Source organism: Chromobacterium sp. Beijing (assembly GCF_021496765.1).
Lineage (GTDB): Bacteria > Pseudomonadota > Gammaproteobacteria > Burkholderiales > Chromobacteriaceae > Chromobacterium.
This window is the reverse complement of record NZ_CP053750.1, coordinates 4,289,962-4,738,027: the sequence shown is the minus strand read 5'-3', so window position 1 is coordinate 4,738,027 and position 448,066 is coordinate 4,289,962. Positions and strand designations below refer to the sequence as shown.

The following is a 448,066-nucleotide window of genomic DNA, read 5'->3' as shown; positions in this document are numbered from 1 at the left end:
CAAAGAATCAACAAATACTACTTCAGATACCCTTTCAAAATTTATCATATACTCACCGGAAAATTCATCCTTAAAAACTTTTGAGAAAGAAGGACAAATTGAACCATTAGGAATAAATGGTGAAGGGCTTCTTAGACTATTGCAAGTAATTTCACTGGATGAGAGCCAACGAGATATTTTAAATGAAATAACCAAATCATTAAAAGTCCTTGGCTGGTTTAAAGCATTCGAAGTTAAGTCAGAAAGCACAGGTAGCCGTATTGAAATCGAAGACAAATACATTGACAACAGCAAAAAGTACTTTAACCAACTAAGTGTCAACGAAGGATTTTTATTTCTTTTATTCTACTTTACGTTATTCTCCTCTAATTTGACACCTAAATTCTTCGCCATTGATAACATTGATGCTTCTTTAAACCCTAAACTTTGTCAAAAATTAATGCAAATCATCACGAAACTGGCTGAAAAGTATGACAAACAAGTAATACTAACTACACACAATCCTGCAATTTTAGATGGTTTAAATCTGGACGATGACAATCAGAGACTATTTGTGATTTCACGAAACAGACTTGGCTTTACACGAGCAGAACGAAAAGAGAAACCTATCCAATCATCTGATGAAAAACCGATTAGACTTTCAGAAGCGTTTCTTCGTGGCTCGCTAGGTGGTCTTCCAAGTGGATTTTGAAAATGACAAGCTTCGCCTTAATATGTGAAGGAATAACAGACCAAGTCGCACTAGAATCCATTCTTTACGGTCACTATCAAGATCCCAACTTGGATATTCATCCATTACAACCTATCCGAGACGAAACTGATGAATCACGGCAAGGAAATTTCGGGGGATGGGAAAAAGTATTAGAATATTGTTCCGACAATGAAAAAGTATCAGAAGCTCTCCACCTTAATGATTTCTTAATAATTCAAATTGATGCCGATATAATAGAACATGAGAAATTTGACGTAAGGAAAACAGATCAAAATGGGAATGAAAAATCTGTAGCGGCATTAATAAATGACATAGTTGAAAAAATAAATAACATTTTAGGGGACATTATTTTAGAAAAATTTCCTAACAGAGTTTTATACGCAATATGCGTATACTCATTAGAATGCTGGATTCTCCCTATAAAAACAACAAGTCATCATAGAAACAAGACTAAATCATGCGAAATAGCGCTCGATACAATTATTAAAAAATCAAACGGAACATATGAAAAAACTTACGATTGCTACCAAACTTTAACCAAAGGATTTGAAAAAAATAAAAACCTCACACTTGCTATTAACCACAATGAAAGTCTTAGAAAATTCATTGAGTCCTTACCAGAAATATAATAAAACTCCAGATGAATAATAATAAAGTTGCCATTCAAAGATGGCAAGGATGCAGCGCTGGGGGCATCGACGGGGGCATTTAAAAAATCAACAAACAAGAAATTCATTAAATATCAATAATTTGAAATTCCAATTCTACGTCTGTCGGGGCGCCACCTCTGCCTGCAAAGCAGCAAGCGCCGCAGATCAAACAAGCCGCGACCGGCCAACGGCGCGGTTTTTTTACGCCATGTCCTCCCCCTCAGCGCCGTCCGGCGCGATCCGGCCGCCCGCGCACAGCCCGGCCAGTTCGGTCCTCACGAATTGATGCACCGGATCGTCGTTCACCCTGGGATGCCATAACAACTCCACATCGATCCGCAAGCTCGGCTCGTCTATCTGCGCCCGCGCCATGCCCGTCTGATGCCGGCCGACGATGGCGCAAACCACGGAGGGCAGCACCGCCACCGCCGGCACCGCCGCCAGTATCGGCGGAATGGCCAGCAGGCTGGCGGCGCGCGCCAAGACGCGGCGCTGCAAGCCGCGCAGTTGCAGGTAATGGTCTATCAGGCTGAGCGCTTCGCCGATGTAAGAGGTGTAGACATGCGGCCAGGCAGCCACTTCCTCCGCGCCCACCACGGCCGGCAATTGCAGCTGTCCGCGGTGATAGAGGCAGGCGAAGCCGCTGCGCAGCAGGGTCTGGCGTTCCAGCCGGGGCGTGGGGAAGGGAAAGTAGCCAACGGCGTAATCAATCTGCGCCGATTCCAGCGCCGCCAGCGCCTGAGCGGCGGACAAGGCCGCCACATCCACGCTCAGGCCCGGCGCCCGCTCGCGGCAGGCCCCGAGCAAGCCGGGCAGCAAGGCGGCCTCCAGCGCGTCCGGCAAGGCCAGCCGCACCGTTCTTTCCACTGTTTCCAGGTCCACGGGCCGTTGCCGGAACAGGCGCTCGCCGGCGCCCAGCCAGGCTTCCAATTCAGGCAGCAAGGCCTCGGCGAACGGGGTGGGCATCATGCGCTGGCCGTGCCGGTACAACAAGGCGTCCTGCAACTGCTCCCGCAGCTGCTTGAGCAGATGGCTGACCGCCGGCTGCCCCAGGCACAGCAGCCGCGCGCTCTGGCTGACGTTGCGCGTGCTCAGCAGCGTGTGCAAGGCCACCATATTGTTGAGATCCAGGCGGCGCAGCCAGACCGCGTCTATATCAGTCATTTCGATAGATGCCATGTAAACAATCGATTTCATTGAATTATAGCCGGCTCCGATAATGGGGACACCCTCCCGAGTCCCGAGCCCATGAACGACGAACGCACGCAAGCCACGCCCTGGTATCTGATTTCCATCATGCTGATCGCCTGTCTGGAGTTTTTCCAGAACGGCCTGCTCAACTTCGCCTCCAGCCAGGTGATGGGCGGCGTGGGCGCCGCGCCGGAGGAGTTCAGCTATGCGGCCATGGCTTACGCCAGCGCCGCCGTTCTGGTGCTGTTGCAGCACGAATGGCTGAGCCGCCGCCTGGGCATGCGGCGTTATATCCGCCTGTCCATCATCGTGTTCGGCGTCGGCGCGCTGACCTGCGGTTTCGCCAATAGCCCCAGCCAGCTGATACTGGGCCGGGCGCTGCAAGGCCTGGGCGGGGCGGCTTTCTTCACCGCGGCGCGGGTGGAAGTGAACGCGCTGACGGACAAGAGCAAGATGCTGGGCCTGCTCTGTTTCGGCTATGCGCTGATGCTGGGCTCCGCCTGCGGCCCGCTGCTGGGCGCGGAATTGATCAGCCGCCAGGACTGGCGCTGGATTTTCTTCGCCGTGCTGCCGGCGCTGGCGCTGGCCTGGCCGGCCACCCGGCTGCTGAGCCAGCGGGCGGAACCGGCCCATCCTCACACCCAGGGCTCGCGCGCCTTCCTGTGCATGATTGTCGGCGTGCTGGCGCTGCAATGGCTGATTCAACAGCTGCCCTACGATTTCTTCTCCCGGCCCGAATGGCTGCTGGCCATCCTCTCGCTGGCCTTGCTGGCCGGCTGGGGCTGGCAATACCACCGCCGGCGGCGCCCGCTGCGCAAGAAAGCCCTGCTCCAGCTGCGCTACCTGGCCGGCCTGGGCTTTTACAGCTGCTGCTATCTGCTGGTTTCCGCCAACAGCTACATCCTGCCGGTGATGGCGCAGCAGGCGCTGGGCTTTGACCTGCCGACAACCGGGCGCTTGCTGTCGGTGAGCTTTGTCGCCGGCATCCTGTTTTCCACGTTCTACGCCTTTTTATTGCTCAAGCGCCGGGCGCGCGGCGTGCGCGCCATGATGGCGGCGGCCTGCTGCCTGCTGCTGCTCTACGGCGTGTTGATGTCCGGCCTCAATCAAAACGCGCCGGCCAGCCTGATCGTAAGCATCCTGATCTGCAACGGCGGCTTCATGTCCCTGTTCATCATGGCGGTGGCGCAGGCCACCTTCAGCCATATCGATCAGCCCGACTTCGCCCGCGCCTACCAGACCAAGAACATCGTCCGTCAGCTGTCGCTGTCCATGGGGGTGGCCGCCAGTACAGTGTTTCTGCAAGCGCGCAACGCCTTGCACTACCAGCGCCTGTCCGAGGGTTTCAGCGTGCTCAACCCGGCGTTCAACGCCGCGCTGGACCAATTGCAGCAAGCCTTGCCGGAGCTGAGCGCCAAACAAAGAATGGCCGTGCTGGCGGGGCAGCTGACGCAGCAATCGCAATTGCTGTCCTGCCTGGACTTCTTCCGGCTGGAATGCGTGATGGCCATAGGTCTTATAGTGATAGTGCTGTGGCAGCAAAGCCTGGGCCGGCAAGACTCCGGCCCGGCCGCATCCAAGCCTTTATGAGCAAGGAGATCCAAATGCTATATGGACTCACCCCGCTGGGGGTCTTTCATACCGCCGTCAGCCTGCTGGCGGTCGCTTTCGGCGCTATCGCGCTGTGGCGCGACGGCAGGATCAGCCCGCGCAATCGACTGGGCCAGGCTTATGTGATCGGCACCGTGATCAGCTGCGTCACCGCCCTGGGCATTTTTCAGCACGGCGGCTTCGGCAAGCCGCACGCCTTGGCCCTCATCACGCTGGTCGTCCTGCTGCTGGCGCTGCTGGCGGAGTTCAAGGGCCTTTTCGGCGGCAAGGCCGCCCATGCGTCCGCCGTCGGCTTGTCCGCCACCTTCCTGTTCCATTGGATTCCGGCCGTCACGGAAACCTCCACCCGGCTGCCCTTGGGCCATCCCCTCTTGTCCAGCCCCGACGCGCCCGCCCTCCAGATCGCCACCGGCGTCCTGCTGCTGCTCTTCATCGCCGGCGCCGCCCGGCAGTGGAAAACCATCAACGCGGCCTTGAAAGCGGGCGCGGGATGACCACATGCAAGCCATGCTCAAACTGGATATCAAGATACGAGCCGCGCAAGCGGCGGACCTGCCGGCCCTGATCGGCGTCGACGCCATCGCGCAGCGGGACCCCGCCCGACGCAGGATGCTGGGCGAGGCCATCGCCGCGCAAAGCTGCTGGCTGGCCGAGGCCGAGGAGGCGCTGGGCTACGGCATTCTGGACCGCTCCTTCTTTCAACAACGCTTCATCCCGCTGCTGATGGTGGCGGAAGCCGCCAGAGGCCGCGGCGTGGCCAGCGCCTTGATGGCGGAGTTTGAACGGCGATGCGCGGGCGACAAGCTGTTCACCTCCGCCAATGAATCCAATCTGCCGATGCGGCGCTTGCTGGACAAGCTGGGCTTCCGGGAAAGCGGACGCATCGACAATCTGGACGACGGCGACCCGGAGCTTGTGTTCATGAAGCGGGCTGCGCGCCCAGCCGGTTAAGACGCCGGCTGCGGCCAGCTCAGCTCAAAGCGGCTGCCGCCGCCCACGCGGCTGCAACGGGCCTCGCCGCCGTGAGCCAGCGCGATGGCGGCCACCACCGCCAGCCCCAGGCCGCTGCCGCCCTTGCCGCTTTGCCGCGCCGCGTCCGCGCGGCGGAAGGCCTCGAAGGCGTGCGGCGCGAAATCGTCTGGAATGCCCGGCCCCTCGTCCTCCACCCGCAAGCTGCACAGGCCGTCCTCCATGCGCAGCCGCACCCGCACCAGGCCGGGCTGGGCGTAGCGGCGCGCATTGTCCAGCAAGGCCAGCAGCGCCTGGCGGATGCGCACCGGATCGCAATGCGCCGGGCGCTCGTCCAGATCCAGCACCGCCTGCAAGCCGGCCGCCAACAAGGCGTCCTCGAACACCTCCACCACCGCGCGCACTTCGGCCGCCAGATCGGTGTCTCGCATCTCTATGTCCAGATGCCCGCTTTCCGCCAGGCTGATCACGCGCAAGTCCTCGATCAGATGCGCCAGGCTCTCCACCTGGGCCAGCAGCCGGCGGAACTGGTTCTCGTCCGGGGTGAACACCCCTTCCGCCAGCCCTTGCAGCCGTCCGCGCAGCACCGTGACCGGGGTGCGCAGCTCATGGGCGATGGCGGCGTTCCAGAACGCCTGCTCCTTGGTCATGCGCTGCAACTGGTCCGCCAGCGCGTTGAAGTCGTCGGCCAGCGCCGCCGCCTCGCGCAGCGAACGGTCCCCGGCCGCCGCGCGCGCGTCCAGATCGCCCTGGGCCACGCGGCGTATGCCCTCCGCCACGGAGTTGAGCGGCACCAGGATGCGGCGCGCCAGACGCAGGCCCATCACCACCGACAGCGCCAGGCCCGCCACGGTGCTGGACAGCAGCCACACCCATTCCGGCATCGTCATCTTCCAGCCCGGCGTCTCGAAATGCACCGGCCAGTAGGTCATCGCCACATAGTAGAAAGTGAAGCCGGTCACCACCACCAGCACGGTCACGCAGAAGGCCATCGTCGCCATCGACAGCGCGATCTGCCGGCTCAGCCCCTCCAGCCTCATTCCGCGCCCCACAGCTTGTAACCCACGCCGCGCACGCCCACCGGCACGCCGTCCACGCCGCACTCCTCCAGCTTCTTGCGCAGCTTGCTGATGTGGCTGTCCACGGTGCGCTCCAAGGCGTCGCCTTCCGGCAGGCAGGCGGCCAGCAGCTCGGCGCGGCTGAACACCCGCCGCGGCGCGCGCGCCAGTTGCGCCAGCAGTTTGAATTCGGTCAGGGTCAGCGTCAGCACATGGCGCTGCTTGCCGGCCTGCACCGCCACTTCGTGGTTTTCCAGATCGATCTCGAACGGCTCCGCGCGCAGCACGCGCGGCTCCGCCTGACGCGCGCCGGACATGGAGCGGCGCAGCACCGCCTGCGTGCGCGCCACCACCTCGGCGGGATTGAAGGGTTTGACCACGTAGTCGTCCGCGCCGATGCGCAAGCCCATCAGCTTGTCGATGTCCTGGTCCAGCGCCGTCAGCATGATCACCGGCGTGTCGCCGCGGTGGCGGATTTCCGCCAACACCTGCCAGCCGTCGGCGCGCGGCATCTGCACGTCCAGCAAGACCAGATCCGGCTTCAGCGACAGGTGCAGCTCCAGCGCCTGCCGGCCGTCCGCCGCGTGCGCGCAACGCATGCCGCTGCGGGTCAGATAGGCGGTGAGAATCTCCGCGATCTCGGGTTCGTCTTCAGCGACGAGGATCAAGGCCTGACGGTCTTGAGCCCCGCCGGACGGTCGCATTGTCTGAGTCATGGCGCCGATTTCGCATCCTGTTTGCATCTCCATCGAATCTCCATGCTACCACACGAAAAACCCCATCCGACCCCGGCATACTGCCGCATATTTTTTACGGGCGGCCCGCCGCCCAAGCCTGATTGGAGTGGAAATGAAGAGTAAACGAGCCAGCCTCTACGGCGGCGGCTGCCTGCTGGCGGCGGCGCTGCTGAGCGCCTGCGGACAAGCCGAGACCCAAGCGCCGCCGCCGGCGATCCCGGTGCGCACCCTCAGCGCGGCCCCGGCCCCGCTCAAGCTGAGCGAAGACCTGCCCGGCCGCGTGGCCGCGGTGCGGGTGGCGGAAATCCGCCCCCAGGTCAGCGGCATCGTGCTGCGCCGGCAATTTGAGCAAGGCACCGAGGTGCGCGCCGGCCAGCCGCTGTTCCAGATCAACCCGGCGCCGTTCAAGGCGGAAGTGGACACCGCCGCCGCCGCGCTGCAACGCGCCGAGGCCGCGCTGACGCGCGCGCGGGTGCAAACCGCCCGCCTCAAGCCGCTGGTGGAAACCGACGCCGTCAGCCGCCAGGTTTACGACGACGCCGCGTCCCAGCGCGATCAGGCCGCCGCGGACGTGGCCCAGGCGCGCGCCGCGCTGGCCCGCCGCCAGCTGGACCTGAAATTCTCCCGCGTGGAAGCGCCCATCTCCGGCCGCATCGACCAGGCCCTGGTCACCGAGGGCGCGCTGGTGGGCGGCGCCGACGGCGCCCCGATGGCCCGCATCCAACAGATAGACCAGGTGTACGTGGACGTGCGCCAGCCGGCGGCGGCGCTGGAAGCCGTGCGCCAAAGCCTGGCCGCCCAGCCGGACAGCGCCGGCGGCGGCCTGCCGGTGTCCATCCTGCGCGACGACGGCGCGCCCTACGGCCTCAACGGCCGCATCCTGTTCTCCGGCGTCAACGTGGACGCCGGCACCGGCGACGTGCTCTTGCGCGTGCTGGTGGACAACCCCGAGCGGCGGCTGCTCCCCGGCATGTTCGTCCGCGCCCGCGTGCCGCGCGCCAGCTACGCGGCGGCGCTGACCGTGCCGCAGCAGGCCGTGGTGCGCATCGGCGGCAAGACCCAACTGTGGACCGTGGACGCCAAGAACCAGGCGCGGCTGAACGTGGTGGAGCTGGGCGAACTGGCCAACCGCCAATACCGCATCCGCTCCGGCCTGCGCGCCGGGCAGAAGGTCGTGGTCGAGGGCATGGAACGCCTCGCCGACGGCGCCGTGGTGGCCGCCAGCGAAGCCGCGCCCGCGGCCAAGCGCTGATCGAAGGAAGCCGTCATGTCTCAATTCTTCATCCGCCGCCCGGTGTTCGCCTGGGTGATCGCCCTGTTCATCATTCTGCTGGGGGTGATCGCCATCCCGCAGCTGCCGATCGCGCGTTACCCCTCGGTGGCGCCGCCCTCGGTCACCATCACCGCCAGCTACCCCGGCGCCACGCCGCAGACCATGAGCGACGGCGTGCTCAGCCTGATCGAGCGCGAGCTGTCCGGCGTCAAGAACCTGCTGTATTTCGAATCCTCGGCCGATACCTCCGGCACCGCCCAGATCACCGTCACCTTCAAGCCGGGCACGGACCCGGAGCTGGCCCAGGTGGACGTGCAGAACAAACTCAAGGCGGTGGAGCCGCGGCTGCCCGCCCCGGTACGCCAGAACGGCGTGATGGTGGAATCCGCCTCCTCCGGCTTCCTGATGCTGATCGGCCTGCGCTCGGACAGCGGCCGCTTCGACGAAGGCGCGCTCAGCGACTACCTGTCGCGCAATATCGCCGAAGAACTGCGCCGCATCGAAGGCGTGGGCCGCGTCCAACAATTTGGCACGGAACAAGCGATGCGCGTCTGGGTGGACCCGGCCAAGCTGATCACCTACGGCCTGTCCATGAGCGAGCTCACCGCCGCCATCGCCCAGCAAAACGTCCAGATCGCCCCCGGCAGCCTGGGCGCCGCGCCCGCCCTGCCCGGCCAGCGCGTCACCGTGCCGCTCACCGTGCAAGGCCAGCTGACCGCGCCGGAAGAGTTCGCCGCCATCGTGCTGCGCGCCAACGCCAACGGCTCCAAAGTGGTGCTGGGCGACGTGGCGCGGGTGGAGATAGGCTCCCAGGGCTATAGCTTCGTCAGCCGCGAAAACGGCAAGCCCGCCTCCTTCGCCGGCGTGCAACTGGCGCCGGGCGCCAACGCGGTCAAAACCGCGGAAGCGGTGCGGGCGCGGCTGGCCGAGCTGAGCACCTCCATGCCGGCCGGCATCAGCTACTCCGTGCCCTTCGACACCGCGCCCTTCGTCAAGATCTCCATCGAAAAAGTGATCCACACCCTGCTGGAAGCCATGGTGCTGGTCTTCCTGGTGATGTATCTGTTCCTGCAAAACGCGCGTTACACCCTGATCCCAGCCATCGTCGCCCCGGTGGCCATGCTGGGCACCTTCGCCGTGATGCTGGCCACCGGCTTCTCCATCAATGTGCTGACCATGTTCGGCATGGTGCTGGCCATCGGCATCATCGTAGACGACGCCATCGTGGTGGTGGAAAACGTGGAACGGCTGATGGCGGAAGAAGGCCTGTCCCCGCAGGACGCCACCTCCAAGGCCATGAAGGAAATCACCGGCGCCATCGTCGGCATCACCCTGGTGCTCACCGCCGTCTTCATCCCCATGGCCCTGTCCAGCGGCTCCGTGGGCGTGATCTACCAACAGTTTTCCCTGTCCATGGCCGTGGCCATCCTGTTCTCCGCGCTGCTGGCGCTGACACTGACCCCGGCGCTGTGCGCCACCATGCTCAAGCCCATCCCGCAGGGACACCATGAAAAGCGCGGCTTTTTCGGCTGGTTCAACCGCCGCTTCGCCCAGCTCACCGCCTGGTACGAAACCCGCGTAGGCCGGCTGATAGGCCGCGCCGGCCGCGTGATGCTGCTGTTCCTGGCCATCTCCGGCGCGCTGGCCGCCGGCTTCAAGGCGCTGCCCTCCTCCTTCCTGCCGGAAGAAGACCAGGGCTATTTCATGACCAGCTTTCTCTTGCCCGCGGACGCCACCGTCGAGCGCACCCGCGACGTGGTTAAAACGCTCGATGACCATCTGGCGACGCGCCCTGCGCTCCAGTCCAGCATCTCCATCATCGGCTACGGCTTCTCCGGCTCCGGCCCCAACGCGGCGCTGAACTTCGCCGTGCTCAAAGACTGGAAACAACGCGGCGACAGCAGCACCGTGGAAGAAGCCATGCGCGCCCAACATCGCCTGTCCGCCGTCACGGAAGGCGCGGCGATGAGCCTGCTGCCGCCGGCCATCGACGAACTGGGCACCAGCTCCGGCTTCAGCCTGCGGCTGCAAGACCGCGCCAACCAAGGCCACGCCGCGCTCAAAGCGGCCGAAGCCCAATTGCTGGAACTGGCCTCCCGCAGCAAGATCGTCCAGGGCGTCTACCCGGACAGCCTGCCGGCCGGCACCAGCGTGCGCCTGGACATAGACCGGCAAAAGGCCGAGGCGCTGGGCGTGTCCTTCAACAGCGTCAGCGACACCCTGTCCACCGCCATGGGCTCCACCTACGTCAACGACTTCCCGCACGCCGGCCGCATGCAGCAAGTCATCATCCAGGCCGACGCGCCGGCGCGCATGCAGCTGGACAATGTGCTCAAGCTCTACGTGCGCAACGCCAGCGGCGGCATGGTGCCGCTGTCCGAAGTGGTGCGCCCGGCCTGGTCCGAAACCCCGCTGCAACTGGTGCGCTTCCAGGGCTACCCGTCCGCCCGCCTGTCCGGCGGCGCCGCGCCCGGCTACTCCAGCGGCGCGGCCATGGCCGAGATGGAACGGCTGGCCACGCAACTGCCGCCCGGCTTCGCCCTGGCCTGGACCGGCCAATCGCTGCAGGAACGCCAATCCGCGGCCCAGGCCCCCATGCTGATGGCGCTGTCCATGATCGTGGTGTTCCTGGTGCTGGCCGCGCTGTACGAAAGCTGGGCCATCCCGCTGTCCGTGATGCTGGTGGTGCCGCTGGGCCTGATCGGCGCCATCGGCGCGGTGATGCTGCGCGGCATGCCCAACGACGTGTTCTTCAAAGTGGGCCTGATCACCGTAATTGGCCTGTCCGCCAAGAACGCCATCCTGATCATCGAGTTCGCCAAACAACTGCATGAAGAAGGCAAGAGCCTGGTGGACGCCGCGGTGCAAGCCTCCCGGCTGCGGCTGCGCCCCATCCTGATGACCTCGCTGGCCTTCGGCCTGGGCGTGCTGCCGCTGATGCTGGCCACCGGCGCCAGCGCCGAAACCCAGAACGCCATCGGCACCGGCGTGTTCGGCGGCATGGTCACCGCCACCGTGCTGGCCATCTTCTTCGTACCCGTATTCTTCGTGGTCGTGATGAGCGCGCAAGCGCGCATCGCCAACTGGCGCAAGCCGCGTCCGGCCGCGGAACAGAAAGTTGAATCATGAAAGCGCTCCTCCCCCTGGCCCTGGCCCTAAGCGTCTCCGCCTGCTCGCTGACCCAGCCGCTGCGCAAGCCGGAGCCGCCGGTGCCGGCCCGCTACGCCACGGCGGCCGCGGACGATGCCAACGCCAACGCCGCCGACCTGGGCTGGCGCGCCATGTTCGGCGACCGCCGGCTGCAAAGCCTGATAGAGCTGGCGCTGCGCAATAACCGCGACCTGCGCCTGGCCGCTCTCAACGTGGAAGCCGCCGAAGCCCAATACGGCATCCAGCGCGCCGCGCGGCTGCCGTCCGTGGACGCCGGCGCCGGCCTCAACCGCCAGCGCAGCCCGGCCAACCGCGAAACCGATCCGTTCACCCCGGCCGCCGTGCAAAACCAGTACGGCGTCAACGTGGGCGTCAGCGCGTTTGAGATTGACCTGTTCGGCCGCGTGCGCGCGCTGTCCGACGCCGCCTTCGCCCGCTACCTGGCCACCGACCACGGCCGCCGCGCCGCCCAGATCGCCCTGGTGGGCGCGGTGGCGGACGCCTACTTCGCGGAACGGCTGGCGCGCGAACAACTGGCGCTGGCGGAACGCACCCAGGCGGACTGGCGGCAATCGCTGGCGCTGGCGCGCCGGCTCAAGGACGCGCAACAGGCCGGCGGCCTGGACGTGGCCCAGGCCGAAGGCCAAGTGGCCAGCGCCGACGCCGACCTGGAAGCCCGCGCCCGCGCCGCGGACCAGGCGCGCAACGCGCTGCGCCTGCTGCTGGGCGCGGAACCGCCGGAAGACCTGCCCGAGCCGCTGCCGCTGGACCGCCAGCCGGTGGTGACCCGGCTGGCCGCCGGCCTGCCCTCCGAGCTGCTGTTCCGCCGCCCGGACATCCTGCAAGCCGAACAACAACTGGAAGCCGCCAACGCCGACATCGGCGCCGCGCGCGCCGCCTTCTTCCCCCGGCTGTCGCTGAGCACCTCCGCCGGCTTCCTCAGCCCCGGCCTGCGCAATCTGTTCGACGGCGGCCAACACGTATGGAGCTTTGCGCCGCAAATCAACATCCCGCTGTTCCAGGGCGGCCGGCTGCGCGCCGAACTGCGGCTGGCGGAAGTGCGCAAATCCAGCGCCGTGGCCGAATACGAACGCGCCATCCAGATTGCCTTCCGCGAAGTGGCCGACGGCCTGGCCGGCCGCGAAACCTTCAGCCGCCAGATAGACGCCCAGGCGCGCGCGGTGGCCAGCGCCGAGCGCCGCGCCGACCTCTCCGGCCAGCGCTACCGCGCCGGCGTGGACGGCCGGCTGGAACTGCTGGACGCCCAGCGCCAACTCTACGCCGCCCAACAAGGGCTGCTGGACCTGCGCCGCGGCGAACTGAGCAACGCCATTGCGCTGTACAAGGCGCTGGGCGGCGGCCTCACCGAAAAGTAAGAACGGCGAAAAACCCCTGATGCTGCGTCGGCGCGCCTTGCCTCAAAGATTTTGTTGGCCGCTCTAAGAACGTGTTTGCGATCTCGCGAGCTAGGCGAAAACCGCTGAGAAAGCGGAATGTACGCGGGGTACATCAGCATTTAGAAGGTGTACTCACCGTGTAACGCTCCACGACGCGCAGCAGATCGTAAACAGGTTCTCAGCGCCGTTTACCGCACACCCCCATCCCCTCCTTTCGCGCGGCCCACGCTGGCCGCGCTCTTTTTACCCCGCCTCCCGCCTTGCAATCCCGCGCCCGTGGATACAAACATAAAGCTGTACCACCCCATTGGCCGCACCAAGATGAAGCTTCTCTCCCAGCTCTCGCCACGCAGTTTCCGGCTGCGGCTCAGCCTGCTGTTCGGCGGCCTGTTCCTGCTCGCCTCCCTGCTGGACACCGCGCTGGAACCGCAACTGAACCAGGGCCTGCTGCAAGACAAGGGCGAAGCCTTGCAGGCCACCGCGCGCGGCATCGCCAAATCCCTGGCCGCCGGCCTCAGCCAACGGCGGCGAGAACTCGCCCTGCACACCCAAACCCCCGTCTTCCTCAGCGCCCCGCTGGACAGCCCGGCGCTGCGCGGCGGCCTGGAACACATCAGGCTGCACAACCCGGACTACGCCTGGCTGGGCGTGATCGCGCCGGACGGCCGCATCGTCTCCGCCAGCGGCAAAGCGCCGTCTCCCCGCATTGAATTCGCCGCCCCGCTGCATGACGAGGCCGGCAAGCTGCGCGGCGCGCTGGCCGCCCAAAGCGCCTGGGCCTGGGTGGCGACGCTGATCGCCGAACGCCTGCCGCGCGGCAGCGCCGGGGACGCGCCGCAAGTCTTCATCGTCAACCAGAACAACACCCCGCTGTTCCCGCCCGGCGCGCCGGACCAGGCGGACATGCCCGCGCCGCTGAGCGGCCCCGGCTACCAACAAGGCGACTGGGCGGATGGCGAAACCTACCTCTACGCCGACGCCGCAATAGACGACGCCCCCGGCCCCGGCTGGCGCGTCATCGTCCGCCAGCCGCCGCCGCAAGCCTTCGCCGCCCTCAGCCGGCTGCGCTCCGCGCTGACCCTGCCCGGCTTGATCATCACCCTGCTGCTGATGATCGTGGTCTACCGGCTGGCCGCCGCCTTCAGCCGCCCGCTGGAAACCCTGGCCCGCACCGCCCAGCGCGTCAGCGCCGGCGACGAAGAAGCGGACTGGAGCTTGCGCAGCGGCGCCCGCGAACTGCAACAACTGGCCCAGGCCATGCGACAGATGACTGCCGCCCTGCTGGCGCGCCGCGGCGAGCTGGCCGCCGCCAACGCCGGCCTGGAACAAAAAGTGGAAGAACGCACGGAAGCGCTGAGCCAAGCCAAACGCCAATTGGAGGAAAGAGCGGCGCAACTGGAACAAATGGCGCGCCACGACGCGCTGACCGGCCTGGGCAACCGCATGGCCGCCACGGAATGGCTGACGGCGGAATACCAGCGCTATCACCGCAGCCGCGCGCCCTACTCCGTGCTGCTGCTGGACGCCGACCACTTCAAACGCGTCAACGACAACCACGGCCACGCGGTGGGCGACCAAGTGCTGCAACAAATCGCCGCCGCCCTGAACGGCGCGGCCCGCGCCACGGACCTCACCGCCCGCTACGGCGGCGAGGAGTTCCTGCTCCTGCTGCCGGACACCGACGCCGAAGGCGCGCTGGTGCTGGCCGAACGGGTGCGCGCCGCGGTGTCCGCCGCCTCCGACACCGTGGCCGGCGTCGTCACCGTCAGCATAGGCGCGGCCACCGCGCGCGACGACGACGCCACCCACGAAACCATTGTCCAGCGTGCGGACGAGGCTTTGTATCGGGCCAAGGCGAATGGGCGGAATCGGGTGGAGGGGGCGGGGTGAGGGGCTTTCATTACCCATGAGGATGATTTGGGCCCTACTCAAGTTTGACTGAACAAAGATCTAACAACACTAGAACATCCAATTGATGGAAATTTCGTACCCTACGTAATTCTCCATATTTAAAAATCAAGTTGAGCAAGCTAGAAATCGATAGATCATTCCCATTCAGACTATCGTAAACCGTTTAAGGCTAGCATCCTCACTATGCAAAATCTCAAACTGTCTCTCATTAATTGCTATGGCATTCGCCAGTTAAATGCATCCCTAGACTACAGCCAGTCATCTGTTGTTGCCATCTACGCGCCAAATGGTGCAATGAAAAGCTCATTAGCAAACACCTTTCAAGACATTGCCGATGGACTAAATTCAAAAGACCGTATATTTCAGAGTAGGACAACACATCGAGAGGTCAGAGACGAAACAGACTCAGAAATAGATGCCAGCAGCATTTTAGTTCTTCGACCCTTCGAAGACCCTATTCAACAGAATGGGGACACCGCCACATTATTGGTAAATCAAGCATTACGTGAAGAATATTCCACATTGCACACGGATATTAATACAGCCAAAACTTTACTACTCAAAGCATTAAAATCTCAAACAAACACCAAACAAGATATAGAACAGGAAATATCTATAACATTCACAGCATCCAACAACCAATTCGATCTTGCACTCAAAAAAATCAATGATGAATTAGCCAAACAAACAGATGCACCTTTCTCTACAGTACCATACGACGTGGTCATGGATGAAAAAGTACAAAATTTTCTCGAAACTAGTGAATTCAGAGACGCAATCAACGATTATGTTAAAAAATATGGAGAACTACTTGAAAAATCAAAATATTTCAAAAAAGGTACATTCAATTATTACAATGCCACCAATGTAGCAAAACAGCTAAAAGACAATGGGTTCTTTAAAGCAAAGCATACTGTCAATCTAAATGCGGATGAAAAAATAGAAATAACTTCTGAATCCCAACTAGAAAACCTAATAAATCAAGAGAAGGACAACATTACAAACGATGTAGAACTAAGAAAAAAATACTACACCCTAGAAAAACAAATACAGAAAAATGTAACACTCAGAGAATTTGAAACATTTTTGCAAAACAACGAAAGCATATTGCCTGAGCTATCGAACATAGCACATTTCAAAGAGAAACTCTGGAAATCATATATCAAAGCTAACTACGAGCTATTTCAAACGCTAGTCGAAAAAATGCAGCACGCGGCCTCCCGCATCCAAGAAATTGAAGAACAAGCCTTCCGAGAAGAAACTACATGGCAAAACGTTATTAACATTTTCAACGATCGATTCGTAGTCCCATTCCGATTAGAAGTAGAAAACAAATTGCAAGTAATCCTAGGAAAAGAAACTGCTCCACGCCTCCACTTTGTCTTTAAAGATGGAGAAGATGAGCATCCAGTTGATCGAGATTCCCTACTTCAAACACTCAGCACTGGTGAAAAGAAGGCATTCTACATTTTAAATATGCTTTTCGATATCGAAGTACGACGTCAACAGAACAGAGAAACGTTAGTGATCGTTGACGATATTGCCGACTCTTTTGACTACAAAAACAAATATGCCATTGTGCAATACCTCAGCGACCTTTCAGAAGACCCGTGCTTTAAGCTACTTATTCTTACACATAATTTTGATTTCTACAGAACAATAGAAAGCCGCAAGCTTGTTCAACGCAACAACTGTTTTATGGTTTCAAAAACGGAGCAGGGAGTCACTTTTCAAGAGGCTGTTGGAGTAAAAAATATATTTTTAAATCTATGGAAAAAAGAGTTTTTTAAAAACAGAAAAATGAAAATATGCTGCATTCCATTTATGAGAAACCTCATAGAATATCTTAAAGAAGACAATGCCACAGATTTTATAAAACTTACATCACTCCTACACTGGAAGGCTGACTCCGACAAAATCACCGTCGCTACACTAGACGAAATTTACTCTAGACTATTCTCGACGACAGGTGAGTCTCCCAACAAAACAGATCTAGTTATCGACCTTATTAACACAGAGGCCAATTCGTGCATCCATGCCGCGGATGGCATCAACTTTGAGAACAAAGTGATACTTGCAATTGCAACTCGCTTACATGCCGAAAAATTCATGACAGAAAAAATAAATGACCCAGAGTGGCAAAAAACCATTCACAGCAACCAAACCCCTGCTTTATTAAAACGCTACCGCACCCAATTTGGCGATGCCAAAAGTATAAAAGTACTTCAACGCGTCACTCTTATGACCCCTGAAAACATCCATCTTAATTCATTCATGTACGAGCCTATCCTGGATATGTCCGATGTCCACCTCAGACGACTTTATGAAGATGTGCTTTCTCTACGTTAGGATTGCCTATCTAATGTAAGCATCACAAAAACTGCCACTACTTAACTTTCCTCCAACAACAAGATAGCACCCACCCTTGACGCCCCCTCCCTGCCTGTTTAGGCTTGGTCCCGCGTCGTGCTCAATCACACGGCGCAGGGCTGGTAAACCCAAAAACTGACTTTCCCGCAGACACGACAGTCCGCTTTGGCACTGTTACGTCTGTTGCCACGCCGTACCCATTCGGGGCGGGCCGTGGCAGGGAGTCCTCTGGACTGCCGGTCACTGGAAAGTCAGCCGGTTTTACCACCTTGTCATGTGCCTGCCCTAGCCTCGCCTGGGCAGGTTTCCAAAGATGACATGGAGACCGTGATGACCTTCTCTACCTTTCCCCCCGCAATGCCCCCTCCCGCCTACCCCCATGGCGCAGGAGAACGCCCCGAACCCGCCGCCGCGCCGGTAATGGAGCAACTGCGTTCCTGTGCTCAGCGCTTGCCCGCCGCCGCCGGCAATGTGCTGCTGCTGGGCGATCTGGGCCGCCAATTGAACGATTGCTATATCCAGCTGGACTCCGCCCTGCTGAGCGGGGTGATGGACATCCGCGCCGCCCACACCGGGCTGTTGGCGCTGCTGACCTTGCTGGAACGCCGCGACGAGCCCTTGCTGTTCAGCAGCGAGGAGGCGCTGGCCTTGCTGGAACCGATACAGCAGCGTTTGCAACGCGGTCTGGAGCACGTCAACGGAGTGTTGTGATGGCGGCCAAGGAGAGCATTGTCATGATGAGGCTGCTGATCCAGCACCACGACGTCCTCAAACACGCCGCCAGTTTGATCTCCGCCTATGAAGAGCGCATCGGGGCCATTGCGTTGACGGACGAGCACCCGGACCATCCGGCCGACACCGCCAGCATTCATCTGGAGATCAGGCGGGCGCAGGTGGGTTTTGAGCTTTGGGACCAATGGCGCGGCGAGCACGAGCCAGCCCGTACCGCCTTGTTGCGGATGTGGGCGTCCGGCAAGTGGACCAACCGCGACACCTGTGTGCGGCAGTGTTATCGGCTGGCGGGCTTCAGCAATATGGTCACCGCCCGCCAGGCCTTGGTGGGCGCGCCAATGCCGGAGCCTTTGGCCGTCCAAAGGCAACGCACCATGTGGGGGACGCCGTAGCCGGCTGTCCGGCGGTATGGCGTCGAACTCGTTTCCGCGTGGGTATCGCTACGCTCCTCCCACCCTACGGTTGAGGCCGTGTTTGGAGCCGCGTTTGGGTAGGGTGGGTGGAGCCGTCAGGCGATACCCACCAAACAGGCGGCTGTCCGGCGGCCTGTGGCGTTGAATCCGTTTCCGCGTGGGTATCGCTGCGCTCCTCCCACCCTACGGTGGAGCCGTGTTTGGAGCCGCGTTTGGGTAGGGTGGGTGGAGCCGTCAGGCGATACCCACCAAACAGGCGGCTGTCCGGCGGCCTGTGGCGTCGCACCCGTTGCCGCGTGGGTATCGCTGCGCTCCTCCCACCCTACGGTTGGGGACGTGTTTGGAGCCGCGTCTGGGTAGGGTGGGTGGAGCCGTCAGGCGATACCCACCAAATAGGCGGTTGTCCGGCGGCTTATAGCGTCAAACCGTTTCCGTGTGGGTATCGCTGCGCTCCTCCCACCCTACGGTTGGAGCCGTGTTGGGGCCGCGTTGGGTAGGGTGGGTGGAGCCCTCAGGCGATACCCACCAAATCGGCGGCTGTCCGGCAGCCTGTGGCGTTGAATCCGTTTCCGCGTGGGTATCGCTGCGCTCCACCCACCCTACGGTTAAAGCCGCGTTGGGGCCGCGCTTGGGTAGGCAGGGTGGAACCGTCAGGCGATACCCACCAAACAGGCGGCTGTCCGGCGGCTTATGGCGTCGCACCCGTTGCCGCGTGGGTATCGCTGCGCTCCTCCCACCCTACGGTTGGAACCGCGTTGGGGCCGCGTTTGGGTAGGGTGGGTGGAGCCGTCAGGCGATACCCACCAAATCGGCGGCTATCCGGCGGCCTGTGGCGTCGCACCCGTTGCCGCGTGGGTATCGCTGCGCTCCTCCCACCCTACGGTTGGAGCCGCGTTGGGGCCACGTTTGGGCAGGGTGTGTGGAGCCGTCAGGCGATACCCACCAATAGGCGGCTATCCGGCGGCTTATGGCGTTGAATCCGTTTCCGCGTGGGTATCGCTTCGCTCCTCCCACCCTACGGTTGGAGCCGCGTTTGGGGCCGCGTTTGGGTAGGGTGGGTGGAGCCGTCAGGCGATACCCACCAAACAGGCGGCTGTCCGGCGGCTTATGGCGTTGAATCCGTTTCCGCGTGGGTATCGCTGCGCTCCTCCCACCCTACGGTTAGAGCCGCGTTGGGGCCGCGTTGGGTAGGGTGGGTGGAGCCGTCAGGCGATACCCACCAAACAGGCGGCTGTCCGGCGGCCTGTGGCGTTGCACCCGTTTCCGCGTGGGTATCGCTGCGCTCCTCCCACCCTACGGTTGGAACCATGTTGGGGCCGCGCTTGGAGCCGCGCTTGGAGCCGCGTTTGGGTAGGGTGGGTGGAGCCGTCAGGCGATACCCACCAAACAGGCGGCTGTCCGGCGGCTTATGGCGTTGCACCCGTTTCCGCGTGGGTATCGCTGCGCGCCCCCACTCTACGGTTGGGGGCGTGGGGCGTTTTAGGCGCAGCTGCCAAAGGCCTTCAGCTTGTCCACATCCACCAGCGTGATGTCGCGTCCGTCCACCTTGATCAGCTCCGCCTCGATCAACTGGTGCAGCATGCGCGAGAAGGTTTCCGGGGTCAGGTTCAGCCGGGAGGCGATCAGGCTTTTATTCACCGGCAGCGAGACCTGCGGCGTGAGGCTGCCGCCGTCTTCCGGGAGGTGTTGCAGCAGATAGCCAATCACCCGCTGCAAAGAGCTTTCTATGGAGTAGCGCTCCACGTCCCGCACCAGACCGTGCAGGCGCAGCGACAGGCCGGCCAGCAAGCGCCGGGCGAAGGCCGGGTCGTGGTCTATCGCTTGCAGGATGCCGGCCGCTTCCACCTTGAGCAGCATGCCGTCTTCCAGGAACTGGGCCATCACCGGGCAGGGCCGGCCCAGGAACATCACCGCCTCGGCAAAGCTTTGGCCGGGGTGGATGATTTCCATCACTTTTTCACTGCCCTGCGCCGAGGACAACGCCAGCTTCACCCGGCCGTACACCACCAGGAACATGCCGTCGCAGGGGTCGCCCTTCTGGAAAATCACCTGGCCCTTGAGGCCGCGCAGTTCTTGGGTGTGCGGCACCAGCGCCTGGATCTGTTCCGGGGACAATTGCTGGAACAGCGGCTGGTGGCGCAGGAAGGATGGAATGTCCAGATGGCTCATGACGGTGTGGCTCGATAATGGCGGAGGCTTACACTATAAAAGCGCGCTCCGCCAAGGGCCATGGGCCATTGGCAGCAGCGGCCTAGTTCGATGTGATTAGAACCTGTTTACGATCTGCTGCGCGTCGTGGAGCGTTACACGGTGAGTACGCCCTCAAAATGCTCATGTACCACTCGTACATTCCGCTTTTTCGATCGTTTTCGCCTTGTCTCGCACTTGCTCGCGAGATCGTAAACACGTTCTTAGAAAAATCTCGCCGGCAGCTTCAATATGTTGAAGCGTTGCATGGATAGGTGGGAAACCGCGTATTCGACGCTTTGAACCATCATCCCTCTCAAAGAGATCGTAAACAGGCTCTACGGCGCTCGCCTCAATGTTGGGCCGCCCGGCTCCACGGCGTCAGCTCCGGCCGCGCGTGGCGGCCCGGCTCCACGCCGATTTCCGCATCGCTCAGATAACAGGCCGGGTCCGCCGCCCAGAAGTCTCCGCTCAGTTCCCAGGCGCGCACCCGGGTGTTGCCGTTGCAGATGTCCAGGTGGCCGCAAGCGCCGCAACGGCCGGCCACCGGGCGCGGGGATTGGCGCAGGCCGCTCATCAGCGGATGTTGCGGCTGTTGCCATATCGCGGAAAACGGCCGTTCCCGCACATTGCCCAGCGTCACTTTCCACCACATGGTGTCCGGGTGGACGTTGCCCAGGTTGTCGATATTGGCGATGTGGACGCCGCTGGCGTTGCCGCCCCAGCGCCGCAGCGCCCGCAGCAGGGTGTCGGCGCGCTCCGGATAATGCCGGCGCGCCCAGTGCAGCAGGTAGACGCCGTCCGCGTCGTTGTTGCCGGTGACGAAGTCCCGCGGCCGGCCGGCGTCCAGCTGGGCCAGCGCTTGCTGGATCAGCAGCTCCAGCGCCCAGCGGCTGCGGGCGTGGCGGGCGTCGTCCGCGCGGTGCTTGTTGCCGCGTCCGGCGTAGTTGAGGTGGGAGAAGTAGAACTTGTCGATGTCTTCGTCCGCCATCAGTTGCAGCAGCGCAGGCAGGTCCGCGGCGTTGTCTTCGGTCATGGTGTAGCGGATGCCCACTTTGAGGCCGGCGTCGCGCGCCAGCCGCAGGCCGCGCAGCGCCAGTTCAAAACCGCCGTCCAGCCGCCGGAAGCGGTCGTGGGTGGCGCCGATGCCGTCCAGGCTGACGCCCACATAATCAAAACCGATGTCGGCCAAGACGGCGACCTGGTCTGGGTCCATCAGGGTGCCGTTGCTGGACAGGCCGATATAGAAGCCCAGCGCCTTGGCGCGCCGGGCGATGGCCGGCAGGTCCGGCCGCAGCAGCGGTTCGCCGCCGGACAGGATCAGCACGCGCACGCCGTAGGCGTGGAGATCGTCCAGCACCGCATAGGCTTCGTCGGTGCTCAGTTCGCCGGCGAAGTCGCGGTTGGCGGAGGTGGAGTAGCAGTGCTGGCAGGTGAGGTTGCAGCGGCGGATCAGGTTCCAGATCACCACCGGGGCTTGCGGTCCGGCGGGCATGGCGCGCCCTGGCGGCGGAACCGCCGCCGGTTCGCGCAGCAGGCGCAGGTATTGGGTCAGTCGCAACATGGCCGGCTCCGTCGCGGGAAGATGGCTCAGTGTGCGGCCGGGGGCGGCGGCGGCTCCTTGATGCGGGTCAATGGAATCCGCAGCGCCTCAGAACCTGTTTACGATCTGCTACGCGTCGGCGATACAGCGTTGAAAACGGCTTCGAAATGCTCATGTACCACGCGTACATTCCGCTTTCTCAGCCGTTTTGCCTTGTCTCGCCCTAGCTCGCGAGATCGTAAATACGTTCTCAAAGCCTCAAGCCCGTTTTCTTCAAAATCCGGCTGGAAAACAGCACCTCGTGGCCGCGGCAGGCTTCGCCCAGCAAGGTGCGCGCGTCGTCCACCGCGGCCAGCACCGCCGGCCGCTCGCTGCCGTGCAGCATGGCGAACAGGTTGTATGGCCAGCCCGGCCGGCGCGGACGGCGGTAGCAATGGCTGACCGCGTCCAGGCCGCCCAGTTGCGCGCCCAGCGCGTCCACTTGCTCGTCGGCCACGTCGAACACCGCCATGCCGTTGGCCCGGTAGCCAATGGCGTAATGGTTGGGCACCGCGCCGATGCGGCGCACCACGCCCTGCTCCAGCCAGCGCGCCAGCCGCGCCGTCACTTCGGCCTCCGCCCAGCCCAGCCGCCGCGCAATGTCGCGGTAGGGCTGCCGGCACAGCGGCAGGCCGGCCTGGGTGGCGCGGATCAGCTTACGGTCGTCTTCGCTCAGCGCGACCGGTTCCCCCGTGCGCCGCGCGCCGGCGGCCGCGCCCACCGGGGCCGCGCCGCCCACCTGAAAACGCATGCCCACAAAGTATTCCCGCTCTTTGGGAAACAGGTTCACTTCCAGGCCGGTCACCAGTTCGATGCCGCGCCGGGCGGCGTCGATGGCGGCGGCGCTGTCCGCGGCCAACACGAACCACATATTGAGCCGGTGTTCGCGGCGGTAGTTGTGCGCCACCGCCGGCAGCGCGTTGACGGCGGCGGCCACTTCGTCGAAGCGCGCTTCCGGCGCGGCCAAGGCGGCCAGCACAAAGCGGCCGCCCAGGCGTTCTATCTGGTACATCGGCCCAAAGCGGCTGAGCACGCCGGCGTGCAACAGTTGGCGCAAGCGCCGGATCAGGCCGTCTTCGCCCAGCCCCAGGCTGCGCCCGGCCGCCGCGTAGGGGCGCGACACCAGCGGGAAACCGCCTTGCAGCCGGTCTATCAGCCGCGCGTCCAAGGCGTCCAGCGTGTCCAGCATTGCCAGCGCTTCAGGCGTATCCATAACAGGCTCCGGTTTGTTTGTAGCGCCGGGTGGAGCGCAGCACCGCCTGCGGCAGCCGTTCCAGGCCGTGCCGGCGGCGGATGTCCGCCAGCGCGGCGTCCAGGCTCTGCGCGTCGCGGGCGTGGACCATGGTGAACAGTTGGTAGGGCCAGTCCGGCGGACGCGGCGGACGTTCGTAGCACAGGGTGACGGCCGGCTCCGCCGCCAGCGCCAGCGCCACGCGCTCGCGTTCGGCGTCGTCGTCTATCCGCCACACCCACATGGCGTTGGCGCGGTAGCCCAGTTCCTGGTGGCGCACCACCATGCCGAAGCGGCGGATGACGCCTTGCTGCCGCCAGTGGGCGATTTGCGCCAGGGTCTGGGCCTCGCTCAGCGCGCATTGCGCGCCCAGCGCTTGATAAGGCCGCGGGGTCAGCGGCAGGCCCGGCGACAACGCCGCCAGCAGCCGCTGGCGCTGGCCGGCGGACAGGCCGGGGTCCTCCGCCGCCGCCGGCGCTTCCGCCGCCGCGGCGGACTCCGCCAGGAAGGAAAAGCCCAGGTCGATGTGGTATTCCCGCAGCAGCGGCAGGTCCAGCGGCGGGATGCCGGTGGCCAGGCGGATGCGGCTCAGCGCCGCGGCCACGCCGGCCGATGAGGCGGCGGCGACGACGAACCACAGATTGTAATGATGGTCCCGCCGGTAGTTGTGGTTGACCTCGCGCTGGCGGCTGACGAAGGCGGCCACTTCTTCCAGCCGCTCCGCCGGCGCCGCCATCGCGGCCAGGGTGCTGTTGCCCACAGTGTTGGGCGCGAACACCGCGCCGACGCGGGCCAGCAGGCCGGCCGCCTGGGCGTCTTGCAGCGCGGCCAGCAGCCGGGCTTCGCTCCAGCCCTCCTCCATGCCGGCGGCGAGCGCGGCGAAGGGGCGCGGCAGCAGCGGAAAGCCGCGCTGGCTGCCGTTGATCAGCCGCAGCAGGGCCGGATCGGCGTCTGAAATAAGCATGGCTACATCCCGATGCGGCTGGCGCGCCAGCTGAAGAAGATGCCGGACGGGCTCTGCGCCGGCAGTTCGCGCAGCACTTTGAGGCTGGCGGTGTCCACCACCACCAGCTTGTCCTCGTCGCGGCTGGACAACCACACCGCGTCGCCGCGCGGGGTGAACTCCATGTGCAGGATGGCCTTGCCCGGCTTCAGGGTAGCGATCACGCTGCGCGTGGGCACGTCGATGACTTGCACCTTGTCATTGTCCGGGAAGGCGAAATTGACCCAGACCCGCCGGCCGGACGGTTCCGCCATCACGAACACCGGCTGGCCCAGCACCGGGACGGCGGCCTGTTGCGCCCAGCTGCGGTTGTCCGCCAGCAGCACTTCGTGGCGGCCGATGGCGGGCAGGAAGGCGTAATCGCCGGCCAGCGCCCAGCCGCGCAGATGCGGCATCTTGTACACCGGCAGCGGCTGTTGGCCGCGGCCGTAGCCGGCCAGGATGCGGCGCACGCCTTGCTCCGGCCGCCAGGTGTCCAGCAGGGACAGGCCGTCTTCGCCGTACAGCCCGGCCACAAAGTAGCGGCCGTCCATGCTGGCCAGGCCGTCGTAGGGGCGCTTGCCGGCGTCGCGGTAGCGGGTCAGTTTCGGCTGAGCCGGGTCCGCGGCGTCCAGCACATTGATTTCGTCGGCGTCGAACAGCGCGTAAACAAAGCGCCGGCCCGGCAGGTCCGCCAGACCCACCACGCGCGAGGGCTTGCCGTCCGCGCCCGGCGCGGCGGGCACCGAGGCCAGCGGCGCCAGCGTGGCGGCGTCGAACAGGCGCACGCCGCCCGGCTGGTAGTTTTGCGCGGCCAGCACGCGGCCGTCCGAGGAGATGGCGCCGCCTATGCTGTTGCCGGCCTGCACCACCCGTCGTTCCAGCCGCCGGCGCAGCAGATCCACCTTGCTGATGGCGCCGTCGCGGCCAAACACGTAGGCGTAACGCGCGTCGCGCGAGAACACCACCGAGGCGTGGGACAGATCGCCCAGCCCTTCCACCCGGCCCAGGCTTTCCGCGCGGGTATTGTCCACCACTTGCACGCTGCCGCTGGCGCGTTCTATCACCACGCCCAGATCGCCGGTGCCGCGCGGCGCGGCGCAGCCGCCCAGCAGCGCGGCCAAGGCCGGGATCAGGGCGGCGCGCCCTGCTTTAACCAGTAAACCAGCCATATCGCTTCTTCTTCCGTCAGAAAAGGCCGCCAAGGCGGCATCGGGGTGCCGGGCCGGCCGGCCAGGATCACGGCGGCCAGGCCGGCGTCCGGTTTGTCCTTGAGCGCCTCCGGCGTCAGCGGGCTGCCCAGGCCGCCGCGCAGGCTCAGGCCGTGGCAGGCGCCGCAGTCCTGACGCGCCAGGTGGCGCAGCTGGGCCGCCCGCTCCGGCGCGGGGGCCGCCGGCGCGGCGACGGCGGCGCCGCAGAGCAGCAGCAAGACCGCCGCCGCGCCGCGGATCAGCGGTTCAGGATCCATTGCACCATGGCCTTGAGTTCGGCGTCCGGCACTTGCGGGTTGGGCGACATCGGCACCGGGCCGAAGCTGCCGGAGCCGCCCTTTTTCACCTTGTCCATCAGCTTGAGGGCGGCGTCCTGCCCCTTGTACTTGGCGGCCACCTGTTGGTAGGACGGCCCCACCAGCTTGGCGTCCAGCGCATGGCAGGCCAGGCAGTTGTGCTGCTTGAGCAGCGTTTCCGGCGCGGCGGCCGCGGCCGGCAGCGCATGCAGCGCCAGGGCGGCGCAGGCCAGGATCAGGCTTGTTTTCATTGCGTTCTCCTCCGCCCGCCGGGGCTGGCCCGGCAGGCGTGCTGGCGGGGTCAGTAGATGTCGTGCTGGGTGTTGTAGACGTTGAATTTGCCGGTGGGGGTGACCAGGCGCGGGTCCTTGATCACGGCCTTGAGCTTGCGGGTTTTGTCGTCCACCACCACGATGGCGGATTGCTTGTCCTTGGCGCTCCAGACCGAGAACCAGACTTCATCACCGGCCTTGTTGAATTCCGGCTGCAACACGCGTTTGGCGCCGTCGCTCAGGCCAGACCATTCGCCGATCGGCAGCATGGAGAAGCCCTTGTCCAGGTGCTTGATGTCGAACACCGCCACGCTCTGGCTGAGCTTGGCGTCCGGGTTGAACACGGTGTCCACCCACAGATTGGCGGATTGCGGATGGGTCTTGATGAAGAGCGAGCCGCCGCCCTGCCCTTTGAGCGTGCGTACCACTTTCCAGGCCTGGGCCTTGTGTTTTTCCGGATCGGTGCCCACCAGGCTGATGCTGTCGTCTCCCAGGTGGCTGGTGGCCCAGACCGGCCCGTATTGCGGATCGGTGAAGTTGGCGCCGCGGCCGGGGTGCGGGGTTTTGCCCACGTCCACCAGCGCCGCCAGCTTGTCCAGCTTGGTGTCCACCACCGCCACTTTATTGGAAGCGTTGGCGGCTACCATGAAGTAGCGGCCGCTGGCGTCGAAGCCGCCGTCGTGCAGGAATTTGGCGGCGTCTATGGTGGTGGTCTTGAGGTTGGCCAGGTCCGAGTAGTCCACCATCATGATCTTGCCGGTTTCCTTGGCGTTGACCACGAACTCCGGTTTGTAATGGCTGGCCACGATGGAGGCCACGCGCGGTTCCGGGTGGTATTCGTTGTCCACCGTCATGCCGCGGGTGCCGACGATTTTCAGCGGCTTGAGGCTGGCCCCGTCCATGATCACGTATTGCGGCGGCCAGTAAGCGCCGGCCACGGCCAGCTTGTCGTCGTAGCCGCGGTATTTGGAGGTTTCCACCGAGCGCGCTTCCAGGCCGATGCGGATTTCCGCCACGCTGTCCGGCTTGGCCATCCACAGATCCACCAGATTGATCTTGCCGTCGCGGCCGATCACGTACAGGTAGCGGCCGGATTTGGACAGCCGGGAGATGTGCACGGCGTAGCCGGTCTTGATCACGCTGACGATCTGTTTGCTGTGGCCGTCGATCAGCGCGATTTCGCCGGCGTCGCGCAGGGTGACGGAGAACAGGTTGGAGATGTCCAGCTGGTTCTCCTTGCGCCGCGGACGCTTGTCCACCGGCACTTGCACTTTCCAGGTGGCCAGCATGTCCTGCATGCCGAACTCCGGCGGGGTGGGCGGCTCTTGCTGCACGTAGCGCGCCATCAGGTCCACTTGCTGATCGTTGAATTCGCCGGAGGTGCCCCAGTTGGGCATGCCGGCCGGGGAGCCGTATTTGATGAAGGTTTTCAGGTATTCGGTGCCGCGCGCCAGGGTGATGTCCGGCGTCAGCGCCTTGCCGGTGGCGCCTTTGCGCAGCACGCCGTGACAGCCGGCGCAGCGTTCGAAGTAGATTTGCTTGCCGCGGGTGAATTCCGCCTCGGTCATCGGCGGGGCTTTGGCGTTGGCGTTCTGGTGCATCGCCTCGCCGGCGGGCGGGGCGGCGGTGTCCGCCCAGACGGGGGCCGCGGCCAGCGGCAACAGGGCGAGCAAGACGCTCTTGGTGAACAGGGACTGCTTCGGAGACTTCATGGTAGCGCTCCAGCGTTAGGAATAACCCTTTTGCGAGCATGATCATCCCGGACGCATATGGACAGCCTTGATTCGAATCAACGCTTGCCGGAGCCGTCCTGTCCCGTGACCGGGGAATCCTCCAGGCCCCAGTCGCCGTATTGATACCAGTCGTCGCCCAGCACTTCCGCCGGATGTTGGGTGCGGCTGGAGCCGTTGCCGCATTGCAGGGAGTTGGCGGGGCAATAGAGGTCGCAGCCCCAGCAGATGCGTTCGGGGTGGGCGGGGTGCAGCGGGAATTTTTTGGCCATGGAACTCCTTGATTACTTGCTCAACTATGCCAGTTCGCCACTTTTAGGACTTTGCGTGTCATCAACGAAGCAAGCAGGTATGCGACGCTACCCCCGCTCCCTTCAAGCCTGCCGTCGGGTGGCAGGCCCGAGGTCTTAAGCGGCTGCCCTGTTTGAGCGATTTGACGTTAGCAAATCGCGAGTTCAGCCGCGCCTCGGGCCTGACGGGAACCGGCGGGAAGCCGTAGGCCAGGCTTGCAGGGCGGCCTTTGGGGTGTCTACGTGCGAATCTTTGATTCGCTCAGTGATAGGGAATTTGGCCGCGCAAATTCCCCTTCCTGCCCGCCGGGCAGCCCCGGCAATGAAAATCATCATCCGCGCAGCGGATACAAAAAGTTGATTCGCCCCAATCTCACGTCGTCAGACTGGCATACAGCCTGGTCAACGCCTGCGGCAACCTCTCCGCCTGCCTCACCAGCGCATAACCATTGCGGCCGAACAAATGCGGCAGGTAGTCGCCCGCCTCCCGGTCTATGGTCACGCAGAACGGCGTCAGGCCGGCGCGGCGGGCTTCCAGCACCGCCTGGCGCGTGTCCTCTATGCCGTAGCGGCCTTCGTAGTGGTCCAGATCGTTGGGCTTGCCGTCCGAGATCAGCAACAACAAACGGCGCTGCGCCGGCCGCTCGCTCAGGATGCGGGTGCACTGGCGGATGGCCGCGCCCATGCGGGTGTAGTAGCCGGGCCGGATGGCGAGGATGCGGCCGCGAGCGGCGTCGTCGTAACGGTCGGCAAAGTCTTTGAGGATCTGCAAGCGCACTTCCTGCCGCCGCAGCGAGGAAAAGCCGTACAGGCCGAAGTCGTCGCCGCTGGCGCTCAAAGCCTCGGCGAACAGCAGCAGGCTGTCGCGGATCACGTCGATCACCCGGCCGGTTTCGCCCAGCCAGCTTTCGGTGGACAGCGACAGGTCGGCCAGGGTCAGGCAGGCCAGGCTGCGCTCGCCCGGCGGCCAGTCTTGGTACAGCGCCGGTTCGCTCAGCGCCGCGCCGCCGCGCCGTTCCGCAAGGAAGCGGATCAGCCGGTCTAGATCTATGTCCGGCCCGGCGGTTTCGCCGCTGCGCCGGCGGCGCTCCGGCGCCAGCGCCTGGAATTGCCGCCGCAGCCGGCGCGCCAGCGGCTGCAAGCGTTCCGGCAACGGCGCCGGCGCGGCGTCGCGCGGCAGCATCGGCCGCAATAGGCAGTGGTCCTCCACCAGGCATTGCCGCTTCCAGTGCCATTCCGGCAGCTTGATGCCCGGCCCCAGCGGGGTGTCGTCGTAGGCGGCGGCCGGCAGGTCCAGATCGAAGCGCAGCCGGCTGCCGCGGGTATGGGCGTCCTGGCCCAGGGTCAGCCGGTTCATGTCTTCGGCGGCGATTTCACCGTTGCCGTCATCGTCGTCGTCGTTGTGGCGGTTGACTTTGACGTATTCGTCCCAGGTGAACAGGCTTTCCGCGCGGAACACCATCAGCATGCCGTTCTTGCGCTGGTCCTGTTCCATGCGCCGGGCGCGGTAGCGGCGGCGCTGGCGCTGGGCGTCCTTGCCGCCGCCGCGTTCGCCGTCGGCGTGGCGGCTGCCCTGCCCTTCGGCCTCCGTCAGCGGCGGTTCCGGATGCAGCCACAGCGGCACCGGCTGCGGCGGCCGGCTCAACGGCGGCAGCGTCACCGCCTGCTCCGGCCGGCTCAGCGCCGCCTGGATCGCGCGCTCCACCGCGGCTTCCGCCGGCGGCAGGCCGGAGGGCTTCGGCCGCTGCGCCAGCGCGGCCGCCGCCAGCCGGCGGTAAACGGCGGCCAGGCCCGGCATGTCCGCCAAGGCGCGCGCCGCGGCCAAGCGGTTGCGGCTCAGCCAGTCGCCGTCGTTGTCGGCGGCGTAGGCGGCCTGGGCCAGCAGCCAAAAGTAGCAGTCGCGGTTGAGGTCAGTGCTGGGAAAACAATCGATGCGCTCGGGCAGATAGAGCGCCTGGCTGTCCCGCCAGGCCAGCTCCATCCGCGCGCCGGTGCCGGCCAGCCGTTGCAGCCAGCCGCGGCGCGCGCCGTGCTCGGTGCCCACGGTGGTGCGCAGCGCCAGCGCCGGGTCGCCGCCCATCGCGCGGAAGAACAGCGGCGCTTGCGCCGTCACCTGCGCCAGCTCCGCCGCGTATTCCGGAAAGCCGCGCCGCGCCGCGCGCCGCGCCAGTTTGTCCCACCAGCCGCCGACAATGTCTTCCATGCCGCTCAGCCGGGGAATTGGGTCTGGATCACCGCCAGCAGCGCCGCCACGGTGTCGGCGTCGTCGCTCAGCGGTTCCGCCAGCGCGGTGCGGCAGGCTTGCCAGGGCGGCAGGCCCGCCTGGATCAGTTTGGCGGCGTACACCAGTAGCCGCGTGCTGGCGGCTTCTTCCAGGTCGTAGCCGGACAAGCGCCGCAGCTGGCCGGCCAGCGTCACCAGTTGGCGCGCCAGCGCTTCGCCTATCCCGCTTTCCAGCATCAGCACGCCGATTTCCACTTCCGGCGGCGGAAAATCGAAGCTCATGGCGACAAAACGCTGGCGGGTGCTGGGCTTCAGCGTTTTCAGCACGTGTTGGTAGCCGGGGTTGTAGGACACCACCAGCATGAAGCCCGGCGGCGCTTGCAGCACTTCCCCGGTGCGTTCCACCGGCAGGATGCGGCGGTCGTCGGTCAGCGGGTGCAGCACCACGGTGGTGTCTTTGCGCGCTTCCACCACTTCGTCCAGGTAGCAGATGCCGCCTATCCGCACCGCGCGGGTCAGCGGGCCGTCGCACCAGACGGTGGCGCCGTCGGCGATCAGGTGGCGGCCCACCAGATCGGCGGCGCTCAGGTCGTCGTGGCAGGAGACGGTGATCAGCGGCAGGCCGAGCCGCGCCGCCATATGGGCGACGAAGCGGGTCTTGCCGCAGCCGGTGGGCCCCTTGATCAGCACCGGCAATTGCTGACGCCAGGCGGCTTCAAACAGCTCGCACTCGGCGCCTTGCGGCTGATAGAAGGGGACGGGGATAGTCAGGAGTTCAGGCGCGTTCATCGGCGTTCCTTCAGATAAAGCTGAGCAGCAGCGCGGCCGACACCAGCGCCAGCCAGCCCTGCACCAGCGCGCGCAGCCAGCGAGGCGAGGCGCGCAAGCCCATATAGCGCTCCACCAGCAACACGCCCTTGAGCCAGGCCAGGCCCAGCGCGATCAGCGCCAGATGCGGCGGCCGGCCGCCTTCGGCCAGCCAGGCGGCCAGCAGGGTCAGCCCGGACAACAACAGCCACAGACCGGTTTGCGCGAGAGGAGTGGGATGAGTCATGAGGGCATGATGCCGATGCGGCGCGGCGGCCGCCTTGATGCGAAATAAGGCTTTGCGCGGGCGTCTATCTCGCCACGTAGACCAGGGCGAACAACAGCAACCACACCAGATCCACCATATGCCAGTAGGCGGCGGCGGTTTCCACCTCGTCCATCGATCCCGGCTTGTAACGGCCGTCGCGGGCCAGCCGCCACACCGCCGCCACGATCACCATGCCCAACACCACATGCAGGAAGTGAAACACCGTCAACGACAGGTAGAACATCCAGAAGTCGTTGCTGGACATGGTAATCCCTTGCAAGGCCTTGCCCACCAGCTCATAGCCTTTCAAACCGAGAAAGCCGCCGCCGGCCAGCAAGGTCAGCGCCAGCCAGCGCCGCCCGGCGCGCTGCCGGTCGGCGGAGAAGGCGCTGAGCGCGGCCAGGACGGCGGCGCTGCCGGCCAGCAGCAACAGGGTATTGAGCGTGGGCAGGCCCAGCTCCAGTTCGCCCTGCCCTGCCGCGAACAACGCCGGCTGTTGCCGGCGGGCCCAGGCGTAAGCCAGGAAGAACACGCCGAACACCGCCAGCTCGGCCAGGATGAAACACCACATCGCCAGATCGCCCGGCACGCGGCGCTCCGACGGCGCGCTCAGCTCCATGCCAAGGCCTCCCGTGTCGCCGTCCTTGCTTGCGCCACCGTCAATCCTCGCGCTTGCCGGTAACGAAGAAGCTGATCACGTACAACACCAGCCCGCAGAAGAAGCTGATGCCGAACACCCAGCGCCCCCAGTAGATGGGCATGATCCGTTCCTGCGTCTCCATGAAGGACAGCGGCGTGGCGGACATGCGCTGCAACCACACCTGGACCGCGCCGGCGGCGGTCAGGCACAAGGTGATGGCCACGATGGACAGGGTCATCACCCAGAACGCGGTTTTTTCCACCTTCTGCGCCTGCGCGCAATTGGCCTCGCGGCCGCGCAGCAGCGGCATGGTGTAGGAGATCATGGTCAGCACCACCATCACGTAAGCGCCGTAGAAGGCCATGTGGCCGTGGGAGGCGGTCACCTGGGTGCCGTGGGTGTAGTAGTTGACCACCGACAGCGTGCCGATGAAGCCCCACACCCCGGCGCCGAGGAAGGACATCACTCCGGTGCCCAGCGCCCACAAGGTGGCGGCCTGGTTGGGGTGTTCGCGGCGGCGGCGTTTGACCATATTGAAGGCGAACAGGGTCATCATGAAGAAGGGCACCGGCTCCAGCGCGGAGAAGATGGAGCCCCACAGCTGCCAGTAGGCCGGCACGCCTATCCAGAAATAATGGTGGCCGGTGCCGATGATGCCGGTGATCAGGGTCATGGCGATGATCAGGTACAGCCATTTTTCGATCACCTCGCGGTCCACCCCGGTCACTTTCACCAGCACGAAGGCCAGCATCGCGCCCATGATCAGTTCCCACACGCCTTCCACCCACAGGTGCACCACCCACCACCAGTAGTACTTGTCCAGCACCAGGTTGTCCGGGTTGACGAAGGAGAACAGGAAGAACACGGCCAGGCCCCACAGGCCCAGCATCATCACGATGCTGATGCTGGTCTTGCGGCCGGCCAGCAGGGTCATGGACAGGTTGTAGAGGAAGGACAGCGCCACCAGCACGATGCCCACCTTGGTGATCAGCGGCTGTTCCAGATAACCGCGGCCCATGGTGGGCAGCAGATCGTTGCCGGTGAGCCGGGCCAGTTCATGGTAGGGCAGGCCCAGGTAGCCGAGTATGGTCAGCGCGCCGGCCACCAGGAACACCCAGAAGGTGATGATGGCCAGCCGCGGGCTGTGCAGTTCGCGCTCGCTCTCCTCCGGGATCAGGTAATAGCCGGCGCCCATGAAGCCGAACAGCAGCCAGACGATCAGCAGGTTGGTGTGCACCATGCGGGCGGTGCCGAAGGGCACGGCGGGAAACAGGAAATCGCCGATCACGTATTGCAGGCCGATGATCAGGCCAAACACGATCTGGCCGATGAACAGGCCGATGGCGGCGATGAAATAGGGTTTGGCCACGGCCTGCGAGCGGTAGCGCACCTGCGCGACGGCTGCGGTCGCGCCGCGCGGCGGCGTGGCCACGGTAGCGTTGCTCATTGTGTTCTCCAAAGATAAAGGGATGGGACGGGATCAGCCCTCGATATTGGGCGGCCAGTTATTGGTGTTGATCTGCGACGCGTACTTCAGGAAGGCCACCAGGTCGTCCAGCTCGGCCGGGTTCAGATGGAACTGCGGCATCTGGCGGCGGCCCGGCGCGTTGGTCGGCATCGCCTGCATCCAGCCCTTGATGAATTCCGGGCCGCGGCGCACGTAGACGTTGCCCAGCTCCGGCCCAAAGTAAGCGCCCTCGCCCAGCAAGGTGTGGCAGCCGCCGCAACTGCGCGTCTCCCAGATCTTCTTGCCGCGCACCGCCTGCTCGGTGAGCTGGGCCTTGGCGTTATGGCTGGGCAGGGCCAGGGTGGTGTCCAGGGTCAGCCCCAGGAACAACAGGAAAAAGAAAACCGAGCCGCCGTAAAAAATATTGCGGGCGGTCGATTTGGTGAAGCTCGCGCTCATCATGTCCTCCTCGAATGCTTGCACCGCCGGCGCGGTACTCGGGCCGAACTGTACGGATTCGGGCATCCCGGGAGCATTGATTCGAATCAACGATTTCCGGCCGTCCGCCTTCCTACACTGGCGCCATCCGTCATCGCCAACCGCAAGGAGGCCGCCATGATCCGCCCCGTCACCCCTCTTCCCCGCGCCGGACTGAGCGCCTCCGCCCCGCCCTTTCCGCCCGGCAGCGTCGCGCTCTTGGGCGCCGGCCCCGGCTGCGCCGATCTGCTCACCGTGCGCGCCGCGCAGCGCCTGGCCCAGGCCGACGCGGTGCTGTACGACCACCTGATAGACGCCGAGATCCTGCAATTGGCGCCGCCCTCCGCCCGGCGCGTCTGCGTCGGCAAGCGCGCCAGCCGCCACACCTTGCCGCAGGCCGAAATCAACCAGTTGATGATCGCGCTGGCGCGCCAGGGCCTGCGCGTGGCGCGGCTGAAGGGCGGCGATCCCTTCATGTTCGGCCGCGGCGGCGAGGAGATGCGCGCGCTGCTGGCGGCCGGCATCCGCTGCGAGGCGGTGCCGGGCGTCAGCGCGGCGCTGGGCGCGGCGGCCAGCCTGGCGCTGCCGCTGACCCACCGCGACTACGCCCAGGGCTGCCGCTTCGTCACCGGTCACCGCCGCGAAGGCGCGTCGGCGCTGGCCTGGACCGCGGACAGCGGGCCGGACGAAACCGTGGTGGTCTATATGGGCTTGGGCGAGGCCGCCCATATCGCCGAGCAGTTGCTGAACCACGGCCGCGCGCCGGACACGCCGGTGGCCATCGTCGAGCAGGCCTGTATGCCGGGCGAGCGCTGCGTCTGCGGCCGCTTGTCCGAGCTGGGCCGGCTGGCGGAGCAATACCGGCTGCGCGCGCCGGCGCTGTTGATCATAGGCGGCGTGGTGCGTCTGCATCAGGAGCTGGCGGCGCTGCGCGCGGCGCTGGGCCATGGTTTGGGATTCCTTGATCCCGGTCATTCTGCCGCCCCCGCCGCCGCGGCCATACTGCGCGCTCCATCCCACGAGTACACGCCATGAGCGCCATCGACACCCTTGTTGAGCAACACCGCGCCTGCGACGCGCGCTTCGCCGATTGCGAAACCGCGGCCCGCGCGCAGGACTGGGCCTTGGCCCTGAGCCATTTCCAGGCTTTCCGCCGGGAGATGGAAGCGCATTTCGCCGTTGAAGAAGACGCGCTGTTCCCGGCTTTCGAAGCCGCCAGCGGCAGCAGCATGGGGCCGACCCGCATCATGCGCATGGAGCATCAGGACATGCGGGATTTGCTGGAGGACATGGACGAGGCGCTGGCCGCGCAGCATCTGCAAGCTTTCCTGGGCCTGAACGACACCCTGCTCATCCTGATGCAGCAACACAATATGAAGGAAGAAAACGTGCTCTACCCCATGTGCGCGCAAGCGCTGCCGGAAATGGCGGAGTTGATTGCGGAGGGCGCGCAGCCATGACCCCGCAAGACCTGCGCCACCTGGCGCCGCCCGAGCCGATGGAGATCATTCTGGACGCCGCCGAACAAATGCGGCCCGGCGACAGCCGCGCCTGGGTGCTGCCCCACCATCCCACTCCGCTGCTGCCCATGCTGGAAAAAGCCGGCCTGCTGTATCGCTTTGAACTGTCGGGAGACGGCGGCGTCGTGCTGATTCTGAGCCGGCCATGAGCCAGGCCTGGCTGGACTACCAACAGGCGCCGCCGCTGTGGCTGCCGCTGGCCCATATGCTGGCCGCGCCCTGCTGGCTGCTGGCGACGGCGACCTTGTTGGCGGCGCTGCCGGACGGCGCGCCCTCGCGCTTTCTGCCCGAGGTGCTGGCGCTGACCCACGCGCTGGCGCTGGGCGTGCTGGGCAATGCGATGCTGGGGTCCCTGTGGCAGTTGTTGGCGGTGACGGCGGGGGTGCCGATTCCGCATCCGCGCCGGCTGCTGCTGGCTTGTTTTCTGCCCTTGCAGGCCGGCTGCGCGCTTCTGGTGGCCGGTTTCCAGCTGGGTCTGTCGCCGCTGTGGCTGCAGGCGGGCGCCGCGCTGCTGACGCCGGCCTTGCTGACGCCGGCGCTGTTCGGCCTGCGCGGCTTGCTGCGCAGCCCGGCGCGGGACGCCGGCAGCCGGGGCCTGCGGCTGGCGCTGTGCGCGCTGGCCGTCGCCGCCTGTCTTGGCGCGGCCCTGGTCTTGTTGCTGGGCGGCCGCGTCGCGCTGCCCTTGGGTCCCTTGCTGGACAACCATGTGCTGTGGGCGGCGCTGGGTTGGCTGTGGCTACTAGTGCTGTCGGTGGCGCGCACGGTGATCCCGATGTTTCTGGTCACGCCGCCGTCGGCGACGGGGCGGCTGCCGCGGGAGACGTTGTTGTTCGGCCTGCTATGCCTGAGCGGCGTCGCGCTGATCTGGGACGCGCCCGCCGTCGTCTCCGGCCTGCTGGCCTCCTTGGCGCTGTTCGTGCTGTGGCAGGGCCTGCGGCAATTGGACGCGCTGCGGCGCAGCCAGCGCCGCGCCGACCCCCTGCGCCGCGGCTGGCGGGCCAGCCTGATCTGGATGACGGCGGCCGCGCCCTGCGCGCTCGCCGCGCGCCTGCTGCCGCTGTCGGAAGCGCCGCCCATGCTGGCCGGCTGGCTCTGGCTGGGCGGCTTCGGCCTGGGGGCCGTATTGAGCATGCAGGGCAAGATCCTGCCCTTCCTCGCCTGGCTGGACCTGAAACAGCGCGGCCTGCCCAGGCGGCAATTGCCGGCCACCCATGAATTGCTGGGCGAGGCCTCCCACCGCCGGCTGCTGGGCCTGCACGGCGTCTGGGTCGGCTGCGGCCTGGCCTGGATCGTCGGCGGCTATCGCCTGCCGCTGTTCGCCGCCGCGCTGGGACTGGGGCTGTACTGGGCCGGGCTGGCGGCGGCCTTGTTGCGTCGCTATCTCGCCGGCCGGCGCGCCTTGGCCTGAGAACCTGTTTACGATCTGCTGCGCGTCGGCGATACGGCGTTGAACAGGTTCCGGAGCCGCGCCCCAAAAACAAACCCGAGCCGGCAAAGCGGGCGCGGGTGAGGGCGATGGCTCAGCCTATCGTCAGTCCCACTGCAAAGCGCCCTTCTTCCATTCATAGATGAAGCCGACGACCAGCACGCCCAGGAACACCGCCATCGCGCCCAGGCCGAAGCCGCCCAGCTCCTTCAGCGTCACCGCCCAGGGAATCATGAAAGCGACTTCCAGATCGAAGAGGATGAACAGGATGGCCACCAGGTAGTAGCGGACGTCGAAGCGCATGCGCGCGTCTTCGAAGGCCTCGAAGCCGCACTCGTACGGCGACAGCTTTTCCGGATCCGGCCGGTTTGGCCCCAGCAACTTGCCCATCAGCAGCGGCACCACGCCCACCAGCAGTCCGACGACGATGAATAACAGGATGGGAAAGTAATTCTGCAGCATGGGGCCTACTCCTCCGGATGGTTTGGAAAATGAGATAGACCTCCGCCAAGCGCCAAGTTTGCACCTTGAGGGAAATATACCGTTGGAAAGCGGGCTGTCATGACGACCAGGCGCGGGAGGCGCTTGCACGGATATCGGTTACACTGGCCTTTCCCGCCCGCCCGGCCACCCCGAACGGCGCGGCTCCCGGCCCCGCCTCCGATCGGACGCTCCCGCCTTCGCCGCCATGCGGCAACCTGCCCGCTACCCGCGGCCAGGCAAACATACCACCGCTTCGCCGGACACCTCGCTCACAACTCATATCAAGCTTCGGCGCTGCGGACCGCTCTTTACCCGACCCATGACAACACAGGGCCGCCGACGCCTGCGCGGCCCGCCAGACCAAAGGTCTTGTCCATGCATCATGCTCTGCAAACTTTATTGGACCGGGTCCGCCTGCGCGACCCGGAACAGTTCGAATTCCATCAGGCGGCGGCGGAAGTGCTGCACAGCCTGGACGATTTCCTCAGCCGTCATCCGCACCACTTCGACCATGGCCTGCTGGAACGGCTGCTGGAGCCGGAGCGCGTCATTCTGTTCCGCGTGTCCTGGGTGGACGATCACGGCCGCGTCCAGGTCAACCGCGGCTACCGGGTGCAGATGAACAGCGCGCTGGGGCCGTACAAGGGCGGTCTGCGCTTTCATCCCTCGGTGACGCTGGGCACGCTGAAATTCCTGGCTTTCGAACAAACCTTCAAGAACGCCTTGACCGGCCTGCCGCTGGGCGGCGCCAAGGGCGGCGCGGACTTCGACCCCAAGGGCAAGAGCGAGGGCGAGGTGATGCGTTTTTGCCAGGCTTTCGCCAGCGAGCTGTTCCGCCACATCGGCGCCGAGACCGATGTGCCGGCCGGCGACATCGGCGTCGGCGCGCGCGAGATCGGCTATCTGTTCGGGCAGCACAAGCGGCTGAGCAATCAGTTTTCCGGCGTTTTCACCGGCAAAGGCCCCAGCTACGGCGGCAGCCTGATGCGGCCGGAGGCCACCGGCTACGGCTTGGCGTATTTCGTTGAACGCATGCTGGCCACGCGCGGGCAGGCGCTGGCCGGCAAACGCGCAGCCTTGTCCGGCTCCGGCAACGTCGCGCTGTACGCGGCGGAAAAGCTGCTGGCGCTCGGCGTCCGGGTGGTCAGCTTGTCGGATTCGGAAGGCGCGCTCAGCCTGCCGGACGGCCTGAGCCCAGACTTGCTGGCGGCCTTGATCGAGCATAAGCATCAGCGCCGCGGCCGGCTGGCCGCCTTCGCCGCCGACCACGGCCTGGACTTTCTCGTTGGGCAGCGGCCATGGGGTCTGCGCTGCGACATCGCCCTGCCCTGCGCCACGCAAAACGAGCTGGACGCCGACGACGCGGAGGCCTTGCTGGCCAACGGCTGCTGCTGCGTGGCGGAAGGCGCCAATATGCCTTGCACCGCCCAGGCGGCGCAGCGCTTCCAGCGGGCCGGCGCGCTGTACGCGCCCGGCAAGGCGTCCAACGCCGGCGGCGTGGCGGTGTCCGGCCTGGAAATGAGCCAGAACGCCACCCACCTGCCCTGGAGCGCTCAGGAGGTGGACGCCCGGCTGCGCCGGATCATGGAGGAGATTCACGAGGCCTGCGTGCGGCATGGCGGCCAGCCGGACGGCGCGGTCGACTACGCCCGCGGTGCCAATGTGGCGGCCTTCGGCAAGGTGGCCGCGGCGATGCTGGCGCAAGGCGTGATCTGAGCTAGCCGCCCATGCAAAAGCCCGCCGGAAGGCGGGGCTATGCAGCGTTGAATGGAACACGTTTTTAGAACCTGTTTACGATCTGCTGCGCGTCGGCGATGCTGCGTTGAAAACTGCTTCGAAATGCTCATGTACCGTATGTACATTCCGCTTCCTCAGCCGTTTTCGCCTTGTCTCGCCTTAGCTCGCGAGATCGTAAACACGTTCTTAGAACAGCTGGTCTTTGACGTTCTCCACCGCATCCTGAGCGGCCGGCTTGTCCGGCGTCTCGCTGGCGCCGCCGCTGGCGTCGCCGCCTGCGCCCGGCACCGCGCCGTGGTTGTCCACTTTCAGCTCCGGATTGGTCTTCTGGAACTCTTCGTAGTAGTACTCGTCGCCGCCGCGCTGGCCGGCGCCGGCCTTGACCACGAGGCCTTCCGGCACCGGCATGTCTACTTCCGGCTGGCCCTTGAGCGCGTTGGCCATGTAGTTGATCCATACCGGCAGCGCCGCGGTGCCGCCGTAACCGTAACGGCCCAGCGAGCGCGGCTGATCGAAGCCCACCCAGGCCGCGGCCACCAGATTGGGGTTGTAGCCGACGAACCAGGCGTCCTTCCAATCCGAGGTGGTGCCGGTCTTGCCGGCCAGATCGGTGCGGCCCAGGCTCATCGCGCGGTAGCCGGTGCCGTAGCGCACCACGTCCTTGAGCATGGAGCTCATGATGAAGGCGTTGCGCGGGTCTATCGCCTGCGGCGCGTTCTGACCGGCGACGGTGGGCACGGTCTTGGCCAGCACGCGGCCGGACTGGTCTTCGATGCGGTCGATGAAATAGCCTTTGCTGCGGTAACCGCCGTTGGCGAACACCGAGTAGCCCTCCACCATTTGCAGCGGCGTCACCGCGCCGGCGCCCAGCGCCATGGTCAGATAGGCCGGATGCTGCTTGGCGGCGAAGCCGAAACGCTGGATGTACTGCTGGGCGTAATCGGTGCCGGTGGCCATCAGCACCCGCACCGACACCAGGTTCTTGGACTGGGTCAGGCCGGTGCGCATGGTGATCATGCCGGCGAATTTGCCGTTGTCGTTCTTGGGCTCCCAGCGCTGACCGTCCGCGCCCACCACCGACAGCGGCGCGTCGTTGATCATCGTAGACGGCGTCAGGCCGCGCTCGATGCCGGCGGAGTAGATGAAGGGCTTGAAGGTGGAACCGGGCTGACGCCAGGCCTGGGTCACATGGTTGAAGCTGCGACGGTTGAAGTCGAAGCCGCCCACCAGCGCGCGGATCGCGCCGCTGCGGGTGTCCATGGACACGAAGGCGCCTTCCACTTCCGGCATCTGCACGATTTCCCAATAGCCTTTTTCATGCGCGCGGATGCGGATCACCGAACCGCGGCGGATCTGCTGCGCGGCGCTGACCTTGCCGCCCAGCGCGCGGCGCGCGAAGTCCAGGCCGTTGCCCTTGATCACCGCCACCTTGCCGCCGCGCATATAGGCGCGCACTTCCGACGGACTGGCGGACAACACGATGGCCGGCAGCATGTCGCCGCTGTCGCGCAGTTCGCTGATGGCGTCGTCCAGCGCTTCGGTCTGCTGCTCGCCTTCGACGCCGGACAGTTCCACCGTGCTTTCCGGGCCGCGATAGCCCATTTTGCGGTCGTAATCCACCAGGCCGGCGCGCAGGGCGTCGTACGCCCATTTCTGATGGCGGCTGTCCAGAGTGGTGTAGACCTTGAAGCCTTCGGTGTACGCCGATTCGCGGTAGCGCTCGTACATCGCCTGGCGCACCATTTCCGCCACATACTGCGCCGGCTGGCTGCTGCTGTCGGCGCTCTGACTGGCCAGCTTCATCGGCTCGGCCAAGGCGGCGTCGTATTGCTCCTGGGTGATGAAATTAAGCTCGCGCATCCGGCGCAACACGTATTGCTGACGCAGACGGGCGCGGTCCGGATTGACGATGGGGTTGTAGGCGGACGGGGCCTTGGGCAGGCCGGCCAGCATCGCCATTTCCGCCACGGACAGATCCGCCAGCGGCTTGCCGTAATAGGCCTGCGCCGCGGCGGAGAAGCCGTAGGCGCGCTGGCCCAGATAGATCTGGTTGAAGTACAGCTCCAGGATCTGGTCCTTGCTCAGCGTGTGTTCGATCTTGAAGGCCAGCAGCGCTTCATTGAACTTGCGGGTAAAGGTTTTCTCGCTGGACAGGAAGAAGTTCTTGGCCACCTGCATGGTGATGGTGCTGGCGCCGGAACGGGCGTGTCCGGACACCAGATTGCCGACCGCGGCGCGCACCACGCCGACGTAATCGACACCGCTGTGCTGGTAGAAACGCTCGTCTTCGGCCGCCATCACCGCCTGTTTCATCAGCTGCGGCACTTCGTGGATGCGGGAGAAGGAACGACGCTCTTCGCCGAATTCGCCTATCAGTTGATTGTCGGCGGAATATACGCGAAGGGGAATTTTCGGACGATAGTCCGTCAGTACATCAAGACTCGGCAAGCGCGGGTAGGTTATGATGATTGCAATGGCGCCTGCGCCAGCAACCAATACGGCTCCACCTAGAAACAGACCTGCAAGTATTGCAAGGATTCGTCTTAGCATATTTACAATGGGCTTTCACTGGAAACCGGATTATAACGTCTTGTGAAAGCACGCAAGACAAACAATGGCAGCGACAGGCCAAAAAACTGTCGCATAGGACCAATCGAGGCACCTGATGCTCATCGACAAACTCAAAGCCGCCCCTCCCTGGCTAGAACAACTTGGATTGGCTAAGGCTAAAAATGTTCCAATGTTGGGACTGGATATCAGCAGCACCGCCGTCAAACTGGTGGAGCTTTCACGCTCGGGGAAAAACTGCCAGGTCGAACGCTATGTGATCGAAGCCTTGCCCAAGGACGCGATCAGCGACGGCAATCTGGTGGATATCGAGGGCATCGCGGAAACCCTGCGCCGCGCCTGGAAACGGCTGGGCAGCCCCACCCGCCACGTCGCCATCGCCATCCCCACGGCGATGGCGATTTACAAGAAGCTGCTGGTGCCGGTCAGCCAGACCGACAACCTGGCGGAATTGATCGAATCCGAAGCCAATCAGAGCATTCCCTTCCCGCTGGAAGAGGTGAATCTGGACCATCAGGTGCTGGGGCCGGCGCCGTCCAGCATCGACGATCTGGAAGTGCTGCTCTGCGCCGCCCGCAAAGAGAAGGTGGAGGAGCGCGTGGCGGTGGTGGAGATGGCCGGCCTGCGCGCCCAGGTGGTGGACGTCGAATCCTTCGCCATGATGACGGCCTTCGAGCAGGTCGAACAGCAATTGCCGGAACAGGGCATGAACCAGACCTTCGCCCTGTTCGACATCGGCGCCACCCGCATCCACTGCAACGTCATCCGCAACAACCAGCAAGTCTATTATCGCGAACAAGTGTTCGGCGGCCAGCAACTGACGCGCGACATCCAGCGCCGCTACGGCATCAGCTATGAAGAGGCGGAAAGCGGCAAACGCGGGATGAGCCTGCCGGACGGCTATGAATCCGAACTGATGCATCCCTTCGTCGATTCTCTGGCCCAGGAGATACAGCGCGCGCTGCAGTTCTTCTACACCACGGTCAGCGTGTCGCAATACCTGCGCGTCGACTACATCCTGCTGGCCGGCGGCTGCAGCATGCTGCCGGGCCTGGACGACGCGGTGGCCGGCCGCACCCAGATCAGCACCATGATCGCCAATCCGTTCAGCACCATGGTGCAGTCCAGCCACATCCGCCTCAAGGAATTGCTGATGGACGCGCCGGCCTTGCTGGTGGCCTGCGGCCTGGCCATGCGGAGGTTCGACTGATGATACGCATCAACCTCCTCCCCCACCGCGAACAGAAAAAAGCCGCGCACCGGCTGCGCTTCCAGGTGATGCTGGGCCTGACGCTGGTGGCTTCGCTGGCCCTGGTGGTGCTCAGCTATCTGATCATCGGCGGCCGCCTGTCCCACCAGCAGCAGCGCAATGATTTCCTGCAGGGCGAAATCGCCAAACTGGACAACCAGATCAAGAATATCGGCACCTTGAAGAAGCAGCGTGACGATCTGCTGTCGCGCAAACAGCTGGTGGAACGGCTGGAACAGGGCCGCAACGAAGGCGTGCACGTCTTCGACCAACTGGTGCGCCAAACCCCGGACGGCGTCTATCTGAGAAGCTTCAAGCAGGCCGGCAACCAGTTCTCGCTGTCCGGCTACGCCTTGTCCGGCGCGCGGGTCTCCAACTATATGCGCAGCCTGGCCCAATCCAACGTCTTTGACGCGCCGGTGCTGGTCGAAGTGAAGGCCTCCAACATCAACGGCCAGCGCGCCAACGAATTCACCCTGAACTGCAGCCTGCGCGAAGCCGCCCCGCCCAAAGCCGGCAAGCCCGCCTCACCCGGAGCCAAGCCATGACGCTGGACGAATTGCGCACGCTGGACCCCAAGGACATCACCAACTGGCCGTTGCAAGGCCAGGCCATCGCGCTGGCGCTGCTGGTCGCCTGTTTCGTCGGCCTCGGTTATTTCTTCGTGCTCAGCGAGGAACTGGACCGCCTCAACGCCGCCAAGCAACAGGAAGAGCAGCTCAAGCAGACTTATGTCGACAAGAAGCGCCAGGCGGTCAACCTGGACGCGCTGCAACAGCAGTTGAAGGAAATCGACGCCTCCTTCGGCGCCCTGCTCAAGCAGCTGCCGACCAAGTCGAACATGGACACGCTGTTGACCGAGATCAACCAGGCCGGCATCGGCCGCGGGCTACAGTTCGAGCTGTTCCGGCCCAACCCGGAAATCAAGACGGCCGAGATGGCGGAAGTGCCGATCACCATTCGCCTGACCGGCAGCTATAACGACCTGGCCGCCTTCGTCAGCGATGTGGCGCAGCTGTCCCGCATCGTCACCATAGCCGACATCAGCCTGACGCCGGATCCCAAAGGCGCGCGCCTGACCATGGACGCCACCGCCAAGACTTTCCGCGCGCTGGAGCCCGAGGAGCGGACCGCGCAGGCGGCCCCTCCCAACAAGTGAGCCGCACAGCCCATGACAAGAACTCTCGCTTGCTTACTGCCCTTGCTGCTTGCCGCCTGCGGCAGCGGCGACACCGACGATCTGCGCCAGTGGATGCAAACCAGCACCCAGGGCCTGCGCGGCCAGATCGAGCCGCTGCCCCAGGCGCAGTCCTACCAGCCGTTCGCCTACCAGGCCTTCGACTTGCTCGACCCCTTCAACGCGCAGAAGCTCGCCGCGGCCAAGAATCAGAACCTGGCGAACGCGCCGGATATGAAACGGCCGCGCGAGGCGCTGGAAAACTACGATCTGGACAAGTTGAAGATTGTCGGCGTCATCCGCCGCGGCGGCGCCAACTACGGCCTGGTGCGCACGCCCGAAGGCTCGATTTACCGCGTTCAGGCCGGCAATTTCGTCGGCCCCAATTTCGGCCAGATCAAGAAAGTCGGCGACACGGACATCCAGTTGACTGAGACCGTGGAAGATTTGAACGGAGAATGGGTGCAGCGCAACAGCAGCATGTACCTGGACGAACAAGGGCAAAACAAATGAGCAAGCACTCCATCAAACTGTTGTCGGGGCTGGGCCTGTCCCTGCTGTTCGGTTTCGCCTACGCCGGTCCGGCGATCACCGCGATCCAGCTGGCCAACGGCGACGGCGACCAGCAGGTGCTGCAGGTCAGCTTTGACGGCCCCGCCGTCCAGCCCAACAGCTTCGCCATCGCCAACCCACCGCGCATCGCCTTCGACTTCGCCGGCGCCAGCGTCAAGCTGGCCAAGCCGCAGCAGGACTTCGGCGGCCCGCTGGTCAAATCCGCGGTGGCGGTGGAGGCCAACGGCCGCTCCCGGCTGGTGCTGAGCCTGAGCCGCAACGCGCTGTACAGCAGCAGCGTGTCCGGCAACACGCTGCGGATTACGCTGAACCCGAATCTCGGCAGCGCCGCCCAGGCCGCCACGCCGGTGGAGCGCCCCGCCGCCAGCCCGCAAAGCGCCACGCGCCCAAGCCCGGTCCAGATCGCCGGCGCCCAGCCGCTGGCACTGGACTTCCGCCGCGGCAAGAACGGCGAAGGCAGGGTGGAGATCAAACTGCCGTCCGCCAACACCCCGGTCGACATCCGCCGCGAAGGCAAGCAATTGCTGGTGGACGTGCTGGGCACTCAGCTGGACAGGCAGAACCAGCGCCGGCTGGACGTTGCCGACTTCGGCACCCCGGTATCCAAGATCGACGCCCGCAACCAGGGCGGCAACAGCCGCATCCAGATTCAGCCGCAGGGAGACTGGGACTTCTCCTCCTACCAGACCGACGGGCAGCTGGTCGTTGAAATCCGCCGGCCGGCGCCGGAGTCCGCGGCCAGCGCCGACGCCAACCAGAAACCGCAGTACAAGGGCGACAAGCTGTCGCTGAACTTCCAGAACATCGAAGTGCGCACCGTCCTGCAGGTGATCGCCGAATTCACCGGCCTCAACATCGTCACCAGCGATTCCGTCAACGGCAATATCACGCTGCGGCTGAAAGACGTGCCCTGGGACCAGGCGCTGGACCTGATCCTGCAGACCAAGGGCCTGGACCAGCGCCGCGCCGGCAACATCATCCAGATCGCGCCGCGCGAAGAACTGCTGGCGCGCGACAAGCAGGTGCAGGAGGCCAGGCAGCAACTGGCCACGCTGGAGCCGGTGCGCTCGGAAACCTTCGTGCTGCGCTACCGCTCGGCGGAGGACTTCAAGAAGGTGCTGGATGGCACGAACACCACCGGCAAGAAGGAAAGCATCCTGACCGAGCGCGGCAGCGCGCTGATCGACCCCAAGACCAATACCCTGATCATCAACGACACCGGCAGCACCATAGACAAGATCCGCGACATCATCGGCAAGACCGATGTGCCGGTGAAACAGGTGCTGATCGAGGCGCGCATCGTCGAGGCCACCGACAACTGGAGCCGCAACCTGGGCGTCAAGCTGGCCTTCGACCGCGTCGGCGGCACCGGCATCATTTCCGGCGGCGGGTTGGGTAATGCAATTAACAATGCCAATGGCCGCCTAGGTATCGTGGGTAATGCCGCCCAAGCCCCCTATGTCATTTCCCCCGGCGTCAACCTGCCAATCACCAACCCGGCAGGCTCGCTGACCGCGCTCTATAGCGTGGGCAAATCCGCCATCATCGGCCTGGAACTGCAGGCGCTGCAGACCGAGAACAAAGGCCGAGTGATTTCCAGCCCGCGCATCATGACCGCGGACCGGCAGGAAGCCACCATCGAGCAGGGCACCGAGATTCCCTACCAGGAAGCCTCGTCCAGCGGCGCCACCTCCACCTCGTTCAAGAAGGCAGTGCTCAGCCTGAACGTCAAGCCGCAGATCACGCCGGACAATCACGTGATGCTGGACATCAAGGTGAACAAGGACAGCGTCAGCCCCACCTTAAGCGTGGGCGGCACCCCGGCCTTGGACACCAAGAAGGTCAACACCCAGGTGCTGGTGGAGAACGGCGGCACGGTGGTGATCGGCGGCATCTACCAGCAGCAGATCAGCGATGTCGTCAATAAAGTGCCGCTGCTCGGCGACATTCCCATCTTGGGCGCGCTGTTCCGCAGCTCGCAAAAGTACGATAACCGCACTGAATTGCTGGTCTTCATCACGCCGCGCGTGGTGGAAGACCTGAGCGGCAATAATCAATAAAAACCCCGGCTGCGCAGCGCCCCCGGCGCTGCTGCAACGCCGAAAGACAGCGCGGCCAAGCTCGGCTACAATGCCTGCCATGGAGAAACCGGCAGGCAATTTTTTTCTGGTCGGCTTGATGGGCGCGGGCAAGACCACGGTAGGCCGAGCTTTGGCGCGGCGCACCGACAAAACCTTTTACGACTCTGACCACGAGATCGAGGCCAGGACCGGCGTACGCGTCGCGACCATCTTCGATATCGAGGGCGAGTTGCGCTTCCGCGACCGGGAAACCTCGGTCATCGCCGACCTCGCCCGCCTGGACAACATCGTGCTGGCCACCGGCGGCGGCGCCATCATCCGTCCGCAAAACCGCGCCTGCCTGGCGGCGCACGGCACCGTCATCTATCTGCGCGCCACGATAGACGATTTGCTGGCCCGCACTCTGCACGACAAGAACCGTCCCCTGCTGCAGATCGCCGACCCCAGGGCCAAGCTGGAAAGCCTGTTCCAGGAGCGAGACCCCTTATATCGCGAGGTGGCCGACATCGTCGTCGACACCACGCAGCAGAATGTCAGCCTGCTGGTTGCCCGCCTGATGGAGCAATTGGCCGGCCTCCCCCCAAACACCGTCCCGAACAAGGAAGCTGATTGTGATTACCCTCGACCTGATCCTGCCCGACACCCGTTACCCGATTCACATTGGCCGGGACTTGCTGGAACAGGTCGAGTTGCTGCTTCCCCATCTGCCCCTGCCCAAGGTCGCCATCGTCAGCAACGAGACGGTGGCGCCGCTGTATCTGGTCCGGCTGCAACAGGCGCTGGCCAAACACCGGATTGACTCCTTCAGCGTCGTCTTGCCGGATGGCGAGCGGCACAAGGACTGGAACACGCTCAACCTGATTTTCGACGCGCTGCTGTCGCGCAACGCCGAACGCAAGACCACCCTGATCGCGCTGGGTGGCGGCGTCATCGGCGACATGACCGGCTTCGCCGCCGCCTGCTATCAACGCGGCGCGCCCTTCATCCAGATCCCCACCACCTTGCTGGCGCAGGTCGACTCCTCGGTCGGCGGCAAGACCGCGATCAACCATCCGCAGGGCAAGAACATGATAGGCGCGTTCTACCAGCCCAAGGCGGTGATCGCCGATATGTCGCTGCTGGATACGCTGCCGGAACGCGAGCTGTCCGCCGGCCTCGCCGAGGTGATCAAGTACGGCCTGCTGGGCGACGCCGCCTTCCTCGGCTGGCTGGAGGACAATATGCCGCGCCTGCGCGCGCGCGATCCCGACGCGCTGCAACACGCGGTCAAGCGCAGCTGCGAGATGAAGGCGGACATCGTCGGCCAGGATGAAAAAGAGCACGGCGTGCGCGCGCTGCTCAACCTGGGCCACACCTTCGGCCACGCCATCGAGGCCGGCCTGGGCTACGGCGTCTGGCTGCATGGCGAAGCCATAGGCGCCGGCATGGTGCTGGCCGCCGCCGCGTCCGCCGAATTGGGCTGGCTGTCCGCCGCCGACGTCGAACGCGTGCGCAGCCTGGTGGCCGCCGCCGGCCTGCCGGTCAAGAGCCCGCAGATGCCGCTGGCGCGCTGGCTGGAGCTGATGAGCCACGACAAGAAGGTGGAAGCCGGCACCATCCGGTTCGTACTATTGCAACAACTGGGCCAAGCCGCTATTCAGGCCGGCCTGCCCTCTGCGATACTCGAGAAAATACTGAACAATAATAGTTAGCGTTCAAACGGCATCGGTACAGATTCAATAAGGATTTCTACGGATTGCCGCTTGCGCCGCTTCATCAGAATAATGAATCTACTGGAGATGGAGAAGGCCGGCAGGGACACCCCGCGCAAAGCTTGAAGCCAGAGCGCACAATGTCGGGGAGCCGCCGGCGAGGCCAAGTCGTTGCAAAGCGGAAGGGGAGAAGCCACATGGTAGCGTTGAGCGCGTTTGCCGCCAGTTTTGGACTGATGGCGGGATATTACGCCCTGCGATTCTTATGGAAGAAAGTACGTTACACCAAGCCGTGTCAACGCGGCATCGATCCGGTGGGCGAGGCGGAGGTTTTTCTCGCCTACGGCCGCACCCGCGACGCGGTGCGGGTGCTGAAAGATTCGCTGCGAGACAATCCGGACGATCTGCCGGCCAAGGTCACCTTGTTGCGGGCCTATTCCAGCGAATGCAATCGCGAAGCCTATTGCTCGCTGGCGCGCGACGTTCAATCCCAAGTGCAAGGCCAGCCGGTCTGGCACACCATTCAGGAAAACGGTCGTCGGCTGGCGCCGCAAGATCCGCTGTTCGAAATCAAACTCTGACGTCTTAGCTTGCGAGTCGTAAACGCGTTCTGAGTCCTCGATGCAGTCAAGCCGGCCATGGCTCCCGCCCTGGCCGGCTTGATTTCGTCGCAGCGCCCGCTCAATCCGCGGCGGCGTCCTCGTCCTTGAACTGCAGGCTGTGCAGCTTGGCGTAGAGCCCGTCGCGCGCGAGCAACTGCGCGTGCGAGCCCTCTTCGGCGATCTCGCCCTGATGCATCACCACGATGCGGTCGGCGTTCTCTATCGTCGACAGCCGATGGGCGATCACAATGGTGGTGCGGTTCTTCATCAGATTTTCCAGCGCGCTCTGCACCAGCCGCTCGGACTGGGTGTCCAGCGCCGAAGTCGCCTCGTCCAGAATCAGCAAGGGCGCGTTCTTCAACAAAGCGCGGGCAATCGCCAGCCGCTGACGCTGTCCGCCGGACAGACGCACGCCGTTTTCGCCAATCAGGGTATCGAACCCTTCCGGCATCGCCTCGATGAACTCCAGCGCATTGGCCGCGCGCGCGGCCTCCACCACCGCCTCGCGACTGAACGAGGCTTCGCCGTAGGCGATATTGGCCGCCACGCTGTCGTTGAACAGCACCACGTCCTGGCTGACCATGGCGATATGCCGGCGTAGATCGCTCAAGGGCATGTCCTGCAGGCGCACATCGTCCAGACGGATCTCGCCGCCGTCCGGATCGTAAAACCGCGGAATCAAGCTGACCAAGGTGGTTTTGCCGCTGCCGGACGAGCCCACCAGGGCGACGGTCTCGCCGGGATGGACCTGCAAATTGATGTCGCGCAGCACCTGCCGCTCCGCCGTCGGATAGCGGAAGTTCACTCCCGAGAGCTGCAGCTTGCCGCGCGTGCGCGGCAAGGCGGTGCGGCCGTGATCGGGCTCTTCCGGCAGATCGAGAAAATCGAAGACCGACTCCGCCGCCGCCAAGCCGCGTTGCATCGCCTGGGCAATGCCGGTGATGCGCTTGACCGGCGCGAACAACAACATCATCGCGGTCAAAAAGGACATGAAGTCCCCGGCGGTGAAAGCGCCGCCCTGGGCACGCAGCGTGGCGAAATACAGGATGGCGGCCAGCGCGCAGGCAATCATCAACTGCGTGATGCCGGTGTTGGCGGACGTGGCCGCGCTCTGCTTGACCGCATTGCGGCGGATGGCCGCCGCCGCCTGCTGAAAACGCTCGCTCTCGCGCGCTTCGCCGCCATAGACCTTGATCACGCGCTGGCAGCTGATGCCCTCGCCCAGCACCTGGGTCAACATGGCCATATTCTGCTGGTTCTCGCGCGATAGATTGCGCAGGCGCTTGCCCACCACCCGCATGCACAGGGAGACAATCGGCAGCACCAGCAAGCAGATCAAGGTCAGTTGCCAGTCTATATACAGCAGCCAGGCCAGCAGGCTGACCGCGGTGACGCCGTCCTTGACCGTGACCGTGATCACGCTGAAGCCGGCTTCGGTCACCTGGTTGACGTCGTAGGAAATCCGCGACACCAGACGGCCGGACTGGTTGTCGGCATAGTATTGCACCGGCAGACGCAGCATCTTGGCGAACATCTGTTCGCGCAGCGTCTGCACCAAGTGGCCGGTCAGCCAGCTGGAGGTGTATTCATTGATAAAGCTGGTGACGCCGCGCACCGCGAACACGCCAATGATGGCCAAGGGCACCCAGGCGATCGCATGCGGATCGCGGTTGACGAAACCGCTGTCGATCAAGGGCTTCATCAGGCGGGCGAAGGCCGGCTCGGTCAAGGCCGCCACCGTCATCGACACCAGCGAGATCAGGAAGACCTTCCAGTAACGGCCCAAATATCCCAGCAAACGGCGATAAATTGCCCAGTTGCTTTGCAAAGAATTCTTCATTCGTTCCTATCATCCAACGCCCGCGTCCGCGGGCGGTCATCAAGCCAGTCGTCAAATCCCCGGCGCATCCAGGCCGCTGAGTTCCAGGATCCGCCGCACGTTCCGCTCCGGCGCGAAGCGGGCGCGCACATCGACGCGCCCGGCTTGCGCCCAGGCTTTCATCATCTCCGGCCGGCTCAGCGCCTGGTCGATCGCCGCGGCCCAGGCGGCGCTATCCTCCGGCGGCGCCAACACGCCGGTTTCGCCATTGCGCATGGTCTCGGGAATGCCGCCGGTGTCGCTGGCGATCACCGGCACGCCCAGGCCCAGCGCCTCGATCTGCGACATGCCCAGCGGCTCGTAGCTGGACGGCATCAACACCAGGTCGGCGCGCGCCAACAAGGCGGCCACCGGGCTCACCACCCCGGCCAACAACACTCTATCCTGCAAACCCAACTGCCGCGCCAGCCCGGCGATCGCCTGCTGCTCCGGCCCTTCTCCGGCAATCAGATAACGCGCATCCGGCCACTTGTCTCTCAGCAAGTCCAAGGCCGCCAACACCGTCCTGTGCCCCTTCTCGCCGCGCAACATCGCCGCCTGCACCAGCAGAGGGCCGGAAGAACGGGACAGCCATTGCTCCAGCTCCGCCGGCAAGGGCTGCGCGGCGGCCTGATCCAAGGCGGAGAAATCAATGCCGGGATAGACCACATGCAGCTTTTCAGGGCGGATGGCCGGGTTCTCCAGCAAACAACGCTTCAGATAGGCGCTGGGCAACATGGTCGCGTCCATCAGCTGGTTATAGCTCCAGGCCGACGCCTGACCCGGCTGATAAGTGCGCGAGCGCAGCAGAAAGGGCCGGCCGCACCCCATTAGCCGCGCGGCAATGGCCAGATTATTGCTGTCGTGGCCGCTGTGGCAAATGGCCAGCCGCGGACGATGACGGCGCATCCAAGCGCTCAAGGCCAAGATGGACGGCATGTGGAGGCTGTTGCGAAAGCGCAGCGGCAGCACCTCCAGCCCGCGTTGACAAGCCACCTCCATCACTCGCGTCTGCGGCCGGCAGGCCAGCACCGTACGAAAACCGCGCTCTCCCAGCAGGCGCATCTGCTGCATCAACTGCAACTCCTGCCCGCCGACATTGGGGGAAGACTCGGTGAACAGCACCCAATCACGCATGCGCGGCGCCTTTCTCCCGCTGTCTCAACTCCGCCAGCAAGGCGGCGGCGGTGAACAAGAAGAGATGCAGCATATGATCCTTGTTCACGCTTTCCAGCAACATGCGTCCGAGAAAGCCGCAGGTCACCAACATCAAGACCAGACCCAAGGTGTCGCGGCGCAGACGGAAGGCCCGATAGCCGGTCCAGATCAGCACGCCGCAAAACGCCAGCCACAGCGCGACGCCGATCACGCCCAGGCCCACGCCAAGGTCGATGAAACCGCTGTGGCTGTGGCCCACCTGATTGGGGTGCCCCGTCGCCGTCAGCGCATTGGTGAAGGCGTTGCGGCTATAGCCATAACCCATGGGCTTGGCCGCGATGAGGTCCAGGCCGCTGTGAATCCAGGCCACTCGCTCATAAGCAGAATCATCTACCGGCATGCCATTTGACAACTTAGGATAGGGCTCCATCCGCAGCCAGGCCTTGGTGTCGGCATAGTGCCATCCGGCAGTCGCCGACTCCACAAACACCTGATTCCGGCTATCCTGCTTGATCGTATACGCGGCGATGCTGCCCGCCGCGGCCAGGACCACGCCGGCAATGAGCAAAGTCTTGCCCCAGCCTATCTTCAGCCCTTCAAACACGGAATACACCAGCAGCATGGACAGCATCAGGTAGACAAGACCGATCATGCCGTTGCGCGCGCCCGCCTTGAGGCTGACAAACAGAATCAAAGCCGCAGCCAAGCATAGCGACCAGCGGGGAAAGCGCGTGAGCGGATGGGTCCCGCGTTGTCCAAAGCAAAACGCGGCCACGACGAAGGCCAATACAAAGTTCATGAAGAAGGTGAATTCCAGCTTGGTGGCGGTGGTGTACACCTCGTTATACGGCCACAAGCCCGTAGTCAGATAGACATAAGCGCCATGGCTAAACTCGGTCAAGGCCAAGACGCAACCGGCGAGGATGACCAAGTCCGAAATCGTCCAGCGCCGAGGGGGCGGAACAAAGCCAGGCCCGCCACAAACCACAAGCCTCCCATCAATAGCTGGCTGCGGAACTCGCCGGCGGAGGCTTCCGGCCACATCGAGAGCGACACGCTATGCAGCCAGGCGAACAACAGGAACGCGCCGATGGCCGCGACAGGCCCGCGCTGCTCGCGCCAGTGGCGTTTGAGTTCGGGATAGTCTTTCGCCACCAGGACCAGCATCAACAACAGGATCACATAACGCAGCGCAATCGTATGAGACACGCTGGCCAAGGTCAGAAACAACAAGGACAGGCCGATGGCCAAACGGCTATGCCAGCGCGGCTCTATGCTCAGATGATCATTCATGCAGAAGTTTTTCCAAAGTTTCGGCCACCTGCCCGGCAGGCAGCGCCGCCATACACTGCGCCTGGCGGCATTCGCCGGCCTGATCGCCAAATTTTCTGAAACAACGCAAGGCCCAATCGACATCGCGATAATGCACGCTGCGCTGATTGCGGCAAGGAAACCACGCCGGGCCGACGCCGACGCAGGCGAAGCCGGCGAAAAACCGGCTCGCGCCGAACAAGGTCTCGCTGCCCGGCCCGAACAACATCAGCAAGGGCGCGCCCGCCACTTTGGCCAGATGCGCGATGCCGGTGTCCGGACACACGCAGGCGCGGGCGCGGCTCAAGACGGCGCGCAATTGCGCCAGGCTCAGCGTGCCGGCCATGACGATATCGTCCGGCCCCAGCTCGACGGCCGATAGCAGATGCTGCTCCCCTGGCCCGCACGACCACAACACCACGCAACGGCAAGCCCGAGCCGTGGCCGCGACCCGGTTCCAACTGGCCGCGGGCCAGAAGCGGGTCGCCGAACTCGCGCCCACGTGCAGTACGACGAAACGCGGCGGCAAGGGCGGCAGCCCTTCAGCCGCTACCGGCCAATCCCGCAAACGAAACGGCTGGGGCTCGGGTCCGTCGATCAAGCGCGCGGCGGTATCGGTCCAGGCTTCCGGCTGCCCGGCGTACGCCACCGCCTCGTCCAGCAGCCAGTTTTTATAGCGCGGCGTTTCGCCGGCAAAGCCCACGATCCAGCGGGCGCCTATCGCGCGGGCGAGAAAGCTGAGCCGGTTTTCGCCCATCAGGTAGGCGATATCGAAACGCGCCTCGGCGAACAAGCGCCGAATCGAGGCGAAGTCGCGCGGCTGCCAGGGCAGCGGCCGAATGCCGTACGGCCGCGACGCATACAGCGGCGCTTGTCCCGGCGGACAGGCCAGCACGATCTCCGCCTTGGGAAAACGCTCGCGCGCCTTGGCCAACAGACTGGTCGCCATCAAGGCGTCGCCCAGCAGAAACTGATGCAGGATCAATACCCGACGCGTGCGCTCGGGATCCGGCTTGCGGCGCAGCCATTGCCAGGGCAGCCTCAGCAACAGCGCCGTGAAAATCAGCAAACGCCCGGGGAAACGTCCCGGCCTCATTCTCCGGCCCCGCCTTCGCCGTCGCCAAGCGACAGCTCCCGGTACAAGGCCAGCATCTGCGCCACCATAGCGCCCTCGCTCAACCCCGCCACCCGCGCGCGCGCAAGCTCGCCGCTGCGCGGCCAGTCCGCGCGCGCGGCCAGCCAGGCAGCCACATTGTCTTGCCAAGCGGCGGCGTCTCCCGCCGCGGCCAACCAGCCGGTGACGCCCGGCTCCAGCAGCTCCGCGCCACCGCAACGCATGCTGGTCAGCACCGGCAAACCGCAGGCCATCGCCTCGATCACCACCGACCCAAACGGCTCGTACAGCGTCGGCAGGATGAAGCCGTCCGCCAGCCCGTAATGGCTGCGCACATCGCGCTGCGGACCGGTGAAGTGCGCGCGCTCGGACAAACCCAGCCGGGCCGCCAGCCGCTGATAGCGCGCCAGCTTCTTGTCTCCGCCCACCACCACCAGATGCACGGCGGCGTGCGGCGCGACGGCGCGTAGCGCCTGCGCCACGCCCTTGCGCTCGAAACCGGACCCCACGTAGACCAGCGTCGGCGCCTCCGGCGGAATGCCGTAACGCTCGCGCAGCGCCGCCCTCTGCTCGCGCGCCGCCGCCGGATTGAAAAACCCGCTGTCCACGCCGTTGTGGATCACCGCGCAGCGCTTCGGATCCACGCCGAAACGGCCGACCACGTCGTCGCGCACCAAGGCCGAATTGCAAATCACCGCGCGCAAGGCCGGATGCCGGAACATCGCGCGCTCAGTGCGCAGCATGAAATGGTGGTAAGGATTGCAAAAGGTGCTCAGCCGCCGCCACCAGGGCCGGCCTTCCAGCCGCGCGTCCAGCCAGGCCGCGTGCACGCCGTCGCCGGCGCGGAACACATGGCAGCCGGGAATGCGCTCGTGCGACTGAACCAGATCGGCGCCGGCCTGCGTCCATGCGGCGCGCGCGGCGCGGGCGAAGCTCCAGTCGCGCCAGACGCTGCCCAGATAAAACGGCTTGACCCGCAGCGTTTCCACGCCCGGCAGGCTCTCCCAATTGCGGCTGATCAATAGCGGACGGAACTCCCCGCCGGTCTGCAATTGCTTGACGATGGCGCTGACGATACGTTCCGCGCCGCCCGCCGGATTGTACTTCTGCCGGATAATCGCCAGCCGCTTCATGCGCTTTCCTTCAAGACCGCATCCACCGCCGCAAGCACCGTGTCCACATCGATGCGCTGCAGGCATTCGCTTTGCCAGCCTCCGCCGCAACCGGCGTTGCCGCAGGGGCGACAGGGCATGGGCTCGGACACCACGCGGTGCGGCACCTGCCACGGCCCCCATTCGATATCTCCAGATGGCCCGAACAAGGCCACGCACGGCGTTTTCATCGCCGAGGCGATATGCATGGGCACCGAATCCACGCCTATGTACAAACGCGCCTGGTCTATCGCCGCCGCCAACTCCTTCAAGCTCAGCGCGCCGGCCAGGCTGGCCACCGGCCGTTCCAGCCGCGCTTCGATGTCGGCGATCATCGCCATTTCTTCCGCGCCCGGCGCGGCCGACAAGACCAGTTGTTCGCCGCGCGCGCTCAAGGCATCGATCAAGGCGCTCATTTTCTCCGCCGGCCAGCTCTTGAACGACCAGCGCGAGGTCGGATGCACCAGGATGTAAGCGCCGGGCCGCAGACCGCGCTCGGCCAGCTTGGCCGCCAGCGTGGCCTCGGCGTTGTGCCCCGGCACCAGAACCAGCTCGCGCTGGCTTGCGTCCGGATACACGCCGATGCGCCGCAAGGCGTCCAGATGAATTTCAATCGTGTGGCGGCGATTGCCCGGCACCTGCAAATAACGGTGGGTGAAGCTCTTTTTGAAGAAGCGGCCGTAAGGGCCCTGCGGGCCTACGGACCAGCGCGGCGCAAGCAGACGCGCCAGCCAGGCGCCTCGATTATGCTCGGTCAGCGTGATCACCAGATCGTAGCCGCGGGCGCGCAACTGGCTCAGCAGGGCCAGTTCGGCCCGGGCCTGGCCCAGCGGCCCCCGTTTTTTCCAGCCGCGATCTATGGTGTGCAGTTGCGCGATAGCCGGATGCAGACTCAGCATTTCCCGGGTGTCGTGGTAAACCAGCGCGTCGATCTCCAGATGCGGCGCCTGCTGTTGCAGCGCGGAAAACAGTGGAGAAGTCAGCAGCACGTCGCCGTGGTGGCGCAGCTTGATGACCAGCACCCGCCGCACGGCGTTCAGGTCGATGGGATCGTTCAGCATAAGAAAGGAAAAAGCCGGATCAGACACCCGGCTCGGCATTCAATTGTTGCAAAAGATCGGCGATTTTATCAGGGTCTTCGCTTCTAAGCATGCGCGCCGTAATCGGCGCGATCTGATCCAGGTGGGTATTGAGCACCTGTTGCTTGACCGCCAGCAGGTTGGCCGGATGCATGGAGAACTTGCGCAGGCCCATGCCCAGCAGCAAACGCGTCAGCCGGGCATCGCCGGCCATCTCGCCGCACACCGACACCGGCACCCCGCCCTTGATGCCGGCCTTGATGGTGTGCAGGATCAGTTTCAGCACCGCCGGATGGATGGGGTCGTACAAATGGCTGACCGAGTCGTCGTTGCGGTCGATCGCCAGCGTGTACTGGATCAAATCGTTGGTGCCCACCGAGAGAAAATCGATGTGCTTGAGAAAGCTGCCCACCACCAGCGCCGCCGACGGGATTTCAATCATCGCGCCCACTTCGATGTCCTCGGCGTAGGCGATGTTTTCCTCGCGCAGCTCCTGCTTCGCGTATTCGAACTGCGCCAGCGCCTGCTTCAGCTCCGGCAAGGAATTGACCATGGGGAACAGAACCTTGATCTTGCCGTGCACCGAGGCGCGCAGCAGCGCCCGCAGCTGCGCGCGGAACATCAGCGGCTCGGCCAAGCATAGACGGATGCCGGTCAGGCCCAGCGCCGGATTGTCCGCCACCGCGTGGTTCAGCCATTTCGGATTCTTGTCCGCGCCCAGATCCATGGTGCGTATGGTCACCGGCAAACCCTTCAGGGTTTCCGCCACGTGCCGGTAGGCCTCGTACTGCTCGTCCTCGTCCGGCAAGGTGTCGCGCCCCAGAAACAGGAATTCGCTGCGGAACAGGCCCACGCCCACCGCGCCGGACTTGCGCACGTCTTCCACGTCCTGCGGCAGCTCGATATTGGCCAGCAGTTCGATCGCGGTGCCGTCCTGGGTCTTGGCGTTGGATTTGCGGATGGACGACAGCTTGCGCCTTGCGTCGCGCCAGGCGCGCAGCCGGCGTCGATACTCCGCCAGCACCAAATCGTCCGGATTGATGATCACCACGCCTTGCAAACCGTCGACGACGATCAGTTCGTCTTCGCGGATCAGTTCGCGCGAATGATGCAGGGCGATCACCGACGGCAGGTCCAGGCTGCGCCCCAGAATCGCGGTATGCGAAGTGGCGCCGCCCACGTCGGTGATGAAGGCGGCGAAGTTGGAATCCTTGAAATAAACCATGTCGGCCGGCGACAGATCGTGCGCCACCAGAATGTGGTCGTCGACCAGATCCTCCGGCGCCGGCAGCTGCGGCACGTCGCCGTCCAGGTTCTTGAAGATGCGCTCCACCACTTGCAGCACATCGTTCTTGCGTTCGCGCAGATAGTCTTCCTCAATCGCGTCGAATTGCTCGACCAAGGACTCGCATTGCAGCTTCAACGCCCACTCGGCGTTGCAGCGCTGTTTCTCTATGATTTCGCGCGGCTCGCGCGAGATGGTGACGTCGCCCAACAGCATGATGTGCAAAGACAGGAAGGCGCCCAACTCCGCCGGCGCGTTCTCAGGAATGCTGCCCCACAGCATTTCCAGCTCTTTGCGGGTGTCGCGAATCGCTTCGTCGAAACGCGCCAATTCCGCCGGGACTTCCTCGTCGTCCAGCAGATAATGCGCGACATCGTCCATGCTGCGCGAAATCAAATGGGCGCGGCCAATGGCAATGCCGCCGCCTATGGCCACCCCGTGCAGGATGATGCTCATCGTCCCATCCTCAGACTCCGGCTTATTCGGCCTCGTCGAACCGGTTGTTGATCAGGGCCACCAGGGCGTCCAACGCCACTTGCTCATCCTCCCCGCTCACTTCCAGTTCCACGGTCGCGCCCTTGGCCGCCGCCAGCATCATCACGCCCATGATGCTCTTGCCGTTGACCCGGCGATTGTTGCGCGCGATGAAGATATCGCTTTTATAGCGGCTGGCCAATTGGGTGAACTTGCTGGAAGCGCGTGCATGCAGGCCGAGCTTGTTGATGATTTCGACTTCAATTCGCAGCATTGCCTTCCCCCGGAATAATATAAAGCACGCCCTCCAGGCCGCCGGTAATCGCCTTGCTGACGACGATCTCCAACGGCTGGCTGCTATAGCACAAGGCTCGGACCACCATGGGCAGGCTCGCCCCGGCCACCGCCTCCACCCGCCCCGGCCGGATCAGCCGGCTGGCGATATTGGACGGCGTGCCGCCATACATATCGGTCAGGATCACCACCCCGTCGCCCGCGTCCAGCCTGTCCACCAACAACTGGGCTTCGGCTTGCTTGCTTTCCGGGTCATCGGTCTTGTCGACCGCCATCACCGCCAGATTTTCCGGCTCTCGGCCCAGGATATGCCTGGCGCAATCCGCCAGACTGCGCCCCAGGTCGCCATGCGCGATTATCAATACACCTACCATGCCTGATTCTTCATGTTGGCAGCGTCGTCGGCGCAGAGCCGGGACGCTGAAGCAAAAAGGTTGATCAACACGTCAGTCCGCCATTGTATCAGCAGTATTCCGCCAGAGGCGGCCGGCGTCAGCTTTAAACCGCGGCCCTCCGCCTTGTATAGCGCGCTTTTCTCGGCCAGCGCAACGGCAAAAAAAACGTCAGCACACCCGGCTCCGGTACCAGCCCAGCTTATCCGCCAAGCCCACCACCTCGCCGACGATGATCAGGGCGGGCGACGCGATATGATGTTTGGACATCAGTTCCGGCAGGTCTTCCAGCGTGCCCGCCACCGTGCGCTGACGCTCGGTGGTGGCCCACTCCACCGCGGCGGCCGGCGTCGTCGCCGGCTTGCCGTGTTCGATGAAGGCCCGGCACAACTCCTGGGCGGTGGAAACCCCATGTAGACTACTACGGTCTGGGCCGGCCGAGTCAACGCCGGCCAGTCAAGGTGAATGCTGCCATCCTGCTTGTGGCCGGTGACGAAGGTCACCGACTGCGCGTAGTCGCGATGAGTCAGCGGGATGCCGGCGTACGCCGCCGCCCCGCTGGCGGAGGTGATGCCGGGCACCACTTCGAAGGCGACGCCGTGCGCCGCCAGCGTCTCGATCTCCTCGCCGCCGCGGCCGAAGGTGAACGGATCGCCGCCCTTGAGCCGCAGCACCCGCTTGCCTTGTTGCGCCAGTTCTACCATCAAAAGATTGATGTCGCCTTGCGGCAACGCATGGTTGGCCCTGGCCTTGCCCACGTAAATGCGCTCGGCGTCGCGCCGCACCAGTTCCAGCAGTTCCGGCGCCACCAGATTGTCGTGCAAGACCACGTCGGCCTGCTGCATCAAGCGCAACGCGCGGAAGGTCAGCAAATCCGGATTGCCCGGCCCCGCGCCCACCAGATAGACCGCACCCTGCGCCGTCTGCGCGTCGGCGTTCTCCAAGCGTCGCTCCATCGCCTGCTCGGCGGCGGCTTCGTCGCCGTTGATCACCGCCTCGGCCAGCGGCCCTTCCAGCACCGACTCCCAAAACACCCGCCGCCGCTCGACGTCGGGAATGCCGGCCTTGACCCGGTCGCGAAACCCGGCGGCAAAGCGCGCCAGACGGCCGAAGCCGCTGGGAATCAGGCTTTCCAGCCGGCCGCGAATCAAGCGCGCCAACACTGGCACGCCGCCGCCGGAGGAGACGGCGATCAGCAGGGGGAACGATCCACGATGGCCGGGGTGATGTAGCTGGACAATTCCGGGTCGTCCACCACATTGACCGGTATATTCAAGGCCTGGCAGGACATCGACACTTGGCGGTTGATCTCGCGGTCGTTAGTGGCGGCCACCACCAGGCGCCGGCCCCGTACTTGGGCCGGCTCGAAACAGGCGCTCAAATGCGTCAACTGCCCCTGCCGCGCCATCTCGGCCAGCTCCGGCGTCAACTCCGGCGCCGCCACCGTCAGCTCCGCGCCGGCGGACAGCAAAAGCCTCGCCTTGCGCAGCGCCACCTCGCCGCCGCCCACCAGCAAACAGGAAGCGCCTTGCAGTTTAAGGAAGATCGGGAAGTAATCCATATGGCCAGCTCCGCAACAATGTTTGCAGCATACTGCATTTGTTGCATAAAAACGACGCTGGCGAATGCTATCAATATTACGAAAAGCGCCCTGTTTTGCGCCTGGTGCCATCATGGCAGCTTTGCGCGCCATCGCGCCTCCGGAGATCTGTTTGAACCCAGCCTTACGCCGCCGGGCCAGCCCGCGTCGCCGCCTGTTCGCCACCGCGGGCTCGCTATGCCTGTTCGGGGCCGACTACGCGCACGCCGCGGCCTCGGACTGGCTCGCCGGCTGGCCTTTGCTCATTCCCATGCTGGCGTTGCTCGGCCTGCCTCTCTGGCGGCGCCGGCGACAGCTGAGCGCGCTCCGCCGCCAGGTCAGGGACAGCCGGCAAGCGCTGGCGCTGTGCGACGCCGCCGGCCGCCTGCTCGCCGTCTCCGGCCATGCGCCCGCGCCCGCGCGCCAAGACGGCGGCCTGAGCGGCTACGGCTTCAGCCCGCACGATCTCGCTTTGCTGCTGGACCCGGCTCATCCCGGCCATCGCGACGGCCTGCTGGCGGCCCACGCCGATTTGCTCGCTTTTCCGCTGCCCTGCCCGCTCCCCGGCCATCTCTTGCTGCGCCTGCAGCCGCCGCCCGCCATTCACGGCCCCGGTGGCGATTGGGGCGGCTGGCGGCTGGCGCTGCAGGACGCGCGGCTGGGCTTGCTGGAATTCGACCTGGCCGGCCAAGCGGTGCGCGGCGCGCCGCAAACCCTGCACGCCCTGCTGGGCCTGCCGGCCGACGCCGAACGCCTGGCGTTCTCGCGCTGGCTGGAACTGTTGCACCCGGAGGACCGTTCGCTGTTCACCGCCCTGCTCAGCCATCCGGAGCAAAGGCAGGAAAGCGCCAGCGGCATGGAGTTCCGCGTACGTCATGCCCACGGCCACTGGGAATGGCTGGAGCAGCGCACCCAGTTCCACAAGGACGAGACGGGCCGCATCAGCCATATCCACGCGCTGTGCCAGATCGTCACCGCGCGCAAGCTGGCCGAGTCCGCGATGCTGCGGCGCGAACAGGAATTCCGCACCTTAGTGGAGAACTCGGAAGACGTCATCGCCCGCTACGACCTGGAGCTGCGCTGCCAATTCATCAACCGCAGCGTCAGCCGCTATTCGACGCTGACGCGCGAGGAACACCTCGGCCGCAGCGTCCACGACAAAGCCTGGCCAGAAGCCGCGCGCGCGCGCTTCGCCGAGGAGTGCGAACAACTGATCGCCGGCGGCGAGGCGCGCCGCTTCGAGCTGGAGCTGAGCCTTGGCCCTCGGCGCTGCATTTTCGAAGTGAGGCTGTTTCCCGAATTCGGACTGGGCGGCGAACTCCGCAGCATTTTGGCGGTGGAGCGGGAAATCACTCACAGCCGCCAGAGCGAACGTTTGCTGGCGGAGGAAAACGCGGTGATGGAGATGATCGCCGGCAATGCGCCGCTGCAAGACACCTTGAATCAGATCTGTCGGATGATGGAGTCGCAGCTGAATCGCGGCGTCTGCTCCATCATGCTGCTGGACCCCGCGGGGGAAACGCTGAGGCTGGCCGCCGGCCAAAGCCTGCCGACCGGTTATCGCAAGCTGCTGGAACAGGTGCCGGTGGGCCCGGAGGCCGGCTCCTGCGGCACCGCCGTCCACCGTAAAAGCCTGGTCATCGTCGAAGACATCGCCAGCAGCCCGCTGTGGGCCGGCTACCGCGAGCGGGTGGCGCCCTTCGGCCTCAGCGCCTGCTGGTCCACCCCCATCTTCTCCAGCGACCGCCGCCTGCTCGGCGCCTTCGCCATCTACCATCCTGAGCCGCGCCAGCCCGAGCCGGAAGAACTGCAGCTGGCGCAGCGCAGCACCCACCTGATCGCCATCGCGCTGCAACGCGACGCCCACGAGAAAAAGCTCTATCAGCTCGCCACCCTGGACGAGCTGACCGGCCTGTGCAACCGCCGCCAGTTCATCGCGCTGTCCAGCCGCGAGATCGAGCGCAACCGGCGTTACCAATTGTCCTTGACCGTGTTGATGATGGACCTGGACCACTTCAAGAACATCAACGACCGTTACGGCCACGCCAAGGGCGACGAGGTGATCGTCCACTTTGCCCAAAGCTGCCGCAATGTGTTGCGCAGCACCGACATCTGCGGCCGCCTGGGCGGCGAGGAGTTCGCCGCGGTGCTGCCTGACACGCGGATGGAAGACGCGCTGCTGGCGGCGGAACGCCTGCGCCGCGTCGTGGCGGAGGCCCGCCTGCCGGGCGGCGAGGCCGGCCCTCTGCAATACACGGTCAGCATCGGCGTCGCCGTGCTGCGCGCCGACGAGACCGACATCGACGAAGTATTGGGCCGCGCGGACAAACAGCTGTACCAGGCCAAACACAACGGCCGCAACTGCATCAGCGGCGAGGAATTACTGCTATTGCGCTAAAATGCCGGCTTGAATCTCTCTCCCAAGATGTCCACCGTGAGCGCCTGGCAAACCGATTACCTCTCCCATCCGCTGTATCTGCCCGTCCGCGACGCCGCCGCGCTGATCGCCCCCGCTTCCTGGCCGGAGCAGGCGGATTACGACCAGTTGCTGCGGCGCTATCGCCGGCAGCGCCCGGACGCGCTGCCGCCCGAGCTGCGCTTCGCCTGCGATCTGGAGCCGGAAGCCTATTACGAGATGCATATCGGCCATACCGGCGAGATTCCCACGCGCACCGGCAATTGGCACGACTGGTTCAACGCGCTGGCCTGGCTGGCCTGGCCGCTGAGCAAGCTGGCGCTGAACCGCCGCCACCTGCGCGCCATCGCCCGCGGCGAAACCAAGCGCGGACCGCTGCGCGACGCCGCCACGCTATTGGACGAATGCGGCATCGTCGTCGCCATCTCCGATCCCGACTTCAGCCGGATGCTGGACGATATGGAGTGGCCGCGCCTGTTTCTGAAACACCGCCAGGACTGGGGCCGGCGCATCGGCGTCCACGCCATCGGCCACGCGCTGTTCGAAGTCGGCCTGCGGCCGCATATCGGCTGGTGCGGCAAGGCCTTGCCACTGCAGGTGCCGGCGGAATTCTTTGCTTGGGAAGAGGCGCGCCGTCTGGCGCACTTGGACGAGGCGCTGGCGCGCCGGCTGGACGACGACGCCTTCATGCCGGCGCCGCGCGCGCTGTGGCCGCTGCCGCTGCTGGGCATTCCCGGCTGGTGGCCGGACAACGAAGACCCGGCCTTTTACGATAATCGCGATTATTTCCGGCCGACGCGGCGGGCGAAGTCCTCCAGCGTCACCGACTGAAGCTCGGCCGTCATCGGCCCCAGCAGCCTTTCCACCCCGGCGCCGACATCGTCGTCGCGGTAGTTGTCGCTGCGATAGACGAATAGTTCGAACAGCTCCACCATGCAGATGGCCGACAACTTCTTGCCCAGCACCCAGCCGTCGCGCTGGCTTTTCTGCACAAAGCCGCGGGAGCTCAACATGTCCAGCACCCAGCCCAGCTCGTCGTAACCCACCTTCACCTGGCTGCGCAACTTCACCGGGCTCAACAATTCGCCGCGGTTCTGCGCCTCGTCCAGCAACAGCAGCACTTCCACCGCGTCGAGAAAACGCCGCCTGGGCTCGAAGCGCCGCCGCCAGGCGTCGCCTTCCCAATAGGACAGCGAGGCGGTGAACACCGCGCCGCTGAGCACCACCATCCACAAGCAATACACCCACAGCAGAAAGATGGGGATGCTGGCGAAAGCGCCGTAGACCAGCTGATAATTGGCCACCTGACCAATGTAAAAGCCGAACAAGGCGCGGGTGGCCTCCAGCAGGATCGCGGTCAGCAAGGCGCCGACGCTGGCGTGCTTGATCGGCACGAAGCGATTGGGCACGATGCGGTACAACAGCGACAGCACCAAAGCGGTCAGCAGGATGGAGCCGCCGGCCTCGACCACATTGGCCAGCACCGGCAGCGCGTGGTCGAACTTGCTGATCTTGAACAGGCTGCGCCAGGCCAGCAAGCTGCCGCCCAACACCAGCGGCCCCAGGGTCAGCACCGTCCAGTACACCATGCTCTGCTGCAACAGCGGCCGCCCGCGGCGCACGCCCCAGATGGCGTTGAAAGTCCGGTCTATGGTGGACATCAGCATTAACGCGGTCACGCCCAGCATCACGATGCCGGCGGCGGTCAGCTTTTCCGCATTGTCGGCGAACTGGCGCATGTAGACGGTGATCACCTTGCCGGCGAACTCCGGCACCAGCGTGGACAGCAGCATGATCTTGAAACGGGTGCTCAGATCGGAGAACACCGGAAACGCGGAAATCACCGTCAAAGCGATGGTGAACAAGGGCACCAGCGCCAGCAGCGTGGTGAAGGTCAGGCTGCCGGACACTTGCGCGACGCGATGGCTGCCCATGCGCCGGGCCAGAAAGCGGGCGAAGCCCAGATACGGTTCGATTCGACTCATTTGCATCCCGGCAAAATAATGGCAAAGCGCGGATCAGGCAAGCCGCGAAGACTTGCTTTATCATGCACCGGCTCGCGCAACGGCGCGCGCCTTATCGTTTTTTTGACCTCAGACGGAAGATCCCAAACCCATGCAAGACCTCCTGGTGCTCTATTACAGCCAGCACGGCGCCACCCGCGAGCTGGCCCGCCTGATCGCCCGCGGCATAGAGAGCGTGCCCGGCTGCCAGGCCCGGCTGCGCACCGTGCCCAAGGTGTCCGCGGTCTGCGAGGCCACCGAGGCCGCCGTCCCCGAGTCCGGCGCGCCCTATGTCGAAGCCGCGGACCTCGCCGAGTGCATCGGTCTGGCGCTGGGCAGCCCCACCCGCTTCGGCAATATGGCGGCGGCGGTGAAATATTTCCTGGACGGCACCAGCCCGGAATGGATGCAGGGCGCGCTGGCCGGCAAGCCCGCCTGCGTGTTCACCAGCAGCGCCTCGCTGCACGGCGGCCAGGAATCCACGCTGCTGACCATGATGGTGCCCTTGCTGCACCACGGCATGGTGATGGTGGGTCTGCCCTATACCGAAACCGCGCTGACCCAGACCCGCAGCGGCGGCACCCCCTACGGCGTCAGCCATGTCGCCGGCGTGCGCAATGAGCAGCCGATCAGCGACGATGAAAAACAACTGGCGCTGGCCCAGGGCCGCCGGCTGGCGGAGATGGCGCTGAAGCTGGCCGCTCCGATTTAAATCTCCGGCGCATCGAAGAAAGCGCTGGGCGACGCGCCCAGCTCGCGCTTGAACATTGTCGCGAAGGCGCTGGGGCTGGCGTAGCCCAGGTCCAGCGCCACCTCCAGCACGCTGGCGCCGCGCGCCAGACGTTCCAAGGCCGCGATCAGCCGCGCCTGCCGCCGCCACTGTCCGAAGCTGAGCCCGGTCTCGCGCTGAAAACGGCGCTGCAAAGTGCGCGGGTCCATCGCCGCCTGCGCCGCCCACTCGGCGACGCCGCGCGCGTCGCCGGGCTGACCGAGCAGTTGCCGGCACAGCTGGTCCAGCGCCGGCGACGCCGGCTGCGGCAGGGACAAAGCCAGGCTGGGCAGACTGCGGATTTCATCCAGAATCAAGCCCATCACCCGCTCCGCGCGGCTATCCGGCGGATAAGGCACGGCAATGCCGGTCGCCGCCTGGATCAGCTCGCGCAACAAGGGCGACACCGCCAGCACGCAGCACGTCTCAGGCAAGCCGTTCAAGGCGTCGCCGCGCACGTACACCGTGCGCATCCGCACCCGGCTCAGCATGTTCACCTGATGCCAGGTGGCGATGGGCAGCCAGATGCCGCGCGTCGGCGGCACGATCCAGCGCCCCTGATCGGTGGTGACCATCATCACGCCCTCCACCGCGTACAACAGCTGGGCGGTGGGATGGGCGTGCCGCGGCGATACGCCGCCGGCCGCGTAATCGCGCGCCTTGCCCACCACCGGCGCCGCGCCGCCGTCGTAGTCATGCAAATGATCAAAATCCGTCATAACGCCTCTTTTGCAAAGATGCCTGCCCTATTTTCGCAGGACGGGCGTTGCTTTGCTCGCTAGTATGACTTCACCCACTAGCTGAATGATTCTCAAGCCCATGACTACCGCCGCCGCCTCCGCGCCAGATCAAGACAGCACCCGTTTCCGCGTGCTGGGCGCCATCAGTTTTTCCCATTTTCTCAACGACATGCTGCAATCGCTGCTGCTGGCGATCTACCCGCTGCTCAAGGGCAATTACCAGCTCAGCTTCGCCGAGATCGGCCTGATGACCTTGACCTATCAGTGCACCGCCTCGCTGCTGCAGCCGCTGGTCGGGCTCTATACCGACAAGAAGCCGATGCCGTATTCGCTGGTGCTGGGCATGGGCGCCACCCTGTGCGGCCTGCTGCTGCTGTCCAGCGCCGGCAGCTTCCCGCTATTGCTGCTGGCCGCGGCGCTGGTGGGCACCGGCTCCTCGGTGTTCCATCCGGAATCGTCGCGGGTGGCGCGCATGGCCTCCGGCGGCCGTCCCGGTCTGGCGCAATCCATCTTTCAGGTGGGCGGCAACGCCGGCAGCGCCAGCGGGCCGCTGCTGGCGGCCTTGATCGTCATTCCCCTGGGCCAGGGCAGCATCGCCTGGTTCGGTCTCGCCGCCTTGCTGGCGATGGCGGTCTTGTTCAAGATCGGCCAGTGGTACAGCCATCAGCAGCGCAAGGCCAAAGCCGCCGCCGCCGTTACGCCGCCGCCGCTGTCGCCGGCGCGCGTGAAGCTGACGCTGTTCGCCTTACTGGTGCTGCTGTTCTCCAAATACTTCTACACCGCCAGCATCACCAGCTACTTCACCTTCTATCTGATTCAGCATTTCGGCCTGGGCGTGCAAGCCGCGCAGCTGCATTTATTCCTGTTCCTGCTCGCGGTCGCGCTGGGCACCATCTTCGGCGGGCCGATAGGCGACGCCATCGGCCGCAAGCGGGTGATCTGGTTCTCCATCCTCGGCATCGCGCCGCTGACCCTGATGCTGCCCTACGTCAATCTGTTCTGGACCAGCGTGCTGTCGCTGGGTATAGGCTTTGTGCTGGCCTCCGCCTTTCCCGCCATCATCATTTACGCACAGGAACTGTTGCCGGGCCGGGTGGGCATGGTGTCCGGCATGTTCTACGGCTTCGCCTTCGGCATCGGCGGCATAGGGGCCGCGGTGCTGGGCCAGCTGGCCGACAGCCACGGCATCGAATTCGTCTATCGCTTGTGCGCCTTCCTGCCGCTGCTGGGCCTGGTGGCCGCCCTATTGCCGGATCTGCGCGGCGACAAGGTTTGACACTGGCGCCGCCCTGCCCGGATACTTCCGCCATTCAATTTTTCCAACGCGCCTGCGGCGCCGTCCGAGCGCTCGGCGGCTTACCGGGCGCGTTGCCCATTCGGACAGAAAATCATGTGTGGAATCGCCGGCTTCTTCTCTCAACGCCCCGCCGCCGCGGCCACCGCCCAGGCCATGTTGACGGAGCTGGGCCGGCGCGGACCCGACGCCGCCAATCAATTATTGCTGAACGCGGACTGGCAGCCGACGACGGACGGCGACATCCACAACGCGCTGCTGCACGCGCGGCTGTCCATCATCGACCCGCGGCCCATCGCCAATCAGCCCATGGCCAGCGACGACGGCCAGGTCTGGATCTGCTACAACGGCGAAGTCTACGACTGGGCCGCCGACAAGGCCGAACTGGAAGCCGGCGGCGCGCGCTTCGCCACCCACTCCGATACCGAGTTCATCCTGCGCGGCTACCAGGCCTGGGGCATTGAGGCCCTGCTGCAACGGCTGCGCGGCATGTTCGCCTTCGCCATCCTGGATCTGAAGCAGCGCAAGGTGCACCTGGCGCGCGACCGCATGGGCGAGAAGCCGCTGGTCTATTCGCTGCTGGACGGCGATTTCGCCTTCGGCTCGCTGGTGCGCTCGGTGCTGCCCTTCTTGCCGCCGCAGCGGCGAGGCTTCTCCGCCGACGCCATCGACGCCTATCTGGCTCACCGCTACATTCCGTCGCCCGCCACCCTGTTCAGCCATATCCAGCGTCTGGAGAACGGCCACCGGCTGGAGTTCGATCTGGATACCCGTTCCTTGCGCAAGCTGCGCTACTGGCAGCCGGCCAAGGACGGTGGCGACTGGCTTCAGGAACTGGACCGCGCGGTGGCGATGCGCACCGTCGCCGACCGCCCGCTGGGCGTGCTCTTGTCCGGCGGCATAGACTCCACCGTGATCGCCAGCCGGCTGGCCACGCAGCAACTGACGCAATTCAGCAGCTTCACCGCCGCCTTCCCCGGCTCCAAGCTGGACGAGGCCGCCGACGCCGCCGACTCCGCGCGCAGAATGGGCCTCGCCAACCTGGCGGTGCAGATGCCAGACAATCTGGCGGCAGATTTCGAACGCATTGTCGCCGACCTCGACCAACCCTTCGCCGATCCGTCCAGCTTCCCCACCTGGTATCTGTCGCGCGAAGTCAGCCGCCACGTCAAAGTGGTGCTGGTGGGCGACGGCGGCGATGAACTGCTGGCCGGCTACAAGCGGATCAACAAGCATTTGCGCACTCGCTGGCGCAGCCTGATCAAGCTGCCGCTGGCGATCAAACCGTCGCTGGACGGCAAAGGCGCCGGCAAGCTGGCCACCGAGCTGGCGATGAGCTGGCAAGACGCCTATTCGCTGCGCTTCTCCGGTTTCACCCCCGGCCAACGCCTGTTCCTGCAAAGCAATCGGCCGCTGTCGCGGCTCTGCCACTGGCGCGCGCCGGACGACATCGGCCCGCCGCCGGCCAATGCGCCGGCCGGTCTGCATCATTTGCTGGCGATAGACTTCGCCAACTATCTGCCGGACTACATTCTGCAAAAGTCCGACCTGTGCACCATGGCCCACGGCCTGGAGGGCCGCGCCCCGCTGGTGGATCACCGCTTCTATCAGACTTTGCTGGCGGTGGACGGCAAACAGCGCTTCACCCAGCCTGCCAAGCTGATCTTCCGCCGCGCAATCCACCCGGCGCTGCCGGCGGACTTCTTCCAGCGCAAGAAGCGCGGCTTCAATCCGCCGCTGTCCGGCTGGCTGAAAACCAGCCTGGCCCCGCGCATGGACGGCCTGGGCGAGCGCCTGGCCCGCTTGAGCGGCGGCCAGCTGGACGCCGCCGCGGTGGACGCCTTCGCCGCCGCCTACCGCGACGGCGCGGAGCATCTGGCCGAGCAGATGCTGCAATTGCTGATCCTGGACGAAAGCCTGGCGCAGCTCAGCCGGCTGGCGGCGCAGGACTGAGAGTCGCCCGGAATCCAAGCCGGCGGAGGAAGCCGAATGCTCATGGAGTTGACGACGCTTTCAAAGCCGCCTCGTCAACGCGCGCCAACACTACGGACGGGCGCTGAGCGACGCCGCGACGCATGCCATACCTATGGCCAGCGCCGCCCGGCGTCGCATCTGCTACATTCGACAACACATTTTCGTTTGAAAACGATAATGATTAGCATTAGTATTTTTAGGCAAGCCAAGCAAACAAAAATAAAGCGCTTACCCGCCAGGCTGGCGCCTTCAAGCGCCAAGCGGCCCGCTCGGGCCAAGCAGTGCCCTACTCAATTGAAACCAAAAGGAAACACTATGCGTCGCTTTGTTCAACTGGCTATCGCCACCGCAGCACTGACCGCGGCCTCCGCCGCCATGGCCAAGGAATACCCGATCGGCAAGCCGGCCCTGAAAAACGGCATGGAGATCGGCGCGGTCTACCTGCAGCCGACCAAGATGGAACCGGAAGGCATGATGCGCAAGGCCGAGGAATCCGACATCCACCTGGAAGCCGACATCCACGCCACCAAGAACAATCCGAACGGCTTCGAAGAAGGCGCATGGATGCCCTATCTGGTGGTCAAGTACGAGTTGAGCAAAATCGGCGGCAAGGAAGTGCTCAAGGGCGATCTGATGCCGATGGTGGCCAACGACGGCCCGCACTACGGCGACAACATCAAGCTGCAAGGCCCGGGCAAATACAAGCTGAAATACACCATCCTGCCGCCGTCGGCCAATCAGCACGCCCACTTCGGCCGTCACATCGACAAGGAAACCGGCGTGGGCCCGTGGTTCAAGCCTTTCGAACTGAACTATGAGTTCACTTATGCCGGCATCGGCAAAAAAGGCGGCTATTAATCCCGTTGTTCTTGTAAAAACAGGATTAATGCGAATGAGAATGTAAACGCCAGTCATTCTCATGCGTTAAAATAAGACAGCGCATGCCCTCGCCTGCGCTGTTTTCAATCCGGAGACCCTTTCCGATGAAGTTCGCGCGCATGCTCCTGGCCGCCCTCGCGGCCTGCCTAGTGTCAATGTCCGTCCTCGCCGACGAGATGCCTGTGTTCAAGCTGGTGATGAAGGACGGCGTGTTCACGCCCGCCCGCCTGGTGGTGCCGGCCGGCAAGAAGTTCAAGGTTGAAGTGATCAACGCCGGCAAAACGCCGGCCGAATTCGAAAGCACGCCGCTGCGCAAGGAAAAGGTGCTGGGCCCCGGCGCGGAATCCTTCCTGGTGTTCCAGCCGCTGTCCCCGGCGAGTACAAGTTTTTTGACGAATTTCACATGAAGACCGGCCAAGGCGTCATCGTCGCCAAGTAAACGCGGCCCGTCCGCCGTTTAAGGCCGTATTCAGGAGTGCACCTCATGGGACAAGTCCTATTCATTGTTTGGCGTGAAAGCGTCGAAGCCTTGCTGGTCGTCGGCATCCTGAATGCCTGGATGAACCAGAACCCGGCCGGCGCCGCCGGCAAACGTTATCTGTGGGCCGGCGTGGCGCTGGGCCTGTTCGCCGCCGTCGGCCTGGCCGTGGCCCTGTTCGCCGCCAGCAGCCTGATGGCCGGCGCGCAAGACGTGTTCCAGACGGTGATGGTGTTCACCGCCGCCGCGCTGATCGTGCATATGGTGCTGTGGATGCGCGAGCATGGCCGCACGCTGAAGAAAGAACTGGAGGCCGGCCTCCGCGAGAACGCCAGCAGCGCCAACTGGTGGGGCGTCACCTTGCTGGCCGCCATCGCCATCGCCCGAGAAGGCAGCGAAACCGTGGTCTTCCTCTACGGCATGCTGGCCGAGGCCGACGGCTCCACGCTGGCCAGCATGAGCTTCGCCGCCTTGATCGGCCTGGGCTTGGCCTTCCTGACCTTCTATCTCTTGCAACTGGGCGGCAAATACCTGTCCTGGCGCTTGTTCTTCCGCATCACCGAAATCATGCTGCTGCTGCTCGGCGCCTCGCTCTTCCTCAGCGGCGTGGAAAAGCTGATCTCGATGGACATTCTGCCGGCGCTGATCGATCCGCTGTGGGACAGTTCCGCGCTGCTTGACGATATGAGCCCCGCCGGCGGCGTCGTCGCCTCGCTCACCGGCTATCGCGCCCACCCCGCCCTGATGAGCCTGATCGCCTACGCGCTGTTCTGGGCGACAATCTGGGCGCTGTTCCAGTGGCGCAACCGCAAACACGCGCTGGCAGTATGAAATCCGCCCGCCCGCCCTTCCCCATTCCGCCGACGCTTGCGCCGGCGCTTCCTGTAGTCAGCCGACGGCCCCGGTTTCATGGCCGCCGTCGGCTTGTGGCTGCGCGATCACGCCGGCCTGCTGCGCGCGCTGCAATGGGGGTGGTGCTGGTCTACGCCGCGCTGCTGATCGTGCCGGCCTGCCTGGACCTGCCCGGAGACACCGCCCGGATCTGGAACAATCTGACCATCTTCGCCCAATTCGTGTTCTGGGGCATCTGGTGGCCCTTCGTGCTCTTGTCCATGGTGCTCTTCGGCCGGCTGTGGTGCGGCGTGTTGTGCCCGGAAGGCGCGCTGTCCGAATGGGCGGCCAAGAAAGGCCTGGGCCGGCCCATCCCGCGCTGGATGCGCTGGGGCGGCTGGCCCTTCGTCGCCTTCGCGCTGACCACCATCTACGGCCAATTGGTCAGCGTTTACCAATACCCCAAGGCCGCGCTGCTGGTGCTGGGCGGCTCCACCGTGGCCGCGGTGATCGTCGGCTTCATCTACACCCGCGGCAAGCGCGCCTGGTGCCGCCACCTGTGCCCGGTCAACGGCGTGTTCGGCCTGCTGTCCAAGCTGGCGCCGATGTATTACCGCGTGGACGAGGCCGCCTGGAAGGCCTCGCAGCAAGGCAAAACCATCCCGATACAGGCGGTGGACTGCGCGCCGCTGCAACCGCTGCGCCATATGCAAGGCGGCAGCGGCTGCCATATGTGCGGCCGCTGCAGCGGCCATCGCGACGCCATCGAACTGAGCCTGCGCTCGCCCACTGAAGAAGTGGTCAAAGTCGCCGCCAAGGAAGCCGACGGCTGGCAAACCGCGCTGATCGTCTACGGCCTTCTGGGCGTGGCGATGGGCGCCTTCCACTGGACCATGAGCCCCTGGTTCGTGGCCATGAAGCAGGCGGCGGCGGAATGGCTGGTGGACCGCGACATCCTGTGGCCGCTGGACACCGAGGCGCCGTGGTGGCTGCTGACCCACTACCCGCAGCATAACGACGTGTTCTCCTGGCTGGACGGCGCGGCGCTGATCAGCTATGTGCTGATCACCGCGCTGGCGCTGGGCAGCGGCCTGCTGCTGTGCCTGGCGGCCGGCGTGCGCATCGCCGGCCCCTGGCGGCTGCAACGCCTGCACCACCTGGCGCAGAGCCTGATCCCGCTGGCCGGCTGCGGCGTGTTCCTGGGTCTGTCCGCGCTGACGGTGACGCTGTTGAAAGCCGAAGGGGTGCCGATGTTCTGGGCCAACGACGCGCGGCTGGCCTTGCTGGCCGGCGCCAATCTGTGGTCGCTGTGGCTGGGACGCGCCATCCTCGCGCGTTGGAGTTCCGGCTGGCGTCAGGCGCTGGCCTTGCTTCCCTTGCTGGCGGCGCTGGCCCTGGTGGACGCCGCCTGGGGCTTCATGTTCTGGTGGTGGTAGCCGTCCCGCTGGCGACGGGGTGGGCGCTGTGCGATAACAAAGCATGCTCCCACCCTGATCCTGGAGTCGCGCCATGTGGCGTCCGCTGCTGCTTGCCCTCTATTGCCTGGCCGCGACCGCGCGCGCCGAAACGCCGGCGATAGACTTCGCCACCGGCGAGTGGCCGCCCTATGTGTCGCGCAGCTTCACCGCCGACGGCGTGTTCGCCGACATGGTGCGGCAAATCTGCCGACGCGCCGGCTATACCGCGCGTTTTCACTATATGAGCTGGCCCCGCGCGGAAGCCGAAGTCAAGGCGGGCCGCGCCGCGGCGGCCTTTCCCTACCGGCCGACGCCGGAACGCGCGCTCAGTTTCGATTTCTCCCCGCCGCTGATCCACAGCAGCAGCTACTTCTTCTACTACAAGCCCCGGCTCGCCAATCCCCCTACGACTTTCACAGCCTGGCCGACTTGCGCGCCTACCGCATCGGCGTGCAGCTGGGCTATTGGTACCAGCCGTTGTTCAAGCAATACCGCCTGAACACGCTGAACACCAACGACGAGGAAAACGCGATCAGGCTGCTGCGCGCCGGCCACCTGGACCTGGCGCCGCTGACGCTGGAACGCGGCCTGTTCCTGATCCGCACCCAGGCCGCCGGTCAGGAGCGCGACTTCGCCTACATTCCCACGCCGCTGGACAAGGCCACCTCGCTGTCGCTGATGTACTCGCGCACTTATCCGAACATCGTCAAACTACGGCGCGCAATCGATCAGACCCTGCAAGCGATGCAGGCCGACGGCAGCCTGCAAGCCATTTACCAGCGCAACTTTCCCGAACTCAAGCCGCGGCGCTGACCAGAACCGGCTGCAGCACCCGCTGCGCGTCCTTGGGCGACATCCCGATCAGAAAACCGCGCTTGCCGCCGTTGATGTAGATGCGCTCCAGTTCGACGATGCTGGCCTCCATATACACCGGCATCGGATGGCGGGCGCCGAAAGGACTGGTGCCGCCCACCTGGTAGCCGCTGTGCTTGTCCGCGGTCTTGGGATCGCAGGGATGGACCTTCTTGACGCCGATCTGCTTGGCCAGCATGCCGGTGCCCACTTCGCGGTCCCCGTGCATCAGCACGATCAAGGGCCGCTTGTTCTCGTCCTCCATGATCAAGGTCTTGATCACGCAGTTACGGGTTAGGTAGACCCTGTTGACTCCTAGAGTGCATGAACTATGGTGTTGACATGGGGGGCTTGGCTTTCCATCTCTGCCTACCAAAGTTTCGTGAGCAGGAACGCACCAGTGTGGGCGGCCCTGTGAAGCACGGGCCCGGTCACAACAGTCTTGTCGCACTGATGGCTAGCGGGGAGGGTATTGAGCCCCATTGACGCCACTTAATCAGCCTTAGTTTGCTTGCAAATTTAAGGGGAGAGGGCGATGGCGCGACTTGTACATATCCGTTATGTCCCGCACCGGGCTGAGGCAATCGAGAATTGCTTACGGTGGTCCCCGGTAAGTAACGGCCATGTTATCGAAGATTTGCCTCAGCTGATGTGGCAAAACTTTTCTCCATGGCGTGAAGCAAACCTGTGGGCGTTGGAGCGTGCAAGTACAAGGGGAGTGAGTATTAAGACTGTGCAGTCTCATTTTACCGCCTTGCACGCCTATGCCAACTGGCTTGAGGAGGCCAACGTTAACTGGTGGGATTTCCCATTGAGGAAGGCAGATCGCTGCCTAGTCAGGTATAGAGGCGCGCTCATTGAAGCAAGAGATCGAGGAGTGATTGCTCCGTCTACCACTTCGCAGCGTATGGCAAGTGTGGTGCTGTTTTACAAATGGCTATACGAAAAGGGTTTTCTCTCTACTGAAAGTCATCTATGGGCGGAGAAGTCAGTTGTTATTCATTTTGCGGATAAGGTCGGTTTTGAACGGACAATATTAGTCAAAAGTACAGATTTAGCAATACCAAACAGGTCCGCGCCCGGTGAAAGATTGGAAGATGGCCTCCTGCCCGTAGCAGTTAAGGATCGAGATGTAATTCTTACATTCGCTAAGAAAAATGCAAGTGAGGAACTGTTTCTTATGCTCTCTCTGGGGTTTTTCACAGGCATGCGCATAGGTACTCTTACCGACCTCAAAGTTCAGACTTTAGAACGTGCAGTGCCAGATCCTGCAACTTCAAACCTATTTCGGCTTGCCGTAGGGCCGGGGGCTGACCCACCAGTTCGTACAAAATTTGGTGTGACAGGACAGGTTTGGATTACTAAGGTACAACTGGATGAATTGTTGACCTATGTCTATAGTGTTCGGCGTTTACTACGTGAAGCAAAGTCAAATCCGGAAAATCGAGATCTGGTGTTCCTTACTAGATTTGGAAACCCCTATATCAAGCACGGGTTAGACAAGAGCACCGCAATCAACGTAGAAATGCATAGTTTGCGACAGTCTGGGCTTAAAAATGGAGTGACTGTTCTTCGTAATTTTCATTTTCACCAGACTCGTTGTACCTTTGCAACTGAACTTGCTCGGCTTGCGATTCATGTAGGTGGATCAATTAATGCCCTTGCTATCGTGAAAGAGGCTCTTTTACACAAGCATGAGGCAACTTCACTCAAGTATATTCGATTTGTAGAAAAAACTCCTCTCAAAATTGAAATGGGCAATGCATTTACTCGGGAATTCTTGGGGGTCCTGCGAACTTGTCGGGATGCAACCGATGAGTGATTATAATATCCCAGATTTGACGTTCCCAGTGGTTAAGTATGGGGAATTAGAAACACCATGGGATCTGCGCCCGCTTCTGTATTGCGGTGGTGCAGGTTCAAAGGTGAACTTGGTTGCGCAGCAAATTGCGAAAGATTTACTAGGGGTTGCTATTAATGATCGAATTCCATTGGTACAAAAACTGCATGAATATATCAATGGAAAATTAGTTTCGGGTGGAAGCCGAGGGAGCGCTAGCACCTCTATTCGGCGATTAAGGGAGTTTTTTTCCTGGGCCGATATGACTGGAAAGCTGATGTCACTGGAGTCGGTGGAGGGTACGTACATTGACTGGACAGATCACCTCCTCCACCGGCAGCGTGTAGACGGGGATATCTCGGAAATTCATGCGTATCAGAGTGCTGTTGCAGTAGCTAAGATTCTTGATTCAGTACTCGAGTTGAAAACTGGGCTGCTAGTTAAAACACGTATTCGATGCCCGAGTCACATAAAATCTATAATTTCGCCCAAGGCAGATAAGCAAAATATTGAGGCGACGTTTTCTTTTGGCCATGCTCTGCTAGATATTACCGAAGCCCTTAGCACTGAGGTAATTCGCGGAGCACTGCCTGTTACAATAAAATTTCGAACCGGACATGTAATTGAGGAATGGCTAAAGCTGAAGCCTACTGATAAAGTTCAAACTCTTGGCAATGCAGTAAAACCAAGCGTGAGGCGGGTGGCAATTAAGAAGCGTACTCGCTGGGAGTCCGACACATCAGTCCGTACTCGACATCCGTTGATTAATCTCAGAATTGAATCTGAAATGCTAATATTTATCGCTCAAACAGGGATAAATTTTGAGCAAGCACATGCACTCAAGATGAGCAAATTCAGGTATCAAAGCTACTTGGATGGCTATCAGATTTTTCGAGTATACAAAGGCCGACGAAGTGGGGAGGTTGCGTTTGAAATATTCAGTCAATATCGAGAACATTTCGAACGATACCTTAAGTGGCGAGCAACTATGTTTTCAGATGGTGATGCAGATCTACTATTTCCATTGGTGAGAGCGGGGAGAGCCGATAGATTGCCGTCATTTGGGATGGTTAATAAATTTTGCAAAAAATTAGATATCCGTTTCATTCCGCCTCGGGAGCTACGGAAGACAAGGATAAACTGGCTGTTGCGTCGCTCTCAAGATATTGAGATGACGGCAGAAATGCATGCCCACTCACAGCAGACGTTAATTCGTATATACGAACAACCGAGCTTACAAGTGGCAATGGTAGAAATTAGTCGCTTCCATGCCCGCACAGATCCTGCAATCGCATCACCAGGGCCAGGAGTGTGTGTGCAGGCTGTACCTCATATTTTGCTTGATGCTCCGCCAGAAGCGACAAATCCTGATTGTATCAGCCCCGCCGGATGTCTCTTTTGCGTACATCAACGCGACATCGATAGTGAAGATTATATATGGTCATTGGCGAGCTATCGTTATCTTAAGGTTTTAGAAGTTACACATTACCGGGTGCCCCTCAATAATCACACACCACATCCAGCTGAGGCAGTTATAAATCGCATTACTGCTAAGTTAAAGTACTTTGAACAAAGCAGTGAAGTACGAGCACTTTGGGTGCGGGAGGCGGTTACGCGCGTTGAAGAGGATAATCACCATCCGCGTTGGGAGGGTTTTATCCGGCTAATGGAGATGCGGAGATGTCTTTGAGTTTGGCATACCTTGGACTTGCTATTGAATCGCCATTGACAATGCCGAGTGCACTGAACTTCCGACCACCTACCTGGCCACCTCCATGCGATTTTCCAATCGTTATTGATGCAAATGGGCAAGTAGTCAGCCGATATGGCGATGATGTGTGGAATTTTAGACCTTGGGCCAAGAAGCCTGTAATTATAAATTTTAATCAAGGGTGGCCGCGGAAAGGAACACCTAATATTAATCATGAAAATACGGATTTATTGAGGCAGGTTGTTGCATGGTGGCTGTATGGTCCATCCGCGGTACGTAGCCCCATTACTTTAAGACAAAGATTTTACGATATTCGACCTTTATTCAGTTTGTGCTCAAGTCAAAGTATTCTTGCATCAGAGCTGAAACGATTTCCGGCAGTCGTTGATATGTTTCTCAGTCGGTTTCCATCTGCGGCTGCGATAAATATCCTGTCGCTGCTGCATGCTTTGTATGAGCAGCGTGACCAGATAGGATTTACTTTGTTGGACAAAAAGGGGCTGATCAGACTTGAGGCGATGATTCCAGATCGTGAAGCTCGGCAGACTCCATATATTCCGCCGCGTATCTGGGTATACCAGGTTAACAGACTACGCGCTTTTCTTGATGATTTCCATTTACATCGCAAGAGGATCGAGTCTTGTTATCATTTTTGCCTAGAAGCATATGCCAAAAATGCGGGCTCGCTGGGAGAAGCTTGTCGAGTAGGTCGGAATAGGACGTCAGGCCCTTTTTGGTCTCACAACGAATATACTGGGGCACGCACAGGTTATATATACTATGGCCCTTTTGTTCAGACTGCACATCGATTCGGTATAGCTGAGCTACTGGAGCGCTGGACTAGAAGCAAAAAAGAATCAGGCGTATCAACAGAAATATCAGTTCGTTCTCTATCAATGTACTTCTCAATGGTCGGGTACGTGGGCATGGCGTACTTGTTAAATTTCTCCCTGATGAGAATAGCTGAAGGCTGGTCCCTCCGGGCAGACTGTTTAGAGATAGAAAACGATGAGCGTTTTGGTGTCTTCTACCTTTTGCGGGGACGTACTACTAAGACAGTAAAAGATGATGATGCAAGATGGCCAACCTCACCATCAGTACAAATAGCTATTGACGCAATGAGCTGTATCGCCAGGCTTCGTATGATCTGTGCCGAAGCTAATCCTGATGTGCCATCCACCTTTGAAGAAATTTATAATCCATACCTTGTTGTACGCCCATATGAGCCATGGGGGCCTTGCGGTGCTGATGAATTAAAAGAGTCTCTGTCAGTTAGAGCGCAACCGCTCACTTATTTGCAGATGTTTAATAAGTCATTTCCTTGTATTTTTGATGAAAAAGAATTGCGGATCACACCGGATGACTTGAAAACCGCTAGATTAGTCAACCCTAGCTTGAATAGTGAAAAATTTGAAGCTGGAAATATATGGCCCCTAGCATGGCATCAATTACGCCGCACAGGGGCCGTTAATATGCAAGCTTCAGGGTTGGTTTCGGATTCCTCACTTCAATATTTGTTGAAGCATGCTTCTCGCTCCATGGCGCTCTATTATGGACAGGGTTACTCGAGGGTGCGTCTTGATAACAATGCACTAACCGTTTATATCCGCACTATGTATGAGCTGCTGGGGAAGGATATTGAGCATCTCTTGAGCGATCGATTTGTAAGCCCTCATGGCGAGATGCGCAAGGCTGAAATTCTGAAAATTGTTGATCAGAAAGAAAACCGTAAGCTCTTGGAGTTAGCCAAGTTGGGGAAGATCTCCTGGCGTGAGACGTTGCTTGGCGGCTGCACTAAACGTGGTCCCTGCCCCTACGGTGGTGTGGATAATGTTGCCCGTTGCGGTGGAGGAGATGGACGCCCCCCTTGTTCTGATGTGCTATATGATCGAGATAGAGAGTCTGAACTCTATCAATTCAGCAGTGTTCTCGTATCGCGTCTCACAGATGCTCCGGTGGACTCTCCCTACCGGCAAGCCCTGGAGGCACAGCTGCGAGCCGTGGAGAATGCCCTAGATGCCATCAAATCCAGTTAAGTGGTCACCTGGGGAGGGGGCTGAGTGCTCATTCAGGGAAGCTTTCGAACGGTTAAAGATAGGTGTGCCTAACCTATTGCCGAAGGGAGCGCGCGTCTCTCAGAACAATGTTGCTAAAGAAGCGGGATGTAGCCCCTCTGCTCTTAGAAAGTCTCGTTATCCCAGTTTGATCGCTGAGATTCAGCGGTGGATAAAAGATAATGTATCAAATATTCCCGCATCTTCCCGTCAGGCCAAGCTGTTGCAACGTGACCGAAACCGCTCGTTGAGGGAAAAGATCGAAGCATTAAAGGCTGAGCGTGATCATGCCCTCTCGTTGTTGATTGAAGCAGATCAAAAAATATTGGAACTACTGTTGGAAAATGCGGCCCTCCAAGAGAAGTTGCCAGAATTGAATGTTACACCAATACGTGTCAAAAAATAGGAATATAATTTCTAGTCGTACTGTGTGCGCAAATGAAATTAGAACAATGATGCCAAAATATTTGTTTGGTAATATCGATTCGGAAGTTAATGGGAAAACTATTTTAGCGCAACCTCAACTATATTAGGGCTCAGTACTCGAATTATTTCACTGGGAGCCATGCTGACTAAATACCCCCTTCTGCCACCGTTAATGTAAATAAGCGATAAATCTATAATAGTTTTTTCGATATAAACAGGCATGGCTTTTTTTGTTCCAAATGGGCTGGTGCCTCCAACAAGAAATCCTGTATGTCGATTGGCTACTTCAGGCAGACAAGGCTCTATCTTCTTGCAGCCAATCTGGCGAGCCAGCTCCTTCGTCGATACTTTACAGTCGCCATGCATTAGAACAATTAATGGCTTTTTTGTCTCATCTTCCATAATCAATGTTTTTACGACCCAGTGTTCATCAACGCCTAGTTCTTGTGATGATACTTTAGTGCCACCATGCTCTACGTAGGCATAGAGGTGGCTGTTAAAGCTCACCTTGTGCTGTTTCAGAAATTTTGTCGCTTGTGTTTCTGGTGGGTTGCCTAATTTCATTTTTCAGTATGTCCTATATCTTATTCACTTGGAGCTCAGTGTTCGCCCAGGATGGGGAGAAAGAATCTATGTTTTTCTTCCGGTTGAACATAATCTGAGTATAGGTATCCATAGTCTGCAGGCGACTCAGCCGTTATATATATTTCACTAAATTTATTTCTTAATAGTAGCAGGTGTGATTCAGAGCCATCCTTAGGAAAGTTGCGACTTTGAACGTTTTTCTCGGGTAGGAATAAGGAGATTAGCGATTTTTCCAGTATGTCAATGATTTGTGTATAGCTAAGGAGAGAACTCGAATTATTGAGGTCGTCTGTAAGTTGACCTGGTTTAAATAAAACTGCATAAGCATCTAGATTGGTTTTTTTGTGTAAAAATTCATTCAAAATGCGTGCTTCTGTACTATGCCCATTGCCTAATCTGTCTGAAACTTCTCTCGTTCCATCTTTTCCAATGGCTTTACCTATATATTCAATTTTTAACTGAAAAAGGTCCATGCCTGATTCTCTCTCATTTTCATGAATGAATGGAATGAGATTGTTTGAGAATTTAAATTTGGCAGATGAACTGGCAAAGTGGAATTTAAGAGCGTCTGGTGTGCCGGGAGAAAAATGTTCAAGTGTGATTTGGACAGGGTACTGCACACCAATGTGTGATTTTTCACATAATGGTGCTTGGCAATTCATCAAATTTAAAATTTTTGTTTTGCCGTCATTTAAGGTTACTTCGATTGATACTGAATATTTTCCGTTATCCTTGTCATAATAGATAATTGAATCAGGGATAATGCGTTTTTTAAATGTTGAAACAATTAGATAGATGTGATAGCCAGAAAAATCTCCATAAAAGTGACACAAATCACCAAGTGAATCCTCAACAACTTTGTACTCTCCTTCTTTTCTTGGGGCTTCTTTTAGTAAGGGGATGTGAACTAGGGGGACGAGTGTAGCTGGACCAGTTTCTAGAAAAAGTTTTCTGGATATCATATTTTTTAGCAACACAATTATTTATTTTTGGTGAAAAGATGTTAGCGCATCAACAACATCGCAAGTGAAAAATACACGGCCCTCTATGCCTAGCTGTGGTGGGGTAGCGATTGAGAGCTTTCGTTCATAGAGCCAAACTTTAAACTTGCTTTGTAATTCACTAGGCAATGATTCAAGTATGACTACGGGAGGGCAGTATGGCTTTCCGGAGCTTAGAGATGGCAAAAATGTATGTATTTCATATCCCTCCAGGGTAATCGGAGGAAGTGGCAATAGCTTTATCGGTGGCGCCATTAAATAATTCACCAAGCGAACAGGTGGGCAGCGGACAGTACGTGGGGTGTGCTAATAGCACACCCCTGGTATGGAGTAGCCGCTACGGGTATATGCTTATACAAATCTTAAAGATTTGTTAATAATGCCATTTGCATGATTGGCGTGACGGAAATTATTCTTCGTGTTTTTTTGTGGTTTTTATATATGATTTTTCTCCAAACCAGAATGACATATCTTCGAAGAAGATTTTTGCAGTTTTCTTATTTTTTATTATTTGAGAAAAATCATCTGTTGAAATTAATGATTTCTCACACAGCCTTAGAATGGCCTTTCTAAGCCGCTTACAATTGTCTTCCAGATAAAATATTCCCTGTCTAGGAAGCTGTGGTTCTAAAAGACTCCAAGCTGCAGCAGGAAGACTGTCTGTAGCCAAAGCATCATGGACAGAGTGAAATGCCATCGCAACTAATTTTCCCCGGTGAATAGAGTCAGTTGAAAGTCCTCTAGAAAGAATAAAAGCATCAAAATATAGTGACTTACTGTAATTTATAGCTTTATTGCATCGAGTGATTGCAACAAACCAAGGATCTGAATTGTTGATAGTTTTGACAAAATTTGGGGGACGTAGTGAGATATCTCTTCAAGAAATTCAGGGTTGATTTTTTCGGAAGAAATAAAAAATTTGGAAATCTCTATAGAATTGCTTACTGCGGCAGTTATCCAAATTTCTCTATGTAAATTAATGCTCGAGTTTATTGTATGCGATTTTTCAGAAATTATCTGTAAAGCTAGTGCATGGCCACACTTTTCGCATGCAGTTGATGATAAGTCTGGTCGATTGGCTTCTGTAATAGCATGGAAGGCTTGCTGATGTAAGTCAGGTCGTGCAGAAATAACTTGAAAGCCTGGCTTTTCAGAAATTCCATATAATTTCCAGAATAATGGCTGAGTAACGAGGTCAGGGCGATAGGCTAATACCGATGTGACAGTTTTATTGTCACGCTCAATGCCGTCAATTAATGTTGCAGATGGAAGTTTTTCCAAGCCTTTTTCCGCAATATTAATGCCGGCTGAATTTTTATTCAATAAGTCCGTTAACATTGATGGGGAGCTTTCCCAGATTTTTTGCGCTAGTGGGTAGCTGTGCTCATCCAAAAAGCTAGGATCGATTAAATTGATGTGATCCAGTACGAAATTAATGGCACCTTCTTGCATTTCGGTGATGCGTTCTAGCGCAGTTTTTGCAATCATTAAACGAGCGTTAACTGCATGGCCTTGCCCAAATAACTGGTCGATGGCTTCAACTGCCAAATTAATTCCACCTGGTTGTTCAATGTGAGTTATCAGGTGGTGTATTGCTGCCAATGGGCGAAATGCTTCACGGGTGCTATTTAATGTGGCGCCTTCTGATTTTAGAAAGTCTCGGAAAAAAGATGTGTTCGGACTTATAATGTCTTCGGTTGTGTGTTCAAGCCATGGGATGGATTTTGTTTCCTGGCTGATTGGGTCTACTAGGAGTATTTCAGGTATGCGGGCGATGCTTCTCTGTAAACTTGGTGGAATGAACTGAAGGTCGAAGCGCATGTTTTCCATGCTTCGATCGCCGAATGAGAGAGTGCAAAAACGGAATGACCTTCTGAGTTTTGGCCACTGCTGTCCCCAGATTGCCATAACTACGAGCTCATACTCTGCGCTAGCTGTAGTTGGCGCAACAATTGCATATTTTGACTTGCTATAAAGAGCGGCGATTATCTCGCGAGATAATTCTCCAATTCGATGTCCGCATGGCACGTTTGCAATCGAACTTATATCTGTAACAATAGGTGTGTCGTAGCGATCAAATCGAAATCCACTCGGGCGGGCATGTAGCATGGAGAGTCCCCCCGGATTTGGTAATGTTGCTAGATCACTGAAATCGACTAGCAGCGTATGAGTCCAGACTGATCCAGGCCTTGGTAGTTCGTCAGCAGGCCAAGTCCGTGCAATAGCATACATTCCTAGCCCAGTTAAGGGATAACCAGTCAAGTAGCCCTCTTCTGGAATTATTGCATTTGGACCTGATACATCGCTCATTGTCAGCAGTGCTCTAGCATCGCCAGCATTGAGTGGGAGGGATGCGCGTAGAAGGCGATGTCCGTCCGCATAGCCATGGAGGACTTGATGAACCTTAATCATACTTCAATCCGTGGCTGCATTAGCCATGCAATTGGTGATGTGAGATCGTACGTCGATCCTTCACCACCAATGATTTCAATTCTATCTGATAAATATATATAGCTAGTGCCTAGTTCTACCTCAGCCGGGGTCTTATTAGATACTTCATCTTGATCCGAAAATATTCCACCTTGCGCACTGACACCATATATTTTTGTTTCCCATTGATCAGCGTTGGATTGTAAATATTGATCTAACAAAGGAAGGTTTGTATGAAGAAATTTACAGGGTGTTATATTGGAGCTTTTTACGATATCCCACGCCGATATTATTATTGCTAGTTTACGTGGCCCAATATCAAGTGGAGCCCTTCTTAATAGTTGCAGTAAGTCTACTATTTTTACTTGAGTCGAGGCATTGCTTGGACGCCACTCATTGGTTGGGCTGCTTTGCAATTGATTTGGCTGTGGGCCAATTGCTTCTGCCCTGCGACCTTGTGTTTCTGAGTGATTTATTTTTTCGGAATGTATAAATAATAAAACGCATGGAGTAGTAAGAAGTGTGATCGTTTCAATGTCACAGTCGCGTTGTTCCCATATGTCACGGTATGTTTCTCCAGGCAGATCAGGTAAGGTAATAGAAAATCTATTTCCATTACCATCGCAAAGTTGCATCGATACTGTCTTTAACCCATAGGTATTTGTTCGTTCTTGAACTTTTCCTTGGGACCAGCGCTTTTGAATTGCATTCAGATATGCGCGATCATCGGTACCTAGAGAGGCGAGCGAGAGTTGTAATTCATCTCTATCGTCGTTAAGAAGATGCCAAAGAGCCGCTAGATAAGTTGTCTTTCCCGACTCTGGCAGTCCCATAATGACTACATCTGGAGATGTCATTCTTCAGGTCTCTCATAAGAAATTTTATGAACTATCCAAAATGCACGCTGCTTTATATTTTCTTCTGTGAATTGCGTATCTTCAAAAGAGTTATATTTTCTTGGTGTTAGCCAGTGATACAGGATGTCATCCATTCCTGCCCCTGGGGCCCCTCTGTCTGGATGAGCTGCAATGATGAATTTATTTACCGATCCGGCCGAGTTGCTAAATATTTTTCTTGTATACTGGACAAAATTTTCAAAAAGAGCGTGAATATGATTACTGGATGTTGTTGACTGTATCAAGTCATTTTTTGTGAGGACGCATGTGACATGTACCGCGTGAGGAAATTCCTCATTTTCTACCAATGAGCGAATTATCATTTTAAGCTCACTGAGGTGTCCGTGTTGTTCTTCTTTATCTATTAATCGCTCTCCATCAACCAAAATAGTAACATGGTCAGCATTATTTACTTCCCACGGATTCGTTATTGCATCTGAATTGTTTGCGAGGGTTGCATAATCCTCCCCGGTTCTATCCGCAATAAGAAATGCAGTACGCTCTTTTATTCCTGAGTGATGTAGTTCAAGGTGGTAGTAGTGAGTTGCGCCATGCCTCGTACGTTCTATTTCGGGTGTGTTACCGCCTGATGTTGTGCGCCCACCATGGCAGATGCGCTCAAAGGCGACAAGTGTTTTCGATCTAGAAAAATTCAATTCTCGACGAGCGCCACCTTGAAATAATTCAAGTAGGCATGCAATCATACTTGTCTTCCCTGACCCCGGTACTCCGATCAAGACAATAAGACGAGTTGGAACTGCTCTGAAGATGGTGCTTAGCTCGTTTTGCTTCAGGGCCTCACCATCAGGTAAAACTTCTCGGGGAATCTCTTGGAGTTGAGGCTCTTCATCTAAGCTATCATCAAGAAGTATCTCAGGCTCGCCAGATTGTCCTTTGCCAAAATTCTGACACAACTCTGTTGATAGCCCCTCTAAGCATTTTCCTGTCTCAGCAACTCTGCATTGGGGATTGCTGCAGGTGATAGTTGTGTCTACAGCTGTCACAGCAATTCGCCTCGTTTCGCACGAGAAATCAAGCATTCTCGGTAGAATTGAAGGGCAAGCTTAGCCAAGGGGAACTGAGTTTTTTCGTCAATTCCAGTTTGCTTCGCCCAATATGGCAGTCCGTTATCTGTATCAGTTAAATAATGTGAAAGTGCATTATGGAGAGGCAGTGTTAAGTCCGAAGTTGTTTTTCCTTGTATCATAAGGTCTATCCAGCCTTGGTTAAGACTGCGAATTACTTCAGGAATGCTCATCTCTTGTTCAAGGGCAACTCCTGCTCGGCTGAACAATGATAGAATTGATTCTGGACCTGGTAGATTTGTCGTTGTATTCGCAAGTTCAAAAGCCACTAGAAATGAGTTTGCGCCAAGAGGAATATCAGTAAAATTTAAATTGAATTCATGCGAGCGCCCACCAATAAGCAACCAAAGCATATCAACTTCCTCATCTTGAACTTTGAGGTAGCGGTTCATTTTCTCCATTGACGTGTTAACGTTCTGAGTTAATTGAGTGATTGCACTAAAAGTCATGTCAGCCAATTTCTCAATCGCATTTGCAGATGCGTCTGGTGTAGACCCTTCTGCACTCTCAGAGGTATCTTCGGAATCTTGAAGTGCCTCGTCGTATGCATCCATAACGTCTGAAGAGGAGAGTTTTGGAATTTCTATTCCAATTAGAGTTGGTCTTGTTCGATGCGTGAGTGAAAGCCGCTTGACTATTTTGTCTGCTTGTTCGGAAAGATTAATCGCTCCTATTAGAGGTTTTGCACCGGCGAGAGTTGAGGCTGATACCATTAATGCTGTAAGTGCTGAGCTGTCGGTATCTCCATCCATCAACGTAGCAAGGCAACATGCAGCTAGCACACGTAGCTCATGATCATTGTCTTCGCTGGAGTCAAATAGCGTATCGTATTTCTGTATAGCAGTAATTAGGCCTGTAACAATTCTCTTTACCGGCTTTCCCTGTTGTTGAGAAACGGCCTGGATGAGTGTCTCTATTACTTCGTGAGTGGCCACTTGAATAATCTCGTTAACAGCCAGCCAACGCTGTTCGAGGGTGTTTGCTTCTGGTGCAGCGTTGTACCGAAGTTCGTTGCACCATCCTGCAAATTTTGGATGTTGAGTTTTCTTGTAAGTCATGCCCCCTCCTGATGATCTTGAATAGCACTAATGAGTTTTGAGGTCATGCCTCGGTCTCGTGCTCGCTCCCAAACACGCCGGCATTGATCCAAGGAGGAGAGCAAGAAATCGTCTGCTCCACGTAAGTCGAGCGCGGAAGCGATTTCTATTGATTGTTTTACTGGCATTGTCATGTAAATATCGTAAGCATCTTCGGCTGATAGGGCGTCGCGAATTGCTTCGTTATTTGATTTACTTGCAAATGGGATTGACCCCAAAAGCGGTACATCCAATACTCCATTTTGAGGAGATTGCTCTCTTATAGTTTTCTCATCTGCTTCAGATGGAGAGGGCCCTTGGCCTCGTACGAGGAAAGTCCTTGTGAATGCTGATTCATCATCATCCATTGGATTAAGTATGAATTTGCGTGGGCTGGGCTGTAATCGATAAGACCACATTGACACCTTTAACCACCTAGTGGTGCCTGTAGTTTCAACATCTAGCCCAATCAGCGAAAATCCTGGATCATATCCAGCTTCTCTTCTTGACGGGTTTAGAGAGCCCGCACAAAGCCTAATAGACTGTGGATAAGACTCCGGTTTCAGCCAGTGCTCATGCCCGAATAGTTGAATATGGGCACCGTTTCTTATCTCTTCCTCAACCGTGCGCTCATCTGAGAACCAGCTAGGTGGATGGTGACACATTGACATGTAGATAACATTGTCTATCGGGTCAAAGACCAATTGATTGGGGCTAACGAAAAGCTGCCCCTTTTGGTCATTGTCACCATTGCATTGAGATAAAAATGTGGATGTTAGCCCATATACACAGAGTTCAACACTATCTCCAAGCTCCCATCTTCTTTTCCAACGCTGCGCCATTGGAAGACTTATCTCGCATTGAAAATTGGCTGCAAACTGATTATATGCTGCCAATGGTCGCATAAGAAATGCTGCAGATTCTGTATCCTTAGCCTTCCTCTTGAACTCATCAGCAATGGCGGAGCCAGTTGACTTCAACGAATTGTGAACAGAGCGAACGCTCTCACTTTTGCATGCAGAACGGCTGATGTCATGGTTACCGGGTACAACCATGACGTCACTTCTACTTAGGCCAAACTGGTTGATCATTTCGTCTAACCAAGTAAGTGCAGCAGCGTATTCGTCTGGGTCTGCGCTGTTAGCAATATCACCAGTGATCGCGATCGCATCTATTTTACGATTCAGCAACCCTGCCTGCCTAAGTGCACTATTGATCAATAGCCTACGAATTGGTGTTTCAGGGTCATCCTCAGGCGACTTACAGTCCGGTGCGGAGAAATGAATGTCCGAGAGATGAAGAATCAGCATAGTGAGTAGTTGCCTGTGCGTTGGGCTTGAGTCTCGACAGGTAAGAATTATTGCAGATTGGAATGAAAACAACGAGGAAAAATGCTTTTTACATCATATTTGTATGAGGTGGCGAGCATTGCCTAGACATTGTGTATTGTATTCAATATACGTACATTGTAGGCGTGCATCCGTGTACTGAGCCAAGTGTGGTGGTTGAGTTGTCAGGCGGTAGTGCTTTTCTGTCTTAAGATCGGACTCATAGTGTGGACATAAGACTAACGTCTTCTCAACAAGCAGTTCGTTGTCTGTGGACATTCTGAGGTCCAGTGAGAGCCTTTTAGAATAAGCCCTCGCGGGTTGTCTATAGCTGTTTACCTAACCCGTAAACAATGCTCGTCCACGCCCAACTCCCACGCCGACACCGTGGTGCCGCCCTTTTCCTCGTACTTGTACAGATGCTCGCTATAAGCGACCTGATGCTCACGCAATACCCGGACCGCCTGAGTGACCGGGGCTTTCTCCTTGGACATGATCTTCACGGTGAAAAACAAAACGCCACTGTAGAAGTTTGAGCGCCGGCTGGCAAACCCCAAGCCGCCGCTTAGCCGCTCCAGTGCGGGGGATTTGTCCCAGCTCAAGCGCCGCCGGGCCGGCGCAGCCGCCACCACAGCCGCAGCCCCAGCAGCACAGCCAACACCACCGCGTAGATCAAGGGCTGGCTCAGGTCCTTCTTCACCAACCACCAGTAATGGATGACCGCCAGCAAGGCCGTCGGATAGACCAGCCGATGCAGCCGGCCCCAGTTGCGCTTGAGCCGGCGCATCCAACCCTGGGTGGAGGTCAGCGCCAACGGCGTCATCAGCAAGAGCGCGGCGAAACCGACGGTGATGAAGGGCCGCTTGTAGATGTCCCTGACGACGCCGGCCCAATCGAAAGACTGGTCCAGCCACAAATAGGTCAGGAAATGCAGGCTCAGGTAGAAAAAGGCGAACAAGCCCAGCATGCGCCGGCACTTGAGCGGCCAGCCGCCAGCCCCCAAACGCCGCAAGGGCGTCATCGCCAGCGTCGCCAGCAGCCACACCAAGGTCCAAGTGCCGGTGGAACGAGTGATGAACTCCACCGGGTTCACCGCCTCGCCGGACAGCACAATCCAGGCGGCACGCGCCAGCGGCAACAGACAGACCGCGAACAGCAGGCATTTGAACCAGGCCAAGGCGCGGTCTGCCGGACGAGCGGTAACGGATTTAAGGTGCAAAGTCGTCATCCCCGCTCCATCAATAATTCTTGCGCAGATCCAGGCCGCGGTACAAACCCGCCACCTGATCGGCGTAGCCGTTGAACATCAGCGTCTTGCGCTTGAAGAACTCGCCGATGCGGCGCTCGCTGGCCTGGCTCCAGCGCGGGTGATCCACCTCCGGGTTCACATTGGAATAGAAACCGTACTCGCGCGCATTGGCCCTATTCCAACTGGTGGCCGGCATGGTTTCCTGCAGATGGATGCGCACGATGGACTTGATGCTCTTGAAACCGTATTTCCACGGCACCACCAGGCGGATGGGCGCGCCGTTCTGATTGGGCAACACATCGTTGTACAGGCCGACGGCCAGAATGGTCAGCGGATGCATCGCTTCGTCCATGCGCAGGCCCTCGCGGTAGGGCCAGTCCAGCACCCGGCCGCGCTGGCCGGGCATTTCCGCCGGCCGCTGCAGGGTTTCGAAGGCCACGTACTTGGCGCGCGAGGTCGGGTTCATCTGCTTGAGCAGACTGGCCAGCGGAAAGCCCACCCATGGAATCACCATGCTCCAGCCCTCGACGCAGCGCAGCCGGTAAACGCGCTCCTCCAGCGGCATTTTCAGCAATTGCTCGATGCCGAAGCTGCGCGGCTTGGCCACCTCGCCGTCCACCAGCACGTTCCAGGGACGGGTTTTCAGGCTGCCGGCATTCGCCGCCGGGTCCGACTTGTCGGTGCCGAACTCGTAGAAATTGTTATAGCCGGCAATCTCTTTCAGGCTATTGGCCTTGTCGTTGCCGGCCAGCGTCGACAAGGGGCTTTTCTTGGCGGCCAGCGCCGCCAGCGTCTCGGCGGACAGCAGCAAGCCGGCGCTGCCCAGCATGAAGTGGCGGCGGTTCAAATACACGCCTTCCGGCGTGATGTCCGACGAGGGAATATCGGCGGGCTTCTTGATCAGCATGGCGGTGTCTCCAGTCTTTACCCCCATGAGTCGGGAGCGGCTCCTGAATCTGACAATCGACCACGCCGATAATTTACGCAAGCGGCTCCGCATCCGCCCGCCAGGCCTGACCCAAGGCGCTGCCCTGGCCGCCGTCGCGCGCCAGGCGCCGGCCTATGGCCTGCAAGGCGGTCCAGCGCGGCCCGCACCAGTCCGGCGCGATCAAGGTGGGCGCTTGCGCGGTGGCCGACACCCGATGGTAGACCACCTGCGGCGGCGTGCGGCGGATCAGGCTGGCCGCCAGCTCGGCGTAGTCGTCCAGGCTCCACGGCGTCACTTCGCCGCGCCGGTATTGCGCCGCCATCCGCGATCCGCGCACCACCATCAGCGGATGCAGCTTCAGCCCTTCCACGCCGATATCCAATACCGTGTCCAGCGAGGCGTGGACGGCGGCGGCGTCCTCGCCGGGCAGTCCGGCGATCAGATGGGTGCAAATCTTGAGCCCGTGCCGGCGCGCGCGTCGCACCGCGTCGCGATATTCGGCCAGGCCGTGGCCGCGCCGGATCAAGACCTGGGTCTGGTCATGCGCGGTCTGCAAGCCCAGTTCCAGCCACACCTCGCCGCCTTGGTCCTGATATTCCGCCAGCAGGGCCAGCGCGGCGTCCGGCACGCAATCCGGCCGGGTGCCGACGCACAGGCCCACCACATCGGCGCCTGCCAGCGCCTCGTCGTACAGCCGGCGCAGCAGCTCGGCTTCGGCATAAGTGCTGGTATAAGCCTGGAAATAGGCGAGGTAGCGCCGCGCGCGGTCGGTCTTCTCCTTCTCCCGCGCCAACTGCTCGCTGATAGACAAGGCGGCCGGGTCGCGGCCGAAACTGCGCACATTGCAAAAGGTGCAGCCGCCGCGCCCCAGCGTGCCGTCGCGGTTGGGACAGGTGAAATCGCCGGCGAGCGACAATTTATGCACCGGCTCGCCGAAGCGGCGTTTCAGATAATAGCCAAAGGTATGCAGATGCCGGGTCAGATCCATCGCCAAACAAAGCCCAAAGCCGGGCAGTCTAGCAAGCAGGCCGCCCGGAAGCGCTGAGCGGGATCAAGGATGGACGCGGCGGCACCGCTCTTAAAGACGATGCCAGCCCAATAGATACAGCAGCGAAAACAGCCCGGCGCTGAGCAGCAGCGCCAACGCCAAGGTGCTGAACAGCTCGTGCAGGCTCTGCCGCTGGCGCCGGTTGAGCAGCCAGCGCGCCAGCATCAGCAAAACGCCGCACAATACGAAAAACTTGAAGAGACGACCGAACATGGCGGGCCAGCGGAAGAAAGTCGCCCGATTATCCGGCGCGCCGCCCCGGCTGGCAAGACGGCTGTCGCCGGCGGCGAAAGACATGCTAAAGTCCTGGCTGTAGCCTACAGGAGGCTCCGCGACAGAGAATGGCCGGCATGGACCGGCCGCCGGCGGAGCGACAGCATGCGCGCAGCCGGCCCCGGCTCGCCGCGCATGCCGAAAATAGCAAAAGAGGCACTCAAGTCACCATGTCCGACCTCCACGACTCCGTCGGCATCGTCACGGCCCAAACCGCCGTGTTCGATACCCCCTTGCCGCTGAACAGCGGCGCCGTCCTGCCCGGCTATCAGCTGCGCTTCGAAACCTACGGCGAACTCAACGCCGCCAAAAGCAACGCCATCCTGATCTGTCACGCCTTGTCCGGCCATCATCACGTGGCCGGCCGGCACCAGGCGGACGACAAGGCCGCCGGCTGGTGGGACAATATGGTGGGCCCCGGCAAGCCCATAGACACCCGCCGCTTCTTCGTGGTGGGCGTCAACAATCTGGGCGGCTGCCACGGCAGCACCGGCCCGTCCAGCGTCAATCCGGCCACCGGCCGGCCCTGGGGTTCCGGCTTTCCCGTCGTCACCGTGTCAGACTGGGTCACCAGCCAGGCGCGGCTGGCGGACCGGCTGGGCGTGGAACGCTGGGCGGCGGTGATAGGCGGCAGCCTGGGCGGCATGCAGGCCATGCAATGGAGCATCGACTACCCGGAGCGCATCGCCCACGCGTTGCTGATCGCCTCCGCGCCCAAATTGTCGGCGCAGAACATCGCCTTCAACGATGTGGCGCGCCAGGCCATCCTCACCGATCCCGAATTCCACGGCGGCGATTTCTACGCCCACGACGCGCTGCCGCGGCGCGGCCTGCGGCTGGCGCGCATGCTCGGCCACATCACCTATCTGTCCGACGACGGCATGGGCGAGAAATTCGGCCGCATGCTGCGCTCCGGCGAGTACCGCTTCGGCTACGACGTGGAGTTCGAGATCGAATCCTATCTGCGCTATCAGGGCGACAAGTTCTCCGACGCCTTCGACGCCAACACCTACCTGCTGATGACCAAGGCGCTGGACTACTTCGATCCGGCCAAGGACTTCGGCGGCGATCTCGTCGCCGCGCTGAAAAAGGCCAGCGCCCGCTTTCTGGTGGCCAGCTTCACCAGCGACTGGCGCTTCTCCCCTGAGCGCTCGCGCGAAACCGTCAAGGCGCTGGTGGCCGCCAACCGGCCTGTGTCCTACGCCGAGATCGAATCCGTCCACGGCCACGACGCCTTCTTGATGACCGACGAGCCCTATGTCCAATTGATGCGCGCCTACCTCGACCGCGTGGCGCGGGAGGTGCAAGCATGAACGCTCCGCAAACCACGGCGCCCTTGCGCGCCGACCTGCGCCTGATCGCCGACTGGATCGCGCCCGACAGCCGCGTGCTGGACCTGGGCTGCGGCGACGGCGCGCTGCTGTCCTGGCTGGGCCGCAACAAACAGGTGGTCGGCTACGGCGTGGACCTGGATGTCGGCAATGTCGTCAAATGCGTAAACGCCGGCGTCAACGCGCTGCAAGGCGATCTGGAAACCGGCCTGGCCGAATTCGACAGCGACGCCTTCGACCACGTGGTGCTGTCGCAAACCATACAGGCGATGCGCGAAACCGAGCAGATCCTGAACGAGATGCTGCGCGTCGGCCGCGAAGCCATCGTCACGTTTCCCAACTTCGGCTACTGGGAAAACCGCTGGCAGATCCTGCAAGGCCACATGCCGGTCTCCGACACCATTCCCTACCAGTGGTACGATACGCCCAACATTCACTGGTGCATGCTCGGCGACTTCGAAGCGCTGTGCGCCAAGAATCGGCTGCGCGTGGTGGAACGCGTGGTGATGAACGGGGTCAAACGGGTGACTTTCATGCCCAATCTGCGCGGCAGCCTGGCCTTCTACCGGGTGGCGCGCCAATAACAACAAGCGGCGGGCTCGTCTCGCCGCGCGATCCGTAGAAACTGGCCTGCCCATGAGCAACACAACCATAGACTGGCGGCGCGACGTCTTTTCGCGCACGATGCTGATCTGCGTCTTCACCGGCTTCGCCTCCGGTCTTCCGCTGTACACCCTGATCAATCTGCTTCCCGCCTGGCTGCGCAGCGAAGGCGTCGACCTCAAGGCCATCGGTCTGTTCGCGCTGATCGGCCTGCCCTATACCTGGAAATTCCTGTGGTCCCCCTTGATGGACCGCTACGTGCCGCCGCTGCTGGGCCGCCGTCGCGGCTGGATGCTGCTGACCCAGCTGGCGCTGATCGTCACCATGGCCGGCTTCGGCCTGTTCAATCCGGCCCAGCACATCTGGAGCATCGCCGCGCTGGCGGTGGGCGTGGCCTTCTTCTCCGCCAGCCAGGACATCGTGCTGGACGCCTATCGCCGCGAGATCCTCAGCGACAACGAACTGGGCCTCGGCAATACCGTGCACATCAACGCCTACCGCTTGGCCGGCCTGGTTCCGGGTTCGCTGTCGCTGATCCTGGCCGATCACATCTCCTGGGATCAGGTCTTCCTGATCACCGCGCTGTTCATGATCCCCGGCCTACTGATGACGCTGCGAGTCAGCGAGCCCAAGCTCGCCGGTCAAGCGCCCAAGACCCTGCGCGAAGCCGTGGTCGAACCCTTCCATGAATTCATCACCCGCCAGGGCTGGCAGGGCGCGGCCTGGATTCTGGGCTTCATCTTCCTGTACAAGCTGGGCGACAGCATGGCCACCTCGCTGGCCACCCCCTTCTACATGGACATGGGTTACGCCAAATCCCAGATCGGCCTGGTGGCCAAGCACGCGGCGCTGTGGCCGGCGGTGATAGGCGGCCTGCTCGGCGGCCTGTGGATGATCAAGCTGGGCATCAACCGGGCGCTGTGGGCCTTCGGCGTGGTGCAGGTGCTGTCCATCCTGGGCTTCGCCTGGCTGGCCAGCTACGGCCGCTTCGCCTCCATCGGCGCGCATGAACTGAGCATGCTGGCCGTGGTCATCGGCTTCGAGGCGCTGGGCGTGGGTCTTGGCACCGCGGCCTTCGTCGCCTTCATCGCCAAGAGCACTCACCCGGCCTACACCGCCACCCAGTTCGCCTTGTTCACCAGTCTGGCGGCGGTGCCGCGCACCCTGGCCAACGCCTCCACCGGCTACATCATCGACGCCATAGGCTGGACCAGTTTTTTCCTGTTGTGCACCGCGCTGGCGCTGCCCGGCATGGTGTTGTTGCTGAAAGTCGCCCCATGGAGGGAAAAGGAGGGAGCATGAAGGCATGGAAACCAGCGTTGCTCTGCGCAACGCTGCTGAGCGCGTCCTGCGCCGCGTCGGCCTCCGCCGACACGGCCATGCAAACCATCAAATACCGCTGCAACGGCAGCAAAATGGTGGTGGTGGAGTATCCGCAGCAGCAAAGCGGCGCCGCCATCCAGCTGAACTGGAACCATCACCGCTACCGGCTGACGCCGGCCAAGGTCGCTCAGGGCGAGCGTTACGTCAGCCAACAACTGATCTGGTCGCTGCTGGACGAGCAAGCGCGCCTGACCACTCGCGGCGGCCGCGTGCTGGCGCAAGGCTGCCGCAAGATCCAGCTGCCGGCAACGGCCGACGGCGCTTAATCTCCCCAGGCCCGGCACGACTGCGGGCCGGACTCCTCCGGCCCGCATTGCGCCAGATTGCCGTCCTGATCCAGGCTCAGCTGCAAGCGGCCGGCCAAACGGTGGCCGGCCCTGGGCTTGGCCAGCAAACGGAAACTGGCTTGTCCGGCGCTGTCCGAGCCCAGGCTGACGCTGCCCAGCCGAATGTCGAAATCGCGGGTGGCGGGTCGCGGCAGAGGCGGCCATGCAGTGGATCCCGAGCGGTTTTCCAGATGCCAGCGCTGGATGAAATGCAGATTCTCCAATAGCGCCGCGCGCGCCTCCGCCAACTGCCCGCGCAATATCTGCTGCTGATAGGCCGGCCAGGCCATCGCGGCCAGAATGGCCGCCACCGCCATCGCCGTCAGCAATTCCAGCAAGCTCATGCCCGCTTGCGTCCTCATTGCGCCTCCTCCGGCAAACGCCAATTCAAACGCCCGCCGCGGCCGGCCTGCGCGCCCGCCCCGGCCCAGAACCAACTCTGCACGGTCAGCATGTCGCGCTCGCTCTCGCCCCAGACCCTCACGCTGACTCGATACAAACGGCCGCCCACGCCGGCGATCCGGAATGCCGGATTGAGCAATTCCAGCACATAACGCGGCGAACTCCAGCGCTGCCCTGCGCGCGGCCGCGCCGGCAAGCAGGACGCCGGCGGACGGCCGGGCGTCGCCTCCAAGCCGCGGCTGGGGCCGCAAGGATGCAAGAGCGGCCATCTCGCCCCGTTGATCTGGACGCTGCGCCTCCATACATCGGGCTCGGTCGCGCACAAGCCGTATCCGACGCCGGCGACAGCGGATAGGCAATCCGGCATGAACCAGCCCAGGCCGCGGGCGTCTCCTTGCCAGGGAATGCCGGCTTCGCTCGTCAGAGCGTCCTCGAAACGGAGGTTCAAATCCAAGGTCCGCCGTTCCGCCGCCCGCAACGCCTGCAAGGCCGCCAGCCTCAATGCGCGCTCCTCCGCCAGGTTGCGCGTAGCGCGCTGCTCCACCGCCACCGAGCGCGCGCTGCCCATGGCCAACACCGTCAGCAGACTGAGCAGCGGCAGAATCAGCCACAACACCGCTCCGCGCCGCCGGGCCCTCATCCGCCCGGCTCCAGCGCGCACGGCAGGGCCGGCGTCAGCGCCACCACCGTAGTCCAGCTCCGCCGGCGGCCGCCCGCTTGCAACTCAAGCGCCAGTTCCACCCGCGACAGCCGCTTCCAATCCTCCGCGCCCAATTGCTCCGGCCCCTCCCTCCAGGCCAGCGCCAATGGTCGACACCCGCTGCGAACGCCAAGGCGCTGCCTCAACGCCGCCACGCCCGTCGCCAGCAATTGCGGCGGCTCCGCCGCTCTGCCGGGCAGGCTTTCCTCCAACCACAGCGCGTCGCCATCGTCACCCTCGCGACGCAGAACGTAACGCTGCGAGGCGATGGCCAAGACCTCCAAGGAGGCGATGTCCGCGCCGCTCAAGAGCCCGGCCTTCGCCGCCCCCGGCCAGGTCAGCACATGCGCGCCGGCCTCCCGTCGCCATTCCAGCCCCGGCTCGCCCCGCTTCAACAGCCTCAGGCTGGAACAACTGGCCAGCGCCGCCTCTTCCCAATCCTCCTCGCCTTGCCAACTCAGCGTGGTCCGCGTCGCGTCCTCCGCCAGCAAGACCGCCGCCGCGCCAACCCCGTAGCGAAAGCGCATGCCTTCCGGCGCCTCGAACCCTCGCCCCGGCGACTCCATCGCCTGCGCGCAAGCGAAACGTCCATGCTTGCGCCAGCTTTCCGCCAATTGCGCCAGCGCGAACTGTCCATCCTGATGTTGACGCAAACCGTTCTCCAACACGCGCAAGCTGCCCTGCATCGTCAACGCCCCCTGCAAGGCCAGCGCCAACACCAGCAGCCCCATGCTCGTCGCCACCATCATTTCCACCAGGGAGAAGCCCTGGACGCGCGCGCGGGCCGCCACGGTCAAGGTTCGTCCAAGGCCAGCGCGTAACGACGCTCAAAACGACCGGCGCCGTCTCCTGCCGACATGCCGGTCCAAGTCAGCCTCACATAGGCAACGGCGCCCCGCTGCTCGCAAAGCGCCGTCATCGCGTCCAGCGCGCCGCGGCATGAGCTCGCCTCAATCGCCCCTTCCAAGCCTTCCAGCCGCTGCCGCAAACGCGCCCAATCCGCCTGAGCTTGCGCCGACGCTTGCTCCGCCGCCGTCTCCGGCCACAACAGCGCCGCCTCCCCCAGTTCGAGCGCCGCCGCGATCGCCTCCGCCCGCAACAAGGCGTCGCGGCCATGCAGCAGAGCGCGCAATTGCACCGAGGACAGCGCCAGCATCGATACCATGACCAAGAACAAGGCCAGCATGGTTTCCAGCAAGGCGCCACCGCGCACGGCGGACTCAGGCCGGGCAGTCATGATCCGCCCTGCCGACTTCCGCTCGGCCATGAGCGCTGACCGTCAGCGTCAAGCACACGCCGGCGCGCGGGCTTTCCAACAACAGGCGCGCGCTCTGGCCGCGGGCCAGCCGTCCGTTCGGCATGAATTGCAGCTGATCCCGTTCCGCGCGCATCCTGACCTTGCCCACGGCGAACACCAGCAGATGCAAACGCTCCTGGCTGTCGTAGCCGGCCTGGGCGCCGCTCCCTTTATCCGCATACACCAACGCGCCGCGGTCCCACACCTGCCGCTGCTTGGCGCAGCCTTGCAATTGCAGATTGCGCTTCAGATTGGCCGCGCACACGTATACCGGCCGCTTGCTCCTCAGCGCCTCGCTACGGGCAAAGTGCAATAGATTGGCCATTGCCTGGGCATGGCTGCGCAATTGCTGCGTCGACAATAAACGGCCCAGTCCCGGCGCGGCGATCGCCAGACAGAGCAGCATGATCGCCAGAACCGTCATGGCCTCAATCAGGGTGAAACCGGACTGAGTTCGCATCGCAGGCTCCCCGTCTCATTGGGTACCTGGCTAATATATTAAGCAAAGCGAGGCGGACGGAACCGATCTTGTTCCCGCCGACGCCCGTCTGGCCAAGCATTTAGACCAGGACCAGGAAAACGACACAGGCATGAAAAAAGCCAGCCTGAGCGGCTGGCTTTCAGATGGCGACGCAAAGCTGGCTCAGTGCGCGCTTTCCCAGCTTTCCCCCGCGCCCACTTCCGCCAGCAAGGGCACCTTGAGCTTGGCCACGCCGGCCATGATCTCGGGCAAGCGGCGTTTGACCAACTCCAGCTCGGCGTCCGGCACTTCCAGCACCAGTTCGTCATGCACCTGCATGATCAGCTTGCTGCCCAGGCCCTCGCCTTGCAGCCAGTCCTGCGTCGCAATCATCGCCAGCTTGATCAGATCCGCCGCCGTGCCCTGCATCGGCGCGTTGATCGCCGCGCGCTCGGCGCCGGCGCGGCGCGCCGGATTGGACAACTTGATTTCCGGCAGATACAGGCGACGGCCGAACACGGTTTCGACATAGCCTTGCTCGCGCGCGGTCTCGCGCGTGGTCTGCATATACTCGGCCACGCCCGGGTAGCGCATGAAGTAACGGTCGATGTATTGCTGGGCGGCGCTGCGCTCGATGTCCAGCTGCGCGGCCAGACCGAAGGCGCTCATGCCGTAGATCAGGCCGAAGTTGATCGCCTTGGCGGCGCGGCGCTGATCGGCGCTGACCTGGGACAGCTCAACGCCGAACACCTCGGCGGCGGTGGCGCGATGGATGTCCTCGCCGCTGGCGAAGGCCCGCAGCATGCCGGCGTCGTCGGACAGATGCGCCATGATGCGCAGCTCGATCTGCGAATAATCGGCGCTGACGATCACATGCCCCGGCGGCGCGATGAAGGCCTCGCGCACGCGACGCCCTTCCGAGGTGCGCACCGGAATGTTCTGCAGATTGGGATCCGAGCTGGCCAAGCGTCCGGTGATCGCCACCGCCTGCGCGTAATTGGTGTGCACGCGGCCGGTGGCCGCATTGATCAGCTGCGGCAATTTGTCGGTGTAGGTGGACTTGAGCTTGGCCAGGCCGCGGTACGCCAGAATGCATTTGGGCAGCGGGTGCTCCAGCGCCAGCGTCTCCAGCACCGATTCATCGGTGGAGTAGCCGCCGGACGGGGTCTTCTTCACCCCCTTGGTGGGAATGCCCAGCTTGCCGAACAGGATTTCCTGCAACTGCTTGGGCGAATTCAGATTGAAAGGCTGGCGGGCCAGATCGTAGGCCTGGTTTTCCAGCTTCAGCATTTCGGTGCCCAACTGATGGCTCTGCGTCGCCAGACGTTCGCGGTCTATCAGCACCCCGTGGCGCTCCATCGCGAACAGCACCTCGGCCACCGGCAGCTCGATGTCCCGGTAGACCTCGCGCAAGCGGCCGTTCAGCAGGCCGGAGAAATATTGATTCAAGCGCAGCGTGATATCGGCGTCCTCCGCCGCGTAATTGGCGGCGGTGTCGATGTCCACCTCGCCGAAGCCGATCTGCTTGGCGCCCTTGCCGCAGATCTCCTCGTAGCTGACCGTGGATTCGCCCAGATGGCGGCGCGCCAGATCGTCCATATTGTGGCGTTCATGGCTTTCCACCACATAGGACGCCAGCAGGGAATCGTCGACCACGCCGGCCAAGCGGATGCCGTGGTTGGCGAACACATGGCGGTCGTACTTCAGGTTCTGACCGCACTTTTTCTTGCCGGCGTCTTCCAGCCAAGGCTTGAGTTTGGCCAGGCTACGCTCCAGGTCCAACTGCTCGGGCGCGCCGGCGTAATGATGGCCCAGCGGCAGATAGGCGGCTTCGCCGGAGCGCACCGAGAAGCTGACGCCGATGATGCGCGCCTGCATCTGGTCCAGGCTGGTGGTTTCCGTGTCCAGCGACACCACATCCGCCGCGGCCAGCTTGGCCAGCCAGGCGTCCAGCTGCGCGGCCTCCAGAATGGTTTCATAGCGCCGCTCCGCCGCCGTTTCCGGCAGAGCCGGGCTGTCCTGCGCGGCCTCGATGGCGAACAGATCGTCGCCCTGGGTTCCGCCCGCGGTCTGCGCCACCGCCGGCATCTCCTCGCCCTCGGTCACCTCGCGGTAAAAGGTGCGGAAGCCCAGGCCCTGATACAGCTCGGCCAGACGCGGCTTGTCCTTGAGGCCGTGCTGCAGACTGTCTAGGCCATAGGGCATGTCCGCGTTCAGATCCACATCGCACTTGATGGTGATCAGCTCGCGGCCCTTGGGCAGCCAATCCAGCGCCGCGCGCAGGTTCTCGCCCACCTTGCCGCCCACTTCCGCCGCCTGGGCGATGACGGCGTCCAGGCTGCCGTACTGCTCCAGCCACTTGACCGCGGTCTTGGGCCCGCACTTGTCCACGCCCGGCACATTGTCCACCTTGTCGCCGATCAGGGTCAGATAGTCGACGATCAATTCCGGCGGCACGCCGAACTTGTCCTTGACCCCGTCGCGGTCGAAGGTTTCATTGGTCATGGTGTTGACGATGGACACCTGTCCGTCCACCAACTGCGCCATATCCTTGTCGCCGGTGGAGATGACCACCCGCATGCCGGCGGCCGCGCCGGCGCGCGCCAGCGTGCCGATCACATCGTCAGCCTCCACGCCCGGCACCACCAGCATCGGCCAGCCCGAGGCTTGCACCACCTCATGGACCGCCGTAATCTGGGAGGCGAGTTCCTCCGGCATCGACGGGCGATTGGCCTTGTACTCGGGGTAAAGGTCGTCGCGAAATGTCTTGCCTTTGGCGTCGAAAACGCAGGCGCTATAATCGAACTGCACTTCCTTCTCCAGCCGCCTGAGCATGTTCACCATGCCATAGACAGCCCCCACCGGGCGGCCATCCGGAGAACGCAAATCGGGCATCGCGTGAAAGGCGCGGTACAAATAAGAAGAGCCGTCGATCAATAACAGTGTTTTCATAAAAAGAGGCAGAATATGAGCTTGTCCGATAAATTACCGCAAACCAGCGATCGTCACGCGATGATGCAGCGTTTCCGTTCCCGCGAAGCCTGGCATGTGATGAAGATCATGTCGGAGTTTGTCGATTCGGCGGAAGCCTTGCAAGGCATCATGCCGGCGGTGAGCATCTTTGGCAGCGCGCGCACGCCGCGCGACCACAAGTATTACAAATTGACCGAAGAAGTCGCGCGTCTGCTGTCGGACTCCGGCTTCTCCGTTGTTTCCGGGGGCGGCCCCGGCATCATGGAGGCCGCCAATAAAGGGGCATTCTACGGCAGAAGCCCGTCGGTGGCGCTGAATATCGTGCTGCCGCACGAACAAAAACCCAATGAATACCAAGACCTGAGCATCAAGTTCAACCACTTCTTCAGCCGCAAGGTCATGTTCGTCAAACACGCTATCGCCTACGTGGTGATGCCGGGCGGCTTCGGCACCCTGGACGAAATGTTCGAGGCCCTGACGCTGATACAGACCGGCAAGAGCCGCAAGATCCCCATCATCCTGTGCTGCCGCGAGTTCTGGGAGGGCCTGCTGGACTGGGTCAAGGACAGGCTGATCAGCGAAGGCATGATCAATCCCGAAGACATGAATCTGATCCAACTGATCGACGATCCGCGGCAAATCGTCGAAACTATCTTCAAACATTACGAAACCCGCGGTTTTGAAGCGCTGCCGGAAGAGCGCGAACAACTGCTGCACCTTTAAAACTGATGACAATCAAGGACCACGCCATGCGCCGCCTGCTCGCCGCCCTCGCCCTGCTGCCATTGACAGCCGCCTGGGCCGATACGCCCCCTCCCGCCAAGACCCCGGTGCCGCCGCCGCCGACGATCAGCGAACAAAACGCCGCCACCGCGGAACCGGAGGTGCGCATCATCCAGAAGGGCGAGGAGAAGATCGAAGAATACCGGCTCAACGGCCACCTCTATATGGTCAAGGTGACGCCGTCGCACGGCGTGCCCTATTACCTGATGGACGACAACGGCTCCGGCACCATGAAGCAGATCGACCCCGCCAACCGCATCATCATCCCGCGCTGGGTGCTGATCCGGTTCTGAGAGGGCCACTATGTCGGTTTACACCACGGTCAGCCATGACCAGATGCAGGAATGGCTCAAGCGCTACACCTTGGGCCAGTTGCTGGACTTGAAGGGCATTGCCTCCGGCATCACCAATACCAATTACTTCCTCACCACCACGCACGGCCGCTATGTGCTGACGCTGTTCGAAGCGCTGAAGCTGCAGGAACTGCCTTATTACCTGACGCTGATGAGCCACCTGGCGCGCCACGGCGTGGCCTGCCCGGCGCCGGTGGCCGACAACACCGACCAGTTCGCCTCGATGCTGGCCGGCAAGCCGGCCTGCCTGGTCAGTTGCCTGGACGGCGCCGACGTCGCGCAGCCCACCCCGGCGCAATGTCGCGCCGTAGGAGAAATGCTGGCGCAAATGCATATCGCCGGCGCCACCTTCCCCGGCAAGATGGCCAATCCGCGCGGTCCGCGCTGGTGGAGCGAAACCGCGCGCCAGGTCTACCCCCGCATGGACGAAGACGCCGCCGCCTTGCTGCGCGAAGAAGTGCAACTCCAGGACAGCCACCGCTTCGATCACCTGCCCTCCGGCGTGATCCATGCGGATCTATTCCGCGACAATGTGCTGCTGGACGGCGACCGCATCGCCGGCTTTATCGACTTTTACTACGCCTGCAACGACGTGCTGCTCTACGACCTGGCCATCGCCGTCAACGACTGGGCCCGCAGGGCGGACCACGGCATAGACGACGAGCGCGCCGCCGTGCTGCTCTCCGGTTATCAATCGGAACGCGAACTCACCACGGAAGAGAAAAAAGCCTGGCCGCTGATGCTGCGCGCCGCCGCGCTGCGCTTCTGGGTGTCGCGGTTGCAGGATCTGCATTTCCCGACAGCGGGCGAGATGACCTACACCAAGGATCCCAAAGTCTTCCAAACCGTGCTGGAGGCGCATCGCTCGCGCAGCGACTGCTGGCTGCGACATTAATGGCACACTCATTCCCGTCGCGTTGACAAAACCCCAGTTGTCACTTTGCAGACTTACAGTCTTGCACTATGCTGATGGCAAGTAGTATTGGTTTTATGAAGTTGATAGTTTTCCTGTTTTAAATGTTGCACTTAGATTAACTTCGAAGCACAAATACACAAGGGCACACTATCATGTTGAAGAAAGTCTTTATTCTTGCCTTGGCTGGCCTGCTCTCTGCTCCGGTGTTCGCCGCAGAGGAAGCCGCAGCGACCTCGGCCGCGGGCAGCAGCGCCGCCGGCACCACCTCCGCGGCAGCCGCTGGCGCCGCCGGCACCACCGCCGGCATTGCCGGCCTGAGCGTAGGCACCATCGCCGCCATCGGCGCAGCGGTTGCCGCAGCGGTTGCGGTTTCCAGCAACAGCGACTCCTCTACCTCCCACTCCGCCACCACCCACCATTAAGCCGCCGTGCCTATGCACTGCGGCTTGACCGGACACTGGCCTTCGTCCCAAACAGGCAGCCTGCCTGCTCCCGCAACAGGCTGCCTGTGTTTCTGCCTGCGTCTGACACAGGCGCTGCGTAAGCTTGACGTTCTTTATTGATATTCATTTGTTGTTTGCAAGACCAAATCAATAACTCTAAATAAAGCAATCCATGCGTGGCATTCTGATAAAAGGGATCGTTTTCGGGGTAGTTGCGGCCTGCTGTTGCCGGTTTACGCGCAACCGTCGCTCAATGGCCAATCCGGCTACATCAATATGCCATCGGCGGATCCTGGCCGCGATGGCTCCTTAAGCTTTGGATTCAGCTTCGACAAGCCATACAACACCTTATGGGTCTCGGCGACGGCGCTTCCCTTTCTGCAGATTTCGGGGCGTTATATCTCTATTTCCGGCATTGCCGGCTTTGACGATCAGCAATACGGCGGCGGCTACGGCAGTTATAAAGACAAAGCCATCGACACCAAATGGCGTCTGCTCGAAGAATCCGACTTTTGGCCCGCGCTCTCCTATGGCCGAACGGATATTTTCGGCACCGCCCTGTGGCGCGGCAATTATCTGGTGGCCAGCAAACAGCTCCGGCCGAATCTGGAAGTTTCGGCGGGCGTCGGCTCCGGCCGGATCGAGGGCCCTTTCGGCGGCCTGCGCTGGACGCCGGAACGCTTCCCCCGCTGGTCGCTGGTCGCGGAATACGACGCCAATCACTACACATCGGATTTCCGCGCCAAAGACACTTCCGCCGCGCAAAGGGAAAAAGGGCCTGCGGCCGGCCTTGAATATCGATGGGGCTGGCTGGGCCTGCAATTGGCCAAGCAAAAAAACCATGCCAGCCTGAACGCCTCTATCGAAATCCCCTTGAATGAGCGCGAATTCGTTCCCAAAATCAGCGAGCCCGCTTATTTCAGCGGCGGCCCCGAAGTACCGCTCCGTCCCACCTTGCGACAATGGCATGCCGATAGCGCCTATGGCCACGGCCTGGTCAGCGCACTGAGCAAACAGGATTTCAAAAACATCCGCATCAGCATGCGTGGCGACGAGTTCGTGCTGGAACTGAGCAATAGCCGAATTTCCAATGTGGGCCGCGCGGTGGGCCGCGCGGTTCGCACCGCGCTGTACTTTACCCCGATTGAAACGCGCAGCATCCGCGTGGTCTACACCAAGCTGGAACAGCCGATCGCGACCTATAGCTTTTTCAAGCTACCCACCTTGAACGACTACCTGCTGGGCAAGATCGATCGCCAACGCTTTCTGGAAAGCGTCAGCATCACGCCGGGCAAGAATTTGGAGTTGGAGGAAGTCGACGCGCAGCAGCTTAGCGCCAGCATCAAAGACAGCGTCAACCTGGAGATTTTGGCGGGCAAGGACGGCGACATCGTCCAGCTTAACGCCGAGGACAACGAGGCCAATCGTTTCCGGCTGGTGCCCAAGACCGGGGTTTACTTCAATGACCCCAGCGGCGCCTTCCGCTATGAAATCGCCGCCGCCGCCACCTATACGCGGCGAGTGGGAACCGGCTTGTTTCTGAATAGCGCGCTCAGCGCCAATCTCTACAACACGGTCTCCGGTGTCAAACAGACGTCCAACAGCCTGCTGCCTCATGTTCGCTCCGACGTGGCCGAATACAAGAAAACCAATTCTCCCAAGCTGGACCGCCTGCTGCTGAACCAGTATCTGACCCTGGGGCCGAATACCTATGCCCGCGCCTCCGCCGGCATTTACGAGGAAATGTTCCGCGGCGCCGGCGGCCAGGTCATCTATTACCCCGAAACCCGCCACTGGGCGATAGACCTCGCCGTGGACGCCTTGCAGCAGCGCGACTTCAAGGGCTGGCTCGGCAAGCGCGATTACCAGACCGTCACCGCGCTGGCCTCGCTGCACTATAAATTGCCGATGAACGTCACCGCCACGGTGCGGGCGGGCCGCTTTCTCGCCAAAGACAGCGGCGCCCGTCTGGAGCTGAAACGCCGCTTTCGTTCCGGCATCGAGATCGGCGCCTGGTACACCAGCACCAACGGCAACGACATCACCTCGCCCGGCACGCCCAGCTCGCCCTATAAGGACAAGGGTCTGTTCATTTCCATCCCGCTGAACAGCATGTTGACGCTGGACACCCAGGCGGTGGGCAATTTCGCCCTGTCCCCATGGACGCGAGATGTCGGCCAAATGGTGTTGTCGCCCGGAGATCTCTACGACCAGCTCAACGACCCGCGCAGCGATGTGAACGCCTACGACGGCCTAGGCAATTTCGCCGAACGGCCGGATGAGCAAGACCTGCCTCAAGTCAACCCGCCCGCTCCGTCTTTCCATCCCTGGCCATCGGTGCGGCTGCGGCTGAGCGACTCCTCCAAGCAATTCGCATCCACGGAGGACAAGCCAGGCGCCGTGGCCATTGCCGCCGGCATGACCCTGGCGGCGATAGCCCTGGACAAGCCGGTGAACCAGGCGGTGGGCCGGCATCAGGACAACCGCCTGCTCAAGGGCTGGAAGCAAATTGGCAAGACCCTCCCTGTTGCCGCACTAGGTCTGGCGGGCGGCGCTTTCGCGCTGGGCGACGACAGGCTGAGCAACACCGGCTTGATCGCGCTGGAATCCTCGGCGCTGTCCGCCGCCGGCAGCATCGCGCTGAAAGGCTTGGGCAACCGAGCACGGCCAAACGCCAGCGATAACCCTTGGCAACAGCAGCCGGCGGGCAGCTCCCGCTTCCAAAGCAGCTTCACCTCCAATCACGCCGCAGTGCTGTTCGGCGCGCTGACGCCGTTTGCCAAGGAGTACGATCAGCCCTGGCTGTATGGTCTGGCCGCTGTCGGCGCGCTCGGCCGCGTCGCCGGCAAGGATCACTGGTTGTCCGACATCGCCGCCGGCAGCCTGCTCGGCTACGCCTCCGGCTCCTGGCTCTGGCATGCCCAGCGGGACGAGTCCCGTTACCGCACCTCGCTGATGCTGGGCCCCAAGCAGGCCGGCATCCAAGTTTCGAAATCACTGGATTGAGACGACCGCCCATGACCCATTCGCTCGCGACCATGACTGCTTATCCAAGCCTCCGCCGCCAGATGATCCCGCTGCTTATCACCCTGTGCGTCGCCAGTCCCGTCTACGCGGCCGCAAACGCCGCCGGCAATTTCTCCAGCACCATGATGCCCAGCTATGAGCCGGACCCCATGATGTACGGACAACCCAGTATCAACAATCAGGCCCCGCTTGCCCAACCGCAAGCGTGGCCGCCGCAAACACCGCAACCGCAATGGCAGCAGCAGCGCAGATTGCCGACGCCTACCAGCACGAAACCAGGCAAACGCGACCCGTTGCAGAATGAGTTGCAGGAAGAAAAGTTGCCGCCCTTCGTCGAATACGTGAAAGTCGCCACCGGCAACATCCTGCCAGTCTTTGGCGCGGACCTGTTCGACAACCCTCCGTCAACCTTTGCCCCCAGCGGCGCCGCCCAGGTCAATCCGGATTATGTGATCGGCGCCGGCGACCAGATCCAGGTCAAGGGCTGGGGCATGGTCGATATCGACCTGACCCTGACCGTGGAACGCAACGGCACGGTCTATCTGCCCAGAGTCGGCACCATCGCAGTGGCCGGCGTGAAATTCAGGGATTTGCAAGACACGCTGAAAAAAAGCGTCTCGCGCGTATTCCACAACTTCGATCTGAGCGCCAGCCTGCTGCAAACCCGCGCCGTGCAGGTATACGTCGTCGGCAATGCGCGCGCGCCCGGCAGCTATACCCTGGGCGGGATGAGCACCTTGCTGAACGCGCTGTTTGCCGCCGGCGGCCCCAACGACAATGGATCGATGCGTCATATCCAATTGATGCGCGACGGCAAGGCTGTCGGTCAGCTGGATCTCTACAAGATTCTGGTGGATGGGGACAAATCCAGCGATCTGACCCTGCGCGACGGCGATGTGATTCAAATCCGACCGACGGGCAAACGAGTCGCCCTGCAGGGCGATGTCAAACATCCCGCCATCTATGAGTTTACCGACGGCGACAGCGTCGCTGACCTATTGCACTGGGCCGGCGGACTGGAGTCGGCGGCGGAAGGCAAGGCCTGGCAATTGGAGAAAAGCGTAGACAATCGCTTCGAACCGCAATGGCAAACGCCAAACGAAAAAAACGGTCTTGATAACGTCGCCCTAAGACAACTCAAACTGGCGGCTAGCGATATTTTCCGGGTGTTCGCGCCCAATGCCCTACCGGTAAATATCCAGCAAGACGCCGAATACGTCCGCGTCAGCGGAGAAGTCAAGCAAACCGGCACCTTCCTGCTGCAAAAAGGCGAGACCTTGCGCGATTTGGTCATGCGCCTGGGCGGCTCCACGGAAAATGGCTATGTCTTCGCCACCAATTTACAGCGCGAGAACATCAAGAAAGAACAGCAGGCCAAGCTGGATGAGGTGGCCAATCGCTTTGAAAAGGAACTGGAGCAAGCCTCCGCCGCGCGCCTGTCCAAACAGACCGATAAAGACAATGTCGCGGCCATTACCGCGGAAGTCGAGCGTCAGCGCAAACTGGCGGAAAAAATGCGCACCATCAAAGCGGAAGGGCGCGTCGTGCTGGAACTGAGCGGCAGCGGCGCCCAGGTCAAGGACCTGCCCGATCTGCCCCTGCAGAACGGCGACTCCATCACCATCCCGCGCCGGCCCGGCACCGTCAATGTCCTGGGATCGGTTTACCAAAGCAATGCCTTCATCTACAGGCCGCAACGCTCGGTGAAAGACTATCTGGACCTGGCCGGCGGCATCAGCCAGACCGGCGACAAGTCCGCGACCTACGTGATCCGCGCCGATGGCACTGTGGCCAGCAATAATAATGCAGGCTGGTTCAACAGCCTGGGCGGCAAACGCATCAATCCGGGCGACACCATCGTCGTTCCCGACGAGCTCGTCGTCAGCAGCTGGACCCAGTCGCTGAAGGAATGGACCTCGATTCTCTATCAATTCGGGCTGGGCGCCGCCGGCTTGAAGGTCTTGAAATAAGACAAGGCTTCATCACTTAACTCGGGATTCAGACATGTCCACACACGACAGGGCAGAAGCTCAAACCGTACCTTCCGAAAGTTCGAGCATGAATATGCTGCTGGGCCAACTGGGCGGACTGGCCGGCGCGGCCGGAGGCATCGCCGGCCTGAAAAATCCGGGCGAACTCTATATCGGCCTGCTGCAAAGCCGCACGGTGGCGGACAATTTAATTCAACAGTTCAAATTGAAACAGCGCTACGCCACGGAAACGATGGACGAAACCAGAAAGGCATTACAGAGCGCCAGCGCCTTCAACAGCGGCAAGGACGGCTTGATCAGCATCAACGTGGAAGACAAGGATCCCCAATTCGCCGCGGCTCTGGCCAACGGCTATATCGCCCAATTGATCCGGCTCAATCAATCCCTAGCGGTCACCGACGCGGCCAAACGCCGGCTGTTTTTCGAGACCCAGCTAAAACAGACCAAGGAGCAATTGGCCTCCGCGGAAACCGCGCTGCGCCAGACCCAGGAGCGCACCGGCATGATCCAGCCGGATGGTCAGGTCCAGGCCATTATGAACACCGTTACCCAGCTGAAAGCCAACATCGCCGCCAAGGAAGTGCAACTAGAGGCCCTGCGCAGCTACGCCACCGAGCAGAACCCGCTCTATCAACGCAGCCGGCAAGAACTGGCCGGTTTGAAAACGCAATTGGCCAAACTGGAAAACGGCGCTGAAATCGCCGGCGACGTGATGGTGCCCACCGGCAAAATGCCACAATCCGGCTTGGAATACCTGAGACGGCTGCGCGAGGTAAAGTACCAAGAGACGATTTTCGAGCTGCTGGCCAAACAATATGAACTGGCCAGAATCGATGAAGCCAAGGATTCGTCCCAAATCCAGATACTGGACAGCGCGGCAATACCCGAGCTCAAGAGCAAGCCCGTCCGTTCTTTGATCACCGCCGCAGGACTATTCAGCGGCTTGGTGCTCGGCATCGCGCTGGCCCTGCTGCGCGAACGTTTCCAGATCGCGCAACAGTCCGGCCGCTTGCATGAGTTGAACTGGGCGCTGAAAGAGCGCTAGCGCGTCACCCGCCGCCTATACCCCATCCGGAACACGAAGCCCAGGACCAGCATCACCATCATGCTGGCCGCCAGACTCAGCGGGCTGGACCAGACCAGCGGCGCGATCAGGCCGGCCACCACGCTAGACATCATGGTCTGGAAGAAGCCCTGCAGCGAGGAAGCGGTGCCGCGCAGCGATGGAAACTGGTCCATCAGGTTTAGGGTGATGGACGGCGCGGCGATCGACATGCCGGTGGTGTACAGCGCCAACGGCAATACCGCCCACGGCATCGCGGCTTCCGATGCCAGCAGGTTGTACAGCAGATTCCAGCCTGCGGCGACGAACATCACCGCGTAGCCGCGCGACACGATGTCCTTCTGCGCCACCCGTCCGGCCATCTTGCCGGACAGATAGGCGCCCAGCATGATGCCGGACACGGCCGGGCCGAACATCCATAGAAACTGTTCCGGCCCCAGGTGCAGATGCTGCATCAGGAAGACCGGCGCCGACGGTATGTAAAGGAAGAAGCCGGCGAAATTGAAGGACACCGCCGCGGTCAGCAACTGGAACTCGCGCTTGCGCCCCACCTGCCAGTAATTGGCCAACAGGTATTTGACCTTCAAGGGCTGCCGCGCGGACTCGTGATGGGTTTCCGGCAAGGCGAACCAGCTCATCAGGAACAGCGCCAGGCCGATCAGCGCCATGAAGACGAAGATGGAATGCCAGCCGAAGGCGCCGAACAGCCAGCCGCCCACCACCGGCGCAATCGCCGGCGACAGCGAGAACAACATGGTCACCTGCGACATCAGCCGCTGAGCGTCGGCGCCGTCCAGCTTGTCGCGGATGATGGCCCGCCCCACCACCAGGCCGGCGCCGCCGCAAAAGCCCTGCAGCGCGCGGAACAACAGCAATTGCCCCAGGCTGTCCGACAGCGCGCAGCCTATCGACGCCAGGCTGAACAGCAAGGTGGTGACCAGCACCACCGGACGGCGGCCCACCGCGTCCGAGATGGAACCGTGCCACAACATCATCACCGCGTAAGACAATAGATATACCGTCAACGCCTGCTGCATCTGCAAGGGCGAGACCGCCAGGCTTTGCCCGATCGCGCTCATCGCCGGCAAGAAGGTGTCGATCGAAAACGGCCCCAGCGTGGACAGGGCCGCCAACAGGATTGCCAGCCCGAAGTGGCTGCGTGTGGTGGGATGCATGGCGGATAAATAACAATGAGAGTCAATGCATGGTAACGGTTGGGCCGGAACTTGCCAAACCGGACTGATGTAAATAAAACGTCATAGCCGGATATCGCTACGCTCAGGCGCGCGCCGCTGGCGCCGGCTTCGATTTCGTGCCACGATCAATCCACTCCACGCCGGCCATAACAAGGAGAGACCAGCATGATTCGCCTGTACCACAACCCGCGCTGTTCCAAATCCAGGGAGGCGCTGAGCCTGCTGGAGAACGCCGGCGCGGAAATCGAAATCGTCGAGTATTTGAAGCACCCGCCCAGCTATGAAGAGCTGGAGCGCCTGTTGACGCTGCTGAATATGGAACCGCGCGATCTGATCCGCCAGAAAGAGGAGGAGTACGCCGAACTCTATCTGGACGACATCACGCTGGAACCCAAGCACCTGATTACCGCCATGATAGACAATCCCAAGCTGATTGAACGTCCTATCGCCGTTTGCGGCGATCGCGCCGTGGTGGGACGTCCGCCGGAGCGGGTGCTGCAGCTGCTGGGCTAGCCTTAGCCGGCATCGCCCATCAGCGCCCAGGGCTTTGGCCTTGGGCGTTTTTGCATGCGCCCGCCCCTGTCCAGCCCATTGCCTTCAAAATTATCACTTGCGGAATAGTAACTTCCGTTACTAAAATAACGGCTATGAATCCAACCAAGTCATTTCAAACGCTTGAGCAGGCCGTCAACCGGATCGAAGCGCGTTTTCCCGGCGTGCCGCGCCAGGAAGTCATTCTGGCGCGCTTGCTGTACCACATCCTGCCGCGGCTGTCCGCCCACCTGTGCGACAAGCTGAAGCATCACGGTCTCAACGAGACGGTGTGGATGGCCTTGCTGGCGCTGTACGCCTGTCCGCAACAGGCGCTCTACCCGTCTGAAATCAGCGACACGCTGGATTCATCGCGCACCAACGCCACGCGCATCGCCGACGAACTGGTCAAAAACGGCTGGGCGGCCCGCTCGCCCAGCGCGGAAGACCGACGCAAGATCCTGCTGGAGTTGACGCCGGGGGGCGTGCAACTCGTCGAATCGCTGCTACCCGTCTCCCGCGAATGTCACCGGGAGCTGTGGTCGGATTTCGACGCCGCGGAAAAGCAGGAGTTCGAACGCTTATTGCGCAAACTGCTCTGCAGCCTGGGCGGCTGAAGCTGGGGAACCGGCTTTTTTTCGTCCTTATAATAACTTGCGTGACTATCACATCATTAATCACTTCATCAATTGCTAATACAGCAAGTGAACACGGGGAGTCCCACAAGGTGAAAAAGACTCAATGGCAGCACGGCGTCAGCGCCCTGCTGCTCAGCGCCCTGTTGGGCGGCTGCGCGAGCTTCGGCCCGGACAGCGCGCCGGCCACGCAGCTCGATGCCGGGCAATTGCGGCTGAGCGACGGCCAGGGCGGGCAGATCGCCAGCGACTGGTGGACCCAGCTGAACGACGCGACGCTGAACCAGTTGGTGGCGCGCGCCCTGCAAGAAGCGCCGTCCTTGAAGCTGGCCGAAGCCCGGCTGCGCCAGGCGCGCGCCGCCGTCGGCATCGTCGAAGGCAATAGCGGCCCCAAACTCGATTTCAGCGCCAATATGACCCAGCTGAACTACGAGTTTCCGGCGCCGATCTCGCGCGACTACGTCAACGCCTACACCGCCATGCTGATGGGCAGCTGGGAGTTCGACTTCTGGGGCAAGCACCGCGGCCAGATCGACGAAGCCGTCGGCCAACAGCAAGCCATCGCCTTCGAAGGCGCTCAGACCCGGCTGACGCTGACTCAGGCCGTCATCGCCCAATACACCCAGTTGCAGCGGCTGCAGGCGCAAAGCGCGGTGCTGGCCAAGCGCATCCAGCTGGCGGAAAGCCGTCAAACGCTGACTCAGGCCCGCATCAACGCCGGCCTGCTGCCGGGCGACAACCAGCGCGGCAACGAAGTCTCGCTGCACCGCCTGCGCCAACAACAAAGCGCCTTGGCCCAGGACAGCGACCGCGCCCGCCACGCGCTGGCGGCGCTGACCGGCCAGGGACCGGACGCCTTGAACGCGCTGCAAGCCGCCAAGAGCGCGGCGCTGCCGCCGCTGGACGCGGACAGCCTGCACGCGGAACTGCTGGGCAAACGCCCGGACATCGCCGCCCAACGCGCGCGGGTGGAAGCCATGGCCGGCGCGGTCAAAGCCGCGCGCGCCGAGTTCTACCCCAATATCAAGCTGACCGCCTTCGCCGGCCAAACCTCGCTGGAACTGAACAAGCTGATGAACGGCAACTCCACCTTCTGGGGCTTCATGCCGGCGATCAGCCTGCCCATTTTCCACTCCGGCGCGATCCAGGCCAATCTGGGCAAGCAAAAGGCCGGCTACGACCTGGCTGTGCACAGCTACAACCAGACCGTGTTGGACGCGATGCGCGACGCCGCCGACGCCGTCAGCGGCTGGCAGCAAAGCGGCAAGCAACTGGAACAGGCGCGCCAGGCGCAGGACAGCAGCGGCCGCGCCGCCGACTCCGCCGCCGCCCGCTTCAAGGCCGGCATCATCAACAAGCTGAACCTGCTGGATGCCCAGGACAGCGCGCTGGCGCAACAGTCGGCGCGCATCGACGCCGAAGCCGGCCGCAAACTGGCTTGGGTCTCCCTGAACACCGCATTGGGCGGCGGCTTCAACGCTGCGCCCGCCACCCACTGAGAACGCATCCATGGACAAGAAAACCAAAACCGCGCAAGGGCGCAAACGCAATCTGATCGTCGCCACCACCCTGTTCGCCGCCATCGCCATCGGCTACGGCGCCTACTGGGCGCTGGTGCTCAGTCATCAGGAAAGCACCGACGACGCCTATGTCAGCGGCCACCTGGTGCAAGTCACCCCGGAAGTGGGCGGCACCGTCGCCAAGGTGCTGGTGGACGACACCCAGCACGTCAAGGCCGGTCAATTGCTGGTCAGCCTGGACAAGAACGACGCGCAGCTGAACTTCGACCGCGCCCGCAATGAATTCGCCCAAGCCGTGCGTCAGACCCGCCAATTGATGAGCAACACCCAGCAGCTGGCGGCCCAGGTCACCCTGCGCGAAACCGAGCTGGCCCGCGCCGACGCCGACCTGAAACGCCGCAAACAGTTGGCCGGCACCGACGCGCTGTCGGCGGAAGAACTGGGCCACGCCAACGACGCCGTCGCCGCCGCCAAGGCCGCGCTGGACGCCGCGCGCGAACAGCAAAAAGCCAGCGCCGCGCTGCTGGGCAAGGACGCGCTGGCGCAGCAGCCTGCGGTCAAGGCCGCCGCCAGCCGGCTGAAGGAAGCCTGGCTCGCGCTGCAGCGCACCGAGATCAAGGCCCCGCTGGACGGCGCCGTCGCCCGCCGCAATGTGCAGGTTGGCCAGCGCCTGGCCGCCGGCACCCCGCTGATGTCGGTGATCCCGCTGCAAAACCTGTGGGTGGACGCCAACTTCAAGGAAGGTCAGTTGGCCAAGATCCGCATCGGCCAGCCGGTGGAACTGAAGTCCGATCTCTACGGCGGCAAGATCGTCTATCACGGCAAAGTGGTCGGCCTGTCCGCCGGCACCGGCAGCGCCTTCTCGCTGCTGCCGGCGCAGAACGCCACCGGCAACTGGATCAAGGTGGTGCAACGCGTGCCGGTGCGCATCCAGCTGGATCCGAAAGACCTGCAATCGCACCCGCTGCGCGTCGGCCTGTCCATGGACGCCGTGGTGGACACCTCCAGCACGGACGGCAAGGCCGTGGCCGAAGCCCAGCCCTTCGTCGCCCACCAGGACGTCTCCGGCCAGCTGCCGGACCTGAAACAGGCCGACGAACTAGTGCGGACGCTACTGGCGGCCAACGCGGGTGAAGGCAAGGCCGAATAAGGGGTCCGGACCATGAATCATCCACCACTGACCGGCTCCAAGCTGGTCTGGATCACGCTGGCGCTGTCGATGTCGGTGTTCATGCAAGTGCTGGACACCACCATCGCCAACGTGGCCTTGCCCACCATCTCGGGCAACCTCGGCGCGGCCACCAGCCAGGGCACCTGGGTGATCACCTCCTTCGGGGTGGCCAACGCCATCGCGGTGCCGCTGACCGGCTGGCTGGCCAAGCGCCTGGGCGAAGTGAAGCTGTTCACCGCCTCCACCCTGCTCTTCGTGCTCACCTCCTGGCTGTGCGGCATGTCCAGCAGCCTGGAAATGCTGATTTTCTTCCGCGTGCTGCAAGGCGCGGTGGCCGGCCCGATGATTCCGCTGTCGCAGAGCCTGCTCTTGTCCTGCTACCCGCCGGAGAAGAAAGGCATGGCGCTGGCGCTATGGGCGATGACGGTGATCGTCGCGCCGGTGTTCGGCCCGATTCTGGGCGGCGTGATCAGCGACAACTGGCACTGGGGCTGGATCTTCTTCATCAACGTGCCGGTGGGACTGGCGGCGGCCTTCATTTCCTGGCGCATCCTCAAGCCGCGTGAAACCGAAACCGTCGATCTGCCTATCGACCGCATCGGCCTCGCCTTGCTGGTGATCGGCGTAGGCGCGCTGCAAATGGTGCTGGACCGCGGCAAAGAGCTGGACTGGTTCAACTCCACCGAGGTGGTCACCCTGGCGGTGATCGCGGTGCTGGCGCTGGTCTATCTGGTGATCTGGGAGCTGGGCGAGAAACATCCCATCGTCGACCTGAGCCTGTTCAAGCAGCGCAACTTCACCGTCGGCACCGTCGCCATCAGCCTGGGCTTCATGCTCTACTTCGGCACCGTGGTGCTGCTGCCCCTGATGCTGCAGACCCAGATGGGCTACACCGCCACCTGGGCCGGCCTGGCCGCGGCCCCCATCGGGCTGATCCCGGTGGTGCTGTCGCCCATCATCGGCAAGTACGCGCAGCGGCTGGACATGCGCTGGGTGGTGACGGTGAGCTTCAGCGTGTACGCGATCTGCTTCTTCTGGCGCAGCACTTTCAACCCGCAGATGGACTTCGCCTACGTGGTGTGGCCGCAGGTGGTGCAGGGCATAGGCGTGGCCTGCTTCTTCATGCCGCTGACCACGATCACCCTGTCCGGCCTGCATCCCAGCCAGATCGCCAGCGCGTCCAGCCTGTCCAACTTCCTGCGGATTCTGGCCGGCAGCATCGGCACCTCGATCACCACCACGATGTGGGACCGTCGCGAGGCGATGCACCACGCGCGCCTGACCGAGCATGTCAGCCTCTACGATCAGGCGTCCAACGCCTGGTTCCGGCTGCTGGACATGGCCGGCCTGTCCTCCGGACAGCAGGCGGCGCTGACCTCGCTGCAAATCACCAAGCAGGGCTACATCATGGCGGCCAATGAGATTTTCTGGCTGTCCGGCGTGCTGTTCGTGCTGTTGATCGGCCTGGTGTGGTTCGCCAAGCCGCCGTTCACCGCTGCTGGCGGCGACAGCGGCGCGCATTGAGAACCTGTTTACGATCTGCATCGTAAACAGGGTCTAAGCAAGTCCAGTGGACCGGGCGGCGATGGTATCGTCGCCCGGTTTTTCTATTCTCCCCGAAACACCGCCGCGCGCTTGTCCAGGAAAGCCCGCATGCCCTCCTTCTGATCCCGCGACGCGAACAAGAGCTGGTACGCCTTGCGCTCCAGCATCAGCGCCGTCGCCAACGGCGCGTCGGCGCCGGCCAGCACCACTTCCTTGATCTGCTCCACCGCCAGCGGCGGCAGCGCGGCGATCTGCGTCGCCAGCTCCAGCGCGCGCGTTTCCAGCGCCTCGTCCGCCGTCACCTCGCTGACCAGGCCCATCGCCAGCGCCTCCGCCGCGCCGATGCGCTCGCCGGTCAACAGCAGCTTCATCGCGCGGAACTTGCCCACCGCCCGCAGCAGCCGCTGGGTGCCGCCGGCGCCCGGCATCACCCCCACCTTGACTTCCGGCTGGCCGAACTGGGCGGATTCGGCGGCGACGATGATGTCGGCGTGCATCGCCAGCTCGCAGCCGCCGCCCAAGGCATAGCCGGCCACCGCCGCGATCACCGGCCTGGGACAGTCGGCAATCGCCTGCCATAGCTTGTGCAGCTGGCGCTGCATCAGCTCTATGCTGCCGCAGCCGGCCATCTCGGTCAGGTCCGCGCCGGCGGCGAAAGCGCGATGGTCGCCGCACAGCAGAATCGCCCTGACGTCGGCCGCGGCGGCCAGCTCCTGGAAACGCCGCGCCAACTCCCGCCGCAGCGCCGTATTCAAGGCATTGAGCGCCTGCGGGCGGTTCAGGCGCAGCCGCGCCACGCCGGCGGCCGGATAATCCAGCAAGATCAGTTCGTCCATCACGCCTCCTCCACCCGCTCCAGCACCAGGGCCACGCCCTGGCCGACGCCGACGCACATCGCGCACAGCGCCAGCCTATCTCCGCTGGCCTCCAGCTGGCGCAGCGCGGTCAGCGCCAGCCTGGCGCCGGAAGCTCCCAGCGGATGGCCCAGCGCGATCGCGCCGCCGTTGGGGTTGACCCGGGCGTCGTCGTCGGCCAAGCCCAGTTGGCGCATCACCGCCAGCGATTGCGAGGCGAATGCCTCGTTCAGCTCGATCACGTCCATATCCGCCACGCTCAGGCCCAGCCGCCGCAACAGCTTTTCCGCCGCCGGCGCCGGCCCCATACCCATGATGCGCGGCTCCAGCCCCACCGAGCACATGCCCAGAATCCGCGCCCGCGGACGCAGGCCGTGGCGCTTGAGCCCGGCGCCGCTGGCCAGCAACAGCGCCGCCGCGCCGTCGTTGACGCCGGAGGCGTTGCCGGCGGTGACCGAGCCGTCCGCCACCACGCCCTTGAGCCGCGCCAGCTCCGCCAGCGTGGTGGCCGGCCGCGGGTGTTCGTCCCGGATCACCCGCAGCGGCTCGCCCTTGCGCTGCGGCAGCTCCAAGGCCAGGATCTCCGCGTCGAAGAAACCGCGCTCGCGCGCCGCGGCGTAACGCTGCTGGCTGCGCAGCGCGAAGGCGTCCTGATCGGCGCGGGAAATCTTGAACTGGCGCGCGACGTTTTCCGCGGTTTCCGGCATGGAGTCGATGCCGAACTGACGCTGAAACGCCGGGTTGACGAAGCGCCAGCCTATGGTGCTGTCCTCTATCCGCGCATTGCGCGCGAACGGGCTCTCGGCCTTGCCCAGCACGAAGGGCGCGCGCGACATGCTCTCTACGCCGCCGGCCAGCACCAGTTCGGCTTCGCCTGCGGCGATCGCCCGCGCGGCCAGACCCACCGCGTCCAGTCCGGACGCGCACAGGCGGTTGACCGTGATCGCCGGCGCGGACTGCGGCAGGCCGGCCAGCAAGGCCGCCATCCGCGCCACATTGCGGTTGTCCTCGCCAGCCTGATTGGCGCAGCCCAGAATCACCTCGTCCAGGCAGGACCAGTCCAGCGGATGGCGCCGCATCAGCGCGGCGAGCGGCAGCGCCGCCAGATCGTCGGCGCGCACGCCGGAAAGCGCGCCGCCGTAACGGCCGAACGGGGTGCGAATGCCGTCACAGATATAGGCATGGGGCATGGGAAACCTCCTGGATCAACGGTGTTGGAACTGCGGCGGCCGCTTGTCGAGAAAGGCCTGCATGCCTTCCTTCTGATCGGCCAGCGAGAAACTGGCGTGAAAGGCGCGCCGTTCGAACAGCAGGCCTTCGGCCAGGCTGGATTCGAAAGCGCGGTTCAAGGACTCCTTGATCAGCATCAGCGCCGGCAGCGAGTAGCCCGCCATCCGCGCGGCCAGCGCCTGCGCCGTCGCCAGCACGTCGGCGTCCGCCACCACCCGCGACACCAGGCCGGCGCGCTCGGCTTCGTCGGCGCTATAGAGCTGGCCGCTCAAGCACCATTCCATCGCCTTGGCCTTGCCGATGGCGCGCGGCAGCCGCTGGGTGCCGCCCATGCCGGGCAGGGTGCCCAGCTTGACTTCCGGCTGGCCGAAGCGGGCGGACTCGCCGGCGATGATCACATCGCACATCATCGCCAGCTCGCAGCCGCCGCCTATCGCCAGGCCGCGCACCGCGGCGATCAGCGGCTTGCGCACGCCGCGCGCGCGCTCCCAGTGCCGGCTTACGTAATCGTCGAGAAAGACTTGCTGATAATCCCATTCGGCCATGCGGCCGATGTCGGCGCCGGCGGCGAAGGCCTGCTCGGTGCCGGACAGCAGAATGACGCTGATGTCGGGATCGCCGTCCGCCGCGTCCAGCGCGGACTCCAGCTCCCGCATCAGCTCGGGGCTCAGCGCATTGAGCTGCGCCGGCCGGTGAATTTCCAGGTGGCAGATCCGCTCAGCGCGGCGCTCCCTCAGATGCTCGCTCATGGTCAGTTCCCTCTCCACATCCATACACCCCGTGAAGAAACAACTGGCTGACTATCCGCGCCATGCCCTGCCGGTCCACCGCGCCGTCCGCGCGGAACCAGGTGAAGGTCCAGTTCATCATGCCGAACAAGGTCATCGTCACCGGTTTGACCTCCGTCGCCGGCAGCTCCGGCCGCAAACGGGCGATCAGTTCGGCAAAGGCGGACACCACGCCGGCCTGCTTGGCCTTCACCTTCAGCCGGTCCGCCTCGCCCAGGAATTTGACGTCCTGCACCAAGACCATGTGGTAATGGCGCGAGAACGCGTACTCCTCCATGAAGCGCTCGATCAGCAGCCGCAGATGCGCGTCCGCCGGCAGCGCTTGCCGCGCCGCCTCGTCGACGATGCCCACCAACCTATCCACATAGGTGTCGGCAATGTCGAACAGCAGATGCGATTTGTCGCGGTAGTAGTGATACAGCAGCGGCTTGGACATGCCGCACAGCTCAGCCAGTTGGGCTATCGAAGCACTGGGAAAACTCTGCTCGGCAAACAGGCGGGCAGCGTTCTCCAGTATGTTTTGTTGCTGCGCCTCGTAATTGGGAGATTTTGTTCTGGCCATATCCGCATATCGGTTGAATGAAAAGACCAGACGCGGCACCAGCGAACCTCCCCGATGACTACGAGCCGCCAGGCAAACCCCGGTTAAACCGGGGCTTGCCAGCGGTTCTAGACAAGCAACCGTCAACGCTCATCAAAACTGAGCACCACTTGCTGGGTCCGTGGACGCGCCTGACAGGCGAGCACGAAGCCTTGTTCCACCTCGGCCGCTTCCAGGGCGAAATTCTTGTCCATGGACACGCGGCCGGACAGCACCTTGGCTCGGCAGGTGCAGCATACCCCACCTTGGCAAGAGTAAGGTAGGTCGACCCCGGCCGCGGTGGCCGCTTCCAGGATGCGTTCGCCGGCGCTCAGTTCCAGTTGGCGCTGCTGTCCGTCGATGATGAGGGTGACGCTGGCCGCCGGATTGTCCTCGGCCGCCGCAGCCGGTTTGGCCGCGCCGCGCCCCGGTACGCCGAAACGTTCGTAATGGATGCGTCCGGCGGCCAGCCCGACGCGCTCCAGGCAGGCGCAGGCCTGATCAATCATATCGTTGGGGCCGCAAACGAAGGCTTCGTCCACCGCGCCGTCCGGCAGCAGCGCGGCCAGCGCCCTGTGCAGCCGTTCGCCGTCGAGACGGCCGTGAAACAGCTCCGGCTGCTGCGCTTCGCGGCTGAGGAAGTGATACACCGCCAGGCGCGCCGGATAGCGCGACTTCAGCGCCGCCAGCTCATCGGCGAACAGAATGCCGCCGCGCCGCCGATTACCGTACAGCAAGGTGAAACGGCTGTGCGGCTCTCGCCGCAAGGTGGTTTTCAAAGTGGACAGCAAGGGGGTGATGCCGCTGCCGGCGACGATGCCCAGATAGTGCTTGCGCTGCTCCGCCGCCAGCGGCGTGAAAAAGCGCCCCTCCGGCGGCATCGCTTCCACCTCCTGCCCAAGCTGCCAATGCCGGTGAACGTGGCTGGAGAATACGCCGCCCTCCACCCGCTTCACCGCCACCCGTAAAATGCCTTCGTCCGCGCCGCAGCACAGCGAATAAGTGCGCCGCTGCTCCACGCCGTCGATATGTTCGCGAAACACCAGGTGCTGGCCCTGGGTGAAGCGGAAGCGCTCCTTAAATTCCGCCGGCGGCTCCAAGGTCAGCGAAATGGCGTCGTCGGTTTCCTGGCGGCGTTCGACGACGCGCAGGCGATGGAAAGCTAGTCTCATCCCGGTCTCCTTACTCCGGTCCCTCAGTGGACTCAGATCGGCTTGAAATACTCGAATGGCTCCAGACAGGCCTCGCAGCGGTAGAGCGCCTTGCAGGCGGTGGAGCCGAACTGGCTCAGCCGCCGGCTGCGGACGGAGCCGCATTGCGGACAGGCCGGCAGCGCCGTTTGGAAGCGCAGCGGCTGCCAGTCGTCCTCGGCCGCCCTTGCGCAGGCCGGCGGCGCAATGCCGTAACGGCGCAGCTTTTCGCGGCCGTCGGCGCTGATCCAGTCGCTGCTCCAGGCCGGACTCAGCTGGGTGCGCAACACCACCCGCTCTTCGCCCGCCTGACCCAAGGCCTGCCGCACCGAGGCGGCGATGGCCTCGGTCGCCGGGCAGCCGGAATAAGTGGGGGTCAGCGTGACCTCCAGATCCTCCCCCACCCGCGCCACCTTGCGCACGATGCCCAGATCGCACAGCGACACCGCCGGCACCTCGGGATCCGGCACCTGGTCCAGCACCCGCCAGGCTTGCGCCACGCTCAGCCGCGCGGCGCGCATCACCAGCGCCCTCCGGGATAGGCGCGCTGCAGGAACTGCATCTCCGCCAGCACATGGCCCAAGGATTCGCTGTGTTCGCCGCGCTTGCCGCCGGAACGATATTCGGTATCCGCCGGGGGCCGCAGCGTGGCCTCCGCCAGCACCGGCAGCATCAACTCCTCCCATTCCTTCCGCAGAAGAGCCGCTTGCGGCGCGACGCCGTCCAGGCGCCGTTCCAGCGCGTCGTCGTCGAACATCTCGGCCAGATACGGCCACCAATGCGTCAGCGCCCGCTGCATGCGCCGCCGCGATTCGTCGGTGCCGTCGCCCAGCCGCACCACCCATTCCGCCGCGTAGCGCAGGTGGTAGCGGCTTTCCTCCAGCGCCTTGCCGGCGATCGCCGCCAGCCGCGCTTCGCCGCCGCCGCGCAAGGCCCGCCACACAGCCACTTGGTAGGCGCTGAACAGGGCGATGCGCAACACGGTCTGGCCGAAGTCGCCGTTCGGCAGCTCCAGCAAGGTCAGATTGCGGAACGCCGGCGCGTCGCGCAGATAGGCCAGCGCGTCCTCGTCCCGGCCCCGTCCCTCCCATTCGCCGGCCAGACTCAGCAGCAAGCGCGACTGGCCTATCAGATCCAGCGCGATATTGCTCAGCGCGATATCGTCCTCCAGCTCCGGCGCGTGGCCGCACCATTCGCCCAGGCGCTGGCCCAGCAACAAGGTGTTGTCGCCCAGCCGCAGCGCGTATTCGATCAGGTCCGCCGTCGCCGGCGACTGCGTTTGCACAGCTATCTGCACAGACATCGCGCACTCCTCACATATGGTTCACGGCTTCCGGCAACTGGAAGAAGGTGGGCAAGCGATAAGTCTTGCTGGCCATCGGTTCGAACAGCATCTCGCGTTCGTCCGGCTCGCTGCAGCTCAGCGCCGCGCTGGGCAGCGCCCAGACCGCGCCGGGCGGGAACTCGCCGAAGGCCCGCTCCGCCCGCTCCAAGGCCTGCGATGCCGACGCTGCCAGCAGGCTGGCGACGTGCAGATGATCCAGCCCCGGCTTGAGCTGCAAAAACACTTCGTACTGTTGCGGCGCCTCGGCCTCTGTCGCAGACGGCGGCTCGCCGTTCTCGCTTAGGCGGGCGCTGGGCGCCACCCACAGGCTGATGCCCTCTTGGCGGCGGAAATAGATGTCTCTGGCCAGCAGCAGCGCATGGCGCGCATCGGCGGCATGCAGGCTGCTGGAGTGCTTGTATTGCAAGGCGTTGCGGCCAAGGACAAAAACCTCGAAACGCGGCCAGGCGTTAGGCTCGGACATGATGGCTCCTGATCAGGCGGCGGCGCGCGCCGCCTGTTTGTCGGCATAGGCTCGGGCTGCGGCGCGCACCCAGGCCCCCTCTTCATGCGCGCGGACGCGCGCGGTCATGCGTTCGCGGTTGCAGGGGCCGTCGCCCGCCAGCACCCGCTTGAACTCCGTCCAATCCGGCTCGCCGAAGTCGTAATGACCGCGCGCCTCGTTCCAGACCAGCGCCGGGTCCGGCAGCGTGATGCCCAGCACTTCGGCCTGGGGCACGATGGCGTCGACGAACTTCTGCCGCAAATCGTCATTGGAAATGCGCTTGATGCCCCATTGCATGCTGCTGGCGCTGTGCACCGAATCCCGGTCCGGCGGGCCGAACATCATCAGCACCGGCCACCACCAGCGGTTCACCGACTCCTGCACCATGGCCCGCTGCTCCGCGCTGCCGCCCATCATCGTCAGCAACAGCTCGTAGCCCTGGCGCTGGTGAAAGCTTTCTTCCTTGCAGATGCGCACCATGGCGCGGGCGTACGGGCCGTAGGAACAGCGGCACAGCGGAATCTGGTTCATGATCGCCGCGCCGTCCACCAGCCAGCCTATGGTGCCGATGTCGGCCCAGGACAAAGTGGGGTAATTGAAGATGCTGGAGTACTTGGCGCGGCCGGACAGCAAGGTCGCCACCATTTCGTCGCGCGGGCTGCCCAGGGTTTCCGCCGCCGCGTACAGATAAAGGCCGTGACCGCCCTCGTCCTGCACCTTGGCCAGCAGAATGGCCTTGCGCTTGAGCGTGGGCGCGCGGCCGATCCAGTTGCCTTCCGGCAGCATGCCCACCACTTCGGAATGCGCATGCTGGGAGATCTGCCGCAACAAGGTTTTGCGGTAGGCGAGCGGCATCCAGTCGCGCGCTTCTATCTTGTCCTCCGCCTGCAGCTTGGCGTCGAAGGCCTGCTGCTGAAGCGACGGCTCAGCCGCCGCCGCGGCGATGTCCGGCTGATCCAGGGCTTGGGTGTACATGGCGCATCCTCCTAGGTGAGCATCGCCGGAAGCGGATGTCCGGCGCGCTGAAACAGCATATTAATTAATTTACCGGTCGTTCAATTAAAATACAAGCATTAACGCAACCTGCCCCTCGTCGCCTAGTCGCGCGGCCGCTTGTCCACCACCCGCCGCGCCTTGCCCACCGAGCGTTCTATGGTCATCGGCTCCACCACCTGCACTGTGGTCGTTACGCCGACATGGCTCTTGATGCTGTGCTGCAACTGCCGCGCCGCCAGCTGTTTGGCGTCGTCGCGCGCCGGCCCGCTGGGCTCGCGCTCGACGAAGACCGCCAGGCTGTCCAGGTGACCGTCTTTGTCGACCTCCAGATAGAAGTGCGGCGCCAGCCCCGTTTGCCGCAGAATCACTTCCTCGATCTGGGTGGGAAACACATTGACGCCGCGGATGATCAACATATCGTCGGACCGGCCGACGATCTTGCCGATGCGCCGCATCGAACGGCTGCTGGGCGGCAGCAGCCGGGTCAGGTCGCGGGTACGGTAGCGGATCACCGGCATCGCTTCCTTGGTCAGCGAGGTCAGCACCAATTCGCCCTCCTCCCCGTCCGGCAGCACTTCGCCGCTGTGCGGATCGATGATTTCCGGGTAGAAGAAATCCTCCCAGATCACCGGGCCGTCCTTGCTTTCCACGCACTCGCTGGCCACGCCCGGCCCCATCACCTCAGACAGGCCGTAAATGTCCACCGCGTCTATGCCGGCGCGGCGCTCGATCTCCTGCCGCATCTGCCCGGTCCACGGCTCGGCGCCGAAGATGCCCACCTGCAAGGAGCAGGCCGCCGCATCCATGCCCCGGCGCTCCATTTCATCAAGGATGTTCAACATATAGGACGGCGTGACCATGATGATGTCCGGGCGGAAATCCTGGATCAGCTGCACCTGGCGCTCGGTCTGACCGCCGGACATCGGCACCACGGTGCACCCCAGGCGTTCCGCGCCGTAGTGCGCGCCCAGTCCGCCGGTGAATAGGCCGTAACCGTAAGCGATGTGTACCATGCTGCCGCGCCGGCCGCCGGCGGCGCGGATGGAGCGCGCCACCACCGTGGCCCAGGCCTCGATATCGTTGCGGGTGTATCCCACCACCGTGGGCTGGCCGGTGGTGCCGCTGCTGGCGTGGATGCGCGACACCTGGTCTCGCGGCACCGCGAACAGGCCGAACGGGTAGTTGTCGCGCAAATCCGCCTTGCTGGTGAACGGGAAGCGGCTCAGATCCTCCAGCCGCCGCAATTGCCGGGGATGGACATCGGCTTGCTCGCACTTGGCGCGAAAGGGCGCGACATTGTCGTAAGTGTGTTGCAGCGTCCATTGCAGACGCTGCAGCTGCAAGGCGGACAGTTCGTCGCGGCTGGCGGTTTCCATCGCGTCCAGCTCGCTGGACATAGGGCGGGTGACGGGCATGGTGCTTCTCCTGTGTGGGTTCGGGGCTGGCTCTGCGGCCAATTGCTGCTGGCTGGACAAGACGGCGGGCTTGCACTCCTTGGACGGGCATTGAGAAACAAAAAACGGCATGCGGCCTTTTACTCGGCCCGCTCTCCGCTCCGGTGCGAGCGGCCGCGCAGCAGGGCCAGGGTTTCGCCGCGCTGATTGCTGATCCGCACATCGTAAAGACCTTGCCGAGCCCCCTGATGCAGGCACTCGGCCTCCGCCAGCAGACAGTCCCCGCCGCGGGCCGGCAGCAGATACTCCACGCTGACGGCCGCGCCGACCGTCCTCGGGCCCCAGCTATTGCAGGCAACGGCGAAGGCGGTGTCCGCCAGCGCGCACAGCAGGCCGCCGTGACATAGCTGGAAACCGTTGAGCATGTCGTCGCGCACTCGCATGCGTAGCCGGGCCCGGCCCGGCGCCACGTCCAGCAGCTCCATGCCCAGGCTGGCCGACGCCCGATCCTGGCTCAGCATCGCCAGCGCGCTGTTCTCGGCAAGTTGCCGAGCGGCTTCTGTCTCAGTCATGGAAGCGTCCTCCGGACAAGGCCAGCCGCCGCAGCAGCGGCGAGACGCGATAACGATCGTCGCCGTAGTGCACGTGCAAAGCGTCCAATGTCTGCGCCAGATAGTCCGTGCCGAGCTTATCGGCCCAGGCCAGCGGACCGCGGGGATAAGCGGCGCCCAGGCACATCGCCTGATCCACGCTGTCCGCCGCGGCCACGCCCTGCCCCACCGCGTCGGCCGCCTCGTTGGCCAGCATCGCCACGGTGCGCAACACCGCCATGCCGGCGGCGTCGTCCATCCGCGACACCAGCAGGCCGGCCGCCTGCAACACGCCCTCCGCCCGCGCCGCCGCCTCCGGCGCGGCCTGGTCCGCCATGGCCAGCGCCAGCCGCGGCGCGCTGGCGTAATCCAGAGCCAGATCGAACACCGCCCAGCCGGCGTGGCCGCTGTCCGCGGCGCGGCGGGTGGCGCTGCGACCGTCGGACAGGGCCAGCCGCAAACCGTCCCAGTCCAGCCAGCCCTGCGCCGGCCCCGGCTCGCGTTCCACACGCACGCCGCCGGCCCGCAAGCGCGCCAACAAGGGTTCGGCCGCGCCCAAGCCGCCATGCACGCGCAGCGCCGCGGGCGCCGCTTGCGGCGGCGCGGCGTCCGGCGCCGGCAAGGCCTGGCCGTAATCGTAAAAGCCGCGACCGCTCTTGCGGCCCAGGCGGCCGGCCGTGACCAACTCCTGCTGCAGCGGCGACGGCCGGAAACGCGGGTCCTGCTGCATCGCCTGATATACCGACTGCGTCACCGCGAAATTCACGTCATGGCCGATCAGGTCCATCAATTCCAAAGGTCCCATCGCGAAGCCGCCAGCTTCGCGCAGCAAGGCGTCCAATGTGGATGGCGCGCAAGCGCCTTCTTGCAGCAGCCGCAAGGCCTCGGCGTAGAAAGGCCGCGCCACCCGGTTGACGATGAAGCCGGGAGTGGACGCGGCCGGCGCCGGCGTCTTGCCCCAAGCGCGCATCCACTGGCACAGACGCTCCGACAAAGCCGGCGCGGTCTCCAGCCCGCTCACCACTTCCACCAGCTTCATCCGCGTGGCCGGATTGAAGAAATGCAGACCGATCACCCGCTCGGGATGACGCAGACCCGCCGCCAGCGCGGTAATGGACAGAGAGGAGGTGTTGCTGGCCAGGATGGCGGAGGCCGGCAACAGGGCGTCCAACTGACGCAGCAGCGCCTGCTTGGCGTCCAGACGTTCGACGATGGCCTCTATCGCCAAGGCGGCGTCGGCCAGCTCCTCCTGACAGGAGGCCGGCCGCAGCCGGCGGCGCGCGGCGTCCAGTTGCGACTGGCTCCATTTGCCGCGCCGGACCAGGCCGGACCAGTCCGCGGCGATCGCATCCGGCGCCGCAGCAGCAGCAGCCGCGTCCTGATCGTAGAGATAGACCTCATGCCCCGCCGCAGCGGCTACCGCGGCGATGCCGCGCCCCATCGCGCCGGCGCCTATCACCGCCACGCGCTGTTCCTTGTCCAGTTTCATGGTCATCGTCCTCCAAAGCGCGGCGGCCGCTTGCCCAGAAAAGCCGCCACGCCTTCGCGGTAATCGGCGCTGAAGCCCAGCTCCCGCTGCGTATCGCGCTCCAATTGCAGTTGCCGCTCCAGACTGTTGCCCTCGGCCGCCTGCAGCGCCTGCTTGATCCTCGCGTAGGCCAGCGTCGGCCCGCTGGCCAGTTGCTCGGCAAGCTGCCGCACCGCGGCGGGAAAATCCTCGTCGTCTACGCAGCGCCAGATCAAGCCCCATTGCTCGGCCCGCTCGGCCGGCAAGGGCTCGGCCAGCAGCGCCAGCCCCATCGCCCGCGCCTGGCCCAGCAAACGCGGCAGCCAGTAACTGCCGCCGGCGTCCGGCAGCAGACCGATCTTGCTGAAGGCCTGGATGAAACTCGCCGAGCGGGCGGCGATCACCAGATCGCAAGCCAGGGCGATATTCGCTCCGGCCCCGGCCGCCACGCCGTTGACCGCGGCGATCACCGGCTTGGGCATATCGCGCAGCCGCCGCACCAGCGGCGCGTAGTAAGCCTCGATGGACAATCCCAGATCCGCCGGCGGCTGCCCCGGCTCCGGCGCCCGGTCGCTCAGATCCTGGCCGGCGCAGAAGGCGCGGCCGGCGCCGGTCAGCACCAGCGCCCGAACCTCGGCGTCGTCGCGCAGGCGGTCCAAGGCCGCCGCCAAGGCCTGGTGCATGGCGGGGTTGAAGCTGTTCAGCCTTTGCGGCCGGTTCAGCGTCACGGTCGCCACTCCGGCCTCCAGATTCACCTCAATACTCGTTTCCGCTGCCTGCATGCTCGCCTCCCCTTTGGGCGCGGCCTTGGCTCACTGGCCAAACCGCCACTTCGGCAAACGCTATCATTGACCGACCGGAAAATCAATTATAAGCTGACCCACATCAATGACAGTGCGCTGAAACTGTTGTTACCGTGCCCGGCTTGCCGCTGACATGACGCAGGCCGGCCTCTCATCCCTCCGCCCGAGGAGAACGTCCATGTCTCACCCTCTGTTCCAGCAGCATCAAGCCACCTTGGACCAGGCCCTGCAGGCCTTGAGCGAGCGCCAGTACTGGTCCCCGCACCCGGAAATGCCCAGCCCCAGAACTTATGGCGAAACCGCCGCCGCGGACGGCCAGGCCGCGTTTGAGGCTTTATTGCAACAAGACTTCCAGCTGGACGGCCTGCCGGCCGGCCAGGGCTGGGTGGGCAGCGAACGCTCTCCCTATCGCGGCGCTTTGCGCATCCGCTATCCGCGCCATGACGCCGACGCCTTGCTGAACGCCTCCACCGCGGCGCTGCAATCGTGGCGGCAAGCCGGCCCGCAGGCCTGGGTGGGCGTCTGCCTGGAAATCATTCAGCGGCTGAACCGCCGCAGCTTCGAAATCGCCCACGCGGTGATGCACACCACCGGCCAGGCCTTCATGATGGCCTTCCAGGCCGGCGGCCCGCATGCGCAGGACCGCGCCTTGGAGGCCGTGACCTACGCCTGGCGCGAGATGTCGGCCATTCCCGGACACTGCCGCTGGAGCAAGCCGCAGGGCAAACATGAGCCGCTGGTGCTGGAGAAAAGCTGGAAGGTGATCCCGCGCGGCGTCGGCCTGGTGATAGGCTGCAGCACCTTTCCCACCTGGAACGGCTATCCGGGGCTGTTCGCCAGCCTGGCCACCGGCAACAGCGTCATCGTCAAGCCGCATCCCGGCGCGGTGCTGCCGCTGGCCCTGACAGTGCGCATCGCCCGCGAAGTGCTGGCCGAGGCCGGTTTCGATCCCAATACCGCGCTGCTGGCGGCGAACCAGCACGGCGAGCCGCTGGCCAGCCTGTTGGCTCAGCGGCCGGAGGTGAAGCTGATCGACTTCACCGGCAGCAGCGCTCACGGCGAGTGGCTGGAGAGCCAGTGCCGCCACGCTCAGGTCTACACCGAAAAAGCCGGCGTCAACTGCGTGGTGCTGGACTCCACCGCCGATTTCCCCGGCCTGTGCCGCAACCTCGCGCTGTCGCTGGCGCTGTACAGCGGCCAGATGTGCACCGCGCCGCAGAATATTTTCATCCCGGCCGACGGCATCCACACGCCCGAAGGCAAGCTGTCCTATCAGCAAACGGTGGAAGGCCTGTGCGCGGCGCTGGAAGCGCTGTGCGCGGAACCGGCCAAGGCGGTGGAACTGCTGGGCGCGCTTCAGAACCCCGGCGTGGTCCAAAGGCTGGAGGCGGCGCGCGCGCTGGGCCGGCCGGCGCTGGACAGCCGGAGGCTGAGCCACCCGCAATACCCGGAAGCCGAGGTGCGCACCCCGCTGTTGCGCCAGTTGACGATGGAGGACCGCGCCGTTTACGAGCAGGAACACTTCGGGCCGATCAGCTTCCTGATTCAGACGCCGGACAGCGCCGCCGCGCTGCGCCAGGCGGAAGACAGCATGCGCCGCCACGGCGCCCTGAGCTTCTCGGTCTACAGCACGGACCAGCTGGTGCAGGCGCAGGCCCGGCAGGCGGCGGAAAACGCCTGCGTGTCGCTGGCGCTCAATTTCACCGGCGCGGTGATGGTCAATCAGTCCGCCGCCTTCAGCGACTTCCACGGCAGCGGCGGCAATCCGGCGGCCAACGCCAGCTTGTCCGACAGCGCCTTCGTCGCCAACCGCTTCCGCGTGGCGCAAACCCGCAGCTTCGTCTGAGCCCCGGCCCCGGTCTCGGCCGGGGCGCCACCCGCCATCGTCAAAAGCGCGTTTACGATCCGGCAAGCCGGAGCGAGACAAGGCCTTGCCGCGGAAGAACAGGAATGTGCCGGCGATACGCCGGCGTTCTTGCGCGGCGCTCGCCGGCTAACGCTCCACGCCGCGCAGTTGATCGTAAGCCGCTGGTTAAGGAGCCGCGCCATGAGCCCGCAACAACAGCAAGCGATTCTGAATCATCCCGCCTTTCAACAACTGGCCCGCGGCAAAGCGCGGCTGGGCTGGAGCCTGACCGCCGTCATGCTGCTGCTCTATTACGGCTTCATCCTGGTGCTGGCCTTCGCACCGCAGTGGCTGGCCCGGCCCATAGGCGCCGGCGTCACCACCGTGGGCATGCCGGTGGGCGTCGCCATCATCCTGGCCGCCTTCGCGCTGACCGGGATCTACGTGCGCCAGGCCAACAAGCGGCTGGACCCGCTGAACGAACAAGTGCTGAAGGAGTGCCGGCCATGAGAATCCCTGTCGCCATGCTGGCGCTGACGCTGGCCGGCCCCGCCTGGGCCCAGTCCGGCGCGCAACGGCCCTTGAACTGGAACGCCATCCTGATGTTCCTGCTGTTTGTGGCGCTGACCCTGTTCATCACCGCTTGGGCCGCCCGTCGCACCCGTTCCGCCTCGGACTTCTATACCGCCGGCGGCGGCGTCACTCCCCTGCAAAACGGCCTGGCCATCGCCGGCGACATGATCTCCGCCGCCTCCTTCCTTGGCATCTCCGCGATGATGTTCAGCAAGGGCTACGACGGCCTGATCTATGCGCTGGGCGTGTTGGCCGGCTGGCCCATCATCATGTTCCTGATCGCCGAGCGGCTGCGCAATCTGGGCCGCTTCACCTTCGCCGACGTGGTGTCCTACCGCTTGAGCCAGACCCCGGTGCGCATCACCGCCGCCTGCGGCACGCTGACGGTGGCGCTACTCTATCTGGTGGCGCAGATGGTGGGCGCCGGCAAGCTGATCGAACTGCTGTTCGGCGCCAGCTACCTGAGCGCCGTGATCATCGTCGGCGCGCTGATGGTCTTGTACGTGATGTTCGGCGGCATGCTGGCCACCACCTGGGTGCAGATCGTCAAGGCGGTGCTGCTGCTGTCCGCCACCAGCTTCATGGCCTTCATGGTCTGGCGACGCTTCGGCTATAGCAGCGAGGCCGTGTTCGCCGCCGCCGCCGAGCTCCGCGGCCAGGCCATCCTGGCGCCGGGCGGCCTGGTGTCCAATCCGGTGGACGCCGTCTCCCTGGGGCTGGGCATGATGTTCGGCACCGCCGGCCTGCCGCATGTGCTGATGCGCTTCTTCACCGTGGCCGACGCCCGCGCCGCGCGCCAATCCGTGTTCTACGCCACCGGCTTCATCGGCTATTTCTATCTGCTGCTGATCCTGGTGGGCTTTGGCGCCATCCTCATCGTCGGCGGCGACGCCGGCTTTCGCGACGCAGACGGCGGCATTGTCGGCGGCGCCAATATGGTGGCGGTGCACCTGGCCCAGGCGGTGGGCGGCAATCTGTTCCTCGGCCTGGTGTCGGCGGTGGCCTTCGCCACCATTCTCGCCGTGGTGGCCGGCCTGGCCCTGTCGGCCGCGTCGGCGGTGTCCCACGACCTGTACGCGGTGGCGCTGCGCAAAGGCAAGGTGAGCAGCGCCGAGGAAATGCGAGTGTCGCGGCTGGCCACGCTGGTCATCGGACTGCTGGCCATTCTGCTGGGCTTGTTGTTCGAGAAGCAGAACATCGCCTTCCTGTCCGGCCTGGTGCTGGCGATTGCCGCCTCGGTGAATTTCCCGGTGCTGTTCCTGGCGATGTTCTGGCCCCGGCTCACCACCCGCGGCGCGGTGGGCGGCAGCCTGGCCGGCCTGGCGTCCGCCATCGCGCTCTTGGCGCTGGGGCCCATGGTGTGGGTGGATATCCTGGGCCATCCGCGGCCGATCTTCCCCTACGCCAACCCGGCGCTGTTTTCCATGAGCGCGGCCTTCGCCTGCGCCTGGTTATTGTCGATCTGCGATCGTTCGTCCCAGGGCCAATTGGAACGCAGCCGCTTCCCGGCGCAATACATCCGCGCGCTGACCGGACTGGGGACCGGCGCCAAGCCCTGATGGGGTTCAGGCCAGCAGCGCCGCCATCGTCATGTTCTGGAACGCGGCCATGCCGCGGGTCAGCGTCTTGTCGCGGTGCTGCACCTGGTACAAGGTGCGCGTCAGCACCGGCAGGCCGGCGTTCAGCTCCACCACCGCGCCGGTCTGCAACAGATCGGCCACCACCCGCCGCGACAGGCAGCTGACCCCCAGGCCGGCGGCCACCGCGTGCTTGATCGCTTCGGAATGGCCCAGCTCCATGCTGACGTTGAGCATGGCCAGGTGCGGCAGCAATAGACGATCCACCTCCTCGCGCGTGCCGGAGCCGGCTTCGCGCAGAATCCATTCCGCTTGCGCCAGGTCCTGGCGCGCCGCCTCGCCCGCGCCAGCGGGTGATCCGCGGCGGCGAACACCACCAGCTCATCCTGTCTCCAGGGCTGGGCGACCAGATCCGGGTGATGGCAAGGCCCTTCGATGAAACCGAAGTCCACCCGCAAGGCCGCCACCGCGTCGACGATGTCGCGGGTATTGGCCACGTCCAGCTCCAAGCGCGCCAGCGGCCAGGCGGCGCGGAAGGCCGCCAGCTGCTGCGGCAGCAGATAGTTGGCCACCGTGCTGCTGGCGCCTATCTTCAAGGACATCGCCCCGGCGTTGAACAGACTCTGCATGTCCTGGGCCGCGTCCAGCATGGCCCGCGCCTTGGGCCACAGCAGCCGGCCATGCTCGTTCAGGCTCAGCCGTTTGCCGATGCGGTCGAACAAGCGCACGTCTAGGCCGGTTTCCAGCTTGTCCAGCGCCTGGCTGGCGGCGGACTGGGTCAGCGCCACCTGTTGGGCCGCCTGAGTGACGGTGCCGTATTCGGCCACCGCGACGAAGACCTCCAGCTCGCGCAAGGTCAGCTTCAAGGCCATACCCCCTCCTTATATTGATTTTGCTACTGACATATATCCATTTTATCCGTTTCTCTACTGAAAACGAGGGCGTATCGTTAGCCTCATCCGCCATAGACCAAACAGGCATTTACTTATGACAAACCTTCGCCAAATCATGCCGGGCCTGGCGTTGGCCATCGCCCTCGCCGTCGCCGCGCTCTACGCCGCGGATTTGCCGGCGATGAAACATCTGGGCTTCTCCGCCCTCACCCTCGCCATCCTGGGCGGCATGCTGATAGGCAACACCGTCTACCGCTACTTCGCCGGCGCCAGCCACCATGGCATCCAGTTCTCCAAACAGAAGCTGCTGCGCCTGGGCATCATCCTCTTCGGCTTCAAGCTGACCTTCCAGGACATCGCCGCCGTCGGCTTCGCCGGCGTGCTGATCGACACCCTGGTGCTGTGCACCACCTTCCTGCTGGCCTTCCGCATCGGCCGCAAGTATTTGGGCATGGACGAGCAAAGCGTGATCCTGATCGGCGCCGGCAGCTCCATCTGCGGCGCGGCCGCGATCCTGGCCACCGAACCGGTGCTCAAGGCCCACGCGGAAAAAGTGGCGGTGGCCGTCGCCACCGTGGTGGTGTTCGGCACCGTGGCGATGTTCCTGTGGCCGATGCTGTATCAGTGGACCAGCCATCTGGGCATTTCCGAGTTCAGCTACGGCGTGTTCGCCGGCTCCACCATCCATGAAGTGGCGCAGGCGGTTGCCGCCGGCAAATCGGTCAGCGAGGCGGCGATGACCACCGCGGTGATCACCAAGATGATACGGGTGATGATGTTGGCGCCCTTCCTGATCGCCCTGTCCAGCTGGCTGGCCGCCAAGCCGCACGGCAGCCGTCAGCAGAAGGGCCGCATCGCCATCCCCTGGTTCGCCGTCGCCTTCCTGGGCGTGGCCGCCTTCAACTCCTTCAATCTGCTGCCGGCCGCATGGGTCAACGCCATCGTCTCCCTGGACAATCTGCTGCTGGCCGCCGCGATGGGCGCGTTGGGCATCACCACCCATTTCTCCGCCATCCGTCAGGCCGGCGCCAAACCGATGTTGCTGGCGTCCATCCTGTTTGGCTGGCTGATCGTCGGCGGCGGCCTGATCAACTTCGGCGTCAGCCATCTGCTGCACTAAACGCCGCTCGCGCAAAATCAAAACCGCCCGGTTTGCGCCGGGCGGTTTTTTTTCACTGAGCAGCCATCATGGTTTAGAACAAGCCACGGAAAGGGTTCCACCCCTTATAGCCTTTGACCTTCTTTTGGTAATACAGATAATTCACCGACATGCCGGCCAGCGCGCTAAAGCCGAAACCAAGCCCGCGGGTGATCGACTCAGGCACATCCAGCAAGACGAGGACCAGGTTGATCAGCAGCGCCACGCCCAGCAAGGACAGCATGTTCTTCCACAAGCCCAGCACCAGGTAATAGATTGGCCAGAAGAAAAAAGCGATGAAATTCATCTGCACCTTAAGGCGGTCGCCAAACGACAAGGCTTTGAACGCCTCCTTGTAACTGGCGCTATTCGGCGCGCCGTGCTGATCGAAGAAGGCAAAGCGCATCTGCCATTTGTCGCTGTAAGCGGTGTAAGCGGAAGGTTCTGACATGGCTTTTCCACATGTGGTTAATAATGACACTATTTTGCGACATGCCAAAGAATAGGACAATGAAATCGCGGTCGGAGCCCATCCCAAGCCAAAACAAAACCGCCCGGCTTGCGCGCGGGCGGTGGCAGTGGTTTTACATCCTGGGTGGGCATGCAACCGCCTCGCTCCCGCTCAACCGCCTGATGAATCCATTGTCACTCCCGATACTTGCTCACGCGACAAGCCCTTCATCAACATCAGCCGGCTTTGCACCAAGGCGGTGGCGAACTGCTTCTTGAAGTTGTCAGCCGGACGCCAGTCCTTCCCGTCCTGAACAAAGCCAAACTCCCCTTCCAGCAGCAAGCGGTCCTCCTTGCCGATCGCCACCATGAACGGGTCGCGATATTGCACCATCAGCTTGCAGCTCCAGACACCCCCGCTCCTTGTGCGCAATCGTTCAAAGGCAGCACTTCGCCGAGGGCGGATTCCGGCTGACCAGCCGCTCCTTGCATACGGGCCAAAGCATCGGCGACGGATCCGCCCAGCTTGCTATAATCCAACACGCCTTTTTGCAGCGCCTGCCTCACGCCCTCCCGCCCCAAAGGCTTGCCCAGTTCCGGTAATACGCCATCCGAATTCAACTGAGCGTAACGTGCGCGCAGCAAACGCTCGTCGCCCCCCATCACGAAAATATCCTCGCCCTTCCCCTTCACCTCGTACGCGATGGGCGCGCGCTCTTCATCCACAACCAACATGGCCACGCAACCGCGGGTCCGCTCCGTTTTGATGTAACCCAGCTCCTTGACCTGTTCCAACTTGAGGTTCCGCAAATTGCCCGCTACCGGCGCGCTCGAGCTGGGCTTTCTCGCCATCAAGTGCGCCTGCGCCGACCACAAAGACTCATGTATGCTTTTCTTCACCACGGACGCTTCGCATCTCGGCACCAGCGGCGGTGTCAGAAAGTACCAGCCGGCCGCGCCGAGCAAGGCCGCGCTCCCCAAGCCCCAAGCCAGCTTCCCGCGCCATGTCGTCGCCTTTTGTCTCTGGAGCAGCGCCAATTCGAGCTCCAGATCCTGGTTGTATTCATCCACCGCCTGCCTGCGCACCGCATTGGACGTGAAACCTTCGTCCGCATCCGCCTTGGCTTCGATTTCAATCATTTGCTCAAAGCTCAGCACTTCCTCCTCTTCCAACCAGTCCAGGCCTCCGCCCAAGGTGGAGAAGGGCTCCGCGCCCTGCTCGCGCAGTTTGTCGCGCGCGGCTTCGTAAATCGCCTGGTCAATCACTCCGCCCGCCAGCAGACGGTCAAGAATCGGGCTTGCAAACGTGGAATCGCTCATATCGTCCATCAACGGCGCGCATTTCGCATACGCAGCCGGGCTAGTGGAAAGGGCGTTCAGCATAACCCACGCCTAAAACTCAAGCCAATTTGGATTTAAAATCCACAAAGAAATGCCAAAAAAATAGAAACACAATTTCCACGGAGCGCGCCCGCGCATGCAATGAAAAACGCCCGGCCAAGCCGGGCGCTATCAAGTATGACTAACCGTTAGAACTCAGCACGGACACTTCTTCATGCTCTTGCCGCCATAGCGTTCGTCCTGACAACGGCGGAAGAAAGCCTCGCGGCTCATCACCTCCGCCTTGGGATCGAAGCGGCGGCGGCTGGCGACGTAAGCGTCGTAATCCTTGACCCCCACCATCAGCCGGGCGGTTTTCGCCCATTGTTGCCATAGCTTGCCCATCACGCGCCCTCCTCCCGGAACATGGCCGGCACCTCCTTGGCGGTGGACCATTTCACCGCCAGGGACTTGCGCATCACGTTCAGCGCAAACGCCAGCATGGCGATCACCACCGCCATGAACAGCGCCGTCAAGGTGGCGTCCACATAGTCATTGAAGATGATCTGATGCATTTGCGCCATATTCTTGGCCGGCGCCAGCACCTCGCCCTTGGCCGCGGCGGCGGAGAATTTGTCCGCGTGGGCCAGGAAGCTGATCTTGGGGCTAGCATGGAACAGCTTCTGCCAGCCGGCGGTCAGCGTCACCACCAACAGCCACAAGGTGGGCACGGCGGTGACCCAGATATAGCGGGTTTTCTGCATTTTGATCAGCACCGCGGTGGCCAGAATCAGCGCGATGCCGGCCAGCATCTGGTTGGCGATGCCGAACAGCGGCCACAAGGTGTTGATGCCGCCCAGCGGATCCACCACGCCCTGGTAGAGGAAGTAGCCCCAGCCGGTCACCGCCAGGCCGGTGGCGATCAGGTTGGCCGCCCAGGATTCCGTGTTGGCCATAGGCTTGACCACCAGGCCCAGCAGATCCTGGATCATGAAGCGCAGCACACGGGTGCCGGCGTCGATGGTGGTGAGGATGAACAGGGCTTCGAACAGAATGGCGAAGTGATACCAGAAGGCCATCATCGCCGGCCCGCCTATCACATTGGACAGAATGTGCGCCATGCCCACCGCCAAGGTCGGCGCGCCGCCGGCGCGGGACAGGATGGTGCTCTCGCCCACGTCCTTGGCCATCTGGGTCAACATGTCCGGCGTGATGAGGAAGCCCCAGCTGGAAATCACCTGGGCGGCTTCTTCCGCGGTCTTGCCTATCACCGCCGCCGGGCTGTTCATCGCGAAGTACACGCCCGGATCCAGCACGCAGGCGGCGATCAACGCCATGATGGCGACGAAGCTTTCCATCAGCATGGAGCCGTAGCCTATCATGCGGGCGTGGGTTTCGTTCTCCAGCATCTTGGGCGTGGTGCCCGAAGCCACCAGCGCGTGGAAACCGGACACCGCGCCGCAGGCGATGGTGATGAACAGGAAGGGGAACAGATTGCCGGCGAACACCGGGCCGCTGCCGTCGATGAATTTGGTCACCGCAGGCATGTGCATATTGGGCGCCACGATCATGATGCCGATGGCCAGGCCGACAATGGTGCCGATTTTCAGGAAGGTGGACAGGTAGTCCCTCGGCGCCAGCAACAGCCATACCGGCAGCACCGAGGCGACGAAGCCGTAGCCGATCAGCGTCCAGGCCAGCGTGGTGCCGCTCAGGGTGAACAAGGGCGCCAGGGTTTCGTTCTTGGCGATGTCGCCGCCGTAAACAATGGCCAGCATCAGCAGGATGAAGCCGATGACGGAGATCTCGCCGATCTTGCCCGGCCGGATGTAGCGGGTGTAAACGCCCATGAACAGCGCGATCGGTATCGTGGCGGCAATGGTGAAGGTGCCCCACGGGCTGCCGGTCAGCGCCTTGACCACTACCAGCGCCAGTACCGCCAGCAGGATGACCATGATCATCAGGATGCCGATGGAGGCGATGACGCCGGGGATGGCGCCCAGTTCGGTGCGGATGATCTCGCCCAGCGATTTGCCGTCGCGGCGCACCGACAGGAACAGGATCAGGAAATCCTGCACCGCGCCGGCCAGCATCACGCCGACCAGAATCCACAGCGTGCCCGGCAGATAACCCATCTGCGCGGCCAGCACCGGTCCCACCAGCGGCCCGGCGCCGGCGATGGCGGCGAAGTGGTGGCCGAACAACACCCATTTATTGGTGGGCACGTAGTCCAGGCCGTCATTGTATTTTTCCGCCGGGGTCAGCCGGCGAGCGTCCAGTTCCAGCACTTTGTGGGCGATGAAGCGGCCGTAAAAGCGATAGGCGATGGAGTAGACAGACACCGCCGCCACGATCAGCCAGACCGCGTTGACCGGCTCGCCGCGATTGAGGGCCACCACGGCGAAGGCCGCCGCGCCCGCCAGGGCGACGGCCAGCCACACGGCCCATTCTTTTATCTGTTGCATATGGCAAGTTCCTATTCTCTTTATCCCGTTTTAATTTATCGGTCCCTGGCGGCAACGGCGGCCACGGCCGGCTTTTTGTGCCTGACCGATTCTGGATTGATAGCGCCGGAAAATCAAGCAGGCCAAACCATTTGTAAAAACTATCGATAGTTTATGACGAATAGCAGTCACGATAATGCTAAAGTCGCCGGCAAACCTCGCGTGCTAATATTTTGATTTGAACCACCGAAATCCCGTCGACGGACATGAACAGCGATACCCCCATATTCTCATCGTCGAAGACGACGTGAGACTAGCCGAATTGATAGGCGCTTATCTGAGCAAGCACGGCTATCGCATCTCCCAGCACGGCCGCGGCGACACCGCGCCGGCCATCATCCTGGAAGAAAAGCCGGACCTGGTGATCCTGGACATCATGCTGCCGGGCAAGGAAGGCTTCGACGTCTGCCGTGAAATCCGCCCGCGCTATAACGGCCGGGTACTGATCATGACGGCGCGCGACGAGGACGTGGACGAAATCCTGGGGCTGGAACTGGGCGCCGACGACTACCTGGCCAAGCCGGTGGAGCCGCGCCGCTTGCTGGCGCGGGTGCGCGCGCTGCTGCGCCGCGGCGGGCCGGGGGCGCAAGCCGACGGCGAGGCCGGCGACGAAGACAGCTTCACCTTTGGCCAGTTCTGCATCAGCCAGGCCACGCGCGAGGCCACGCTGAACGGAGAACTGATCGATCTGACCACCGCCGAATTCGACCTGCTGTGGCTGTTGTCCTCCCACGCCGGCCAGGTGCTGTCCCGCGACGACATCATGAGCGAGCTGCGCGGCATCGGCTTCGACGGCTTGGACCGCTCCATCGACGCGCGCATTTCGCGGCTGCGCCGCAAGCTAGGCGACAATCCCGACGCGCCGGCCCGAATCAAGACCGTGCGCGGCAAAGGCTATCTGTTCTCGCGCAGCGACTGGGAATAAGGCATGAGCACTCGTCGTTTGCGCGGCTGGCTCAAGCCGTCGCTGGGCACTCTGTTCGCCCGTTATTTCTTCGCCACCATGCTGGTGGAGCTGATCATCATCATCGGCTTCGGCTTCCTGGTCACCAAGCTGTACGAGAACAGCGACCGCGACGGCAAGCTGCAATTCATGAACGGCACCGTGAGCCTGATCCGCGAGCAGCTGGCTCAGACGCCGCATCGGGACTGGGACCGCAAGCTCGCCGACATCGCCCGCGCCTTCAGCTATCCGGTCAAACTGATCGCCCATCCTCCCGACGATTTCGAACCGGAAGGCCATGCCGCGCTGCAAGGCGGCCGCCCCTATCTGGATTTCGACAGCCAGTTGCTCTACGTGCCGCTGCCCCATGATCCGCGTCTCTTGCTGCTGGGCCCGCTGGAAGCCCCGGCCAGCAACAGCAGCTGGATCAGCGAAGACATGGAAATCCTGCTGTTGTGGATTCTGCTGACCGGCTCCACGCTGGGCACCCTGATCTACTTCAGCCTGCGCCCGCTGTGGAAGGACTTGCTGGAAGTGCGCCGCAAGGCGGAGGTGTTCGCCGACGGCGACTTCAGCGCCCGCGCCCAACCGTCCAAAAGCCGGCTGCTGGCCCCCCTGTCCCTGGCCTTCAACAGCATGGCCGCGCGGCTGGAGCGGCAGATGGAAACCCGCCAGGCCTTGTCCCACGCCATCGCCCACGAGATCCGCACCCCGATCGCGCGGCTGCGCTTCGGTCTGACCATGCTGGAGGAAGAAGAGGACGAACAGGAATGGCGGCGCTACCGCGAAGGCATGGAGCGCGATATGCAGGAGCTGGAGGAGCTGTTCAACACCAGCATGGAGTTCGCCAAGCTCAACCGCAACGAAGTGCCGCTGCACTGGGAAACCGTGGACCTCTACGACTGGTTCGACGATCTGGTCGACCTGGTGACGCCGCTGAAACCGCCGGGCATCGCGCTGGAGCTGGACTGCGCGCTGGGCAACGGCGCGTTCGACCGCAAGCTGATGTATGTGGCCAGCCGCAACCTGCTGCTCAACGCCTTCAAATACGCCAACGCTCAGGTCCGGCTGACCGTGTGTCACAACGCTTCCGGCCAGCTGCTGATTCATGTCGACGACGACGGCTGCGGCATTCCCGAGGCTGAACGCGACAAGGTGTTCGAACCCTTCCTGCGGCTGGACCGCAGCCGCGACCGCGCCACCGGCGGCTATGGTCTGGGGCTGTCCTTCGTCAAGCTGATCACCGAACACCACGGCGGCCAGGCCAGCGTGAGCGCCAGCGAACTGGGCGGCGCGCGCTTTACTCTGCGCATCATGCAACCACAGCAATAAGACCCGCTAAACCAACCCCTGATCCTGCGCTGCGCGGTTTAGTTAGCGGCTCTATGAGCGGCTCAGCGCCCGCTTGCGACCCGTGGGGCCTCACGCGGCGAACACGGCTTCAGAATACGCATCGACCGCTTCTCCGCTTCTTCCTTGTCCCGCTCTTGCCCGCGAGACTTTGAAGAGGCGGCCAAGAACGCCGGCGCCGTCGAAAAGTAAAGCCGCAGTTTGTTAAGCAATCTGAATGGGGTCACGCGCCGTCACAAAGCGGGGACAGGAAGCCAACAGACCCCAAGCCGCCGCGTCGGGATAATGCCAGCATCTCAACTTGGATTCGGGTATTTCCCATGGTTTCTTCACGACCGGCCGCCCTGCTGGTACACGGTCTGGGCGGCAGCGCATACGACCTTGGCGCGCTTGGACGCACGCTGGAGGAGGCGGACATCGTCACGCACACCCCGCTGTTGCCGGGACATGGCGGCGAGCCGGAAGATCTGCTGTCCGTCCGCTGGCAGGACTGGGTGGAAACCATACGCAAGGAATACCTGGAACTGAAGACGCGCCACAAGGTGGTGCATCTGGCCGGCGTTTGCCTGGGCGGCCTGGTGGCGCTGGAAGTGGCGCGGCTGGAAAACCATCAGGACGGCCTCGCCTTGTACGCGCCGCCGCTGTTCCTGGACGGCTGGAGCCTGCCCAAGCTGACCTGGGCGCGCCACATCGTCTACCGCATTCCCGGCCTGGCCAAGAAGATGCGCGTGCCGGAAGTCGAACCCTTCGGCATCAAGAACGCCCGCATCCGCAAGGCCATCCAGCAGCGCTTCGAACGCGGCGAACGCTTCCACTACGCCTACATCCCGCTGGCCTGCATCCGCCAAGTGGATGGGCTGCGCCGCCAGCTGATGTCGCGGCTGGAAGAGATCACCTGCCCGACGCTGATCGTGCATGCCGACGAGGACGACATCACCAGCCCGCGCTCGGCCCGCTATCTGCAGCGCTATCTGGGCGGCAAGGTCGACTTCATGCCCTTGTCCAATAGCTACCACATGGTGATGGTGGACAATGAACGCGGCGAGGTGCTCAAGCGCAGCCTGAAGTTTTTCAACCAGCGCGCCCAAGCCCGGGCCGCCGCCGCTGAACACGCCGACTGGGCCGTCTTCGCCGCCGCCTGAGCGCCGCGTCGCCGCCATCAGGGCAAGCCTCAGGCTTGCCTTTTTTCTTGCCTGCGCCAGCCGCGCCCGCCCCTTCTTCAACTAAAGTTGCAAGCAATCACAACTAAACATTGAATTTAACAGCTGCGCAAACTTCCCGGCCGCCCCGTCATCAACCGTCATCAAGCCAGAACACAGCGACAATGGAAGACGAGGACCGGCTGAAGCAAACTGTTTGCACGAGCCGGATCGGCCCCCCGCCGGTCTTGCAACGGTTCCGTTCTCTTTTCCCTTTGTGTGACTTTGCGTGCCCGCCGGCTCCGGCGGGCATCTTTTCTTTTCCCTGCCCGTCCCGCTTTGTTACAGATAGTTACACAAGCCCTCCATCGATCACACAAAGAGCGTTTACAAGCTCAACAGACTGACTTGGTTCCTGTTCGCACAATATCGCAGTTATCAACAAAGCAAACAGTCGCAAAAATGAAAAAACTGATTACTGCTTCCGTGCTGAGCCTGGCAGCTCTGACCGCACACGCCGCCGACCCGGGCTTCTACGTCTTCGGCAACACCGGTTACAACTTCTCCAAGCCGGAGTCCGGCAACCGCAACATCGTCCTGAAAGACGCCAAGGCCGCCGGCACGGTATGGGAACTGGGCGCCGGTTACCGCTTCAACCAATACCTGGCCACCGAGCTGTCCTACGCTGACTTCGGCAAATCCACGGCCAACGGCTCCTTCAGCGGCCGCACCGGCAACGGCTCCGTCGCCACCAAGGCCGAGCGCATCGCCGTGCTGGGCATCCTGCCGGTGACCCAGGATTTGGAAGTTTTCGGCAAGGCCAGCCTGAACAACGTGCACACCAAGCTCAAGATCGACCGAGTTGCCAACAAAACTTTCAACGACACCCGCTTGGGTCTTGGTTTCGGCGCGCAGTATCAGCTGCACAAAAACCTGTCCTTGCGTGGCGAATACGAATACATCGCCGGCACTGACTTCCAGATGGCGGGCCAAAGCGTGGTCAAGACTTCCGGCACCAGCGTGCTGAAGGCCGGCATCAGCTACCACTTCTAATCTCAGCCTTGCCACGCCCTTCCATCGCCAGCCGCGGCCCCTGTGTCCGCGGCTGGTTTTGCGTTTCAGGCCGCCGGCACCGCCATGCCGCGCCGCACCGCCGGCCGCTCGCCGACGCGTTGGAACCAATCGCTTACCCGCGGAAACGCCGCCAGATCCACCTGATGCCAATCATGACGCGCCGCCCATGGGTAGAGCGCGATGTCGGCGACGCCGTACTCGCCGGCGACGTAATCCCGCCCGGCCAACTGCCGGTCCAGCACGCCGTACAGGCGCAAGGCCTCGTCGTGGTAGCGCTTCTGCGCGTAGGGAAGCTTTTCCGGCGCATAGCGCAGGAAATGATGGGCCTGCCCCAGCATGGGCCCGAAGCCGCCCATCTGGAACATCAGCCATTGCAGCGCCTCGTAGCGCGCCGCGCCCGCCGCCGGCAGCAGACGGCCGAGCTTTTCCGCCAGGTATTGCAGAATGGCGCCGGACTCGAACATCGCCAGCGGCCGACCATCCGGCCCCTCGCTGTCGACGATGGCCGGAATCTTGTTATTGGGACTGATGGCCAGAAAGGACTCGGCGAACTGCTCGCCCTTGCCGATATCCACGGTGTGCACGGCGTATGGCAGCTCCAGTTCTTCCAGCATGATGGAAATCTTGCGCCCATTGGGCGTGCCCCAGGTATACAGATCAATCACGATGCGCGTCTCCCATGTTCAAAGCCCGGGCGGCGCGCCTGCGCGCGCCGCCCCGTCTGCTACAATGCAGCCCATTTCAAGCCTTCAGGATACTGCGATGAGCCAGCCGCGCGTCAATGATGTCAAAGCCTTTCTCTTGGACCTGCAAGACCGCATTTGCGCGGCGCTGGAGCAGGCCGACGGCGGCGCTCAATTCGTCGAGGACGCCTGGCAGCGTCCGGGCGGCGGCGGCGGACGCAGCCGGGTCCTGACCAAGGGCACGCTGTTCGAGCAGGCCGGCGTCAATTTCTCCCATGTCCACGGCGACGCGCTGCCCGCCTCCGCCACCGCCCACCGGCCGGAGCTGGCCGGCCGCGGCTTCCAGGCCATGGGCGTGTCGCTGGTGATCCATCCGGAAAACCCGCACATTCCCACCAGCCACGCCAATGTCCGCTTCTTCATCGCGGAAAAAGAAGGGGAAACGCCGGTATGGTGGTTCGGCGGCGGTTTCGACCTGACCCCGTTCTACCCGGTGGAGGCCGACGTGGTGCACTGGCACCGCGTGGCCCGCGATGTGTGCCGGCCCTTCGGCGAACAGGTCTACCCGGACTACAAGCGCTGGTGCGACGAGTATTTCTTCCTGAAGCACCGCCAAGAGGCGCGCGGCGTCGGCGGCCTGTTCTTCGACGATCTGAACGCCTGGGGCTTCGACTCCTGTTTCCGCTTCATGCAGGCGGTGGGCAAGGGCTTCACCGACGCCTACCTGCCCATCGTCGAGCGCCGCAAAGGCAATAGCTGGGGCCACCGCGAACGTCAGTTCCAGCTTTATCGCCGCGGCCGCTATGTTGAATTCAATCTGGTTTGGGACCGCGGCACCCTGTTCGGCCTGCAGTCCGGGGGACGCACCGAATCCATCCTGATGTCGATGCCGCCGCTGGCGCGCTGGGAGTACGATTATCAGCCGGAGCCGGGCAGCCCGGAAGCAGCGCTGACCGAGCGCTTTCTGGCCCCGCGCGACTGGCTGGCCTAAGCGCCGCGGCCAAGCCGGATGCCGCCGCTTTCTCCAGCCCGCACATGAGTTTAGCCAATCACAAGGGCGGCGAAATCGGGTATCCTTGCGCAGCTGTCCATAATAATCCAATGACTATCCGTTCCGCATGAATCAACCCCATTTTTCGGCCGGGCTCTCCGGCCCCGCCGCCCGTCCCTGGCTGGAGCCGGCGCTGTGGCTGCTGTTCGCCGTCGTCTGGTTCGGCTCCCTCGGCTACCGCGGGCTGATTCACGCCGACGAGGGCCGCTACGCCACGCTGTCGCTGTTCATGTTGCACAGCGGCGACTGGATCACGCCGCGGCTGAACGGCCTGCTGTATTTCGAAAAGCCGGCGCTGCAATATTGGATGGGCGCGCTGAGTTTCGCCGCCTTCGGCGTCAACGAGTTCGCCGCCCGCTTCTGGCCCGGCCTGACCGGCTTTCTGACGGTGGCGATGTGCGGCTTCACCGCGCGCCGGCTGTGGGGCGTCGACGCCGGCCGCTACGCGGCGCTGGCCGCCGGCAGCTGCGCCTGGATCGTGGCCAACAGTCATTTCCTGTCTCTGGACATGGGCGTCAGCTTTTTCCTGACCGTGGCGCTGTGCGGCTTCCTGCTGGCCCAGCGCGACGACGCCGGCCCGCGCGAAACGCGCCACTGGATGTGGCTGACCTGGGCGGCGATGGCCGCCGCCACGCTGAGCAAGGGCTTGATCGGCCTGCTGATCCCCGGCGCCACCCTGGTCTTGTACAGCCTGCTCAACTGGCAATGGGGCTTCTGGAAACGCATGCACTGGCTGAGCGGCCTGGCGCTGTTCCTGCTCCTGACCGCGCCCTGGTTCATCCTGGTGTCCCAGCGCAATCCCGACTTCGCGCATTTCTTCTTCATCCGCGAGCACCTGGAGCGCTTCCTCACCACCGAGCACAAGCGCACCGGCGCGCCGTGGTATTTCGTGCCCTATCTGCTGCTGGGCCTGCTGCCCTGGACCAGCCTGCTGCCGGCCTTGTGCCGGGACGGCTGGCGCGAGCCGGGCGCGCGGCTGCGCGTCGGCCGCCTGCTGCTGATCTGGTCGGTCTTCATCTTCGCCTTCTTCAGCAAGTCCAGCTCCAAGCTGCCGTCCTACATCCTGCCGCTGTTCCCGGCGCTGGCGCTGCTGCTGGCGCCCACGCTGCAGCGCATGCCGGCCGCCGCGCTGAAGAAGCACCTGCTGCCGGCGCTGCTGCTGTGGCTGGCGGCGCTTGGTCTTTACCCCTTCGTCGACCGTTTCGCATCCGAGGACATCCCCCTCGACGTGCTGCACGGCTTCGCCCATTTCGTCGTCGCCGCCGCGCTGCTGTTCCTGATCTGCGCCGTCGTCGCCTGGCGTTTGCTGGGCCGCGAGCGCAAGCTGGCCGCGCTATGCTGGCTGGCCTTCGGCAGCCTGCTCGCCGTCAGCGTCGCCGCCGCCGGCCACGACAGCTACGGCCGGCTGAAGGGCAGCAAGGAAATCGTGCGCCAGATTCAGCCCTATCTGGGGCAGGACACCCCGGTGTTCTCGGTGCGCTATTACGATCAGACCTTCCCCTTCTACCTGGGCCGCCCGGTCACCCTGGTGCAGTTCGTCGACGAGTTCGAGTTCGGCGAGGGTCAGGAGCCGCAGCGCTGGATGCCGCGGCTGGAACAATTCGTCGCCGCCTGGAAGGCCGCGCCGCGCGCGCTGGCGATGACCGACCCCGCCACCTATCAGGAACTGCAAGCCCAGGGCCTGCCGATGCGGGTGGTCTACCAAGATCCGCGCCGCCTCGTCGTGGCCAAGCCGTGAAACCGCCAACCTTTGGACCCCTTCTAATATGAAGTTGATCGAATTCGGCCTGATTCTGCTCGGCGTGCTGCTCAACGCCGCCGCCCAGCTATGCTTGAAGGCCGGCGTGCGCCAAATCGGCCACTTTGACTTTTCCGCCGCCAACGTGTTGCCGATAGGCTGGTCGCTGGCCACCAATCTGCCCATCGTCGGCGGCCTGTCCTGCTACGTGGTCAGCGTGGTGGTCTGGATCATGGCGCTATCGCGGGTAGAGGTCAGCATCGCTTATCCCATGCTGTCCATCGGCTACGTGGTCAACGCGCTGCTGGCCTATTGGCTGTTCGGCGAGGCCTTGAGCGCGCAGAAACTGATCGGCATCGGCGTCATCATCATCGGCGTGGTGCTGGTGGCACGTAGTTAAGGCTTATATTTGCCACGGAAACACACGGAATGACACGGAAAATAAAACGCCCGCTCAGCAGCCGACAAGATTCAATGGCGCAAAACGAATTTGAATGACTGTTTTTGTCCGTGCATCTCCGTGTGCTTCCGTGGCTAATTTTCAGGGTTTGAATATGGATTTTCTACCGTTTACCCGCCCGGACATCGACGAAGCCACCATCGCCGCCGTCGGCGAGGTGCTGCGCTCCGGCTGGATCACCACCGGTCCCAAGTCCCGCCAGCTGGAAGCCGAGTTGTCCGCCCATGTCGGCGGCCGCCCGGTGCGGGTGGTGGCCTCCGCCACCGCCGCGCTGGAAATGGCCTTGCAGGTGGCCGGCGTCGGCCCCGGCGACGAGGTGATCACCTGCCCGCTGAGCTGGGTGGCCACCGCCAACGTCATTCTCAAGGTGGGCGCCAAGCCGGTGTTCGTCGACGCCGACCGCGCCAGCCGCAATATCGATCTGGACCTGGCGGAACGGGCGATCACGCCGCGCACCCGCGCCATCATCCCGGTGGACTTGGCCGGCCTGCCGGTGGATCGCGACCGCCTGTACGACATCGCCAAGCGCCACCGTCTGCGCGTGGTGGAGGACGCCGCCCAGTCCATGGGCGCCAACTGGCGCGGCCGCCGCATCGGCAGCGACGGCGATCTGGTGTCCTTCAGCTTCCACGCCAACAAGAACATGACCAGCGGCGAAGGCGGCTGCCTGGTGCTGAACGACGAGAACGAGGCGCGCCTGTTCGAGAAGCTGCGCCTGCAGGGCGTGACCCGCCACGCCGACGGCGGCATGGACGTGGACGTGCTGGGCGGCAAGTCCAATATGACCGACATCGCCGCCGCCATCGGCCTGGGCCAACTGCCGCGGCTGGAAGGCTTCAACGCCCGCCGCCGCGAACTGGCCGCGCTGTATTTCCGCCATTTCGACCGCGAGCTGGGCTGCGAGCTGCCGCTGGAGGACATGGCCCAGAGCAACTGGCATATGTTCCAGCCGCTGCTGCCGCTGGATCGGATGAGCATGGACCGCGGCGAATTCATCGCCCGGATGAAAGACCTGGGCATAGGCGTGGGCGTGCACTACCCCGCCATGCATTTGTTCACCCTGTTCCGCGAGATGGGCTTCCAGCCGGGCGACTTCCCGGTGGCGGAAGACATCGGCCGCCGCACCGTCACCCTGCCGCTGTTCCCGGCCATGGCCGACGAGGACGTGGAACGCGTGTGCGCCGCCGTGAGCGGCGTGCTGAAGCCCGTGCGGAGCGTATAAAACATTATGAAAAGCGTAATCGATCTTTCCGTCGTCATCCCGGTATACAACGAGCAGGACGTGCTGCCGGCGCTGTTCGACCGCCTCTACCCGGCGCTGGACGCGCTGGGAGTACGTTATGAAGTCGTCTTCGTCAACGACGGCAGCCGCGACAAGAGCCCGGCCATGCTCGCCGCGCAGTTCGACCTGCGCCCGGACGTGACCCGGGTAGTGCTGTTCAACGGCAATTTCGGCCAGCATCGCGCCATCCTGGCCGGCTTCGAATACAGCCGAGGCGAGCGGGTGGTGACGCTGGACGCCGACTTGCAGAACCCGCCGGAGGACATCAAGCTGCTGCTGGCGGAAATGGACAAGGGACACGACTACGTCGGCTCCATCCGCCGCCAGCGCAACGACAGTCTGTGGCGCCATCTGGCCAGCCGCGCGATGAACCGCCTGCGCGAGAAGCTGACCCGCATCAAGATGACCGACCAGGGCTGCATGATGCGCGCCTACAGCCGCCGCATCATCGACACCATCAATCAGTGCAACGAACTGCACACCTTCATCCCGGCGCTGGCCTATCAGTTCGCGCAGAACCCGACCGAAGTCACCGTCGGCCATGAAGAGCGCTTCGCCGGCGAATCCAAGTATTCGCTGTACAGCCTGATCCGCCTGAACTTCGACCTGATGACCGGCTTCTCCATCGTGCCGCTACAGCTGTTCTCGCTGCTGGGCATGCTGGTTTCCGCCGGCTCCGGCGTGCTGGTGGTCTATCTGGTGCTGCGCCGCCTCATCGTTGGACCGGAAGTGGGCGGCCTGTTCACCCTGTTCGCCATCGCCTTCTTGCTGATCGGCATCGCGCTGTTCGGCATCGGCCTGCTTGGCGAATACATCGGCCGCATCTACCAGGAAGTGCGGGATAGACCGCGCTATGTGATCGGCGCGGTGCTGGAGCAAAAGGACAAGCCATGAAAGCCGTGGTCTTCGCTTATCACAATGTCGGCGTGCGCTGCCTGAAGGCGCTGATCGGCGGCGGCGTGGAAGTGGCGCTGGTGGTCACCCACCGCGACAATCCCAAGGAAAACATCTGGTTCGCCAGCGTGGAGCAAGTCGCCCGCGACTACGGCATTCCGGTGATCACCCCGGACGACCCGAACACGCCGGAAACGCTGGCCCAAGTGCAAGCCGCGCGGCCGGACTTCCTGTTCTCTTTTTATTACCGCCACATGCTGAAGGCCCCGCTGCTGGAATCCGCGGCGCGCGGCGCCTTCAATATGCACGGCTCGCTGCTGCCCAAATACCGCGGCCGGGTGCCGATCAACTGGGCCATCATCCACGGCGAAACCGAAACCGGCGCCAGCTTGCACGTGATGAACGTCAAACCGGACAACGGCCCCGTCGTCGACCAGATGGCGGTGCCCATTCTGCCGGACGACAACGCCGACGAAGTGTTCGCCAAGGTCACCGTGGCCGCGGAAATGGTGCTGGCCCGCAGCCTGCCGGCCCTGCTCGCCGGTCAGACCGAGTTCCGCCGGCAGGACTTGAGCCAGGGCGGCTATTTCGGTGGCCGCAAGCCGGAAGACGGCCGCATCGATCCGCGGGCCGGCGCCGCCCAGCTGCACAACTTCGTGCGCGCGCTGACCCACCCGTTCCCGGGCGCCTTCGCCGACACCGAAGGCGGACGGCTGGTGATCTGGAAAACCCTGCGCGCCGGCGGCCACGGCCAGCAATTGCAAGCGGCCCGGCTACACTCAGAACACGGCGCGCTGTGGCTGGACGCCGTGGACGGCGGCCGCCTGAAGGTTCTGTCCGCCACGCTGGACGGCGCGGCGCTGGAGCCGGCGACGGCGGTGGCGCTGACGCTGGCCTGAGGCGGCGGACTCACGGAATACACATGCAAATCACAGCTCCCTTCCGGGGGCGATGAAGGAAATCTCAATGAAAAAAGTACTGATCCTCGGCGTCAACGGCTTCATCGGCCACCACCTGACCAAGCGCATCATCGAAACCACCGACTGGCACATCTACGGCATGGACATGCACGATGACCGCGTGGCCGAGTGGAAAGACCATCCGCGCTTCCACTTCTTCGAAGGCGACATCACCATCAACAAAGAGTGGATCGAGTACCACGTGAAGAAGTGCGACGTGGTGCTGCCGCTGGTGGCCATCGCCACCCCGTCCACCTATGTGAACAATCCGCTGCGCGTGTTCGAGCTGGACTTCGAAGCCAACCTGCCCATCGTGCGCCAGTGCGTGCAGTACAAGAAACATCTGGTGTTCCCGTCCACCTCGGAAGTCTACGGCATGTGCCATGACGAAGAGTTCGACCCGGAAAACTCCGAGCTGATCTGCGGCCCGATCAACAAGCCGCGCTGGATTTACTCCTGCTCCAAACAGCTGATGGACCGCGTGATCCACGCCTACGGCATGCAGGAAGGCCTGAACTACACCCTGTTCCGTCCGTTCAACTGGATCGGCGGCGGCCTGGACAACATCAACACGCCGAAGGAAGGCTCCAGCCGCGTGATCACCCAGTTCCTGGGCCACATCGTGCGCGGCGAGACCATCAAGCTGGTGGACGGCGGCCATCAAAAGCGCGCCTTCACCTATGTGGACGACGGCATCAGCGCGCTGATGAAGATCATCGAAAACCAGGACGGCAAGGCTTCCGGTCAGATCTACAATATCGGCAACCCGGCCAACAACTACTCCATCCGCGAACTGTCCGCGATGATGCTGGACCTGGCCCGCGTCTACCCGGAATACCAGTTGAACGCCGACAAGGTGAAGATCGAGGAAACCACCTCCGGCGCTTACTACGGCAAAGGCTATCAGGACGTGCAGAACCGCGTACCCAAGATCGCCAACACCATGGCGGACCTGGACTGGAAACCGAGCGTGACCATGGCCGACGCGCTGCGCGGCATCTACGACTACTACCGCGACCAAGTAGCAGCCAGCCGCGACCTGTCCGAGTAAGCGGCTCCCGGCGCCAGGCGAGATAGAAAGCCCGGCGCCGGTTTCAGAGATACCCCATGAAAAAACTCGCCCTTAAAATCGACGTCGACACCTGGCGCGGCACCCGCGACGGCGTGCCGCGGCTGATGCATATGCTGCAGCAGCATCACGCCAAGGCCACGTTTTTGTTCAGCCTGGGCCCGGACCATACCGGCCGCGCGATCAAGCGGGTGTTCCGTCCCGGCTTCCTGTCCAAGGTGTCGCGCACCTCGGTGGTGGAGCACTACGGCATCCGCACCCTGCTCTACGGCACCGTGCTGCCCGGCCCGGACATCGGCAAGCGCGAGGCGGAACTGATGCGCGAAGTGCGCGCACAGGGCTTCGAGGTCGGCATTCACACCTGGGACCACATCAAGTGGCAGGATTACGTCGCCGGCAAGGACGCCGCCTGGACCCGCGCCGAAATGCGCAAGGCGGCCGAGCGCTTCGAACAGATCTTCGGCGAACCGGCGCGCACCCACGGCGCGGCCGGCTGGCAGATCAACGACGCGGCGCTGGCCTATGAGCGCGAACTGGGCATGCTTTACGCGTCCGACGGCCGCGGCAGCCACCCCTTCCAGCCGGTGGACGCCGCCGGCCAGCCCCTGGGCGTGCCGCAGCTGCCCACCACGCTGCCGACGCTGGACGAATTGATAGGCCTGGACGGCCTCACCGCCGACAACGTCCATCATCATATCCTGGCGCTGACCGAAGAAGCGCCGGCCACCGGCCATGTGTACACCCTGCACGCCGAGCTGGAAGGCCTGCGTCTGGGCTATACCTTCGAGCATCTGCTGGTGGGCTGGCAAGCCCAGGGCTATCAGCTGTGCAGCTGCATCGAGCTGTTCAGCAGCCTGGACACGGCCGCGCTGCCCACCGGTCGCGTGGTGATGGGAGAGATTCCCGGCCGCAGCGGCACGCTGGCGCTGCAAGCCTAAGAACCAGTGCTCTATCTTTTAGGGCTGAAACGACAGCCCACCCAGCCGCCGCCCGGTTTCATTTCCCGGCCGGCGGCGTCTGCGCGGCCAGTTGGTCCAGCATCGCGCGCAACGCGTCCATGCGCTCCTCCAAGCCTTCCGCGCCGCCCTGCAACAGCATGCTCTCCAGTTCCCGCGCCAATTCCGCCAGCTCGCGCTGCTCCATGGTCAAGGCCGCGCCGGAGATCCGGTGCAGATGCTGGCTGGCCGTGGACCAGTGAGCGTGCTGGACCGCCCGCACCGCCTGGCGGTAATCGCGCTCGTTATGCTCGATGAACATCTGCCATAGACCGCTGACCTGGGGCGGAGATTCGACGGCCTCGGAGACCGGCGCCGCGTCCGGCAGCCACATGAGCAAGATATGCTGCAAATCCCTGAGCCGCAGGGGCTTGACCAGCACGCCGTTCATGCCGCTGTCCATGCACCGTTCCCGGTGCAGATCGTCATTGGCCGCGGAAATCGCCACGATGGGCAGCAAGGCGCCGCCCTCCTCGCGCTCCCATGCGCGGATGCGCCGCGTCGCCTCGTAACCGCTGATGTCCGGCAGGCTGCAGTCCATCAGGATCAAGCGCACCTCCGGGTGTTCCTTCAGGATGGACAAGCTGCTCATGCCGGTGCTGGCCACCGTGGCGCGGCAGCCCAATTGGCGCAGCTGCTCGCAAATCATCAGCTGATTGGCCGGATGGTCTTCCACCACCAGCACCAGCTGTCCCTGCCCCACCGCCTGCGGCGGGCCGGAGGCTTCTTCCTCCGCCGCCTCCTTGACCAGCGCCGGCCCCAAACGCACCGGCAGCTTGATAGTGAGAATGGTCCCGGACGCGCCGTCGCTGTCCAGCGTGATGCGCCCCTGCATCAACTCCACCAAGCGCTTGCAGATGCTCAGCCCCAGCCCCGAACCGCCGAACTTGCGGGTGGCGACGGAGTCCGCCTGCACGAAAGCGTCGAAAATATTCTTCTGCGCCGCCAGCGGCACGCCTATGCCGGTGTCTATCACCTGGCACACCAGCACGCCGCGCTTGCGGCTTGATTTTCCGCGGCGCAAGTCCGCCTTCAGCGTGACCGTGCCCTTGTCGGTGAACTTGATCGCGTTGGACATCAGATTGTGCAGCACCCGCTGCAAATGCGAAGCGTCCAGCCAGAAGGCGCGCTCCGGCAGTGCATGGACGTAGCGCAGCTCCAGTCCCTTCATCTTGGCCGCCAAGGCGTACAGCCGGACCTGGTCTTCCAGAATGGAGCCGACGTTGACGAAGGACGGGTCCAGGCTTTCCTGGCCCGCGTCCAGCCGCGAGGCGTTGAGAATATTGTTGAGCAGTTGCAGCAGGCTGCTGGCCGCCAGATTGGATTGCAGCACCAGCTCCCGCTGTTTCTCGCCCAAGGACATGGTCTGCAGCAGTTCGCCGGCGGCGATGATGGCGTTCATCGGCGTGCGGATTTCATGACTGACCACCGCCAGAAACTCGCTCTTGGCCGCTTCGCCCGTCCTCGCCTTGCGCAGCAGCAAGGTGGTGGTGCGTATCACCAGCAGCAGGACGAAGAACAGCAGCACCAGCAGGGTGCCTTCGCCGGCGTAACTCCTGAACACGCTGGAGACGGACGGCCGCGGCGCCACTTGCTCCTCCCAGGCGGAGCGGGCGGCGTCGACGTCGTCGGCCGACATCGTGTCCAGGCTGCGCCGCAGGATGGCGTAGAGCAAGGGCTGGTGCTTGCTGACCCCCATCCGGTAAATGGCGTAATAGCCGGGCAGCGCGCCGGAGCTGCTCAGATCGGGGAAACGGTAATTCAGCAGGAAGCGCGCATAGCTTTCCGGCACCAGGCCGATGTCCGCCCTCCGGTCCTGGATCGCCAGCAAGGCCTGAGTGGGCGTCTCCGCCGCCACCAGGTCCGGGTTGGCGTGATCGCCCAGCAGCCAGGAGCGCGAGTTGTCGTTGAAGATGAAGGCGAGCTTGCGCCCGTGCAGATTGTCGTGGTCGAACACCACCGGGTAGTCGCGGCGCGTGATCGCCATCAAGGGCTGCGAGGAATATGGCTGGGTGAAGTAGTAATTCTTGTTCAGGTTCAGTTCGCCGATCGCGTCCTGATTGATGCTGGCCAGCATCATCGCCCGCCCATTGCCGCTGGCCTCGATCAGGGCCTGCGCCGAATGCACTTGCACGATATTGAAGCGCAAACCGCTTTTCTCGCTGACGTATTGCAGGAAAAAAGCCTCGACCCCCTTGTAATGGACGTTGCTGTTCTTGCGCTTGGCCGCCGGTTTGGACCTGAGCACGTACACGTCCACCACCGGATTCCGGCTGACCCAGGCCTCTTCCTCCCGGCTCAGCGGGATCTTGCTGCCCTGGTCGGCGCAAGCGGACAAAACGCCGCACAGGACGAGCAGGCCGCTCAAATGTTGAAATCGCACCGCTACTCCAATTTGGAGTTCAATAAAAACAACTCCCTGTCCGTATTGATGCCCAGTTTCTGGAAAGCCGCTTTTTTCTGAGTGCTGACCGTCTTGATGCTGCGCGAGAACTTCTCCGCGATCTGGCTGGTGCTCATGCCGTCCAGACAGCAGCGCACCACCTCGCGCTCCCGCGGCGACAAACGCGCATACGGGTCCAGCGTCCGCCCCTCCTCCAGCTTGATGTCGCCCGACAGCAAGAGATTCATCTCGCTCATCATCTTGACGGTCAGGTACACCCGCCCGGCATAAACGCTGTGGATGGCGCCCGCCAGCGCGTCCACCGGCTGCGACTTGCTGAAAAAACCCCTGGCGCCCGCGCGCAGCATCAGATTGACCGTTCCCACCAGGTCCACCGACGACAGCACCAGGACCTTGCACTCCGGATAACGGACATTGATGGACTGAATCAGGTTCAGCCCGTCCACCTCGTTGCTGCCCAGGGAGAAATCCATCAACAAGACATCCGGCAGCCGCTTGCGGAAAACCGCCAGCAACTGGGTGCTCTGCGCGAAACTGCCGACAATCTCGAACTCCGGGTATTGCTTGAGCTTGGCCTCCAGCCCCACCCTGACCACGTCATGGTCATCCAGAATCATCAGCGATATTCTTTTTCTCATGCCGTTCTCGTTAAAGTTGACCAATTCGCTTCCCGCCGCATCCCCTGTCCCGGCGGAACGCCTTGGGGCCGCGCCTAATCGCCCGCGCCGCGCGCGCTCCACTCCTCCGGCGCCTGCCGCGCCAGCTCTATATAGCGCGACGGCGCCATCGGGCGGTACAGGCCGAAGCCCTGGCCGGTCTCGCAGCCCATCTCCCGCAAGGCCTTGACGTGGCGCGTGCTCTCCACGCCCTCGGCCACCACCTGCAGATTCAACTCCTTGCCCAGCAGGATGGAGGAGCGGACGATTTCATAATGCCGCGAGCTCTCCAGCATCGAGGCGACGAATAATTGATCAAGCTTCAAGGATGAAAACGGCATGGCGGACAACATCTTCAGCGAGGAGATGCCTATGCCGTAATCGTCGCAGGCAATGTCGAAACCATTGGCGCGCAGCTGGTTCAGCGCCACCATCAAATCGAGTCCGATTTCCGGCTCCAGGTTTTCCGTCAGCTCGATCACCAGCAGCGAGCGTTCCAGCTTGGTCTTGTCCCAGCGCATGGTGATCTCGCGCACGAGATTGGGCGACGCCAGGGTGGCCGCCGACGCGTTGATGGAAATCGGCAAGCGCACGCCCTTCGCGTTCAGCGCCTGCTGGGTGGAGATCACCCCGCTGAGCACATGGAAGAACAGCAACAGATCCAGCCCCAGCTTGCTCACCACCGGCAGAAACACCGATGGCCGGATATTGCCCCGCGTCGGATGCATGCAGCGCGCCAGCGCCTCGGCGCCGACCACCACCCGTCGCTCAAGCGCACCTGCGGTTGCAGGTCTATCGAGATATTGCCTTTGGAGCACAAGGCCTCGATCACCTCCTGCTCGCTGAAAGGCCGGGTTCCCAAGCGCCCCGGCACGCCGTTGACTCTGGCCGCCTCGGCCATGGCCGCGCGCGCCAGTTCAACCTGGCGCAAAAACTGCGCGCATTCGCCGTCGTCCATGGTCGGATGCGCCGCCCAGACGTAGTTGAAGCCGGCCTCGCGCGCCAGCCTGACGTGCGACTCCTGCAACAGCTTGCCCGCGGCGCTGTGCCACAACAGCATGGGCGCGTCGGCCAGTTCGCCGCGACGCACGCCGGCATGCACCTTGGCGATCAATTCGGCGCCGCCGCCGTCCGGCATCTGAATATCGCACACCAGCAAATCCACCGGCTCGCGCAGCAATTGCTGTTCCGCCTCGCGAATATGGCCGCAATGGCGAATATTGCGAATGCCGGCCTGCGACAGCATGCGCTGAAGGCGCTCATTGTCCCGCGATGATCCGGACACCACCATGACATTAAGATTTTCCATGGATTCCCTACCATTTGGAATACCGACAGCTGAATATCCGCCACGCCCGCGTTGGCGCGCTGTCACGTTTCAACATCCCAAAAAGCATACGATTGATCAGCTTAATTTCCGGACTTGCTTTAGCTAATTCGATAATGACAATGTGGCGGCACATTGCCGGAAGGACGCGGCCAAGGTCAATGAATCTAAAAAAATCATTCAAGGCCGAAAACCCGGTCCGGCAAGCTTCTCCGTCCTCGCCCGGCAGCGGCGGGAAACCACGCTGCCGCTGCCCGCTTAATTGACATCGCCAAGCAAGAGCCGTCATTCAATGAGCCGGCCATATCGGTTCAATTCACAGCGCGCAGCACACCCGCGCGTCCTATGGTCATCGTTCCGGAGACGCCTGCTCGGGTGTGGAATCAAACTGAATCACGCCGTTCTATTTAGGGCTTGTAGACGCCATGATAAGAAAATCCGCTGAAATCAAATATAGGATTTATCTTAAAAACAAATCCAATTGTCATTTTTGTTTTTTAAATATATTTACAATATAAAAACAGGAATCAATTAAACATTAAAAACCGGCATCATCACGAATGGAAAGCGTCAAACGCGCACGCGGACTCCAAGCGGCATGGTCAAACGCGGCCGGCAATGGATTGGGAAAGGGAAACAATAAGCGCCTGCGAGCAAGCGCAAGACCAGGCCTTATGGCGCAGCAAGCGGAATCACAAGGAGGGAATGGGCATGGCTAAGCTGAACTCGCCGTGCAAGGCTTTATCCGCGCAGCGGACTTTGAACAGCTTAGCGCAGGACCAGGCGGCAACGCCCCCTGGCCTGAAATCTGGCGGACGGTTTCGCGCCGGGCCTCTAGCCCGGCGCGGCAAAACTCCGCGGGCGGTCAGCCGCGCTTGTTCAGGCGCAGGGTCAGGGTCAACTCGCCCTCGCCGTCGTTCTGCGACTGAATATTCTTCAACGTGATGCCCGTGGGCAGCAGCACGCTGATGCCGTGGCCGACACCGTACTTAGACAGGGTTTTTTCCAGCTGCCGCGCCATGCCCTTGGCCGGCAGCTTCGCCTCCTCGTCCAGCGCGAAGCCGTAGGATTCGGCGGCGGAGCCCATGGCCTGGTCCACCTGCTCGCGCGGCACGAACTTCTCGGCGGCGCTGGCCAGTTGGCGGGCCGACACGTCTTCCTCGCTGCTCACCAGATTGAGGAATTCATCCTTGAAACGCGCCTGTTGCAGCGGGTCCTCTATCTCCTCCGACAGCTGCTCCACCACGCTGGCCATCATCTTGCTGCTGGACGCCTTGTCCGGCACCCGCATCGCTTTCAGGAAATCGTCCAGCCAGAACTTGGCCTCGCGGCTGAGCCGGTCCACCGCGTAGACAGTGGGGCCGTGCTCCAGGATCAGCGCGCCCTTGTCGATCAAGCGCGGATTGATGCCCGAGGCGTGGCTGATGTCGAACACGTCGCCGGACTCCACCACGGTGAGGAAGTCGTCGCGGATCTCGGACTTGAACACCCCCAGCGCGCGCAGCTCGCGGTCGCCGTCGTTGAGACCGGAAAACAGGATCACCAGCAGATCGCCGGCGTTGATGTTGGGATGCTGCGAACGCGCGTACAAATGCTTGGCGATGCGCTGGGACACCGCCAGGAAATCCAGCTCGCCGCGGAAGAACTGCCGGGTGTAATGGTAGATTTCGTTCAGATTCAGGTCGGACTCATGGAAAAACTGATGCTGGCGCTTGTCCGACACAATGTTCTTCAGATAACCGCCCAGCAACAGCGATGACACTTCCTCGTCCACGGAGCTGGCCCGCTCGGACAGGCGCGCGCCCTCGCCGCGCGCGGCATTGCCCACCCGGTGCACCACCAGCCGCTCCACCCTGCATTCGCCAATCGCCAACATTTCCGCGCTCCCGCCTAAAAATCGAATGCGCGATTATTGCCACTGCGCCCGGGCTTGGCAACCGCGAAAGCGGCCGGCTATTCCGGCAAGGCCAGCGGATCGTCGGTCAGGGAGTCCGCCAGAAAGTCCATCAGCAGCCGAACCTTGGGCGACAGCTGACGGTTATGCGGCGTCAAGGCCCAGATGCCCTCTTCCGGCTCGCGGTAATCGGCCAGCACCTCGATCAGCTCGCCGCTGCTCAAATAGGCGGCGACGTAGTAATCCGGCAATTGCGCCAGCCCCAGGCCCAGCCGCGCCGCGTGCGCCAGCGCGTGGCCGCTGTTGCAGCGCAGGCTGCCCTTGATCCGCACCTGCCGCCTGCGGCCGCCGTCCAGCAGATGCCAGTGTTCGCCGCTCAAAGACAGGCAGTTGTGGCGCTCCAGGTCCGCCGGCTCCAAGGGCGCGCCGCAGCGCTCCAAATAGGCCGGCGCCGCGCAGACATGGTGCCGGCGCGAGGCCAGCCGCCGCGCCATCAGCGTGGAGTCGCTCAGATGGCCGATGCGGATCGCCAGATCGTAACCGTCCTGCACCAGGTCCAGCACCTCGTTGGACAGGTTCAAGCTCGCCTCCAGCTGCGGATGGCGTTGCAGGAAACGGGTCAACAGCGGCGCGATATGGCTTTGGCCGTAAGCCAGCGGCGCGGTCAGCTTGAGCTTGCCCTGCGGCTGCGCCTGATGGCGCGAGATCGCCTGTTCCGCCTCCTCCAGCGAATCCAGCAGCTGCCGGCAGTGGCGCAGATACAACGCGCCGATCTCGGTCAGCGCCTGATGGCGGGTGGTCCGGTACAGCAATTTGGCGCCCAAGCGCTGCTCCAGCTGCGTGACCTGGCGGCTGACCTGGGCGACGGAAATGCCCAGCGCCAGGGCCGCCTTGGTGAAACTGCCCTGTTCCGCCACGCTGACGAATTCGCAGATGCCTTCCCAACCCAACATTATTCCACCTCGGAAAAAATCATTTACCAATTGCCACGATTATCTATTCAAACCCGAGAAATACAATCAAAGTTTTGCTGTCGCCCGGCCTATGGCCCGCGGCGGCTATCCAACACCAAGGAGGGCTCATGAGCCAGGACATCATCAAGTGCAAGGCCGCCGTGGCCTGGGCCGCCGGCCAGCCGCTGAGCATAGAAGAAGTGGAAGTGCAGCCGCCGCGCGCCGGCGAGGTGCGGGTGAAGATGGTGGCCACCGGCGTCTGCCACACCGACGCCTTCACCCTGTCCGGCGAAGACCCGGAAGGCGTGTTCCCCTGCATCCTGGGCCATGAAGGCGGCGGCATCGTCGAATCCGTCGGCCCCGGCGTCAGCAGCGTGGCGGTGGGCGATCACGTGATCCCGCTGTACACCCCGGAATGCCGCGAGTGCAAATTCTGTCTGTCCGGCAAGACCAATCTGTGCCAGAAGATCCGCGCCACCCAGGGCAAGGGCCTGATGCCGGACGGCAGCACCCGCTTCTCCAAGGACGGCAAGCCCATCTATCACTATATGGGCACGTCCACCTTCGCCGAATACACGGTGCTGCCGGAAATCTCGCTGGCCAAGGTCAATCCGGCCGCGCCGCTGGAAGAGGTCTGCCTGCTGGGCTGCGGCGTCACCACCGGCATGGGCGCGGTGATCAACACCGCCAAGGTCAAGGCCGGCGACAGCGTGGCCATCTTCGGCCTGGGCGGTATCGGCCTGTCCGCCATCATCGGCGCGCGCATGGCCGGCGCCGGCCGCATCATCGGCATCGACATCAACGAGAGCAAGTTCGAGCTGGCGAAAAAGCTGGGCGCCAGCGATTGCGTCAACCCCAACGATTTCGACAAGCCCATCCAGGACGTGATCGTGGACATGACCGACGGCGGCGTCGACTTTTCCTTCGAATGCATAGGCAACGTCAAGGTGATGCGCGCGGCGCTGGAGTGCTGCCACAAGGGCTGGGGCGAATCGGTGATCATAGGCGTGGCCGGCGCCGGGCAGGAAATCTCCACCCGCCCGTTCCAGCTGGTCACCGGCCGGGTATGGCGCGGCTCCGCCTTTGGCGGCGTGCGCGGCCGCAGCGAGCTGCCGGACTACGTGGAGCGTTATCTGAAGGGCGAATTCCGCCTGGACGACTTCATCACCCACACCATGCCGCTGGAGCGCGTCAACGAAGCCTTCGATCTGATGCACGAGGGCAAGAGCATCCGTTCCGTGATCCATTACTGAGCCGGAGAGCCGCGTGAACCTGGAAAACATCAGCGCCAACAAATCGTTTGGCGGCTGGCATCGGCAGTATCTGCATGATTCGACGACGCTGGGCTGCCGGATGCGCTTCGCCGTCTACCTGCCGCCGCAGGCCGGCGCCAACCGGCGCGTGCCGGTGCTGTACTGGCTGTCCGGCCTGACCTGCACCGACGAGAACTTCATGCAAAAGGCCGGCGCGCAACGCGTCGCCGCGGAACTGGGAATGGCCATCGTCGCGCCGGACACCAGCCCGCGCGGCGCGGAGGCGGCGGACGACGAAGCTTTCGATCTGGGCCAGGGCGCCAGCTTTTACCTGAACGCCACCCAGGCGCCGTGGGACCGTCACTACCGGATGTACGACTACGTCAGCCAGGAACTGCCGGCGCTGATCGAGGCCAACTTCCCCGTCACCGGGCTGCGCGCGGTGGCCGGCCACTCCATGGGCGGCCACGGCGCGCTGATCTGCGCGCTGAAGCGGCCGCAGGACTATGTCTCGGCATCGGCGTTCAGCCCCATCTGCCACCCGGTCAACGCGCCCTGGGGGCAGAAGGCCTTCGCCGCCTATCTGGGCGAAGACCGCGCCGCCTGGGAAGCCTGGGACGCCAGCCTGCTGCTCAAGCACGCGCCGCGGCAACTGCCCCTGCGCGTGGACATTGGTCTGGCCGACAGCTTTCTGGACGTGCAATTGCAACCTGAGGCGCTGGAGAAGGCGGCGCGGGCCTGCGGCTACCCGCTGGAACTGCACCGCCACGCCGAGTACGACCACAGCTATTACTTCGTCGCCAGCCTGATCGAGGAGCAGTTGCGCTTCCACGCGCGCCACCTCGGCTTGTGAGACGGCGGAACGCAAAAAAGCCAGGCAGAGCCTGGCTTTTTTGTTGAATCTGGTGGAGGGAGAAGGATTCGAACCTTCGAAGGCAGAGCCGTCAGATTTACAGTCTGATCCCTTTGACCGCTCGGGAACCCCTCCAGAGAGAGGCGGATAATATAGCTCCGCGGCGACGGCGTCAATCATCTGCGCGCAATCCCCTCCGCCGACGCGCCGTCTCCAGCCGCGGATTTGGCAAATCTGCGCGCGCGGACGCTCAAGCGCGCCAAGAAAGCGCGCCGTGCCATTGGCATGATCTCGCCATCGGGGACACGCCCCGACATACGGAGACAAGCCATGCAGACCCTTTCTCTCGCCGCCCTGTGCCTGAGCCTGGCCGCCGCCTTGCTGGCGCAGCCGGCGCTGGCCGCGCCCAAGCTGCAAAAAGCACCGCACCAGGCGCAAGCCCGGCCGAAACAAGCGCCGCCGCCGCGACAATGGCAACAGCGTCCGCCAAGCGACGCTCAATCCCGCTACCAGTTGCCGGACGACCGCACGGTGATCGGCAAGCCCAAAAGCAAGCTGATCCGACGCGCCGCCGTCGCGCAATGCCCGGATGTCGGCGCCATGGCCGGCTACAGCGGCGCGGCCTTGGCCAACTACCTGGCCGGCCTGCCCGACTACACCTGCACCTACGGCCTGTTCTCGCTGGACAGCAAGCTGGCCGCCACGCTTTACAGCGCGGCCAATCTCAACGCCGTCGCCGGCCGCTTCGCTCAGGAGGCCGCCGCCTACAACGCCGGCTCCATGGCCCTGGTCAACCTCACCCTCTATCTGCGCGCCGGCTACTACCTGGCCAGCGGCGGCGCCTTGCCGGCGCTGGACCCCAATCTGCTCGCCGTGCTGCGTCCCGGCATCAAGCAACTGGCCGACGGCAACGCGCTGTTCTCCGCCAACGCCCAGGCCTCCACCACCGCCGGCGAGGTGATGAAGCTGATCACCAATATGGCGGACGAGGCCTATTATCTGCCCAGCATGCGCGCCATCGTGCAGCGCTACACCAATAGCGCCAACCAGCCCAACGCCGCCCAGTCCCTGCGCGAAACCACCGCCAACCAGGGCTTCACCGGCGCGCTGACCGTGTTCTTCTACGCCCACGGCCGCGCCAACGCCGCGCCGCTGCTGCAGAACGACGGCAGCTATTCGGCGGCGCTGACCCGCTTCACCCTGGCCAACAAGAGCAGCCTGCTCGGCACCGAAAGCGCCTTCCAGCTGGGCGACGCCACCCGCGAAGGGCTGCGCTTCATGCAATACCCGGCGCTGAAGCCGGCGATCAAGCCGCAAGCCCAGGCCATACTGTCCGGCAGCAGCATGAGCGGCAACGACAACGAGCTGTGGCTGGCCGCCGCCGAAGCGGTGAAGTATTACGACGCCGCCAACTGCGCCGACTACGGCACCTGCAATTTCGAAACCCGGCTCGCCGACGCCATCCTGGTCAACCGCTACACCTGCAGCGCCAGCATCCGCATCCGCGCCCAGGAAATGAGCGCCGAGCAACTGCAGTCCTCCTGCGCGCTGCTGCAAAAAGAAGAGTCCTATTTCCATCAGATGCTGCAGACCCGCAAGCAGCCGGTGGCCAACGACAACAACAGCTCGCTGGAAGTGGTGGTGTTCGACGACTACAACAACTACGCCAAATACGCCTCCATCATCTACGGCATCAGCACCGACAACGGCGGCATGTATCTGGAAGGCGACCCGGCCGCGGCCGGCAACCAGGCGCGCTTCATCGCCCACGAAGCCTCCTGGCTGCGCCCCGCCTTCAAGGTCTGGAACCTGGAGCACGAATACATCCACTACCTGGACGGCCGCTTCGACATGTACGGCGACTTCGGCGCCAGCACCCGTCTGCCCACGGTCTGGTGGATTGAAGGGCTGGCCGAATACCTGTCGCTGGGCAACGGCAACCAGCCGGCCATCGACGCCGCCCGCAGCGGCAACTACACCTTGAGCCAGATCTTCGGCAACACCTACGACATGACGGACTACGTGACCCGCGCCTATCGCTGGGGTTATATGGCCACCCGCTTCATGATGGAGCGCCACCGCGGCGACGTGGACGGCTTCCTCGCCCGCTTCCGCAGCGGCGATTACAACGGCTACCGCAGCCAGATCCAGCTGATAGGCAGCCGCTACGACGCCGAGTTCGCCAGCTGGGCGCAAAGCGCCACCACCGCCGGCCAGCCGCCCTTGCCGTCCGAGCCCGGCCTGCCGCCGTGCAAGGAGGCCTCGCCCAGCTATCTGGGCAAGAACTGCTCCATCGGCGGCCTTTCCGCCTCCGCGTCCGGCGCGGCCTACGCCACCATCCTGCTGCCGGCCGGCGCGCGCAACCTCAAGCTGTGGACCAGCGGCGGCAGCGGCGACGTCGATCTCTACGTGGCGCTGGACCGCTACCCGACGCCCGGCAATTACGACTACGCGTCCGCCGTCGCCGGCAACGAGGAAAGCGTGGCCATCGCCGCGCCGCAAACCGGCCGCTGGTACTACCTGACGCTGCAGGCGCGTCAGCCCTTCGCCAACGTCACGGTCAGCGCCAGCTACGACTAAGAGTCCGTTTACGATCTGCGGCGCGGGGCCTTACGCGGTGAGTACGGCTTTGAAACGCTCATGTGCCGTTTGCACATCCCGCTTTCTCGGCGGTTCTCGCCTTGCCCCGCCCTCGCTCGCGAGACCGTGAGCAGGCTCCCAGGCCGGTTCAAAGCCCGGCGTCCGCCTCGCCAAACCAAGCCGCCGCGGCCCGTCCGCGGCGGACTTGCAAAATGGGTTGAATTAATGCATTTTGTTTTCAAACAATGCTTAATGAATGACATCAAGATTGGATAGCCCGGTCCGCCTCAGGCGGCCGGCTGTTTCCTTGGAGCGCAACACGCCGTAAACCGCTTAAAAGGCCGCCCGCCATGTCCATGCCGCCGCAACGCCCCTACATCGTCAGCGATCTGAACGCCATGCAGGCGATGGCGGCCTTGTTCGATCAGTTGCCCGACGTGGTGTTCGCGGTCAAGGACCTGGACAGCCGCTACCTGGCCTTGAGCGAGGGCTGCGTCGGCCGTTGCGCGCTGCGCAACAAATGGCAGGCGGAAGGCAAGACCGCGCACGAACTGTTTCCCAGCGCCATGGCCAACCGCTACCGCAGCCAGGATTTGCAGGTGTTCTCTGAACGGCGGCCGGTGCGCAACCGGCTGGACCTCACCGTCTACCACGACCGCGCGCCCGGCTGGTGCCTGACCAACAAGCAATCTCTGCACGACCCGGACGGCCGCCTGCTCGGACTCGTCTGCATCTCCAAAGACCTGACCGAACTGACCCGCGAAAAACTGCTGGACGAGCGCTTCGCCGCCTGCGTCGATCACATCCAGACCCATTTCGACCGCCCTTGCACCTGGAGGAGCTGTGCGATCTGTCCGGCCTCAGCGTCGGCCAGATGGACCGCCGCATGAAGCGGGTGTTCCAGGCCAGCGTCGGCGAATTCATCCGCCGCACACGGATGGAAGCCGCCTGCCACGCCATCCAGCACAGCGGCCGGCCGCTGGCCGACATCGCCGCCAGCTGCGGCTTTTCCGATCAAAGCGCGCTGACCCGGCTGTGCCGGCAAATGTTCGGCCTCAGTCCGCGCCAATTGCGGCTGCGGACGCCGCCCGCCGCGGCGGCCATGGGCGCGGCCGCCTGGGCCGCCAGCCCCTGACCAGGCCGTAGCGCGACGGACCTCGCACGGATTTCCGGAACGTATTCACGGTCTCGCGAGCTAAGGCGGGACAAGGCGAAAACCGCTGAAGGAGTGGAGTGCGCATACGGCGCGTAAGCATTTCGTAGCCGGTTTCAACGCCCTTTATTTATCCATTCTGCCGACGCGCAGCAGACATCGAACGGCTTCTCAGGCCCCGCCAGGCCGCCACCGTCGCCACGCTCTGCCAGGCCGCGCGCAGAATGCGCTCGCAGGCCGCAAACGGCGCCTTGCCGCCGTCCAGCATCCCGTACATGCCCTCGAACAAGCGCACCAGGAACTCCGCGGCGATGCCCACCTCGATATCCCGCGGCAGCTCGCCCTGGGCGATGGCGCGCCGCAGCTGGCGGCGCACATAGTGCATGGTGGCGCGGTCCATCAGTTCGCGGCGGCGCAGGATGCCGCGGTTCTCCCGGTTGCGCTCGCACTTGTGGTACAGAAACTCCGTCACCCGCTGCGCCGGCCCCGGTTCGTGGAACTGGCGCAGGTAATACATGCCCACCGCCACCAGCGTCTCGCCCGCCGACGCCCGCTCCGCCGGGAAACGCAGCGCGTCCAGTTCGAACACGCGGTCCACCATGGCCCGGCACACTTCCATCTTGTTGTCGTAATGCCCGTAGACCGCGCCGCGCGACACCCCCGCCTCGTCGGCGATTTGCGCCATGGTGGCGTTGGCCACGCCCTGCCGCAGAAACACCCGCTCCGCGCCGTCCAGGATCGCGTCCCGGGTTTTTTGCGATTCTTCCTTGGTTTTCCTGGCCATATCCGCCTCTGAACTTTTCCCCGAATGCTACCTCAAAGGATTAATTAATCAAGCGTGATTGATTAATTAAACGGACGACACTCGACGCGCTCAAGGCAAGGCGCGCCGGCCTGGCGTCCCTCGATCTTTTGAAACTCTTCTTAGGCACTACCCATGTCACACACAACGACAAACCACCGCGATCTGGACACGTTGCCGGTGTCCAAACTGTTCTGGCAATACACCATTCCCTCCCTTGCCGGCATGCTGGCCACCGGCCTTTACGTGGTCATAGACGGCATCTTCGTCGGCCACTTCGTCGGCAGCCACGGCCTGGCGGCCATCTCGCTGGCCTACCCGCTGGTGATGATGCAAGTGGGCCTGGGCGCCATGCTGAGCATGGGCGCGGCCACTCGCATCGCCATTTTGCAAGGCGGCGGCGACTATGATCGCGCGCGCTCCACCCTGCTGGCGGCGCTGGCGCTGCTGGCCCTGATCAGCCTGGCCATCCCGCTGCTGGGCCTTACTTATCTGGACACCCTGCTGCAATGGCTGCAAGCCGACAAGCAGCCTATCGTGATGGCGGAAGCGCGCAACTATCTGCAATGGATGCTGGGCGGCGCGCTGTTCACCATGGGCCAGATGGTGGCCACTTATCTGCTGCGCAACGACGGCCGCCCGCGGCTGGCCACCCTGCTGATGGTGATAGGCTCGCTGTTGAACGTGGTGTTCAATTACCTGTTCGTCGGCGTGTTCAAGCTGGGCCTGGCCGGCTCGGCCCAGGCCACCTTGCTGTCCGAATCAGTGGTAATGCTGGGCGGCCTCGGCTATTTCTTCACCCGCCACGCGCGGCTGCGCCTGCGCTTGACGCACCTGCGGCTGGACTGGCGCTGCTGCGGCCCCGTCCTGGCGCTGGGCCTGTCCAGCCTGCTGATGGAGTTCAATCTGGCCTTGCTGATGTTCGCCCACAACTTCCAGCTGCTGCGCTGGGGCACGGACCTGAGCGTGGCCGCCTACGCCACCGCCGGCTACAGCGAGGCCTTGTTCACCCTGGTGGTGCACGGGCTGGCGGTGGGCCTGCAGCCGCTGCTCAGCCACTCCACCGGCGCCGGCCGGCCGGAACGCACCCGCGAAGCGCTGCGCTACGGCCTGCGCGTCACCCTGCTGCTGGGCTTCACCGCTCTGGCGGCGGTGCAGCTGTTCCCCACCTTGATCGTGCGGATGTACAACAGCGAAGACCTGGCGCTGATCGCCGCCGGCAGCCATGCGCTGCGCCTGCACTTGCTGGCCATGCCCTTCGACGGCCTGGTGATCATCGGCATTCTCGCGCTGCAGGCGATGGCGATGACGCGGGCGGCGCTGCTGCTGACCATAGGCAAGACCCTGTTGCTGCTGCCGGCCTTGTGGCTGTTGCCGCTGTGGCTGGCGCTGGACGGCGTCTGGCTGGCGATGCCGCTGGTCAATCTGCTGCTGGGCACGGCCGCCGCACTGGCCTTGTGGAGCGCCTTGCGCCGGCTGAAACACGAAGAGAAGCCGGCGACCGCGGCCTGATCGCTTCCGTTCTCAACCAATGGCCGGATTTCCGGCCATTTTTTTTAGACATTGGCGAACCGGTTCCAATTGCCATTGTCTATATCCTTCGCGCGCACGTCGCGCCTCCTTGCTCTTGCCCCCGCTTCGGCCCCCGGCCGCGCCCCGCCGCGCTTAAAGCCTGCTCCACGTCTCAGACAAGGCGTTGAACAGCGTCTTAAGGCATGTTTACGATCCCGCGAGCTAAGGCGGGACCAGACCTTGCGGCTGAGAAAGCGGAATGTACAGGGGGCACACGAGCATTTCGAAGGCGCACTCGCCGTGTGACGTCTCACGACGCTCAGCAGATCGTAAACAGGTTCTTAGGGGTCGCGGGATCCCGGGCCGATTCGTATAGTGATAGCACCCGTCTGTCGGCGCCCGCGCCGCGGCTTGACTCCAACCCGTCAATAACAAGGAAAACAATGTCTCTGACCACCATTCCCCGCTGGACCGTCGCCGCCCCGCTTGTCGCCTGGGCCGCAATCGTGGCAGCGCCCACCTTTGCCGCCTCCGCGCTGTTCACCGCCTTGCTGGCCGTCTTGCTGGCCGGCACCGTCTTCGCCGCCGTCCATCACGCAGAAGTGGTGGCGCACAAGGTGGGCGAACCGTTCGGCACGCTGATCCTGGCGCTGGCGGTGACGGTGATCGAAGTGGCGCTGATCGTCTCCTTCATGCTGGCCGGCGGCGAAAGCAAGCTGGCGCTGGCGCGCGACACCATTTTTTCCGCCATCATGATCACCTGCAACGGCATCGTCGGCATCTGCCTGCTGCTGGGCGGCCTGCGCCATCGCGAACAGAACTTCCAGCTCAGCGGCGCCAAGGTGGCGCTGACCGTGCTGGCCGCCATCTCCGTGCTGGCGCTGGTCTTGCCCAATTACGGCACCAGCGAGCCCGGCCCGCTGCTGTCCTCCTCGCAACTGGCCTTCACCGGCGTGGTGTCGCTGGTGCTGTACGGCGCCTTCGTCTTTGTGCAGACCATACGCCACCGCGACTACTTCCTGCTGGAAGGCAGCCGCAGCGAGGACGAACACGCGCCGCCGCCGTCCGTCAAAGTCACGCTGACCAGCCTGGCGCTGCTGCTGGTCTGCCTGGTGGGCGTGGTCAGCCTGGCCAAGCTGCTGTCGCCGTCGATCGAAGGCTTCGTGGCCGCCGCCGGCGCGCCGGCCGCCGTGGTGGGCATCATCATCGCCGCCCTGGTGCTGCTGCCGGAAGGCTTGGCCGCCGCCAACGCCGCGCGCGCGGACCGGGTGCAGACCAGCCTCAACCTGGCGCTGGGCTCGGCGCTGGCCTCCATCGGCCTGACCATTCCCACCGTGGCGATGATCTTCGTGGCGATGGGCGAGCCGCTGATCCTGGGCCTGGAAAACAAGGAAACCATCTTCCTGGTGCTGACCCTGCTGGTCAGCTCGATGTCGCTGGCGGTGGGCCGCACCACCATTTTGCAGGGCATCGTCCACCTGGTGATCTTCGCGTCCTTCGTGTTCTTCGCCATCAGCCCCTGAGCGCCTGCTGTACGCAAAACAAAACCGCCAACCGTTGCCGGCTGGCGGTTTTTTCATTGGCGGACCTGGTTCTCAGAACCGGTTCATGATCTCGCGAGCTAAGGCGAGACAAGGCGAAAACGGCTGAGAAAGCGGAGTGTACACACGGTACATGAGCATTTCGAAGCCGGTACTCACCGTGTGACGCCTCACGACGCGCAGCAGATCGTGAACCGGTTCTCAGACCGACATCGCTTCCAGCACCTTGGCGCTGTCCACAATCTGCACGAACTTGACGATCTTGCCGTCCCGCAGCGTGTAAATGTGGGCGAAAGAGGCGACGAAGCCCTTGCCGGTGGCGCGGTAAACGCCGTGGTAGAAGCCCTGGGCGATCACATGCTCGCCGGCGTCGTAGAAGCTGTCCACCGCCGCGCGGTAACCTTCCCACTCGCGGCCCAGCCGCTCGTGCACGTTCTTGACGATGGACTCCGCGCCGACATAGGTGCCGGCGTAAGGGAAGCCGGCGGCTTCGGTCCATTCCGCGTCCGGCGCCAGCGCGGCCAAGAGATTGCGGCCGTTGGCCTCGGAATCGCCTTCATAGGTGGCGCGGACGATGTCCACATTGCTCAGGTGGCCCTGGCCCGGGGTTTGATTAGCGTTCATGGTGTTCCATCCAAAAATCGGTTTGCTCATGCCCTTCCTTCATTGCGGCAACACACAGCTGTCCGGCCCGCAAGCCAGCGTCTCCGCCGCGGCCGGCGCCGCGCTGGACGCGGCCTGGCTCAGGCGGGCGCGCCAAGCGTCCGGCCGGCCCAGATAAGCGCCCAGGTCCAGCACCGTCAGCCGGCCGTTTTCCTCCAGCGCCAGCGTGGGGAAGCCCTGGCCGCCCACTTGGGCCAACAGCCGGCGGCTTTCCTGGAAGTGGGCGTCGGTGGCCGAGCCTTCCAGGCGATGGTAAGCCGCGGCGAAAGCCTCCGCGTCCAGGCCGATGTCGGCGGCCAGTTCGGCCAGCACCGGGAATTCCGCGATACGACGGCCTTCCACGAAGTGGGCGCGCTGGATGCGATGCAGCAGTGCCAGCCCGCCGCCGGCCGCTTCCTCCGCCGCCAGCACGGCGGTGGTGGGCGGCGCGGAATCCATCACCGCGCCGTGGTCCTTGAGCAGGCCGTCAAAATACGCTTCGCCGAAAGGCTGGCCGGAGACTTCCGCGATGCGGCGGTCGTGCGGCAGCACGAATTGGCGCCACTCAGGGCTGACCCGGCGGCGATTGGCGCCCACCATCATGCCGCCGCCGTGCAGCGCCACCGTCAGGCCCGGCACGCCGCGCGCGGCTTCCAGCAAGGGCGCGGCGCCGTAGCACCAGCCGCAGAGCGGATCGAAAATAGTGTGCAAAATAATGCCGGACATGGCGGTTTCCTTTCTTGCGCCGCCCGCGACGCGGGCGGCCATACATTCAAATCATCAGACGTAGAAAGCATCAAGGGCGGCAAACGAATCCTGAGGCAAGGCGCGCCGACGCCGGCAGTACATGGAGTACGGAAGTCGGCGCCGCGCAGCATCAGGACTTTCGCTGGCTGCCCTCAGAGCCTTATTGCGGCCACTTCATCTCGCCCTTGAGCACCTTGGCGCTCAGTTCCAGATCCGCCACGCCGTCCAGCTTCGGATAACGCTGCTTCATCGCCGTCACCAGCTCGGCCGAGTTCTTGGCCTTGGGCAGTTCCGCTTCCAGCGTTTTCAGGTAGTCGCTGGTGAACTTCACCGAAGCCAGGGTATGCGGCGCGTTGTTCAGGAAATGACCGGGCACCACGACCTTGGGCTTCAGCGCCTGCAGGTTTTTCAGCGACTTCTGCCAGTCGGCGCGGTCTTTCGGGGTTTGGGTGTCCGCGGTCCAGACATGCATATTGCCGTAGGTCAGCACGCCGCCCATCGCGGTCTTGATCGACGGCGCCCAGATATAGGTGCGGTCCGGGGTCGGGCCTTTCAGACCCATGACCTGCAGTTTCTGGCCGTCCACTTTCAGGGTGTCGCCCTGGATGGGTTCCGGCACGATCACGGTCTTGGGCGCGTTGTCCTTCAGGATCGGGCCCCAGTAGGCCATCTTGCCGTCCTTGGAAGCCTTGATCGCTTCAATGGTGGCGGCGGTGGCCAGCACCTTGGCGTCCGGGAAAGCGGCCTTGATCACATCCAGGCCAAAGTAGAAGTCCGGGTCCGGATGGGAAATGAACACCGTGGTCAGCTTCTTGCCGCTGGCCTTGACCTTGGCCACCAGGGCCTCGGCGTCGTTGCGCTGGAACTGGGCGTCGATCAGCACGGCCTCGCTCTTGCCGGTGACCAATTCCGAGGACACCGGGAACAGGCTCTTGGCGCCGGGGTTGTAGACATCCACTTTCAAAGCGTCGGCTTGGGCGAAGGCGGCGGACATCAACAGGGCGCCTGCTACAAAGCTGCCGGAAATGCGGTGTTGGATCATGATGGTTTCCATTTGGTGAATTTGAGATCGGTCGGCTTGGTAGCAAGCCTGATGTGAATCATAGATTGCTATTTTCGAATCAAAAACCGGATAATAAGCAATGGTTAGTTGCATGAATCGAGCGAATCATGGATAGGATCACCGCGGCGCAAGTGTTTGTGACCATTACCGAACGCGGCAGCCTGGTGGCCGCGGCGGATACGCTGGACATGTCGCGGGCGATGATCACCCGCTATCTGGCGGAAATGGAGGAATGGGCCGGCACCCGGCTGCTGCACCGCACCACCCGGCGGCTGAGCCTGACTCCGGCCGGTGAGGAGACGCTGGCGCGTTGCCGGCAGATGTTGGAAATCGCCGGGCAGATGCCGGCGGCCAACAGCGCGGACCCCGGTCAGCCGCAGGGCCTGCTGCGCATCAGCTGCGCGCAGTCTCTGGCTCAGGACGCGCTGGCGGCGGCGGTGACCGAGTTTCTGCGCCGCTATCCGCAAACCGCCATCGATCTGCAGATCAGCAACCGCGCGGTCAATCTGGTGGAAGAAAGAATCGATCTGGCCATCCGCATCACCAATGCGCTGGACCCCAGTCTGATCGCGCGGCCGCTGGCCAGTTGCGCGTCGGTGATCTGCGCCTCTCCCGCCTATCTGGCCGCCCACGGCGCGCCCAAGCGGCTGGAGGATTTGTCTCTGCACAACTGTCTGACCTATTCCTATTTCGGCAAGAGCTTGTGGCGTTTCCAGCGTCACGGCGAGCAGTTGGCGGTGCCGGTCAGCGGCAATCTGAGCGCCAACGAGTCCATGGTCTTGTTGTCCGCCACCGCGGCCGGCGCGGGCATCGCCTTGCAGCCCTTGTATTCCGCCGCGCCGCTGATCGCCAGCGGTCAGTTGGTGGCTTTGTTGCCGGAGTATCAGCCGCAGGAGTTGGGCATTTACGGTATTTATGCTTCGCGCCGGCAGATGCCGGCCACCTTGCGGGCGATGCTGGATTTTCTGGTGGAGCGTTTCGCCAGTGATCCGGCCTGGCAGGCGCGTACCGCCGGCGGCTGAGGTCGGGTGGGGGTCAAGGTGGGGTGGTTGGGGTGGCTAGGTGTGTGGGTTTTGAATCCGCTACGCGGATGATGATTTTCATTGCCGGGGCTGCCCGGCAGGCAGGAAGGGGAACAACTCGGCCAAATTCCCTATCACTGAGCGAATCAAAGATTCGCACGTAGACACCCCAAAGGCCGCCCTGCAAGCCTGGCCTGCGGCTTCCCGCCGGTTCCCCCCAGGCCCGAGGCGCGGCTGAACTCTCTACGTGCGAATCTCTGATTCGCTCAGTGATGGCGCGCTACCGTCGCGGTGCTCGAACAAGCAGCCGCTTAAAACCTCGGGCCTGCCACCCGACGGCAGGCTTGAAGGGACCAGGGGCGCGTCGGATACATGCTTTCTTTTAGGAAACAAGACTTATCCACAGACAAGAGCAATGGGCCAAGTTACCCACAAGAATGGCCCACTTCGCTAAACCACCCCTCATAATTCAAAAAAGACCATCTCGTGTAGTGCCCAGGTGTCCCCTCGGGGCGCGCTCTGGGTTTCGCGTCCTGGGGACGAGGGGGGCTGGAAGGGGCGGCGGCCCGCCCCCTCCCCGTCTTATTCCCTCGCGACGCTGCGCTTGCCTCGCTCGGTCAGCGCGGAAAGCGGCACCTAAATCATCATCCGCGCAGCGGATTCAAAACCAACCATCCCGCCTTGACCCAAGACCCACCCTCGGCAACAATCCCCCCGTTGCCGCCAAAACAAGCGGCACACGGGATTGGCGTCCCGTCGCTAGCATTAACCCCCGACCCGCGCAGCAATTGCGTGGCCGGCTTTACCATCCATGACTACGCCATTCGGCAGACGCATGGTGGACTATGAATCGGCACAGACAACGATTTGATTTATTTAGACGCCAATCCTGTTCCCTCTTTAATGGGCTCAGGTGCTTCATCTTGTGTTATTCGCTAGGAGAAACACCATGCAACACGCTCAAACCTTTCCCCCCCGCCGCCGCTACAAATTGAACGCCCTGGAACAACAGAGCGCACTGCTCCCCTTCGTCCGCTTCTGCCCCGGCCGCACCTACCCGCATTACTGGCAAATGCCCACGCCCAGCAAGGATCTCCTCGCCGACCACGCCTATGGCCGCGAATGCGCGGCTCACCTGTTGCAATGGCTGAAGGACAACCGTGAATACGTCGGCAAAGGCCTGCTCAGCCGCGTGGCGCGCGACATCGATTTTGACGACCGCGCCGGTCGCGGCCAGTGGATGGGCTTTTTCAACTATCTGGAAATCATGATGCTGCTGGGGGCCGACCGGGTCCGGGTTTACCGCCATGTGGACAGCCAGCACCAGATCTACCTGGCGCTGGGACAGCGCTTCAGCCTGGAAGCGCGCTTCCGCCGCATCCGCCTGCGAAACCGCTAAGCGCCTTGCGGTGGGTATCGCTGCGCTCCACCCACCCTACGGCGGATGGTTTGCTCGGGGTATTTGTAGGGTGGGTGGAGCCTATAGGCGATACCCACCAAACCCCGCCGCCAAGACCCAAGCATCAATCCCATCACGTTTCCGCGTGGGTATCGCTACGCTCCACCCACCCTACGGTGGACGGTCTTGTAGGGTGGGTGGAGCCGATAGGCGATACCCACCAAAGCCCGCCGCCAAGATCCAAGCATCAATCCCATCGCGTTTCCGCGTGGGTATCGCTGCGCTCCACCCACCCTACGGTGGATGGTCTTGTAGGGTGGGTGGAGCCGCAGGCGATACCCACCACACTCCCCCACCGAAAACCAACACTCAAGGCGCGGCCAGGTAATCCTGCAGGCATGTCTGCAAATGCTCGCGCAGCGCCGCCACCGCCGGCGACAGCATCAGACGATGCGGGATCACCAGACACAGCGGCGTCGCCTCGGTCTGCCAATCTTCCAACAGCGGCAGCAAACGGCCGGCGCGCAGATCGTCCAGCGCGTCCAAACGCGATTTATAGGCGATGCCCAAACCCTCCAGCGCCCAGCGCCGCACCACCTCGCCGTCGTCGCTCTGGCGGCGGCCGTCCACCGTCACCTGCTCCCGCAGCGGACCCTGGCTGAAACTCCAGCGCTCGTGCAAGGCCGCGCCCAACACCAGCCGCAGGCATTGATGGCGGCGCAGTTCCTGCGGCGATTGCGGCCGGCCGTGGCGCGCCAGATAGTCCGGCGACGCGCACAGCACCCGCCGGTTGTCCGGCGCCAGCGGCAGGGCCACCAGGCTGGAGTCTTCCGGCACGCCGTAGCGCAGAGCCACGTCCACCGGCTGCCGGTACAGATCCGCCACCCGGTCGCTGATCCGCAATTGCAGGCGCAGACCGGCGTGCCGCTCCAGAAAGGCGTCCAGCCAGCCGCGCAGCCGGCTGCGCCCCAGGTCCGACGGCATGGACAGCGACAGCTCCCCGCTCAAAGCCTGCCCCTGCAAGGCCAGCGCCTGGCCGCCGGCCTCCACCGCCTCCAGCGCGGCGCGCGCATGGGCCAGGTAGCGCTCTCCGGCCAGGGTCAGCCGCAGGCTGCGGGTGGAGCGCGCCAGCAATTGCGCGCCCACGGTTTTTTCCAGCCGCTTCAGCGCCGCGCTGGCCACCGCCGGGCTCAGATCCAGCTGACGCGCGGCGGCGGACAGGCTGCCGTTGTCGGCGGCGCGGACGAATACCTGCAAATCTTCGAAACGGACCATGATCGTCAAAATTTTTTTGAAACTGAATCGAATTTTAGCCGGCTTTTCGTTGGGTCGAATAGGAATAGCATAAGCACCATCAAGACCGGGCCTTAGAACCTGTTCAAAGTCTGCTGCGCTTCGGCGATACGGCGTTGAAAACAAGCTCAAAATGCTCATGTACCACGTGTACATTCCGCTTTTTCGCTCGTTTTCGCCTTGTCTCGCTCTTGCTCGCGAGACTTTGAACAGGCTCTTATCGGCCCACACGCTATGGAGCATGCCAAGATGAAAGCCGTCGCCTATTACCAGAATCTGCCGATCGACCACCCGGAATCGCTGCAGGACGTGCAGCTGCCCGAGCCCGCCATCGGCGAGCACGACCTGTTGGTGGAGGTCAAAGCCGTTTCAGTGAACCCGGTGGACACCAAGGTGCGCGCCGGCGCGGCGCCGGAAGCCGGCCAGCCCAAGGTGCTGGGCTGGGACGCCGCCGGCGTGGTGCGCGCGGTGGGCGACAAGGTCAGCCTGTTCCAACCCGGCGACAAGGTGTGGTACGCCGGCGCGCTGCACCGCCCCGGCGCCAATAGCGAATTGCACGCGGTGGACGAGCGCATCGTCGGCCGCATGCCGCACAGCCTGGACTTCGAACAGGCCGCCGCCCTGCCGCTGACCGCCATCACCGCCTGGGAACTGTTGTTCGACCGGCTGCAAGTGCTGGACAACCGCGCGCCCAGCGGCCGGAGCCTGCTGGTGGTGGGCGCGGCCGGCGGCGTCGGCTCCATCCTGTTGCAGCTGGCGCGCCAGCTGACCGGGCTGACCGTGATCGCCACCGCCTCGCGGCCGGAAACCCAGGCCTGGGTCAAGGAGCTGGGCGCTCACCATGTGATCGACCACCGCCTCCCGCTCAGCGAGGAGCTCAAGCGCATCGGCTACCCCAGCGTCGATTACGTGGCCAGCCTGAACCAGACCGACGCCCACTTCAAGGAGATCGCCGCCGCCATCGCGCCGCAGGGCAAACTGGCGCTGATCGACGACCCGGCGGCCCTGGACGTGCGCGAGCTGAAGCGCAAGAGCGTGTCGCTGCACTGGGAGTTCATGTACACCCGTTCGCTGTTCGGCACCGATGATCAGATTGAGCAGCACCGCCTGCTGAACCGGCTGGCCGAGCTGGTGGACGCCGGCCTGATCCGCAGCACGGTGGCCGAGCGCTTCGGCCGCGTCGACGCCGCCAATCTGAAACGCGCCCACGCCTTGCTGGAGAGCAACCGGGCCAAGGGCAAGATCGTGCTCTCGGGTTTCTAAGAACCGGTTTGCGATCCGCTGCGCGTCGTGAAGCGTTGCACGGTGAGGACGAGCTCAAAATGCCCATGTACCACAAGTACATTCCGCTTTTTCGCTCGTTTTCGCCTTGCCTCGCTCTCGCTCGCGAGAGCGTAAACGCCTTCTAAGAACCGATACACGCCATCGCGCCGGCGGCGGCGCCTCGCCGCCGGCCTCATGCCAGCGCGCTAAGCGTCGCCGTCCGTCGCCGAAATCGCTTCACAAGGCGCAGCCAGCGCGGAATAATGGCCTGCTGGCTGTCTTTAACAATCCGGGGAACGAGATCACGAATGCGCACGCTTTCGCCTCCGGCCCCGCCGCAGGCGACGCCGGCCGCGCCGCAGCGCCTGGCCCGTCCCGCCATTCCACCCTCCGTTCCCTCAGCCGGCCAGACCGGCGGCGCAAGCGCTCCCTGCCGCCAAACCTTTGCGTAATGGCCTATACCAAGCCTGAGGCCGAAGCGAAACCGGAGCCGCCGCCCGCGCAACAGAATACACAGGTTCAGAGACATAACCATGGCGCAAGGCGCAGCCGCGCCGCCATCTGTTGGGATACTCATATGCCTGATGCCAAATCATTGCGGAGCCAGCCGATACAGATCACCTTGCTGGACGATCACCTGATGGTGCTGAACAGCCTGGCCGGCCTCCTGGCCGATGAAACCGACTTGAACGTAACCGGACAGTTCACCAGCAGCGCGCCGCTGATTCAGCATCTGAAGCAGCACGACGGCGTCGACGTCGTGGTCACCGACTACGCGCTCAGCCCCGGCGACATCGACGGCTTCAGCCTGATCCGCGGCCTGCGCCGGCGCTTCGCCCGCGTGCGCATCCTGGTGATGTCGGCCTATTACACCCCGGCCACGGTGGCGCTGGCGCTGCGCTGCGGCGCTCACGGCTTCATCGGCAAGGAGCAGAGCCTGGACGAACTGGTGGCCGCCATCCGCCTGCTGGCCGACGGCCACAGCTATCTGAGCCCGGACATGAGCGCCGCGCTGAACGAAAGCTGCGCCAACCTGCCGGCACCGCAAAAAGCCATGTTGCGCAGCTTGCTGGACCATCCGGAGCTGTCCCCGCGCGAACGCGAGGTGCTGCGCTGCTGCCTGGACGGCATGACGGTCAGCGATATCGCCGTCAAGTTCTCGCGCAGCATCAAGACCATCAGCAATCAGAAGCAGTCCGCGCTGAAAAAGCTGGGTCTGCGCAGCGACAACGAGCTGTTCCAGCTGCAAAGCCGGCTGGCCAGCCACTGACGCCATGCGCGCGCGCTCCTTTCTGCTCTCCTGTCTGCTGCCGGCCTTCTGCCTGTCCGGTCTGAGCCACGCCGGCTTCAAGCCGGCGGAACGCGCCTGGCTGGCCAAGCACCCGGTGGTGCGCTACGCGATAGACCCCCACGGCTGGCCTATCGAATACATGGAGGACGGCGAGCACCGCGGCCTGACCCAGGCTTATCTGAACCGCATTTCCGAGATCAGCGGCCTGCGCTTCGAGCTGGTGCCGGTGGCCAACCGCCAGCAGGCGGTGGACATGATGCTGAGCGGCCGCATCGATCTGCTCACCGCGCTGTCCTCCGGCCTGATTCCGCCGGAGGTGGGCCGGCGCATCCGCTTCAGCGACCCCTATTTTTCCGGCAGCACCGTGCTGGTCACCCAGCCGGACAAGCCCATCGTGTTCAACACCTCCAAGCTGGCCAACAAGACCATCGCGGTGGAAAGCGGCGACCCTTACGAATACTTCCTACGCGAAAACTTTCCCGCAGTGGACATCGTAGCCACGCCCACGCCGCTGGCGGCGCTGGACGCGGTGGCGGACGGCAAGGCCTACGCCGCGGTGGGGCTGGACGCGGTAATGCAATCCGTGATCCGCCGCCGTTATTACGGCTCGCTGCGCATCGCCGGCAGCGTCAGCGAAATGCCCAGACTGGTGTCGATGGCGGTGAACAAGGACCAGCCGCAACTGCTGTCCATCATCAACGACTCGCTGGCGCGGCTGACCGCGGACGACACCCAGCACATGCTGGAAGACTGGTTGCAGACCACCGACTACGGCGCGCCGTCCTGGCGCTCCATCGCCCGTTATTACGCGCTGGAGCTGTCCGGCGTCGGCCTGGTCCTGCTCTTGCTGCTGCTGTTCGCCCAGCGCGCCCACGCCGCGCGCCGCGCCGCCCAGCGCAGCGAGGCGGAGAAATCCACCTTTCTGGCGGTGATGAGCCATGAAATCCGCACGCCGATGAACGCGGTGCTGGCCTCGGTGGAGCTACTGCGCCAGGCCGAGCTGCCGCCGCGCGAACGCGAGCTGGCGGCGCTGGCCAACGCCTCGGCAGTGAATTTGCTGGAGCTGCTGGACAATGTGCTGGACGTGTCCAAGCTCAACGCCAGGCGGCTGCGGCTGGAGCCGCTGGCCACCGACGCGGCGGCGCTGTCCAGCGGCGTGGCGGCGATCTACCGCGCCTGCGCGGAAAAGAAAGGGCTGGAACTGCGGCTGGAGCTGCTTGGCCTGTGCGGCCGCCTGCTGGTGCTGGACCCGGTGCGCCTGCGCCAGATCCTGAGCAATCTGCTCAGCAACGCGGTCAAGTTCACCCGCCAGGGCGAGGTGTGCCTGCGATTGGAACTACAGGAAATAGAGGAAGAGCGGGCGCTGCTCTGCGTCCAGGTCAGCGACACCGGCATCGGCATCGCGCCGGAACAGCAGGCCCGCTTGTTTCACGAATACGCGCAGGCGGACCATACCCAGCAACGCTACGGCGGCACCGGGCTGGGCTTGTTGATCTGCCGGCAACTGGTGGAGCTGATGTCCGGCCGCATCGCGCTGGACAGCCAGCCGGAACAAGGCACCACGGTGACCTTGTGGCTGCCGGTGCGCCATGCGCCGGCCGAGCCGGCAGCGGCCGCCGAGCCGGACGTCGCCAGCCCGCCGGCCGCCCTCAAGGAAGCCTGCGATCCCATCCTAGTGGTGGAGGACCAGCCGGCCAATCGCTTCATCATCGCCCAGCAGCTGCTGCAACTGGGCTACCGCGCGGTGACGGCGGACAACGGCGCCGCCGCGCTGGGCTTGCTGGATCAGGGCCAGCGCTTCGCCATGGCGCTGCTGGACTGCAATCTGCCCGGCATCAGCGGCTATCAACTGGCGCTGCGGCTGCGCCGCCACCCGGCCTTGCAGTGGCAGCCCTATCTGCCCATCATCGCCATCTCGGCCACCACCGGCATAGAACACCAGCAGCGTTGCCTGGACAGCGGCATAGACAGCTGCCTGACCAAGCCCTTGCGGCTGGCCCAGCTGGAACAGATCATGACGCTGTGGCTGGATCACCGCCCCGGCCCGGTGCCGGCAGCGCCGGTCCCGCCCGACGGCGAGCTGACGCAGTTGCTAAGCCACAGCTGCGACGCCGACGCCGCCGCCTTGCGCCAGGCCTTGCTGGCGCGGGACTGGCCGCAGGCGGAACACTACGCGCACCGCCTGCACGGCGTGGCGCTCAGCGCCGGCCTGCCGCGCCTGCCGGCGCTGGCGGCGGACATGCAGACCGCGCTGCGCCAGCCGCAGCCGGACGCCGCCCGGCTGCAAGACCTGCTTCAGGCGCTGGAGGCGGCGCTGCCGCAAGCGGAGCCGAGCGGCGACTGAGCGAGGCGCCCCGCCAGCTGCCGCTCCACCACCTGGCAGACATGGGCCACGGTCTTGATGTCGACGATGTCGTCGACGCCGATCTCGATGCCGAACTCATCGTTCAGCAAGAGCACCATGTCCAGCAGCTCCATCGAGTCCGCGTACAACTCGTCCACCAGCCGCGCCTGCGGCTGCAGCTTGGACTCCTCCACCGATAAACAGCAGGCCATCACCGCCACCACTTGTTGCTCAAGACTGATTGCCACGGTTGCGCTCCCGGATGCGGTTGGGATCGAGATGCAGGCCGTCGGTGGTCAGGGTGACCCCCGAAGACGAGCTCAAGGCTTCGCCGCGCCGCGCCTCCGCGGCCGCGTCTATGCTCAGCCCGCTGAGCAACGCCGTGACCAGCGGGTTGGCCGGCTTGCCGCGCGGCAATAGATTGGCCTCGCGGATCAAGGTGCGCGCGAAGCTGCTCAGCGCCTGGCGCTGTCGCTCCAAACCCGGATGCTCGGCCAGCACTTGCCGCAACTGCGCGGCATCGTCGCCCAGCGTGCCCGCCTTGCCGTCGGCGAAGTCCTTCAGCACGCCGCTCTGCTGGGTGCTGTTGCCCGGCAACACGCGGTTGCGCAACGCTTCAAACTCGCGTCGTTGCGCGAAGGGCTGCGTCGCGTCGGGCTCCAAGGCGCCGCGCACCGCGCGGATCAGCTCGCTGCCGGCGTCCAGCGCGAAAGCGCGGCTACGCAGATAAGCCTGGGTCGGCAGCGTGTACAGATTGCCGTCGCGGAACTTGAGCCCGCCAAAGCCGCCTCCGGCCCCTTCAGCCGCCTGAGCCGCGTCCGCCGTCGGCGCTCGGCCAAGCTGAGACGCTGGTCCATTGGCCTCCGGTTCGCCGGCCGCGCTCTGGCCGGCGGCGGCGTTCAAGACTTGGGATAAGCCATCCGCCACCTGTCGCGCGGCCTGATGCAGACTCGAGCCGGCATCGGCGACCGGCGCGTCTCCGGCCGACAAGCGAACCGCTTGGTCCAACGGCGTGCTGGCCGCTTGCTGGATATCGACGCGTTCGGCCCGCAACTCGCCTTCCACGCGCCGGCCGGCCGCGGTGTCCAGCACCTGGGACAAGCCGTCGGCCACCGTGCGCGCGGCCTGATGCAGGCGAGCGCCGGCATCCACCGCCGGCGTGTTGCGCGGCTGAAGACCCAAGCCGCTCAGAAACTCGCCCAACAAGGGATTGGCGCGTCCGCCCGGCGGCAGCAAATTGGTTTCCCGGATCAGGGTTTGCGCAAAACCGCCCAGCGCCTGACGCTGCCGCTCCAGGCCGGGATGTTCGGCCAACACGCCGCCCAGCCGGCGCGCGTCGGCGGCCAGCGTTTCCGGCGCGCCGTCGGCGAATTGCCGCAGCAAATCGTCTTGCTGCATGCGGCCGCTGGGCAACATCCGGTTGCGCAAGGCTTCGAACTCGCGCCGTTGCGCGAAGGGCTGCGCCGCGTCGGGCTCCAGCGCGTCGCGCAGCGCCTTGATCAGTTCCCGGCCGGCGGCATGGCCGTCCAAGGTCGAATGAAAAATCTGGCTACGCAGATAGGCCTGGCTGGGCAGATTGCGCAGCGGGCCGCCACGGAAGGACAGCCCGGCGAACTCCCCGCCTAGGCTGGCGGTTTGCGGCTGGGCTGCCGCGTCGAGCCGCGCCTGACGCGCCGTCGCCTCCAGCTTGCCCGCTTGCGCCGCGCCGGGAATGGGGGTCGCCAGCGTTTCCTCGTCCAAGGCCGTGTTCATCAGCTCGGACATGGCCGTCGACACCTGGCTGGCCGCGTCGCGCAAAGCTTGGCCGGCATCGGTCTGCGTGCCCTGTTCCACGCCGGACGGCACGCCGCCGAGAGTCTCGGACTGCGGCGTGGCCGGCTGGCTGAGCCGCGCCTGACGCGCCGTCGCCTCCAGCTTGCCCGCCTGCGCCGCGCCGGGCGTGGGCGCCGTCAGCGTTTCCTCGCCCAGCGCCGTGCCCATCAGCTCGGACATCGCCTCCATCACCTGGCTGGCCGCGTGATGCAAAGTCTGGCCGCCATCGGTCTGCGTGCCCTGCTCCACGCCGGACGGCGCGCCTCCCAGGATTGCGGATTGCGGTGCGGCCGGCTGGCTGACCCGCGCCTGACGCGCGGTCGCTTCCAGTTTGCCCGCCTGCGCCGAACCGGCCGTGGGCGCCGGCAGCGTTTCTTCGCCCAGCGCCGTGTTCATCAGCTCGGACAAGGCGCCCGCTACCTGGCTGGCCGCGTCCAGCAAGGGATGGCGCGTTTCCGACAAGGTAGCCTGCTGCGGCTTGGGCAAGTCCTGGCTGCGGGCGACTTGCGGCGCCGGCATGCGCAAGGACGTCACCAGGCGCGAGGGCGCTCCGCCATGATGGCGGTTGCCCTTGTTCACATCGCCCAGATACATGTCGCCGCGCTTGTCCCAACGCCGGTTGTCCTGACGATTGTCCTGACGATTATCGTTATTGGTGGTGTAGTAGTTATTCACCACCATCGGCTGCTGCGCGCCCCCGGCTCGGTCGGGCCTGGTTGAGGGCCCGGGCCGGGATCGGGCTGACCATCGCGGGCGGGGTCCGGTTGTTGCGGGCCTTTCGGGTCTTGCCCCAGCCCTCCAGCACGCTGCGCAGCAATTGCGGCAGGATGGCGACGGTGTCGAGGTCGCGCGCCAGCGTGCCCACGCTGACGCCGCGCTGCTCTATCAACTCGCCGCGCCGCTGCCGCAGTTCTTCAAAAGCCTTCATCGCCGCGCTGTCCACCAGTTCGGTCAAACGCTGGCAGGTGCTCTCGTCCAGCTGACGCCCCAAGTGGGACTCGACGCGGGACAGGATGAAAGGCACCACCTCGCGACGCATGAAGTCATTGCCCAGCTGCAACACGCCGCCCGGACATTGCCGCTCCATCATGGCGGCCAGCTTGTGCTCCAGCTTGCTGCGCTGCTGATAGTGCTTGTCGGTTCTCGGCGTCCACGGGCCAAAAGCGGATTTTTCGCCCAGGCCGTCCTTCAATATCTTGTCGGTGTACTGCTGCGCCAGCCCGTCCAGCGTTTGGCGCGCCTGTTCGCTCAGGCCCTCCTGCCGGCTCAACTGGCTGTAGACCTTGGCGAATTCGGCGATTTCCAGCTTGGCGTAGCGGTTGGGCGACTCCTGATACAGCTCGCCCAGACGCTGAGACTGCGACGAGGCGGCGAACAAGGCCGCCACGCTGTCGCGGCTGTAGTCCGCCTTGTAGCTGGCCAGATCGGCCAGCGAGTGGCGACGCGGCGGCGCGGCGTCGCTGCTGCGCGCCTCGCTCAGCCGTCGCGCCAAGGCGCTGGCCGGCCGCGCCGGTCCATTCAGCAGCGCGGACAGGTCCGGGCAGGAATGGGCGCGTGATAATCCGGAAAGTCCCGGCATATTGCTCTCCTAAGAGCCTGTTCACGATCTTGCGAGCAAGAGCGAGACAAGGCGAAAACGAGCGAAAAAGCGGAATGTACTCGTGTACATGAGCATTTTGAGCTTGTTTTTAACGCCGTATCGCCACAGCGCAGCAGTTCATGAACAGGTTCTAAAATGTTGATGACGGTTAACGACAAGCTGAGGACAGGGGCGTCGGCGCGCCCGGCCTCAAGCGTCAAACCGCTGCTTAGCCTTGCAGGAAGGACTTGGCGGTTTCCGTGCAGCTGCTGATGGTACTGCTGAGCACCTTGACCAGGTTGTCGTACAGCGAATTGGCGTTGCTATATTTCTGGGTCAGCGTCTGCAGGGTGTTTTTCAGGTTTTCTTCCTGCGCCTTGAAACCGGACTGCCAGGCCTGGAATTTGGCGTTATCCATTTCTACCGCCGAGCCACTGCCCAAGGCGCCAACGTCGCGGATCATGGTGTCGACCGGCGTCATGTCGATCACCACCACCCATTTGCCGTCCGCCGACTTCTGGACGCAGGAATCCGGCAAACCCATCTCCTTGGCCCACTTCCTGGCGTCCTCTTCGCTGCCGCCCTTGATCGGATCCGCCGATTTATCCTGCGAGGGGAAAAGCACCGCCGCTTTCTTGGGCAGGGAGAAATCCGATTTCAGCTTCTGCAGCGCGGCCTTGAGCGCATCGACGTCCAGCTTGACCTTGTTGCCGTCGCCGCCGGGTTTGATCCAGTTCGCCATCTGCGACAGGATGTCGCTGAACGCCTTGTAGAACTCGGTGTACTGGGCCACCACGTTTTCGTACACGCCCAGATAGCCGTCCTTGATGTCGCCGATGGCCTTGCTGATCATTTCCCACAGTTCGCGGTCGGAAATCATGTCCTTGGCCGCGCCCGGCGCCGTGTACAACATCGGCGCGGCAAATTCCCGCGCTGTGGGCGGAGCGTCGGCGAACACGTCGGCGATATCCGCCTGCAGCGTCGACTTTTGCTCGGCGGACATCACATAGCCGCTTTGCGCCAAAGCGCCCAGACTGCTTTTGAGTTGCTGAGTATTCAGCGTCTGCATGTCGCGGGCCTGGTCCTGCGCCCGCGTCAACGCGCCGCGCTGGAAATTAAGCCGCTCGGCCGCCGGCTGCTCGCCGCCGGCAATCGCCGCCTGCCAGCGCTGGTCCACCAGCTTGCTTTCATAGGTGGTCTGCCCTTCGACGGTGCGGCGGGCGGCCTCGTTGGCCTGGCGTAACGCGTCGGCCTTGTTCTGAGCGGTATTGAGCGCGGACAGCTCCGGCCCTTGCGGCGCGGCGGCGCGGGTTTCAACGGCGACGCCGCCGGTATCGGCTCGCGGCGCGGCGGCCGGGGTTTCCGTCGTTTGCGGCAGCGTCAGCGGCAAGGAGGATGTGGTTTGAATGCCGTTCATGGGAATTCCCCTGCATGGCCAGCGCCGAGGCAGGCGCCAAGGCGCTGGCGGAATGAATGGTGTGGAAGGCCGGCCCGACCGGGATGGCCGGGCCGGCGGGCGGCGCCAGGGACGGCGCCGCCCGGTTCCGGGCTAGCGGATCAGGCGCGGATGTTGCCGGCCACAGCCCCCATGGCCGCGCTCTTGGATTGGCTGATGCTGTCCAAGGTGCGCAGCAGCTCCTGGATGAAGCTGTCGGACTTGCGGCTGCTCTCGCGGGTTTCCTCGGAGGCGGTATTGGCCACGCGGCTGGAAGCCTGGCTGATCTGCTGCTCGGACTGCTCCAGCGTGGAGGCGTAGCGGCCAGAGCCGCCGGCGATATTGCTGGCCGCGGACGAGCTATCCATGATGGCCCGACCGGTGGTTTGCTTGGCCTGAGCCTTGAGCTTGGTGTCGTCCATCGTTTGCTGCTCGATCGAGCTCTTCACCGACAAGTCCTCGCTGGCACTGCCCAAGGCGGTTTCATGCGGCTTGCCCAGGTTCTGGTTGCTGGACTTCAAACCGATCTTGTCACCGGCCATGCCGTCCGCCACGCTGCCTGCGGCGTTGGACTGCGTGCCCGGCTCGCCTGCGCCCAACTTGGCCGCGCCCGGCTGCGACTTCAGGCCCACATGCTTCAGGCTGTCGGGCTCCGTGCCCAGCTTGACCGTGTTCTGACGGTTCAGCGTGGTTTGGATATTGCGACTCTCGTCACCGGCCTTGGCCAGCTTGGGCGCGTTGTTCTTCAATGCACCGCGTTCGGCGTTGAGGCCGTTCAAGCTCTTCTTGGCTCCGACGCCGGTAATGGCCATCTGGCCCACGCCCTGAGCAATACTGCTGGACAGGTTGGCGATGCCTTCGCGCACCATGGAGGCGGCGGTGGCCTTGGTGGCGTCGAAGCTGACCAGCGACAACTTGGTGCTTAAAGCGTTGTCGGCGGTGCGCAGCGCCGACATCAAGACGATGGCGGCCACCAGCAGCGCCACCCCGCTGGGCGCCATGCCGCTGATGTCGAAGGATTTACCCTGTTCTGCCTGTTCCTTGACCTTGTCGTTCATCAGCTTGTTCACGCCGGATTCGACCTTCTGGTACAAGGCCCCCAGATCCTGAACAAACTCCGGGTCCTTGGCTTTTTCGCTCAGATAGGCCTTCAGGCCGTCGGTCACCTGCTTGCTCACTTCGGCGGACGGCGGACGCAGTTCCGGCCCGCTCATCACCTCGGCCAGCGCCTTGCCGTCGCGGCCGGCGCTGTTCAGGATGGGCAGGATGTCCTTGATGTCCACCAGCGACTTGGCCGCCAGCGATTTATCGGCCGCGCCGGATTCCGCCGTAGCGGGGAAAAGAGTATGGACGGACGTGGTGTTGATAGTGTTCAGCATGCTATTTTCTCCTGACTCAAGCGTGGCTCTGACGCAGTACGAAGCGGCCGGCTTCAGCGTTCTGCTGCAGCGCGGAAGACATCATCGTGGTCAGTTCCTGAGTAATTTTCTGAGTGTTGGCGAAGGCTTCCACCGCCTGCTTCAGCCATTGCTCGATCTGATCCATCGCGGCGCGCGCCAGGGTGAAGTCGGCCAGCGCGTCGCTGGCGTTCTTCATGAACACGCCCTGCGCCACATTGCCGCCGGCCTGGGTGGTGGCTTGCGCCACTTCCCCGCCCACCACCACGCGGTTGAGGGTGTTGGCCATCAGCTGTTTGGAGGCGGCGTCGGTGCGCAGACCCAGGCTGTTGGCCAGGCGCTGGAAGCCCTGGGTCAACATCTTGCTGCCGTTCTTGGCCAGTTCCTTCAGCACATTGGGCACCATCTTCTTGATGGCGTCGCCCATCAGCTTGCTGAGCGCGCCGCCCAGCTTGCTGGCGGCGCCCTTGCCCACCACGGCCACCACCACCATCACCGCGACCATGGCCACCGCGGCCAGCACCGCGCCGATGATGGAGCCGGCCAGCTCGGCGGTCTTCTTGTCCACCCCCATGCTTTCCAGCGCCTTGGTAATGGCTTTGCCTATCAGGTCCATCAAGGGTTTGAGCACCTTGTCCATCAAGGGCTTCAACGCCTCTTCCATGAAAGACACCCCGGTGGTGGCCTTGACCACCTCGTCCGCCACCATCAGCGCGACGCCCACCGCGGCCAGCGCCAGGCTGGCGCCGCCGGTGAATGCTGCGGCCACGACGCTGACCACGGTCAGCAACGCGCCTAGAATCTTGCCAATGCACCCCATGGTGCGATTGAGTTCTTCCGCCTTGCGCACTTCTTCCTGGTACTCGGCGGATTTTTTGTCCATTTCCTTCTGGCGGCCTTCCTGCAAGGCCTGGAACAATGCCAGATCGTTTTTCAGACTTTCTTCGCTGTTCTTGCCTACCAGCTCGACGAACATCGCCATCAACATGGTCAGCTTGGCCACATTGGACAGGTTGTCCTCGCCGGTTTTGCGCGCGACATCGCCGCCCACATTGGCGCCTTGCACCTTGCCGGCCAGATCATCGGCGATCTTGCCCTTTTCCACCGCCACCACGCGGGCCTTTTCCGCCACCTCGAACGCCTTGTCGGCTTTCTGCTTGGCTTGCGCGGCTTCGCCGGAGGCTTGCTGGCTGGCGGCCTGGGCGTCGGCGTAACCCGGATCGTCCGGCGACATGCCGTTCAGCTTGGCCAGGGCCGCATCGGCTTTCTTCTGGGCGGCGTCCGCGGCCTGTTTGGCGCTGTCGTAGTTGCCCACCGCGTCTTTCAACGCCTCGGTGGCTTCGCTCGCCGCCTTGAACGCGTCCTGGAACTCTTTGGACAGTTTCTCGCCCATCGCCACTTGCGCTTCCATCATCGCGCGCCAGGTGGCGATGCGGCTTTCCAGCTGCGACAGCGAGACATTGCCCAGCAAGGACATCAACTGCCCCAGCAGCAGCGTCAGCTTGCCCGCGCCGTCCAGCTCTTCCTTGGCCTTGGCCGTGGGCTGGGTCAGCGGCGGCGTGTTCAAGTCACTGCGCGGCTTGGCGGCGCCGGCGTCGTCGCTGACGCGCATCGTGAACAGCGCTTGCGCCGACTTCTGCGCGGCGTCGACGAATTTCTCGCTCGCCTGGGTGTTACCCGATAGCGCTTTCGCCAGCTTGGCACTGTCAAGATTGAAGCTTTGACCGATAGTGTTACCGCTCATGCTTGCTCCTTTTCCTGCTGACGGGATTGCTCGGCCTCCGTCTCCTGCAAACTGTCCAGATACACTTGGGCCTTGGCGCGCAGCGACTCGTCGTCGCTTTGTTCGCACACCAGCTCGAAACACTGCCTGGCCTTGGCCGCCTTGCGCATGAACAGCTGGCACTGCCCGGTGAAGAACACCGGCCGGTAGTCGTTCTTGCTCAGGGCGAAGGCCACCGCGTACAGATCGGCGGCCTTCTGGAACTGTTTCTTGAGCTGGCACACGGCGGCCAGCCCCATGATGTAGTCGGGGTTGTAGAAGTCGTAGATGCACAGAAAGCGGAAGAAGGTTTCCGCCTCGTCGAGCCTTCCCTTGTTGTAAAAATCGTAAGCGTGGGCGTACAGGCCTTCCATCATGTCCGGCGGAATGCCGTGCACGTCTTTCAGGGTGGCGCCCGCGCTTACCGCTTCCCAGACCATCTCTGCCAGGCGGTCGTCGCTGACACTGTCTTCAGGGTTCATCAAACTTCTCCTAGTCGCTGTCACCAACCCGGCAGAGCTGGCTAGAGACGACGGTTGTCTTGGGTGTGAAATGACCGTCGTCGCTGTCATTTAACAGCGGTCGGCGGGGGGAAACATTCAGGAATCGCTCATGGCGACGGCGCATCGGCTATCCGGGCGTGTTCAATATGGCCTTGCGGGTTTTGAGGCCGCCGCCGCGCGGGGGAAGATTGGCGTTGCCGGGCTGGATGGGTCTGAGAACCTGTGTACGATCTTTCGTCCGTGCTTTGAAACACGGTTTGATACACAGGAAGCCGCGTATCCGACGCGCCCCTGGTCCCTTCAAGCCTGCCGTCGGGTGGCAGGCCCGAGGTCTTAAGCGGCTGCCCTGTTTGAGCGATTTGACGTTAGCAAATCGCGAGTTCAGCCGCGCCTCGGGCCTGACGGGAACCGGCGGGGAGCCGTAGGCCAGGCTTGCAGGGCGGCCTTTGGGGTGAAGGGGAATTTGGCCGAGCAAATTCCCCTTCCTGCCCGCCGGGCAGCCCCGGCAATCAAAATCATCATCCGCGCAGCGGATTCAATGCCTTGGGTCATGATCCCTCTCGAAAAGATCGTGAACAGGCTCTTAGCGGCGCGTCTATGCGCTCAGCCTTCCTGGTCGTTTTGTTTATCCACAGAGGCGGGCTTGGTAGCGTTCGCGTCCTTCCCCTGTTGCTCCGCCGCTAGCCTCGATGGCTCCGGCTCCGGCTCCGACGCCTGCGCTCCGGCGTTTTCCACCTGCTCCAGCCACATCAGCAAGCGCAGCACTTCCTCCACCTCGTCCAGGCTGACCAGGGAATAACGGCGGTGGCTGGCGAAAATGCGCCGCGCCAGCGGGATGTCGCGCACCACCGGCACGCCCACTTTTTCCGCATAGGCCCGCACCGCCAGCGCGCGCTGATTGGTCTCCATCACCGAGATGAAGGGGATGGGCAGCAGCTCGGGCTTGAAATAGATGCCGACGGCGATATGGGTAGGGTTGGCCACGATCAGGCGCGAGTTTTCGATGTCGGACTTCACCTGCTCGGACAGGATCTCCATATGCGCCTCGCGGCGGCGAGACTTGATCTCCGGATTGCCCTCCTGCTCCTTCATCTCGCGTTTGACCTCCTGCTTGTCCATCTTCATATCTTTCATGAACAGGAAGTACTCGGCGATGGCATCCAGCACCAGCACCGCCACGATGCAGCCCAGGCAGGTCAACACCAGCGCCAGCAGCAGTTCGCGCCAGATCGCCGCCATGCCTATGGGGTCGCCGTTGAGCTGGGCGAACAGCAGGGCCTTGTGCTTGTGCCACAGCACCAGCACCGCCACCACGAAACTGGCCAGGTAAAGCAAGGCCTTCACCGCCTCCTTCACCGTGCGCAGGCTGAACAGCTTCTTGAAGCCGTTGACCGGGTTCAAGGCCTCCAGATTGAGCTTCAAGGCCTCGCTGGCCAGCACGAAGCCGCTTTGCAGCAGGGAGGGCAAGGCGGAGGCGACGATGCACAGCAGAAAGATGGGCAGCAAGAGCTTGATGCCCAGCCAGGCCACCGCCTGGGCGTAGCCCTGCATGTCCTGCTGGAAGCCGCCGGCGATCACCTGGCGGAAAGCGCCCATCAGCTCCACAAGCGAGCCGAAGGACACCAGATAGGCGACGCCGCACAGGGTCAGGCAGGCCACCACCAGGTCGCGGCTCTTGAAGGACTGGCCTTTCTTGGCCGCGTCCTGCAAGCGCTTGCGCGTGGGTTGTTCGGTCTTGTTCGACATCTCAGCGCACCGGCGCGCTCAGCCAGCCGGGCAGCGCCGTCGGCGGGAAGGCCAGCCGCATCACCGTGTCGGGCAACACCGGGCCGAAATACATCAACATGATCAGCAAGGCCGCCGCGCTCTTCACCGTCAGCGACACCGCGAAGGCGTTCATCTGCGGCGCGAAACGCGACAGCAGGCCCAGCACCACCTCGGACAGCAGCAAGGCCGCCACCACCGGGCTGGCCAGCACCACCGCCTTGCTGATCACCTGATTGAGCAGGCTCAGCGTCGGCTGCAAGGCCGGCGCGCACACGCCCAGCGGGTCGCACAGCTGATAGCTCTGACGGAACAGGTCCAGCATCAGGCTCATGCCGCCACCTTGCAGATAGACCGCGGCGGCGAACAGATTGAACATATTGGCCAATTCCGAAGTGTCCACGCCGTTGGCCGGGTCTATGCTGCTGCTCAGCGTCGCGCCGCGCTGGTTGTCTATGATGCTGCCCAGCGCGTGAAACACCCAGAACGGCCAGGCCAGCAGGCAGCCCAACAACAGGCCCACCGCAGCCTCGCGCGCGATCAGCGCGATAAAGGGCAGCGCCTGAAAGGCCGGCAGCGCCTCCACCGGATGCGGCCACAGCCCCAGCGCCACCAGCATGGTGGCCGAGGTGCGCACCACGCCGCTGAGCACATTGCTGTTCAGGAAGGGCAGGATGAAGAACACCGGCGCCACGCGGGCGAAGCCGAGCGCGGCCGAGGCCACCCAGCCGTGGATTTCGAAGAACAGGCCGAACTGCATCCGCCTCAGCCCCGGGCCAGCGCCATGCGCATCACCTCCCGGCCAAAGCCGAGCAGGGTTTCGCCGTACCAGCCGGACAACAGGAACAGGCACAGGCTGACGCCGAACAGCTTGATGCCGAAGGGCAGCGTCTGTTCCTGCAACTGGGTCACGGTCTGGAACAGGCCCACCAGCAGGCCGATGGCGGTGGCGACGATGATGGGCCAGGCCGACATCAGCAGCACCAGGTACAAGGCCTTGTTGCCGGCGAACACCAGATCATTCATAGCAAAACTCCAAAGTTGAGGCGGGCGGCATGGACAGCGCGGTACTCCGCCCGCTCCATGAAAGCCATTCGCTCCGAGACGCGGAAAGCAAAACCAAACGCAGCGCCATGCCGTGGCGGGACGGTTTGCTCCGCCCGGCTAGGTCGCCAAATCCAGGTACTGCAACACCAAGCCCTTCGACAACAAAGTCCAGCCGTCCAGCGCCACGAACAGCACCAGCTTGATCGGCACCGAAATCGTCACCGGGCTCATCATCATCATCCCCAGCGCCAGCAAGATGCTGGAGATCACCAAATCCACCACCACGAAGGGCAGGTAGAGATAAAAGCCGATCTTGAACGCGCTCTTGATCTCGCTGAGCGCATAGGCCGGCAGCAAGGCGAAGAGGGACGGCTGTTCGTCCTCGGCCGCGTTGCCGGTTTCGCGCTCGGTGCGCTGCGCCTGGGCTTTTTCAAAGAAACTCACCAGTTCCGGATCGGAATACTTCTGCAAATAGCCGCGATAACCGTCCAGGCCGTTTTCGACGAAGTTGCTCACCGATTCCACGCTGTTGAAGCTGACCTGTTCTTCCTGGTAGTGGCTGTAGGCCTGCTGCGCGATCGGCAGCATCACGAACATCGACAGCATCAGCGCGATGCCGTTGAGCGTCATATTGGACGGCACCTGCTGCAGGCCCAGCGCGTTGCGCACCATCACGAACACGATGGAGAACTTGATGAAGCAAGTGCCGGAAGCGATCAGGAAAGGCAGCAGCGTGGCGAAGGCCAGCAGCGCGATCAGCGAAATATCATTCGACATCGGCGGCTCCGCCCAGCCACTCCGTCACTTCCACCCCCAGATGGCCGGCCAGCTGCACCAGTTCGCCGCGTCCCAGCAGCGCGCCGTTGGCGCGCACTTCCACCCGCCGCTCCACGTCCGCCGGCAGGTTCAACAACTGGCCCCGGCACAAGTCCTGCAACTCCGCCAGCGTCACCCGCCCGCGATGCAGCACGAACTCCAGCTCCACCGGCAGCTGTCCCATGTCGCGCGCCGGCGCTTCCTGCTCCGCCGCCTGTTGCGATTCATCCCATTCCATGACGATTCCTTCCTCATACGTTTGATAAGTGCCCAGCGCGCGGTCGTGGCAGCGCACCGCCGCCGCCGGCTCGCGGATCAGCAGCACGTCGCCGCGCGTCACGCCGCGCAACAAGCCCAGGCTGATGCGGCTGTCGCCGATGACGAAGCGCAGCGGCCAGCTCAACAAGGGCGCCGGGTCCGGCGCGTCTCCGGCCTCGAACGCCGGCGCGCGCTCCAGCCACAGCGGCCCCTCGGCGCACATCACCCGCAGCAGCGGCTGGCGCGGCAAGGCGTCGCCCGGCCCCGCCTCGCCCAGGCTCAAGCGCTGGTAGGCCAGCTCCGGCATCGGCGGCGTCAGCGGCCGTTCCGCCGCCGCCAGCCATTGCGCCGCCTGCGCCTCCACCCCGGCGGACAAGGCCAGCCGCGCCAGTTCCGGCGCGGCGCTCTCCAGCCAGGCGCGCGCTTGCAGCCAGCCCTGCCAACGCTGGTCCGCGTCGGCCACCGACAACCACAAGCCGCCGCGCGGCGGCGTTTCCAGCGTCGCGTCCCAGCCCTGGCGCCGCCAGGCGGCGGCGGCGAGGCTCAAGGCGCGTTCACGCGCGTCGATTTGTCTGAGCGCCAGCATCAGGCGTCCTCCTCCTCATCCCGCTGCGGCTGCTGCCGGCCCTGCTCGCGGCCGTCGTCGCGGGCCATCTGCCATTGCTGCGGGTTGCCGGACGGCCATTGCTCGCCCAAACGCTGTTGCACCAGGCTGTCCGAGGGCTGCAGGCTGAGCACGCCGCCGGGCTGGCTTTGCACGTTCACCGCGTGTTCGCCGCCCCAGCGCTGAAAGCGGTAGGTCAGGCCCGGCTGGGCCGGCTCCGGCGCGCTGGGCGCGGACGGCGTCGGCTGGCTCAAGGCCGGGTCCTGCCGCGGCCGCGCCTGCGGAGCGGCTTCGCGCGGCGGCGGCGTCGCCGGCGCGGACGGTTGGGCCGGCGGAGGCGTCAGCGCCGCCGCGGCCGCCGGAGCGGATTCGGTCTTGCGCGTCTCTCCGCCTTCGCGCGCGGCGGCCGGCGTCGGGACCGGCGCGGCGGCTTCGGCTTTCGACACGGTCCGTCCGGGCGGCGTCGGCGCGGCGGCGGCCGTCTGCGGCGCGGCGGCGGGAAGCGAGGCTTCGCCCTTGGCCGAGGCGTGCTCGGCTTTGCGCAGCGCCGGCTCAGCCTTGGACTGCGCCCCCAGCGTCTGCGCCACGACTTTGACCGGCGCGTCGGCCGTCGGCGCCAGGCTGGCGGCATGCTGGGCCGCCAGCGCCGCGGCGGCTGCCTGCGCGCCTTGCGGCCGGGCCGCGGTCTTGCCGCGCGCGCCGGCGTCCGGTCCTTCGCCCTCGCCCAGCGGCGTCCGGCCGCGCTTGCCCGGCGCGGACAGCGCGGCTTCCGCCGCATGGCGGCCGCCGGCGCTCAGCCGCGCCGCGTTCCAGTGCGGCGGCAGCGGCGGCTGCCACAGCGCCCCGGCCGGCAGACGGGAGCGGTCCCGCTCGCGCTCGCCGGCCTCGTCCTCGCCGTCGCGCTCCGGATCGGCGGCGTCCTGCCGCTGCCTTTGGGCTTCGCGGGCAAAGGCTTCGGCGGCGCCGTCGGCTTCGGCCGCCGGCCGGGCGTCCATGCTCGGCGCGGGAATAGGCGTCATCGCTTCCATATCGTCCTCTCTTCCTGCTCGGCCTCGTCCAGCCGCAAACGCCGCATGCGTTCCTGGCGGCGCTGCAGCTTGGCCCAGCGTTGATACTTGTCTTCCTTGCGCAGCCATTGCCGACGCAAGACCTGTTGTTCCTCGCGCCGGCCGGCCAGGCCCTGGCGCTGTTCTTCTAGCTGTCCGCTTTGCAGGTCCAGGTTCTGCAACTGGCGTCGCAGCACCGCCTGCTTGCGCTGCAAGGCGAACAGCTGGCCGCGGCTCATCGCCCCGGCCGGCCGTTGCGCCAGCAGCAATTGGCGCAGGCCCTGGCCCTGCGAGGCCAGCGCTTCTTGCTCCGCCGCCAGCGCGCCGTCCTGGCGCGCCAGCTGAGCCAGCTCGGCCTCGCAACGCGATTGCGCCGCCTGACAACGGCGCAGCAGCGCGCCCAGCTTAGGCAACAAGCTCATGCAGGCTGCGCAGGGTGTCGGCGAAACCCGCGCCTTCGTCCACCGGCTGGCGCAGCCAGCGCCGCAGCGCCTCGCGCGCGTTCATCGCCCGGTCGTTGTCGGGGTTCTCGCCGGGGCGGTATTCGCCCAGGTCGATGAAGACTTGCAACTCTTCCAACCGCGCCATCAAGGCGCGCAGCGCCGAGGCCGCCTGCAGATGGCCGCCGTCGCAGACCTGACCCGCCACGCGGCTGGCGCTCTTGAGCACGTCGATGGCCGGATAATGGCCCTGACCGGCCAGCTTGCGGCTCAGATAGATGTGGCCGTCCAGGATGGAGCGGATCTCGTCCGCCATCGGGTCCGGCTCGTCGTCGCTCTCCAGCAGCACGGTGTAGAAGGCGGTAATGCTGCCGCCGCGGGTGGCGCCGGGGCGCTCCAGCAGCCGCGGCAGGCTGTCGAACACCGAGGCCGGGTAGCCGCGCCGCGCCGGCGGTTCGCCGGCGGCCAGCGCCACGTCGCGCAGCGCGCGGGCGTAGCGGGTCATGGAGTCGACGAAGAGCACCACTTTCTTGCCCTGGTCGCGGAAGTACTCGGCCACCGTGGTGGCCAGCAGCGCCGCGTTGCAGCGGTCCACCGAGGAGAAGTCCGAGGTGGCGAACACCAGCGCGCAGCGCTCGCGCTTGGGCGAGGCGCGCAGCGATTCGGCGAATTCGGTCACTTCGCGGCCGCGCTCGCCGATCAGGCCGATAACGAAGACGTCGGCGTCGCTCTGCTCGATCAGCATGTGCATCAGCACGGTCTTGCCGCAGCCGGCGGAGGCGAAGATGCCGACGCGCTGACCGACGCCGCAGGTCAGCAGGCCGTCGATGGCGCGCACGCCGGTGGCCAGCGGCTCGCGTATGCCCACGCGCCGCGAGTACGGCGGCGGATCGGCGTCGATGCCGCGCTCCTCGCCGCCGACGCCGGCCTCGGGCGCGAAGCGCTCGACGATGCGGCCGGTGGGGTCCAGCACCGCGCCCAGCGCCGACTCGCCTATCCAGGCCGCCAAGGCGCGGCCGGTGGGCTGCAGCACCGCCTCGCGCGACAGGCCGCGCGCGTTGCCGATCAGGCTGAGCACGGCGCGCGGGCCTTGAAAGCCCACCACCTGGGCGCGGGCCACCACCTCGCGGTCCTGCCAGCTGCGGCGGATGTCGCACAGCTCGCCTATCGCCACCTCGGGCAGCGCGGCTTCCAGAATGGGGCCGGACAGGCGTTGCGGATACGCCAGCCGGCGCAGCAGGCGCGGCGCTTTCATCGCAGCAGCGACTCGCTGAAGCGTTCCAGCGCGTCGAAGAAGCCGTTCAGCGCCTCGGAGAAGCGCTTGCCGTCGGCCAGATAATCCGGGTGGGCCATCGCCTTCAGCTCCAGATAGCCGTCGTTGGCGGCCAGTTGCAGCTGGCCGCCGCGGGCGAAGTGGCAGCCCTGCATCAGGTCCTGCAGCAATTGGCCGGCGCGCTGGGCCAGCACCGCCTCGTTGTGCTCGCCCAGCCGCGACCACAGCCACACCTCGCCGTCCTGGGCGCTGACGTGGATGCTGGGCAGATCGTGCAGATCCAGCGCGATGGTGGAATGGCTGTCCAGCTCGCCCAGCAGGGCGGGATCGCAGCCGCTCTCTTCCAAGGCGGAGCGGACCAGTTGGGCGATATCCATGGCGAACATAGGCGGAATCCTTTTTTAAATGGTTTTGATCACGTTCACCGACACGCTGTCGGCGATTTCGCCGAAGGACACCACTTCCAGGTCGCGGAAGCGGGTTTCGACCAGTTTCTTGATGAAGCGCCGCACGTCCACCGAGGCCAGCAGCACCAGGTCCTTGTGCGCGATGCCCATGCCGTCCAGGCCGAGCGCGAACAGGTCCATCAGCTCGTCCGAAGCCGCCGGCTCCAGATTGAGGAAGGCGCCGGCCGAGGTCTGGCGTATGCCCTTGCGCACCATGTCCTCCACCTCGGCGGACATCATCACCGCGCGCAGTTCGCCGCCGCTGGCGAACTTGTGGCAGATGTAGCGCGCCAGCGCGCCGCGCACATGCTCGACCAGATTGATCACGTCTTTCTCGCGCGGCGCCCACAGCGCCAGCGCCTCCATGATCAGCTTCATATTGCGCACCGAGATGCGCTCGGCCAGCAGCCGTTGCAGCACTTCGGCGATGCGCTGCACCGTGGCGTGGCGCAGCACTTCCTTGAGCAGGTCCGGGTATTTGGCCTCCAGCTGATCCAGCATGTGCTTGGTTTCCTGGACGCCGAAGTATTCGTTGACGTGGCGCGCCAGCAGCGCGGCCAGGCAGTGATAGAGCTCGTCCAGCGCCGGGCGCAGCTGGTAGCCCAGCTTGGCCAGCTTGTCGCCGTCGGCCGGGCGCACCCAGGCGCACTGGCTGGCGCCCTGGGCGCTGAACACCGGCTGCACCAGCGCGGCGGCCTCGTCCGAATAATTGATCACCCGCAGCAGATCGAAATGCAGTTCGAACTCGTCGGCGCGGATTTCGTTGATCAGCACCGCCACCCGGTTGTCCGGCAGGCCTTCGCCGTCGCGCAGCAGCATGTCCGGCAGCCTCACCCCGTAGTCGATGAAGAACTGGCTGCGCAGGCGCTCGGCCAGCTGCGCCTGCTCCAGCGCGGCGCGGCGCGCCTTGGGCACCAGCAGGATCAGCGGCACGGTTTCCGCCGCCACCTTGTCCAGATTGCCGATCAGGCCCAGGGAGCTGTCCTTGCCGCTCGCCGGCGCCCCGCCGGCCGCCGCCGCCGCCGCCGGAGACTGGGCCGCGCCCGGCGCGCCTTTGCCGGCCATGCGGCGCTTGTAATAGAACAGGCCGCCCAGCGCCGCGGCCAGGATCAGGAACACGATCAGCGGGAAGCCGGGCAGCATGCCCACCGCCAAAGCCAGCACCGCGGTCACCACCAGCACGAACGGGTTGCCCAGCAACTGGCTCATGATGTTGCGGCCCATATTGTCGCTGTCGCCGTTGACGCGGGTGACGATGAAGCCGGCGCTGATGGCGATCAGCAGCGCGGGGATCTGCGCCACCAGGCCGTCGCCGATGGTGAGCATGGTGTAGGTGGACAGCGCGGTGGACAGGTCCATGCCGTGCTGAGTCATGCCCACGGCGATGCCGCCGATGAAGTTGACGAAGATGATGATGATGCCGGCGATGGCGTCGCCCTTGATGAACTTCATCGCGCCGTCGAAGGAGCCGTAAAGCTGGCTTTCGCGCTCCAGCACGCTGCGGCGTTCGCGCGCGCCGTCGGCGTCCACGATGCCGGCCTTGAGGTCGGCGTCGATGCTCATCTGCTTGCCGGGCATGCCGTCCAGCGAGAAGCGCGCCGCCACCTCGGCTACCCGCTCCGAGCCCTTGGTGATGACGATGAACTGCACCACGGTGACGATGGAGAACACCACGAAGCCCACCGCCAGGCTGTCGCCGATCACGAACTGGCCGAAGGTGTTGATGATCTCGCCCGCGTCCGCCTCGATAAGGATCAGGCGGCTGGTGCTGATGGACAGCGCCAGCCGGAACAGGGTGGTGATCAGCAGCACCGAGGGAAAGGTGGAAAAGCTGAGGATGCGGTCGATGTAGAAGGAGCCCATGAACACCAGCACGGCGATCACGATGTTGAGGCCGATCAGGAAGTCCACCAGATAGGTGGGCAGCGGGATGATCAGCATCGCGATGATCATCACCATCAACAGCAGGATCAGCAATTCCGGCCGCGAGCGCGCACCGTTGAGCAGGGAATTAAACACCGTTAGTCATCCAAAGCGATTCGATATTGGCGACGGGCCGCGGCCCGCCGGGAAAAACAGCCAGGCAAGACGGGACGTGTCCCCCGCCTTGCCTGGCGGCTCTCGTTTACTCCGCGCCGCCGCCCTCGGCCTCGCGCCGGCGCTCGGCCAGCTCGTGGCGGTAAGCGATGGCGGCCAGGCGGCGGAATTCCTCCTGCAAGGCGTCCAGCCAGCGTTCGTCGACGAAGAGCTGCGGCGGCAGCGCCTTGCAGGCCTGGTACAGCGCCTGCAGCAAGGTGGAATGCTCGCTGTGGCGGCTGAGCAAGGCGGTGTCGCCCACCGTCTCCGCCAGCAGGCCGTCCAGCTGCTGCGGCTGTTGCAACAGCGACAGCAGGAACAACAGCCAGTCCGCCTCGCTGGGGTTGAAGGCGCATACCTGCGGGTTGGCCAGCATGCGGCCGACGAAGAGCGCGTCGGCCGAACGCAGCAGCTTGAGCTGGCTCAGCCGGCCCAGCAGGTTGCCGAACTCCAGCCGCGAACAGCTGGCGTCCAGCGAATCGATGTCGGCCAGCAACGCGCCTTCGATGAAATCCAGCACCACCGCCCGGCGCTGGTAGCCGTAGCTGCCCACCCAGTCGGCGTAAATCTCCACTTCCGCCGCCTCGCTCTCCAGAAACTGGCGGTAGCTGGCGCGCAGCAGGCCGGGGCTCAGGGACAAAGCCTTGCCGAACAGCCTCGCCTTCAGCGCGCAATTGATGCCGGCCTTCAAAGGCTTGGCCTCGGCTTGCTCCTCCACCTGCTTGAGCAGGGCCTGCAGGCGTTTGCGCACCACCTCGTCCAGCTGACGGCGGCGCAGCAGTTCGCGCAGCACCAGCACCAGATCGCTGTCGTCCGGGAACAAGGAACGCGCCTGGCGCAGCAAGTCCTCGGCGCTGATCCCGTGGGACTTGGCCACGTTCACGATCTGCTGCGCCTTGGGCTGGGCTTCCTCGTCCAGTACCCGTTCGAAACTGTCGGCCAGATGGCCCAGCTTCTTGTCGTAATCGCGGCGGTTGCGGAACTGGGTCAGCGCCGCCGACATTTCATCGGTGGACTGGACGAAGCGCTGCACCTCGGCCGCCGGGCTGGCGTCCTCCACCTGCTGCGCGTCCGCCTGCCGGGCCTCGCCCTGGCGCTGGGCGTCGCGCTGGGCGTCCAGCTTGCCCTGATGCTTGGGCGAGCGGACGCCGAAGACCGGCGGCGGACGGCCGCTAATGTCCACGCGTCGCGCCCTTGGCCGCGCCCTCGGCGCGCTGTTCGCGGTCCAGATAATCCCGCACCCATTGCTGCAGCGGATCGCTGGAGATGCCGCCCTCCTTGGCCACCGCCGCCGACAGATCGCTGGCGTCCGGCGTCAGCGGATCGTCGATCTCGCGCGGTTGAATCAGGAACACGCGCACGGTATTGCTCTGGTTCTGGCTGCGGTAGCGGAACAGGCCGCCCACCAGCGGCAAGCTGCCCAAGAACGGCACCTTGTTGTTCTGTTCGATATTGGCGTCGCGGGTGTAACCGCCTATCAACAGGCTCTTGCCCTGCGGCACCCGGGCCACGGTGCTGATGCGGGTGCGGCCCACCTCGGGCAAGGCGTCCTGCGGGTCCTTGTCGTAATCCGGGCTCTTGGCCTCGCGGCCGTCCTCGATATTCAGCGACATCTCGATCTGGCCGTCGGCGGAGAAGCGCGGCAGCACGCTGACCAGGGTGCCGTAGGTCACGTGCTGCAGGCTGGCATTGCGCTCGCCCACCAGCTTGGCGTAGAAGGTGCGGTTATTGTCGAAGATGGCCGGCACGTTTTCCTGGGTCAGCACCACCGGGCGCGACACCACATTGGCCTTGTTCTTCTGCGACAGCGCCATCACCGAGGCGATGAAGCGGGTGCCGTCCAGCGTGCTGATCGAATTGCTGGGGTTCAGCGCCACGCCCAGCTTGTTGCCCACGGTGACGCTGCCGCTCCAGTTGACGCCCAGCTGATCCAGGTCGCCCTTGTCCAGATCGATGATCCACAGCGACAGCTCCACATGGCGCTTGGCCACGTCCAGCGCCAGCGCCAGGTTTTCGATGAAGCGCACCTGTTCGGTGGTGCCCTTGATCAGCAGGCTGTTGGTGTCCGGATAGGCGATCACCTTGATGTCGCCGGCCGCCGCGTCCTGCTTCAGCGCGTCGGGCAGGCTGAGGCCGGCCTGGTAGGCCGGCGCCTTGAGCTCCCCGCCGGCGGGAAAGTCCGGCATCGCCGGAATGTCGCTGCCCCGCGCCGGCGGCCGCGCCGGATTGGCGGCGGTCTGCAAGGGCTTGTCCTCGCCCTGCAACAGCTTCTCTATCACCGTGGCCATGCCGGGGATGACGATTTTCTGGTCGCGCAACTCATAGCTGCGGTCGCTGACGAAGGTGTTGTTGAGCCGCACCACGCCGATCTTCTGCCGACCCAGCTCGATGCCGTCGCTCTGCTTGTCCATGAAGCCGGCGGCGTTGACCACCAGATCCACGAAGACCGGCGGCCCGGACACGTAGAAAGTGCCGCTGCGGTTGTCTCCGCGCAGCGGATAGCGCTTGTCGTAGAGGCCGGACTTGCGCAGGAAGTCGTTGAAGGCGGAGAGCGAGACATTGCGCAGCGACACCACCGCGTTGCGGGTTTCGCTGGCGTCGTAGACGTAGATGGCCTGGCCGTCGTGATACCAGATCAGGCCCAGCTGCTGGGTCATCTTGTCCAGCAGCGCCTGCGGATTGGCCAGGTCGAAATCGCCGCTGATCTGCTTGCGCGCCGCCTGCTTGCTGACGATCACCGGCTTTTTCAGCCGTGAGGAAATCGCGTCGAAGAAAGAACGCAGGCCCTCCTTCTTGGCGACGTAGCCGGCGGAGTCGGCGGCGCGCGCCGGTTCCGGCGCGGCGGCGGCCGGCAGGGCCGCGAGCAGCGTCGCGGCCAGCAGCGCGGCGGATAAAAAGCTTCGATTCATTTGGTGGCCAGTTGAATGATATTGGACAGACCGCGCGGCGACACGCCGATCAGTCCTTTGATTTCGTTGGAAAAATGCGACGACGAGGCGTAGCCGTGCTTGAGCGCCACCTGGGTCAGGTTTTCCCGTCCCTCCGCCACGTCCAGCAGCGAGCGGGCCATGCGCCAGTCGCGCAGCTCGGTCTTGGCCGCGTTGCCCAAGGCGTGGCGGCACAAGCGGCGGAAGTGGGAGTAGGACACGCCGTAGCGTTCGCCCAGCGCCTGCAGCTTGTCGCCGCAGGTGGACTGGGCCAGCAGGAAGCGCACCAGCCAATAGCTCTCGCTGCGGCGCAATAGCGACAGCAGCGCGGCGAAGGCCGGCGACGGCGTCAACACTTGCAGCAAGAACCAGTATTCGCAGCGCTTGCGGTCCTGCCAGGCGCTCAGATCGGCCAGCGGCAATTGCGCGCAACGCGCCTCGCCAGCCGGCGCGTCCGCGTCGCGGGCCTCGTCGGTCTTGGCTTCGTCGACAAAAGCCAGCAGCTTGCTCAAGGGCTCCAGCCGGACCGGCTGGAAGGTCAGCGCGCCGGCGGCCACGCTCACATCCACGCGGTCCAGCAGCAGCAGGCCCTGCCAATCCGCCGCCAGGGTCAGCGTTTCCGCGCCCTCTTCCCAGCTCAATTCCAGCCGCGCCTCTTCCCGGCGCGGCGGCAGCAGCCAGACGTCCTGGGCCGGCGCGCAGCGCTTGGCGGCGGCCTCCAAAGTCTCCAGCGGGAGCAACACATCGTTATCGGTCATCGGTCAAACGCCCTGCGGGGCTCGTGCTTGGACCGGGAAAGTGTCCCCCAGCGCCGCGGGCGAATCCTGATGCAAATCTGATGGGATCCCGAGTTTTCGCTCCAGCGCCCGCCAGATAGAAAGAACAGGCCCGCCGCGACGGCCCTCGCGCGGCGCAGGCCGCAGCGAGCGCGCAGGCGCGCCCCGCTTGAGCCGGGATCAGCGCCGCGATTATCCCTTTCCCCGCCGCGGGCAACTTTCAACTATCGACCATGGCGCCGGCTTTTCGCCATCCGTAAGAACGCTCAGCAAAACTACGCGGGCGCGGCCGCGCCGCCGCCGTGCTATAGGCAGAGATAGGCCCGACATGCCAAATAAATGATCGAACCAAAATCAAAAACCGCCGTGCTGCCGATGGAGAGAATGCGATGGCCCAGTTGACCCCTACCCTGCGCCGGGGAGCGGCGTTGCTCTTGCTGTTGAGCCTGGCCGGCTGCCGGGACGGCGAGCCCAAGCCCGGCACCGTGCTGGACGAAGCCAAGCAGGCCCAACGCACGGTGGAATCCTTCCCCGCCGCCGACGAGGACTACTTCAAGGACATGGACAGCGCGGTGGCGCTGGACGCCGCCGAAGTCAAAGGCCGCAACACCTGGCTGGTGTGGACCGGCGGCAACGACAGGCTGTGGGATAAGCTCGCCACCGTCAGCGTGGGCAATCTGGACCTGCTCAAGACCCTGTCCTCCCACCCCGGCCTCAAGTTCAGCCGCGACAACCGCTGGAACTATCTGGGCCTGGTCAACGAGCCCTGTTTCGACAAGGCGGGCGGCCCGGACGACAAGCGCTTCGGCCTGTGGCTGGACCAACGCCGCGCCGATTGCCCGAAAGACCCATTCGAGAACGAGCAGAAATATCCGGGCGTGGCCATAGGCGCGCGCGGCAAGAACCTGCCCGCCGGCTCCTTCTACGGCTACGCCACCGGCGTGGTGGGCCTGCGCCTGTTCCCCAACCCGGCCTTCGACGAAGCCGCGGCCAAGAAATGGGACGCCAAGCGCTATTACGAAGACCCGACGTATTACAACGACAAGGACCTGATCCGCCCCTACCGCGTGGGCATGTCCTGTGCGTTCTGCCACGTCGGCCCCAATCCGGTGAAACCGCCGGCGGACCCGGAACATCCGAAGTGGGAAAACCTGAGCTCCAACGTCGGCGCCCAGTATTTCTGGGTGGACCGCATCTTCTCCTGGCAGGCCGACCCCAGCAGCTTCCCCTTCCAGCTGTTCCACACCTCGCGCCCCGGCGCGCTGGACACCTCGCTGATCTCCACCGACTCCATCAACAACCCGCGCACCATGAACGCGGTGTACGGCCTGGGGCCGCGGCTGGACATCGCCAAGCGCTGGGGCAAGGAAACCCTGGCCGGCGGCGGGCTCAACAACAAGCAGTTCAACGACTTCGTCAAAGACGGCCCGCTGACCCAGTTCTTCCAGCCGCCCAAGACCGTATGGACGCCGCGGGTGCTGAAAGATGGCTCGGACTCGGTGGGCGCGCTGGGCGCGCTGAACCGCGTGTATCTGAACATCGGCCTGTTCAGCGAGGAATGGCTGCTGCATTTCAACCCGCTGGTGGGCGGCAAGACCATCACCCCGATCCAGATCGCGGACGCGCGCAAGAACTCGGTGTACTGGCAATCCACCGAGCAGCAGACCGTGAACATGGCGCTGTTCTTCCTGAAAAGCACGGACCCGCACAAGCTGAAGGACGCCCCCGGCGGCGAGCAATACCTGAGCCGCGACGCCGCCCAGCTCAGCCGCGGCAAGGTGGTGTTCGCGGAAAACTGCGCGCGCTGCCACTCCAGCAAGCTGCCGCCCAAAGTGCCGCCGCTGGACCCCACCGCCGGCTGCGCCGGCCCGGACTACCTGGGCTGCTTCAACAAATACTGGGACTGGACCAAGACCGAAGACTTCAAATCGCAAATGCGCCAGATCGTCCAGGCCGACGACTTCCTGAAGGACAACTACCTGTCCACCGAGCTGCGGGTGCCGGTGACCTTGCTGCAGACCAATGCCTGCAGCCCGCTGGCCACCAATGCGCTCAAGGGCAATATCTGGGACAACTTCTCGTCCAAAACCTATAAAGACCTGCCCTCGGTCGGCGAGATCACCGTGCACAACCCCTTCACCGGCGCGCCCTCGCAATACAAGATGCCGGCCGGCGGCCGCGGCTACACCCGTCCCGCCTCCTTGATCAGCGTCTGGTCCACCGCGCCCTTCCTGCTCAACAACAGCCTGGGCAAATTCAATCCCAGCCCGTCGGTGGCCGCGCGCATGGAGTCCTTCAACGACTCCATCCAGAAACTGCTGTGGCCGGAAAAACGCGAGAAGGACACGATGCTGGGCGCCAAAATCCCCGGCCTGATAGACCGCACCACCGCCCGCAGCTATCTGCGCGTGCCCACCGGCTACCTGCCGGACGCGCTGCAAGAACTGCAAGGCCCGCTGCAACGCTATCTGCCCTGGCTGTTCGGCAAGGACGGCGTGGAACTGGGCCCGATTCCGGCCGGCACCCCGGTCAACCTGATCTCCAACCTGCAGGTGACGCTGGACAACCCCTCGCTGGGCGAACGGCTCAAGCACGACAAGAAGCTGCTGGACCTGCTGCTCAAGATCAAGCACGACCTCAAGGCGCTGCCGCCGGGCGCCAGCGACGAAGAGGCGCGCAAGGTGTTCGCCAACCTGGCGCAGCCGATGCTTGAGCTGAGCACCTGCCCGGACTTCGAGGTCAACCGCGGCCATTACTTCGGCACCGGCTACCAAAGCAAGGAACCCGGCCTCAGCGACAGCGACAAGTACGCGCTGATCGAATTCCTGAAAACCTTCTAAAGGCGCACCATGGACGAATACGAATACATCGTGGTGGGTTCCGGCGCCGGCGGCGGCACGCTGGCGGCGCGGCTGGCCGAGGCCGGGCACCGGGTCATGCTGCTGGAGGCCGGCGGCGACCCGCGCGCGCTCAAGGGCGGCGACGCCTGGCAGCCCCAGGCGGAACGGCTGCCCGACGATTACGATGTGCCGGTGTTCCACGCGCTGGCCTCGGAAAACGAAGCAATGAAGCTGGACTACTTCGTCCGCCACTACGCCGACGACGCCCAGCAAAAACGCGACCCCAAATACCGCGCGCAATGGAACGGCCAGAACGTGGACGGCGTGCTCTATCCGCGCGCCGGCGCGCTGGGCGGCTGCACCGCCCACAACGCCATGATCACCGTCTACCCGCACAACGCGGACTGGGACGGCATCGCCCAGCTCACCGGCGACCCCAGCTGGCGCGCGGACCACATGCGCGGCTATTTCGAACGGCTGGAGAACTGCCACCACCGCCCGCTCTACCGCTGGCTGGGCCTGCTCGGCGTCAACCCCACCCGCCACGGCTGGCGCGGCTGGCTGCAAACCGAGAAGGCGATCCCGGAATCCGCGCTGGGCGACGCCGGCCTGGTGGACACCCTGCTGGTATCGGTGGACAAGGTCTTCCAGGAGGTGGACGTGCCGCACCGCAGCTGGCGCTGGCTGCTGCAAGGCCAGGCCGATCCCAACGACTGGCGGCTGGTGCGCGACAACGCCGTCGGCGTCTGCTACCCGCCGCTGGCCACCCGCAATCATCAACGCAACGGCAGCCGCGAACGGGTGCTGGACGCGGCGGCCCGCCACCCGGAACGGCTGCGCGTCGAGCTGGACGCGCTGGCCACCCGGGTGCTGTTCGACGAAGGGCAGCGCGCGGTCGGCGTGGAATACCTGAAGGGCGCCGGCCTTTACCGCGCCAGCGGCCGGGTCAGCGAAGCCGCCGGCGAGCGCCGCGAAGTCCGCTGCAGCCGCGAAGTCATCCTGGCCGGCGGCGCCTTCAACAGCCCTCAGCTGCTGATGCTGTCCGGCATCGGTCCGGCCGCCCATTTGCAAGAGCACGGCATCGCGCCGCGGGTGGACCTGCCCGGCGTCGGCCAGAACCTGCAGGACCGCTACGAAGTGGGCGTGGTCAACCGGATGAACTTCAAGCACTGGGAAGTGCTGAAAGACGCGGAATTCGCGCCCGGCGACCCGCAATACAAGCAATGGACGGAAGGCCGCAAGGGCGTTTACACCACCAATGGCGCGGTGCTGGCGGTGATCCGCCGCTCGGCGCAGGAACGGCCGCTGCCGGACCTGTTCTGCTTCGCGCTGCTGGGCCTGTTCAAAGGCTATTTCCCCGGCTACTCGCGCCTGTTCCCCGAACACCTGAACTACCTGACCTGGGCCATTCTCAAGGCGCACACCAATAACCGCGCCGGCACGGTGAAGCTGCGCTCCGCCGACCCGCGCGACCCGCCGGACATCAACTTCCACTACTTCGAGGAAGGCAGCGCCGGCGGCGATCAGGATCTGGACTCGGTGGTGGAAGGCATCAAGTTCGTGCGCAGCCTGACCGCCGATCTGAAAAAGCAGAACCTGATCGCGGAGGAGGAACTGCCCGGCGAGGCGCTGCAAAGCGATGACGAACTGCGTCAGTTCGTCCGCGACAACGCCTGGGGCCACCATGCCTCCTGCAGCTGCGCGATCGGCGCGCGCGAAGCCGGCGGCGTGCTGGACAGCCGCTTCCGCGTCCACGGCGTCAGCGGCCTGCGCGTGGTGGACGCCTCGGTGTTTCCGCGCATTCCCGGCTTCTTCATCGTCTCCGCGGTCTACATGATCGCGGAGAAGGCGGCGGAGGCGATTTTGGAAGACGCCAAGCGCTCATAAGCGCTGCGGGATGGCGCCCAGGCGCGAACCGGCCTTGCCGAGTGGCCTTTAGGCGTGGAGAGGATAGGGAAGCAAACCCATATCATCTCCCCGCCCCACCCGCGCCGCCACCTCGACCCATTCCGTCGGAAAGGACCCGATGAGCACCCCGACCCAGCCCTTCTCCCAAGTCCACGCCGACGAACGCGCCGGCCTCGCCGCCGCGCGGGCGGAAGAAGGCGTGGAACGTCCAGGCGGCGACGAAGCGCCGCAAGCCGGCCTCGCCTTCTCCGGCGGCGGCATCCGCAGCGCCACCTTCAACCTGGGCGTGCTGCAGGCGCTGGCCAGCAGCCGCTGGCTGCGCGAGTTCGACTATCTGTCCACCGTGTCCGGCGGCGGCTACCTCGGCGGCTGGCTGTCCGCGCTCAAGCGCCGCGCCGGCAACGCCGGCATGGAACAGACGCTGCGCGACCATCAGGGCCGCCAGCCGGCCATCCAGTTCCTGCGCGACTACAGCAACTACCTGACGCCCAAGACCGGCCTGTTCAGCCTGGACACTCTGTCTGCCGTCATCACCTACTGGCGCAACTTCATCCTCAACCAGATCGTGCTGCAAAGCCTGCTGCTGGCGCTGCTGCTGGGCCCCCATTTCCTGGTGGGCCTGGCGCGCAGCCTCGCCGCCTGGCCCTACGCGGGCACCGCCGCGCTGGCCGTGGCCGCCGCCTCCGCCGTGCTGTCCGCCCTGTTGGCGCGCGCCACCACCCGCGACGGCAAAACCGCCGCCTCGCCCAATGCCCCGGCCTGCAGCATAGGGCTATTGCTGCTTTTCTGTTACGCGATGGCGGTGTTCACCCTCCAGCAACTGGAAAACCGCGCCGATTTCTGGCACCAGCTGCCGCTGTGGCGGGTGGCCCTGGTCTCCAGTCTGGCCTACGCCGGCTACTGGGCTTTGCTCGCGCGCGGCTTCAGCCAGCTGCGCGGCAACGGCTATCTGCGCAGCGTGCTGTGGGCGCTGCTGGCCGGCCTGGCCGGCGGCGGCAAGCTGTGGCTCTTGCTGCAGGCGCTGGATTACGGCCTGGGCATCCGCGCGCCGCTGGCCCAGGCCTGGTATGTGGTGGCCGGCGCCTTCGCCGTGCTGCCGCCGGTGTTCGCCCTCAGCGCCGCGCTGCACATCGGCCTGGTCAAACGCAGCTTCTCCGATCTGCAGCGCGAATGGTGGTCGCGCCTGGGCGGCCTGCTGCTGGCGCTGGATCTGGCGCTGGTGCTGCTGTTCCTCGTGGTGGCGCTATCGCTGCCGCTGCTGGCGGTGACCGCCGACTGGCTGCGCGCGCTGACCCTGCCCGCCTGGCTGCTGACCACCTTGGCCGCGGTCTGGCAAGGCCAGTCCGCCAAAACCGGCTGCGGCCAGTCCGCCGGCTGGCGCGACCTGGTCGCCCGCATCGGGCCTTACGTCTTCGTCGCCGGCTTGCTGATCCTGCTCAGCGCCGGCCTCAGCTGGCTGCTGGCGGCGCTGGAGATCCACGCCGACGGCTGGCAGCTGCGCCAGCAGTTGTGCGGCTTTCAGCGCTGCGGCCTCAGCGATTGGACCGCGCTGCATTTCGCCGCCTCGGAACAACAGGGCATGGGCGGCGGGCTGTACGCGGCGCTGATCCTGGCCTTCGTCGGACTGGCCGTGTTCGCCTCCTCCCGCTTCGACATCAATCTGTTCTCGCTGCACAACTTCTACCGCAACCGGCTGACGCGCGGTTATCTGGGCGCCAGCGCGCCGCAACGGGCGGACACGGTCAACCGCTTCACCGGCTTCAACGCCGGCGACGACCTGCCGCTGGCCGAGCTGGCCGGCTCGCCTTCCGGCCCGCCGCAGCGGCCCTACCACCTGATCAACACCGCCCTCAATCTGGTGGCCGGCGACGACCTGGCCTGGCAGCAGCGCAAGGCCGCCTCCTTCACCTTCACCCCGCTGTACTGCGGCTACAAATTTCCCGACAGCGCGCCGGAAGTCATCGACGCCTTTGTGCCCACCCGCGCCTATATGCACGACGACGCCACCGGGGCCGAGCAGGGACCGATGCTAGGCTCGCTGATGGCGGTGTCCGGCGCCGCGGTCAGCCCCAACCAGGGTTATCACAGCTCTCCGGCGGTGACTTTTCTGCTGACGGTGTTCAATGTGCGGCTGGGCCGCTGGTGCCCCAATCCGGGCAAGCCCGGCGCCGCGCTGCAGGCGATGTCCCCGCCGCAGGGCTGGGTCTATCTATTGAATGAATTGCTGGGCCGGACCAACGCCCGTTCGGACTTCGTCTATCTCAGCGACGGCGGCCACTTCGAAAACCTGGGCCTGTATGAATTGCTGCGGCGGGAATGCCGGCTGATCGTGATCAGCGACGCCGGTCAGGACGAACAAATGACTTTCGAGGACCTGGGCAACGCCATCCGCAAATGCCGGATAGACCTGGGCGCGGAAATCCACATCGACGTGGACGCCATCCGCCGCGATCCGGCCACCGGCCTCAGCCGGTCCGCCTTCGCCGTCGGCTACATCCGCTACGCCTCCGGCGCCAACGGCCACCTGCTCTACCTGAAGCCCTGCCTGCAAGGCCAGGGCATGGAGCCGGTGGACGTGCTGCAATACCGGGCCGAGCATCCGGCCTTCCCGCACCAGTCCACGCTCAATCAGTGGTTCGACGAATCCCAGTTCGAGAGCTACCGCAAACTGGGGCTGTGCATAGGCGAACAGGCGGTGCGGGAACTGGACCGCAACGGCGCGGGCTGGCTGGCCGCGGACGGGGGAGCCTAAACGGAAGCAGGCCGGACCTTCCCGAGCCGCCGGACAGCAGCGAGTTGGCGGGTATCGCCTGACGGCTCCACCCTCCCTACCCAAACGCAGCCCAAACGCGGCTCCAACCGTAGGGTGGGTGGAGCGCAGCGATACCCACGCGGAAACGGGTGCGACGCCACACCGCCGGACAGCCGGCTACGGCGTCCCCCACATGGTGTGTTGCCTTTGGACGGCCAAAGGCTCCGGCATTGGCGCGCCTACCAAGGCCTGGCGGGCGGTGACCATATTGCTGAAGCCCGCCAGCCGATAACACTGCCGCACACAGGTGTCGCGGTTGGTCCACTTCCCGGACGCCCACATCCGCAACAAGGCGGTACGGGCTGGCTCGTGCTCACCGCGCCATTGGTCCCAAAGCTCAAAACCCACCTGCGCCCGCCTGATCTCCAGATGAATGCTGGCGGTGTCGGCCGGATGGTCCGGGTGCTCGTCCGTCAACGCAATGGCCCCGATGCGCTCTTCATAGGCGGAGATCAAACTGGCGGCGCGTTTGAGGACGTCGTGGTGCTGGATCAGCAGCCTCATCATGACAATGCTCTCCTTGGCCGCCATCACAACACTCCGTTGACGTGCTCCAGACCGCGTTGCAAACGCTGCTGTATCGGCTCCAGCAAGGCCAGCGCCTCCTCGCTGCTGAACAGCAAGGGCTCGTCGCGGCGTTCCAGCAAGGTCAGCAGCGCCAACAGCCCGGTGTGGGCGGCGCGGATGTCCATCACCCCGCTCAGCAGGGCGGAGTCCAGTTGGATATAGCAATCGTTCAATTGCCGGCCCAATTCGCCCAGTTTCGTCACATCGCCGGCGGCGGCGGGCAAACGCTGGGAACATGAATACAACTGCTCCATCACCGGCACAGTGGCGGGCGTGGGGTGTTGGCCTGCGCAGTGAGGACAGGCGGGCGGCGGCATGGCGGGGGGAAAAGTAGAGAAGGTCATCACGGTCTCCATGTCATCTTTGGAAACCTGCCCAGGCGAGGCTGGGACAGGCACATGACAAGGTTGCAAAACCGGCTCGTTTAACCAATAGACCGGCAGTCCATAGGACTCCCTGCCACGGCCCATCCCGAATGGGTACTGCGTGGCAGCAGACGTAGCAGTGCCAAAGGCGGACGGCTCGTCTGCGGTTAAACGACTTTGGGTTTGCAAGCCCTGCGCTGTGTGATTGAGCACGGCGCGGAACCAAGCCTAAACAGGCTGGCGAAGGGCGTCAAGAACGCGGGATGGGGCCGCCCCCGCCCGCAGCGTGAAAAAGCCGCGGCGTGGAGGCCGCGGCCTTTCGGTGGCTGGAGTCGCCAATCAGGCGCGCCACTGCTCGATCTGCGCCGGTGTGCCGTGAAACTCGGCATCATGCGCACGCGGGCTCAAGTCCAGATCGGGATGCTGGCTCAGTAGCGGCGCCAGCGTGCCCACATGCGCACCCAAGAAACGCCCCATCTGCTCGCTGCCCTCCGGGCAATGCGTTTCCGCCGTCGCCTGCATGCGCTGGTACAACTCCGGCTGATTCACCGCGGCCAGATTGGTCGGCACATAGGGGCGGTTGGCGGCGGCGGCCTCGGCGATGGGGAAGGTTTCGGCAAAGGTATGATAGCCGCCAAAATTCATGAAGGCGGCAATCCCCAGGCCCGCCGGCAGCGCCAGTTCGGGCTTGCCGTAAATCCGTTCCTCGCCCAGGGTGTTGAGCGCCAGCAAAATATCGCAGGTGCCTCCGGATTGGGCACCGGCGGAAGGCAGACCCTGCTCATTGCTCTCCATCGCAAACGCGCCGAAGGGCTGCCAACGGTTGATGCCGGTGCCGTGCGTCATCGCGTGCTGTTCCAGCATCTGGCCGATGCCCAGCTGTGCGTAGGCCTCCGGCACCGCGCCCATATCCGCCTCCGACATGGTGAACGGACGGCTCAGGTCGGCGATCGGCGCGCCTTCGCGCGCAATCGCGTTGATGTTCTGGTTGCGGTCGCCCAAAGCCTGGCGCAAAGCCGCGTCGTCCGCGCCGTCAACGGTGCGCTGCACCACCTGGCCGAAACCCAGCCCGTATTTGGCGGCGTCTTCGTACACCCCATTCACCGCGCGCGCGCCGCCTTCGTCAGTGGCCACCATGGGCATGCGCTCGCTGCGCGCACGGCTCAATGGATTGTCGAAGCCTGGCGTGCGGGTCTTGCCGGCGAACTCCTTGAAACGAGCGGCGAAGTCATCCGCCTGCGCGGACAGCCCGGCCTCTCGCAGCAAGGCGCCGCAGGCGTCGGCGTTGGCCTGCTTGTGCTGGGAGAACAGCTCCGGCTTGGCCTGATTTTCCACCGGGTTCATCAATTGCCACACCGTGGTACCGAACGCGCTCAAGGTACGGATCTTGGTCAGCAGTTCGGCATGCCCTTGCTTGCCGGAACCATCGGCGCGGCCTTGCAACGGCGTGCTCAGGGTATCCAGCAACCAGGGCTGGAAGTCCTGGCCGCCGCCCATCTGCCGGCCGATCTGGTCGGACTCCGCCGACAGCGGCTTGATCGCCGCCTGCAGCACCGCGCCCAGCGTCTGCTCGCGGCCCTGGAAGTACACGGTGCGGCCGGCGGCTTCTCCCTGCCCATCCAGCGTGTGGCGCAACAGACCCGCCAATTGCCGCGCATGCTGATCGAACACATCGCCCATCTTGCCCGGCCGGTCCAGCAAGGACATGCTGGCGCCCGCTTCGAAAAACTTGCTGTTGCTGACCGCCTGCTGCTGGGCAGCCGACAAGGCCACGCCCTGGGGCCCGCTCTTGGCCGTCGCCTCCGGCTTGCCTTGGGCGTCCATGCCGAACACCGCGTTCAAGGTACCGCCTGATCTGGATACAAACATGGGGAGCTTCCTTTCAAGGTTGAATTCAGCCTCCAATCTCCCACCAAGCGCCAATGCAAACTTTCAGAAAAAGACCACTGCGACAAGAAGGCCAACCGCAGAACGGAATGCCGGCGCAATAAAACGGCGCGCCGATTGAGCGCGCCGCATTCTTCTTGCTTGTCCGCCACCGCCGCTAGCGCGCCAGCGGCAGTTCTTCCCAACCGGCGAAACTCTGCTTGTCCGCCTGCCATAAGGGAAGCTGGCGCTCCATCATCGCGTCCAGTTCCTTCAGCGCTGCGTCCCCGGCGGGCCTGGAGCCGCCGACAGCGTAAGCTTCCATCGCGGCGAAGAAATCCGCGCCGTCCGCGCCCTGGCGCCGCAGGTAGTAATCGGCCTCCCGCCGCACCGCCGAGCCCGGCTCGGCCAGCTTGCGGCACAAGGCTTCCAGCGCCGGGCGCTGCGCCTCTCTCATCGCGGGCCAACGCTCGCTCTCGTCCACCGCCTTCAGGTGCAGATAATGCATCAGCGGCGCGCTCAGGCTGTTGTCTCCCCAGCGCTCGCCCAGCACCGCGGTGGCGGAGGCGCCGGCGTTAAGGCCCAGCTCCAGGGACACGCCCGGCTGCAGCGGCACGCCGCCGGAGGCGGACAGGCCAAGGTTGCCGCTGGCGCTGACCCGGCTCAGTTGCAGCCGGAAGCCGGCGGCTTCGGCCGGGAAATCGGCCTGGGTCTGGTATTGCGGCCGATAAAAGCGCAGCAGCAGGGTCAGCGCGCCGCCGCCTTGCAGCCCCGCGGAACTTTGCAGGCCGGCCAGCGCCGCCGGCACTTCGGCGGCCAGGCCGTGCGGCGCCAGCTGCGCGCTCAGAGCGTCGCGCAAGGCGTCCAGCGGCCAAGAGCCGCTCAGATTGCCGGACAGGCTGATCCTCACGTCCTTGTAATCCCCGGCTCGCACCGGATTGTGATGCACCCGGGTGCGTTCGGTCAGCGAGGCTTCCGCTTTCAGGCCCAGCGGTCCCAGCGCGCCGCCCAGATCCAGCGCGATGCTGCGGTCGCGGATCTGCAGGCGCAGCACATCGTGGAAGCTGGTGCGCTTGGCCAGCGCCGCCGCGTCGTGACGGACGGGCGGCGCGTACAGCCGAGGCGCCAGCTCGTCCAGGCTCTGCAACAAGGCCTCGTCGCCCTTGCCCGCCGCGCTCAGGGTCAGCGCGGCGTGGGCCAGCGCCATATTGGCCAGCGTTTCCTCGCGGCTTCCCGCGCGCCAGGCGGCCTGGATGGAGCGTTCCACCGCCGCGCCGCCCTGACGCTTGCCGATGCCGGCGTCCAATTGCTGGGCGACGGCGCAGAAATGTTCGAATTCGGCGCGCAGGCCGTCCGCGGCGTCGCGCAGCCGCTCCGGCGTCTGTTCGCGCAGCGCCGCCATGCTCTGCGCGCCGCTGAGCCAGCTCAGCGGATGATTGCGCGCGTCCGCGCCCATCAGCGCGGCGGCTTTTTGTTCGATGCCGGCCAGCCGCTGTTGCGCGATCGTCGCGTTGCGCGCCGCGCCCTGCTCCTGGCGCAGGCCTTGCCAGATCGGGGTCAGCGCGTCGGCCTGGATGTCGATGCGCTCCACCGCCGCGCCGACGCCGACGCCAACGCCCGCGGCTTCGGCGCGCGCCGAGGCGCTGCCCTTGACGCTATCCACCGTGCTGGGCGGCAGATAGGGCGTCTGCGCGCCGGGCAGGGACGCGGCGCTGTCGCGCTGCCCCAGCCAGCCCAGCAATACGCCCAGCCGCTGCTGCTGATCCGCCGCCTGCTGTTGCAATTGCTGATACTGACGCAATTCATTGCCGTGGCCGGGACGGAACAAGCGGATCAAGGCGCCCACCGCGGTGCGGGCGCTGACGCCCAGGGTGTCTCGGCGCGAACCGTGAGCTAGTTGGTCCGCCTTCAGTTTGACGAAGGCGGTGGCGCTGGCGTATTCGGTCGCCACGGTGCGTTGGCGGCGCCCCTCCACCGCGCCGGACAAGGAGGCGACGCCGACGCCGCCCTGAATCCCGGCGCGTGCGGACACCGCCTTGCCCTGGTTCTGGAACACGAAGCCTTCGTCGTCGTTGTCCATGCCGCGGCTCCAGGCCAGGCCCACGCTGAAGGTGGCCTTGGCGCCGGCGCCGGCCTCGCCCAGTCCCAGGCCGACCCCGACCGAAGCGCCGACATTGCGCTCCTGGCTGGCGCCCGGCTGATCAAAGCGCTGGAATTGCGGCAGCAGTTGCGCTTCCGCCTCCGTCCGCGCCAACTGCGCCCAGGCCGCCTGGCCCAACAGGGCCAGCCGCTGGCCCAGTTCCGCCAGCGGGCTGCCCGGCGTCGCCGCGCGCGCCAGCGCTTCCATGTCCAACGACAGCCGCGCACATTCTTTAATGTCCAGCGGCGTCTGCGCGTCGCCGGCCGCCAACTTCTGCCGCAAGCTTTCCACGATGGCCACCGTCTTGGGCGCCACCGCGTGGCTGCGCGGCAGGATGTTCAGCGCCTGCACCCAGCGCGGCCAGCGCGAGCGTTCCGGCTCCGCCTGGCGATACGCTTCGCGTTTCATCGCCAGCAGGGTCTGGCCCAGGTCTTCGCGCCGCAAGCGCAGCTTGTCGTCGCTGAGGACCACCTGGCTGCCGCGCGCCGGCGGCGCGTCTTCCACGCGGCGTTCCGCCGCGCCGCGCGCGCCGCTCAAGGCGGCGGCCAGGCCCTGCGCCGGCCGCGGCGCCGAAGATTCCGATAAGCGGCGGAAGCCCTGCAACCGCACCGTACCCGCCCCGCTTGCAACTGTGTCCAACATGGATGCCTCCTCGCGCCGCATCGCGGCTCAAACGCCGGGCCGGGCCCGGAGCGACTGCCTAGTTTTCGCCGTTGCCGGCTTTCAAGTTCGCGGCCAACGCCAAGGGCGACGGCCTTTCCGCTTGCAATTCCCGCCCCATCTCCGTCCAGCCCAGCAGCAGCCCCTGCAATTGCCCGCGCGCCTCGGGACTGACTGTCCCGTCTTTCACGCCCTGGGCCGCCAAATCGCAATATTTAGCGCAGTCCCGAGCCAGCTCGGCTATCACGGCCTGCCAGGCGTCGGCCTGCTTGGACGCCGGCTTCTGTTCGACAGCCGGCGCCTGCGCCGTCATGCCGCCGCCGCGCAGCGCGGCCGCGAACGGGCTCTGCGCCGGCGCGGACGGCGCGCCTGGCTGCGGCTCGGACAGCGTCGCCAAACGGGGGGAATTGGCGGTCGGCTTCGACGAAACATTAAAAGACATTTCAAACGCTCCTGATTTGGCGGCGAGGCCAGAACAACGGTGATGAGGGGCCGCCGGCGCATGCTCGGCGACAGCGTCAAACTACCCCAACGCCGGTAACCGAACTTGCATAAATCGGCCGCGGCCTCGTCCGAGCCGCCCCCTCGTTTTTGAGAGTTTTCCCATTTGTAGCAAGCACTCCCTCACGTAGTATTCCTACATACATCAATTTATGCGAAGGAAATCAAAAACCTCCCTAACAACCCGATGACATAACAACAGGACAAACAAGACCATGTCATTCGCTGAACATTTTTTGCAAGCTGGCCCTCGGCGGCAAAAGTACCATCCACTCTCTCTGTTTTTATGACCGGATAAAGGCTTTGAGCGCCAGTTGACGACACTGGCAATTCCAGGCGACAGCGGGCGGGAAGCGGCGGACACACGCCGCGCGATGCGAATCCGCAGCCGGCCCCAAGAACCAGCGCAAATCACCCAACAGATCCACCGAACAAAAAACACGCCGACATGCCGCGATGCTACGGGGAATAGCACACAAGTCGCAGCATTGGTCGACTCGATCCGCATGGTCCGCCATGCGCTATTGCGCCGTGCGCGCAAGAGGAACTAGAAGATGGCGTTACATAAAGATGGCTTCATGAACAGGCAATTTGTTTTTGGCGACTTCGTCCTTCACTTCGACGGCATGCTGCTGCACCGCGAGCAGCAGATCAGCATTCCGCCCAAGGAACTGGCTGTGCTGACCACCCTGCTGGAAGCGGCGGGAGAGCTGGTCAGCAAGGACGCGCTGCTGGACCGCGTCTGGCCGGACGGCGAAGTCAACGAAGAGTCGCTGACCCGCTGTATCTACGCGCTGCGGCGCATCCTGCTGGAAACCAAGGATTGCCGTTATATCGACACGGTGTACGGCAAGGGCTATCGCTTCAGCCGCCCGGTGGCCATGGTGTCCAAACCCACGCTGCTGGCGGCGCAATGCTCGGTGGCCGTGCTGCCCTTCCGCACCCATCCGCAGCTGGACGCGGTCAGCCTGCACAACGCTCTGGTGCAATGCCTGTCGCGCTACTCGCCGTTCGGCCTGATCGTGCTGCCGGCCACCATCACCCAAAACTGCCGCGACGTCACCGACATCGTGGCGATGATCGATCAGCTGCGCCCGGACTACTACCTGGCCGGCCAGACCCTGCAGCAAGGCGGCGTCTGGAAGCTGCGGGTGGAATTGGTGCGCGCCGCCGGCCATCAGCTGATCCACCATGAAAGCATAGAGCTGAGCCCGGAACAGCCGATCACCGCGCTGCAAACCCGGCTCGCCAGCCTGTTGCCGCAACGCATTCCCGGCCTGCGCTGGAACCAGGGCCAGAACAACGAGCTGGGCTCGCTGGACATGGCCATCACCTATCTGAACGGCCGCCACGAACTGCAGCAACACACCCCGTCCAGCCTGCGTCGCGCGCTGATGCTGCTGCGCCAATGCGTCAACGCCGGCCCCAGCCACGCGCTGCCTTACTGCAGCCTGGCCGAGTGCTATCTGACCCTGGCCCAGCTGGGCCTGTTCGACCAGGCCCAGGCGCTGATCCAGGCGCAACAGGCGGTGAACAAGGCGGTGGAACTGGACGCGGCCAATCCGCAGGCGCTGGGACTGCTGGCCTTGCTCAGCAGCATGCGCTCGGAGCAGGCGGTGGCCGAGGCGCTGTTCGAACAGGCGCGGCTGCTGGCGCCGGATGCCGTCGACATCCATTACTACCACGCCTGGCATTTATTCCTGTCCGGCAAACTGGCCCAGGCGCAGCAGGCGCTGGACGCCTGCCTGGAACGCGACCCCTCGCGCATCTCCGCCAGCATTCTGAAGCTGTGGCTGACCTATTACGAACACCGCATCGACGACGCGGTGTCGCTGGGCAAGCGCCAGCTCTGCCAATACGGCCAGAACCACCCGGTGCTGCAAAGCGTGCTGGCGCTGCTGCTGGGGCTGCAAGGCCAGCACGCGCAAGCCGACGAGCTGGTGCAGGCGGTGCGCGACTCCGGCGAGGAAGCCGGCCTGCTCGCCCTCAATCACAGCTACGTGGACTATTGCCGTCGCGGCGACGCCGCGGTGCCCGCCTTGCGCGCCTTCCTCGCCAAGGTGGACAGCCGCCAGGTGCGCTCCAGCCTGCTGCCGCTGATCCTGGCCGCGCAGGGCCCGGAGGCCGCGGTCCAGCATTGGCGCCAATTGCAGGCCGAAGGCTATCTGTGGATCAAGGCCTGGCGCCACGATCCGCGACTGAGCGAGCTGGCGGAACACGCTCAGCCCTGCCAGCCGGAGGCGGCGTGATCCGCGTCTGTCTGTTGTCCGCCCTCTTCTTGTGCGCCGGCGCGGCGCGGGCGGACTGCTGGGATCGCGCCGGCCGCATGTTCAATATCGCGCCGGACTTGCTCTACGCCATCGCCCAGCAGGAGTCCGGGCTCAAGCCGGACGCGGTGGGCCGCAACCGCGACGGCAGCCGGGACCTGGGCCTGATGCAGATCAACAGCACCCATCTGCCGCGGCTGCGCCAGCTGGGCGTCACCGAACCGCAGCTGATGGGCGACGCCTGTCTGTCCGTGGTCGTCGGCGCCTCCATCCTGGCCGAGATGATGAAACGTTACGGTTATTCCTGGGAGGCGGTGGGCGCTTACAACGCCGGCACCGCGCCCAGCCGCCGCGCCTTGCGCATGCGTTACGCCGAGCAAGTGTGGCGGCGCTACCAGAAGCTGCGCCAAGCCGCCCCACCCCCAAGCAAGGAGCTCTCATGATTCGCTCGCTTTCTCCCGCCCCGCGCGCGCTGTCCGCGACGCCGCCGCCCACCGCCCCCAAGCCCAGTCCCTCCTCGGCCTGGACCGCCCAGTTGCGCGGCGTCAGCCAGGGCGCCGCGCCCCAGCCCGCGCCGCGCACGGCGCAGCCCGGCCGCTCGGTAGGCCTGCTGCGGCAAGCTTTCCAGCAAGCCGCGCCCCAGGCCCGCGCGGAAACGTCGGCTCGGCCCATGGCCAAACTGCGGCAGCCCGCGCCCCTGGCGGACGTCGGCCCGGCCCGCGCCGACACCGCGCCGACGCCCAAACGCGACCCGATGGCATTGCTGCGCCAACGCATGACGCCCGAGGCGCTCAAGGATTTCGAGCAGAAACTGGCGGACACCGCCGGCAAGCGCGCCCCGGCCAAGGCGCCTCAAGCGCCGGCCGCCGTCGTGCAAGCCGCGCCGGCCGCGGCAGCCCCGCCAGCAGCCCCGGTCCTGGCCGCCGCGCCGCAGCCGACGCAGCCCGGTCAGATTCCACCGCCGCCTCCGCCTCCCCCACCGCCGCCGCCGCCCGTCAACGCGGCGGCCCCGGCGGCCGGCCCGGCGCGCGCCTGGAACAAGATCGCGGCGGCCAGCGCGGCCGATATCCAGCAACTGCGTGACGAACAAAGCCAGAAACTGCGCAAGGAGCCGGGTTCCAAGCCCACTGCCGCCTCGCCGGCGGGAGCGGAGCTCATCAACGAATTGAAAGAGCGACAGCAAAAAATGGCGGCGCGGGCCGCCAGCGCTCAGCTGCGGTAATTCCGCAACTCTCCCGATCCCCCTTTACATGGCGGCCGCCGCTTCCGCGGCACGCCGCCATGCTTTTTCCCTCCTCCCCGAATCTGATTCCCCTCCCGAGATTTCATCGGTTTTCCATCAGGAATCCGTCCCCGCATGTCCGTAAAGTGGATGCCAACATCGCAGAACCTTGCGCACTCACCGACAGACACCATGGCAGCTGAAGACATCACTCTCTCCGCGCCGGCGCCCATCGTGGTCCGCCTGCTCAACAGCCCGCTGCGCGGCTGCGAATTCCTGCTGCAGCCGGGCAAGACCCTGTTCCTGGTCGGTCCCGCCGCCGCCCTGACCGAGGCCGGCCAGTTGCCGGAATTGCCGGCAGACGCCCTGTTCATTCCTCTGGAGCAAGGCGGGGTCAATTTCGAAGTGCTGATCGACCGCGCCGAACCCGACCGGGTGACGCTGCGCGAACTGCGCGACGCCGGCGTGGACGAGCGTCCGGCCGAATTCAACCGCCCGCTGCGCATCGGCGCGCTGGAACTGGCCTTGCGGCCGGAGCACCTGTCCTGGTCGCCGGAAGTGCTGGGCCACGGCCAGGACGCGCCGCCGCCGGAACAAAAACCGGCGCGCCGCCACGCCGCCGCCGCGGTGGCGCTGGCGGTGATCGCCGCGCTATTGCTGGCCGGCGGCGGCTACTGGCTGTGGAACACCCCGCAACGCCAGGCCTCGGAATTGAACGCGCTGCTGGGACGCGACAGCCAGCGCTTCCAGGTGCTGCCCGGCCGCGACGGCGTGTTCTACGTCTCCGCCGCCAATGAGCGCGACAGCGCCTGGGCGCGGCAAGTGCTGGCGCGCGGCGACTACAACCGCCCGGCGCAGGTGCTCAGCCCTCAGCAGGAAAACGAACGCATGGGCCGCTGGCTGGCGGATAACTACCCCCACCTGCCCTATTACCGCTTGCAGCTGGACAACCCTCGCCGGCCGCAGCTGTGGGTCAGCCAACAGCGCGCCGCGCTGGGCGGGCCGGCCAGCCAGGCGCTGTCGCAGCGGCTGGCCGAGCAGATGCCCTACGCCGACGCGGTGGACATCGTGCCGGTGGACGACGCCGCCGCCGCGAGCCAGGCCGAAACCGGCCTGTCGCGCCAGGCGCTGCCCTTCACCCGCAGCGAGCAGCCCAACGGCGTCACCTTCGTGATCCAGGGCGCGCTGGACGACGGCGAACTATTGCGCGCGCGCCGCTTCGTCGACGACTACTACCGCCAGTGGGGCGGCCGCTACGTGCAATTCGCCATTGAATTGAAGGACGACTGGCTCAAGGGCAAGTCCTTCAAGTACGGCAACCAGGGTTACGTCAAGATGGCGACCGGCCACTGGTACTTCCCCAAACCCCTGTAAATAAAAGGAAAACCACCATGCCAATTATCTCTAATCCGGACTGGACCCTCAGCGACATGTCCAAGGAGTTCGACACCGGCACCAGCAAGCTCCAAACCGAACTGACCGACGCGCTGAAAAAGTTGAACGGCAACCCGTCCAACCCCCAGTTGCTGGCCGACTACCAAAGCAAGCTGTCCGAGTACAACCTGTACCGCAACGCGCAGTCCAACACCGTCAAAGTGTTCAAGGACATCGACGCGGCCATCATCCAGAACTTCCGCTAAACCCCGACGCCGGCCACGCGCCGGCGCTTCAGGAGTCCGCCCATGACCCCATCGCCGCCCTCTCTCTGGATTCGCTGACCGCCCAGGTCAGCGACATCACCCGCTCCGAGCACAATCTCGTGTCGCTGGACGACCGCCTGATCCAGGCCTTCTCGCAAAACGCCGTCGGCGTAGGCATGGAGAAGGACGCCATTCTGCAACGGCTGGAACAGCCGGGCCTGTTGAGCAATCCGGCCGTGCTGATGGAGCTGCAGCAGCGCACCTCCAATTACAACCTGGAGGTGTCCATGATCAGCACCCTCACCCGCAAGACCGTGGGCGCGGTAGAAAGCCTGCTGCGCTCATGATCCGCCATGGTTTCAAAGCCGTATTGCTGGCCTTGCTGCTGACCGGCTGCCAGCAGAAGGACTTGCTCAAAGGCCTGGATCAGCAGCAGGCCAATGAAGTGATCGCCGTCTTGCAGCGCCACAATATCGAGGCCGACAAGACCGACCGCGGCAAGACCGGCTTCAGCATCGCCGTGGCGCAGCCGGACTTCGCCGCCGCCGTGGACTGGCTGAAGGCCTACAACCTGCCGTCGCGGCCGCGGATGGAAGTGGCGCAGATGTTCCCGGCGGATTCGCTGGTGTCCTCGCCGCGCGCGGAAAAGGCGCGGCTGTACTCCGCCATCGAGCAGCGGCTGGAGCAGTCGCTGCAAACCATGGACGGCGTGCTGTCCGCGCGCGTGCACGTCAGCTACGACCTGGACTCCGGCGAAGGCGGCCGCGCCGCCAAACCCATCCACCTGTCCGCGCTGGCGGTGTACGACCGCGACGTGGACCCAGAGCAAATGGTCAACGATATCAAGCGTTTCCTGAAGAACAGTTTCGCCGACATCGATTACGACAATATCTCGGTGGTGCTGTCGCGGCGCAGCGAGGCGCAGCAGCAGGCGCCCACCGCGCCGGCGGAAGAGCGCGGCTCCGGCCTGAGCTGGCTGATGGCCGGCGTGGCGCTGATCGCCCTCCTGGGCGCGGCGGCGGCCTGGCTGTGGCAGCGCCGCGCGCCCAAACCCGTCGCCGAGCCGCCGGCCGCCGAGCCGCAGGCCGGACATGAGTAGCCGGCCCGCGGCCCGCTCGCCGGCGCTGCAAGCGCTGCTGTACGACCCGCTGGCCTATCTGCACCCGCGGCGCTTGGTTCTGCCGCCGGCGCTGACCGCCTCCGCCGCCGCGCGCGCGGCGGCCAATGAGCTGCTGATCTCCGCCTATCGGCTGGACAGCGACTGCGCCGACGCCCAGTTGGACCCGCTGGCGCGGCAATGGCTGCGCCACTGGCGGCGCTTGCCGCAAACCGCCTATTTGCTGGGTTGCCACGCGCTGCGCGCCGGCCTGGGCTGGCAGGCGGGCCTGCTGCGGCTGCCGGACTGGGCGCAGGACTTCGCCGCCGTGGCGCTGCCGCCGGACGCCGCCGCCGCGCAGCGGCCGGCGCTCAGCCACGGCGCGCTGCTGCTGACCGGCTACGGCCGCCTGCAGGCCTGGCGCGAGCGTCTGCCGCGCCCCTTGGCGCAACGCTTGCCGCTGCAGTTCCCGCCGGAGGCCGACGCCGCGCCGCCGCAGCCGCCCGCCGACGCCCTGATTCTGACCTTGGCCCTACAACATGCCCAGAGACATCCCCACATCCCGCCCTCCGACCGCCGCTGAAGGCGTGCTGGTGCGCCGCGGCCAGCTGCGCCGAGCCGAACGCGCCGATCAGCTGGAACGCGAGGCGCGACAACAGGCGCAGCGCGTGCTGCGCGACGCCGAGCGCCAGGCCGAAGCCCTGCGCCGGCAAGCCTGCCAGGACGGCTATCAGCAAGGCATGCTCGCCGCGCTGGAACACGCGGCCGCCCATCTGGCCGCCGGCCAGGCCATGGCCTGGAACTGGCGGGAGCGGCTGGAGCAAGAGGCCCGCGCCATGCTGAGCGCCGCGGTGGACCATCCGGACACCCTGCTGCTGCTGCTGGACGAATGGCTGCGCGGCCTGGATCAGCCGGACGCCACCCTCTATCTGCAGCTGCCCAAGCGCGCCCGCGCGCTGCAGCCGCAGTTGATGACGCTGCTGACGGAAAACTGGCCCGGCGCCATCCAGATCGACTATCACGCCGACACGCGCTTCATGATGCGCTGCGCGGACCAGGCGGCGGAATTCTCGCCGGAACAATACGTGGAGCCGGCCAGCCGCCAGTTGCTGCAATGCCTGGAGCCCTTGCCTCAGGACTGCCGCCGTTTGTCGGAGCAGGCGCTGCGCGGCTTGATCGCGCAACTGGAACAAGACCTGGCGGCCTTGACCGCCGCAGACAGGAGCCCGGAATGATCCCCTCGCTGACCCCTTCCGCCATCGGCCGCGCCGCCGCGGCCGGCGACGACATCGTCCCGCTGCAGCAACGGCTGCTGGCCGCGGCGCAAAACGCCGACGGCGCCGCGCCGCCGACGGAAACCCCGGCGACCGACGACGCCAAGCCAGTGGAGCCGCCGCCGCACAAATGGCCGGACTTCCAGTCCGACCCGTTGGCGGTGGCCTTCCTCGCGGCGCTGCGCCAGCTGTCGCCGCCGGCGTCCGACTCGCAAGAAGACAAACAGCGCTACGCCGACGCCGTCGGCAAGCTGCTGGGCGAATTCAAAGACCCGGCCACCGGCGAACTGGCCTTCACCACCTTGAAGCAGAAAAACGACATGATCCAGCGCACGCTGGAACAGATCGACGCCGCCTCGCCGCTGCACACCGCGCTGATGACCTCGCTGGTGGGCAATATCGGCGTTGCCGGCATGATGCAGCAATGGATGCAGGACGCCATCATGTCCGGCGGCGTGCCCAAGGAGATGGAGGACTGGTGATTCACACCGCGTCCCACAAGGCCCGCGCCGCCGCCGCGTGGTAGAAGACATCGCCGCTGCGCTGGAACTCGCGATGGCAGGCGTACACCAGCTTGATCACATGCTCGTTGCGCACGTTCAGCACGCGTTGCAGCAATAAGGGCCAGGCCGGCTGCGCGTCCGGCAGTTCCTCCGCCTCCAGCGCCGGCGCGCCGATGGACACATAGGCGACGCAGAAGGTCTGCCACAAAGCCGGGTACCAATCCTCCGCCGGCAAGCCGGGCAGATGCTCCAGCACGTCGCGCAGCGCCAGCGTCGCCGTCACCATGTGCAGCGCGGTGAAATTGTCGGTCTGCCAGTACACCCGCAGCGCCGCCCGCGCCAGCGCGTCCAGCCAGTCCGGCGTTTGCGGCGCACTGGGCAAGGCGGCGGCGAAGCGCGGATCGGCCAACACCGCGTCGAAGCGATCGTGTATCCAGTAATCCGGGCTGTTCCAGCCGGCCAGCGCCCGCGACAGCCGCGCCAGCCCGTCCTCCGCCGAAGCCGCCGGCGCTTGCGCGTCCAGGCCGGCGGGCAGGCGCAGATAGCCGCTCAGATAATAGGCCAGCCCCGCCGCCGCTTCGCCGGCGTGGCCGGCGCGCAGGGCGAAGGCCAGGCGGATCAGCGGATGGAAGGCGCCCCCGCCCGGCGAGAACGGCAGGCTGGCCAACACTTGCCGCGCGGTGTCCTCCACCCCGCGCGCCGCCACCCGCTCCTCCATCACCCGGAGCAGCGCCGGGAAGGCGTCCAGCCGCCCCAAGGCCGCGTCCCAGCGGCCCCAGCCGATATCGTATTCCACCGGTTCCGCCGGCTCGGCGCGCTCGCTCTCCCAGAAGTCGAAGAATGCCCGCAGCTGATGCGGCTCCGCTCCCATTTCCGCCAGCGCGGTCAGCGCCATCGGGCAATGGTTGGTGGTGTCGCTGTGCATCAGCGAAAACTCATGGTTGGCGTCCAACAAGGCATGCAGTTCAGTGTGACGGCTTGGCGCGTTCATGGCGTCCTCCTTGAAAAATCCATGCGCTTACGATAAAAGTTAAAGTCAACTTTAAGTCAAGCGAGTCCGCGCATGCCCGCAGCCCCCATGGCCAAACCTTCTCCCTGGCTCAGCATAGGCGAGCTGGCGAGCCGTTCCGGCGTCGCCGCCAGCGCCCTGCGCTACTACGAAACCCAGGGCCTGCTGCACAGCGCCCGCTCCGCCGGCGGCCAACGCCGCTACCCGCGCGACGCGCTGCGCCGCGTCGCCTTCATCCGCGCGGCCCAGATCGTCGGCATCAGCCTGGACGACATCCGCGGTTCGCTGGCCGCGCTGCCCAGCCAGCGCACGCCGACCCCGCGCGACTGGGAGGCCTTGTCCGCGGACTGGCTGCCGCGTTTGCAGCAGCGCATAGACGAGCTGACCCGGCTGCGAGACCGGCTGGGCAACTGCATAGGCTGCGGCTGCCTGTCGCTGAGCCAGTGCGCGCTGTACAACCCCGGCGACTGCGCGGCCAGCCTGGGCGACGGACCGCGTTACCTGATAGGCGAACCGCCGGCGGAAGCGCCGGGCCAACCACCAGGCTGAGAGTCTGTTCTAAAGTCTCGCGAGCAAGAGCGAGACAAGGCGTTGCGGCTGAGAACACGTGGTACATGAGCATTTTGAGCTTGGTTTCAACGCCCATTTCTATCCATCCCGCCGACGCGCAGCAGATCGTAAACAGGTTCTGAGCGCTTCCTGAAAGCCGCTGTCGCAACGGCACGGTGTAATAGCGCCCATTTCAACGCCACTGGAGCGCCACCATGCTATTGCCTCTCGGCTTTCCCTCCGTCCGGCCCAACGCCAGCCTCTCGCACGCCCCTGCCCAGGCCCCGGAGACCCCCGTCGCCCAGACCGGCAGCCTCAAGGGCAAGCCGGTGCGCATAGACGACAGCGCCGAAAGCCGCGGCAAAGCCCATGCGGTCTTGAGCGAATGTCTGTCCGACGTGCGCCGCTTCTTCCAGCCGCTGAGCGGCCGGGTCGCCCGCTTCTTCGGCGCGATCCCGGACTGGGTGCGCAAGCTGACAGGCCAGGCCAAGCCGGCCGCGGCCAGCGCGCAGCAAGCGCCCGTGTCTCCTCTCACCGCGTCGTTCGCCGCCAATTTCTGCCGCCTGTGCGACACGTTCCAGGCCAGCCTGGCGGATAAGCGCAATATGGACGGCGCCTTCCGCGTGCCGGCATCGCACGAGAAATTGCAGAACGTGAAACAACAGATGGCGAATGGAGAGATGGCGCCGGACTCGCTCAGCCACATCGAGATTGCCGCGCTCATCAAGGACACCCTGAAACAATTGCCGCTGCCCAGCGATCAAGACCTGCACGCGCTGCACGCCAGCGGCGCAGACGTCACCCGCCTGCACCGCGAGATGTTGTCGCAATTGCCGGAAGGGCCGCTCAAACAGTGCGGAAGCGCGGCGATGCGCACCCTGGCCTTGAGCCATCGCCATGCCGACGCCGGCACCGGCAGCGCGTTCAGCAAAACCTCCATCGAGGTTTCCGCGCCGCTGTGGCATATGACCGAGCTCCAACTGGCCAAGACCATGCCCGCGATTGGCGGAGCGCTGCTGCAAGGCTGGCAGGATGAGCCATCCGCCCCGGCGGACCCGCAAGCCGCGCTGATGCAGGAGTTGCGCGCCAAGCTGAACGCCGGACGGTAAGCACCATGCCGCCGGCCGCCGCTCGCGGCCGGCTTCCCTTCCCTCATCCAAAAAAGAAAAACCATGTCCACGCCTTTCCAACACGCCGTCGCCCAGCTTTGCCAGTCTCTGTCCCTGCAGCCGCCGGAACGGATGGACGACAGTCTGTTCACCTTGCAAGTGGGCGAACACGCGGTGCACCTGAGCGAACAGCCGGCGCGCCAGTTGCTGATGTTCTGCTGCCTGTCGCCGCAACAGGCGCAAACGGACGCGCCGCCGCTGCGGCAGAATCTGTTCAGCGACGATCCGCTCAAGCCGGTGATCGGCCAATCCGAGCACAGCCAGGACTGGGTGCTGTGGAACCGTCAGCCGCTGGCCGATTGCGACGCCGCCGCGCTGCAGCGGCAGTTGGAGCGCATCAGCGATTGCGCCGAACAGTGCTGCCGCGCGCCGGAACCGGCGGCGTCGACCTTCGCGCCGCAGGCGCTGCGTCAGCGCCACGCCCGGCTGCATTGCTGAGCAGGACAAAACCCGCACGAAAACGGCCGAGGCCGCCGGCATACCCCAGTACGCCGGTCAAGCCTCGGCCGCGCTCAATCAACGGCAAGCGCCGCCTACAAGTCCACCACCGGGAAATCGATCTCGGTGCCGGCGATCAGATTGGCGTAATTGGTCAGCGTGTTCAGCGCCACCGCGGCGATCACCTCCACCAGCAGGCCGTCGTCGACGCCGGCGGCGCGCGCCGCGGCCAGCTCCTGATCGGACAACACGCCGCGCTGGCTGACGATTTGCGCGGTCAGCCTGGCGATCGCGGCGGTCTGCGCGTCGGCGGCCTGGCCGGCCCGCGCCGCCTGGATGTCGGCCTCGCTCAGGCCCGCGCCCTTGCTCATCAGGGTATGGGCGGACAGGCAGTACTGGCAGGCGTTGGCCTGAGCGGCCGCCAAAGCGATCACTTCGCGCTGGCGCGCGCTGAGCTTGCCCTTGGCCAGGGCTTCGGAAAAGCCCAGATAAGCGTTCAACACCGCCGGAGACTGGGCGAAGGTGGCGAACAGATTGGGCACCTTGCCCAGCTTGGCCTTGACGGCCTCCAGGGTGGCGCTCAGTTCCGGGCTGGCTTGATGGCGGTCTACGGTGGGGATGCGGGGCATGATGGGCTCCTGACTCTCGAGTTGAACGACGATGGGGACTGTACAGAAGTCATCTTGCAATACAATCAGAAACCTATCGTCTCGAAAACTTTGCAGATCGTATCGAAATGGACCTGTTGACGCCCTTGCTGCAGCAAAGCGCCTTCTCCGCGCGCGTATTCCATCATGGCAATCTATGCCATCTGGCGGACTTCGACCCTGGCGCAATGGCCGGTCATCTGCATCTGCTCAAGGGCGGCCGCCTGCGCTGCACCTTGCGCGACGTCCTGGTGCTGGACACCGACCGCCCCTGCGCCTTGCTGTTTCCCCGCCCCAGCGCCCACATCCTGCTGCCGGAGGGCGAGCGCGGCGCCGACTTGGTCTGCGCCAAGCTGGACCTGGGCTTCCAGACCGGCGGGCCGCTGGCGCTGGCGCTGCCGGAATGCCTGGTGCTGTATCTGGACGATACGCCCAGCCTGCTGCCCACGCTGCGGCTGCTGTTCGACGAGGCCTTCTCCGAACGCTTCGCCCGCCAGGCGGCGCTGGATCGTTTGATGGAGTATTTCTTGATCCAGGCGATACGCGTGGTGATAGACGGCGGCCAGATCCACAGCGGCATCTTCGCCGCCATGTCCGACCCCAAATTGGCGCGCGCCGTCAACGCCATCCACGCGCGGCCGGAGCGCGGCTGGACCGTGGAACTGCTGGCGGAGCAGGCCGGCATGTCGCGCGCGCGTTTCGCCGCCCGCTTCCGGCAACAAGTCGGCCTCGCCCCGCTGGATTATCTGACCGACTGGCGGCTGGCCGTCGTCCGTCATCAGCTGCGCCAGGGCCAGCCGATCAAACGCATCGCCGCGCAAGTGGGCTACGCCAGCCCCGCCGCGCTCAGCCGGGTGTTTGCCCAGAGGCTGGGGCTGCCGCCCAGCGATTGGCTGAAGCGGCAAGCGGCCTCCTGAGCGGCCCGCGCGTGGAACTTTGGAATCCGGCGCCCCATCTGACTTCAGACCGCGCGGTCCAATGGGATGCCGCGCTGAATCCATCAAGGGAAACTTCATGAACACACCACGCCTCGCCGGCGCCGCGCTGCTCTGCGCCGGCCTATTCAGTCTGCCCGTCCACGCCGCCACGCTATGCACGCTGCTGGCCGACGCCAAGAGCGGCGACATCCTGCTGCGACAAGGCAGCTGCGAACAACGCTACACCCCGGCCTCCACGTTCAAGATTCCGCTCAGCGTGATGGGCTTCGATTCCGGCTTCCTCAAGAGCGAACACCAGCCGGCCCTGCCCTACCGGGACGGCTATGTGGACTGGGGCGGCGACAACTGGAAACAGCCCACCGATCCGGTGCGCTGGCTGAAGTATTCGGTGGTGTGGTATTCGCAGCAGATCGCCCAGTCGCTGGGCGAGGAGAAGCTAGGACGCTACGCCGACGCCTTCGGCTACGGCAACGCCGACTTCAGCGGCGACCCGGGCAAGCACAATGGACTGGAACGCGCCTGGATCGCCTCCTCGCTGCAGGTGTCGCCGCTGGAGCAGCTGGCCTTCCTGCGCAAGCTGGTCAATCTTGAACTGCCGGTGTCCAAACACGCGCAGGAACTGACGATGAAGATCGTGGAAACCAGCGCGGCGGCGGACGGCTGGCAGGCGCACGGCAAGACCGGCATGGCTTATCCGCGCAAGGCGGACGGCGAGTTCGACGAGGAACATCCGTACGGCTGGTACGTGGGCTGGGCCAATAAGGGCGAACGCTCGCTGGTCTTCGTGCGCCTGATCCAGGACGACAAGAAAGAGCCGGGCACCGCCGGCGTGCGCTCGCGCGCGGCCTTCCTGGAGGAATTGCCGGCGCTCGCCGCAGCGTCCGCCCCCGCTCAATCCATCAGCCGCTGATACAGATAGACCAGCACCCGCGCCAACTCCTGCGCGGTCTGCTCCTGGCCGGCGTTGCCGCTATGGCCGCCGGCCTCGGTTTCCAGCAGCAGCGCGTCGTGGCCCAGCTCCCGCATCCGCGCCACCATCTTGCGCGCATGCGCCGGGTGCACGCGGTCGTCCTTGGCGCTGGTGGTGAACAGGGCCAGCGGATAGGCCAGATCGCCGCGTAGCCGGTGGTAGGGCGAATACGCCTCCAGCGCCGGCCGCTGCGCCGGATCCTCCGGATCGCCGTATTCGTCTATCCAGCTGGCGCCGGCCAGCAGCTCGGTGTAGCGCAGCATGTCCAGCAGCGGCACTTCGCACACCACCGCGCCGAATAATTCCGGCCGCTGCGTCATGCAGGCGCCCACCAGCAGGCCGCCGTTGCTGCCGCCCTCTATGCCCAGCTTGGCCGGCGCGGTCAGGCCGCGCGCCACCATGTCTTCCGCCACCGCGATGAAGTCGTCGAAGCCCACTTGGCGGTTCACGCCCTGCGCCGCCTGGTGCCAGCCGGGGCCGAACTCGCCGCCGCCGCGGATGCAGGCCAGCGCGAAGGCGCCGCCGCGTTGCAGCCAGTGCGGGCCGAAGTTCTCCACGTAGTAAGGCATCATCGGCACTTCGAAGCCGCCGTAGCCGTACAGCAAGGTGGGCGTGGCGCCGTCCAGCGGCGCGTCGCGGCGGCGCACCACGAAATAGGGAATGCTTTCGCCGTCCGGCGCGCGTGCCTGCCATTGCTCGGCGACGAAGTCGGCCGGATCGAAAGCCTCCGGCTGACGACGCAGGCATTCCTGCTGGCCGCTGGCCACGTCCAGCCGGTACAGGCCGGTGGGGGTCAGGAAATCGCTGAAGCTGTAGCACAGGATATCGCTGTCCCAGGGCTGGTCGGCGAACTCGATCACCCCGCCGCTGGGCGTGGGCAGCGCGCGCTCGCACCAGACGCCGTCGATCTTGTCGAAGGCCAGCAGCCGGCTCTTGACCTGGTCCAGCAGATTGACCACCACGCTGGCGCGGGTGGTCTCCACCGACTCCACCGCCAGCCGAGGCTGCGGCGCCACCAGCAATTGCGCGTCTATCCGTCCCTGCCGCAGCGGCTCCAGCGCCACCGCCAGCAAGGCGCCGGCCGGATAGCGGGTCCCGGCGGCGTCCCAGTCCTCGGCCAGCTTGACGATCAGATCGCCGTGCAGATAGGCCTCCAGCTCCGCCTTGGGCGGCAAGGGCAGCGCGTGGGTTTCCAGCGCTTCGTCGATCAGATGGTAGGTCTTGCTGTAGAAGCTGTCCGAGCACTCGATCAGGTCCAGCGTCGCGCCGTCGGCGTCGAGGAAACGCCAGGCGGCCACCATCATCGCGTCTTCGCCGGCGGAGAACACCTGGCTCCAGGCATGCCGCCCTTCCTCGCCGCGCTCCACCAGCCACACTTCGCGCGGATAGCCGGAACGGGTCAGCGGCGCGCCCGGCCAGCCGGGGCAGGCCCAGGCGCTGTCCGGATCGCGCCAGGCCACATGGCTCTTGCCTTCCGGAAAACTGAAACCGTCCGGCCGCCACGCGCCGGCGGCCAGATCGTATTCGCGCGCGATGCCGGCGTCGCCGCCGCCCGCGGCCAGGTGCACCATGGCTTGCAGCGGCGCCAGCGTGCAGTGGGACACCCCGTCCAGATACCAGTCCTCGCCGGCCTCGTCGGCCAGCGCGTCGATGTCCAGCACCGTCTGCCAGTCCTGCTCGGCGGCGCGGTAGGCCGCCAGCGTGCTGCGGCGGTAAATGCCGCGCGGATGGGCTTCGTCCTGGTGGAAGTTGTACAGCCAGCCCTCATGCTCGGCGCAGAACGGGATCTGGCGGGTATCGCGCAGATGGGCGAGGATTTCGTCGCGCAGGCCGGCGAAACGCGGGTCGGCGTCCAGCCGCGCCTGCGCGCGCGCGTTCTGCTCGGCCACCCATTCGGCGGCGGCGGGATCGTCCAGGTTTTCCAGCCAGGCGTGGGAATCGAGGGCGTTATAGTCGGACATCGGCGTCATCACAATTGCGGATCAATGGCCGCGAGGTTAGCACCCCGCGCCGCCAACGCCAAATGCGCCATGCCCGCTGCGCCCGAAGTTCAGACCGCGCTGATCTCCACCCCCTCCCCCGCAGCTGGCGGCAGGCGTGCTCGGGGTCCAGCAACGCTTCCCCCAGATAGACGCCGGCGGGCGGCGCGTCCGCCCCCAATAGATGCTCGATCTGCAAAACAGCGCCCAAGGCCGTCAGATGCGCTTGTCCCAAAGGGTCCGCCAGTTGCACGGTTTTTCCGCACGGCCTGCCGGCGGCGTCCTTGCCCTCGACGGCAATGCGGATGCGGTGAGCCGCGCCCGGCCCGGGGTTGTAGAGCAGCGCCTGCCGCGCGCTGTTGAACATCGGCCGCGACAGCAGCCGCCATACGCCGCTGCGCACCAGCACATGCAGCAAGGCAGTGGCTTTGCCGTCGTCGAAGCCGATGCGCGCATCCACCTGCGCGGCGCCGACGATGGCGGGCAGATTCGCTTGATCCGGGGTATCGAAACGGTAAACCCGGTGACGGCCGGCGGCGCCGAAGTCCGCGACGCGGCCATCGAGAAAACCGCCGCGCTTGACCCACTTCCCCCCTTCCATGGTGTGGAACGGTTCGGATAGGCGGTCCATGTATGCGGTCGAATTCGGCCCCGCCTGATCCGCCATCGCGAACAGGATGTCGATGCCGACGCGCTCGACCTCGGCGACGGCCCTCGCCGCGTCGCGCGCCGCCAGGCTGGCCGCGCCGGCCATCCAGGCCGATGACAAGACCACCGGCGCGCGGGGAGGCCCGTAGGCGGCCGTCGTCAGCAAGGCCTGCTTCAGCCGCTCCGTCCAGCGGGTGACGTCAAGGTAGGCGTGACCTTGGGCCAGGGCCAGGCGCAACAGCCGGTCATGCGCATCGTTGACCAAGCCCACGATGAGCGCGCCCTTGTGAGCCTCCGGCAGCGCCGGCGCGTCCACGTCCATCGCCATCGCCTCGGCGCCATATCGCTGCGCCACCGCCCGAGCCGCGTCTAGACGACGGCCGGCGATGACGAGCTTGAGATCCGGCCTGCGCCGCGCCAGTAAAGACGCCACTTGCGCGCCCACCACGCCGCTGCCGCCGACAAGAACAACGCTGGAAGAAGTCATGCCCACCTCAGTTTTGGTCAATTGACCAATATTAAAACATGAACTTGGTCGTTTGAACAATTAAACTGGCGCTTCAGCCATGCCGGACGATCACGAAGGAGGAAAGATGTCGGCCAAAGGAGAGGAAAGACGGGAAGCGATTCTGCGCGCGGCGATGCGGGTGCTGACCCGCGACGGCGGGCAGGGCTTCCGCATGCGCGCCATCGCGGCGGAAGCCGGGGTGGGCATCAGCCATGTCCAGTACTACTTCAAGAATATCGACGCGGTGATGGAAGGCGTCATGGTTCGTTACCTGGAAGACTGGGATGAACTGATGCTGGACGCGCCCGCCAGCCTGGCCGGCGCGCTGGACTTTGTGCTGGCGACCCAGCTTCAACACGGCGGCTGCGCCTTGCTCTGGGAGCTGTGGGCGCTGTCCAGCCGCAACGAGGCCGCCGATGCGGCGCTCAAGACCTTCTACGCCGGCTATACCGACCGGGTTTGCGCGCTGCTGCGCCGCGAGGCTCAGACGGACGCGCCCAACAGTGTCGTCAGGGAGCGCGCGGCGCTCATCGTCGCCTTGATCGAAGGCCTCTCCATTCTGCGCGGCAACGGCCGGGAGCAAACGCTGGCGCCGCAAGCCCAGCGCCATGCCGTAGACGCCGCGCTGGCCTTGGCGGCCTTGCCGCTGCCGCCTGCCAAGGCCTAATCCGCGCTCCGCGCGGCGGCCTTGAAACGGGCGATCACCGCCGGCGCGGTGCCGCGGTTGAAGGCGGCGTACAGCGCGCTGTCCAGCTGCGCCAGCTTCATGCCGCGTCGCACCAGCGACGCGTCCAGCCCCAGGGACTTGAGCTTGCTGCGCATGCCGATCTCGGTGGCGGGCAGCAGATCGCAGCGGCCGGACACCAGCTTTTTGACGTTGATGCTGGAGTCCGAGGTCGGGTCCAGTCTTGGAAAACCTTCTTCCTTCAGGTACTCCTGCCGGTAATCCCCCAGCACCACGCACACCGAATAGCGCTTGGCCGCCGCCAGCGTCGGCGCCTGGATGTCGCGTCGCGACGCCAGCTGATAAAAATACACGTCGGAATCCAGCAGCTTGACGGCGAAGTTCAGATGTTTGAGCCGCTCCCGGGTCTTGGCGATGGGAAAGATCGCCGCGCCCGGCCGAGTCTTGGCCTCCTCGTAGGCGCGCGCCCACGGCACCGTTTCAATCCGCGACGGCGGCAGGCCGAGCTTGCCCAGGATCGCCAGGACCGGCGCCACCGCCAGCCCGCCGCTGATCCGGCCGTCCGGCCCCAGTTCCACATAGGGCGGATCGCCGCTGCTGAACAAGCGCACTTCGTCCAGAGCCCCCGCCGGGGCCCCGCCGCAGGCCAGCGCGGCGCAGCAGGCGCCCAGCCATTGTTTCATTCCGCCTCCCTTTTCCACGCCGCAGCTGCTTATTTATAGCCGCCGGGCCTCGGTTCAGTCGGACAGCACCCGTTGCAGCGTCTCCACCAGCCGGTCCAGGTCCTCGCGTCTCACCTGCCAATGGGTGACGATGCGCATCAGGCCGCCTTCGGGCGGATTGGCCTTGACCCCGGCCTGGCGCAGCGCGGCCATCAGTTCGGCCACATCGATGTCGGCGGTGAAACGGAACCACACCATATTGATGTGCACGTCCTCCAGCCTCACCTCGACGCAGGGCAGCGCCGCCAGCCGCTCGGCCAGATAGCGGGCGTTGGCGTGGTCGTCCTTGAGCCGGTCCACCATCTCGTTCAGCGCCACGATGCCGGGCGCGGCGATCACCCCGGCCTGGCGCATGCCGCCGCCCAGCAGCTTGCGGTTCCGGCGCGCGCGGGCGATGAAATCGGCGCTGCCGGCCAGAATGGAGCCCACCGGCGCGGCCAGGCCCTTGGACAGACAGAACATCACCGTGTCGGCGTATTGGGCGATCTCGCGCGCCTCGCAGCCCAGATGGGCGGCGGCGTTGAAGATGCGCGCGCCGTCCAGATGCACCGGCACCTGGTGGCGGCGCGCCACTTCCGCGCTGGCGGCCATCGCCGCCAAGGGAATCACGCGGCCGTTGCAGTGCGCGTTTTCCAGACAGATCAAGCCGGTGCGCGGCCAGTGGATGTCCTCGCCGACGCGGATGCGCTGCTCTATCGCCTCCGGCGCCATCACCCCGTCCACGCCGGCGACGGCGCGCAACTGCACGCCGCCTATCACCGCCGCGCCGCCGGTTTCGTGCCAGACGATGTGGCAGCTCTCTTCCAGAATCACCTCGTCGCCGCGCTGGCAGTGGGTGAAGATGGCCAGTTGGTTGCCGAAATTGCCGGTGGGCACGAACAGCGCCGCCTCCTTGCCCAGCTTCTCCGCGGCCAGCTGTTCCAGCGCTTGCACCGTGGGATCGTCGCCGTAGACGTCGTCGCCCACCTCGGCGTTGAACATCGCCTCGCGCATCGCCGGCGTCGGCTGGGTCACGGTATCGCTGCGCACATCAATCCATTGCATGGTCAACTCCTTCTCTTAAGGGGAAATCTCGGGGTCTTGCCGCGGCAAGGTCAGATAGGCGGCCAAGGCCGCCGCGACGCAGCGCGTCAGTTCCGCCTCGTCCGGCGCGTCTTCCAACGCCAAGCCGTGAATCAGGCTGTCCGCCATCCGCAGCAGGCGCGGCGCGCGCTCGGCGGGCAGGCCGCGGGCGGCCAGCCACTCGGCCACGCAGTCCAGCAGCGCCGCGTCCAAGGGATTGTCCGCCGGCGGCGGGTCGAACTGCGGCCACTCCCGTTCCAATACCCGATGCAGCCCGGGCGCGGCCAGATGCAGGCGCAGGCAGGCGGACACCAGGCTCTCCAGCTGCGCCGGCCACGGCAGGCCGGCGCTCAGCCGCAAGGCCTCCCGCACCGTGGCCAGGGTTTCCTCACCGTGGCGGCGGTGCAAGGCCGCCACCAGCGCCTGCTTGTTGGGGAAGTACTGGTACAAGGAGCCGATGCCGACGCCGGCCAGCTCCGCCGCCTTGTTGGTGCTCAGCCCGGCGTAGCCGTCGCGCTCCAGAATGCGAGCCGCCGCCTCCAGAATGGCGGCCACCACATGGCGGGAGCGGGCTTGGCTGGGCTGTTTGCGGGCTTGCGGAATCATGGGCATGCGGCGGTCCGTAAGGGAGGAAGGCTTGCGCCGCGGTCATGGGGCCGACAGCAAAAAGACGGCGGCAAACGCTTAGCAAAACACGAGTTTTACCCGCTGACAAGGGCGGATACATTGAAAGCGTCGTCCATCCTCAATGAAAGCGGAACCATGAGCCAAAGCTACGCCTTCTTCGCGCTGCTGCGCGTCCACCCCAACTGGCTGCGCCTGAGCCGGCCGGAACGCCGCCGGTTCGAAGCGGAAACCCTGAAGCCGATCTACGCGCGCTATCCGGCGGTGCGCATGCGCTGGTTCGACGCCGAGGCCTTCACCGCCCGTTGCAGCGATATCGCGCTGTTCGAAACCGAATCGATCAAGGATTTCTATTATCTGATCGACGCGCTGCGCGACAGCCCGCTCCTCACCGAGCCCTATTTCGAATTCGTCGATATCCTGCCGGCGGTGGAGGACGGTTTCCGCGACTACGACGCGCAGTTGTCCACAGGTGGATCATAGGCCGCTTAGCCTGCCGGCCAATACAAACGGCGACCTTGCGGTCGCCGTGTCGCTGCTGCGGGAGGCCGGGTTATGCCCGGCGAGTCAGGCCCGAAACGGCCGGCGGGGATACTCTCAGATTGTCAGCAGTGGCTTAATGGATTCGATAAGATTGCTTGATCTCGCTTACGCGGCGCTCGGCCTGTTGAACGGTCAGCGGGCTCATGGCCATATGGGCGCCGCAATGGCAGCGCAACACGCTGTCGGGATGCAGGGACTTGAGATGATGGCGGATTTCATGGCCGCATTCCTCGCAGGCGACCACGACGGTGGCGTTGTAATGCTTGTCCAGATCAATATCGAATCTTTGCTGCTTCATGGGAATCTCCCTTGCTGTGACAAAGGCCGGCCAGCCAGAGGAAGAGCAGGAAGCCCTTCATGACAGACCTGAAGAGAAGGATAGCTCCGCCGGCGAAAGGTTCCCAGCAATCAGCCACTTAACTGTAGTTTTTTTGACCGCGGGCAAGCCTCGCGCCCACGGCCGCCGCACTGGTCAGCAAGCGGGGCTTGCAGTATCCTTCGCCGATTTGATTGTTGACGATTGCAGCCATGGACACCCACAACGCAGATCTGGAACGCCGCTTCGGCGGCATCGCCCGTCTCTACGGGCCGGAGGCGCTGGCCCGCTTTCAGGCCTCCCACGTTTGCGTGGTCGGCGTCGGCGGCGTCGGCTCCTGGGCGGTGGAAGCGCTGGCGCGCAGCGCCGTCGGCAAGCTGACCCTGATAGACCTGGACAATGTGGCCGAGTCCAACACCAACCGCCAGTTGCCGGCGCTGGACCCCAATTACGGCATGGCCAAGGTCAGCGCGCTGGCCGAACGCGTGCGCGCGATCAATCCGGCCTGCGAGGTGATCGAGATCGAAGACTTCGTCACCGAAGACAATCTGGAACAGCTGCTGGGCCGGGACTACGACTTCATCATCGACTGCATAGACAGCCTGCGCATCAAGACCGCGATGGCGGCCTGGTGCGCGCGCCGCCGCCAGCCCTTCATCGTGTCCGGCGGCGCCGGCGGCCAGACCGATCCCACGCTGATCCGGGTGGCGGACCTGGGCGAGGTCACTTACGACCCGCTGCTGTCCAAGCTGCGCTACAACCTGCGCCGTCACCACCAGTTCAGCCGCGAAGCCGGCAAGAAGCTGCACGTTCCCTGCGTGTTCTCCACCGAACAACTGATCTATCCGGACACGGAGCAGCAGGCTTGCGACGCCGCGGAGCCGCGCGGCCCGCAGGGCCTGTCCTGCGCCGGCTTCGGCGCGGCGATGACGGTGACCGCCAGCTTCGGCCTGGTGGCGGTGGCGCAAGCGCTGAAGCAGCTGGCCAAGCCGCCCAAGGTCAAGCGCGGCTAACGCGGCGTAAACCCGGACAGAGAGCTCAAGACAACGACAATTCGATGGCCGCTTGCACGATAGGCCTGGCCCAGACGGGAGTGGCGGCCAAGGCGGCAAAATCGTCCACCCCTGGCGACACCATCCGGCCATTGACGGCTTCCAACACCAGCACCGGGTCCGGAATCTCCTGTCCCGGCACCGCTTCAGCGCTATTGTCGAATACTTGCAGCCGGGCCAGTCTCGGCAATAAGCGGATCAGATTAAGACGCGAGCTGACCCAGCGCTCGTGAATCTTGTGCTCCGGGATGTCGTGGCCCCCATGGGCGACACGCAAGCCTACCCGCGCAATGTGTCGTTCCAGCGAGTCCAGGCCGCAAAACAACATCATGACATTGTGACTGCCCGCCGCTGCGGCGAGCATGTCCGCCATCGTCCGGCCTCCCAGCGTGGTTTCGAACGCAAAGTTGCGGCCCTCGCGGATGGCGGCCTCCAGCCGGGAGCGGCCGTATTCCCACGCCTGCCCATTGGCCTTGTCCAGGTCCAAACCCAGTTGTCTGACCAGTTCGCGCGCATAACTGTCCGGGTTGTACCAGGACAAGCCGTGCTCGGCCAGCAGGCTGCCGCCCACCGAGCTCTTGCCTGCGCCGTTCACGCCGGCAAGCACTAGGATGAAGGGACGCGCGGCGGCGGCGATCAAAACGCGTCGCCGGCCTTGGGCCGCGAGCCTAACTTGCCCTGGGCCTTGAACAGACTATCGACGTTTTGTGCCGTGCCCGCTTGTTGCAATTGGGCCAGCCGAGCATCGAAGCGCTGATTCAGCGCGTCCAACGCCGCTTGCTCGCGCTGCTTCAGCGCCTGAATGGCATCCTCCAGCCGCCGGTAGGTGGCGGCGTCCAGCAACACCATCTCCACGGTCGAATGGTTGGTGACAGCCACGCTGCCCTGTTGATGAACCAGGCGCACGACCTCCCCCCATTTATTTTTGACCTGAGAGGCGTTTTGACGCGGCAAGGCGTCCAAGCTGGGCAATTCCGTAATCATCGCAGCCCACCGGGAAAATAATGACGATAAGGCAATAATAGCCCCAATCTAAAAAAATGTCTTTTTTAGCCATTTTTACCGGCCATATGCGGCTGAGAAAGCGCAGGATGCACACGCAACAAGTCGCACTCACCGTGCGACGGCTCGCGACGCGCGGCGCGTTTTGAACAGCGGCTGACGCGGCCATGAAAAAAGCACCGCCTAGGCGGTGCTTTTTCATGTGCGGGCGGATGCCGCTTACATGCTCTGGATCTGTTTTTCCAGTTTCACCGCGCGGTCGCCCGGCGCCGGGTGGCTGGACAGCAGGCTGCTGTCGTTGCCGTACAGATCGGCCAGCTTGCGCAGCGCGGCCGGACCGCCTTGAACGTTGTAGTTGTGACGCTTGAGGAAGCCCACCGAGTAGCCGTCGGCGTCGCTTTCCTGAGACTGGGAGAACTGCGCGTTCACCACGGCTTCGGCGAAGCCGCCGAGCTCGGATTCGGACAAGCTGCTGGCGACGCTGTTGCCGCTGCCGGCCGCGCCCTTGCGCGCCGCGGAAGTGGCGTAGGCCAGTTGCATGGCTTTCTTGGTGTGGCCCAGTTTCACATGGCCGATTTCATGACCGATGACGAAGCGCACTTCGTCGTCGTTCATCTTGTCCATCAGGCCGCTGTACACGCGTACGGTGCCGTCGGCCATGGCGAAGGCGTTGACTTCCTTGGTCAGATAAACCTTGAAGTTCAGCTTGGTGCCGTCTTCGCTGTCCAGGCCCTTAACCATCTTGGCCAGGCGCTTGGAATAGGCGTTGGAGGCCGGAGCCACCTTGTTTTTCTTGTCCATCACCACGCTGGATTCGGCGGCCATGGCTTTGACGTCGGCGTCGCTGAGGGTGGCGGACTTCACCAGGTCGGAGCCGGCGCTGATCATGGAGCCCAGATCGAAAGCGTGCACCGGGGCGGAAAGGCAAGCAGCAGCCAGAACGGTCAGAGCGAATTTTTTCATTGTGTCAGTCTCATTTAATTTACAAATTCAATTTACAAATAAAGCAGACGGATGCTATCCGCTTTGCCTCCTCTTGAAAAGCGATTGGCATAACTCCCACCCATTGCCGATTCACGCCCCCTCAGACCTTACCGCCGGCAAGCCCTTGCCAACGCAAAGGTTTTTCCGGAACCGCTCTAGACCGGCGGCGAAGCGGGCTGCGAATGGTTGTCGCGGCGACGCAACGCATCCGAACCATTGGCGGACGCGCCCCGCAGCGCCGGACACGCGTGATCTTGCAATTCCTCGACCGAGGCGCGGTTGGCGCCGATCAGGCTGGCGCGGCTGCTCAGCAGAATGAAGCCGTCGCGGCCGTCGGCCAGCCGCGTCGCCACCAGCGCCAGGCCGTAGCGGCCCATGTCCAGGCCGGCTTCCGGCTGTCCGGCCGCCAGCGCCTTGAACGGGTCCACCTCCGGGCCGCCGTCGGCCTTGGCCGCCACCGCGCGCGCCCAGTAGGCGTGGCCCTGCAGCTCCACCGGCAACTCGCGCCACTCCTCGCTCAGGCTGTCCTTCAGGTCCTCCAGCTGCTGGCGCACGGTGGCGTCGGTGCAGGAGATGTGGATGTGCAACTGATTCTGGGTGCGTCCGTACTGGGAATTGATGGTCAGCGACAGCAGTTCGCGCGGAATCGGCCGGCCGTAGCGCTGCTCCAGAAAGCCGCGCGCGCGCCAGGCCGCCCCCAGTAATCCGGCGCGCGCTCGCTCAGCAGCTCCGGGCTTTCGATGCCGCTGACGCGGGCGGTGGGAATCAGCAGGTATTGCAGCCAGCCGTTGCGGTCTTTCAGCACCGCGTAGCCGCCGGCCTCGCCGCTGCCCGGCTCCACCGCGGCGCAGGGCGCCGGCTGGCCGCTCGCCTGTTGATTGGGCAGGCATTGCCGGCTGACGATGTTCCACAAGGCGTCGGAATCGGCCCACAACAGCGCCGAGTACCCCAAGGCCAGCGCGGCCAACAGGCCGGTGGCGATTTTGAGCGTGGTTTTCATGTTTGGATTTTTGCTTGATGCCACTCCGCCACTATAGCGAAGGCCGGGCCCGGACATGAAAAAACCGCCCCTAGGGGCGGTTTGGCGCGGGACAGGGTCCGGCTCAGGCCAGCAGGCAGGAAGACTGACTCTGCTCGCTGACGCGGCGCAGCGGCGTGGCCTGCTGAGCGCAGCGCGTCTCCGCCTGCGGGCAACGGGTGCGGAACACGCAGCCGGACGGCGGATTGATCGGGCTGGGCAGGTCGCCTTGCAGGATCTGGATCACCTTGTTCTTTTCCAGCTTCGGGTCCGGGATGGGAATCGCCGACAGCAAGGCGCGGGTGTACGGGTGCGAAGGCGCGTCGTACAAGGCGGACTTTTCCGCCAGCTCCATTTCGCGGCCCAGATACATCACTAGGATGCGGTCGGAGATGTGCTTGACCACGGCCAGATCGTGGGCGATGAAGATCAGCGCCAGCCCCATCTCACGCTGCAACTCCTTGAGCAGGTTGATGATCTGCGCCTGGATGGACACGTCCAGCGCCGACACCGGCTCGTCGCAGATGATGAGCTTGGGCTCCAGGATCAGCGCGCGGGCAATGCCGATGCGCTGGCACTGGCCGCCGGAGAACTCGTGCGGATAGCGGTTGATCATCTGCTCGCGCAGACCCACCTTGGCCATCATCGCCTTGACCCGGCGCATCACTTCCTCCGGACCCAGCTCCGGCTTGTGCACGCGCAGCGGCTCGCCGATGATGTGGGCCACCGTCATCCGCGGATTAAGCGAGGCCAGCGGATCCTGGAAGATCATCTGGATGTCCTTGCGCACCGCCAGCCAGTCCTTGTCGCTGCCCTTGCGCAAATCCTTGCCCATCCAGACGATTTCGCCGTCGGTGGCGGGAATCAGATTCAGGATGGCGCGGCTGAGCGTGGACTTGCCGCAGCCGGATTCGCCCACCACGCCCAGGGTTTCCCCGGCGTAGAGGTCAAAACTGACGCCGTCCACCGCTTTCAGGGTTTTCTTGGGGCTCCACGGCCAACTGTCGTTGCCCTTGACCTGGAAGTGCACTTTGACGTCGCGCACCGAAAGAATGGCCTGTTTGGCTTGTTCAGACATGGGCCACCTCCTGGGCTGCTTGCGCCAGCTCGACGGCCGGCTTGTGACAGGCGCGGATCACCTGCGGATTGTGGCTGCTGGCCTGCAGCAGCGGCAGTTCGTCGGCGCAGCGCTCGGTGCTGTGCTGGCAACGTTCGGAGAACGGGCAGCCCTTGGGCATGTGCGCCATATTGGGCGGATTGCCGGGAATGCTGACCAGCTCGCTGCCGTCGTGGTCCAGCCGCGGCAGCGCGCCCAGCAGGCCGATGGTGTAAGGATGGCTGGGGTGGTAGAAGATGCTGTCGGCGTCGCCGTATTCCATCACCCGGCCACCGTACATCACCATCACTTTTTCGCACAGGCCGGCCACCACGCCCAAGTCGTGGGTGATCATGATGATGGAGGTGCCGAAGTCCCGCTGCAGGTCTTTCAACAGGGTCAGGATCTGCGCCTGCACCGTCACGTCCAGCGCGGTGGTGGGTTCGTCGGCGATCAAGACCTCCGGCTCGCACAGCAGCGCCATCGCGATCATCACGCGCTGGCGCATACCGCCGGAGAATTCATGCGGATACATGTCCACGCGGCGCGCCGCTTCCGGAATGCGCACCGCTTCCAACAGCTCGATCGCGCGCTTCTTGGCCGCGCGCCGGCTCATGCCCTTGTGCAGCTCCAGCACCTCGGTCATCTGCCGCTCCACCGTCAGGTAGGGGTTCAGCGAGGTCATCGGGTCCTGGAAGATCATGGACACGCGGTCGCCGCGGATGGCGTTCAGTTCCGGCGCGCCCATCTTCAGCAGGTCTTTGCCATGGAACAGCACTTCGCCGCTGGTGGAGCCGTTGCGGGCCAGCAGGCCCATGATGGACAGCACGGTCTGGCTCTTGCCGGAGCCGGACTCGCCGACGATGCCCAGGGTCTGCCCCTTGTCCAGTTCGAAGCTGACGCCGTTGACGGCGTTGACCATGCCGTCGTTGGTCTGGAACTGGACCCCGAGATTACTGACTTTCAAAATGCTCATAGTGGTTCTACCTCGGGCTCATCGATCTTTCGGGTCCAGCGCGTCGCGCAGGCCGTCGCCGATATAGTTGGCGCAGTACAAGGTCAGCGACAACATGCCGGCGGGGAACAACAGCTGCCAGGGCTGGGTTTCCATGGTCTTGGTGCCGTCGCCGATCAACACGCCCCAGCTGGTCATCGGCTCTTGCACGCCCAGGCCCAGGAAGGACAACACGGATTCGGTCAGAATCACGCCCGGCACCGTTACCGTAGTGTAGATCACCACGATGCCCAGCAGATTGGGCACGATGTGGCGGGCGATGATGGTGGCGGTGGACACCCCGATGGCGCGCGCGGCCTCCACATACTCCTTGGACTTGATCGACAGCGTCTGGCCGCGCACCACGCGCGCCATGTCCATCCAGCCCAGGATGGTGATGGTCAGCACCACCAGATAGAACTCGCGGCCCAGCAGGGTCACCATCAGGATGGCGATCAGCAGATAGGGCACCGCGTACATCATGTCCACGATGCGCATCATCAGATTGTCTATCTTGCCGCCGAGGAAGCCGGCGCTGGCCCCCCAGAGCACGCCGATGATCACCGCGGCGACGGTGGCCAGCGCGCCCACCATCAGCGAGATGCGGCCGCCGATCAGGGTGCGCACCAGCAGGTCGCGGCCCAGGTCGTCGGTGCCGAACCAGTGCATGCCCTGCCAGGTGGGCGCCAGGCTGATGGCGTCCCAGTCGGTGTCGTCATAGGTATGGGGCAGGAACATTGGCCCGAAAATACAGGCCAGCACGATCAGCGACAGGATGATCAGGCTGACCACGGCCGCGCGGTTGCGGAAAAAGCGGATGCGGGCGTCGCGCCACGGGCTGCGGCCCTCTACGGCGGCGTCGTCCAGACGGGTCTCCAGCGCGATCGCCGCTTGCTTCTGTTTGCTTCTCAACATGGGAAATCCTTCGCGGTCACGCGCGTCAATAGCGAATCTTGGGATCGAGGAAGGCGTAAGCCAGGTCGACCAGCAGATTGAGCAGCACGGCAATCACCGTCACCAGCACCACCAGGCCCAGCACCAGCGTGTAGTCGCGGTTGGCCGCGCCGTTGACAATGAGCTTGCCCAGGCCGGGCAGGGAGAAGATCGACTCGGTGACCACGGCGGAGGTGATGGAGGAGATGGTCAACGGCCCCAGCAGCGTCACCACCGGCATCAGCGCCGGCTTCAAAGCGTGGCGGACGATGATGGTGCGCATCGGCAAGCCCTTGGCGCGCGCGGTGCGGATGAAGTTGCTGCCCAGCACCTCGATCAGGCTGCCGCGCATCACCCGGCCTATGGTGGCCACGTTGATGAAGGTCAGCAACGCCACCGGCAGGATCATGAAGCGCGGATCGAAATCGTTCCAGCCGCCGGACGGCAGCCATTGCAGGGTGACGGCGAAGATCAGCACCAGCACCGGGCCGATGATGAAGGACGGGAAAGCGCTGCCCATATTGCTGATCAGCATCACCAGGTAATCCACCGCGCTGTTTTGACGCAACGCGGCGACGATGCCCAGCGCCACGCCTATCACCAGCGAAATCAGGATGGCGCTGCCGCCTATCGCCGCCGACACCGGCAGCGCCTTGGCCACCAGATCGTTGACGCTCCAGTCCGAATAACGGAAGGAGGCGCCCAGATCGCCTTGCAGCAGGCTCTTCAGGTAATACAGGTATTGCTGCCACAGGGGCAGGTCGAGATGGTATTTGGCCTGCAGATTGGCCAATACCGCCTCGGAAACTTTGCGCTCCCCGTCAAAGGGGCCGCCAGGGGTCATGTGCAGCAGCAGATAACAGACGGTGATGACGGCCAACACGGTGGGGATCGTCAACAGCACGCGTCGTAAGGTGTAGGACCACATTGCAAATTACTCCGACTCGCCGCGCCCGCCGCGCCGGCGCGATGCGCGGGCTGCGGACGGACCAACGGCGATTGACACCGACAGTCACGGGCGGGCGGCGCCGTCAGCGACGGCCGCCCGCTCAACACACCGGGGTTGCCCCCGTTTCCAGATCAGGGCCGAACGCGCGTCCGCCCGCGCGCCTCCGGTCCCCTGCGGGACGGGAGGCGTTCAGGGCGTCGGCACGAGGCCGGCGATCAATGCTGGATGATGTAGAGTTCCTTGCTGCGGTAGCGATCCACCGGGTTCTTCAGCGAGTAGCCGCCCACATACGGTTTCACCAGGCGCGGCAGCGTGTACTGCAGCACCGGGATCATCGGGTAGTCGTCCATCGCCAGCTTGGTGGCCTGAGTCAGCAATTGGGTGCGCTTGGCTTGATCGGTGCTTTCATTGCCCTGCTTGATCAACTCTTCCGCTTTCTTGTTGCAGTTGAAGTTGTCGTTCTGGGTATTGCCGCACTGGACCAGCGCCAGGAAGGTGGTGGCGTCGTTATAGTCGGCCAGCCAGCCGTTGCGCGCCACCTGGTAGTCGCCGTCGTGGCGTTTCTTCAGGAAGACCTTGAACTCCATGTTTTCCATGGAGGTGTTGAAGCCCAGCTTGCTCTTCCACTCGGAGGCCACGAAGATGGCCATCTTCTTGTGGTAGTCGCTGGTGTTGTAGGACAGCTTGAGCGTGGTGCCCGGCTTGACGCCGGCCTGGGCCAGCAGCTTCTTGGCCTCGTCCACGCGCTTGGCCATCGGCCATTGCGCCCAGTCGTAGCTGGTCGGCAGGCCGCCGTGCACGCCTTTGACCATCACGCTATAGGACGGCAGCTGGCCGTCGCCGGTGATTTTCTTGGCCATCAGGTCGCGGTCCACCACCATGGACAGCGCCTTGCGCACGCGCACGTCCTTCAGCAGCGGATCCTTGTTGTTCAGGCTGTAATAGCGCAGGCCCAGGATGGTGGAGGTTTTCAGATCCTTGGGCATGGCGCTCTTGAGCTTGTCGAAGCTACCCGGCGGGATCTCGTAAGTCATGTCGGTCTGACCAGACTGGTACAGCTTCTGGTCGGCGTTCTGATCTTCGATGGGCAGGAAGCTGACGCGGGTCAGCTGCACGCTCTTGGCGTTCCAGTACTGCGCGTTCTTCTCGATCACCACCTTGCTGTTGACTTGCCAGTCTTTCAGCACGAAGGGGCCGTTGCTGACCATCTTGCCCGGCTTGACCCAGTCCTTGCCGAACTTGTCGATCACCGCCTTGGGCGCCGGGCCCAGCTGGGCGTTGGACATCAGCTCCGGCAGGTAGGACACCGGGAAGGCGGTGTCCACTTGCACGGTGTATTTGTCCAGCGCCTTGACGCCGATGGCAGTCACCGGCTTCTTGCCGGCCACGATGGCCTCGCCGTTCAGGAAGAAGATGCCGAAGGTGCCGGCGTAGGGAGCGGCCAGCTTGGGATCCACCAGGCGGCGGATGCCGTAGACGAAGTCGTCGGCGGTGACGCCGCTGCCGTCGGACCATTTGGCGTTCTTGCGCAGCTTGAACACCCAGGTGGTGGGCGCGGTCTGTTTCCAGGACTCGGCCACGCCGGGCTGCAGCCTGCCTTCGTTGTCGGTGGCGGTCAGGCCTTCGAACAAGTCGTGGGTGATGATGTTGGCGGGCACGCCCTCCACCACCATGGGATCCAGCGATTCCGGTTCGGAGCCGTTGGAGCGCACCAGTTCCTGCTTGGCGGCCAGCTTGGTGCCCGGCGGCACAATGGCGGCCAGGGCCGCGCCGGAAGTCAGGGCCAGCGCCACGGCGGCCGTGATTGTCTGTAGCGATTTTTTATCAGCCATCTCGCCTACTCTCCTAAGTATTGCCGCTCCCGTCGACTATCGCGGGGCGATCAGAATCTTCACTCGATTGTATCCAGAGTGGTTGGCGGCCATTATGCGCTGAGGATTTTGAATACTTCAAGTGCTAAGCACGGCGCGACGGCGGGCGATTTAACGTTTTTGTCGCAAATTGACTATCCTTGCCCGCATTAGCTGTCACAGCTTGCTGATTTCACATTGTTTTTCCACCATTATTTCGTTTCTCATTCTAAAAATTAATGCCTCTCATACACATTGCTCATGACATTGAAAATAAGCCTATACAATTACCCCGTTCAAATATTACAAAACGCTTATTTTTAATTTACCGACTTTTCCCAAAATCATTAACGCTTTTGCGCTTGGCGAAAACGGAAGGGCTTGAGTAAGCTCGATCCGACGCATGCCGCGCGCCAGCCCCGCCCCCGGCCCCACGCTCATGAGCCCAGGCCGCGCCGCCAACGCATCTTCCTGATCCGCAAGCCTTATTCGGCCCTATCATTCCAATATGCGGACAGAATCCGGCCCGGTTTTCCGGGCCGCGCGACCAGCGGCGGAGGGACGCCCTGGAAACGCGGCCCGCCGCCGGATGGATGTCCGCGGCAAGCGGCGACGCCGGCATGCGCCAGCAGGTATCGATGGGACGACGCCTGGCATCCACACGGCGGGCTAGGCGCCCGCCCCAAGAGCGAGAAGAAAAGATGAAGAAACGAGTCGTTGCAAGCGCTGCCGCGCTTGCTCTGGCTGCGGCCGGCCTGGCCGGCTGGTATGGCTCCAGGACGAGCGCCGCCGCGTCCAAAACCGCGGCGCGCCCGCCGATTGCCGTTGGCATCGCCAAAGTGGCGGCGGAGGATCTGCCGATAGAACTGAGCGCCACCGGCAATGTCACCGCCATTGAAAAGGTGGAGGTCAAGCCGCAAGTGTCCGGCGTGGTGGCTAAGGTCCACGTCAAGGAAGGCCAGAGCGTAAGCCCGGGCCAATTGCTGTTCACGCTGGACGCGGCGGCGGAAACCGCGCAGCTGAAAAAGGCTCAGGCGCAGACGCTCAGCGATCAGGCCCAGCTGAAAAACGCCGAACGCGACCTGGCGCGCAGCCGCGACCTGCTGGCGAAAAACTTCGTCTCGCAAAGCGTGGTGGACGCCAACCAGTCCAAGGCCGACGCGCTCAGCGCCACCGTGGCCGCGGACCGCGCTCAAGTGGAGGCGGCCCGCGTGGCGCTGGACTACAAAACGCTGCGCGCCTCCATCGGCGGACGCATCGGCGTGATCGGCGTCTATCCGGGCACCCTGGTGCAGCCGGGCATGGCCGCGGCGATGCTGACCATCACCCGCATTCATCCGATCAACGCCACCTTCACCCTGCCCGAGCGCGAACTGGGCGCGGTGCGCGCCGCCGAGGCCGCCGGCAAGCTGCTGGTGCGCGCCACGCTGCCGGACAGCGGCGACAGCGTGGACGGCAAACTGGTCTTCATCGATAGCGCGGTGGACAGCGCCAACGGCACGCTGACGCTGAAAGCCGAGTTTTCCAATCCGGACGGCAAGCTGTGGCCGGGCCAATTCGTCACCGTCTCGCTTAACGCCGGCCGCTACCGGCAGGCCACCACCATTCCGGTGGCGGCGCTGCTGACCGGGCCGGAAGGCAAATTCAGCTACGCGGTGCAGGCCGACGGCAGCGTCAAGCGCGTGCCGGTGGAACTGCTGGCCATCCATAAGGAAAAAGCCGTCGTCAAAGGGCTGAGCGTAGGCGAGGCCGTGGTGTCCAACGGCGGCCTCAACCTGCGCCCAGGCGACAAGGTGCGCGCGGCCGCGGCCGGCGGAGGCCAGTGATGCAAATCTCCGAGCTCTGCATCCGCCGTCCGGTGATGACGGTGCTGCTGTGCCTATCCCTGGTGGTGGCCGGCCTGATCGCCTATCAGAAACTGCCCATCGCCGCGCTGCCCAGCTTCGACACCCCCACCATCAACGTTTCCGCCAGCCTGCCCGGCGCCAGCCCGGACAGCATGGCCTCCTCGGTGGCCGCGCCGCTGGAAAAGCAGTTTTCCACCATTCCCGGCATCGCGGTGATCAGTTCGTCCAGCACCCTGGGCAGCACCTCGATCACGCTGGAGTTCGACAACGACCGCAATATCGATCTGGCGGCGGTGGACGTGCAGGCGGCGCTGCTGCGCGCGCAGCGTTCTCTGCCGACGGAAATGACCTCGACGCCGTCCTACCGCAAGGTCAACCCGGCGGATTCGCCGGTGCTGCTGCTGGCGCTCAATTCGCCGGCGATGTCGCTGTCCGACCTCAACGACTACGCCGAAAACTGGATATCGCCCAATATCTCCACCCTCAAGGGCGTGGCCCAGGTCAACATCTTCGGCCAGAAGCGCTACGCGGTGCGGATCAAGGCCGATCCGGGCAAGCTGGCCTCGCGCAATCTGACGCTGGACGATGTGGCCGCCAGCATCCGCGCCGCCAACGTCAACACCCCGGTGGGCACGCTGGAGGGCAAATCGCAGCTGATGACGGTGGAAGCCAACCGCCAGCTGCAAAACGCCGCCCAGTTCGCCAACTTGGTGATCGCCAGCCGCAACGGCCTGCCGGTGAGGCTGTCCGACGTGGCCGCGGTGGAGGACAGCGTGGAAAACCTCAAAAGCGGCAGCTGGGTCAACGGCGAGCGCTCCATCGTGCTGGCGGTGATGCGGCAGAGCGACGCCAACACCGTGGCGGTGGTGGACGCCATCCGCAAGGAACTGCCGCAATTGCAGGCGCAGTTGCCCGGCTCGGTGCGGCTGAACCTGCTGAACGACCGCTCGCAGTCCATCCGCGAAGCCATCCACGACGTCAAGCTGACCCTGCTGCTCACCATCGCGCTGGTGATCATGGTGATCTTCATGTTCCTGCAGCGCATGGCGGCCACGGTGATCCCGGCGCTGTCGCTGCCGATCTCGCTGATCGGCACCATCGCCCTGATGTACTGGCTGGGCTACAGCCTGGACAATATCTCGCTGCTGGGCATCACGCTGGCGGTGGGCCTGGTGGTGGACGACGCCATCGTGATGCTGGAAAACATCGTCCGCTACATCGAGGAAGGACTGTCGCCAATGGAGGCGGCGCTGAGGGGCTCGCGCGAGATCGCCTTCACCATCGTGTCGATCTCCTTGTCGCTGGTGGCCATCTTCATTCCCATCTTCTTCATGCAGGGCGTGATCGGCCTGCTGTTCCATGAGTTCGCCGTGGTGGTGTCGCTGGCGGTGCTGGTGTCGGCGGCGGTGTCGCTGACCCTGATCCCGCTGCTGTCCTCGCGCTTTCTCAGCGCCGACTCGATCGGACACCAGGCCCGGCGCGGCCGGCTGGCCGCCGCGCTGGAAGGCGGCTTCGACGCGGTGCTGGCCGGCTATCGCCGCACGCTGGACCTGGCGCTCAAGCATCGCCGCCTGACCCTGGCCGGCGCGCTGTCCACCTTCGTCCTGACCGCGCTGATGTTCAACGGCATTCCCAAGGGCTTCTTCCCCACCGAGGACACCGGCCAGATCATGGCCAGCACCGAGGCGGCGCAGGACATCTCCTACGAGGCCATGCTCAAGCTGCAGCAACGCGCCGCGGCCATCACCCAGGCCAATCCCAACGTCGCCTTCGCCACCTCCTCGCTGTCCGGCGGCAACACCGGCCGCATGTTCATCCAGCTCAAACCGCGCGGCGAGCGCGCCAAGCTGGACCCGACCATGGAAAGCCTGCGTCGCGACCTGCGCGCAGTGCCGGGGCTCAGCGTCTATCTGAACCCGACGCAGAACCTGCGCCTGGGCGGGCGCCAGAGCAAGAGCCGCTACCAGTACACCTTGCAGGGCATACAGGCGGAAAGCCTGAACACCTGGTCCGACAAGCTCTTGCAGCAGATGCAGGCCGATCCCATCTTCCGCGACGTCACCAGCGATTCCCAGCTCAAGGGCCTGCAAGCCAAGCTGAACATAGACCGCGACAAGGCCAATCTGCTGGGCGTGGACATCCAGAGCATACGCAGCGCGCTGTACAGCGCCTTCGGCGAACGGCAGATTTCCACCATCTACACCGCCAGCGACAACTATCAGGTCATCCTGCAGGCGGACGACCCGTTCAAGGTCAACGAGTTCGACTTCTCGCGGCTGCGCGTGCGCGCCGCCGACGGCCAGCTGGTGCCGCTGTCCAGCATCGCCTCGGTGGAGCGCACCGTCGGCCCGATCTCGGTCAACCACCAGGGCCAGTTGCAGGCGGTGACGCTGTCCTTCAACCTGGCGCCCGGCATCCCGCTGAGCCAGGCCGATCAACACCTGCGCCAGCTCAAGGACCGCATCTCGCTGCCGCCCTCCATCGCCACCAGCTATAGCGGCGACGCCGCCGCCTTCGAGGAAACCCAGGGCAGCCAGATCCTGTTGCTGGGCATCGCGGTGGCGGTGATCTACGTGCTGCTGGGGGTGCTGTACGAAAGCTATATCCACCCGCTGACCATTCTGTCCGGCCTGCCCTCCGCCGCCATCGGCGCGCTGGGCACGCTGATGCTGTTCGGCCAGGAACTGACCGTGATCGCCAGCATCGGCATCCTGATGCTGATCGGCATCGTCAAGAAAAACGCCATCATGATGATCGATTTCGCGCTGGAGGCGCAGCGCAAACAGGGCATGTCGCCGGAGCAGGCCATCCACGCCGCCTGTCTGCTACGCTTCCGGCCCATCATGATGACCACGTTGGCGGCGCTGATGGGCGCTTTGCCCATCGCGCTGGGTCTGGGCGCCGGCGCCGAGCTGCGCCAGCCGCTGGGCCTGGCGGTGGTGGGCGGCCTAGTGTTCTCCCAGGTGGTCACGCTCTACATCACCCCGGTGCTCTATCTGTACTTCGACGCGCTGGCGCAACGCCACGCAGCCTGGCGGGAAAAACGGCGCGCGCTGCGCGCCTGACGCAACAAGGCCCGCGCCGGACTCCGGCGCGGGCCTTGCTCTAAAAGTCTCACGAGCAAAAACGAGACAAGGCGAATAAGCCGCGCCCTCCTTGCAATCCCCCTCTAGCCGGGCATAATGCAATCATTGCTATCAAGTACGGGGAGGCAGACCATGGCCAATCTGATCGTGCGCAATATCGACGATGAAGTCGCCGCGGAGCTCAAACGTCGCGCGGCGGCCCACGGCGTCAGCGCCGAAGCCGAGCATCGCCGCATTCTGCGCAGCGCCTTGCTCGCTCAACCCAAACGCCGCAGCTTTGCCGAAGTCCTGGCCAATATGCCCGACGTGGGCGAAGACGCCGACTTCGAACGCAGCCGGGAATAGGCCGTGTATCTGGTGGACACCAATATCGTCAGCGAAGCTCGCAAAGGCGGCAAAGCCAATGCAGGCGTGCTCGCCTTCTGGCGATCGGCGGACACGGACAGCCTCTATCTGTCCGCCATCAGCGTGGGGGACATTCGCCGCGGCATCGAGAATCTCAAGCACCGCGGCGACCTCAAGCAGGCCGGCCTGCTGGAACAATGGCTGGACACCATCACCCAGGAATTTTCCCAACGCATTCTGAACTTCGATGCCGATTGCGCCCAGGTATGGGGCAAGTTGATGTCCCCTCATCCCCAGAACGCCGTCGACAAGCAAATCGCCGCCATCGCGCTGATCCACGACCTGACGATCGTGACCCGCAATAGCGGCGATTTTGCCGGCACCGGCGTCAAACTATTGAACCCGTTCGCTCCGATCTAAAAAGCTCAGCCCTGACGCAAGCGCTTCAACGCCTCCTCGGCGTCGCGCGGCGCGCGCTTGTCCGGGCAGGCCAGATCGCGCAGCGAACGGCGCAGCTTGTCGTCGCGCTCTATCTTGCGCCATACCGCCTTGTTGGAACGGATCCAGTTTTTATCGATGCTGTTGCCGAAGGCGTAGGCGCGGTAGCTGCCCTCATTGCACAGCAGGCCCTCGAAACTCAGGTTCTCGCCGCCGGCCGGGCTTTTCACCCGCACGATCATCCGCACCACGCCGTCCTCGCCCGCGCTCAGGGTCTTGGCGTCGACGAAATACTGATTGACCTGCAGATTGTCGGTGCTGACCGCGATCCAGTCCGGCTGCGCCGGATACGGCGGCAACTGGTAATCGCCCTCCTGCCACGGCACCTCCGGCGCAAAATCTATATTCTTCTTGATCTTGTTGTCGGCCAGCGCCGGCTGCGCGGCGCAGAGGGCCAGCACGATGATGGCGGCAAAGGTCTTCAAATCACTACTCCTCGTCAACGCGCCGGGGCCGCGCTTGGCTGGCCCGGACGCAAGGTGAAACGGCGGCGGCCGGTTTCCCTGCCGGCCAGGCCCCAACTCAATTCCGAAAACTGCATATCGCCGCGCGCCGACACCGTCAGCAGCATGGACGCGCGGGTGCCGTAGTCGCGGCCCTTGATGAAGATGGGCGACAGCACCCGCTCCAGCGCGGAACCGATGCGGGTGTTCGGCAACTGTCCCGGCGGCGCCGGCGTGCCGTCGGACAGGGCGATGAAAGCCTGATCCTCGGTGGGCACGCGCTGAAACTCGCGCAAATACTCCGCCAGCCGCTCGCTCTTGAACCACGGCGTGTCCAGCGTGGCGTTGGACAAAGTGTGAATGCCCGGCGTCACCCGGGCGATCTGGCCGCCGCGGCTGTGGAAATGAAACAGGTCCGAGGTATAGCCGAACAAGAGGTTAAACGGCGCATAGCGGCCTTGCTCGGCGCGCAGCCAGTCCGCGAAGGCGAACGGGTCCTCGTCGCCGGCGACGAAGCGCTCCACCAGTTCGCCGCGCGAGCGCTCCGCCTTGACCGGATGGCCGTCGCGGATATTGGTCACCGCGGCGATGCGGCCGCGGCCGTCCACCATCAGCCAGCCGCCGCCGGATTCGGCGTCGCGGCCGCCCAGCGTATTCTGATATTGCGGCCACCAATCCAGCGGTTCGGTCGGACGCGCATAGTATTCGTCCCGGTTGGCCAGCAACACCAGCTGGCCCAGTCCGGGGGTCTTGTAGGCAAAAGCGATCACGCACATGATGAAGACCGATTTGAGGATGGCTTGGCGACTCGCGTAAACTTAGGGTTTAGGGAGCCGCCGCGGACAGTTCCGATCAGGCCTGTATTCCGCTCGATGTCCGCCTCGCGTCGGCGATGCGGCCTTGAACGGGTTCCAAGCGGCCGGGCTTCCCTCCATTGTAACTGATAAGGCTGAGGAAGCCGGACCATGAATTTCGACAAGACCATAGACCTCTCCGGCCTCAACTGCCCGCTGCCTATCCTGCGCGCCAAGAAGGCGCTGGCGGAAATGGACAGCGGCGCAATGCTGGAGGTGATCGCCACCGATCCCGGCGCGCCCAAGGACTTCGAAGCCTTCTGCCGTCAGACCGGCAATGCGCTGTTGACCTCGGACACCACGGCGGAAGGCAAATTCCGCATGGTGCTGAAACGGAAATAATTTCGATGGCTCGGAGCCTGTTTACCCGCTCGCCAGCAAAGGCGAGACCAGGCGAAAGCGGCTGAAGAAGCGGAATGCACATAGCGTACATGAGCATTCTGAAGAGACTTTCAACGCCGTATCGCCGACGCGCAGCCGCTTGTAAACAGGTTCTTTTTGGCCGCCGCCTTTTTCACCGCTACCCGCAGGCAAGACCATGACGCAAACCCTGACCCTGATCCGCCCCGATGACTGGCATCTGCACGTGCGCGACGGCGCGGCGCTGGCCGCCGTATTGCCCGACACCTGTCGCCAGATGGGCCGCGCCATCATCATGCCCAATCTCAAGCCGCCGGTGACCACCGTGGACGCCGCCGCCGCCTACCGAGAGCGCATCCTGGCCGCGCGCCCGGCCGGCAGCCGCTTCGAGCCGCTGATGACGCTCTACCTGACCGACAACACCTCGCCGGCGGAAATCCGCAAGGCCAAGGCCAGCGGTTTCGTCCACGCGGTCAAGCTCTACCCGGCCGGCGCCACCACCAATTCCGATTTCGGCGTGTCCGACGTCAACAAAGCCATGCCGGCGCTGGAGGCCATGGCCGAGGCCGGGCTGCCGCTGCTGGTGCACGGCGAAGTCACTGATCCGGCCATCGACGTGTTCGACCGCGAAGCGGTGTTCATCGAGCAAGTGTTCCAACCGCTGCTGGCCAAGCTGCCCGCGCTGCGCGTGGTGTTCGAGCACATCACCACCCGCGACGCCGCCGAATACGTGGCCGCCGCGCCGGACAACGTCGCCGCCACCATCACCGCCCACCACCTGCTGATGAACCGCAACGCGCTGTTCGTCGGCGGCATCCGCCCGCATCATTACTGCCTGCCCGTGCTCAAGCGCGAGCTGCACCGCCAGGCGCTGCTCAAGGCCGCCACCAGCGGCTCCGCCAAGTTCTTCCTCGGCACCGACAGCGCGCCGCACGCGCGCCACGCCAAGGAGAGCAGCTGCGGCTGCGCCGGCATGTACACCGCCAACGCCGCCATCGAGCTGTACGCGGAGGCCTTCGAGGCCGCCGGCGCGCTGGACCAGCTGGAAGCCTTCGCCAGCCTCAACGGCCCGGCCTTCTACCGCCTGCCGGTCAACGAGGAGCGCGTGACCCTGGCCAAGCAGGCGTGGACCGTGCCGGACACGCTGCCCTACGACGGCGACGCGCTGGTGCCGCTGCGCGCCGGCGAGAGCATTGCCTGGAAGCTGCTGGACTAAGAAGCTGTTTACGATCTGCTGCGCGTCAGCGATACGGCGTTGAAAACAGACTCTTAAAGAGCAATGGCGAACAACACCCGGCCCCAGCGCCGGTCTGTTGTCCGCCGCGCCGCCTCAATCGTCGCGGGTCAGCACTTCCAGCAGCTCGATCTCGAACAAGAGATTGGAATTGGGCTGGATGCGGGCGCCGATCTGGCGCTCGCCGTAGGCCAGATGCGCCGGCACGTACAGCCGGCGCTTGCCGCCCGCCTTCATGCCCATCAAGCCCTGATCCCAGCCCTTGATCACGCGGCCGGTGCCGATCACGCACTGGAACGGCCGTCCCTTCGCGTAGGACGAATCGAACTCGGTGCCGTCCTCCAGCCAGCCGGTGTACTGCGTGGTGATCAAGGCGCCCTTGACCACCTCCTTGCCCGTGCCCTCCACCAGATCGGTGATGTGCAGTTCATCGCTCATATGGCTTCCTCGTCTTCAATCTGCCGCGGATGATAGCGGACTCGTCCCGCCGCGGCGAGCCCGGCTCGCCGGCCGGCGCGGTAGTCGCGCGTAAAACTTTTTCTACAAATATATTAATCATTAAATGCAATTCAAATACTACAAGGACAAACTTTCCCATTTGACATACATCATGACAAATCAGTAGGATGCAAACACTTGAGAACGGCTGATCCCATACAAAATAGCCGTCGGAGAAATAGCAGGAGCCGTCAGGCCAACGCCCTGGAAAGTATTCCAAGCGTGGCAGGCAGGCCAGGAGAACCCCTATGTTGCTGGATTTGCCATGGCAGGACCTGAGCGCCATCTTTGCGGCGGTCACCATTGCGTACGTGATTTTCGGCGTGGCCGGTTTCGGCACCGCCCTGGTCGCCAGCCCGGTGCTGGCCATTTTCATCCCGGTGGCCAAGATCGTGCCGCTGCTGGCGCTGATGGATATGTTCGCCGCCTTCAGCAACATCCTGCGCGACGGCAGCAAGGCGGACCTGGGCGAACTGAAGCGGCTGATCCCGCTGATGGTGGCCGGCAGCCTGATCGGCGCCGCCATCCTGCTGAAAACCCGGCCTGACGCGCTGCTGCTGGCCTTGGGCGTGTTCGTGGTGGCCTACTCGCTGTATTCGCTCAGCGGCCTCAGCCCCAAGCGGCAATTCCAGCCCCGCGCGGCGGTGCCCTTCGGCCTGGTGGGCGGCGTGTTCAGCGCGCTGTTCGGCAGCGGCGGCTTCATCTACGCCATTTATCTGTCCGGCCGCATCGAGCAGAAAGAACATCTGCGCATCACCCAGACCACGCTGATCGGCCTGAGCACCCTGACCCGGGTGGTGCTATTCGCGCTGGCCGGCGTTTATATGGACGCCTCCCTGCTGCTGCTGGCGCTGATCCTGGCGCCGGCCATGTTGTGCGGGGTGTTCGCCGGCCGACACATCACCCTGCGGCTGACCCGCGAACAATTCATCCGGGTGATCAATACCGTCGTCCTGTTTTCCGGCATCGTCCTGCTGGGCCGTTACTTCAGCCACTGAGCGGCCCCACTACTCAATACCCGCCGTAGCCATCCGCCGGCCGCGACCACGCGCGGCCGCGCCCATGGCGTCGATTCTCTCATCCCTGACGGGAGGGCGTCGTGTCGCCCGCAGTCCGGGAATGTGTTTGCTGCTCTTAAATGACGATGAGGAGTGCCAAGTGAATCATGCTGCATTGAACGAAATGATGACGCCGGAGGAGTACCTGGCCAGTCTCAACGATGGCCGTGAAGTCTACATCTACGGCCAGAAGGTGGCGGACGTCAGCCGGCACCCGGCTTTCCGCAACAGCGCTTACTCGATGTCGCGGCTGTACGAGGCGCTGCACCATCCGGACAGCCAGGAGCTGATGACCGACATCGATCCGGAAGGCTATCGCACCCACCGCTATTTCATGCCCAGCCGCTCCTGTGAGGACTTGCTCAAGGCCCGCGACGCCATCGCCCACTGGTCGCGGCTGACTTACGGCTTCATGGGCCGCACCCCGGACTACAAGGCCGGCTTCACCGCCACGCTGAAATCCGACCCCCATCTGTACGCGCCCTTCCACGACAACGCGCTGAACTGGTATCGCCAGAGCGCGCGCAAAGTGCTGTTCCTCAACCACGTGCTGGTGAACCCGCCGGCGGGCCGCGCCCGCGCCGCCTCGGAGATGCGCGATCTTTACCTGCACGTGGAGAGGGAAACCGACGCCGGCATCATCGTGCGCGGCGCCAAGATGGTGGCCACCAGCGCGGCCATCTCCAACGCCACCTTCGTCGCCCAGAACAGCGCCGCCCAATACCAGGCCGGCGGCGAGGAGGACTTCGCGCTGTGCTTCATCCTGCCGATGAACGCGCCCAATCTCAAGATCATCTGCCGCCGCTCTTACGAGGCCGCGGCGCTCAGCCCCTTCGACAACCCGCTGTCCAGCCGCTTCGACGAAAACGACTCGGTGCTGATCTTCGACGGCGTGTTCGTGCCCTGGGAAAACGTGCTGATCTACCGCGACATCGAGCGCGCGCGCAGCTTCTATTCCGCCTCCGGCTTCCTCAACCGCTATCCGCTGCAATCCGGCACCCGGCTGGCGGTGAAGATGGATTTCATCTGCGGCCTGCTGGCCAAGGTGCTGGAATCCAACGGCAGCGACGGCTTCCGCGGCGTGCGCGCCCGGCTGGCCGACATCGTGGCGCTGCGCAATCTGATGTGGTCGCTGACCGAATCGCTGTGTCACAACCCGGAACCGCGCCGCGACGGCTCGGTGGTGCCGCGGCTGGAAGCCGCCGCCACGGTGCGCTATTTCGGCACCCAGATGATGTCCCAGCTCAAACCGGTGTTCAACACCATACTCGGCGGCTCGCCCATCATGCAGGTGTCCAGCTGGCTGGACCTGGCCAATCCGGAACTCAAGGACCTGATCGGCTGCTACTTCCAGGGCACCGATCAAGAGGCGGTGGACCGGCTCAAGCTGATCAAGCTGCTGTGGGACGCGCTGGGCAGCGAGTTCGGCGGACGCCACGAACTGTACGAGCACAACTACGCCGGCAACAACGAGCAGGTGCGGCTGGACATGCTGCGCCACTGCGAGAGCAGCGGCGTGCTGGAGCAATGCCGCGCGCTGGTGGACGACTGCATGGCCGACTACACGCCGGACGGCTGGGCGCGTCCGGGCTGGCAGTTCGACGGCGCTTGCCGCGACCGCGCGTGAACCGGACCGGAAAGGAGGCAAGCATGCTGTACGCAGGCAAATGGGACCGCGCCGGTCTGGACTACCAGGCCTTGAAAAACCAATGGCACGTGGTGGCGCGCGCCGACGAAGTCAGCGCAGAACGCCCCAAGGCGGTGCGGCTGCTGGGCGAGGAACTGGTGCTGTGGCGCGACGGCGCCGGCCAGATCCACGCCTGGAAAGATTATTGCGGCCACCGCGGCGCCAAGCTGTCGCTGGGCTGCGTCAAAAAGGGCGAGATCGAATGCCCGTACCACGGCTGGCGCTTTGACGCCGGAGGCCAGTGCACGCGGGTGCCCGCCCACCCGGACCAGGCCACGCCCTCGTCGGCGCGGCTGATCTTCCGCCACCACGCGGCCGAACGCTACGGCCTGATCTGGGCCAGCCTGGACGCGCCGCAGCGGCCGCTGCCGGTGTTCCCGGAATGGGAGGACGACAGCTTCCGCAAGGTCTTCGCCGGCCCCTATCGCTATATGGGCAACGCCTTGCGCTCGGTGGAAAACTTTCTCGACGCCTCGCACTTCCCCTTCGTCCACGCCAATCTCAACGGCGACCCGGATGCGCCGGAGCCCTTGCCGGACTACCAGGTGTTCAAGGACGAACACGGGCTGCGCACCTCGGAAATTTCGGTGTTCCAGCCCTATGGCGACCACCGCGGCATCCCGGTCACCGCACGCTACACCTACTCGGTGTTCAACCCCACCACCGCCTACTTCGTCAAGAAGACCGGCGACACCGAGCGCTTCTGCACCTTCCTCAACGCCACCCCGGTGGACGAGGCCGAGTGCGTGATCTGGCTGATCGTCGCCATCAACTTCGGCGCCGACTTGAGCGAGGAAAAAATCCTCTATCGCCAGGACATGGTGTTCGAGCAGGACCGGCTGATCGTGGAATCGCAGCGCCCGGCGCGGCTGCCGCTGGACCTCCAGCAGGAAATGCATGTGCGCAGCGACCGCTTGGGCATCGAATACCGGCGCTGGATCAAGGAACTGGGTCAGCGCGCCGACGCGCAGGACCACGCCGAGCCGCGCGCCGCGGCCTTGCTGAACTGACAGGGAGCAAACGATGGACGCCTTTGAACCCCGCCGCCTGCAACTGGCCGAGCGCGAATCCAACGCCCGCACCTACGCGCGCGGCATAGACCGCGTGATCAGCCGCGGCGAACTGGCCCGAGTCTACGACAGCGAGGGCCGCGAATACCTGGACTGCCTGGCCTGCGCCGGCGCGCTGCCGCTGGGCCACAACCACCCTTTCGTCCAACAGCGGGTGGCCGATTTTCTGCAGTCCGGCCAGCTGCAGCAGGCGCTGGACATCGCCACCCCGGCCAAGCTCGCCTTCGTGGAACAGCTGTACCAGGCCCTGCCGGCCGCCTTCGCCGAACACGCCAAGGTGCAGTTCTGCGGCCCGTCCGGCTCCGACGCGGTGGAAGCCGCGCTCAAATTGTTCAAGACCGCCACCGGCCGCCGTCCGGTGCTGGCCTTCCAGGGCGCCTACCACGGCATGACCATGGGCGCGCTGGGCATGATGGGCAATCTGGGGCCGAAACAGGCGGTCAGCGGCTACCCGGCGGAAATCCAGTTCCTGCCGTTTCCCTACGCCTACCGCAGCCCCTTCGGCGCCGACGCCGCCGACACCGAACGTCTGTCGCTGGCCTATCTGGAAAACCTGCTGTCCGACCCGGAAAGCGGCGTAGGCAAGCCGGCCATGCTGCTGGTGGAACCCATCCAGGGCGAAGGCGGCTGCATTCCGGCCAGCGCGGAATGGCTGCGCGGCCTGCGCGAGATCACCGCGCGCCACGATGTGCCGCTGGTGATGGACGAGGTGCAGACCGGCTTCGGCCGCAGCGGCGACATGTTCGCCCATGAGTGGGCCGGCATCGTGCCGGACGCCGTCATCCTGTCCAAGGCGGTGGGCGGCGGCTACCCGCTGGCCCTGGTGGCCTACCACCGGAAATACGACCGCTGGGCGCCCGGCGCTCACGCCGGCACCTTCCGCGGCAACCAGATCGCCCTGGTCAGCGGCGCGGCCACGCTGGAATACCTGCGCCGGCCCGGCGTGCTGGAGCAGGTGCGGGAAGTGGGCCAGCTGCTGCGTCGGCGCTTGCAGGCGCTGCAAACGCGCTTCTCCTGCATCGGCGAGGTGCGCGGCCGCGGCCTGATGCTGGGCGTGGAACTGATAGACCCCAACGGCGCGCCGGACGCGCTGGGCCACCCGCCGGCCAACGGCCTGCTGGCCAAGGCGCTGAAACGCGCCTGTCTGGAACACGGCCTGATCCTGGAGAGCGGCGGCCGCCACGGCGCGGTGATGCGGCTGCTGCCGCCGCTGATCATCAGCGCCGACGACGCGGAGGACATCGTCCGCCGTTTTGAAACCGCGCTGGCCAGCCTGTGGCCCGCCGCCCCGGCCGCCGCGCACGCCCCGGCCGCAATGGCATTCTGAACCCTGGAGCGACAGCATGACGCACACCGTACACGACATCATCGGCATCGGCTTCGGCCCCGCCAATATCGCGCTGGCCATCGCGCTGGAAGAACTGGCGCCGCAGCTGTCCGTGCGCTTCCTCGAGCGGCGGCCCTCCGCCGCCTGGCAGCCCGGCATGCTGCTGGAAGGCTCGGACATCCAGAACCACCCGCTGCGCGACCTGGTCACCCCGCGCAACCCGCGCAGCCGCTACACCTTCACCAACTTCCTGCACGAGCACAACCGGCTCTACGAGCACCTGAACCTGCCGCTGCACTACCCGCTGCGGCTGGAGTACGCGCAATACGTCAGCTGGGCCGCCGGCTGCTTCCAGCACCTGGTGGAATACCAGCGCGAAGTCATCGACATCCTGCCGGTCAGCGACAGCGACGGCGCGCTCAGCCATTACCGCGTGCTCTGCGCCGACGGCCGCGAATACCTGGCGCTCAGCGTGGTGCTGGCGCCGGGCCGCACCCCCAACATCCCGGAACCGTTCCAGCGCGCGCCGGACCCGCGCGTGGTCCACCTCAACCACTACCTGCCGGCGCTGGAACGGCTCAAGGCCAAGGGCGGCGGCCGGGTGGCGGTGATAGGCGGCAGCCAGAGCGCGGTGGAAATCCTGCTGCACGCCAGCGCCGAGCCGGCGCTGACGCGGGTAGTCGGCGTCACCCGCAACTTCGGCTACCGTCAGAAAGACACCAGCCCCTTCTCCGACGAGGTGTATTTCCCCGCCTTCGTCGACGCCTTCTTCGCCGCCAGCCCGGAACACAAGACCCGGCTGCGCCAGGAACTGGTGTTCACCAATTATTCGGCCGCCGACATCGACGTGCTCAACCAGCTCTACGTCAAGCAATACGCCAACCGGCTGCAAGACAAGGACAGCCTGGCCCTGCTCACCTGCATGGACACCGAGGCCTGCGAACCCGGCGCCGACGGCGTCACCCTGCGGCTGCGCCACTTCCTGGGCGGAGAAATCGTCAGCGAAACCGTGGACCTGGTGATCTTGGCCACCGGCTTCCTGGACCTGGGGCGCGGCCCCAAGCGCGAACCCTGGCCGCGCGTATTGGAAACGCTGGCGCCGCAGCTGTGCGCCGAGCGCGACACCGTGGACATCGCGCTGGACTACCGCGTGCGCCTGCAGGGCGAGGCCGACCGCGGCGCGCCGCTCTACCTGAACGGCCTGTGCGAATCCTCCCACGGCATGGGCGACGCCGGCTCCTTCAGCCTGCTGGCGCTGCGCTCGCAGGCCATCGTGCAATCGCTGACGGCGCGGCTGGAACAAGGATCGCGGCATGACGGCGCCCGCGCTTGAGGCCTTGCTGAGCGCCGCCAGCGGCTGGCAGGCGCGCGCGCCGCGGCTGCTGGCGGCCAAGGCCGACGCGCTGCCGGTCAGTTGCGAACTGGCGGTGATAGGCGCCGGCCTCACCGGGCTGTCGGCGGCGCTGGCCGCCGCCGAGGCCGGCTGCTCGGTGGTGGTGCTGGAGGCCGACGCCGTCGGCGGCGGCGCCACCGGCCGCAACTCCGGCTTCGTGGTGCCGGTGCCCGCGCGCTGCGGCCCGCCGGAACTGCGCGCCTGGCTGGGGCCGCAGGCCGACGGCTATCTGGCCGGCCTGAGCGAGGCCGCGGCCGAACTGCTGGCGCTGCCCGAAGCCAGCCCGGTGCGCAAAGGCTGGATGCAATTGTTCGCTGCCCCCGGCTCCGCGCCGGCCGCCGCCCTGGCCTGGCGCAGGCTAGGCGTGCGCGCCCGCGCGCTGGACGCCGAGCAGGCGCAAGCCCTGACCGCCGCCGCCGGCTACCACGGCGGCCTGCTGTTCGAAGACGGCGGCCAGATCGACCCGCTGGCGCTGGCGCGCGGCCTGGCCGAACGCTGCCGCCGGCGCGGCGTGGTGCTGCTGGAGCGCTGCCCGGCCAAGCTGGTGGAAGCCCGCCCGCGCGACGGCATGCACGTGATCCGCACCCCGCGCGGCAGCCTGCGCGCCGGCCGCGTACTGATGGCGGGCAACGCCTACAGCCGCGACGGCGTCGCCGAAGTCGCCCGCCACAGCGTGCCGCTGACGCTGGCGCTCGGACAGTTCGAACTGAGCCCGGAACAACAGGCGCGGGTGCTGCCCGCCGACATCCCCTTCTCCGACAACCGCCGCGACATGTGGTTTTTCCGCAAAATGCCGGAAGGCCAATTGCTGACCGGCCTGTTCGCGCTGCGCGCCGACGCCGAAGCGGAGCAATACGCCGCCGCCTTGCGCCGGCGCGTCCGCGCCGTCTTCGGGCTGGAGCTCGACGCCGCGCCGCGGCTATGGGCCGGTCAGGTCGGCCTCACCCCGTCCGGCCTGCCCAGCCTGCGCCGCGTCGGCGACGGCGTCCTGGCCTGGACCGGCTGCAACGGCCGCGGCCTGGCGCTGTCCTTCATGCTGGGCCGAACCCTGGCGCGCCAGCTGATAGGCGCCGGCCCGGCCCTCTTGCCCTTCAACTCGCGACCGCTGCGCGGCCGCGCGCTGCTAAAGTGGATGGCCGAAACAGCCATCGCCCACGACCGCCGCCGGCGCGCCCGGCTCGCGCAGACCGAAGCGCCTACGCAAAAGGACACCCTCCAGTGAGTTCATGCGCCTTCCATTACCAGAAATACTGCTGTAGCCGCCCCGAGCTGATAGACCGGATGATCGCCCGCTACCCGCTGGCGCTGATCAGCAGCGAACACCAGGGCCGGCTGCACGCCAGCCACATCCCGCTGTTCCGCGTCGCGGACCGCAGCCTGTTCGGCCACGTCGACCGCCGCAACCCCCAATTCCAGGGCCGCGGCCGCTTTCCCGCGCATCTGGTGTTCATGGGCCCGCAAAGCTATATCCCGCCGGAAGCCTACCGCAGCCGGCTGCTGCCCACCTGGAACTACGTCGCCGTGCATATGGACGTCGAAATCGAAGTGCTGGACGACCTGGAATCCGCCCGCCGCGCGCTGAGCGACACCTGCGAGCGGCTGCAGCCGCCGCAAGCGCCGTTCCAGTACGAGGCGGCCGATCCCCGGGTGATCGCCAACGCGCCGCACATCCTCGGCCTGCGCGTCCATGTGCTGCGCGAGGAAGGCCGCTTCAAACTGTCGCAGGATAAAAAACCGGAAGACCAGCAAGCGGCGCTGGACCATCTGCTGCGCCGCGACGAAGCCGGCGAGCGCGCGCTGCTGGACGCCTTGCTGCGCTTCGCCGAAACCGCGGAGCCGGCGCATGGCTGAACCCTCCGCCCTGAGCCGGCGCTTCATCGATCAGGGCGTCGTGCTGGACCCCGGCCAGCGCCGCGCCGCCGACGCGCTGGACGCGCTGCGCCTCCAGGCGCGGCCCGGCCCTGCCTGGCCGCTGCGCCGGCCGTCGCCGCAAACCGGCGCCTATCTGTGGGGCGAGCCCGGCCGCGGCAAGACCATGCTGATGGACGGCCTGTTCGCCTTGTCCGCCGAGCCGGCGCAGCGCATCCATTACCACCAGTTCCTGCGTGATCTGCACCGCGGCCTGGGCCAGGCCGGCGGCGAACAAGCCAACTACCTGCCGGCGCTGGCGCGGCGCGTCGCCGCGCAAAGCCGTTTGTTCTGCCTGGACGAATTCCATCTGCACGACATCGCCGACGCCATCCTGATGGAGCGTTTTCTGACCGTGCTGCTGGAAGAGCGGGTGCGGGTGATCCTGACCTCCAACTACGCGCCGGAACAACTGCTGCCGGACCCGCAGCTGCACCGTTACGCGCTGCGGGTGATCGCGCTGATCCAGCGCCATATGCAAGTGCTGCACCTGGACGGCGAGCGCGACTACCGCTACCGCGAAGCCGCCGCCGGCGAACACTATCTGCACCCCTGCGGCGCGGACACGGAACAACACCTGCGCCGGCTGCTGCAAGAACAGGGCCGGACCGTCGGCCCCGCCGCCGCCGTCTCCCTGTCCGGCCGGCCGCTGCCCGCGCGGGCGCATAGCCCGGACTGCGTCTGGTTCGATTTCGAAACCCTCTGCCTGGGCCCGCGCTCGCATCTGGATTACCTGGAAATGTCGGAACGCTGGCACACCGTGGTCGTCTCCGACATCGTCCAGGCGCAGTTGAACAAGGCGGACGGCCTGCGCCGCTTCATCTGGCTGGTGGACGTGCTCTACGACCGCCGCCAGCGCCTGCTGCTGATCTCGGAACGCCCGATCGAAACCATGTTGCGCGAAATCACGCTGTCGGCGGACACCCACCGCACGCTGAGCCGGCTCGCCGAAATGCAATCCGCCTCCTTCGCCGCCGCCACCGCCATCGAAATGAGCCCCCTATGCCAATAGTCAGAATCGAAGACGCCGCCGCGCGCACGCCGGCCCAGCGCCAAGCCATCGTCCACTGCGTCTACGACGCGCTGCGCGCCGTGTTCGGCGTCAGCGACGAAGAGCTGCAAGCGCGCTACCAGCGCTACGCGCCGGAAGACCTGCTGCCGCCGGGCGGCGATCCGGACTACCTGCACATCGAAATCACCGTCTTCGCCGGCCGCAAGCCGGAAACCAAGAAAAAGCTCTACGCCAGGCTGGCCGCGGATCTGGCCGCGCTGCTGAACATCGCGCCCGCCTCGGTGCTGATCCTGCTGCGCGAAGAAGCCGCCGACAACTGGGGCATGCGCGGCGGCCAGGCCGCCAGCGAAATCGATTTCGGCTACGCCATCGCCGTCTGACGATGGGCCAAGACCAGCAGGCCCTGCGCCAAACCCTGGGCAGCTTCGCCACCGGCGTCGCCGTCGCCTCCGTCCTGGACCCCGAGCGCGGCCCGCTGGGGCTGACCATCAACGCCTTCAGCGCGCTATCCCTGGAGCCGCCGCTGATCCTGTGGTGCCTGCGCCGGCAATCGCGCGCCGCCGCCAGCTTTCTCTCCGCCGATCGCTTCGGCATCCAGGTGCTGAGCCGGCAACAACTGGACCTGTGCCGGCTGTTCGCCGGCCCCGATCTCGACGAGCGCAAGCGCGCCCAGTTCACGCTGCGGCGCCACGGCGCGCCGCTGATCGACGGCGCCGCCGCCTGGCTGGCCTGCCGCCGCAAAAGCCATTATGAAGAAGGCGACCACCTGATCTTCATCGGCGAGGTGCTGGAAACCCATCACGACCCCGCGCGCCAGCCGCTGGTCTACTGGCGCGGCCGCTACCATCAAACCCATCCCCTAGCTCCTCTGGAACCGCAAACATGACGCAAAACAGCAAACACGTCCTGCGCAGCCTGATAGCAAGCCGCTCCGGCCTGCTGGTGCCCGGCGCCTACAACGCCCTCAGCGCGCGCCTCGTCGAAGACCTCGGCTTCGGCGCCCTCTATCTGACCGGCGCCGGACTGACCAATATGCAGCTGGGTCTGCCCGACCTGGGCTTCGTCGGCCTGAAGGAAGTGGCGGACCAGACCGCCGCCATCCGCGACGCGGTGTCCATCCCCATCATCGTCGACGCCGACACCGGCTTCGGCAACGCGCTCAACGTGCGCCGCACCGTGCGCGTGCTGGAACGCGCCGGCGCCGACGCCATCCAGCTGGAAGACCAGGTCCTGCCCAAGAAATGCGGCCATTTCGCCGGCCAGAGCCTGATCAGCGCCGCCGAAATGTGCGGCAAGCTTCAGGCGGCGGCGGACGCGCGCCAGGATGAGAACCTGCTGATCATCGCCCGCACCGACGCCTGCGCGGTGGACGGCATAGACGCCGCCATCGAACGCGCCGGCCGCTACGCCGAGGCCGGCGCCGACGTGCTGTTCATCGAAGCGGTGCGCGAGCTGGACGACATCCGCCGGCTGCCGGCGCTGTTCGACCGCCCCTTGCTGATGAATATCGTCATCGGCGGCAAGACCCCGGCGCTCAGCGCCGCCGATCTGAAAGAATTGGGCTACGGTCTGGTGCTGTACGCCAACGCCGCGCTGCAAGGCGCGGTGCTCGGCATGCAGCGGGCGCTGGGCGCGCTGTCCCGCGACGGCATTCTGCAAGAAGACCCGCAACTGGTGGCCCCGTTCGCCGAACGTCAGCGCCTGGTCAACAAGCCGCTCTACGACGAACTGGACGCGCGCTACGGCGCGGCCGGGCGGGAGTGAGCGCGGCCGGGCCGCGACGAAGGGCGGGCGCCCAGCCCGCCCGTCTATTGGATTTCGTCCTTGATGAAATACAGCTCGTGGTCCGACTTCAGACCCAGCTTCTTGATCGCGGCCTGTTTCTGGCCGCTGATGGTCTTGATGCTCTTGGAGAACTTGTCCGCGATTTCGCTGACCGTCATGCCTTCCAGAAAACAGCGCAGCACCTCCAGCTCCCGCGGCGACAAGGCGGACAGGCGGACCACCCGGTCCATCGCGTCCGGCGCATGCGTGGAACTGTCGGCGGGCACGCTGTCCGCCTGCTGGGCCTGCGCCAATTCCAGCGCCATTTCCGCGGTCAGATACACGCGCCCTGACGCCGCCACCCGGACCGCCCGCACCAGTTCGTCCAGGTCCTGCTGTTTGCCGACGAAGCCGCGCGCGCCGGCCCTCAAAGCCAGAGACACCGTGGCCGTGTTGTAATAAGAGGACATGATCAGGATCACCACCTCGGGAAAACGCGCGCGGATGGCGCGGATCAGGTTCAAACCGTCCATGTCCTGAGGCTGCAGCGCGTAATCCAGCACCAGCACGTCCGGCCGCTCATGATTCAAGGCCGCCAGAAAAGAGCGGCTGTCGCCGAAGCTGCCCGCCAAGACGATATCGCCCTCCTGCGACAATCTAAAGCCCAAGCCCTGTCTGACCACCTCGTGGTCGTCCAATAACATCACTTTGATTTTTCTTTTCTTCATTCCTCCTCCATGGCGATAAAAATCACTTCAGCATCAATTCAAACTCCCGCTCTTTGAAAAGCACGTCCCAATATAGCATGCGCCGTCAGCGCGACGCAGCCGGCCCCTCTCTCTTTCAAAATCCGCCGCAATATTTCAAGCGCCAACTTTGACCCATGATAAAACAAGGCAAAACAATAAGACGCCGAACACCAATATCATGCAATAAAATCAAGCAAAATAAATATTTCTCAAAAGATCAAAATACAAAAACATACTCTGCGCGCGCAAACGCGCTTGCGCGCCGGATTGATAAAAAATGCTAAATGCCCGGACAAATCGGCGTCAACAAGACCATTCTCAAAGCCGGGCATTCGCTAAGCGCTTATTTCCCAGGTAAAATAAGCCGCATGCAATTAACCGCCTTCCAGAACGCCGCATCGCCAAAACGGCCGGACCGACTATAATGCCCAAGAAAACACAGCAAAGACGGCGGCCGCATGGCAAACAATACAGCTAAGCAATCTATTCTCCCCTTTGCCGCCCCGCCCCTGCGCCCGCTCCTTAATACCGCGTTTCACGCCCTGCTCTGGTCCGCGCTGTTTATTATCTGGCTGGGCGCGTCCAGCGCGGCCAGCCAGGCGGAGCCGCCGTCCTATACCGCGGAAGAAATCGCCTGGATCAAACAGCACCCCACCATCTACTATTCCATCGATCCCTACTGGCCGCTGGAATATATTGAAAACGGCAGCCACAAGGGGCTGAGCTGCGCCTACCTGAAAGCCATTGCCCAAAAGAGCGGCCTGCGGTTTCAATTAGTCGCCGCGGCGAACACCCAGGACATGATAGGCAAGTTGAAAAGCGGGCAGATCTATCTGGCCACCATGGGCGCGACGCAGCTGATTCCCAAGGAATATGGCATACCGCTGCTGAATAGCCAGCCCTACGCCTCCACCGCCACCATCATCATCACCAAGGCCGGCGCCGAAGGCTTGTTCAACCCATCCCAACTGGAACGCAAGGCCGTCGCGGTCAAGGGCGGGGCGGTTATGAGCAGTATCTGCGCGCGCACTACCCTTATCTGCAACTGGTGCTGATCAACGACCCGGTGGCGGCCTTGAAGGCCGTCGCCGACGGCAAGGTGTTCGCCGCCATCGGCGCGGAAATCGTGTTCCGCCCGGTGTTGCAGGGACGCTTCCCCAAAACCCTGCAAATCTCCGGCACCATGCCGGAAATGTTCACCGGCCTGAACATCAAGGTGGCGCAGCAATATCCGGAGCTGCGCTCCATCATCGACAAGTCCCTGCTCCAGCTCAGCCCGTCCGAGACCGACGAGATTTTTGACGATTGGGTCGCCGACATCGACTTCGGCAAACCGTCCATGCATCAGATCAGCCGCTACTACCTGCCGGAAATCCTGCTGGTGATCTGCGTGCTGTCGGTGATGGTCTTCCTGTTCACGCAGGCCCGCTGGGCCAAACGCCGGGCGGTGGCCAGCGAGGAGGCGAAGTCGAAATTCATCGCCATGATGAGCCACGAAATCAGAACGCCGATGAATGCGATACTCGCCGCCATCGAACTCCTGCAGCAAACCCGGCAAAGCAAGCAGCAGCAGGAACTCGCCGCGCTGGCCGGCTCCTCCGCCCTCAATCTGCTGGAGCTGCTGGACGATGTGCTGGACACCGCCAAGCTGGAAGCGCGGCATCTGGCGCTGGAAACACTTCCCACCGATCTGCTGGAACTGGCCAGAGGGATCAGCGACAGCCAGCGCCTGAGCGCCAGCCGCAAAGGACTGGAACTGACCCTGGCCGCGGACGGGCTGGAAAACCGCCTGTTGATCCTGGACCCGTTGCGCATGCGTCAGATCATGACCAATCTGCTGTCCAACGCCATCAAATTCACCGATCGCGGCGAGGTGGCGCTCTTGATGCAGTTCAATCTGCAAAGCGCCAAATCCGGGAAGCTTCTGGTCACGGTGCGCGACACCGGCGTCGGCATCGCCAAGGCCCAACAGGAAAAACTCTTCCGCGCCTACAGCCAGGCGGAACGCTCCACCAGCCGCCGCTACGGCGGCAGCGGCCTGGGCCTGAGCATCTGCAAGCAATTGATCGAGCTGATGGGCGGCAGCATTCTGCTGGAGAGCGCCGAGGGCAAGGGCACCGCCGTCAGCTTTGTCCTGCATGTCGATGTCGCCGAGCCCTCCGCCGCCGACGCGCAGGCCCCCGCCTCCGGACCCGCGCCCGACGCCCTGCCGCCGCAACGCCTGCTGGTGGTGGAAGACATGGAGGTGAACCAGCAGGCCATCCGCCGGCAGCTCGCGCAGCTGGGCTGCGACGCCGTCATCGCGGAAGACGGCCAGACCGCCTTGCGGCTGCTGCGGCAAGGCGAAGCCTTCGCGATGATCCTGATGGACTGCAATCTGCCCGGCATCGACGGCTACGAAACCGCCAGGCGCATCCGCCAGTTGGAGGCGGAACGGAATCTGACCTTCACCCCCGTCATCGCCATCTCCGCGATCACCGATCTGGCGCACAAGAACCGCTGCATCGCCAGCGGCATGGACGGCATGCTGTCCAAGCCGCTCAGCCTGCGGGATATCGAGGACATATTGCGTTTGTGGTTGACGACGGAAGGCGCCGCGCCGCCGCCGCTCGCCCTGCCCGCCTCGGCGCTGGACCTGGCCCGGCTGTACAGCCGCAGCGCGCGGCAGGACCTGCTCCAGTTCCGGCAAGCCGCCGCCGACCAGCTGCCGGACATCATGCTCCACCATGTTCACCGGCTCAAAGGCGGCGCGCTGACGATGGGCGCGGAGCCCCTGGCGCGGCTGGCCGCCCGGATGGAGCACGCGCTGCGGACGGAAGGCGAGCGCCCGGAGGAGGAAGCGCTGCTGGCCTGGCATCGGGAGTTCGAGCAGGCCTTGGCGCAATGGCGGCGGCAAGAAGCGCCCGAGGACGACGCCTAAAGCCGTTCAGCGCCTCGCAAGCAAGGACGAGACAAGGCCTTGCGGCGGAAGAAGCGGAATGGCCGGACGGCGCATGGGCGTTTCGAAGCGGTTTTCAACGCCGTATCGCCGACGCGCGGCAAATCGTAAACAGGCTCTTAGCCCTGCTCGCCCGCGCACTGATCCACCACCACCCGGATCTCGTCACCCAGGCCCACCCGCACCAGCGAGCGCCCCGTCAGCGGCGCCAATCGCGCCGCGCTGCCGGGCGCCTGCATCTTGGTGCTGCCGGTTTTGCCGCCGCAGGCCTCGTCCTGCAGCAGCCAGAAGGCCGCGTTGCCGGTATTGCGCAAAACACCGTGATCCAGATGGAAGTCCAGATAGGCCGCGCGCGGCCGGACAATCAACACGCTGCCCAGCGCCAGCGGATAATCCGCCCAAGCCCCGGCCCGGCGCGCGCCCTGCCCGCCGGCCGCCGCCTCCTCCACCACTTGCAAACGATAGTAGCGCTCCCGCCCCTCCATCGCCGCGCCGCGGTAATGCAGCTTGATCGCACCGCTGGCGCCGGCCTTCAAGCTCAAACGCGTCGGCGCCGCGTCCACCGTGGCCGGTTCGGCGTCCTCGCCCGCGCCGGCCTCCAGGCCGGCCAAGGGCCGCAGAACGATGCGGTAGCTGTGCGGCTGCCGGGAATCGTTTTTCAACTCCACCCGCATCTCGTTCCGGTCGGCGTCCAACTCGATCACCGGGGCCATCTGCAAGGACCAGGCCGACATCGCCGGCAAGGCGCACAGCAGCGCCGGCAAGGCCTTTCGCATATTCATGAACATCTTCGTTTCCTTCCGCCGACGCGCGGGCCGAGACGGCCGCGCGCATCCGCCTGCTTATTGGGCGAGCTCCAGGCTCATGTCCACCCGCACCGCGCCCGAGCCCAGCGCGCGGCCATACCACGGCGCGCCCTCGGTGGTCAGCAGCGACACCGGATCGTCCAGCTGGAACCACAGGCTGAACGGCAGCTTTCGTTTCTCCAGCCCTTGGGCGGGATCGCTGCCCTCGTCCAGCCAGGCGCCGGCGCTCAAATCGTGGCTTACCGTACCGGAACAATTGTCCGGCTCGCGCCGGCCGCCGCCGTCGGCGTCGAAGGTGAGCCAGGCCGGGAACAGCACCCCTTGCCGCGCATCGCTTTGCAGCGCGAAGCGGCACATGCCCTCCCGCTGGCTCGCGCCGTACTTGCCGTCCAGCGACAAGCTCGCCTTGACCGCGCCCAGGCCGCGCTGACTCAGGTAGCGCCGCGTCGCGCCGCGCTCCGGCCCGCCCGCCGGCGGCAGATTGGCCATTTGCGCGCGGATCAGATAATCCAGCCGAATCCGGCCGTCCGGCGCGCCCACCCAGCCGCTGCCGCGATTCGAACCCTCGCTGGCCGGCAATACCGAAACACTGGGCTTGGGCTGATAAATCCGCCCGATGGCGTATTTGGCGGCGGGCGGCTCCGCCTCCGGCTTGTCTTCGCTCAAGACCGCGCCCAGCTCAAGCGCGCGCGTGTTGCGGACGCCATCGTCAAAGCTTCGCGTCGGCACCTCCACCACCATGCTCTCGCTGCCCTGCGGCAAAGTCACCGCGCCCCAATCGCCGGTGTTCAGCGCGGCGGCCAGCACCTTGTCCCCGTCCTTCACCGTCACCCGGCCGCCCTCGTAGCCATCGTCCACGGCCTGGCCGTCCTGGGGCCGGGTCCGCAGCCACAGGGTTAGCGCCTGGGGCGCCGGCGCGTTCAAACGCAGCCGGTAACGCAGCGGCGCGCCGGCCGCCACATCGCCGCCGGACACCAGCGACTCCAGCGCCCAGTTCGGCACAATGGAGAAATCCTTGTCCAAGGTCTTGTCCCCCTCCAGGCTGACCGCGATATGGTAGGCGTCGCGGCGGCCGCTGACCGATTTGCCCTTGATGCCCAGCTGAAGCGTCCCCTTATTGCCCTTGGCGGGCTTGAACGTGAATACGCAATCCTTGCCGCATTGCGGCTTGATCTCGGTCTCGCCGAAATGGAGCGTGGGGATGCCCAGCCCCCAGGGCACGTCCTTGCCCGCCACGGTAACGGTCAGATTGCGCTTTCCAAGGGAGACCCCGTCGGTGAAGATCCGGTATTCCAAATCCTCCCCAACCCGGCCCTCGGCCGGCCCCTCGATCGAGGCCAGACTCAGGTCTTCCTCAACGGCCTTCACCGAGGGATAGGACCAGCCGGAATAGTTGTACTCGCAAGACAATCTAACAAGGCCTGGTTTTTCCCCAGCGTGGGCATGCAAGGAGAACTTCACCGGGAACAAATATTGGCTGGGCGAAACTGGCAGTGTTTGGCGGCCCGTCAAGGGCAGCCTGCCGATAAACGTTCCTTTGCTATCCTTGAGCTCGACAAAGTCGGGATCGCCAAACAACTTATTGGCAGTGCCCAGATCGCACTCCAGCTTGTGGTCATTCGTCCCCGCGCCAGGCCCATCGGCGATATCGATGGCGAACTCGACGTCGGTCTCCAAAGCGGTGTTGACCCTATCCGGGCTGACGCTAACCTTATTGATTCTCGCCGCGGGCTTCTCAAACCAGCGGAACCATGGCGGTTGAGCAACTTCCCGGCCGTTGAAGATCACCCCGACCTTCTTGGTCTCGGAACCCTTATCGATTGTGCACTCCTCCTTTGCAAAGCAGGCATGCTTAAAGTCGAAACTCAGCGCCTCGGTGCCTACCGGCAGTTTCAGCGTCTCGAGCAGATCAATGTCTTTCTCGCCGAGCATGGCCGGCAAAAACTTCACATGCGCTTTTTTCTCCAATACCGAGTCGCTGACGCCGGCAAACCGGATCTCGTTCGGCCCGCCCGCCACCACCGACTCATTCAGCATCAGAGTGATGGAAGCCGGCACCGTTTTCATCATGCCCTCGTGACTGGAGCCGAAGACGAAGTCCACCTCGCCGCCCGCCGCCTCTGGCTTGGGCGCGTCTAGCGGCAAGACCAGAACATCGTCGCGCTCCCCGGAATAAAACACGGCCTCCATCCCCTGCGCCTGGCGGCCGCGTCCGGCCGGCGGCAGAAACAGCTCCACCGCCTTGGCGCCGGCGAACGCCGCCGCTTCCACGCTCTCGCCCAGCCGGCGCCAAGGCTGCGTTCCCACCCGGAAACGCGCCTTGGCCGCGATCTGCGGGCCGCGGACGCTGAAGCGGACGCCGCCGCCGCTCTGCGCCTGAGACTCGCCTGCGACCGAGCGCAGCGCGCAGACCCGTCCCGCCATCCCGTCCACCGTCTCCGGACGGCAAGCGGCCTGCGGCGGGCCCAGGCGCAACATCGCGCTTTTTTCCGCCTGCGCCCGCACCGTCACCGGCTGGCCGCCGCGCTCCGCCTCCAGCGTCAGCAACTGGCGGCCGCCCAGGGGCAGACGCAGCCATTCCGCAAAGGCGCGCTCATTGAACACCGGATGGATTTGCCCCGGCTGCCGCATGGCGCGGCCAACGCTGACCCGCCCTTGGCGGTCGGAGAAACCGGCGATCAAGGCCGCGGGCAACGCCTGTCTGGCTTGCAGCTCGCCGCTTCGCCCGCTGGCCGTCTCCGCCTCCACATACCAGGTGGCGGCGCGCTGGCCCGCCCGCGGTCGCCGCGCGCCGTACAGGCTTTGCCCCGGCTCGGCTTGCAAGGTGGTGATGTAGTGTTGCTGGCTGGGTTCGTCCTCTATCGTCAGCAGCTTGAGCGCGCCGGCCTTGGCCTGCGGCGCCGGCAAATAGCCGTCCCTCAAGCTCAGCGCGAAGCGGTCCCCCTGGTGCTGGCGGCCGCTGGAATAGAAATAGGCCTCCACCAGCGAGGACAGCGCCTGCCCGCCCGCCAGCGCCGACGGCCCGCGCAGCAAACCGGACGCGGCCGGCAGGAACAGCTCCAGCTCACGGGCGCCGCTCAATTCGGCAACGGCCGCGCTCTCGCCCAGCCGCCGCCACTCCCGGCCCGCGCGGAAGCGCCCTCCGGGCAAGGGGCGCTTGGCGCGGACCAAGAGGCGGATGTCGCCGCCCGCGCGGCTCTCCGCCGCCAGCCGCCGCAACACGCAGCGCTGGCCGGCCACGCCGTCCACCGTGTCCGGCCGGCAAGCCGGCCCCTCCGGCGCGGCCAGGGTCAGCCTGGCCTGCTGGCTGGCGTTCAATTGGTAGCTGACCGCCTCCCCTCCGCTGCGCAAGCCCTCCACCGTCAAGCGCTGTTGCCCGCCCAGCGGCTGGTGCAGTAGCGCGGCGAACGCGGCCTCGCTGAACACCGGATTGAGATAGGGCGCGGCGGCGCTGAGGCCGCCCCGCACCTGGCCCTGAGCGTCGGCAAAACCGGCGAAACCGCCGGCGGGGCTGGCGCGGCCCAGCTGCTGCAGCGCGAACAAGGGCGGTCTCGCGCCGGCTTCCAGATACCAGGCGGCGGCGCGGCTGCCGTCTTGCGGATGGCGCTCGCCGTAAATGGCCTGGTCCCGGCTGCCGCTGACCGTGGTCACGTACTGGCGGCCGCTGGACTGATCGTCGATCAACAACAGGCCCAGCCGCGAATAGCGCCGCTGGACCGGCGGCTTGCCCCCGCCCATGGCGGGCAATTGCAGATTGAAGCGGTCGCCGCGGAACAAGCGCGAGCGCGAGTAAAAACCGGCCTCCACCAAGCTATCCAGCCGGATCTTGGGATGGGCGGTCATAAAGGCTTGCAACTGCTCCGCCGGCGGCGGCACAAAGAAGACCTCCACCGCCCTGGCGCGGGCGAAGACGGCGATGGGCACGCTATCGTTGATATGCCGCCATTCCCCGCCCACCCGGAAACGGGCCTTGGGCGTTGCCAGCATCTTGGCGCACACCGTGAACATCAGATCGCCGCCGCTGCCGGCATTGCTTTGGCCGGCAATGGTTCGCAACACGCACAGCTTGCCGGCGACGCCGTCCACCGTTTCATTGCGGCAGCTATTGGCCGGCGCGGGATTGAGGATCAGATGGGCGCGTTTGCTGAGCTGGGTCACAAAGCGGCGTTCGCCGCCGCCGGCCAGGGTTTCCACGAAGGACAGCTCGCGCGACGCGCCCGGCGCCGCTTTGGCGATGGTGTCGAAAGCCAGTTCGCTCAACACCGGGTTGACCTGGCGGCCCTGCGCCGGCCTGAAGCCGTCGCCGCTCAGGCCCATGGCCGCGCCGTGCGCGTCCGCCATGCCGCGGAAAGCCTGCAGCGGCTGCAACTGGCGGATCTCCCGCACCTGGGCGTCCGGCTGATGGGTATACCAGATGGCCACTTTCTTGGCGCCGCCGCGCGGCGCGCGCGCGCCGAAAACGGCCTGGGCCTGGCTGCCGGGCAGGATGCCGCCGCTGCTGCCCAGGGTGCTCAGATACTGAGTGCCGGCCAGCCGGTCTTCAATCAGGATCAAGTCCTGCTGGCTGCGCCACTCCTGCCGGTCCAAGGGTTCCGGCGGCTTGGCCGGCGCCGGAAGGGGCCGCACCGGGAGAAATCCCGCGCCGGGCGCGGCCTGCGAAACGCCGGCCGGCACCGCTTGCGCCAGCCCCGCGCCGAGGCCGGCCATGAAGATCAGAGTTGAGATCCAGTATTTCATTTCAGTCCGTCTGTCCTGCTGGGATGGGGTGATGAGGGGATTGCGCACGCCGGCTCAGCCTTCGTCTTCGCGCAAGGGCGCGTAAATCCGGTCCGCGTCCCGGCCATAGACGATCTTGCCCAGCCAGGCCGTGGCGCCGGCGTCCTTCAAATCCAGATTGACCCGGAAGCGTTCCGCCGCGCCGGGTTCGACGCTGACCTCCGGATAACGCTGATCCACGTCGATGGCGAAGTTGCCCTGCTCGTCGGTCCGGGCCTGGCCGATATGGTTGCGCACCATGACATGCCGCAGCGGCGCGCCGTCAACGCCGGTCAGCTGACCGAACACCGTCACCATCCGTTTGATCTTGGGCGTCACCCGCACCACATTGCCCGGATACAGCGTGTACTCATGGTCGGTGTCGGACACCTCGTAGCTGGCCTGCCCGCTTTCCGCGTCGCGCACATAGAAGTGATAAGTGTTGTAGGCCGGCGCCGCGATCCAATTGCGCCCCTGGCGCAAGCTGTGGCTTTGCTCGTTCAGCACCGCCTCCAGCGCGCCGTCCGGCGCTCCCGGCACATCGACGACGATGCCGGCCTCGTCCTGCCCGCCGCCGGCGGCGACCGCGCCGCCGCCCCAGGCCAGGCCGCCCTGCATATTGACGCTGGCGCTGCGGCTGTCCCGCTCCGCGTCCACCGACACATTGCCCTGGCCGTAGCGGCCGTTGAAGCCGACGTAAGCGCCGAAGCTGGAAGACTGGCCGCCTGCGCCTTCGCGGCTGATGCTGGCATTGGCGCCCACATCGTCGATCACGCTGTTTTCAAACGACTTGCTGGCCGACAGGTCCAGCGTGTCGCCGCCGTCTCGATGCGACATGCCCACGCTGAAATTGCCGTCCATGGCCAGGTTGAAAGTCAGCATCGCGTAATACTGCTGATCCACCGAGCCGCCGTTGAGATTGCGGCTGCTGCCGAGCTGCAACTGAGCACCGCCCCATTTGCCGTTGTACATCTGCCGCGAATAATCGGCGCGCATATAGCGATAACCGCTGCTCCGGTCCCGGTCGTAACTGAGGTTGATCGACCCGGCGTCCACGCCCCAGCCGTGCAAATTGAAATTGGCGCCCAGCGAATCGTAATCCCGGGCGTAGAAATTCAGACGCCGGCCCTTCGCGCCGCGCTCCCCGGTCAGCCACAGGCTGCCGATGCCGCGAGGCAGCGCCAGATTGAGCGTGCCTACCCGGCGCCGGGCGCCGTCGCTGGCCAACAGGTTTTGCACGCTGGCGCGCAGCGCGCTGGACAGCTGCCAAGAGGCGAAACCTTCCTGCACCGTGGTCTTGTCGTTTTGATACAGGGTCAGATTCCAGTCCACCTCATGCCACAGCGCCCCCACCGACACACCGAACAAGGGCCGGTAAGCCCCGCCCTCGTCCTCCGGCGCGCCCTGATCGCCGTAGCGGGCCATCGCCTCCCCGGCGCCGCCCCACAGCTGCCAGTTCAAGCCATCGCGCAGACTGGAGCCGCCCACCGGCTTGTTGATCCGGTACACGCGGCGGCTCTGCACCTGGCCGGCCACCAGTATCTCCACCTCCACGTCGTAGACGCCGGCCTGCAAGGCCGAGGTGTCCAGCCGGTGATTGCCCATGCCCAGCCGTTGCGTGCTCAACAAGCGGCCTTCGCGCTTGACGCGCACCTCCCCGGTGGCCGGCAGATAGACATCGATGGGATTCAAGGACTGGCCGGGGTCCAGCTTCAGAGTCTGGCTGACGTTGCCGTAGGAGAACCCGTACATCCGGCTGCCGTTCAAGGTGGACACATTGCCCAGGCTTTGCAGGTTCCAGCCGTCCACCATGCCCAGCGCCAGCCGCTTGCCGTCGATATCGCGCTCATACATGACGCGGTCCAGCGTTACGGACTGATCCTCCGCCGAATCGTCCAGATAGGCGGAGCCCATCACATTGACGTGGTCCACGCCCAAGGACGTGGTGTCGTCGAAAGTGAGATAGCCGGAAGAATGGCCGCGCCCCTGATTGCGCGAGCTATAGCCGTTGAACGCGTACTTGAGCACGCTGGACAGCCCGCCCGAGGACGGCGCCTGCAACACGGACTCCCGCAGATGCGCGTCGTCGGCGGCGAAACCGGCCGGCTCCAGAAACAGGTCCACCCGCATCGCCATCATGTCCAGCTGCAAGCGCTCAGCGTCGCCCAGACTCAAGGCCCCGCCCGGCGAAAACGTCCGCCCCGTCGCCTGCCGCAAAGCCTGGACCGCGGACGGGCTCAACACGCTCTTGTTGTTGGCCAGCAGCGGTTTGACCTTGTCCAGCCGCATCGAACCGTCGGCCTGCAGCCTCACCGTCAGCGTGGCCGACACCACGCCCTCGTCCGAGGCTTGCCGCGCCGAACGCGCCACCAGCGGCATGGACACACCTTCGCGCAGCAAATCCTTGATCTCCGCCGACAAGGCAAGCTTGTTTAACTGCACTTGCTGCGCCAAGGGCCGCCGCTCGGCATCCGCCGCCGCCGCCAGCGCCGTCTCCGCCAACAGCAGCGCACTTAAAAAAGCCATCCCGTTTTTAAGAACGATATCCCGCGCACGCTTCATCTCGCCTCACCCACCGTCGTCGCCGTCATGCGTCGTCAAGCGGCGCATCTTTCTCCGCGTCCAAGAATTTTCCATCCCGCTGCAACATCACTTTGTCCTGGCCCTGGCTGCTGTCTATCGTCTTGAAATTCACCGCGTAGCCCGGCCCAATCCAGTAGCGCTCCTTGCAGACCTCGCCCAGCCGCTTTTGCTTGCACGGCCCGTAGGCAATCGCCTGAAACGACACATTGCCCCGGTTTTCCAGATGGCCGCGCCGATAGGCGTAGTCAAAACGCGGCTGCTTCGGCAGCACCAGCAGATTGGTTCTGATGCCGGTCAAAAACTCGACGTCGCCGCTTTTCTCGGAATCCGCGCCCTCGTCCGCCAAGCCCAGCAAGGCGTTCTTCCAGGTCACCTTGTAATAGCGCTCCCTGTCGTCCTTGGGGCCGCTGTAAATGAAACGGACCGCCTGATCCTGCCCCCCGCCAGCAACACCCGCGCCGGCGTGAATTGCAGGCTGGCGCCGTCCGTATTCAGCTCGCGCGCGCCCTCGTAAGGCGAATCCACCTGCGTCACGCTCACCGACAGCAAAGACGCCCGCTGTTCGGTGTTTCTGGCGTGGATCGTGACGGCCTCTTTATTGGACGGCATCGCCGCCGTCATATCGGAAACCTGAATCGCCCCGGCCCATGCCGGCAGCAGCAAACAGGCCAAAGCGTGAAATCTGAAGCCCCATGGCATAAACGGAAACTCCTAAAAATAAAAAGGGAGCTAGGCTCCCTTTTTTGGCGCTACCCTTTGAAATCAGCGAACGGAGAATTGAGTATTCTCTTCTTCGGTTTTGACTGTTTTCTGCCAGGAGGCGTCCAGAATCAAATCGAATTTGCCCACATATTGGCCATCGCTCAATTTAGACGCTTCGGTCACCATGACGCCGCTGGAATCCTTGCCGCCGGCAAACTCCGCCTTCAGCTGAGAAGTGCCTTTATTCTCTCCGGCGATGGAAGCCACTTTCGCGAATTCGCCAAAACCGGACAGGCCGTCCAGATCCTTCGGTTCGGCCGACAGTTTCACCTGCTTGCCGGCATGGTCCGTCACGCTGAGGTCAAAATCCATTTCCCCGATGGACGCGGTATGGCTCAGCTGATGCTGGACCGAGGAGGCTTTTACCTTATAGCCGCTGATGGTGTATTCATCCGAATTCAGCATGCGGATATCGAAATCCAGGTTTTTGGATTCAATGGTTTTGGAAATCGGACTGTACACGAAATGCACATTCGGCTTTTTAGCCGTGATTTCGATAGCGTGCGAGCTATCCTTATCCGCGGTCACATCCCATTCGGCGGAAGCGCGAGTGGAACCAGGAATGGGGTCGGCGGCATGGGCGCCGACGCTGAATACCGCAGCCAGCAATGCAGGCAGCACGACTTTATTCATCATTTCGCTTTCAAGAGAGGTCTATAAAATAAAACCTGCAAATACGGCCTTAAGCTGTACTTGGCACGTCATTATCGAAAAGCCGCCGATCAAACTCTATAAGAGCACTCTCAAAACACCCGGCGGACGAGAACGCGCGGATGCCATCCGCCCCTCTCGACTCAGAGCGAATTGACCCGCCGGGGCGCAAAACTAAGGGGAAAAACACGAAGAAAGCCGGATGAAAGCGGAATGAAAATAGGATGAAAGCGGAATGCGGGAGCGGGATAAAAGCCTGTCCAAGAGGGCACTCACAGCCAGTCCCGCAGGGCCGGCAGCGCCCTCCCCGGCTTAGCGCCTCTTCTTCCGCCCCAGCTTGCGCGGCAAGGCGTCCAACTCGTCCAGGCTCAGGTAGAGCTGCTGCACCGCCGCCACATGCCGCGGCAGATCAATCTGCGCCACACCCAGGCTCAACAACATCTCCAGATAATTGAAGAAGCTCTTGCACATGCTGCGGCGGTGGCTGTGGTCGCGGAAATCCATATCGCAAGCGATGCGGAACAACAGCCCGCGCGCGGCGTGCTGGCGGTTGAGTTTCAGCAGCTGCGCCAGATGGGCCGCGTATTGACGGCCCAAGGCGCTGGCCTCGAACGCATTCTCCGCCTCGGCCGGCTGCCAGTAATGCGGATAAGTGCGGCCTTTGACGCGGCGGACAAAGGGCAGGCTGAGGTCTTTGGCTTCGCTGCCGACAAAACGGTAGCGCGAGCGCGGCCCTAGCGGCGGGAGTGGGGATGCGGCGTCCTGACGGATGTCTTGAGTTTCAGCAGGGGACGAAGAGAGATCGATGCCAAGCACCGGACGGACAAGCTTTACCATTTGCAACCTCCTGAGCAGAAGGGCCATGCCGCAAGGCGGCAGGGCGGGCACATGACAAGAGTTAGTCTACCGGTGGACTTCTACTAAAACCGGCGCGCCCGCGAGGGCGCCACTTGCCACGGCCCGCCCGAATAGGCAAAGCAATGGCAACGGATACGCTGTGGAAACAGCGCATCCGCGGTAGAAGTCCAAGTCGGGAGACTAAACCCGAGCGCCGCGATTGCTGCGGCGCGGGGGCTATTGTTGAGGAGGAGCGGGAGAGCGTCAAGCCGGCGGCACCCGGCAGCACAAGAAAGCCGAGCCTGGCGCGCCGCGCGCGGCGGAGGCAAGCCATCGCTGGGGCGCTGAAGCCGATCTGAAATAACGTTAAGAGCCGCTCACAAAACTCAGTTTTACGGCTAAGAACCTGTTTACGATCTCGCAAGCAAGGGCGAGGCAAGGCGTTGCGGCTGAAAAAGCGGAGTGTACATCCGGTATATGAGCATTTTGAAGATGTTTTCAACGCTGTATCGCCGACGCGCAGCGGATCGTAAACAGGTTCGCGCAACACAGCATCAGGGGTTTGGTTAGCGACCCTAAACAGACTGCTTCGCAAAATGCCGGCGCACCCACTGCTCGCACAACAGCCAAAGCTGCGGCGCGCCTTTTTGGATCACCGGGCCGTAACGGGACAGCACCTGCTCCAGCGAAACATCGTTCTGCGTCCAGGTCCCGCCGCCGGTAAAGACATTGATCAGCAAAGGCTGGAAACGGTCCAGCGCCTTGGCGAAACAGGCATCGGCGCTTTCCGCGCGCTCAAACTCGCGCCACAGCGCCAGCAGCTCAGCGCCCTGCTCCGGCGGCAGCAAGCCAAACAAACGCTCCGCCGCCCTCGCCTCCGCTTCCGCCTGCGCCCCAGGCACGGCCTGGCCGTGGATAGGGAAATCGCCGGCATCCACCTCCACCACATCGTGCAGCAGCAGCATCTTGATCACCCGCTCGGTGTTGACCGGGCCGCTGGCGTAATCGCCCAGCAGCAAGGCGTACATCGCCAAATGCCAGGAGTGCTCGGCCGAGTTCTCCCGGCGGCTCTGGTCCAGCAACGGCGATTGCCGCAGCACCGACTTCAAGCGGTCTATCTCTCTCAGAAAATTCAGTTGCCGTTCCAAGGCCGATACTTGCATTGCTTATCCCGCATTCAGATCTGTTTCGCCACGGAGGGGATTATAGCTGTGGTCTGGATCTGCACCACCATGGGATGAGGGAGAGCAGCCGCGTCTCATTACGCAGGTTGGGATGGGTGGGAAGGCAGTTCTGGCCAAGGAGCCAAGATTGATCTCTCTGTGCCCTCCTCATCCAGAGTGGCCGTCCATGGCGGCTTATCGTCGGCCAAGGCAGACGACCGTGCCGGCGATGAAAATGGCCGCTTTCCAATAGGAAGCAGCCAAAAATGTATTTAGTAAACGAGAGGCGACCCAGTAACACAGCGCTCACAACTCCTATCCCCATTGTTTCGCTGCCATCCCAGAGTATGATTCCTAATGCATCTGGACAGCACAGCAGGAAGATTCGAGGGAGCGATGAGTCAATACACTTTCGAGGTTGGTAAGCCCTACAAGCGCAGCCAAGTTTTAGAATCCATAGGACTAGACCCTGAAACCAAGGGAGGGCCTTGGTACACCGGGTATGCCGAACGCAATAGTGTTGATTTCATCTTCTGCAACGTAGGAACTCCTGGGCGTACAGGCCATGACTACGACAACCACTTCGATGGAAATGATTTGGTCTGGCGAGGTAAGACAACGAGCCATAAAGACCAGCCAACGATAAAGCGGATGACCAGCCCCGATGCGGAGGTACACATATTTTGGAGAGCCAACGAGCGCGACCCATTCACCTATGCTGGACAGGGCAAGGCTGTCGAGGTATCTGACGAATCCCCCGTGAAGGTCCGATGGCGGTTTCCCGATAACCATAAAGCACAAACCAAGAATACTCGCAGCCAGGAACGCCTACCCGCCGAGGTTCTTGATCGTGTATTGCCCGAGCATGTCTGGAACGCTGTGCAGATGCTACTGGGAGGATACGCAAACCATCAGTTCGCCGCCTCTACCGACTATGATCTTCTAGCCGATGGGGGCGTCAGGCTTCCCCCAAAGGCAGTTTTTGGCGTCGCAGCCAAACTAGGACTTGGATTCGAGGTCTTGCCAAAACACTTCACCGCCGGAGAAGACTCAGTCTGTTTCAGAATACTGCGAGATGCAGGGTACTGCATCGTCAAGAAGGGGGAAGAACTCCCGACCGTACCCGCTGAGTTATCTGCCGACGATCAAGATTGGGCTGAGGGTAATTCACGACTGGTCACTCACCTTGTCAAGGAGCGAGCAAAAGGACTGACACAGGCTAAAAAGAGCCATTTCAAAGGACTCCATGGCAAGCTTTACTGTGAGCGGTGTGGCCTGGACCCCGTGACACAATATGGCACTGTTCATGCCGAGTCTTGTATTGAGGTCCATCATCATGAGGTCCATGTGCGGGACATGCCAGAGCAACACCGCACAAAGTTGGATGGTCTCCAATGCCTATGCGCTAACTGCCACCGCCTTGTTCACAAGTTACTACGTGAGCAGGAGATTGGAGCCCGTTAGTCTGGGATGGGGCACGGGAAGATTGAATGCGTGCTATCGGCCAAGAGCAGACGTAGGGGGGGATTACCCCAAAACTGCCGTAGGCAAGAGACACTCATAGGATGACAGCCGAGAGTGTGGCTGGCACAATCCCTACGTCATTGGGCGATGCCACGTATGACTGCAATATATTCTTGTAGATATCGCCTGGAATCTTCCGCTCACCTGTATTGGCAAGACCTCCTGGCTGCCGTGCTGTCTAGCATATACGGCCCCATGCCATAACCATGCCGCTGTAATGCCATCAATTTTACTATGCAGCTTGCGAGGAAGATCGTTCCTCATTGCCCCAATGGTGTTCCGTCAGACCTGTCGGAAATCGCGGCACAATTCATTGCAGGCGGAGTCAAGCTCATTGGAGTCGTTGGCACGGAGTGCGAAGAGGCCGAAAATATCGTCGATGAAGTGTCAGTCAAAGCTGGATCTCCCAAGAGGAACTTCATCCTTACTTCGTCTCATCCGGCGGAATCCTTGCAAGATGCAATCGAGTTCGCAGAATTCCTTGATCGCGAATATGAAAGGTGCCGTCCAGGTTGTAGAGCTTCCATGAAAACCCGCATTGCTCGTAGTAATGTTAAGCGCCCTAACCAGTCGCTCGAACCGACGTCCCTCAGCAAGCCTCTGCACGCGGCTCAGCTTCAACGTTAGGTGTAGACTAATGCCCGTTCCGACGACCTCATTGCCAGGCATCAAAAAACTCTATTGTTATCCCCATGCTCCCAACGATTGGATTGCGCACATTGGGAACGTTGATTACGTCATTCCCAAGGTGCGCTTAAACCAAGATTCCGATGTGCAACGCAAAGTTGCCGATGGATACATTCACTGGAACGATTTGTTTAATATCGCGAGTCATTTTCTGACCGCCGATGGACAATGGAAGATGCTGGGTATTCGTGCACCAGATTGGACGCCACTCTGGCTAAAAGTAATCGGCGCCGGCAGCATCGTCGATTTTGAGGTTGGTTTGGAGCTTGTGGGCGATGACTATGGCGATTGGATTGTGACTATTAAAAACGGAGCCGCAGTTCATGCTATACGCGTCAACGCCTAACCCCTCGCTCAAGCCGGCGGCCAAAAGTGGCGCTTTTGGCTTCGCTACGGCGCGGCTTAGCTCAAACATTAGGCCCAAGATGAGAAACACAGCGATAGCCGCCTCACTTACGTTGCTCCTAAGTGCTTGCGGTCACATACCTGTGCCGCATCAAAGTTACGAGGGCCCACCGAGGCCACAGACTGAAATTGCCACCATCTACGCTGATTGGTTGGCGGGTGCCCAGGCGGGTTATGTTCTTGCTATTCAGTCCGTAGATGGGAAGAGCGTCGGCATGACGTTGAACCCGCTCGATCCGAGGAACATGCTTGTCAGCGTGACGCCCGGCACCCATAACCTTGGTATATCGCTAAGCAAAGCTCGCGGTATCGGCGGAGGTCTGCTTGAGGTGGAGGAATGGAAGATTTCACTCCCGATTGACGCCCGTCCAGATGGGCTGTACTCGATTTGCATGCGTGGCACAGGTCGGCCGGAAGTTGAACTTCGCGAGATGGGGGCAACGAGCACAAAGACAACTTCGCAGGAAGAGTGGCAAAAATATTTCACTAAGCCCTGCTCATAGCTTTGGGCCTCGTGGGTGCCGCCTGAACCTGACCCCTCCGCCAAGGGGCACTCACAAGCGGGCTTCGCCCACTCGCGGTCGCCCCCATGTCAAACGGTAAGCATCCACTTTCCAAAGTGCCGACTGGCGGCTAAGGGTCGCTTCCAGCCTTTGCCAATAGATAAAACAGGACATTCGCCCAACAAGGGGGATGTCCGGCTTTTGTTTCTTAAGAGGACGTCCGAACTGTCCGCGCGAGTGGCAGCAAAAACCAAAAGCAGGCATCTGAAAATTTGCTAAAACATAACAAAGAAGAAGGGGCCAACGGCCCCTTCTCTCTTGTCAAACTCGGACCATCTTTATTCGGACCCGCCGGACTTTATTCGCTCTGGTCACGAGCCAAGCTCCGCCTCACTCCACCGTCACGCTTTTGGCCAGGTTGCGCGGCTTGTCGACATCGGTGCCGCGCGCCAGCGCCACATGGTAGGCCAGCATCTGCACCGGGATGGCATGCACCACCGGGCTGAGCACGCCGACATGGCGCGGGGTGCGGATCACGTGCACGCCGTCGGATTCGCTGAAATGGCTGTCCAGATCGGCGAACACGAACAGCTCGCCGCCGCGCGCGCGCACTTCCTGCATATTGGATTTCACCTTTTCCAGCAGCGCGTCGTTGGGGGCGATTACCACCACCGGCATATCCTCGTCCACCAGCGCCAGCGGGCCGTGCTTGAGCTCGCCGGCCGGGTAAGCTTCGGCGTGGATGTAGGAGATTTCCTTCAGCTTGAGCGCGCCTTCCAGCGCGATGGGGAAATGCAGGCCGCGGCCCAGGAACAGCGCGTTGTCCTTGGCTGCGAACTTGTCGGCCCAAGCCTTGATCTGCGGTTCCAGGTTCAGCGCGTGCTGCACGCTGCCCGGCAGGTGGCGCAGTTCGTCCAGGTAGCGCGCCTCGTCGGCCGCGCTGACCTTGCCGCGCATCTTGCCCAGGGTCACCGCCAGCGCGAACAGGCCCACCAATTGGGTGGTGAAGGCCTTGGTGGAAGCCACGCCGATCTCGGCGCCGGCGCGGGTGAAGAACACCAGTTCGCTGGCGCGCGGAATCGCGGATTCGCGCACATTGCAGATAGACAACGCGTAGCGGTGGCCCAGTTCCTTGGCGTATTTCAGCGCTTCCATGGTGTCCAGCGTCTCGCCGGATTGGGAGATGGTGGTCACCAGGTAATTGGGGTTGGCCCAGGCGCTGCGGTAGCGGTATTCGCTGGCGATTTCCACGTCGCACTGCACGCCGGCGATGGTTTCGATCCAGTATTTGGCGGTCAGGCCGGCGTAGTAGCTGGTGCCGCAGGCCAGGATCTTGACGCCTTCCAGCTGCGGCAGCACTTCGCCGGCGCGCTCGCCGAACAGCTCAGGATTGAAGCCGTAGTCCTGCACCGCGTCTATGGTGTCGGACAGCGCCTTCGGCTGTTCGTGGATTTCCTTCTGCATGAAGTGGCTGTACGGGCCCAGTTCCAGCGAGGCCAGCGACACGTCGGACATATGCACCGGGCGCTGCGCCGGCTGGTCGTCCTTGTCCAGCAGTTCCACGCCGTCGCGGGTCAGCCGGCCGATATCGCCCTCTTCCAGGAAGATCACGCGGCGGGTGGCGGACACGATGGCGGAAACGTCGGAGGCGATGAAGTTTTCGCCGTCGCCCAGGCCCACCAGCAGCGGGCAGCCCATGCGCGCGCACACCAGTTCGTCCGGGCGGTCCACCGCGATCACGCCGATGGCGTAAGCGCCGGTCAGCTCGCGGCTGGCGCGCTTGACCGCGTCGAACAGGCTGTCGCCGGCCTGGTAGTAGTGATGCACCAGGTGGGCGATGACTTCGGTGTCGGTCTGGGATTCAAAGGCGTAGCCCAGGCCTTTCAGGCGTTCGCGCTGCTCTTCGTGGTTTTCGATGATGCCGTTGTGCACCACGGCGATCTTGCCGAAGGATACGTGCGGGTGGGCGTTGGGTTCGGTGACGCCGCCATGGGTGGCCCAGCGGGTGTGGCCGATGCCCACCTGACCTTGCAGGCTTTCTTCCGCCGCGGCGTTTTCCATCTCCGCGACACGGCCGACGCGGCGCACGCGACGGATGGCGTCGCCGGCCAAGACCGCCACGCCGGCGGAGTCGTAGCCGCGGTATTCCAGCCGCTTCAGGCCGTCCACCAATACCGGAACCACATTACGCGCCGCGATGGCGCCGACAATGCCGCACATTACTTTCTCCTTGGACTATCAGCGGGCGAGGACGCGCAGATCAGCGCAATGCCCTTCGCCTGAATTTGGGTTCTGGCCTCCTCCGACAAGGCGTCGTCGGTCACCAGGGTATGAATGCGCTCCCACGGCAATTCCAGATTGGGGATGCGCCGGCCTATCTTTTCCGACTCCACCATCACGATGACTTCGCGCGCCACTTCGGCCATTACGCGCGACAAGCCCACCAGTTCATTGAAGGTGGTGGTGCCGCGCTCCAGGTCGATGCCGTCCGCGCCGATGAACAGCTGATCAAAATCATAGGAACGCAGCACCTGTTCCGCCACCTGGCCCTGGAAGGATTCGGAATGCGGGTCCCAGGTGCCGCCGGTCATCAGCAGCGTGGGTTCGTTCTCCAGCTCGCGCAGCGCGCCGGCCACGTTCAGGGAGTTGGTCATCACCACCAGGCCGCGCTTATTGCCCAGCAGCGGGATCATCGCGCTGGTGGTGGTGCCGCTGTCTATGATCACGCGGTTGTGGTCGCGCAGCCGCTCGGCGGCGGCGCGGGCGATGGCGATCTTTCGTTTTGAAACCTGCTCCGCGTCTTCTTCGACCACCATCTCCGACGGCAAGGACACCGCGCCGCCGTAGCGGCGCAGCAGCAGGCCGCCGGTTTCCAGCAGGGCCAGGTCTTTGCGTATGGTCACTTCGGAGGTGGAGAAGCGCTTGGTCAGCTCGTCCACGCTGACCTCGCCGCGTTCCTGCACCAGGGCGGCGATGGCGTGACGGCGTTGCTGAGTGTTTCGCTTGGTCATTTTATGTTTCGTTTCGAAAGTTTCGCGATCATAGCAGCGCCGCTTCGGCTTTGACAAGAGCCAGCCGCGGAAGCGTCGCGCCGCGGCAAGGGGCGGTCGCAAGAATGCCGCCATGAAAAACGGCGCCCATCCTCCAAATCAGGAGAATGGGCGCCGCTTAGCCGGGAAATGGAGTCAGTCGGTCTTTTTCTGCGGCCGCTTCCAGCCCGGCACCGTGACCTGGCGCGCGCGCGCCACCGTCAGTTCGCCGGCCGGCGCGGTCCGGCTGATCACCGAGCCGGCGCCTATGGTGCTGTAGGATTCCAGCGTCACCGGCGCCACCATCAGGGTGCCGGAGCCGACGAAGACGTTGTCGCCGATCACGGTCTTGAATTTGTTGATGCCGTCGTAATTGCAGGTCACCGAGCCGGCGCCCACATTCACCTTGTCGCCGATCTCGGCGTCGCCGATATAGCTCAGATGGTTGACCTTGGAGCCCTCGCCTATCGTGCTCTTCTTCACTTCGACGAAGTTGCCGATATGCACGTGGCCGGCCAGTTGCGCGCCGGGGCGCAGCCGGGCGTAAGGCCCGATCCGGCATCCCTCGCCCACCACCGCGTCTTCCAGATGCGAGAACGGGGCGATCTTGGTGCCGGCGGCCACTTTGACGTTTTTCAGCACGCAGTGCGCGCCGATGTCCACTTGCTCGCCCAGCTCCACCACGCCTTCGAACACGCAGCCCACGTCTATGCTCACGTCCATGCCGTGGCTAAGTTCGCCGCGGATGTCGATGCGCGCCGGGTCCGCCAGCGTGACGCCGGCTTCCAGCAAGGCTTGCGCCTGGTTGCGCTGCAGGATGCGCTCCAGCTCGGCCAGCTGCACCTTGTTGTTGACGCCGGCGGCTTCCCAGCTGGCGTCCACGCTGGCGCTGTCCACGCTCACGCCGTCCGCCACCGCCAGGGCCAGCACGTCGGTCAGATAGTATTCGCCCTGGGCGTTGCCGTTATTGAGCGCGGCAAGCCAGCCGGCCAGCCGCGCATTGGGCAGGGCCATCATGCCGGTATTGATTTCACGGATCGCCAGTTGCGCCGGCGTACAGTCCTTGTGCTCGACGATGGCCTGGAGCTTGCCGTCCGCGCCGCGCACCATGCGGCCGTAGCCGCTGGCGTCGTCCAGCACGTCGGTCAGCACCGCCATGCCCGCGCCGGCGGCGCCGGACAAGCGATGCAGCGTGTCCGCCTTGGTCAGCGGCACATCGCCGTACAACACCATGGTCTTGCCGTCCTTCGGCAGGTGCGGCAGGGCCATCTTCAGCGCGTGGCCGGTGCCCAGCTGCTCGGCCTGCTCGGCCCAGATCAGGTCCGCGTCCGGGATGGCCGCTCGCACCTGTTCGCCGCCGTGGCCGTACACCACGATCAGACGCGCAGGCTTCAAGGCGCGCGCGGTGCGGATCACCCGCGCCAGCATCGGCTCGCCGCCTATGGGGTGCAATACCTTGGGTTTGGAGGAGTACATGCGCTTGCCCTTGCCGGCAGCGAGAATGACGATGCTGAGACTGTCCATGGTTTTTTCACGACTCGAAAACGGAAAAAGGCTGCCACTTGCGTGGCAGCCTACTATACACGATTACATCTCTTATCAGTGGGCGCGCTTCTTGAGGAAATCCAGCGCCTTCAACTCCGCGATGGCCACTGCCAGAGCAGCGTGCGCCTTCGCGGTGGAGAGGTCGTCGGTGGCGCGCTTGAGAGAATCCTCCGCAGCGCGTTTTGCCTCATTGGCGCGGGCCTCGTCGAGATCCTCGCCGCGAATCGCCGTATCGGCCAGCACGGTGATCAGGCTGGGCTGCACTTCCATCATGCCGCCAGACACTGCCACCAGTACTTCTTCGCTGCTGCCCGGCACTTTCAGACGCAGCACGCCGGGCTTGATACGGGTCAGGAGCGGCACGTGTTGGGGATACACACCGATCTCGCCTTCGGTAGCCGGCGCAACCACGAACTCAGCTTCGCCGGAGAAGATCATTTGCTCGGTGCTGACCACTTCCACACGCATCTTGGACATCAGCCCTCTCCTTAGTTAAGGGTCTTGGCTTTCTCGGCAGCTTCTTCAATGGAGCCAACCATGTAGAACGCTTGTTCCGGCAGATGGTCGTACTCGCCAGCGAGAATGGCCTTGAAACCCTTGATGGTTTCGCGCAGCGGCACGTATTTGCCCGGCGAGCCGGTAAATACTTCAGCCACGTGGAACGGCTGGGACAGGAAGCGCTGGATCTTACGGGCGCGAGCCACGACCAGTTTGTCTTCCTCGGACAGTTCGTCCATACCCAGAATCGCGATGATGTCGCGCAGTTCCTTGTAACGCTGCAGCGTGGACTGCACGCCACGGGCTACCGTGTAGTGCTCGTCGCCTACCACCAGCGGATCCAGCTGACGCGAGGTGGAGTCAAGCGGATCCACCGCCGGGTAGATACCCAGCGAAGCGATGTCGCGCGACAGAACCACGGTGGCGTCCAAGTGGGCGAAGGTGGTCGCCGGAGACGGGTCGGTCAAGTCATCCGCAGGCACGTATACGGCCTGGATGGAGGTGATCGAGCCATCGCGGGTCGAGGTAATGCGCTCTTGCAGACGGCCCATTTCTTCCGCCAGCGTCGGCTGATAGCCCACGGCGGAAGGCATACGGCCCAGCAGAGCGGATACTTCAGTACCGGCCAGGGTGTAGCGATAGATGTTGTCCACGAAGAACAGCACGTCGCGGCCTTTGCCGCTTTCGTCCTTCTCGTCGCGGAAGTGCTCGGCCATGGTCAGACCAGTCAGGGCCACGCGCAGACGGTTGCCCGGCGGCTCGTTCATCTGGCCGTACACCATCGCCACTTTGTCCAGTACGTTGGAGTCCTTCATCTCGTGATAGAAGTCGTTGCCTTCACGAGTGCGCTCACCAACGCCGGCAAACACGGACAAACCGGAGTGTGCCTTGGCGATGTTGTTGATCAGTTCCATCATGTTCACGGTCTTGCCCACGCCGGCGCCGCCGAACAGGCCCACTTTGCCGCCTTTGGCGAACGGGCACAGCAGGTCGATCACCTTGATGCCGGTTTCCAGCAGGTCGGTGGCGGGGGACAGTTCGTCGAACTTCGGAGCGGGCTGGTGGATGGCGCGGCGAACATCGGTCGCTACCGCGCCGGCTTCGTCCACCGGGTTGCCCAAGACATCCATGATGCGGCCCAGGGTGGCGCTGCCCACCGGCACCGAGATCGGTGCGCCGGTGTTGACTACGCTCATGCCACGCTTCAGGCCGTCAGAGCTGCCCATGGCGATGGTGCGCGCTACGCCGTCGCCCAGCTGCTGCTGGACTTCGAGCGTCAGGTCGGCATCAACCAGCTTCAGGGCATCATAAACCTTTGGCATGGCGTCGCGCGGAAACTCCACGTCGATCACCGCGCCAATGATTTGTACGATTTTACCTTGGCTCATTATCGGTTCCTAAACATTAAACTTTTTCAGTCTGCGACGGCTTACACCGCTGCGGCGCCTGCCACGATTTCAGACAATTCGGTAGTGATCGCCGCCTGACGAGCCTTGTTGTACACAAGTCGCAGTTGCTTGATCGTGTTACCGGCGTTGTCCGTGGCGGATTTCATCGCCACCATGCGGGCAGCTTGCTCGGAGGCCATGTTCTCGGCCATCGCCTCGAACACAACCGACTCGATATAGCGTTTGACCAGGAACTCCATCACGGCAAGGGCGCTCGGCTCGTACAGGTAATCCCACGAGTGCGAGTGCTCCACCACCATGTGTTCCGAGGTCAACGGCAGCAGCTGCTCAGTCGCCGGCTCCTGCTTCATCGTGTTGATGAAACGGGAGTAAACGATGTAGAGCGCGTCCAGTTCGCCTTCGGCGTACTGCTTGAACAGCACCGTAAGCGGGCCAATCAGTTTTTCCATCTTCGGCACATCGCCGAGCTGGGTTGCGCTGGCCACAACGTTGAGGCGCGCGCGCTGGCATGCCGCCAGGCCTTTTTGGCCCAGGCAGCAGACATCCACTTCGATGCCCTGGTCCTGCAGATCCTTGACTTGGGCGAAGAAGCGCTTGAGCGTGTTCACGTTCAAGCCGCCGCACAGGCCCTTGTCGGAGGTCATCAGGATGATGCCGGCGCGTTTGACTACGTCGCGGCTTTGCAACAGCGGGTGCTCAAGATCCGTGTTCGCCTGAGCAAGGTGCGCCATGACTGTGCGCACCTTCTCGGCGTAAGGACGGGCAGCGCGCATACGCTCTTGCGTTTTGCGCATCTTGGAGGTCGCCACCATTTGCATTGCGCGAGTGATCTTCTGCGTGTTTTGCACGCTTCGGATCTTGGTGAGAATCTCTTTGCCGACTGCCATTCCTGAACCTTTCCTAGTAACTGTTTGCGTTAACCGAAAAGACTCAGTTGTAGCTGAAGCCAGCCTTGAACGATTCCATCGCCTTGGCCAGGATTTTCTCGTTGTCGCCGGACAGATCGCCGGAAGCGTTCACCGCGGCCAACACGTCGTGGTGGTTCGCGCGCACATAGGCGAGGAACGCCGCTTCGAAAGCCAGGGCTTTCTTCACCGGAACGTCTTCGTAGCTGCCCTTGTTCACCGCCCACAGGGTCAACGCCATTTCGGCGGTGGCCAGCGGCAGGAACTGCTTCTGCTTCATCAGCTCGGTTACCACTTCGCCGTGTTGCAGTTGCTTGCGGGTAGCCTCGTCCAGATCGGAAGCGAACTGCGAGAACGCAGCCAATTCACGGTACTGGGCCAGGGCCAGACGGATACCGCCGCCCAGCTTCTTGATCACCTTGGTCTGCGCGGCGCCGCCAACGCGGGATACCGAGATACCGGCGTTGATGGCCGGGCGGATGCCTGCGTTGAAGAGGTCGGTTTCCAGGAAGATCTGACCGTCGGTGATCGAGATCACGTTGGTCGGCACGAAGGCGGAAACGTCGCCGGCCTGGGTTTCGATGATAGGCAGCGCGGTCAGGGAACCGGTCTTGCCTTTCACTTCGCCGTTGGTCAGCTTGGCCACTTCGTCTTCATTGATGCGGGAAGCGCGTTCCAGCAGACGGGAGTGCAGATAGAACACGTCGCCGGGGTAGGCTTCGCGGCCCGGCGGACGGCGCAGCAGCAGCGAAATCTGACGGTAGGCGACGGCTTGCTTGGACAAGTCGTCGTACACGATCAGCGCGTCTTCGCCGATGTCGCGGAAGTATTCGCCCATCGCGCAGCCGGAATACGGGGCGATGAACTGCAGCGCGGCGGCTTCGGAAGCGGTCGCGGCCACCACGATGGTGTGGCCCAGCGCGCCGTGTTCTTCCAGCTTGCGCACCACGTTGGCGATGGAGGAGGCCTTTTGGCCAATCGCCACGTAGATGCACACTACGCCGGTGCCTTTTTGGTTGATGATCGCATCCAGCGCCACCGCGGTCTTGCCGGTCTGGCGGTCGCCGATGATCAGCTCACGCTGACCGCGGCCAACCGGAACCATCGAGTCGATGGCCTTCAGGCCGGTCTGCATCGGCTGGGATACCGATTGACGCGCAATCACGCCCGGCGCGATCTTTTCGATCGGGCTGGACAGCTTGGCGTTAACCGGGCCCTTGCCGTCGATCGGCTGACCCAGGGCGTTGACCACGCGGCCAACCAGTTCCGGACCTACCGGAACTTCCAGAATGCGACCGGTACAAGTAACTTCGTCGCCTTCCGAGATGTGCTCGTACTCGCCCAGAACCACGGCGCCGACAGAGTCGCGCTCCAGGTTCATCGCGAGGCCGAAGGTGTTGCCCGGGAATTCGAGCATTTCACCCTGCATCACGTCTGCCAGGCCATGGATACGAACGATGCCGTCGGTCACGGAAATCACGGTACCTTTGGTACGGGTTTCTGCGCCTTCGGCCAGGTTCTGAATCTTCGCCTTGATCAGATCGCTGATTTCAGAGGGGTTCAACTGCATGATCTCTCCTAATTCTTGAGGCTTACTGCCATGGCTTGCAGTTTGCCGCGCACGGAAGCGTCGATGACATCGTCGCCTACCAACACACGAACCCCGCCGATCAGGTCAGGGTTGTCACGCACATCAATCCGTACGGATTTGCCGTACTTCTTGGAAAGCGTGTCGGTCAGTTCGGCTTGCTGTGCATCGTTCATTGCAAACGCCGTTTCCACCACGGCATCCACAACGCCTTCCGCTTGCGCCTTGAACACTTCAAACTGTTCGGCGATTTGCGGCAGCAGCGTCAAACGGTTGTTCTCGATCAGCGCGGCCAGAAAACGTTTTACGTCTTCGTTGCCGCGCGCGCCCAGAACATCCAGCATCAGCGCCTCAAGCTCTTGTGCGGTATGTTTCGGATTGGTGATGACGGCTTCCAAATCCGGGTTCTTCACCATGGCAGCCAGCCACGACAGCGATTCCGACCATTGCTGGGTGGCGTGCTGCTCGGTGGCGAGGCTGTATACCGCTTCGGCATAGGGCCTAGCTACGGTAATGAGTTCTGCCATGAGTTAATTAAAACTCCGCTTTGATGGAGGCAAGCAGATCAGCGTGCTTGGCCGAGTCGATCTCTTTGCGCAGGATCTTCTCTGCGCCCGCAACCGCCAGGTCGGCCACTTGCGCGCGCAGGGTTTCCTTGGCGCGCAGGACTTCCTGATCGATCTCAGACTTGGCGTCGGCCACAATGCGCGCGCCTTCAACGCGTGCGGCATCCTTGGCTTCGTCCACGATCTGGCTGGCGCGCTTTTCAGCGGCCATCACGATTTCGGTCGCTTGCTGTTTGGCCTTGCGGAGTTCGTCCGCAACGCGCTTTTCAGCGGCTTCCAGATCTTGCTTGCCACGCTCGCCGGCGGCCAGGCCGTCTGCGATGCGCTTGGCGCGCTCATCCATCATGTTGGTAAGCGGAGGCCAAACAAACTTCATGGTGAACCATACCAGGATGGCGAACGTGATCGCCTGGCCCAGTAGTGTTACGTTGAATTCCACGCTTGTTTTCCTCCAGTAGTATTACTGCAACAACCAATTCCGCTTAAAAATTAAGCGCCGGCTTTCAGAGCGGCCAGAGCGGCGGACAGGAACGGGTTATTGAAGGTGTACAGCATGGCGATACCAACACCGATCATGGAGATGGCGTCCAGCAGACCGGCCAGAATGAACAGTTTGGTTTGCAGAACCGGGATCATTTCCGGTTGACGGGCGGAGGACTCGAGGAATTTGCCACCCAGGATGGCAAAACCCAGAGCAGTACCGATGGCGCCCAGGCCAATGATCAGGGCAGCGGCCAGTACGGTCATGGACTGGATCTGAGAAACGAGTGCTTCCATTGTGTATCTCCTAAGACTTAATCAAGGATGGTTGGTAAAAAAGCTAAAAAACAAAGGTAAAACAAAGAAAACGGTATTAGTGCGCTTCCACCGCCAGGCTCAGGTACACGATGGTCAGCATCATGAACACGAAGGCCTGCAGGGTGATGATCAGGATATGGAAGATCGCCCACGGCGCGCCCAGCAGCCATTGCAGGCCCCAAGGCAGCAGCGCGATCAGGATGAAGATCATTTCGCCGGCGTACATATTGCCGAACAAACGCAGGGACAGCGAAATCGGCTTGGCCAGCAGTTCCACCATCTGCAACAGGAAGTTGGCCGGAGCCAGCAGGATCTTGCCCACGGTGCCTTCCGCGTGGAAAGGCGCGGTGAACAGTTCTTTGGTGTAACCGCCCACGCCCTTGGCGCTGATGGAGAAGCCGATGATGCAGAACATCACGGACAAGGACATCGCGAAGGTGGCGTTGACGTCGGCGGACGGCACGACGCGGAAGTAAACATGATGCGGCTCGGCGCCGAAGAAGGTGTAACCCACCCACTGGGCCAGCGTCGGCAGCAGATCCACCGGCAGCAGGTCCATGAAGTTCATCAGGAAGATCCAGCAGAAAATGGTCAGCGCCAGCGGAGCGATCACCTTGCTCTGGCCGTGGAATACGTCGCGCACCTGCTTGTCCACCATCTCCACGATGCTTTCCACAAACAGCTGCAGCCGGCCCGGATTCTCCAGCTTGGCCTTGCGCGCCACGACGGCGAACACGCCGGCGAAGATGAAGGCGAGAACCAGCGAAATGGAGAAGGTATCAAGGTGCAGGCTCCAGAAGCCGGCGGAAGGATCCGAATTCCAGAAGGTGAGGTGGTGCTTGATGTAGTCAGTTGCGTTGCTTGCCATCGCTCATTTTCTCAATTTTTGATTAAAAGCCCGAACCAGTAGCCGGATACGGCGGCAAAAAATCCGCCAAAAAGACCGACTATCGATAAATCCTTGAAAAATACCAAAGTCGCACCAAATATCAGGATGGTGAGGACGTATTTGACGGCCTCTGCCCTGAAATGCGCTTTCATCAGTTCCGCGGGAGCGACATGGCGCTTGGCGTAGGCGATTCTGGCGTACACCAGAGCCGGCACCAAGGCCGACAATCCGCCAAGCAAGACAGAAACCGGAACGGCCAGGTTTCCTCCCCCTGCAACCATTCCGATCAGCAGCGCGACCCCCACCAGGGTGCACTGCAGGCGCAGTATACGCTTAACTTCTGGATTAACCATGTTTACCCAGCAAAAAAACCGCCGAATTATAGGCTTCACGCTTGATTTGCGTCAACTTGCCTGTCATTGACATGCTGCGTTGCAACAGTCTCATTTGCTTGAAGTTTTCTGCAGCTTTTCCAACAAGCCTTCCAGCTCGTCCAGTGTTGCATATTCTATGACCAGCCTGCCGTTGCCGCGGTTTGCGTGACGGATGCTGACGCGCGCGCCTATGCGTTCCGACACCTGTTCCGCCAGCCGGCTCACGTCCGGGTCTGTCTGTTTTTGCTGCGGTGCAACTGTGGTTTTTTCCACAGCTTTCTGCTGTACCCTGCGCTCCACCTCGCGCACGGACAGGCCTTTCTCGCCCACCTCCTGCGCCAGACCCAGCTGCTCAACCACCGGCAGCGCCAGCAAGGCGCGCGCATGGCCCATCTCCAGCCGCCCCTGATGCAGCATGGTCTGCACCGGCTCCGGCAGCGCCAGCAGACGCAATAGATTGCTGACCGCGCTGCGCGAACGGCCCACCGCGTCGGCGGCGGCCTCGTGGGTCAGGCCGAATTCGTCGATCAGGCGCTTGAGGCCCTGGGCCTCCTCGATGGGGTCCAGTTCCTGGCGCTGAATGTTTTCGATCAGCGCCATCGCCAGCGCCGCTTCGTCCGGCACGCTCTTGATCACCGCGGGCACTTCGGACAAGCCGGCCTTGCGCGAGGCGCGCCAGCGCCGCTCGCCGGCGATCAGTTCGTAATCGCCAAAGCCGATTTCGCGCACCACCAGCGGCTGAATCACGCCCTGGGAGCGAATGGACGCGGCCAGTTCGTCCAGCGCGCCCTCGTCCATGAAGCTGCGCGGCTGGTATTTGCCGGGACGGATGCTGTCGATGGGAAGGGAAGTCAATCTGTCGTCCACTGTCTCGGCAGTGGACAGGAGCGCGTCCAGACCGCGCCCCAATCCTTTTAATTTGGCCATATCGCTTAGACGGAGGGGTTGTGGTTGCGGGCTCTAGCCTGTCCGCCAGCTCTTGCGCCAGCGCAAGATAGGCTTGCGCGCCGCGCGAGGCGCGATCGTAGACCAGGCCGGGCAAGCCGTGGCTGGGCGCTTCCGCCAGCCGCACATTGCGCGGTATCACGGTGTCGAACACCTTGGCGCCGAAATGGCGGGCCAGTTGCTCGGACACCTGCTGCGACAAATTATTGCGCGCGTCGAACATGGTGCGCAGCAGGCCCATGATCTCGATCTTGGGATTCACCGCCACCCGCACCTTGCGCAAGGTCGCCACCAGATCGGACAGGCCTTCCAGCGCATAGTATTCGCACACCATCGGGATCAGCACGCTGTGCGCCGCCACCAGCCCGTTCAGGGTCAGCAGGTTCAGCGAGGGTGGGCAGTCTATCAGCACGTAGTCGTACTGCTCCTCCACCGCCTGCAGCGCGTTCTTCAGCCGCGCCTCGCGCGCCAGCTCGTTGACCAGCTCCAGCTCCGCGCCGCCCAGATCGCGGTTGGCGGGCAGCACGTCGTAACCGCCCTCCTTCGCCGGCTGGCGCGCGTCTTCGATCGAAGCCTCGCCCAGCAGCACGTCGTAGCCGGACAGTTTCAGGGATTGCTTGGCGATGCCGCTACCCATGGTGGCATTGCCCTGCGGGTCGAGATCGACAATCAGCACGCGCCGGCCCAAGTCGGCCAGGCCCGCCGCCAGATTCACCACAGTCGTGGTCTTGCCGACCCCGCCCTTCTGGTTGGCGACCGCGATCACCCTTGAATTCATTGCGCACCCACCCCTTCCAGGCGCATTCTCACCAGGTGCCGTTCGGCATCCAGGCCCGGCACTGTCACCGGCAATACTTCGGAAACCACCGTACCCTGCGGCAACAAGGCGATTTCCTCGTAAGGATAGACACCCTTCATTGCTACATATTGACCGTGATCCGCCAGCAGGTGGCGGGTCAGCTTGACGAACTCGGCCAGCTCGGAAAACGCCCGGCTGGTGATGCGGTCGAACTTCTGTTCCGGCTGGTAGGCCTCCACCCGCTCGGTCATCACCTGCACATTGGGCAGGCCCAGTTCCACCACCACCTGACGCAGGAAAGTGGTTTTCTTATGGTTGGAATCCAGCAGCACCACTTGCAGATCCGGGCGGGCGATCGCCGCCGGAATGCCGGGCATGCCGCCGCCGGAGCCGACGTCCAGCAGACGGCTGCCGCCGTCCAGATGCGGCACCAGGCTCAGGCTGTCCAGCAGATGGTAGCTGACCATGCGCTTTTCCTCGCGCACCGCGGTCAGGTTATAGGTCTGGTTCCACTTGGCCAGCAGCGCCAGATAGCGGTCCAGCAAATCGATTTGCGCGTCGCTCAGTTCCAGTTTCAGCTGCGACAGGCCTTGTTGTAGTTCTGCGTTATGTGTCATGCGGTTTTCGTTGCGTCGGCAAAGCCGCGTTTCAGGTGGACCATCAAAAGAGCAACCGCCGCCGGGGTAATGCCCTGGATGCGCGAAGCCTGCCCCAGGGTTTCCGGGCGTTGCTGGTTCAGTTTCTGCTGCACTTCCTTGGACAGGCCCTTGACCAGACCGTAGTCGATGTCGGCCGGCAGGCGCACGTCTTCAAGGTTGTCGCGGCGCGCCAGTTCTTCGTTCTGGCGGTTGATATAGCCTTGGTATTTGACCTGAATTTCCACCTGCTCGGCAACCGCCTCGTCCGCCACCGCGCCGCCGGCCTCCGGCAGCGTCATCAAATCGGCGTAGGCGACATTGGGCCGCTTCAGCAAATCGTACAGGCTGTATTCGCGCTCTATCGCCTTGCCCAGCAACGCTTGCAGCGCGGCGGCGTCGCTCAGCCGCGCCGGATGCAGCCAGGTGGCCTTCAGGCGAGCCTTCTCCGCCTCCACCGCGTCGCGTTTGCGGCAGAAGCTGTCCCATTGGGCATCGCCGATCAGGCCGTGTTGGCGGGCGATCTCGGTCAGGCGCAGGTCGGCGTTGTCTTCGCGCAACTGCAGGCGGAATTCGGCGCGGCTGGTGAACATGCGGTAAGGCTCGGCCACGCCCTTGGTGATCAGATCGTCCACCAATACGCCCAGATAGGCTTCGTCGCGGCGCGGACACCAGCTAGCCTGATCCCGGGCGAACAGGGCGGCGTTCATGCCGGCCAGCAGGCCCTGGGCGGCGGCTTCTTCATAGCCGGTGGTGCCGTTGATCTGGCCGGCGAAGAACAGCCCCTGGATCGCCTTGGTCTCCAGCGAGGCCTTCAGGCCGCGCGGGTCGAAGTAATCGTATTCGATCGCGTAGCCGGGCCGCAGGATGTGGGCGTTTTCCATGCCGCGGATCGAACGCACCGCCGCCAGCTGGATGTCGAAGGGCAGGCTGGTGGAAATCCCGTTGGGGTAGAACTCGTGCGTGGTCAGGCCTTCCGGCTCCAGGAAGACCTGGTGGCTGTCCTTGTCGGCGAAGCGGTTGATCTTGTCTTCGATGGACGGGCAGTAACGCGGGCCAACGCCTTCTATCACCCCGGTGAACATCGGGCTGCGGTCGAAGCCGGAGCGGATGATCTCGTGGGTGCGTTCATTGGTGTGGGTGATCCAGCACGGCAGTTGCTTGGGATGCAGCGCGCGGCTGCCGCGGTAGGAGAACACCGGCTCCGGCGTGTCGCCCGGCTGCTCTTCCATCACAGAGAAGTCGACGCTGCGGCCGTCGATGCGCGGCGGCGTGCCGGTTTTCAGCCGTCCCACCGGCAGGGCCAGTTCGCGCAAGCGCGCGCCCAGCGTGGACGCGGCCTGATCGCCGGCGCGGCCGCCGGTGTAGTTCTCCATGCCGACGTGGATCTTGCCGGACAGGAAGGTGCCGGCGGTCAACACCACGGTCTTGGCGCGGAAGGTGATGCCGATGGCGGTGATGGCGCCGGCGACGCGGTCGCCCTCTATCAGCAGATCGTCCACCGGCTGCTGGAACAGCGTCAGATTGGGCTGGTTCTCCAGCATCTCGCGGATCGCCGCCTTGTACAGGATGCGGTCGGCCTGGGCGCGGGTAGCGCGCACCGCCGGGCCCTTGGAGGCGTTGAGGGTGCGGAACTGGATGCCGCCAATGTCGGTGGCTAGCGCCATCGCGCCGCCCAGGGCATCCACTTCCTTGACCAGATGGCCCTTGCCGATGCCGCCGATCGACGGATTGCACGACATCTGACCCAAGGTCTCGATGTTGTGCGTCAAAAGAAGGGTGTCGCAGCCCATGCGCGCGGCCGCCAGCGCGGCCTCGGTGCCGGCATGGCCGCCGCCCACCACTATCACGTCGAAGTTTGTCGGATAAATCATGGCTTTGTCGGAAAGAGCAAATCGAACGGAAAAACGGCCTATTCTACGCCAAATCCTGAACCAGCGTAAGTCGTTGATTTCAATAAATCCAGCCGGTAACGACGGCGTCAAGCGCCGGTCACCCGATAGTCATATTAAAGACATCGCCGCGTCAAACAAGCTGCCTAGCATGGGACTCACCACAAAAGGGAGCAAAACATGCTGCTAAATGAACAGCTTGCCGTGAGCGCCAAACCGCGCCTAAGCGTGCGCGTGGCCAGTGAAGCGCGGGATATCCGCCGCGCGCAGAAGCTGCGCTTCGATGTGTTCGCCGGGGAAATGGGCGCGGAGCTCGGCTCCCGCGACCTGGGCATCGATTGCGACGAATACGACGAGTTGTGCGATCACCTGATCGTGGAAGACGCCGCCAGCGGCCTGGTGGTGGGCACTTACCGCATGCTGTCCCCGGCCATGGCGCGCCGCGCGCCCAGCCTGTATTCCGAACACGAATTCGATCTGACCCGGCTGGCCCACCTGCGCGCCGGCCTGATCGAAGTGGGCCGCTCCTGCGTGCACCGAGACTTCCGCTCCGGCGCGGTGATCGCCCTGCTCTGGTCCGGCCTCGCCGATTACGTGCAACAGCACGGCGGCCAATACCTGGCCGGCTGCGCCAGCGTGTCGCTGAGCGACGGCGGCCACCAGGCGGTCAGCCTGTACCGCCAACTGGAGGCCAAGCATCTGTCGCCGCCGGAATGGCGGGTGTTCCCCCACCTGCCGCTGCCGCTGGACCGGGTCCGCGACGACGCCCCCTCCGCGCCGCTGCCGGCGCTGATCAAGGGCTATCTGCGCGCCGGCGCCTATATCTGCGGCGAACCGGCCTGGGACCCGGACTTCAACTGCGCGGATTTCTTCATGCTGCTGCCCATGGGCCGGCTGAGCAGCCGCTACAACAAGCACTTCGTCGGCTGATCTGTACCAAGCTGCCAATGTAGATGCGCCGTCAGGCGCATCTTTCATTTTGCAGCCACAAGCCGCATGATGGACGAATTCACTGTCCGCCCAGCACCATCATGCCCAGGCCGCCCTCGGTAACCCGCGCCATTGCGCCCATCCTGCTCTTGCTCCTAATCCTCGCCAGCCTGCTCCAGAGCGCTTACCCGATGCTACGCGGCTGCGCCCTCATCGCCTTGCTGCTTTTTCTTGCTTGTGCCTCCCTGAGCCATACCCGCACAGCCATCCATACCGGTGTATTCCATGATTACAGATCACGGACAAACATCTTGAGACAAGACCGGTCCTTCCGTTTCTGGCTCCACGTTTCGATCTCTCTGATATTGGGCATAGGCGCATTGGCGGCTGCCGTTGCTTTACTTGCGCGGCTGTTCCCTTCGGCATAGCGGGAATAAAGCGGTGGGGCAGCAATGCTACAATCCGGCCATGAGCTACACCTTCGACACGGTGGGCGTGATCCGCTCGCCCTACCGCGAAAAATTCGGCATCCCGCGCCAGCCCTCGCTGGTCAACGCCGCCCGCATCACGCTGGAGCTGCTGCCGCCCTACGACCACCCCGACATGGTGCGCGGGCTGGACGCGTTTTCCCATGTCTGGATCAGCTTCGTGTTCCATCAAACCGCCGAGCGCGGCTGGCAGCCGCTGGTGCGACCGCCGCGGCTGGGCGGCAACGCCAAGGTCGGCGTGTTCGCCAGCCGCGCCACCCATCGCCCCAATCCGCTGGGTCTGTCCCTAGTGCGGCTGCTGCGCGTGGACACCCAGCCCAAGGTGGTGCTGACGCTGGAGGGCGCCGATCTGCTGGACGGCACCCCGGTGCTGGACATCAAGCCCTATATTCCCTTCGTCGAAGCCCGGCCGGAAGCCCGCGGCGGCTTTGTCGACGGTCCCCCGCCGCAATTGAGCGTGGGCTGGGACCCCGCCGCGCGCGCGCAGCTGGCCGCCGAAGCCGGCCTGCCGGGCGATTTCGCCGCGCTGGTGGAACAGGTGCTGGCCCAAGACCCGCGCCCGGCCTATCAAGACGACCCGCAGCGGGTCTACGGCGTGGCGCTGCACCACTGGAATGTGCGTTTCCGCGTGGAAAAAAACCATGCGCAAGTCATTGAAATTCAGCCGTTGACCCCGAACTAATCTTTTGCGCCCCAGTCATACCGGGGCGATACCAACCACTCAGGAAAAAAGCAAATATGACCACCCGCGCGAAGACGATCATGCTCGCCTTCACCATGGTTTCCATGTTGGCCGCTCCGTTCGCGGAAGCGGCCCGCCTAGGTAAAGGCAAGAGCGCCGGCATGCAGCGCTCGGCCCCCACCCGTTCTTACCAACAACAAGCGCCGGCGCGCCCGGTTGCGCCGCCCGCGCAAGCGCCCACTCCGGTTCAAGCTCAACCCAAATCCGGCCCCGGCATCGGCACCGCCGTAGCCGCAGGCGCCGCGGGCGCGGCCGCCGGCTATATGCTGGGCTCCGCCATGAGCGACAAAGGCGGCCAGCAACAAGCGCCGGCCGCGGCCAACGGCAACGCCGATCCGGCGCTGGCGGCGCAAGCCCAAGGTCAGCAGCCGCAGAAGAGCGGCGGCATGCCCTGGGGCACGCTGGCCCTGCTGGGCCTGGTGCTGGCAGGCGGCTACATGTTCTTCCGCCGCAAGGCCGGCGCGGCGCGTCCGGCCATGGCTGCGCCGCAAGCAGCGGGCATGCCGCAGAATATGGGCGGCTATCAAGAACCGGCCCGTTTCGACTCCATCCCGAAAATCGGCTCCGGCCTGGGCGGCGCGCAAGCCGGCTTTGGCGGCGGCGCGATCAGCGAGGCGCCCGCGCGCCTGCCGGACGGCACCGAGACCCCGCACTTCCTGCGTCAGGCCAAGGCCACCTTCTTGCACCTGCAAAACCTGAACAGCACGGAAAGCCTGGAAGAAGTGCGCAAGTACATGACGCCGGATCTGTTCAACGCGCTGCGCGAAGACATTGCCGCCAACACCGAGGTGGCCGATTTCCCGCAACTGGACTGCCAGCTGTCCGAAGCCAGCATGGAAGGCGGCCGCTACATCGCCAGCGTGCGCTTCTCCGGCACGGTCAGCGAGGCCGTGGGCGCATCGGCGGAGCCGTTCTCCGAATACTGGCACTACATCAAGGACGACAGCACCAACGGCAAGTGGTTGGTGGCGGGCATCCAACAGTAGCAAGCTTCTTAACATCTTTATCCAAACGGGCCGCATGGCCCGTTTTTTATTTTTAATGGCGATGCACTAAACTGGAATGCCGATTGCTTCAGGCAAAAAAACAATACCGGCCGTAGAGTCCGCGCCACGGAGGGCAGCTATTCCATGAAAGAATTCGAGCATGCCGGCTTGAAACTTGGCAGTCACTTCCAGCCTATCTACAGTCTGGCGCATCGCCGCACGATAGGCATGGAAGCTTTGCTGCGCGCCAGACAGGACACGTCCCCGCTGACGCCGGCGGAGGCTTTTTATTCCGTCGTCTCGCCCGAACGCCGCCACCAGCTGGATCTGGCGGTGAGCGAAGCCCATGCCGTCCGTTTCAGCCAGATGCAAAGCGATCATCCCTGCTGGCTGTTTCTCAATATCGACGCCGCGTCCTTGTCGCGGCCGGAACGCGCGATGGCGCTGGCCAACGGCATCAAGGCCGCCGGGCTGGACCCCAGCCAGGTGGTGCTGGAAGTGCTGGAACATGTGCTGGAAGTGGACGAGGCCTTGATCGAAGGCGTCAATGTGCTGAAAAGCAGCGGCTTCCTGATCGCCATCGACGACTTCGGCGTCGGCCATTCCAATCTGGACCGCGTCTGCCAGCTGGAGCCGGACCTGGTCAAATTCGACCGCCATTTGCTGCGCGCCGCCGTCCACCAGCCGCGCACCCGCAATCTGCTGGCCAAGCTGGTGCGGCTGATGCACGAAATTGGTGCCTTGGTGGTGGAGGAAGGGATAGAAACCGATCAGGACGTGCTGATCGCGCTGGAATCGGGCTGCGATTTGGTGCAAGGCTATTTCGTCGCCCACCCCAGCGATCAGCCGGATCAGGACCACGTCATCACGCCGCGCATCGACGAACGCTGGGACGAGCTGATGGCGCGCGAGCTGCTGAAACGCAAACTGACGCGACGCCAGATCGAGCTGGCGCGGCAATCCTTCGTGCAAAGCGCCATCTCGCTGATGCAGGGCACGCCGTTCGATCTGGCCGCCAAGCCCATGCTGGCGCTGCCCGACGTGGTGCGTTGCTTCCTGCTGGACAGCGCCGGACGCCAGATCGGCCGCAACCTGAACAGCCGCCAGCCGCGGGCCGCCGCCAATCCCAAGTTCGCGCCGCTGGTGGACACCACCGGCGCGGTCTGGTCGCGGCGCAGCTACTTTCAACACGCGGTGGATCAGCCCGGCGTGCTGTATATGAGCGAGCCTTATCTGTCCATGACCGACACCCGCTCCTGCGTCACCATCTCGATGGCGATAGAAATCGACGAGATCATGCACGTGCTGTGCGCCGACGTGCTGATTCCCCAGCACTGACGCCGGCCGCGCCAGGATCAGCGAAACTTCAGGATGTCCTCGGCCGCGGGCTGCGGCGTGTAGGCGGCCTTCAAGGATTCGTCCTCCTCGCCGGCCTCCGGCGCGGCGCCCGGCTTGGGCGACATCTTGATCCGGGCCACTTCCGCCTTCATCGCGGCGCTGGCGCTGGATTGCAGTAATTCGCCGCGCAGTTTGGCCAGCGCCGTTTCCGCCGCCTGGCCGTCGGCGGCGCTCAGGCGCAACTCGTTCTGAGACCGCAACAACAGGCTTTTCGCCTCGGACAGCTCCCGCTCCAGTTCGCCAACCCGGACCTCGGCCTTGTCCATGCGCTCCCGAAACGCCTCCGCCTGCGGCTGCGCCACCGCCAGGTCCTGCGCCTGCTGCGCGGTCAAGGCCAGGGAGGCCGACAACTGGCGGCGCGTGGCGTCCAGCTCCGCCGCCTGGCGTTCGAAAGCGCCGGCGAGTTCGGCGCGCAGATGATCCAGTTCGGCCCGCTCGCGCTCCCAGGCCGCCTGGGCGGCGCTCAGGCTGTCGTTGGCCAGCGCCTTGGCCTGGGTCCAGATCGCCTCCAGCGCGGCCATCCCCGCCTGGCTGACGCCTTCCGGCACCTCGCCGTCCAGGGCCGCCGCCGTCGCCGGCTGCACCCGTCGCCAGTCTTTCAGCACCACGCTGGCGGCGTCCATGTCCACCCCCGCCAGCTGGCGGACCTGGTCGACGGCAGGGTGCCGCTGGCGGCCGGACTTCTCGTATAGTTCCGTCGCCGCCGCGATGATGCGCTCCCGCGCCTCCGCCGATATCTTGCCCGCCTGGTTCATAAAGCCGCGTCCTCGCCCATCTTTGCCAACTGCGTTGCCGGTACCGCCCGGCCAAAACCGGGCGTCAGAAATTGCGCCGAAACGCGAGGTTTCGGCAGCAAGGCAGATTGCAGCAGAAGCGCCGGCGAGCGGACATAGGATTTTTCCTAAAAAACCCAGGAATTCTCCGCCGCCCCGCCGCCGAACAATGAAAAAGCCCGGCCTAAGCCGGGCTTGTGATCGCGGGACATCCGCCTTACTGCGCGATGTCGTTGATGTATTCGAACAAGGTCACCACTTTCTGCACGCCGGAGGTCTCGCTGACCACCTTGGCCGCCGCCGCGCCTTCCGCCTGGGTCACCATGCCCAGCATGTAGACCACGCCGCGCTCGGTCACCACTTTGACGTTGTTCGGGTTATAGCCCTTGCCGTCCAGCAGACGGGTGCGCGCCTTGCTGGTCACCCAGGTGTCGCTGCTGCGCTCGGAGAAGCCGGACGCCGGCGCCACCACGGTGTAGTTGAACACGCGGCGCACATTGGGGATGCCGCGCGCGGTCAGCTCCGCCTGCTGGCGCGCCTGCTCGCTGGGCACTTCGCCGGTCAGCAACACCGCGCGGTTGAAGCTGGTGGTGTTGACGTGGGCAGACGGCAGCAGCTTGCCGATCTGGTCGGCGGCTTTCAATTCTATGCCCTGGTCGTCCACATAGGCGCCGCTGGTGCGGCGATCCGTGGCCACCAAGGCGCCGCCGGCCGCGCCCGCCGCCACTACGCCGAAACAACCGCTCAGAGCGCTGCTGAAGCCAGCAGCCAGCAATACCGCGAATACGCGACGCTTCATCATTCACCTCCCAACAACATGTAATCGATGGTGTCGCACAGGGCGTGGACCATCAGGGTGTGCACTTCCTGAATCCGGCAGCGACGCAGCGCCGGCACAATCAGCTGTATGTCTTCCGGCGACAGGATTTCGGCCACCTTGCCGCCATCCATGCCGGTCAAGGCGATCACGCTCATGCCGCGCTCATGCGCCGCGTAGATGGCCTCGATCACATTGGCGGCGTTGCCGGACGCGGAAATCGCCAGCAGCAGGTCGTTGGTGTGGCCCAAGGCCCTGACCTGTTTGGAAAACACCATGTCGAAATCGTAATCGTTGCCGATCGCGCTCAGGACCGAGCTGTCGGTGGCCAATGAAATCGCCGCCAGGCCCGGGCGTTCCTTCTCGAAGCGCCCGACCATTTCCGCGGCGAAGTTCTGCGCGTCCGCCGCCGAACCGCCGTTGCCGCAAGTCAAAATCTTGCCTTCGTTCATCAGGCAAGCCACCATCTGTTCCGCCGCCGCGGCTATCGCCGGCGACAACAACTCCATCGCCTCTTGCTTGACGGCGATGCTTTCCAGGAAATGCCCGCTGACGCGGTCAATCAAATCCATGGGACATCCTTATCTTTTAGGGTCGGTCGACCCATCGCACTACATGAAAATATTCTGCAACCACTGCGGCTCCGCCTCGCCCACGGTCAATACCGCGTCAAAACGGCATGGCGCGTCTATTCCCTTTTGGGACAGATAGACCTCGGCGGCCAGCATGAGTTTCCTTTGCTTGGCCGTCCCTATGCTGGCGGCCGCGCCGCCGAAGGCCGCGCTGGCGCGATGGCGCACCTCGATAAACACCCAGTAGCGCCCATCGCGCATGATCAGATCGATTTCGCCGCCGCGGCAGGACCAGTTGCGCTCCACCAGCGTCAGGCCCCGCCTCAGCAGCCAGGCCAGCGCCTTGTCCTCGGCAAGCCGGCCTTGAAGATTCACTACGGCTGCTCCACGCTCAGCACCGCCATCGGCAGCTGGCGCTCGAACAGGCGGTCGCGCCCCAGCCTCAAATCGCCGGTGACGCCGTCCAGCCTCAGGCCCAGCGGCTGCCGCGCGCCCGCCAGCAGCACCGCCAGCCGCCAGGCGTCCACGCCCAGCGCGTACAGACGCTCGGTCTGCATCGTCAACGCCGCCGCCGGCCGCGGATAGCGTTTCACCGCCGGATGCTCCGGCATCAGGAACCAGGGCATGTCTATCACCCTCACCCCGGCCAGCGCCACCGCGCTGCCGCGACCGTTGAGCTGGGAGGTGCCGTACACCGGCAGTTCCGGCGCCAGCGCGGCCTTGACGATGCCGGCCTCGTGCGCGTCCAGCGCCATGAACACGGCGTCGGCGCCGGCCGCCGCCTGCAGAATCGCCGGCAGGCTGTCCGGCTTGGCTTCCAGCGCCATCGGGGATTTGCCGCGGCTCAGGCTTCGCCATTCGTCGATGAAGGCCTGGCGCAGCCGCTGCGACAGGCTGTCCGCGCCGAACAGCAGCAAGGGGTTGGCGCGGCCGTCTTCGTACATCAGGCGCGCCACCTGGCGCGCCTCGCCCTCGACGATCAGCGACAGCGAGAACAGCTTGGGATTGGCCGGCACTTCGCGGCCTATCGAGTTCAAAGCCAGCGTAGGCACCGTGACCGCGGGCGCCACCGCGGCGATGGCCCCGCGCGACAGCGGGCCGATCACCACATTGACCCCGCTGGCCAAGGCCTGTTTGTAGCCGGCCACGGCGGTGTCCTCGGACGCCTCTATGGGCACCAGCTCGGCGTTCTGATCCACGCGCGCCGCCGCCTCCACGCCGCTGCGCACCACCGCGGCGGCCTCGCCCAGGGTGGCGGAGCCGGTGGGCAGCAGCAGGCCGACGCGCAGGCGGCCGCCGGCCGGCTGCGGTTTCGCCGCCGTCGCGCTGGCGTCCCGCGGCGCGGTCGCCGGCGCGGCCGGTTTCGGCGCCTGCTGGCCCAACAACTTGAGCGGCGCGGTATTGCTTTGGATGATATAGTCCGGGGTTTGCGCCATTGTCGGCGTCAACCAAGTCATCAAGACGCCAACCAACAGCGGAGTCAGTCTTTGCATACTTCGTTCGCTCATCTGCTTGAATCAGCCAGGGAAAGTTTCTGTCGCGGCACATTATATGTGGTGGCCACGCCCATTGGAAATCTGGCCGACATCAGCGCCCGCGCCTTGGCCGCTTTCAGCGCCGCCGACGTGGTCTGCGCCGAGGATACCCGCGTGACCGGACAGCTGTTGTCCGCCTACGGCATTCACGCCAAACGCCTGGTCAGCCTGCGCGAGCACAATGAGCGCGGCATGGCCGAGCAAGTGGTGCGCTGGCTGTCCGAAGACCAGATCGTGGTGCAGGTGTCCGACGCCGGCACGCCGGCGGTGTCCGATCCCGGCGCGCGGCTGGCGGAGGCGGTGCGCGCCGCCGGCCTGCCGGTGCGGCCGGTGCCCGGCTCCAGCGCGGTGATCGCCGCCCTGTCCGCCAGCGGCCTGACCGCGCCGTCCTTCCTGTTCCACGGCTTCTTGCCGCCCAAGAGCGGCGAGCGCCGCAAGACGCTGCGCCAATGGCTGTCCGCGCCGCATCTGACCGTGTGCTACGAAGCGCCGCACCGCATCGTCGACACCTTGCGCGACATCGTCGCGGAACTGGGCGCGGAGCGCCGGCTGCTGCTGGCGCGCGAGTTGACCAAGACTTTCGAAACCTTCCGCAATCTGCCGGCCCAGGACATGCTGGAGTGGGTGGAGTCCGACTCCAATCAGCAGCGCGGCGAGATCGTGCTGATTCTGGACGCCGCGCCGGCGCGCGAGGATGCCGACGACGCGGTGCCGGAAGACACCGTACGCGTGCTCAAGCTGCTGGCGGCGGAATTGCCCACCAAGCAGGCGGCGTCGCTGACCGCGCAGATCTGCGACGGCAACCGCAAACAGCTCTACGACTTGGCGCTTAAATTGAAGCAGGAGTGAACCGCGGCCAAGCGCCGGGGAAAAAAGGATTTACAAAGCGATTTGCTATCGCTATTATTCTCCTTCTCGGAATGCCGAAGACGCCCGGATGGCGAAATTGGTAGACGCAGGGGATTCAAAATCCCCCGCCGCAAGGTGTGTCGGTTCGAGTCCGACTCTGGGCACCAGCGATTTTGGCAGGCCGAAACATCAAAAACCCCGCACAGCGCGAGCTCTGCGGGTTTTTTGTTGTCTCAAGCAGCCGTTCTTATTCCGGCAGGCGCACCGCCGACAGTTTCCAGCCCAACCAGCCGTCGCGCTTGAACACCAGACCCAGCGACTGTTCGGCTTTGTCCTTCTGCTTGACCGTCACCACGAAACGATCGATGTCTTCATAGCCCATGGCCGTGTCGACGCCGGCGCGCGGCTCCGTCGACGCTGCGCCGTCTCCGCCGGCCGCCGGCTCATCCGCGCCGCCTTGCGGCAGGCCCGGCTTGGGCTTGATCCCTCGCATCATCAAGGCCAGGCTTTCCGGCGTCACCATCGCGTCCACCACCGGGGCGACCACCGCGTCGGCAATGGCCGCGCCCATCGCCGCCAGCGGGTTCTTGTCCTTGGATTGGTTCAGGTCCAGCACCGATTTGGGCACGACGGACTCTTTCAGGCTGTTGCGCAAGGCCGGGTAGTCCACATAGCCGGACAGTTTGGCCGCGTCGCGCGCGTCCAAGGCCTGCTGCATGCCCCGCACCGCCAAATACGGCGTCGCGTAGAACCACGCCCCCAGGGCCACGACCGCCGCGCCCAGCGTCAACTTCATTTTCATGCTCATGTTTATCCCCCTGAATCAAGCGGCCGCCTCATGCGGCTCATAAAGTCTACAGACCGCCGGCCGTCGCGCAGATTCCCGCCGGCCGCGGCAAAAAACGCGCGGCCGGCGTCAAACCGTGTCAGAAGCGCGATTCCATCCCCACCCTTAATTCAAGCCCAGCGCCAAGTTCCGCGAACGTTCCGGCCGCAAGGGGTTGTTGCTGAACACCTAGGAGGAGGAGGTCGTTTCATACAGGCTGGGAGTGCGATAGGCGCGGCCGTCCTTGGCGTAGACATCCAGCCACTTGGCCAGGTGCACGTCGACCTGGCCGGTCAAATCCAGTTTGGGCGCGTAATCCGCTGCCAGATTTGGTCGCATAGTCGCACGTGGTCGAACCGTGTAGATTCGCGCCCAGGGAGAAGCTGGTCCAGCGATGGGACAGCACTGCGTTGCCGAACAGGCTGCGCTCGTTGCGCACGCCGTTTCGCGACGCCACCAGCGTCCGCGGCTGCTCGGTGTAGCGGCTGGTGGGCTGGGTGCGCGCCTGCTGGAAGGCCAGGCCGTAGCTCAGGCTCAAGGGCAGCGCCCCCAGTTCCGAGCGGTTGAGCAAATTGAAACCATGGCGCTTGTTGTTGTAGGCATGCATGTACTGATCGCCGTAGGAAGCGCCGGGACGGCCGGCACCACCACCGGCGAGGGGCTATTTACCGTCCAGCGGCACTTGCCAGCGCTGATCCTTGAGCGTGCGCATCACAATATAGGAGCAGATGTCGCGCATGCCGGGAATGCGGTTCAGCCGCTCCACGATGAAGCCGCTGAAGGCGGCCAGATTGCGGCAACGGACATGCAGCACGTAGTTGCTGGGACCGGCGACGATGTAGGCGGCGGCGATTTCCTCAAACTGCCGGATGCGCTCCATGAAGTCTTCATGCCAGTCTTCGCGCGCCCGATCCAGCGTCACGTGGACGATGGCTTCCAGCTCGTAGCCGAGCAGGGCCGGGTCCAGTTGGGCGTGATAGCCGCGGATCAGTCCCTGGCTTTCCAGCGCGCGCACCCGCCGCAGACAGGCGGACGGAGACAGGGCCACCTGGTCGGCCAGATCCTGATTGCTGAGCCTGGCGTTGTGCTGCAATGCGGAAAGAATCCGGCAATCTATCGCGTCAAGCTGCATTTGCAATTTCCCATCGTTATCTGTCTGCTCCGCTGCAGTTCCTGCGAAAAGCATGCCATTAGCAAGACCAACTTGCAATTTCTGGCGGATGCCTTGGTGCTAGCATGATTCCAGGCTTCTTACCGCTCAGGAACCGTTCCATGTTGCTCGATATCAGCCCCCCGCTGCGCGCCGGCCTGCCGGTCTGGCCCGGCGACACCGCCTTCGACGCCAGCCCCGCCTGGCAGCTGGACGCTCACTGTCCGGTCAATGTGGCGCGGCTGACGCTGTCGCCTCACAGCGGCGCGCACGCCGACGCGCCGGCTCACTTCCAGGCCGCCGGCCAGGGCATAGGCCAGGTGGCGCTGGACGCCTATCTGGGGCCGTGCCGGCTGATCCATTGCCTGTCCCCCGGCCCGCTGATCCGGCTGGAGCAGATCCGCGCGCGGCTTGAGGCCCGGCCCGGCCCGCTGCCCCCGCGGCTGCTGATCCGCAGTTACGCGCGCTATCCGCTGGAGGCCTGGGACGCGGACTTCCCCGGCGTGGAGGCCGCCGCCATCAACTGGCTGGGCGGCCAGGGCGTGCGGCTGATAGGCGTGGACACCGCCTCGCTGGACCCGATGGACAGCAAGACCATGGACGCCCATCACGCCACCGCGCGCCAGCGCATGGCCATTCTGGAACAGCTGCTGCTGGATCACGCGCCGGAGGGCGATTACGAGTTGATCGCGCTGCCGCTGAAGTTGATGAATCTGGACGCCAGCCCGGTGCGCGCCGTGCTGCGGCCCTTGCCCGTTTCCACCCCTCTCGTGTAGGACCCGCCATGAAACATACTCGCGAAGCTTGTCTCATCGCCGATCAGCAAGACCCGCTGGCCGGCTTCCGCCAGCGGTTCGACCTGCCGGCCAACACTTTCTATCTGGACGGCAACTCGCTGGGCGTGCTGCCCAAGGGCGCGCTGGAGCGCAGCCGGCAGGTGATCACCGGCGAATGGGGCCATGATCTGATCCGCAGCTGGAACACCGCCGGCTGGTTCGACATGCCGGCGCGTCTGGGCGACAAGCTGGCGCCGCTCTTGGGCGCCGGTCCCGGTGAAACCGTGGTCACCGACACCACCTCGCTGAATCTGTTCAAGGCGCTGGCGGCGGCCCTGCGCATCCAGCGGCAAGCTCATCCGGAGCGCAAGGTGATCCTGTCCGAGCGCGACAACTTCCCCACCGATCTCTACATGATCCAGGGCATGATCGAATTCCTGCAGCAGGGCTATGAATTGCGTCTGATCGACGAGGCGCTGCCGCTGGAACAGGCGCTGGACGAGGACGTGGCGGTGCTGCTGCTGTCCCACGTCAATTACCGCACCGGTTATTTGTACGATATGGCCGCGGTCACCCGCAGCGCCCATCAGCGCGGCGCGCTGGCGATCTGGGACCTGGCGCACTCGGCCGGCGCGCTGCAAGTGGACCTGAACGGCGCGGACGCCGATTTCGCCGTGGGCTGCACCTACAAATACCTGAACGGCGGACCGGGCTCGCCCGCCTTCATCTGGGTGGCCCCGCGCCATCAGAACGCTTTCTGGCAGCCCTTGTCCGGCTGGTGGGGCCACGCCAAGCCCTTCGAGATGGCGGCCGACTACGCGCCGGCCCAGGGCATACGCCGCTTCCTGTGCGGCACCCAGCCCATCGTGTCGCTGGCCTTGGTGGAATGCGGTCTGGACGTGGCGCGCCAAGTGGATGCCCAGCAGCTGCGCGCCAAATCGCTGGCGCTGACCGATCTCTTCATCGAGCTGGTGGAACAGCGCTGCGGTGGCCACCCGCTGACCCTGATCACCCCGCGCGAGCACGCGCGCCGCGGCAGCCACGTCAGCTTCCGCCATCCGCAAGGCTTCGCGGTGATGCAGGCCTTGATCGCCAACGGCGTCATCGGCGATTACCGCGAGCCGGAAGTGCTGCGCTTCGGCATCACTCCGCTCTACCTGAGCCATGCCGACATCTGGGACGCGGTGGAAATCCTGCGCGAGATTCTGGACAGCGGCAGCTGGGATAAACCTGAGTTCCACCGCCGCGGCGCGGTGACCTGAGCCCAGAACGGCGCGACGGCCCCTGCCGCCTCGCCTCCACAGAGCCGCCGCCCGCGATAGCTACGCGGCCGGCGGCTCTACAGCGCAAGGGACGTCAGATCCCGCCAGACCGCGCTGCATAGACAGAGGAGAACATCATGAGCAGTTTCCAGGACATCAAGGATAGGGAACAGGGCCTGCAGCGCCGGCTCAGCGCCGGACAGATGAGCATGATCGCCATCGGCGGCGCCATCGGCACCGGTCTGTTCCTAGGCAGCAAGTTCGCCATCGGCTTCGCCGGCCCCAGCGTGGTGCTCAGTTACGCCATAGGCGGCCTGATCACCCTGTTGCTGATGGGCTGCCTGGCGGAGATGACGGTGGCGCACGCCACCTCCGGCTCCTTCGGCGCCTACGCCGAGCACTACGTCAGCCCGCTGGCCGGCTTCCTGGTGCGCTACAGCTATTGGGCCTGCGTGGTGCTGGCGGTGGGCACCGAAATCACCGCCGTGGCCGAATACATGCGCTACTGGTTTCCCGACACCCCGCCCTGGATCTGGATTCTGCTGTTCTCCAGCGCGCTGATCGGCGTCAACGCCACCAGCGTCAAGGCCTTCGGCACGGTGGAGTACTGGTTCTCCACCATCAAGATCTTCGCCATCGTCGCCTTCATCCTGATGGGCTGCTATGTGGTGTGGGGCAGCGGCAACCCCGCTTACGGCGCGCGCAACTTCAGCGCCGACGGCGGCTTCTTCCCCAACGGGATCTGGGGCATGTGGGTGGCGGTGGTGATCTCCATCTTCAGTTATCTGAGCGTGGAGATGATCGCGGTGGCCGCCGGCGAGGCGGAAAACCCGGAACAGGCGGTGCGCCAGGCTTTCCGCGCCACCATCGCGCGGCTGGTGGTGTTCTATCTGCTGTCCTTGAGCCTGATCATCGCCATCGTGCCCTGGGGCCGGATCGGCGCCGGCAACAGCCCCTTCGTCACCGTGATGCAGGTGCTGAACATCCCCTACGCCGCCGGCATTCTCAACTTCGTGGTGGTGGTGGCCGCGCTGTCGGCGATGAACAGCCAGCTCTACATCACCACCCGCATGATGTTCAGCCTGTCCCGCGCCGGCGACGCGCCGATCGGGCTGGGCAAACTGAACCAGCGCGGCATCCCGGTCAACGCGCTCCTGCTGTCCACCAGCGGCATCGCGCTGGCGGCGGTGCTGTACGTCTTGTTTCCGCAACAGGCGTTCACGCTGATGATCGCGCTGTCGATGTTCGGCGCGCTGTTCACCTGGCTGATGATTTTCTACACCCATCTGCGTTTCCGCCGCCATCACGATCAGGCCGGCGGCCTGGATCTGCCGTTCAAGATGCGCCTGTTTCCCTACACCACGCTGGCCGGCCTGGTGTTGATGCTGGCGATCATGATCACCACCGCCTTCACCGAGGTGTTCCGGCTGACCCTGGTCTTCGGCCTGCCCTTCCTGCTGCTGCTGGTCGTGTTGTTCCACACCGTGCGCAAGCCGCGGCCCAAGCCGGCGGCGCAACAGGGCTAGACCGTCATACGAGGGCCCGCCCGAGAGCCGCTTCAGGATCCGCCGCGCTTCGCGCGATGCGGGCTTGAAGCGGTTCTGACACCGCGATCGGATTCGGCATAGAATATTCGGCTCGCACCCAATCCGGATAATCCGCCCCCGCCATGTCACGCCCGTCCGCTCTCGCCCCCGGCGCCAGCCTGTCCGCGCTGCTGCGCGACTTCGTCCTCCGTCATTGGCCTTACTACCTGCGCGCGGCGCTGATGCTGGCCGCCGTGGCGGTGCTCACCGTGCTGATTCCGCGCCAGATCGGAGAAATCGTCGACCTGCTGGCCAAGGGCCAGCTCGGCGCCCCGCAACTCATGCGCGAGCTGGGCTGGCTGCTGCTCTTCGGCGTGGTGATCTATTTGCTGCGCGCCGGCTGGCGGCTGCAGCTCTTCGCCGCCGCCTACCAACTGGGCGTGGAATTGCGCACCCGGCTGTATCAGCGGCTGAGCCACCAGGGGCCGGGCTTCTACCATCACCAGCGCACCGGCGATCTGATGGCGCGCGCCACCAACGATATCGACGCGGTGGAAATGGCCGCCGGCGAGGCGATGCTGGCCGGCTTCGACGGCAGCCTGACCCTGGTGATGGTGCTGGCGATGATGACCCTGGGCATAGACTGGCGGCTGGCCGCCGCCGCGCTGCTGCCCTTCCCGCTGATGGCCTTCGCCTTCTGGCGCATCACCCGCCGCGTGCACCAGGCCTGGGCCGGCTCGCTGCAAAGCTTCAGCCGGCTCAACGACCACGTGCAGGAAACGCTGAGCGGAGTGCGCACGCTGCGCACCCTGGGCCTGGAGGAACGCAATAGCCGCGAGCTGGCCGGCCTGGCCGCCTCCGCCGCCGACAACAGCCTGGAAGCGCAACGCTGGGAGGCGGCGTTCGAACCGGTGGTGGGGCTGACCCTGAGCACCGCGGCGGCGGCCACGCTGGGCATCGGCGGCTATCTGGTGTGGCAGCAGCAGCTGACCATAGGCGCGCTGACCAGCTTCAGCATGTATCTGGGCCAGCTGATCTGGCCGATGTTCGCCGCCGGCTGGGTGCTGTCGCTGCTGGAACGCGGCCGCGCCGGCTGGAACCGGCTGGAGCCGGTGCTGAGCGCGCCCGAGTCCGTGGACGACAGCGGCGTCAACGCCACGGAACCGGCCGGCGAACTGCGCTGGCGCGATCTGAACTTCACTTATCCGGGGCAAAGCGCGCCGACCTTGCGCGCGATCGATCTGCGCCTGGGCCGCGGCCAGACCCTGGGCATCGTCGGCCCCACCGGCAGCGGCAAGTCCACGCTGCTGCGCCTGCTGCTGCGCCAGTACCCGCTGCCGGCCGGCAGCGTCAGCTGGAACGGCGTGCCGTTGGAGGAATACAAGATGGACGCCTTGCGCGCGGCGATCAGCTGGGTGCCGCAGGAGTCCTTTCTGTTCTCAGCCTCGGTAGCCGACAATATCGCGCTGACGCGCCCGGACGCCGCCGAACGCGAGATCGAACGCGTGGCGCGGCTGGCGGCGGTGCACGAGGACATCCTGCGCCTGGCCCAGGGCTACGCCACCCCGGTGGGCGAAAAAGGCGTGGCCTTGTCCGGCGGCCAGCGCCAACGGCTGGCCATCGCCCGCGCCTTGCTGGCGGACGCGCCGCTGCTGCTGCTGGACGACGCCTTGTCCGCGGTGGACACCCAGACCGAAACCCAGATTCTGCAACATCTGCGCGAGGCGCGCCGCGGCCGCAGCGTGATCATCGCCAGCCACCGGCTGTCCGCAGTGGCGGACGCCGACCACATCGTCGTGCTGCAGCACGGCGGCATCGCCGAAGCCGGCAGCCACGAGGCGCTGCTGCAATTGAACGGCTGGTACGCCAGCCAGTGGCGCTATCAACAACTGGAGGCCAGCCTGGATGAAATCTGATCAATCCGCGATCAACCGCAGCCGGGCAGTGGCCCTGCTGCGTCACTCCGCCGCGCCGGAAAAGCGCCATGTGCTGTGGGGCACGCTGTGGCTGATCGCCGCCGCGCTGATGGAGGCGCTGTCGCCGCTGCTGGGCAAGGTGTTCATCGACCGCTATCTGCTGCCGCGCGCGCCGCAATGGCTGGAAATGGGCCTGCTGCTGCTCGCCTGTCTGATGGCCGGCTACGCCGCGTCCAGCCTGCGCTATCTGCAGCTGGTGCGCCTGTCCGGCGTGGCGATGCGCTCGGTGCAGAGACTGCGCGAACAGGTTTACCGCCACGTGATCCGGCTGCCGATGGCCTTTTTCGACAAGGCGATCACCGGCCAACTGGTCAGCCGCGTCACCAACGACACCGAATCGGTGAAGGCCTTGTACGTGCAGGTGCTGTTCGTGATGCTGGACAGCAGCATCGTGGTCATCGGGGTGATGGCGGCGATGGCCTGGCTGGACTGGCGGCTGATGCTGCTGGCGGCGCTGCTGCTGCCGGCGATGCTGGCCATCGTCTGGCTCTACCAGCGCTGGAGCGCGCCGTCGGTGACGCGCGCCCGCGCGCTGCGCAGCGACATCAACGCCCAGATGGCCGAATCCATCTCCGGCATGAGCGTGTTGCAGGCCGCCAACGCCACCGGCCGCTTCGCCGCGCGTTTCGATCAGGCCAACCACAATTACTACCGGGCGCGGATCGCGGAGTTGAGCGCCAACGCCTGGCTATTGCGTCCGGCGCTGGACCTGCTGAAAGTGCTGTTGCTGGCCGGGGTGATCTACAGCTTCAGCCAGCGGCCGCTGGGCGCGCTGCAGATCGGCGTGCTCTACGCCTTCATCAGCTATATCGGCCGCATGGTGGATCCGCTGATCCAGATCACCATGCAGTTCAGCCAGCTGCAGCAGGCGGTGGTGGCGGCGGCGCGGGTGGACGCGCTGCTGCAGGAGCCGGCGGCGGCGGCCGGCCACGGCCAGGGCCGCATCGAGCGGGGCGCGGTCAGCTTCCGCCGGGTGAGCTTCGGCTATCAGCCTGAGCGGCCGGTATTGCCCGATCTTTCGCTGGAGATTCCGGCCGGCGGCTTCATCGGCATCGTCGGCCACACCGGCAGCGGCAAATCCACGCTGCTGTCGCTGCTGCTGCGCTTCTACGCGCCGCAAGGCGGCGAGATCCTGATCGACGAGCAGCCGCTGGCCGCCTTCGACGACGCCGCCTTCCGCGACGGCGTCGGCCTGGTGCCGCAGGAGCCCTTTCTGCTGGCCGCCAGCGCGCGCGACAATATCGCCATGGGCCGGCCGTTGACGCAGCAGCAGATCGAGGACGCCGCGCGCGCGGCCGGCGCGCACGATCTGATCCTGGCCCTGGAGCAGGGCTACGACACCGATATGGGCGAGAGCGGCTCGCGGCTGTCCAGCGGCCAGAAGCAGCTGATCGCCATCGCCCGCGCGCTGGCGGGCAAGCCGCGCATCCTGCTGCTGGACGAGGCCACCTCCCACATCGACAGCGAAACCGAACAACTGGTGCAAGGAGCGCTGGAACAGCTGCGCGGCCAGATCACCCTGATCTCCATCGCCCACCGGCTGTCCACCATCCGCGACGCCGACCGCATCATCGTGCTCAACCACGGCCAGATCGCCGAAACCGGCAATCACGAGGCCTTGATGACCGAGGGCGGCATCTACCAACGGCTATACTTGCTGCAGCAATTGCAGCCGGAAGCCGGCTGAGCGAACGACGAATCCGCCATGCACCGTTTCCCCGCCCTGCCCGCGCCCGGCGCGCTGATCGACACCCACTGCCATCTGGACGCGCCGGAATTGGCGCCCATGCTGTCCGCCGTGCTGGAGCGCGCGCGCGCCGCCGGCGTCGGCCAGATCCTGGTGCCGGCGGTGCGCGCCGACACCTTCGACGCGGCCGCCGCCATGCGCCGCGATCACGGCTGCTGGATAGGCTTCGGCCTGCATCCCATCTATCTGGAACGGCATCTGGACGAGCATCTGGAGCAGCTGGAGCGCGCGCTGCGCGAGCAGCGGCCGGAAGCGGTGGGAGAGATAGGCCTGGACTTCTATCTGCCGGAGCTGGATCCGGCGCGGCAGGAGGCCTTGTTCGTCGAACAGCTGAAGCTGGCGCGCAAATACGCGCTGCCGGTGGTGCTGCACGTGCGCCGATCGGTGGACCGCGTGCTCAAGCATCTGCGCGAGCAGCGCGTCGAACGGGGCATCGCCCACGCCTTCAACGGCAGCCCGCAGCAAGCGGACGCGATGCTGCGCCAGGGCATGAAGCTGGGCTTCGGCGGCGCGATGACCTACTCCGGCTCCCAGCGCATCCGCCGGCTGGCGGCCACGCTGCCGCTGTCCGGCCTGGTGCTGGAGACCGACGCGCCGGACATCCGCCCCGAATTCGCCCAGGACCGGCCCAACGAGCCGGCCCATCTGGCCGCCTTCAGCGCGCAGCTGGCCGAGCTGCGCGGCCTGCCGGAGACGGCGCTGCGCCAGGCCTTGTACCGCAATAGCCTGGAGGCGCTGGGCATCGCCGGCTGAGATGAAGCCCCTTCCCTCAGGTGCGGAAGCGCCTGAGATTGGAGTCCAGATCCACCGACAACTGCTGCAGTTCCTGCGATAGCTGGCTGGCCTGGCCGGAGGCCTTGGCGGTGCTCTCGTTCATCTGCGCCATCTGCTCCACATTGCCCGCCACCAGCTGGCTGGCGTGGCTTTGCTCCTTGATCGCGTTGGCGATGTCGGTGATGCGTTCCACCGAGTGCTGGGACAGCTGATGGATTTCACGCAGCGACTCGGCCACGCTGGAGGTGCTGCTGACGCCGCTCTCGATGCGGGCGTTGGCCTGCTGCATGCTCTGGTAGGCGCGCTGGGTATCGGTCTGCACCCCTTCGATATGGGTGGAAATCTCGGTGGTGGCCTGGCTGGTGCGCTCGGCCAGCTTGCGCACCTCGTCCGCCACCACCGCGAAGCCGCGGCCCATCTCCCCGGCCCGCGCCGCCTCGATCGCCGCGTTCAGCGCCAAGAGATTGGTCTGCTCGGCGATGTCGCGGATCACCCGCACGATGTCGCCGATATCGCTGGAACGCTGATTGAGCTGCCCCATCACCGTGGAGGTTTCGGTAATGCCGCTGGCGATCAGCTGGATCTCGCTGGCGGCTTTTTCCGCCAGGCCGTTGCCGCGATCCGCCTGTGCCATGGTCTGGCGCGCCTGGCCTTCCACGTCGCGGGTATTGTCCGCCACCAGATTGATGCTGACCGACATCTGCTCGATCGCCGCCGCGCCGCTGGCGGCGGATTCCGCCTGATTGGCCGCGGCGCCGGACACCTGGGAGCTGACGTCCGCCATCTGCCCCGAGGCGCTGGCCAGTTGCGTGGCGTGGCCCTGGGCTTCCTGCACCAGCCGGCGCACGGTACCGACCAGCGAGGCCAGCGATTCGCCGACGCTGCCCAGCTCATTGCGGCCGAAGTCCGGCAGTTCCAGGTTCAGATCGCAGGTTTGCGCCAGTTGCTGCGCGGAATCCCGCATCTGCAGCAAGGGCACGCGGATGGAGCGGATGATGTACCAGGACACCACCAGGCTGGCCAGCAGGCCGACCGCCACCGTGGCCAGCAACTGGCTGCGCACCGCATCCGCGGAGGCGTCGATCTGGCCGCGCAGCCCCGCCACCGCGTCGGAAGCGCCCTTGGCCAGTTTGGCCGAGACCTCTTCCATCTGGTGGATGCTGCCCTTGTACTGGCCAAACGCCTTGTTGGCGTCGCTGGTGCTGGCCAGTTCCTGCTTGTCCACCTTGGCGCCCACCGTCTTGAAGCCGTCGGCGTAGCTGTTGAGCAGCCCGTCCAGCGTCGTCAGCTGCTGGGCGGCGTCGCCGTTCAGCGGATGGGTGCCGGCGTTCTTGATCGCCGCGTGCGCGCCGTCCAGCGTCTTGCTCCATTTCCCGCTGTACTCGCCTCGCTTGGCGGCATCGCCCAGATTGATGAAATAGTCCTTCTCGAAACGCCGCAGATTGCCCATATGCTGCTGCAACTCCACCACGTCGCGGTAAAAGGCCAGTTCATGAGTGCTGACATCCTCCACCCGGCTGGAAATGCTGCCCAGCCCCATAAAGGCCAGCAAGCTGGTCACCGCCAGCGCCACCAGCAACAAGGCGAAACCCAGGGTGATCCGGGCCGCAATCGTCATATTCCGCATTTACACACTCCCCAACCAAACTATGTTTTTTTTGGATTCCCGCCGATTCAAGTCCGCGGTGTCGCCGCGATGGTAAACCAAGCCGTTCACGGTTTTCACCGCATGACTCCGGCAAGTTTCACACTCTGCGCCCGGCATGCGCGGCGGACGCAAAAAAAGCCGTCAGCATGAGCTGACGGCTTCCTTTTGGCTGCGCGCGAGGTCTACTGCGGCTGACGCGACAACTTGAAGGTTCTGGCAAAGCCCAATACACAGACGAAGAATAGTCCGCTTAAGAAGATTTCGCCCCATGCAAGTTGTTGCGACAGGCCGCGATCCGCCCAACCGCGCATCACGCCCTCGGTGAAATAAGCCAGGATGAACATGCTGGCCCATTGATAGGTGTACAGGCGCTGGGCCAGGATGCCGCGCAGCGGCAGCAGCAGCACCGCCGCCTTGAGCGCCAGCAGCGAGCCGCCCGGACGCAGCGGCGCCAGCCACAGCTCCCAGGCCAGGCACAGCAGGATCAGGGCGATCAGCGACGCCGACGCGCCGTAATGCCAGGCGTTTCGATTCATGAACCATCCTCCAGCAAAGGGCGCTCCTTCTTACGGCCCAGGAACACCGCCAACAGAATGCCCGCCTCGTACAACAGCCACAGCGGCACCGCCAGCAGGGTTTGCGACAGCACGTCCGGCGGCGTGACGACGGCGGCCACCACGAAGGCGCCGACGATCACGTAAGGCCGGCCCTGGCGCAGTTTTTCCACCGACACCACGCCCATGCGCACCAGCAGGATCACCACCACCGGCACCTCGAAGGTGACGCCGAAGGCCATGAACATGCCGAGCACGAAGGACAGGTATTTATCGATGTCGGTCATCATGCTGACCCCGACCGGCGTCACCGCCGACATGAAGCCGAACACCACGGGGAAGACCAGGAAGTAGGCGAAAGCCATGCCGGTGAGGAACAGCAACAGGCTGGCCACCACCAGGGGCAGCACCAGCCGTTTCTCATGGTGGTAGAGCCCGGGCGCGACAAAGGCCCAGATCTGGTACAGGGTATTGGGCAGCGAGATCAGGAAGGCCACCAGCATGGTCACCTTGACCGGTACGAAGAACGGCGCGGTGACGTCGGTGGCGATCATGTTCGCCCCCTTAGGCAGCGCGTCCAGCAGCGGCTTGGCCAGCAGATGGTAGATGTCCCCGGACCAATGGAACAGGCCGAGAAACACCAGCGCGACGCCGAGCAGCGCCCGTACCAGACGGGTGCGCAACTCGATCAGATGCGCGAGCAAGGGTTGTTCATTCATGCGCGGGATGTCCAATGGATTCAGGAACGGCCGGAGCGGGCGCCAGTCCCGCCCGGCCGGGTGCGGCCAAGCTCAACGCGGCGATGGCGGATCGGCCGGCTGGGGAGCCGGCGCCGCCGGCGGCAAGTCGTCGAACAGGTCCAGCTGGTTCTCGTCCTTGACCGGCGCCGCCTCGGCCTGCGCCTCGACGTCGGCCGGAAGCGGGTCCAGCAGATCCGGCTGCAGGCCGCCGTGGATGAGATTGGCCGCCTCTTCCACCGGCGCGCGCGCCTCGTCCGCCAGGGAACGCAGTTCGGCGCTGTTCTGCTCCATCGCCTCGCGCACGCCCCGCACTTCGGAGTCGAGCTGGCCTTTGAACGACTGCGCCGCGTCCTCGATGTCCTGCCGCAATTCGTTCAGGCCGGTCAGATTGGCCTGCTGCTGGATGTCGGACTTCACCGTGGCCACGAAACGCTGAGCGCGGCCCACCAGCGCGCCCAGGGTGCGCGCCACCGTGGGCAGGCGCTCCGGCCCCAAGACCACCAGGGCCACCACGCCTATCAACAGGATTTCGCCAAAGCTGATTTCAAACACGCTTGAGCCGCGCCTTATTTCTTGTCGGCGTCGCCGTCGATGATGCGGCCGGTTTCAGCCGGCTTGTCCTTGGCGGCTTTGTCGTTCTCGCCGTTCATGCCTTCCTTGAAGCCTTTGACCGCGCCGCCCAGATCTTCACCGATATTGCGCAGTTTCTTGGTGCCGAACACCAGCACCACGATCAGCAATACCACCAGCCAGTGCCAGATGCTGAAAGAACCCATGATTCACTTCCTTATCAAATCGAATTAGTACGCGGAGGCCGCCCGGCCTCCCGCTTCGGGCCCGCGGGCCGATCAGTTATTCTTGTGGCCGAACACATGCACGTGCAGGTGGAACACTTCCTGCCCGCCGCCGCGGCCGGTGTTGATGCCGGTCTTGAAGCCGCCCTCCAGGCCCTGCTCGCGCGCCAGCTTGGGCGCCAGGGTCAGCATCTTGCCCAGCACTGCCTCGTGCTCGGGGCCGCAATGGGCCAGCGAATCCACGTGCAGCTTGGGAATCAGCATGAAATGCACGGGAGCGATCGGACGGATGTCGTGGAAGGCCAGCACATCGTCGTCTTCGTAGATTTTATTGGCCGGAATCTGCCCGGCCACGATTTTGCAGAAGATGCAGTCTGTCATTATTGTCGGCTCTCGCTCAATCTTAAGGGGTGGGGGCGCGGGAGGCCTTTTCATCCAGGCCGGAAATACCCTCGCGCCGCTTCAACTCCATCAGCACGTCCTCGGGCCGCAGGCCATGATAGGTCAGCAACACCATGCTGTGGAACCACAGGTCGGCCACTTCGCGCACCAGATGCAGCTTGTCCTTGTCCTTGGAGGCCATCAGCGTTTCCGCCGCCTCCTCCGCCACTTTCTTCAGAATGGCGTCCTCGCCCTTGTGAAACAGGGACGCCACATAGGAAGACTGGGAACTGGCCTCGCGCCGCGCTTCCAGCGTGTCCGCGATGGTTTTCAGCACATCCTGGCTCATGTCGCTATTCCTTTACGCCGCAACCCCGGCAAGTATATGTCGTTCCGATGGCAAAACGATAACAATCGCCTTGCCGGCAGCCATTCTAACGGCCAGCCACCGCAAGGCGTTGACCGCGCGCAAGTCAGGCCTTGCCGTAGATGGCGCCCGGGTCCTTCAAGACCGCGTCCACCACTTCCCAATCTTGCCGCGCAGGATCGAAGCGGCGGTAGAAGCAGCTTTCGCGGCCGGTATGGCAGGCGATGCCGCCGGCCTGCTCGATCTGCATCACCACCACGTCGCCGTCGCAGTCCAGCCGCAACTCCTTGACGCTTTGCAGGTGGCCGGAATCCTCGCCCTTCTTCCACAGCTTGCCGCGCGAGCGGCTCCAGTAATGGGCTACGCCGGTTTCGGCGGTCAGGGCCAGGCTGTCGCGATTCATCCACGCCACCATCAGCACCCGGCCGCTGGCGGCGTCCTGGGCGATGGCGGCGACCAGGCCCTTGTCGTCCCATTTGACTTCATCCAACCAATTCATGGCTCACCTTTAAGAAGGCCGCGCGCCTTGGCTATGAGTGGCGGCGCGGCAAATGATTCAGCGCGGCGCCCGCTTCGCCTCAAATTAAGACGCCGGCAAGAGTGTCGATCGGAAAGCGCTCACAGCCGCACTTCGATGCCGGCGTCCCGCATCGCCTGCTTGGCCTCCGCCACCGTGTGCTCGCCGAAATGGAAAATGCTGGCGGCCAGCACCGCGTCGGCCTTGCCCAGTTTGACCCCGTCCACCAGGTGCTGCAGCGTGCCCACGCCGCCGGAGGCGATCACCGGAATGTCCACCGCTTCCGACACTGCGCGCGTCAGCTCCAGATTGAAGCCTATCTTGGTGCCGTCGCGGTCCATGCTGGTCAGCAGGATTTCGCCGGCCCCCAGTTGCTGCATCTGACGCGCCCACGCCACCGCGTCGATGCCGGTGCGCGTGCGGCCGCCGTGGGTGAACACCTCCCAGCGGTCGTTCTCCGGCGTCACCGCCTTGGCGTCCACCGCCACGACGACGCACTGGCTGCCGAAGCGATCGGCCGCCTCGCTCACCAGCTGCGGCCGGGTCACCGCCGCGGTATTGATGCTGACCTTGTCCGCGCCGGCGCTGAGCAGGCGGCGGATGTCCGCCACTTCCCGCACGCCGCCGCCCACGGTCAGCGGAATGAACACCTGCTCCGCCACCGATTCGATCACATGCAGAATGATGTCGCGCTGGTCCGAGCTGGCGGTGATATCGAGAAAGGTCAGTTCGTCCGCGCCCTGCTCGTTATAGCGGCGGGCGATTTCCACCGGGTCGCCGGCATCGCGCAGACCCAGGAAGTTGACGCCTTTGACGACGCGACCGGCGGTCACGTCCAGACAGGGGATGATGCGTTTGGCAAGCATATGGGGTCCGGCAAACGGCCAACCGGCCCGAACAGTGCGTACGGGCCGGCATGGCTTGATAAGTCGAGAACAGGCTCTCAGTCCGACAATTCGTCGGCCAGCGTCTGCGCGGCGGCGAAATCGATGCCGCCCTCGTAAATCGCGCGGCCGGTGATCGCGCCTTCGACGCCCTCGTCCTTCACCGCGCACAAGGCGCGGATGTCGTCGAGATTGCTCAGGCCGCCGGAGGCGATCACCGGGATGGTCAGCGCCTGCGCCAGCTTGACGGTGGCGTCGATGTTGACGCCGTTCATCATGCCGTCGCGGCCGATGTCGGTGTAGATCACCGAATTGACGCCGTAGTCCTGGAAGCGTTTGGCCAGATCGATCACCTTGTGGTTGGTGACCTTGGCCCAGCCGTCTATCGCCACCATGCCGTCCTTGGCGTCCAGGCCGACGATGACCTGGCCGGGGAAGGCGTCGCAGGCATCGTGCAGAAAGCCCGGCGTCTTGACCGCGGCGGTGCCGATAATCACGTAGGCCAGACCCATGTCCAGGTATTTCTCAATGGTGTCCAGATCACGGATGCCGCCGCCCAATTGCACGGGGATTTCATTGCCGACTTCGCCCAGAATATCGCGGATCACCGCCAGATTCTTGGGCTTGCCGGCGAAGGCGCCGTTGAGGTCGACCAGATGCAGGCGGCGAGCGCCCTGATCGCGCCAATGGGCGGCGACTTGCACGGGGTCGTCGGAGAAAACGGTGGCATCGTCCATCACGCCCTGTTTCAGGCGTACGCATTGACCGTCTTTCAGGTCTATCGCGGGTATGAGCAGCATGGTGCTAAATCAAACGTGAGTTAAACACTGCCATCCCAGGCCAGGAAGTTCTTCATCATCTGAAGGCCGGCCCGGTGGCTCTTTTCGGTGTGGAACTGGCTTGCGAAAATGTTCTCACGACCGACAATACAGGAAAACCGCTCAGGGTATTCACTTTCCGCCAACGTCAGGCCCGCATCGGCCGGCGCAAAGTGGTAACTATGCACAAAATAGAAACGCTCGCCGTCGGCGATGCCGGCGAACAAGGGATGGACCCGCGTCTGGAACACCTGGTTCCAGCCCATGTGCGGCACTTTCAAACGCTCGCCCTCGGCGTCGCGCAGCCCGGCGGCAAAACGCGCCACCTTGCCGGGGAACAGGCCCAGGCCTTGAGTCGGCCCCTCCTCGCTTTCCTCGAACAATAGCTGCGCGCCGACGCAGATGCCAAAAAACGGCTTGTTCTTGGTGCTTTCCCTTATCGCCTCGGCCAGCCCGTGCTGGTTCAGCTCGCGCATGCAGTCCGGCATTGCGCCCTGCCCGGGGAAGATCACCTTGTCCGCCTTGAGCACGGCTTCCGGCTCGCTGGTGAGGAAGATGTCCGCGCCGATGTCGTTGACGGCCTGCGCCGACTTGAGCACCGAATGCAGATTGCCCATGCCGTAATCCACTACTGCAACTTTAATCGCCATCCTGCAAGCTCGCTTCGGGGTGTGGCGGCGCTCCGGCCAAATGCGGCCGGAGCCCTGAAAAAACGGCGCGGCCGACTTATGCGGTCAGCGTGCCCTTGGTGGACGGCGTCTGTCCGGCCATGCGCTCGTCCGCCTCACAGGCCATGCGCAAGGCGCGGCCGAAGGCCTTGAAGATGGTCTCGGCCTGATGATGGCTGTTGACGCCGCGCAGATTGTCTATGTGCAGCGTGACCATGCTGTGATTGACGAAGCCGTGGAAGAACTCGGAAAACAGGTCGACGTCGAACTGGCCGATGCTGGCGCGGGTGTATTCGACCTGGTATACCAGGCCCGGACGGCCGGACAGGTCGATCACCACCCGGCTCAGCGCCTCGTCCAGCGGCACGTAGGCGTGGCCGTAGCGGCGGATGCCCTTCTTGTCGCCTATCGCCTTGGCGAAGGCCTGGCCCAGGGTGATGCCGATGTCTTCCACCGTGTGGTGGGCGTCGATATGCAGATCGCCGTGGGCGACCACGTCCAGATCAATCAGGCCGTGGCGGGCGATCTGGTCCATCATGTGGTCGAGAAAGGGCACGCCGGTTTCAAAGCGGCCTACGCCGGCGCCGTCCAGATTCAGGCTGACGGTGATCTGGGTTTCCAGGGTATTGCGGGTAACGGTTGCGGTTCTCATGGCTCAGGCGAAGTAAGCGTCCAGGGCCGCCAACATGGCGTCGTTTTCCTGCGGCGCGCCCACGGTCAGGCGCAGGCATCGCTCCAGCAAGGGGTGGCTGCCGTGCAGTTGCTTGATCAGGATGCCGCTGGCCTTGAAATGCTGGTACAAGGCCGGCGCGTCCGGCACCCGGATGGTGATGAAATTGGCTTCCGACGGGAAGGCTTCGATGGCGGCGTGGCGCGCCAGCCCGGTGGCCAGCCGGCCGCGTTCCTCGCACAGTTCCGCGGCCTGGCGGTTGAACACCTCGATATGGCTCAGCGAGAAGCGCGCGGCGGTCTGGGTCAGCACATTGACGTTGTACGGCGGGCGCACCTTGTCCAGTTCCCGGATCCAGTCGGCGGGGCCGGCGGCGTAACCCAGGCGGATGCCGGCCAGGCCCAGCTTGGACAGCGTGCGCATCACGATCAGATTGTCGCGCAGGCCGGCCAGGTTCATGAAGCTGTCGCTGGCGAAAGCCTGATAGGCCTCGTCCACCACCACCAGGCCGGGCGCGGCCTCGCAGATCGCTTCCACCTCGGCGCGGGCGAAGCGCGGGCCGGTCGGGTTGTTGGGGTAGGACACGAACACCACCGCCGGCTGATGCTCGGCGATAGCCGCCAGCGTCGCCCGCAGGTCCAGGCTGAAATCGGAACGCAGCGGCACGCCGACGTAGTCCAGGCCGGAGAACAGCGCGTTCATCTTGTACATCACGAAGGACGGCTCCAGCGCCAGCAACTTGGCGCCGGGACGGGCCAGCGCCTGCGCCACCAGGGTGATCAGCTCGTCGGAGCCGTTGCCCAGCAGCACTTCGGCCGGCTCCGGGATGGAAAACGCCTGCTTCAGCTGGGCTTTCAGCGTGCCGCCGGACGGGTCCGGATAACGGTTGACGGCGACGTCGGCCAGCGTCCGCGCCAGTTCCTGGCGCAGCTCGGCCGGCAGCGGCCACGGATTCTCCATGGCGTCCAGCTTGATGTAGCCGTCGGCGGAGGCTACCGGGTAGGCGCTGATGGCGGCGATCTCATCGCGCACCAGCTGTCGGACGGACTTTTTCATGACTTCGCAATCGGCCTGGCGGCCAACAAAAGCCCCGCGGGCGGAGCCGTGTTATCGGAAAAGACGAAAAGCTATAGTAGCGTGTTCATTCGCTTTCAGCTACTCGACCCAATTCGCCCGTTCCCGCAGCCGCGCCGGCAGCTCTATGCGGTCTCGCGCCAGGCCTTCGCGGCTGAAAACATAGCGGCCTTCCGACGGCGTCACCGGGAACAGGCTGGCCACCGGCTTGCCGTGGAACAACACTTGCTCGGCCAGCTTGGCCGCCTCGCGGCCCTGCTCGTAGCCGGACAGCACCAGGCCGCCGGCGGCCTTGTCCTTGCCCACGGCGAAATCCCAGAACGCGAACAGCGGCAGCTTGGCGTGGGCGGCGGTCCAACGCAGCACTTCATCGCCGGGCACCACCTTGCCGCCGGCGTCGCGCAGGGTGAAGTAAAGGCCGACCCAGACCGCCTGATAGCGGCCGGCGGCGCCCAGCACCCGCCGCTGCCAGTCCGCGTAGGAGCCGGTCAAGGCCAGGTCGACGTGGATATTGGCCAGCAGCATGGTGTCGCGGCCGACGAAGGTCTCATCGCGGATGATGCGCGAGGTGAGATCGTCGTCGAACAGCACCAGCGCGCTGCGCAGGCCTTTGACGGTTTTGCCCAATTCGAAGACGCTGCGCAGAATCAACGGCCGCTCCAGCACACCGCTGACGCCCGACGCCGCGCCCGGGAAGTAATTGCGCGGATTGTTGTTGATGCCCAGATAGATCACCGGGACGCCCCGCTGGGCCAGCTTGCTGCCCACTCTTTGCAAGGCGGCGTCGTCGCCGACGATGACGAGCTCAGGTTTTATTTTCGCCGCCATCGCCAGCGCCTCGTCGGCGCGCGCCTGATGCTGGGCCGGCGGCAGACGCTTGGTGTCCATCGCGTAATAGCTCAGCTGCGCGCGCTTGCCCAGGCGCTCCTGCAGGGCGCGGCGGTAATCCTGATCCCAGGGGTAGTCGCTGTGATAGCTCTCCACCACCAGCACCCGCGGTTGCGCCCCTGCCGCCGCGGACAAGAAAAAGGCCAGACAGAGTCCGGCCATGATGCGTTTCAGCCCAGCCATCGCCTTCTCCGGTTACCTATCCAGATTAAGCGATGAAGCGGCGTTTCGCCTCCAGCGGCGCTAGGCGTCCAGCCTCAGCTCCGCCGCGCGCGCATGCGCGCTCAGGCCTTCGCCGTGGGCCAGCAGGCTGGCGACCTGGCCCAGCGTCTGCGCGCCGGCCTGGGACACCCGGATCAGGCTGCTGCGCTTCTGGAAGTCGTACACGCCCAGCGGGCTGGCGAAACGCGCGGTGCGGCTGGTGGGCAGCACGTGGTTGGGGCCGGCGCAATAATCGCCCAGGCTCTCCGAAGTGAAACGGCCCATGAAGATGGCGCCGGCGTGACGGATCAACGGCAACAGCTCGTCCGGATGGGCCACCGACAATTCCAGATGCTCGGGCGCGATGTAGTTGGCGATCTCACAGGCTTGCGCCAGATCGCCGACCTGGATCAGCGCGCCGCGATTACCGAGGCTGGCCTCGATGATGGCGCGGCGCGGCATCTGCGGCAGCAGTCTGGCGATGCTGGCCTCGACCTGGGCGATATAGTCCGCCGACGGGCACAGCAGGATGGCCTGGGCGATTTCGTCGTGCTCGGCCTGGCTGAACAAATCCATGGCCACCCAGTCCGGCGGGGTGTCGCCGTCGCAGATCACCAGGATTTCGGACGGGCCGGCCACCATGTCGATGCCCACCACGCCGAAGACCCGGCGCTTGGCCGCGGCGACGTAGGCGTTGCCCGGGCCGGTGATCTTGTCGACCTGGGGCACGGTCTCGGTGCCGTAGGCCAAGGCCGCCACCGCCTGGGCGCCGCCGCAGGTGAACACTTTGTCCACGCCGGCGATGTAGGCGGCGGCCAGCACCAGGTCGTTGCGCTCGCCGTCCGGCGTCGGCACCACCATGATGATTTCGCCGACGCCGGCCACCTTGGCCGGCATCGCGTTCATCAACACCGAGCTGGGATAGGCGGCCTTGCCGCCCGGCACGTAGATGCCGACGCGGTCCAGCGGCGTCACCTGCTGGCCCAGCAAGGTGCCGTCCTCGTCCTGATAACTCCAGGAATGCGCCAGTTGCTTCTCGTGATAGCGGCGCACCCGTTCCGCGGCGGTGCTCAGCGCGTGGCGCACCGGATCGCTCAGCCGGTGGAAGGCGGCTTCCAGTTGCTCGCGCGACAGCGTCAGATCGGCCATCGAGACCGCGCGCATGCGGTCGAAGCGGTTGGTGTAGTCGATCACCGCGGCGTCGCCGCGCGCCTTGACGTCGTCGCAGATGGCGGCGACGGCGGCGTCGACGGCCGGGTCCTGCGCGGTTTCAAAGGCCAGCAGCGCCTGCAGGCGGGCGGTGAAATCGGCTTGGGAAGAGGACAGTTTCAGCATGGAGCGGACCTCAGGCCGGCACGGCGCCGGCGAATGCGTCCAGCACCGGCTGGATCACGTCGTGTTTGAGCTTGAGCGCGGCCTGGTTGACCACCAGCCGCGAACTGATGTCGACGATGTGTTCGACCGCGACCAGATCGTTGGCGCGCAGCGTGCCGCCGGTGGAGACCAGGTCCACGATGGCGTCGGCCAGGCCGACCAGCGGCGCCAGCTCCATCGAACCGTAGAGCTTGATGATGTCCACATGCACGCCCTTGCGGGCGAAATGCTCGCGCGCGATCTGCGGATACTTGGTGGCGATCTTCAGGCGCGCGCCGCGGCGCACCGCGGCCTCGTAGTCGAAGCCGTTCTGCACCGCCACCATCATATTGCATTTGGCGATATTGAGATCCAGCGGCTGGTACAGGCCGGCGCCGCCGTGCTCGATCAGCACGTCGCGGCCGGCGATGCCCAGATCGGCGGCGCCGTACTGGACATAGGTCGGCACGTCGGACGCGCGCACGATCACCAGCCGCACGCCCGGATGGTTGGTGCCGATGATCAGTTTGCGCGAGGCTTCCGGGTCCTCCGCCGGCAAAATGCCGGCGGCGGCCAGCAGGGGCAGGGTCTCTTCAAAGATGCGCCCTTTGGACAGGGCAATAGTCAGCTTCATGATGTCTTGCGGCAAGGATGACGAAATCGAGGTTAAGGCGAAGCGGCGCGCGGATTCAGCCGACCAGCGCGCGGCGTTCGCGCTCGAGCAGGCCGACGTAGCGCTGGATCAGCGTCTCCATCGCCGGCGTCAGCCCCAGGTAGGAGCAACCGATGCGCACGGCCTCGTTGCCGTTGCGCAGCTTGGCGGCCAGCCGGTGACGGACTTCCAGCCCGATATGCAGCCCGCCCAGCGGTTTCAGGTCCAGCGTGCAGCGCTGGTATTGCTGGCCGATGTCGAAGCCGGGCGTGGCCGGCTGCGGCAGCCACATGCTGACGCCGCCCAGGCTGACGTCGAACAAGGCCAGGTCGATCGGCTTGTGCGGGTAATCGGCCACATGGCACATCACCGGGCTGGCCGCCGGGGTCTGGATGCGGAAGAATTCGCGGCGCTGCAGCTTGATCACCTGCTCGGGCAAATCCGCCTGGAAGGCGGGCTGGCCCTCCCAGTCTATCCGGCGCACCTGGCCGGTGACGAACTGGGTCTTGACGCCCTCCGGCGAGCAGACGAAGACATTGCGCTCGCTGGCCAGCAGATGTTCATTGGTCTCCGGGTCCGCGCCCCAGTCGAACACCAGCGTGCCCGCCTTATGGTCCACCTCCAGGAAACGAGTCAGGATGAAGGTTTTTCCCTTATTGGAAAACACCGTCACCATGTGGCCATTCTTGGCGATGCCGGCCAGATGATGGGCGATCTCCACCGACGTGGACAGCGTGTATTTGGCGAGGTCCAACGATGGCTGCGAGCCGGATGTTGCGCCAGCGTTATGGTCGTTGCTCACTTTGATCCGACTTTCATGTCTGCGTCAGTTTCCGATACGCCAAGTTTAGCGTAACAACTGGCCAATATCATGAGCCAAGCTCGCCGACGGCGTGCCATAGGCCTCAAACACTCGCAAACGGCCCTGTTTATCCAACAGATAGGAGCCGGCGCTGTGGTCCACGCTATAGCCGCCGCCCGGCTGGCTCACCCGCTGGGCGACGACCTTGTATTGATTCTTGATCTGCTCGACCTCGCCAGCCGTGCCGGTCAGACCGACGAAGCTTCGATTGAAATGCGGCACATAGCCGGCCAGCACCTGCGGCGTGTCGCGTTCCGGGTCTATGCTGACGAACAGCACCTGCACCTGGCTGGCCTGCTCGCCCAGCTGCTTCACCGCCGCAGCGTATTCCAGCATGGTGGTGGGGCAGACGTCCGGGCAATGGGTGTAGCCGAAGAACAGCGCCACCACCTTGCCCTGGTATTGGGACAGGCTGCGGCGCTGGCCTTGGTGGTCGGTCAGCGTGAAATCGCCGCCTATCGACGCGCCGGCGACGTCGGTGCCTTTCAAATCCAGCTTGGGTTCATTCGGCGAGCACGCGGCCAGCCACAACGGCAGCAGCAGCCAGCCGGCGAGTTTTATCAATTTGCGCATCAGGAAACGGGTATCAGCCAGTAATGGTCTATCAGCAGGGCCGCGAACAGCCAGGTCAGATACCAGATCGACCAGGCGAAGGCGCGGCGGGCCAGAGCGTCAGCATACTGGCGATGCAGGCGCACGGCAAGGAAGAGCAACCGCGCGTCCAGCGCCAGCGCCGCCAGCAGATAGAGCCAGCCGGCCGCGCCCATCGCCACCGGCAACAGGGTGATGGCCGACAACAGCAGCGAGTACAGCAAGATGGACAGCGTGGTGAAACGCTGGCCGTGGGTCACCGGCAGCATGGGCAGCCCGGCGCGGGCGTAATCGTCGCGGCGGTACAGCGCCAGCGCCCAGAAATGCGGCGGCGTCCAGGCGTAGATGATCAGGAACAGCACCAGCGCGAACGCGTGCACCTCCCCGGTCATCGCCGCCCAGCCCAGCACCGGCGGCATCGCGCCGCTGGCGCCGCCGATCACGATGTTCTGCGGCGTATTGGGCTTGAGCAGCAGGGTGTAGACGATGGCGTAGCCGACGAAGGTGGCCAGCGTCAGCCAGGCGGTCAAGGCGTTGACCAGGCCGGCCAGCAAGGCCATGCCGATGCCGCCGGCGGTCAGCGCGATGATCAGGGTCTCGGCCGCACCGGCCTCGCCGCGGGCGGTGGCGCGCCAGGCGGTGCGGCGCATATTGGCGTCCACCGTGCGCTCCACCAGGCAATTGATCATCGCCGCCGCGCCGGCCACCAGCGCGATGCCGGCGGTGGCCGGCAACAGGCGCGCCGGATCCGGCCAGCCCGGCCCCGCCAGAAACATGCCGATCACCGCGCAGAATACGATCAGCCCCACTACCCGGGGCTTGGCCAGTTGCATCAAGGCGACCGCGTGCTGGCGCGCCTGCTGAAGCTCCGCTGCGTTCATGTTTTTCCCCCTCAGGATGCGGCGCTCAAACCCATTCGCGATGGTTTTTGGAAAGACGAGGCAAAGGCCCGACCGGCCGCGCCTGCGCGGCGCGCGCCGGCCTCAGCCGCAGCGCCAGCAGGCTGCTGATCAGCAGCAGACAGGCGGCGCCGGCGTTATGCAGCACCGCCACCGGCAAGGGCAGCGCCAGCAACACATTGGCGATGCCCAGCCCGATCTGCAGCGACAGCGCCGCCAGCAAGCAACACAGGTGGCCGCGCAGCGCCGGCAGCCGCCAGCCGGCGCGCGCCGCGCTCAGGCACAAGACGGTCACCAGGGCGGCGCCCAGCCGGTGCAGCCAATGCACCGCCACCAGATTGCCCACCGCCAGCGGGCTGCCGTCCGGCGCCTCGCCCAAGGCGCGGAACAGATGGAAAGCGTGTTCGAAGCGCATCTGCGGCCACCATTCGCCATTGCAGGCGGGAAAGCCCTGACAGGCCAGCGCGGCGTAGTTGGTGGACACCCAGCCGCCCAGGGCCAATTGCAAAGCCACAGCCAGCGCCAGAGCGCGCGCCAGCCAGCTCAACGACGTAGGCGCGTCCACCGGAGCGAGCCGCGGCGACAGCGCCAGCCAGGCCAGCAGCAGCAGCACCGACACGCCCCCGATAAGGTGCAGGGTGACGATGGCCGGCTTGAGCAGCAAGGTCACCGTCCACATGCCCAGCAAGCCCTGGAGCAGCACCACCGCCAACAGCGTCCCGGCGACCCGGCGGTGGCGTTTCCGCCGCCACGCCTGCCAGCCGATGGCGACGATCAGCGCGCCGAGCGCGCCGGCCAGATAGCGATGGCTCATTTCCTTCCAGGCCTTGCCCAGGCTGACCGGGCCGTCCGGGCTCTGGGCTTGCTGTTGCTGAATGCGTTCCGCGGCGTGATGCGGGGAGATCTGGCCGTAACAGCCCGGCCAGTCCGGACAGCCCAGCCCGGCGTCGGACAGGCGCACATAGGCGCCGAAAGGCACGACCACGCATGCCAGGATGAATGCCAGCCAGATCAGTCGCCTCATGCTGCTCTCCCCTTGTCGAGCGGCCAAGAAACTGCGGATGTCGCGGGCCGCGCGGGCGCCGCGGCTTAACGAGCTCAACCGATGCCGTTATTGGTTTTCAGCACGCGGCCTATTTCCTGAATCACTTTCTTGGGATCGGCGGCGTCGGGATAGAACAAGACCTGGTTGCCCAAGGGGTCCACCAGGTAGTAGCCGCCGCCGTCGACGTCCGTCTGCGCGGTTTGCACGATGTGGGTGGCGTCCACCTCCTCGTGCGCGGCGCTCTCCTGCCAGCCCAGCCGGGTCAGACGGCCGGCGGCCTCGCCCTGCGCGCGCTGAATCTGGCGCATCGCGAAAAAGCGCTGCTGGCAGCGTGTCTGGCAGCCCGGTTCTATCCTGGCCGCCAGCACCCATTTGCCGCGCGGCCATCCTTGCGCGCCGGTCAGCGCGAACGGCCGCGTCGGCAGCAATTGGCCGTAGCTCTTGCCGCCCTGCGGCGGCATCAGCCGGTAAGCCGCCCAAGAGGCGAGCACCGGCGCCAGGCAGATGGCCGCCATCAACAGCAGCTTGAGCCGGCCGCGGCGCCGGGACGGCTCGGGGGACGCTTCATCGACGCGGCTCATGGGAACGTCTCCTCAGCGAATGCAAGGACAGCAGCAATAACAGGCCCAGCAGCAGCCACTGCGCCGCATAGGCGTAATGGCGCTCCGGCATGAATTCCGGCAGCACCGGCCAATGCCGCAGCGGGTCCGGCGAGTGCTCCAGCACCACCACGCCCTGATGCCAATGGCCGGGGTAGCGCTGGCGCAGCGCGACCATGTCGATGGCGTCGACGCGGCCCTCCACGCCGGCCACCGCGCCGGGCAGCACGAAGTGGCGCGGCAGCGGCATCCAGTGTCCGCGCAAGGTCAGCGTTTTCGGATCGACGGCGGGCGGCGTCACGCCGTCGGCCAGCCAGCCCAGGTCCAACAGGGCCATCGCGCCGTCTTCCAGCCGCCAGGGCTGCAGCATGCGCCGGCCCTTGACCTCGCCCAGATAGCTGTTTTCCAACAGCAAGGCCGGGCCGGCCGGCTGCGCGCCGGGCAGCGCCACCCGGCTGAATTCCGGCTGCGGGCGGGCCTCGCGATAAATCAGGCTGACCGGCGGAACGCCGATGGCGCTGGTCAGCGAGCGCAATAATTCGGACTTTTCCTGCGCGCGCTGCCATTGCCAGGCCGCCAAAAAGAAAGGCAGCACCGCCATGGCCAATAAACACAGCCAAACCAGCCGTTTGCCGCTAGACTTCAAAGCTGTAGATCGACGGCCCAATCGACCGGGGGATTCCGCAATGAAACTTGTCATTCTGTTCTTGCTCGCCTGCATCGTGCTTGCCCTGTTCTGGGGCCTGACCGGCCTGCTGAAGTCCGATCAAGGCTCTCAACGTCTGGTTCGCTCCCTCACTTTGCGCATCGGCCTGTCCATCGGCCTGTTCCTGCTCTTGCTGCTGGGCGCGCTGTTCGGCTGGTGGCGCCCTCATCAAGCTTAGCCGAGCCGGCCGCCCTCGTCCCGGCGCGGCCCCTGGCCTTTGGTCCGGCCGCGCGGTTCACAGCCAGTAGACGAAGACGAACAGCAACAGCCACACCACGTCGACGAAGTGCCAGTACCAGGCCGCCGCCTCGAAGGCGAAATGATGCTGGCCGTCGAAATGCCCGCGCATCACCCTCAGCCACACCACCGCCAGAATGATGGTGCCCAAGAGCACGTGCAGGCCGTGAAAACCGGTCAGCATGAAGAAAGTCATGCCGTAAGCGCCGGAGGCCAGGCTCAGATTCAACTCGCTCATCGCGTGGCCGTATTCGTACATCTGCAGGCAGAGGAACAAGCTGCCCAGCAACACGGTCAACAGCAGCCCCAGCTTCAATTGCGCGCGCCGGCCTTGCAGCAGCGCCCAATGCGCCCAGGTCACCATCGCGCCGGAACTCAGCAGGATCAGGGTATTCAGCGCCGGCAGGCCCCAGGCCCCATCGCCTGATAGGGCTTGGTGATGCCCGGCCCGGTCAGCAGCGGCCAGGACGGCTCGAAATCCGGGTACAAGATTTTGTAGTCCATCTCGCCCAAGGTCGGCACCGACACCACCCGCACCCAGTACAAGGCGCCGAAGAAGGCGCCGAAGAACATCACCTCGGAGAAGATGAACCAGCCCATGCCCCAGCGGAAGGACATGTCTTCCTTGCCCTGGTAGTCGCCGTGCCGGCTTTCGCGGATCACGTCGCCGAACCAGCCGAACAACATATAGATCAGTATCAGCGCGCCCACGCCCAGCGACAGCTTGCCCAGCGGCTGGCCGTTGACGGCGAAAGCCGCGCCCAAGCCCAGGCAGAACAGCGCCACCGCGCCCACCGCCGGCCAGCGCGATGGCTGCGGCACAAAGTAATGCGTCTGTTCCCGCTCGTTCGCTGTCGTCATTGCGTTCTCCCTGCACACCGATTAGGACGTGGCCAGCCGCACCACCAATAGCAACACGCCGATAAAAGTCGCCGCCAGCAGCAGCGCGGTCAGTATCAGCTGCAGCGGCGAGAGCTTGCTGTCCTCGCGCGCGTCCGCCTTGCGGCGCACGCCGAAAAAGGCGGACAACACCGCCAAAACGCCTTGCCATGCCCTCATGAGCCCGCTCCCGCATTGCCCGGCACGTCAAACACGGTATAGGCCAGCGTGATGCTGTCTATTGAGGCCGGCAAGCGCTTGTCGACGACGAACACCACCGGAAAGCGTCTGGTTTCGCCGGGCGCGAAGGCCTGCTGGCGGAAGCAGAAGCACTCCAGCTTCTTGACGTACTCGCCGGCGGCGGCGGGCAGATAGCGCGGAATCGCCTGCCCCACCACCCGCTGACCGCTGGCGTTGGTGATTTCGTACTCCACTTGCACGAACTGGCCCGGCTTCACCTTGAGCCGGGTCTGCAAGGGCCGCACCTGCCACGGCAAGCCGGCCTGCACCGTGGCGTCGAAAGTCATGTCCACCTCGTGCGCCGCCGCGCCGCCGTTTGTCGCCGTGTCGTCCAGGCTGTCCGCCTTGACCACGTCGTTGAGGCCGGTGACTTCGCACACCACCTTGTACAGCGGGATCAGCCCCCAGGCGAAAACGAACATCAGCAAGGCCACCACCGCCAGTTTCTTCATCAGCTGGCGGTTGCTGCGGCCCTGCTTGGCGGCGGCTTCCATCGCATCGTCCTCAGTGGTGCTCGCCGCCGGTGCTGGACACCACCACGCCGTTTTCAATCACCTCCAGCTGCGGCGCTTCGGCGAAGCTGTGATAGGGCGCCGGGGTGGGAATCGCCCACTCCAGCGTATTGGCGCCCTCCCACGGATGCTGCGGCGCGGGCTTGCCGTGGCGCAGCGAGCGCAGGATGTTGTAGAGGAAGATCAACTGCCCCAGGCCGAACATGAAGGCGCCGATGCTGGCCAGCTGGTTGAACTCGGTGAATTGCAGCGCGTAGTCGGGAATCCGCCGCGGCATGCCGGCGAGGCCGAGGAAGTGCATGGGGAAGAAGGTGACGTTGAACCACAGCAAGGACCACCAGAAATGCAGCTTGCCCAGGCCCTCGTGGTACATCTTGCCCGTCATCTTGGGAAACCAGTAATAGATGGCGGAGAACAGGCTGAACAGCGCCCCGGCCACCAGCACGTAATGGAAATGGGCGACCACGTAGTAGCTGGCGTGCAGCTGGATGTCCACCGCCGCCACGCTGAGGGTGACGCCGGACAGGCCGCCTATGGTGAACAGCAGGATGAAGCCGATGGCGAACAGCATGGGCGTTTCAAACGTCATGCTGCCCTCCCACATGGTGGCCACCCAGTTGAACACTTTGACCCCGGTGGGCACCGCGATCAGCATGGTCGCGTACATGAAGAACAGCTGGGCGGTGGCCGGCATGCCGGTGGCGAACATATGGTGCGCCCACACCATGAAGGACAGGATGCCAATGCTGGAGGTGGCGTAAACCATGGAGGCGTAGCCGAACAAGGGCTTGCGGGCGAAGGTGGGAATCACCTGGCTGACGATGCCGAAGGCCGGCAGCGCCATGATGTAGACCTCGGGATGGCCGAAGAACCAGAACACGTGCTGATACAGGATGGGGTCGCCGCCGCCGGCGGCGTTGAAGAAATGGGTGCCGAAGTGACGGTCGGTCAACACCATGGTGACCACGCCGGCCAGGACCGGCATCACCGCGATGATTAGGTAGGCGGTGATCAGCGAGGCCCAGGCGAACATCGGCATCTTCATCATGGTCATGCCCGGCGCGCGCAGATTGAGGATGGTGACGATGATGTTGATCGACCCCATGATGGAGCTGACGCCCATGATGTGGATGGCGAAGATGGTCATGTCCATGCCCATGCCCATCTGGGTGGACAAGGGCGCGTACAGCGTCCAGCCGGCCGCCGCCGCGCCGCCGGGCACGATGAAGGACAGCAGGAGCAGCAGCGCCGCCGGCGGCAGCAGCCAGAAGCTCCAGTTGTTCATCCGGGCGAAAGCCATGTCCGGCGCGCCTATCATCAGCGGCAGCATCCAGTTGGCCAGGCCGGTGAAGGCCGGCATGATGGCGCCGAACACCATGATCAGGCCGTGCAGGGTGGTGAACTGGTTGAACAGCTCCGGCTGGAAGAACTGCAGGCCGGGCTGGAACAGTTCGGCGCGGATGCACAGCGCCATCACCCCGCCGGACAGGAACATGATGAAGGAGAACCACAGATACATCGAACCGATGTCCTTGTGGTTGGTGGCCGCCAGCCAGCGCATGATGCCGCGCGGGCGCTCGTGATGCCCCGGCGCGTGCCCGGCATGGCCGGCGTCATCGACAATTGCCATATCGCTCTCCTTGCATGGGTTCGCCGCCGCTCCCGGCCTCAGCCGGTGGCGCCGCGGGCCGCCTTGATCTCTTTGGGCTGCACCAATTCGCCGGTGTGGTTGCCCCAGGCGTTGCGCTCATAGGTGATCACCGCGGCGATGTCGGTATCGGACAGCTGTTTGCCCCAGGCTTGCATCGCCGGGTTTTTCTGACTGCCGAACAAGACGATGTGGATGTGCGCCGGCTTGTCGGCGGTGGCTATCTTGGAACCGTCCAGCGCCGGGAAGGCGCCGGGCAGGCCCTTGCCGTTGGCCTGATGACAGGCGACGCAGTTCTGGGCGTAGACTTTTTCGCCGCGGGCTTTCAGATCGGCCAGCGTCCACACCTTGTTGGGATCGTCCGCCGCCGCGGCCATTTGCTTTTTCTTGGCTTCCAGCCACTTGGCGTAGTCGTCCGGCGTCTTGGCCTCCACCACGATGGGCATGTAGCCGTGGTCCTTGCCGCACAACTCGGAGCACTGGCCGCGATAAGTGCCGGGCTTGTCTATGCGAAACCAGCTGTCGCGCAAAAAGCCGGGAACCGCGTCCTGCTTGACGCCCAGCTGCGGCACCCACCAGGAGTGGATCACGTCGTTGGCGGTCAGCAGCAGCCGCACTTTCTTGCCGGTGGGCACCACCAGCGGCTCGTCCACTTCCAGCAGGTAATTGACCGGTTTGGCCGCGGCGTTGGCGATGGCCTCGCGCGGCGTGGACAAATGGCTCATGAAGCCGAAGTTATCGTCCAGATAATCGTAACGCCACTTCCATTGATAGCCGGTGACCTTGACCGTCATGTCCTCGCCGCGCGTGCTCTTCTGCGACAACACCGCCTTGGTGGCCGGCCAAGCCATGCCGATCAGGATCAGCAGCGGAATCACCGTCCAGATGATTTCCACCGTGGTGTTTTCATGGAAGTGCTTGGCCTGATGGCCGGCGGCTTTGCGGTGGCGGACGATGGCGTACATCATCACCAGGAACACCAGCGCGAAGATGACGCAGGTGATCACCAGCAACATGGTGTGCAAGTCGTATTGCTGGCGGGCAATGGGAGTGACGGGGGCTTGCAGATTCAACTCGGCCGCTGACGCGCAGGATATCGGCAGCCAACAGCAAAGGACGCGCATACAGGACATGGAGCCCCCCTAGAAATCCTCAACTGACATGAAATGGTGCTGACTGGTCCGGTCTATTCCCATGACCGGTTAATGGCATGCTAGAAAAAAAGGTCAAGGAAAACAAGAAAATGTCTTGCGGCAACGCAATAAAATATTACGGATGGGAATCGCTGAGCGCGCCGTTCCGCGCCCGGCGGCTCAGTTGGGTTCGCCGGCCAGGTGCGGCACTTCCAGCAATAGCGGCGCCGGCATGTGTCTTTGCAGGGTTTCCAGGTTCTGCTCGTAGGCCTGTTGCTGCGGCACCACTCGATTGGCCACCCAGCCGGCCAGCGGCAGCCCGGCGTCCAGCACCGCGCGCGCGGTCAGCAAAGCGTGGTTGATGCAGCCCAACCGCATGCCCACCACCAGAATCACCGGCAGTTGCAAGGCCTTGGCCATATCGGCCATGAACAGCCGGTCGGACAGCGGGGCCATCCAGCCGCCCGCCGCCTCCACCACCACCACGTCGGCGCAAGCGGCCAATTGCTGGTAATGGTCGACGATCACGTCCAGCCGGATGTCCACGCCGGCCTCGCTCGCGGCGATATGCGGCGACACCGGCGGCAGGAATCGATAGGGGTTCATCAGTTCCAGATCGGACTGGCCGGTGGCGGCGGTCAGCCGCGCCACGTCGTCGTTCCACCAGCTGCCGTCGGCCAGCAGTTCGCAGCCGGAAGCCACCGGCTTCATCGCCAGCACGCGCTTGCCTTCGGCCTGCCATTGGCGGATCAATTGCACGGCGACGTGGGTCTTGCCGATTTCGGTATCGGTGCCGGTGATGAAGAAGGCTGCGGACATGGGCGCTTTCCGTAATGGGGAAGGAGAGAGCTGGCAGTCTAGCGCCGGCCCGTCCGCGCGTAAAACGCAAAAGCCCCGGCTCCGCCGCGCAACGACGCCGACCTCATGGGTCGGCTGTCCGCCGCGCGGCCTTGTGAGCCGGGGCAAAAAGGGTCGGCCTTGTGGGCCTGATGGACTTCACACTCGATAAAGTGAACTCCCTGGGCCGGACGGTCTAACGCTGACTGCACGCCGACAAGGACGGGATGGAAAACCTTGTCGACGACGCGCCGCGCTGGCCGCCTCGGCCGGAAAACCTCATACCAGCGCTTGTGCGTTCAGCTTTTGCTCCTGGTTCATCAATTTGTTCAAGGCCGACAGATAGGCCTTGGCCGAGGACACGATGATGTCGGTGTCCGCGCCCAGGCCGCTGACGATGCGGCCGTCTCGCGCCAGGCGCACCGTCACTTCGCCTTGGGATTCGGTGCCCTTGGTGATGGCGTTCACCGAGTACAGTTCCAGTTCCGCGCCGCTGGCGGCCACGCTTTCAATCGCCTTGAAGGCGGCGTCCACCGGACCGGAGCCGCTGGATTGGGCGCGGCGCTCTTCGCCGTGCGCCAGGAAGACGATGGAGGCCACCGGCGCTTCGCCGGTTTCGGTGGCGATCTTCAAGGACACCAATTTGTAATCCTCTTCGCGGACGGTGCTGAACTCGTCCGACACCAGCGCGTGCAGGTCCTCGTCGAAAATCTCGCGCTTGCGGTCCGCCAGCTCCTTGAAACGGGCGAAGGCGGCGTTCAGCGCTTCTTCGCTGTCCAGCACGATGCCCAGCTCGATCAGCTTGGTCTTGAAGGCGTTGCGGCCGGACAATTTGCCCAGGGTCAGGCGGTTGGTGCTCCAGCCCACCGATTCGGCGGACATGATCTCGTAGGTTTCGCGGTGCTTGAGCACGCCGTCCTGATGGATGCCGGACTCGTGGGCGAAGGCGTTGGCGCCGACGATGGCCTTGTTGGGCTGCACCGGATAGCCGGTCACCGTGGACACCAGCTTGGAGGCCGGCACGATCTGGGTGGCGTCGATGCCGGTTTCCAGCGCGAACACGTCCTTGCGGGTGCGCACCGCCATCACCACTTCCTCCAGGCTGGCGTTGCCGGCGCGCTCGCCCAGGCCGTTGATGGTGCATTCCACCTGGCGCGCGCCGCCCAGCACCGCGGCCAGGCTGTTGGCCACCGCCATGCCCAGGTCGTTGTGACAGTGGGCGGACCAGACCACTTTGTCGCCGCCCGGCGTCTTGGCGATCAATTCGCGGAAGAAAGCCTCGGTGATGAAGGGCACCGCGTAACCGACGGTGTCCGGCACGTTCAGCGTGGTGGCGCCGGCCTTGATCACTTCGCCGAAAATGCGCGCCAGGAAGTTGATGTCCGAGCGCAGCGCGTCTTCGGCGGAGAACTCCACGTCGTCGGTGTATTCGCGGGCGATTTTCACCGCCGCCACCGCCGCCGCCACCACTTCGTCCGGGCTCATGCGCAGCTTCTTCTCCATATGGATGGGGCTGGTGGCGATGAAAGTATGGATGCGGCCGCGCGCCGCCGGCTTGATCGCTTCGCCCGCGGCGCGGACGTCGCGCTCGTTGGCGCGGGCCAGACTACAGACGGTGGAGTCCTTGATCACTTCGGCGATGGCGTGGATGGCGTCGGCGTCGCCCGGGCTCGCCGCGGCGAAACCGGCTTCGATGATGTCCACGCCCAGACGCTCCAGCTGGCGGGCAATCCGGATCTTTTCTTCCTTGGTCATCGATGCGCCCGGCGATTGCTCGCCGTCGCGCAAGGTGGTGTCGAATATATAAAGACGATTGCCCATCTGGCTGTTTCTCCCTGGTCCCTGCATTGCAATTTCCGCGCCTGTCCCGACGCCGATCAGATAATCGTTGAAATCGAAGCGTTTACCCTGGCTGGCCGCCATCACCGCCAGCTTGTTGAGCTGGGCCAATGGCAGGCTGCCGCGTTCTCTCCATTTGTATATCGCCGCCCGAGTCACCGGCTCATCGGCGAACAAGCGATTCAGATCCTCAGCCAGCTGTCCCGGCCCGCCGAAGTCCGCAATCAAGCGTTCAATGTCCAATTGCATCATGTGCTCCCGCAGCAAATTTTGATCCAGCCTACCGGCAAGCAAGACATAAAGTCAAATCTTCACGCTGAAAACTGTGATTAAAACGTTACACCCGATGTCCAAGCCAAAAATATCGGACATTATGTCTATTTTTGCTTGGCAATTGCCTAAGCTTTAAGCAAAGCGCAAGCGATCAGACGCCGGCAGATCGGTTATACTCTTGGGTTTAGTCAGATTGATCGAGGACAAACCAGTGTCCGAACGCCTGTTCGTGCTGTTGCAACATCTGATGCCCAAGCTGGCCATGACCCGGTTGGCGGGCCGCATCGCCAACTGGGAAGGCGGCAGCCTGACGCAATGGATCATCCGCCGCTTCATCGCCCGCTATCAGGTGGACATGAATGAAGCCGCCGCCAGCGATCCCTCCGCCTACGCCAGCTTCAACGCCTTCTTCACCCGCGCCCTGCGCGCCGACGCGCGCCCGCTCTCGAGCGAACGGCTGGCGTGCCCGGTGGACGGCGCCATCAGCCAGTTCGGCCGTATCGAGCAGGGGCAGATTTTCCAGGCCAAGGGCCGCAGCTACTCCGCCCAGGCGCTGCTGGCCGGCGACGCCGAATCCGCGCGCCGTTTCGACGACGGCCATTTCGCCACCATCTACCTGAGCCCGCGCGACTACCATCGCATCCACATGCCTTGCGACGGCCGCCTGCTGCGGATGAGCTATGTTCCAGGCGAGCTGTATTCGGTGAACCCGGCCACCGCCCGCGGCGTGGACCGCTTGTTCGCGCGCAATGAACGCGTGGTCTGCCTGTTCGAGGGGCAGGACGGCCGGCCCTTCGCGCTGGTGCTGGTGGGCGCCACCATCGTCGGCAGCATGGCCACCGTCTGGCACGGCGTGGTCAATCCGCCGCGGCCGGGCCAGATCCGGCACTGGGACTACCGCGACCAGGACATCCGTCTGGCCAAGGGCGAGGAGATGGGCCGCTTCTTGCTGGGCTCCACCGTAGTCTTGCTGTTCCCGCAAGGCCCGCTGAGCTTCAACCCCGCCTGGCAAGCCGCCGGCGCGGTGCGCATGGGCGAGGCGATGGCCGACTGAAGGCTCTCGCTCCAAACGCAACGGCGCCCAGGGCGCCGTTTTTCATGGGCCGGCCTTGCGTCCGCGCCGTCCAAACGCAAAAAAGCCGGGAAATCTCCCGGCTTTGCTTAATGCGGCAGCCCGCGGACTCAGTTCTTGGACTGGTCCACCAGCTTGTTCTTGGCGATCCACGGCATCATCGCGCGCAGCTCGGCGCCCACTTTCTCGATCGGGTGATCAGCGGTCAGACGACGACGCGCGGTCATGCTCGGATAGTTGGTCTTGCCTTCCAGGATGAACATCTTCGCGTATTCGCCGGACTGGATGCGGTACAGCGCCTTCTTCATCGCGTCCTTGGTGGCGGAGGTCACCACTTCCGGGCCGGTCACGTACTCGCCGTACTCCGCGTTATTGGAGATCGAGTAGTTCATATTGGCGATGCCGCCTTCGTACATCAGGTCGACGATCAGCTTCAACTCGTGCAGACACTCGAAGTAAGCCATTTCCGGCGCGTAGCCGGCTTCCACCAGGGTTTCGAAGCCGGCCTTGACCAGCTCCACCGCGCCGCCACACAGCACGGCCTGCTCGCCGAACAGATCGGTCTCGGTTTCCTCGCGGAAATTGGTCTCGATCACGCCGCCCTTGGTGCCGCCGTTGGCCGCCGCGTAGGACAGCGCCACGTCGCGCGCCTTGCCGGACTTGTCCTGATAGACCGCGATCAGGGTCGGCACGCCGCCGCCCTTCAGGTATTCAGAGCGCACGGTGTGGCCCGGGCCTTTCGGCGCCACCATGATCACGTCGACGTCGGCCGGCGGCACGATCTGGTTGTAATGGATGTTGAAGCCGTGGGCGAAGGCCAGCGCCGCGCCCTTCTTCAGATTGGGCGCGATGTCCTTGCCGTAGACGTCCGGCTGCGATTCGTCCGGCAGCAGAATCATCACCACGTCGGCCTTCTTCACCGCCTCGGCCACTTCCTTGACCTTGTGGCCGGCCGCTTCCGCCTTCTTCCAGGAAGCGCCGTCCTTGCGCAGGCCCACCACGACGTCCACGCCGGAGTCTTTCAGGTTCTGCGCATGGGCGTGGCCCTGGGAACCGTAGCCGATGATGGCGACTTTCTTGCCCTTGATGATGGAGAGGTCAGCGTCTTTGTCGTAGAAAACTTTCATTTGCAATCCTTGATTTCGTTTGTTTAGGCGGCCCGGCCCTTGGCCGGCGCCCGCCTGCTTCAGATTTTCAGAACCCGCTCACCCCGACCAATGCCGGATGCGCCGGTACGGACCGTTTCCAGGATCACTGTGCGGTCCACCGCCTCGATGAAGGCGCCGAGCTTTTCGCTCGTACCGGTCAGCTCGATGGTGTAAGTCTTTTCCGTCACGTCGATGATGCGTCCGCGGAAGATGTCGGCCATGCGCTTCATCTCCTCGCGGTCCTTGCCGGTGGCGCGGACCTTGATCAGCATCAGCTCGCGCTCGATGTGCTCGGATTCATTGAGGTCTATCACCTTGACCACCTCGATCAGCTTGTTGAGCTGCTTGGTGATCTGCTCGATGACTTCGTCGGAACCGTGAGTGACGATAGTCATGCGCGACAGCGTCGGGTCCTCGGTCGTGGACACTGTCAGCGAATCGATGTTGTAGGCACGGGCCGAAAACAGGCCCACCACGCGGGACAATGCGCCCGCTTCGTTTTCCAGAAGAATGGATAGGATATGTCGCATACCGGCTGGCCTCAACACATATTGCCGTAGTCACGGTTGTTCTCGAAGGGCACGTTCTGCACCTCGCTCATGTGCTCGGGCAGGTCCATCTGGTCCAGGCCCTTGCCGTTTTGCACCATCGGGAACACGTTCTCGGACTGGTCGGTACGGAAATCCAGGAACACCAGCCGCTCCTTCAGCTTCTGGCTGAACGCCTCCTTCAATACCGGCTCCACGTCGGCGGGGTCTTCCACCTTGAAGCCGATATGGCCGTAAGCCTCGGCGATTTTGACGAAGTCCGGCAAGGCGTCCATATAGGATTCGGAATAGCGCGTGCCGTAGAAGAACTGCTGCCACTGGCGCACCATGCCCAGGTAGCGGTTGTTCAGCGCCAGCACCTTCACCGGGGTGTGGTACTGCTTGCAGGTGGACAGTTCCTGGATGTTCATCTGGATCGAGCCCTCGCCGGTGATGCAGGCGACGGTGGCGTCCGGATTGGCCAGTTGCGCGCCCATCGCCGCAGGCAGGCCGAAGCCCATGGTGCCGAGTCCGCCGGAGTTCAGCCACTGCTTGGGATTGTCGAACTTGTAGTACTGCGCCGCCCACATCTGGTGCTGGCCCACGTCGGATGTGACGATGGCCTTGCCGCCGGTGATTTCGTACAGTTTCTCCACCACGTACTGAGGCTTGATCAGCTCGGTGGACGGGGTGTACAGCAAACAGTTGTGGCCGCGCCATTCCTCAATCTGCTTCCACCAGCCGGCCAGGGCTTGAGCGTCCGGCTTCTGGCCGGATTGCTTCAGCAGGTCCAGCATGTCTTTCAGCACATGCTTGACGTCGCCGACGATGGGGATGTCCGCCTTCACCCGCTTGGAGATGGAGGACGGATCCACGTCGATGTGGATGATCTTCTTCGGCTGGCTGAGGAAGTGCGAGGGCACGCTGATCACGCGGTCGTCGAAACGCGCGCCTATGGCCACCAGCACATCGCAGTACTGCATCGCCATATTGGCTTCATAAGTGCCGTGCATGCCCAGCATGCCGAGGAACTGCGGATCGGAACCCGGATAGGCGCCCAGGCCCATCAGGGTGTTGGTACACGGCAGGCCCAGCGATTTGACCAGCTCGGTCACTTCGCCGGCGGCATTGCCCTGCACCGCGCCGCCGCCCACGTAAATAAAGGGGCGCTTGGCTTCCAACAGCAGGTTCACCGCTTTCTTGATCTGCCCCGGGTGGCCGCGGGTAGCCGGCACGTAGGAGCGGATATGCACGCTTTCCGGGTATTGGAATTCCGTGCGCTGCTGGGTGATGTCCTTGGGGATGTCAACCACCACCGGACCGGGACGACCGGTCTTGGCGATGTAGAACGCCTTTTTGATGGTGGCGGCTATTTCATTGACGTCCTTGACCAGGAAGTTGTGCTTCACGCACGGGCGGGTGATGCCCACCATGTCCACTTCCTGGAAGGCGTCCAGGCCGATGGCCGGAGACGGCACCTGGCCGGACAGCACCACCATGGGGATGGAGTCCATATAGGCGGTGGCAATGCCGGTCACGGCATTGGTCGCGCCGGGGCCGGAGGTGACCAGGGCCACGCCCACCTTGTCGCTGGAACGGGAGTAGGCATCGGCGGCATGCACCGCCGCCTGCTCATGCCTGACCAGCACATGTTTGAATTTGTCCTGCCGGAAAATGGCATCGTAGATTTCCAGCACCGCGCCGCCGGGGTAGCCGAAAACAAATTCGACACCTTCTTCCTGCAGGCAGCGGACAACCGCTTCCGCGCCCGATATCTGCATATCGCCTCTTGTCTTTGCGTTAGTTTCATCCCGTATCGGACGACCTTAGCGTATTGCTTTGAAACCGGTCAAGTGCTTTTGTGCAGGTGCAATATGCGTCTAAGCCTCGGTAAATTCAGGAAAAAAATCAGGCTTGGCCGAATCGGCGGCGCTCTGCTACCATCTTCTGTTGGCATCAACTCAAACTCTCACCCGATGGCTAGCCGCGAGGAAATGGCCGACTTCCTGGAGTCGGCGGAGAAACGCGCTTTCAAGCAGGCGTGGTATTCGGTCCAGAACGAAGACAGCGCATTGGATATCGTGCAGGACTCGATGATGAAACTGGCGGATCGCTATCCGCACGCCCCGGCGGCGGAACTGCCGCTGATCTTCCAGCGCATCCTGCAAAACACCATCCGCGATTTCTACCGCCGCAGCAAGGCGCGCCGTTTCGTCAGTACGCTGCTGTCTTCGCTGATCCCCGCCCGCGAGGAGGAGGACGGCCCGGACCCGCTGGAAGTGCTGGACGTGGCCGCTGACGAGGCGCACAGCAACCCCGAACTGTGGTGCGCGCGCAAGGAAACCGCCGTGTTGATCGAGGCCTCGCTGCAGTTGCTGCCCGCCCGTCAACGCGAGGCCTTTTTGCTGCGTTATTGGGAGGGTCTGGATGTCGCCGCCACCGCGCGCGTGATGGGCTGCTCGGAAGGCAGCGTGAAAACGCATTGCTCGCGCGCCAATCACACGCTGGCCGCCATCCTCGCGCAAAAGGGAGTGACGCTATGAAACCTTCCAATCCCCTGCCCGGCCATGTGTCCCGCGTGCTGGATCACGCCAGCGACGATCTCGACCCCGCGCTGGAACGCAAACTGCGCCAGGCGCGCGAACGCGCGCTGAGCCGCTTCGACGCCCATTCCCCCGGCGCCGCGCCCCCGCGCGAGCGGCTGGGCCTGTGGGCTCAACGCCATGTGTTGTCGCTCCGCCGCGGCGGCCTGGCCTTGGGCTTCGCGCTGTTGACCGGCGCCGGCATGATGCTGGCCGAAGACCTGCTGCTGGAGGAAGAAGCGGTGGACGCCGCGCTGCTGGCGCAGGATCTGCCCTTCGAAGCCTTGCTGGAACCGCATTTCAGCCGAGGCCTGCATGAATAGCGGCCGCCGCCTGCTGCTTGCCCTGTGCCTGAGCGGGCTGCTGACGCCGGCGGCCAAGGCCAGCCCGCCGGCCAACCCCAGCTGGGCGCAGTTGAGCGCGGAACAGCAACAGGTGCTGGCGCCGCTGGCCACGGAATGGGACCGCTACGCGCCGTATAAAAAGCAGAATCTGCTGGCCATCGTGCCGTCCTTCCAACAGCTGCCGGAGGCCCAGCGCCAGCGCGTGCAACAGAAGCTGAAAGCCTGGTCCGAGCTGAGCCAGCAGCAGCGCGACGAAATCCGCGCCAACTGGAAAGCCTTGCAGCAGATGCCGCCCGAACAACGCCGGCAGGCCATCCAGCGCCTGCAACAACAACATAAAGCCCAAGATGCCTCCCGCTGACGCCCCCGCCCTGACTCCTCCGACACTGAAACGCAGCCTGGCCAGCCTGTTCTACGAATTGCTGCTGGTCGCCGCGCTCTTGCTCACCGTCACCGCGGCGCTGACCCCGTTGCAAACGCTGATCGGCCAGGGGCCGCTGTTCAAGGCCCTGCTGAAAGGTGTGCTCGCCGTCGCGCTATTCGGCTACTTCGGCTATTGCTGGGTGCGCAGCGGCCAGACCGTGGCGATGAAGACCTGGCGCATCAAGCTGGTCAACGCCCGCGGCGGCGGCATTGTCTGGAAGCAGGCGGCGGCGCGCTACCTGATCGGCCTGACCTTGTTCGTCGGCATGCCGGCGGTGTCCTACCTAGGCTGGGCCAATGCCTACGGCCACCAGCCGCAGGCGCTGTGGCTGGCGCTGAGCTGGTGCCTTGTGCCCTTCCTGGCCAAGTTCTACGACCGCGACAAACTCTTCCTGCACGACAGACTGGCCGGCACCCGGCAGATCGTGCTGCCCAAGCCGCCGCATCCGGGCAAGAAGCGGCGCGGCGAGCCCACGCCGGGCTGACTAAGCCCGCGCCAGCAAAGGCTCTGTCTCGGCGAACTCCGCCAGAACGTCCAGCAAGACCCGCACCCGCGCCGGCGGATAACGCCGTTGCGGCCATACCGCGTACACCGGCTGCGCCGGCATTTCCCAGCCGGCCAAGACCTGCCGCAAGCCGCCTTCCGCCAACTGACGGTGGCACAGGCTATGGGGACAGACGGCAATGCCGACGCCGGCCTCGGCCAAGCGGCGCGGCAGCAGCATATCGTTGACCCGCAGCCGCGGCGGCGGCAACTCCCATTCCGCGCCGTCGTCCCGGCGCCGCAAATGCCAGCGCTCGAACGGCTCCGCCACCAGCAAGGCGTGACGCTCCAGCGCCTCCGGCGTCCGCGGCTCGCCTTGCGCCGCCAGATAGGCCGGCGCGGCCACCAGCAAAGTGCGCACCCAGCCCAGCCGTCTTTGGTTCAAGCTGGAGTCCGGCTGCTCCCCTACCCGCAAGGCCAGGTCCGCCATGCCGCTGAGCAGGTCGTCGATGGCGTTGTTCAGATGCAGCTCCAAGCGCAAGTCCGGATAGTCTCTGAGCATCCGCCGCCACACCGGCACCAGGACGTCGTTGCCCAGGCTCAGCGGCGACAGCACCCGCAGCACGCCCTTGACCTGGTGCAGCGAATCGGCCAGCGACGCGGCGGTCTGGCTCAGCGATTGCAGCAAGGGCCGGCATTGCTCGTAGTACTGCCCGCCTTCCGCCGTCAGCTCCATCCGCCGCGCGCTGCGGTGCAGCAGGCGACAGCCCAATTCCCGCTCCAGCGCCTGCAAGCGCCGCGACAGGGTGGCGGTGGGCACGCCCAGCCGCCGGGCGGCGGCATTCAGGCTGCCGGCGTCGACAATGCTCACGAATAACTGCAGATCATCCAGCATGATTTCATTTTTGGAATTTGAATTCGATATTTTAAGTCTATTTACATAAATGATTTTTGCCTAGACTGGCCTTGCAGCTCGCCGCTGCGACTCTCTCTTGAAAGGAATTGCCATGTCTCTGCGCCTGCCCTACACCCAACTGTCCCCCGCCGCCTACCAAGGGCTGGCCAGCGTCAAAGCCAGCCTGCAGCACAGCAGCCTGGGCCTGCCCTTGATCGAGCTGGTTTACCTGCGCGTATCCCAGATCAACGGCTGCGCCTTCTGCCTGAAAATGCACGCGTCGGCCCTGCGCGCCCGGGGGGAAAGCAATGAACGCATCGATTCTCTGGCCGGCTGGCGCGTCAGCGAGTTGTACAGCGCCCGCGAGCGCGCGGCGCTGGAATGGGCGGAATCGCTGACCGACATCGCCGTCACCCAGGCGCCGGACCAGCACTATCTGCCCTTGCAGGAACACTTCAGCCCGGAAGAAGTGGCGGACCTGAGCTTCGCCATCGCCCTGATGAACGCCTTCAACCGGCTGGCGGTCAGCATGCGTCAGTAAGCGCGCTTCCCGCTGGTGCGGGTGATGACTGAAGACTATTATTTCACGTGAAGATAAACTAACTTCAAGCCGTGCTAATCTCTGCGCCCGGTAGTCATCCAGTTGTCACCCACACATCAGGAACCGTCAGTGATGCAACAAGCACCAGACCAGATTGACCGTATCGTGGCCCTGTGGCGCGAGGTTCGCCCGGACTTGGACCCGTCCTCCACCGAAGTGGTCGGCCGCATTGTGCGAATGGAGTACTTCGTCACCCGCCGCGTACTGCACGATTTGGCGCGCCACAATCTGAATGTCGGCGAATTCGACGTGTTGGCCGCGCTGCGCCGCGGCGGCGAGCCGTTCCAGCTGTCCCCCAATCAACTGCAAGGCATGGTGCTGATTTCCTCCGGCGCGCTGACCAACCGCATCAATCGTCTGGAAGAAGCCGGCCTGGTGACCCGCTCGCCGGACCCGGGCGACCGCCGCGGCGTGATCGTGACGCTGACGCCCAAGGGCTTCGAGGTGATCGAGGACGCCGTCGGCAACCATCTGTCGGCCGAGGCCGAGTTGATCGAGATGCTGGACGCGGAAGAACGCGCCACGCTGGCGCGCTTGCTGAAAAAGATGCTGCAAACCCAGGAGGATTGAAATGCGCGCGCCCTCCTGTAGCCTGCCGCGCTGAGCGGACAAAAAAACCGGCCTGGATTCCAGAGCCGGTTTTTTTTTGCATCCGCGCTTCAGCGCAGCAGCGGCGGCGCGGCGCCCGCCGCCGCCGTTTTCACCGGCAGCGGCGCCACCCAGTGCCAGCGGCCTTTCCAGGCCCCCATCACCAGATTGGGATACTCGGCGCGGCCCAGGCTGCCGTTGTAGCGGCCCAGCGCGCGGAACAGATTGCCGCGCTCGATATCCAGGTAGTAACGCAGAATGGTGCAGCCGTAGCGCAGATTGGTGGTGAGGTCGAACAGATTGTGCTGCGCATTGCCTATGCTGCGCACCCAGAACGGCATCACCTGCATCAGCCCGCGCGCGCCAGCGCCGGAGATCGCGTACTTGTTGAAGCCGCTTTCCACCTGGATCAGGCCCAGCACCAGCTGCGGGTCCAGGCCGGCGCGGGTGGCCTCGTAATGGATGGCGGTGAGCAGACGCTCGCGCGTCCATTTATCCGGAATCCGCTTGGCCAGCCGGCTGGACATCTCTCCCAGCCAGGCGTCGGCCTCGCGCTGGTCGTCGAACACCAGCCGCGGCGCATTGGCGTCCGACACCGAACGGCGCATGGTGGAAGCGACGTTGGCGGCCAGCGCCTCTTCCTTCTGCGCGCCGGCCCACGCCGGCATCGCTGCCAGCGCGGCCAACAATACGACGATGCCGGATCGGATCATAAGACGGTCACAGTCCCAGTTTGGCTAGCACTTGTTCCAGCATAGCATCGGCGGCCAGCGCGCTGGCCTCCGCGTCGCGACGGTGCTGGTACTCGACCTTGCCTTCCTTCAGGCCGCGGTCGCCGATGGTGACCCGATGCGGCGCGCCGATCAGTTCCCAATCGGCGAACATCGCGCCCGGGCGTTCGCCGCGGTCGTCCAGGATCACGTCCACGCCCTTGGCCAGCAGGCCTTGGTACAAGGCGTCGGCGGCGGCCTTCACCTCGGCGGAACGGTCATAGCCCACCGGGCAGATCACCAGGGCGAACGGCGCGATGGCGTCCGGCCAGATCATGCCCTTGTCGTCGAAGTTCTGCTCGATCGCCGCGCCCAGAATGCGGGTGACGCCGATGCCGTAGCAGCCCATCTCGAACGGCTTGGGCTTGCCGTCCTCGTCCAGGAAGGTGGCGTTCATCGCTTCCGAGTACTTGGTGCCCAGATAGAACACATGGCCCACTTCGATGCCGCGCTGGATCGCCAGCTCACCCTTGCCGTCCGGCGAGGCGTCGCCGGCCACCACATTGCGGATGTCCATCACTTCCGGCTCCGCGCAATCGCGGCCGAAGTTGACGCCGGTGTAGTGCTGATCGTCCTCGTTGGCGCCGGTAATCATGTCGGCCATCTTGGCGACGGTGCGGTCGGCGATGACGCGGCCCTTGAAGCCCACCGGGCCCAGCGAGCCGGGATTGGCGCCGAAGGCGGCCTTGATCGCGGCCGGCGAGGCGAAAGTCAGCGGCTTCTTGATGCCGGCGATCTTCTCCGCCTTGACTTCGTTCAGCTCGTGGTCGCCGCGCACCAGCAACAGCACCGGCTGATCTTCGTCGCCGTCCACCACCACCGCCTTGACGGTCTGCTTGACGTCCACGTTCAGGAAGCCCACCAGATCGGCGATGGTCTTGACCTTGGGCGTGTGCACCTTGGCCATGGCCGCGCCGGCGGCCGCGCGTTCGCCGGCCGGGGCCACGGCTTCGGCCAGTTCGATGTTGGCGGCGTAGTCGGAACCCGGGCAGTAGACGATGGCGTCCTCGCCGGTGTCGGCGATCACCTGGAATTCATGCGAGCGGTCGCCGCCGATCGCGCCGGTGTCTGCGGCGACGGCGCGGTAGCTCAGACCCAGGCGGTCGAAGATGCGGCAGTAGGCGGCGTACATATTGTCGTAGCTGACGCCGGCGGCATCGGCGCTGCGGTCGAAGGAGTAGGCGTCCTTCATGGTGAACTCGCGGCCGCGCATCACGCCGAAGCGCGGACGGCGCTCGTCGCGGAACTTGGTCTGGATCTGGAAGAAGTTCTTCGGCAGCGCGCGGTAGCTGCGCAGCTCGTTGCGGGCGATGTCGGTGATCAGCTCCTCGGCGGTGGGCTGCAAGGCGAAATCGCGCTCATGGCGGTCCTTGAAGCGCAGCAACTCCTCGCCCATCTTGTCCCAGCGGCCAGTTTCCTGCCACAGGCCGGCCGGTTGCACCACCGGCAGGCTGACTTCGATTGCGCCGGCGCGATTCATCTCTTCGCGCACGATGTTTTCCACCTTGCGCACGCTGCGCAGGCCCATCGGCATCCAGGAGTAAATGCCGGCGGCCACTTTGCGGATGAAGCCGGCGCGCATCATCAGTTTCTGGCTGGCGATGTCGGCGTCGGCGGGGGCTTCCTTCAGGGTGGAAATGAAAAACTGCGATGCGCGCATGATGCGTCCTTGGCAATACGGTGTAATTGAGGGCTTGATTGTAGCGTTTGCCGCGCCTCGCGGCCAAGCCTTGCGCCGGCATCGCCGATTTGCGCTATAAAGATGCGTGTCCCGCCCCCCGCCGGCTACCCCAGATGCGGCCGCCGCGCAAGCAGACAGCCCGGACTCTGTCGTTTTACGAGAACACATCTCGGCTCTTGCGCGGCCTTTGCTTGGCTTACCCAGACCTCTGGAGTAATCTGCGCGCTCAAGAACCACCGATATTGCTGTGCAGCAATATACGGTGACGAACAATTCCATTGGATGCTTATGCAGGATCACAACAAACAGGCCATGGCTGGCCTGACCCTGGCCGCCTTGGGCGTGGTATACGGCGACATCGGCACCAGCCCGCTGTATACCCTGCGCGAATGCTTCACCGGCCAGGGCATCCCCACCACCCCGGAAAACATCTTCGGCATCTTGTCGCTGATCTTCTGGTCGCTGATTTTCGTGGTTTCCATCAAGTACGTGGCTTTCGTGCTGCGCGCCGACAACCGCGGCGAAGGCGGCATCATGGCGCTGATGGCGCTGGCCCGGCATTACACCACTCACGCCGCGCGCTGGAAGATCGTGCTGCTGGGCTTGTTCGGCGCGGCGCTGTTCTACGGCGACGCCATCATCACCCCGGCGGTGTCGGTCTTGTCCGCCGCCGAGGGCATGGAGCTGATTTCGCCGGCGATGGAAAGCTATGTGCTGCCGATGGCCATCGGCGTGCTGACCGGCCTGTTCCTGCTGCAACGCTTCGGCACCGCCAGCGTCGGCCTGCTGTTCGGCCCCATCATGCTGGTCTGGTTCTCCGTGCTGGGTCTGCTCGGCTTGCACCAGATCGTGCAAGCGCCGCAAGTGCTGCAGGCGCTCAATCCCTACCACGCGCTGCACTTCATCGGCCACAACGGCTGGGGCTCCTTCCTGACCCTGGGCTCGGTGGTGCTGGCGCTGACCGGCGCCGAGGCGCTGTACGCCGACATGGGCCATTTCGGCAGCTCGCCGATCCGCCGCGCCTGGTTCAGCCTGGTGCTGCCCGGCCTGGCGCTGAATTATTTCGGCCAGGGCGCGCTGCTGATGCAAAACCCGGCGGCGATCAAGAATCCCTTCTTCCTGCTGGCGCCGGACTGGGCGCTGCTGCCGCTGATCGTGATGGCGACGCTGGCCACGGTGATCGCGTCGCAGGCGGTGATTTCCGGCGCCTACTCGCTGACCCGCCAGGCCATCCAGCTGGGTTACTGCCCGCGGCTGGAAGTGCAGCACACCTCGGAAAAAGAGATCGGCCAGATCTATATGCCCTTCATCAACTGGGCGCTGCTGATCGCGGTGATGGTGGTGGTGCTGACCTTCAAGACTTCGTCCAGCCTGGCCGCCGCCTACGGCATCGCCGTCACCGGCACCATGCTGATCACCACCTGCCTGTTCTTCGTGGTGGCCCGGGTCAACTGGCGCTGGCCGCTGCCGCTGGCGCTGGGCGTCACCCTGATGTTCGCCACCATAGACCTGGGCTTCTTCAGCGCCAACATCCATAAAGTGGCCGACGGCGGCTGGCTGCCGCTGGTGCTGGGCATGGTGATCTTCACCCTGATGAGCACCTGGAAGCAGGGCCGCGAGCTGCTGTTCACGCGCCTGCGCGACCAGGCGCTGCCGCTGGACAGCTTCATCGAGAACCTGGAAGCCTATCCGCCGACGCGGGTGCAAGGCACCGCGGTGTTCCTGACCAGCACCTTGCACGGCGTGCCGCACGCGCTGCTGCACAATCTCAAGCACAACAAGGTGCTGCACGAGCGGGTGGTGTTGATGACGGTACGCACCGAAGACGTGCCCTACGTGGCGGAAGAGGACAGACTGGAGATCGTGCAGATGTCGGCTTCGTTCTGGCGCGTGGTGGCCCGCTACGGCTTCAAGGAAGACCCGAACGTGCTGCAGGTGCTGGAAGACTGCACCGCCCAGGGCCTGGCCTTCGAGCTGATGGACACGTCCTTCTTCCTGTCGCGGGAAACCATCGTGTCCACCGAGCGTCCGGGCATGTCGCGCCTGCGCGAAAAGCTGTTCGTATGGATGAGCAAAAACGCGATGCGCGCCACCGACTTCTTCCAGGTGCCGACCAACCGGGTGGTGGAGCTGGGCGCGCAAGTCGAGCTGTAAGCCCTACCGCCCCGCTCCCAAGCCGGACCGGCCCTGCCTGTCCGGCTTTTTCGCGCCTGACTCTAGCGTTGCAGGCCGCTGTCCGCCTCCGCCCGCGCCCAATCGAAGAACGGGCCGGGATCGGTCTTGCGCCCCGGCGCGATGTGCTCGTGGCCGATGACGGCGCTAAGCGGCAGCTTGCTCCGCAACGCCCGCGCCAGCGCTTGCAGCGTCCGGTATTGCGCCTCGCTGAACGGCTCGAAATCGCAGCCTTCCAACTCCACGCCAATGGAAAAATCGTTGCAGCGCTCACGCCCCCGCCAGCTGGACACGCCGGCATGCCAGGCGCGCCGCGTCACCGGCACGAACTGCTGCAGCTCGCCGGACCGACGAATGAAGAAATGGGACGACACCCGCAGGTGCTGGATTTCGGCGTAGAACGGATGCTCGTCAGGATTCAGCCGGTTCTGGAACAGCTGTTCCACGCCCAAGCCGCCGTAGCGATACGGCGGCAGGCTGATGTTGTGGATCACCAGCAGTTCCGGCGCCATGCCCTCGCCGCGTTCATCATGATTGGGCGAGGGCAGCCGGCGCGCGCCGTCCAGCCAGCCGTCTTCCAATAATTGCAAAGCAGGCGGCGGGGCCGGCTGATAATTCAAACGCCACAACATCAAGCCGTCCGGCGTGGACCAGCGCTGCTCGGCGACGAAACCGGCCTTGCGGTACAAGGACAACGCGGCGATATTGACCTCGGCGGTGTCCACGCTGACCTCGCCCTCGCCCACCAGCGCCCGGTTCAGCAGGCGATAGCCCCAGCCGGCGCGCAGCTGTTGCGGATCCACCACCACTCTTTCGATATGCAGACCGCCGTCCTCGCGGCGCGAGGCCACCAGCAGGCCGCGCAGGCTCTCGCCCTCGAACGCGCCCCAGACCGCGTAGGTGCAGGCCCGCGCCGCGGCCAGATCGGCCCACAGCACGGGCAGGTGCGGATAGGACAGCCACTCCGCCTCCAGGCGGTGGGCGGCCAATTGCAGATCCAAGGCGCGCGCGGCCAGCGCGGCGTCCCTCAAATCCAGGCTTTTCACTTCAAACGGGGCTTGCATTCACTCTCCCTGCGCGCGTAATCGATGCAACAATCCGGTAACTGGAACAGTCCAATATCGCACTTGTTTTCTGAGGCCCTACGCGGTATCAAGAACAACCGGGGCGGACAAGCCTTCATCCTGCATTCTACCGCTCCCGCCCGGCGGAAGGCTCGCCTTGCTTGAGCCGAATCATGGCCGCGGCCCGTTCCATGCCGCAGAATGCAGGCCGTCACCCATCACAGGAGAACGCCCATGCTGACGCTGGACTCTCTGAGCAACGCCGCCGCGCCCAGCTTCGAACAGCCGCTGGAAATGCTGCAAGCCTGTCACGACAAGATTCGCCGCTTCTGCGAGCAATTGGATCAGCTGCCCGCCTACATCGAGCAACACGGCGTCAACGAGGCCGCCCGCAATACGATAGACGGCGTGGTCCGCTACTTCGACCTGGCCGGCCCCGCCCATCACAGCGACGAGGAGGACGAGCTGTTCCCGCTGATTCTGGCGCGGGTGCCCACCGCCGCCTCCCGGCTGGAGCAACTGAGCGCCGAACACGGTTATCTGCATTCCTGCTGGAACGCGATCCGCGACGATCTGCTGGCGCTGCGCGACGGCAAGATCCACCGCATCAGCCGCAACGAGTTGGAGGAGTTCGCCCGCCAGTACCGCGAACACGCCGCAGCCGAGGAAAGCTGGCTGTTCCCCACCGCCGCCTCCGCCATCAGCGCCGAGGAAATGAGCGCCGCCGGGCAGCGCATGGCGGCGCGCCGGACGCAGCAGGCCGCCTGAACGACGCCTGCTCCAGGCCGCACGCGCAAAAAAGGCTGACCGCGACGGTCAGCCTTTTTATCTTGCCGCTCTCTCAGCGCCTGTTGACGTTCTCAGGCGGTCAGCTTCAGCAACTGCTCGAACGCGTCTTCGAACAGCTTCAAGCCGTCCTGCTGCAGCTTCTCGCCGGCGGCGGCCAGATCCACGCCGGACGCCCCCACCGCGTGCAACAGGGTTTGCGCGTCGTCCATGCCTTCCGGCAGCGTCAACGCGGCCTGGCCGTGATCGCGGAAGGCCGCCAGCGTGCCGTCCGGCACGGTGTTGACGGTTTCGTCGCCGATCAGGCTTTCCACGTAGAGCACGTCGGAGTAAGCGGCGTTCTTGGTGCCGGTCGACGCCCACAACAGATATTGCGGACGCGCGCCGGCGGCTTTCAGCTCGGCGAACTCGGCGCCGTGAAAACGTTCGCGGTAGCGGGCGTAAGCGGCCTTGGACAGCGCGATGGCCACCTTGCCCTGATGGGCCGCGCCCACTTGCGGATCCAGCAGGCTGTCGACGCGGGACAGGAAGAAGCTGGCCACCGCCTTGATTCCGGACACGTCCTTGCCGTCGGCGTGACGGGCGGACAGGCCGGCGATGTAGGCGTCCCACACCGCTTCCACTTGCGGCAGCGAGAACAGCAGGGTGATGTTGACGTTGACGCCTTCGCGCGTCAGCGTCTGGAAGGCGCGGATGCCGGCGGCGGTGGCCGGAATCTTGATCATGGCGTTGGGGCGGGCGATTTCCGCCCACAGGCGGCGCGCCGCGGCCAAGGTGCCGGCCTCGTCGTTGGACAGCTCCGGCGACACTTCCAGGCTGACATAGCCGTCATTGCCCTGGCTGGCGTCGTACTGGCCGCGCAGCAGATCGCAGGCGGCCTGGATGTCCGGCACCACCAGCGCTTCGTAACGCGCCTCGGCCGAGAGGCCGGCGTCCGCTTTCAGGCGGGCCAGGTCGGCCTGGTAGCTGGCGTCGCCGCTGATCGCCTTGTAGAAGATCGCCGGATTGGAGGTCACGCCGGCGATGCCGTCGTCGGCCAGCAGGCGCGCCAGTTCGCCGGAGGCGATCAGTTCGCGGGACAGATTGTCCAGCCAGATGCGCTGGCCGAAGGGGCGGATGGATTGCAGTCGATTCATGGTGGAACGATCCAGAATAAAGTCAGGGCGGACCCGGCGTCGCCGAGCCGGCCAGTGGCTACCACGCCATAGAGCCTGTTCAGAGTCTCGCGCACAAGGGCGAGACAAGACGAAAACAGCCGAGGAAGCGGAATGCACATACGGTACATGAGCATTTCGAAGCGGGTTTCTAACGCCGTATCGCCGAAGCGCAGCAGACTTTGAACAGGTTCTAAAATCGGCGGGCTAAAACGGACATCCTAACCCGCTTGGAGCGGCGCGCCAAGAGCGCCGACCCAAGCTTGCAAGAATACGCCGCATGCGGCCCCGCGGCGCGGCGCTCAGGCCGCTTGCGAGCCGCTGCGGCGGTCGCGCGGGAACACCGCGGAGAACACGCTGCCCTTGTCCGGCTCGCTTCTGATCTCCAGCCGGGCATGATGACGCGCCAGCACGTGCTTGACGATGGCGAGCCCCAGGCCAGTGCCGCCGCTGCCGCGCGAACGGCCGCGGTCCACCCGGTAGAAACGCTCGGTCAGGCGCGGGATATGCTCGCGCGGGATGCCGATGCCGGTATCCGCCACCGAGAAACGCAGCTGCTCGCCCTCCTCCTTCCAGCTCAGCGTGATGCAGCCGCCCTCCGGCGTGTAGCGCACCGCGTTGGACACCAGGTTGCCGAAGGCCGAGTGCAGCTCCTGCTGGCTGCCCCACAGCCAGGCGTCGCTGTGCCGGTCCAGCTTGACCTGATGGCGGCCGTGGGACAGGCCCTCGGCCTCCACCATCAGCGTGTCCAGCATATCCTGCATGTCCACCCGCTCCGACACCGTCGCTTTGGGGCTGTTCTCCAGCTTGGACAGAGTCAGCAAGTCCTCGACCAGGCTTTGCATACGCCGCGACTGCTCCATCATCATCGGCAGAAACTGGCGGAAGGTGGCGTCGTCCACCTGCGGCATGTCTCCCAGCGTCTCCAGAAAGCCGCCCACCACGGTCAGCGGCGTGCGCAGCTCGTGCGAGACGTTGGCGACGAAATCCTTGTGCACGGTCTGAACCCGCTCCAACTGGGTGATGTCGCGGGTCAGCAGCAGCTTGCGGGTGGAATCGAAGGGCACCATCTGCAAGGAGATCACCAGTTCGCGCGGCTGCACGAAGTTGAGCACCAGCGGCTGGCTGAAGCGCGCCTCGTTCATATAGGCGTGAAAGGCCGGTTGGCGGATCAGATTGAGGATCTGGTTGCCGACATCGCGTTTGCGGTCCAGACCCAGATGCTCCACCGCCATCGGGTTGATCCATTCGATGCGGTCGTGCTCGTCCAGCACCACCACCCCGTCCGGCATCGCCTCCCCGGCGTTGATGAAGCGCTCCAGCGCGTGGGTAAGCTTTTTCTGGCTCTGGCTCTGGGTGCGGGTGGTGCGGTACAGCGTCATGAAGATGGTGTGCCAGACGCCGAAGCCGTCAGGCACCCGCTCCGGAGTCGGCCGTTGCAGCCAACGCAGCAGCAGCGCCACATGGTAGAGATTGAAGGCCAGCCAGCCGCCCAGGCAGATGGCCACCGCGATCAGTCCGTCTTCCGCCGACGAGCCCAGCCAGAAGCCGAGGCCGATGACGGCGGTCGCCAGCAGCGAGGCCAGCGTGCGTTTCAGAAATTCAGGCATCAGGCCTCACTGCTGGGTGGAAAAGCGATAACCGGTGCCGCGCACGGTCTGGATCAGCGTGTCGTGCCCGGTGCCCTCCAGCGCGCTGCGCAGCCGGCGGATATGCACGTCCACGGTGCGCTCTTCCACGAACACATGGTCGCCCCACACCTGGTCCAGCAGTTGGGAGCGCGAATGCACGCGCTCGGGGTGGGTCATGAAGAAGTGCAGCAGGCGGAATTCGGTGGGGCCCAGATCGATAACGCCGCCGTTGCCGGTAACGCGGTGGGTGACCGGGTCCAGCCGCAGGCCTTGCACATCCACCGCGTCGTCGGTCATCTGCGGCGCGCGGCGGCGCAACACCGCCTTGATGCGCGCCAGCAGCTCGCGCGGCGAGAAGGGCTTGGTGATGTAGTCGTCGGCGCCGGTTTCCAGGCCGGTGATCTTGTCCTGCTCGTCCGAGCGCGCGGTCAGCATGATGATGGGCACATGGCGGGTGCGCTCGTCGGCGCGCAGGCGCTTGGCGATGTCCACGCCGCTGGCGCCCGGCAGCATCCAGTCCAGCAGCACCAGGTCAGGCAGCGCGTTGCGCACCAGCGTCAGCGCCGCTTCGGCGGTGCTGGCCCGCAGCACATGGTGGCCGGCCTGCGCCAGGTTGAAGGCAATCAGCTCCTGGATTGCCGGTTCGTCTTCAACAAGCAAGATATTGGCTGGCATGGTTGATCCATTCCCGTTTGAGTGTGTGGCAAGGATAAAAACGGGTGATTACAAAAATATGACATTTCGTCAAACTTTCCCACTTTGGCGCAGATTATTTTAACGCGCCAGCCGTAGACGCCTCAGCAAGCCAAAAAAAACGGGCCTGTTGCTGTGAACAGGCCCGGAATGGTCGTCGTCAATACAGATTTGATCTGACTAGAGACCAGGGACAAAGAGATCACCAGGACAGTTTCAAATGAGAGCGTTTTGGGACAATTCTCATCCGCAACGGATCTGGACAGGCGGGCCGCGGGACAGTGCGGCCAACCCTGATACGGCCAGCATTTTACGTAGCAAACAGGCGTTTTGATCAGATGGTTGATTGGATTTTCAGCCATTACGCCTTTTTTTATAAGTTTATTTCGTCATATTTCCTTATAATCGAAGAATGGATAAATTTGATAGAAAAATCATCGCCGCACTGCACGAAAACGCCCGAATCAGCTTCGCGGAACTGGCCCGGCGGGTGAATCTGTCGCCGCCGGCGGTGGCGGACCGGGTGAGCAAACTGGAGCGCGGAGGCGTGATCACCGGCTACCGCGCCACCATCGATCCCAACAAGGTGGGCATGCCCATCTGCTGCATGATAGAGCTGACGGTCAAGCATCTGGAGTACTTCGCGGTGATAGAGGAAATCCGCACCATGCCGGAGATCATCGAATGCATGTCGGTGACCGGCACCAGCGGACTGATGATGAAAGTGGTGGTGGACAATATGCCCACGCTGCAGGCCTTGATCGCGCGGCTGATGCAGTTTGGCGACACCAAGACCTCGATCGTGATCGAGGTGCCGGTGCCGCCTCGGCTGCCGGATCTGCAGCAAGATGAATAAGCCGGCCTCGTTCCCGGCATCCGCTCCTGGCGCCGCGCCATGAAAAACGGACAGGCTTGCCTGTCCGTTTCTTGAGCGAAAACCCGCTGGGCGCTTACTTGGCGGCCTGCCAGGCCACCGCGGTATCGATCATGCGGTTGGAGAAGCCCCATTCATTGTCGTACCAGGCCAGCACTTTGACTTCGCGGCCGCCGATGACGCGGGTCAGCGTGGCGTCGAAGGTGCTGGACGCCGGGTTGTGCAGGAAGTCGCAGGACACCAGCGGCAAGGTGTTGACGCCCAGCACGCCCTTGAGCGGGCCCTTGGCGGCGTCGCTGATCAGCTGGTTCACTTCTTCCTTGCTGGTATCGCGGCCGGCGGTGAAGGTCAGGTCCACCAGCGAGACATTGCTCACCGGCACGCGCACGGCGAAGCCGTCCAGCTTGCCCTTCAATTGCGGCAGCACCAGGCCCACCGCGGCGGCGGCGCCGGTCTTGGTCGGGATCATGGACACGGCGGCGGAACGGGCGCGGCGCAGGTCTTTGTGATCGGTGTCCAGCAGCACTTGGTCGTTGGTGTAAGCGTGCACCGTGGTCATCAGGCCGCGCTCGATGCCGATGGTGTCGATCAGCGGCTGCACCATGGGGGCCAGACAGTTGGTGGTGCAGGAGGCGTTGGAGACGATGGTCATCGCGCTGCTCAGCTGCTGGTGGTTGACGCCGTAAACCACGGTGGCGTCCACGCCTTCGCCGCCCGGAGCGGAGATCAGCACTTTCTTGGCGCCGGCCTGCAGATGCGCGCCGGCTTTTTCGCGAGTGGTGAACAAGCCGGTGCATTCCATCACCACGTCCACGTTCAATTCTTTCCACGGCAGCTCGGCCGGGTTGCGGATGGCCAGCAGTTTGATCTTCTTGCCGTTGACCACCAGGTGATCGCCGTCCAGCGCCACGGAAGCGGCGAACGGACCGTGCACGCTGTCGTAACGGGTCAGGTGTTCATGCAGCTCCGGCGAGGCCAGATCGTTGATGGCGACAATCTCGATGTCCTGATCGGCATAGCGCTCTTGCCATGCACGCACAATCATGCGGCCGATGCGGCCGTAACCATTGATAGCAACTCGCAACGTCATGATGCATCCTCCAAGTTGAAATGGCGCAAGGTCATCTTCCCGTGCCCTGCGCCACCACTGTCCGCCTGATTCCGCTTGTAATCAACTCGCTACATAAGTAGTGGGCGAATTACCAACATCGGCAGTGCGGAAATTGCGCCCAAGCTTGCCGTGCGTCAAATTCCGCCGGGCGACGCCCGGTTCTCAAGGCCTGTCCGAGGCCCCGCGACGCGCGGCGCATGGAAGCGACGCTCAGCCTTGCAATGCGGCGGCGTAATCGCCCGCGTCGCTATTCAATACTATATGCAATAGCGTGCCGGAGAAGGCGGTGACGCCGCTGGCCCCCAGTTGTTGCAGGGCGGCCTGGTCCACCAGCTCCGCGTTGGCCACTTCCACCCGCAGCCGGCTGCCGGCCACGGCTTCCACCTTGAGCACATTGGCCGCGCCGCCCAGCGCCGCCAGCCAGCGTTCGCGGTCTATGCCGACCACCTCGCCCAGGGCCTGCGCCGGCGCGGCCGTTTGGACGGCCGCCTCGGCGTCCGGGTTGCCCAGCGCGACGCGGATTTCGTCGGCGATCAGATCCGCCTCCGGTCCCAGCACCACTTGCACGCTGCCGGCGGCCGGCTTGATCAGGCCGCGCGAACCCAGCGCCTTCAGCGCGGCTTCGCTCACCTTGTCGTTGCTGGCCACTTGCAGGCGCAGACGGGTGGTGCAGGCGTCCACCGATTTCAGGTTAGCGGCGCCGCCCAGCGCGGCGATGAAGGCGCGCGCGCGGTCGCTGCCGGCGGCCACCGCCGCCACGGCCACCATCGCGTCTTCGCGGCCCGGGGTTTTCAGGTCGAATTTCTTGATGAAGAACACGAACAGCACGTAGTAGAGCGCGAAGTAGCCGATGCCCACCGGGATCAGCAACAGCGGCTTGGTGGACAGGCCGAAGTTCAGCAAGTAATCGAACAAGCCGGCGGAGAAGCCGAAGCCCAACTTGATGTTGAGCGCGTGCATCAAGGCCATGGCCAGGCCGGTCAGCACCGCGTGGATGGCGTACAGCGCCGGAGCCAGGAACATGAAGGCGAACTCCACCGGTTCGGTGACGCCGGTCAGCATCGCGGTCAGCGCCATCGAGAACAGCAGGCCGCCGACGGCTTGCTTGTTCTCAGGCTTGGCGGTGCGGTACATCGCCAGGCAGGCGGCCGGCAGGCCGAACATCATCACCGGGAAGAAGCCGGACATGAACATGCCGGCCGTCTTGTCGCCGGCGAAGAAGCGGGTCAGGTCGCCGTGCACCACCTTGCCGGCGGCGGAGGCGAAATCGCCCACCTGGAACCAGACAATGGTGTTGAGGATGTGGTGCAGGCCGGTGACGATGAGCACGCGGTTGAGCACGCCGTAGGCGAAGACGCCGATCTCGCCGGCGCCGATCAACCAGCGGCCGACGCTGTCGATGCCGGTCTGCACCGGCATCCAGACATAGCCCAGCACCGCGCCCAACAAGAGCATGGAGAAGCCGGTGACGATGGGCACGAAGCGCTTGCCGCCGAAGAAGGCCAGGTAGCTGGGCAGCTTGATGTCTTTGTAGCGGTTGTACAGCGCCCCGGCCACCAGGCCGGACAGGATGCCGGACAGCACCCCCATATTGATTTTCTCGTCTATCACCTTGAGCACCGCGGTGATCACCAGATAACCAATGGCGCCGGCCAGGCCGGAGGTGCCGTTGTTGTCCTTGGCGAAACCCACCGCCACGCCGATGGCGAAGATCAGGGCCAGGTTGCCGAAGATGGCGTCGCCGGCCTGGGCCATCATCTTGATGTTGAGCAGGTCCGGCTGGCCCAGGCGCAGCAGCAAGCCCGCCACGGGCAGAACGGCGATCGGCAGCATCAGGGCGCGGCCCAGCTGCTGAATGCCAGCGAATTTATTGTCAGAGGTACTCACGTCTCGTCTCCCAGTGTATGGACGCCGATGGGGGCATGGCGCTCCAGGCTGCTACCTTCTTGTGTGTCTGTACCGCTCGCTGCCGCGTGTCCCCGCGGCATGCGATGACCTCAAAACCACTTCATAAAAGCCCCGCGCGCGCCTGCGCGCCGGGCCGACTCAATCTTCCGGCCACCATTCGGCGGCCTGCGCGCGCACCGCGGCGGCGGAGTCCAGCGTCAGCAATTGCTCGGCGCGCTTGCGGCAAGCCTGCTGGTCCAGCGTCCTCACCTTGGCCTTGATCTCCGGCACCAGGCCGGGGCTGACCGATAGTTCGGCGACGCCGAGGCCGACCAGCACCGGCGCGGCCAGCGGGTCCGAGGCCAGGGCGCCGCATACGCCCACCCATTTGCCGTGCTGGCTGGCGCCGGCCACCGTGCGTTCGATCAGCCTCAGCAGCGCCGGGTGCATCGCGTCCAGGCTGGCGGCCAGCGAGGCGTTGCAACGATCCATCGCCAGCGTGTATTGCGTCAGGTCGTTGGTGCCGATGGACAGGAAGTCGGCCTCGGCGGCCAGTTGGTCCGCCAGCAGCGCGGCGGAGGGCACTTCCACCATCACGCCCAGCTGCGGCCGCTCGCTCAGCCCCGCTTCCTCGGCCAGCGCGTCGATGCGCTGGCGCAAGCGCCGCAGTTCGCCGACATCGGCGATCATCGGCACCAGGATGCGCAGCAGGGACAAGGGCCGCAGCATCAGCAGCGCGCGCAGTTGCTCGTCCAGCATCTCCGGATGGGCGAAGCCGGTGCGGATGCCGCGCAGGCCCAGCGCCGGATTCGGCTCCGGCGGCAGGGTCAGATAGGGCACTTCCTTGTCGCCGCCCACGTCCAGCGTGCGGATGATGGCGACACGGCCCTGTAATTCGTCCAGCACCGCCTGATAGGCGTTGGCCTGTTCGTAGCGATCCGGCGCGTCCTGACGGTCGATGAACAGAAACTCGGTGCGCAGCAGGCCGACGCTGTCGGCGCCGTGGCGCACCGCTTCGCGCGCGTCCTCTTCATTGGCGATATTGGCGGCCACCTCGACGCGCACGCCGTCCAGCGTCACCGCGGCGCCGTCGGCGTCCGCGCGCATATCGGCGCGGCGGCTCTCGCGCTCCGCCATCGCCTGCCGGGCGGCGGCCAACAGGGCCGCGTCCGGCGCCGGATGACAGCCGCCTTGGCTCGCATCCAGCAAGACTTCGCTGCCGGCGTCCAGCCGCAACACCTGAGGCCCGCAAGCCACCAGGGCCGGAATGCCCAGCGCGCGCGCCAGAATGGCCACGTGGCCGGTGGCGCCGCCGGCGGCGGACAGGATGCCGGCCACCCGCTCGCGCGGCAGCCGGGTCAGTTCGGAAGGCGCCAGGTCTTCGGCCACCAGAATGGAGGCCGGATACAGTGCGGGCTCGCTTTGGGCGTCGCCCAACAGGGCTTTCAGCACTTGGCGTTCAATGTCTTTGAGATCCGCCACCCGTTCGGCCAGCAAGGGGCTGCCCAGGCCGGACAGCACGCGGCATTGCGCGCGCGCCGCCTGACGGAAGGCGTGGCCGGCGCTGTGGCCGGCGGCGATGTCCCGTTCCGCCGCGTCCCGCAATTCCGGATCGTCCACCAGCGCCAGATGGGCGGCGAAGATGTCACTTTGCGAGGTCTGGCCGCGGCGCAAGGCTGTGTCGATGGCTGTGTCGATGGCGGCGGCGATGCCGGCGCTCACCTCGGCCAGCGCCCGGCGCAATTGCTCGCGCTCGCTGTCGGCGTTGACCGCGAACTCCGCCACCTGCGGCTCGAAGGCGTCGAGACGCACCACCTGGCCGATGGCCAGGCCCGGCGCCGCGCACACGCCGGCTATCCAGCCGGCCGGCAACGAGCGCGCCGGCGCGCTCGCCAAGGGCGCGGGCGCGCCGTGGCCGGATTCGGTGCGGGTCTGCAGCGCGGCGATCACCGCCGCGGCCGCGGCGGCCGCGTCCTCGCCCTGCGCCAGCACCGCCACATCGTCGTCCTCGGCCACGCCCAAGCCCATCAGGGCCACCACGCTGCGGGCGTTGGCCGCCTGGCCTTTGAACTCCACCCGCACGCTGGCGCGATATTGACGCGCCGCGTTCTGCACCAGCGCCGCCGGCCGCGCGTGCAGGCCGCCGGCATGGCGCACCGTGGCCTGACCGCGGCTTTCCGCGCCCTCGGCGCTGGGGGCCTCGTCGGCCGCCGCGCCGCCGGACAGCGTCAGAAACACGCTGCGGCCCGCCTGCTGCCAGCCCTCGCCCCGACTTTCCAGCGCATAAGCCTCGCCATTGGCGATCACCACCATGGTCAGCAGCGACGGCGCGCGCCGCGCCACCGCGTCCAGATCCACCTCGATCAGGGGCTGGCCCTGACGCACCGCGTCGCCGGCCTTGACCAGCGGCTTGAAGCCCTCGCCCTCCAGCTTGACGGTGTCGATGCCGATGTGGATCAGCACTTCCGCGCCGTTGGCGGCTCGCAGCGTCAAGGCGTGGCCGGTGCGCGCCAATTGCGCCACCTCGCCGTCACAGGGCGCCAGCAGGGTGCCGGACAGCGGCTCAATCGCCAGGCCGTCGCCCATCATCAAGCCGGCGAAGACCGGATCGGGCGCGCGGCTCAGCGGCACGGACGGCCCGTCAAACGGGGCCAGGAGTTCGAGCGTAGCGGACATGGGGGACGTCTCCATTCTTACTGACTGATGTGTCTCCGCGGCCGGCGCGGCTTCCGCTGGACGCCGTTCGCGGCGCGCCCCGTTCGTGTAGACGGTCGGGGCGCGGTTTCAAGCAGGACCGGACTCAGCGCGTGCAGGTCACTTTGGACAAGTGGCGCGGCAGATCCGGGTTCAGGCCGCGCGCCTCGGACAAGCGCGCCGCCATCAGGTAGAAGCTCTGGATCGCCAGCAGCGGATCCAGCGCCTCGTCGTCGGCCAGCGCCAGGGTCAGGTCGCGGCTGGCGATATTTTCCGGCGCCGCCAGCAGCACCTTGGCGCCGCGGCCGCGCATCTCCTCGGCCAGATCGATCAGGCCCTGTTGCTCCGGCCCGCGCGGCGCGAAGATCAGCAGCGGATAGCCGTCGTCAATCAAAGCCATCGGCCCGTGCTTGATCTCGGCGCCGGAGAAGGCCTCGGCCTGGATCGCGCAGGTTTCCTTGAATTTGAGCGCGGCTTCCAGCGCCACGGCGAAGCCCAGACCGCGGCCCACCACCATGATGCGTTCGGCGTCGCGCAAGACGTCCACCGCCGCCGTCCAGTCCTGGCGTGTGGCTTCGGTCAGGCGCTGCGGCAGATTGGCCAGCGCGGCCAGCAGCGCGTCGTCCGCCTGCCAGTGAGCGACCAGGCGCGCCACCGCGGACAGCGAGGTGATGTAGCTCTTGGTGGCGGCCACGCTTTTTTCGTCGCCGGCGCACAGAGGCACCACCCATTCGCAGGCGGCGGCCAGCGGCGATTGATGCTTGTTGACCAGCGCCGCGGTGCGCGCGCCGGCGGCGCCCAGCGCCTTCATGGTGTCGATCAGGTCCGGGCTTTGGCCGGACTGGGACAGGGCCACCGCCAGCTGGCCTTTCACCGCCAGCGGCGCGCGGTGCAGGGTCACCAGCGACATCGGCAAGGACACCACCGGCACGCCCAGCCGCTGCATCGCCAGATAGGCGAAGTAGTTGGCGGCGTGATCGGAACTGCCGCGGGCCACGGTCAGCGCCAGGCTGGGGCGTTCCACCGCCAGCGCGCGTCCCAGCGCGGCCAGCGCTTCATCGGCGTACATGTGTTGCGCGGCCACCGCCTCGGCGGCGTACAGCGCTTCTTCAAGCATCAACGAGGCCAATCTGTTCTCCCTCTACATAGACTTGCTGCAAATTCAAATCCGCGTCCATCGTCACGATGTCGGCCCAGGCGCCGACGGCGAGCCGGCCGCGATCGGCCAGGCCAAGGTAGTCTGCGGGATAGAGCGACAGCCGGTGCGAGGCGTCCGCCAGCGGCAGGCCGATGGACACCAGGTTGCGCAGCGCCTGGTCCATGGTCAGCGTGCTGCCGGCCAGGGTGCCGTCGGCCAGACGCACGCCGCCCATGCACTTGGTCACCGAGTGCGAACCCAGCTTGTATTCGCCGTCCGGCATGCCGGCGGCGGCGGTGGAATCGGTCACGCAGTAGAGGCGCGGAATCGCGCGCAGGGCGGCCCGGATCGCGCCCGGATGGACGTGGAGCAGATCCGGAATCAATTCGGCGTATTCGGCGTGCGCCAGCGCCGCGCCCACCATGCCGGGCTCGCGGTGGTGCAGGCCGCTCATCGCGTTGAACAGATGGGTGAAGCCGGACGCGCCTTGCTCCAGCGCCCGCACCCCGTCCTCGTAACTGCCCAGGGTGTGGCCCAGCTGCACCTTGACGCCCTGCTCCGCCAACTGGCGGATGATGTCCATATGACCGGCTATTTCCGGCGCCAGCGTAATCAGCGACACCGGCGCCAGCGAGCGGTACCAGTCCACCTGCTCCATCACCGCGCGGCAGGCGTCGTCGGGCTGGGCGCCCAGCTTGCCGGGATTGATGTAGGGGCCTTCCAGATGCACGCCCAGGATGCGGGCGCCGCCGGGCTGGCGTTCGCGACAGGAGGAACCGAGCGCGCGCAACACCTGCTCGATGTCGATCGGCGGCGCGGTCATGGTGGTGGCCAGCAAGGATGTGGTGCCGAAGCGGGCGTGCAGCCTGGCCACGCTCTCGGCGGCGCGGCCGCCCTCCATGATGTCGACGCCGCCGCCGCCGTGGACGTGCAGGTCGATGAAGCCCGGCAGCAAATAACGCTCCACCGTTCGGCCGGAGGCCAAGCGCGCGTCTATGGCCTCGATGCGGCCGTCGGCAGCCAGTTTCAATTCGCCGTCCATCCAGCCGGCCTCGGTCAGGATGCGTCCTTGCAGCACTCGGTTTTGGGTCATCGTCTCAGTTCGGCAACAAAATCGTAGTAGTCGTTACGGCAATAGGTATCGGTCAATTCAATCGCGATGTTCTCGGCGTTGAAGCCGATGCGGGTGATCAGCAACATCGCTTCGCCGGGGCGGATGCCGGCCAGCGTGGCGATGTCGCCGGAGGCGTTCACCGCGCGGATATGCTGCAGCGCGCGCACCACCGAATGGCCGCTGGCGTCCAGATGGGCGTACAGCGAGGTGCCCACTTGCTGCGGCTCCGGCAGATACGCCACCGGCAGCGTCGTCATCTCGATCGCCATCACCACTCCGTCGGCCAGCCGCTGGCGCTTCAGCCGCGACACCTGCGAAGTGGGCGACAGCCCCAGCTTGATCACTTCTTCATTGCTGGGCGCGAACACGCCGCGCTCCAGCCACACCGACGACGGCACGAAGCCGCGCTGGCGCAATTGTTCGGTAAAGCCGGTCAGCCGCGACAAGGGCTGCTCCAGCCTCGGCGTGATGAAGGTGCCCGAGCCCTGGCGCCGGCGAATCAAGCCCTGCTCCAGCAGCACATCCATCGCCTTGCGCGCCGTCACGCGCGAAATGCCCAGTTCTTCGGAAAACGTGCGCTCCGACGGCAGCGCCTCATCCGCCTGCCACCAGCCGGCGTTGATGGCGTCGGCCAATTTCCGCGACAACTGCAGATACAGCGGCGTGGTCAGGGTTTCATCCGGTTTCAATGCAAGCCAGCGATTTTCCATGGGTTGTCTGCAAGTGGTCTGAAAACCCCAGTGTATAACCTGGCTTCCCGGCTGGCATCTTCCGCGCTGACGCGAGTCGATTCCGGCCTTCCGGCTTACCGCGAACGTTAATACCACATTAATACCACGTCAATACCATTTTATTTACGCACATCATTGTCCGCTTGCTGCATGGCAGCAAAACGACAAACAGATGATTTGGCAGGGGAAATTGCGGGAGCAATGCGTATTGACCTGCGGGACAGGTCAGGGAATGAGCGTTTTTTGCAAGAATCAAGCAGATACAAGACCACACAGTAAGTATGGCAATAGTACCTTTCGCCAAACTTACATTAAAAATAGTCGTCTCATTTTAAATCATATGGCATTCATATGATGATTGGACTGCTCGGCAAACTGCTGGGCGCTTGCATACCACTCGTAGCTCAAAGGAGTCAGAATGAAACCACAACTGCGCCTTCCCGCCGCCCTCGCCCTGGCCTGCCTCAGCGCGCCGCTCTGGGCCCACGGCACCATGGAAGTGCCGATCAACCGCACCTACAACTGCTTCAAAGAGGGCGCGGAATCGCCGAAATCCGCCGCGTGCCAGGAAGCCCGCCGCGTGGGCGGCACCCAGGCCATGTACGACTGGAACGGCATCAACCAGAACCCGCAGGGCGACAACCACGCGGCGGTGGTGCCGGACGGCAAGCTCTGCGCCGGCGGCCAGGACAAGTTCAAGGGCTTCAATCTGGGACGCACCGACTGGCCGAAAACCAAGCTGGTGCCGGACGCCAACGGCAACTACGAGTTCGTCTACCACGCCACCGCGCCGCACTCGACCAAATACTTCAAGTTCTACGTCACCAAGAACGGCTGGGATCAGACCAAGCCGCTGAAGTGGTCCGACCTGGATCCGCAGCCCTTCCACACCGTGACCGGCAACCCGCCGCTGGACGCCAACAAGCGCTACCACATGGTGGCCAAGCTGCCGGCCGGCAAGAGCGGCCCGCACATCATCTTCAACGTCTGGAAGCGCGCGGACAGCGAGGAAGCGTTCTACTCGTGCTCCGACGTGGTATTCGGCGACGGCACCAATCCGCCGGAACCGCCGCCGGTGACCAATCCGTGGAAGGAAATCGGCAAGGTGACCGCTTATGAAAACCTGCCGAACAACAGCACCGCCACCCTGCGCGTGTTCGACGCCAGCGGCCGCGACGCCGAAACCATCCCGGTCAAGCTGGACGCCGTCAGCGGCCAGATGGCGAACTGGCCGTACGAGCTGGGCGTGAAAGTGAACGCGACCTCCAAAGCGATCCGCATCGGCGTGATGAATCAGAAGCAACGCACGGTGAGCATCACCCCGGAACATAGCGCCACCGCCAACCGCGTGTACCTGAACGACAGCTACAAGGGCTACACCTATCAGATCGACCTGAAAAAGGGCGACGGCGGCATCAACCCGCCGCCGGTGGGCGACACCTGGAAGGAAGGCCTGTCCTACACCGCCGGCCAGATCGTCAGCTATCAGGGCAAGAAGTACCGCTGCCTGCAGCCGCACACCGCCTGGGCCGGCGCAGGCTGGACTCCGTCCACCCAACCCGCCTTGTGGGCTCCGGCCTGACCATCCCCTTGTCAGCGCGCGGGCTGAACGCCTGACGCGCTGACTCGCCGGCCTTCCCCGTCCCGGAAGGCCGGTCTCTCCCACACTCCTCCTGCCGCAGGCCCATTCCTTGGATGGCCACCGCGCCATGCCCGCGACGCAGGCAGGACGGCGGCCGCGCGTCGCCTGCCGGGATTCGCAAGAAAGCCGATTCCGATGGAAACTTCAACCCAGACCTATCCGCCCATCGCCGCCTGGCTGCACTGGATTTGCGCAGTCGTGATCCTGTGGGCGATGATCAGCGGCTTCGCGCTCGCCTCCGGCGCGCTGCCGCCCGCCGTCGCCGCGGCGATTCCGCCGTTCAACGTTGCGCTGACCACCTTGTTGATGCCGGTCTTCCTGCTGCGCGTCGTCTACCGCGCCAGCTTCCGCATGCCGCCGCCGGCCGGCGTTCCGCCCGCCAAGCACCGGCTGGCGCGCCGCGCCCACGCGCTGCTCTATCTGCTGAGCTGTCTATCGCTGGCCAGCGGCTGGCTGATGATGGAGCGGCCGGTCGACGTGTTCGGCCTGATCACGCTGCCGCCCAGCCTGGAAGCCGGCGCGGCCACGCGCGCGCTGGCCAGGCTGCACTTCGCCAGCAATGTGCTGCTGGCTCTGCTATTGACCGCCCACATCGGCGCGGTGATTCAACACCAGCGCCAAGGCCGGCGCCTGCTGCGGCGCATGTCGCTGCTGACGGGCTAACGCCGCCAGCTGATCAAGACCACCGCCGCCACGATCACGCTCATTGCCAGCATCTCGTGCAGGCCGATATGCTCGCCGAGGAAGACCACGCCCAGCAAAACCGCGATCACCGGGTTGACGTAGGCGTAGCTGGTGGCGGCGGCCGGAGACACCGTCTTCAGCAAGTGCAGATAGGCGCTGTAAGCGATGATGGAGCCGAACACCGCCAGGTAAAACAAGGCCAGCCAGCTTGACAGCGTCGGCATCGCCTGCAGCTTCTCGCCATAAGCCTGGCTGGCCAGCAACAAGGCTGCGCCGCCGAAAATCATCATCCAGGCGCTGCCCATCGGTCCCTTGGGCTGAGCCAGATGGCGGCTCCAGGCCGAGCCCAGCGCCCAACCGGCGGAGGCCAGCAGCAGCAGCGCGGCGCCGCTGGGGCTGGCCTTCAGATTGGCCCCCATATTCAACAGCACCATGCCGCAAACGCCCAGACCGATGCCGGCCCATTCCACCTTGCGCGCCTTTTGGCCGAACATGCGCGCGAACAACAGGGTGAACAGCGGCACGGTGGCGATCACCAAGGCGGCCACGCCTGAGGACACGTCTTTCTCCGCCACCGTGACCAAGCCGTTGCCCACCGCCGGCATCAGCACGCCGAGCAAGGCGGCGCCGCCCAGCTCCCGCGCGTTCGGCATCGGGTATTTGCGCAAGCATAGATAGGCCAGCATCAGCCAGCCGGCCAGGGAAAAGCGCAGGCCGGCCATCATCATCGGCGGCCAGGACTCGATGCCTATGCGTATGCCCATATAGGTGGAGCCCCAGATCACGTACAGGGCGAAGAAAGCGGCTAAGGTCAGCGGGGGGATGCGCGAAAACGGCATGGTGCGGCTCGGGAAAGTGGAACCGGATACCATGCCGTATGGGAATGTCCGTGGCAAGTCCAATTTTGCCGCGGACGGGCCAGGCTTAACGCGTGGCCAAGCGCTGCAGGATGTTGGAGAACTCTTCCATATAACTGTCGAAGCGGGTAGCCAAGCGGTCGACGTCGGTGGCGAAGCGGTTGTAGGCCACCACCGCCGGAATCGCGGCGAACAGGCCGATGGCGGTGGCCACCAGCGCCTCGGCGATGCCCGGCGCCACCGTGGACAAGGTGGCCTGGCCGGCGTTGCCCAGGCCGATGAAGGCATGCATGATGCCCCACACCGTGCCGAACAGGCCGATGTAAGGACTGACCGAACCGACGGTGGCGAGGAAGGAGGTATGGCTGTCCAGGGCGTCCAGCTCGCGCTGCGCCGCCGCCTTCATCGCCCGGCGCGAGCCGGCCATGATGTCGGACAGCTCGGTGCCGTTGCGGCCGCGCAGCTTCAGGAACTCGGCGAAACCGGACTGGAAAATGCGCTCCATGCCCACGGTGTCGCTACGGCGGCTGGCGTCCTCGTACAAGCGGTTCAGGTCCGCGCCGCTCCAGAAATTACGCTCGAACTCATCGCTATTGCGCCGCGCCGCGCGCAGCACGGCGATCTTGTTGAAGATCAGGGCCCAGGACAGCACCGACATCAAGGCCAGGCCGGCCATCACCAATTGCACCATCAGGCTGGCGTCCAGGATCAGGCTCAGGAAGGAAATCTGTTGCACGGCAACTCCTCTTGTAATCGCCAGGCTCAGCGCAACACGCGGCCTGTTTCCAAATCAATGATGGTGGACGGTTTGCGCCGCTTGCCGATGCGGCCCGGCAGGGTCAGCACCCGCTGGCGGAAAGCCTCGCGGCAGGCCCGCGCGGTTTTCAGCGATTGCTGGCCGGCGCGGTTGGCCGAGGTGGACACCAGCGCCGTGCCCAGGCTGCGGCACAAGGCCGCCGCCTCGCCATGCGCTGTCACGCGCACGGCGATCTTGTCGTGTTTGCCGCGCAAGGCCGGCGGCACCCGGCTCGAGGCCGGCAGCAAAAAAGTATATGGACCGGGCCAGTAGCGCGCCAGTTCCGCGTATTGGGCGGCGCTCAACGGACGGATCAGATGACGGATCTGGGAGACGTCGGCCGCGATCACGATCAGCCCCTTGTGATTGGGCCTGGCCTTGATCGCCAGAATTTTGCGGATGGCGCGCACATCCAGCGGATTGCAGCCCAGGCCGTAGCAGGACTCGGTGGAATAGGCGATGACCTCGCCTTGCTTCAAGGCGGCGCGGGCCTGCTGTTGCAGGGCGCGGCCGGGCAGACGGGGCACGGGCCGCACCTGGCCTGGCGTGAACTTCATGATGGACGGCGATGCGAAAGTAAAGCCGCATTGTACCGCTGTCCGCGGCGGCGACCTAGCGCTTCGACGCCGCGTCGTCAACATCCTCCGGCGCCGGCCGCCAGGCGTAGCAGCGAAGCGGCGGCCTGTCGCTGCGAAATTGCTTCAACCAATACGCCAGCCGGCGCCAGCAGCGGCGCTCATGACGCAGGAAATGCGCGACCCCGCGCCATCGGCCTCCGGCCCCCGGCACTGCCGGCGATGCGATACGACTCACGATGAACTCTCCTCGACATCAGGCTCGGTCTCCGGCCTATAAGCAGGCCGGCCTTCGCCATTCACCTCCAATCTAGGAGAAGCCGCATCAAGTCAATGTCGAATTTCCGATGCCAACTGTAAAAATGCCATAAATCTGCCCCTTTCCTTCACCGCCCCGCTCCGATATTTTTAAGCATTTGGAACCTAGCCAAGCTGTCGATATTATTCATTGAACCCATAAAATATTTTTGTCATCCTCTTGCAGCCGTACCATCCCGCGGCCGCAATGAGCCAGTTTTCTGATTCAAGCTATTGAAAGAACAATATGAGCATTTTGGTCACTGGCGGCGCCGGCTTCATCGGCGGCAATTTCGTGCTGGACTGGCTGGCGCAGAGCGATGAGCGCATCATCAATCTCGACGCGCTGACCTACGCCGGCAATCTCGACACCCTGAAAACCCTGGGACAGGACCCGCGCCATGTCTTCGTGCGCGGTGACATCGGCGACCGCGCGCTGCTCGACGCCCTGCTGGCCGAACACCAGCCGCGCGCGGTGCTCAATTTCGCCGCGGAAAGCCATGTCGACCGCTCCATCCACGGACCAGGCGACTTCATCCAGACCAATGTGGTGGGCACCTTCAATCTGCTGGAGAGCGTGCGCGGCTACTGGACAAGGCTGGCGGACGCGGACCGCGCCGCCTTCCGCCTGCTGCACGTCTCCACCGACGAAGTCTACGGCACGCTGGGACCCGACGACGCGCCCTTCTCCGAGCTCCACCGCTATGAGCCCAACAGCCCCTACTCGGCGTCCAAGGCCGCGTCCGACCACCTAGTGCGCGCCTGGCGCCACACTTACGGCCTGCCGGTGCTAACCACCAATTGCAGCAACAACTACGGCCCCTATCACTTCCCGGAGAAGCTGATTCCGCTGGTGATCCTCAACGCCCTGGCCGGCAAGCCGCTGCCCATCTACGGCGACGGCAGCCAGGTTCGCGACTGGCTCTACGTCAAAGACCATTGCAGCGCCATCCGCCGCGTGCTGGAAGCCGGCGTGCCCGGCGAAACCTATAATGTCGGCGGCTGGAACGAGAAGACCAATCTGGACGTGGTCAAAACGATCTGCGCGCTGCTGGACGAGTTGGCGCCTCAAGCCGACCCGGCGCGCCGCTACGCCGAACAGATCGCCTTCGTCGCCGACCGCCCCGGCCACGACCGCCGCTACGCGATAGACGCGCGCAAGCTGGAGCACGAATTGGGCTGGAAGCCGCAGGAAACCTTCGATAGCGGCATCCGCAAAACCGTGGCCTGGTATCTGCAACATCAGGATTGGGTCGCCAACGTCAGCAGCGGCGCTTATCGCGACTGGGTGAACCAGCACTATGGCTGAGCGCTCACCCACCATTCTGCTGACCGGGGTCAACGGCCAGCTCGGCCATCGGTTGCGGACCGCGCTGACGCCGCTGGGCGAGGTCGTCGCGCTCAGCCGGGCCGCACTGGACCTGAGCCGGGCAGACAGCGTCCGCCAGGCGCTGGAACGCCACCAGCCCGACATCATCGTCAATCCCGCCGCCTACACCGCGGTGGACCGCGCCGAGAGCGAGGCGGAACAGGCGCATGCGGTCAATGCCACCGCGCCGGCGCTGCTGGCACAATGGGCGGCTCAGCACCAGGCGCTCTTGCTGCACTACTCCACCGACTACGTATTCGACGGCGCCGGCGCACAGCCCTGGCGCGAGGACGACCCGGCCCGGCCGCGCTCGGTCTACGGCCAAAGCAAATGGGCGGGCGAGGAGGCGGTGCGCGCCGCCGCGCCGCGGCACTTGATTCTGCGCACCAGCTGGGTGTTCGGCGCCCATGGCGGCAACTTTCTGAAGACCATTCTGCGCCTGGCGCAGGAGCGCGACAGCCTGAAGGTGGTGGCGGATCAGATCGGCGCGCCCACCTCCACCGCCTTGATCGCCGACGTCACCGTGGCCCTGCTGCGCGACTATCTGCGCGACCCGGCCGGCTTCGCCTACGGCAGCTATCATCTGGCGGCGCAGGGCGAAACCAGTTGGCACGGCTACGCCCGCTTCCTGGTGGCCGAGGCCGGCAGACTGGGCTATGCGCTGCGGCTGTCGCCGGCCGACATCGAGCCGATCACCACCGCCGACTATCCATTGCCGGCGCCCCGCCCCGCCAACTCCCGGCTGGACTGCGCCAAGCTGCGGCAGACCTTCGGCCTTGCGCTGCCGCACTGGGAAAGCGGCGTCAAACAAGTGCTGGCCGAACTCGGCGCCCAGCCGCAACAGAAAGACATTCAATGACTCAGGCACGCAAAGGCATCATCCTGGCCGGCGGCTCCGGCACCCGGCTGTACCCGGCCACCATTTCCGTCAGCAAACAATTGCTGCCCATCTACGACAAACCGATGATCTACTATCCGCTGACCACGCTGATGCTGGCCGGCATCCGCGAGATCCTGATCATCTCCACCCCGCAGGACACGCCCCGTTTCGAACAACTGCTGGGCGACGGCAGCCAATGGGGGCTGCGGCTGCAATACGCGGTGCAGCCCAGTCCGGACGGCCTGGCCCAGGCCTTCATCATCGGCGAGGACTTCCTGGCCGGCGCGCCGTCGGCGCTGGTGCTGGGCGACAACATTTATTACGGCCACGACTTTTCCGCCTTGCTGCAAGACGCCAACGCCAAGCGCAGCGGCGCCAGCGTGTTCGCCTACCGCGTCAACGACCCGGAGCGCTACGGCGTGGTGGCCTTCGACGCCGACGGCAAGGCGCTGTCCATCGAGGAAAAACCAGCGCAGCCCAAGTCCAACTACGCGGTGACCGGCCTGTACTTCTACGATGAGCAGGTGGTGGACATCGCCAAGGCGATCAAGCCCTCGCCGCGCGGCGAGCTGGAGATCACCGACGTCAACAACGTCTATTTGCAGCAGGGCCAGCTCTCGGTGCAGACCATGGGCCGCGGCTACGCCTGGCTGGACACCGGCACCCATGAATCCATGCTGGAAGCCAGCCAGTTCATCGCCACCATAGAGAGCCGTCAGGGCCTGAAAGTGGCCTGCCCGGAGGAAGTGGCCTACCGTTCCGGCTGGATAGGCGACGAGCAGGTGCGCCTACTGGCCAAACCGCTGCAGAAGACCGGCTACGGCCGCTATCTGCTGGCAATGCTGGATCAGCCGGTCTATTGATCTTGACGAGCGACACATGAACATCATCGACACCCGCATTCCCGACGTCAAAATCATCGAACCCGCCGTATTCGGCGACGAACGCGGCTTCTTTTTCGAAAGCTTCAATCAACAGCGTTTCGAAGCCGCCGTCGGCCGCGCCGCGCCCTTCGTCCAGGACAATCACAGCCGCTCGGCCAAGGGCGTGCTGCGCGGCCTGCACTATCAGCTGGCGCCGCACGCCCAGGGCAAGCTGGTGCGGGTGATCGCCGGCGAAGTCTTCGACGTCGCCGTCGACATCCGCTCCGGCTCAGCCAGTTTCGGCCAATGGGTGGGCGTACACCTGTCCGCCGCCAATAAACGTCAGCTCTGGGTGCCGCCCGGTTTCGCTCACGGCTTCCTCACCCTGTCGGACAGCGCCGAGTTCCTGTACAAAACCACCGACTATTGGTTCAAGGAGCTGGAGCGTTCCATCGCCTGGAACGATCCGGAGCTGGCCATTGCCTGGCCGCTGGACGGCGAGCCGCAACTGTCGGCCAAGGACGGTGCCGCGCCCGGCCTGCGCCAGGCCGAACTGGGCTGAGCCGGAACCAAGCCCGAAAATGAAAACAGCGCCGCTTGCGGCGCTGTTTCTCTATCAAGCGGCAAGACGCTAATGTTTGCGGCCGATAGCGCGCGCGCCGATGTCGCGGCGCATCTGCTTGCCGGCGAACTGAATCTGGTCGGCCAGCACGTAAGCCTTGCCCTGCGCCATTTTGACGCTGTCGCCCAGGCCCACCGCGCACAACACGCGGCCGCCGTTGCTGCGCAGCTGCTTGTCCGCGTCCAGGCTGACGCCGGCGTGGAACACCATGCCGTCCTCGCTCTCCGGCGGCAGGCCGCTGATCAGATCGCCCTTGCGCGGCGCTTCCGGATAGCCTTCGGCCGCCAGCACCACGCCCAAGGCCACGCGCCGGTCCCATTCCGCCTCCACCTGGTTCAGGCGGCCGTTGACGCCGGCTTCCAGCAACACGGTGAAGTCCGACTTCAGACGCGCCATGATGGGCTGGGTTTCCGGATCGCCGAAGCGGCAGTTGAACTCGATGGTGTAAGGATTGCCCTGCGCGTCTATCATCAGCCCGGCGTAGAGGAAGCCGGTATAGCTGTGGCCGTCCTTCTTCATGCCCAGCACCGTGGGCAGGATGATTTCGCGCATCACCCGGTTGTGCACCGCCGGCGTCACTACCGGCGCCGGGCTGTAGGCGCCCATGCCGCCGGTGTTCGGGCCCTGATCCTGATCCAGCAAGCGCTTGTGGTCCTGGCTGGTGGCCATCGGCAACACGTGGTCGCCGTCCACCATCACGATGAAGCTGGCCTCCTCGCCCTGCAGGAAGTCCTCGATCACCACGCGCGCGCCGGCGCTGCCCATCTTGTTGCCCACCAGCATATCGTCGATGGCGGCGTGCGCCTCGTCCAGCGTCAGCGCCACCACCACGCCCTTGCCGGCGGCCAGGCCGTCGGCCTTGATCACGATGGGCGCGCCCTTGGCGTCGACATAGGCATGGGCGGCGGCGGCGTCGCTAAAGGTTTCGTACGCGGCGGTGGGAATGCCGTGGCGCTTCATGAAGGCCTTGGCGAAATCCTTGGAGCTTTCCAGCTGCGCGCAATACTGGGTGGGGCCGAAGATTCGCAGCCCTTCGGCGCGGAAGGCGTCGACCACGCCGGCCGCCAGCGGCGCTTCCGGGCCCACCACCGTCAGTTCGATCTTCTCCTGCTTGGCGAAAGCCACCCACTCCGCCACGCTGCCGAGCTCGACGTTGGTCAGATTGGGGTCCAGCGCGGTGCCGGCGTTGCCGGGCGCGACGAAGACCTTGGATACCCGGCGCGACTTGGCGATGCGCCAGGCCAGCGCGTGCTCGCGTCCGCCGGAGCCGATAACCAGTACTTTCATGTTCGATGCTCCACTCGTTTTTACGGCGCGTCGCAACGCGCCGGATTCTTCACTCAGCCCAACTGCCAGCGCAGCCAGGCGAACAAGACATTGCCGTTATTGTGCCCGCCCGGGATATAAGTGGCCTGCAAGGCCAGGCGGCGGTATTCCACCGACACCAGCGGCAGCACCGCCGGCAAGGGCGCGTAGCTGTAGTCCGAGCGCGCGGTGACGCCGGCGGTGAAGCCCGCGCCCAAACGCCAGCCGTCCAATGGGCGCCATATTTTCTGGAAGGCGTAGCCGACGAAGGGCTCGACATCCTTGTGTGAATCCAGGAAGGCCATCGCGTACACCGCGTGCCAGTCGCCGTCGGCGTCGTAGCGATAACGTCCCGCGCCCAAGCCCCACGGCCGTTCGTTGAATTGCCGGATCTTCTCTCTATCGTAGAAGGCGCGGTTGTGCCACGTCACCGCCGGCACGTACAACTCGTACTGGTCGGAACGCCAGGTCGCCTCGATATTGGCGCGGCCGCGTTGCCAGAAACCTTGCGGCTCGGCGGCCGTCTCTTCGGCCTGCGCCGCCAGGCTGGCGGACGCCAACAAGCCGGCGCCCAGCCAACAAACTATTGCTCTCATCGGAAAAACAACAAATCCATGTAAAGAAGCCGGCATGCCGGCCTCCTCCGGTTAATCGGAACCGCTCAGTGGCGGAAGTGACGCACTCCGGTCAGCACCATCGCGATGCCGTGCTCGTCGGCGGCGGCGAACACTTCTTCGTCGCGCATCGAACCGCCCGGCTGAATGATGGCCTTGATCCCCTGCTCGGCGATCACGTCGATGCCGTCGCGGAAGGGGAAGAAGGCGTCGGATGACGCCACCGCGCCCTGCAGGCTCAAGCCGGCGTCGGCCGCCTTGCGCGCGGCGATGCGGGTGGAATCGACGCGGCTCATCTGGCCGGCGCCGATACCGGCAGTCTGACCATTTTTACAGAAAACAATTGCATTCGACTTCACATATTTGGCCACGCGCCAGGCGAACAGCAGATCGGACAGCTCCTGCGGCGTCGGTTGACGCTGGGTCACCACGCGTAATTCGTCCAGGCCCACATTGCGGATGTCCGGCGTCTGCACCAGCACGCCGCCGCCGACGCGCTTCAGTTCGAAGCGGTTGGCGCCGATCTCCAGCGGGATTTCCAGCACGCGCACATTCTTCTTGGCGGCGATCACGGCCTTGGCTTCCTCGGTGAAAGCCGGCGCGATCAACACTTCCAGGAACTGGCCGGTCACCGCTTCCACCGTGGCGGCGTCCACCGGGCGGTTGAAGGCGATGATGCCGCCGAAAGCGCTGGTGGTGTCGGTGGCGAAAGCCAGCCGGTAGGCGCTCAAGGTGTCGCCCGCCACCGCCACGCCGCAGGGGTTGGCGTGCTTGACGATGACGCAGGCGGTGTCGTCGAAGGTCTTCACCGCCTCCCAGGCGGCGTCGGCGTCGGCGATGTTGTTATAGGACAGTTCCTTGCCCTGCAGCTGACGGTAATTGGCGATGGAGCCGGCGGCCGGGTCCAGATCGCGATAGAAGGCGGCCGCCTGGTGCGGGTTCTCGCCGTAGCGCATGTCCTGCACTTTGACGAACTGGGCGTTGAGGCGCTTGGGGAAGGCCACGCGTTCCGGCTTGCCCGCCAGCGCGCCGTCGGCCAGGCTGGTCAGGTAGTTGGAAATCGCGCCGTCGTAGGCCGCGGTGTGGGTAAAGGCCTTCTTGGCCAATTCGAAGCGGGTGGCCTTGGACAGCGCGCCGCCGTTGGCGCGCATCTCCTCCGCCAGCGCCGCGTAATCGGCGGCGTCGGTGACGATGGCCACGTGCGCCCAGTTCTTGGCGGCGGAACGCACCATGGTCGGGCCGCCGATGTCGATGTTCTCGATCGCGTCTTCCAGTTCGCAGTCCGGATTGGCGATGGTGGCTTCGAACGGGTAGAGGTTGACGCAAACCAGATCGATGTTGCCGATCTCATGCTCGGCCATCTTGGCCACATGCTCCGGCAGATCGCGGCGGCCCAGGATGCCGCCATGCACTTTCGGATGCAGGGTCTTGACCCGGCCGTCCAGCATTTCCGGGAAGCCGGTGTAGTCGGACACCTCGGTCACCGGCACGCCGGCGTCGGCCAGCAGCTTGGCGGTGCCGCCTGTGGACAGGATGTGCACCCCTTGGGAAGCCAGGGCCTGGGCGAATTCCAGAATGCCGCTCTTGTCGGAGACGCTGATCAGCGCGCGTTCGATTTTGCTCATGGTTCTCTACCGCGTTAACTAAAAAGGAACACAAAAAAAACCGGCCACCCTATTCGGTATGGCCGGTTTGTCTTCATATCAAATCATAAGACTTCATCTTTTTACGCAGGGTGTTGCGGTTCAATCCCAGCAACTCCGCCGCCCGGGTCTGATTGCCCTGGGTGTGTATCAGCACCACCTCGAGCAATGGCTTTTCCACGCAAGCCAACACCATGTCGTAGATGGCGGAGGGGTTCTCGCCATCCAGGTCCCTGAAATACTGTTCCATCGCCAGCCGCACCGACTGCGAGATATGGTCATTGTTCTGCATGGTTATTATTCTGTCCAAGTCTGATTGGAATTAGCCATCCACCACCGTCTCCGAGTCGTGGTCCAACGCTTCCCCAGCGCCATCCAAATACACCAGCCGTTCAGAGTCTCCGGCCAAACGGTCGAAATAGGCCGCCACGGCCAAGCGCTGCTCCGCCGTGGACTCGAGTTGGTACATCTGCTGGCGGAACGCGTTGCCGCCCTGCAGTCCCTTGGTGTACCAGGCGATGTGCTTGCGGGCGATGCGGCAGCCCGAATATTCGCCGTAAAACTGGTATAGCTCATCCAGATGCCCCAGCAAGAGCTGGCGGATCTCGCTCACTTCCGGCGGCGGCAGGCATTCGCCGCTCTCCAGAAAATGCTGGATTTCGCGGAAAATCCACGGCCTGCCCTGGGCCGCCCGTCCTATCATGATGGCATCGGCGCCGGTATGTTCCAGCACCCACTGTGCTTTCTGCGGGGTATCGATGTCGCCGTTGGCGATCAGCGGAATCCGGATCTGCCGCTTCACCTCGCGTATCGTGTCGTACTCGGCCGCGCCGCGATACATGTCCTCGCGGGTGCGGCCGTGCAAGGCCAGCGCGGCGATGCCGCAATCCTCGGCCAGCTTGGCCACCCGCAGCGCGTTGCGGTGTTCCGGGCTCCAGCCGGTGCGCGTCTTCAGCGTCACCGGCACGTCCACCGCCTTGACCACCGCTTCCAAGATACGTCCCACCAGCGCCTCGTCGCGCAGCAAGGCCGAACCGGCGGCCACATTGCACACCTTCTTGGCCGGACAGCCCATATTGATGTCGATGATCTGCGCGCCGCGCTCCACGTTGAGCCGCGCCGCCTCGGCCATCTGCGCCGGATCGGAGCCGGCGATCTGCACCGAGATCGGCTCCACCTCGCCGGCGTGGTCGGCGCGGCGCAAGGTCTTGGCCGTGGTCCACAGCGCCTTGTTGGAGGTGATCATTTCCGATACCGCCATGCCGGCGCCCAATTGCTTGCACAGCATGCGGAACGGTCTATCCGTCACCCCGGCCATGGGCGCCACGATCAGCCGGTTTTTCAATGTGTACGAACCAATGCGCATGCTTGCGAAACTCTGGGATAGCTGACTGAAGGGCCGGTATTGTAAAGCTTTTTCCCAGGAACGTGGATTTTTTTTGCTTATTTTTTGAGCAAACCCCATAGCGTCAAGCCATGGGGTCGCGGGGATGAGGTGGAAGTTGGCCGATAAGCCGGGTCTTGTCGTTGGACAGTCATTCCTCTAGGCCTGCCGTTACCGACAGGCTCAAGCGACCTACCCGGGGATATACGCGAGCAACGTCAATTCCCCCTATTTGGTCTTGCTCCGGATGGGGTTTTGCCTGCCGTCCGTGTTACCACGTCCGCGGTGCGCTCTTACCGCAGAATAGGGCACCACACCCTATCTGTCCGACCGGGCTCTCGCCCGGCCAGTACACCTTTTCACCCTTGCCTGATCCGTCTCGCCGCTTGCGCGGCGAAATCAAGAGTCCACGTCCTTGCGGACGCTTCCTCCGGCCATCGGCGGTTCAGCTCTCTGCGCCACTTTCCATCGCCTCACGACGTCCGGCCATTAACCGGCATCCTGCTCTGCGGAGCCCGGACTTTCCTCCCCGTCCGTTCTTGCGAACGAACGCAGCGACTGCCTGGCCAACTTCCGGCCGCCATTCTACCCGATTCCGCCCCGGCCGGCCCGACATTTTGCCATGACAAACGCGATAATCCCTTATACTGGCGGGTCCATCGAGCGATAACGACAAAAACATGGAGTTGAATCAGGCCAAGCTGTCCCGTCTGCAATTGTTTGGCACGCTCGCCATTGTGTTCATGCTGGCGCTGACCTTGTCCAGCTACTTCCTGCTGAGCAGCTGGAACGATTTCCAGGCCCGCCAGCACACCATACGCCAGGACGCTTACGCGCGCGCGCGCGACTACCTGCGCTCCTACGCCGACCACGCCGCGCAAACCCTGTCCGCGCTGCGCGAACGCACCAACGACACCTTGAAGCAAAGGCTGCGCGAACAGGTGGACCAGGCCTGGAACCTGGCCGACGCCATCTGGCGCCAGGAACGCCTGCGCCGCCCACCGCATCAGGTGCAGCGGCTGATCGCGGAGGCGCTGCGGCCGCTGCGCTACTTCGACGGCCGCGGCTATTTCTTCATCGACGGCCTGGACGGACGCTGCGTGCTGCTGCCCACCGCGCCGCAGCTGGAGGGCGGCTCGCTGCTGGCCAACCGCGACGATCAGGGCCGCTACATCATGCGCGCGCTGATCGAATCGGTGGACAACCCGCAACAGCGCGGCTTCAGCTCCTACCGCTGGTACCAGCCGGGCCGCGGCGAGATGAGCGAGAAAGTCGCCTACGCCCGCCGCTTCGGCCCCTACAACTGGCTGATAGGCAGCGGCGAATACCTGAACAACGTCGAAACCGACATGCAGAAGCAAGGCCTGGAGATGCTGGCGCGCATGCGCTTCGGCCACGACAGCGGCGACTTCATGATCATAGACCGCCACGGCGTGATCCTGCTGGACCCGTCCAATCCGGCGATGAACGGCAAGCACTACTCCGCCCTGCCCGGCGCCGACCGCGGCCGCATCGCCGAGCTGATCCGCCGCGGCAAGCAAGGCGGCTTCATGGAATACCTGATCAGCAGCCTGGACGCGCCGCAAGGCGAACGCTATCTGTCCTACGCGCGCCAGCTGCCCGGCTGGGACTGGACCCTGGTCACCAGCCTGCGCGTGCAATCGATAGAAGACAGCAGCCAGCGCGCGCGCCAGGAACTGGAGCGCAGTCTGCGCGAACGCATCGTCGCCACCCTGCTGCTGACCCTGGCCGCCCTCTTGGTCGCCGCCGCCTTCTGCTGGTTCTTCCTGCGCTGGCTCAACGCGCTGGTGCAGCGCTACCGCCAGGACTTGCAGCAAAGCCACCTCTCGCTGGAACAGCGCTCGCGCGATCTGCGCCTCAGCCATTTCATGGTGGACAACGCCACCGATCTGATCGCGCTGCGCAACGCCGCCGGCGACATCGTCTACTGCAACCAGGCGGCGCGCCAACGGCTGGATTGCGGTTGCGACGCCGCGACGCTGACCCGCGCGCTGTTCCGCCCGGCCGCGGACGCCCTGCCCCATACCTTCGACGCCCGGCTGCAGTGCTGCGGCGAGGAGCAATGGCTGGAAGTCACCGTCAGTCCGCTCAACTACCAGGGCGAAGACTATCTGTGCGCCACCGGCCGGGACATCACCGCGCGCCGCCAGACCGACCGCCAGCTGCGCCTGGCCGCCAAGGTGTTCGAATCCAGCAACGAGGCCATCCTGGTCACCGACCCGGACAACCGCATCCTGGCGGTCAACCGCGCCTTCTGCGCGATCACCGGCTACGAGGAGGCCGAGGCGCTGGGCCAGACTCCCGCCCTGCTCGCCTCCGGCCGTCACGAACCGGCCTTCTTCGAAAACATGTGGCAGCAGCTGACCCAGCGCGGCCAGTGGTCCGGCGAGATCTGGAACCGTCGCAAGAACGGCGACATCTTCCCGGAATGGCTGAACATCAGCGTGCTGCAGAACGAACAGGGCGAGATCAGCCACTATGTGGCGCTGTTCACCGACATCTCCGAACGCAAGGAGCAGGAGGCGCGGGTGCAGCATCTGGCCGAATACGACGCGCTGACCGATCTGCCCAACCGCGTGCTGATCAACGACCGGCTGCAGCAGGCCATCCGTCAGGCCGAGTTGCGTCAGGGCCAGCTGGCGGTGCTCTTCGTCGATCTGGACCACTTCAAGAACATCAACGACACCCTGGGCCACGGCCTGGGCGACGAATTGCTGAAACAGGCGGCCGGCCGCCTAAGCGCCGCAGTGGGCGCGCTGGACACCGTCGGCCGCACCGGCGGCGACGAGTTCGTGCTGATCCTGCCGTCCATCGACCAGCCCGGCGAGGCCGCGCAAGTGGCCGAGCGCGTGCTGGCCGCGATGCAGCGGCCCTTCGACATCGGCGCCCATCAGCTCAACGTCAGTTGCAGCATAGGCATCAGCCTGATGCCGGACGACGGCCGCGATCTGCAGAACCTGCTGATGAACGCCGATCTCGCCATGTACCACGCCAAGGCGCACGGCCGCAGCACCTTCCGCTTCTACACCCGGGAAATGAACGTGGAAGTAGCCGAAAGGCTGCATCTGGAAACCCGGCTGCGCCGCGCCATCGAACACGGCGAGCTCTACCTGGTTTATCAGCCGCAATTCAATATGAGCGGCGAACGCCTGCTGGGCTGCGAGGCGCTGGTGCGCTGGCGCGATCCGGAACACGGCCTGATCATGCCTTCGCGCTTCATCCCCATCGCCGAGGACACCGGCCTGGTGGTGCCGCTGGGGCGCTGGGTGCTGGGCGAAGCCTGCCGCCAGGCGGCGCAATGGTACGACAGCGGCCTGCGCCCGGTGCGCATGGCGGTCAATGTCTCGGCGCGGCAGCTGACGCGGCCGGACTTCGTCGACGATGTGCGCGACGCGCTGCAAAGCAGCGGTCTGCCAGGCTACTGCCTGGAGATCGAAGTCACCGAAAGCACGCTGATGGAGGACGCGGACTTCGCCGCTCGCCAGTTGGCGGTGATCAAGGCGATGGGGGTCCGCTTGTCGATAGACGATTTCGGCACCGGTTATTCCAGCCTGGCCTATCTGAAACGCTTCGCGCCGGACACCATCAAGATAGACCGCTCCTTCATCATCGACCTGCCGCAGGACGAGGAAAACGCCGCCATCGTCTCCGCCATCGTCCACCTGGCCAACGCGCTGGGCATGGACACCCTGGCTGAGGGCGTCGAGCATCCGCAGCAGCAGGACTATCTGGGCAAGCTCGGCTGCTCGGCGATGCAGGGTTATCTGCTGGGCGCGCCGCTGTCCGCGGAGGCGATGGAGCAAAGAATGGACGCGCTGCGGCAACGGCTGTCCGTCTGAATCCGGCCCGGCCATGCCGGGCCGGCAAGCTCAGTCCAGCGGCCGGTTCGCCGTCTCAGGCACCATCGCCAGCCCTATCATCGACACCAGGATGCACAACACTGCGTACAGCGCCGGCGCGTTGGGATCGCCGGTCAGCCGGATCAGGCCGGCGGCGAAGAACTGGGCGAAGCCGCCGAAAATCATCACGCCCACGCAATAGACGATGGACATGCCGCTGGCGCGGATGCGGCGCGGAAACAACTCCGGCAGCACCGCGATGCTGGGCACCGCGGTCAACACCAGCGGCACTGTCAGCAGCACCACGACCAAGAGCAGCGTCGGCAGGCCGGGCGCGGCGTTCAACAGCATGAAGCCCGGATACAGCAAGAGCAGCAAGACCAAGCGCGGCCACAGAATGGAACGGCGACGGCCGACGCGGTCGCTCCAGCGTCCGGCCGCCACCGACAGCAGCACTTGCAACAGGGCCGCGGTCGACGCCGCCCAGATCGCCACCGCCAGCGGCATGCCCAGCACCGTCACCGCGTGATTGGCCAGATAGTGGGCGATGATGAAGTTGGGCCCGGTGCCGCCTATGGTCAGCAATACCCCGGCCAATATCTGCCGCCCGTGCCGGCGCAGCAAGGGCCCGGCCGGTTCCGTCGTCGCCTGCGGCGCCACCGCCGAGGCCGCGGTCTCGTCCAGCTGGCTGCGGATATACTCGCCCACCGGAATCGCCAACACCCCGATGGCGAACACCAGCCGCCAGCCCCAGGCCTCCATCGCCGCCGCCGGCAACAGCGCGCTCAGCAAACTCACCGTCAGCGTGCCGGCCAACACCCCCAGGCCCTGGCTGAACAGCTGCCAGCTGCAGTAGTAGCCGCGCGACTTGTCGTCGGCGTACTCCATCAACATCGAGGTGGCCGCCCCACCTGGCCGCCGACGGCGAAGCCCTGCACCAGCCGTCCCAGCACCACCAGCGCCGGACCAAGCAGGCCGGCCTGGGCGTAGGTGGGCGCCACCACGAACAGCATGGAGCCTATCGCCATCAGCCACAGGCTCAGCCGCAGCGCCGGCTTGCGTCCCTTGCGGTCCGCGTACAGGCCGATGACGATGCCGCCTATCGGCCGGCTGATGAAGCCGGTGCCGAACACCGCGAAGGACAGCATCAGCTGCAGCAGCGGCTCGTCGCTGAACGGAAAGAACAAACGCCCCATCAAGGTGGCCAGCGCGCTGTAGACGATGAAGTCGTAGAACTCCAGCGCATTGCCCACGGTGATGGCGGTGATCGCGCGCCGGCTGGGCGCGGCCGACCGCGCCGCCGACAACTGGGCGGCCGTCATTGCCCGCCCCGGCCGCGCCGCCCAGATAGCGCTCCACCAGCTTGACCCAGTAGCTGGCGCCCACCGGCAAGGCCTGGTCGTTGAAGTCGTAGCCGGGGTTGTGCACCATGCAGCCGCCCTCGCCGTCGCCATTGCCTATGATCAGATAACAGCCCGGCACCCGCTCCAGCCAGAAGGCGAAATCCTCGCTGCCGGTCAGCGGCGGCATCTCCGCCACCACCCCACCCTCGCCCAGCCAGTCCACGGCCACCTGCCGCGCCAGCGCGGTGGCCGCCGCGTCGTTGACCAGCACCGGATAACCGTCCTGGTAATCCACCTCGGCGCGCGCGCCGAAGCCGGCGGCCTGGGCCGCGGCCAGCGCCTCGATGCGTTGCCGCAGCAAGGCCCGCACCTCGGGCCGCAGCGCACGTATGCTCAGCCGCATTTCCGCGCTCTCCGGAATCACATTGGGGGCCTCACCGGCCAGGATAGCCCCACCGTCACCACCGCCATGTCCAGCGGCGACACATTGCGCGCCACCACGCTTTGTAGCGCCATCACCAGGGACGCGGCCACCACCACCGGGTCCACCGCCTTGTCCGGCACCGCGCCGTGGCCGCCGGTGGCGCGGATGCGGATCACCGCGGTGTCGGCGGAAGCCATGAAGGGGCCGGGCCGGAAGCCCAACTGGCCCACCGGGAAACCCGGCATATTGTGCATGGCGAAGATGGCGTCGCAGGGGAAGAGCCGGAACAGGCCGTCGTCCAGCATGCGCTTGGCGCCGCCCTTGCCCTCTTCCGCCGGCTGGAAAATCAGATGCACGGTGCCGCTGAAGCTGTCGCGCCGCGCCAGCTCGCAAGCCGCCGCCAACAGCATCGCGGTATGGCCGTCGTGGCCGCAGGCGTGCATTTTTCCCTCCACGCGGCTGGCCCAGGGCAGGCCGGTGGTTTCCTGGATGGGCAGCGCGTCCATGTCGGCGCGCAGGCCTATGCTCGGCCCGCGCCGCGGCGCAGGGTGCCGACCACGCCGGTCACGCCCAGTCCTTCGTGGATCTCGTAGCCCCAGTCGCGCAGGCAGCGGATCACATGGCGGCGGGTCTCCACCTCCTCGAAGCCCAGTTCGGGGTGGGCGTGGATATCGTGGCGCAGCGCGATCATCGCCGGGGCGATATCGCGGATGCCGGGCAGAATGGGGGCGTTCATGGCGTCGTCTCCTTGGTGTCTATCACGCTCTTGTCGCACACTGTCGTGGCGACGACGGACGCGGCGCCGCGACTGCGATCCCAGACTAGCGGCAATAGTTAATAGGTGAATAGCCGCAGAACGGTGATCGAGAACACTTCTGGTTGTCGGCTTGGAGGAGAGATGAAACTGCAGCAACTGCAAGCGCTGATCGCGCTGGCCGACGGCGGCGGCATTCGCGCCGCCGCCCGCATGTTGGACCTGTCGCAGGCGGCGGTCAGCAAAACGCTGCGCGAACTGGAGGAAGAACAGCGGCTGCCCCTGCTGCAAAGGCACGCCAGCGGCGCGCGGCTGACCGAGGCGGGCCGGGCCTTGCTGATCCACGCGCGCCAAGTGGCGATGCAGCTGGAGCGCGCTCATGACGAATTAGAGGCGCTGCGCGGCCAGCGCGACGCCAGGCTGTGCATAGGCGTCACGCCTTGGCTGGTGCCCACGCTATTGCCCGAGGTGGTGTTGCGCTTTCGCCAACGGCTGCCGGCGATCCGGCTGGAATTGTTCGAAGGCCTGCTGGCGGTGGCGCTGCCGCGGCTGCGCGACGGCCAGATGGATTTCGCCATCAGCCCGCTGTTCGACCCGCTGGCTCAGGAATTCCATTGCCAGCCGCTGTTCAGCCACGGCGGCCGGGTGTTCGCCCGCAACGGCCATCCGGCGCTGCGCGCGCAGTCCTTGTCCGAGCTGCTGGAGCAGGATTGGGTGGTCAATTACAGCCCCTCCAGCTATCGCCACGTGCTGGACCGGCTGTTCACCCGCCACGGCCTGGCGATCGCGCCGGAACGGCTGATCTGCGCGCAATCCATGGCGCTGCTGGCCGGCCTGGTCCAGGCCGGCATGCTCAGCTACGGGCCGGAGCCCTTGCTGCTGTGCCCGGAATTCGCCGGCAAGACCCAGGCCTTGTCGCTGCGGGAAGACATGGAGGATATCGTCATCGGCGTAATCAGCCTGCAGGGGCAGGCCCACGGCTACGCCGCCCGCTGCTTCATCGACTGCCTGCGGCAGACGCTGCGCCAGCGCATGCGCTCGGCCCGGCCGGAGGACCGGGCCTTGGCGCGGATGCTGACGCTGCGGTTTTAGAGGCCGTTCTAAGCCTGCGCGCTTCGGCGACGCCGCGTCGCGCTCAATCGAAGCGCAAGGTGTAGCGCGACTCCACCGAGGCGTCGGTGCCGGCCCGCAACACCACCGACCAGCCCCTGCTCAGCTGATACGCCAGCTTCACCGCCTGGTTCGCGCTGGTCACGCCGTACTCGTAGCCCAGATACAGTTCGCGGGTCAGCTGGCGGCCCACCGTCACCACCTGCTCCGCCGGGCTCACCGTGCCGTTGGCCAAGGTCTTTTCCTTGCGGCTGGACACGCCCAGATCGTCGAACAGGCCGATCTGATCGTTGAGCGAGCCGGCCAGCATCATGCCGGCGGAGGCCGCCAGATCGTTGTCGTCGCGCTCGCCGCTGGCCGCCCGGCCCAAGACCAGCCAGGCCAGCTTGTCCTTTTCCGACATCGGCTCGTCGGCGATCAGCCGCACCTTGGGCACCGACACCGAACCGCTGACTTCCACCCCGGCGCCCACCGGCGACAGCCGGCGCTTGGCGCGCACATTGAGCAGGGGGTTGTCCAAGGGGCCGTTGAAGGTGATGGCGCCGTACTCGATGTCCAGATCCTGGCCATAGGCCTTGTAACGCCCTTTGACCACCCGCACCTGGCCCTTGGCGCCCGGCGCTTCGCCCGGATTGGCGCTGACGCGCACCGAGCCGGTCAGATCCACGTTCAGGCCCTGGCCGGAGAAGCGGAAGTGGTCGCCCAGGTCCAGATCCAGCGCCACCGTCAGCGGCATGCTGGCGAAGGCCGACGGCTCCGGCCCCGGCCGGCCCTTGACCATCACATCGTCGCCCAGGCTGGGCGCGCCAAACTTGGGCAGGCCGATACGGCCCTGGTCGGCGCGGATATGGCCGGTCAGCGACAGTTTGCCGGCCACCATCGCCAGCTCCGTGCGGCCGGACACCACCAGGCGGCGGTTGGGCCGGTCGAACACGCCGAACTTGCGCAATTCCACCGCCACCCGCGCGTCCGGGGTGTCGCCGCTGAGATCCAGCGCGCCGCTGGCCGCCACCTCGCCTTCGCCGCCGGCGAAGCGCAAACGGTCCAGCACCAGCTTGCGGCCGTCCAGCCGCGCCAGCAGGCTGCCGTCGCCCAGGCGGATGCCGGTGCGGCGGTCGGCCAGCAATAATTTGTCGCCGCGTATCGTCCCTTGGGCCATAGGCTGGCTCAAGGCGCCGGTCAAAGCTAGATTGGCGCTGATCTGGCCGCCCAGCTCCAGCGAAGGACCGGCGAAGCTGGCCAGCGTCGCCAGCGAAGGCACGCTGGCGCTGACCGTGGCGTTGAGCGGGGTCTTGGCGTCGATGGCGCCGCCGTTCCACGGCACCGAACCCTTGCCTTGCGCTTGGACGTAGCGGCTGTCCAGATTCAGGTCGAACAGCGCGCGCCCGCCGTCCAGCGTCAGGGTGACGGCGGCGGTCTTCAGACCCAAGGCCACGTCCTTGCCCTTGTCGCCCGGCAGCTGCACGTCGCCGCCGGCGCGGCGCAGCGTGAACTGGCCCTTGGCGTTGGCCGCCAGATTCAGGTTCCAGTCGGAATCGAAGCTCAGATCCTGCTTCACCGGCAGGCTGAGCAAGGGCCCCAGCTCCGCCAGCCGCAGGCCGCGCGCGGAGCCGCGGGTGCTGAGCGCGCCGTTGGCGCCGCGGTTGAGTTCGGCCAGGGTGATGCTGCCGCCCAAGGCCGACAGCCGGGCGTTGCCCACCTTGATCTGCTCGCCCAGCTCCAACGCCACCGGCGCCAGCAGGCTAAGGCCGGGACGGCCGCTCAACTCCAGCTTGCTCAGGGTGCCGGCCCAGGGCCCGGCCTCGCCGCGCAGACCGCCGCTGGCCGCCAATTGCAGCGCGTAAGGGTGGTCGGCCAGGCGGAAACGGCCGTCCAGTTGCAGGCCGTGGCGCGCGCGCGTGCCGTTGGCGCTGGCGCGCAGCTGCTCGGCGCGGAAACCGCCGGCTTGCAGCGCGGCCACGTCCAGCTTGAGTTGGAACGGGCTGTTCTGGTCGGCCTTGACGTTGCCGCTGAATTGCATGCTCTGCACGGCGATATTGCCCGGCAGCTTCAGACGGTCGGCTTGCAGATTGGCGCTGATCAACGGCGCCTTGGGCGTGCCCGCCAACTCGCCCTGGCCCTTGACCACGCCGGAGAAACCGGGGCCGATCAGGCCAAGATTGGGCGCGTCGATCAAGAGTTTGAGCTTGTCGCCGGCGGCGCCGTAAGCGCCGTTGGCCTGCAGCCGGTTCTGCGCCAGCTTCAGATCGGCGCTGAGCGACTTCAAGCGTTCGCCCTGCAGCTGCAGATCGGCCCCGCCGCTGAGCGGCGCGCCGGACAGCTTGCTGGGCGCGAATTGCAGCTTGGCCGCCACGCTCAGCGGGCTGGCCAGCTGGCCCTTGGCCTGCAAGCTGGCGTTGAGGTCGCCGCTGGGCAGGCCCGGCTTGAGTTTGGACGGGTCGGCGCGATTGAGCTTGCCGTTGAAATCAAACAGCTGCTTGCCGTCCAGGCCCAGTTGACCGGCCAGCGCCAGGGTGCCGACGCCGGCGGTCAACTCCGCCTGCCGGATCAGCAGCGCTGGATGCGGCGCCGTCGCGAAACCGACATCGGCCTTGGCTTGCAGGGTTTTGCCCTTGAGTTGGACGAGGATGTTCGGCCCGCTCAAGGGGCCGTCCAGCGTTACCCGGCCGTCCAGGCTGTCGTCCGGCGCGTCCGCGTGCAATTGCCTCAGGCCCAGCTTGGAGACATCCAGCGCCAGCTTGAGCCTATCCGGCCGCAGCTGGCCGGCCAGGCCGATTTCGCCGCCGGCGATCCGGGCGCGGGTATTGAACAGCTCCAGCGCCTTGTCGTCGGCGCGGAACTCGCCGGCCAGCAAGGACAGCGGCAGCCGCTGCTCGGACAAGGGGCCGGCCAGCTCATTGAGCAGAGTCAGGCCGCCCTTGACGCGCTGGCCGGCGTCCGGCTCGGCGAACACCGCCAGGCTGAGCTTGGCGCGCGGCCATTCCGGCAGGATGGCCTGCGGATTGATACCGGCCATACGCGCGTCCAGCCGGGTGAAACTGTTGAAGGGATTGCTGGCGAAGGGCAGCAGGCCGCCCTTGACGTCGGCCACCAGGTCTTTGCCGGACAACTCGCCGTCAAAGCTCAGGTGCAACAGATCGCCGCCCAGCGCCAGCCGCGCCTGATAGGGAATCTTGTCCAGCTCGCCGTCGGCGCTGAGCTTGCCCTGCAGCGCGAAGGGCTTGGCGTCGGCCAATTGCAGCGCCGCCGCGGCCTCGCCCCAGGGCGAGCCCAGGCGCTTGAGCTTGAGATCGTGGCGCCGGCCGTCGTAGACGTAGCCGGCTTCCAGGCCGTAGAGCCGCAGCTTGGCCGGTTCCAGCGTCACGCTGGCCACGCTCAGCCGGTCCAGGCGGACGCCCAGGGGCAAGGCCAGCGATTCCGGCGCGCCGCTGGATGGGGCGGCCGGCGTCGGCTTGACCGCCACCTTGACGTGGCCCACCGCCAATTGCCTCACCCACAATTGGCGCTGCCACAAGGCGCTCGGCCGCCAGTCCAGCTGCACGGACTCGATGTCCACGTCGCTGCCGGCGCTGCGCACGCGCACCTCGCTCAGTTTGAAGCCGTCCCACAGCGTGCCTTCGGCTTGCTTGACGCTGACGGCGTTGCCGCTGAGGCCGCCCAGCGACTGCATCAGCCAGGCGAAGCCGGCGCGGCTGCCGGTCAGCCAGGCGCTGGCGGCCAGCAAGAGCGCGATCAGCAACAAAGGCAGCCACAGCAGCCAGCGCCAGCGGCGGCGCTTGGGCTTGGCCGGCGGCGGCGGCGGCGGCGGCGCGGTGTCGGGAGTTTGGGGAGTGTCGGTTTCGCTCATGAATGCATTCGGGTCAGAAAGCCAGGCCCAGGCTGAGGTTCCAGCGGATCTTGCCGTCGCGCTCCGCCTTGGCGAAGTCGAAGGCCAGCGGAGCCACCGGGCTCATCCAGCGCACGCCGACGCCGTTGGCGCGCTCCACTTGGAAGCCTTTCCAGCTCTGGCTGGCGTTGCCGGCGTCGGTGAACAGCGCCAGATACCAGTCCGGCTTGATCGGGATTTGGTACTCCAGGCTGCCGGTGGCCACCACGCGGCCGCCCAGCACCGAGCCGTTGGGGCCCGGCAGGCCCAGGCTCTGGTAATCGTAGCCGCGCACGCTGTTGGCGCCGCCGGCGCGGAACAGGATGGAGGACGGCACCGCGTCCTTGTCGTTGGCCCATACCTGGCCCAGTTCCAGCCGGCCGACGAAGGTGCCGTACTTGGGAAACGGCGACCAGTATCCGACGGTGCGGGCGTAGCCGCGCACATAGGAGGTGGAGGACAGGGCGCTGCCGACGGTGCCGGAGAGCTGGAAGTCCAGCAAAACGCCGGAGCGCGGCCGCATCAAATCGTCCACCGCGCGCTGGGTCCAACCGTAGACCAGCTGCAAGGCGCGGGTGTCCTTATTGGACACGCCGCCGGCCTCTTCGCTTTCCAGCAGGTATTGCAGGCCGAGACGGGCCTCGATATTGCCGCGGGTGCGGGTGCGCCAGCCGCCCACGTCGCTGCTGCGGGTTTTCAGGCCCTGCACGTCGTCGGTCTTGAAAGCGCTGGTGATGGAATGGGAATAGCCGTCGGACTGGCGCGGAAAGCCCAGGCCCAGCGACAGCGATTGCTGGTTTTTCTTCCAGTTGGTCACCAAGGAGCCGGTGTAGCCGCGGCGGAAAATATTGTAATGGTCGTAGCCGACGCGCAGGCCGGGACCGTCGCCGGAGTCGTAGATCAAACCCAACTCCAGCTTCTGGCGCGGCATCTCGGTAACGTCCACCTCCACCGGCACCCGATGGGTGTCAGGGTCGATATGGGCCATGTCGGGGCTGACCACCACATTGGAGAAATGCGGCGCCTGCTCCAGCGCCGACTGGTAATCGAAGATCTTCTGCAGCCGGTAGGCGGTGCCGGGGGAGAAATCGGCCAGACCGGTGGCGATCTTCTCCGGATAACGCTTCATGCCTTTGACGGTGATCTCGCCGAACAGGATCACCGGCCCGCTGTCGATGTCCACCAGCAATTGCGCACGACGGGTGGCCGGATCGATTTCCGCCGCGCTCTTGCTGATCTGCGCCTTGGGAAAGCGATCGGCGGTGATGAGCCGCATCACCGCGCGCTTGCTGCCGTCCCAATCGGACTGCCGGTAAGGCGCGCCCATGGGCAGCGACCAGGCCTCCAGCACCGCGGCGAAGCGTTGCTGGAAGTCGCCTTCGTCGCGTATCGGCCCGTTGAGGCGGATGACCACGTCGTCTATCAGCGTGGGCTCGCCGGGCTTGACCTCGATCACGTACTGCCGGGCGCTTTCTTCGCGCACATTGACGCGCGCGTCGAAATAACCCTCGGTCTCCAGCAGCTTGCGCGCGTCCTCCGGGGTGCTGCGCACCAACTCGGTCAACAGCGTCTCGTCCATTTCTTCTTCCAGACGGCTGGTGACCAATTCCAGATTGTCTTGCAGCAAGCCGGCCAGGCCGGAAGGCGCGTCGACGCGCACGCTGTAATCGAGCTTGGCCCAGACGGGCGTCGCCGACAGCAATAAGATCAATGAAATAAGCAGGCGGGAGCTTGGCATGGTCCGATTCGTTTGGTGTCGAGGCCATGGTAACGAAACTTGCGGCGGCTGGCGAGAAGCGGCGGGGCGGCTTCAAAATCGCGGGAACAGACCGGCGTTTTCTTAAACCAAAAGCTTAATTTATATTCAACCGTAATTCAGATTCACACGCGACAGCCATACGTTTTCCTCATGGCGGCCGCTCACGCGCGCCGATTACGGGCGCAGGGCGGTGTGACAGGCGAAATCGGCAATAGTTTTGCCGCCCCGTCATTTAAGACGATGCGCATAAAAAAGGGCGGACCCGAAAGTCCGCCCCTCATCCTTGCCGCGCCGCGCTTACTTCTTGCGCTGCGGCGGCAAATCGGTGCAAGTGCCGTGCGCCACTTCCGCCGCCATGCCGATGGACTCGCCCATGGTCGGGTGCGGGTGGATGGTCTTGCCGATGTCGGTGGCGTCGCAGCCCATTTCGATGGCCAGGCAGACTTCGCCTATCATGTCGCCCGCGTGCGGGCCGACAATGCCGCCGCCGATGATCTGGTGGCTTTCGGCGTCGAAGATCAGCTTGGTGAAGCCTTCGTCGCGGCCGTTGGCGATGGCGCGGCCGGAGGCGGCCCACGGGAACACGCCCTTCTCGATCTTCAGGCCCTGTTTCTTGGCCTCGTCCTCGGTGACGCCGACCCAAGCCACTTCCGGATCGGTGTAAGCCACGCCCGGAATCACGCGCGCGTCGAAGTAGGACTTCTGGCCGGCGCAGTTTTCCGCCGCCACATGGCCTTCATGCACGCCCTTGTGCGCCAGCATCGGCTGGCCGACGATGTCGCCGATGGCGAAGATGTGCGGCACATTGGTGCGCTGCTGCTTGTCCACCGGGATGAAGCCGCGGTCGGTCACCGCGATGCCGGCGTTCTCGGCGCCCAGCAGCTTGCCGTTGGGCGCGCGGCCGGTGGCGTACAGCACCAGATCGTAGCGCTGCGGCTCTTTCGGCGCTTGATCGCCCTCGAAAGTCACCCACACGCCGTCGTCCTTGGGCTCCACGGCCACGGTCTTGGTGTTGAGCATGATGTTGTCGAAACGGTGGGCGTTCCACTTCTGCCACACTTTGACCAGGTCGCGATCCGCGCCCTGCATCAGGCCGTCCATCATTTCCACCACGTCCAGGCGCGCGCCCAGCGTGGAGTAGACGGTGCCCATTTCCAGGCCGATGATGCCGCCGCCGATGATCAGCATACGGTTGGCCACGCCCTTCAGCTCCAGCGCGCCGGTGGAATCCACCACGCGCGGATCGTCCGGGATGAAGGGCAGCTTCACCACGCGGGAACCGGCGGCGATGATGGCGTTCTTGAATTTGACGATCTTCTTCTCGCCGCTCTCTTCGCGTCCCTTGCCGGTAGTGGCGGACACTTCGATATGATGCGGATCGATGAAATGGCCGTTGCCGCGCACGACTTCCACCTTGCGCGCCTTGGCCATGCCGGCGAGGCCGCCGGTCAGCTTGGCGATTACTTTTTCCTTGTAACCGCGCAGCATGTCGATGTCCACTTCCGGCTTGCCGAACTTGATGCCGTTGGCGGCCAGATGGCTGACTTCGTCGATCACCGCCGCATTGTGCAGCAGCGCCTTGGACGGGATGCAGCCCACGTTCAGGCAGACGCCGCCCAGGGTGGCGTAGCGCTCGACGATGACCACTTTCAGGCCCAGGTCGGCCGCGCGGAAGGCGGCGGAATAACCGCCGGGACCGCCGCCCAACACCATCACGTCGCACTCGATGTCGGCGCCGCCGCTATGGCTGGCGGCCACCGGAGCGGCTTGCGGCGCGAAACCCGCCTGGGTGGTGGCGGAAGCGACGCCGGTGGTTTCCACCGGTTTGGGCGCGGCCGGAGCCGCGGCGGCGCCGGCGGCTTCAACGATCACGATCACATCGCCTTCGGACACTTTGCCGCCGACGGCGATCTTGACTTCTTTTACCACGCCGGCGGTTTCCGCCGGCACTTCCATCGTGGCCTTGTCGGTTTCCAGCGTGATCAGGCTGGCTTCTTTCTCGATCACGTCGCCCGGCTTGACGAAGACTTCGATCACGTCCACGTTGTTGTGGCCGCCGATGTCCGGGACTTTCAGTTCAATCAGATTGCTCATGGTTTTCCATCCGCAACGTAAGGCGGAAGCCCGGGGGCCCCCGCCGCTATTCAGCAGAGTCGTTCGCTTGGGCGGCGCGCTCCGGCCAGGCCGGGGCGTCCGCCCGGCTGGCGATTACAGAATCAGGCGGCGCACATCGGACAGCAGTTTGCCCAGATGCACGGTGAAGCGCGCGGCAGCGGCGCCGTCGATCACGCGGTGATCGAAGGACAGCGACAGCGGGCACATCAGGCGCGGCGCGAATTCCTTGCCGTTCCACACCGGCTTGATCTGCGATTTGCAGACGCCAAGGATGGCCACTTCCGGCGCGTTGACGATGGGCGTGAAGCTGGTGCCGCCAATGCCGCCCAGGCTGGAGATGGTGAAGGTGGCGCCCTGCATGTCGGTGGGCTTGAGCTTGCCTTCGCGCGCCAGCTTGGACAGATCGGTCAGTTCCTGGGCGATCTGGCGCAGGCCCTTCTTGTCCGCGTCCTTGATCACCGGCACCACCAGGCCGTTAGGCGTGTCGGCGGCGAAGCCGATGTGGTAGTACTGCTTCAGCACCAGATTGTCGCCGTCCAGCGAGCTGTTGAAGTTCGGGAAAGCTTTCAGCGCCTCGGCGGCGGCCTTGATGATGAAGGCCAGCGGGCTGATCTTCAGGCCGGACTTTTCCCATTCCTTGCCCACGGTCTTGCGGAAGTCTTCCAGCTCGGTGATGTCGCACTCGTCGTTGAAGGTTACGTGCGGGATCATCACCCAGTTGCGCGACAGATTGGCGCCGGAAATCTTCTGGATGCGGGACAGCGGCTTGGTTTCGATCGGGCCGAACTTGGCGAAATCGACTTTCGGCCACGGCAGCAGATCCAGACCGCCGCCGGAGGAGGCCGCGGCGGCCGGGGCCAGCGCCGCCGGGTTCTGCATCACGCCCTTGACGAAGGCTTTGACGTCTTCTTCGGTAATGCGGCCCTTGCGGCCGTTGCCCTTGACCTTGCCCAGGTCCACGCCCAGTTCGCGCGCCAGACGGCGCACCGACGGACCGGCGTGGGCTTTGGAGAAGGAGGCTTCGTCGATGGCGACGGCGGCCTTGGCAGGAGCGGCGGCGGGCGCGGCGGCCACCGGGGCCGGAGCAGCCGAGGCGGCGGCAGGAGCCGGGGCGGCGACAGCTGCGGCTGCCGGAGCGGCGGCGGCAACGGCACCTTCGACCACCACGATCAGATCGCCTTCGCTGACCTTGTCGCCCACTTTCACTTTGACTTCCACCACGCGGCCGGCGGCGGAGGCCGGCACTTCCATGGTGGCCTTGTCGGTTTCCAGCGTGATCAGGCTGTCGTCGACGGCGATCTCATCGCCGACCTTGACGGTCACTTCGATCACGTCGACGCCGTTATGGCCGCCGATGTCCGGCACGCGGATTTCGCTGCGGCCGGAAGCCGCCGGCGCGGCAGGCGCGGCGGCGGGAGCGGCTGCAACCGGAGCCGGAGCCGCGGCCGGGGCGGCGGCGGCCGGGGCCGGCGCGGACGCTGCGGCGCCCACTTCCAGGATGGCGATCACGTCGCCTTCGGAGATCTTGCCGCCGACGACGGCTTTGACTTCCTTGATCACGCCCGCGGTTTCCGCCGGCACTTCCATGGTGGCCTTGTCGGTTTCCAGCGTGATCAGGGAATCGTCCACGGACACGGTCTGGCCCGGGACGATGAATACTTCGATGATGTCTACATTGCTGTGACCGCCGATGTCGGGCACTTTCAATTCGATCAGATTGCTCATGAGCTTTCCATTCGTAAGGCGGAAGCCCCTGTCGGGGCTTGCCGCCGGATATCCGCTACAGATTCGCTTGCCATGCAAAGGCGGAAGACCCCGGCCTGAACCGGGGCTTCCGCTCTGCGATTACACCTTCCAGCTAGGCAGCTTGTCGGTCTTGATGCCGTACTTGGCGATCGCCTCGGCCACCTTGGACGCTTCGATCTTGCCGTCGCGCGCCAGTGCGGACAAGGCCGCCAGCGCCACGTGGTAGCGATCCACCTCGAAGAAGGAACGCAGGTTGGCGCGGCTGTCGGAACGGCCGAAGCCGTCGGTGCCCAGCACCACGTAACGGCCCGGAACGTATTCGCGGATCTGGTCGGCGTAGTTGCGGATGTAGTCGGTCGCGGCCACCACCGGACCCTGACGGCCGGACAACTGCTGGGCCACGTAGGAGGCCCGCGCTTCGGCGGTCGGGTTCAGCAGGTTGTGACGCTCGGCTTCCATGCCGTCGCGGCGCAGCTGGTTGAAGGAGGTCACGCTCCAGATATCGGCGCCGATGCCGAAGTCGGCCTTCAGCAGATCGGCCGCGGCCATCACTTCGCGCAGAATGGTGCCGGAGCCCATCAGCTGCACTTTCACCTGGGCGTCGCCGCCGTCCTGCAGCAGATACATGCCTTTCAGGATGCCCTCTTCCGCGCCCGCCGGCATGGCCGGGTGAACGTAGTTTTCGTTCATCAGGGTCAGGTAGTAGAAGACGTCTTCCTGCTCCGCGTACATGCGGCGCAGACCGTCCTGCACGATCACCGCCAGTTCGTAAGCGAAGGTCGGGTCGTAGCTGATGCAGTTCGGGATCAGGCCGGCCTGGATGTGGCTGTGGCCGTCTTCGTGCTGCAGGCCTTCGCCGTTCAGCGTGGTGCGGCCGGCGGTGCCGCCCAGCAGGAAGCCGCGGGCGCGCATGTCGCCGGCGGCCCAGGCCAGGTCGCCGATGCGCTGGAAGCCGAACATCGAGTAGTAGATGTAGAACGGAATCATCTGCTGGCTGCTGTTGGCGTAGCTGGTCGCCGCGGCGATCCAGTCGGCCATCGCGCCCGGCTCGTTGATGCCCTCCTGCAGGATCTGGCCGTCCTTGGATTCCTTGTAGAACATCAGCTGGTCATGATCCTGCGGCACGTAGTTCTGACCCTGGGTGGACCAGATGCCGTACTGGCGGAACATGCCTTCCATGCCGAAGGTGCGGGACTCGTCCGGCACGATGGGCACTACGCGCTGGCCGATGTTCTTGTCCTTCATGATGGTGCCCAGCATGCGGACGAAGGCCATGGTGGTGGAGAACTCGCGGTCGCCGGACGCTTGCAGCTGCGCGTCGAATACGGACAGTTCCGGCGTTTGCAGCGCGGTGGTCACCGGCTTGCGGGCCGGCAGATAGCCGCCCAGCGCGGCGCGGCGTTCGCGCATGTACTTCATTTCCGGGCTGTCTTCGGCCGGCAGGTAGTACGGCACGTTCGCCAGGTCCTCGTCGGACACCGGAATGCCGAAGCGGTCGCGGAATTTGCGCAGCGAATCCAGATCCATTTTCTTGGCCTGGTGCGCGATGTTCTTGGCTTCGCCGGACGCGCCCATGCCGTAACCCTTGATGGTCTTGGCCAGGATCACGGTCGGACGGCCGTTGGCGCTGTTGGACGCCTCGTGGTAGGCGGCGTACACCTTGTGCGGGTCATGGCCGCCGCGGTTCAGCGCCCAGATCTCGTCGTCGGACATATTGGCGACCATTTCGCGCAGCTCCGGGTACTTGCCGAAGAAGTGTTCGCGAACGTAAGCGCCGTCCTTGGATTTGAAGGTCTGGTAGTCGCCGTCCACGCACTCGTCCATGCGCTTCTTCAACAGGCCCTTGCTGTCCATCGCCAGCAGCGGGTCCCAACGCGAGCCCCAGATCACTTTCAGCACGTTCCAGCCGGAACCGCGGAAGTCGCCTTCCAGTTCCTGAATGATCTTGCCGTTGCCGCGCACCGGGCCGTCCAGACGCTGCAGGTTGCAGTTGACCACGAAGATCAGGTTGTCCAGGCCTTCGCGGGCGGCCATGGAGATGGCGCCCAGGGATTCCGGCTCGTCCATCTCGCCGTCGCCGCAGAAACACCAGACTTTGCGGCCGTGGGTCTTGGCCAGACCGCGGCTTTCCAGGTACTTGAGGAAGCGGGCTTGGTAGATGGCCATCAAGGGGCCCAGGCCCATCGACACGGTCGGGAACTGCCAGAAGTCCTTCATCAGCCACGGGTGCGGGTAGGAGGACAGACCGTTGCCGTCCACTTCCTGGCGGAAGCTGTCCAGCTGCTCGGCGGACAGGCGGCCTTCCATGAAGGCGCGCGCGTACACGCCTGGGGAAATGTGGCCTTGGAAGTAGATCAGATCGCCGTCTTGCTCATCGTTCTGGGCGCGCCAGAAGTGGTTGAAGCCCACGTCGTACAGGGTGGCGGAGGATTGGAAGGAGGCGATGTGGCCGCCCAGCTCCAGATCCTTCTTGCCGGCGCGCAGCACCAAAGCGGCGGCGTTCCAGCGGTTGATCGAGCGGATACGATGCTCCATCTCGTGGTTGCCCGGCGACTTGACTTCTTTGCCGAGCGGAATGCTGTTCTGGTATGCGGTGGTGGCGTCAAACGGCAGATGGGCGCCGCGGCGGCGGGTGCGCTCGACCAGTTTCTCCAACAGGTAATGCGCGCGTTCCGGGCCTTCGGCATCCAGCACCGACTCCAGCGCTTCAGTCCATTCCTGGGTTTCCAACGGATCGATATCGTCAGGGAAAGTTGCAGCCATCTCTGGTCCTCACAGCAAGGTGGATCGGGGGCCGTATGTAGCACTGCGCGGCCCCGCGTTATTGCAATCGGCTCGAATTCGAACCTATTTATTAGCTTCAGATTATAAACGAACGCAATCGCAAATAAAAATGTTCATTTGCGAAAAGAGCGCCGTATCTTGAGCAAGTGTACGTCTTCCGGCTTTCACAAAGGAATAGGTCAAGCGTACTAACGCTTGTTTCGGGGCGGAAAACAGCGGTTATTGCGCCGCACCATGTTGTTTTTTTGCGATTTACTGTCGCAAATTGAAACATTCGTTTCAGTTGCGCGCTTACTTCTTTCTCTCGTCCCGGACGAGCCGGTCCAGTTCGCGGATGCGCGCTTCGATTGAGGAGCGCAGGTAGAAATCGTCGCCCTTGGCCTTGCCGGCCAGTTGGAACTGCTCCATCGCCGGCTGGTAGCGCTGTTCATGATAGAAGGCGTTGCCCAAGGCCGCGTGGTAACGCAGCGGGTCGCGGTCGGCGTACAAGCTGGCCTGGCGCCGATACAGGCCCGGATTGTCCGGATGGCGGTTCAGCTGGGTCTTGATCAGGGCCAGCGCGCCCTGGCTGTCGCCGCTGGCGATAGCGACGTCGATGTCCAGCAACTGCAGCGACAGGCTCTGCGGAAAACGGGCCAGCCCGGCGCGCGCCGCGTTGCGGGCGGCCGGCCAGTCCTTGCGTTCGCGCTCTATCGCCACGTCCAGGCCCCGCAGCATCGGGTGATCCGGCAGCTTGGTCCGCGCCTTGGCCAGCGCCTGGCGCGCGCCGGCGATATCGCGCTGACGCAGCTTGACCTGGGCCAGACCATACCACTGCGCGCCCTCGTTCAGGTACAGGCCGCGGTCCAGCGCCGCCTCGTAATAGCGCTCCCCTTCGTCCGGCGTCAGCGTCGAGGCGCGCAGTTTCTCGCGCACCAGCAGGTAATCGACGCTGTCGGCGCGCATCTTCACCGGGTAGTCCAGCGCGCGGTTTTCCGCTTCGCTGATGCGCTCCAGCGTCACCGGGTGGGTGCGCAGGAAGGCCAGCGCCGCGTTGTCGCTGTAACGCTCGTTCAGCTGCAGCCGCTGAAAGAAAGCCGGCATGCTGCGCACGTCGAAGCCGGCCTGGCTCATGTATTGCATGCCGACGCGGTCGGCTTCACGTTCGAAATCGCGCGAAAACGCCAGTTGATTGGAAATCGACAGCCCCATGCCGGCGGACACCACCCCCATCGCGCCCTGGCCGCTGCCGGCCTTGGCCGCCAGCGCGGCGGCGATGATGGTGCCCAACAACAGCAAGGGGCTGGTGGCGCTGCTGGCCGCCTTCATCCGCGCGATGTGGCGCTGGGCGACGTGGGCGGTTTCATGCCCCAGCACCGAGGCGAGCTCGCCTTCGCTCTGGGTCGCCAGCAGCAGTCCGATATTGATGCCGATATAGCCGCCGGGCATGGCGAAGGCGTTGATGCCATTGTCGTTGACGCAGAAATAGGTGAAACCGACGCCGGGCAGCTTGACGCCGCTGGAGAGCCGGCCGCCGATATCGTTGAGGTAATCGTTGACCTCCTGATCGTCGACGATGTCTCCCGCCTCCAGCATGGCGCGCCAGGCCTGGCGGCCGATGCGGTTTTCATCCGCCAGCGTCAGCGAGGCGTCCGACACCTCGCCCAGATCGGGCAAATCGGCATAGCTGACGGACGGGTGCAACAAGCTCAGCGCCAGCACGCCGGCCAGCAGGGTCTGTTTGGTCATCCGGCTATGATAGCCAGGTTCGCCCACAAGTTGCATGAGGCGGCGCAACATCAACTGTCAAAGAGTATGAGCTTCCCCGCCGTCCCGCCGCGGCGCGGTCAGCGCCTCCCACGCCGCTTGCGCGCTCAAGTGCACGCGGCCGTTGAAATCGGCCAGCAGGCCGCCGCCCTCCATCCGCTGCGCCACCGGCCCCTTGATCTCGGCCAGGTGCAGCGTCACGCCGCGCGCCGCCAGCTCCGCGTCCAGCCGCGCCAGCATCAGCAAGGCGCTGGTATCCACGCGATTGACCGCGCTCATGATCAGCACCAATCGCGTGCTTCCGGCCTGGGCGGCCAGCCGGCGCAGCGTCTCGCCGCGCACTTGGCGGGCGTTGCCGAAGAACAGGCTTTCGTCCACGCGCAGAAACAGCGCGCCGGGCAGGCGCTCCACCGCGAAACGCAGCCGATTGCGGAAATGATGACTGCCCGGCAGCCGGCCCAGTTCGGCGATATGCGGCCGGCTGCTGCGCCACAGCATGGCCGCCAGCGACATCAGCACGCCGGCGACGATGCCGGAGTCCACCCCCAGCCACAGCACCAGAACAAAGGTCAGCCCGAACGCCGCCGCATCGGCGCGATCGACGCGCCAGGCCAGGCGCAGGCTGTCGAAACGTATCATGGCGCTGACCGAGGCGATGATCATCGCCGCCAATACCGATAGCGGCAGCAAGGCCAGCGCCGCGGCGGCGAAACCGGCCAGCAGCATGAGGCCCAGGGCGGCGATCACCGAGGCCAGTTGAGTCTGGGCCCCGGCCTCGGCGTTGACCATGGAGCGGGTCAGCCCGCCGGTGACCGGGAAGCCGCCGGACAGGCCGGCGCCGATATTGCACAGGCCCAGCGCCAACAGCTCCCGGTCCGGATCTACCTCGTCGCCGCGGCGCTGCGCCAGCGCCTGAGCCACCGCCAGGCTCTGCACGTAATTGATCAGCGCGATGAAAAAAGCCGGCAGCGCCAGCTGCGACCACTGCTCCAGGCTCAGCCCCGGCCAGGTCGGTGCCGGCAGGCCCGGCGGGATCTCGCCCACCACCGGTAAGGCGGAGCGCAAATCCAGGCCGGCCACCAGCCCCATGCCAAGCAGCACCGCCAATAGCGGCGCCAGCCGCAGCCATAATTGCCGCGCCGGCGCGCTCAGGCCGCAGCGGCGCAGCAGCAGTTCGCCCAGCCAACGCGCCAGCAGCAGCAAGGCCAAGGCCGGAGCGCCGAGCAAGAGCGCGGTGGAATTGAACCCTTCGGCCGCTTGCCACAGCCCGGCCAGCAGCTGCGGCAAGGACGCGCCACCGGCCTGCACGCCCAGCAAGGGCGCCAGCTGCGACAACACGATCAGCAAGGCCGACGCCGAAGTGAAGGCCGCCAGCACCGGTTCGGACAAGAGATCGGCGACGAAGCCCAGCCTCAGCAGGCCCAGCGCCGCCAGCATCGCGCCGGACAACAGCGCCAGGCCGATGGCCAGCGCCAGATAATCTCCCGAACCCGGCTCGGCCAGCCGCGACAGCGTGGCCGCCACCAATAAGGAAGTCATCGCCATCGGTCCCACCGACTGCGCGTGGCTGCGGCCGGCCAGCGCGTAAATCAGCAAGGGCGCGATGCTGGCGTACAAACCCGCCTGCGCCGGCAAGCCGGCCACCAGCGCGTAAGCCAGCCCTTGCGGCGCCAACAGCAGGGTCACCACCAGGCCCGCGCCCAGATCGCCCGGCAAGTAGGCGCGCCGGTAGCCGCGCAGCCAGGCAGGCAGCCAGAGCCTCATCCGCGCCGCTCCAGTCGTCCGGCCAGCCACAGGCCGGCCGCCATCGCAGGCAGGAAGGACGCGCTCTGCGGCGACAACATGCCGCCCAGCAACAAGGCCGGCCCCGGACAGATGCCGGCCAGGCCCCAGCCAATGCCGAACAAGAGGCTGCCGCCTATCAGCCGGCGCGTCAGCGGCGTCTTGGCCGGCCAAGACGCCGGCTCGCCCAAGAACGCGCGCGGGCGGCGCTCGGCCAGACGGAAGGCCGGCCAGGCCGCGACGACGGCGCCGGCCATCACCAACGCCAGGCTGGGGTCCCAAGCGCCGCCCAGATCCAGAAAGGCCAGCACCTTGGCCGGATTGGCCATGCCGGACAACAACAGCCCCAGGCCGAACAACAGACCCGCGCCCGCCATCGACAATAAGCGCTTCCACTCCGCCGCCATCTTCACGCCCCCCAATGTCTGAACACGGCCACCACCGCGAAGCCGGCGAACATAAAGGCCGCCGTCGCCGCCAAGGAGCGCGGCGACATGCGCGCCAGCCCGCAAACGCCGTGGCCGCTGGTGCAGCCGGAGCCCAGGCCCGCGCCGAGGCCCACCAGCAAGCCGGCGGCCAGCAAGCGCAAGCCGCCGGCCTCGATCTTGACGACGGGCAATTCGCCCGCCGCCAGCCACCACAGCGCCGGCGCGGCCGTCAGGCCCAGAAGAAAGGCCAAGCGCGCACGCCAGTCCGCCCGCCGCCCCAACAGGCCGGCCACCATGCCGCTGATGCCGGCGACGCGGCCGTGCGACAGAGCCAGCCAGCCAGCCGCCGCGCCTATCAGCACCCCGCCCGACAGGGCGGACCACGGCGTGAACGCCGCCCAATCCACGGCCATCACGCCGCCCCTGCCGGCTGGTCGGCGCAGAACAGCGCGTGCAAGGCGTTCAGCAAGGCCAGGGCGTCGGCGCTGGCCACGCTGTAATACACCCATTTGCCTTCGCGCCGCGTCGCCACCAGGCCCTCATTGCGCAATACGCCCAACTGCTGCGACAAGGAGGGTTGACGGATGCCGGTCAGACGCTCCAGCTCCGACACCGATTTCTCGCCGTCCACCAGCTGGCACAGCAGCAGCAGCCTGTCCTCGTTGGCCAGGCCCTTCAACAATAAGGCGGCGCGGCCGGCATTGGCGCGCAGCATGTTCAAATCCATATTTCGTTCTCCCGCCGCCGCGATCCGGCGTCGCAAACATTATGTTTTATAATATAATGTAAATCAACTAACTGTTACCGCCGCGCCACACTGTCCGCCCGTCGCCACATGGCCTATCAGTCACCATCGCACCGGGAAAAACTGTTGTAGACTCAAGGCCATGAACCTATTTCCAGCCGCGGCGCCGGCCCGGCCCAGCACCGCCATGGCCTCCACCCTCCTCCCGCCCGCCCCCAGGCAACTGGTGCACGAGCGCGGCATTCCCGCCTTCGGCGTGTACCAGGGCATCATCGAGCGGCTGGACTGGCGCGCGCTGAAAACCACGCCTTACCAAAGGCTGACGCGCCGGCTGCATCACAAGCGCTGGCAATACGCGGCCATCGCCCACCCGGCCTTTTTCATCGGCGTCGCCATCGTCGACGTCGGCTGGACCGGCACCGCCTTCGCCTATCTGTTCGACCGCAAGAGCGGCGAAGTCATCGCCGCCGCCAGCGCCAACGGCCTGCCCGGCCTGTCCACGCGAATCGAAGACCGCGCCTTCGGCGACGCCGCCTTCCAGGCCGGCCGCTGCCGGCTGAGCTTCCGCCGCGACGGCGAGCGGCTGGAACTGGCGGTGGACTCGCCGCAGTTGAAACTGGCCGCGCACATTCAATTGACGGACATGCCGCCGGTGCTGGCGGTGATCGCGCCGGCCAACTGGCTGGCCCACTCCACCCATAAAAGCGGCGGCCTCAGGATCAGCGGCTTCGCCGACTGCCAGGACCGGCGCTACTCGCTGGACGGCGCGGTGGCGGCGCTCGACTATTCCAACGGCCTGCTGGCGCGGGAAACCCGCTGGCGCTGGGCCAGCGCGCATTCGCTGGAACTGGGCTTCAATCTGCAGCAAGGCTATATGGGCGACACCGAGAACGCCGCCTGGCTGCGCGGCAAACTGATCCGGCTGGGGCCGGTGCGCTTCGACTACCAGCCGGAGGATCCGCTGCTGGGCTGGCGCATGCGCAGCGACAACGGCTTGCTGGACCTGAGCTTCGCCCCGGAGGGGGCGCGCCGCGAAGACAAGAATCTGCTGATCGCCGCCAGCCGCTATGTGCAGCCTATCGGCCGCTTCAACGGCCATATCCGCGACCCGGACAACGGCGCCGTCCATGTGGTCGACGACTTGCTCGGCGTGACCGAGGACCATCTGTCGCGTTGGTGAGCGTAGCCCGCTCGATGCGGCGCGCCAGCGCCCATTCGCCGCCATTGTCTGGAGTTCATCGAAATTCCCTGCTGTAGTCAGGGAAATCCCTGGTTTGCGAAAACACAAGACCGGCCGGAACAACAGTGGTAGGATGCGCCCGCAACCGAGTATTTTCTCTAAACGACCCAACGCAGCGTCAGAGCCTGTCCATGATCCTTTTGCGTCTCCGCGCCAGAACGCTCATGAACAGACTCTCAGTAGGAGATTGCCATCATGGATAGATTAAGCGCTCTGCTCGAACACAACCGCCACTTCGTGGAAAACCGCGAATACGAGCAGTTCAAGACCGACAAATTCCCCGGCAAAGGCCTGGCCGTCCTGGCCTGTATGGACGCCCGGCTGGTGGAACTGCTGCCCAAGGCCATGGGCCTGAAGAACGGCGACGCCAAGCTGATCAAGAACGCCGGCGCGCTGATCACCCACCCGTGGGGTTCGGTGATGCGCAGCCTGATCATGGCCGTATACGAACTGCGCGCCGACGAGATCTGCGTGGTCGCTCACCGCGACTGCGGCATGCGCGCGGTCGATCCGCAGCGCGTGCTGGACCATGCGATGGAACGCGGTGTGTCGGAAGACACCATCGCCACGCTGCGCGCGGCCGGCATCGACCTGGACGGCTGGCTGAAGGGCTTCGACAACGTGTCCGACAGCGTGCGCCACACCGTGCACACCATCCGCAACCATCCGCTGATGCCCAAGGACGTTCCGGTGCACGGCATGGTGATCCATCCGTCCACCGGCCGGCTGGAAGTCATCGTCGACGGCTACCAGAACGACGACGCTCCGGAGTAAGCCGGTGCGTCTGGGCCTGTTCGGCGGCACCTTCGACCCCATCCACAACGCCCACCTGCGCATGGCCGACGCCTTCGCCGCGGAGCTGGCGCTGGACGAGGTCAGGCTGATTCCGGCCGGCCGGCCCTATCATCGCAGCCACGGCCCGTACGCCGCGCCGGCCCAGCGCCTCGCCATGGCGGAGCTGGCGGCGGCGGATCACCCGCGGCTGACGGTGGACGAGCGCGAAGTGCGCCGCCCCGGCGCGGCCTACACCATAGACACCCTGGAAGAACTGCGCGCCGAGCTGGGCCCCGCCGCCGAATTGTGGTTTTTGATCGGCGGCGACTCGTTGGCCGCGCTGCACACCTGGAAGCGCTGGGACGAACTGTTGCGTTTCGCCAACCTGGCCGTAGCCTTGCGCCCCGGCTTCGATCCCGCCTCGCTGCCCGCGCCGGTGCGGCCCTTGTGGCGCGCCCGGCAAGTCTCTGATTTTTCAAATCGAACCGCATCCGGTACAATCCGCCCCTTGGCCTTGCCGCCGGTGGACATCGCGGCCACCGACATCCGCCAGCGCCTGGCGCGCGGCGACGCGGTGGACGATGTGCTGCCGCCCGCGGTGCTGGCCTATATCCGCCAACACCGGCTATACCAGACAGTGTAGCCGCCGTGTCCGGCCACTTTCCGCCAGGCCGTCAGCAGACGGCCGGCAGCGATTCACTTTAAAAGCAATACGGCGGGTCTGCCGGCCGCTTGCGCGCGCCGGCCCGCCCGCCATTTTGCGGCCGCTTTGCGCCGGCTCTGGCCGACGCGGACCCCGCATAGGAAAAGGACATTATGGAAGTGCAAGACATTGCCAAGCTGGCGATCGAAGCCCTGGAAGACGTCAAGGGCAAGGACATCATCGAACTGGACACCAGCAAGCTGACCTCGCTGTTCCAGTGCATGATCGTGGCCACCGGCGACTCCAACCGCCAGGTCAAGGCGCTGGCCAACAGCGTGCACGTGAAGCTGAAGGAAGCCGGCGTGGACATCGTCGGCAGCGAAGGCCACGAAAGCGGCGAATGGGTGCTGGTGGACGCCGGCGACGTGGTGGTGCACGTGATGCTGCCCGCGGTGCGCGACTACTACGACATCGAAGCGCTGTGGGGCGGTCAGAAGCCCAGCTTCCTGCCGGCCGGCGGCCGTCCGTGGTCGGCGACCTGATCCGGCTGCGCTAAGCCGCCATCAAGAACGGGGACGCAAGTCCCCGTTTGCGTTTTACTTCCTGGCTCACACACGATGAAAATCACTATTCTCGCCGTCGGCACCAAGATGCCGCGCTGGGTCGACGAAGCCTACGGCGATTACGCCAAGCGCTTTGGCCGCGACATCACGCTGGAACTGAAGGAAATCAAGCCGGAGAAACGCGGCGGCGGCGTCACCGCCGAAAAAGGCATTGCCGCCGAACACGAGCGGCTGCTCGCCGCCCTTCCGCCGCGCGCGCGGCTGGTGGTGATGGACGAGCGCGGCAAGAACTGGACCTCGGTGCGGCTGGCCGAAGGCCTGAAGGAATGGATGGCCGGCGGCGACGATGTGGCCTTCATCATCGGCGGCGCCGACGGCCTGGCCGCGGAATTGAAACAACGCGCCGACGTGCTGCTGCAACTGTCCGCAATGACGCTGCCGCACGGCATGGTCCGGGTGATGCTGGCCGAGCAGATCTACCGCGCCTATTCCATTCTCAACAACCACCCCTACCATCGCGAATAGACGGACGCTGGCGGATCAAGCCGGCGGCGAGGCCTGGGCCGCCAAGGGCGGCGGCAAGGGCGGCGGCGCCAATCCGGCCCACTCCACCGTGACGGAATCCTCGCGCAGCGGCAGCGCCGAGCCCTCGGCGCGCGCCAGGCTGTCCAACCAATTTTCATTGCCTGAAAAAATCATGGCAGCTTCCTCCAGCCCTCATATTGCAAACGCCGCTCCACCGCGGTGGCGGATCGGCGGCAGGCCACCACCGGAATGCCCAGCGCGTGGGCGCTGTCCCGGTAATTGCGCATCACATTGTGTCCCAGGAAATCGGTGAGCAGGATCAACAGATCCGGCTTGCCCGGCAGCGGCGCCTTGCGCTGATGCGCGACGTTGCGCCCGCAGATGTGGCGGGAAATCCGGATATCGTAGCTTTGCAGAACCGCCGGAATATTCCCCAAGCTGTCCGCGCCTATCAGCAGAGCGTTCATCAGCCACCTCCTTCTCGCGCGGCGCGGCACGCCGCCTTGACATGTCCTCACTCTAAGCCGATGTAATAGCGCAGTAAAGATATATAAAATTAGTTTTTTATTTCCAATAAATATATAAATGCCGCAGCGGTCCCATCGCGTCATCCTCCGCGACGATGAATCGGCAAACCTTTGAAATCTCTAGGTAAAACAAGACGCCGCCTCCGCCGCCGCGGCGGGCCTCATCTCGCGCCCCTCCCCCCGTCCTTGCCAGCAAAACTATCGACAGAAAAACCGAAACCCGCTACGCTGCGCGCCCTCGGCCTATCCGCCCAACCTATTGATCTGTATATACAAATGAACGCAGTTCTTCTGGCCGTCATCGTCATGCTCGGGCTGGCGCTCTTGCGCACCCACGTCGTCATCAGCCTGCTGCTCGGCGCCTTGATCGGCGGCCTTAGCGGCGGCCTGTCCCTGTCCCGCACGCTGGAAGCCTTCAACAACGGCATCACCGGCGGCGCCGCGGTGGCCTTGTCCTACGCCTTGCTGGGCGCCTTCGCGCTGGCCATCGCCAAATCCGGCCTACCCCACGCGATGGCGGATCTGGCGATCAAGCGGCTGGAACGAGGCGGCGCGCAAGGCAAACTGAAATGGGCCTTGATCCTGTTGCTGGCCCTGGTCAGCGTCGCCAGTCAGAACCTGGTTCCCATCCACATCGCCTTCATCCCGCTGCTGGTGCCGCCGCTGCTCTATGTGATGGCGCGGCTGCATCTGGACCGCCGCCTGGTCGCTTGCGTGATCACCTTCGGCCTGGTCACGCCCTATATGGTGTTCCCGGTGGGCTTCGGCGATATCTTTCTGAAGCAGATCCTGCTCGGCAACATCGCCAAATCCGGCATGGACGTGCGCGGCGTCAATGTGATGCACGCGATGGCGATACCGGCGCTGGGCATGCTGGCCGGCCTGCTGTGGGCGGTGCTGGTCAGCTACCGCAAACCGCGCCAGTACGCGCTGGGCAAGATAGAAAACGCCGAGCGCACCCGCGCCAAGGTCAGCCGCAAATCGCTGGCCACCGCGCTGCTGGCGATCACGCTGGCCTTCGCGGTGCAGCTGTATACCGATTCGATGATCATGGGCGCGCTGGCGGGCTTTCTGCTCTTCCTCGCCACCGGCGTGGTGAAATGGAAGGACGCGGACGGTTTGTTCAACGAAGGCATGAAGATGATGGCGATGATAGGCTTCACCATGATCACCGCCCAGGGCTTCGCGGAAGTGCTGAAGGCCACCGGCCAGGTGGGCGCGCTGGTGACCGCCAGCGCCGGCCTGTTCGCCGGCAATCAGGGCGTGGCCGCCTTCGCCATGCTGCTGGTGGGCCTGGTGGTGACCCTGGGCATAGGCTCGTCCTTCTCCACCGTGCCCATTCTCACCGCCATCTACGTGCCCCTGTGCATGCACCTCGGCTTCTCGCCGCTGGCCACCGTGGCCATCATCGGCACCGCCGGCGCGCTGGGCGACGCCGGTTCGCCGGCTTCGGACTCCACGCTGGGCCCGACTTCGGGCCTGAACGTGGACGGCCAGCACGACCATATCCGCGACACCGTGCTGCCCACCTTCCTGCACTACAACCTGCCTGTGCTGGCGGCCGGCTGGATCGCGGCCATGGTGTTGTAGAATGGCCGGCATGGATGATCAAATCGATGCCCGCTTGGCCGAAATGGAAGTGAAGCTCGCCTTCCAGGACGAACTATTGGACGCGCTGAACGCCACCGTGGCGCGCCAGCAAAAAGACATGGAGTTGCTGCAACAGCAGATGCGTCTGCTCTACCAGCAATTCCGTCAGGCCCAGCCGGACGACGCCGCGTCCGGCCTCAGCCTGCGCGACGAGGTTCCGCCGCATTATTGAGCCGGCGGCGGCTTAGAAGCGGTTCAACGTATCGCGAGCTAAGGCGAGACCAGGCGAAAACCGCTGAGAAAGCGGAATGCGCACGTGGCGCATGAGCAATTCGAAGCGGTTTCAACACCCTGTATCTCATTATCCCGCCGATGCGCAGCAGGCTTGGAACAGGCGCTAGCGGTGGCCCTTGCGACGCGACACCGTCGCCTCGATATTCTTGCGGCCGATCAGCGGCGCCGGTTCCGGCATGTCCGGCGCGGCGTCGCCCAACCATTTGTACATCACCAGACAGTCCACCAGACCCAGCCGCGCGTGACGATAGGCGCGCGGCAAACGCCCCACCTGCTCGTAGCCCAGCTTGCGCCACAAGGCCACCGCCACCTCGTTGCTGGCCACCACCGAGTTGAACTGCATCGCCAGGAAACCGCTGTCCAGCGCCAAGCGCTGCGAATGCTCGCACATCAGCCGAGCCACGCCCTTGCCGCGCGCCGCCTCGGCCACCATATAGCCGCAGTTGCAGACATGGCCGCCCGGGCCGGCGGCGTTGGGCTTGAGAAAATACGAGCCCAGCAGCGCGCCGTCCTCCTCCGCCACCAGCGTGTGCAAAGGCAGCCGCAACCACAGCTCGCGCGCCTGCTCCCGCGTCATCTCCGGATCGAAGGCGTAGGTTTCCCTGGCCGCCACCACCGCGTGGAACACCGGCCAGAAACGCTCGAAATCGTCGTCGTTCATCGGTCTGATCGTAATCATGCTGCCTCCTGTTTCAATTGCGCCGTCCCCGGCTTTCTGGTCATGCGTCCGGACAACAGGCTGGCGCTGGCGATCAAGGCCCCGCCCGCCCATTCGCGCGGCGTCATCGCCTCGCCGGCCAGCAAATAGGCCGACGCCGCCGCGAACAACAACTCCATCAGCATCAACGTCATCGTCTGCGTCGCCGGCAGAATGGAAACCCCGTGCTGCGATATCACGCTGGTGCACAGCAAGGTGACGCCCAGGATGCCCAGCACCAGCCAGCTTTGCGGCGGTATCTGCAAAATGCCGCCCAGCTGCCCGGCCAGCGCCAGCTTGATCGCGCCGATGGACGCCACGCCGAACCAGATCGACGCCGATTTGACCGGCACCGGAATGGACTGGGCGCCGCGGCTGATCACATTGCCCAGCGCGAAGGCCATGCCGCCGGACAAGGCCAGCCATTCGTAGCGATGGCTGAGCGGCAGCTCCCCGGCGAACAGGCCGGGACGATAGATGAAGATGAAGCAGCCGAGCAGCGACAGGGCCACCACCAGCCAGCCGCTGCGGGTCAGGCGCTCCTTCAGGATCAGCCGCGACAGGAACACCGTCCACAGCGGCGACAGGTAGAACAGCAGCAAGACCCGCATCACTTGTCCCTCGGACACGGCCCAGGTATAGCTGTAGTTGCACCAGCCGAACACCGCGGTCAGCACCAGCAACACCGGCTGCAGCCGGAATTGGCGGCGGTAGACGTCGAAAAAGGTGATCACGCCCAGGGTGATGGCCACCAGATAGACCACCAGCGAGGTCATCGCCACGCTGACTCCGCTTTGATTGAGGCTGCGGAAGGGATACCACATCAGCCCCCACACCAGCGCGGTGGTCAGAATGCCGGTGGTGGCCAGAAACTTTTGTTTTACAGGTGTCATTGCTGTTCTTAAGATGTTCGCTGTTCGTTTGCTTGCGCCCGCTTTCCTGGAGATACCCGTGAACCCTCGCCTGGCCCAATTGCAGCCCTATCCGTTTCAACGCCTGCGCGCCCTGCTCGCCGGCGCGACGCCGCCCGCGGACAAGGCGCACATCAACCTGTCGATAGGCGAACCCAAGCACCCGACGCCGGCGCTGGTGGAACAGGCGCTGATAGCCAATCTGGGCGGCTTGTCGCAATACCCGGCCACGCTGGGCAGCGAAGCGCTGCGCCAGGCCTGCGCCGCCTGGATGCGGCGGCGTTATGATCTGAACCTGGATGCGCAAAGCGAGATACTGCCGGTCAACGGCAGCCGTGAAGCCTTGTTTGCTTTTGTGCAGACGGTGATCGACGCAAGCGCAGAGCCTGCGCCGGTAGTGATATCCCCGAATCCTTTTTACCAGATTTACGAAGGCGCGGCACTGTTGGCCGGCGCCGAGCCCCACTATGTCAACTGCCTGGCCGAACAGCGCTTCCAGCCGGACTGGAGCCAGGTGCCGGAATCGGTGTGGGCACGCACCCAGCTGGTGATCGTGTGCAGCCCCGGCAACCCCACCGGCGCGGTGATGTCGCTGGCCGATTGGGAAACCCTGTTCCAGCTGTCCGACCGCTACGGCTTCGTCATCGCCAGCGACGAGTGCTATTCCGAAATCCACTTCGGCCGGCCGCCGCTGGGCGGACTGGAGGCGGCGAGCAAGCTGGGACGCGGCTTTGAGCGGCTGCTGATGTTCACCAGCCTGTCCAAGCGCTCCAATGTGCCGGGCATGCGCTCGGGCTTCGTCGCCGGCGACGCGGCGCTCCTGGCGAAATTCCTGCTCTACCGCACCTACCACGGCAGCGCGATGAGCCTGACGATACAGGCGGCCAGCGTGGCGGCCTGGAACGACGAGGATCACGTCGAGTCCAACCGGGCGCAATACATCGCCAAGTTCGACGCGGTCACCCCGCGGCTGGCGATGGGGCTGGAAGTGCGCCGCCCGGACGCCGGTTTCTACCTGTGGGCCAAGGTGCCGGACGGGAATGATGTAGACTTCGCCAAGGCGCTGTTCGCCGAAGAACACGTCACCGTGCTGCCCGGCAGCTACCTGGCGCGCGAGGCCCACGGCGTCAATCCCGGCGCCGGCTATGTCCGCGTCGCGCTGGTGGCCACGCTGGAGGAATGCGTGGCCGGCGTCGAGCGCATCGTCGCCTTCGCCGAGCGCCGGCAGCGCCAGACCCCCTGAATCCACGCGGCCCGCCTCCGGCGCGGCCGCTTGAAAGCGAATTGAATGACGACTTCCATCCACATTGCCAAAGGACTGAACACCATGCATCCGATCCAGACCCTGATCGAAGAAGCGTTTGAGAAGCGCGCCGAGATCACGCCCGCCACTGTCTCCGCCGAACTGAAGGCCGCCATCGGCCAGGTGATCGCCGAGCTGGACACCGGCCGCCTGCGCGTGGCGGAAAAACAGGGCGCCGACTGGGTGGTGAACCAGTGGGTGAAGAAGGCGGTGCTGCTGTCTTTCCGCATCCGCGACAATGAAATCTCCGACGACGGCGTCAACCGCTACTTCGACAAGGTCGACACCAAGTTCGCCGACTGGAACCCGGCCCGCTTCCAGGAAGCCGGTTTCCGCGTGGTGCCGGGCGCGGTGGCGCGCAAGGGCAGCTTCATCGCCAAGAACACCGTGCTGATGCCGTCCTACGTCAATATCGGCGCCTACGTCGACGAAGGCGCGATGGTGGACACCTGGGCCACCGTCGGCTCCTGCGCCCAGATCGGCAAGAACGTTCACCTGTCCGGCGGCGTCGGCATCGGCGGCGTGCTGGAACCGCTGCAGGCCAATCCCACCATCATCGAAGACAACTGCTTCATCGGCGCGCGTTCGGAAATCGTCGAAGGCGTGATCGTAGGCGAAGGCTCGGTGATCTCCATGGGCGTCTACATCGGCCAATCCACCAAGATCTACGACCGCGAAACCGGCGAAGTCAGCTACGGCCGCGTGCCGCCGGGCTCGGTGGTGGTGTCCGGCAACCTGCCCAGCAAGGACGGCAGCCACAGCCTTTACTGCGCGGTGATCGTCAAGAAAGTGGACGCTCAGACTCGCAGCAAGACCAGCATCAACGAGCTGCTGCGCGGCGTGTAAGGCCCCGCCGGCGGACGGTCGGCTCGCCCGCCGTCCGCCTTTTCTCCCCTCCGTCGTCGCCTCTCGGCGTCTCCGGCCGCATTGCAATGCAGCATATTTGCATCGCGAATGCTGTTGAAATTTGGCTAGTCCACGACAAGTCTATAAAATCTCCAGTTCGAAAAGAATCGGCAAAAAAGCGGCCGCTCTCCAAGCACCGCTCAGCCCAGGCCGCGAAGCGCCGCCAGCCAAGGCGCAGCGCAACGCCAAAGCTTGGGCGACGGGCTTCAAGAGCCGCTTTGCCTGAACGGCCCGCCATCGCACCGCTCCGGGTCCGCCGTTTCAACCGAAGCCGTCCGCGGCTTCACGCATGCTATCTGGAAAACTTGTGTCTTCTGACAATTTCATCGAGTTCAGAAACGTCAGCTTCGCCTATGGCGAACGGCCCATTCTGAAAAACCTCAACCTCGCGATTCCGCGCGGCAAGCTGGTAGCCGTCATGGGCGGCAGCGGCAGCGGCAAGACCACGCTGCTGCGGCTGATCTCGGGCCAGAACCGGCCGCAAAGCGGCGAGGTGCTGGTGGACGGCAAGAGCGTCGCCAAAATGAGCGCCGCCGAACTTTATCAACACCGCCGCCGCATGGGCATGTTGTTCCAGTTCGGCGCGCTGTTCACCGATCTGTCGGTGTTCGACAACGTCGCCTTCCCCATTCGCGAGCACACCAAGTTGCCGGACAGCATGATCCGCGACCTGGTGACCATGAAGCTGGAAGCGGTCGGCCTGCGCGGCACCCAGCAGCTGATGCCGGCCGAACTGTCCGGCGGCATGGCGCGCCGGGTGGCGCTGGCGCGCGCCATCGCGCTGGACCCACAGCTAATGCTGTACGACGAACCCTTCACCGGCCTGGACCCGATCTCGCTGGGCGTGATCGCCCACCTGATCAAGAAGCTCAACCACGCGCTGGGCACCACCGCGGTGATGGTCACCCACGACGTGCACAAATCGCTGGAGATCGTGGACCACGTGCTCTTCGTCGCAGGCGGCGAAATCGTCGCCCAGGGCACGCCGGACCAGGTGCGCAATTCGGATTCGCCATGGGTGCACCAATTCATCTGGGGCGAGGCCGACGGCCCGGTGCATTACGCCTATCCGGCGGAGCGCTCGCTCGCCGACGACCTGGGACTCAACGGAGGCCGCCATGCTTGACCTGATCGCCGCGCCCTTGCGCAGACTAGGCCATCTCGCCATCAACGCCGTCTGGCGGCTGGGCTTCGCCTGCCGCTTTCTGGTGGCCATCCTGCGGGGCAGCGGCCAAAGCCTGCTGCGGCCGCAACTGACCATACGCGAGGTCTACTTCGCCGGCGTCATGTCCTTGATCATCATCCTGGTGTCCGGCCTCTTCGTCGGCATGGTGCTGGGCCTGCAGGGCTACAGCACCCTCGCCAAATTCGGCTCCTCCGACGCGCTGGGCGCGGTGGTGGCGCTGGCCCTGCTGCGCGAATTGGGCCCGGTGCTGGCCGCGCTCTTGTTCGCCAGCCGCGCCGGCAGCGCGATGACGGCCGAAATCGGCCTGATGAAAACCACGGAGCAACTGGACGCGATGAGCGTGATGGCGGTCGATCCGATCGCCCGCGTCGTGGCGCCGCGCTTCTGGGCCGGCGTGATCTCCATGCCCATCCTGGCCGCGCTGTTCAACGTGGTCGGCATCTTCGGCGGCTACCTGGTGGGCGTGGTGATGATAGGCCTGGACGTCGGCACCTTCTGGTCGCAGATGCAGGCCAACGTCGATCTGCATTTCGATGTAGTCAACGGACTGATCAAGAGCCTGTGCTTCGGCGTCGCCGTCACCCTGATCGCCGTGTTCGAAGGCTATGACGCCACTCCGACGGCCAGCGGCGTGTCCGCCGCCACCACCCGGACCGTGGTCACCTCCGCATTGGTCATCCTGGCGCTGGATTTCATCCTGACCGCCTTCATGTTCTAGGAAAAACCCGAATGAAACGCTCTACTATTGACTTGTGGGTAGGCATTTTCGTGGCGCTGGGCATTGCCGCCGTCACCTTTCTGTCGCTGAAAGTGGCCAATCTGGTCCCGCAAAGCGCCAACCAGACCTATGTGCTCTACGCCGACTTCGACAACGTCGGCGGACTGAAGGTCAAAGCGCCGGTCAAGGAAGCCGGCGTGGTGATCGGACGCGTGGCCGACATCCGGCTCAACCCGAAAACTTATCGCGCCCGCGTGACTCTGAATATTGACAAGACCTATCAGATCAGCGACGACGCCAGCGCGTCCATCCTGACCGCCGGCCTGCTGGGCGAACAATATATCGGCATGCTGCAAGGCGGCTCGGAAACCAATCTGGCCCCGGGCGGCACCATCACCATCACCTCCTCGGCCATGGTGCTGGAACAATTGATCGGCAAGTTCATAACGGGCTTTACCGATAGCAACAAGAGCGCTGACAAATAGCGCGGCACAAAGACGGGGCACCCCGCAACACACTGCCGGCCGGCGCGCTGCCCGCGCCGCCGGCTCACTCGCAATCGATTGGAAAAAAGATGAAAAAACTGCTCGCATTCTGCTGTCTGCTGTTCGGCCTGTCCGCCGCGGCCCAAGCCGCCGGCGACACCCCCACCGACGTGATCAAGGACGCTTCCCGCCAGGTGCTGGAAGTGCTGAAACAGGACAACGGCAAGAACACCAAGCAAATCCGCCTGCAGGCGGAAGCGGTGGCGGTGCCGATGTTCGACTTCCCGCGCATGACCGCGCTGGCCGTGGGCCTGGGCTGGCGTCAGGCCAGCGCCGAACAGCGCGCGCAACTGACCCAGCAATTCCAGACCCTGCTGGTGCGCACCTATTCCGCGACCATGACCCGCTTCAAGACCGCCCAGGTCGACGTCAAGCCCAACCCGCTGATGAGCAACGGCGACCGCGACGCCACCGTGAAAACCACGGTGACCCTGCCGGGCAACGCCAACCCGGTCGCGGTGGATTATTCGCTGAACAAGGGCGCGCAAGGCTGGAAGATCTATAACGTTAGCGTGGAAGGCGCCAGCCTGGTCACCGTCTATCGCAACTCCTTCAACGAAGAAGTGCGCAAAAGCGGCGTGGACGGCCTGATCAAGCTACTGCAGAACAAGAACGCGGCGCCGGCCGCCGCCGCGCCCGCCAAGGGCAACGCCTGATGCTGGAACGCACCGCCCCGGCCAGGCCCGGCTCAGCGGCAAGCTGAACATGGATAGCTGCGGCCCCTTCGCCGCGCCGCTGGCCAAGCTCGCCGGCGAAGCGCCCTTGCGCCTGGATCTGTCCGGCGTGACCGGCGCCGACTCGGCCGCGCTGGCCCTGCTGCTCGGCGCGCGCCGCGCCGCCGACGCCGCCGGCCACGCCCTGTCGCTGGAAAACTGGCCGAGCGGGCTCAGCGCCTTGCTGGACCTTTACTCGCTGGCGGAGCTGCTGTCCGCCCCGGCGGCGGATTGATATGCGGAGAGGATTTATGTCGTCCCTGAAACCCGCGCTGACCGGCCTGGCGCTCTCGCTGCTGCTAGCCGGCTGCGCCAGCAACCCGACGGTGCCTTACGACCGCTTCGAGCCCTATAACCGCGCCATGTATCAGGTCAACGACACCGCCGACCGCTACGTGATCAAGCCGGTGGCCGAGGGCTACAAGGCCGTCACGCCGTCGCCGGTGCGCACCGGCGTCAGCAATTTCTTCGACAATCTCAAAGACGTCTACAGCGCGCTGTCCAACGCCTTGCGCGCCGAGCCGGAAAAAGCGCTGAACGACGTGATGCGAGTGGCGATGAACACCGGCTTCGGCCTGTTCGGCCTGATCGACATCGCCAGCCAGGCCGGCCTGAAGAACAACAAGACCACGCTGGGCGACACCTTCGCCGCCTGGGGCTGGCACGACAGCAACTATCTGGTGCTGCCCTTCTTCGGCCCCTCCACCGTGCGCGACGGCGCCGGCCTGACCGCCTCGCTGGCCGGCCCGGGCCCGGAAAAAATGTTCTACGACACCACCTGGCAGGCGGTGGGCTTCTACGGCCTGTACGGCGTGAACACCCGCGCCCGCTACCTGGGCGTGGAAGCCATGCTCAGCACCGCGGCGCTGGATCCGTACAGCTACACCCGCGACGCCTATATGCAGTTGCGCGCGCAGCAGTTGGGCCTGCCCAACCCCACCCAGCCGGCGGACACCTTCAGCCTGGACGAACTGGTCGACTCGCCCGCCGCAACGGCGCCCGGCGACAAAACAGCGGCCTCCGCCGCGCAGTAAACCCACTCTCTCCGCCGCCGGCCACTGGCCGGCGGCCTTCCTTTTTACTTATCAACAGGAAACGCCATGAGCAATCTGCCAGCCTGTCCGCAATGCAAATCCGAATACACCTATCAGGATGGCGCGATGTATGTCTGCCCGGAGTGCGCGCACGAATGGAACGAGCAGGCCGCGCCGTCCGAAGAAGCCCGCGTGATCAAGGACGCCAACGGCAATGTGCTGCAGGACGGCGACAGCGTCACCGTGATCAAGGATCTGAAAGTCAAAGGCTCCTCCCTGGTGGTGAAAGTGGGCACCAAGGTGAAGAACATCCGCCTGGTCGACGGCGACCACGACATCGATTGCAAGATCGACGGCATCGGCGCGATGAGCCTGAAGTCCGAATTCGTCAAGAAAGCGTAAATTCCGCGCTTCAAAACAAAACGCCACGGCCTGAGCCGTGGCGTTTTTCATTGCCGGTGCAAAGCTTGCGCTTAACTGATGCGCTCGATCAGCGCGCCTACCGCGCCCAGCTTCTTCTCGATATGCTCGTAGCCGCGGTCCAGGTGGTAGATGCGATCGACGATGGTCTCGCCCTCGGCCACCAGGCCGGCGATCACCAGGCTGGCCGACGCGCGCAGATCGGTGGCCATCACCGTGGCGCCGGACAGCTTCTCCACGCCCTTGATGATGGCGGTGTTGCCTTCCACTTCGATATTGGCGCCCATGCGGTTCAGCTCGGGCACGTGCATGAAGCGGTTTTCGAAAATGGTTTCGGTCACCACGCCGGCGCCCTCGGCCACGCAGTTCAGCGTCATCAGCTGGGCCTGCATGTCGGTGGGGAAAGCCGGGTAAGGCAAGGTGCGGAAGTTCACCGCCTGCGGACGGCGCTTCATGTCCAGCGAGATCCAGTCGTCCCCGCACTCCACCACCGCGCCGGTTTCGGCCAGCTTGTCCAGCACCGCTTCCATGCTCTTGGGCGCGGCGTTGCGCAGCACGATGTGGCCGCGCGTCATCGCGCCGGCCACCAGGAAGGTGCCCGCCTCGATGCGGTCCGGCATCACCGCGTAATCCGCGCCGTGCAGACGCTCCACGCCCTCGATCACCAGCCGGTCCGTGCCGATGCCGCTGATCTTGGCGCCCATGGCCACCAGACAGTTGGCCAGATCGGTCACTTCCGGTTCGCGCGCGGCGTTTTCCAACACGGTGGTGCCCTCGGCCAGCGTCGCCGCCATCAACAGGTTCTCGGTGCCGCCCACGGTCACCATGTCCATGATGATGCGCGCGCCGCGCAGGCGGCGGGCCTTGGCCTTGACGTAGCCGTGCTCGATGCTGACCTCGGCGCCCATCGCCACCAGGCCCTTGATGTGCTGATCCACCGGCCGGCTGCCGATGGCGCAGCCGCCCGGCAGGGACACCGTGGCCTCGCCGAAGCGCGCCAGCGTCGGGCCCAGCACCAGGATGGACGCGCGCATGGTCTTCACCAGATCGTACGGCGCCACCAGGCTGTCCAGATGGCCGGCGGTGATTTCCATCTCGTGCACATTGTCCGTCATCACCCGCACCCCCATGCCTTGCAGCAGCTTCTGGGTGGTGGCAATGTCGCGCAACATCGGCACATTGGTGAAGCGCATGGTGTCGCCGGTCAACAGACTGGCGCACAGAATGGGCAGGGCGGCGTTCTTGGCGCCGGAAACGCGGATCTCGCCGTTGATCGGACCGTTGCCGATGATTTTCAATTTATCCATGACGGATCAGCCTTGCAGTTTTTGCCATTCGTCCGGCGTGGCGGCCTTGACGATGGACAGAGCGTGAATTTCATTGCTGGCCAGGCGGGTGGCGATCACCTCCTTGACCAGGCGGTGGCGGTCGATCAGGCGCTTGCCCTCGAAAGCCGCCGACACGATGGTGGCGTAGAAGTGGTGGCCGTCGCCTTCCACTTCCAGATGGGTACAGGCCAGGCCGGCCTCGATGTACTGTTTGACTTGTTGCGGAGTAATCATGAGAAATCCCGTGGATGCGCTCAATGGCGCAGTTTATAGCCAGATTTGATCAGCCAGAGCGTCAGGCCCGACAAGACGGCGAAGCTGCCGCCCACCACGCCGGCCGACAGCCAGGGGCTGACGTCGGCCTGGCCGAAGAAGCCGTAGCGGAAGCCGTCTATCATGTAGAACACCGGGTTGAGATGAGACGCGGCGTACCAGAACGGCGGCAGGCTGTTGATCGAATAGAACACGCCTGACAGGAAAGTCAGCGGCATGATCAGAAAGTTCTGGAAGGCGGCCAGTTGATCGAACTTTTCCGCCCAGATGCCGGCCAGGATGCCCAGCGCGCCCAGCACGCCGCAGCCCAGCACGGCAAAGGTCAACGCCCACAGCGGCTGAGCCGGCAGCGGCAGGCCGAACCAGCCGGTGATCAGCAAAACCCCGGCGCCGACGGCCAAGCCGCGCACGACGGAGGCCAGCAGATAGGCGCCGAAGAATTCCAGCGCGGTCAGCGGCGGCAGCAGCAGGAACACGATGTTGCCGGTGATCTTGGACTGGATCAGGCTGCTGGAGCTGTTGGCGAAGGCGTTCTGCGCCATCGACATCATCGCCAGGCCCGGAATCAGGAAGGCGGTGTAGCTGATGCCCGGATAGGCCTCGACATGGCGCGACAACACATGGGCGAAGATCAGTTGATACATCAACGCGGTCAACACCGGCGCGGCCACGGTCTGGAACGCCACCTTCCAGAAGCGCACCAGCTCTTTCTTGAACAGGGTCATGAAGCCGGTCATGGCTGCGGCCCTCCATTCATCATCTTGACGAACACGCTTTCCAGATCCGTCTCCACCACGTTCAGTTCACGCACTTCCACCGCCGCTTCGCGCAGCGCGGTCAGCACCGCTTCCAGCTGGCCTAGGTGCTCCAGCTGCAACACCACGCGGCGGTCCTCGTCGCGCAGCTTCAGAGGCAGCAAGGCCGCCGGCAAATCGCCGGACAGCAGCAAGGCCACTTCGCGGCGCGCGCTGTGCGCCAGCAGCTTGTCCTTGTTCTCCAGCGCCACCAGCCGGCCCTTCTTCAGCATGGCGATGCGCGAGCACAAGGCCTCGGCCTCCTCCAGATAATGAGTGGTCAGCACGATGGTGTGGCCGGCGCGGTTCAGTTCCTGCACGAACACCCACAGGCTCTGGCGCAGCTCCACGTCCACGCCGGCGGTGGGCTCGTCCAACACGATGACCGGCGGGCGGTGCACCAGCGCCTGGGCCACCATCACCCGGCGCTTCATGCCGCCGGACAGGGCGCGCATATTGCTGTGCGCCTTGTCCGCCAGACCCAGCTTGAACAGCAACTCGTCGATCCAGTCGTCGTTGCGGCCCAGGCCGAAGTAGCCGGACTGGAAGCGCAGCGTTTCGCGCACCGACAGGAAGGGATCGAACACCAGTTCCTGCGGCACCACGCCCAGCGCCTTGCGCGCGGCGCGGAAATCGCCGACCACGTCGTGGCCCATGATGCGGATGCTGCCGCTGTCCGGCCGCGACAAACCTGCCATCGCGGAAATCAGCGTGGTCTTGCCGGCCCCGTTGGGGCCGAGCAGGGCGAAGAATTCGCCCGGTGCGACGGTAAAGCCGACCTGGTCCAGCGCCTGCAGCTGGCCATAGCGCTTGCTCACCGCCTGAATTTCAATAGCCTGGGGCATGAGAGAGGTAACACCGACAACGCCGCGCGGCTGAAGCCGCCAACGGCGCTAATGGTTTGACAAAAAAGGTCAATTATAGCGCTGGGCTACGCTTGAGGGGGAGAGTTCTTCCATCACTTCCGGCAGGAATATTCCACGGTAGACATATTGCAACAGTTGCGTGGCATTCTCGCCCAGATTGGTCTGGCTGCCGTCCGCCAGCCAGCGGTTGATCAGACCGTGATGCATGGACTGCAACACCTCGGCCACCGTCTCCGGCGTCACGTAGGGCAAGGTCTGGCCGGCATCCACCGCCATCTGCACCACCAGGGTCAATTGCTCGCGGGTTTCTTGCATATGCGCAACACACTCGTCGTGAATGGGAGCCAGTTCGCCGACATGCTCGCTACGCATAAACAGAATGAGTAATATACGACGAACCTGTTGGTTCTCCCCAATCATGGTCAGCAGCCGGTGGCTATGGTTCCACAAGGCCAGAGCCGGACTCGAGTGTGCCGTTCTCAACAATTGCTCGCAGATGTCATCAAACTGCCCGCCCATCCTGTCCAGCATCGCCCGGTACAAGTCCAGCTTGTTCTGGAAATGCCAATACACCGCGCCGCGCGTCAATCCCGCCGCGCTGGCGATGTCTGCCAGTGTCGTTTTAGAGACACCCTTCTCGCTAAAAAGCTGCTCCGCCGTATCCAGCAGCAGATGCCGCGTTTGTTCGGCTTCTTCCCGGGTTTTGCGTGCCATGTTGAACGTATCGCTGATCAAAGGGGTCTGTCGGAAGCCCGCACCATAACACAATGCGTCGCTGGAAGCATTTTACATACGTACACGCATGTATGTAAAATGTCGCGACTCAAGATCGATCAATTCCCACTATCAAAGAAAAATTGCAGTACCTTTTACTTATAACACTCATACCCCCACATTCCTGAGGACATCCCATGAAGATGCAAGGAAACACCTTCGCCCAGAAAGGCGGGCACTGGCTGTTGCTCACCGCTCTGGCCGCCAGCCTGATGGCCTGCGGTCAAAAAAACGACCAGCACGCCGGCGCCATGCCGCCGGTGCCGGTAGGCGTGATTGAAATCACCCCTAGCGATGTGCCGGTCTCCTTCGAATTCGTCGGCCAGGCGGCAGGCTCGCGAGAAGTGGAAGTACGCGCCCGTGTGGGCGGCATTCTGCTCAAGCGCGCCTATACCGAAGGCAAGCCGGTCAAACAGGGCGACTTGTTGTTCCAGATCGATCCGGAGCCGTTGAAGGCGACGCTGGACCAGGCCCAGGGCAATCTGCAAGTGCAACAGGCTCAGCTGGTACGCACCAAGCAGGACTTCGACCGCATCAGCCCGCTGTTCAAAGAGAACGCGGTCAGCCAGAAAGACCGCGACGACGCGGTCAGCGCTTATGAAGCCGCCAAGGCTTCCGTCGCCGCCGCCCAAGCCCAGGTGCAGCAGGCCAAGATCAATCTTGGCTACGCCCGCGTCACCGCGCCGATTTCCGGCATGACCAGCCAGGAAACCCGCTCCGAAGGCAGCCTGGTGTCCACCAGCGCCGATGGCAGCCTGCTGACCAAGGTGTCCCAGCTGGACCCGGTCTACGTCAACTTCAGCATGTCCGACAGCGACATGATGAATCTGCGCAAGATGCAGGACTCCGGCCAATTGAAGCTGGCCTCCAACGGCCACTTCAACGTGCAGCTGAAGCTGACCGACGGCTCCACCTACGGCAAGAGCGGCCGGCTGAACTTCACCGACAGCTTGGTTGACGCCAGCACCGGCACCATCCGTTCGCGGGCCACCTTCGCCAACCCGGACGGCAGCATTCTGCCCGGCCAGTTCGTGCGCGTGATCCTGCAAGGCGCCCAACGCAGCAACGCCATCGCCGTGCCGCAGCGCGCGGTGCTGACCTCGCAGCAGGGCAAGATGGTCTGGGTCGTCGGCGCCGACAACAAGGTGCAGCCGCGTCCCATCGCCGTGTCCCAGGACGTGGGTCTGAACGTGTTGGTGGAAAGCGGCCTGAAAGCCGGCGACAAAGTGGTGGTGGACAACATCATCAAGCTGCGCCCGGGCGCCGATGTGAAGCCGCATCCGTTCAAGGCCGACGCCAGCGCGCCCGCCGCCGCGCCCAAACAATAAGGCAAAGGGGTAACCATTCATGTTTTCCGCCTTTTTCATCAGGCGGCCCATCTTCGCCAGCGTGATCTCCATCGTGATCACGCTGGCCGGCTTGGCCGCCCTCAAGGCATTGCCCATTGAGCAGTACCCGGAAATCGTGCCGCCGATGATCTCGGTGAGCGCGAGCTACCCGGGCGCCTCCGCCGAGGTGATCGCCAACACCGTCGCTTCGCCGCTGGAACAGGCGATCAACGGCGTGGACGACATGCTCTATGTGCAGTCCACCAGCTCCTCCAGCGGCAAGCTGTCGTTGAGCGTGACCTTCAAGATCGGCACCGACGCCGACCAGGCCACCATCAACGTCAACAACCGCGTGCAGTCGGTGTTGTCGCAGCTGCCGGAAGAAGTGCGCCGGCAGGGCGTCAACGTGACCAAGAAATCCTCGGCCTTCCTGCAGGTGATTTCGCTGTTCTCGCCGGACAAGACCTACGACACCCTGTTCATCAGCAACTACGCGCTGTTGAACGTGGTGGACGAGCTCAAGCGGGTGCCGGGCGTGGGCGACGTGATCAACTTCGCCGGCCAGGACTACTCGATGCGCGTCTGGCTGAAGCCCGATCGCCTGGCCCAGCTCAAGCTGACGCCCAGCGACGTGGCCGCCGCCATCCGCGAGCAGAACGCTCAGTTCGCCGCCGGCAAGGTGGGCGCGGAGCCGGTCAAAGGCAAGCAGGACTTCACCTACACCGTGACCACCCAGGGCCGCCTGTCCGAACCGGAAGAGTTCGAGAACATCATCGTGCGCTCCAACCCGGACGGCTCCGCCGTGCGGCTGAAAGACGTGGCGCGCGTGGAACTGGGCGCCTTGTCCTATGACTTCACCGGCACGCACAACGGCCGGCCCACCATCCCGATCGGCATCTTCCTGGCGCCCGGCGCCAACCAGCTGGCCACCGCGCAAGCCGTGGAACAGACGATGCAGAAACTGGCGGTGAGCTTCCCCAAAGGCCTGAACTACGCCATCCCTTACGACACCACCAAGTTCGTGGAAGTGTCGATCAAAGAGGTGTACTCCACGCTGGCCGAAGCCATGGTGCTGGTATTCCTGGTGGTGTTCCTGTTCCTGCAGAACTGGCGCGCAACCCTGATTCCCTGCCTGGCGGTGCCCGTCTCCATCATCGGCACCTTCGCCGGCATGTACGCCTTCGGCTTCACCATCAACACCCTGACGCTGTTCGGCCTGGTGCTGGCCATCGGCATCGTGGTGGACGACGCCATCGTGGTGCTGGAAAACGTCGAACGCCTGATGACCCAGGAAAAGCTGTCGCCGCTGCAAGCCAGCTTCAAGGCGATGGATGAAGTGTCCGGCGCGCTGGTGGCCATCGTGCTGGTGCTGTGCTCGGTGTTCATCCCGGTGGCCTTCCTCGGCGGCATCGCCGGCCAGATGTACAAGCAGTTCGCCATCACCATCGCGGTGTCGGTGTCGATTTCCGGCCTGGTGGCCCTGACCCTGACCCCGGCGCTGTGCGCGCTGCTGTTGAAGGAAGGCCATCAGCATCCGGCCCGCTTCTTCGTCTGGTTCAACAACTGGTTCGATCGCCTGACCCAGGGTTATTCCCGCGGCGTGGTGTTCCTGATCAAGCGCAGCGCGGTGGGCATCCTGCTGTTCGCCGGCCTGATCGCCATCTGCGTTGGCCTGTTCCGCATCATCCCGTCCAGCCTGGCGCCGGACGAGGACCAGGGCTACATCATCGCCGCCGCCTTCCTGCCGGACGGCGCGTCGATGCAGCGTACCTCGGCCACCATGACCAAACTGGACGCGATGACCAGCAAGAACCCGGCGGTCCAGGACGTGATGAGCTTCGCCGGCTTCGACATCCTGACCGGCGGCAACAAGACCAACGCCGGCGTGTCCTTCATCACCCTGAAACCGTGGGATGAGCGCAAAACGCCCAACCTGTCGTCTCAGGCCGTGGTGGGCGACACCTTCGCCAAGGGCATGATGGGCATCACCGACGGCATCGTGCTGGCCTTCAACCCGCCGCCGATCTCCGGCATGTCCAACACCGGCGGTTTCGAGGCCTATGTGCAAAGCCGCGGCGGCGCCAGCTCCGTGGAACTGGGCGAAGTCACCAAGAAACTGGTAGCCGCGGCCGCCAAACGCCCGGAACTGAAAGGGGTGCAAACCACCTTCTCCGCCAGCGTGCCGCAGATCTACGTCAAGCTGGATCGGGCCAAGGCCAAGTCCCTGGGCGTGCCGGTCAACACCGTGTTCGACACCATGCAGAGCACCTTCGGCGCGCTGTACGTCAACGACTTCAACAAGTTCGGCCGCACCTTCCGCGTGCAGCTGCAATCGGAGGCGGATTTCCGCACCCGGGTTGAAGACCTGCGCAACATCTATGTGCGTTCGCAGGACGGCAATATGATCCCGCTGACGGCGCTGGTGACCATCAAGCACACCACCGGTCCGGAAAGCCTGGAGCGTTTCAACATCTTCCCGGCGGCCAAGCTGGTGGGCGGTCCCGCGCCCGGCTTCAGCTCCGGCGAGGCCTTGAACGTGCTGGAAGCCGTGGCCAAGGACACCTTGCCCGACGGCTACACCCTGGCGTGGACCGGTTCCGCCTTCCAGGAGAAATCCACCAGCGGTTCTTCCGCCGTGGTGTTCGGCTTCGGCATGATCATGGTGTTCCTGATCCTGGCGGCGCAGTACGAACGCTGGAGCCTGCCGATCAGCGTGCTGATGGCGGTGCCTTTCGCCATGTTCGGCGCGCTGATGGCCAACTGGATGCGCGGACTCGCCAACGACGTCTACTTCCAGGTGGCCTTGGTGACGCTGATCGGCCTATCGGCCAAGAACGCGATCCTGATCGTGGAGTTCGCCGTCCAACAAATGGAAGAAGAAGGCCTAAGCGTGGTCGAAGCCGCCATCGAGGCCGCCAAACTGCGCTTCCGCCCCATCGTGATGACTTCGCTGGCCTTCGTGCTGGGTTGCATGCCCTTGGCCATCTCCAGCGGCGCCGGCTCCGCCAGCCGCCACTCGATCGGCACCGGCGTGGTGGGCGGCATGTTGGCCGCCACCTTCATCGCCACCTTCTTCATCCCGATGTTCTTCATGCTCATCATGAAGTTCAGCAAACCGAAACAGCCTCAGCCCGCGGCCGAGGCAGGAGACAAGGCCGATGCTTAAACGCGCCCTGATTCCCTCATTGGTGGCGCTGGCGCTGACCGCTTGCGCGGTCGGCCCCGACTACAGCCGCCCCAAACTGGAGCTGCCGGACAGCGCCCAGGCCCAGAACCCGGCCATCGCCCTGGACTGGTGGAAGCAGTTCAACGATCCGGTGCTGGATCAGTTGATCGCCCAAGCCCTGGAACACAACCAGGACCTGGCCGCCGCCTCCGCCCGCGTCGACGAAGCCGCGGCCCAGGCCGGTATCGCCCGCGCCCAGCTGCTGCCGGCGCTGAACGCCAACGCCGGTTATCAACGCGGCCGCGCTTCCAGCACGACAAGCACGCCGGGCGCGCCGCTGGTCAGCGACGTGCGCAACGCCAACCTCACCGCGTCTTGGGAACTGGACCTGTGGGGCAAGCTGCGCCGCGGCAATGAAGCGGCGCGCGCCGACTTCGCCGCCAGCCGCTTCGCCCGCGACAGCTCGAAGCTGGCGATCGCCGCGCAAACCGCGCAGACCTATTTCCAGCTGCGCGCCTACGACGCCCAGTTGGACATCGCCAAGCGCACGCTGCAAAGCCGCGAGGAATCGCTGAAGCTGCAGACCAAGCGCTTCAAGGGCGGCTTGATCTCGGAGCTGGACCAGCAGCAGGCCGAGGCCGAGGCGGCCTCCGCCCGCGCCAAGGTGCCGCAGATCGCCAGCGCGCTGGAGCAGACCGAAAGCGCGCTGGGCGTGCTGCTCGGCCACTCGCCCAAGCAGCTGGTGGCCGGCGGCATTCAGCGCGGTCAAAGCCTGGACGCGCTGTCCGCCCCGCCGGAAGTGCCGGCCGGCCTGTCCTCCAGTCTGCTGGAGCGTCGGCCGGACATCGCCGCCAGCGAGCAGCAGCTGGTCGCCGCCAACGCCCGCATCGGCGTGGCGCGCGCGGCCTACTTCCCCAGCATCAGCCTGAGCGGGGCGCTGGGTTCGCAAAGCCTGTCGCTGGACACCCTGTTCACCGGCCCGACGCGGACCTGGAGCTTTGTCGGCAATCTGGCGGCGCCGGTGTTCAACTTCGGCCAGACCGGCTACGCGGTGGACGCGGCCAGCGCGCGGCAGAAACAGGCGCTGGCGCAGTATCAGAAGACGGTGCAAAGCGCGTTCAAGGACGCGCTGGACGCACTGTCCGGCTACGGCGCGGCGCGGGAGATCCAGGCGGCGCAGACCACGCAGTTCCAGGCCTTGAACAAATCGCTGCGCCTGGCCAATCTGCGCTACGACAACGGCTACGCCAGCTATCTGGACGTGCTGGACGCGCAACGCAACAGCTTCCAGGCGGAGCTGGGCCTGGTGAGCGCCAAGCTGGACCAACTGAATGCCGTGGTGGGCCTGTACAAGGCGCTGGGCGGCGGCTGGGAAGCCCCGGCCAAGTCCTGATCCGCAACGTGCAAAGACAAACCCCGCCTTGGCGGGGTTTTTTATTGGCTAACCGCGGCATCAGGCCGGGAGAGCCGGCCACACTACATGGTCAAGGTCCGGCACGGACTCGGGCATATCCCGCAGTTGCTTGCGGTAGGCCTGCCAGGCGGTTCGCTGCTCGGCGCTGTATGGCGCGTCCGGCAACTGGGTTTTGTCGGACGCGGCTAGCAGGCGGTCGCGCTCAATACGCAGCAGCTCCAGCTTGGCTGCGCGAATCAGCTGGCTCGCAGTGGCCGCGTCGACGTCTAGTTCGGCCAGTTGGTCGGCGGGCACATTGATCATACCGTTAGGCAGTTTGGCAATCATCAGCATCGGAATCTCCTGGAATTAAGCGGTCGGCGCGTCGACAAAGGCGTTCAGGGTTTGCGGCGGCGCAACGCGGCTGGCCAATGCAATAGGGCTGGCCACCCAGCGGGTGTTGACATGCTCATAACGCGCCAACTCCCTCTCCTCCCCTTTCCCATCATGAAAACCAAAATTCAAGGGCAAATTAGAAATGACTCGATAATTCAAACCGCCGCCACGCAGATAAGCTCCACTCAACACCATATTGCACTCAGCCAACGTTCCCTCCGGAAGGCTGTTGTACGCCGGCTTATTCACATCTATCCGATTTTGCTTGCAATACATCGCATGGGCGACATGCGACACCGTTGGATTATAGGTTTCGCTGAAGCGCTTGATTTCGAGAAACTTGGCGTCCCCGCCCCAAGCCACGTCACTGCCCTCCATTTCCAGCAACAAGCCCGCCTGATGCACACTGCTGGCATTCAACGGCCGCTCCGTCTCGGCGCCATTCCACGCATAATGACGAACAATGGATACCTGATGGACTCCAACATCTCCCGCGGACTGGAAACGCCACCACACCGGATAGAAGAAGTCCTTGCTGCCACCGATAGTAAAATCGATGACGATGCGGCGTTCCGGCGTATTCTCCTTGCGCCAATCCTCCATTTGCTGAATCTTGACATCCACGCGCCGATCGATATCGGCAATCTTGCCGTTTACCGTGCCGGTCAGCGCATTCGACGCCTGTACCAATTCCGCGATATTGCTTTCCAAGCTCATCATGCTCTCCAATAGTTCATCACAGAGTTCGGCCGGAACCCAGGGTCCGACCATGCTTTTCGTCCACAGCAAGAAATGTATGAACGAACTCGAGACTGACAAGGAAGCATTCTGGCACTGGCAAAATACGCTGTATCTTAAAACATTTTAAAAAATCAAAGGAAGCCACCTCCCCAAGTGGCTTCTTATTCATCCCTTCCAATCAGGGTTGAATTTTCTCAAGCTCGTCGAAGTCTGGGTTGGCACCACCTCTCCAAGCCAGAACCGCATCGATGAATGTGCCCATTGCTTCGACCTCCTCCTTTTTTCCTCTACGCACGATGTTCAACTGTTGTTGGATGCTATAGGCGCTAAGGATTTTCCCCTCCGCCGCTGCCCGCAGATAATGATCAGCATCCACCTCCGGCACCTCGGTGCCTTCTGCATAATCAAACCAGCCGCCATCCAAACTCAGGCCAGCCGCTTCTTCATCAAATTCATTAACATTTTCAATATGATCCATCACATTCCTCCTTAACTAAAAACGATGGTCGCGTTGGCATTACCTGCCACACCGCTACTCGCCGGGGAGTACTTGACTTTGTTTTCTATTGATTTGGCAGAGCTGCCTGTCGCATCAATGAATCCCCCCTTGATCGCCTCGTAGGCAATAAGCGAACAATAGCTAGCGGAGCTACCCACTACATGAGCGAGGCCAGCCAGGTCAACATAGAAACCCTTCTCAACATTTTGAATCACAATATTGTTGCCAAATACCGCCCCTTGATACCGTGCCCCAATCCCCACCTTGCAATCCTTGATGGTACAAGGCTCCCCATCATTTGGGTGAATCTGTACTTTTGAACCAGAACTGCTGTATATGCCATAGTTAGCGCAGCTTTTAATTAATGCCCCATAAGCATATATCACACTATTATTTCCAGCTCGCAGCCCATTATCACTGCACAGGCTAATACTAACTCCATGTGCTTCCACCAAAGAGCTTTGTTCTGCCCTCAATCCCGTTGACGCCACCTTCACGCCATTGGTGTAAGTCATTAAAAACTGCTTTCCCTTGCCAGAAAAAACGGCATCATTGATATAAGCTCGAGAAGCATGATGCGCCCTTAGCCCATCATAACCGAATCCCATAACACGCAAACCATGACAAACATATAGACTCCCCTCCGTCATTTCTATACCATGATTTACATTTTCAATTTCAATTGACTTATTATCCGACACCACATACGCGCCCCTTTGCAAAAGGATACCGCGCCAAGTGAAGTTTTTGTCGACATCCATCTCTCCAATGATTTTGAACCCACTAAAATTAACACCGCGTACCCCGTTAAAAATCACCCCATGAGAACGGTTAGCGCTATCCGGCACAAACTTAAGCACACATGCCTCCGGGTTTTTGATATTGCCTTCAATCCTGATCCGATGCGCATAGGGCTGCCCTCTCAAATGAATTGAAGTACTGGTGTGCACCCCGTCACTCACTTTAATTTTCACATCATGTCGCAATACCTTGCCACTCAAGGATGTCCACGCCTCATAAATCGTCTTGAAGGGCTTGCCCGGTCCCACTTCCAGAATCTGGCTCGCCGTGGTTCCCCAATTGGCCATCGTGCTGTCCATTTTAGCGACTTGAACATCCACCCTTTTATCAATAGCGCCGATCTTGCCATTGACAACTCCAGTCAATGCATTTGCTGACTTGACCAGATCTGCAACATTGCTTTCCAAGCTCATCTCTTTCTCCTTAAAGTCAAACAACAACACACAGCCATTTCGGCTGACATCAAAACCGCCTTTACCAACACTCTTCCATGACAAGCCGACAATTAATGAATATTAAAATTAATAAATTCAATAAATGCCGAACTAAACAGCGAATACCGTATTCATGAGATAGGCGGGGAAGCCCTGGATGCTGTCTCTTTACCGCATGCGATGTGCCAGCAACATCAGCACAGCTCGCCTAGACGGCTCAAAATAGTTTCATCCTCAACGCTTGGCTGCCCGCCTCCCCCCACGATCCGTTGGCTCAAATGCCCAGATGTTGTTTCACAAACAAATGCTGGAGACTGACGATGGCCGCCGCGTTGGCAGTGGCCAGTTCCAGGCCGGAGCGTTTATCGGCGGCATGCTCCTGCTCCAATGCTCGGCTTTGGCTTTGCAGGGCGGCCACCTGCGGTTCCAGCGCCTGCTGCTTGTCCGCCTGCGCGCGGATGCGATCGTCGCGCTCCAGACCGCGGGTGGCCTCGCTGATCTGGGCGGCGGCCAAAGCCGCCAACTCGCTGGCCAGGCTCAGATTGAGGCTGGCGCCGCTGGATTGGATGGTGACGCTGTCCGGCGGCAGCGCGTTCAAGGCCAGGTCATAGGCCAGCAGCAATTGCACATCGGCGGCCTTATAGGCCAGCGCCGCCTTCGGGTCCGACCAGACCGCCAGCAAAGTGCCGTCCGCCAAGATGAAGCCGATCTCGCGCACCCAAAACGCCTTGTCGTCGTCGGCGATGGCGGTCAGATGGATCTGGGTATTGCCCAGCCGTTCGCCGCCGGCGATGGGGTAGCGCGCCTGTTCGCCGCGCAATTTGGTCTGGCTCTGCGCAGGCGCGTAAGCGCCGTCGCCCAAGGCGATGTGAGTGATCTGCGCGGACACGCCGTCATTGCTGGCGCGCCAGATCGCGGCCAGGCCGGCGGCGGTGATAAGAGGTGCTAAAGGGGTGCTCACAACGATGCCTCCATGGTGACGTGGACCACGCCATAGATCTGCGCGGCGGATGAAAGGGTCAGCGGCTGCTGCGGCGCCAACCGCATCGGCGCCGTCTCGGCGCTGCGGCGGATCAAGGCGCGCGCCTGAGCGGCCGAAGCCAGGCCCAAGCGGCCGTTGAAGCGCGCGCCCAGCTTGAAGCGATAAGTGCTGCGCGCCGGCTTGGCGAGCTCCACCATGCGCCGCAGCCGGCGGTAAAGCTCGGGATTCAACAAGGCCTGGCCGGGCAACAGATTGTCGTTGGCCCAGGCGGTCAATTCGAAGGTATAGGGCGCGGCCGGCGGCTGGCGCTGCCACCACTCCTCCAGTTCCACCGTCACGCCGAGGATGCGGAACACTTCGCGCAGCGCCCAGGGCGTGCCCTTGTGTCGGTGCAGTTCTATGCTCTGCTTGATCAGATCTCGGCGCTGCCGCTCGCTCTGGGTCAGCAGCCAGCCTTCATCGCCGTCGATATGGAATTGCTCGGCCAACAGGGGCAACAGCTCCGGCTTGGCCGCGTCCACTAGATAAACCAACAGGCCGCCTGGGTCGATGTCGCCCAAGCGTTCGCTAAGCCGGGCCAGCGGGCCGAAGCGCGCGTCGCGCGCCAGCAGATTGGGGGTCACATCAGCCATCCTGGCCTCCGGTCATTTCCAGCTGAATGCCGGTGCAGTGCGACCAGCCCTGCGGCGGCACCACCTGGGTGGCGGCCGGCTCCAGCAAAGTCACTTGGTAAACGCCGGACACCGACAGCGTGGCGATCAGCTGCGACGGCACGATGTCGCGGCCCAAGCGCTCCGCCTGCGCCTGCACGAAAGCGCCGACGGCGGCCTGCGCCTGCTGCTGCACGGTTTTGGGATCGACATCGCGATACGGCGTCAGCCGCGCGCGCACCCGGTAGCCGTAATCCTCCGGCGGCAAGACCTCCACCAGATCGGTCAGCGGCCGCACCCGGTCGGCGCTGCAGGCGGCGGCCACCACGCTGAGCAGGCTGTCCGGCGGCATGCCGGTCTTGGTCAGCGGGTATAGCCGCACCACGCCGGGCGGCACCTGATTGGCGCTTTGCAATTCGCCGTTCTGCTGTTGCAGGCTGGCGCTGATCACCGCCACGTCGGCGATGTCCTGATGCGCGCGCAGCGCGTGGTGACGATAGGAGGCGGCGCTGCCGGCCACGCTGAACGACTCCGGCGCCAGCCTAATGCGCGCGCGCAAACGCTCGTCGTCCTCGGCGTCGGCGCCGCCGGCGCTGGTATCGATATTGACCACGCTGGCGTCCACGTCCAGTTCATCCACCAGAGCGTTGATCTGGCCCGGCACAAAGCCGTTGCCGGCGGCGCCGGCCTCCACCGCGCTGACCGGCACGTCGACGCTGCTGCTGCCGGCGGGCGCAATCTGGCTGGCCAGCGTTTGGAACTGCACGCCGCCGCCGGCCACCAGGGTCTGCGCCGGAATCAGCTGCGCCAGCGCCAGCGGCTGGGAGAAGGCGATGCGCACCGTGCAGCGCGCGTGCTGGGCCGGCAAGCGGCTGACGCCGACCAGTTCGCCCAGGTAGTCCAGCATGGGCGCGCGAGCGAAAGCCACCAGGTTTTGACGGCCGGCGTCGTTGAAGGCGGCGCGAACCACGCTTTCGCGATAGGCGATCAAATCGATCAGCAAACGCTCCACCTGGCCGGGATAGAGCGTCTTGCCGCTCATCTTCTGGTAGGCGTCGATCAGCTCGGCGGTGACGAGATGCGGATCGTCATCGATGAACTTGGGCAAGTCTGGGGTCATGGAAGAACGTCCTTGAATGGGGAGCGGCGGCGGCCAGACGCGGCCGCCGTGGAGCGCCGAAGAGGAAGCGGATGGCGAAATGATCCGCCATCATGCCCCCGGCCGGCTTTTAAAGCCGTTTGGAAAAGAACTTGAACAGACTGCCGGCGCGGCCGGCTTCGGCTTCCGGCAAGGCGGCGGCGAAATCGCCGGCGGCCAGCTGCTGCAGCCGGGACACGGCCTCGTCGGTCGCCGCGCGCGCCGCCGTCTCGTCCGCGGCCTGACGCACCGCCTCCTTGCCCTTCAGCCGCGCGTCGCGGATCGCGTACAGCGCCTGTTCGCAGGCGGCCGCCTTGACCAGGATACTGTCCGCCGCCTGCTGGCCGTCCCAACTCTTGGCTTCAGCCCAGGAGCGCACCGCCGGCGGCGCCTCGCCCTTGTAAGCGGCGTCCTTGAACGCCTGCGCCTCGGCGGCGGCGCGCTGGTATTCGGCCAGCTTAGGCTCACTGCCCAAGGTTACGCTGCGGGTGGAATCTGCGGCGGCATCAATCTCTCGCAGCAACTGTTCTTGCAACTCCGCCAGAGACAATTGTGGTGTCGGTTGATTGCCTTGCTGTAGCCAAAGCTCGTACTCATCCCACCAACGATGCCCTTGAGGGATATATGCCCCATCGGCAACTCGAATCACTCCGCCCGACTGGTCAGTTAAACGATATCCGGCATTCATTCTTACCTCCCCCAATTGATTCATTAAATTTCAGCATCCGCCACCCAATGACAGGCAATCCAATTATTAGTTGGACCAACTGGGGGAATCACATTTACAAACTTGGTAGAACTGGACTTGGATACTGGAACGACACCATTTCCATTGATCGTAGTCATTCTATCAACGGCACCCAAACCGTCATAAATCACAACAGCCGGCTCAATCCGTTTCTCTACCATAAACGGGATAGTCATATTAATTTGCTTGTCACCCAAAGTGCCGACATTCAAATGAAACATCTTGCTGAATATAGCCGGTGCGGAAGCAGACTCAGCGCCATAATTTTTAGCGGGAAAATCATTTAGCGGATAGCTTTTTTCAAAATACCGCTGGCACAAAGTTAATTCCTCGCCAAAGCTGCGATACTCGAACGGCGTCGCCACCGGGCTCTCCTCCAACTGCACCTGAGCAATATCGAAAGTGCCGGTTTGCGCGCCGGTAATCGCATTCAAGGCTGGGTAGGCATCGCTGTACGACACCCCAAGAAAAACAGCCAGAGAGGCCTCGTTCCCCGGTTCGCGCCCCTGTAGGCTGGGCGAGGAGAAAGAGAAGACAAAGCGTTGCCAGCGGCTGGTCAGCTCTACTGGAACCGCCTCCAGCGCTCTGATCTTGTCGGATGCGGCTGGCGGTCGTTTCAGCCACTGTTCAACATAGGCCACCATCTTGCGCGGCTGATCCGCCTTGGCCCAGAAACTCAAGGTCAGACGCTTGCCAGCAAAACGCCGCAGGTTTTCCACCGGCTGACACACCTGGCAGTACTCGTTGACCTTGCTGGCCGGCGGCTTGCTCAGCGTCAGACGCATGAAGTTCGTCGTCGCTCCCAAGGTTTCAGTCTCGGCGATACTGGCCGCCATCCGCGACAAGGTCGCGCCGCCAAGCGGGCCGCCGCCCAAATCCAGAAGCCAACGGTCCACCGAGCCATAACCGCCCACTGTCTGACTGGCGCCGCGCTGCCACACGTCGAAACCCCCATTGATCAGCACATTGCGGCGGTAGGCCTGGGCCGGAAAGGTTTGCAGAGGATGGAAGTCGCACGGCTTGGCATCCCGCTTCGCCAACTCCTCTGCGATACGCTGATCCACCGCAGAGCGCGTGGCCAATACCACGCTGGGGTCCACCAGCAGCGTCACCGCCGCGGTGTTGGACACTTCCAGAATCATCCGCACATAGAGCTGCTTATTGGAGCCGGCCGCCAGCAGCGGCTTGTAACTCTCGGGAAATTTGCCGACGGCGATCAGATCACCGCGGCTGTCGAACAGGCCCACCTCGCGGATGTAAAAACCGCCCACCGTATCCGGCAGCACCGCCTCCGCCACCACCCAATTGGGGTTGTTCGGGTCCACCGCCAGGTGGTTGAGCGCGCCGCGCCAGGTTTCGTGCTTGAGCGCGGTCTGGCTCTCGCTGGGCGTGTAATACCCGCCGTTGTCGCCGTCGCCCACCGCCATCTGGCTGATCTGCAGCGGCGCGCCGTTGGCTTGCGCCGCCGCCAGCTTGGCCTTGCCGCTGGCGGTGAGAAGCGTGAAAAACTCATTGGCCATCGATTGCTCCTGGAAAAGATTCAAGGGGTCTCATGCTGCGGGATAAAGCGTGACCGTCTCGACGCTGGCGTGCGCCAGCGCCACGTTCAAACTGGCGCGCTGTTGCAGTGATTCGGGCTGGAACGGGTAGACCGTGGCCAGCTCGCCCACTTGAGTGGCCAGCGCCAGCACCGGAACGGCACTGCGGTTGCTCAACACCAGCGCCAGCCGCTCCAGCACCGAGCGGGCGTTCTTGTACTCGTTGATCATCGCCTCCAGCGCCGCCAGTGTGGCGGCGTCTATGCCGCGGGCGGCCAGGTCGATTTGGATTTTGAAGTGATAAGGCTTGCCGCCGTATTCGAACCATTCGCTGATCTGGCCGGACAAGGCCAGCGTGGCCAGCACCTGTTGCAAGGACCAGCGCGTGCCCTTGCTGCGGTGCAGGTGGATGGACTGTTTGATCAGCTCGCGCCGCTGGCGCTCGCCCTGGCTCAGCCGCCAGCCCTCGTCGCCGGCGACATGGAATTGCTCGGCCAGCGCCGGCAGCCAGCCGGCGTCCACCTGATCCACCAGATAGACCAGCAAGGTGCTCAGATCGGCGTCGCCCAAGCGGGTGGTGAGCTGCGCCAGTTGGCCGAAGCGTTCGTCCTTGGCCAAAATATTGGGCACGGTTCCGCTGCCCGTAGCCGCCGCGCTCATAGCCGCAACTCGGTTTCGCGGATCACACCGTCGGCCAGCCGCCATTGCACGCTGAGCCGCGCGTCGCCGTTGCCGCCCACGCTGTAAAACACTCGCGCCACGGCGACGCGCGGTTCGCCGTACAAGGGGTGGCTGATCGCCTCAACCGCCTCGCGCACCACATGCGGCCGGGCCCGATCCACCGGGTAGTCCAGGTAACGGAACAAATCGCTGCCAAACTCCGGCCGCAGCGGATCGCTGCCCTTGGGCGTGCCCAAGATGATGCGCAAGGCCTGATGGATGTCGTCGAGGTTTTCGACGATGTCAGCGGGGGATGCCTGATCGCGGGCCTGCAAGGCCGGCTGCCAGTGCAAGGAGGAGATGTCGGATATGCGGGTCATTGGCCTATGATGCCTCAAGGCCCGCTGCGGGGCTTTTAAAGCCGGTTAGGGAAACAATTGAATTACAAGGACAATTTCGCGGAGGCCACCGCATCCGGCGCAAGCCTTGCCTCCATGCCTTGACCCTCCGCACCCGGTCGGCAACAATCCCCCCGTTGCCGCCCACATGCGGCACACGGGATTGGCGTCCCGTTAAACGATAAAAAAAGCGGCGGTGATCCTACCGCCGCGCACACCATAGCAGCGCCCTAAAGGGCAGGCTCGTGGTGGGAGAGTGCTATGCACTCGCCGGTTTTATCGTTTCCGGTACGCCAATCCTGCTTCGCGCCTGCCCAATACTTCAGTCTTCCCCGGCAGGTGGTTTATCTTGTGTCACAGCAGGAGAAACACCATGCAACACCCTCAAAACTTTCCCCCGCGCCGCCGCTACAAATTGAACGCTCTGGGACAACAGGAAGCCCTGCTCCCCTTCGTCCGCTTCTGCCCCGGCCGCACCTACCCGCATTACTGGCAAATGCCCACGCCCAGCAAGGACCTCCTCGCCGACCACGCCTACGGCCGCGAATGCGCGGCTCACCTATTGCAATGGCTGAAGGACAACCGGGAATACGTCGGCAAAGGCCTGCTCAGCCGCGTGGCGCGCGACATCGATTTTGACGACCGCGACGGTCGCGGCCAGTGGATGGGTTTCTTCAACTATCTGGAAATCATGATGCTGCTGGGCGCCGACCGGGTCCGGGTTTACCGCCATGTCGATAGCCAACACCAGATCTATCTGGCGCTGGGACAGCGCTTCAGCCTGGAAGCGCGCTTCCGCCGCATCCGCCTGCGAAACCGCTAAGCGTCTTGCGGCGGGTACCGCTGCGCCCCACCCACCCTACGGTGGATGGGCTTGTAGGGTGGGTGGAGCCGAAAGGCGATACCCACCAAACCCCGCCGCCAAGACCCAAGCATCGATTCCATCGCGTTTCCGCGTGGGTATCGCTGCGCTCCACCCACCCTACGGTGGATGGGCTTGTAGGGTGGGTGGAGCCGAGAGGTGATACCCACCAAACCCCGTCACCAAGGCCCAAGAATCGATCCCATCTCGTTGCCGCGTAGGCATCGCTGCGCTCCACCCACCCTACGGCGGATGGTCTTGTAGGGTGGGTGGAGCCGCAGGCGATACCCACCAAACCCCGCCGCCAAGATCCAAGCATCGGTCCCATCGCGTTTCCGCGTAGGCATCGCCGGGCTCCGCCCACCCTAGGGCAGGAGGTTTGTCGGACGGATGGCGCCTTCAGAAACGGGCTGTTGAAACCAAGGCCTCCGCCTGTTCAAACGCCGCAGGCCAGGCGTACTTGCTCCAGCAATGCGTCCGCCCGCGCCCAGTCGCTGTAGCGGCTCGGGCGCGCCGCGGCCTCGTAATCCCGCATGGCCCCATCGATATAGTCTTGCAGGCCCGGCGTGGCCGGGCCGTACTCCGGCGCGCCGCCGGCGGTTTTCAAGGCCAGCAGGCCGGCCAGCTCATCGCGCAGCCGGACATCGTCCAAAGTCCCAGCGACCAATTCCGCCAGCGCCAGCGGCGGCATGCCGCGCCGCGTCTTCACCCATTGCGCCGCCAGCAAGGGCCGCAGCACGTACAGGTATTTTTTCAGTCGCAGTTGTTGCTCGAGCTTGCGGCCGCGGTAGTTCTTGCGCGCTACGGACAGATAATGCCAATAGGCCGCCTCGCCGGCGAAGTGCTCCGGCCCCAGATCCCGCAAGACCCGGCAGGCCGCCGGGTGCTGGCGGTAGACCTGCGGCGAGGCCAGCCACTCCAGCAGCGCGGCGTTGCCTCCCAGGCTCAGCCGCAGCGCCTTGCGCAGCTCCCAGCCGCTGATGTCCAGCCCGTCGGCCAGCGGCAGCTCGATCACGTCGCGCCGGTCACCGGTCTCGTACCACGCTTCCGGATGCAGATAGACGAAGCGCACATCGTAATCGCTGTCCGGCGCGGCGTAGCCCCAGCAGCGGCTGCCGCCTTCGGCCGCGTAAAGGATGCGCACGCCGTGGCTCGCCTCCACTTGTTCCAAGCGCGCCAGCACCAGCCGCCGCGCGGCCTCCGCCGGGCGCTCGGCATGGTCCGGGCGGGTGCATGCTTCCATCGACATGCTTCGATTCCCCCTGTCTCGCCGCGGCGCGCCGGAAGATGGCGCGCCGTCCCGCCGATTGCAAAATTTCCCTTTACCCCATTTAAGCTATTTAATACAAATGGCGGCATGCCGTTGGAAACCGATGCCGCCGGCGGGCCCACACCATAATAACCGGGCCGGGAACCGGCGTCCGCTCGCAACGGCTTTTGGGGAAGAACACATATGAAGCGATGGGGACAACCATGATCACCACCATCAAGGGCAAGATTCTGGCCAGTTCCGGCCTGCTGATCCTGATCGGTTTTTGCGTGCTGGCCGGCGTCAATATCTACGCCAGTTATCAGAGCGCGGAGAAGGCGGTGCTGGACAACGCCAAGCTGTTGGCCGAAAGCGAGGCCGGCCAGGTGCAACGCTTGCTGGGCAAGACTTACGATTCGGCCCAGGTGGTGGCTGAATCCGCGGTGGCGGTGAAGCACAATCTGCCGCCCAACGCCCGCCAGCTGATATCCGACATCGTCAAAGGCCAGTTGCCCAATAATCCGGACGCGGTCGGCTATTGGGCGATCTGGGAGCCCAACGCGCTGGACGGCCGCGATGCGGAGCTGGCCGGCAAGGAGCACAACGACAAGACCGGCCGCAGCGGCGTGTACTGGTATCGCAAGAGCGGCAAGATCGACGTGGTGTGGGGCGGCGAGGGCGTGGACGACAGCGCCTACTACACCGAGCCGCGCAAGACCGGCAAGCCGATGCTGACCGAGCCTTACGTCGATCCCGACATCAAGATCCTGATGGGCACCATTTCCTTTCCCCTGTCGAGCAACGGCAAGGTCTTGGGCGTGGCCGGCTGCGATATCGCGCTCGGTCATTTGCAGGAGCTGGCCGCCAAGGTCAAGCCTTATCAGAGCGGCTTCATGAGTTTGTATTCCAATAGCGGCGTGCAGCTGGCCGGCCGCGACCCGGCGCTCAACGGCAAGGCGGACGCCGGTCTGCCGGCGGCGGCCAAGACGGCGATCAAGGGCGGCCAGCCGGCGGAGTACGACAGCGACGACGGCTTCCGCCACTTCATCATGCCCATCACCGTGGGCGAGGCCGGCATGCCGTGGGCGGTACGCATTTCCATCCCTTTGAGCGAGGCATTCGCGCCGGTGCGCGCGGCCAGCTGGCAGTCGGCCTTGAT

The 448,066-nt window shown here is 64.3% G+C and carries 422 protein-coding genes, 2 tRNA genes, 1 other RNA gene and 9 pseudogenes (2 of these 434 running past the window's edge); 177 read left to right on the top strand and 257 right to left on the bottom strand.

Features of this window, described 5'->3' with window-relative positions:
* Positions 1–691 carry the 3' portion of an AAA family ATPase gene (locus HQN78_RS22120; protein WP_235086312.1) on the top strand. 569 nt of this gene lie to the left of the window's left edge, so only the last 691 of its 1,260 coding nucleotides appear in the window; its start codon lies beyond the left edge, outside the window; the stop codon is at positions 689–691.
* A 2-nt stretch (positions 692–693) separates the two neighbouring features.
* Complete coding sequence (locus HQN78_RS22115) at positions 694–1,341, top strand: hypothetical protein (protein WP_235086309.1); 648 nt, start codon at positions 694–696, stop codon at positions 1,339–1,341.
* 222 nt (positions 1,342–1,563) lie between these two features.
* Here the strand turns inward: HQN78_RS22115 and HQN78_RS22110 are convergent, their stop codons facing one another.
* On the bottom strand, positions 1,564–2,526 hold the full coding sequence (locus HQN78_RS22110) for a LysR family transcriptional regulator (RefSeq protein ID WP_235086307.1): 963 nt from the start codon (positions 2,524–2,526) through the stop codon (positions 1,564–1,566).
* An 84-nt stretch (positions 2,527–2,610) separates the two neighbouring features.
* On the opposite strand from HQN78_RS22110, the gene HQN78_RS22105 reads away from it, so the two are divergent.
* The 3 genes from HQN78_RS22105 to HQN78_RS22095 are packed head-to-tail and all read left to right on the top strand — an operon-like array spanning position 2,611 to position 5,115.
* Positions 2,611–4,143: an MFS transporter gene (locus HQN78_RS22105; protein ID WP_235086304.1), complete on the top strand. Its 1,533-nt coding sequence runs from the start codon at positions 2,611–2,613 to the stop codon at positions 4,141–4,143.
* Between the two features lie 14 nt (positions 4,144–4,157).
* Positions 4,158–4,658 carry a hypothetical protein gene (locus HQN78_RS22100; protein ID WP_235086302.1) on the top strand — a complete coding sequence of 167 codons (501 nt, stop codon included), beginning with the start codon at positions 4,158–4,160 and terminating at the stop codon, positions 4,656–4,658.
* 4 nt (positions 4,659–4,662) lie between these two features.
* Complete coding sequence (locus HQN78_RS22095) at positions 4,663–5,115, top strand: GNAT family N-acetyltransferase (RefSeq protein ID WP_235086299.1); 453 nt, start codon at positions 4,663–4,665, stop codon at positions 5,113–5,115.
* Here the strand turns inward: HQN78_RS22095 and HQN78_RS22090 are convergent.
* Positions 5,112–6,173 (bottom strand): ATP-binding protein, encoded by a 1,062-nt coding sequence (locus HQN78_RS22090; RefSeq protein WP_107800698.1) that lies wholly within the window; start codon positions 6,171–6,173, stop codon positions 5,112–5,114. The two genes, HQN78_RS22095 and HQN78_RS22090, sit on opposite strands and share 4 nt — an antisense overlap.
* Entirely contained in the window at positions 6,170–6,907 is a 738-nt protein-coding gene (locus HQN78_RS22085) for a response regulator (RefSeq protein ID WP_107801976.1), read from the bottom strand. The genes HQN78_RS22090 and HQN78_RS22085 overlap by 4 nt, the downstream gene beginning before the upstream one ends.
* Before the next feature lie 133 nt (positions 6,908–7,040).
* Here HQN78_RS22085 and HQN78_RS22080 point away from each other — a divergent pair, with 133 nt between their 5' ends.
* The 7 genes from HQN78_RS22080 to HQN78_RS22050 all read left to right on the top strand — a co-directional run bounded on the left by HQN78_RS22080 (position 7,041) and on the right by HQN78_RS22050 (position 18,153).
* Positions 7,041–8,180 (top strand): efflux RND transporter periplasmic adaptor subunit, encoded by a 1,140-nt coding sequence (locus HQN78_RS22080; RefSeq protein WP_235086297.1) that lies wholly within the window; start codon positions 7,041–7,043, stop codon positions 8,178–8,180.
* 15 nt (positions 8,181–8,195) lie between these two features.
* A complete protein-coding gene (locus tag HQN78_RS22075; RefSeq protein ID WP_235086295.1) occupies positions 8,196–11,330 on the top strand; it encodes an efflux RND transporter permease subunit in 3,135 nt (1,044 codons plus the stop codon).
* A complete protein-coding gene (locus HQN78_RS22070) occupies positions 11,327–12,727 on the top strand; it encodes an efflux transporter outer membrane subunit (protein ID WP_235086293.1) in 1,401 nt (466 codons plus the stop codon). The genes HQN78_RS22075 and HQN78_RS22070 overlap by 4 nt, the downstream gene beginning before the upstream one ends.
* Before the next feature lie 297 nt (positions 12,728–13,024).
* On the top strand, positions 13,025–14,638 hold the full coding sequence (locus tag HQN78_RS22065; protein ID WP_235086291.1) for a sensor domain-containing diguanylate cyclase: 1,614 nt from the start codon (positions 13,025–13,027) through the stop codon (positions 14,636–14,638).
* A gap of 204 nt (positions 14,639–14,842) precedes the next feature.
* Positions 14,843–17,008 (top strand): hypothetical protein, encoded by a 2,166-nt coding sequence (locus HQN78_RS22060; protein WP_235086289.1) that lies wholly within the window; start codon positions 14,843–14,845, stop codon positions 17,006–17,008.
* 351 nt (positions 17,009–17,359) lie between these two features.
* On the top strand, positions 17,360–17,740 hold the full coding sequence (locus HQN78_RS22055; RefSeq protein WP_235086287.1) for a hypothetical protein: 381 nt from the start codon (positions 17,360–17,362) through the stop codon (positions 17,738–17,740).
* A 23-nt stretch (positions 17,741–17,763) separates the two neighbouring features.
* Positions 17,764–18,153 (top strand): hypothetical protein, encoded by a 390-nt coding sequence (locus tag HQN78_RS22050; protein WP_235086285.1) that lies wholly within the window; start codon positions 17,764–17,766, stop codon positions 18,151–18,153.
* Between the two features lie 1,500 nt (positions 18,154–19,653).
* Here the strand turns inward: HQN78_RS22050 and HQN78_RS22045 are convergent.
* The 15 genes from HQN78_RS22045 to HQN78_RS21975 form a co-directional block, all read right to left on the bottom strand.
* Positions 19,654–20,343, bottom strand: coding sequence for a Crp/Fnr family transcriptional regulator (locus tag HQN78_RS22045; RefSeq protein ID WP_107800705.1), 690 nt, complete (start codon positions 20,341–20,343; stop codon positions 19,654–19,656).
* A 370-nt stretch (positions 20,344–20,713) separates the two neighbouring features.
* The gene (nirJ, locus tag HQN78_RS22040; protein ID WP_235086282.1) at positions 20,714–21,925 is read right to left on the bottom strand and encodes a heme d1 biosynthesis radical SAM protein NirJ; all 1,212 of its coding nucleotides are present in this window, start codon (positions 21,923–21,925) and stop codon (positions 20,714–20,716) included.
* A gap of 229 nt (positions 21,926–22,154) precedes the next feature.
* A complete protein-coding gene (locus HQN78_RS22035; RefSeq protein WP_235086280.1) occupies positions 22,155–23,156 on the bottom strand; it encodes an Lrp/AsnC family transcriptional regulator in 1,002 nt (333 codons plus the stop codon).
* Entirely contained in the window at positions 23,143–24,138 is a 996-nt protein-coding gene (locus tag HQN78_RS22030; protein ID WP_235086278.1) for an Lrp/AsnC family transcriptional regulator, read from the bottom strand. Before HQN78_RS22030 ends, HQN78_RS22035 begins: the two co-directional genes overlap by 14 nt.
* Before the next feature lie 2 nt (positions 24,139–24,140).
* Complete coding sequence (locus HQN78_RS22025; RefSeq protein WP_235086275.1) at positions 24,141–25,328, bottom strand: cytochrome D1 domain-containing protein; 1,188 nt, start codon at positions 25,326–25,328, stop codon at positions 24,141–24,143.
* The gene (locus HQN78_RS22020) at positions 25,289–25,624 is read right to left on the bottom strand and encodes a cytochrome c (RefSeq protein ID WP_235086272.1); all 336 of its coding nucleotides are present in this window, start codon (positions 25,622–25,624) and stop codon (positions 25,289–25,291) included. The genes HQN78_RS22025 and HQN78_RS22020 overlap by 40 nt, the downstream gene beginning before the upstream one ends.
* Complete coding sequence (locus HQN78_RS22015) at positions 25,606–25,914, bottom strand: c-type cytochrome (protein ID WP_235086270.1); 309 nt, start codon at positions 25,912–25,914, stop codon at positions 25,606–25,608. Before HQN78_RS22015 ends, HQN78_RS22020 begins: the two co-directional genes overlap by 19 nt.
* A 50-nt stretch (positions 25,915–25,964) precedes the next feature.
* Positions 25,965–27,647: a nitrite reductase gene (locus HQN78_RS22010; protein WP_107800711.1), complete on the bottom strand. Its 1,683-nt coding sequence runs from the start codon at positions 27,645–27,647 to the stop codon at positions 25,965–25,967.
* A 77-nt stretch (positions 27,648–27,724) separates the two neighbouring features.
* Complete coding sequence (locus HQN78_RS22005) at positions 27,725–27,937, bottom strand: DUF3079 domain-containing protein (protein WP_048410854.1); 213 nt, start codon at positions 27,935–27,937, stop codon at positions 27,725–27,727.
* Between the two features lie 391 nt (positions 27,938–28,328).
* Positions 28,329–30,158 (bottom strand): nitric oxide reductase activation protein NorD, encoded by a 1,830-nt coding sequence (locus HQN78_RS22000; RefSeq protein ID WP_235086267.1) that lies wholly within the window; start codon positions 30,156–30,158, stop codon positions 28,329–28,331.
* A gap of 5 nt (positions 30,159–30,163) precedes the next feature.
* Positions 30,164–30,967 carry a CbbQ/NirQ/NorQ/GpvN family protein gene (locus HQN78_RS21995; RefSeq protein WP_107800714.1) on the bottom strand — a complete coding sequence of 268 codons (804 nt, stop codon included), beginning with the start codon at positions 30,965–30,967 and terminating at the stop codon, positions 30,164–30,166.
* Positions 30,968–30,977: 10 nt separating this feature from the next.
* Positions 30,978–31,232, bottom strand: a complete 255-nt coding sequence (locus tag HQN78_RS21990; RefSeq protein ID WP_235086264.1) for a cytochrome C oxidase subunit IV family protein — start codon at positions 31,230–31,232, stop codon at positions 30,978–30,980.
* A 64-nt stretch (positions 31,233–31,296) separates the two neighbouring features.
* Positions 31,297–31,872, bottom strand: coding sequence for a cytochrome c oxidase subunit 3 (locus HQN78_RS21985; RefSeq protein ID WP_107800716.1), 576 nt, complete (start codon positions 31,870–31,872; stop codon positions 31,297–31,299).
* A 40-nt stretch (positions 31,873–31,912) separates the two neighbouring features.
* Positions 31,913–33,340, bottom strand: a complete 1,428-nt coding sequence (locus HQN78_RS21980; protein WP_227105255.1) for a cbb3-type cytochrome c oxidase subunit I — start codon at positions 33,338–33,340, stop codon at positions 31,913–31,915.
* A 33-nt stretch (positions 33,341–33,373) separates the two neighbouring features.
* Positions 33,374–33,865 (bottom strand): cytochrome c, encoded by a 492-nt coding sequence (locus HQN78_RS21975; RefSeq protein WP_269473792.1) that lies wholly within the window; start codon positions 33,863–33,865, stop codon positions 33,374–33,376.
* A 90-nt stretch (positions 33,866–33,955) separates the two neighbouring features.
* On the opposite strand from HQN78_RS21975, the gene cobA reads away from it, so the two are divergent.
* From cobA to HQN78_RS21955, 4 genes are read left to right on the top strand one after another with little or no spacing between them, the layout of a single operon-like run.
* On the top strand, positions 33,956–34,852 hold the full coding sequence (cobA, locus tag HQN78_RS21970) for a uroporphyrinogen-III C-methyltransferase (RefSeq protein WP_235086261.1): 897 nt from the start codon (positions 33,956–33,958) through the stop codon (positions 34,850–34,852).
* Positions 34,849–35,277, top strand: coding sequence for a hemerythrin domain-containing protein (locus HQN78_RS21965; RefSeq protein WP_048409437.1), 429 nt, complete (start codon positions 34,849–34,851; stop codon positions 35,275–35,277). The genes cobA and HQN78_RS21965 overlap by 4 nt, the downstream gene beginning before the upstream one ends.
* Entirely contained in the window at positions 35,274–35,486 is a 213-nt protein-coding gene (locus tag HQN78_RS21960) for a DUF2249 domain-containing protein (protein ID WP_048414059.1), read from the top strand. The genes HQN78_RS21965 and HQN78_RS21960 overlap by 4 nt, the downstream gene beginning before the upstream one ends.
* Positions 35,483–36,745, top strand: a complete 1,263-nt coding sequence (locus HQN78_RS21955) for a hypothetical protein (protein ID WP_235086259.1) — start codon at positions 35,483–35,485, stop codon at positions 36,743–36,745. Before HQN78_RS21960 ends, HQN78_RS21955 begins: the two co-directional genes overlap by 4 nt.
* Positions 36,746–36,868: 123 nt before the next feature.
* Here HQN78_RS21955 and HQN78_RS21950 read toward each other — a convergent pair whose 3' ends face one another.
* Positions 36,869–37,225, bottom strand: coding sequence for an NADH-quinone oxidoreductase subunit A (locus HQN78_RS21950; protein ID WP_019103334.1), 357 nt, complete (start codon positions 37,223–37,225; stop codon positions 36,869–36,871).
* A 396-nt stretch (positions 37,226–37,621) separates the two neighbouring features.
* Here HQN78_RS21950 and gdhA point away from each other — a divergent pair, with 396 nt between their 5' ends.
* A complete protein-coding gene (gene gdhA, locus HQN78_RS21945; protein WP_227105258.1) occupies positions 37,622–38,962 on the top strand; it encodes an NADP-specific glutamate dehydrogenase in 1,341 nt (446 codons plus the stop codon).
* A 207-nt stretch (positions 38,963–39,169) separates the two neighbouring features.
* Here gdhA and HQN78_RS21940 read toward each other — a convergent pair whose 3' ends face one another.
* The gene (locus HQN78_RS21940) at positions 39,170–41,533 is read right to left on the bottom strand and encodes a penicillin-binding protein 1A (protein ID WP_107800721.1); all 2,364 of its coding nucleotides are present in this window, start codon (positions 41,531–41,533) and stop codon (positions 39,170–39,172) included.
* Positions 41,534–41,723: 190 nt separating this feature from the next.
* Between HQN78_RS21940 and HQN78_RS21935 the strand changes: the two genes are divergently transcribed.
* The 8 genes and pseudogenes from HQN78_RS21935 to HQN78_RS21900 all read left to right on the top strand — a co-directional run bounded on the left by HQN78_RS21935 (position 41,724) and on the right by HQN78_RS21900 (position 48,903).
* Positions 41,724–42,761, top strand: a complete 1,038-nt coding sequence (locus tag HQN78_RS21935) for a pilus assembly protein PilM (protein WP_227105261.1) — start codon at positions 41,724–41,726, stop codon at positions 42,759–42,761.
* The gene (locus tag HQN78_RS21930; protein ID WP_235086256.1) at positions 42,761–43,348 is read left to right on the top strand and encodes a PilN domain-containing protein; all 588 of its coding nucleotides are present in this window, start codon (positions 42,761–42,763) and stop codon (positions 43,346–43,348) included. The genes HQN78_RS21935 and HQN78_RS21930 overlap by 1 nt, the downstream gene beginning before the upstream one ends.
* A complete protein-coding gene (locus HQN78_RS21925; RefSeq protein WP_235086254.1) occupies positions 43,345–43,959 on the top strand; it encodes a type 4a pilus biogenesis protein PilO in 615 nt (204 codons plus the stop codon). The genes HQN78_RS21930 and HQN78_RS21925 overlap by 4 nt, the downstream gene beginning before the upstream one ends.
* 12 nt (positions 43,960–43,971) lie before the next feature.
* Positions 43,972–44,490, top strand: a complete 519-nt coding sequence (locus HQN78_RS21920) for a pilus assembly protein PilP (RefSeq protein WP_235086251.1) — start codon at positions 43,972–43,974, stop codon at positions 44,488–44,490.
* Complete coding sequence (pilQ, locus tag HQN78_RS21915; RefSeq protein WP_235086249.1) at positions 44,487–46,610, top strand: type IV pilus secretin PilQ; 2,124 nt, start codon at positions 44,487–44,489, stop codon at positions 46,608–46,610. Before HQN78_RS21920 ends, pilQ begins: the two co-directional genes overlap by 4 nt.
* 70 nt (positions 46,611–46,680) lie before the next feature.
* A pseudogene (gene aroK / locus HQN78_RS21910) lies at positions 46,681–47,208 on the top strand (shikimate kinase AroK); the annotation flags it as partial.
* A gap of 34 nt (positions 47,209–47,242) precedes the next feature.
* Positions 47,243–48,322, top strand: coding sequence for a 3-dehydroquinate synthase (gene aroB, locus HQN78_RS21905; RefSeq protein ID WP_235086247.1), 1,080 nt, complete (start codon positions 47,243–47,245; stop codon positions 48,320–48,322).
* Positions 48,323–48,519: 197 nt separating this feature from the next.
* Complete coding sequence (locus HQN78_RS21900) at positions 48,520–48,903, top strand: FimV family protein (protein ID WP_227105271.1); 384 nt, start codon at positions 48,520–48,522, stop codon at positions 48,901–48,903.
* Positions 48,904–49,003: 100 nt separating this feature from the next.
* On the opposite strand, the gene msbA is transcribed toward HQN78_RS21900, so the two are convergent.
* From msbA to cysG, 11 genes and pseudogenes are all read right to left on the bottom strand, one after another.
* A complete protein-coding gene (gene msbA / locus HQN78_RS21895) occupies positions 49,004–50,764 on the bottom strand; it encodes a lipid A export permease/ATP-binding protein MsbA (RefSeq protein ID WP_235086245.1) in 1,761 nt (586 codons plus the stop codon).
* Between the two features lie 51 nt (positions 50,765–50,815).
* Positions 50,816–51,919 carry a glycosyltransferase family 4 protein gene (locus HQN78_RS21890; protein WP_235086242.1) on the bottom strand — a complete coding sequence of 368 codons (1,104 nt, stop codon included), beginning with the start codon at positions 51,917–51,919 and terminating at the stop codon, positions 50,816–50,818.
* Positions 51,912–52,871, bottom strand: coding sequence for an O-antigen ligase (locus HQN78_RS21885; RefSeq protein ID WP_235086238.1), 960 nt, complete (start codon positions 52,869–52,871; stop codon positions 51,912–51,914). Before HQN78_RS21885 ends, HQN78_RS21890 begins: the two co-directional genes overlap by 8 nt.
* A complete protein-coding gene (locus tag HQN78_RS21880) occupies positions 52,838–53,233 on the bottom strand; it encodes a hypothetical protein (RefSeq protein ID WP_235086235.1) in 396 nt (131 codons plus the stop codon). The genes HQN78_RS21885 and HQN78_RS21880 overlap by 34 nt, the downstream gene beginning before the upstream one ends.
* On the bottom strand, positions 53,226–54,347 hold the full coding sequence (locus HQN78_RS21875) for a glycosyltransferase family 9 protein (RefSeq protein ID WP_235086232.1): 1,122 nt from the start codon (positions 54,345–54,347) through the stop codon (positions 53,226–53,228). Before HQN78_RS21875 ends, HQN78_RS21880 begins: the two co-directional genes overlap by 8 nt.
* Entirely contained in the window at positions 54,344–55,498 is a 1,155-nt protein-coding gene (locus HQN78_RS21870) for a glycosyltransferase family 4 protein (RefSeq protein WP_235086229.1), read from the bottom strand. The genes HQN78_RS21875 and HQN78_RS21870 overlap by 4 nt, the downstream gene beginning before the upstream one ends.
* The gene (gene rfaQ, locus HQN78_RS21865; protein WP_107801982.1) at positions 55,495–56,577 is read right to left on the bottom strand and encodes a putative lipopolysaccharide heptosyltransferase III; all 1,083 of its coding nucleotides are present in this window, start codon (positions 56,575–56,577) and stop codon (positions 55,495–55,497) included. Before rfaQ ends, HQN78_RS21870 begins: the two co-directional genes overlap by 4 nt.
* 19 nt (positions 56,578–56,596) lie before the next feature.
* Positions 56,597–58,336: a phosphoenolpyruvate--protein phosphotransferase gene (gene ptsP, locus HQN78_RS21860; RefSeq protein ID WP_107800734.1), complete on the bottom strand. Its 1,740-nt coding sequence runs from the start codon at positions 58,334–58,336 to the stop codon at positions 56,597–56,599.
* Between the two features lie 22 nt (positions 58,337–58,358).
* The gene (locus HQN78_RS21855; protein ID WP_019100446.1) at positions 58,359–58,628 is read right to left on the bottom strand and encodes an HPr family phosphocarrier protein; all 270 of its coding nucleotides are present in this window, start codon (positions 58,626–58,628) and stop codon (positions 58,359–58,361) included.
* Positions 58,615–59,022 (bottom strand): PTS sugar transporter subunit IIA, encoded by a 408-nt coding sequence (locus HQN78_RS21850; RefSeq protein WP_048414043.1) that lies wholly within the window; start codon positions 59,020–59,022, stop codon positions 58,615–58,617. Before HQN78_RS21850 ends, HQN78_RS21855 begins: the two co-directional genes overlap by 14 nt.
* Positions 59,023–59,309: 287 nt before the next feature.
* A pseudogene (cysG, locus tag HQN78_RS21845) lies at positions 59,310–60,601 on the bottom strand (siroheme synthase CysG).
* Between the two features lie 151 nt (positions 60,602–60,752).
* Here cysG and HQN78_RS21840 point away from each other — a divergent pair.
* Positions 60,753–63,017 carry a diguanylate cyclase gene (locus tag HQN78_RS21840; RefSeq protein WP_235086226.1) on the top strand — a complete coding sequence of 755 codons (2,265 nt, stop codon included), beginning with the start codon at positions 60,753–60,755 and terminating at the stop codon, positions 63,015–63,017.
* A 27-nt stretch (positions 63,018–63,044) separates the two neighbouring features.
* Positions 63,045–63,866 (top strand): DUF3025 domain-containing protein, encoded by an 822-nt coding sequence (locus tag HQN78_RS21835; RefSeq protein ID WP_370646570.1) that lies wholly within the window; start codon positions 63,045–63,047, stop codon positions 63,864–63,866.
* Here the strand turns inward: HQN78_RS21835 and HQN78_RS21830 are convergent.
* The gene (locus HQN78_RS21830) at positions 63,818–65,020 is read right to left on the bottom strand and encodes a YihY family inner membrane protein (protein ID WP_235086221.1); all 1,203 of its coding nucleotides are present in this window, start codon (positions 65,018–65,020) and stop codon (positions 63,818–63,820) included. The two genes, HQN78_RS21835 and HQN78_RS21830, sit on opposite strands and share 49 nt — an antisense overlap.
* 130 nt (positions 65,021–65,150) lie before the next feature.
* Between HQN78_RS21830 and wrbA the strand changes: the two genes are divergently transcribed.
* Entirely contained in the window at positions 65,151–65,750 is a 600-nt protein-coding gene (gene wrbA, locus HQN78_RS21825; RefSeq protein WP_235086219.1) for an NAD(P)H:quinone oxidoreductase, read from the top strand.
* Here the strand turns inward: wrbA and HQN78_RS21820 are convergent.
* A complete protein-coding gene (locus HQN78_RS21820; protein ID WP_107800739.1) occupies positions 65,747–66,526 on the bottom strand; it encodes a helix-turn-helix domain-containing protein in 780 nt (259 codons plus the stop codon). The genes wrbA and HQN78_RS21820 overlap by 4 nt on opposite strands.
* Positions 66,527–66,626: 100 nt before the next feature.
* Between HQN78_RS21820 and HQN78_RS21815 the strand changes: the two genes are divergently transcribed.
* From HQN78_RS21815 to HQN78_RS25920, 7 genes and pseudogenes are all read left to right on the top strand, one after another.
* Positions 66,627–67,823 (top strand): MFS transporter, encoded by a 1,197-nt coding sequence (locus HQN78_RS21815; RefSeq protein ID WP_304502828.1) that lies wholly within the window; start codon positions 66,627–66,629, stop codon positions 67,821–67,823.
* A gap of 114 nt (positions 67,824–67,937) precedes the next feature.
* On the top strand, positions 67,938–69,794 hold the full coding sequence (asnB, locus tag HQN78_RS21810; protein WP_235086213.1) for an asparagine synthase (glutamine-hydrolyzing): 1,857 nt from the start codon (positions 67,938–67,940) through the stop codon (positions 69,792–69,794).
* Positions 69,795–70,130: 336 nt separating this feature from the next.
* The gene (locus tag HQN78_RS21805; protein ID WP_235086211.1) at positions 70,131–70,673 is read left to right on the top strand and encodes an iron transporter; all 543 of its coding nucleotides are present in this window, start codon (positions 70,131–70,133) and stop codon (positions 70,671–70,673) included.
* Positions 70,674–70,849: 176 nt separating this feature from the next.
* Positions 70,850–71,101, top strand: coding sequence for a cupredoxin domain-containing protein (locus tag HQN78_RS21800; protein WP_235086209.1), 252 nt, complete (start codon positions 70,850–70,852; stop codon positions 71,099–71,101).
* A gap of 77 nt (positions 71,102–71,178) precedes the next feature.
* Positions 71,179–72,003, top strand: a complete 825-nt coding sequence (locus tag HQN78_RS21795; protein ID WP_227105290.1) for an FTR1 family protein — start codon at positions 71,179–71,181, stop codon at positions 72,001–72,003.
* A gap of 134 nt (positions 72,004–72,137) precedes the next feature.
* Positions 72,138–73,439, top strand: a complete 1,302-nt coding sequence (locus HQN78_RS21790; protein WP_235086206.1) for a 4Fe-4S binding protein — start codon at positions 72,138–72,140, stop codon at positions 73,437–73,439.
* Positions 73,440–73,512: 73 nt separating this feature from the next.
* Positions 73,513–74,273, top strand: a pseudogene (locus HQN78_RS25920) (substrate-binding periplasmic protein).
* Here the strand turns inward: HQN78_RS25920 and HQN78_RS21780 are convergent.
* Entirely contained in the window at positions 74,257–74,595 is a 339-nt protein-coding gene (locus tag HQN78_RS21780; RefSeq protein ID WP_235086204.1) for a YbaK/EbsC family protein, read from the bottom strand. The pseudogene HQN78_RS25920 and the gene HQN78_RS21780 overlap by 17 nt on opposite strands.
* A gap of 366 nt (positions 74,596–74,961) precedes the next feature.
* Between HQN78_RS21780 and HQN78_RS21775 the strand changes: the two genes are divergently transcribed.
* The 4 genes from HQN78_RS21775 (at position 74,962) to HQN78_RS21760 (ending at position 80,323) form a co-directional block, all read left to right on the top strand.
* On the top strand, positions 74,962–76,134 hold the full coding sequence (locus HQN78_RS21775) for a site-specific integrase (protein WP_235086201.1): 1,173 nt from the start codon (positions 74,962–74,964) through the stop codon (positions 76,132–76,134).
* Complete coding sequence (locus tag HQN78_RS21770) at positions 76,127–77,842, top strand: hypothetical protein (protein WP_235086198.1); 1,716 nt, start codon at positions 76,127–76,129, stop codon at positions 77,840–77,842. The genes HQN78_RS21775 and HQN78_RS21770 overlap by 8 nt, the downstream gene beginning before the upstream one ends.
* Positions 77,833–79,899, top strand: a complete 2,067-nt coding sequence (locus tag HQN78_RS21765; RefSeq protein WP_235086196.1) for a hypothetical protein — start codon at positions 77,833–77,835, stop codon at positions 79,897–79,899. Before HQN78_RS21770 ends, HQN78_RS21765 begins: the two co-directional genes overlap by 10 nt.
* Positions 79,900–79,963: 64 nt before the next feature.
* Entirely contained in the window at positions 79,964–80,323 is a 360-nt protein-coding gene (locus HQN78_RS21760; RefSeq protein WP_235086194.1) for a hypothetical protein, read from the top strand.
* 98 nt (positions 80,324–80,421) lie between these two features.
* On the opposite strand, the gene ybaK is transcribed toward HQN78_RS21760, so the two are convergent.
* The 13 genes from ybaK to HQN78_RS21695 all read right to left on the bottom strand — a co-directional run bounded on the left by ybaK (position 80,422) and on the right by HQN78_RS21695 (position 92,266).
* Positions 80,422–80,907 (bottom strand): Cys-tRNA(Pro) deacylase, encoded by a 486-nt coding sequence (gene ybaK, locus HQN78_RS21755; protein WP_235086191.1) that lies wholly within the window; start codon positions 80,905–80,907, stop codon positions 80,422–80,424.
* A gap of 35 nt (positions 80,908–80,942) precedes the next feature.
* Entirely contained in the window at positions 80,943–81,902 is a 960-nt protein-coding gene (locus HQN78_RS21750; protein WP_235086189.1) for a hypothetical protein, read from the bottom strand.
* 436 nt (positions 81,903–82,338) lie between these two features.
* The gene (locus HQN78_RS21745) at positions 82,339–82,626 is read right to left on the bottom strand and encodes a hypothetical protein (protein WP_235086187.1); all 288 of its coding nucleotides are present in this window, start codon (positions 82,624–82,626) and stop codon (positions 82,339–82,341) included.
* Between the two features lie 86 nt (positions 82,627–82,712).
* The gene (locus tag HQN78_RS21740; protein ID WP_235086184.1) at positions 82,713–84,341 is read right to left on the bottom strand and encodes a hypothetical protein; all 1,629 of its coding nucleotides are present in this window, start codon (positions 84,339–84,341) and stop codon (positions 82,713–82,715) included.
* Entirely contained in the window at positions 84,338–85,216 is an 879-nt protein-coding gene (locus HQN78_RS21735) for a hypothetical protein (RefSeq protein ID WP_235086181.1), read from the bottom strand. The genes HQN78_RS21740 and HQN78_RS21735 overlap by 4 nt, the downstream gene beginning before the upstream one ends.
* Complete coding sequence (locus HQN78_RS21730; RefSeq protein WP_235086178.1) at positions 85,213–86,259, bottom strand: hypothetical protein; 1,047 nt, start codon at positions 86,257–86,259, stop codon at positions 85,213–85,215. The genes HQN78_RS21735 and HQN78_RS21730 overlap by 4 nt, the downstream gene beginning before the upstream one ends.
* Positions 86,256–87,398, bottom strand: coding sequence for a GTPase-associated system all-helical protein GASH (locus HQN78_RS21725; RefSeq protein WP_235086176.1), 1,143 nt, complete (start codon positions 87,396–87,398; stop codon positions 86,256–86,258). Before HQN78_RS21725 ends, HQN78_RS21730 begins: the two co-directional genes overlap by 4 nt.
* Positions 87,395–88,726, bottom strand: a complete 1,332-nt coding sequence (locus HQN78_RS21720) for a metallophosphoesterase (RefSeq protein ID WP_235086173.1) — start codon at positions 88,724–88,726, stop codon at positions 87,395–87,397. Before HQN78_RS21720 ends, HQN78_RS21725 begins: the two co-directional genes overlap by 4 nt.
* A 353-nt stretch (positions 88,727–89,079) precedes the next feature.
* Positions 89,080–89,346: a hypothetical protein gene (locus HQN78_RS21715; protein ID WP_235086171.1), complete on the bottom strand. Its 267-nt coding sequence runs from the start codon at positions 89,344–89,346 to the stop codon at positions 89,080–89,082.
* Complete coding sequence (locus HQN78_RS21710) at positions 89,343–89,972, bottom strand: sulfite oxidase heme-binding subunit YedZ (RefSeq protein ID WP_235086169.1); 630 nt, start codon at positions 89,970–89,972, stop codon at positions 89,343–89,345. The genes HQN78_RS21715 and HQN78_RS21710 overlap by 4 nt, the downstream gene beginning before the upstream one ends.
* Positions 89,973–89,982: 10 nt before the next feature.
* Positions 89,983–90,900 carry a protein-methionine-sulfoxide reductase catalytic subunit MsrP gene (msrP, locus tag HQN78_RS21705; protein ID WP_107800747.1) on the bottom strand — a complete coding sequence of 306 codons (918 nt, stop codon included), beginning with the start codon at positions 90,898–90,900 and terminating at the stop codon, positions 89,983–89,985.
* Positions 90,901–90,973: 73 nt separating this feature from the next.
* A complete protein-coding gene (locus HQN78_RS21700; protein WP_235086167.1) occupies positions 90,974–91,909 on the bottom strand; it encodes a TIGR01212 family radical SAM protein in 936 nt (311 codons plus the stop codon).
* Positions 91,910–91,999: 90 nt separating this feature from the next.
* A complete protein-coding gene (locus HQN78_RS21695) occupies positions 92,000–92,266 on the bottom strand; it encodes a hypothetical protein (protein ID WP_227105299.1) in 267 nt (88 codons plus the stop codon).
* A gap of 146 nt (positions 92,267–92,412) precedes the next feature.
* On the opposite strand from HQN78_RS21695, the gene HQN78_RS21690 reads away from it, so the two are divergent.
* The 4 genes from HQN78_RS21690 to HQN78_RS21675 are packed head-to-tail and all read left to right on the top strand — an operon-like array spanning position 92,413 to position 95,825.
* Positions 92,413–93,555: a homoserine O-acetyltransferase gene (locus tag HQN78_RS21690; protein WP_107801990.1), complete on the top strand. Its 1,143-nt coding sequence runs from the start codon at positions 92,413–92,415 to the stop codon at positions 93,553–93,555.
* Positions 93,552–94,157 carry a methionine biosynthesis protein MetW gene (metW, locus tag HQN78_RS21685; RefSeq protein WP_227105300.1) on the top strand — a complete coding sequence of 202 codons (606 nt, stop codon included), beginning with the start codon at positions 93,552–93,554 and terminating at the stop codon, positions 94,155–94,157. Before HQN78_RS21690 ends, metW begins: the two co-directional genes overlap by 4 nt.
* Positions 94,158–94,209: 52 nt before the next feature.
* Complete coding sequence (locus tag HQN78_RS21680; protein ID WP_235086164.1) at positions 94,210–95,478, top strand: AmpG family muropeptide MFS transporter; 1,269 nt, start codon at positions 94,210–94,212, stop codon at positions 95,476–95,478.
* A complete protein-coding gene (locus HQN78_RS21675; RefSeq protein WP_235086162.1) occupies positions 95,475–95,825 on the top strand; it encodes an MliC family protein in 351 nt (116 codons plus the stop codon). The genes HQN78_RS21680 and HQN78_RS21675 overlap by 4 nt, the downstream gene beginning before the upstream one ends.
* Here HQN78_RS21675 and HQN78_RS21670 read toward each other — a convergent pair.
* The 6 genes from HQN78_RS21670 to polA all read right to left on the bottom strand — a co-directional run bounded on the left by HQN78_RS21670 (position 95,822) and on the right by polA (position 101,696).
* Positions 95,822–96,247, bottom strand: a complete 426-nt coding sequence (locus tag HQN78_RS21670) for a type IV pilin protein (protein ID WP_158274413.1) — start codon at positions 96,245–96,247, stop codon at positions 95,822–95,824. The genes HQN78_RS21675 and HQN78_RS21670 overlap by 4 nt on opposite strands.
* Positions 96,244–96,900 carry a hypothetical protein gene (locus HQN78_RS21665; protein WP_235086159.1) on the bottom strand — a complete coding sequence of 219 codons (657 nt, stop codon included), beginning with the start codon at positions 96,898–96,900 and terminating at the stop codon, positions 96,244–96,246. The genes HQN78_RS21670 and HQN78_RS21665 overlap by 4 nt, the downstream gene beginning before the upstream one ends.
* 23 nt (positions 96,901–96,923) lie before the next feature.
* Positions 96,924–97,778, bottom strand: a complete 855-nt coding sequence (locus tag HQN78_RS21660; RefSeq protein ID WP_235089887.1) for a PilW family protein — start codon at positions 97,776–97,778, stop codon at positions 96,924–96,926.
* A 2-nt stretch (positions 97,779–97,780) separates the two neighbouring features.
* Positions 97,781–98,224 (bottom strand): hypothetical protein, encoded by a 444-nt coding sequence (locus HQN78_RS21655; RefSeq protein ID WP_235086157.1) that lies wholly within the window; start codon positions 98,222–98,224, stop codon positions 97,781–97,783.
* Positions 98,208–98,744, bottom strand: coding sequence for a GspH/FimT family pseudopilin (locus tag HQN78_RS21650; protein ID WP_235086154.1), 537 nt, complete (start codon positions 98,742–98,744; stop codon positions 98,208–98,210). The genes HQN78_RS21655 and HQN78_RS21650 overlap by 17 nt, the downstream gene beginning before the upstream one ends.
* 183 nt (positions 98,745–98,927) lie before the next feature.
* The gene (polA, locus tag HQN78_RS21645; protein ID WP_235086152.1) at positions 98,928–101,696 is read right to left on the bottom strand and encodes a DNA polymerase I; all 2,769 of its coding nucleotides are present in this window, start codon (positions 101,694–101,696) and stop codon (positions 98,928–98,930) included.
* Positions 101,697–101,711: 15 nt separating this feature from the next.
* Here polA and HQN78_RS21640 point away from each other — a divergent pair, with 15 nt between their 5' ends.
* From HQN78_RS21640 to HQN78_RS21610, 7 genes are all read left to right on the top strand, one after another.
* Positions 101,712–102,440, top strand: a complete 729-nt coding sequence (locus tag HQN78_RS21640) for a TIGR00730 family Rossman fold protein (protein ID WP_048413174.1) — start codon at positions 101,712–101,714, stop codon at positions 102,438–102,440.
* Positions 102,441–102,466: 26 nt separating this feature from the next.
* Positions 102,467–102,793, top strand: coding sequence for a DUF2782 domain-containing protein (locus HQN78_RS21635; RefSeq protein WP_235086150.1), 327 nt, complete (start codon positions 102,467–102,469; stop codon positions 102,791–102,793).
* 10 nt (positions 102,794–102,803) lie between these two features.
* Positions 102,804–103,748 (top strand): homoserine kinase, encoded by a 945-nt coding sequence (gene thrB / locus HQN78_RS21630; RefSeq protein ID WP_235086148.1) that lies wholly within the window; start codon positions 102,804–102,806, stop codon positions 103,746–103,748.
* Between the two features lie 173 nt (positions 103,749–103,921).
* Positions 103,922–104,191: a hypothetical protein gene (locus HQN78_RS21625; protein ID WP_019101144.1), complete on the top strand. Its 270-nt coding sequence runs from the start codon at positions 103,922–103,924 to the stop codon at positions 104,189–104,191.
* A 246-nt stretch (positions 104,192–104,437) separates the two neighbouring features.
* Complete coding sequence (locus tag HQN78_RS21620; RefSeq protein ID WP_255701194.1) at positions 104,438–107,218, top strand: YjbH domain-containing protein; 2,781 nt, start codon at positions 104,438–104,440, stop codon at positions 107,216–107,218.
* A gap of 62 nt (positions 107,219–107,280) precedes the next feature.
* Entirely contained in the window at positions 107,281–109,209 is a 1,929-nt protein-coding gene (locus HQN78_RS21615) for an SLBB domain-containing protein (RefSeq protein WP_235086143.1), read from the top strand.
* An 88-nt stretch (positions 109,210–109,297) separates the two neighbouring features.
* Positions 109,298–110,275, top strand: coding sequence for a GNVR domain-containing protein (locus HQN78_RS21610; protein WP_235086140.1), 978 nt, complete (start codon positions 109,298–109,300; stop codon positions 110,273–110,275).
* Here the strand turns inward: HQN78_RS21610 and HQN78_RS21605 are convergent.
* Positions 110,272–111,468 carry a multidrug effflux MFS transporter gene (locus HQN78_RS21605; protein ID WP_235086138.1) on the bottom strand — a complete coding sequence of 399 codons (1,197 nt, stop codon included), beginning with the start codon at positions 111,466–111,468 and terminating at the stop codon, positions 110,272–110,274. The two genes, HQN78_RS21610 and HQN78_RS21605, sit on opposite strands and share 4 nt — an antisense overlap.
* 186 nt (positions 111,469–111,654) lie before the next feature.
* On the opposite strand from HQN78_RS21605, the gene arsC reads away from it, so the two are divergent.
* The 5 genes from arsC to HQN78_RS21580 all read left to right on the top strand — a co-directional run bounded on the left by arsC (position 111,655) and on the right by HQN78_RS21580 (position 116,870).
* The gene (gene arsC / locus HQN78_RS21600) at positions 111,655–112,002 is read left to right on the top strand and encodes an arsenate reductase (glutaredoxin) (protein WP_235086136.1); all 348 of its coding nucleotides are present in this window, start codon (positions 111,655–111,657) and stop codon (positions 112,000–112,002) included.
* A gap of 134 nt (positions 112,003–112,136) precedes the next feature.
* On the top strand, positions 112,137–112,637 hold the full coding sequence (locus HQN78_RS21595) for a MarR family transcriptional regulator (RefSeq protein WP_043635397.1): 501 nt from the start codon (positions 112,137–112,139) through the stop codon (positions 112,635–112,637).
* 110 nt (positions 112,638–112,747) lie between these two features.
* Positions 112,748–114,154: an efflux transporter outer membrane subunit gene (locus tag HQN78_RS21590; protein ID WP_227105313.1), complete on the top strand. Its 1,407-nt coding sequence runs from the start codon at positions 112,748–112,750 to the stop codon at positions 114,152–114,154.
* Between the two features lie 10 nt (positions 114,155–114,164).
* Positions 114,165–115,325, top strand: coding sequence for an EmrA/EmrK family multidrug efflux transporter periplasmic adaptor subunit (locus tag HQN78_RS21585; protein WP_107800764.1), 1,161 nt, complete (start codon positions 114,165–114,167; stop codon positions 115,323–115,325).
* Between the two features lie 12 nt (positions 115,326–115,337).
* On the top strand, positions 115,338–116,870 hold the full coding sequence (locus HQN78_RS21580) for a DHA2 family efflux MFS transporter permease subunit (RefSeq protein ID WP_107800765.1): 1,533 nt from the start codon (positions 115,338–115,340) through the stop codon (positions 116,868–116,870).
* A gap of 83 nt (positions 116,871–116,953) precedes the next feature.
* Here HQN78_RS21580 and HQN78_RS21575 read toward each other — a convergent pair whose 3' ends face one another.
* The 13 genes from HQN78_RS21575 to paaG form a co-directional block, all read right to left on the bottom strand.
* A complete protein-coding gene (locus HQN78_RS21575) occupies positions 116,954–117,727 on the bottom strand; it encodes an enoyl-CoA hydratase-related protein (protein ID WP_235086134.1) in 774 nt (257 codons plus the stop codon).
* Positions 117,727–118,935, bottom strand: a complete 1,209-nt coding sequence (gene pcaF / locus HQN78_RS21570) for a 3-oxoadipyl-CoA thiolase (protein WP_235086131.1) — start codon at positions 118,933–118,935, stop codon at positions 117,727–117,729. The genes HQN78_RS21575 and pcaF overlap by 1 nt, the downstream gene beginning before the upstream one ends.
* Before the next feature lie 15 nt (positions 118,936–118,950).
* Positions 118,951–119,724 carry an enoyl-CoA hydratase-related protein gene (locus HQN78_RS21565; protein ID WP_107800768.1) on the bottom strand — a complete coding sequence of 258 codons (774 nt, stop codon included), beginning with the start codon at positions 119,722–119,724 and terminating at the stop codon, positions 118,951–118,953.
* Complete coding sequence (locus HQN78_RS21560) at positions 119,693–120,325, bottom strand: TetR/AcrR family transcriptional regulator (RefSeq protein WP_107800769.1); 633 nt, start codon at positions 120,323–120,325, stop codon at positions 119,693–119,695. Before HQN78_RS21560 ends, HQN78_RS21565 begins: the two co-directional genes overlap by 32 nt.
* A 122-nt stretch (positions 120,326–120,447) precedes the next feature.
* Positions 120,448–121,515: a 1,2-phenylacetyl-CoA epoxidase subunit PaaE gene (paaE, locus tag HQN78_RS21555; RefSeq protein ID WP_235086129.1), complete on the bottom strand. Its 1,068-nt coding sequence runs from the start codon at positions 121,513–121,515 to the stop codon at positions 120,448–120,450.
* 32 nt (positions 121,516–121,547) lie between these two features.
* Positions 121,548–122,054: a 1,2-phenylacetyl-CoA epoxidase subunit PaaD gene (gene paaD, locus HQN78_RS21550; protein WP_235089885.1), complete on the bottom strand. Its 507-nt coding sequence runs from the start codon at positions 122,052–122,054 to the stop codon at positions 121,548–121,550.
* Complete coding sequence (gene paaC / locus HQN78_RS21545; protein ID WP_235086126.1) at positions 122,054–122,836, bottom strand: 1,2-phenylacetyl-CoA epoxidase subunit PaaC; 783 nt, start codon at positions 122,834–122,836, stop codon at positions 122,054–122,056. The genes paaD and paaC overlap by 1 nt, the downstream gene beginning before the upstream one ends.
* A 10-nt stretch (positions 122,837–122,846) precedes the next feature.
* The gene (locus tag HQN78_RS21540) at positions 122,847–123,341 is read right to left on the bottom strand and encodes a hypothetical protein (RefSeq protein WP_235086124.1); all 495 of its coding nucleotides are present in this window, start codon (positions 123,339–123,341) and stop codon (positions 122,847–122,849) included.
* A gap of 12 nt (positions 123,342–123,353) precedes the next feature.
* Positions 123,354–124,337 (bottom strand): 1,2-phenylacetyl-CoA epoxidase subunit PaaA, encoded by a 984-nt coding sequence (gene paaA / locus HQN78_RS21535; RefSeq protein WP_235086121.1) that lies wholly within the window; start codon positions 124,335–124,337, stop codon positions 123,354–123,356.
* A 122-nt stretch (positions 124,338–124,459) separates the two neighbouring features.
* Complete coding sequence (gene paaK / locus HQN78_RS21530; RefSeq protein ID WP_107800773.1) at positions 124,460–125,773, bottom strand: phenylacetate--CoA ligase PaaK; 1,314 nt, start codon at positions 125,771–125,773, stop codon at positions 124,460–124,462.
* 119 nt (positions 125,774–125,892) lie between these two features.
* On the bottom strand, positions 125,893–126,324 hold the full coding sequence (gene paaI, locus HQN78_RS21525) for a hydroxyphenylacetyl-CoA thioesterase PaaI (RefSeq protein ID WP_107800774.1): 432 nt from the start codon (positions 126,322–126,324) through the stop codon (positions 125,893–125,895).
* Complete coding sequence (locus HQN78_RS21520; RefSeq protein ID WP_235086119.1) at positions 126,317–127,831, bottom strand: 3-hydroxyacyl-CoA dehydrogenase; 1,515 nt, start codon at positions 127,829–127,831, stop codon at positions 126,317–126,319. Before HQN78_RS21520 ends, paaI begins: the two co-directional genes overlap by 8 nt.
* Positions 127,832–127,833: 2 nt before the next feature.
* Entirely contained in the window at positions 127,834–128,631 is a 798-nt protein-coding gene (gene paaG, locus HQN78_RS21515; protein WP_107800776.1) for a 2-(1,2-epoxy-1,2-dihydrophenyl)acetyl-CoA isomerase PaaG, read from the bottom strand.
* Between the two features lie 199 nt (positions 128,632–128,830).
* Between paaG and paaN the strand changes: the two genes are divergently transcribed.
* The 3 genes from paaN (at position 128,831) to HQN78_RS21500 (ending at position 132,630) form a co-directional block, all read left to right on the top strand.
* On the top strand, positions 128,831–130,498 hold the full coding sequence (gene paaN / locus HQN78_RS21510) for a phenylacetic acid degradation protein PaaN (RefSeq protein WP_235086117.1): 1,668 nt from the start codon (positions 128,831–128,833) through the stop codon (positions 130,496–130,498).
* A gap of 201 nt (positions 130,499–130,699) precedes the next feature.
* A complete protein-coding gene (locus tag HQN78_RS21505) occupies positions 130,700–131,008 on the top strand; it encodes a DUF485 domain-containing protein (RefSeq protein ID WP_227105329.1) in 309 nt (102 codons plus the stop codon).
* On the top strand, positions 131,005–132,630 hold the full coding sequence (locus tag HQN78_RS21500; protein WP_370646569.1) for a cation/acetate symporter: 1,626 nt from the start codon (positions 131,005–131,007) through the stop codon (positions 132,628–132,630). The genes HQN78_RS21505 and HQN78_RS21500 overlap by 4 nt, the downstream gene beginning before the upstream one ends.
* A 6-nt stretch (positions 132,631–132,636) precedes the next feature.
* Here the strand turns inward: HQN78_RS21500 and HQN78_RS21495 are convergent.
* Positions 132,637–133,520: pseudogene (locus HQN78_RS21495) on the bottom strand (LysR family transcriptional regulator).
* Positions 133,521–133,635: 115 nt separating this feature from the next.
* Here HQN78_RS21495 and HQN78_RS21490 point away from each other — a divergent pair.
* Positions 133,636–134,661, top strand: a complete 1,026-nt coding sequence (locus HQN78_RS21490) for a YeiH family putative sulfate export transporter (protein ID WP_107800781.1) — start codon at positions 133,636–133,638, stop codon at positions 134,659–134,661.
* Positions 134,662–134,734: 73 nt separating this feature from the next.
* On the opposite strand, the gene HQN78_RS21485 is transcribed toward HQN78_RS21490, so the two are convergent.
* The 5 genes from HQN78_RS21485 to HQN78_RS21465 form a co-directional block, all read right to left on the bottom strand.
* A complete protein-coding gene (locus HQN78_RS21485; protein WP_227105333.1) occupies positions 134,735–135,130 on the bottom strand; it encodes a DUF2628 domain-containing protein in 396 nt (131 codons plus the stop codon).
* A 171-nt stretch (positions 135,131–135,301) separates the two neighbouring features.
* A complete protein-coding gene (locus tag HQN78_RS21480) occupies positions 135,302–135,523 on the bottom strand; it encodes a hypothetical protein (RefSeq protein WP_235086114.1) in 222 nt (73 codons plus the stop codon).
* Complete coding sequence (locus HQN78_RS21475) at positions 135,523–136,512, bottom strand: hypothetical protein (protein WP_235086112.1); 990 nt, start codon at positions 136,510–136,512, stop codon at positions 135,523–135,525. The genes HQN78_RS21480 and HQN78_RS21475 overlap by 1 nt, the downstream gene beginning before the upstream one ends.
* A gap of 153 nt (positions 136,513–136,665) precedes the next feature.
* The gene (locus tag HQN78_RS21470) at positions 136,666–136,854 is read right to left on the bottom strand and encodes a YbdD/YjiX family protein (protein ID WP_107800784.1); all 189 of its coding nucleotides are present in this window, start codon (positions 136,852–136,854) and stop codon (positions 136,666–136,668) included.
* Positions 136,854–138,914: a carbon starvation CstA family protein gene (locus tag HQN78_RS21465; protein WP_235086110.1), complete on the bottom strand. Its 2,061-nt coding sequence runs from the start codon at positions 138,912–138,914 to the stop codon at positions 136,854–136,856. The genes HQN78_RS21470 and HQN78_RS21465 overlap by 1 nt, the downstream gene beginning before the upstream one ends.
* 217 nt (positions 138,915–139,131) lie before the next feature.
* On the opposite strand from HQN78_RS21465, the gene HQN78_RS21460 reads away from it, so the two are divergent.
* From HQN78_RS21460 to HQN78_RS21445, 4 genes are all read left to right on the top strand, one after another.
* Complete coding sequence (locus HQN78_RS21460) at positions 139,132–139,878, top strand: response regulator (RefSeq protein ID WP_235086108.1); 747 nt, start codon at positions 139,132–139,134, stop codon at positions 139,876–139,878.
* 3 nt (positions 139,879–139,881) lie between these two features.
* Complete coding sequence (locus tag HQN78_RS21455; RefSeq protein ID WP_235086106.1) at positions 139,882–141,228, top strand: ATP-binding protein; 1,347 nt, start codon at positions 139,882–139,884, stop codon at positions 141,226–141,228.
* 338 nt (positions 141,229–141,566) lie between these two features.
* Complete coding sequence (locus HQN78_RS21450) at positions 141,567–142,388, top strand: carboxylesterase (RefSeq protein ID WP_107800787.1); 822 nt, start codon at positions 141,567–141,569, stop codon at positions 142,386–142,388.
* A gap of 459 nt (positions 142,389–142,847) precedes the next feature.
* Complete coding sequence (locus HQN78_RS21445) at positions 142,848–143,438, top strand: porin family protein (RefSeq protein WP_227105341.1); 591 nt, start codon at positions 142,848–142,850, stop codon at positions 143,436–143,438.
* Between the two features lie 65 nt (positions 143,439–143,503).
* Here HQN78_RS21445 and HQN78_RS21440 read toward each other — a convergent pair whose 3' ends face one another.
* Positions 143,504–144,124, bottom strand: a complete 621-nt coding sequence (locus HQN78_RS21440; protein WP_235086104.1) for a glutathione S-transferase family protein — start codon at positions 144,122–144,124, stop codon at positions 143,504–143,506.
* Positions 144,125–144,221: 97 nt separating this feature from the next.
* On the opposite strand from HQN78_RS21440, the gene hemF reads away from it, so the two are divergent.
* From hemF to HQN78_RS21400, 8 genes are all read left to right on the top strand, one after another.
* The gene (gene hemF, locus HQN78_RS21435; RefSeq protein ID WP_235086102.1) at positions 144,222–145,133 is read left to right on the top strand and encodes an oxygen-dependent coproporphyrinogen oxidase; all 912 of its coding nucleotides are present in this window, start codon (positions 144,222–144,224) and stop codon (positions 145,131–145,133) included.
* A gap of 127 nt (positions 145,134–145,260) precedes the next feature.
* Positions 145,261–146,931, top strand: a complete 1,671-nt coding sequence (locus tag HQN78_RS21430) for a glycosyltransferase family 39 protein (RefSeq protein WP_235086100.1) — start codon at positions 145,261–145,263, stop codon at positions 146,929–146,931.
* Between the two features lie 28 nt (positions 146,932–146,959).
* Positions 146,960–147,331 carry an SMR family transporter gene (locus HQN78_RS21425; RefSeq protein ID WP_107800792.1) on the top strand — a complete coding sequence of 124 codons (372 nt, stop codon included), beginning with the start codon at positions 146,960–146,962 and terminating at the stop codon, positions 147,329–147,331.
* Between the two features lie 154 nt (positions 147,332–147,485).
* On the top strand, positions 147,486–148,613 hold the full coding sequence (locus HQN78_RS21420) for a DegT/DnrJ/EryC1/StrS aminotransferase family protein (RefSeq protein WP_235086097.1): 1,128 nt from the start codon (positions 147,486–147,488) through the stop codon (positions 148,611–148,613).
* A 6-nt stretch (positions 148,614–148,619) separates the two neighbouring features.
* Positions 148,620–149,567, top strand: a complete 948-nt coding sequence (locus HQN78_RS21415) for a glycosyltransferase (protein WP_107800794.1) — start codon at positions 148,620–148,622, stop codon at positions 149,565–149,567.
* Complete coding sequence (locus tag HQN78_RS21410; RefSeq protein ID WP_235086095.1) at positions 149,564–150,466, top strand: formyltransferase; 903 nt, start codon at positions 149,564–149,566, stop codon at positions 150,464–150,466. The genes HQN78_RS21415 and HQN78_RS21410 overlap by 4 nt, the downstream gene beginning before the upstream one ends.
* Positions 150,467–150,533: 67 nt before the next feature.
* Complete coding sequence (locus HQN78_RS21405; protein ID WP_107800796.1) at positions 150,534–151,577, top strand: bifunctional UDP-4-keto-pentose/UDP-xylose synthase; 1,044 nt, start codon at positions 150,534–150,536, stop codon at positions 151,575–151,577.
* Between the two features lie 56 nt (positions 151,578–151,633).
* Complete coding sequence (locus HQN78_RS21400; RefSeq protein WP_235086093.1) at positions 151,634–152,533, top strand: 4-deoxy-4-formamido-L-arabinose-phosphoundecaprenol deformylase; 900 nt, start codon at positions 151,634–151,636, stop codon at positions 152,531–152,533.
* Between the two features lie 58 nt (positions 152,534–152,591).
* Here the strand turns inward: HQN78_RS21400 and HQN78_RS21395 are convergent, their stop codons facing one another.
* From HQN78_RS21395 to HQN78_RS21370, 6 genes are all read right to left on the bottom strand, one after another.
* Positions 152,592–154,973, bottom strand: coding sequence for an ATP-binding protein (locus tag HQN78_RS21395; RefSeq protein WP_235086090.1), 2,382 nt, complete (start codon positions 154,971–154,973; stop codon positions 152,592–152,594).
* Positions 154,974–154,975: 2 nt separating this feature from the next.
* Positions 154,976–155,632 carry a response regulator transcription factor gene (locus HQN78_RS21390; RefSeq protein ID WP_146176722.1) on the bottom strand — a complete coding sequence of 219 codons (657 nt, stop codon included), beginning with the start codon at positions 155,630–155,632 and terminating at the stop codon, positions 154,976–154,978.
* Between the two features lie 74 nt (positions 155,633–155,706).
* On the bottom strand, positions 155,707–156,378 hold the full coding sequence (locus tag HQN78_RS21385) for an EAL domain-containing protein (RefSeq protein ID WP_235086087.1): 672 nt from the start codon (positions 156,376–156,378) through the stop codon (positions 155,707–155,709).
* Positions 156,327–156,959: a response regulator gene (locus HQN78_RS21380; RefSeq protein WP_235086084.1), complete on the bottom strand. Its 633-nt coding sequence runs from the start codon at positions 156,957–156,959 to the stop codon at positions 156,327–156,329. Before HQN78_RS21380 ends, HQN78_RS21385 begins: the two co-directional genes overlap by 52 nt.
* Before the next feature lie 883 nt (positions 156,960–157,842).
* Positions 157,843–158,853 (bottom strand): nucleoid-associated protein, encoded by a 1,011-nt coding sequence (locus HQN78_RS21375; protein ID WP_227105359.1) that lies wholly within the window; start codon positions 158,851–158,853, stop codon positions 157,843–157,845.
* Between the two features lie 77 nt (positions 158,854–158,930).
* Complete coding sequence (locus HQN78_RS21370; RefSeq protein WP_235086081.1) at positions 158,931–159,824, bottom strand: LysR substrate-binding domain-containing protein; 894 nt, start codon at positions 159,822–159,824, stop codon at positions 158,931–158,933.
* Between the two features lie 140 nt (positions 159,825–159,964).
* Between HQN78_RS21370 and HQN78_RS21365 the strand changes: the two genes are divergently transcribed.
* Positions 159,965–161,077, top strand: a complete 1,113-nt coding sequence (locus HQN78_RS21365; RefSeq protein WP_370646617.1) for an S-(hydroxymethyl)glutathione dehydrogenase/class III alcohol dehydrogenase — start codon at positions 159,965–159,967, stop codon at positions 161,075–161,077.
* Positions 161,078–161,096: 19 nt separating this feature from the next.
* Entirely contained in the window at positions 161,097–161,930 is an 834-nt protein-coding gene (fghA, locus tag HQN78_RS21360) for an S-formylglutathione hydrolase (protein ID WP_235089881.1), read from the top strand.
* Between the two features lie 50 nt (positions 161,931–161,980).
* Here fghA and HQN78_RS21355 read toward each other — a convergent pair.
* Positions 161,981–162,065, bottom strand: a tRNA-Tyr gene (locus tag HQN78_RS21355).
* Positions 162,066–162,260: 195 nt separating this feature from the next.
* Between HQN78_RS21355 and HQN78_RS21350 the strand changes: the two genes are divergently transcribed.
* The 3 genes from HQN78_RS21350 to HQN78_RS21340 all read left to right on the top strand — a co-directional run bounded on the left by HQN78_RS21350 (position 162,261) and on the right by HQN78_RS21340 (position 165,645).
* Positions 162,261–164,510 carry a M9 family metallopeptidase gene (locus tag HQN78_RS21350; RefSeq protein ID WP_235086076.1) on the top strand — a complete coding sequence of 750 codons (2,250 nt, stop codon included), beginning with the start codon at positions 162,261–162,263 and terminating at the stop codon, positions 164,508–164,510.
* Between the two features lie 350 nt (positions 164,511–164,860).
* Complete coding sequence (locus HQN78_RS21345; protein ID WP_235086073.1) at positions 164,861–165,400, top strand: PAS domain-containing protein; 540 nt, start codon at positions 164,861–164,863, stop codon at positions 165,398–165,400.
* A complete protein-coding gene (locus HQN78_RS21340) occupies positions 165,397–165,645 on the top strand; it encodes a helix-turn-helix transcriptional regulator (RefSeq protein ID WP_235086071.1) in 249 nt (82 codons plus the stop codon). The genes HQN78_RS21345 and HQN78_RS21340 overlap by 4 nt, the downstream gene beginning before the upstream one ends.
* Before the next feature lie 148 nt (positions 165,646–165,793).
* Here the strand turns inward: HQN78_RS21340 and HQN78_RS21335 are convergent, their stop codons facing one another.
* The gene (locus HQN78_RS21335) at positions 165,794–166,447 is read right to left on the bottom strand and encodes a TetR family transcriptional regulator (protein WP_235086068.1); all 654 of its coding nucleotides are present in this window, start codon (positions 166,445–166,447) and stop codon (positions 165,794–165,796) included.
* A gap of 153 nt (positions 166,448–166,600) precedes the next feature.
* Between HQN78_RS21335 and HQN78_RS21330 the strand changes: the two genes are divergently transcribed.
* Both HQN78_RS21330 and HQN78_RS21325 read left to right on the top strand, forming a co-directional pair.
* Positions 166,601–167,977 (top strand): MATE family efflux transporter, encoded by a 1,377-nt coding sequence (locus HQN78_RS21330; protein ID WP_235086066.1) that lies wholly within the window; start codon positions 166,601–166,603, stop codon positions 167,975–167,977.
* Positions 167,978–168,420: 443 nt separating this feature from the next.
* Positions 168,421–169,500, top strand: coding sequence for a calcium:proton antiporter (locus HQN78_RS21325; protein ID WP_107800807.1), 1,080 nt, complete (start codon positions 168,421–168,423; stop codon positions 169,498–169,500).
* A gap of 219 nt (positions 169,501–169,719) precedes the next feature.
* On the opposite strand, the gene HQN78_RS21320 is transcribed toward HQN78_RS21325, so the two are convergent.
* The 3 genes from HQN78_RS21320 to HQN78_RS21310 all read right to left on the bottom strand — a co-directional run bounded on the left by HQN78_RS21320 (position 169,720) and on the right by HQN78_RS21310 (position 171,949).
* Complete coding sequence (locus tag HQN78_RS21320; protein ID WP_227105369.1) at positions 169,720–170,142, bottom strand: nuclear transport factor 2 family protein; 423 nt, start codon at positions 170,140–170,142, stop codon at positions 169,720–169,722.
* A 39-nt stretch (positions 170,143–170,181) separates the two neighbouring features.
* On the bottom strand, positions 170,182–170,886 hold the full coding sequence (locus HQN78_RS21315; RefSeq protein ID WP_304502827.1) for a DsbA family protein: 705 nt from the start codon (positions 170,884–170,886) through the stop codon (positions 170,182–170,184).
* A 181-nt stretch (positions 170,887–171,067) separates the two neighbouring features.
* Positions 171,068–171,949, bottom strand: coding sequence for an MBL fold metallo-hydrolase (locus HQN78_RS21310; RefSeq protein ID WP_107802004.1), 882 nt, complete (start codon positions 171,947–171,949; stop codon positions 171,068–171,070).
* A gap of 128 nt (positions 171,950–172,077) precedes the next feature.
* On the opposite strand from HQN78_RS21310, the gene HQN78_RS21305 reads away from it, so the two are divergent.
* Together HQN78_RS21305 and HQN78_RS21300 are read left to right on the top strand one after the other, a co-directional pair.
* The gene (locus tag HQN78_RS21305; RefSeq protein ID WP_107800809.1) at positions 172,078–172,992 is read left to right on the top strand and encodes a LysR family transcriptional regulator; all 915 of its coding nucleotides are present in this window, start codon (positions 172,078–172,080) and stop codon (positions 172,990–172,992) included.
* A gap of 949 nt (positions 172,993–173,941) precedes the next feature.
* Complete coding sequence (locus tag HQN78_RS21300) at positions 173,942–174,391, top strand: hypothetical protein (RefSeq protein ID WP_235086064.1); 450 nt, start codon at positions 173,942–173,944, stop codon at positions 174,389–174,391.
* 369 nt (positions 174,392–174,760) lie between these two features.
* Here HQN78_RS21300 and HQN78_RS21295 read toward each other — a convergent pair whose 3' ends face one another.
* On the bottom strand, positions 174,761–175,666 hold the full coding sequence (locus tag HQN78_RS21295) for a LysR family transcriptional regulator (RefSeq protein WP_235086061.1): 906 nt from the start codon (positions 175,664–175,666) through the stop codon (positions 174,761–174,763).
* A gap of 267 nt (positions 175,667–175,933) precedes the next feature.
* On the opposite strand from HQN78_RS21295, the gene HQN78_RS21290 reads away from it, so the two are divergent.
* The 3 genes from HQN78_RS21290 (at position 175,934) to HQN78_RS21280 (ending at position 180,582) form a co-directional block, all read left to right on the top strand.
* Positions 175,934–176,947 carry a zinc-binding alcohol dehydrogenase family protein gene (locus HQN78_RS21290; RefSeq protein ID WP_235086058.1) on the top strand — a complete coding sequence of 338 codons (1,014 nt, stop codon included), beginning with the start codon at positions 175,934–175,936 and terminating at the stop codon, positions 176,945–176,947.
* 577 nt (positions 176,948–177,524) lie between these two features.
* Positions 177,525–178,217 carry a response regulator transcription factor gene (locus tag HQN78_RS21285; protein ID WP_227105374.1) on the top strand — a complete coding sequence of 231 codons (693 nt, stop codon included), beginning with the start codon at positions 177,525–177,527 and terminating at the stop codon, positions 178,215–178,217.
* Between the two features lie 4 nt (positions 178,218–178,221).
* A complete protein-coding gene (locus HQN78_RS21280; RefSeq protein ID WP_235086056.1) occupies positions 178,222–180,582 on the top strand; it encodes a transporter substrate-binding domain-containing protein in 2,361 nt (786 codons plus the stop codon).
* On the opposite strand, the gene HQN78_RS21275 is transcribed toward HQN78_RS21280, so the two are convergent.
* The 20 genes from HQN78_RS21275 to invF form a co-directional block, all read right to left on the bottom strand.
* The gene (locus HQN78_RS21275; RefSeq protein WP_227105378.1) at positions 180,534–180,830 is read right to left on the bottom strand and encodes an acyl carrier protein; all 297 of its coding nucleotides are present in this window, start codon (positions 180,828–180,830) and stop codon (positions 180,534–180,536) included. The genes HQN78_RS21280 and HQN78_RS21275 overlap by 49 nt on opposite strands.
* Positions 180,814–183,075 carry a hypothetical protein gene (locus HQN78_RS21270; RefSeq protein WP_235086053.1) on the bottom strand — a complete coding sequence of 754 codons (2,262 nt, stop codon included), beginning with the start codon at positions 183,073–183,075 and terminating at the stop codon, positions 180,814–180,816. Before HQN78_RS21270 ends, HQN78_RS21275 begins: the two co-directional genes overlap by 17 nt.
* On the bottom strand, positions 183,062–183,973 hold the full coding sequence (locus HQN78_RS21265; protein WP_235086051.1) for a hypothetical protein: 912 nt from the start codon (positions 183,971–183,973) through the stop codon (positions 183,062–183,064). Before HQN78_RS21265 ends, HQN78_RS21270 begins: the two co-directional genes overlap by 14 nt.
* Positions 183,974–184,202: 229 nt before the next feature.
* Positions 184,203–185,390 (bottom strand): type III secretion system needle tip protein SctA, encoded by a 1,188-nt coding sequence (sctA, locus tag HQN78_RS21260; protein ID WP_235086049.1) that lies wholly within the window; start codon positions 185,388–185,390, stop codon positions 184,203–184,205.
* Positions 185,391–185,530: 140 nt separating this feature from the next.
* Positions 185,531–186,787, bottom strand: coding sequence for an IpaC/SipC family type III secretion system effector (locus HQN78_RS21255; protein ID WP_235086046.1), 1,257 nt, complete (start codon positions 186,785–186,787; stop codon positions 185,531–185,533).
* A 16-nt stretch (positions 186,788–186,803) separates the two neighbouring features.
* Positions 186,804–188,549: a type III secretion system needle tip complex protein gene (locus tag HQN78_RS21250; RefSeq protein WP_235086044.1), complete on the bottom strand. Its 1,746-nt coding sequence runs from the start codon at positions 188,547–188,549 to the stop codon at positions 186,804–186,806.
* Positions 188,546–189,049: a type III secretion system translocator chaperone SicA gene (gene sicA / locus HQN78_RS21245; RefSeq protein ID WP_019103389.1), complete on the bottom strand. Its 504-nt coding sequence runs from the start codon at positions 189,047–189,049 to the stop codon at positions 188,546–188,548. The genes HQN78_RS21250 and sicA overlap by 4 nt, the downstream gene beginning before the upstream one ends.
* 624 nt (positions 189,050–189,673) lie before the next feature.
* Positions 189,674–190,816 (bottom strand): EscU/YscU/HrcU family type III secretion system export apparatus switch protein, encoded by a 1,143-nt coding sequence (locus HQN78_RS21240; protein WP_255701193.1) that lies wholly within the window; start codon positions 190,814–190,816, stop codon positions 189,674–189,676.
* A 1-nt stretch (position 190,817) separates the two neighbouring features.
* On the bottom strand, positions 190,818–191,594 hold the full coding sequence (gene sctT / locus HQN78_RS21235; RefSeq protein ID WP_235086041.1) for a type III secretion system export apparatus subunit SctT: 777 nt from the start codon (positions 191,592–191,594) through the stop codon (positions 190,818–190,820).
* Between the two features lie 5 nt (positions 191,595–191,599).
* Entirely contained in the window at positions 191,600–191,860 is a 261-nt protein-coding gene (locus HQN78_RS21230) for an EscS/YscS/HrcS family type III secretion system export apparatus protein (protein ID WP_019104573.1), read from the bottom strand.
* Positions 191,861–191,998: 138 nt separating this feature from the next.
* Positions 191,999–192,658, bottom strand: coding sequence for an EscR/YscR/HrcR family type III secretion system export apparatus protein (locus tag HQN78_RS21225; RefSeq protein WP_107798946.1), 660 nt, complete (start codon positions 192,656–192,658; stop codon positions 191,999–192,001).
* The gene (locus tag HQN78_RS21220; RefSeq protein WP_235086039.1) at positions 192,648–193,541 is read right to left on the bottom strand and encodes a YscQ/HrcQ family type III secretion apparatus protein; all 894 of its coding nucleotides are present in this window, start codon (positions 193,539–193,541) and stop codon (positions 192,648–192,650) included. The genes HQN78_RS21225 and HQN78_RS21220 overlap by 11 nt, the downstream gene beginning before the upstream one ends.
* Positions 193,541–194,578: a type III secretion system needle length determinant, SpaN/EivJ family gene (locus HQN78_RS21215; protein WP_235086037.1), complete on the bottom strand. Its 1,038-nt coding sequence runs from the start codon at positions 194,576–194,578 to the stop codon at positions 193,541–193,543. The genes HQN78_RS21220 and HQN78_RS21215 overlap by 1 nt, the downstream gene beginning before the upstream one ends.
* The gene (locus HQN78_RS21210) at positions 194,575–195,027 is read right to left on the bottom strand and encodes a hypothetical protein (protein ID WP_019103510.1); all 453 of its coding nucleotides are present in this window, start codon (positions 195,025–195,027) and stop codon (positions 194,575–194,577) included. The genes HQN78_RS21215 and HQN78_RS21210 overlap by 4 nt, the downstream gene beginning before the upstream one ends.
* Positions 195,011–196,300, bottom strand: coding sequence for a type III secretion system ATPase SctN (gene sctN / locus HQN78_RS21205; protein WP_227105388.1), 1,290 nt, complete (start codon positions 196,298–196,300; stop codon positions 195,011–195,013). Before sctN ends, HQN78_RS21210 begins: the two co-directional genes overlap by 17 nt.
* Entirely contained in the window at positions 196,297–196,704 is a 408-nt protein-coding gene (gene spaK / locus HQN78_RS21200; protein ID WP_107800828.1) for an SPI-1 type III secretion system chaperone SpaK, read from the bottom strand. The genes sctN and spaK overlap by 4 nt, the downstream gene beginning before the upstream one ends.
* A gap of 15 nt (positions 196,705–196,719) precedes the next feature.
* The gene (locus HQN78_RS21195) at positions 196,720–198,783 is read right to left on the bottom strand and encodes an EscV/YscV/HrcV family type III secretion system export apparatus protein (protein ID WP_235086034.1); all 2,064 of its coding nucleotides are present in this window, start codon (positions 198,781–198,783) and stop codon (positions 196,720–196,722) included.
* A 106-nt stretch (positions 198,784–198,889) separates the two neighbouring features.
* Positions 198,890–200,023 carry a YopN/LcrE/InvE/MxiC type III secretion system gatekeeper gene (locus tag HQN78_RS21190; RefSeq protein WP_304502826.1) on the bottom strand — a complete coding sequence of 378 codons (1,134 nt, stop codon included), beginning with the start codon at positions 200,021–200,023 and terminating at the stop codon, positions 198,890–198,892.
* Positions 200,013–201,749, bottom strand: coding sequence for a type III secretion system outer membrane ring subunit SctC (gene sctC, locus HQN78_RS21185; protein WP_304502825.1), 1,737 nt, complete (start codon positions 201,747–201,749; stop codon positions 200,013–200,015). The genes HQN78_RS21190 and sctC overlap by 11 nt, the downstream gene beginning before the upstream one ends.
* Positions 201,746–202,525, bottom strand: a complete 780-nt coding sequence (gene invF, locus HQN78_RS21180) for an AraC family transcriptional regulator InvF (protein WP_304502824.1) — start codon at positions 202,523–202,525, stop codon at positions 201,746–201,748. The genes sctC and invF overlap by 4 nt, the downstream gene beginning before the upstream one ends.
* Positions 202,526–202,932: 407 nt before the next feature.
* On the opposite strand from invF, the gene HQN78_RS21175 reads away from it, so the two are divergent.
* From HQN78_RS21175 to HQN78_RS21165, 3 genes are all read left to right on the top strand, one after another.
* A complete protein-coding gene (locus HQN78_RS21175) occupies positions 202,933–205,383 on the top strand; it encodes a hypothetical protein (protein WP_107800832.1) in 2,451 nt (816 codons plus the stop codon).
* A gap of 9 nt (positions 205,384–205,392) precedes the next feature.
* Positions 205,393–207,270, top strand: a complete 1,878-nt coding sequence (locus HQN78_RS21170) for a GMC family oxidoreductase (RefSeq protein WP_235086032.1) — start codon at positions 205,393–205,395, stop codon at positions 207,268–207,270.
* A gap of 139 nt (positions 207,271–207,409) precedes the next feature.
* Positions 207,410–210,043, top strand: a complete 2,634-nt coding sequence (locus HQN78_RS21165; RefSeq protein ID WP_235086030.1) for a hypothetical protein — start codon at positions 207,410–207,412, stop codon at positions 210,041–210,043.
* A gap of 177 nt (positions 210,044–210,220) precedes the next feature.
* On the opposite strand, the gene HQN78_RS21160 is transcribed toward HQN78_RS21165, so the two are convergent.
* The 5 genes from HQN78_RS21160 to HQN78_RS21140 form a co-directional block, all read right to left on the bottom strand.
* Positions 210,221–210,634 carry a hypothetical protein gene (locus HQN78_RS21160; RefSeq protein ID WP_235086027.1) on the bottom strand — a complete coding sequence of 138 codons (414 nt, stop codon included), beginning with the start codon at positions 210,632–210,634 and terminating at the stop codon, positions 210,221–210,223.
* On the bottom strand, positions 210,634–211,014 hold the full coding sequence (locus tag HQN78_RS21155) for a hypothetical protein (RefSeq protein WP_235086024.1): 381 nt from the start codon (positions 211,012–211,014) through the stop codon (positions 210,634–210,636). The genes HQN78_RS21160 and HQN78_RS21155 overlap by 1 nt, the downstream gene beginning before the upstream one ends.
* Positions 211,015–211,374: 360 nt before the next feature.
* A complete protein-coding gene (locus HQN78_RS21150) occupies positions 211,375–212,904 on the bottom strand; it encodes a hypothetical protein (RefSeq protein ID WP_235086022.1) in 1,530 nt (509 codons plus the stop codon).
* 175 nt (positions 212,905–213,079) lie between these two features.
* On the bottom strand, positions 213,080–215,683 hold the full coding sequence (locus HQN78_RS21145) for a hypothetical protein (RefSeq protein ID WP_235086018.1): 2,604 nt from the start codon (positions 215,681–215,683) through the stop codon (positions 213,080–213,082).
* Between the two features lie 58 nt (positions 215,684–215,741).
* Positions 215,742–216,143, bottom strand: coding sequence for a hypothetical protein (locus tag HQN78_RS21140; protein ID WP_227105408.1), 402 nt, complete (start codon positions 216,141–216,143; stop codon positions 215,742–215,744).
* 613 nt (positions 216,144–216,756) lie between these two features.
* Between HQN78_RS21140 and HQN78_RS21135 the strand changes: the two genes are divergently transcribed.
* The 10 genes from HQN78_RS21135 to HQN78_RS21090 all read left to right on the top strand — a co-directional run bounded on the left by HQN78_RS21135 (position 216,757) and on the right by HQN78_RS21090 (position 224,183).
* Positions 216,757–218,451, top strand: a complete 1,695-nt coding sequence (locus HQN78_RS21135; protein WP_255701192.1) for a HilA/EilA family virulence transcriptional regulator — start codon at positions 216,757–216,759, stop codon at positions 218,449–218,451.
* Complete coding sequence (gene iagB / locus HQN78_RS21130) at positions 218,448–218,912, top strand: type III secretion system invasion protein IagB (protein ID WP_304502823.1); 465 nt, start codon at positions 218,448–218,450, stop codon at positions 218,910–218,912. The genes HQN78_RS21135 and iagB overlap by 4 nt, the downstream gene beginning before the upstream one ends.
* On the top strand, positions 218,909–219,691 hold the full coding sequence (locus HQN78_RS21125; RefSeq protein ID WP_235086013.1) for a hypothetical protein: 783 nt from the start codon (positions 218,909–218,911) through the stop codon (positions 219,689–219,691). Before iagB ends, HQN78_RS21125 begins: the two co-directional genes overlap by 4 nt.
* Positions 219,692–219,883: 192 nt before the next feature.
* Complete coding sequence (locus tag HQN78_RS21120; protein ID WP_107800843.1) at positions 219,884–221,065, top strand: PrgH/EprH family type III secretion inner membrane ring protein; 1,182 nt, start codon at positions 219,884–219,886, stop codon at positions 221,063–221,065.
* 17 nt (positions 221,066–221,082) lie between these two features.
* On the top strand, positions 221,083–221,331 hold the full coding sequence (locus HQN78_RS21115; protein ID WP_107732058.1) for a type III secretion system needle complex protein: 249 nt from the start codon (positions 221,083–221,085) through the stop codon (positions 221,329–221,331).
* Between the two features lie 119 nt (positions 221,332–221,450).
* Positions 221,451–221,678, top strand: coding sequence for a type III secretion system inner rod subunit SctI (gene sctI, locus HQN78_RS21110; protein ID WP_235086011.1), 228 nt, complete (start codon positions 221,451–221,453; stop codon positions 221,676–221,678).
* Positions 221,675–222,430 carry an EscJ/YscJ/HrcJ family type III secretion inner membrane ring protein gene (locus tag HQN78_RS21105; RefSeq protein ID WP_235086009.1) on the top strand — a complete coding sequence of 252 codons (756 nt, stop codon included), beginning with the start codon at positions 221,675–221,677 and terminating at the stop codon, positions 222,428–222,430. Before sctI ends, HQN78_RS21105 begins: the two co-directional genes overlap by 4 nt.
* Positions 222,423–223,010: a type III secretion apparatus protein OrgA/MxiK gene (locus HQN78_RS21100; protein ID WP_107800846.1), complete on the top strand. Its 588-nt coding sequence runs from the start codon at positions 222,423–222,425 to the stop codon at positions 223,008–223,010. The genes HQN78_RS21105 and HQN78_RS21100 overlap by 8 nt, the downstream gene beginning before the upstream one ends.
* Positions 222,967–223,662, top strand: coding sequence for a hypothetical protein (locus HQN78_RS21095; protein ID WP_227105414.1), 696 nt, complete (start codon positions 222,967–222,969; stop codon positions 223,660–223,662). Before HQN78_RS21100 ends, HQN78_RS21095 begins: the two co-directional genes overlap by 44 nt.
* A complete protein-coding gene (locus tag HQN78_RS21090; protein ID WP_235086007.1) occupies positions 223,659–224,183 on the top strand; it encodes a hypothetical protein in 525 nt (174 codons plus the stop codon). Before HQN78_RS21095 ends, HQN78_RS21090 begins: the two co-directional genes overlap by 4 nt.
* A gap of 1 nt (position 224,184) precedes the next feature.
* Here the strand turns inward: HQN78_RS21090 and HQN78_RS21085 are convergent, their stop codons facing one another.
* On the bottom strand, positions 224,185–225,195 hold the full coding sequence (locus tag HQN78_RS21085; protein WP_235086005.1) for a questin oxidase family protein: 1,011 nt from the start codon (positions 225,193–225,195) through the stop codon (positions 224,185–224,187).
* Positions 225,196–225,267: 72 nt separating this feature from the next.
* Here HQN78_RS21085 and soxR point away from each other — a divergent pair, with 72 nt between their 5' ends.
* The 3 genes from soxR (at position 225,268) to HQN78_RS21070 (ending at position 227,369) form a co-directional block, all read left to right on the top strand.
* The gene (gene soxR / locus HQN78_RS21080; protein WP_235086003.1) at positions 225,268–225,762 is read left to right on the top strand and encodes a redox-sensitive transcriptional activator SoxR; all 495 of its coding nucleotides are present in this window, start codon (positions 225,268–225,270) and stop codon (positions 225,760–225,762) included.
* A gap of 215 nt (positions 225,763–225,977) precedes the next feature.
* Positions 225,978–226,871: a hypothetical protein gene (locus tag HQN78_RS21075; RefSeq protein ID WP_235086000.1), complete on the top strand. Its 894-nt coding sequence runs from the start codon at positions 225,978–225,980 to the stop codon at positions 226,869–226,871.
* A gap of 63 nt (positions 226,872–226,934) precedes the next feature.
* Positions 226,935–227,369 (top strand): CesT family type III secretion system chaperone, encoded by a 435-nt coding sequence (locus tag HQN78_RS21070; RefSeq protein ID WP_227105424.1) that lies wholly within the window; start codon positions 226,935–226,937, stop codon positions 227,367–227,369.
* Between the two features lie 95 nt (positions 227,370–227,464).
* Here HQN78_RS21070 and HQN78_RS21065 read toward each other — a convergent pair whose 3' ends face one another.
* The gene (locus tag HQN78_RS21065) at positions 227,465–227,998 is read right to left on the bottom strand and encodes a carboxymuconolactone decarboxylase family protein (RefSeq protein ID WP_235085998.1); all 534 of its coding nucleotides are present in this window, start codon (positions 227,996–227,998) and stop codon (positions 227,465–227,467) included.
* A gap of 107 nt (positions 227,999–228,105) precedes the next feature.
* Between HQN78_RS21065 and HQN78_RS21060 the strand changes: the two genes are divergently transcribed.
* Both HQN78_RS21060 and blaOXA read left to right on the top strand, forming a co-directional pair.
* On the top strand, positions 228,106–228,933 hold the full coding sequence (locus HQN78_RS21060; protein ID WP_235085996.1) for an AraC family transcriptional regulator: 828 nt from the start codon (positions 228,106–228,108) through the stop codon (positions 228,931–228,933).
* A gap of 97 nt (positions 228,934–229,030) precedes the next feature.
* Positions 229,031–229,864: a class D beta-lactamase gene (gene blaOXA / locus HQN78_RS21055; protein WP_235085994.1), complete on the top strand. Its 834-nt coding sequence runs from the start codon at positions 229,031–229,033 to the stop codon at positions 229,862–229,864.
* Here the strand turns inward: blaOXA and HQN78_RS21050 are convergent.
* Positions 229,846–231,885: a prolyl oligopeptidase family protein gene (locus tag HQN78_RS21050; RefSeq protein WP_235085991.1), complete on the bottom strand. Its 2,040-nt coding sequence runs from the start codon at positions 231,883–231,885 to the stop codon at positions 229,846–229,848. The two genes, blaOXA and HQN78_RS21050, sit on opposite strands and share 19 nt — an antisense overlap.
* Complete coding sequence (locus HQN78_RS21045; protein WP_235085989.1) at positions 231,872–233,038, bottom strand: saccharopine dehydrogenase NADP-binding domain-containing protein; 1,167 nt, start codon at positions 233,036–233,038, stop codon at positions 231,872–231,874. Before HQN78_RS21045 ends, HQN78_RS21050 begins: the two co-directional genes overlap by 14 nt.
* A gap of 106 nt (positions 233,039–233,144) precedes the next feature.
* On the opposite strand from HQN78_RS21045, the gene HQN78_RS21040 reads away from it, so the two are divergent.
* Positions 233,145–233,726, top strand: coding sequence for a TetR/AcrR family transcriptional regulator (locus tag HQN78_RS21040; RefSeq protein ID WP_235085987.1), 582 nt, complete (start codon positions 233,145–233,147; stop codon positions 233,724–233,726).
* Here HQN78_RS21040 and HQN78_RS21035 read toward each other — a convergent pair.
* The 3 genes from HQN78_RS21035 to HQN78_RS21025 are packed head-to-tail and all read right to left on the bottom strand — an operon-like array spanning position 233,723 to position 236,140.
* Positions 233,723–234,427 carry an ABC transporter substrate-binding protein gene (locus HQN78_RS21035; protein WP_235085985.1) on the bottom strand — a complete coding sequence of 235 codons (705 nt, stop codon included), beginning with the start codon at positions 234,425–234,427 and terminating at the stop codon, positions 233,723–233,725. The two genes, HQN78_RS21040 and HQN78_RS21035, sit on opposite strands and share 4 nt — an antisense overlap.
* 54 nt (positions 234,428–234,481) lie before the next feature.
* Positions 234,482–235,510, bottom strand: coding sequence for a low-specificity L-threonine aldolase (ltaE, locus tag HQN78_RS21030; RefSeq protein WP_107800859.1), 1,029 nt, complete (start codon positions 235,508–235,510; stop codon positions 234,482–234,484).
* A 15-nt stretch (positions 235,511–235,525) separates the two neighbouring features.
* Positions 235,526–236,140 (bottom strand): TetR/AcrR family transcriptional regulator, encoded by a 615-nt coding sequence (locus tag HQN78_RS21025; RefSeq protein WP_107800860.1) that lies wholly within the window; start codon positions 236,138–236,140, stop codon positions 235,526–235,528.
* Positions 236,141–236,290: 150 nt separating this feature from the next.
* Between HQN78_RS21025 and HQN78_RS21020 the strand changes: the two genes are divergently transcribed.
* Positions 236,291–236,635: a darcynin family protein gene (locus tag HQN78_RS21020; RefSeq protein WP_107800861.1), complete on the top strand. Its 345-nt coding sequence runs from the start codon at positions 236,291–236,293 to the stop codon at positions 236,633–236,635.
* A 133-nt stretch (positions 236,636–236,768) separates the two neighbouring features.
* Here HQN78_RS21020 and HQN78_RS21015 read toward each other — a convergent pair whose 3' ends face one another.
* Positions 236,769–236,993, bottom strand: coding sequence for a hypothetical protein (locus HQN78_RS21015; protein ID WP_107800862.1), 225 nt, complete (start codon positions 236,991–236,993; stop codon positions 236,769–236,771).
* A gap of 230 nt (positions 236,994–237,223) precedes the next feature.
* On the opposite strand from HQN78_RS21015, the gene tcdA reads away from it, so the two are divergent.
* On the top strand, positions 237,224–238,024 hold the full coding sequence (gene tcdA, locus HQN78_RS21010; protein WP_107800863.1) for a tRNA cyclic N6-threonylcarbamoyladenosine(37) synthase TcdA: 801 nt from the start codon (positions 237,224–237,226) through the stop codon (positions 238,022–238,024).
* Positions 238,025–238,049: 25 nt separating this feature from the next.
* Here tcdA and HQN78_RS21005 read toward each other — a convergent pair whose 3' ends face one another.
* The 10 genes and pseudogenes from HQN78_RS21005 to HQN78_RS20960 form a co-directional block, all read right to left on the bottom strand.
* Positions 238,050–238,703 carry a hypothetical protein gene (locus tag HQN78_RS21005; protein WP_235085983.1) on the bottom strand — a complete coding sequence of 218 codons (654 nt, stop codon included), beginning with the start codon at positions 238,701–238,703 and terminating at the stop codon, positions 238,050–238,052.
* Positions 238,700–239,026 carry a type II toxin-antitoxin system prevent-host-death family antitoxin gene (locus HQN78_RS21000; protein ID WP_199225935.1) on the bottom strand — a complete coding sequence of 109 codons (327 nt, stop codon included), beginning with the start codon at positions 239,024–239,026 and terminating at the stop codon, positions 238,700–238,702. The genes HQN78_RS21005 and HQN78_RS21000 overlap by 4 nt, the downstream gene beginning before the upstream one ends.
* Positions 238,983–239,267, bottom strand: a complete 285-nt coding sequence (locus tag HQN78_RS20995) for a hypothetical protein (RefSeq protein ID WP_235085980.1) — start codon at positions 239,265–239,267, stop codon at positions 238,983–238,985. The genes HQN78_RS21000 and HQN78_RS20995 overlap by 44 nt, the downstream gene beginning before the upstream one ends.
* A gap of 17 nt (positions 239,268–239,284) precedes the next feature.
* Positions 239,285–240,028 (bottom strand): M48 family metallopeptidase, encoded by a 744-nt coding sequence (locus HQN78_RS20990; RefSeq protein ID WP_107800865.1) that lies wholly within the window; start codon positions 240,026–240,028, stop codon positions 239,285–239,287.
* A 176-nt stretch (positions 240,029–240,204) separates the two neighbouring features.
* Positions 240,205–241,049: pseudogene (locus HQN78_RS20985) on the bottom strand (CDP-diacylglycerol diphosphatase).
* A 103-nt stretch (positions 241,050–241,152) separates the two neighbouring features.
* Positions 241,153–242,145, bottom strand: coding sequence for a murein tripeptide/oligopeptide ABC transporter ATP binding protein OppF (gene oppF, locus HQN78_RS20980; protein ID WP_107800867.1), 993 nt, complete (start codon positions 242,143–242,145; stop codon positions 241,153–241,155).
* Entirely contained in the window at positions 242,138–243,139 is a 1,002-nt protein-coding gene (locus tag HQN78_RS20975; protein WP_107800868.1) for an ABC transporter ATP-binding protein, read from the bottom strand. The genes oppF and HQN78_RS20975 overlap by 8 nt, the downstream gene beginning before the upstream one ends.
* Before the next feature lie 18 nt (positions 243,140–243,157).
* Positions 243,158–244,072 (bottom strand): ABC transporter permease subunit, encoded by a 915-nt coding sequence (locus tag HQN78_RS20970; protein ID WP_081575942.1) that lies wholly within the window; start codon positions 244,070–244,072, stop codon positions 243,158–243,160.
* A gap of 25 nt (positions 244,073–244,097) precedes the next feature.
* On the bottom strand, positions 244,098–245,018 hold the full coding sequence (oppB, locus tag HQN78_RS20965; protein WP_227105445.1) for an oligopeptide ABC transporter permease OppB: 921 nt from the start codon (positions 245,016–245,018) through the stop codon (positions 244,098–244,100).
* 236 nt (positions 245,019–245,254) lie between these two features.
* Positions 245,255–246,871 carry a peptide ABC transporter substrate-binding protein gene (locus HQN78_RS20960; RefSeq protein WP_107800870.1) on the bottom strand — a complete coding sequence of 539 codons (1,617 nt, stop codon included), beginning with the start codon at positions 246,869–246,871 and terminating at the stop codon, positions 245,255–245,257.
* A gap of 719 nt (positions 246,872–247,590) precedes the next feature.
* Here HQN78_RS20960 and HQN78_RS20955 point away from each other — a divergent pair.
* The 4 genes from HQN78_RS20955 to HQN78_RS20940 all read left to right on the top strand — a co-directional run bounded on the left by HQN78_RS20955 (position 247,591) and on the right by HQN78_RS20940 (position 252,587).
* Positions 247,591–248,715 carry an efflux RND transporter periplasmic adaptor subunit gene (locus HQN78_RS20955; protein WP_235085978.1) on the top strand — a complete coding sequence of 375 codons (1,125 nt, stop codon included), beginning with the start codon at positions 247,591–247,593 and terminating at the stop codon, positions 248,713–248,715.
* Positions 248,715–251,801 carry an efflux RND transporter permease subunit gene (locus tag HQN78_RS20950; protein WP_235085976.1) on the top strand — a complete coding sequence of 1,029 codons (3,087 nt, stop codon included), beginning with the start codon at positions 248,715–248,717 and terminating at the stop codon, positions 251,799–251,801. The genes HQN78_RS20955 and HQN78_RS20950 overlap by 1 nt, the downstream gene beginning before the upstream one ends.
* A 153-nt stretch (positions 251,802–251,954) precedes the next feature.
* A complete protein-coding gene (locus tag HQN78_RS20945) occupies positions 251,955–252,167 on the top strand; it encodes a hypothetical protein (protein ID WP_019103136.1) in 213 nt (70 codons plus the stop codon).
* A 3-nt stretch (positions 252,168–252,170) separates the two neighbouring features.
* Positions 252,171–252,587: a type II toxin-antitoxin system VapC family toxin gene (locus tag HQN78_RS20940; RefSeq protein ID WP_235085974.1), complete on the top strand. Its 417-nt coding sequence runs from the start codon at positions 252,171–252,173 to the stop codon at positions 252,585–252,587.
* A gap of 5 nt (positions 252,588–252,592) precedes the next feature.
* On the opposite strand, the gene HQN78_RS20935 is transcribed toward HQN78_RS20940, so the two are convergent.
* Both HQN78_RS20935 and HQN78_RS20930 read right to left on the bottom strand, forming a co-directional pair.
* A complete protein-coding gene (locus tag HQN78_RS20935; RefSeq protein WP_158274364.1) occupies positions 252,593–253,090 on the bottom strand; it encodes a CNP1-like family protein in 498 nt (165 codons plus the stop codon).
* Positions 253,091–253,104: 14 nt separating this feature from the next.
* Entirely contained in the window at positions 253,105–253,884 is a 780-nt protein-coding gene (locus HQN78_RS20930) for an NRDE family protein (RefSeq protein WP_107800874.1), read from the bottom strand.
* A 189-nt stretch (positions 253,885–254,073) separates the two neighbouring features.
* Between HQN78_RS20930 and HQN78_RS20925 the strand changes: the two genes are divergently transcribed.
* Entirely contained in the window at positions 254,074–254,304 is a 231-nt protein-coding gene (locus HQN78_RS20925) for a sulfurtransferase TusA family protein (protein WP_235085971.1), read from the top strand.
* A 196-nt stretch (positions 254,305–254,500) separates the two neighbouring features.
* A complete protein-coding gene (gene pyrC / locus HQN78_RS20920; RefSeq protein ID WP_227105456.1) occupies positions 254,501–255,538 on the top strand; it encodes a dihydroorotase in 1,038 nt (345 codons plus the stop codon).
* Positions 255,539–255,652: 114 nt separating this feature from the next.
* On the opposite strand, the gene HQN78_RS20915 is transcribed toward pyrC, so the two are convergent.
* Entirely contained in the window at positions 255,653–255,994 is a 342-nt protein-coding gene (locus HQN78_RS20915) for an FKBP-type peptidyl-prolyl cis-trans isomerase (RefSeq protein ID WP_107800876.1), read from the bottom strand.
* Positions 255,995–256,302: 308 nt separating this feature from the next.
* Between HQN78_RS20915 and HQN78_RS20910 the strand changes: the two genes are divergently transcribed.
* From HQN78_RS20910 to HQN78_RS20860, 11 genes are all read left to right on the top strand, one after another.
* Entirely contained in the window at positions 256,303–257,052 is a 750-nt protein-coding gene (locus HQN78_RS20910; RefSeq protein WP_048413068.1) for a sulfite exporter TauE/SafE family protein, read from the top strand.
* Positions 257,053–257,212: 160 nt separating this feature from the next.
* Positions 257,213–258,739: a 4-hydroxyphenylacetate 3-hydroxylase family protein gene (locus tag HQN78_RS20905; protein ID WP_199225936.1), complete on the top strand. Its 1,527-nt coding sequence runs from the start codon at positions 257,213–257,215 to the stop codon at positions 258,737–258,739.
* A 23-nt stretch (positions 258,740–258,762) separates the two neighbouring features.
* The gene (locus HQN78_RS20900; RefSeq protein WP_235085969.1) at positions 258,763–259,809 is read left to right on the top strand and encodes an aromatic ring-hydroxylating dioxygenase subunit alpha; all 1,047 of its coding nucleotides are present in this window, start codon (positions 258,763–258,765) and stop codon (positions 259,807–259,809) included.
* A gap of 13 nt (positions 259,810–259,822) precedes the next feature.
* Positions 259,823–261,196 (top strand): diaminobutyrate--2-oxoglutarate transaminase family protein, encoded by a 1,374-nt coding sequence (locus HQN78_RS20895; RefSeq protein WP_107800880.1) that lies wholly within the window; start codon positions 259,823–259,825, stop codon positions 261,194–261,196.
* Between the two features lie 16 nt (positions 261,197–261,212).
* A complete protein-coding gene (locus HQN78_RS20890) occupies positions 261,213–262,529 on the top strand; it encodes a lysine N(6)-hydroxylase/L-ornithine N(5)-oxygenase family protein (protein ID WP_107800881.1) in 1,317 nt (438 codons plus the stop codon).
* A complete protein-coding gene (locus HQN78_RS20885) occupies positions 262,510–263,811 on the top strand; it encodes an FAD-binding oxidoreductase (protein ID WP_235085967.1) in 1,302 nt (433 codons plus the stop codon). Before HQN78_RS20890 ends, HQN78_RS20885 begins: the two co-directional genes overlap by 20 nt.
* Entirely contained in the window at positions 263,808–264,440 is a 633-nt protein-coding gene (locus tag HQN78_RS20880) for an FMN-binding negative transcriptional regulator (RefSeq protein WP_235085964.1), read from the top strand. Before HQN78_RS20885 ends, HQN78_RS20880 begins: the two co-directional genes overlap by 4 nt.
* On the top strand, positions 264,433–265,509 hold the full coding sequence (gene zapE / locus HQN78_RS20875) for a cell division protein ZapE (RefSeq protein ID WP_235085962.1): 1,077 nt from the start codon (positions 264,433–264,435) through the stop codon (positions 265,507–265,509). The genes HQN78_RS20880 and zapE overlap by 8 nt, the downstream gene beginning before the upstream one ends.
* Entirely contained in the window at positions 265,500–265,889 is a 390-nt protein-coding gene (locus HQN78_RS20870; protein ID WP_107800885.1) for a tautomerase family protein, read from the top strand. The genes zapE and HQN78_RS20870 overlap by 10 nt, the downstream gene beginning before the upstream one ends.
* A 2-nt stretch (positions 265,890–265,891) precedes the next feature.
* Positions 265,892–266,395 (top strand): flavin reductase family protein, encoded by a 504-nt coding sequence (locus tag HQN78_RS20865; protein WP_107800886.1) that lies wholly within the window; start codon positions 265,892–265,894, stop codon positions 266,393–266,395.
* A complete protein-coding gene (locus HQN78_RS20860; protein ID WP_235085959.1) occupies positions 266,392–267,273 on the top strand; it encodes an oxaloacetate decarboxylase in 882 nt (293 codons plus the stop codon). Before HQN78_RS20865 ends, HQN78_RS20860 begins: the two co-directional genes overlap by 4 nt.
* Positions 267,274–267,317: 44 nt before the next feature.
* Here the strand turns inward: HQN78_RS20860 and HQN78_RS20855 are convergent, their stop codons facing one another.
* Positions 267,318–268,001, bottom strand: a complete 684-nt coding sequence (locus HQN78_RS20855; RefSeq protein WP_107800888.1) for a response regulator transcription factor — start codon at positions 267,999–268,001, stop codon at positions 267,318–267,320.
* A gap of 479 nt (positions 268,002–268,480) precedes the next feature.
* Between HQN78_RS20855 and HQN78_RS20850 the strand changes: the two genes are divergently transcribed.
* Together HQN78_RS20850 and HQN78_RS20845 are read left to right on the top strand one after the other, a co-directional pair.
* Positions 268,481–269,077: a transporter substrate-binding domain-containing protein gene (locus tag HQN78_RS20850; protein ID WP_235085957.1), complete on the top strand. Its 597-nt coding sequence runs from the start codon at positions 268,481–268,483 to the stop codon at positions 269,075–269,077.
* Positions 269,071–270,942: an ATP-binding protein gene (locus tag HQN78_RS20845; RefSeq protein WP_235085954.1), complete on the top strand. Its 1,872-nt coding sequence runs from the start codon at positions 269,071–269,073 to the stop codon at positions 270,940–270,942. The genes HQN78_RS20850 and HQN78_RS20845 overlap by 7 nt, the downstream gene beginning before the upstream one ends.
* A 137-nt stretch (positions 270,943–271,079) precedes the next feature.
* Here the strand turns inward: HQN78_RS20845 and HQN78_RS20840 are convergent, their stop codons facing one another.
* The 8 genes from HQN78_RS20840 to HQN78_RS20805 all read right to left on the bottom strand — a co-directional run bounded on the left by HQN78_RS20840 (position 271,080) and on the right by HQN78_RS20805 (position 282,517).
* A complete protein-coding gene (locus tag HQN78_RS20840) occupies positions 271,080–271,742 on the bottom strand; it encodes a hypothetical protein (protein WP_235085952.1) in 663 nt (220 codons plus the stop codon).
* A gap of 60 nt (positions 271,743–271,802) precedes the next feature.
* The gene (locus tag HQN78_RS20835) at positions 271,803–276,503 is read right to left on the bottom strand and encodes a hypothetical protein (protein WP_235085949.1); all 4,701 of its coding nucleotides are present in this window, start codon (positions 276,501–276,503) and stop codon (positions 271,803–271,805) included.
* Between the two features lie 54 nt (positions 276,504–276,557).
* Positions 276,558–279,047 carry a CS1-pili formation C-terminal domain-containing protein gene (locus HQN78_RS20830; RefSeq protein ID WP_235085947.1) on the bottom strand — a complete coding sequence of 830 codons (2,490 nt, stop codon included), beginning with the start codon at positions 279,045–279,047 and terminating at the stop codon, positions 276,558–276,560.
* A gap of 61 nt (positions 279,048–279,108) precedes the next feature.
* Positions 279,109–279,477 carry a hypothetical protein gene (locus HQN78_RS20825; RefSeq protein ID WP_235085945.1) on the bottom strand — a complete coding sequence of 123 codons (369 nt, stop codon included), beginning with the start codon at positions 279,475–279,477 and terminating at the stop codon, positions 279,109–279,111.
* Entirely contained in the window at positions 279,474–279,803 is a 330-nt protein-coding gene (locus HQN78_RS20820; RefSeq protein WP_235085943.1) for a hypothetical protein, read from the bottom strand. Before HQN78_RS20820 ends, HQN78_RS20825 begins: the two co-directional genes overlap by 4 nt.
* Positions 279,804–279,866: 63 nt before the next feature.
* On the bottom strand, positions 279,867–280,502 hold the full coding sequence (locus HQN78_RS20815) for a hypothetical protein (RefSeq protein ID WP_107800894.1): 636 nt from the start codon (positions 280,500–280,502) through the stop codon (positions 279,867–279,869).
* 327 nt (positions 280,503–280,829) lie between these two features.
* Positions 280,830–281,354, bottom strand: coding sequence for a hypothetical protein (locus HQN78_RS20810; protein WP_235085941.1), 525 nt, complete (start codon positions 281,352–281,354; stop codon positions 280,830–280,832).
* A gap of 575 nt (positions 281,355–281,929) precedes the next feature.
* Positions 281,930–282,517: an HD family hydrolase gene (locus HQN78_RS20805; RefSeq protein ID WP_235085939.1), complete on the bottom strand. Its 588-nt coding sequence runs from the start codon at positions 282,515–282,517 to the stop codon at positions 281,930–281,932.
* A 357-nt stretch (positions 282,518–282,874) separates the two neighbouring features.
* On the opposite strand from HQN78_RS20805, the gene HQN78_RS20800 reads away from it, so the two are divergent.
* The gene (locus HQN78_RS20800) at positions 282,875–283,981 is read left to right on the top strand and encodes a hypothetical protein (RefSeq protein ID WP_235085936.1); all 1,107 of its coding nucleotides are present in this window, start codon (positions 282,875–282,877) and stop codon (positions 283,979–283,981) included.
* Positions 283,982–284,678: 697 nt separating this feature from the next.
* A complete protein-coding gene (locus HQN78_RS20795) occupies positions 284,679–285,074 on the top strand; it encodes a hypothetical protein (protein ID WP_235085934.1) in 396 nt (131 codons plus the stop codon).
* Between the two features lie 952 nt (positions 285,075–286,026).
* Here HQN78_RS20795 and glmS read toward each other — a convergent pair.
* The 16 genes and pseudogenes from glmS to mnmG all read right to left on the bottom strand — a co-directional run bounded on the left by glmS (position 286,027) and on the right by mnmG (position 301,490).
* Positions 286,027–287,856 (bottom strand): glutamine--fructose-6-phosphate transaminase (isomerizing), encoded by a 1,830-nt coding sequence (gene glmS / locus HQN78_RS20790; protein WP_235085932.1) that lies wholly within the window; start codon positions 287,854–287,856, stop codon positions 286,027–286,029.
* The gene (locus tag HQN78_RS20785) at positions 287,856–288,647 is read right to left on the bottom strand and encodes a DeoR/GlpR family DNA-binding transcription regulator (protein WP_235085929.1); all 792 of its coding nucleotides are present in this window, start codon (positions 288,645–288,647) and stop codon (positions 287,856–287,858) included. The genes glmS and HQN78_RS20785 overlap by 1 nt, the downstream gene beginning before the upstream one ends.
* Positions 288,648–288,821: 174 nt before the next feature.
* On the bottom strand, positions 288,822–290,189 hold the full coding sequence (gene glmU, locus HQN78_RS20780; protein WP_235085925.1) for a bifunctional UDP-N-acetylglucosamine diphosphorylase/glucosamine-1-phosphate N-acetyltransferase GlmU: 1,368 nt from the start codon (positions 290,187–290,189) through the stop codon (positions 288,822–288,824).
* A 75-nt stretch (positions 290,190–290,264) separates the two neighbouring features.
* Entirely contained in the window at positions 290,265–290,687 is a 423-nt protein-coding gene (locus HQN78_RS20775; RefSeq protein ID WP_019103740.1) for a F0F1 ATP synthase subunit epsilon, read from the bottom strand.
* An 11-nt stretch (positions 290,688–290,698) separates the two neighbouring features.
* The gene (gene atpD, locus HQN78_RS20770) at positions 290,699–292,096 is read right to left on the bottom strand and encodes a F0F1 ATP synthase subunit beta (RefSeq protein ID WP_019103741.1); all 1,398 of its coding nucleotides are present in this window, start codon (positions 292,094–292,096) and stop codon (positions 290,699–290,701) included.
* Between the two features lie 41 nt (positions 292,097–292,137).
* A complete protein-coding gene (atpG, locus tag HQN78_RS20765; RefSeq protein WP_048410022.1) occupies positions 292,138–293,004 on the bottom strand; it encodes a F0F1 ATP synthase subunit gamma in 867 nt (288 codons plus the stop codon).
* A gap of 43 nt (positions 293,005–293,047) precedes the next feature.
* Positions 293,048–294,592 carry a F0F1 ATP synthase subunit alpha gene (atpA, locus tag HQN78_RS20760; RefSeq protein WP_107800956.1) on the bottom strand — a complete coding sequence of 515 codons (1,545 nt, stop codon included), beginning with the start codon at positions 294,590–294,592 and terminating at the stop codon, positions 293,048–293,050.
* An 8-nt stretch (positions 294,593–294,600) separates the two neighbouring features.
* Positions 294,601–295,137, bottom strand: coding sequence for a F0F1 ATP synthase subunit delta (locus HQN78_RS20755; RefSeq protein WP_043589588.1), 537 nt, complete (start codon positions 295,135–295,137; stop codon positions 294,601–294,603).
* A 7-nt stretch (positions 295,138–295,144) separates the two neighbouring features.
* On the bottom strand, positions 295,145–295,615 hold the full coding sequence (locus HQN78_RS20750) for a F0F1 ATP synthase subunit B (protein ID WP_048410019.1): 471 nt from the start codon (positions 295,613–295,615) through the stop codon (positions 295,145–295,147).
* A 50-nt stretch (positions 295,616–295,665) separates the two neighbouring features.
* On the bottom strand, positions 295,666–295,953 hold the full coding sequence (gene atpE, locus HQN78_RS20745; protein ID WP_019101091.1) for a F0F1 ATP synthase subunit C: 288 nt from the start codon (positions 295,951–295,953) through the stop codon (positions 295,666–295,668).
* 76 nt (positions 295,954–296,029) lie between these two features.
* Positions 296,030–296,842: a F0F1 ATP synthase subunit A gene (gene atpB, locus HQN78_RS20740; protein ID WP_048413016.1), complete on the bottom strand. Its 813-nt coding sequence runs from the start codon at positions 296,840–296,842 to the stop codon at positions 296,030–296,032.
* An 11-nt stretch (positions 296,843–296,853) separates the two neighbouring features.
* Positions 296,854–297,216 (bottom strand): ATP synthase subunit I, encoded by a 363-nt coding sequence (locus HQN78_RS20735; protein ID WP_048413015.1) that lies wholly within the window; start codon positions 297,214–297,216, stop codon positions 296,854–296,856.
* Positions 297,217–297,306: 90 nt separating this feature from the next.
* Complete coding sequence (locus HQN78_RS20730) at positions 297,307–298,164, bottom strand: ParB/RepB/Spo0J family partition protein (protein ID WP_227105520.1); 858 nt, start codon at positions 298,162–298,164, stop codon at positions 297,307–297,309.
* A gap of 34 nt (positions 298,165–298,198) precedes the next feature.
* Positions 298,199–298,960, bottom strand: a pseudogene (locus HQN78_RS20725) (ParA family protein); the annotation flags it as partial.
* Positions 298,957–299,598, bottom strand: coding sequence for a 16S rRNA (guanine(527)-N(7))-methyltransferase RsmG (gene rsmG / locus HQN78_RS20720; RefSeq protein WP_048410014.1), 642 nt, complete (start codon positions 299,596–299,598; stop codon positions 298,957–298,959). The gene rsmG and the pseudogene HQN78_RS20725, both read right to left, overlap by 4 nt.
* Entirely contained in the window at positions 299,595–301,490 is a 1,896-nt protein-coding gene (gene mnmG / locus HQN78_RS20715; RefSeq protein ID WP_227105522.1) for a tRNA uridine-5-carboxymethylaminomethyl(34) synthesis enzyme MnmG, read from the bottom strand. Before mnmG ends, rsmG begins: the two co-directional genes overlap by 4 nt.
* A 198-nt stretch (positions 301,491–301,688) precedes the next feature.
* Between mnmG and HQN78_RS20710 the strand changes: the two genes are divergently transcribed.
* The 4 genes from HQN78_RS20710 to HQN78_RS20695 all read left to right on the top strand — a co-directional run bounded on the left by HQN78_RS20710 (position 301,689) and on the right by HQN78_RS20695 (position 305,992).
* Positions 301,689–302,438, top strand: a complete 750-nt coding sequence (locus HQN78_RS20710) for a GNAT family N-acetyltransferase (RefSeq protein ID WP_107800960.1) — start codon at positions 301,689–301,691, stop codon at positions 302,436–302,438.
* A 468-nt stretch (positions 302,439–302,906) separates the two neighbouring features.
* On the top strand, positions 302,907–303,608 hold the full coding sequence (gene tsaA / locus HQN78_RS20705) for a tRNA (N6-threonylcarbamoyladenosine(37)-N6)-methyltransferase TrmO (RefSeq protein ID WP_227105524.1): 702 nt from the start codon (positions 302,907–302,909) through the stop codon (positions 303,606–303,608).
* A 56-nt stretch (positions 303,609–303,664) separates the two neighbouring features.
* On the top strand, positions 303,665–304,654 hold the full coding sequence (locus tag HQN78_RS20700) for a Tim44 domain-containing protein (protein WP_235085923.1): 990 nt from the start codon (positions 303,665–303,667) through the stop codon (positions 304,652–304,654).
* A 144-nt stretch (positions 304,655–304,798) separates the two neighbouring features.
* Complete coding sequence (locus HQN78_RS20695; RefSeq protein WP_107800963.1) at positions 304,799–305,992, top strand: EAL domain-containing protein; 1,194 nt, start codon at positions 304,799–304,801, stop codon at positions 305,990–305,992.
* Between the two features lie 17 nt (positions 305,993–306,009).
* Here the strand turns inward: HQN78_RS20695 and HQN78_RS20690 are convergent, their stop codons facing one another.
* The 5 genes from HQN78_RS20690 to HQN78_RS20670 all read right to left on the bottom strand — a co-directional run bounded on the left by HQN78_RS20690 (position 306,010) and on the right by HQN78_RS20670 (position 309,707).
* A complete protein-coding gene (locus tag HQN78_RS20690) occupies positions 306,010–306,807 on the bottom strand; it encodes a DNA-binding protein (protein WP_227105526.1) in 798 nt (265 codons plus the stop codon).
* Between the two features lie 235 nt (positions 306,808–307,042).
* Positions 307,043–307,627 (bottom strand): BON domain-containing protein, encoded by a 585-nt coding sequence (locus HQN78_RS20685; protein WP_235085921.1) that lies wholly within the window; start codon positions 307,625–307,627, stop codon positions 307,043–307,045.
* A complete protein-coding gene (locus tag HQN78_RS20680) occupies positions 307,624–308,214 on the bottom strand; it encodes a phosphoheptose isomerase (RefSeq protein WP_107800966.1) in 591 nt (196 codons plus the stop codon). The genes HQN78_RS20685 and HQN78_RS20680 overlap by 4 nt, the downstream gene beginning before the upstream one ends.
* A gap of 39 nt (positions 308,215–308,253) precedes the next feature.
* Entirely contained in the window at positions 308,254–308,589 is a 336-nt protein-coding gene (locus tag HQN78_RS20675; protein WP_235085919.1) for a YraN family protein, read from the bottom strand.
* Positions 308,589–309,707, bottom strand: a complete 1,119-nt coding sequence (locus HQN78_RS20670) for a penicillin-binding protein activator (RefSeq protein ID WP_107800968.1) — start codon at positions 309,705–309,707, stop codon at positions 308,589–308,591. Before HQN78_RS20670 ends, HQN78_RS20675 begins: the two co-directional genes overlap by 1 nt.
* Here HQN78_RS20670 and rsmI point away from each other — a divergent pair.
* Positions 309,702–310,598: a 16S rRNA (cytidine(1402)-2'-O)-methyltransferase gene (rsmI, locus tag HQN78_RS20665; protein ID WP_370646568.1), complete on the top strand. Its 897-nt coding sequence runs from the start codon at positions 309,702–309,704 to the stop codon at positions 310,596–310,598. The genes HQN78_RS20670 and rsmI overlap by 6 nt on opposite strands.
* 82 nt (positions 310,599–310,680) lie before the next feature.
* Positions 310,681–310,765 (top strand) — tRNA-Leu (locus tag HQN78_RS20660).
* Between the two features lie 80 nt (positions 310,766–310,845).
* On the opposite strand, the gene HQN78_RS20655 is transcribed toward HQN78_RS20660, so the two are convergent.
* The 3 genes from HQN78_RS20655 to HQN78_RS20645 all read right to left on the bottom strand — a co-directional run bounded on the left by HQN78_RS20655 (position 310,846) and on the right by HQN78_RS20645 (position 312,556).
* Entirely contained in the window at positions 310,846–311,406 is a 561-nt protein-coding gene (locus HQN78_RS20655) for a DUF2939 domain-containing protein (protein ID WP_235085917.1), read from the bottom strand.
* A 207-nt stretch (positions 311,407–311,613) separates the two neighbouring features.
* On the bottom strand, positions 311,614–311,763 hold the full coding sequence (locus HQN78_RS20650; protein ID WP_235085914.1) for a hypothetical protein: 150 nt from the start codon (positions 311,761–311,763) through the stop codon (positions 311,614–311,616).
* Between the two features lie 322 nt (positions 311,764–312,085).
* Positions 312,086–312,556: an Lrp/AsnC family transcriptional regulator gene (locus HQN78_RS20645; protein ID WP_107800972.1), complete on the bottom strand. Its 471-nt coding sequence runs from the start codon at positions 312,554–312,556 to the stop codon at positions 312,086–312,088.
* A 140-nt stretch (positions 312,557–312,696) separates the two neighbouring features.
* On the opposite strand from HQN78_RS20645, the gene kynB reads away from it, so the two are divergent.
* The 6 genes from kynB to HQN78_RS20615 all read left to right on the top strand — a co-directional run bounded on the left by kynB (position 312,697) and on the right by HQN78_RS20615 (position 320,614).
* The gene (gene kynB / locus HQN78_RS20640; protein WP_235085911.1) at positions 312,697–313,350 is read left to right on the top strand and encodes an arylformamidase; all 654 of its coding nucleotides are present in this window, start codon (positions 312,697–312,699) and stop codon (positions 313,348–313,350) included.
* Between the two features lie 8 nt (positions 313,351–313,358).
* Positions 313,359–314,612 carry a kynureninase gene (gene kynU, locus HQN78_RS20635; protein WP_235085909.1) on the top strand — a complete coding sequence of 418 codons (1,254 nt, stop codon included), beginning with the start codon at positions 313,359–313,361 and terminating at the stop codon, positions 314,610–314,612.
* Positions 314,613–314,749: 137 nt separating this feature from the next.
* Positions 314,750–316,138, top strand: coding sequence for an amino acid permease (locus tag HQN78_RS20630; protein WP_235085907.1), 1,389 nt, complete (start codon positions 314,750–314,752; stop codon positions 316,136–316,138).
* Positions 316,139–316,281: 143 nt separating this feature from the next.
* The gene (locus tag HQN78_RS20625) at positions 316,282–318,054 is read left to right on the top strand and encodes an ABC transporter transmembrane domain-containing protein (protein ID WP_235085905.1); all 1,773 of its coding nucleotides are present in this window, start codon (positions 316,282–316,284) and stop codon (positions 318,052–318,054) included.
* On the top strand, positions 318,044–319,801 hold the full coding sequence (locus HQN78_RS20620) for an ABC transporter ATP-binding protein (RefSeq protein WP_107800977.1): 1,758 nt from the start codon (positions 318,044–318,046) through the stop codon (positions 319,799–319,801). Before HQN78_RS20625 ends, HQN78_RS20620 begins: the two co-directional genes overlap by 11 nt.
* An 18-nt stretch (positions 319,802–319,819) precedes the next feature.
* Positions 319,820–320,614, top strand: coding sequence for a TatD family hydrolase (locus tag HQN78_RS20615; RefSeq protein ID WP_107800978.1), 795 nt, complete (start codon positions 319,820–319,822; stop codon positions 320,612–320,614).
* Positions 320,615–320,630: 16 nt separating this feature from the next.
* Here HQN78_RS20615 and HQN78_RS20610 read toward each other — a convergent pair whose 3' ends face one another.
* The 22 genes from HQN78_RS20610 to HQN78_RS20505 form a co-directional block, all read right to left on the bottom strand.
* Entirely contained in the window at positions 320,631–322,253 is a 1,623-nt protein-coding gene (locus tag HQN78_RS20610) for a methyl-accepting chemotaxis protein (protein WP_235085902.1), read from the bottom strand.
* Positions 322,254–322,465: 212 nt separating this feature from the next.
* Complete coding sequence (locus tag HQN78_RS20605; RefSeq protein ID WP_107800980.1) at positions 322,466–322,819, bottom strand: DUF2069 domain-containing protein; 354 nt, start codon at positions 322,817–322,819, stop codon at positions 322,466–322,468.
* Positions 322,816–323,556 (bottom strand): twin-arginine translocase subunit TatC, encoded by a 741-nt coding sequence (tatC, locus tag HQN78_RS20600; RefSeq protein WP_107802034.1) that lies wholly within the window; start codon positions 323,554–323,556, stop codon positions 322,816–322,818. The genes HQN78_RS20605 and tatC overlap by 4 nt, the downstream gene beginning before the upstream one ends.
* A gap of 72 nt (positions 323,557–323,628) precedes the next feature.
* Positions 323,629–324,129: a Sec-independent protein translocase protein TatB gene (gene tatB / locus HQN78_RS20595; protein WP_107800981.1), complete on the bottom strand. Its 501-nt coding sequence runs from the start codon at positions 324,127–324,129 to the stop codon at positions 323,629–323,631.
* A gap of 14 nt (positions 324,130–324,143) precedes the next feature.
* The gene (gene tatA, locus HQN78_RS20590; RefSeq protein WP_043589548.1) at positions 324,144–324,353 is read right to left on the bottom strand and encodes a Sec-independent protein translocase subunit TatA; all 210 of its coding nucleotides are present in this window, start codon (positions 324,351–324,353) and stop codon (positions 324,144–324,146) included.
* Between the two features lie 72 nt (positions 324,354–324,425).
* The gene (locus HQN78_RS20585; RefSeq protein WP_107800982.1) at positions 324,426–324,752 is read right to left on the bottom strand and encodes a histidine triad nucleotide-binding protein; all 327 of its coding nucleotides are present in this window, start codon (positions 324,750–324,752) and stop codon (positions 324,426–324,428) included.
* A 22-nt stretch (positions 324,753–324,774) separates the two neighbouring features.
* Complete coding sequence (locus HQN78_RS20580) at positions 324,775–325,101, bottom strand: phosphoribosyl-ATP diphosphatase (RefSeq protein WP_043589545.1); 327 nt, start codon at positions 325,099–325,101, stop codon at positions 324,775–324,777.
* 124 nt (positions 325,102–325,225) lie between these two features.
* Positions 325,226–325,618, bottom strand: coding sequence for a phosphoribosyl-AMP cyclohydrolase (gene hisI, locus HQN78_RS20575; RefSeq protein WP_107800983.1), 393 nt, complete (start codon positions 325,616–325,618; stop codon positions 325,226–325,228).
* A gap of 119 nt (positions 325,619–325,737) precedes the next feature.
* Positions 325,738–326,502 (bottom strand): imidazole glycerol phosphate synthase subunit HisF, encoded by a 765-nt coding sequence (gene hisF, locus HQN78_RS20570; protein ID WP_019103912.1) that lies wholly within the window; start codon positions 326,500–326,502, stop codon positions 325,738–325,740.
* A gap of 77 nt (positions 326,503–326,579) precedes the next feature.
* A complete protein-coding gene (hisA, locus tag HQN78_RS20565) occupies positions 326,580–327,320 on the bottom strand; it encodes a 1-(5-phosphoribosyl)-5-[(5-phosphoribosylamino)methylideneamino]imidazole-4-carboxamide isomerase (protein ID WP_107800984.1) in 741 nt (246 codons plus the stop codon).
* 20 nt (positions 327,321–327,340) lie between these two features.
* Positions 327,341–327,982, bottom strand: a complete 642-nt coding sequence (gene hisH / locus HQN78_RS20560) for an imidazole glycerol phosphate synthase subunit HisH (RefSeq protein WP_107802036.1) — start codon at positions 327,980–327,982, stop codon at positions 327,341–327,343.
* Positions 327,983–328,064: 82 nt separating this feature from the next.
* Positions 328,065–328,658, bottom strand: a complete 594-nt coding sequence (gene hisB, locus HQN78_RS20555) for an imidazoleglycerol-phosphate dehydratase HisB (RefSeq protein WP_107800985.1) — start codon at positions 328,656–328,658, stop codon at positions 328,065–328,067.
* 3 nt (positions 328,659–328,661) lie between these two features.
* Positions 328,662–329,732: a histidinol-phosphate transaminase gene (gene hisC / locus HQN78_RS20550; RefSeq protein WP_235085899.1), complete on the bottom strand. Its 1,071-nt coding sequence runs from the start codon at positions 329,730–329,732 to the stop codon at positions 328,662–328,664.
* Between the two features lie 99 nt (positions 329,733–329,831).
* Entirely contained in the window at positions 329,832–330,821 is a 990-nt protein-coding gene (locus HQN78_RS20545) for an ABC transporter substrate-binding protein (RefSeq protein WP_235085897.1), read from the bottom strand.
* Between the two features lie 60 nt (positions 330,822–330,881).
* Entirely contained in the window at positions 330,882–332,174 is a 1,293-nt protein-coding gene (gene hisD, locus HQN78_RS20540) for a histidinol dehydrogenase (RefSeq protein WP_107800988.1), read from the bottom strand.
* Positions 332,175–332,184: 10 nt separating this feature from the next.
* Positions 332,185–332,826 carry an ATP phosphoribosyltransferase gene (gene hisG / locus HQN78_RS20535; RefSeq protein WP_107800989.1) on the bottom strand — a complete coding sequence of 214 codons (642 nt, stop codon included), beginning with the start codon at positions 332,824–332,826 and terminating at the stop codon, positions 332,185–332,187.
* A gap of 55 nt (positions 332,827–332,881) precedes the next feature.
* Entirely contained in the window at positions 332,882–333,598 is a 717-nt protein-coding gene (locus HQN78_RS20530; RefSeq protein WP_227105543.1) for a flagellar brake protein, read from the bottom strand.
* A gap of 93 nt (positions 333,599–333,691) precedes the next feature.
* A complete protein-coding gene (locus tag HQN78_RS20525; protein ID WP_227105544.1) occupies positions 333,692–334,279 on the bottom strand; it encodes an SCO family protein in 588 nt (195 codons plus the stop codon).
* Positions 334,279–335,178, bottom strand: a complete 900-nt coding sequence (locus HQN78_RS20520; RefSeq protein WP_019102802.1) for a heme o synthase — start codon at positions 335,176–335,178, stop codon at positions 334,279–334,281. The genes HQN78_RS20525 and HQN78_RS20520 overlap by 1 nt, the downstream gene beginning before the upstream one ends.
* A 25-nt stretch (positions 335,179–335,203) precedes the next feature.
* Complete coding sequence (locus tag HQN78_RS20515; protein WP_235085895.1) at positions 335,204–336,220, bottom strand: heme A synthase; 1,017 nt, start codon at positions 336,218–336,220, stop codon at positions 335,204–335,206.
* A gap of 74 nt (positions 336,221–336,294) precedes the next feature.
* Positions 336,295–336,822 carry a hypothetical protein gene (locus HQN78_RS20510; RefSeq protein WP_107800992.1) on the bottom strand — a complete coding sequence of 176 codons (528 nt, stop codon included), beginning with the start codon at positions 336,820–336,822 and terminating at the stop codon, positions 336,295–336,297.
* Entirely contained in the window at positions 336,806–337,435 is a 630-nt protein-coding gene (locus HQN78_RS20505) for an SURF1 family protein (protein WP_235085892.1), read from the bottom strand. The genes HQN78_RS20510 and HQN78_RS20505 overlap by 17 nt, the downstream gene beginning before the upstream one ends.
* A 91-nt stretch (positions 337,436–337,526) precedes the next feature.
* Here HQN78_RS20505 and HQN78_RS20500 point away from each other — a divergent pair, with 91 nt between their 5' ends.
* A complete protein-coding gene (locus HQN78_RS20500; protein ID WP_019102806.1) occupies positions 337,527–337,724 on the top strand; it encodes a DUF2909 family protein in 198 nt (65 codons plus the stop codon).
* A 57-nt stretch (positions 337,725–337,781) separates the two neighbouring features.
* Here the strand turns inward: HQN78_RS20500 and HQN78_RS25615 are convergent, their stop codons facing one another.
* The 8 genes from HQN78_RS25615 to HQN78_RS20465 form a co-directional block, all read right to left on the bottom strand.
* On the bottom strand, positions 337,782–338,147 hold the full coding sequence (locus tag HQN78_RS25615; protein WP_255701191.1) for a cytochrome c oxidase subunit 3: 366 nt from the start codon (positions 338,145–338,147) through the stop codon (positions 337,782–337,784).
* A gap of 29 nt (positions 338,148–338,176) precedes the next feature.
* Entirely contained in the window at positions 338,177–338,644 is a 468-nt protein-coding gene (locus HQN78_RS25610) for a cytochrome c oxidase subunit 3 (RefSeq protein WP_255701190.1), read from the bottom strand.
* A gap of 21 nt (positions 338,645–338,665) precedes the next feature.
* Positions 338,666–338,842: a DUF2970 domain-containing protein gene (locus tag HQN78_RS20490; protein WP_081544914.1), complete on the bottom strand. Its 177-nt coding sequence runs from the start codon at positions 338,840–338,842 to the stop codon at positions 338,666–338,668.
* Positions 338,839–339,396 (bottom strand): cytochrome c oxidase assembly protein, encoded by a 558-nt coding sequence (locus HQN78_RS20485; protein ID WP_235085890.1) that lies wholly within the window; start codon positions 339,394–339,396, stop codon positions 338,839–338,841. Before HQN78_RS20485 ends, HQN78_RS20490 begins: the two co-directional genes overlap by 4 nt.
* Before the next feature lie 10 nt (positions 339,397–339,406).
* Complete coding sequence (gene ctaD, locus HQN78_RS20480; RefSeq protein ID WP_107800996.1) at positions 339,407–341,044, bottom strand: cytochrome c oxidase subunit I; 1,638 nt, start codon at positions 341,042–341,044, stop codon at positions 339,407–339,409.
* Between the two features lie 38 nt (positions 341,045–341,082).
* Positions 341,083–342,186: a cytochrome c oxidase subunit II gene (gene coxB, locus HQN78_RS20475; RefSeq protein WP_370646616.1), complete on the bottom strand. Its 1,104-nt coding sequence runs from the start codon at positions 342,184–342,186 to the stop codon at positions 341,083–341,085.
* 189 nt (positions 342,187–342,375) lie between these two features.
* A complete protein-coding gene (gene bioD / locus HQN78_RS20470) occupies positions 342,376–343,014 on the bottom strand; it encodes a dethiobiotin synthase (protein ID WP_235085887.1) in 639 nt (212 codons plus the stop codon).
* 297 nt (positions 343,015–343,311) lie between these two features.
* Positions 343,312–345,120 carry a 2-isopropylmalate synthase gene (locus HQN78_RS20465; RefSeq protein WP_235085884.1) on the bottom strand — a complete coding sequence of 603 codons (1,809 nt, stop codon included), beginning with the start codon at positions 345,118–345,120 and terminating at the stop codon, positions 343,312–343,314.
* A gap of 235 nt (positions 345,121–345,355) precedes the next feature.
* Between HQN78_RS20465 and asd the strand changes: the two genes are divergently transcribed.
* A complete protein-coding gene (gene asd / locus HQN78_RS20460) occupies positions 345,356–346,198 on the top strand; it encodes an archaetidylserine decarboxylase (RefSeq protein ID WP_227105566.1) in 843 nt (280 codons plus the stop codon).
* Positions 346,199–346,326: 128 nt separating this feature from the next.
* On the opposite strand, the gene ilvC is transcribed toward asd, so the two are convergent.
* From ilvC to ilvB, 3 genes are read right to left on the bottom strand one after another with little or no spacing between them, the layout of a single operon-like run.
* Positions 346,327–347,343, bottom strand: a complete 1,017-nt coding sequence (gene ilvC, locus HQN78_RS20455) for a ketol-acid reductoisomerase (protein WP_048407995.1) — start codon at positions 347,341–347,343, stop codon at positions 346,327–346,329.
* A 59-nt stretch (positions 347,344–347,402) separates the two neighbouring features.
* Positions 347,403–347,894 (bottom strand): acetolactate synthase small subunit, encoded by a 492-nt coding sequence (gene ilvN / locus HQN78_RS20450; protein ID WP_019101853.1) that lies wholly within the window; start codon positions 347,892–347,894, stop codon positions 347,403–347,405.
* A gap of 11 nt (positions 347,895–347,905) precedes the next feature.
* Positions 347,906–349,672, bottom strand: coding sequence for a biosynthetic-type acetolactate synthase large subunit (gene ilvB / locus HQN78_RS20445; RefSeq protein WP_107801000.1), 1,767 nt, complete (start codon positions 349,670–349,672; stop codon positions 347,906–347,908).
* Between the two features lie 195 nt (positions 349,673–349,867).
* On the opposite strand from ilvB, the gene HQN78_RS20440 reads away from it, so the two are divergent.
* The 4 genes from HQN78_RS20440 to HQN78_RS20425 are packed head-to-tail and all read left to right on the top strand — an operon-like array spanning position 349,868 to position 351,725.
* Positions 349,868–350,434, top strand: a complete 567-nt coding sequence (locus HQN78_RS20440; RefSeq protein WP_235085881.1) for an RNA polymerase sigma factor — start codon at positions 349,868–349,870, stop codon at positions 350,432–350,434.
* The gene (locus tag HQN78_RS20435) at positions 350,431–350,796 is read left to right on the top strand and encodes a DUF3619 family protein (protein WP_107801002.1); all 366 of its coding nucleotides are present in this window, start codon (positions 350,431–350,433) and stop codon (positions 350,794–350,796) included. Before HQN78_RS20440 ends, HQN78_RS20435 begins: the two co-directional genes overlap by 4 nt.
* Positions 350,789–351,178, top strand: a complete 390-nt coding sequence (locus tag HQN78_RS20430) for a DUF3106 domain-containing protein (protein WP_235085878.1) — start codon at positions 350,789–350,791, stop codon at positions 351,176–351,178. The genes HQN78_RS20435 and HQN78_RS20430 overlap by 8 nt, the downstream gene beginning before the upstream one ends.
* Positions 351,165–351,725: an RDD family protein gene (locus HQN78_RS20425; RefSeq protein ID WP_235085876.1), complete on the top strand. Its 561-nt coding sequence runs from the start codon at positions 351,165–351,167 to the stop codon at positions 351,723–351,725. The genes HQN78_RS20430 and HQN78_RS20425 overlap by 14 nt, the downstream gene beginning before the upstream one ends.
* Here the strand turns inward: HQN78_RS20425 and HQN78_RS20420 are convergent, their stop codons facing one another.
* Positions 351,726–352,619, bottom strand: coding sequence for a LysR family transcriptional regulator (locus tag HQN78_RS20420; RefSeq protein WP_235085874.1), 894 nt, complete (start codon positions 352,617–352,619; stop codon positions 351,726–351,728).
* Between the two features lie 112 nt (positions 352,620–352,731).
* On the opposite strand from HQN78_RS20420, the gene HQN78_RS20415 reads away from it, so the two are divergent.
* On the top strand, positions 352,732–353,160 hold the full coding sequence (locus HQN78_RS20415) for a carboxymuconolactone decarboxylase family protein (RefSeq protein WP_107801006.1): 429 nt from the start codon (positions 352,732–352,734) through the stop codon (positions 353,158–353,160).
* A gap of 132 nt (positions 353,161–353,292) precedes the next feature.
* Positions 353,293–353,790, top strand: coding sequence for a MarR family winged helix-turn-helix transcriptional regulator (locus tag HQN78_RS20410; protein WP_107801007.1), 498 nt, complete (start codon positions 353,293–353,295; stop codon positions 353,788–353,790).
* Between the two features lie 89 nt (positions 353,791–353,879).
* Here HQN78_RS20410 and HQN78_RS20405 read toward each other — a convergent pair whose 3' ends face one another.
* Positions 353,880–354,521, bottom strand: a complete 642-nt coding sequence (locus HQN78_RS20405; protein ID WP_107801008.1) for a lytic transglycosylase domain-containing protein — start codon at positions 354,519–354,521, stop codon at positions 353,880–353,882.
* A gap of 7 nt (positions 354,522–354,528) precedes the next feature.
* Positions 354,529–356,238, bottom strand: coding sequence for a proline--tRNA ligase (locus HQN78_RS20400; RefSeq protein WP_235085872.1), 1,710 nt, complete (start codon positions 356,236–356,238; stop codon positions 354,529–354,531).
* Between the two features lie 309 nt (positions 356,239–356,547).
* On the opposite strand from HQN78_RS20400, the gene kup reads away from it, so the two are divergent.
* On the top strand, positions 356,548–358,413 hold the full coding sequence (gene kup, locus HQN78_RS20395) for a low affinity potassium transporter Kup (protein ID WP_107801010.1): 1,866 nt from the start codon (positions 356,548–356,550) through the stop codon (positions 358,411–358,413).
* A 62-nt stretch (positions 358,414–358,475) separates the two neighbouring features.
* Here kup and ampD read toward each other — a convergent pair whose 3' ends face one another.
* Positions 358,476–359,063: a 1,6-anhydro-N-acetylmuramyl-L-alanine amidase AmpD gene (ampD, locus tag HQN78_RS20390; RefSeq protein WP_235089876.1), complete on the bottom strand. Its 588-nt coding sequence runs from the start codon at positions 359,061–359,063 to the stop codon at positions 358,476–358,478.
* Between the two features lie 6 nt (positions 359,064–359,069).
* Positions 359,070–359,495, bottom strand: a pseudogene (locus tag HQN78_RS20385) (GNAT family N-acetyltransferase); the annotation flags it as partial.
* Positions 359,496–359,729: 234 nt separating this feature from the next.
* Between HQN78_RS20385 and HQN78_RS20380 the strand changes: the two are divergent.
* Positions 359,730–360,263, top strand: coding sequence for a hemerythrin domain-containing protein (locus HQN78_RS20380; protein WP_107801012.1), 534 nt, complete (start codon positions 359,730–359,732; stop codon positions 360,261–360,263).
* Between the two features lie 92 nt (positions 360,264–360,355).
* Here HQN78_RS20380 and tal read toward each other — a convergent pair whose 3' ends face one another.
* The 3 genes from tal to phoB form a co-directional block, all read right to left on the bottom strand.
* A complete protein-coding gene (gene tal, locus HQN78_RS20375) occupies positions 360,356–361,417 on the bottom strand; it encodes a transaldolase (protein WP_235085869.1) in 1,062 nt (353 codons plus the stop codon).
* 320 nt (positions 361,418–361,737) lie between these two features.
* Entirely contained in the window at positions 361,738–363,045 is a 1,308-nt protein-coding gene (gene phoR, locus HQN78_RS20370; RefSeq protein WP_235085866.1) for a phosphate regulon sensor histidine kinase PhoR, read from the bottom strand.
* Between the two features lie 6 nt (positions 363,046–363,051).
* The gene (gene phoB / locus HQN78_RS20365; protein WP_048412957.1) at positions 363,052–363,741 is read right to left on the bottom strand and encodes a phosphate regulon transcriptional regulator PhoB; all 690 of its coding nucleotides are present in this window, start codon (positions 363,739–363,741) and stop codon (positions 363,052–363,054) included.
* Positions 363,742–364,171: 430 nt separating this feature from the next.
* Here phoB and HQN78_RS20360 point away from each other — a divergent pair, with 430 nt between their 5' ends.
* Positions 364,172–364,615 carry an Lrp/AsnC family transcriptional regulator gene (locus tag HQN78_RS20360; protein WP_019100282.1) on the top strand — a complete coding sequence of 148 codons (444 nt, stop codon included), beginning with the start codon at positions 364,172–364,174 and terminating at the stop codon, positions 364,613–364,615.
* A gap of 94 nt (positions 364,616–364,709) precedes the next feature.
* On the opposite strand, the gene gap is transcribed toward HQN78_RS20360, so the two are convergent.
* From gap to HQN78_RS20330, 6 genes are all read right to left on the bottom strand, one after another.
* Positions 364,710–365,723: a type I glyceraldehyde-3-phosphate dehydrogenase gene (gene gap / locus HQN78_RS20355; protein ID WP_107801015.1), complete on the bottom strand. Its 1,014-nt coding sequence runs from the start codon at positions 365,721–365,723 to the stop codon at positions 364,710–364,712.
* A 231-nt stretch (positions 365,724–365,954) separates the two neighbouring features.
* Positions 365,955–367,631 (bottom strand): N-acetylglucosamine-specific PTS transporter subunit IIBC, encoded by a 1,677-nt coding sequence (gene nagE / locus HQN78_RS20350; protein ID WP_235085863.1) that lies wholly within the window; start codon positions 367,629–367,631, stop codon positions 365,955–365,957.
* A gap of 159 nt (positions 367,632–367,790) precedes the next feature.
* Complete coding sequence (gene ptsP / locus HQN78_RS20345) at positions 367,791–370,307, bottom strand: phosphoenolpyruvate--protein phosphotransferase (RefSeq protein ID WP_235085861.1); 2,517 nt, start codon at positions 370,305–370,307, stop codon at positions 367,791–367,793.
* A gap of 124 nt (positions 370,308–370,431) precedes the next feature.
* A complete protein-coding gene (locus HQN78_RS20340) occupies positions 370,432–371,454 on the bottom strand; it encodes an SIS domain-containing protein (protein ID WP_235085859.1) in 1,023 nt (340 codons plus the stop codon).
* A complete protein-coding gene (gene nagA, locus HQN78_RS20335; protein ID WP_235085856.1) occupies positions 371,435–372,556 on the bottom strand; it encodes an N-acetylglucosamine-6-phosphate deacetylase in 1,122 nt (373 codons plus the stop codon). The genes HQN78_RS20340 and nagA overlap by 20 nt, the downstream gene beginning before the upstream one ends.
* On the bottom strand, positions 372,553–373,287 hold the full coding sequence (locus tag HQN78_RS20330) for a GntR family transcriptional regulator (RefSeq protein ID WP_019101073.1): 735 nt from the start codon (positions 373,285–373,287) through the stop codon (positions 372,553–372,555). Before HQN78_RS20330 ends, nagA begins: the two co-directional genes overlap by 4 nt.
* A gap of 439 nt (positions 373,288–373,726) precedes the next feature.
* Between HQN78_RS20330 and HQN78_RS20325 the strand changes: the two genes are divergently transcribed.
* Complete coding sequence (locus HQN78_RS20325) at positions 373,727–374,890, top strand: lytic polysaccharide monooxygenase (protein ID WP_235085853.1); 1,164 nt, start codon at positions 373,727–373,729, stop codon at positions 374,888–374,890.
* 195 nt (positions 374,891–375,085) lie between these two features.
* Entirely contained in the window at positions 375,086–375,613 is a 528-nt protein-coding gene (locus tag HQN78_RS20320; protein WP_235085850.1) for a cytochrome b, read from the top strand.
* On the opposite strand, the gene yedA is transcribed toward HQN78_RS20320, so the two are convergent.
* The 3 genes from yedA to HQN78_RS20305 all read right to left on the bottom strand — a co-directional run bounded on the left by yedA (position 375,610) and on the right by HQN78_RS20305 (position 377,814).
* The gene (gene yedA, locus HQN78_RS20315) at positions 375,610–376,473 is read right to left on the bottom strand and encodes a drug/metabolite exporter YedA (protein ID WP_227105589.1); all 864 of its coding nucleotides are present in this window, start codon (positions 376,471–376,473) and stop codon (positions 375,610–375,612) included. The two genes, HQN78_RS20320 and yedA, sit on opposite strands and share 4 nt — an antisense overlap.
* An 85-nt stretch (positions 376,474–376,558) precedes the next feature.
* Positions 376,559–377,218: a protein TolQ gene (gene tolQ / locus HQN78_RS20310; RefSeq protein ID WP_368651269.1), complete on the bottom strand. Its 660-nt coding sequence runs from the start codon at positions 377,216–377,218 to the stop codon at positions 376,559–376,561.
* Positions 377,219–377,253: 35 nt separating this feature from the next.
* Positions 377,254–377,814 carry an L-threonylcarbamoyladenylate synthase gene (locus HQN78_RS20305; protein ID WP_227105591.1) on the bottom strand — a complete coding sequence of 187 codons (561 nt, stop codon included), beginning with the start codon at positions 377,812–377,814 and terminating at the stop codon, positions 377,254–377,256.
* Positions 377,815–378,406: 592 nt separating this feature from the next.
* Between HQN78_RS20305 and rfbB the strand changes: the two genes are divergently transcribed.
* The 4 genes from rfbB to rfbC are packed head-to-tail and all read left to right on the top strand — an operon-like array spanning position 378,407 to position 381,833.
* Positions 378,407–379,468: a dTDP-glucose 4,6-dehydratase gene (gene rfbB, locus HQN78_RS20300; RefSeq protein WP_235085847.1), complete on the top strand. Its 1,062-nt coding sequence runs from the start codon at positions 378,407–378,409 to the stop codon at positions 379,466–379,468.
* A complete protein-coding gene (gene rfbD, locus HQN78_RS20295; RefSeq protein WP_235085845.1) occupies positions 379,461–380,387 on the top strand; it encodes a dTDP-4-dehydrorhamnose reductase in 927 nt (308 codons plus the stop codon). The genes rfbB and rfbD overlap by 8 nt, the downstream gene beginning before the upstream one ends.
* The gene (gene rfbA, locus HQN78_RS20290; protein ID WP_205464805.1) at positions 380,384–381,271 is read left to right on the top strand and encodes a glucose-1-phosphate thymidylyltransferase RfbA; all 888 of its coding nucleotides are present in this window, start codon (positions 380,384–380,386) and stop codon (positions 381,269–381,271) included. Before rfbD ends, rfbA begins: the two co-directional genes overlap by 4 nt.
* Before the next feature lie 16 nt (positions 381,272–381,287).
* Entirely contained in the window at positions 381,288–381,833 is a 546-nt protein-coding gene (gene rfbC, locus HQN78_RS20285; RefSeq protein WP_235085842.1) for a dTDP-4-dehydrorhamnose 3,5-epimerase, read from the top strand.
* 69 nt (positions 381,834–381,902) lie between these two features.
* Here the strand turns inward: rfbC and purD are convergent, their stop codons facing one another.
* The 6 genes from purD to rnpB all read right to left on the bottom strand — a co-directional run bounded on the left by purD (position 381,903) and on the right by rnpB (position 387,413).
* Complete coding sequence (gene purD / locus HQN78_RS20280) at positions 381,903–383,180, bottom strand: phosphoribosylamine--glycine ligase (RefSeq protein ID WP_107801027.1); 1,278 nt, start codon at positions 383,178–383,180, stop codon at positions 381,903–381,905.
* 53 nt (positions 383,181–383,233) lie between these two features.
* Positions 383,234–383,794 (bottom strand): lipid IV(A) palmitoyltransferase PagP, encoded by a 561-nt coding sequence (pagP, locus tag HQN78_RS20275; protein ID WP_227105626.1) that lies wholly within the window; start codon positions 383,792–383,794, stop codon positions 383,234–383,236.
* Positions 383,795–383,859: 65 nt separating this feature from the next.
* Positions 383,860–385,437: a bifunctional phosphoribosylaminoimidazolecarboxamide formyltransferase/IMP cyclohydrolase gene (gene purH, locus HQN78_RS20270; RefSeq protein ID WP_107801029.1), complete on the bottom strand. Its 1,578-nt coding sequence runs from the start codon at positions 385,435–385,437 to the stop codon at positions 383,860–383,862.
* Positions 385,438–385,510: 73 nt separating this feature from the next.
* On the bottom strand, positions 385,511–385,747 hold the full coding sequence (gene fis / locus HQN78_RS20265; protein ID WP_019100932.1) for a DNA-binding transcriptional regulator Fis: 237 nt from the start codon (positions 385,745–385,747) through the stop codon (positions 385,511–385,513).
* Between the two features lie 30 nt (positions 385,748–385,777).
* Complete coding sequence (gene dusB / locus HQN78_RS20260) at positions 385,778–386,821, bottom strand: tRNA dihydrouridine synthase DusB (RefSeq protein ID WP_107801030.1); 1,044 nt, start codon at positions 386,819–386,821, stop codon at positions 385,778–385,780.
* A 128-nt stretch (positions 386,822–386,949) separates the two neighbouring features.
* Positions 386,950–387,413, bottom strand: an RNA gene (gene rnpB, locus HQN78_RS20255) — RNase P RNA component class A.
* 106 nt (positions 387,414–387,519) lie between these two features.
* Here rnpB and HQN78_RS20250 point away from each other — a divergent pair.
* A complete protein-coding gene (locus tag HQN78_RS20250; RefSeq protein WP_227105627.1) occupies positions 387,520–390,699 on the top strand; it encodes an EAL domain-containing protein in 3,180 nt (1,059 codons plus the stop codon).
* A 30-nt stretch (positions 390,700–390,729) separates the two neighbouring features.
* Here HQN78_RS20250 and HQN78_RS20245 read toward each other — a convergent pair whose 3' ends face one another.
* The 5 genes and pseudogenes from HQN78_RS20245 to HQN78_RS20225 form a co-directional block, all read right to left on the bottom strand.
* Positions 390,730–391,593: an MFS transporter gene (locus HQN78_RS20245; protein WP_235089873.1), complete on the bottom strand. Its 864-nt coding sequence runs from the start codon at positions 391,591–391,593 to the stop codon at positions 390,730–390,732.
* Positions 391,587–392,021: an MFS transporter gene (locus tag HQN78_RS20240; protein WP_235089871.1), complete on the bottom strand. Its 435-nt coding sequence runs from the start codon at positions 392,019–392,021 to the stop codon at positions 391,587–391,589. The genes HQN78_RS20245 and HQN78_RS20240 overlap by 7 nt, the downstream gene beginning before the upstream one ends.
* A gap of 91 nt (positions 392,022–392,112) precedes the next feature.
* Positions 392,113–392,466 (bottom strand): annotated as a pseudogene (locus HQN78_RS20235) (M20/M25/M40 family metallo-hydrolase); the annotation flags it as partial.
* The gene (locus HQN78_RS20230; RefSeq protein ID WP_235085840.1) at positions 392,463–392,972 is read right to left on the bottom strand and encodes an amidohydrolase; all 510 of its coding nucleotides are present in this window, start codon (positions 392,970–392,972) and stop codon (positions 392,463–392,465) included. The gene HQN78_RS20230 and the pseudogene HQN78_RS20235, both read right to left, overlap by 4 nt.
* 14 nt (positions 392,973–392,986) lie before the next feature.
* Positions 392,987–393,202, bottom strand: a complete 216-nt coding sequence (locus tag HQN78_RS20225) for a hypothetical protein (protein WP_235085838.1) — start codon at positions 393,200–393,202, stop codon at positions 392,987–392,989.
* Between the two features lie 162 nt (positions 393,203–393,364).
* On the opposite strand from HQN78_RS20225, the gene HQN78_RS20220 reads away from it, so the two are divergent.
* Entirely contained in the window at positions 393,365–394,312 is a 948-nt protein-coding gene (locus HQN78_RS20220) for a LysR substrate-binding domain-containing protein (protein WP_235085836.1), read from the top strand.
* A 43-nt stretch (positions 394,313–394,355) separates the two neighbouring features.
* Here HQN78_RS20220 and HQN78_RS20215 read toward each other — a convergent pair whose 3' ends face one another.
* The 10 genes from HQN78_RS20215 to HQN78_RS20170 all read right to left on the bottom strand — a co-directional run bounded on the left by HQN78_RS20215 (position 394,356) and on the right by HQN78_RS20170 (position 411,282).
* The gene (locus HQN78_RS20215; RefSeq protein ID WP_235085833.1) at positions 394,356–398,177 is read right to left on the bottom strand and encodes a translocation/assembly module TamB domain-containing protein; all 3,822 of its coding nucleotides are present in this window, start codon (positions 398,175–398,177) and stop codon (positions 394,356–394,358) included.
* Between the two features lie 13 nt (positions 398,178–398,190).
* A complete protein-coding gene (locus HQN78_RS20210; RefSeq protein WP_235085830.1) occupies positions 398,191–399,933 on the bottom strand; it encodes an autotransporter assembly complex family protein in 1,743 nt (580 codons plus the stop codon).
* A 318-nt stretch (positions 399,934–400,251) separates the two neighbouring features.
* Positions 400,252–402,048, bottom strand: coding sequence for a dihydrolipoyl dehydrogenase (lpdA, locus tag HQN78_RS20205; RefSeq protein ID WP_107801037.1), 1,797 nt, complete (start codon positions 402,046–402,048; stop codon positions 400,252–400,254).
* A 114-nt stretch (positions 402,049–402,162) separates the two neighbouring features.
* Complete coding sequence (aceF, locus tag HQN78_RS20200; protein ID WP_235085828.1) at positions 402,163–403,794, bottom strand: dihydrolipoyllysine-residue acetyltransferase; 1,632 nt, start codon at positions 403,792–403,794, stop codon at positions 402,163–402,165.
* 120 nt (positions 403,795–403,914) lie between these two features.
* A complete protein-coding gene (gene aceE, locus HQN78_RS20195; protein ID WP_235085826.1) occupies positions 403,915–406,578 on the bottom strand; it encodes a pyruvate dehydrogenase (acetyl-transferring), homodimeric type in 2,664 nt (887 codons plus the stop codon).
* Between the two features lie 312 nt (positions 406,579–406,890).
* On the bottom strand, positions 406,891–408,327 hold the full coding sequence (locus HQN78_RS20190; protein WP_235085823.1) for a M48 family metalloprotease: 1,437 nt from the start codon (positions 408,325–408,327) through the stop codon (positions 406,891–406,893).
* 57 nt (positions 408,328–408,384) lie between these two features.
* Positions 408,385–410,109, bottom strand: a complete 1,725-nt coding sequence (locus HQN78_RS20185; protein WP_235085821.1) for a SulP family inorganic anion transporter — start codon at positions 410,107–410,109, stop codon at positions 408,385–408,387.
* Entirely contained in the window at positions 410,106–410,534 is a 429-nt protein-coding gene (locus HQN78_RS20180) for a DUF6691 family protein (protein WP_227105642.1), read from the bottom strand. The genes HQN78_RS20185 and HQN78_RS20180 overlap by 4 nt, the downstream gene beginning before the upstream one ends.
* Before the next feature lie 2 nt (positions 410,535–410,536).
* Complete coding sequence (locus HQN78_RS20175; protein ID WP_235085819.1) at positions 410,537–410,968, bottom strand: YeeE/YedE family protein; 432 nt, start codon at positions 410,966–410,968, stop codon at positions 410,537–410,539.
* Positions 410,968–411,282 (bottom strand): helix-turn-helix transcriptional regulator, encoded by a 315-nt coding sequence (locus HQN78_RS20170; RefSeq protein ID WP_043589439.1) that lies wholly within the window; start codon positions 411,280–411,282, stop codon positions 410,968–410,970. The genes HQN78_RS20175 and HQN78_RS20170 overlap by 1 nt, the downstream gene beginning before the upstream one ends.
* A gap of 160 nt (positions 411,283–411,442) precedes the next feature.
* Here HQN78_RS20170 and HQN78_RS20165 point away from each other — a divergent pair, with 160 nt between their 5' ends.
* From HQN78_RS20165 to rlmH, 5 genes are all read left to right on the top strand, one after another.
* The gene (locus HQN78_RS20165) at positions 411,443–412,480 is read left to right on the top strand and encodes a DUF2804 domain-containing protein (protein WP_235085816.1); all 1,038 of its coding nucleotides are present in this window, start codon (positions 411,443–411,445) and stop codon (positions 412,478–412,480) included.
* Positions 412,481–412,735: 255 nt separating this feature from the next.
* Positions 412,736–413,314, top strand: a complete 579-nt coding sequence (locus HQN78_RS20160) for a carbonic anhydrase (RefSeq protein WP_107801045.1) — start codon at positions 412,736–412,738, stop codon at positions 413,312–413,314.
* A 4-nt stretch (positions 413,315–413,318) separates the two neighbouring features.
* Positions 413,319–413,957: a nicotinate-nucleotide adenylyltransferase gene (gene nadD, locus HQN78_RS20155; RefSeq protein ID WP_199225946.1), complete on the top strand. Its 639-nt coding sequence runs from the start codon at positions 413,319–413,321 to the stop codon at positions 413,955–413,957.
* A 173-nt stretch (positions 413,958–414,130) separates the two neighbouring features.
* The gene (gene rsfS / locus HQN78_RS20150) at positions 414,131–414,499 is read left to right on the top strand and encodes a ribosome silencing factor (RefSeq protein ID WP_019101317.1); all 369 of its coding nucleotides are present in this window, start codon (positions 414,131–414,133) and stop codon (positions 414,497–414,499) included.
* A 75-nt stretch (positions 414,500–414,574) separates the two neighbouring features.
* Positions 414,575–415,045 (top strand): 23S rRNA (pseudouridine(1915)-N(3))-methyltransferase RlmH, encoded by a 471-nt coding sequence (gene rlmH, locus HQN78_RS20145; RefSeq protein ID WP_227105648.1) that lies wholly within the window; start codon positions 414,575–414,577, stop codon positions 415,043–415,045.
* Positions 415,046–415,060: 15 nt separating this feature from the next.
* Here rlmH and HQN78_RS20140 read toward each other — a convergent pair whose 3' ends face one another.
* Complete coding sequence (locus tag HQN78_RS20140; RefSeq protein WP_158274379.1) at positions 415,061–415,219, bottom strand: hypothetical protein; 159 nt, start codon at positions 415,217–415,219, stop codon at positions 415,061–415,063.
* Positions 415,216–415,512, bottom strand: coding sequence for a DUF2325 domain-containing protein (locus HQN78_RS20135; protein WP_107801047.1), 297 nt, complete (start codon positions 415,510–415,512; stop codon positions 415,216–415,218). The genes HQN78_RS20140 and HQN78_RS20135 overlap by 4 nt, the downstream gene beginning before the upstream one ends.
* Before the next feature lie 336 nt (positions 415,513–415,848).
* Between HQN78_RS20135 and HQN78_RS20130 the strand changes: the two genes are divergently transcribed.
* Together HQN78_RS20130 and HQN78_RS20125 are read left to right on the top strand one after the other, a co-directional pair.
* The gene (locus HQN78_RS20130; RefSeq protein ID WP_107801048.1) at positions 415,849–417,162 is read left to right on the top strand and encodes a Na+/H+ antiporter family protein; all 1,314 of its coding nucleotides are present in this window, start codon (positions 415,849–415,851) and stop codon (positions 417,160–417,162) included.
* Positions 417,163–417,172: 10 nt separating this feature from the next.
* Positions 417,173–417,394, top strand: coding sequence for a SlyX family protein (locus HQN78_RS20125; RefSeq protein ID WP_107802046.1), 222 nt, complete (start codon positions 417,173–417,175; stop codon positions 417,392–417,394).
* Between the two features lie 165 nt (positions 417,395–417,559).
* On the opposite strand, the gene HQN78_RS20120 is transcribed toward HQN78_RS20125, so the two are convergent.
* The gene (locus tag HQN78_RS20120; protein WP_235085814.1) at positions 417,560–418,135 is read right to left on the bottom strand and encodes a GNAT family N-acetyltransferase; all 576 of its coding nucleotides are present in this window, start codon (positions 418,133–418,135) and stop codon (positions 417,560–417,562) included.
* Positions 418,132–419,046 (bottom strand): DMT family transporter, encoded by a 915-nt coding sequence (locus HQN78_RS20115; RefSeq protein ID WP_019101310.1) that lies wholly within the window; start codon positions 419,044–419,046, stop codon positions 418,132–418,134. Before HQN78_RS20115 ends, HQN78_RS20120 begins: the two co-directional genes overlap by 4 nt.
* A 58-nt stretch (positions 419,047–419,104) precedes the next feature.
* On the opposite strand from HQN78_RS20115, the gene dapC reads away from it, so the two are divergent.
* The 9 genes and pseudogenes from dapC to HQN78_RS20070 all read left to right on the top strand — a co-directional run bounded on the left by dapC (position 419,105) and on the right by HQN78_RS20070 (position 425,871).
* Positions 419,105–420,307, top strand: a complete 1,203-nt coding sequence (gene dapC, locus HQN78_RS20110; protein WP_235085811.1) for a succinyldiaminopimelate transaminase — start codon at positions 419,105–419,107, stop codon at positions 420,305–420,307.
* Between the two features lie 84 nt (positions 420,308–420,391).
* Positions 420,392–421,213: a 2,3,4,5-tetrahydropyridine-2,6-dicarboxylate N-succinyltransferase gene (gene dapD, locus HQN78_RS20105; RefSeq protein WP_235089870.1), complete on the top strand. Its 822-nt coding sequence runs from the start codon at positions 420,392–420,394 to the stop codon at positions 421,211–421,213.
* 367 nt (positions 421,214–421,580) lie between these two features.
* The gene (locus HQN78_RS20100) at positions 421,581–422,399 is read left to right on the top strand and encodes an ABC transporter ATP-binding protein (protein WP_199225948.1); all 819 of its coding nucleotides are present in this window, start codon (positions 421,581–421,583) and stop codon (positions 422,397–422,399) included.
* Positions 422,392–423,177, top strand: a complete 786-nt coding sequence (mlaE, locus tag HQN78_RS20095) for a lipid asymmetry maintenance ABC transporter permease subunit MlaE (RefSeq protein ID WP_107801053.1) — start codon at positions 422,392–422,394, stop codon at positions 423,175–423,177. Before HQN78_RS20100 ends, mlaE begins: the two co-directional genes overlap by 8 nt.
* An 11-nt stretch (positions 423,178–423,188) precedes the next feature.
* A complete protein-coding gene (gene mlaD, locus HQN78_RS20090; RefSeq protein ID WP_107801054.1) occupies positions 423,189–423,662 on the top strand; it encodes an outer membrane lipid asymmetry maintenance protein MlaD in 474 nt (157 codons plus the stop codon).
* 89 nt (positions 423,663–423,751) lie between these two features.
* Positions 423,752–424,378, top strand: coding sequence for a phospholipid-binding protein MlaC (locus HQN78_RS20085; RefSeq protein ID WP_107801055.1), 627 nt, complete (start codon positions 423,752–423,754; stop codon positions 424,376–424,378).
* 40 nt (positions 424,379–424,418) lie between these two features.
* Positions 424,419–424,670 (top strand): annotated as a pseudogene (locus HQN78_RS20080) (STAS domain-containing protein); the annotation flags it as partial.
* Positions 424,671–424,686: 16 nt separating this feature from the next.
* A complete protein-coding gene (locus HQN78_RS20075) occupies positions 424,687–425,469 on the top strand; it encodes a VacJ family lipoprotein (protein ID WP_107801057.1) in 783 nt (260 codons plus the stop codon).
* 66 nt (positions 425,470–425,535) lie between these two features.
* Positions 425,536–425,871 carry a zinc ribbon domain-containing protein YjdM gene (locus tag HQN78_RS20070; RefSeq protein WP_107801058.1) on the top strand — a complete coding sequence of 112 codons (336 nt, stop codon included), beginning with the start codon at positions 425,536–425,538 and terminating at the stop codon, positions 425,869–425,871.
* A gap of 71 nt (positions 425,872–425,942) precedes the next feature.
* Here the strand turns inward: HQN78_RS20070 and murA are convergent, their stop codons facing one another.
* From murA to HQN78_RS20045, 5 genes are all read right to left on the bottom strand, one after another.
* Complete coding sequence (gene murA, locus HQN78_RS20065; RefSeq protein WP_107801059.1) at positions 425,943–427,196, bottom strand: UDP-N-acetylglucosamine 1-carboxyvinyltransferase; 1,254 nt, start codon at positions 427,194–427,196, stop codon at positions 425,943–425,945.
* Between the two features lie 6 nt (positions 427,197–427,202).
* Entirely contained in the window at positions 427,203–427,451 is a 249-nt protein-coding gene (locus HQN78_RS20060) for a BolA family protein (protein WP_048407933.1), read from the bottom strand.
* 20 nt (positions 427,452–427,471) lie between these two features.
* Positions 427,472–428,227 carry an ABC transporter permease gene (locus tag HQN78_RS20055; RefSeq protein WP_107801060.1) on the bottom strand — a complete coding sequence of 252 codons (756 nt, stop codon included), beginning with the start codon at positions 428,225–428,227 and terminating at the stop codon, positions 427,472–427,474.
* Positions 428,224–429,129: an ABC transporter ATP-binding protein gene (locus HQN78_RS20050; protein ID WP_107801061.1), complete on the bottom strand. Its 906-nt coding sequence runs from the start codon at positions 429,127–429,129 to the stop codon at positions 428,224–428,226. The genes HQN78_RS20055 and HQN78_RS20050 overlap by 4 nt, the downstream gene beginning before the upstream one ends.
* Before the next feature lie 69 nt (positions 429,130–429,198).
* Positions 429,199–429,864 (bottom strand): TetR family transcriptional regulator, encoded by a 666-nt coding sequence (locus tag HQN78_RS20045; protein WP_107801062.1) that lies wholly within the window; start codon positions 429,862–429,864, stop codon positions 429,199–429,201.
* A 197-nt stretch (positions 429,865–430,061) separates the two neighbouring features.
* Here HQN78_RS20045 and HQN78_RS20040 point away from each other — a divergent pair, with 197 nt between their 5' ends.
* Genes HQN78_RS20040 through HQN78_RS20030 form a run of 3 tightly spaced genes read left to right on the top strand, consistent with a single transcriptional unit; the run spans position 430,062 to position 435,811 of the window.
* Positions 430,062–431,252, top strand: a complete 1,191-nt coding sequence (locus tag HQN78_RS20040) for an efflux RND transporter periplasmic adaptor subunit (protein ID WP_235085807.1) — start codon at positions 430,062–430,064, stop codon at positions 431,250–431,252.
* 19 nt (positions 431,253–431,271) lie between these two features.
* Positions 431,272–434,418: an efflux RND transporter permease subunit gene (locus HQN78_RS20035; protein WP_107801063.1), complete on the top strand. Its 3,147-nt coding sequence runs from the start codon at positions 431,272–431,274 to the stop codon at positions 434,416–434,418.
* The gene (locus tag HQN78_RS20030) at positions 434,411–435,811 is read left to right on the top strand and encodes an efflux transporter outer membrane subunit (protein ID WP_235085805.1); all 1,401 of its coding nucleotides are present in this window, start codon (positions 434,411–434,413) and stop codon (positions 435,809–435,811) included. Before HQN78_RS20035 ends, HQN78_RS20030 begins: the two co-directional genes overlap by 8 nt.
* 60 nt (positions 435,812–435,871) lie before the next feature.
* Here the strand turns inward: HQN78_RS20030 and HQN78_RS20025 are convergent, their stop codons facing one another.
* The 11 genes from HQN78_RS20025 to HQN78_RS19975 form a co-directional block, all read right to left on the bottom strand.
* A complete protein-coding gene (locus HQN78_RS20025; RefSeq protein WP_227105664.1) occupies positions 435,872–436,165 on the bottom strand; it encodes a tail fiber assembly protein in 294 nt (97 codons plus the stop codon).
* Between the two features lie 15 nt (positions 436,166–436,180).
* Positions 436,181–436,924: a hypothetical protein gene (locus tag HQN78_RS20020; protein ID WP_235085802.1), complete on the bottom strand. Its 744-nt coding sequence runs from the start codon at positions 436,922–436,924 to the stop codon at positions 436,181–436,183.
* A 202-nt stretch (positions 436,925–437,126) separates the two neighbouring features.
* On the bottom strand, positions 437,127–437,426 hold the full coding sequence (locus HQN78_RS20015) for a hypothetical protein (RefSeq protein WP_235085800.1): 300 nt from the start codon (positions 437,424–437,426) through the stop codon (positions 437,127–437,129).
* An 11-nt stretch (positions 437,427–437,437) separates the two neighbouring features.
* A complete protein-coding gene (locus tag HQN78_RS20010) occupies positions 437,438–438,661 on the bottom strand; it encodes a right-handed parallel beta-helix repeat-containing protein (RefSeq protein ID WP_235085797.1) in 1,224 nt (407 codons plus the stop codon).
* 295 nt (positions 438,662–438,956) lie between these two features.
* Positions 438,957–439,643 carry a phage tail protein gene (locus tag HQN78_RS20005; protein WP_235085794.1) on the bottom strand — a complete coding sequence of 229 codons (687 nt, stop codon included), beginning with the start codon at positions 439,641–439,643 and terminating at the stop codon, positions 438,957–438,959.
* Complete coding sequence (locus HQN78_RS20000) at positions 439,640–440,296, bottom strand: phage tail protein I (RefSeq protein WP_235085792.1); 657 nt, start codon at positions 440,294–440,296, stop codon at positions 439,640–439,642. Before HQN78_RS20000 ends, HQN78_RS20005 begins: the two co-directional genes overlap by 4 nt.
* Positions 440,289–441,434 (bottom strand): baseplate J/gp47 family protein, encoded by a 1,146-nt coding sequence (locus tag HQN78_RS19995; protein ID WP_107801561.1) that lies wholly within the window; start codon positions 441,432–441,434, stop codon positions 440,289–440,291. The genes HQN78_RS20000 and HQN78_RS19995 overlap by 8 nt, the downstream gene beginning before the upstream one ends.
* 109 nt (positions 441,435–441,543) lie before the next feature.
* Positions 441,544–441,927 (bottom strand): hypothetical protein, encoded by a 384-nt coding sequence (locus HQN78_RS19990; RefSeq protein ID WP_235085789.1) that lies wholly within the window; start codon positions 441,925–441,927, stop codon positions 441,544–441,546.
* 236 nt (positions 441,928–442,163) lie between these two features.
* Positions 442,164–443,720 (bottom strand): phage tail protein, encoded by a 1,557-nt coding sequence (locus tag HQN78_RS19985; RefSeq protein WP_235085787.1) that lies wholly within the window; start codon positions 443,718–443,720, stop codon positions 442,164–442,166.
* A 30-nt stretch (positions 443,721–443,750) separates the two neighbouring features.
* Positions 443,751–444,368 (bottom strand): phage tail protein I, encoded by a 618-nt coding sequence (locus HQN78_RS19980; protein ID WP_235085784.1) that lies wholly within the window; start codon positions 444,366–444,368, stop codon positions 443,751–443,753.
* A gap of 26 nt (positions 444,369–444,394) precedes the next feature.
* Entirely contained in the window at positions 444,395–444,778 is a 384-nt protein-coding gene (locus HQN78_RS19975; protein WP_107801567.1) for a GPW/gp25 family protein, read from the bottom strand.
* Positions 444,779–445,169: 391 nt separating this feature from the next.
* On the opposite strand from HQN78_RS19975, the gene HQN78_RS19970 reads away from it, so the two are divergent.
* Positions 445,170–445,619, top strand: a complete 450-nt coding sequence (locus HQN78_RS19970; protein WP_235085782.1) for a hypothetical protein — start codon at positions 445,170–445,172, stop codon at positions 445,617–445,619.
* 475 nt (positions 445,620–446,094) lie between these two features.
* On the opposite strand, the gene HQN78_RS19965 is transcribed toward HQN78_RS19970, so the two are convergent.
* Positions 446,095–446,907 carry a nucleotidyltransferase domain-containing protein gene (locus tag HQN78_RS19965; RefSeq protein WP_235085780.1) on the bottom strand — a complete coding sequence of 271 codons (813 nt, stop codon included), beginning with the start codon at positions 446,905–446,907 and terminating at the stop codon, positions 446,095–446,097.
* Between the two features lie 224 nt (positions 446,908–447,131).
* Here HQN78_RS19965 and HQN78_RS19960 point away from each other — a divergent pair, with 224 nt between their 5' ends.
* Positions 447,132–448,066 carry the 5' portion of a methyl-accepting chemotaxis protein gene (locus tag HQN78_RS19960; protein ID WP_158274386.1) on the top strand. The gene runs 1,048 nt beyond the window's last position, so 935 of the gene's 1,983 nt are visible here — the first part of the coding sequence; the start codon lies at positions 447,132–447,134; the stop codon falls past the right edge of the window.

What these genes read in the sequence shown, in the direction of transcription:
- HQN78_RS22115 (WP_235086309.1), top strand. Translation starts at nt 694, where the DNA reads ATGACAAGCTTCGCCTTAATATGTGAAGGAATAACAGACCAAGTCGCA.
- HQN78_RS22110 (WP_235086307.1), bottom strand. Translation starts at nt 2,526, where the DNA reads ATGACTGATATAGACGCGGTCTGGCTGCGCCGCCTGGATCTCAACAAT.
- HQN78_RS22105 (WP_235086304.1), top strand. Translation starts at nt 2,611, where the DNA reads ATGAACGACGAACGCACGCAAGCCACGCCCTGGTATCTGATTTCCATC.
- HQN78_RS22100 (WP_235086302.1), top strand. Translation starts at nt 4,158, where the DNA reads ATGCTATATGGACTCACCCCGCTGGGGGTCTTTCATACCGCCGTCAGC.
- HQN78_RS22095 (WP_235086299.1), top strand. Translation starts at nt 4,663, where the DNA reads ATGCAAGCCATGCTCAAACTGGATATCAAGATACGAGCCGCGCAAGCG.
- HQN78_RS22090 (WP_107800698.1), bottom strand. Translation starts at nt 6,173, where the DNA reads ATGAGGCTGGAGGGGCTGAGCCGGCAGATCGCGCTGTCGATGGCGACG.
- HQN78_RS22085 (WP_107801976.1), bottom strand. Translation starts at nt 6,907, where the DNA reads ATGACTCAGACAATGCGACCGTCCGGCGGGGCTCAAGACCGTCAGGCC.
- HQN78_RS22080 (WP_235086297.1), top strand. Translation starts at nt 7,041, where the DNA reads ATGAAGAGTAAACGAGCCAGCCTCTACGGCGGCGGCTGCCTGCTGGCG.
- HQN78_RS22075 (WP_235086295.1), top strand. Translation starts at nt 8,196, where the DNA reads ATGTCTCAATTCTTCATCCGCCGCCCGGTGTTCGCCTGGGTGATCGCC.
- HQN78_RS22070 (WP_235086293.1), top strand. Translation starts at nt 11,327, where the DNA reads ATGAAAGCGCTCCTCCCCCTGGCCCTGGCCCTAAGCGTCTCCGCCTGC.
- HQN78_RS22060 (WP_235086289.1), top strand. Translation starts at nt 14,843, where the DNA reads ATGCAAAATCTCAAACTGTCTCTCATTAATTGCTATGGCATTCGCCAG.
- HQN78_RS22055 (WP_235086287.1), top strand. Translation starts at nt 17,360, where the DNA reads ATGACCTTCTCTACCTTTCCCCCCGCAATGCCCCCTCCCGCCTACCCC.
- HQN78_RS22050 (WP_235086285.1), top strand. Translation starts at nt 17,764, where the DNA reads ATGATGAGGCTGCTGATCCAGCACCACGACGTCCTCAAACACGCCGCC.
- HQN78_RS22045 (WP_107800705.1), bottom strand. Translation starts at nt 20,343, where the DNA reads ATGAGCCATCTGGACATTCCATCCTTCCTGCGCCACCAGCCGCTGTTC.
- nirJ (WP_235086282.1), bottom strand. Translation starts at nt 21,925, where the DNA reads ATGTTGCGACTGACCCAATACCTGCGCCTGCTGCGCGAACCGGCGGCG.
- HQN78_RS22035 (WP_235086280.1), bottom strand. Translation starts at nt 23,156, where the DNA reads ATGGATACGCCTGAAGCGCTGGCAATGCTGGACACGCTGGACGCCTTG.
- HQN78_RS22030 (WP_235086278.1), bottom strand. Translation starts at nt 24,138, where the DNA reads ATGCTTATTTCAGACGCCGATCCGGCCCTGCTGCGGCTGATCAACGGC.
- HQN78_RS22025 (WP_235086275.1), bottom strand. Translation starts at nt 25,328, where the DNA reads ATGGCTGGTTTACTGGTTAAAGCAGGGCGCGCCGCCCTGATCCCGGCC.
- HQN78_RS22020 (WP_235086272.1), bottom strand. Translation starts at nt 25,624, where the DNA reads ATGGATCCTGAACCGCTGATCCGCGGCGCGGCGGCGGTCTTGCTGCTG.
- HQN78_RS22015 (WP_235086270.1), bottom strand. Translation starts at nt 25,914, where the DNA reads ATGAAAACAAGCCTGATCCTGGCCTGCGCCGCCCTGGCGCTGCATGCG.
- HQN78_RS22010 (WP_107800711.1), bottom strand. Translation starts at nt 27,647, where the DNA reads ATGAAGTCTCCGAAGCAGTCCCTGTTCACCAAGAGCGTCTTGCTCGCC.
- HQN78_RS22005 (WP_048410854.1), bottom strand. Translation starts at nt 27,937, where the DNA reads ATGGCCAAAAAATTCCCGCTGCACCCCGCCCACCCCGAACGCATCTGC.
- HQN78_RS22000 (WP_235086267.1), bottom strand. Translation starts at nt 30,158, where the DNA reads ATGGAAGACATTGTCGGCGGCTGGTGGGACAAACTGGCGCGGCGCGCG.
- HQN78_RS21995 (WP_107800714.1), bottom strand. Translation starts at nt 30,967, where the DNA reads ATGAACGCGCCTGAACTCCTGACTATCCCCGTCCCCTTCTATCAGCCG.
- HQN78_RS21990 (WP_235086264.1), bottom strand. Translation starts at nt 31,232, where the DNA reads ATGACTCATCCCACTCCTCTCGCGCAAACCGGTCTGTGGCTGTTGTTG.
- HQN78_RS21985 (WP_107800716.1), bottom strand. Translation starts at nt 31,872, where the DNA reads ATGGAGCTGAGCGCGCCGTCGGAGCGCCGCGTGCCGGGCGATCTGGCG.
- HQN78_RS21980 (WP_227105255.1), bottom strand. Translation starts at nt 33,340, where the DNA reads ATGAGCAACGCTACCGTGGCCACGCCGCCGCGCGGCGCGACCGCAGCC.
- HQN78_RS21975 (WP_269473792.1), bottom strand. Translation starts at nt 33,865, where the DNA reads ATGCCCGAATCCGTACAGTTCGGCCCGAGTACCGCGCCGGCGGTGCAA.
- cobA (WP_235086261.1), top strand. Translation starts at nt 33,956, where the DNA reads ATGATCCGCCCCGTCACCCCTCTTCCCCGCGCCGGACTGAGCGCCTCC.
- HQN78_RS21965 (WP_048409437.1), top strand. Translation starts at nt 34,849, where the DNA reads ATGAGCGCCATCGACACCCTTGTTGAGCAACACCGCGCCTGCGACGCG.
- HQN78_RS21960 (WP_048414059.1), top strand. Translation starts at nt 35,274, where the DNA reads ATGACCCCGCAAGACCTGCGCCACCTGGCGCCGCCCGAGCCGATGGAG.
- HQN78_RS21955 (WP_235086259.1), top strand. Translation starts at nt 35,483, where the DNA reads ATGAGCCAGGCCTGGCTGGACTACCAACAGGCGCCGCCGCTGTGGCTG.
- HQN78_RS21950 (WP_019103334.1), bottom strand. Translation starts at nt 37,225, where the DNA reads ATGCTGCAGAATTACTTTCCCATCCTGTTATTCATCGTCGTCGGACTG.
- gdhA (WP_227105258.1), top strand. Translation starts at nt 37,622, where the DNA reads ATGCATCATGCTCTGCAAACTTTATTGGACCGGGTCCGCCTGCGCGAC.
- HQN78_RS21940 (WP_107800721.1), bottom strand. Translation starts at nt 41,533, where the DNA reads ATGCTAAGACGAATCCTTGCAATACTTGCAGGTCTGTTTCTAGGTGGA.
- HQN78_RS21935 (WP_227105261.1), top strand. Translation starts at nt 41,724, where the DNA reads ATGTTGGGACTGGATATCAGCAGCACCGCCGTCAAACTGGTGGAGCTT.
- HQN78_RS21930 (WP_235086256.1), top strand. Translation starts at nt 42,761, where the DNA reads ATGATACGCATCAACCTCCTCCCCCACCGCGAACAGAAAAAAGCCGCG.
- HQN78_RS21925 (WP_235086254.1), top strand. Translation starts at nt 43,345, where the DNA reads ATGACGCTGGACGAATTGCGCACGCTGGACCCCAAGGACATCACCAAC.
- HQN78_RS21920 (WP_235086251.1), top strand. Translation starts at nt 43,972, where the DNA reads ATGACAAGAACTCTCGCTTGCTTACTGCCCTTGCTGCTTGCCGCCTGC.
- pilQ (WP_235086249.1), top strand. Translation starts at nt 44,487, where the DNA reads ATGAGCAAGCACTCCATCAAACTGTTGTCGGGGCTGGGCCTGTCCCTG.
- HQN78_RS21900 (WP_227105271.1), top strand. Translation starts at nt 48,520, where the DNA reads ATGGTAGCGTTGAGCGCGTTTGCCGCCAGTTTTGGACTGATGGCGGGA.
- msbA (WP_235086245.1), bottom strand. Translation starts at nt 50,764, where the DNA reads ATGAAGAATTCTTTGCAAAGCAACTGGGCAATTTATCGCCGTTTGCTG.
- HQN78_RS21890 (WP_235086242.1), bottom strand. Translation starts at nt 51,919, where the DNA reads ATGCGTGATTGGGTGCTGTTCACCGAGTCTTCCCCCAATGTCGGCGGG.
- HQN78_RS21880 (WP_235086235.1), bottom strand. Translation starts at nt 53,233, where the DNA reads ATGAATGATCATCTGAGCATAGAGCCGCGCTGGCATAGCCGTTTGGCC.
- HQN78_RS21875 (WP_235086232.1), bottom strand. Translation starts at nt 54,347, where the DNA reads ATGAGGCCGGGACGTTTCCCCGGGCGTTTGCTGATTTTCACGGCGCTG.
- HQN78_RS21870 (WP_235086229.1), bottom strand. Translation starts at nt 55,498, where the DNA reads ATGAAGCGGCTGGCGATTATCCGGCAGAAGTACAATCCGGCGGGCGGC.
- rfaQ (WP_107801982.1), bottom strand. Translation starts at nt 56,577, where the DNA reads ATGCTGAACGATCCCATCGACCTGAACGCCGTGCGGCGGGTGCTGGTC.
- ptsP (WP_107800734.1), bottom strand. Translation starts at nt 58,336, where the DNA reads ATGAGCATCATCCTGCACGGGGTGGCCATAGGCGGCGGCATTGCCATT.
- HQN78_RS21855 (WP_019100446.1), bottom strand. Translation starts at nt 58,628, where the DNA reads ATGCTGCGAATTGAAGTCGAAATCATCAACAAGCTCGGCCTGCATGCA.
- HQN78_RS21850 (WP_048414043.1), bottom strand. Translation starts at nt 59,022, where the DNA reads ATGGTAGGTGTATTGATAATCGCGCATGGCGACCTGGGGCGCAGTCTG.
- HQN78_RS21835 (WP_370646570.1), top strand. Translation starts at nt 63,045, where the DNA reads ATGTCCACCGTGAGCGCCTGGCAAACCGATTACCTCTCCCATCCGCTG.
- HQN78_RS21830 (WP_235086221.1), bottom strand. Translation starts at nt 65,020, where the DNA reads ATGAGTCGAATCGAACCGTATCTGGGCTTCGCCCGCTTTCTGGCCCGG.
- wrbA (WP_235086219.1), top strand. Translation starts at nt 65,151, where the DNA reads ATGCAAGACCTCCTGGTGCTCTATTACAGCCAGCACGGCGCCACCCGC.
- HQN78_RS21820 (WP_107800739.1), bottom strand. Translation starts at nt 66,526, where the DNA reads ATGACGGATTTTGATCATTTGCATGACTACGACGGCGGCGCGGCGCCG.
- HQN78_RS21815 (WP_304502828.1), top strand. Translation starts at nt 66,627, where the DNA reads ATGACTACCGCCGCCGCCTCCGCGCCAGATCAAGACAGCACCCGTTTC.
- asnB (WP_235086213.1), top strand. Translation starts at nt 67,938, where the DNA reads ATGTGTGGAATCGCCGGCTTCTTCTCTCAACGCCCCGCCGCCGCGGCC.
- HQN78_RS21805 (WP_235086211.1), top strand. Translation starts at nt 70,131, where the DNA reads ATGCGTCGCTTTGTTCAACTGGCTATCGCCACCGCAGCACTGACCGCG.
- HQN78_RS21800 (WP_235086209.1), top strand. Translation starts at nt 70,850, where the DNA reads ATGTCCGTCCTCGCCGACGAGATGCCTGTGTTCAAGCTGGTGATGAAG.
- HQN78_RS21795 (WP_227105290.1), top strand. Translation starts at nt 71,179, where the DNA reads ATGGGACAAGTCCTATTCATTGTTTGGCGTGAAAGCGTCGAAGCCTTG.
- HQN78_RS21790 (WP_235086206.1), top strand. Translation starts at nt 72,138, where the DNA reads ATGGGGGTGGTGCTGGTCTACGCCGCGCTGCTGATCGTGCCGGCCTGC.
- HQN78_RS21775 (WP_235086201.1), top strand. Translation starts at nt 74,962, where the DNA reads ATGTGGCAAAACTTTTCTCCATGGCGTGAAGCAAACCTGTGGGCGTTG.
- HQN78_RS21770 (WP_235086198.1), top strand. Translation starts at nt 76,127, where the DNA reads ATGAGTGATTATAATATCCCAGATTTGACGTTCCCAGTGGTTAAGTAT.
- HQN78_RS21765 (WP_235086196.1), top strand. Translation starts at nt 77,833, where the DNA reads ATGTCTTTGAGTTTGGCATACCTTGGACTTGCTATTGAATCGCCATTG.
- ybaK (WP_235086191.1), bottom strand. Translation starts at nt 80,907, where the DNA reads ATGAAATTAGGCAACCCACCAGAAACACAAGCGACAAAATTTCTGAAA.
- HQN78_RS21745 (WP_235086187.1), bottom strand. Translation starts at nt 82,626, where the DNA reads ATGGCATTTCACTCTGTCCATGATGCTTTGGCTACAGACAGTCTTCCT.
- HQN78_RS21740 (WP_235086184.1), bottom strand. Translation starts at nt 84,341, where the DNA reads ATGATTAAGGTTCATCAAGTCCTCCATGGCTATGCGGACGGACATCGC.
- HQN78_RS21735 (WP_235086181.1), bottom strand. Translation starts at nt 85,216, where the DNA reads ATGACATCTCCAGATGTAGTCATTATGGGACTGCCAGAGTCGGGAAAG.
- HQN78_RS21725 (WP_235086176.1), bottom strand. Translation starts at nt 87,398, where the DNA reads ATGACTTACAAGAAAACTCAACATCCAAAATTTGCAGGATGGTGCAAC.
- HQN78_RS21720 (WP_235086173.1), bottom strand. Translation starts at nt 88,726, where the DNA reads ATGCTGATTCTTCATCTCTCGGACATTCATTTCTCCGCACCGGACTGT.
- HQN78_RS21710 (WP_235086169.1), bottom strand. Translation starts at nt 89,972, where the DNA reads ATGACGACTTTGCACCTTAAATCCGTTACCGCTCGTCCGGCAGACCGC.
- msrP (WP_107800747.1), bottom strand. Translation starts at nt 90,900, where the DNA reads ATGCTGATCAAGAAGCCCGCCGATATTCCCTCGTCGGACATCACGCCG.
- HQN78_RS21700 (WP_235086167.1), bottom strand. Translation starts at nt 91,909, where the DNA reads ATGGATCTGACCCGGCATCTGCATACCTTTGGCTATTATCTGAAACGC.
- HQN78_RS21695 (WP_227105299.1), bottom strand. Translation starts at nt 92,266, where the DNA reads ATGTCTTTCGCCGCCGGCGACAGCCGTCTTGCCAGCCGGGGCGGCGCG.
- HQN78_RS21690 (WP_107801990.1), top strand. Translation starts at nt 92,413, where the DNA reads ATGTCCGACCTCCACGACTCCGTCGGCATCGTCACGGCCCAAACCGCC.
- metW (WP_227105300.1), top strand. Translation starts at nt 93,552, where the DNA reads ATGAACGCTCCGCAAACCACGGCGCCCTTGCGCGCCGACCTGCGCCTG.
- HQN78_RS21680 (WP_235086164.1), top strand. Translation starts at nt 94,210, where the DNA reads ATGAGCAACACAACCATAGACTGGCGGCGCGACGTCTTTTCGCGCACG.
- HQN78_RS21675 (WP_235086162.1), top strand. Translation starts at nt 95,475, where the DNA reads ATGAAGGCATGGAAACCAGCGTTGCTCTGCGCAACGCTGCTGAGCGCG.
- HQN78_RS21670 (WP_158274413.1), bottom strand. Translation starts at nt 96,247, where the DNA reads ATGAGGACGCAAGCGGGCATGAGCTTGCTGGAATTGCTGACGGCGATG.
- HQN78_RS21655 (WP_235086157.1), bottom strand. Translation starts at nt 98,224, where the DNA reads ATGACTGCCCGGCCTGAGTCCGCCGTGCGCGGTGGCGCCTTGCTGGAA.
- HQN78_RS21650 (WP_235086154.1), bottom strand. Translation starts at nt 98,744, where the DNA reads ATGCGAACTCAGTCCGGTTTCACCCTGATTGAGGCCATGACGGTTCTG.
- polA (WP_235086152.1), bottom strand. Translation starts at nt 101,696, where the DNA reads ATGAAAACACTGTTATTGATCGACGGCTCTTCTTATTTGTACCGCGCC.
- HQN78_RS21640 (WP_048413174.1), top strand. Translation starts at nt 101,712, where the DNA reads ATGAGCTTGTCCGATAAATTACCGCAAACCAGCGATCGTCACGCGATG.
- HQN78_RS21635 (WP_235086150.1), top strand. Translation starts at nt 102,467, where the DNA reads ATGCGCCGCCTGCTCGCCGCCCTCGCCCTGCTGCCATTGACAGCCGCC.
- thrB (WP_235086148.1), top strand. Translation starts at nt 102,804, where the DNA reads ATGTCGGTTTACACCACGGTCAGCCATGACCAGATGCAGGAATGGCTC.
- HQN78_RS21625 (WP_019101144.1), top strand. Translation starts at nt 103,922, where the DNA reads ATGTTGAAGAAAGTCTTTATTCTTGCCTTGGCTGGCCTGCTCTCTGCT.
- HQN78_RS21615 (WP_235086143.1), top strand. Translation starts at nt 107,281, where the DNA reads ATGATCCCGCTGCTTATCACCCTGTGCGTCGCCAGTCCCGTCTACGCG.
- HQN78_RS21610 (WP_235086140.1), top strand. Translation starts at nt 109,298, where the DNA reads ATGAATATGCTGCTGGGCCAACTGGGCGGACTGGCCGGCGCGGCCGGA.
- HQN78_RS21605 (WP_235086138.1), bottom strand. Translation starts at nt 111,468, where the DNA reads ATGCATCCCACCACACGCAGCCACTTCGGGCTGGCAATCCTGTTGGCG.
- arsC (WP_235086136.1), top strand. Translation starts at nt 111,655, where the DNA reads ATGATTCGCCTGTACCACAACCCGCGCTGTTCCAAATCCAGGGAGGCG.
- HQN78_RS21595 (WP_043635397.1), top strand. Translation starts at nt 112,137, where the DNA reads ATGAATCCAACCAAGTCATTTCAAACGCTTGAGCAGGCCGTCAACCGG.
- HQN78_RS21585 (WP_107800764.1), top strand. Translation starts at nt 114,165, where the DNA reads ATGGACAAGAAAACCAAAACCGCGCAAGGGCGCAAACGCAATCTGATC.
- HQN78_RS21580 (WP_107800765.1), top strand. Translation starts at nt 115,338, where the DNA reads ATGAATCATCCACCACTGACCGGCTCCAAGCTGGTCTGGATCACGCTG.
- HQN78_RS21575 (WP_235086134.1), bottom strand. Translation starts at nt 117,727, where the DNA reads ATGGACGAACTGATCTTGCTGGATTATCCGGCCGCCGGCGTGGCGCGG.
- pcaF (WP_235086131.1), bottom strand. Translation starts at nt 118,935, where the DNA reads ATGCCCCATGCCTATATCTGTGACGGCATTCGCACCCCGTTCGGCCGT.
- HQN78_RS21565 (WP_107800768.1), bottom strand. Translation starts at nt 119,724, where the DNA reads ATGAGCGAGCATCTGAGGGAGCGCCGCGCTGAGCGGATCTGCCACCTG.
- HQN78_RS21560 (WP_107800769.1), bottom strand. Translation starts at nt 120,325, where the DNA reads ATGGCCAGAACAAAATCTCCCAATTACGAGGCGCAGCAACAAAACATA.
- paaE (WP_235086129.1), bottom strand. Translation starts at nt 121,515, where the DNA reads ATGAGACTAGCTTTCCATCGCCTGCGCGTCGTCGAACGCCGCCAGGAA.
- paaD (WP_235089885.1), bottom strand. Translation starts at nt 122,054, where the DNA reads ATGCGCGCCGCGCGGCTGAGCGTGGCGCAAGCCTGGCGGGTGCTGGAC.
- paaC (WP_235086126.1), bottom strand. Translation starts at nt 122,836, where the DNA reads ATGTCTGTGCAGATAGCTGTGCAAACGCAGTCGCCGGCGACGGCGGAC.
- HQN78_RS21540 (WP_235086124.1), bottom strand. Translation starts at nt 123,341, where the DNA reads ATGTCCGAGCCTAACGCCTGGCCGCGTTTCGAGGTTTTTGTCCTTGGC.
- paaA (WP_235086121.1), bottom strand. Translation starts at nt 124,337, where the DNA reads ATGTACACCCAAGCCCTGGATCAGCCGGACATCGCCGCGGCGGCGGCT.
- paaK (WP_107800773.1), bottom strand. Translation starts at nt 125,773, where the DNA reads ATGCCCGTCACCCGCCCTATGTCCAGCGAGCTGGACGCGATGGAAACC.
- paaI (WP_107800774.1), bottom strand. Translation starts at nt 126,324, where the DNA reads ATGACTGAGACAGAAGCCGCTCGGCAACTTGCCGAGAACAGCGCGCTG.
- HQN78_RS21520 (WP_235086119.1), bottom strand. Translation starts at nt 127,831, where the DNA reads ATGAAACTGGACAAGGAACAGCGCGTGGCGGTGATAGGCGCCGGCGCG.
- paaG (WP_107800776.1), bottom strand. Translation starts at nt 128,631, where the DNA reads ATGCAGGCAGCGGAAACGAGTATTGAGGTGAATCTGGAGGCCGGAGTG.
- paaN (WP_235086117.1), top strand. Translation starts at nt 128,831, where the DNA reads ATGTCTCACCCTCTGTTCCAGCAGCATCAAGCCACCTTGGACCAGGCC.
- HQN78_RS21505 (WP_227105329.1), top strand. Translation starts at nt 130,700, where the DNA reads ATGAGCCCGCAACAACAGCAAGCGATTCTGAATCATCCCGCCTTTCAA.
- HQN78_RS21500 (WP_370646569.1), top strand. Translation starts at nt 131,005, where the DNA reads ATGAGAATCCCTGTCGCCATGCTGGCGCTGACGCTGGCCGGCCCCGCC.
- HQN78_RS21490 (WP_107800781.1), top strand. Translation starts at nt 133,636, where the DNA reads ATGACAAACCTTCGCCAAATCATGCCGGGCCTGGCGTTGGCCATCGCC.
- HQN78_RS21485 (WP_227105333.1), bottom strand. Translation starts at nt 135,130, where the DNA reads ATGTCAGAACCTTCCGCTTACACCGCTTACAGCGACAAATGGCAGATG.
- HQN78_RS21480 (WP_235086114.1), bottom strand. Translation starts at nt 135,523, where the DNA reads ATGGTGCAATATCGCGACCCGTTCATGGTGGCGATCGGCAAGGAGGAC.
- HQN78_RS21475 (WP_235086112.1), bottom strand. Translation starts at nt 136,512, where the DNA reads ATGCTGAACGCCCTTTCCACTAGCCCGGCTGCGTATGCGAAATGCGCG.
- HQN78_RS21470 (WP_107800784.1), bottom strand. Translation starts at nt 136,854, where the DNA reads ATGGGCAAGCTATGGCAACAATGGGCGAAAACCGCCCGGCTGATGGTG.
- HQN78_RS21465 (WP_235086110.1), bottom strand. Translation starts at nt 138,914, where the DNA reads ATGCAACAGATAAAAGAATGGGCCGTGTGGCTGGCCGTCGCCCTGGCG.
- HQN78_RS21455 (WP_235086106.1), top strand. Translation starts at nt 139,882, where the DNA reads ATGAGCACTCGTCGTTTGCGCGGCTGGCTCAAGCCGTCGCTGGGCACT.
- HQN78_RS21450 (WP_107800787.1), top strand. Translation starts at nt 141,567, where the DNA reads ATGGTTTCTTCACGACCGGCCGCCCTGCTGGTACACGGTCTGGGCGGC.
- HQN78_RS21445 (WP_227105341.1), top strand. Translation starts at nt 142,848, where the DNA reads ATGAAAAAACTGATTACTGCTTCCGTGCTGAGCCTGGCAGCTCTGACC.
- hemF (WP_235086102.1), top strand. Translation starts at nt 144,222, where the DNA reads ATGAGCCAGCCGCGCGTCAATGATGTCAAAGCCTTTCTCTTGGACCTG.
- HQN78_RS21430 (WP_235086100.1), top strand. Translation starts at nt 145,261, where the DNA reads ATGAATCAACCCCATTTTTCGGCCGGGCTCTCCGGCCCCGCCGCCCGT.
- HQN78_RS21425 (WP_107800792.1), top strand. Translation starts at nt 146,960, where the DNA reads ATGAAGTTGATCGAATTCGGCCTGATTCTGCTCGGCGTGCTGCTCAAC.
- HQN78_RS21420 (WP_235086097.1), top strand. Translation starts at nt 147,486, where the DNA reads ATGGATTTTCTACCGTTTACCCGCCCGGACATCGACGAAGCCACCATC.
- HQN78_RS21415 (WP_107800794.1), top strand. Translation starts at nt 148,620, where the DNA reads ATGAAAAGCGTAATCGATCTTTCCGTCGTCATCCCGGTATACAACGAG.
- HQN78_RS21410 (WP_235086095.1), top strand. Translation starts at nt 149,564, where the DNA reads ATGAAAGCCGTGGTCTTCGCTTATCACAATGTCGGCGTGCGCTGCCTG.
- HQN78_RS21405 (WP_107800796.1), top strand. Translation starts at nt 150,534, where the DNA reads ATGAAAAAAGTACTGATCCTCGGCGTCAACGGCTTCATCGGCCACCAC.
- HQN78_RS21400 (WP_235086093.1), top strand. Translation starts at nt 151,634, where the DNA reads ATGAAAAAACTCGCCCTTAAAATCGACGTCGACACCTGGCGCGGCACC.
- HQN78_RS21390 (WP_146176722.1), bottom strand. Translation starts at nt 155,632, where the DNA reads ATGAGAAAAAGAATATCGCTGATGATTCTGGATGACCATGACGTGGTC.
- HQN78_RS21385 (WP_235086087.1), bottom strand. Translation starts at nt 156,378, where the DNA reads ATGCATCCGACGCGGGGCAATATCCGGCCATCGGTGTTTCTGCCGGTG.
- HQN78_RS21380 (WP_235086084.1), bottom strand. Translation starts at nt 156,959, where the DNA reads ATGGAAAATCTTAATGTCATGGTGGTGTCCGGATCATCGCGGGACAAT.
- HQN78_RS21375 (WP_227105359.1), bottom strand. Translation starts at nt 158,853, where the DNA reads ATGTTGGCGATTGGCGAATGCAGGGTGGAGCGGCTGGTGGTGCACCGG.
- HQN78_RS21370 (WP_235086081.1), bottom strand. Translation starts at nt 159,824, where the DNA reads ATGTTGGGTTGGGAAGGCATCTGCGAATTCGTCAGCGTGGCGGAACAG.
- HQN78_RS21350 (WP_235086076.1), top strand. Translation starts at nt 162,261, where the DNA reads ATGCAGACCCTTTCTCTCGCCGCCCTGTGCCTGAGCCTGGCCGCCGCC.
- HQN78_RS21345 (WP_235086073.1), top strand. Translation starts at nt 164,861, where the DNA reads ATGTCCATGCCGCCGCAACGCCCCTACATCGTCAGCGATCTGAACGCC.
- HQN78_RS21340 (WP_235086071.1), top strand. Translation starts at nt 165,397, where the DNA reads ATGAAGCGGGTGTTCCAGGCCAGCGTCGGCGAATTCATCCGCCGCACA.
- HQN78_RS21335 (WP_235086068.1), bottom strand. Translation starts at nt 166,447, where the DNA reads ATGGCCAGGAAAACCAAGGAAGAATCGCAAAAAACCCGGGACGCGATC.
- HQN78_RS21330 (WP_235086066.1), top strand. Translation starts at nt 166,601, where the DNA reads ATGTCACACACAACGACAAACCACCGCGATCTGGACACGTTGCCGGTG.
- HQN78_RS21325 (WP_107800807.1), top strand. Translation starts at nt 168,421, where the DNA reads ATGTCTCTGACCACCATTCCCCGCTGGACCGTCGCCGCCCCGCTTGTC.
- HQN78_RS21320 (WP_227105369.1), bottom strand. Translation starts at nt 170,142, where the DNA reads ATGAACGCTAATCAAACCCCGGGCCAGGGCCACCTGAGCAATGTGGAC.
- HQN78_RS21315 (WP_304502827.1), bottom strand. Translation starts at nt 170,886, where the DNA reads ATGTCCGGCATTATTTTGCACACTATTTTCGATCCGCTCTGCGGCTGG.
- HQN78_RS21310 (WP_107802004.1), bottom strand. Translation starts at nt 171,949, where the DNA reads ATGATCCAACACCGCATTTCCGGCAGCTTTGTAGCAGGCGCCCTGTTG.
- HQN78_RS21305 (WP_107800809.1), top strand. Translation starts at nt 172,078, where the DNA reads ATGGATAGGATCACCGCGGCGCAAGTGTTTGTGACCATTACCGAACGC.
- HQN78_RS21300 (WP_235086064.1), top strand. Translation starts at nt 173,942, where the DNA reads ATGCAACACGCTCAAACCTTTCCCCCCCGCCGCCGCTACAAATTGAAC.
- HQN78_RS21295 (WP_235086061.1), bottom strand. Translation starts at nt 175,666, where the DNA reads ATGGTCCGTTTCGAAGATTTGCAGGTATTCGTCCGCGCCGCCGACAAC.
- HQN78_RS21290 (WP_235086058.1), top strand. Translation starts at nt 175,934, where the DNA reads ATGAAAGCCGTCGCCTATTACCAGAATCTGCCGATCGACCACCCGGAA.
- HQN78_RS21285 (WP_227105374.1), top strand. Translation starts at nt 177,525, where the DNA reads ATGCCTGATGCCAAATCATTGCGGAGCCAGCCGATACAGATCACCTTG.
- HQN78_RS21280 (WP_235086056.1), top strand. Translation starts at nt 178,222, where the DNA reads ATGCGCGCGCGCTCCTTTCTGCTCTCCTGTCTGCTGCCGGCCTTCTGC.
- HQN78_RS21270 (WP_235086053.1), bottom strand. Translation starts at nt 183,075, where the DNA reads ATGGTGGTGAATAACTACTACACCACCAATAACGATAATCGTCAGGAC.
- HQN78_RS21265 (WP_235086051.1), bottom strand. Translation starts at nt 183,973, where the DNA reads ATGCCGGGACTTTCCGGATTATCACGCGCCCATTCCTGCCCGGACCTG.
- sctA (WP_235086049.1), bottom strand. Translation starts at nt 185,390, where the DNA reads ATGAACGGCATTCAAACCACATCCTCCTTGCCGCTGACGCTGCCGCAA.
- HQN78_RS21255 (WP_235086046.1), bottom strand. Translation starts at nt 186,787, where the DNA reads ATGCTGAACACTATCAACACCACGTCCGTCCATACTCTTTTCCCCGCT.
- HQN78_RS21250 (WP_235086044.1), bottom strand. Translation starts at nt 188,549, where the DNA reads ATGAGCGGTAACACTATCGGTCAAAGCTTCAATCTTGACAGTGCCAAG.
- sicA (WP_019103389.1), bottom strand. Translation starts at nt 189,049, where the DNA reads ATGAACCCTGAAGACAGTGTCAGCGACGACCGCCTGGCAGAGATGGTC.
- HQN78_RS21240 (WP_255701193.1), bottom strand. Translation starts at nt 190,816, where the DNA reads ATGTCGAACAAGACCGAACAACCCACGCGCAAGCGCTTGCAGGACGCG.
- sctT (WP_235086041.1), bottom strand. Translation starts at nt 191,594, where the DNA reads ATGCAGTTCGGCCTGTTCTTCGAAATCCACGGCTGGGTGGCCTCGGCC.
- HQN78_RS21230 (WP_019104573.1), bottom strand. Translation starts at nt 191,860, where the DNA reads ATGAATGATCTGGTGTTCGCCGGCAACAAGGCCTTGTACCTGGTGCTG.
- HQN78_RS21225 (WP_107798946.1), bottom strand. Translation starts at nt 192,658, where the DNA reads ATGTCGAATGATATTTCGCTGATCGCGCTGCTGGCCTTCGCCACGCTG.
- HQN78_RS21220 (WP_235086039.1), bottom strand. Translation starts at nt 193,541, where the DNA reads ATGCTGGCGCTCAGACAAATCGACGCGCGTGAACGCGCCTTGAGCCTC.
- HQN78_RS21215 (WP_235086037.1), bottom strand. Translation starts at nt 194,578, where the DNA reads ATGACGCCTATTCCCGCGCCGAGCATGGACGCCCGGCCGGCGGCCGAA.
- HQN78_RS21210 (WP_019103510.1), bottom strand. Translation starts at nt 195,027, where the DNA reads ATGAGCTTGTTGCCTAAGCTGGGCGCGCTGCTGCGCCGTTGTCAGGCG.
- sctN (WP_227105388.1), bottom strand. Translation starts at nt 196,300, where the DNA reads ATGAAAGCGCCGCGCCTGCTGCGCCGGCTGGCGTATCCGCAACGCCTG.
- spaK (WP_107800828.1), bottom strand. Translation starts at nt 196,704, where the DNA reads ATGTTCGCCATGGATATCGCCCAACTGGTCCGCTCCGCCTTGGAAGAG.
- sctC (WP_304502825.1), bottom strand. Translation starts at nt 201,749, where the DNA reads ATGAATCGAAGCTTTTTATCCGCCGCGCTGCTGGCCGCGACGCTGCTC.
- invF (WP_304502824.1), bottom strand. Translation starts at nt 202,525, where the DNA reads ATGACCGATAACGATGTGTTGCTCCCGCTGGAGACTTTGGAGGCCGCC.
- HQN78_RS21175 (WP_107800832.1), top strand. Translation starts at nt 202,933, where the DNA reads ATGGCCCAGTTGACCCCTACCCTGCGCCGGGGAGCGGCGTTGCTCTTG.
- HQN78_RS21170 (WP_235086032.1), top strand. Translation starts at nt 205,393, where the DNA reads ATGGACGAATACGAATACATCGTGGTGGGTTCCGGCGCCGGCGGCGGC.
- HQN78_RS21165 (WP_235086030.1), top strand. Translation starts at nt 207,410, where the DNA reads ATGAGCACCCCGACCCAGCCCTTCTCCCAAGTCCACGCCGACGAACGC.
- HQN78_RS21160 (WP_235086027.1), bottom strand. Translation starts at nt 210,634, where the DNA reads ATGGCGGCCAAGGAGAGCATTGTCATGATGAGGCTGCTGATCCAGCAC.
- HQN78_RS21155 (WP_235086024.1), bottom strand. Translation starts at nt 211,014, where the DNA reads ATGACCTTCTCTACTTTTCCCCCCGCCATGCCGCCGCCCGCCTGTCCT.
- HQN78_RS21150 (WP_235086022.1), bottom strand. Translation starts at nt 212,904, where the DNA reads ATGTTTGTATCCAGATCAGGCGGTACCTTGAACGCGGTGTTCGGCATG.
- HQN78_RS21145 (WP_235086018.1), bottom strand. Translation starts at nt 215,683, where the DNA reads ATGTTGGACACAGTTGCAAGCGGGGCGGGTACGGTGCGGTTGCAGGGC.
- HQN78_RS21140 (WP_227105408.1), bottom strand. Translation starts at nt 216,143, where the DNA reads ATGTCTTTTAATGTTTCGTCGAAGCCGACCGCCAATTCCCCCCGTTTG.
- HQN78_RS21135 (WP_255701192.1), top strand. Translation starts at nt 216,757, where the DNA reads ATGGCGTTACATAAAGATGGCTTCATGAACAGGCAATTTGTTTTTGGC.
- HQN78_RS21125 (WP_235086013.1), top strand. Translation starts at nt 218,909, where the DNA reads ATGATTCGCTCGCTTTCTCCCGCCCCGCGCGCGCTGTCCGCGACGCCG.
- HQN78_RS21120 (WP_107800843.1), top strand. Translation starts at nt 219,884, where the DNA reads ATGGCAGCTGAAGACATCACTCTCTCCGCGCCGGCGCCCATCGTGGTC.
- HQN78_RS21115 (WP_107732058.1), top strand. Translation starts at nt 221,083, where the DNA reads ATGCCAATTATCTCTAATCCGGACTGGACCCTCAGCGACATGTCCAAG.
- HQN78_RS21105 (WP_235086009.1), top strand. Translation starts at nt 221,675, where the DNA reads ATGATCCGCCATGGTTTCAAAGCCGTATTGCTGGCCTTGCTGCTGACC.
- HQN78_RS21100 (WP_107800846.1), top strand. Translation starts at nt 222,423, where the DNA reads ATGAGTAGCCGGCCCGCGGCCCGCTCGCCGGCGCTGCAAGCGCTGCTG.
- HQN78_RS21095 (WP_227105414.1), top strand. Translation starts at nt 222,967, where the DNA reads ATGCCCAGAGACATCCCCACATCCCGCCCTCCGACCGCCGCTGAAGGC.
- HQN78_RS21090 (WP_235086007.1), top strand. Translation starts at nt 223,659, where the DNA reads ATGATCCCCTCGCTGACCCCTTCCGCCATCGGCCGCGCCGCCGCGGCC.
- HQN78_RS21085 (WP_235086005.1), bottom strand. Translation starts at nt 225,195, where the DNA reads ATGAACGCGCCAAGCCGTCACACTGAACTGCATGCCTTGTTGGACGCC.
- soxR (WP_235086003.1), top strand. Translation starts at nt 225,268, where the DNA reads ATGCCCGCAGCCCCCATGGCCAAACCTTCTCCCTGGCTCAGCATAGGC.
- HQN78_RS21075 (WP_235086000.1), top strand. Translation starts at nt 225,978, where the DNA reads ATGCTATTGCCTCTCGGCTTTCCCTCCGTCCGGCCCAACGCCAGCCTC.
- HQN78_RS21070 (WP_227105424.1), top strand. Translation starts at nt 226,935, where the DNA reads ATGTCCACGCCTTTCCAACACGCCGTCGCCCAGCTTTGCCAGTCTCTG.
- HQN78_RS21065 (WP_235085998.1), bottom strand. Translation starts at nt 227,998, where the DNA reads ATGCCCCGCATCCCCACCGTAGACCGCCATCAAGCCAGCCCGGAACTG.
- HQN78_RS21060 (WP_235085996.1), top strand. Translation starts at nt 228,106, where the DNA reads ATGGACCTGTTGACGCCCTTGCTGCAGCAAAGCGCCTTCTCCGCGCGC.
- blaOXA (WP_235085994.1), top strand. Translation starts at nt 229,031, where the DNA reads ATGAACACACCACGCCTCGCCGGCGCCGCGCTGCTCTGCGCCGGCCTA.
- HQN78_RS21050 (WP_235085991.1), bottom strand. Translation starts at nt 231,885, where the DNA reads ATGTCCGACTATAACGCCCTCGATTCCCACGCCTGGCTGGAAAACCTG.
- HQN78_RS21045 (WP_235085989.1), bottom strand. Translation starts at nt 233,038, where the DNA reads ATGACTTCTTCCAGCGTTGTTCTTGTCGGCGGCAGCGGCGTGGTGGGC.
- HQN78_RS21040 (WP_235085987.1), top strand. Translation starts at nt 233,145, where the DNA reads ATGTCGGCCAAAGGAGAGGAAAGACGGGAAGCGATTCTGCGCGCGGCG.
- HQN78_RS21035 (WP_235085985.1), bottom strand. Translation starts at nt 234,427, where the DNA reads ATGAAACAATGGCTGGGCGCCTGCTGCGCCGCGCTGGCCTGCGGCGGG.
- ltaE (WP_107800859.1), bottom strand. Translation starts at nt 235,510, where the DNA reads ATGCAATGGATTGATGTGCGCAGCGATACCGTGACCCAGCCGACGCCG.
- HQN78_RS21025 (WP_107800860.1), bottom strand. Translation starts at nt 236,140, where the DNA reads ATGCCCATGATTCCGCAAGCCCGCAAACAGCCCAGCCAAGCCCGCTCC.
- HQN78_RS21020 (WP_107800861.1), top strand. Translation starts at nt 236,291, where the DNA reads ATGAGCCAAAGCTACGCCTTCTTCGCGCTGCTGCGCGTCCACCCCAAC.
- HQN78_RS21015 (WP_107800862.1), bottom strand. Translation starts at nt 236,993, where the DNA reads ATGAAGCAGCAAAGATTCGATATTGATCTGGACAAGCATTACAACGCC.
- tcdA (WP_107800863.1), top strand. Translation starts at nt 237,224, where the DNA reads ATGGACACCCACAACGCAGATCTGGAACGCCGCTTCGGCGGCATCGCC.
- HQN78_RS20995 (WP_235085980.1), bottom strand. Translation starts at nt 239,267, where the DNA reads ATGAAAAAGCACCGCCTAGGCGGTGCTTTTTTCATGGCCGCGTCAGCC.
- HQN78_RS20990 (WP_107800865.1), bottom strand. Translation starts at nt 240,028, where the DNA reads ATGAAAAAATTCGCTCTGACCGTTCTGGCTGCTGCTTGCCTTTCCGCC.
- oppF (WP_107800867.1), bottom strand. Translation starts at nt 242,145, where the DNA reads ATGTCTGAACAAGCCAAACAGGCCATTCTTTCGGTGCGCGACGTCAAA.
- HQN78_RS20975 (WP_107800868.1), bottom strand. Translation starts at nt 243,139, where the DNA reads ATGAGCATTTTGAAAGTCAGTAATCTCGGGGTCCAGTTCCAGACCAAC.
- HQN78_RS20970 (WP_081575942.1), bottom strand. Translation starts at nt 244,072, where the DNA reads ATGTTGAGAAGCAAACAGAAGCAAGCGGCGATCGCGCTGGAGACCCGT.
- oppB (WP_227105445.1), bottom strand. Translation starts at nt 245,018, where the DNA reads ATGTGGTCCTACACCTTACGACGCGTGCTGTTGACGATCCCCACCGTG.
- HQN78_RS20960 (WP_107800870.1), bottom strand. Translation starts at nt 246,871, where the DNA reads ATGGCTGATAAAAAATCGCTACAGACAATCACGGCCGCCGTGGCGCTG.
- HQN78_RS20955 (WP_235085978.1), top strand. Translation starts at nt 247,591, where the DNA reads ATGAAGAAACGAGTCGTTGCAAGCGCTGCCGCGCTTGCTCTGGCTGCG.
- HQN78_RS20950 (WP_235085976.1), top strand. Translation starts at nt 248,715, where the DNA reads ATGCAAATCTCCGAGCTCTGCATCCGCCGTCCGGTGATGACGGTGCTG.
- HQN78_RS20945 (WP_019103136.1), top strand. Translation starts at nt 251,955, where the DNA reads ATGGCCAATCTGATCGTGCGCAATATCGACGATGAAGTCGCCGCGGAG.
- HQN78_RS20930 (WP_107800874.1), bottom strand. Translation starts at nt 253,884, where the DNA reads ATGTGCGTGATCGCTTTTGCCTACAAGACCCCCGGACTGGGCCAGCTG.
- HQN78_RS20925 (WP_235085971.1), top strand. Translation starts at nt 254,074, where the DNA reads ATGAATTTCGACAAGACCATAGACCTCTCCGGCCTCAACTGCCCGCTG.
- pyrC (WP_227105456.1), top strand. Translation starts at nt 254,501, where the DNA reads ATGACGCAAACCCTGACCCTGATCCGCCCCGATGACTGGCATCTGCAC.
- HQN78_RS20915 (WP_107800876.1), bottom strand. Translation starts at nt 255,994, where the DNA reads ATGAGCGATGAACTGCACATCACCGATCTGGTGGAGGGCACGGGCAAG.
- HQN78_RS20910 (WP_048413068.1), top strand. Translation starts at nt 256,303, where the DNA reads ATGTTGCTGGATTTGCCATGGCAGGACCTGAGCGCCATCTTTGCGGCG.
- HQN78_RS20900 (WP_235085969.1), top strand. Translation starts at nt 258,763, where the DNA reads ATGCTGTACGCAGGCAAATGGGACCGCGCCGGTCTGGACTACCAGGCC.
- HQN78_RS20895 (WP_107800880.1), top strand. Translation starts at nt 259,823, where the DNA reads ATGGACGCCTTTGAACCCCGCCGCCTGCAACTGGCCGAGCGCGAATCC.
- HQN78_RS20890 (WP_107800881.1), top strand. Translation starts at nt 261,213, where the DNA reads ATGACGCACACCGTACACGACATCATCGGCATCGGCTTCGGCCCCGCC.
- HQN78_RS20885 (WP_235085967.1), top strand. Translation starts at nt 262,510, where the DNA reads ATGACGGCGCCCGCGCTTGAGGCCTTGCTGAGCGCCGCCAGCGGCTGG.
- zapE (WP_235085962.1), top strand. Translation starts at nt 264,433, where the DNA reads ATGGCTGAACCCTCCGCCCTGAGCCGGCGCTTCATCGATCAGGGCGTC.
- HQN78_RS20870 (WP_107800885.1), top strand. Translation starts at nt 265,500, where the DNA reads ATGCCAATAGTCAGAATCGAAGACGCCGCCGCGCGCACGCCGGCCCAG.
- HQN78_RS20865 (WP_107800886.1), top strand. Translation starts at nt 265,892, where the DNA reads ATGGGCCAAGACCAGCAGGCCCTGCGCCAAACCCTGGGCAGCTTCGCC.
- HQN78_RS20860 (WP_235085959.1), top strand. Translation starts at nt 266,392, where the DNA reads ATGACGCAAAACAGCAAACACGTCCTGCGCAGCCTGATAGCAAGCCGC.
- HQN78_RS20855 (WP_107800888.1), bottom strand. Translation starts at nt 268,001, where the DNA reads ATGAAGAAAAGAAAAATCAAAGTGATGTTATTGGACGACCACGAGGTG.
- HQN78_RS20850 (WP_235085957.1), top strand. Translation starts at nt 268,481, where the DNA reads ATGGCAAACAATACAGCTAAGCAATCTATTCTCCCCTTTGCCGCCCCG.
- HQN78_RS20840 (WP_235085952.1), bottom strand. Translation starts at nt 271,742, where the DNA reads ATGAATATGCGAAAGGCCTTGCCGGCGCTGCTGTGCGCCTTGCCGGCG.
- HQN78_RS20835 (WP_235085949.1), bottom strand. Translation starts at nt 276,503, where the DNA reads ATGAAATACTGGATCTCAACTCTGATCTTCATGGCCGGCCTCGGCGCG.
- HQN78_RS20830 (WP_235085947.1), bottom strand. Translation starts at nt 279,047, where the DNA reads ATGGCTTTTTTAAGTGCGCTGCTGTTGGCGGAGACGGCGCTGGCGGCG.
- HQN78_RS20820 (WP_235085943.1), bottom strand. Translation starts at nt 279,803, where the DNA reads ATGCCATGGGGCTTCAGATTTCACGCTTTGGCCTGTTTGCTGCTGCCG.
- HQN78_RS20815 (WP_107800894.1), bottom strand. Translation starts at nt 280,502, where the DNA reads ATGATGAATAAAGTCGTGCTGCCTGCATTGCTGGCTGCGGTATTCAGC.
- HQN78_RS20810 (WP_235085941.1), bottom strand. Translation starts at nt 281,354, where the DNA reads ATGGTAAAGCTTGTCCGTCCGGTGCTTGGCATCGATCTCTCTTCGTCC.
- HQN78_RS20805 (WP_235085939.1), bottom strand. Translation starts at nt 282,517, where the DNA reads ATGCAAGTATCGGCCTTGGAACGGCAACTGAATTTTCTGAGAGAGATA.
- HQN78_RS20800 (WP_235085936.1), top strand. Translation starts at nt 282,875, where the DNA reads ATGCATCTGGACAGCACAGCAGGAAGATTCGAGGGAGCGATGAGTCAA.
- HQN78_RS20795 (WP_235085934.1), top strand. Translation starts at nt 284,679, where the DNA reads ATGCCCGTTCCGACGACCTCATTGCCAGGCATCAAAAAACTCTATTGT.
- glmS (WP_235085932.1), bottom strand. Translation starts at nt 287,856, where the DNA reads ATGTGCGGCATTGTCGGCGCCATCGCGGCGCGTAATGTGGTTCCGGTA.
- HQN78_RS20785 (WP_235085929.1), bottom strand. Translation starts at nt 288,647, where the DNA reads ATGACCAAGCGAAACACTCAGCAACGCCGTCACGCCATCGCCGCCCTG.
- glmU (WP_235085925.1), bottom strand. Translation starts at nt 290,189, where the DNA reads ATGGACAGTCTCAGCATCGTCATTCTCGCTGCCGGCAAGGGCAAGCGC.
- HQN78_RS20775 (WP_019103740.1), bottom strand. Translation starts at nt 290,687, where the DNA reads ATGTCCAAGATGCGTGTGGAAGTGGTCAGCACCGAGCAAATGATCTTC.
- atpD (WP_019103741.1), bottom strand. Translation starts at nt 292,096, where the DNA reads ATGAGCCAAGGTAAAATCGTACAAATCATTGGCGCGGTGATCGACGTG.
- atpG (WP_048410022.1), bottom strand. Translation starts at nt 293,004, where the DNA reads ATGGCAGTCGGCAAAGAGATTCTCACCAAGATCCGAAGCGTGCAAAAC.
- atpA (WP_107800956.1), bottom strand. Translation starts at nt 294,592, where the DNA reads ATGCAGTTGAACCCCTCTGAAATCAGCGATCTGATCAAGGCGAAGATT.
- HQN78_RS20755 (WP_043589588.1), bottom strand. Translation starts at nt 295,137, where the DNA reads ATGGCAGAACTCATTACCGTAGCTAGGCCCTATGCCGAAGCGGTATAC.
- atpE (WP_019101091.1), bottom strand. Translation starts at nt 295,953, where the DNA reads ATGGAAGCACTCGTTTCTCAGATCCAGTCCATGACCGTACTGGCCGCT.
- atpB (WP_048413016.1), bottom strand. Translation starts at nt 296,842, where the DNA reads ATGGCAAGCAACGCAACTGACTACATCAAGCACCACCTCACCTTCTGG.
- HQN78_RS20735 (WP_048413015.1), bottom strand. Translation starts at nt 297,216, where the DNA reads ATGGTTAATCCAGAAGTTAAGCGTATACTGCGCCTGCAGTGCACCCTG.
- HQN78_RS20730 (WP_227105520.1), bottom strand. Translation starts at nt 298,164, where the DNA reads ATGGCCAAATTAAAAGGATTGGGGCGCGGTCTGGACGCGCTCCTGTCC.
- rsmG (WP_048410014.1), bottom strand. Translation starts at nt 299,598, where the DNA reads ATGACACATAACGCAGAACTACAACAAGGCCTGTCGCAGCTGAAACTG.
- mnmG (WP_227105522.1), bottom strand. Translation starts at nt 301,490, where the DNA reads ATGATTTATCCGACAAACTTCGACGTGATAGTGGTGGGCGGCGGCCAT.
- HQN78_RS20710 (WP_107800960.1), top strand. Translation starts at nt 301,689, where the DNA reads ATGCTGCTAAATGAACAGCTTGCCGTGAGCGCCAAACCGCGCCTAAGC.
- tsaA (WP_227105524.1), top strand. Translation starts at nt 302,907, where the DNA reads ATGAGCTACACCTTCGACACGGTGGGCGTGATCCGCTCGCCCTACCGC.
- HQN78_RS20700 (WP_235085923.1), top strand. Translation starts at nt 303,665, where the DNA reads ATGACCACCCGCGCGAAGACGATCATGCTCGCCTTCACCATGGTTTCC.
- HQN78_RS20695 (WP_107800963.1), top strand. Translation starts at nt 304,799, where the DNA reads ATGAAAGAATTCGAGCATGCCGGCTTGAAACTTGGCAGTCACTTCCAG.
- HQN78_RS20690 (WP_227105526.1), bottom strand. Translation starts at nt 306,807, where the DNA reads ATGAACCAGGCGGGCAAGATATCGGCGGAGGCGCGGGAGCGCATCATC.
- HQN78_RS20685 (WP_235085921.1), bottom strand. Translation starts at nt 307,627, where the DNA reads ATGATGAAGCGTCGCGTATTCGCGGTATTGCTGGCTGCTGGCTTCAGC.
- HQN78_RS20680 (WP_107800966.1), bottom strand. Translation starts at nt 308,214, where the DNA reads ATGGATTTGATTGACCGCGTCAGCGGGCATTTCCTGGAAAGCATCGCC.
- HQN78_RS20670 (WP_107800968.1), bottom strand. Translation starts at nt 309,707, where the DNA reads ATGCAAAGACTGACTCCGCTGTTGGTTGGCGTCTTGATGACTTGGTTG.
- HQN78_RS20655 (WP_235085917.1), bottom strand. Translation starts at nt 311,406, where the DNA reads ATGAGCATGAAAATGAAGTTGACGCTGGGCGCGGCGGTCGTGGCCCTG.
- HQN78_RS20650 (WP_235085914.1), bottom strand. Translation starts at nt 311,763, where the DNA reads ATGCGACCAAATCTGGCAGCGGATTACGCGCCCAAACTGGATTTGACC.
- HQN78_RS20645 (WP_107800972.1), bottom strand. Translation starts at nt 312,556, where the DNA reads ATGCAGCTTGACGCGATAGATTGCCGGATTCTTTCCGCATTGCAGCAC.
- kynB (WP_235085911.1), top strand. Translation starts at nt 312,697, where the DNA reads ATGTTGCTCGATATCAGCCCCCCGCTGCGCGCCGGCCTGCCGGTCTGG.
- kynU (WP_235085909.1), top strand. Translation starts at nt 313,359, where the DNA reads ATGAAACATACTCGCGAAGCTTGTCTCATCGCCGATCAGCAAGACCCG.
- HQN78_RS20630 (WP_235085907.1), top strand. Translation starts at nt 314,750, where the DNA reads ATGAGCAGTTTCCAGGACATCAAGGATAGGGAACAGGGCCTGCAGCGC.
- HQN78_RS20625 (WP_235085905.1), top strand. Translation starts at nt 316,282, where the DNA reads ATGTCACGCCCGTCCGCTCTCGCCCCCGGCGCCAGCCTGTCCGCGCTG.
- HQN78_RS20620 (WP_107800977.1), top strand. Translation starts at nt 318,044, where the DNA reads ATGAAATCTGATCAATCCGCGATCAACCGCAGCCGGGCAGTGGCCCTG.
- HQN78_RS20615 (WP_107800978.1), top strand. Translation starts at nt 319,820, where the DNA reads ATGCACCGTTTCCCCGCCCTGCCCGCGCCCGGCGCGCTGATCGACACC.
- HQN78_RS20610 (WP_235085902.1), bottom strand. Translation starts at nt 322,253, where the DNA reads ATGACGATTGCGGCCCGGATCACCCTGGGTTTCGCCTTGTTGCTGGTG.
- HQN78_RS20605 (WP_107800980.1), bottom strand. Translation starts at nt 322,819, where the DNA reads ATGAATCGAAACGCCTGGCATTACGGCGCGTCGGCGTCGCTGATCGCC.
- tatC (WP_107802034.1), bottom strand. Translation starts at nt 323,556, where the DNA reads ATGAATGAACAACCCTTGCTCGCGCATCTGATCGAGTTGCGCACCCGT.
- tatA (WP_043589548.1), bottom strand. Translation starts at nt 324,353, where the DNA reads ATGGGTTCTTTCAGCATCTGGCACTGGCTGGTGGTATTGCTGATCGTG.
- HQN78_RS20585 (WP_107800982.1), bottom strand. Translation starts at nt 324,752, where the DNA reads ATGACAGACTGCATCTTCTGCAAAATCGTGGCCGGGCAGATTCCGGCC.
- HQN78_RS20580 (WP_043589545.1), bottom strand. Translation starts at nt 325,101, where the DNA reads ATGAGCCAGGATGTGCTGAAAACCATCGCGGACACGCTGGAAGCGCGG.
- hisI (WP_107800983.1), bottom strand. Translation starts at nt 325,618, where the DNA reads ATGAATTGGTTGGATGAAGTCAAATGGGACGACAAGGGCCTGGTCGCC.
- hisF (WP_019103912.1), bottom strand. Translation starts at nt 326,502, where the DNA reads ATGCTTGCCAAACGCATCATCCCCTGTCTGGACGTGACCGCCGGTCGC.
- hisA (WP_107800984.1), bottom strand. Translation starts at nt 327,320, where the DNA reads ATGCTGCTCATACCCGCGATAGACCTGAAAGACGGTCAATGCGTACGC.
- hisB (WP_107800985.1), bottom strand. Translation starts at nt 328,658, where the DNA reads ATGAGAACCGCAACCGTTACCCGCAATACCCTGGAAACCCAGATCACC.
- hisC (WP_235085899.1), bottom strand. Translation starts at nt 329,732, where the DNA reads ATGAAAAAGTCCGTCCGACAGCTGGTGCGCGATGAGATCGCCGCCATC.
- HQN78_RS20545 (WP_235085897.1), bottom strand. Translation starts at nt 330,821, where the DNA reads ATGGCTGGGCTGAAACGCATCATGGCCGGACTCTGTCTGGCCTTTTTC.
- hisD (WP_107800988.1), bottom strand. Translation starts at nt 332,174, where the DNA reads ATGCTGAAACTGTCCTCTTCCCAAGCCGATTTCACCGCCCGCCTGCAG.
- hisG (WP_107800989.1), bottom strand. Translation starts at nt 332,826, where the DNA reads ATGAAGCTGACTATTGCCCTGTCCAAAGGGCGCATCTTTGAAGAGACC.
- HQN78_RS20525 (WP_227105544.1), bottom strand. Translation starts at nt 334,279, where the DNA reads ATGCGCAAATTGATAAAACTCGCCGGCTGGCTGCTGCTGCCGTTGTGG.
- HQN78_RS20520 (WP_019102802.1), bottom strand. Translation starts at nt 335,178, where the DNA reads ATGAACGCAGCGGAGCTTCAGCAGGCGCGCCAGCACGCGGTCGCCTTG.
- HQN78_RS20515 (WP_235085895.1), bottom strand. Translation starts at nt 336,220, where the DNA reads ATGAGGCGACTGATCTGGCTGGCATTCATCCTGGCATGCGTGGTCGTG.
- HQN78_RS20510 (WP_107800992.1), bottom strand. Translation starts at nt 336,822, where the DNA reads ATGAGCCGCGTCGATGAAGCGTCCCCCGAGCCGTCCCGGCGCCGCGGC.
- HQN78_RS20500 (WP_019102806.1), top strand. Translation starts at nt 337,527, where the DNA reads ATGAAACTTGTCATTCTGTTCTTGCTCGCCTGCATCGTGCTTGCCCTG.
- HQN78_RS25615 (WP_255701191.1), bottom strand. Translation starts at nt 338,147, where the DNA reads ATGGTGACCTGGGCGCATTGGGCGCTGCTGCAAGGCCGGCGCGCGCAA.
- HQN78_RS25610 (WP_255701190.1), bottom strand. Translation starts at nt 338,644, where the DNA reads ATGACGACAGCGAACGAGCGGGAACAGACGCATTACTTTGTGCCGCAG.
- HQN78_RS20490 (WP_081544914.1), bottom strand. Translation starts at nt 338,842, where the DNA reads ATGAGGGCATGGCAAGGCGTTTTGGCGGTGTTGTCCGCCTTTTTCGGC.
- HQN78_RS20485 (WP_235085890.1), bottom strand. Translation starts at nt 339,396, where the DNA reads ATGGAAGCCGCCGCCAAGCAGGGCCGCAGCAACCGCCAGCTGATGAAG.
- ctaD (WP_107800996.1), bottom strand. Translation starts at nt 341,044, where the DNA reads ATGGCAATTGTCGATGACGCCGGCCATGCCGGGCACGCGCCGGGGCAT.
- coxB (WP_370646616.1), bottom strand. Translation starts at nt 342,186, where the DNA reads ATGCGCGTCCTTTGCTGTTGGCTGCCGATATCCTGCGCGTCAGCGGCC.
- bioD (WP_235085887.1), bottom strand. Translation starts at nt 343,014, where the DNA reads ATGTCCGCAGCCTTCTTCATCACCGGCACCGATACCGAAATCGGCAAG.
- HQN78_RS20465 (WP_235085884.1), bottom strand. Translation starts at nt 345,120, where the DNA reads ATGCAATTGGACATTGAACGCTTGATTGCGGACTTCGGCGGGCCGGGA.
- ilvC (WP_048407995.1), bottom strand. Translation starts at nt 347,343, where the DNA reads ATGAAAGTTTTCTACGACAAAGACGCTGACCTCTCCATCATCAAGGGC.
- ilvN (WP_019101853.1), bottom strand. Translation starts at nt 347,894, where the DNA reads ATGCGACATATCCTATCCATTCTTCTGGAAAACGAAGCGGGCGCATTG.
- ilvB (WP_107801000.1), bottom strand. Translation starts at nt 349,672, where the DNA reads ATGCAGATATCGGGCGCGGAAGCGGTTGTCCGCTGCCTGCAGGAAGAA.
- HQN78_RS20440 (WP_235085881.1), top strand. Translation starts at nt 349,868, where the DNA reads ATGGCTAGCCGCGAGGAAATGGCCGACTTCCTGGAGTCGGCGGAGAAA.
- HQN78_RS20435 (WP_107801002.1), top strand. Translation starts at nt 350,431, where the DNA reads ATGAAACCTTCCAATCCCCTGCCCGGCCATGTGTCCCGCGTGCTGGAT.
- HQN78_RS20430 (WP_235085878.1), top strand. Translation starts at nt 350,789, where the DNA reads ATGAATAGCGGCCGCCGCCTGCTGCTTGCCCTGTGCCTGAGCGGGCTG.
- HQN78_RS20425 (WP_235085876.1), top strand. Translation starts at nt 351,165, where the DNA reads ATGCCTCCCGCTGACGCCCCCGCCCTGACTCCTCCGACACTGAAACGC.
- HQN78_RS20420 (WP_235085874.1), bottom strand. Translation starts at nt 352,619, where the DNA reads ATGCTGGATGATCTGCAGTTATTCGTGAGCATTGTCGACGCCGGCAGC.
- HQN78_RS20415 (WP_107801006.1), top strand. Translation starts at nt 352,732, where the DNA reads ATGTCTCTGCGCCTGCCCTACACCCAACTGTCCCCCGCCGCCTACCAA.
- HQN78_RS20410 (WP_107801007.1), top strand. Translation starts at nt 353,293, where the DNA reads ATGCAACAAGCACCAGACCAGATTGACCGTATCGTGGCCCTGTGGCGC.
- HQN78_RS20405 (WP_107801008.1), bottom strand. Translation starts at nt 354,521, where the DNA reads ATGATCCGATCCGGCATCGTCGTATTGTTGGCCGCGCTGGCAGCGATG.
- HQN78_RS20400 (WP_235085872.1), bottom strand. Translation starts at nt 356,238, where the DNA reads ATGCGCGCATCGCAGTTTTTCATTTCCACCCTGAAGGAAGCCCCCGCC.
- kup (WP_107801010.1), top strand. Translation starts at nt 356,548, where the DNA reads ATGCAGGATCACAACAAACAGGCCATGGCTGGCCTGACCCTGGCCGCC.
- ampD (WP_235089876.1), bottom strand. Translation starts at nt 359,063, where the DNA reads ATGTTGTGGCGTTTGAATTATCAGCCGGCCCCGCCGCCTGCTTTGCAA.
- HQN78_RS20380 (WP_107801012.1), top strand. Translation starts at nt 359,730, where the DNA reads ATGCTGACGCTGGACTCTCTGAGCAACGCCGCCGCGCCCAGCTTCGAA.
- tal (WP_235085869.1), bottom strand. Translation starts at nt 361,417, where the DNA reads ATGAATCGACTGCAATCCATCCGCCCCTTCGGCCAGCGCATCTGGCTG.
- phoR (WP_235085866.1), bottom strand. Translation starts at nt 363,045, where the DNA reads ATGCCTGAATTTCTGAAACGCACGCTGGCCTCGCTGCTGGCGACCGCC.
- phoB (WP_048412957.1), bottom strand. Translation starts at nt 363,741, where the DNA reads ATGCCAGCCAATATCTTGCTTGTTGAAGACGAACCGGCAATCCAGGAG.
- HQN78_RS20360 (WP_019100282.1), top strand. Translation starts at nt 364,172, where the DNA reads ATGGATAAATTTGATAGAAAAATCATCGCCGCACTGCACGAAAACGCC.
- gap (WP_107801015.1), bottom strand. Translation starts at nt 365,723, where the DNA reads ATGACGTTGCGAGTTGCTATCAATGGTTACGGCCGCATCGGCCGCATG.
- ptsP (WP_235085861.1), bottom strand. Translation starts at nt 370,307, where the DNA reads ATGTCCGCTACGCTCGAACTCCTGGCCCCGTTTGACGGGCCGTCCGTG.
- nagA (WP_235085856.1), bottom strand. Translation starts at nt 372,556, where the DNA reads ATGACCCAAAACCGAGTGCTGCAAGGACGCATCCTGACCGAGGCCGGC.
- HQN78_RS20330 (WP_019101073.1), bottom strand. Translation starts at nt 373,287, where the DNA reads ATGGAAAATCGCTGGCTTGCATTGAAACCGGATGAAACCCTGACCACG.
- HQN78_RS20325 (WP_235085853.1), top strand. Translation starts at nt 373,727, where the DNA reads ATGAAACCACAACTGCGCCTTCCCGCCGCCCTCGCCCTGGCCTGCCTC.
- HQN78_RS20320 (WP_235085850.1), top strand. Translation starts at nt 375,086, where the DNA reads ATGGAAACTTCAACCCAGACCTATCCGCCCATCGCCGCCTGGCTGCAC.
- yedA (WP_227105589.1), bottom strand. Translation starts at nt 376,473, where the DNA reads ATGCCGTTTTCGCGCATCCCCCCGCTGACCTTAGCCGCTTTCTTCGCC.
- rfbB (WP_235085847.1), top strand. Translation starts at nt 378,407, where the DNA reads ATGAGCATTTTGGTCACTGGCGGCGCCGGCTTCATCGGCGGCAATTTC.
- rfbD (WP_235085845.1), top strand. Translation starts at nt 379,461, where the DNA reads ATGGCTGAGCGCTCACCCACCATTCTGCTGACCGGGGTCAACGGCCAG.
- rfbA (WP_205464805.1), top strand. Translation starts at nt 380,384, where the DNA reads ATGACTCAGGCACGCAAAGGCATCATCCTGGCCGGCGGCTCCGGCACC.
- rfbC (WP_235085842.1), top strand. Translation starts at nt 381,288, where the DNA reads ATGAACATCATCGACACCCGCATTCCCGACGTCAAAATCATCGAACCC.
- purD (WP_107801027.1), bottom strand. Translation starts at nt 383,180, where the DNA reads ATGAAAGTACTGGTTATCGGCTCCGGCGGACGCGAGCACGCGCTGGCC.
- pagP (WP_227105626.1), bottom strand. Translation starts at nt 383,794, where the DNA reads ATGAGAGCAATAGTTTGTTGGCTGGGCGCCGGCTTGTTGGCGTCCGCC.
- purH (WP_107801029.1), bottom strand. Translation starts at nt 385,437, where the DNA reads ATGAGCAAAATCGAACGCGCGCTGATCAGCGTCTCCGACAAGAGCGGC.
- fis (WP_019100932.1), bottom strand. Translation starts at nt 385,747, where the DNA reads ATGCAGAACAATGACCATATCTCGCAGTCGGTGCGGCTGGCGATGGAA.
- dusB (WP_107801030.1), bottom strand. Translation starts at nt 386,821, where the DNA reads ATGCGCATTGGTTCGTACACATTGAAAAACCGGCTGATCGTGGCGCCC.
- HQN78_RS20250 (WP_227105627.1), top strand. Translation starts at nt 387,520, where the DNA reads ATGGAGTTGAATCAGGCCAAGCTGTCCCGTCTGCAATTGTTTGGCACG.
- HQN78_RS20245 (WP_235089873.1), bottom strand. Translation starts at nt 391,593, where the DNA reads ATGTTGATGGAGTACGCCGACGACAAGTCGCGCGGCTACTACTGCAGC.
- HQN78_RS20240 (WP_235089871.1), bottom strand. Translation starts at nt 392,021, where the DNA reads ATGACGGCCGCCCAGTTGTCGGCGGCGCGGTCGGCCGCGCCCAGCCGG.
- HQN78_RS20230 (WP_235085840.1), bottom strand. Translation starts at nt 392,972, where the DNA reads ATGGACGCGCTGCCCATCCAGGAAACCACCGGCCTGCCCTGGGCCAGC.
- HQN78_RS20225 (WP_235085838.1), bottom strand. Translation starts at nt 393,202, where the DNA reads ATGAACGCCCCCATTCTGCCCGGCATCCGCGATATCGCCCCGGCGATG.
- HQN78_RS20220 (WP_235085836.1), top strand. Translation starts at nt 393,365, where the DNA reads ATGAAACTGCAGCAACTGCAAGCGCTGATCGCGCTGGCCGACGGCGGC.
- HQN78_RS20215 (WP_235085833.1), bottom strand. Translation starts at nt 398,177, where the DNA reads ATGAGCGAAACCGACACTCCCCAAACTCCCGACACCGCGCCGCCGCCG.
- HQN78_RS20210 (WP_235085830.1), bottom strand. Translation starts at nt 399,933, where the DNA reads ATGCCAAGCTCCCGCCTGCTTATTTCATTGATCTTATTGCTGTCGGCG.
- lpdA (WP_107801037.1), bottom strand. Translation starts at nt 402,048, where the DNA reads ATGAGCAATCTGATTGAACTGAAAGTCCCGGACATCGGCGGCCACAAC.
- aceF (WP_235085828.1), bottom strand. Translation starts at nt 403,794, where the DNA reads ATGAGCAATCTGATCGAATTGAAAGTGCCCGACATCGGCGGTCACAGC.
- aceE (WP_235085826.1), bottom strand. Translation starts at nt 406,578, where the DNA reads ATGGCTGCAACTTTCCCTGACGATATCGATCCGTTGGAAACCCAGGAA.
- HQN78_RS20190 (WP_235085823.1), bottom strand. Translation starts at nt 408,327, where the DNA reads ATGACCAAACAGACCCTGCTGGCCGGCGTGCTGGCGCTGAGCTTGTTG.
- HQN78_RS20185 (WP_235085821.1), bottom strand. Translation starts at nt 410,109, where the DNA reads ATGAGGCTCTGGCTGCCTGCCTGGCTGCGCGGCTACCGGCGCGCCTAC.
- HQN78_RS20180 (WP_227105642.1), bottom strand. Translation starts at nt 410,534, where the DNA reads ATGGCGGCGGAGTGGAAGCGCTTATTGTCGATGGCGGGCGCGGGTCTG.
- HQN78_RS20175 (WP_235085819.1), bottom strand. Translation starts at nt 410,968, where the DNA reads ATGGCCGTGGATTGGGCGGCGTTCACGCCGTGGTCCGCCCTGTCGGGC.
- HQN78_RS20170 (WP_043589439.1), bottom strand. Translation starts at nt 411,282, where the DNA reads ATGGATTTGAACATGCTGCGCGCCAATGCCGGCCGCGCCGCCTTATTG.
- HQN78_RS20165 (WP_235085816.1), top strand. Translation starts at nt 411,443, where the DNA reads ATGAACCTATTTCCAGCCGCGGCGCCGGCCCGGCCCAGCACCGCCATG.
- HQN78_RS20160 (WP_107801045.1), top strand. Translation starts at nt 412,736, where the DNA reads ATGGATAGATTAAGCGCTCTGCTCGAACACAACCGCCACTTCGTGGAA.
- rsfS (WP_019101317.1), top strand. Translation starts at nt 414,131, where the DNA reads ATGGAAGTGCAAGACATTGCCAAGCTGGCGATCGAAGCCCTGGAAGAC.
- rlmH (WP_227105648.1), top strand. Translation starts at nt 414,575, where the DNA reads ATGAAAATCACTATTCTCGCCGTCGGCACCAAGATGCCGCGCTGGGTC.
- HQN78_RS20140 (WP_158274379.1), bottom strand. Translation starts at nt 415,219, where the DNA reads ATGATTTTTTCAGGCAATGAAAATTGGTTGGACAGCCTGGCGCGCGCC.
- HQN78_RS20135 (WP_107801047.1), bottom strand. Translation starts at nt 415,512, where the DNA reads ATGAACGCTCTGCTGATAGGCGCGGACAGCTTGGGGAATATTCCGGCG.
- HQN78_RS20130 (WP_107801048.1), top strand. Translation starts at nt 415,849, where the DNA reads ATGAACGCAGTTCTTCTGGCCGTCATCGTCATGCTCGGGCTGGCGCTC.
- HQN78_RS20125 (WP_107802046.1), top strand. Translation starts at nt 417,173, where the DNA reads ATGGATGATCAAATCGATGCCCGCTTGGCCGAAATGGAAGTGAAGCTC.
- HQN78_RS20120 (WP_235085814.1), bottom strand. Translation starts at nt 418,135, where the DNA reads ATGATTACGATCAGACCGATGAACGACGACGATTTCGAGCGTTTCTGG.
- HQN78_RS20115 (WP_019101310.1), bottom strand. Translation starts at nt 419,046, where the DNA reads ATGACACCTGTAAAACAAAAGTTTCTGGCCACCACCGGCATTCTGACC.
- dapD (WP_235089870.1), top strand. Translation starts at nt 420,392, where the DNA reads ATGCATCCGATCCAGACCCTGATCGAAGAAGCGTTTGAGAAGCGCGCC.
- mlaE (WP_107801053.1), top strand. Translation starts at nt 422,392, where the DNA reads ATGCTTGACCTGATCGCCGCGCCCTTGCGCAGACTAGGCCATCTCGCC.
- mlaD (WP_107801054.1), top strand. Translation starts at nt 423,189, where the DNA reads ATGAAACGCTCTACTATTGACTTGTGGGTAGGCATTTTCGTGGCGCTG.
- HQN78_RS20085 (WP_107801055.1), top strand. Translation starts at nt 423,752, where the DNA reads ATGAAAAAACTGCTCGCATTCTGCTGTCTGCTGTTCGGCCTGTCCGCC.
- HQN78_RS20075 (WP_107801057.1), top strand. Translation starts at nt 424,687, where the DNA reads ATGTCGTCCCTGAAACCCGCGCTGACCGGCCTGGCGCTCTCGCTGCTG.
- HQN78_RS20070 (WP_107801058.1), top strand. Translation starts at nt 425,536, where the DNA reads ATGAGCAATCTGCCAGCCTGTCCGCAATGCAAATCCGAATACACCTAT.
- murA (WP_107801059.1), bottom strand. Translation starts at nt 427,196, where the DNA reads ATGGATAAATTGAAAATCATCGGCAACGGTCCGATCAACGGCGAGATC.
- HQN78_RS20060 (WP_048407933.1), bottom strand. Translation starts at nt 427,451, where the DNA reads ATGATTACTCCGCAACAAGTCAAACAGTACATCGAGGCCGGCCTGGCC.
- HQN78_RS20055 (WP_107801060.1), bottom strand. Translation starts at nt 428,227, where the DNA reads ATGACCGGCTTCATGACCCTGTTCAAGAAAGAGCTGGTGCGCTTCTGG.
- HQN78_RS20050 (WP_107801061.1), bottom strand. Translation starts at nt 429,129, where the DNA reads ATGCCCCAGGCTATTGAAATTCAGGCGGTGAGCAAGCGCTATGGCCAG.
- HQN78_RS20045 (WP_107801062.1), bottom strand. Translation starts at nt 429,864, where the DNA reads ATGGCACGCAAAACCCGGGAAGAAGCCGAACAAACGCGGCATCTGCTG.
- HQN78_RS20040 (WP_235085807.1), top strand. Translation starts at nt 430,062, where the DNA reads ATGAAGATGCAAGGAAACACCTTCGCCCAGAAAGGCGGGCACTGGCTG.
- HQN78_RS20035 (WP_107801063.1), top strand. Translation starts at nt 431,272, where the DNA reads ATGTTTTCCGCCTTTTTCATCAGGCGGCCCATCTTCGCCAGCGTGATC.
- HQN78_RS20030 (WP_235085805.1), top strand. Translation starts at nt 434,411, where the DNA reads ATGCTTAAACGCGCCCTGATTCCCTCATTGGTGGCGCTGGCGCTGACC.
- HQN78_RS20025 (WP_227105664.1), bottom strand. Translation starts at nt 436,165, where the DNA reads ATGCTGATGATTGCCAAACTGCCTAACGGTATGATCAATGTGCCCGCC.
- HQN78_RS20020 (WP_235085802.1), bottom strand. Translation starts at nt 436,924, where the DNA reads ATGAGCTTGGAAAGCAATATCGCGGAATTGGTACAGGCGTCGAATGCG.
- HQN78_RS20015 (WP_235085800.1), bottom strand. Translation starts at nt 437,426, where the DNA reads ATGGATCATATTGAAAATGTTAATGAATTTGATGAAGAAGCGGCTGGC.
- HQN78_RS20010 (WP_235085797.1), bottom strand. Translation starts at nt 438,661, where the DNA reads ATGAGCTTGGAAAGCAATGTTGCAGATCTGGTCAAGTCAGCAAATGCA.
- HQN78_RS20000 (WP_235085792.1), bottom strand. Translation starts at nt 440,296, where the DNA reads ATGGCTGATGTGACCCCCAATCTGCTGGCGCGCGACGCGCGCTTCGGC.
- HQN78_RS19995 (WP_107801561.1), bottom strand. Translation starts at nt 441,434, where the DNA reads ATGACCCCAGACTTGCCCAAGTTCATCGATGACGATCCGCATCTCGTC.
- HQN78_RS19985 (WP_235085787.1), bottom strand. Translation starts at nt 443,720, where the DNA reads ATGGCCAATGAGTTTTTCACGCTTCTCACCGCCAGCGGCAAGGCCAAG.
- HQN78_RS19975 (WP_107801567.1), bottom strand. Translation starts at nt 444,778, where the DNA reads ATGACCCGCATATCCGACATCTCCTCCTTGCACTGGCAGCCGGCCTTG.
- HQN78_RS19970 (WP_235085782.1), top strand. Translation starts at nt 445,170, where the DNA reads ATGCAACACCCTCAAAACTTTCCCCCGCGCCGCCGCTACAAATTGAAC.
- HQN78_RS19965 (WP_235085780.1), bottom strand. Translation starts at nt 446,907, where the DNA reads ATGTCGATGGAAGCATGCACCCGCCCGGACCATGCCGAGCGCCCGGCG.